This window comes from Paenibacillus sp. V4I9, from assembly GCF_030817295.1.
In the GTDB taxonomy this organism is placed as follows: domain Bacteria; phylum Bacillota; class Bacilli; order Paenibacillales; family NBRC-103111; genus Paenibacillus_E.
The window spans coordinates 3,804,120-4,265,492 of the sequence record NZ_JAUSZE010000001.1 but is presented as its reverse complement, the minus strand read 5'-3'; the positions used below and the strand labels follow the sequence as shown (position 1 = coordinate 4,265,492).

Sequence of the window (461,373 nt, the reverse complement as noted above, 5' to 3'; positions counted from 1 at the left end):
GTGGCTGGCGAACAGGGAGAAGGTTTTTTTCAAACAAATTGGCATCACCGGGGACATAGCAACAAGTGGAATCCATCTTGGGTGACTGCGCTTGTTCTTCAAAATGCTTTAAGATTCCAAGATGCAGCACAATGATGATGAAGAATGGAGGACAATCACGTGAACGATAGAGCCATTCCGGATTGGGAAAATCTAGAGATTCTTGGGCGTAATACGGAACCACCACATACCGGATTCATTCCGTACGGCGATGTGGAGTCAGCGCTCGATAACGAACGGGCTGCGTCGCCTTATTTCCAATCATTGAACGGCAACTGGAAATTTTATTATGCAGAGAGCCCATCCCAGGCATCTGAATTTTTTTACGATTCGTCCTTCTCGGCAGATGACTGGAATACCATACCTGTGCCGGGCAATTGGCAGATGCATGGATATGGCCGTCCCCATTACTCCAGCAGCTATTATCCTTTTCCGATCGACCCGCCGTATGTGCCGAATGATAATCCGGTTGGGTGTTACCGCAGAAGTTTTATTATTCCCGATTCGTGGGATGGCCGGCAACTATTTCTTGTCTTCGAAGGGGTCGACTCGGCCTTTCATGTATGGGTGAACGGACAATTTGCTGGGTATGGACAGGGCAGTCACATGCATTCGGAATTTCGGGTCACCTCGCTGCTTCATCCGGGAGAAAATATAGTTGCTGTGCAGGTATACCAATGGAGTGACGGCAGTTATTTGGAGGATCAGGACAAGTGGCGGTTGAGCGGCATCTTCAGGGACGTTTATGTCAAAGCAACCCCTCATGTCCATATTCGTAATATCGTGGTGCAAACCCGTTTCTGTGAAAATTTAGAAGATGCTGTATTGGGTCTTCGGTTTACCGTGAAAAATTATGCGGACTTAGAATCCGGTAAACATACATTACGGATATCGCTTTTGGACGTAGCTCGACAATCCGTTAATGAAGAAACCGTCATTTCTTCCCTTCTGATGAGAGCGAACGAAGAGAACGTGCTTGATTTGGAAATTGCGGTCTCAGCTCCGCGTAAATGGTCGGCTGAGGATCCGGAATTATACACTCTCTTGTTAAAGTTGGAGGATGATCAGGGGAATTTGCTGGAGGCAGGGAGTGTGGCTGTCGGATTTCGAGACATCGTCATCCGGGATGGTCAGCTTTTCATCAACGGCAAGACGGTGATCTTGAAGGGGGTCAACCGCAACGAATTCCATCCTGAATTCGGGTTTGCCATTCCCTACGAATCCATGATCGAAGATATACGCTTGATGAAACAACACAATATGAACGCAGTTCGCTCCTCCCATTATCCGAATGATACGAGATGGCTCGATCTGTGCGACCGTTATGGGCTGTATGTGATCGACGAAGCGGACTTGGAAACCCACGGCTGTCATTTTATCGACAACGAAAGCCATTTAGCCGAGGACCCTCAGTGGGAAAAGCCGTTCCTTGACCGCGTCATACGGATGGTGGAAAGGGATAAAAATCATCCTTCTATCATCATTTGGTCGCTCGGGAACGAGTCAGGCTACGGGCCGAATCATGATACCATGGCCGAATGGGTGCGTCAGGCCGATCCTACAAGGCCTATACATTACGAACGAGCCAAGGATGCTCCGATCGTCGATATTGTCAGCTGCATGTATCCTTCATTGGCTGCTTTAATTGAAGAGGGGGAAAAATCCGATCCCAGACCTTTCCTGATGTGCGAATTCGCTCATGCTATGGGGAATTCCGTCGGCAATTTGAAGGAATACTGGGATGCTATTTACAAATATCCACGATTGCTGGGCGGCCTGATCTGGGAATGGGCGGATCTCGGAATCCGGCAAAAGCTCGATTCGGGGGAAGAATGGTACGCTTACGGCGGTGATTTCAATGATCATCCGAACAGCGGACATTTTTGTATAGACGGATTGTTATTCCCTGACAGGAAAATCAAGGCTTCGATCCTTGAGTTTAAAAAAGTGATCGAACCAGTGAAAGTAGAGCCGGTCGATGTACGGGCCGGAATCGTAAAAATTCAAAATCGATACGATTTTATTTCCCTTGATCATCTTGTCGGCTCTTGGTCGCTTCTGTGCGATGGAGAAATTGTGGAACAGGGTGAACTGCCTGAACTTGATGTGCCGGCCAGAGGAGAGGCTACCTTCTTTATCCCTTGGAAAATGACTTTCGGGCAGTCAAGTGGTGAGTACTGGCTCCATATCCGGTTTACTTTGCGGGAAGCTACGCGTTGGGCGACGCAAGGGCATGAAATTGCTTGGGCCGATCTGCCGATTCCCGTCACACGGCAAGTTGTCCCGTCCATCAAGTTGGAGTCGATGCCTAGCTTGCAATCTTCCGAAACGGATGGGCTCCTTTGGATTAAAGGAAATGATTTTACCATGGAATGGAGCAAAGCTCGCGGTGAACTAACCGTGTTTGAATATAACGGCATACCGCTTTTAACAGCCGGTCCGAAAGTTCAAATTTGGCGGGCGACGATCGATAACGACTCACGCCAATCGAAAGAGTGGAAGAAGGCTGGATTGGATGCACTGACTCGTCGTATGCACGATATGTCGTTTCAGCTCCAAAACCATGCTGCGCAAATTACGGTGAAATCGACGCTTGGCGCGGCTGGTCTGGGAAACTGTTTTACAACATGGATGACCTATACGATCTACGGATCCGGTGATGTCATCATCCAGACCCGCATCGTTCCACGGGAAGGACTTCCTCCACTGCCGCGATTGGGATTACAAATGGCTATGCCTGTCGGTTTCGATCAATTTTCGTGGTTCGGCCTTGGCCCACACGAGTGTTATATCGATCGGAAAGAGAGTGGGCGGCTCGGCGTGTACAGCGGATCGATACAAGATCAATTCGTCCCATATATTAAGCCGCAGGAAAATGGCAATAAAGCGGATGTGCGTTGGGCTGCAGTAACGAACGTTCTGGGAACTGGGCTATTTATTGGTGGAATGCCGAAGCTGGATGTCAGCGTGAGTCATTATTCCACCGACAATTTGACCAAAGCGAAGCATAACTTCGATTTAGTCCGTCTGAACGAAACCATTGTGAACATGGATTATCAGCAAGCACCGCTCGGCAATCACAGCTGCGGAGAAGCTCCTCCGCTCGATAAGTATTTAATTCATCCAGTAGACACTATGTTCTCATTGCGGCTGAAGCCTTTTTCCACAAGAGACCGGTCGCCGATGAATTTGAGTTTACGACAACCGGAGCCTTTTAAAAGGGAAGTGCGTGAGCATTCCGTACCGAAATCGAAACAGGAGGTGAACCTATGATCAGCCGCAAGTTTCCGAAATTCTTATTTGGCGGTGATTATAACCCTGAACAGTTTCCGAAGGAAATATGGGATGAAGATATGCGGCTGTTTCAATTGGCCGGAATCGACATCGCAACGCTCAATGTCTTTTCTTGGTCCTTGAATCAGCCGGATGAGGAGACTTTCAGATTCGATTGGTTGGATGAAATGATGAGTAAGCTGCATGAAAACGGAGTCCACGTATGCATGGGTACGAGTACGGCTGCGCATCCGGCTTGGATGGCGAAGAAATATCCGGACATTCTGACCGTGACCTCCGATGGAAAAAGAAGAAAATACGGTAGAAGACATAACTCTTGTCCAAACAGTCCAACCTTCCGTCATTACGCCGGGCTCATGGCGAGGAAGTTAGCGCAGCGGTACAAGAACCACCCGGCTCTTCTTCTATGGCACGTGAATAATGAAATCGGGATTCGCTGCTACTGTGACAATTGCGAAGAGGCGTTTCGGGATTGGTTAAAGAAGCGGTACGGTACGCTGGAGAAGTTGAACGAGGCATGGTATACCCGTTTCTGGGGACATACGTTTTACGATTGGGATGAAATTGTACTCCCCAGCGCGTTAAGCGAAGGTTTGTCGGGTGGGAATTCCGATCAAACGGCTTTTCAAGGTATTACACTCGATTTTTATCGATTTAATTCCGATAGTTGGCTGGCCTGTTATCTCATCGAATACAACGCCATTAAAGAGGAAATACCCGATGCGATCGTCACGACCAACTTCCAAGGGAACGGGACTTACAAGCCGCTGGATTATTTCAAATGGGCGCCCCACTTGGACATTGCGGCGCTGGACATTTATACCGAGAACCATACACCAGAAAGCTATATGGCGCTCCGATACGATCTCATGCGCGGCATGAAAGACGGTGCTCCCTTTATGCTGATGGAGCAAAGTCCGAGCGTGATTAACTGGAAAACGGTGAATCCCGTCAAAAGACCTAGCGTCATGCGGCTCAGGAGTTATCAGGCCGTTGCCCGCGGGGCGGAGTCGGTGATGTTCTTTCAACTGCGCCGTTCCCTTGGCGCTTATGAGAAATTCCATGGAGCCGTCATTGATCACGCGGGTCACGAGAACACCCGAGTCTTTAGAGAATGTGCGGAGCTCGGCAAGGAATTGCAGCAGTTGGGTGATCGTCTACTGGACTCGCGTGTGAAGAGCCGAATCGGCATCCTGTTTGACTGGGACAATTGGTGGGCTGTTGAGCTTGGGGGCGGACCCTCAACCTATATCAAGTATTTGGATCAAATCCAGAAATATTATGACGCGTTTTACGAGAATCATATCCAAGTCGATTTTATACATGTCAATACGGACTTAAGTCAATACGATCTGGTTCTGGCCCCTCTTTTGTATATGGTTAAACCTGGTTACGCTCAAAAGCTAGAGCGATTTGTGGCGGATGGCGGGACGTTTGTAACTTCATTTTATAGCGGGATAGCGAATGAAAATGATCTGGTTACACCGGGTGGTTATCCGGGTGAGCTTCGTAAGCTTCTGGGCATCTGGGTGGAGGAGATCGACGCTCTTTTTCCGGAGCAAAGAAACCTTATGGTCATGAAGCAGGAGCTTGGACAACTTCAAGGATCGTATGAATGTGGTTTAGTTTGTGAAATTGTTCATCTAGAGGGAGCGGAAGCGCTCGCAGAGTTCGGCCGCGATTTTTACCGTGGATCGCCGGCCTTGACCTATCACCGCTTCGGCAATGGAGAGGCGTGGTACGCAGCCACCGATCCAAGTCGGGAATTTATGCAGCAATGGATAAAGGCTTTATGCGAACGCAAAGGGATTTCCCAATTGTACGAGGCACCGCCGGGAGTTGAGGTCACGCAGCGCGAAAAAGAAGGAGTTCGGTTTACTTTTGTGATGAACCACAGCGATCAAATTCAAGAGATAAATGTAGGAAAGAGTGTGCAGCAGGAGTTACTGAGTGATCTAAGCGTTAGTGGTGATATCGAGCTCGAACCAAAGAGTATCATGATCCTGCAGGCATAAAAATTTTTAGTTGGCGACACATGGTATAGAAGATGGTTTCAGTGAAGGAGGCGGATGCCGATGGAAGTAAGCGAACAATTACGCGGAAAATTCGACCATCCATCGGTCGAATACAGGTCGGTGCCGTTCTGGGCATGGAACGATCGTCTAGAAGAAGAAGAGCTGGTCCGTCAAGTGAATCAAATGAAGGAACAGGGAATGGGCGGATTTTTCATCCATTCCCGAGATGGATTGGAAACCGTTTACATGGGTCGCGAGTGGATGGCATACACCCGGAAGACGGTAGAAACCGCTGAAGAGCTCGGCATGCATGTATGGTTGTACGACGAGGACCGCTGGCCATCCGGCTTCGCTGGAGGACTTGTGCAAGACAGAGGCGGGGACGCATTCCGCGCCAAAGGTTTGACGATGGAGGTATACCAGCGGATCGGTTCGGATGATTTGACAGATAGTGTGGCGCTCTTTAAGGCCGTCATTGATGAGAGAAACTTGGTCCGCTGCGAGAGACTGCATGATGGCCGATTTATCGCGTTGAATGAAGATGAAGTACTGTTGGTCTTTCGCGTAGAAATTTCCGAGCGAAGTGCTTGGTTCAACAACGAAGCGCCGCCTGATAATTTGAATCCGGAGACGGTGCAGGCCTTTATTGACATCACCTATGAAGCCTATAAGCAAGAGGTTGGGAAGCATTTCGGGAAAACCATCCGCGGCGTATTCACGGATGAACCTAGCGTGCACGACAGCCACTGCAAGTTTACAGCTGGCCGCGGGTGGCTTCCGTGGAGTTGGTCATTTCCTGACTTTTTTCAAGAAAGACGGGGATACGATCTCTTCGATGTCATCCCCTACATGTACTTCAATGGCGTGTATTCCTCACAAGCCCGTCATGATTACTGGTGGACGCTTACCGAGAGGTTCAGCGAGTCGTACTCCAAACAGCTTGGTGAATGGTGTGAGAATAACGGTATTGACTTCACCGGCCATTATCTCTGGGAAAATAATATGGGCACTGCCACCCGCGTCTGTGGAGCCGTTATGCCTAACTACCGGTATCAGCAGGTTCCGGGAATCGATATGTTAAACGAGCAGACGAACGAATATATCACGGTCAAGCAATGCACCAGCGTAGCGAACCAATACGGTAGAAAGTTCGTTCTCTCCGAAACGTATGGATGCACCGGCTGGGCGTTCACTTTCGAGGGACAAAAGTGGATGGGAGATTTTCAATATGTGCTCGGTGTCAATTTGAGGTCGCAGCATTTGGCGCTTTATTCGATCAAAGGGTGCCGGAAGAGGGACTATCCCCCTGTGTTTAACTACAACACGAGCTGGTGGAAATACAATCATGTGATGGAAGATTATTTTGCCAGATTGTCGTCGGTTTTGACGGAAGGAAGGCCAATCCGCGATGTGCTTGTCCTGCATCCTTCTTCCACTGCTTGGAGCATGGTCGGTACGGGACCGTATGGTTTCCCTGCTCGAGGTAAGGATAGGGATGTCTCCGCAACCAATACGTTTGGCCACGAATTCAATGCGTTTCTTGGCAAACTGCTCAGGGCGCATTACGATTTCGATCTCGGCGATGAGATCATCTTGGCGGAAACGGGGGAAATACGCGGGGGTAACCTGGCTGTGAATCTGGTGGAATATCGTATCGTAGTCATTCCGTCAATCCAGACGATGTTGAGCAGCACCTTTCGGCTGCTGTCAGACTTTCTGGAGGCAGGGGGGAAAGTGATTGCCGTAGGATCGCGTGCGACGATGATCGAGGGCAGACCGACGGAGTTGCTGTCCGAACTTTACGATCATGCAAACATGACCGTTGTCATGGACATCGAAGACGCGGTGCCAGCTCTGGAACGCATACAACCTCGGCGAGTCAGCTTAACGAATACACAATCGATTGAAGCGCACGAAATGTTGTATATGCTCAGAGACATAGGAGATTGCCGCGCATTATTTGTTGTGAATAACGATCGAGAGGGCACGCATCGGATAAGCATAACCATGGAAGGCACCGGCAGCGTGGAAGAATGGAATGCACTGACAGGAGAAGTGAAGAACGTTGAGATCGTCGTCCGTGACGGATACGTTCATTTCGAGGACGTGTTCGGCCCTGCGGATTCCAAGCTATATATCATGAATGCAGATAAATCGGCAGAAAGCCATCCGGTACCAGGCCGCAGTAGTGCGGATGAGACTACCGTGACGGTTGTAGAGCTTGGTCCAGTTTGCCGGTTCACGCGCACGATGCCTAACGTATTGACCCTTGATACCTGCTCATATCGGTTCGGGGATGGCGGCTGGTCGGAAGAAACGGGCGTATGGCAAGCCCAAAGAGCCATTCGGGACGCCTTAGGCATGAGACAGGTTTATTACAACGGGCTTGAGCAAAGGTATAAATGGATTGACGAGCCTCATCCGGAGAACGGCACGTCGGCAGTGTTCAGATTCACATTCCAAGTGTCGGTCATACCGACGAATGACGTTTATCTCATCGTGGAGTCCGCGGAATATTACGACATTCAGCTCAATGGCGTAACGATTTCGAATCTTCCAGTAGGTTGGTTTCTCGATCGAACGTTTGATAAGGTGCTTCTTCACGGACTAAAGGAAGGAGAGAATGAGCTGTTTTTATCTTGCCAGTACCATAACCACTTGGAAGTGGAGGATATTTACCTGATCGGCGATTTCGGGGTCGATGTCGACAGGGCGGTTGTGACAGAGCCTGAAACATTGAAGTTCGGAGACTGGTGCTTGCAAGGTTATTTCCATTACTGCGGCAGCATGATCTACCATTTCGATGTCATCGTGGAGAACAACGCAATAAGCCGGACGGTGTTGGAGCTCGGTGAATATTCCGCGGTAACGGTTGAAGTGCGGGTAAATGGCAAAACGGCAGGGCATGTGCCTTGGCGGGCCGCAAACCGCCTCGACTTGACAGAGCATCTTCACGATGGAGATAACCAGGTTGAAATCGAGGTGATGGGAAGTCCGCGCAACATGCTAGGCCCTTTTCATCATACGGCTGGTGATACGTCGACGACCAATTGGGCCACTTTCCGCAAGGAAGGCGACGATTACACGCCGGAATATAAGCTGCGCTCGTACGGTTTGTTTGACCAAATCAAGCTGTACCGTATCTGATTGAATGAAGAGACAGAAATGGAGGTTTGAGCATGAAAATAAGATGCCATGGGTGGAGGCTTTTCCTTTCCTTGATCATCTTGTGCACCGCGCTGTTGCCCGCAACTACGCACGCCGAAGTGAAATATTCTACCTATACAAAGGATAGTTACAACAATCAGATATGGCTTCAACCGGCTTACTTCCCACTCGGTGTAATCGGAGAGGATCTGTATACAACGGATCCTAAGCAGCCATCCATTAAAACGCCCTCACCGTTACGAAATCCAAAAGACATCTTTATCGACGTGAAGAACGAAGTCTACATCGTTGATACGGGCAACAACCGGATTGTCCATATGACCGAAACGGGACAACTGCTGCGCTATATGACGCTCCCAGAAAGCCCGCTCAACAAACCCGAAGGCATATTTGTCACCAAAGAAGGCGACATCTATATCGCGGACACGGGGAACAAAAGAGTGATTAAGCTGGACAAAAATGGAAAGCTGCAAACTGAATTCAAACGACCGGACTCCAAATACATCCCAGCGACGTTCGTCTTTGATCCGGCAAAAGTGATGGTGGACGAACGAGGGTTCCTGTACATTGCTGTGCATGGCGGTTACGAGGGGATCGTGCTGCTTGACCCGAAAGGTAAATTTCAGGGTTTTTTTGGCGCAAACAAAACGGCGCTTTCTCCATTAGATGCTTTAAAGCGCATGTTGTACACCAAGAAAATGTATGCCAATGAGGTCGCAAAGAGACCGGAGACGATAAACAGTGTCGCTACGGATAAGAACGGTTATATATATACGGTCACTGGTGGTATGGCCAAAAGCGACCAATTAAAGAAATTAAATATTAAAGGGAATAATTTACTCCGCAGCTCCAATAAAACATTCGGGGAAGTCGTTCCTGGGGATGTTCCGATAGGGCCTATAACCTCAGGTCCGCAGCTGATTGATGTGGCCGTTGACCAAAGCGGCAATATGATCGTGGTGGATCAGCAATTTAAATATATTAGTCATTATGATGCTTCAGGCCATTTGTTGTACTTTTGGGGTGGCGCTTCGGCGGTCGGATCGTCTCAAGTGGGTCTTTTGAAAAGCCCAGTGGCGCTCGATGTGAATGCCAGGAACGAATTGTTCGTTTTGGACGATCAGGAAAATATCGTTCAAGTATTCCGTTTATCGGAGTTTGGCCAAAAAGTGGATCAAGCGAACCAACAGACTCTTGCGGGTTATTACGAGGACAGTGAAAAATCGTGGCAGGAAGTGCTTCGTATGAATGCCCAATTTACTCCGGCCATTATAGGATTGGCTCAAGCGGCTTTTACAAAAGAACAGTATGCAGAAGCGAAAAAACTGTTTAAAGAGGCAGGGAACCAGGAAGGGTACTCTGACGCCTTTTGGCAAATCAGGATGAAATGGTTACAACAGAACTTCTCCTGGATTGCAAGCCTATTGTTGTTCAGCGGAATTGTATACATGTTGATCAATAAATGGACCTCAAAAAGTAGGCTTCGTGATAAATGGCGCAATAGGAGGCGGACACAAAACAGCTTCCTAATGAATTTTAAACATATATTTTACATGATGAAACATCCGATCGATGGGTTTATCGCCATACGTTATGAGGGCAAAGGCAGTTATTTGAGTGCGATTATCATCTTACTTTGCGTGTATGCATCCCTGGTGATCAAAAGGCTTGTCACCAGCTTTTCCTTTGATTCTTCGACCAATATCGACATTTACTCGATATTTACACAGTTTTTCATTGTATGGATTGCGTGGGTCGTTGCGAATTATCTCGTGGGCTCCATTTATCGAGGAGAGGGCAGGTTTAGAGATATATTTATCGGAAGCGCCTATGCGCTCGTACCGTATCTGGTTATTGGCATTCCACTTGCCTTCATTTCGAACATCATGACGATGTCCGAGTCAACCATTTACCATTATGTGGCACAAGGGATGATTATATGGATCGGTTTATTGATATTCTGGAAAATTCAGTGTATTCATAATTACAGCGTAGGAGAAACCGCATTGAACATCATCTTTACACTTTGTACCATGTTGGTCATTGGCGTTCTCCTCTTTATTACAGCCGGACTATCCAATGATTTGGTTTCATTAATCTATGAAATGTACCAGGAGGTGATCTTGAGATGATAAGGATAAACAAACGGGGTAAAACCGTAGCAGTCGTTACCATCCTGCTCTTGGTCGCCATCTACTTAGTAGTGGCTAATGTCAAAATTGAGTTCAAAGCTCCGGAAAATCGTGTGGCTTTACCTGCAACGGTGCAAGGCTCTACAGCTTCTGCGAAGAGCATCGACTCCGAATTGCCTAAAGAAAACGACTTTAAAAATGTCGCCGAAACCGATGTACTTCGTTTAAAAATGGATGAAAACACAGGTCATTTTATCGTGGAAGATAAACGGAACGGAAACGTCTACCGTTCTTTTCCTAATCCGGAAAATTGGGCTAAAGAAAAGATCTCCGAGACTTGGAAAAAGCATTTGGTCTCGCCGTTAATGGTTCAATACGTCGATTTCTCGAAAAACATCCTGCAAGCGAAAGAAACAAACTTAGCTGCGGATGGAGGACGGATCAAAGAGGTACAATCGATTCCCGGCGGCTTTTCATTGATTTATGAACTGCCTGCCACAGGTTTTACCATTCCGATCCAGGTGAAAATCGAACACGATTATGTAGAAACGAAGATCATACGCGAAGGCGTCAAGGAAGCGAACATGGGTCTCGTCTGGGTCAGGCTGTTTCCATTCTTTGGAGCCGAATATACCGCCACAGGGCAGGACGGATATATGTTCATACCGGACGGCGCTGGCGCTTTGGTACGGTTTAAAGATAATCAACTGAACGTCAACAAGATATACGATGAAGCTGTATACGGTCAAGATAACACATTCGCGGGTCTTAGCAACAATCGCAACAAAATTGTGATGCCGGTTTTCGGTATGAAGACGGGTTCCAAAGGTTTTGTGGCAATCGTTCACGACGGAGACGAATACGCCAACATCGTTGCTGCGCCAGCAGGAGTACTCAGCAACTATAACTGGGTGACGGCTCAAATGAATTTCCGATCGAGCTTCTTGCAGTTTACAACGAGAAATACGAATGTCCCCGATTCATGGGGGTTTATCGATTATAACAGAGATGAAGTGTTCGGCAGTGACCGTATCGTGCGTTACTACCTGTTAGACAGCCAAAAATCAGACTATGTGGGTATGGCTCAAACTTATCGCCAATATCTGATGAAGGAAAAGGGGGCGAAGCCCGTCTCTGTCAACAATCCCAATATACCCATGCACGTAAACTTCATCGGGGCGGATCAGGAAGACGGCTTGGTTACCTCGCGATATCTCAATTTGACCACGACGGACGACGCCACTCAAATGGTCAATTCTTTACATGACAAAGGTATAACCAATATGTCTCTTACGTTTAAAGGTTGGCAGAAGGGTGGCTACAGCGCCTTTGGGAACACGTTCCCGGTTGATTCCCGTATCGGCGGCGATAAAGGAATGAAAGCGTTCATTGACAATGCCCACAATTACGGTTTACCCGTTTATTTAGAGGCAGAATATGCGTTGAACAACACGGGGGGGGCAGGTTTCGATGAGAAATATCATGCCATCGTCAATTTGGCCGGGCGTAATCAAACGGTTAGTGCTTTATTTAACAGAGAGCGAACACCAGCTGTCAGCTATAAATTTGCAGAAGAAATGGTTAAGAAAGACCTGAATCAATATAAAGCAATGGGTGTTGACGGAATTGCTGTCAATATACTTGGACAAAGGCTGTTCAGTGACTATAATTCGGGGTTCGGTTCGAGCAGGGATGAAGCTCGGGATGTTCAGGAACGAATCCTAAAAACGATAAAAGAATCATTAGGTGGCGTAGAAGGTAAATATGCAAATCTGTATACACTACCTCATATGAATTATATCCAAACGCTGGTTTACGATCATTCCTACGATTTATTTACGGACGAAGCCGTTCCTTTCGTTCAGATTGCTACCCACGGTTTAGTCACTTATTCATCGGAATTTGTGAATAACCGGCAAGAAGACGTACACGACTTTTTGCGTGATATTGAATATGGCGCAGAGCCTTCCTTTATTTTCACAAAGGCGGAATCGAAAAAATATGTGAATTCTTTCGGCATACGATACTACAATACCTATTTTCCCTACTGGGAGACTTTCGCCGTGGAGCAGTATAAGCGATACAACGAAGCGCTCGGGGGTGTGCAGGATCAGTTTATTGCCAATCACAAGACGCTAGCCCCGGGTGTAAAGGAAACAACCTACGAGAATGGTACACGGGTCATTGTGAACTATAATTTGGAGCCGTACCGCAGTGGCGATCTTGCTGTTTCAGCACAAAACTTCGTTGTGATTCGAGGAGGGGCAAAACGATGAAACGAAAGATGAGATTAAATTCGTCCCTAGTCGAATATTTGGAAGGTACGCTCTTTATTGCCCCTTGGTTTATTGGTTTTCTAATTTTCATGGCATTCCCAATTGGATTTTCCTTGTATATGAGCTTTCAAAAAGTGACGATAACGGCAACGAAAACGACAACCGAGTACGTCGCATGGACCAACTACCGGTATATCCTTTTTGAGAATGGTAAACTCTTGTACGACGATTTATTGCCGTTTCTTAGGCAAGCGTTGTTTATGATCCCTATTATCGTCCTATTTGCTTTGATGATTGCCATCATTCTGAACCAAAAATTTGCTGGCCGAACATTTTTTCGCGCGATATTCTTTCTTCCCGTCATTTTAGCGACGGGTCAAGTCGTAGCGGAATTTCTGACACAAGGTGAGGGTGACCTGGGCTTTATGTCGAAGTACAATGTTTCCGGCCTCATAAGTGCCAATCTTTCGTCGACGTGGTCAGATCCACTCATCAAGATTCTCGACTCGTTCGTGCTGATCCTGTGGTATTCAGGGGTACAAATTTTGATTTTCCTCGGTGGCAGGCAGACCATTTCGAATTCGGCCTATGAAGCGGCGCGAATTGACGGCGCCGGTCCTTGGGAAACGTTCTGGAAAATTACACTGCCAGCGATGACACCATTTATATTCCTTAATATGATCTATACCGTAGTTGACTTGTTTACCTTCCCGACTAACCCCATATTGGGAAAGGTTAGAGAAAGTGAGTATGGCCAGCAAAGCGCGCTGGTATGGATTTATTTCCTCATTATCAGCTTCTTCCTAGCGATTATTTTCATCATTTTCAGCAGGGTAACTAAGTCTCAAAGAGAGACTGTTTAAAATTGGAACTACAAAAAACTTATTGTAGGGGTGAAGCTATGATCGGATTAAAAATCAAGAAAGAGCATTCGCAATCGTTTCTACTGTGGTTAACTAAAGCTCGCTATACGATTATAGGCAGAGAAGTAGATAAAGGGATGCTGTTTAAATTTTTTATTTATTTGATATTGCTGGATACGGCTTACATTTATTTGAAGCCTATCCTTCATATGATAACCACTATGGTCAAAAACGCAGATGATTTGCTCGATCCTTCTGTTAACTGGTTTCCGCGTACGTTATACCTCGGAAACCTCCAGGAAGCTTGGGATTGGTTGAAATATCCGAAAGCTTTCAGCATCAGCTTAACGCTCTCTCTTTCAGTGGCTATATTGCAAACGTTTTCCTGTGCTGTGACCGGTTATGCCTTCGCAAGATTGAAAATCCCTTTTAAGAGGTTGATGTTTTTTTTATTGCTGTTGACCTTTATTGTACCGATCCAGGTTACGATCTTGCCGAACATCATTTATGCGAGGGAACTGGGCCTTCTGAATACCATTTATCCCATTATTGTGCCAGCTTTTTTCGGCCTCGGTTTAAAGGGGGCGCTGTTCGTTATTATTTATCGTCAATTTTTCTCCACCCAACCGAAGGAACTTGAGGAAGCGGCCAGAATTGATGGGGCCAATGTGTTTAAAATATTTTCCAAGGTTATGATGCCGCTTGCCAAACCTGCCATTCTCGTCGTATTTTTGTTTTCCTTCGTTTGGACCTGGAACGACTTCTATTTGCCAAGCATGTATTTGTCCGATATCGAAACGGCGCCTCTCTCGATGGGGATATCGCGCATTGCCTCTGCGCTGCGGCAGCAAGCAGAACAATATGGACCGTCTGTTAATGATGAAGCAATTAGGATGGCTACAACATTCATGATGATCATACCGCCGATGCTTTTGTATACATTTACACAACGCTGGTTCGTTGAGGGCGTGGAAAGAACGGGCTTGGTAGAGTAGGACAATGCAGCTAAAGGAGGATTATGGAAAATGAAACGAGTTACTGCCTTATTCGTTATCGTCATACTTTTGGTTTCTATGATGGCATGTTCATCGACGGAAACTGCTACTGCACCCTCAAATGCCAAAAAATTGCTTTATGTCAAAAAGAACGAAGGCAGCAACGATCCCATTATCATTAGTCATTTGAAAAAGCTTGGCTATCAAGTCATGGATACAACGGACAGCGTCTTTAAAGCGGATGCAGCAAACGGCTATGGCGTCGTGTTTATAAGCGATTCCGTCAACTCCTCCAGAATAGATGCCCAGTTGAAGAGTTCCACTGTTCCCGTTGTCTATGCCAAGACTCAGTCGGTCAGCATTGCCGGTTTGACGGGAATTCTGGATTACGGGGAATTGAATGATGTGAATACCATACAAATTAATGACAACAAACATCCACTTGCAGCAGGGTTGAAGGATCGTGTAATTGTTTATAACAGCAATGGAAAAATGGGGTACGCAATTCCGGGCAAAGAAGCGGTCATTATTGCGACGGCTCAAGGCGACGATAAGAAAGCTGTCATTTTCGGCTATGAAAAGGGGGCGAAAAACGTAAAAAATGAACCGATCCCGGCTCGTCAAGTGTTTTTCTATGCCTGCCGGGCAAGAAATGAACCAGACCGATGAAGGTTGGAAGCTTTTAGACGCCTCGATTCAGTGGGCTGCACAAAATGGGAAAAAGTAATTTTTAAGCGTTTACTACTATTTTGGTAAAGGGGATTTGATTCATGAAACGTTTAGTGAACATGATCACTGTCTTAATGCTGTTTATGGCGCTAATGGCTTGTACATCTGTACCGGTCAAAATGGATTCCGTGACCAATCAACCGACAGCTCCGAACAAAACGCAGAGTAATGGGAAAAAAGTTCTATTTGTCGGAAGAGACAGCGGCGGAGATGCTATCGTTACCAAACGCTTAAAAGAAGTACATGGCTTTGAAGTCACGGTAATCGCGGACAAAGAAGTTACTCCCGAAAAGGCGAATGGGTATACGCTAATCTTTGTAAGCGAATCCGTTAATTCCGGAAAAATCCGAGACAATTTCGTAAAGGCTGCCGTACCCGTCATTTATGCCGAGCCTCAATCAACCTCGGATACAGGAATGACGGTTACCGATGGATACGGTAAATTGGATGCAGGGAACGTGGCAAAAACGATTCAAATCAAGGATAGTAAGCATCAACTTGCAGCAGGGCTAGAGAACCAGGTGGACGTCTATAAAGCTAACGGAAAAATGGGTTTCGCCACCCCTGGCGCCGAGGCTATTGTTGTGGCTACAGTACCGAACGAGGAGCAAAAAGCAACCATTTTCGCCTATGAGAAAGGCGTGAAAAACGCAAAGGACCAGCCCGTAGTCGCGCGCGAAGTGTTCTTCTATTTGTTCAATGGGGAAGAAATCAATCAAACCGAAAGTGGTTGGAAACTGTTCGATGCCGCCATAAAATGGGCAACCGGGAAAAAGTAGCTTTCATTATTAGGGAGGATATTACATGAAGCGATTATTGAGCCTTCTCATTATTGCCATGATTCTAATTGTCGCTACGGCTTGCACAGCAGCAACACAGGGAAATCCTGATGCGAGCCAAGAGGTTAATGCTCCGAAAGTGTCTGGAAAAAGCAAAAAAGCACTCTTTGTTGGCAGGGAGAGCGGTGGTGATGCAATTACAATTAAACATTTGAAAGCACTCGGATTTGAAGTCGCGGTGACTACGGACAAAGAGCTTACCGCCGACGAAGCGCTGAAATATGCTTTGGTATTTATTAGTTCAACCGTCAACTCCGGTCGAGTTAGCAACAAGTTGATTGCTTCTCCAGTACCCGTCATTTATGCCGAATCTCAAAATATAGGAGATGTGGCTTTGTCGGGTAAATCGACTGACTTTGATAATGGCGATTACTCCGGTAAGACCGTTACAATCAAAGCCGGCAACCATCCGATGGCAGCTGGGTTAAAAGGCAATGTGGACGTCTATAAGCTAGACGGGAAGATCGGTTTCGTCATACCAAGCAAGGAGGGAGTCATTGTTGCCTCAGCTCCCGATGATGACCAAAGAGCCGTTATTTGCGCGTTTGAGAAAGGCGTCAAAAACTTGAATAACGAACCTGTACCGGCACGTCAAGTGTACTTTTATTTGGTAAACGGAGAAGAAATAAACCAGACCGACGATGGCTGGAAGCTCTTCGATGCTGCCGTGAAATGGGCGATCGGTAGCAAGTGATACTCGATCTATAAGGAACAAATTCTTTAGGCTTCTCCGTTCAGGAGAGGCCTTTCTTTATTATCATCGTTTACGGAAGGATGCAATAAACAACCTATAAAAATGAACGATCCCCTAATGAAAGCACGATTCATTCCTATTAAAGTTATTTAGAAAGCGCTTCCGTGAAAGCGGGAATCTTAAAGGAGGTTCAATAAAGAATGAAAAAGTATCTATTATCATCCTTATTTTTTGCGCTGGCATTTTTAGTCTTGACTAGCTGTAAGTCAGAACTTGCAAGTTCTGATCAAACTCCGGTAGCCAACAAATCAACGGAATCGCCGGAGAACGAATTGTTCATCTATACGGCTTGGCCTGCATTTTACGTCAAAGAAGAAATTTTTGAAAAGCAAATCGGTCAATATATCAAAAAGAAGTTCCCAGATATTAATGTCAAGCATGTCCATTGGGATAGTCCGGGCAGACGGTATGAGGACTTGATTGCGGCGGGCACTATTCCCGACATTGTATTTGATGAAGTACGCCGCAACACGTACAGACAGGTTCGAAGATTCGAAATGCAATATGACATGACCGATTTGATCAAAAAATACAATTTTGATACTAACAAACTGAACCCGGCAGACATGCAGCATTCAATTAATACATCAGACGGAAAACTCTATTCGCTGCCCTTTAATTCGAATGAGTGGGTGCTGTTTTATAACAAAGATATTTTTGATAAGTTCGGTGTGGAATATCCGAAGGATGGCATGACATGGGATGAAACTTATGAGATGGCCAAAAAGTTGACGCGTCAAGAGGGAGAAATCACCTATAAAGGTTTTCAGATGAATCCTGCCCATTATTTGAAGTTTAACCAGCTATCGGAACCTGGACTCGACCCAAACGTAGACAAGGCTTCCATGGTATCAGATAAATGGGTGAAGAGTGTAGACAATATCAGGCGATTCTATGAAATTCCCGGAAATCAGTTAGTCAAAACGAATGCCTTCTCTAAGGGTAATATTGCGATGATTGTGGACTCCTTGGAAAATGCGGTGAGATTGGTTAGCGAGAACAAAAGCTTAAACTTCGATGTGTCTTCTGTTCCTGTTTTTCCGGAGGCACCCAAATCTAAATTTCAGCCCAACACGAACGGTATGTTTATAACGAATCAATCCAAAAAGAAGGATCTGGCATTTCAGGTCATTGCTTATCTTTTGTCGACAGAGTTTCAAATCGAACTGTCCAAACAAGGAATCATTTCTCCTCTAATAGATCCGGCTGTACAACAGGTATTCGGGCAAGGCATTCAGGAGTGGAAGGGAAAGCATCTCCAATCACTCTTTTATTTAAACGGCGCTAAGCCTGCTCTTCGTAAACCGGGTTTGACCTTTATAGATTCGAATACGGATATGGTGTGGAATTTAATTGCGAAAGAATCCAAAGATAGCCAAACGGCACTGCGCATGACCAATGATGCCATGAACAAAGCAATAGAAGAAACGAAAGCGATTGAGAAAGATGGCGGAACTAGTCAATACCAATAGGGTTATCACCGTACGGAAAGATGCAACAAACAACCTATAAAATAGAACTACCCCCCTAATGTAAGCGCAATTAATTAGTAATAAAGTAAGGATATATAAGAGTGCCAAACGAAGTTGCCGGTTCTCGCTTCATTTTTTTATTAAAAATAGAAGCGTTTACATGGCGAATAATGGAGGCGAGCTATGAAGAAGAATCTTATATCACGAAGCAATCGACTAAAGGTATTCAAACTGAGAAAGCTGCCAAGTAAAATCGTATCCGATGGGATTGAATCAAGAATTTAGGGGGAATTAGTTAATGAAACGTTTTCTCATCCTGCTCGTCATCGCTTTGATGACATTAACCGTGATCGCCTGCTCGTCATCCGAAGGAAATCCTGAGGCGAGTGTCTCGCCAAAAGTCACAGCATCAGCTACCACATCGATAACGCCAGCGCCTTCGGATTCTTCCATGGCTTCTACGGCACCAACACCAACACCAACACCAACAGCTACTTCAGTGGTTTCGGTAACTCCTTCACCAACGGAATCTTCCAAACCTTCAGTAACACCTGCATCAACAGATTCATCCAAGGCTTCGGCAACGACTGTACCTGCAGATTCTCCCAAAGCTTCCGTGACGTCTACGCCAGCAGCGACACAACCTGAGACCAAACCCGAACCAACGCAGCAGCCTGAAATATCACCAAAGGGGAAAAAAGTGCTCTTTGTTGGACGGGAGCAAGTTCCTGTGCCTGCAGAAGATGTTGTTATGGCCGATCGTTTGAAAGGCATGGGCTTCATTGTTACGAGGCTTGGCGATAAAGATTTCACTGCCGATGAAACCAAAGGTTATGACTTGCTCTATTTCAGTCAAACGGTGAACTCTAAGTTTTTGAAGGGTGGCGTCATGAAAGATGTCGCGATTCCAACCGTCTATGTGAAAAGCCACGGTATGTTCTATCTGGGCTTATCCTCGCTCGAGGAAGGAGCCACGGTTAAAAAAATTAAATCGATCGATATCGTTGATAGCAAGCATAAGGTAGCTGGCGGATTGTCAGGCACAGTGGACGTGTATAAAGAAGCTGACACCGGTTACGGTGTTAGTTACGGAATAGTGGGCAAGGAAGCGAAAGTGATTGCAACGATCCCTGGAGATAAGACGAAGGCTGCGCTCTACTATTACGATAAAGGATCGAAAGCCGATAATGGCTATACGGTAAAAGCGCGAGTATCGTTCTACTATTGGAGCAACGGGATGCAGGATAATTCCACTGATGCAGGTTGGAAGCTTTGGGATAATATCGTCCTATGGACGTTGCAAAACGGCTAATTATTGCTGGAGCAATCGTATAGGGAAATTATTCTTCAATGGAGGTACTTAACACCATGAAAAAATATATAAAGAACTCCTTACTTATCGTTTCATTGCTCACGATTTTGACAGGCTGTGAAAGTAGTCTTGATTCAAATCCTGTCACTACAACTAACAAACCGGCGAAATCAACGCCTGCAAACGAATTATTTATTTACACGGTTTGGCCATCCTTTTATGCAAAAGAAGAAAATTTCGACAAACAAATCGGCCAATTTCTTAAAAAGAAATTTCCAGATATGACGATTAAGCATGTGCACTGGGATAATCCGGGCAGACAATATCAGGACTTGATCGCGGCTGGCACCATCCCGGACATTATCCTCGATAACACCCGTATGAATGTGCAAAGATATATTATGGATAACGATCTTCAGTATGACATCAGTGATTTGATCAAAAAGTATAACTTCGATACAAACCAATTAAATCCGGCTCACATGGCCCAGATGAGAAATATGACGCCGGATGGGAAAATATACGGTTTGCCGTTCAATAATAACGATTTCGTTCTCTTTTATAACAAAGACATTTTTGACAAATTTGGCGTCGACTATCCGAAAGACGGCATGACCTACGATGAAGCTTACGAGATGGCCAAAAGGCTGACCCGTGTGGAAGGCGAAATCACATATAAAGGGTTTTCTCAAAACCCTGGCCATTATATGAACTACAATCAGCTTTCTGTTTCTCCGCTTAGCCAAACGGAAGACAAGGCAAGCTTGAACACGCCAGAGTGGAAAAAGATTGTAGACAACTTGAGACGTTTCTATGATATTCCCGCCAATCAGTTTGATACCGTCGAAACTTTCGCGACGAAAGGAAATATCGCCATGGCTGTGGCAACAGTGGACCATATTGTTTCGTTCCATGAACAAAACAAAAACTTGAACTTCGATGTCGTATCAGCACCTTCGTTTAGTGATGTTCCTGATACTAGGTATCAACCGAACCTATACGCCATGTACATAACGAAACAATCGACAAAAAAAGATCAAGCCTTTCAAGTTATGGCCGCTATTCTCTCCGAAGAGCATCAAGTCGATTTGGCAAAAGAAGGTGTAATCGTGCCTTTGGAAAGCAAAGCGGTTCAAGATGCATTCGGACAAAACTTGCCTCAAATGAAAGGTAAGAACACGAAAGCTATTTTCCACGGCAAAACAGCTATGCCTCCGGCAGCACGCGCAGCAGGTTTAGCCTGGTATGACGTTCCGATGCAGAACGTATTCGGACCTTTGATTTTCAAAGAGTCCAAAGATTCCGTAACAGCGCTGCGTATGATTGAAGAACAATCAACGAAAGGAATTGAAACAAAGAAGGCTGAAAAGGCTGCACTCGACAAATCTATAAAAAAATAATCAACCTCTTAAAGACCTATAAACATGAGTAAAAGCCCCTATATTCGATTCATCTTTTCGTAATAGAGTAGGGATAGTGCGAAGATGTCCTTAATGAGGAGGTGAAAAAGTAAGTCGTGTAAAGTAATACCTGTTATTTACTTAACTGACCGCATGCTCGTTTCTTTATTAATCTAATATTGGATGGTGATCTGTTTGAAAAAACTTATATCAACGCTATTAATGGTTCTTCTTTTATCATTCACTTTGCTTCCATTGGCTTTTGCAGAGGGTACCGATTCGGCCGACACTCCTGCCGTTAAATCCGTGGATGATTTCAAGGATTTGAAGGATTTGCCGCAAGACGTGAAGGACAAATTTGATTCGCTGATTAAAGGCGGCGTGTTTAACGGATTGACGGAAGATACTTTCGGTTTAGATGCTGAAATGAATCGCGCTCAGTTCGCCAAAGTTGCTGGCATTATTTTTAAATTGACAATTGATGAAACGCTTACAAGCTCTACATTTACCGATGTTCGCGCTGATGATCCGGCAAATTCCTATGCACTTCCCTATATCGAGGCGCTGAAGAAAGCAGGACTAACAAACGGGTATGACGCTGAGGGGAAAACTTATAAACCGTCCGGTGCAGTGTCTCGGCAAGAGCTTGCAGCGTTCCTCATCAGGGGTATCGGTTTGGAGGAAGATGAAAAAAAAGCCACGCCTGTTACGGACAACACTGTGGACGCTTGGGCAAAAGGATATGTCGCGCTTGCGCTCGAAAAGAATCTCATGACGAACCAAGATGATGGTAAATTTGGAGGCACGAAATCGGCTACAAGGAAAATGTTAGCGCTCGCAAGCTTTGAAGCGAAGAAGCTCTTCGAGGGGGATGGCACGACTACTGGGCCAGGAACTCCGGCTACGCAGCCTGGTACGCCAACGACACCTTCTGGTGAAGTGTCCGCAGAAGGAAAAAAAGTACTATTTGTAGGAAGGGACGCAGCTAGCATACCTGAAGAGGACGTTTTAGTTCAAGATCGTTTGAAGGCTCTTGGTTTTAGGGTGACCAATATTATCGATAGAAAATTCACTGCGGAAAAAACGGAAGGATATGATTTGATCTATATCAGCAATACCTTGAACGCCAAGTATCTTAAGGGTGGAGTTATGAAAGATGTTGCAATTCCAACCGTATATACAAAAAACCATGGCATGTACTATCTCGGTCTTTCATCAATCGAGGAAAACGCAGAATTTGCAAATGGTAAATCGATTAGTATTGTAGACAGTAAGCATAAGGTTGCAAGCGGATTATCCGGTAATGTGGACGTATTTAATGAGGCTGACCCCAAAAGATCATATGGTTACGGTCTTATGGGCAAGGAAGCAAAAGTGATTGCCACCGTTCCAGGCGATAAGACAAAGGGGACCATCTATTACTATGATAAAGGCACGAAAGCCGATAATGGGTATGCCGTAAAAGCACGAATTTCGTACTTCTTTTACAGTGGGGACCATGAATCGGTCACTGACAATGCATGGAAGCTTCTGGATGCTCTCGTTTTATGGACGCTGCAAAACGGTTAATATCCTTTCAGAGAATGAAAACTCCAGTTTATGGACTGGAGTTTTTTCCTAACATTTACATGAAATCTCAGGGAGTGATTAAAATGAAACAGATAAAGCTTATTAGCATGCTGTCCGTTATCTGCTTATTGTTTATCTTAACACAACCAGCAATTGCGCAAACGCCTCCTAATTTACAATGGACTACGACCATTACAAGCAGTGATTCTCATTATAATCATTGTTATTCCTCGGCTAATATCGGTGACGGCAGCTTAACTTTAGCTGGTTACAGTGATAAAGAAAATTGTTCGGGTGTATCCAAAAGCGAAATTAACGTTGAGAATATTTCCCAGCTTTCCTTTGGTTGGTCGTACTATGTGGAAAGAGACGCTAATATCACGGTAACGGTGTCCACGTATGAAGGAGAGCTGTTCAACATTTCGAAAAATGACAGCAGTGATTATGATTATGAATCGGTCATCGACCTGCCGGGCGGATACTCTGGCCCGCTTTATTTCTATGTCGATGTCAGTGCTTGGAATTATGGTTACGGTGAAGCGAAAATTGAGAATATTGCCTTTCAATAATAGTAATCATCTATGTTTGAAAAAGAAAAAGAGGAAGCAACCATGTTTCCTCTTTTTTTTGCAAAAACTTCGGATGATAAGACGCAACCTGCCTATTTAGGAGTGTGAATATTCATGACTATCGAGCAACAAAGGCAAAGCACCTCAGCTCTTGTTAGGACGGAAGCTATTACCCGGGTATTCGGACGCGGTTCTACCGCAGTTCACGCCCTGAAAGGAGCCAACTTATCGATCCCGGCAAAGCAGCTAGTCGCTCTCAAAGGGCGGTCCGGATCCGGCAAAACCACATTAATGAATATGCTTGGTGCCCTTGACAGGCCAACGGAAGGCAAAGTGTACTTTCATGATGCCGAAATTAGTGGATTCACAGAGAAGAAACGCAACGAGTTGAGACGTGCACACATGGGGTTGATTTTCCAATCCTTTGCTCTGGTTCCACTGATGACGGCTTACGAGAATGTGGAATTCGGTTTGCGAATTGCGGGCATTCCATCCGTACTTTATAAGGAGTATACAGAAAGGGCGCTCGAATTCGTAGGGTTGAAAGCTAGAATGAAACATCGGCCCTTCGAAATGTCCGGGGGAGAGCAGCAGCGGGTTGCCATTGCGAGAGCGATTGCTCATAAGCCTTCTTTGATTTTAGCTGACGAGCCAACTGCAGAACTGGATAGTAAGATGGGGCTTCAAGTCATGAAGGTATTCAAGGATTTGGTTCAACACGAGGGGATGACCATCATTATTACGACTCATGACCCCTCAATTATGAGCGTAGCCGATCATGTTTACACATTGGAGGATGGTCAAATTGTCGAACAAGCTTAGCAAAATGCTGTTCCCGATGCTTGGATTATGGTGCATGGCTGGGACTTTGGCAGGCTGCTCTTTGCTGCCGGTTGAAGAACCAGATTTGAAACCGCCGCTTGTTCAACCACTCACAGAATCCTTAACGCTTTTTGAGGTGAAGAAAGCCAATATAGCCAAGCAAATTACGGGAGTCGCGACGTTTGCATCGGATCAAATGGATTACTTATTTTATAAAGAATCGGGCGGCAGATTGACGTCAATGAATGTGAAATTGGGAGATAAAGTACATGCAGGTGATGTCGTAGCTTCAACGGAAACAGGCGATCTTGAAATGAAAATTCGTTTGCAAGAAATTACGCTCGAAAAGATCAAAATTTCAATGGCGCAAGAAATAGCTGATAAGGGTGGCGATGATCCTGCGGTTCGTTTGAAAATGCTCGATTATGAAAGCGCTCAAATTCAGTTGAAATCACTGCGGAGCCAATTGGATAGAACGACTCTCGTTGCAACGGTCGACGGCATCGTAACTTACATTGAACCTATGAAACTGGGTGATCAAGTATCGGCTTATAAACAGCTGGTGACGATCTCAGACCCGAATAAGATGAAACTCGTTTATACAGCCTCCAGTCAGAACGATTTGGTTGGCGTTGAAATCAACATGGATGTCAATGTGAAAATAAAAGACAAGACGTATGTAGGGAAAGTCGTTCAAACGCCTATGACCGCACCGATTAGTGATAATAAAACGGTACAGGATAAAAATTCGAAGTCTCTCTTTATTAACGTGAAGGAATTACCGACAGAAGTGACGATCGGTTCCCAAGCAGATATCACGATTGTAACAGAAAAGCGAGAGAATGTATGGGTCATCCCAAGATCGGGGCTGCGCAGTTATATGGGGCGCGATTATGTACAGGTCATGGAAGGAGAAAGCAGGAAAGAGGTCGATGTGGAGAAAGGGATTGTAGCGGCTAGGGAAGTGGAGATACGCAAAGGCATTACCGAAGGGCAGAAGATTATTTTGAATAATTAGGAGGTTAAGGGATTGGCATTATTTATCATGATCTTGCGCAAAATGATCAATAATAAATGGCTGGAGCTTAGCCTGCTGTTCGGATTGGTGTTATCTGTGGCTTTAACGAGTACGATGCCGATTTATACAAACGCGATCTTGCAAAGATTACTGATTCAGGAGCTGCAGCAATTGCAAACCTCTAGCAGTCAGTATCCCGGCATCTATTGGTTATCAGCAAATTTAGTTCCGGAAGATGAGCAAAAGAATACTAAAATTTCTGAAACCGATGAATTTCTGAACAAAGCCAGCCATCGCTTTGGCCTCCCTGTCCAGCAACTCGTCCGTGAGAGGTCAACGCAACGATACGGACTTGCTCCGGCCGAACCAGACAAAGTTGATATCAACAGACAGCGGTCGGCGGATTTCTCTGCCATTGATGGAATGGAGGGACACATTCGGCTAGTGGATGGACGTCTACCGGAGAAAGAGCCGATTAATGGGGTGTATGAAGCGCTTGTTGTAAAAGAAGCTTTGACAGAACTCGGCATGGTGCTGAATACCGTTTTTACAATTCAAGATGAGAAGATGAAACTACCGGTTTACGTCAAGCCTGTAGGTGTATTCGATCGTAAGGATTACACGGATCTATTTTGGTATAACATCCCAAGCAGCTATAAGAACAGCTTTCTGATCAATTTTGATTTATTTGAAAAAGAATTCACAGCAGGCAGCAAGCTAAATCTTCAGTCTAGCTACTGGTATTTGGCCCTTGATTACAGCAAAATGTCGCTGGTATCCACAAACGATTTCATTGATGCGCATCGCACGATCACGGCCCATATGGATAAACGGTACGAAACTCACAATATGAATGCTCCTGCCTTACAAACTCTGGGTGCATATTACGTAAAAGAAGCAAGTCTAAGGCTCATGCTCTGGTCGTTAAATGTGCCTGTTATGCTCATGCTTGCCTTTTACTTGTATATGGTTGCAAACCTGATCACGGAACGCCAGAAAACTGAAATCGCCGTATTACGCAGTCGGGGTGCTAGTCGCTTGCAAATTATTTTCAGTTATGTCGTGGAGGGCTTAGTACTCGGTGCAATTGCTTTCTTGGTTGGACCGTATTTCGGGGCCTTTTTGACAAAACTATTGGGCGCATCTAGCGGTTTTCTTGAATTCGTACAGCGGGCTAAGCTTGACGTTGAACTGAATCGGGATGCTTTTTTGTATGGGCTGATTGCTGTCGCCAGCTCACTTGTGATGACGCTGATTCCGGTATTCCTTGCCATGAGGGTTACTATTGTCGGACAAAAACAGCAGTCGGCAAGACAGGAAAAAAGCTCCTTCTGGCACAAATATTTCATCGATGTCATGTTGATTGGGGTAGCACTATATGGATTGAATAATTATAAAACGCGAATCAAAGAGCTGCTGTCGCTAGGCTTAAAATCCGGTGATTTAAAGGTAGATCCGCTGTTATTTCTCATTCCGGCACTTTTTATTTTGGGTATGGGTCTGCTCATTCTTCGAATTTACCCTTGGTTTATGCGTTTGGTGTTTCAGGTTGGCAGACGTTGGTGGCCACCTTCTCTGTACAGCACATTTATTCAAGTTAGCCGCTCGACCATTCAATATCAATTTATTATGGTTTTTCTGATCATCACCATTGCCACAGGCTTATTCAGTGCAAGTGCAACCCGTACGATCAATAAGAATACGACTGATAAAATCCTTTACTCTGCAGGCGCTGATATTACGATGCAGATTCGTTGGGAGAATGACGCCCCTCCGGCAATCTTGACCGGTTTAATGGAAGAGTCTGAAGAGGAAGATGCTGAGTCAGAAGCTTCTTCCGAAGCTCCTTTAAAGACACAATATACGGAACCGTCATTCCTGCCTTTTACGCAGCTGCCTGGCGTGGAACAAGCAGCAAAGGTATTTAATAAAAAAGATGCGATATATATCCATGGAAAGTCAACTGAAAATATACAGTTGATGGGGATCGAAAGCAAACAATTTGGTGAAACCGCTTGGATGCGTGATAGACTGCTTGATCATCATATCAATGAATATTTGAACTTGATCGCACGCAATCCATCTGCTGTTTTAATATCGAAATCGATGGCCGAAGAATATAGTCTGAAACCTGGCGATACGATGACGCTAGGCTGGACAGGTGTAGAAGGAGCCCAATTTACCGTGTATGGGGTAATTGATTATTGGCCATCTTGGAATCCAAACCCCGGTGTAAATGATACAGTAACAACCACAACGAAGCAGGGTTCCACCACGAAATTGAAGAAGCCAAATCTCGTGATCGGCCAACTGCCATATATTCAAAACAATCTGGCACTTGAGCCCTATGAGGTTTGGTTGAAGCTGAATCCAGAGGCAAGCAGTCAAGCGGTGTATCAAGCAATCGTCGATCATGGCTATGAGATAGAGTCTTTGAGGGATGCCAAACAGGAACAGATTAAGTCGATCAAGGATCCCTTCCAGATGGCCATTAATGGTGTGATGACGCTTGGTTTTCTGATTTCTATATTTATTTGCTTTTTTGGCTTCCTGTTATATTGGGTTCTATCCTTATTCGCTCGGACGCTTCAGTTCGGTATTTTGAGAGCTATGGGCATTTCCTTTTACCAGTTGATTCTTATGCTTGTTGGCGAGCAAATCTTGATCTCGGGTGCGGCGATCCTCATTGGAATTCTGACTGGTAACGTGGCGAGTCACTTGTTCGTACCCTTATTTGAATTGTCGTTTGATCCGAAAACACAGGTTCCGCCATTCGAAGTTACCTTTGACCCTCGGGATCAAGTTCGGCTGTACTGGATTGTCACGATGATGATCGCGATTGGATTGGGAGTACTCGGGTCTTTCGTATCCCGAATTCGAATTCATCAAGCTGTTAAGTTGGGGGAGGATTAGGATGATTCATTGTGATAATCTGGTCAAAATTTATAAAATTGCCGATTTGGAGGTAGTCGCCTTACAAGGATTGGATTTACACGTGGAGGCTGGTGAATTGATGGCCATTATCGGCAACAGCGGAAGTGGTAAATCGACTCTGCTAAATATGCTCGGGGGGCTTGACCGCCCCTCGGCTGGCAGTCTAACGGTGGCGGGCAGAGATTTGCTGAGTATGTCGGAGAAAGACATCGTAAGTTACAAACGGGAGACCGTAGGCTTCGTATGGCAGAACAATGCACGGAATTTAATTCCTTACCTGACAGCACAAGAAAATGTAGAGCTGCCTATTTTACTTCAGGGCAAGCGCAAACGAGAAAGGGCTATGGAACTGCTGGAAGCCGTAGGCCTTAGCCACCGGTTGAAAAACAGACTGAACCAACTCTCAGGCGGTGAACAGCAGCGTGTTGCCATCGCTATAGCGCTGGCAAACCATCCGAAACTCTTACTTGCGGATGAACCAACCGGCTCCGTCGATTCGAACATGGCCAATCAAATTCTTGATTTGTTCCGGCATTTGACCCGGAGTCTGGGGCTAACAGTCGTTATTGTTACGCACGATCCGCTGCTTGCCAAAAAAGTGGATCGCGTAGTAGCCATTCGGGACGGGAAAACGTCTTCGGAAATATTGCGTCGTAAATCGTTCGATCAAGAACTGCTTGAATCGGTGCATGGTATCGAAGAGCAGGAAGAAGAATCCCACGTCGAATATGCGGTGCTGGACCAAGCGGGCCGGTTGCAAATTCCTCCAAACTACTTGGAATCAATCGGAGTGAAAAACACGAATAAAGTTCAAGTTACGCTGGAGGAGGGGAGAATCGTACTTTTGCCTCCAGAATAATGATGAATTAAACAACCTATAAAGATGCATAAAAGCCCCCATGAAAAGTTCGCATTATTGCCATATAGTTAGGTCATGCAAGTAAACTAAGATTGGAGAGTGGGTTGATGTGATCAGAGAGACAACGGTATTTCACGTAAAATGTAAGCGTTTTAATCAAGGTCGTATTCGCTTGTCGGGAGGCATCATATGAATAAAAAAATTTCGCTTTTCTTATCGTTCTTATTATTGTGTTACTGCTTTGCTCCCTTGGCCTATGCGGATGATGCCGCTTCGCAAACATCGCAGACGACAGCCACGCCGTCAACAATTCCAACAGTAACTCCATCATCGTCGGTAACTTCAGACACGTATCTGGCCGACCAGTTCGGTGATTTGAAAAGTGTTTCGAAGGACGACAAGAAAAAGATTAACTCTTTACTGAAAATGGAAGCGATCGACACGGCGTCAGCAGATTCTTTCGGTTTGGACCAACAGATCACTCGTGCCCAATTGGCGAAGTCAGTTGCAATCGTTTTAGGCATACGCATTGATAGAATGGTTACTGTATCAAGCTTCTCCGACATCAAATGGGATGACCCTGCGCGTGTTTACATCGAGGCTTTGAAGAACTCGGCTCTTTCGTACGGTGTGATGGATAAGTACAATCCGTCCGGGCAAGTGACCCGCCAAGAACTCGCCATGCTGCTGATAAAGGGACTCGGTTTGGATGAGAAGGTGAAAAATGAGACTCCTAGCAAGGATGAAACCGTAGACAATACATATAAGACCTACGTTGCCTACGCACTTAAGCTAAAAATCATGACTAACCAAGTTGATGGAAAATTCGGAGGAAATGTCCCTGTTTCAAGAGAAACCCTTGCACTAGCAGCTTATGAAGCCATGCAGCAGCATTTCACAACTGCGAAGCCTGCAAAAGCTTCCATTGCCGAAGTCACATTAACGGGGACAGGCAAAATATCCGTAAGACTTAATCGGGATGTCGACATCGACAAGGCCATATTGAACATTACGAAATACGGTTCGGATACGGCGATGCCATCCAGCACCGAATGGGCGGATGACAATAGAAACGCCACACTCGAAACAGATACGTTAACGTATGGCAAATATACAGTTGAATTATCAGGGTTGGATGTTGGGAGTATGGATAAGAGTAAAATCGAATTCATCTCTGAAGTTGGAAAGATCAAAAATTTGGAGATTGTTACTTCTGCGGAAAAGCTTGCTAAATCCAAAGTAAGAATCGAATTCAAAGCGACAAATCAGTATGGTGAGAATGAGATCTTATCGGCAAGCGATTTGAATATTATGATTGGAGCTCAAAATCGAAAAGTAGACTTTTATCCCGGTGAAAATGCTTTTACCATTGATTTGAGCAAAGAATTAATGGATAGCAAAGTGATGGTTTCGTTATTAGAAAAGCGCAGCTTCAAGACAGCCAGCAAAACGTTTATCGTTGGTGACATTCCTATTGTGTCGAAGATCGAAATCGGAGAACTGAAGATCCCCGGAGGACAGTTGATCTTTAAGGCTGGTGTCAGAGCCTACCTCAAATTCAAAGCCTATGATCAGCACGGGTATCCCGTCGTTGATTCCGAGATTATGAACATGGGAATCCATAAATCTTTTACTGCAACGGGGAACGTCATTAATCAAACAGGTGGAAATGATTTCGTCGATTTTGACAATGACGGTTTTCCGGAAATGCAAATGGAAGCCAATACGGATTTAGACGGAGATAAGGAAGTCATTGTCAATTTGTTTAGTGCTGGTGAGCAGGTATCTACGACGATTAATGTAACAGCCTTAAAGACACCTGCAACCGTCGTAATAAAACCCTTAACAGAACCGGCGGCAGAAGGTGACGGAGAGAAGTTTTTCGGTTTAGTTATTAAAGATTCAACGGGTTACGAGTTTAGTACATCCGAGATTGTGGAGGCAGAGACGTCGGGGAGAATTTCAGTTTATGCTACAGGTGGTATCGTGCTGGAAGCAGATACATTAACACGTGGAGGTAGACAAGTGGCAATAAGGTCCACGGATGGGCAAATTCGTGTTAAAGAGGTGAAGGCTGCGGGTCCTGCCTCCATTAATGTTCGATTGAATGCGCTTAATGAATTGGTAACGCTGCCCATCAATATAGAGAAGCCCCGCAAGCCTAACTCACTTAAACTTGATACTGAAAGTACTGTGAGTGTTACATTATTTAGTGGGATCAAGCCCACTACGCTCTTCAGAATTTATGATCAATACGGCATTGAATATAATTCGAACCAAACCGGTTACAAGATTGAAATGAAACTCGAAAAAATCAGTGGTGATACAGGGGCGATCTCCGGAACGACTTCCTCAGGAGGCGTGGTACTCTCCGATGCGAATCCGAAATTACTGAGAGATATTAATCAAATAGCTAATAGAGCTATCACTGTCACTCCAGATTCAACGCGGAAGGGAAGTTACCGATTGACCGCTACATTGGTTCAAGTCGACGAAAGTCTGCAAACCTTAGAAACTTTGGACACCCTGTCAGTGTCGCTAAATGTGGTCGACATCAAAAAAGCGGATCTGGTCTATTCGTTAGACATAGGCGATGGCTTGAGTGCGGCTGGAAAATTATTCTATGATTGGGGAAACACAAAAAGCGTTACGGATGCGACCTACTTATTCAGCAACCCTGGCTATAATGTACCTGGCAAAGATGTTGTAGTAGTAGCCAAAGATAGCTCAGGTTATAAAGTCGCTTATAACCCCAAGGTCAAGTGGCTAGCCGTTAGCGATCCGACTATTATCGCCTTTAACAAAGACGCCTTTAACAAAGGCGAGACACCTAGGTTCATCGGTATCAACGGGGGAAAAACCACCCTGAAGGTTTTCTTCGACACTCCGTTAGGACAGAAAGATCTCAGTATGGAATATGCGATCGCTGCCGATCCTATGGATGTGTCTGATCTTAAGATTAATAATAAATCTCCGATAAAGGTTCCAAAAACTCAGTTGCCTGACAAGACATTTGTCCCAACGAATCTAAATGGTCTCTTTGTTTGGGACACTAGACTGATGGGCCAAATTCAGGCCGTTACCAATTACGGTAGCTTCGTGAATCAAAAATGTACAGTTAATACGACTACTTGTCTTACAGGGCAACAGGATCAGATCACTCCAGTTAATAATATTCTCCAAACGACGATGTGGATCAGCGACATTGTTTACACAGAGACTGATACGAAAAAGCAAGATATGATCTCTATTGGTTCTGATTTTAAAGTAACATATACCCGTGTTGGTAGTTCGGGAGCGAATAACATTAAGCAATTTACTATTAATTTTGTTTCACAGGACCAGTATAAGACGTTTATCGTAGAACTTGAAGCTTGAATTAACCATTGTCCCTGCCAGCTTTTTCGGCAGGGACTTCTTTTTTCTGAACGGTTTTTTACCCTTCTCTCTTACATAGCTGCGACAGGATCGACCTATAATCAAGATCGTTTTTACTAATTCTTTGCGCTTCGCTAATTTGTATACTTAACCTAAGATTGGAGGGCGAATACTTTTGGCAAGAAAAAGATATGTCATCTGCGGAGTTAGTACGAGAGCGAACGGCATGTTTATCAAGAACATGCTGGAAACTTTTCAGTCGCATTGTGAAATTGTTGGAATGCTGGACGCGGATCCCGGACGATTTACGAATTGTTTCAAGAAATTCCCGACGCTGAGCGGATTGCCCGTTTATCTCCCCGATCAATTCGAGCAGATGATCCAGGAGACGAGCCCCGACATCGTTATTGTCGCGGGTGCGGACCATACCCATGCGGATTACATTGTTAAAGGATTGGAACACCATCTTGATGTTATATCGGAAAAACCGATGGTCACGAGCGGGGCAGATTGCAAACGTGTTTTGGATGCACAGAACAATAGTAGCGGGAAGCTGTACGTGACCTTCAATTACCGCTACTCTCCGATCCACACGAGAATTAAGGAGCTAATCCTTGAAGGTAAAGTCGGGAGGGTTACTTCGGTTGATCTGAATTGGTATCTCGATACTTATCATGGCGCGAGCTATTTTAAAAGATGGAACCGTAAAAGAAGCCATTCCGGCGGATTGTCTGTACATAAAAGCACCCATCATATTGATCTTGTTAATTGGTGGATCGATCAAAAGCCGGTAGAGGCTTTTGCATACGGTGCGCTGAATTATTTCGGTCCAGAAGGCGAACTCAATCCTGTCAAGGAAGACGGAAGGCACTGCGGAACATGCCAAGTCAAGCAGAATTGCGCCTATTTCATGCGATGGTCTTCACGGAGCAAGGAGGTTGTACCTGAAGACGATCATTTGACGAATATGGATGTAAAGCCCAGCAATACGGGGTATCGCGCGGATGGCTGTATCTTCGATTCGGAAATCGATATTGAGGATACTTACGTTGCAGCCATTAAGTATAACAAGGGGGCCATGATGAGTTATTCCGTTAACTTTTCGCTGCCTTACGAAGGATATCGACTGGCTATTAACGGGACAAAGGGGAGAATCGAAACCCAGGAAGTAATGTCCAAGCGAGTAACGCATCAAGCACCTGAGCAAACGATTGATTATTTCCCATTGTTCGGCGGCAAAGAAACGATCCATGTTGTTCCGCGTCCTGGAGGGCATGGAGGAGGGGATCCTCTCATTTTGGAAGATTTGTTCTTAGGACCAGATCCGGTCCGTCCCTATGAGATTATGGCTGGAGCGGAAGCGGGAGCTGACTCGGTATTGACAGGGGAAGCGATATGGAAGTCAGTGCAAACAGGCTTGCCTATCCGCATAGCCGACTTGTTGGTTTTACCGAACTGATAGATAGGACAGAAGGGGACATGACTGCATGTATGAGAATTTAGAGAGTGTGGGAATTGCCCACTTTGATGTAAAAAGCCAGCTTCCGCGTTGGGTTTACGAATCCGCTATGCGCGCAGCCGAGAAGGGCGAACAAGCACGTTCAGCCATCAAGGATAAGTCAGAGCTTAAGCAACGGCAGCAGGAAATCCGTGAAGGGCTGGAACGATGCATCGGCGGCATGCCTTCTTCGGATGCACCTTTAAATCCAAGAGTTACAGGTACGGTTGAAGGGAACGGTTTCCGCGTTGAAAAAGTCATTTTCGAACCGAGGCCTCATGTATATGCGACTGCTAATTTGTATGTTCCCGACGGGTTAACTGAGCCCCGTGGAGCGGTACTGCTACTATGCGGGCATCGAGAACAGGCTAAACATTGTGATGAATATCAAACGGTTTGTCATTATATGGTTCATTCCGGTCTTGTCGTGATGTCGCTTGACCCAGTCGGCCAGGGGGAGCGGTTCGGCTTTTATGATCCAGATTCGAAACAGGCACCGATGACTAGCGTTACTGAACATGAAAATGTCGGGCGGCAGTGTATGCCGTTAGGGGATAGTTTAGCCCGCTATATGCTGCATGACGCCGTACGGGCGATAGATTATTTATGCACCCGGCCGGAGGTCGACCCGTGCCGTATAGGAGTGACAGGCCATTCAGGCGGTGGAACGCAGACTTCGCTGGTTATGATGTACGATCAACGCATTGCCGCAGCAGCCCCAGGCGGATTTATTATGAATCGGCCGTACTTTCTACTTACTGGCAAAGCCCAAGATGCCGAGCAGAAATGGCCAGGTTTTTCCGCGCTAGGTTTCGATCATGAAGACATTGTATTAGCCATGGCTCCAAGGCCTGTGCGTATTCTTGCTACAACGTATGATTCCGTCCCGATTGAAGGTCCCAGGCATACGGTAGCTGTAAATCGCAGATTTTGGGAAATGTTTGGCCGAGGTGAAGATCTGGACATTTTCGAAGATGAAAACGTACATCGATTTACGATTCCATTGGCACGTGCGGCGGCACAGTTTTTCTCCAAGCATTTGCTCGGACGTACAGATGAAATCGGCATCGAAGATATAAAACTGATCCCTGCCCAGCAGCTATGGTGCACACAAAGCGGTCAGGTCATCGGCGAGCTTGCGGATGCCCAAAGCACGCATGTTGAAAATAGAGAACGGCTAGCGATATTTGAGAGGTCACGCCAAGTATTATCAGAAGACGATCGAAAAAAGCGATCGATTGAATGGCTTCGAAAGCGTGTGTTTTCGGGCAGACAGCTTTGCGACCTTAACCCGCGTCCTTCCGGGGGAGGGGAAGTAGCGAATTTGTGGGTAATCCGCAAAATTTGGTGGAGCCAGACAGGATTATTAAATCATTGTTTACAATTTTTCGATTCGAAGCTTGCGGGTCATAAACTCCCGGTAACCATTGCCGTCTGGGACGGGGGATCGAACCAGCTTCAAACGCATGCCAAGTGGATTGAAGAAACTTGCGCCTCCGGTCGACTTGTGATGGTACTCAATCCAACAGGGATTGGGCCGCTTCTTCCGCATTTGAATTCACCAACGGATAAACCCTTCAAAAGATTCGGGATGATGGACAGATATACCGACGAGTTGATGTGGTTGGGCGACAGTATGGCCGCTGTACGGACATACGATGTGTTGCGAGCCGTGGAGCTTGCATCTGCATCAAGCAATATTGATCCTACGGACATTCGATTATATGGAAACGGACGATATGCCATATACGCCGGATTGGCGGCTTTGCTTGATGAACGCGTCCAGAATGTTTGCATGGAGAACCGCATGTACAGTATCTCTGATTGGATCAAGGAACCGTTTTACGATGAAACGGACTCCTTAAGCTTTATTTTTCCAGGGATGCTCCGATATTTCGATCTGCCTGATGTGGATAGATGGCTTGCCGAGAAAGGCAAGCTTTACGAACCTGTTAGGAGCGATTTTGTGAGTTGAAGGAGGGGTTGAGGATGCAAAAGCATACATAATCCCAGATCGTGAAACGCTACATCAAATTTAATGCAGCGCAGAAACTGAAAGTATGATGGGCCTATATAAATGAAATACCGCCCAATGAAAGCGTTACAATTTCGTACTAAAGTAAGATTAAAGAAATGATTAAGTAAATCTCACGAAGTTAGAAGTTTCACTAATGCTAAACTCTAAGGAGGTTCAAAGAAGTATGAAAAAGTATCTTCAATCATCCTTGTTGATTGCGACGGCAATCACCGTTATTGCGGGCTGTGAATCAACACCTGCAGCACAAAGTCCAGCAGTCGAAAAATCAACAAAAACACCGGATAACGAATTGTTCATTTATACGGTGTACCCTGCCTTTTACGCGAAAGAAGAAAATTACGAAAAGCAAATTGGACAATACCTGAAGAAAAAGTTTCCTGATATCTCCTTTAAACATGTTCACTGGGATAACCCGGGACGGCAATATAAGGACTTAATCGCGGCCGGCACGATTCCCGATATTATTATCGAGAATTCAAGTGGCAATTTTGAAAAGAATATCATTAAGAATGATCTCCAGTACGACATGACCGACTTGATCAAAAAATATAATTTCGACACCGGAAAATTGAATCCTGCAGCCATGGCGAAGATGAAAAATACGAATCCTGAAGGAAAAATATATGGTTTACCTTACCAATTGAGCGATTTCGTACTTTTCTACAACAAGGATATTTTTGATAAATTCGGAGTCGACTATCCCAAAGATGGTATGACTTATGATGAAGTTTATGAATTGGCCAAAAAGCTGACTCGTGTAGAAGGAGAAAATACGTACAAGGGCTATCAGCAGCATCCTGGTTTGTATATGACTTATAACCAACTAGGGTTATCGCCGTTCAGTTTGACGGAGGACAAGGCTGTATTGGCAACGGACGGATGGAAGAAAGAAGTAGACAACCTAAGACGTTTCTATGAGATACCAGCTAATCAGTTTACTTCGGTAGACGATTTCCCCAAAGGAAAAATGGCGATGAGCGTCCATGTTTCGGAGAAAATTGTTCAATGGTATGAGCAAAATAAAAACTTGAATTTCGATATCGCAGCCATGCCTTCTTTCGCCGATGTGCCAAAGACTAAAGCCATGCCGAACATGTATGCGGCGTTTATTACGAAGCAATCCACGAAGAAGGATCAGGCATTTCAAGTTATCCAATACATGCTTTCTGAAGAGATGCAAGTCAATTTAGCCAAAGAAGGCATCATCGGCTCGTTGCAGACCCCTGCGGTTCAAGAAGCGTTTGGGAAAAACCTGCCGCAAATGCAAGGAAAGCACGTTCAGTCGATATTCTACGGTCAAAATGCGATGCCTCCGGCTGCACGCGCTGCAGGCTTAACCTATATTGATGTGCCTTTGCACAATGTTTTCTCTCCTTTGATTTTTGGAGAATCCAAAGATTCGATGACCGCGCTGCGGATGATCGAAGAACAATCGACCAAAGGTATTCAAACAGAGAAAGCCGCCAAATAACTTTTTTCGTCGAAACTCCAGTTTGAGGACTGGAGTTTTTTCTCGAAGCTAGGGAGGAAGAGGAACAAATGAACTTATTCCAATTGCAAAAAAAATTTGCTAAAGCAGATCCGCGTTTCGGACCTGTCCCTTTCTGGTGGTGGAGTGCTGAAGAGGTGACGGCGGAACGTATTCGCTGGCAAATGAAAAAGTTTCGCGACGGAGGGCTGCGCAACATCGGCATTATTAATTTGGCCCCTACAGGACCGCAGTACGGTTCCGTGAGCGATCTTCCCGTGTTTGCAAGCGAAGATTGGTGGTGCATGTTTGAAGTTGCTCTGCGTGAAGCGGAGCGATTAGGCATGTATCTTTGGTTTTATGACCAAATTGGCTTTTCCGGATCCAACATGCCATCTCGTATTGTTACAGAGGATCCGGAAATGTCCGGGTATCAATTACGCCGATTCATGCACGGCGAGGAGATGCCAAAGTCCTCGGAAGTCCTTTATGAAACAAACGAATATGTGTATGCTGCGGTACGTCAGGGCTTCAATTGGCTCGACCCTAAGGCAACGGGACAATTGATTGACCGGATTCACGGTGAAATGGAGCGCCGCTTCCCTTATGATCTCGGCAAGACGATTGCGGGAAGCTTTCAGGACGAACTGCCTCCGCTGCCACTGTGGACACCTGAGTTGACGGATCGTTACAAGGAAAGGTTTAAGGAGGATTTAACGCCTCTTCTACCCGCATTGTATGATCCGCTTCCTGGTTCTGAACAAGTGCGTCGTCGTGTATACCGTCTTGCTGCTGAACTTGCGGAACAATCGTTCTTTATTCCACTCGGTGAATGGCACCGACAGCGCGGAATGCTCATTTGCTGCGATCAGGCCGGACCAGCGAGAAGAGCGGATCCTAACGGGGCGCAGAGGCTTTATTTGGATTATTTTCGGACACATAGATGGTATAACGCATCAGGAAGTGACATGGATGGCGAGATTAAGCCGCATTCATCTATGGCACATTTACACGGAGGTTCACGAGTATTCTTAGAAGCATTCCATTCCAGTGGTTGGGGCGGGACATTGGAGGAAACGATGCATTGGTTGATCCCATGGTTTCAAGCGGGAGTAACCGTATATAGTCCCCATGCCGTTTACTATAGCACCCGTGGCGGTTGGTGGGAGTGGGCTCCGCCCGATACGGGATGGCGCCAGCCTTATTTCGAGCATTATCCGGTTTTTGCTGACACGATTAGCCGTGTTTGTTATTTACTGAGTGAGGGGACGCATGTTTGCGACGTTGCTGTCCATTACCCGTCTTATGCGGTATGCGGATATTTGTCTTTGGCGGATGGGAAAACAAATGAACATCCGATGGGGATATCGAATCGTGAGCCGAACGAGCAAGTAGCCCATATCCAAAACGTATATAGGAAAATAACAGGCAGTTGGAGCCGCAGAGATCACAAGCAGCCTGGTGCGCTAAGGAAAGCGCAGTTAGATTTCGATATTGCAGACGATAGTGCTTTGCAAAAGGCGACGTCAGATAAGGGCAAACTTAAAATCGCGGATGAGCGCTTTTCCGTTTTACTTTTGTGTGGAACAACCGTTATGGATGAAGAAGCACGCACACGAACCGAGGCTTGGTTGAGTGAAGGCGGTTTTGTGATTGCTGTAGCTGTACCCGAAGATGAGCGAGATATGGCTGGCGCCATATATGTCGATACAGCAGAAGAGGCAGTAGCACTGGTGGAATCCCGTATTCCGAAAAGGGTGGAGGGTCCAGGTGAATCCTTGCACCGCAAAATTGAGGATGCCGATATTTTCTTGCTGCTTCCAGAGAACGGAGCTTTGTTAAGCATGCATCAACCTGCGTGTCCGGATACCGTTTTACCTGGGTCTGCCGTTTACCGATTAAGAACAGATCGTGTGCCCCAGATTTGGGATCCGGTCAATGGATCTATGGAGCCGATTCCGTATAAACGGGAAGGCGAATGGATTGAAGTGCAAGCTCCATTCACATCATGGCCTGCTTCGTTGATCGTGTGCACAGTGAAGAATGCAGCTTCTACGGCTGCAGAATATAATCATGAAAACTCCCCAATGTATCCCTTTCCAGCCCAAATCGGTCAATTGGAAGCGAGTGGGAAAAGGCTGGAGTTGACATCTGGCGATTGGCGAATCCAAGTGGAGCCAACTTTGGACAACCGGTATGGGGATTTTGATTTGCATGGCGAACTTAACGGCTTTCTACCGATAGAACGCCGCATGATGAGTGTGCGCTTAGAGAGGGAAGAGACGGAGGGGGAGAAGGCGGGCTGGCATAAACCCGATTTGGATGAATCCAATTGGCTAACGAGATTATGGAGCGAATCCTCTTATTGGCATGTATGCCATGGAGAAGAGTTCGACGAATTACGCTCTGTTCAGAAAGTGTACAGCAACGTGTTTGGAGATCTCGCCATGCGTTCTTGGGCCGGCCGGATGGGTCGTGTTCCTCGTCGATTTCTCAATCTGGGTGAATTGAAAAAAAGAGAATTCGTTTGGGCAAAAACATTTGTGATCGCACCTTCTGGTGGACGCTACTGGATCCGGTCGGAAAGTAACTCCAACATCACTGGACGTATCAATGGCAAGGAGATTGCATGGAGCGGGGGACCCGAAGAGCAAACGGCATGGATCGAGTTGCAAGAAGGGAGCAATGAACTGCTATTGAGGGCTCAAGCTATCGGCAACGGCGTTATAAGGGCAGGCATCGAAGTGAACACGATCGCGCGTCTGCCACTTCCGAAATGGCTGTTTGCCCAGCGTCCTAATTTGCAATCCAGCTTGATGAACCAAATCGAAAGCAGGCGCGATCACCCATTTCAGCGGGTTCGAATCGTGTTTGCCGCTCGCGGGAGAGCCGTGCTATATGTGAACGGAATCAATGTGACTGAACATGGGGATTTCAACCCTTATATCCGGCAAGGCCAGGAAGAAGTAGATGTTACGGCTCTTTGGCAATACGGCATGAATGAAGTCAGGGTTGCTTTACCCGAAGGGAAAGGCGAAGTATTTATAGACGGAGTCATTGAGCTGCAGAATGGTGAATTCGTTACTTTCTTCTCTGGGGAAAATTGGTCCGACGAACAAGGGAATGCTCCGGGTATCCATCATTTCTCCGTGCTCCAATTTGCAGAAACGGAGTCGTTATGGATTTCCGCCAGGCCGCATCCGCTACCGCTGGTGGGTTGGCTTATGCCTGAATCTGTTCCCGAGCCGAAGCCGCTCTCTTTCACTGCTGATCCTAGCTGCAATGGAAGACCCGTTTGGCTGCGCTTTCCGCTGCCCGTAGGAGCGAAGAGAATGCGTATCGAATGCGAAGGGGAGATGCGCGTTTGGATTAATGGCACAGAAATCGCAGCAAATGGCGGCAATATGGAGTTTGAGCCACAGCCAGCTGGAGCCTTAGCGGCCGTAAGAATAACTCCTTGTGGACCGATTACGGAAGCGGCCGTTCTTCTTGCACCGATTCGCTTCGAGACGATACCTGTACTAGGTTCGTTAGGCGATTGGCGGACCTCTCTTTGTTTGCCCCATCATAGCGGTGCGGTGGAGTACGAAACTGTTTTTGATACTTCTGCGCTCGAGGGTGCCGAGCTTGAATTGGGACACGTCAGAGGGACCGCGGAAGTTTGGTTAGATGGCATCCCATTAGGAGTGAGGCTTTGGAGACCATATAAATTCACACTGCCCAAATTGCCCGAAGGTAAGCATCGGCTTCGGATCCGGGTGACTAACACGCTCGGCACACACTACGAAATCGGCAAGCCAACAAGTCTTGTCGGAGGAAATCCTGACGTAACCTATTGGAACCGAGACCGGAATGAGGATGAGCTTGGTTGGCAGGAATGGTTCCCCACCGGCGGTTTATACGGACCTGTCGGGATCATTACGGATGACGTTTAAATGGATATAACAACCTATAATTATGGAATTATTGCCCTATGATGCTGCACTTATAATATTATACATTTTAGTCAAAGCATCGAGATCGGATTTGTGAACCAAAGATTCACAAGTAATTGCAAGCGTTATCAAAAACCATATCCATATTAGGAAAGGGGGGAATCATTGAATTTTCTTGTAGATCATTGAGAAGTTAGTAAAAACTCACTATATTGCATCTGGAGGTGTATAAATTTGCGTATTCAAATTCAACGAATACTTTGCTTCACGTTATTACTTCATGTTCTGGTAGGCGTCGGAATGTTGGGGCAACCTGCTCCCGCAGCTGCCGCAGATTCAGTTGTCGAACCAACCACTCTACTGGACAAAGATTTTTCAAGCGCAGTAGAAGGACAGTCGGCTTCACAGCTTGGTTTTGATTATTCCACGCTTCCTTCAGGCGCCACGAGCAGTGCAGTAGTTGAGGTTGATCCGATAGCTAAACAAAAAGCGCTGCATCTTACTGTTAACAGTGCGGGTAACAGCCAATTTTTGATCAATAAAACCTTCAGCGAGACAAAAACCGGTACTGTAACAGCAGAGATAACTTTTATGCAGCCCGGTACTTCCAAAGCCAAGGACCAGATTATTTATCTCACGAATGCTGCAGGCACAAAATCGCTGGTGATTGCGGGTTTGGATTCGTCGAAGGGTGTGGTTTATTGGCCTGATACAGCACCAGTCGATCTCAAAACACCCTATCAATTGAACAAATGGCACACGATAAAAGTTGAACTAAATACACTGACGAAGAGATTTAACATGTGGTTCGACGGTACGCTTATCTCTGCCAGAAAAAATACAAACGATGCCATTGATGTGAAAAAGATCTCGATCGGCACTCCAGCGGGCAATGGCGAGCTTTATGTCCGCAGCATAAAAGTTACGCATACTCCCCCGAATTATAAGCCAGCAAAGCCTGAAATCGCTTACTGGGTTGGGCGGGATAAATCAATTGCGTTGTGGATAGAACCGGATGCATGGGCTTCCAAGTATAGTATAAAAATAAAGGAGAAAGCGGAAGATCCTTGGTATACAACAGCTACCTACACATCTATTCCTACGTCAATTCCGCCATATGCGTCTCCTTCGGCTAGCAAAGTTTGGGACCCTGTGACCAATACGGCTGTTGCTTTAACGAATGGCAAGACGTACATAGTAGGCGTTGCCGTAATTACCAGGGATGAAACAGCAAAAATAGATTATGAGGGTGAAATTACGGAATTTACTGCCACCCCCTATGCGGTTACGCCGATCGAAACTCCTGACACTAACGTGATCGGAACCGTTACGGCATACAACAATTACAATGCAAACAGATGGTCGATCAATTCCGGGCTATATGTTGGTGACGAGCCATTTGCAGATAGAACGTCTGCACTTAAGATTACTGTTCTTCCAGAGAAGTATAGCAGCATGGACTGGATCAAAACGCATGCAGATACAATGAGATATACGGGAAGTACCACTGGCATGCAGATTGCTACCTTTCCGGTCCGAGACAAGGCTTCGATTTATGTGGCAATGGATCAAAGGGAAACACCGCCTGCATGGCTTTCATCAGTTTCAGGATGGACGGATACCGGTGATATCATACAATTGGCTGACACGGCACTTTCCTATACGTTCAAAATTTATCAAAAAGATATTGCCTCTGGAGCGACTTTTACAATGGGCCTCAATAATGTAACTGATTATAATGCAGGCAAAAACGCCGGTTACTTCGTCATGGCTGAGCGGGTTCCGACTGGTTTGAAGGCGGATTCATTTGTGCCTTGGACGAATAAATCCAATTACACATTGAAGGGTTCCTTGGATGAAACTAGTGTAACCTTGGCCGTTTATAACAATCAAACTCTTGTCTATGACAGCAGACTAGCGCAAAATCAATTTTCTGTCGATGTCGAGTTGGCTCCTGGCGTAAATAACATTGAATTAATAGCAAGAAGAGCTGGCAGTTCTTACTCGGATAAAATCACTGGCGTTGTTCATTACGATCCTGTTGCACCCGTACTTCATATGACTGTGCCACCAACTTCCGTGAAAGACTTTCTTTATAACGTACAAGGAACTGTAAATGAGGAATCAAAAGTGACGATCAAGAACAATGGCGAGGCGGTTGCAGATTCGGTGTATACATCGAGTAACGTTCCGTTCTCTTATCCGGTGCAGTTGTCGGAAGGAATGAATCAAATTGAGATTTCCGCAATTGACGCTGCAGGTAACGAAAGTACGAAAACCTTTTCGATCGATTACATGTTCTGGGCAGGAAAGCCGGATTTTTACGATTTAAACGAAACAGAGATGAATTCGCTAGTCTCATCAGGTGATCTGATTGCTCAGAAGCAAATAACCAACAACACATCGAATGCAAAGCAAATTACGTTGTTTGTTGTGTTGTTTGATGCGAACAAGAAAATGGTGGATTTTTCGACGCTTATTGAAGAATTTGCCCCTGGAGAAACAAAAACGTTGAGCACCGGATTTACGCTGCCGACACAAGTGAACGGCTACAGTTTAAAAGCGTTTATTTGGGACAGTTTGGACGGAATGAAGCCTTTATCCGAGGAATCGATTATTGAGGGAGGTTAACAAATGAAGAAAGCCCTGAGTATAGGGATGTGCCTTTTGCTTGGATTAAACATATTCCCGCTCATCATACATGCTGATGCTTCAACGGCGACTCCTTCGGCTCAGTCAACATCTGTACTCACGAATCCGACAGGATTGACAGCGGTTTCAAGTGATAATCTGGTTGCTTTAGCCTGGAATTCAGTATCGGGTGCCGTGATATACAAGGTGAAACGAAGCACGATAAACGGCGGACCATATGATACGATCGCAAGTAACATTTCAACTATATCTTACACGGATACTTCGGCTTTAAACGGCACGGTGTACTACTACGTTGTGACGGCTGTCGGCTCAACAATGGAGAGCATGATCTCGAATCAGGCTAAAGCAGCTCCATATACTCCGATTTCGGGGGTTCCTGCGGTTCCTGTTGATTTCTCGGCCTCAGCAAACGACGGCAGCGTAGAATTATCCTGGACGGCAGTTCCTGGAGCAGCTTCTTATTCTTTAAAAAGAGGCGATACGAGCGGAGGACCGTATACGGCCGTTGGCAGTGGTCTGACTTCAACAACTTATAAGGATACTACGGTTACAAACGGGAAGCAGTATTATTATGTCGTCTCCGCTGTAAATTCAAGCGGTGAAAGCCAACATACAGATGAGCTAATTGTCTCACCTGCTAGGGTTGTTACGGTAGCACAGGATGGAAGCGGCGATTTCACAAACGTGACTAATGCTCTTGCAACCATTCCAGCTAACAATAATGTCCGTACGGTCATTTATATCAAAAAGGGTACATATCGGGAAAGATCGATCGTAACCGCTCCTTATGTAAGCCTTGTGGGCGCTGGACGGGATGATACGAAAATCGTTTACGACCTTTCAAACGCAGATATGCCTAACCAAGCTGTAAATGGTGCAACCGTAGCTGTAAGCGGAGATTATTTTACTGCAGCTAATCTGACGATTGAAAATGACTCCAAGCCGAGCGACGGTCAGGCTCTGGCCTTATCGGTTAACGCAGACCAAGCCGTGTTTGAGAATGTGAAGCTTGTCGGCTACCAAGATACGCTGTACGCGGGTATCCGAGCAGCTAGTCCGCGACTTGGCAGACAGTATTATCGCAACAGTGTGATTATGGGGCGTACAGACTTTATTTATGGTCCGGCCAGCGCAGCCGTATTCGATCATGTCGATGCCGTCAGCATCAATGTATCGGACTCGGGCGGTTATGTTACGGCGGCTGCAACAAAAAATGAAACCGATCCTGGACTTGTGTTTATCAATTCAAGGCTTCTGAAAGACAATTCCACAAATGGCCTTCATTATTTGGGCCGGCCATGGCAGGATAAGCCGTCGACACGTTACATCAATACCTGGATGGATAGTCATATACACCCTGAAGGATGGACGACCATGCAAGTTCCGTCTTTCTTCTACGGAGAATATAACAGCACCGGTCCGGGTGCAAATCCGGATAAGCGGGTCATGGGAACACAAATGACAGCTGACGAGGCTAGTGCCTTAACGATTCCGCGCATGTTTGACGGATGGGATCCAAGTAAATCGGTCATTATTCCAATGATATTTCCAAAACTTACTCCTGCTGTTTCTCCAGCGTTGCCAGACGGGCAAAATGGCGCATATACCAAACCTGTGATGGTTTATATGGAAGTGGACGGAGCGCTTCCAGAGGACAATCGGGTTCAGTATCGGATAAATGGCGGAAACTGGGCTGCCTATACGGCTGAATTCGAGGTTGGCCAAACAGGTACGAACATGATCGAATATCGTTTTGTCGACAAAGCAGGCAATGCGAGCGTTGTAAAACCATTGACAATCAAGATCGATCCGGCTGCCTCAACAAGAGTTCCGGCTTTCCCGGGGGCTGAAGGAGCCGCCATGTATGCAAAAGGTGGACGCGGGGGCCAGGTTTATGAAGTAACGACCTTACAGGATTATGACCCTTCGAAGGGCGAAGCCGCTATTCCGGGTTCTTTGCGAGATGCCGTGAGCATAGGAAATCGGACGGTAGTGTTTAGAGTGTCCGGTACGATTAACCTGAAGAGAGGACTAGATATTACTTCCGGGAACCTGACTATTGCAGGGCAAACTGCTCCGGGTGACGGTATAGCTGTAAGCGGTTATATGGTTAAGTTCGGAAATAACGATGTAGGAACAGATCTTATTATCCGATATATTCGTTTTAGAAATGGCATTAACGTGTTAAGCGATACAGCTGACATTTCGGGCAACAATATTATTGTCGATCACTGCTCCTTCAGTTGGAGCACAGACGAGACGTTCACGGTGAAAAATCGTAAAAACTTTACAGTCCAGTGGAGTATCATTAGCGACAGCCTGAACCAGTCGATTCATGGCAAAGGAGCGCATGGTTACGGGGGAATATGGGGAGGAACGAATGCGACCTATCACCATAACCTGATCGCCAACCATAACAGTAGAAACCCGCGTTTCGACCGACAAACAGATCCGGACAATTACCCGACCAAAATCGACTATCGCAATAACCTTGTTTATAACTGGGGTGCAAACTCAGCGTACGGCGGCGAGCAGGCAACGGGCATCAACATGATCAACAACTACTACAAGCCAGGTCCGAGTACCTTTGATAACGTAAAAAGCCGGATTGTCGCGCCTTCCAGCGCAATTTTTAGCGGCACATGGTACATCGACGGCAACTATATGGAAGGATCACCTGATGTTTCGGCAAATAACTGGGTTACAAACAGCAATGGGTCATGGAAAGCAATCAGCCCTGAAGGACCCTTAGTTCGCAAGTATGAGCCGATGGTAATTCCAGACGCATCGGACCCTATCGGTGGTTCCGTTACTACGGACACGGCGCAAGTCGCCTATGAGAAAGTGCTGCAAAGTGCGGGCGCCTCTTTGCCAAAGAGGGATTCTTTGGATGCTAGGATTATGAATGATGTCAGAAATGGTTCTGGGAGAATTACCAATTCGATCCAGAGTGACGGGGGATTGCCCGAATTAAACTCGGTGCCTGCACCTCAGGATAACGATCACGACGGAATCGCGGATACTTGGGAAATGGGAAATGGCCTAAATCCGAGTGTTAGTACGGACAGTGTATTGATCGCTAGTAACGGATACACGAACTTGGAAAATTATATGAATTCTTTGGTAGTTTCGGTTTCAGATAATCCGACTATCACGACATCAAGTCTTAATCACCAAACATCGTTTCAAGTTGGAACTCCCATCACGATCACTGCTGATGCAGCGGATAATGAGGGAATTGCTAAGGTTAAGTTTTATTCCGGTGATCAAGAGCTTGGTGAGGACAATACGGCACCGTATTCCTTCACTTGGGAAAATGCGCCGGAGGGTGAGCATTATATGTATACAAAGGCGATAGACAATGCAGGATATATGACTTTGTCCGCTGTAAGCATTATTTATGTGAACGGGCCAAACAATACAGCCCCTATGTCCTCACAGGATATTGGCCAAGTAGCGATTGCTGGGAGCGCTAGCTTGGAAGGAACGACATATACAGTAAAAGGATCCGGAGAGTTGAGAAGCGGCAAGGATTCATTCCACTATGTGTACCAACCAGTTCAAGGGAACTTTGAGATGCTCGCCTATGTAAACTTCGATTCTGAGATTGATGATACGGCTAAAGCCGGATTAATGATTCGTAACAGCCTTGCAGCCGATTCTCCCGCTTCAGCTATCGTATTAACACCGGAACCGAACGAAACCATCGATACCAGCGGAAGAAAAGCTCTCTTTATGAACCGGAGCACAGCGGGTGGAAGCTACAGCACAAATGGTGTAACATCAAGCACGCTTAAAGCGCCATTCTGGTTGAAAATTGTAAGAAATGAGAATGTTGTTTCCGGATTTGTGTCTACGGACAAAAATAGTTGGGCACTGGTCGACTCTGCAAATGTGAATTTGCCAGACCAGGTCTATGTCGGTATGGCTGTTGATGCAGGTAAAGCGACAAGCAACTCTGATTATTTAACAGCCGCCACATTTTCTAATGTGAGTTTTAACCGATCTGCCGGATTTACCGTAAGCAATGCGGTCAGCGAAACAGTTAACATTCCTATTTACACGATTAAAGGGAATATGATCGATAGTGCTAAATTGACGGTTGCTAATAATGGAACAACTGTTGTCGACGCCGTTTATACAGAAGCTGGATCGGAATTTGTGCATCAAATTCAACTTGTTGATGCAATAAACACGATCACAGTCTCTGCGAAGAGTGATATTCTTGGCGATGTGATAAATACCAAAACAATCACGGTAACGTACAACAAATCCGCGGTTGTCATTACAAGTGAAATACCTGCGACCGTAAACGCTGCCGACTTTAACTTATTGGCTAGCGTAAGCCGAAACTCGAGTGTGACGGTTAAAATAAACGGAAATACGGTGCTGGATAAAGCTAACAAGTTGGCAAACGAACCGTTTAACGTTCCGTTAAACTTGCAGGAAGGTCCAAACGAAATCGTCATTTATGCTGTTGATGAGTACGGTATTGATTCAACAAATACGTATTCAATAACCTATGTTCAAGATTGGGGCAGCGGACTGTTTGCTTTTTCGGGGTTGTCCTTAAGCGATTTGAGTGGAAACAAACTTTCAGGCTTAAGCGGCTCACAGGATACAATGGTGACTGTGACTGTTCATAACAATTCCGAAGTCGCTCAAAGCGGTGTATTTGTAATCGCCCTTTATAACCAACAAGACCGGAAGGTAAAATATTCCTTCATCACTCAAACGATTTCTGGACACGGGGATAAACAAATCAAGGCGGTTGTGAATGTGCCGAAGGATATCGCCGGATACAAAGTGAAGGCATTTGCACTTAAAAAAATGTCTGATAACACGCCAATTTCCAACACCATCATTAGTCCTTAAAAGATGAGGAGGAATACGATTGAAAAGATGGTCAATTATCATACTATCACTCCTATTATGCTTAGGTATGATGGCTCCGTTCGCGATAGCTGCATCGTTGACGGTAAGCGCATCGTTTGATAACGTTACCCGAATCGCAACGATTTCAGGCCATTTAGGTTCAGAGGAAGGGCAGATCGTTAGCGTTCAAGTCAGAAGCCCTTTGAATCAATTGGATTATTTGAACCAAAGTAGGAGTGGTCCAGGTGGAGCTTTCCAGTTTACTTATAAGACCAGCCAAGAAGTTCCTGGAACGTATCACGTAACCGTCGGTGGACAAAATGCCGACACAATTGCCACTGCCACATTTCATATTGAACCCATTATTGTGGAACTTGAGGCAAAAGTGTCACCTGAGCAACCTGACGGACAAAATGGGTGGTATATGCATCCGGTTAACGTTACCATCGAAGCTGTGAACGGAATACCCGAAGACAACAAGATCGAATACCGTATAAATCAAGGGGCTTGGACAACATACAATTCAGTGATTAATGTTAATACGGATGGTACATATACTGTTGAATACCGCAGTGTTGATGAGGAAGGAATTCCTGGTAAAGTAAAGTCAACGACCATTAAATTAGACACACAGGCACCGGTTACCACCGCTTCAACAAGTCCAATTGACGGAAAGAACGACTGGTATATCTCGAATCCGACGGTGACGCTCGCGGCAACTGATAACATCTCGGTCACTCAAACGGTATATCGTATCGACGGATCTGGTTGGTCTACCTATTCTCAGCCCGTTACTTGGTCTGTTTACGGCGTCCATTCACTTGAATACAAGAGTATCGATCAAGCTGGAAATGAAGAAGCTGTAAAATCGATATCACTGAAAGTTGATAAGGCAACCCCAACGCTAAGTATCGCATTGGATAAGACCACTTTGTGGCCTGCGAATAAAAAGCTGGTTACAGTTACCGCCAGTGTTTATGCATTGGATGATATGTCCCAAATCGACTCCATCGTGCTGACTTCTATTACAAGCAACGAGAAGGTAGAACTGGATGATATTCAAGATGCAAATTATGGCACTTTTGACACGTCCTTTAGACTTCGCGCCGAAAGAACAGGTAAAAGTTCGGGACGGGTTTATACCATAACGTATATGGCTACAGACATAGCGGGGAATAAAGCTATTGCAACAGCGACGGTCAAGGTACCTCACGACCAAGGCATTAACAATTACGAAGAGTATGAAGATGAAAATGTGAAATAACCTCAGGGACATATGTATAGGAGGTTAAGAACATATATCTAGATCCGCGCCCAGCGCGGATTTTTTTTTGGTTATAGTGGTTTTCATCGACAGAGTTGCCTGCAAAGTTGGTTCGGATTATCGCTCGGTATTTGTGATGAAGGTAAATTGATTAATCGAATCCTGGTTTGACATAAAGGAAAATTATAGATATATTTTATTTATTCCGACTGTACGGTATAAAAAAACTTAGATAAACGAGGAGGAGAAAAATGCCTAAAGTAGGAATGGAGCCAAAGCGTCGAGCTGACGTCATTAACGCCACACTAATTTGTATCAGCAGACACGGGATTGATGGTATGACTCTGGATAAGGTCGCTGAGTATGCGGACTGCTCAAAGGGTGTTGTTACTTATTATTTTAAGAATAAAGATAACTTGATCATTGAAGCATTCAAGTCGTTCTTAGCCTATTATGGTGTAAAGATCCAATCAGAAATCCAGAAAACGATGACAGCTGAGGAAATGATCGATGTCACGCTGAAGCACATCCTCCCGCCATATAGCGATGATATACAAAAGACGGTCAATGTTTCGGAACTTGATGGGATTGAGAGGATGTTTATCCCGCATGAAGATCAAGCCAAGCTTTTTCTTCAGTTCTTTTCCAAAGCTGTATTGGATCGCAATTTACAAGAGGTAGTATCCAAGAGCTATATGGAAGATCTTCACGGCATTGCAAGGATCTTTGATTACGGTAACATGTCGGGGCAAATGAGGGTGGACGACTCCAAAAGCGCCGCTTACGGCCTTCTGGCGATGGTGGTTGGATTAAGCTTCTTTAGAGTAGCGAATATCCCTCCATTGAATAATGAGGATAATCGATTTATCTGTGAGGATTATGTCAGAAAATTAATTAAAGGTTGAACGCGGATGGAGGACGAATATGAAAATAATTACAATCAAAAAGAACGATGTAGAAATTGCCGTCGTTGAAAGCAACGAAATATGTTCCTGGTGGAGAAATAGACTTAAGGGACGATCGAACAAGATCTAAATGGAAGGTTAACATACAACCGTTTCTACTTGCCAAGTATCCTGTCACGAAGGAACTTTATTTTGCCATTTCACAAAAATCATCTATTTCTTATGTCGCAGATCAAAATCCGGTTGTGAATATATCATGGAATGATGCGATTTCCTTTTGTAATCTACTTTCTCAGAAAGCTGGTTTGAAGGAGTGTTATTCGATAAGTAATGATGGTGAAAATATCATCTGTGATTGGGAATCAGATGGCTATCGCCTCCCTTCCGAAGCGGAATGGCAGTACGCGTGTAAAGCAGGAACTACAGGATATAGATACGGAGAACTTGAAAAAATTGCTTGGTATAATGAAAATTCAGCTGGCACGACCCATGAAGTAGGAAGAAAGAAACCGAATGCATGGGGGCTGTATGATATGTTAGGGAATGTTTGGGAGTGGTGTTGGGATTTATACGATGAGAACGTATACGGCTCTTACCGAATTTTTCGCGGTGGCAGCTGGGCTGAAGAGGCCAGAGGTTGTGGGGCTTCTTGTCGTCGTCGCAGTCACCCGACATTTACTATCGATGACCTTGGATTCCGCCTTGCCAAGTCTATATAAGTGGTGTTGTCAAGCTCATAAAAACTTATGTCAACAGACATGGGTTTTTCTTTTTGTTGTAAGGCATGCTAATCGCTGAGAAATCAACATATTTTGAATTTTCTGTTTTAGGATTCTGGAATAATGGTAAAGGCAATAGTTCGAATTGGTGCATCCAGGTCATTACTTTCGTTAGCAGTGTTGTAGTATTTTATCACTAGGTCGTTTAATTCATTTTGAAACTTTTTGAAATTTTCATCATCAAGCTTTAATTCTACAAGTGAAAAAGTAGAACGATCATATGAGCAATCTTGTTCTTCTAATTTGGTAAGATAGTTTTGATATTGAGTCATAAGCGATAATTGGTAATGCGAAATATAATTCAGCTTTTCCTTATTAGAAGACTTTTTCCAATCATCTGCACTAAGTCGGGCTTCTTCTTCATTTAATGTGTAGTATTTTTCGGAAATGGATCTCACTTTTTTTTCTTTTATAATGCGGATAACTCCAGCATCTAACAAAACTTGTATATGTCTATATAGCGTTGCCTGAGGCACATCTTTAATGATTTTTACCATTTCAAGTGAAGTCAGTCCATTTTCTTTGTTTCTCATTAAAGCTTGAGAAATCTTCATCCTTACTGGGTGTAGGATAATTTCAGCTTTATTAACCATTTTGTTCTCCCCAATCATAAAAAGATCTCGTTATTATCTATAATGATAATATTCTCATTGTAAATAACAATGAGAATTTAAACAACATTCTTTAAAGAAAAAAAATAAGTGTAACATTTTACCTTCTTATGTTATCATTATCGATAATGATAACAAAAGTTGTTGATAATGACTTTAGGGGAGATGGTTAATTTGCAAATGCATTATGGGTGGAACGAATTAAAAGAATTTGATTTCATGTCTGTGTTGCCGGTTATTTTACCGGTCTTAGCTGTAGGAATGGTTTTGATCCTAATAGCATTAATGGATTTATACAAGCACAGAAAAACGAGGAAAAATGTTTTGCTGTGGACTCTCATTATTATTTTTCTAAACATGTTTGGTCCGATTCTGTACTTTGTTATTGGCAGGAAGGAACGTGAAAGTGTATGAAATTAGAAGTCAAAAATGTTACTAAAACATATAAAACAAAAACGGCTGTAAATAACTTTTCAATGGTTCTGCAATCTGGAGAATGTGTGGGATTGATAGGCCCGAATGGGGCTGGTAAATCGACACTCATCAAAGTTATTTCAGATATTATTAATCCTACAACGGGAGAAGTATTGCTTAACGGAAAGAAAATTTCGCAATTGAAAAAGGAAATTGGCTACTTACCACAGTACCCTAACTTTTATCACTGGATGACTGCACAAGAAACTCTTGCTTTCATGGGAGAACTATCAGGATTAAGTAAAGAAGAATTATCAAAAGCTATCCCAGAAATATTATCGAAAGTAGGGTTAAGTGGAGAAGAGAATTCAAAAGTTGGAACATTTTCAGGTGGAATGAAACAGAGACTTGGCATTGCACAGGCGTTGTTACACAAACCATCATTGATTGTAATGGATGAGCCGGTATCGGCATTAGACCCAATTGGTCGAAGAGAAGTACTGAATCTAATACAAGAAATCAAGAGAGAGACGACGATTTTATTGTCGACGCATATATTAAGTGATGCTGAAGAAATTTGTGAAAGATTTATTATCATCAAAAATGGGCAAAAAATTGAAGATACAACCATCTCCGACTTGTTAAACAGCAATAGCCAAAATAAAATGATTTTTGAAGTTACGTCTATCGATCAAGAATGGATGAAAGTTTTGAAAAATTTGAACTATGTAAAAAATGTAGAGGCAGTAGGAAATAAAATAAAAATACAAGTTGAAAATATAGGCTTGAATAAGAATAAGTTACTAAGAAGTGCTCTGGAACATCAGGTTGACCTCGTAAAGTTTGAAATCAATAACGATACATTAGAAGAGATATTCATGAAGTTGGTGGTGGAAAAATGAATCATTTTAATGTGCTAATGAAAAAAGAATTTGTTCAAATGGTTCGTGAATTTAAAGTTATTTGGCTGCCTCTAGTATTTATATTTTTAGGAATAACTCAGCCAGTTGTTAGTCATTATTTACCCTCTATATTAAAATCACTCGGTGGAGCACAAGGTATCACAATTGATCCTAGCATGGCTGCTCAACAAGGTGGTGAAGTACTCGCAAGTACTTTAGCTGCTCAATTTGATCAGTTAGGAGTTATCATTATTGCAATTTCGATGATGGGAATCTTACAGATAGATAAAGTCAACGGTATGCTAGCTTTTATTCTTACAAGACCGGTCACTGTAGTATCGTACATAGGTGGGAAAATAATTGCTAATTACATATTTGTTGCTTGTTCTGTAGTGATAGGTTACTTGATTTCGTATGTGTATGTTAATTTGTTGTTTACAAATGTTAACTTTGTGGACGCGATAATAGCTTCGTTGTTTTATTTGTTATGGGTTCTGTTTATGGTATCCTTCACTACGATGGTAAGTACTATTTTTAATAGCCAAGGCATTATTGCATTAATTTCAATTGTAATTCTACTAGGCTGTAGAATTGTACTAGGTTTGAGTTCTGTTACAGATTTTATGAATCCAGCAAGTATGAGTAAACATGCCATGGAAGTATTAATTACAGGAGCAGTGAATCCCAGTGTAATATGGAATGTTTTAGTGGTACTTATATGGATTGTACTAACAATCATTGTAACGATCTTTTGGATTTCTGGTAAAAGATTTAATAATGAATAATGACATTCTTGTGAAGGTGATAGCAGCATAATCAAAAACTCATGTCAACAGACATGGGTTTTTCTTTTTTTTCTAAGGTATACTAATCTCGTTATACCGACAAAAATATCCTAAAAACCAAGGAAGTGATGTTTCATGACAACGAATAACAAACCCAATAGGTTAATCACCGAGAAATCGCCATACTTACTTCAACATGCTCACAATCCAGTGGAATGGTTCCCTTGGGGTGAAGTAGCATTTGACAAAGCGCAACGAGTGGGCTGCAATTACATGGTTAGGACACAGATATGGCATTCTAAAGGAAGCTATTAGTGCTCATGTTATGGAAATGTATTTTGCTTCGGTTTCAACACTACTTCCTCAAATCGAGGGAGTTATTAGTGAAAAAAGTGAGTTGTCTGGATTTGCCAAGCAAACAAAGCTGATAGAGTCTATTAACAAGTTGCTGGATCAAGATGGAGAATTTTCACTTGATGATGCTGTTCGTGTTTTCTATACTGACTTCGTTCTGGATAGTTTTATCTTGGGTCAAGCAATTAAATCTCCATTAAGTAGACATGCAATAGCACATGTAGCTGATACTAAGTTTCATGGATGGCTGACAATAAGTGAAAATACTTATGAAGAAGATACGGAAAGCCTGCTTTTAGTTATAGCTGATATTAGGGCTTATATAGAGAATTAGGAAACCAAGCAAAAGGTTCGCATGGTCTATTGTATATTAGAGACGCTACAGACAAACAGAGTCATAACTGTTTCAAAGTGTATGTTCTAGCTAGAGGTAAAGTTACGGAAAAAGAAGATATGTATTTGTCGCCTTGTAACCCAACAATTGAAGATTAAGCTTATGATGTTATATATATGAGTAATTTTATAAGCATGTCTGACGCTAGGAGAATATGATGATTGAAAATGCTGAAAAGCGATTGTCTGAATATATAAGTTCATCAGAGAAGGTAATACCAATTGAAGAATTAGAAGAGGTAAAGCACTACTATAAACATGGCGAATATGAAATGTCTCTTGAGGGGCTAGTTATTGAGTTTATGCGTATCAATGCCGATCCACCTGAAAGCACGATTTTATTAAAGAGGTAGGTTAGCATAGCAATTTCATGTATTGGAGGATAAACAGTTGTTGAACCAAGCATTTGATGGTGGTGAAGTTGTCCAAAAAGATGGGGAGATATGGGTAAGGGGTGGAGCCTTGCAGGATATTTTTGTTGGTGAATATCTCTATTTAGATAATAACGATTCTCTAACATCAAAATATTTCATTAAACAAATAAAGACCTATGGCAAGTATATTGATGGACTTTATGCTCCAATGACAGGCGATTTGCTTGTAGAGGTTGAGGGTGAACTAAAGACAGGCGAACATATAGAATAACATGGATTTCATTAAGCTTAACGGGCATGATAATGTAATACGATATCCTATATCTGAGCAAACGAGCGAAAAAGCAACTAGCAGCGTCATGCAATTAACCCCTCCGAACAAATCGGAGGGGTTACGGCGTAATCAGCCACCTCGCCCACATCATACACATATCCTTAACTTTCGATTTTCCAAGTCCTTATTCTGAAAAGCAACCAACTCGGGGAACCGTTTGGTCAAGTTATACAAGAAATATTTGATGAGGATTGTCAAGGCTTTATAAGTGTGAAAGAGCTTCCTGTGTTGTCCAAGTAGCACTGGCAAAAGCTTTGTAATTCGTAACGGCTGCTTGAAAATCCCTTTCACTTAGCGTTGCTGTAGCATCGTATACAACAGCCGTTTCAAACCCATTTTCGATTAAATGCCTCATATGGGACTCTACACAAATGTTTGAAAGTACTCCTGCAAGAATCGTCTTCTCTATTCTATGTTGTCGTAACTGGTATACCAAATCATTTGTTTGTGGGCTAGCAATTTTGTGTGGAGTTGAAACGACGGTTCTCCTATCAAAAATATAAGGTTTTAAAGAATGAACAAAATCAGCTCCTGGAGAAGGTGGTGTATACGCATTTGCCTTTTGATACATTTGAAGTCCTAATAACATATTTTGTTCATTTCCAGTAAATTGCCAGCCATAATCATGAGGGTATAAATAATGCGGTGATATGAAAAGTTGGTATCCTTTATATAAAGCAGTTCTCATTAATATTTCGAGGTTTTGTATAGTGTTATTTTGCTCAATATTATCTTTTGTTAGATGATAGCCTTTCCCCCCAGGACTCATGAAATCATTTTGTGGGTCTGTGATTACAATGGCGGTATTATTGGGATGTGGTTTAAACACCAAAATACATTCCTCCCTCGCAGCTACTGCTAAAAAACATTATAGGCATTTTATATGTATTTGCAATTTGTTTTATGTCAGATTTTATAAATGAAAAATGTTAATAGCTTGCATAGAACGAAGGTACTTGTAAAGCTATCTATCGGGAAACGATAATCCAATAAAAGAGAAGTTTCATTGGGTTGAACCTATGGGGGAAGTTACATAGAAATTGCCTTTTTTTTTGTATTAAACGCCTTGCAAGGCGTTTTTTCATTTCTATTGTAAAAGGAATATAATAATAACATTCCAAAAGTTAGGAAGGAAATGTAAAATGTCTAAACGGAAACCAAACTTACTTATAAACGAAAAATCCCCCTATTTGCTTCAACACGCATACAATCCGATCAATTGGCACTCGTGGAATAGTGAAGCTTTTGAGATAGCAAAACTAGAGAATAAGCCCATATTTCTAAGTGTCGGATATAGTTGTTGTCATTGGTGTCATGTCATGGCACACGAATCATTCGAAGACCAAACCGTTGCAGACATGCTGAACAAAGATTTCATCTCGATCAAAGTGGACCGCGAAGAGCGTCCAGATGTCGACCATATCTATATGGCTGTTTGTCAGGCGATGACAGGGCAAGGGGGTTGGCCGCTTACGGTGTTTTTGACACCTGAGAAGAAGCCGTTCTTTGCAGGGACGTACTTCCCGCGCAGCCGGAAATATAATCGGGCAGGGATGGTAGAGATCGTAGCCCAGATGGCAACGAAGTGGAAGGAAGACGCGGAGCGCATTCGCGAGGTGGGTGAGCAGGTTATCCAAGAAACAACGAGTCGATTGCTTGAGCACCGCACAGGTGGTGAGGTGTCCGAGGAGACTTTGCATGAAGCTTTCCGAATCTATGAAAGCATGTTCGATCCTCAACATGGTGGATTCGGTAATTCACCAAAGTTTCCAACCTCTCATAATCTATCATTTTTACTTAGATATCATCATAAAACAGGCAACGAACGTGCGCTTAAAATTGTTGAAAATACACTGGATGCTATGCATCGTGGAGGCATGTACGACCACATCGGATTTGGTTTCATATCTTACTATAAAAAGTTAATAATTAGTAGAATAGAGTTCGATAACCATTTCACCTTATTATATAAGGTGAAATGGTTATCTTTTTTATTGTCTTTTTTTTATAAATGTACAATAATGAGAAATATAATAATTAGGAATATACATAGTTATTCATTACTTAACTGTAGGAGTGAATATATGAGTAAATTAAGGTACAGATTTGTAGTTTGTAATGGAAAATACTTTAGAGAACAAGGTGGTTATCATTTTGAAGCCAATTGTAGCTTAATCTGTTTAAGAGATGAAGAATTAAAAATTGATTATCCCCTTCCAATATCCTCATTTATTTTTAATGAGTTTCATAAAAACTCTGGTTCAATAAATACAGAATTAAGTCCTGCTAAAATAATAGTTTCTTTCTTGAACTTTACATTATTAAATTTAAATACTGAACATAAGATAAATGGGATTTTAGGACTTAGTTCTCTTGAATTAAAACATGCAAATAGATATATGGATTATTGTGTGAAAGTTAAGGCGAATAAATTAATTACCCTAAATAAAAAGGAAATGTATATTTCTGCTTTCTTTAAATATTTAGATGACAACAGAATTTTGAAAAAGAACCCTCAGTTTAAAGAAAGTAAATATGTATATGGTCATGTGGTGAAAACTTATTATAAATTAGACTTTAATTATACTAGAACAGATGAAACTTTATTGAGAGTAAAAATAAAAAGAAAAGATATGGTTCCGCAAAAACATCAGAGTAATCAAGATAGGAAGATTATCAGGTTAAACTATATTAGAGAATTTTTACTAATTGCGATGGAAGTTGCTCCAGACATTGCATTTGCACTTGCATTACAATTTTATGGTGGATTAAGAATAGGTGAAGTCTTAAATTTAGAGGAATCATCAATTAGAACATTAGAAGGAGCTAAGTATGGACAACGAGGTATGGTTGTACTGATAAGAGACAGGCAAAACATTCTTTTTAAAAATAAAAAATCTATTGCTGAAGAACAAGTGAAGAACCCAAGGGACCAATCTATTCTAATAGATCCAATTATTTGTTTAATTTACGAACAACATGTTAATAAGGTTATGAAAGCAACTAAAAAAAATAAAGGCAGTACTGCACTTTTTTATGATAGCGAAGGTAATCCAATGTCCTATAGGTCATTTTACAAAAGATATAGAGAACTGCAAAGTACCTATCACGGTGTGCTTTTAGCAACTAAGGGGAGATTTCAAGATTACCGCGACTTTGTTGAAACTAATTGGTCTAGTCATATTGGTAGAGGTGCATTCACCAATATGTGTCTTGATGTTGGATTTACTGCTAGACAAACTGCAATTCTCAGAGGCGATAAGTCAATAATGTCTATGGAATCATACAAAGATCAAATATCAGCTACGTACAATATTACAAGAGCTTTAGGTTTTCTGGAACCGGAGAATGCAGAAGGATTGTTTAAGTTAAACGTACCACAGTACCAAAAATACTGGAATGAGGTTGAAAAGTATGGAGCTGTTATCGGATCTTAACGAAGATTTTAAAACAGAAAGTTTAACCATATTTCAAGTTGCCGATTTACTTGGTAAAGACCCGAAGCTATTAAAAGATTATAATAGTAAATATAGGTTTGCAAAATATCTTCTCTCAATTCCTAACCTAAAAATAAATGAAATTGGTACTGGGAAGGTCTTTTATAATCATGCCATCTTAAAACTTTTTATTAAAGATTACATTTCGAGAAATGATGCAATACAGATGGTAAAAGTTTCTTTACAAACTTTTGATGGTTACATAAAATTATTCAAAATTAATATGATTGTCTTAGGAAATTCTAATGATTTAAAATATTATCCAAGAAAAGAAATTAGAAAATTGGCGGAAGAAATACTATTTGATATGAATTTATATGTATCAATTTATGAAATTGCAGAGGTTTATTTTCAAAAAAGCACACCGAATTTCATAATAGATTTGAGAAGTAATATTAAAAAATTATCAGAAGGTTATTTTAATTTTAAAGCAGTTAACTTAACTGGTAAGTTTCATGACAAGAAGACTGGTCGATATATAAATACTGTGTATTCAAGATCTGCTGTTGAAAATTTTTTTAATACACATATTTCTAAACAAGAAATAAAAGATTTATGGAGCATAGCTGTTAATGAAAAAAACATGAATAAGCAATTTGTAGAATTAAGAATAAACACAATAGTTTTAGGCAAAAGTCCTAATGCTCAATTTTACTCAAAAAAGGATTATCAAACATTAGTGGACGTGGTCGAAGGAGATATTGAAAAAATAAAAAATAGGCGAATAGGTATAATAATTAAGGAAGAAACAATTTATTATACAAGAATGCAGGCAATGATAGTTTTAAATTTGAACAGAAAAGTCTTTTTACAATTAGAAAATACTATTTTTCCGATTATTGGATTTAGTACTAATGCGCCATTTTTTGAAAAGACAGTCATTGATGATTTTCATAATAAAATGCAAATTGAGCTAGAAGAGATCTATGAAAGTTACTATACAACAGAAGAAATAAAGGATAAATACCATAATAGATTTTTTAATGTTCTGAGACATAGACCTACTGAAAAAGTGGTAATTGGTATAAAAGAAATTCCTAATTATTTAAGCAAATCTTTAAAAACAAATGGTGCTTTTGCTTATAATAAAATAGATGTCGATAATTTCTGGGATACATATAATGAAATGATGATAATAAATTCGGTTACTATGGACGATCCATATGAAGAATTTATTTATAAGGTAGAGCAATTATTGGGAATGAATTTTTCTAAAGATCAATTACTAACTAAAAGACTTTGGTATGAGAATGTAGAAAAAGTCTTGATTAATTCAAGGAATAATAATAAAAGAGAATTAATCCATGTCTTTGTAAAAATTACGAAGCGATTTGTCGAAGTTTTTAAAAAAGAGATATTTGATTATACTTCAATAGAATTAAATGAATGTTTTTTAAATCCGAATGGAACAATTCCAAGGAATCATCAGAAACAGTTTTACAACTTCATTCTGAGACTAAATGAAGCGTTTCTTTCGCAAAATAAGCCTATGCCTTTCCAAATTGGTGAACTAAACGATCCTTTAGAATATGATAAAATAATTGAACAAGATTTGTCGCTGTATTCATTGGATGAATACCATTCAATATATGAATATTGTAATCGAGTTGACTTTCACAAACAAAGGGCGCTATCTGATGTTAAAGCTTATTTAAAGACTCTTGAAGAAGGAATGAAAATCTATAAATATAAGAAATACGATAGTTATTGGCTATATGTTTTAGTTCAATTAACTAATAACTGGCGGCATAGTACCGTGATTACACAGATTCCTCGTTTAGATTTATCTAATACTAGGATATCGAGCCTAGAGTGGTTAGAAAATAATTCTCCTTCACTAGAAGAAGCAAATGATCTTGTTTTTCAAATTGGAAGATATGTTCAACATATTCATAAGAATGAAACAAATAGTGAAGGTGCATTTAATATTGGAGAGCCATTAAAAATTGCTTTTGCTACGGCTGTAGCAATTTGTGAGTTAAGACAAAGAATACTTGATAACGATAGTATAGTCTTGATTCGTTTAACATTAAGTAATAATTTATTGAGTACAAGGCTTTATGCACGGACCAATACATACCAATTGTTTTTTTCTGAATTTACGAAGGCTATAGTTTTTGAAAATAGAAAAATGAATCGAACACTATCAACTTTGATTTGGTCAGTTCTTAGACACATTGGGAGAGGATTAAAAGAATCTCAAGTGTCCAGGACTCATATTGATCAACAAACTACAATCGACCATTATATTTTGTTAACAGATTTGCAAGTTAATGCTTTAGTAACTCAACTTTTTGAACGGAACAATTTTGGGTTTGTAACACAAACATTGAGCAACATTCTATTTGGTGTAGAAAGTGATAAGGTAATTGAAACTGAAAGAATTGTTTCAATCAATAGAAACTTTGGGAATCCAGTGAAAATTGAAGCAACTAGCGGGCTTATTAGTAAGATGACTCAAGAAAAAGAAGAGGTCATTAAATACATAGAAAAATTGGAAATTAACGAGTTATGGAACTTGTATAATAACTCTATGGTAGGGAATCTACCAGCTAAAGAAAGGTACTATCAATGTTTGTACACTAGTTGTAAGTATATTGATGAGTTTGGTCAAAAGCCAGATTGTATATCATGTGGTGCAGCAATAATTAATGTGTACGCATTATCTCAACTTATGGATGTCTATATTGACTTATTAAATAAAATAGCTTTTGAGTATGATGAACTGCCTTTAGGAGAAAAAAGAAAACTTGCAAACCATTTTCATTTATTGTACCAAGTAGTTAATGAAGCAAGAAACAAATTTGGAAGAAATGTTCTTGATAGATTGGTAATAGGTGGAACTGCAAAAATAAAAGATCTTGGGAACTTGGTTTCTGGAAAAAATATTATCGGTTTTTCTACAATCTCTTAAGTTAATAAATAAATACGAGGTGGTAAAATGAGAGAGAGTTTTGCATTAAGTTTAAATGTAGATGAGTTGACTATAAATGAAAATAAAAACACTCAAATTAACTTAAATGTACAAATCCCATTAGCCAAAAGTAAACTTCAAGAATACTTTGACTATCAAGTAAAGGTAATTAGTGCATCATTTGATGACGATTTATGGGTTTTCAAACAAATATATAACAAAAGGTATTTAAAGATTGAATTCGATAAAATATTTAATATTACTCAATTTAGCAAAATAAAAAACAAAAAACAATTTGTAGATGTTGTTAAATGCTGGATAGTATTGAAACTAGATGAGAATGGACTTGACAATGTTAAAGCAATTTATTTTGACATCGTATCTGCAATTTATGCTACACAATGTTTCTCGAAGGACACTTTCAAAGTATTTTTCAATAACTTAAAAAATAATATGATTTATCGGTTTGATAGGAGTGAAAAAGAATATTCCTTGACGAAAGTAAATGATACTACTTTATCTATTTATTGCAGACATATAATAGATTTTCTTTCGTTTTATGATAATAATCAATTTTTTGATTTCATTAATAAAACTAATAAAATAAAATCACAATTGAAGATTGAGGATAAAAGTCGTGAACTTCCATCTTATAGTGATATTATTAAATTCAAAAAGTATATTGATACTTGGGCTGAACAATTATTTCAGAGAGAAAACTTAATTGAATGTATACGTTTCTTCCCTGTCTATTTATGGTGGGAATTAACTACCATTATACCAATGAGACCAACTGAGTTTTGTACGATTAGAAAAAATTGCTTAGATAAAGATGATAACTTGTTTTATATAACATTTCCTCGACTAAAGAAACGTAGAAAAGGTGAAAATCGAGTCAATGAATCATTTGATACATTGCCTATTCCAGAACTAGTTTATAATAGAATCGAACAATATATAAAACTCGCAGAAAAAAATGAATTATCTGATTTCTTATTTAATTTCGACAGTTTTGTGGAATCAACTAGGGAAGTATCCATTAATTATGAAGATGAAGAAGTTTTTTCGATTCATTACTTATTTGAGCTTATATCTAAATTTTATAAACAGATCATTCATGAACAATATAAAGTAAATATTAATGATATTACAGGCCATTATAAAAACATCATGTTTACTTATAGAAAAGATAGTATTAGTGAAAGTCTAATCCATGTTGAATCATTTGATTTTATTGAACGAGTGTTAAAACCAGGTGACTTAAGACATATTGCTATTTTAAATATGTTCCTTCAAGGTTATGATCCTGTTGAGATACAAAGGCTAGCCGGACATATTCATGAGTCAACTCAACTTGGTTACCAAAGGCATATGGAGGTATGGGTTGATAGTCAGATACAACAACTTGCTTTGGAATTTTCATCAAACAATTATCAATTAACTAATTATGATGACTATAGAGTGACGATTCATCCCAAAGCAGTAAACTTATACAATAAGATGTTTAAGCGTTCGGCTTTTTTAAATTCAGAAGTTTCTTTGATTCCTGAAGAGCAAAATCTAGAAATCGGTTTTTGTTCTGAAGAAACCATGCCTTGCCCAACTTTTAATTGGAAAGTAAGTGGATGTTACTTTTGTAAATACTGGCGTATTTCAACAGAGGATTTAGAAAAAAAGAGAGATTTAATTCTTAAGGATATTTCTTTATTTTATGACGAACTTAGAGGAAAAGTGAATTTCATGAAGTCACTTTTAATGATTAATCTAAATGAGTTTGGTGATGTCGATTTGGAAAATAGACGTAGATTAACAGTTGCTTCAAATGAAGTCCAAGATGGAATATTAAGTATTGCAAAAATTATATCTATGATAGGAGTAAATAGATCATCATGAAAAGAGGTGCTAAACCGATAGTAAGTGATTCAAACATTGAAAGCATAAAGAACTTAATTATTGAATTTGATGAAAACCACAATATGAAATCTAAGCTTGCAATTAAGGATGTAAGTGATTATTTTCAAATGCTGTCCAATACAAAAGATTTGGGTTTCAAATCACCTAGTTATAGTTGGTGGAAAACAAAAGGCAAAACCATAATTGATGAATTTAACAGAGTAAAGATAAATACGATAAGAGTAAGTGAAAGTGAAAACGTAGATACAATAGATTTAATTGATGCAGTTGAAAAACATGGCGGGGTAAATAAGGAAATTCTAAAGAAACTAGTATCTCCAACAAATCTTATTATTAAAAGACTTGAGAGTAAAATTGTAGCGTTAGAGAGTAAAATGGAAAATAAAAATAAGGAACTAAACGAGAGTAAATCAATTAATATTGAGTTAAATAGAAGGAATGAAGAACTCCAGAATTTAGTTTTTTCTCTATTTGCATATGGTCATCAAGACGACAGCGGAAATATTACCATTGGGGAAACAAAGTCAAAGGCTGTTTCTCTATCCCTTGAAAAAACATTTGTTGATCCAATGGCCTTCTTTAATGAGTTATATAATAGAAAATATAAGTTTAATAATATTGATGATAACGAGCGAAAGGTACTTGAGCTCAAAGTTGCTAATAAGAAGAATTTGAAAACTAAACAAAATGAGTATGATTATTAAAAATTGGCTGAATGTTATTAGAAAATTCAGTTAGAGCTGCTGAGCATAAATACCATATGTTATACAAATGAATAATCATATAAAAGGTGGTTTTTCATTCAAAAGTGAATGGAGGTTTGCCTCCTCGCAGGATTAAAGTAGGTAATTCTAACTGCTTTTCGCTACTACTACTACTACAAAGATATCTGTTTATCAATCAAGTGGACGAAGTCGATGAATGGATAGTCATTCGGCATGGTGCAAATTTTCAAGGTCGTGATCAAGGAAAATAAAGATCGTTAGTGGAAAATAGAGGTCGGAAAGGCCCTGCGATCAAAGACTTGGGATTATTGGACTAACTGGATATTAACCTAACGGAGACGTTAGTTCAATACGAACACCACGGCAGCCAGCCAGAATGATCGGATGCTTTTCGTTGAACTAAAGGGCAGTTTACAGCAGAAAGAATCAATTTTATTCAATCGGCAGAAACTACCTAAAAAAGAGCAGGGAAAAGTTATGGGACAAATAATTGGTGTGCTTGTACTATTGGTTGTATTGGTGATTATTTTTATGTTTGTTATTTTCATTAATTTTGGTATTACTCCCAATGATGTCAAAGAACTGTATACCTTGCTTAGAGAAAGTTTATCCAAATTTAAAGCAGTAATAGTTGTAATCGTGATATTAATACTCCTATTTTCATTGTGGATAGCGTTTAACACATTTACTGGTAAAATGCAATTTCAATTCTAAAATATTATTAATAATTTAAAATGGGGGGATTAAAATTGATAATAAGAAACTGAACCAATTTACATTGGTTGATGTTATTGAAAGGAAAATACAGTTCACAAAAACAAATACTATTTTTGATAAAACAGATTTTTATAACAATGATGAAGGTGAACTACAGGCTTATAATGAAATGTTGATGGATATTAATGAAATGAAGGAAATCGAATTTGTAAACAAGTATCTAGATATAATCATGAAAATCTCAATAAAATTTGAAGAAAATGAAATTACAGATGGAAACGAAATAGAGAAATTGTCTGGATACAATAATGCTGTTGTCTCTATCTTGAAATGTATAAATCCAATATATGAGTATGAAATAAAGGATTAATTTTTACCTTTCTTTTTCAACTAACGGATAACTATAGTTGAATAAAACATCAATGAACGAAGCTGCCGGCACGATCGGTAGCTTCATTACGTTAACGGGCAGATTTGTTCAATGAAGTTACGGGAATTATGAAAAAGGCGAGCCATAAATGTTGCTCGCTAATTTCCTGTATTTTTGATTGCAACCTAACTACTTATTCTTTCGTTTGAACAATAAACGTCGTTATAAAGAATGGAAGGGCTGGATTTGATGAGATTTCTATTGTTTTTCGTGATGGCTCTAGTGCTCATGGGCTCAGTTGGTTGTTCTGGTGCTCAGTCAAATGGTGCAAAACAGCCAATAGACAAGGAACTTGAGGGTGAGCAACCGCCTAAGGCTGAGATTCGGATTGGTAACCGAATGTATGAGACGAAACTCGGCACATATTGCTGGAAATCAAAAAATCAAGGAAAATGTGTGGATACAATTGGTCCAGTTGAACTCTTAAAAGGCGAGAATCCAGTTTCAGTACAGCCTGGTGAAGTTATTAAGTTCGTTATGAATTATGAGTCGCAACCGAACAAATACCATGTCGAGCAAATCAATGATGGTAAACTTACAGAAGTTTTGGTAAAAGAAAATAGTTTTCATGCACCTACACAGAAAGGCACTTATTTTTATTCTTACGGAGTATGGTGGATGGATGAACATGTAGAGAACCAATCTCGTGGTGATGCTTTTTATTATTTCGTCCTAAAAGTTATCTAGATGGATTAAGCTAACGGGTAACGATAGCTCATCAACATACGAGGCAGCCGTACAGTGATCGGCATGGCGGGATGTGGAGCCTGACTTTATTGCAGCAGACTTTTTAGAAGCGGTAAAATGGCTTGTAACTTAAAGTAAAACGTGAGATAGCGAAAAAATAATATTGGCGGTGGATATAATGGTTACTGTAAGAATGGCAACTGAAAACGACCTTTCAAAAGTGGCTCAACTATCTGAATTATGGGTAGCAGAGGCTATAACCTACGGGTTAGGAGCAAATACCGAAGAATTGTTAAGGAACTGTATCGGAGAATACTTCTGGGTCGCAGAAATCAATTCTGAAGTTGTAGGTTATATAACTGGCAGCATTCATGATAGTGATGGGTTGGCTGTTATAGAGAAAGGCGAGAGTTACCTTGAGGTTGATGAGGTGTACGTTCATCCAGAATATCGAAATGAAAATATTGGACATATGATGGTCGATGAGCTTCTCCAAACAGCGGAACTAAACGGCATAACTCGTTCTGTCATTTATTCTGCTAGTAAACAGTGGCAAAAAATAATTGGTTTTTATGAGAAGCATGGTTTTAAAATGTGGTTTGTTCAAATGTACCGTTAACAATCGGTGCCAAACTCTGATACTAGCCTGAAAGTAGTTGATCATGATCCTGAATTTCATTATTCTGTGGTGCCCTCCGCAAGGGGCATGGATGGCTAACGGGAAACGAGTTCAATGAAACAACAGAAGCAGCCGACCAACAATGATCAGCTGCTTCATTACGCTAACGGGCAGGATACTTTCAATGTTAATTGGGGAATACCAATTAAAAGGGAACTATGGAGGGGTGTATGTATGGGAGTTATTATGGGCTTTATTTTTGGAATAATAGCTTTTTTTTTCATTCTGTTTCTCATATTCATGTTGAATTTCGGGATTTTACCTAGAGACATTAAAGAACTATGGGGAGAACTTGGGAGTTTTGGTTTATCCAGAAATATTAAAATATTGTTAGTTATTGGGATATTTATTGCTTTATTTCTGGGGTGGATGCTATACAAGGTTTTGACTGGTAAATAAAATCACAGGTTAACCGTTCTATTTTTGAATCAGTTTAAGAAAAAATATTTACTTTTAGAGCAACCACATGAATCTGCTTATGCACAGCGATTAGGAAAAGTTGAATAAGGAATTAACTAACTAAAACTTACTATGTACTATTGAGTTCAAAAATTGGGATTACGCTAACGGAAAACGATAGTTCAAAGCAGTATATTAAAATAAATTCACGAATGTTGCGGAGGTTTCCGAATGGACATTGAATGGATAAATGAGTGTTACAAGGAAGCAAGTAAAATATTTGACTCTACTCGGGAAGCTTATGAATGGGCAGATTCACTACATTCTGACTTTGCAGGAGGTTATAGAGTAAACGTTGGATATGCAACTCCAGATGATAAGGTTTACACATATTTAGTCGAGCACCTTCCAAAATGGGCACGCTATAACAATTTAAGGATTAATGTTAATACTTCTCAGGATTTAGTGGATGGGAAGTTAACTCATAAGATTTGGATAACACCGTGTGACGAGTAATCAAAAAAATACTTTTGAAGTTTCATATCGTTGAACTAACGAGGAACGTTAGTTCAATAAAAGAGAAGTTTCATCCAAACACAGATCACCGCGAAAAGCATCATCATTCGATGGTGCTTTTTTTGATGCTTGTGAATGTTAAACAACCCCTTAACAGGTAATACTATACTATCTGTTGAATATGGTGTTCTTCGATTTTCAAAGTGGAGATAATTAGATGACCAACTTTTATAATAATTTGCCTTCTCCTATTTACCTTCTGATTTCCCTAGTGCTTGGCTTTTTTATGTTGCAATACTTTTTAAGAAACATGAAACGATATACTGTGACATTAAGCATTGGAATGGTATTTGTTTCATGTACAGCTATTCTTGCTGGTGTAGTAAGGATTTTTCATTTACTTGACATTAAGTGGCATATAAAGCTGATTGAACAACTACCCTTATATGGGTTCGTTGGCTTACCATTAATTTGTATAGGTGCGTTTTTAAAAACTAAAGATGAGCCTGAAAATAGAGAGATGGCTTTATTTGGTGTTTCAATTTTTTGTTTAAGCTTCTTATTACTTGCAGTTGTTTTCCTTTTCTTTAAGAAATGAATGATACATCAAAAGCACTTCGCCCCGATTAAAGCATCATTACTTCGATGGTGCTTTTCTTATGCCCATGAGAGCATCTGTTTTTACTTGCAGCGTTGAAAACGGAGGAGGATGAAGAGTTTATTATGAAGGAATATCCTATGAAACAAGAACTTCATTCAACTAAAGGGCAGGTTTGCGTAATTGACGGATGTGTATGTTTCTAAGACTAATCCCAAAAAATGGACAATTCATGGTAAGATATTAATTATGAATTTATACATGGGGGAAAGATGCAATGGTCAAAAAAGAGTTTCTGGAGAACGTAAAACTATTGATACAAATGCATTCCGAGGGACATCTTGGTGGTGAAGTAATGCCTGAGGATGTTCTTTTGGGTGTTGTTCCTGAGGAAGAATTAATGAACGTGTTGACACTTGGAATGGCTCTAAATTATCAAAGAAACTCATACACATTATGGCAGTCAATTGCACAAGCATATACCGATAATAGTACACGGTGGGTATTCAATCCAAGTGCTGTCTGTGAGAGCAACATAGACGATTTACGAAGTGTGTTGCTTTATCACCGTGTTGCTCTGCAACCCAATCGTCACCCTGAAATTTGGAAAAGTGTCTCTAAGGGGATCAATAGATCTTCTCCAAGGGGAGATGTATTGGGATTATTAGATTCAGTTCAATTTGATATTTCGGCTTTAATAGCGATCATGCAAATCAAGAGGAAGTCTGAATTCCCCTATCTTTCTGGACCCAAAATCTTCAATTACTGGTTATATGTATTGGAGTCTTATACAGCGGTTAAGTGGAAATCTCGTGAACTTATTACGGTAGCTCCTGATACACACATTTTACAGGCAACCGTAAAGTTAGGACTGTGTTCTTCGGAAGTATTAAATGGCTCGGCTGACGATAGACAGGTGGTTGCTGAGGCATGGGAGAAGTCACTTTTCGGTAGTGGGTTAGCACCAATTGATGTTCACACACCTCTTTGGTTATGGAGTCGTGCAGGGTTTCCTGCTCTGTTTGTAAATGTTTTGCCACAAAACTAACGAGATACGATAGCTCAATAAGTTTATGCTGAAGAAATGATCCTTTTTTGCTATAATACCATTAAATGGATGCTGTAAAGGGATGGAGTGAACAAGATGAACGGATATATTTCAGTAGAAAATAAAAAGATTTATTATGAGGAATATGGCGATAATAGTCTGCCGACATTCTTATACCTACATGGAGGACCTGGTGTTGGTTCGTATGACTTCAATCTTACTCAAGCTCAACGGCTATCCCCTTTTATCCATTTAATCTCCATTGACCAAAGAGGTTGTTTGCGATCCGATGCGATTGAGGAGATCGAAGACTTTTCTATACAAAATTTAATCAATGATTTCGAATTTATAAGAGATCATTTTAAAATTGATCGTTGGGGGCTTATCGGGCATTCCTTTGGAGGTTATTTGGCTGTTGAATATGCTTATCAATTCCCTGATGTGATTGAACAGGTGGTTTTGGAATGCCCAACATTTGATATGCTTGAATCATTACAGTCAGTGGTCAAGAAGGCTGAGAAGTTATATAGAGAAGATGGTCAAGACAAACTTGCTGATCGGTGTAAAGACGCATACAACTACTCTGAACAAGAGTTATTTAGTATTTTCAGTGAAATTTCCGAGAAACGTGATCAGGTTTACATTCGATCTCTAAATCCCCTTTTCTTCAACGACATTGTGAAACAGTCGGAAATTCAGCACTATGATTGGCAAAAGCAGATGATGTTTCAGAATAAAATTAACGATCAAGTTCTCAAACAACCAGTCCTTGATAAACTTACAAACATCACTTGTCCTGTATTGTTGATTAAAGGTAAGTATGATCCGATTTGTAGTGAACTTCAAACAGAAGAGTTTTTAAATAAGGTACAAAATAGAACGGTCGTTATTTGTGTCAACTCTGCTCATATGCCTCGTCATGAGGAACCAGAATACTATGCAGAAGCAATTCAGGCATTTGTTAAGAACACTCCGCTTCGTTAAACTAACAGGATACGATAGTTTAGGGTCTGCTTCGCGGCAGATCCTATTTTTTTATTGAAGTAACGGGAGTATAGTTGAAATATGATTAATTTATATTGGTCTGTTTTATAATGGGGGGATTATTGTGAAAAGAATTGCGATAGATATGGACGATGTGATAGCGAACCCGTTATCTAAACACTTGGCACTTTTTAATAAAACATACAATGAGAATATTACAATCCAAGACCTGGAAGGAAAATATTTAACAGAAATACGACCCAATTTAAAAGAAGAAATAATGAACATATATACTGAACCAACTTTTTTTCGTGATTTAGACGTAATTGAAGGAAGTCAAGAAGTAATAAAGGAATTAAGCCAACATTATGAAATCTTTATCGTTACCGCTGCAATGGAAATTCCACCATCGTTTACATCAAAGTATGAGTGGTTAAAAGATCATTTTAATTTTTTAAATGAGAGGAATTTTGTCTTTTGTGGGGATAAAAGCATTATTAAAGCAGATTATTTAATTGATGATAATTCTAGGCACTTTAAAAGGTTTGATGGTCAGGGAATATTATTTACTAATCCTTATAATATTTATGAAACTGGATATTTTAGAGTTGATAACTGGCAGGAAGTGAAGGACTATTTTTTAAAATGAACAAAAAGCTCGTTCAACTCTAACGGAAACTATATCGTGGCGATGGAACCAATCCATCGCCTGTTTTCGTTTCTGTGCGATCCGCTCAACTATCGGGCAGGACAGTTACAAAAAAGGTAATAACGTATTGATAGCGAATGTATTGAGTCAGATTTCTAGTCAAATTACTAATAATCGATTGCAAGAAAGAGGAGAAAAGTAAAATGAAGAGTCTTTTCTTAAATCAAGCAATTGAAAATATAAATACCATTAATTGGATGAATAATCATGAAAGAACCGAAGAAGAGTGTAATATGGACGTTTTTTTTGTCAAGGAGTTTTTCAAGCGATTGTCTCTTTTTCTTGATTTTCTTTCAGTGGAATCAAAATACCCATATATCGATCCTGTTAAATTGATCAATAAGGAAAGTAAGATCGATTATGATAAGGTTTTTGAGTTATGTCCCAATCTCATTACAGCACCAAATGGAGTAAATCAAGCGTTATGCGTGAATCATGTTATTTGGAGTTCATTAGCAAATGAAGGAGATCCAATTGCAATTCAATTTAATGATCTATTCAAAACGTTAATTGATCTTTTTAATGGTGGAGGATCTTGGAGAACTCATCATGGCATGTTAGATATAAGCGATAAATTCCTTTGTTTCCTCTCAGATTGGAAGGAATATAAGACGATTGAGTTACACTAACGGGTAACTATAGCTCAATAAACTTCAGGAGAAGGCTGCCGTCAGCATAGAACGGCAGCCTTCTCAGCAAATGGGCAGATTTGCGCAACGATTGATAATCGGAAGCGTCTAAAATAGAATAACAATAAGTGAAAATAAGGGGAGGGAATATTGCGTAAATTCAGTGTTTTGAATAGTATTTGTGTGTTAATATTTTGTTGTTGTTTTACCCTAACAGGTTGTAATGGAGATAGCCCCTCTATTCCGTTCAATGATACTGTGGAGCATATTACGATAAAAGATCAAAAGTCAGGTGAAACAGTAAACGAAATCAATGATGCTTTGGAAATTTCAGAATTCCTCAAATTAATGAATTCATCTAAAATAAGTGGTTTTGGGGACTCTGAACCACCAGGTGAAATATATACCATTTTATTTGAAAAGGATTCAAATAAAATTATGTTTTATTTCAAGAATGGTATGACAAGAACTATGGATGACAAAATTTATTATGATAAGTCAAAACATCGCTGGGTCCCTGATAAGTTATTTCTGAAATACTTTCCATGAGTTATCTCAACCAAACTGTGAAAGTGATAGGATTGAAGTAGATTAAGTTCCCTCAATAATTTGATCGCGGAATCGATCGTAGTTTGTAAGCAGCTTCCCAAACGCTTTATCAATACCACGCACTTGGTGGGCTGTCGGGAGTTGATAAATTAAAATGATACGACAGCAGCCGACTAAAATGATCGGCTGCTTTTTTTTGTTAACTTACGGAAGGTTAACATAATGCACTTATAAAGTTATTTAATAAAGATCGGAAATATTTTTAAAATAGGAAACTTTTCCCAAATTAGAACGTCTAAAAATATTAGGATGTCTAGAGAAATTACTTAAATGTACAAGAAGACAACTGATTTAAAGATAGGAGTGGGGACTATGAAAAAAAAAATTATTATTATTATGATTTTTCAATTATTTTTGTTTTCTAATTTTTCCTCGGCACAAGAGAATTTGTTCAGCCCGACAATGAAGGAAAACAACATTCTTCTTGTCTCTAAAGGTCTATCAAATGATGAAATATTGAAACTTGACTATCGTAGTGAAATTTTAGCTAATGCATTAAGATCACAAAGCATTGCTGAAAATAAATTAAGGACCATTACGAATGCCTTTTTAACCCCCATTCAAAAAGGGATATATGCCACGAATAGTGGGCATCCAAAAGGTACACCTCCATCTCCAAAAGAACCTGAACGTATACCAATGAAAGTTAAGTTTAACGGCAACCAGATGAATTTCGAGAATGAACAACTTCCTATATTTAAAAATGGTGTTACTTTAATCCCACTAAGAGTAATCTTTGAGGCGCTAGGAGCTAAAGTTGAATGGAATCAAGATACGGATACAGTAACAGCAACAAAAGGCAACACGACAATCATACTCTCCGTGGGTGATACGAATGCGATTGTAAACGGATCTGTAGTAAAGTTAGAACTGCCTTCGGAAATTATTAATAATAAAACAATGATACCTTTACGTTTTGTTAGTGAGGCGTTAGGTGCAAAAGTTGATTGGATTAACTATACAAGGACAGTTCTTATTTATAATGAATTACTACCTCAAACGTTTGCTTACGTTAACATCGGACAATTCGAGAACAATATTGTAAATGATCTTGGTCATAATTATAGAACTATCACAAGTTTGAATTCAGAAATGACTGTTTGGCAGTATGATGATAAAGTTCTCTCAACATATTCAGTTCCTGAAATAAGTAATGTTAATGTAGATTTCCAAGGTTTAATGAATGGTTCACTACGAACGCAATTATTCATTTATTGGAAAGCAGATAGTGATTCAGCTTTACCTGTGGTTGATCATTTTGTCTTATATCATCTGGACCAGGTTGACCAAAAGATCCATGAATACCATATTAAACACGATCTAACAATTGAAGAGGTCATCTTGAATTTATAGGGTGAACAGTGTGCTAAGAAAATTGTGATCAGAGAATTTAATGAGAAAATTAATTGCAGGAATAGTGATTGGGGCACTGATATCGATGGGGGCAACGATATCGGCATCCGACACTATCCAGGCATACTTGTTTCCGTCACACTTGGTTTTTACGGACAAGAAAAACAACTTGGCAATGAGTATGTAACCTTGAATCATTACAGTATCAAATATAAATAGGAGGTTCGAATTGAAAAAAATATTGCTTGGGATCGCTATTGGAATATTTTTAACAGTTTCCACTACAGTTTATGCATCGGATAGTATTCAGGCTCTTCTTTTTCCCGCAAAGATTAAAATTAATGGGCAAGAAAAAAAGCTTGATAGTGAGTATCAGATACTTAACGTAAATGGTCATGCATATGTACCTATCCGTTATGTTGCTGAAAATCTAGGAATTAATATTGGTTATGATGACAATAGCCAAACGATATTTATTGCCTATGGAAACACCGCCGCTATTCAGGATAAAAGTAACAACAATGTCTATGTGGCAGACCTGATTGCAACATCCTACGACAAGTATTTAGACTCCACGAAAGTGACAGGACATCTCTCTCTGAACACGAAAGAACCCAGTTACATTAATGCCGTACTCGAATTTTATGACGCAGCGAATACTCTCATGGGTACTGCAACTATTCAAGACGATTTTCAACCAGGTACAAATAATATAGACATTCGCAGCGGCGAAAAGGATATAACAAATTTCTCAAGCGTAATGCTGAAAGTCAAGGATGTTCATCCTGCCATGAAGTCTTATGTTACTTCACTTTTTGAAGCTGCGAAACTTCAAGATCAACCTCAAATCCAAAAGGTTATCGATTCCATTCCAACAACAAATAATGATTTCCTATTGCTAGACTTTATGAAGTGGTCAGTTCCATATACTAATGAAGAACGAGAATATATTCTCCCTTCTATTTTAAAGCGAATTGTAAATGTGAATCTACAAGATAATACAAATGGCTATACAGCTTTGTTATATGCAAGTATCTTTTCCACAAATCTAATTACTCCATTAATCAATGCTGGGGCGGATGTGAAAATCAAGGGGAATGACGGATCAACAGCATTGCTAATGATTGCATCAAAGCCTTTGCCTGATTTAGTTAAACTTCTTTTAGATAAAGGTTCTGATCCAAATGTTATTGGTTTTAGGGGTTACACTCCCCTTCTTGCTGCACTTCGTCCAATGTTTGCGAATTACACATCTGATACGGTCTCTATAGTGAAATATTTACTAGATGCAGGGGCTAATATAAATGTGAAAGAAATAAATGGAAGTACACCACTACAAATCGTTGATAGTGTGCCTGTTCAAGATATCAAGTCACAATTACAATCATTACTCTTGGAATATGAAGCAAAATAACGAAGAATCAACAATAAAAAGACGAGCTAGGATTTCTCCAAATTCGTCTTTTTCATAAAATTTTAAAGCAGTGCAGGGCAATTTGTCCTCTGCAAATGAGTGAGCATAAGTGATTTGAATTTTATACTGGAAGTAGGTTGTCTAATTTACAAGCGTACTAAGAGGAGGGTTTTTTTGAGAAAATTTGTATTTGGTCTAATCATAGGTGTAATGGTGTCATTTTGTACGGTTGCATTTGCCTCAGAGAGCATACAAGCACTAATATTTAATGCAAAGATTAAAATTAATAATGAGATAAAAGAATTAGGTTCAGATTATCAAATCTTAAATTATAATGGTCATGCGTATGTACCAATTAGGTATATGGCTGAAAATACAGGGGCAAATGTTGAGTATGATGATGCAACAAAGACTATTTTGGTTGTTAACGGAAAAATGGATATAAAAGATCCGAATATTAAGACAGTCACTATAGGAAATCTGATTCTTACCTATGATGCAATTTCAGATCTTACCAACATAAGCGGAAAGTTAGATTTGCTTTCAACGGAATCACAGCATATTCAAGGAGAGTTACTGTTTTTTGATCAGCAAAACAAACTAATTAGCAGTATAGCTATTAATAATTACTATCATTCAGGAATTAATAATTTAACTGATCAAAAGAATGGTAATATCACGACTTATGCTTCTGTCAAATTAATGATAAGTGGTATGAGGTTTTCACTACAAGATGTACTTGCCAGCCTGAAAACGGCAGCAATAAATAAGGATGACTTAAAAATAGATCAAATTCTATCGACAGTGCAAGCAGAGAAATTAAATGATTTATTTATTGAATTCATGGAAAATTCCATCAGTAACTCCAGAGAAATCAATTTCACGATCCTCCAACATCTATTAAAACAACCCGTTAATCTCAATGTACAAGATCAAGTAACAGGTTATACACCACTTATCTATGCAGCTGAATGGGCAACTAATTTAATAGAGCCATTAGTCCTTGCTGGAGCAGATGTAAAAATTAGCTCGAAAAATGGCACAACTGCATTAATTCAACTTGCAAACAAAAATTCACCCCAATTGGTTCAGTTGCTGTTAGATCGCGGTGCAGACGTCAATGTAAGAAATGACTCTGGCTATACAGCGTTACTTGCAGCACTAAGACCAATGTATGGGAATTATAAGGAAGAGACAGTTTCAACGGTTAAAAACATACTTGCAGCTAAAGCTATTGTTGATGTGAAAGATAATGAAGGGAACACACCATTACAGATTATTCAGTATGTACCTGCTTTCTTTGCTTCCTTGGGGCAAGAAATAAGAGATCTACTGATGAAATATGGCGCAATGTAACAACAATTTTGTTTTATATTTTAAGGATCAAGTTGTTCAGAAAATCCATGAATATCACATGAAAACGATCCTTTCAATTTGAGAAACCATATTGCTTGTCCTGTATATTAAAAGCAACTGTGTAAACTCCACTCGTTTTATCTATTTCATTCAGCGTGCAAGGAAATATAAAACTATTTTAGATGCTATTTCATTTCAAAGGAGAGTGTAAATATAATGAAAAAGTTTATTACGGGTTTAGTTATAGGGATTGGTGTGACAAGTGCTACAGCTGCATATGCTTCTGATACAATTCAGGCTTTTTTATTTCCAGCAGACATTGTAATAAATGGACATGTAAAAAATGTAGATGGAAAGGAGTACGCTCTTTTAAATTACAATGGGCATGCCTATGTACCTGTCCGATATGTAGCGGAAAATATGGGGGCGTACGTCGAGTATAGTGAAGGATCTGCTTTCAAACGGATTGGTATTCTCCACTTAGAACCAACGAAACCCGTTTTAACAGATAAAAATCGCCCTAATATACATGTTGGAAACATAGATATTCTTCAAAACCGTAATCAATCGGTTATATCGGGAGTTATCGCTAGTGATATTACGGGTGATAATCAAGCAAAGATATTAGAGTTCAACCTTAATTTTTATAACAAAGATAAAGCACTCCTAGGTACAGCGAGGTATGAAGAAAGAACCCCAGAGACAATACAAAACGGTCAGATCAAACAATTTACCACTGCACTTTATGGAGATGTTAGAAGCTATGATTATATGAGTTTAGAGGTGACGAAATTTACTCCTGAAAATTGATTATTTGATTTAAACATAAAGTAAGAGCTGTTGGACTTTCACTACGTAATGAACTAGAAAAAAAGTTATTCGTTTATGTGGGGCGAAATCGAGTAAGTGTAATCCGAAATGAGGAGCCGTGACTATGAAGAAGTTTATTTCTGGAATTATTGTTGGTATTGGAATTTCAGCTTATACAGTTACATTCGCATCTGAAAGTCTACAAGCATTCTTTTTTCCAAGTAAAGTTGCATTTCATAATAAAGGTGAAACTACAGAAGTTTCATTTAGCAATGATGATCCTATAATTAATTATAATAATAAAGCTTATATACCCTTACGATTGTTCTCAGAGACGTTAAATGCGAAGGTAATTTACTCAGCACCCTCTGATTCAAGTGGAGGGAAAAATGTTATCGATATTTATTTGAACGATGATGATAAAAATGTGATACGAGACCATGACAATTTTGTCTCCATCAGCAATCTTGAAAGCAGCCCATCTGGGACTAATAGTTATTCATTATCAGGTTTAATAACAATAAACAAAGATCTAGAGGGAAAAGTAATTGAGATACACGCTTTAGATTCAAATAAGAAGGTAACTGGTTCCAGTGCGGAGATAACAATAGAGGGGGGCTCATTGGCAAAAGTTGGAGGTACGCGGAAGTTCTCAGCACCCATTTTTCCACAAGGGACACCAACCTCATTTGAAGTTGTGGTCAAAGATTCGTGGGGACTAACCAATTTAGAATATTTTTCAGATGGAATGATAAATAATGTTGCTGGCATTTCATTTGGTCCACCTTCAATAGATGAAAACAAAAAAGCTCTCATTTCTGGTCTCCAATTTAAAAATCAAAGCAAAAATGACTTAAATATCGAACCACTCTCCATCGAGTTTCAAATTAACAAAGTAATTGGAGATCGAAAGGAAATCGTCAAGAGCTATAAACTATCTGATCTCAAGGGTGAAATTCCCGCTATGTCATGGTATAAAGCTTACCTTCCTGCTTGGGATTTAAGAGATCAAAACAGTCTACCAGTTACACCTGGCAAATATGAGGTAAGTATTATCGTTCCTAATGCGTTGAAATATAATATTGAGGGAACAGCTGTTACTGAGACACTTAACAATTTTGCAAAGTTCAAAAAATGGGATGTCGAGTTAAGCCAAGATCAGATTAATAAGATTACAAATAATTGAAGTTTGCTTTGACAAAGATAAATTACTGATTATTATAAAATAAAAGAAATTTGTATGGAGGAATGCATTGTGAAACAAAAGCAATTTAAAAAAGGTGCAATTATGAGTATGACATTACTTTGTATTGTAGGAATACTCCCACCTACAGCCCAAGGAGAAGGTAATGTATTTACTGATGTTTCGAAAGATTATTGGGGCTACGGCTCTATCGCATGGGCAACAGAACAAAAAGTCGTTGATGGTTATCCAGATGGCACATTTAAGCCAGAACAGACTGTTACCCAAACAGAGTTCGTCGCGATGCTTGTTCGTGCCTATCTTAATAAGGATCAATTACCAGAAGGGAATAGTAGCAACTGGGGGGCTCCATATATTAAACATGCGTATAACATGGGATGGGCTGGCAGCATCGTCGTTCCTCCTTCAAGTAAATTAAATACTGACTTCAACAACGTATCTGAGTCTCGTAAGTATGTAGCTAAGTTAATTACCAATGCTAATGGCAGAAACTACGATTTTGACGACTCCATTCGTTTTGTATTGGACAGTGGGCTAGCTGAAGGGAAAACGGACAAAAGTATTGAAGGTTTTAAAGGCAATGATATAGTAACACGGGCTGAAGCTGTTACGTTCATCAAAAATCTTAAAGCAAAACAAGATATGTTGTACCCAAGTCCACAAGGGGTTGGAGGCTCATATGATCCAGCTACTTTAAAACAAAGACCGTTTGAAATGTATGAAATGTATCCTTTAATTGTAGATCAACCACAAGAGCCTAAACTGTTACGTTATAGTAATATATCTTTAAATGCACCTACATTCGTTTATAATTTGGTCCACGAACCCTCATATAAACTAGAAGGGATTGTTACTGATGCAGTAGGGAGTGACCTTACCATTTCAATGGAGTATTGGGATTTAGGTATATTCAAACCAGTAACAACAATAAAAGCACTGATGATAAATGGTGGTTTTTCAGCACGTCTTGATTTTCAAAAATCTGGTGTATATCGAATGTTTGTAACTTCGGAACTTGAACATGATGGTAAAACATATGAGAATAAAATAACGCTTACATCTTTTTATATAGAATTCAAGGAAAAGTAACCAAGCCAAGAATATCTGTCCTCTTGTGCACTACCTTACAAATACAAGCAAATTTGGGGTGGCTCTGACACTATAGCATTCTTTACTGACATTTCAATTCCAGAAGAAATGGTTCTTACTTTCACTCATATTATTCAAGACGATTATTTTGATTCTGGAACGGCAGTGAAATGATCAATCTTACGGCGGAAGAAATACTAAAAACCTCGGCGACATAGTTGCTGAGATTTTTTATTTTAGCTATGGTTGCTGATTTTGATTGAGGTTTGGTAAAAGGTTATCTTCAGACGTAATGTTTTTAATTCAGACTGTAAAATTCACTCAAAGCACTGTTTGAAATATAATATTGAACTGATGTTTTAAAGTCATTTATATTTAGTCGGTTTATGTTATCGTCCCTTTGAATCAAAAATACCTCGCCGTATTTCCGAACCCCGATTCGTTAGCCCGAATTTAGATCAATATGAATACCCAAATCTAATGTGGTTCCTTCTCCACTATCTTTGTCACGCTCAAATTTAGATTCATTAAAAAGACGGCAATAATTTTCAAAGTTTTGTGCTTCAATTTCTTTAATTATAGAACAATTGTTTAATATGGTATTCAAAATGTCGCATACGCACAAATAAATTCCAACATATGGTATAATTAAGTGAAAGCTATATGGTGATGAAAGAATGATTTTATTGAGGGGATAGTGGTGGGGATTACGCTAACGGCGAACGATACTGAAGGAGCTCACCTCGTGGCTGCTCTTTTTTTGTTCATTCAAGTAACAGGCAGCAGTTTGACACAGGTGTTTGCATACAAGTTCATCTTTTGGAAAACTTTATATATTATGCTTTCCAAAGGAGAAAGAAAAACATGAAAAAAACGATACTAACAATACTTTTATCTGTTGCAAGTAGCATCACTTTTCACTCAGTATGTAATTCTGCCGAATTAGTGCCTTTAACAACAGATGATTACCAACAGATCCAGTTTATTAATTTTTCATCGCCTGACAAGAAAGTAATTCATAAAGCTGAACTATTTGGTCCTTTCATCGGAGGTATTAAAAGAGGTAAGTTTTTAAAAATAGACGATAAATTAGTGGATCAAAATAGGTATTTCACGAGTAGGATCATGCTGGGTGATGTGACGAATGATCAACTAGATGAGGTTTTTTTTTATCAATATTCACCAGGTAGCGCAGGTGCAATGGGATTAAATGTTTATAGTCTGATCAATAGTAAATGGAGTTCAATTTTCAACGAACCAAGCAATACACACGATAATAATGAAACCGAGCGATTTAGTAATGAATATCTAACAAACAACCGAATTCGCTTTTATGATAAACGGACAGATTTGTCTGGAGTTATTGATATTTCAAGGTTCAAATTTTCAGAAGAACGCTTGAGAACGATGAGTCTAAAAACTGATCCGATTTCTGAGTATGTAATTCATTATGAAAATATAGGTTGTGGAATTGAAACCATACAATGGATTTTTGCTTTTTCTCACCCTAATGCTGTTTTTTCTTTGCATAACCATTACATTTATAAATTTGATGAACATAAATTCTCGCTGTATGAAACCAGAATCCAAGATAACGATGGGGCTATTATTACCCGAAAAAAGTATTATTAAGTTTGTTTTAAACAATGAATGGCTGCCGCGTGGTGGCTATTTTTTTCATTCATATAAGGTGAAATTTTATGTTCAAAGAGAGTGGTATTTGGTTATATCGAATTATTATCTATAAGGTTAATTCGGATATATTGTAATATTGAGGAAGAAAGCTCAAACTGGAGGGATTTCTGATGTTCGAAGTATTCGAATTGCAGGATAAAATGGCGTATTTTGATGAAGCCGTCAAACTATTTTGGAATCAATGGGGAAGTCAGAGTAACTATAAGTTTTATCTTGATTGCATGATGAACTCGTGTAATTCGGAGAGCGACTTACCCCGTTTTTATCTTGCGATCCAAAATAAAACCATTATTGGCACTTATGCATTATTACGAAATGATTTAATAAGTCGTCAGGATTTATTTCCGTGGGTCGCTTGTATATATGTTGTTCCCCAGTTAAGGGGGAATGACATAGGTTCAAAATTGCTAGAACACGCAATGCGTGAGACTAGAAAAAAGGGATACGGCAAGCTTTATTTATGTACGGATTTAAATGGTTACTACGAGAAAAATGGTTGGACTCATTTAACTACTGGCTATATGTTTAATGGCGATGCTACAAAGATTTATGAAGTTTCATTTCGCTAAACGAATGAGGTGTGAGATGGATTTAGATGACTATTTACAGGAGTATTTTCCCAACTTAAAGCTTAGTCCGCCTCTTTTTTATAATTGGGATTATGGCATTCGATTTGAACTTGGAAACCCACCGATGTTTAAGGTTGATAAAGAATTATATATGCAAAAAGTTTATGATAGGGCGATTAATCTCTACAGGTACTTACATAAAGATAATGATGAAATATTTATTGTAACAAATGCACATTTTGCTGATAAACCGAATCCAATAAGACGAAAACCCAAGGTTTACAGAAGATATATAAACAAAAAAGATGTATTACGAGGTTTGCAGCACACAGTAATCCCATATGTTTTTGGTGATGTTTATGAGATAGATGATTTTGAAACACATCGCTTTATATTAAAAAGTCATGAAAGGGACATTAAGTATGGAAGTTTGATTAAGGCAATATGTAATAACGATGTTGCAATCAAACCTTCGATTTATCATGATGTTTTTTTTGTTAATATTTCTGCTGGAACCATATTTCATGTTTATGATGACAGGGGATGTGATGTAATCGCTACATCAAAAGAAGCGTTAAAAAACATATATAGAGATTATAATGAATGGATTTTAAACTACGATAGATTAAGGATTGATCAACAATTTGCAGCCTTTGACGGTCATTGATGTCAGGCTATCCGCTCACTGGTACGCAATCGATAAAGGGTTGAACCGCGGCAGTAGAGTGGAATAATCATTACATGAAATTCTGTAAAATGATGGAACTTTTTAGAGCGCCAAACGTCTAATTTAATACTTGTATAATTTCATGAAATGAAAAAGATACGAAATTAAGTTGGTCTAGTAAGCAGATTCAATGAAGTCAATAATGAAAAAAAATTGGGAGGGGCTTTAAAGTGAAGAGAATCCAATTGTTACTTATTCTGCTTTTATTTACTTCACTTTCATTTGGTTGTACGTCTGTAAAAAAGGTTGATGTTCAAGTAAGTCCTCTATTTAAAAGTGGGAATTACCAGTTACAAGGGATAGAGGGGACAATCGGCATATTGGCTCCTGGTGGATTTATAGCTAATAAGCCAAATAAGTATATGTGGCATTTCTGGGGAACCAAAGAAGAGTTAGCACAGACTCCTTTCAAAGTCGAAGCCGTTGACTTGAAGACTGGCAAAAAACAACAAGTATTACTTGAAAACATGGGAACTGGAAATAAAAAATATGTTTGGGGATTTGATAATTTAGGTGGTACAAACAAACAAGGTGATGCATTACAAATACCTTCTGGAATGGAATTTTCGCATGCAGGGAAGTGGAGCCTTAATGCATATTTAGGTGAAAAATTGTTTGGGAGTGTGGTCGTGGATGTCAGTGAGTAGTTAATTATTCAAGATAATAAATATATCGATTACAGACAATTAATAAAACTTTAACCTGTAAAAGCCGCTGGAATTGCGTTTTTTACAGGTTAAAGTTTTATTATGGATCGCCATGAAAAAAGCGAATGTTTTCTTGGTTTAAAAGTCAAGGAATTGAGGTTTTAGTGATGGTCTTAATGTTTTCTGAGGCGAAGCGCTCTTCTTGCGTTGCATTGTTTGTTTAAAGATTTCTATATATGTAAATGCCCTGATTCATTAAATTGAAACAGGGCATTTTTTTACGCAATATTAAATTCGTGCTGTATTAAACTCTGACTTGGTCATTTCCTGTTAAGTATAAACGAAAGAAGAAAACAGCTGAATTAGTAAAGAAAAAATTGCAAATCGATGCCATGCTTCAGATCTTGGATAATGGATTGAAGTGTAATTGTTAAAGTAAAATTAGACGGTACTTGTTGCTAAAAAAGGGGGAGTGGATTTTAATATGACTAGAGCAATTACATTATTTATTCTTGCTGGATTGGCTGAAATAGGTGGAGGCTATCTGGTTTGGCTTTGATTACGGGAATCCAAACCAATATGGTACGGGATTGTAGGAGGTATCATCTTAGTTTTATATGGTATCTTACCCACGCTTCAAACTTTTCCGTCGTTTGGTCGTGTGTATGCCGCATACGGGGGTGTATTTATTGTGTTAGCTGTATTTTGGGGTTGGTTTGTTGATAAGAAAACGCATGATACATATGATTGGATAGGGGCTTGTATTTGTGTAGTTGGTGTTTCAGTTATGTTATGGGGACCTGGAAATTAAATTATCACTTTGAAGTTATAATTATATTTATTTTTATCTTCTTAAGTTAGGAGCCTTTTTCAAGGTTCCTAAACGGTTACTATTAATTAAAGAGTAACGAAATTAGAAATATTGGAGCGAAGGTCACTTCCATTGTTATTTCAAATGATCGATATTTTATTTTGATCATGTTAAATCCCCCTTTCTGAGCAATAACTTCAAAGGTAGTTTGAGCAAGTTAGGAGAAATCGATACAAAATTGTAGAATAAAATCTGCTGAATTTGGACATTGGAATATAAACATTTTTTATTATTTTTAGTTTATATATAAAAGGGGCTTTCCCATTGGAAAGCCCCTTTTATATATTTATTTATTGAACAATATTTCTAATGCCTCACGTTGAGGAGGTTTCACATTTACTTTGGGACGAATGCTTTTTGCTAAATCCTCAGCTTCATCGATTGATTGGAGTGAGGACTATCCTTCGGTAGAAGATTTTATTCGGTTTCTTGAAAAGCCAATCGCAATGAAGAATTTTTATTGTAATCTTAAAGAAGCTGCAAGAGCTGTAAATAAAATTAATGATGACGATGATTCCTTACACTTCCTCGATTATCCTTTGGTTCGAGACCCGTTTGAAGAAGAAAGCGCAAAATTGTTTAACACTATAAATTCGTTTAAAAAAAATCAATAATGAAATCAAAAGATGTAATCCCGAAAAGGGATGAGCATGAACTGGATGACCATTCCACGTAGTAATAAATAACTTATGGCTGTGATTTGAGTCCTCGTCATTGGAATGCATGATAAAACCTGTTATTGGAATATCCACATAATCTCTTCCCTCCATATAAACTTAGACTTTGTATTCTATGAAGGGGCACTTGTAATGGTTTTCAAAAAACCCATGTCCTGCAAAAGCAGTTCATGGGTTTTTTGGTTTTGAAAAGTGAAATATACTTAATCTTTTAAAAGTGATTTAATTTTGAATTCGATTAACTGATTATCTAGTTTATAGCCTCCATTTCTCCTAATACAACTTGTTCTCCCGAATAAGCGTCAAAATCAACAACCATTTTATTTCCTAATGGATACACCGCTTCAACCACCCAAACGGTATGTTGTTCCTTTTGATTGTTGATTTCATATTCTTTGATTTCAAATAACTTTGCACTTCATGTGGCTTTATCAGCACTATTTAGATCTAACTTTTTTCCCAATTCCAATGCATGTTCTTTAGTCATTATTTTCGTATTTGACGTACCATAAAATTGATTCGTATTGACAATTTCAATAATTGTTTTAGCCAAATCAGTCATTATATTATTGTCCTCATTATTTGCGCAACTTGACCAGTTATATTCACGAACCGCTCCATTGATTTTAACTTTTAAATAGAATTCTGGCTTTTCAGTACATTTTACAAATTTCTTTTCACCCAAAAAATTGGATAGCACCATTTTTTTATATATTTTTTGTCGTTCTTCATTATTTAGCTGAAAATCACTAACACCTAGCATTTGACCATTTTTTAGGTCTTTCACCAATTTCATATCAATCGTATTAATCTCATTTGCTTGATTATCACCATATTTAAGTTGAAATTGGAACAAATCTTGTTTCGATACGTCATATGAAAGGTATAAAACATCGATACTTTTCGCTTCGCCAGAACAACCGTTTAAGGTATATTTCATTTCTGTATTCGTTTCTGTTTTGTCAAAGTTTTCACAGGAGTATGTTGTAACTTTGCCTGCCCCAAATTTATCTTGCGTAGTATCATATTGAAGCTCGAATTTTCCATCCTGGTACTTGATATTGTGATAAATAGGGTCACCTTCGATCGTATAATGAGAGAGACGAATAGAAGTGTTTTCTTTGTTTTTCACCATTTTTACAAAGTCATCCATTTTGTAGAGGTTAGTAACACTTCCGTGGATATCAACAACGTCAGCATTGTTTTTAATTTCTGAACCTTTAGGTTGGTCGATAGCTTTTATATTTTGACAGCCTGACATAAGGCTCATTACACAGGCAAATAACATTAACTTTTTGAGCATTTTAAAACCTCCTATAATCTTATACATTATTGACGAGTCGGATATACATTTTGTTCCATGTACAATGACATTATACCTAAAATAAAAAAGAATGAAGGCATGGAAACCTTCACTCTTGGTTATCCTTTCATGGCACTGAAAGAATCATTTACATCAACGAACACACTGGACTACCCAAGCTACACTCTACTTTCACTAAAGAGCAGCAACGGACAGAAATGTGGAAAAGAGTCAGTTAAACTTTAATACAATCCAGTCTTATTTGTGGTAAAATTAACCATATAGTGCAGATGGGGAATGGTAAAATGTGGAAATACATGTTCAATAGATTCCTTGGAAATGAAATTTCAAAATACGTGGATTCTAAAAATAAAGCAAAACGCCAACAAAGAGAGTCGCAAAAAAGGTTCGAAGTACATCGGGAACAACTTAGACAAGAAGAAAGTCAAAAAGAAATCATACTTCGTATACAGAAAGAAAAATTTAACAGGCACATAAATTTGGCTGATGCTTTTCTACGTGACGTAGTTAAACTCGAACAAATGGTAGATGATAAGGCTGCGTCCATTAAAGAATTCTTTAACTATAACGGCGATATGAAGATATATAGGTCCATCTTTTTAACTACGCCTCAGAAAGAAGAGCTAAAGAAACAATTAGATTTAAAACCAGCTGATTATATTGCATATCCCCACACTAACTACCAAAAAGACGAAGCATCGACGATTGAATATATATTTGAGAACACCAATATATTTAAATCATTAAAACAAAAAATGAGCCTTAAAAGATATGTGCTTTATGCTAATGCCAAGTTCCCAACGATTTACCTTTTTTTGAGATTAGACAGCAAGTAAATGTAAAGAGGCTGTTGTATGAAGGGATACGATAGATACCCAAGGACTGCCTCGTGGCAGCCCTTCTCTTCGCTAATGAGGGCTTAAAAGTGATTTTCTAATATTACATAACATCACTGGGGATAAAATAGAAAATTAACAAAGGAGGGCTCATCCGATGAATGAAAAAAATGAAGAAATTAAAAAGATCTTACACGAAGAGAAAATAGCAAGGGGTAAAAAAGACTATTATAAAAAGCTTTATAAAAATAAGTAAAAAAACGATCTATCGGAATTATTTTAGGCATTGCTGTAACTTTAGCTGTATTATCATATATTTTTATCAAAAAAACAGACCCAGGCACTATAGCTGGTATGCTTATTTTTCTACTCATTTGCGTTTTCGTGTTGAAAAACATTTATTTTAAAAATCTTAATGAAGAAGTAGAAGCAGATATGTATGAAAAATACCAACAAGCCCTTCTTAAATTATCGCAAAACCCAAAAGATACTCTTTTACGTCAACAAGCGCTAGCGATTGGAAGAATGTATAATTCGTCATCTCGCCCAAATCATATGCCAACTGTTTATGATGAAACAGCAATAGCGAATGACATTCATGCTGCATGTAGTCAGTGATCAATAATATGCGCATATCAATTTGGGGGGGGAAACTTGTGATTAGGCGAACTCTTAAGGAAATTGAGCAAATGGCTTTAGGAAACGGTTTAGACATTAAGTTTTACGATATCGACGTTCAAGGGATATCGATTGATTCTAGAACTATTGCTCCTGGCAATATGTTTGTGCCCATCGTCAGAGATAAGGACGGGCACGATTATATTAAAGAAGCAATACAAAATGGAGCCATCGCAGCCTTTTGGCAAAATGATCATCCGTATCCACCATGCGATATCCCATTAATATTTTTTGATGATTGCTTAATCGCTTTACAACTGTTAGCGAAATCTTATCGTAACCAACTTTCTATCAAGGTTGTGGCGATAACTGGTAGTAATGGGAAGACTACAACAAAAGACATGGTCACCTCAATTTTGGAAACTACGTATAGAGTCCATAAAACAAAGGGAAATTTAAATAGTCAGATCGGATTACCTTTGACTCTCCTTGAAATACAAGAGCATACGGAAGTGGCTGTTCTTGAGATGGGAATGAGCGAGCGAGGGCAAATAGAACGACTTTCACAAATAGCTGAGCCTGATATAGCTGTAATAACAATGATAGGTCTCTCACATTTAGGGTCACTAGGGTCTAGAGAAGAAATTGCGGCGGCAAAGTTGGAGATTTCAAAAGGTTTAAAAAGTAACGGCGTACTTATACTTAACGGCGATGAGCCATTATTAAAAGTCGACTTCAATCGGATCATTCATTTCGGTGCAAATGATTCGAACGATTACTTCGTTAATTCAATCAAACAAGAACCAGAAAAAACTTTATTTCTTACAAATCAATCTACAAAGCAGTATTGTATTCCGATGATCGGAAAACATAACGTTTTAAATGCACTTGCTTCTATTGTCGTCTCGGAGCAGCTGTTGGTATCAGAAGAGTTAATAAAAAGAGGATTAGAAGAATTGAAAATGACTGGAATGAGAATGGAGCAAGTGAAGTCTAAGGACGGATTCACATTGATCAACGATGCATGGAACGCAAGTCCTGTTTCGATGATTGCTGCTATTGAGACTTTTGAAGCATTAGTAGGATATTCTCGAAAATTTTTAATATTAGGTGATATGCTTGAACTTGGAGATCGCGAAAAGGATTTTCATAAGGAAATTGGACAAATGATCGACCCAAGTAAAATCGATTACGTCTTTACCATTGGTGATCTGGGAAAGGAAATAGCTGTTGAAGCCAAAAAGAAATTTAAAGATGATAGTCGTGTTAAAGCATTTCAGGATAAAAACGCTGTTACTCAAGAAATACGCTCACTTGCTAGCCCACAGGATGTTATTTTGGTAAAGGGTTCTAGGGGTATGAAATTAGAAGAAATCGTCTTAGAATTATCTTAAAACAATTATAGACTTAGAACCTTATCATTGAGTTGTTTGAAGTCAAGGGCTGCCGCGAGGTAGCCCTTTGCTAAGCTAACAGGTAGAATAGTTGAAATATTAGCTGATTTTTTATGATATAATTAACTGGAAATAGTTTCCGATTATTACATCGTTATCTCAAAGGCGGGCACTACTATGAACTTATCTGACATTAAAAAACATATACCATCCATGACAAATATATCCGAAATTTCTTTGGTCTCAAAGGGATTCTCTTACGATGGTAAGTATTTCTTATACGAGGAAAGTGATTTACCCAAATATGTATTACGAACTTCACCTAGGCAACAGATTCAGCATAAAAGACAAGAGTTTGAAGTTGTTACTAACATTTATGAAATGGGGGTCAGAACTTCAAAACCGATTGAATTCGGTTCGATTGAATCATTAGACATCTGTTATATGATACTGAGTTTTGTTGAAGGAGATGATGCATCTGAGATATTACCTTCCTTATCATATGACGAACAATACCAGATCGGAATTGAGGCTGGACAAGAACTAAGAAAAATGCATGAATTAACAAAACCTAGCTCGGAAAGTTGGTATGAACGAAGATTATTAAAACATAATCATCAATATGAAAGTTACAGAAATTGCGGAGTTAAGCTTCCTGAGGAGGATATAATAATATCTTTTATTAATCAAAATTTAATTTACATTAACAATCGTCCAAATCGATTCCAACATGATGATTTCCATCCGAGCAACCTTATTATTCATGATCGCAGTTATGTGGGGGTAATCGATTTTAACCGATGCGATTGGGGAGACCCTTATCATGATTTTTTGAAAATCGCATACTTTAGCCGAGAAGTTAGTATTCCGTTTTGCATTGGGCAAATACATGGTTACTTTAATGGAATTGTTCCTCTAGAATTTTGGAAATTGTACGCTTTATATACAGCCATGATTATCTTCCCAACAATTACTTGGACTCTTAAGGTTGTGCCAGAGCAACTCGAATCAATGTTAGCTAGAATAAATGTTGTGTTGAAAGATCATCAAAACTTTGAGAAAATTATTCCCGTCTGGTTTAACACGTAAGGTAACAGGCAACAATTAACAAGCAAACAAGAATAGGTGCTGCGGCAGCCTGAATTGAACGCGCAGTGAAATTAAATTGAATCATCATGGAAGCATTTTTCATATACGTGGTTGAAATTAATAAATTAATTAACATACAACCTAAAAGGGGGAATTAAGAAATGTCCGACGGTATGGAAAAAATACTTTTTGACCCTATGAATCATCCTGAGTGGGTAGAACCACATAGTCTAGAATGGTATGAGCAATTATTTCAGGAAGTTGGAGAATATAAATATCCTTGGAAGTCTCAGTTTGATGAAGAGAGAGCGGAAAAGATATTCGTAGACAAGATAACTACGTACTTAGGTAATGGACGGTTATTGGATGTCGGATGTGGTCATGGTGAATTTGCGTTACAATTTTCAATAAATGCAAGAGAAGTTGTTGGGATTGATACGGTAGAGGGTTTTATTAAAACGGGGAATAAAAACAAATTGAAAGAAAACACCTATTTTTTTGTTATTGATGGAAATGGTAATTTGCCTTTTTTAGATAATTATTTCGATGTAGCATATACAAAAAAGGGACCAAGAGATTGGTACCATGAAGGAAATCGAATTGTTAAACCTGGTGGGCTTATCTTAGGGTTTTACCATGCAGGTAGTTACGGTGCATTAAGGGAACTTTTTCCTGGTTTATATTCCCCAAGACCGAAACCAGAACCAAATGATTTATTACGTGAACTCAAACTTGATGATAGTGGATTAAATGATATTAAAGTAGAACTGCTAGAAGAAATTGAATATCTTTCAACACCAGAAGATGTTCTTTTAAAAAAGTGCTTTGGGCAGAATAAAAAACTAAGAGAAATTGTTTGGAAAGAATGTTTACAGGATGTAGAGGGAATTTTTAATAAACATGCAACTTCAAAAGGACTGAAAATCATTAATTATTATCACTTGTTATCTGCAAAAGCTTCGTAATCTATTAAAATTAAAGGAAAAAGACAGCGGGTGCTTAAGCATCCGCTTTTCTTTCGCCCAATTAACGGGCAGAATAACATGATGAATTATCCTTAAAAAGGAAAAAAATTATGATATGTTGAAAATATTACCTTATGGGTTCCAATTAAGGAGGGGAGTACAAATATGAATTCGAACGTCCAAAAACTGGTGTCTGATTATTTTAATGGTCCGTTAAAACAACATAGCATTTACCCCTTTCTTTCAGAAGCTTTAGACAGAGCTTTAATAATAGTAACTGGCAGTTACTCGTTTGGAATGTCTAACGAATCATCGGACCTCGATATTGAATTTATAATTCCCGATGTATTGCACACTGCATTAGTCGAAATGGCGGGTGGGGTCCAACATTTATGGGTTCACGATGAGAATTATCACCCCTTAGTAGATATTAAGATCCGACCTTTGATTTGGCTCCAAAACCGATTGAATGGAAGTGATCCTGAAGTTCTTTGGATATACCAACATGCTATTTCTATTCAGGATAGTGAACAAATCCTTTCGCAACTTCTCACTGATGCGACCAGGCGATTTCGGTCAATAACTTTGGGTCTTATCATGCAATGTTACAAAGATATTCGCACAGGAGTAACAATTTCTGCATCGCGAGAAACATTGGGAAAAACAATTATGATGACCAGAACAATCGAAGCGGCGTTGGCTTTACCTTTTCTCTCACGGGGAGAGCCATACCCTTATCCGAAGTGGAAAAGTATTTGGTTGATAAAGAGTCACAAACAAGGGGCGACTATCGTGTCTCTCTGTGAGCAATGGTTAGCAGGAAAACAAGTTTATGAAGCATTAAGAGAAGTAATTAACTCAATAATGATTGAGGCAGGATATCAGGATTTAATCAAACACTTCTGGAGGAAGATTTAACAATCTATTGAGCTAACGGCAAACGTTAATTGAATGTTAAGATGTAATTTAAGAACTAAAAGGGATACAATGATTCCAGCTAATGGATCTCAATAGTTCGAATCGGGAGTGTTTTCTTCTTCCATTTGTATCCTCTTTTAACTGGAGTTCCTATGGTGGCATCACTCCACCAGCACCTTAATGAATAAAGAGCGGATCTCATAGCTCTTTATTTTCTGTATATCACCCAACCGTTGGAATATAATGGTGGAAAAGCTTTATAGGGGGAAATTACACAAATGCCAACCAAAGAAGATCTTATCAACGCCATAGCAGAGGTGCTGGCGGTTAAATTAAAAGATTATAGGATAGAGCAAGCGTGTAATGATTTAGGGTTAAACCCGACGGATGTTAACCCTTCCCAGAGCAAAAGGGTCTATTCGAGAAATCGGCTCTATGGTAAAACCGCAGACGAACTCCTGGATATCGCTGATAAGGTTTTAGTGGATTACGGGGATACAGATGAGGCGGTGTTAGAGCTAGAAGTTGAAGCCCATCTCGGCGGATATGGACCTGTTGAACAGCTTATTTTTGGTGGCAATCAAAAGCCAGATGTTTACTTTGATTTGGTCAATAATCAACTTCATATTGTTGATCCCAAAGGCAACCTTGTTTATGATCGGAGAATTATCCGCAATAAGGGGGTTTATTTAGAAGATTTGGAGGATTGGTGGCAGCATAAAAACAGAAATCAGATCAAACTTCTAAATCAAATGTATCAGTCCTTGCAAAGCGATCCCGAGCGTCTGTTTTACTTTACATATTACAAGAAATTTCAGCCACTACTTGGAGGGAAATTACCAGCACTCATCCCGCAAGTACACTTCAACTATGACCCGAAAACTATACAGCAGCTCAGCATGCAAAGACGAATTACCCAACGAATGGATTTTCTCATGTTCCTGCCGCGTAAGCGTTCGATTTTTGAAATTGATGGAATCCAGCACTATTCGGTTTCAGATCCTGCAACAAATCGCAATATTGCAAATAGCAGGCTTTATGCTCAAATGGTTACTGAAGATCGAATGTATCGATTGGCTGGATATGAAGTTTTTCGCTTCGGAGGACAGGAATTTATTAACCAAACGTCAGCAGAACAAATGGTCTTTGATTTTTTTGAAAAGTATTTTAAAGAGAATAAGATCATGTGAGCGGATCGCCTTCTTAAAGAGGGCAGTTTTTGTTAAGGAAGGGGGAAATTGCCTCCTTTTTTTATTTGAAAAGCCTTAAACAAAATTGTTTTTTTAATTATTAGGCTATTTTAAAGAAAATATTGATTTTTAATAATCAGAAAACCGCCTAACGGAAAGGCGGCTAATTTAGCTATCACTTCTCATTTTCTGAAACGTTAATTATAAACGAACTTATTTTTTTAATTTTTGCATTTTTGCCCAAGCATCGATCTACATTACAGAAAGCGTAGCTTATCTTGCTTTCGAGGTTTAGGACACCATTTACGGAGCCAGAATTTCCGTGTGTTATTATGTTGCTGATAACCATTTCAGTTGCTTTTTTGTCAATCAGTTGTTCAAGCATTCTGAAAACTTCAGCCTTACCTAGTAATACAGTGTCACCGATAAAATACCAGCGGATATCTTCCGAGATGGTCTCCATGATAAAGCCGACATTTTTGCAAGCAAAGGCAACGTTGAATGCTCTAAGTAGTTCTTTTTGGTGCGTTTCCACAATCTTCTGCACAAATAATCTTCACTTGATTATATCGAAAGATGTCCTCTGACATACTTCACGATCCCCCTTAATCAACAAGAAAAAGCTTTTCTTCGAAAGTTGCTGTTCGTCTCCTTTACATAAACAAGCAAGAGATGACTAACATATTTTTCTTTTTCGATACGGTATTCTCATATTCCTTGCTATCTATATAATGGAAGAAACAAGCTAGATGCAACTGCATGTGGAAAATGGTGGTTATTCTTGAAAAGGGGGGATCATCGGAAAAAAAAGACATATCTAGTCATATATTATGATTTTTCGTCAAGATAGTCGAGAAAATATAGATAATATGACTAATAAGATTTATAATTAATTCCATAATAGCCCAATTCGTTAGGTTAATAAAAAGGGAGTAGTAAATGGAAAAACATAAGATAGAGGAAATATTACTTAATAAAGAACATGAAACTTTGCCAGAAGAACAAGAATTGCTAAAAACATTTTTAAATGCTAATAAAGTTGAAGCAATTGAAAAATTATATACGATCGATCCTAAGGATGTAGGAGGTAGAACGGCTTTAGCAGGCTTCTATTTTCAATTTTTAGTGACTATTGAATATATACTAGAGATGTTGGATGGGAAATGGGATTATGTAGCATGTGAACTTCATGAAGATATTATTGTGGGAAAAGAAAAACATATTAAATTTATTCAAGTTAAAACAAGCGAGAAAACTGAGCTTTCTGTTTCTGGTACTATTACAAGGACAAAAAAGGAAATAGAAGGAGTAAAACGACTGGTAAGTGATTCTTGGATTGATAAATTATTAGTTAATTCAAAACATTTTAAAAGTAAGGATGGTTACTTGACAGAATTTGAGTTAGTTACAACTTTTGTGCTAACAAAAACTAACGAAATAGACGTAAGCAATTATGATCGATTCATAAAAAAAAGTGAAATTATTAAGGATGATGATTCGCTTTTAGTTTATCTTTCAAAAGATGTCTATTTAAAAAAAGAAAAAGTCCCTTTTTTTTATGAGGAAGAGTGTGGAGAAAATCTTAAAGAATTGTTGTCAAGATTTCTTATCCGCAAAGAAATTGACTTACTAAATTTTCGTAAATATGAATTAGCGTTAATGCAAAGCTTGGGTGATAAAATTCATCGTAGAGCGAGAGTTAATGAAGATGATTTTTATATGTTAATCGGTGAATTGATGCAAAGGTGTGCGAAAAAGGGAGATAACACTGTGTTATTTATTACGAAGGATGAAGCTAAAGACTTACTCGGGAAAATTGAAGATCGGGTCGTTCCTGAAACATTAAGGTATACGGCTAAATATAATGCGGAATCAATTTTTGATGAAATTTTCGGGAAAATAAGAAATGAAATTTCATTAAACCAAATTTACTTGGAAATAGAGCACTTTCTAGAGAACTATAAAGTATATTTATTAGAATGGACTGATGGAACAAGTACAGTAAGAGAACTTGTGAATAGACTTGTTGATGGATGGAAAGATTCTGATGCGATATATTCCTTATCCCAAAGTGATATTGTTACTAAACTAACTAATTTGATTAAAATTAATTTGATTCTAATGATAATATATGATGCTACTACAAACTTTTCTAGCAATTATTCTAAACTACTTGTAAAAGAAATAAATAATGAAGTTTTTTTCTCGTTTTTAAGCCTTTCTATGCCTGCAACGTTAGATCAAGCTTTAGAAAAATTAAAAAAGATTTTGGCAAGAAAATATCGAGATGGGGCATCACTTGAATTCTTGATACATACTCCTAAAACTATCCTACTTGGAGACTTTTTAGATAATGATGAACCCTTACGTAAATTATTTATTAAAGATATAAAACCCTATATTGGTGAATTGGACGAGACTGCACGATTAGATGAAGTTGTAGTAGCAATTGATGTGATTCCTGGAGAACCAGTAATGAAATTATATCGTAATTTATTTGGATATAATGATTTAAAAGAGTTACGTGAAAAATTAACTGAAAAATTTATTGCAAAATTAGGGAGTCAATAATGCTATCATACACTAGCACATATGAACGGCTAATAAGTAAAAAATTTCAAAAAAAGGAATTGGAAGTATTAAAAAATTTTGGTGTTACTTTTTTTTACAACGGATCGATCGGGGTCATTCTACAATATTGGGATTATATTTTAAGTGTGGAAGAGCTAATAAACGAATGCGTTCAAATAAGGGAGACACTACTGGAATCCAGTTTTAATATTTGGAACTGTTATTATATCCTGTGTACTGATGAAGAGAAAACAATTGAAACAGTTTATGCTATGGAGCGGGAAACTTCATCATTTCGGAAATATGTAATTCGTGGAGAAATTGATTTGAAACGTATACCTTTCCTCGATGACACTATTATTTCTAATCCTCAAAATCCATTGCTGCCAGATCCACTGGATCTTAGTGATAAACTTGTTTTGGATTTGTACTCATTTATCTTAAGAAATAATGGGGAGAATCAAAAATTGAAAAAAGAAGCGATTGACGAAGCGTTAAAACTTGTATTAACGGAACGAGGATAATATATGAATATTGATCGAATAAAAATTAAGAATTTTAGAAATTATGAAGGAATACACGAGTTTAATTTGAGAAAACAAATAACAATCCTATATGCACCTAATGGCTATGGAAAGAGTTCTTTTTTTGATGCCCTTGAATGGTGTATATATGGAAACATTGGTCGATATGATAATCACGAGTCATTAGATGATAGAGATATAATAAATCATAAAGTATTAGATAATAGTAATGAATGTTCAGTTGAAATTGAATTTGCTGGAAACATTCTGAGAAGAAGCTTTAGCATTAAGTCTGGTAAAGTAAGTAATAATAAAATTGAATTAACTCCAAATGGCGGTAGTATTATCCGTGGAGTTAAAAATGTGAATGCATTCCTTAACGAGGAACCATCAGGTGATATTTTTAATCCATTATTCAAACAATCATTTATTTTATCACAGGATCAGGTGAATGATTTTATTTCTAAAGATAATCCAAAGGATAGATTCTTTGCGTTAGCTGATATTATGGGATTGAAGAATTATTTATTAGTATATTTTAATGCAAAAGAAGTTTTATCAAAAGTGAAAAGCCATAATCAGAATTTATTTGAGAAAATTGAAAAAATAAAAGAATTAAAAGAAGTTCGTAAAAATGATCAAATAAATATAAATATTTTAGATATTGAAAGCAATTTGAAAAAATTTGGATTTACAATTAACTTTATGGATGCAATTAATTCAATACAGGAACTTCAAAGAAGTACAATAAATGAACAAAATGTCCAAAATAATATTCTGAACATTTTTTTAAATCTCAAAGAGCTTGGTTATAAATTCGTTAATGAAGGGTTTAAACATATTAAGGACATTGATGTAGAAAATCAAGTTCTGCAACAAAAAATCAATGATCTAAGCACCCTCAATAACAGAGTGCTAAAATTAAAATCTAATCTTACGGAAGTGGCTACAACCTATTCAATAACAGAAAAATTAAACAAAAGTATAGCTGAGAAATCCGAACAAATAAAAACTATAGGACTAATGAATGATATTAGTATAGAAGAAATACAAACTGATTTAATTTCAAAAAGGACCAGAGAATCGAAATTGGAATTTGCAATTTTATATAAAGATTCATACATCAATAATAATCAAGTTAGTATCGATTTTATAAAGAAACGTGATGAATTATTCAATAAAGAATTATTGTTATCTAAAAGAAGAATAAGGCTTGAAAAATTAAAAGCGAATGTTAATGAATTGCTTAACATAACAAACCAAGGGAAGCTCTCTAAATTAAATGAAAATGTAACTAATATTTATGACTATATAAAAAAAAATGATGTTAATGGAGTTTGTCCTGTTTGTTCTGCTACACACGAAAATAATCTTGAAAGAAAAATCGAAGTTACGTTAAAGCAATATCAAAATGAATTAATTTATCTAACCAATCGAACAAATAAGTTACTGAATAAAGAAAAATTTATAAATAAGAAATTTGAAATCAATTCGCAGAGCCTAAAAACATTAAATGTGGAAAAAGAAGGACTTAATTTAAAGAATCAGGCTGCAAAGCAGCAACTAAAAAGCATCGAAGAGAACGATTTGTTTGATAAAACATTATTCGCTTCATATGAGAAAGAAGAATTGATAAATAAAAAGAAAATCATTTCAATTGATATCGAAAAGATAGAGAAAAGTGTAAATATATTATTTTCGTTGAGTTCTGAAAAGAAGGAATTAACATCATTATTAGATCAAATTGGTTTGAAAAAGTTCACAACCGAATTATTAAGTAATTCTAGAAAAAGAATATTAAACTTAGATAAGGCAGCAAAACGAATTAATTCTTACATAGAAAGACTTACTAAAACAAGACATCAAAAAAATGATACTTATAATATGTTCTTAAATAACACTAAAATAAATAACATCCCAATAGAGTTACGTTCATTGGAGGTTCAAAAAGTAATACTTGATACTGAAAATAAATTATTATTTATTGAAGAGAAACTATCTATGGTTTCTAATCTAAGTGAAGTAAAATCGAATATGGAATTAAATAATAAAATCAAAAAAGAATTAACCGAATATGATAAATCTATTGATGATATTCAAAGGGACTTAAATAATGGTAATTCTGTTTTCAGTTCAATTAATTCATTTTTAGAGCAGATGAATTCGGCTTTAGGTGGTAATGCTGAGAATTTCTTAAATACACCATCATCTTCTATTCAAAAATATTATAGGTTTTTAAATCCTTTACCTACAAATGATTCGCTACAATTTGAAGTAGATAATGGTGAACTTCGGATACTATACCCAGTTCAAGGAAAGGACGAGACTTATCTCTCAAACGCCAGACATACATTAAGCTCAGCTCAATTAAACATTCTAGCTATTTCCGTTTTTTTAGCAACAAATGATTCTCAAGGTTTAAGTAAGCTCAAATTTGTTGCAATAGATGACCCAATTCAGAATATGGATGACATTAATAAATTCTCAATTTGTGATGTGTTGGGCTCTCTTGAAAAACAACTAATATTTTCAACGCATGATTTAGATTTTTTAAAGTTATTTGTCAAAAAAAATGAATATCAAAAAGAAAAAATCCAGGTTTTTCAACTTCAAAGCCCTCATCTTAAGGAAGGAAGAGTAAAAAACATTGTTTTTTAGATTGGAAAAGTAAAAGGAGTGCGCAAATTGCACTCCTATTTGGTGTATTATTCGGCTTTAATTATACCCGAAACTACTAGAATAGCTTTATATATTGATTCATTCATGTTGTCTGAATAAGCGCGATTTTCATTAGATTCTATAATGGTTCGATACTTTAATGGAAACATCTTAGTTAGTTGATAACTATTATATTTTTTTAATTTTTCTAGTGCCGCTTTATCATCATTTAAATAATTTGGAAGATTTTCAGTAGCAGAACCAAGGATATTACTGTCTTCATACCAGAGACTCCCTTTTTTTACCCATTTAAATATTTTTTCAGCAATAAGTTCATTTCGTTCACTCTCCGTTAATAAACTCCAGATAACCATTATTGAGATAACCTCCCAAAGTTTAGGTATTGTATCTCATGTTGATTATCTTTTCCAAGATAGGAAAAGATATATTTCATTTTTAATTTTATGATTTCAAGTGAGAAAATATGATAATATCATTGATTCTACTTATACATTCAGCACTAGAAATATATGCTGAAGGCAAAAAATCAATGGCGATATATATATAAATGGATTGAATGAAGCGAAAAACAATAAAGTAGGAAAGCACTTTTTCATCATCATTTAGTTTCTTGAGAATGATTTTTTCATAAGACAAATAAGTATAATTCATAATTCCTTCTTTATTTTCCAAACGTAAATCGTTTGTCCTAAAATAAAATGGTTCAAAATACACTGTAATAAAAAGAAAAAAGGTTGTGAAGGGATGGAGTTTTTAATCGGCATAGTAATTCTCATGCTTATTATTGGAATTCATGAGTTTGGTCATTTTGCTGCATTTCGTTTTTTTGGCGGAAAAGTAGAGGAGTTCGCAATCGGGTTTGGACCGAAGATAATGGGGGTGAAAATAAAGGAAACTCAGTATAATCTAAGACTTCTATTCCCATTAGGTGGATTTGTAAAGGCTAATGAAGAGGACTATAAGAATTTTTCACTGTTACAAAAAAGCATTTATATATTAGCGGGAATTTTCTTGAATCTTCTTTCGTTCGTTATAGCTTCTGGACTCTTGAGCAAACATGGTTTTTTTTATGGTGTATACAGATCAACAACGGCTATTCCAATGTTTATTTATAATTTATTAAGTTCAATCCAAATTGATCAATTATTTAGCAAACAAGCTAGTATTGAGAACCAAATTACAGCTATGAATGATATGGTTAATTCAAGTACACCTTTAGAATATTTTGCAATTTTGAGCTTGTTAATTGCAATTTTTAATATGATTCCAATTCCTGTTTTAGATGGTGGAAGATTTATTTTGATTTTCTTAGAAGCACTGTTAGTAAAATTAAAAGTTGAAAATGTAAAAGTTGAGAAAATAAATGGGATAATTCTGTTTATTGGTGGATTGATAATAACCGCTATGATATATGTTCCAAATTTCTTAAGTGCAGCAGAAGATTTCCACATGAGTCCTTTTTTATTTCTTCTTTGGAATTTATTATTAATAACATTAATAGGAAATATAATTATTTTCGTTAGAAATAGAAAGATGCAAAAGAACCTATAAATTATTTGAAAATGAAATCTCGGAGGATTAAGGAGGGCTATTATTGGTAAATGAATTTGAAAATATGGTGTTGGCTGCTGGTAAAACAAAAACGTATCTAGATGAATTTGCTAAGGATTTTACAGATTTAAAACTGGCAAATTACCTGCAAAATACTTTTTCCAATTATCACATTTTAAATTACTATATTATTTCTGGGGATTTCGGCAGGTCGGAGTCTTTAACAGTAAATATGTATGCTTTTACAGAAAAGATTTTGATCAGTATTACACATAGAGAGCATAAAATGCAGGATACATTAGTAGTTAATAACAGCTTTCAACGTTTTCACATATCTGAAATTGAGAGCGTTTCAAATGAACACTGGTACAATTCATTATTTGAAAACGGGAAATTTACTCATAAAGTTATTTTGAAAATGAGAAATGATGAGCAACTAACAATAGAGACTAAAAACAAACACAGTGCGTTTGTACTTAAATTTATTAATGCGCTCAATAAAGTAATTGCTAATTCTGAGTTTGCAAGAGAGCGTGACACTAAATATGCTGATGTGGAAATAGATACAGAGAATTATGAAGAATAATTTTTAACAATACCAGTAAATTGGTTTAACTATTTACGGGCGGGCGGTGTCTAAAGTCGATCATTATTATTAATTCTTATATCTTGTATAATAAATTGGTTCTTGGAAGAGCTTGAATATAAGTATTCAAAATCCGATTTAATGGAATTAATCACGAAGGAGCATCTACCGAAAAGTAATGCTTCTTTTTCTTTGTGAACTAATTTCGCATGTTGATTTTGATTTCCAAACGGAATAATATGCTGGAATTTTTCAGTCGATCGAAAAATTGGTGGGCGATTACCTTCTCCAAAAGGCTCCATACACTTTAAATTATCAAATAACTGTGAAGAAAACTTGTTTAGCGGCATTTCAAAATCATAATTAGAAACATGACTGAAATTTGCCGATTGCTCATTAGAAGGTTGTACGTTTTCTAAAAATTTATCTAGATAGAACATATCAACCGTAAGTCCCGCTGCTGCTCTGTGACCTCCAAAAGATTTTAAATAACCAGAAGCTTTTTCAATTGCCTCAACGATTGAAAAACTGGTATTAGGAACGCTCCGCGCAGATCCCTTACCCGAGGCTGTAATTACTATTGATGGCTTTTTGTACTTCTCCGTGAGTTTTGCAGCTAGAATACCAATAATACCATCGTGAAAATCCCCATAAACCACTAAAATGGCTTTCTTGTTTAATCCCTCAGAAAGTATTCGATCCTCAGCATGTTGAAGCTGCGCGGCGGTCATTTCTTTTCTCATTTCATTCTTATTGATAAAATATCTAAGCTCTAAGTCGGAAACATTTTCGTCGAGTAGAAGTTTTGCTGCAACATTTGCATCATCTACGCGACCGCTGGCAAGGAAGCACCCCAACTTCCAGGTTCGAAAATTATATTAAAGGATTATCCTGTATGGGTAATAACATTCGAAGGTGTACATGTTCAGGGGAATGGTCCAAAACCCATTGTTACTGATGATAAAACAAGTTCAACTGCCTTTGTTTACGTAGATTCTCATGTTGTTATTGATGCTAATACTGGGGGAAGGTTAGAACTCATCTCCCATTCAAGTCTGAATAACTAGGGCATAGTGTTTTTCACTAACGGCGAACGAGAGTTCAATAGATTAGACCTTGAGGCTGCGCGTGAACGAACGGTAGCCTTTGTTCAGCTAACAGGCAGATTTGTTTAACAAGGGATATGGAGATCATGGTAAAATAATGGTAATGAGGGAGGGGGAATAATATGCCGATTTTTTCTGTAATCGCATTTTCTGCCTTGATTGTAGCAATTGTGTCATCATTTTTGGCTATCAAAGGTAAGTATCAACTTTACTGGATTTCTGCCATCGGAATTTATATTTTCAGTTTATTAGCAGGTTTTTCTATAGGGCAACTGACAGTTGGTTTAACTTTTATACCATTAACTTTGGCTATTGGCTATTCTTTAGGTTGGATAAAAAACAAAGTACACAGCATTATTTTTCTTTGCTTAGGCACTTTAATTGGATTCCTAATGGTGATATATGTAGGCAACTTGTTATTTTATCCGTTATTTCCATTATTGAACTAACTGGGAACGATAGTGAAGGAGCTTGGCCCAAGGCAGCTCCTTTATTGTTAATTCAAGTAACGTGCAGTTTATGCAACTATGATAATTTTATTGCGTCTAAGATGTTAATAAAATCTGGAAAGGAGGACTTAATTTGCCATCAATACAAGCGATAATAAACTTTCTTGTATTGCTCATATTCCTCACTTCTATCTATTCGTGGATTCAGATATCTAAAATTTACAATGAGGTAAAGAAAATTAGGGAGGATTTGAAAAAAAAATAAGTGAGCAAGCGATAGTCAGATTTCCGCAAGGGTAACGTGATATCCAGTTTCTTTTTTTTACACGAGCGAATAATGGTTACATTATCTCGAATCCAAACAATTGAGCTAACGAGGAACAATAGGTGAATAAGAATACCACAACAGGCTACCGCTGACTTATTTCGGTAGCCTGTTCCACTAACGGGCAGTAGAGCGTGGTATTTGATGAGTGTATTTATTGACCTAGGGCAAGTTGATTTCAGACAACACAAAGGTGTACAATGCCCATTGCTTGTAAAAAAATGAACTTTTATTTATCTGACTGTGTATAAACAGTGAAAGCAGAAGGAGGAAAGGAGGGGTATTTTGAGGATCGACAAAAAGCAAGCAGAGTATCTATTTAATGAACATGTGTCCTATGTAAGGCATGCTGCTCTTATGCTGACTAAGTCTAATTCACTAGCAGACGATATCGTTCAGGAGACGTTTATTCGAATCTTTGATAAATATCATCTATTCAATCCTGCAAAACCGATAAAACCTTGGATCTACAAACTGACGCTTAACACCACACGAAATATGTTGCGAAAGCAAAAGTGGCTGAGTTTTTTTGGAATGATACCAGATGTCCCGAGCCCTGAAATCATTGAAAGTGTTGTAATAAAGGATGCCTCTAAGCGCGAATTACTAGAAGTGATCAGTCGTTTACCTCAAAAACAAAGAGAGGTGATAGTCATGCACTTTATTGAAGAACTAAAGATCAGTGAAATGGCTGAAATACTAAATGTACCTGTTGGGACTTGCAAATCCAGACTCCACAAAGCGCTAATGCTCCTACGAAATGAAAAAGGAGGGGTTCTCCATGAAGCCTTTGACCTTTGAGAAAATTTGGGAGAACTATAGTCTTAGAAATAAAGCAAAAAAAATGAGAATAACAACTATCACATCCCTCCTGATTCTTTGCATGGCGTTAGGGTTTATACCCCCAGCACGTGCGGCAATTCAGTCTTGGATTGATGTCACGATTATTAAGAATGCCAAGAATGCCACCTTTGGTTATACACTAACTAATTCAGTAGAAGATACGAGAGTTTCTACATCAACCCTAAACCAGGCGGAAAAACTCGCTGGGAGAAAACTTGCGTTTCCAATCGAGTTTTTAGCCATGGAAGACGATGCAATTAGCAAAGAGTACGTTGTTGCAAAAATGAAAGGAGAATTCATTGGCTATTCCTATTCACTTCGTACAAATGACCGAATGATTCAAGTTAATGCTAGTTTTAAACAATATATAAAACCAGAGATGTGGGCAGAATCGACGGAAGATGCCAAGGTAAGCGAAAAGGAACTAAATGGATCTAAAATAAATGTTATAAGTATTCGTGAATACGATGGAGCTACAGCATATTATGAAAAAGATGATTGGGTGATTGTGATCAACTCAATTGCATCAGGGGTAAATGAGCATAAGGCAGTACCATTTTCAGAAGAGGAAATGGTGAACTATTTTAAGTCGATTGAGTTTCGCTAGCGGAAAACGCTAGTTAAGCTGGAAAATTTTTAAGAAATGCCATTCTTTGAAGGATGGCATTTCTTAACTTACCATTAGAGATAAAAGAAATCGTATCATAAATTGCATTATGAGGCATTGATCATTGAACTAACGGAAACGTTAGTGAAATAACCAGGGAGCAGCTCGCCGCGACTGGCAGCTGCTTCCTTTTTCTATGGCTATGTTAAATCCAATTGTTGATAATTGAATATTCCGAACAAATATGGGCATAATAAAAGATATAATGAAGGTTCGGAGATGATTTAACATGGAGTTAAAGGAAATAAAGAAGCTCGCTGACGCACTAAATGAAAGCGGTAAGCAGGAACTTGTATATTTCTTACAGTCTCGAATGAAACCCCTGATGGCTCCTATTCGTGCAATTGATGAAATTCAGGAACAAAAGCATAAAGCTGGTCTTGTCTGTCCACATTGCGACAGCCATTTTGTCGTTAGATTCGGAAAATACGTGATTAAAACACGCGCTGGAGAGGTCAAACGTCAGCGTTACCGCTGCAAAGCCTGCCGTCAAACCTTCAACGACTTGACAAACACCCCAATTCAACGGTCCAGAAGACCTCATCTTTGGGTTCGATTCATTGAATGTATGATTGAGGGTTTTTCACTTAGAAAGTGTGCTGAGATGTTGCATGATGAGGTGACGCATGTAACTCTGTTTTATTGGAGGCATAAGATTCTTGCTGCTTTGAAACAAATTCCAACCGAATCCTTTCAAGGCATCGTCGAAATGGACGAGACCTATTTCTTGTACTCTGAGAAAGGTAAAAGAAACATCACCGAACGCAAGTCTCGTAAACGCGGCGGTAAAGCTAAATATCGCGGTATCAGCAACGACCAAATATGCGTATTAGTCGTCCGCGACCGCCAGAAGATGACTTTCTCTGGTGTTCTTGGTCGTGGGCGCATTCGGACTAAAAAGTTGGATGAGGCGATTGGCGGTCATTTATCAGACTCAAACGTGCTTTGTACTGATTCGTGGCGGGCATTTAGTTCCTACGCCAATTCGAAAGGCATAGACCATTACCGCTTCAAGTCCGACGGGAAACAGCGTGTGAAAGGTGTTTATCACATTCAGAACGTGAATAGCTACCATAGCCGTCTTAAAAAATGGATGAACCGCTTTAATGGCGTTGCAACGAAGTATCTGCAACATTATTTAGCCTGGTTCCGTTATTTAGACAGCAAGCAATATGAGAATACGGCGGCAAATAAGAAGGATATGCTTGTCAGCTCTTGCCTGTTTACTGTAAATGAAACAAACACTAAATTCCGGCAAGCATCATTTTCTTCCTAAACCAGCACATGGAGGTGAAATATGAGAAATTTTACATTAATCATACTTCTTATCATCATTTCTACAGTCTTATCGGTCGGCTGTCAGAAAAGCGAAGATGTAAATAATGATAAATTGATTGTTTTGAAGCTTGTTAGCTCAGAAAACAAGTTTGACGTTTTTAAAGAAGTTACAGACAACACAACGGTTTCAAAAGTTAAGAGTATGATAACAAATGGGGATTGGAAAAAAGACTTCAAACATACTGACATATATAAATCTCCTAACTACAAATTTTATTTCCAACGTACAGATGGTGGAGATGCAAAACCTGTTGTGTATGAAGTTTTTTACACCGATGGAAATGCAAGGATATTCTTTGGAGACATTCCAAGCTACAAGCAACTTTCAAAAGATGACTCGGAGAAGCTAATTGGGATATTACAGTAAGATCACGAACCGCCTTTTTTGTGGGCGGTATTCTTTTGTTCAAAAATCAACATTAAGATTTAACAAAGCCTTTTCTATTGAAGTAACGGCCAGGTTAACATGGAATTACTAGTAGAAATCTAATGGGCGCTTAGATTATTTTTAGTGTTGTAGATGAGTACATCTTGTATAATAATTCTGAACTGAACAAATAAAGGGGATAAAAATGAACCAAGAAGATGTCAAGCAACGCATTAAAGATTACCAGCAGGTAGATGGAGTGCAACCTCTCACTTGCGGACTAAACAGTAAGCACGAGAAATTATACCCTAAGGTTCTTGAACAAGGGTTGGTTCTTTTTTGCCCTAATTGCAATTACACTCAGACGTACATCCCCGATCTCTTCTTCGATGATGGTTTTTATGAGTGGTTGCGGGGTATGAAGAGATTGATTTAAGGAGAAGCCGATATAAGCTGTCCGACGAACACAAACATTAGTGCTTACAAATCCCCGTTAATCGGGGATTTTCTATTTCGAGGCCACGAAACAAGCATAGTTACATAATCGTTTTGCGACACAAACTTATACGCATAATCACGGTGAAATTAAACGCTGATTTGTATTGAATTTTTTCACACTGCCATTAAAGTAACGGGCAGGTTTCTTCAATGGTTTCATCGAATACTCAAATGAGTTCTTTTTCCGACGAAAGGAGAGTTATCATGAAAAACAATCTTTCAGTTATAAAAAGAGTTCCAACGATAGCAGAATTTATAAAACTTTGTTGTGCGGTTGGCTGGAAAGATTATATGAATTTCGAAGTTGCAGAAGAATCTTTAAACCAATCATTTATTTGGTGTAATTGTCCAATACCAAGAAGAAGTAGTTGGAATGGGCAGGGTAATTGGCGACGGGAGAATCTATTTTTACATACAAGATATAGTAGTCTTACCTGAGCATCAAAACAAAGGAATAGGCAAATTAATAATGGAAACTATCAAAGAATACTTAAAGGAAAATGCTCCTGAAAAATCATTTATCGGTTTGTTTGCATCACAAGGTAAAGAATCTTTTTATAATAAATACGGCTTTAAAAAGCATGAAGGAATGACAGGAATGTTCGGTGTAATTCAAGATAATGATGTTAAGTAAGAGTATTTGTTAACCTAACAAAGGAACAATAATTTAAACAGTGAAGGGCTGCCCCGTTGCAGCCCCGTTGCAGCCCTTCACCCCGCTAACGGGCAGTTTAACGCAATGATTCTCTTCTTGGATATGTGTTACAATGTCACATGAAATGATAACGAATTTTTGTGAGAAGAGGGGGATTGCAAAAGATGGATTTTTCAATAAATCTATACGAGAGACCTACTAGAATTGGTGACCCTATTACGCAAAAGATTAATCAATTAATAAATTCATTGACTGGTATTTGGTTTACAGAGGATGTTGCAGAAGACACATGTAAAGATTTAATGTTTCAAGATTTACTGTGTGCTGAGAGTGATGGACAAGTTACATCTTTTATAGTCTTTACGAGTGCAGAAGGCTCAATTTCTATTTCATTAATGGGTACTGACCCGAGATACCATCGCAAAGGGATCGGTTCCAAATTGTTATTGCATTTGTTGGAACACGTAAAGAAGATGGGCTTTAATAAAATTGTTGCTTTAACGGTGCCGCCAAGCTCGAAGCCAGTGTATCAGCAAACTGTTCAATTCTATGAAAAGCATGGATTTAAAATCGAAAAGGAATACACTGAGCTATGGCAGAGTGGAACAATTCAGTTGGTGAAAATCCTGAACTAACGGGAGAGAGAACAATAGTGGAATAACCAAGGAGCAGATTGCAGCAACATCTGCTTCCTATTTTCATTGAAGTAACAGAAGGATACTTAAAGCAATTCACGAATACCAAAGGTATTAACGTAGGATATGCAACTCCAGATGATAAAGTTTTCGCGCATTTAGCCGAGCACCTTCCAAAATGGGCAAGCAACAACAATGTAAGGATTAATGTTAATACTTCAAAGGATTTAGTGGATGGGAAGATGATATATAGGATTTGGATAACACCGTTTAACGAGTAATCAAGAAATTAATTCTTATGTTTCGAATCTTTAAGCGAGCGCAGAACGATAGCGGGGTGAACGAATGCTAAACATACGAAAATCTAATAAAACTGACCAGGAGTTTTTAGTTCTAATTGATTTAAAAAATGATGGGTACACACTTTCGGATGTAGTTGATATGACAGAACAAAATAAAGAGGAACATAGTAAGAAAATAGAAGGATTTCTCACTGACTCAGATAAAGGTGTGTTTGTTTGTTATTGAGGATTCTGCTTCCAACAAACCAATTGCAATGATAATGTATTCCATAGCAAATAGGGATTCCGTGTATCCGTGGAAAACAATTTACAACGAATTAGACAGAAACCTATTTCAAATTGATGGGCGGTTTATCGAGATATTTCAATTATGGGTTCATCCAAGTTATCGAAGATTAGGATTAGCGACTAAGCTAAAGCTCAAGTTGGAGGAAGAAGCTCAAAATCATAAAATTAATTTAATTTATACACATACAGAAGAAACAAATAATCATGTCATCGAGATAAATAAAAAAATTGGTTATCAAGAGGTTCGCCGTGGGTCAATTTGGGATGAAGTAATCCGAGTAAGCCTGATTAAGCAATTAAGCTAACGAGGAACGATAGTTCAATACCGAGAGGGTTGCCCCATAGAAGCCGCCTATACATAGGAATTTGGGTGTAGGTCGGAAGCTTATGCAGCATGCCATTGACTTAGCTATTGAGAACAAAACGACCCGATTACAGCTTTTTCATTGTTTTTGGGATATGAGGTCTTGCTTCCAACCCATATGAATCCAATCATTAAGTTCAGGAGCAAGCACTTGAAACACTTCAGGAGTTGTTGTAACTTCAACTATTTCTTTTCCATGTATTGCTGGGGATATTTTGATAAATTTACCGTTGGTTAATTTTACTGATAAATAGTTTGGTGATATTGATTTTGAAGGGAAACTTTCCTTATATCCTAATACCTTGGATTTGCTTAACCAAACTAGAATTTTTTCAATAATTTCTTTATCTCTTTTCTCAGCTGGATTGAGTGGCGGAATTTGAATAGATTCAAGGGGCATAACATACTGAACAGAATCAATGTCATTTATCATTGGCATAGTAATATCTTTAGAAGCAGAGCAACCAGATAAAATCATCATTGTCAAAAGAAACATTATGAAAAATCTTCTCATATCATTCACCCTTTACATTTATTTAATGAAAGAACACTCAAACATTTTCCTTAGGTTAATCTATAATATACAACTTCAACATCTCGGATTATGGATCTGCTGAAGTAACTGGTTGGAGCGCCTATTATCCTTTTCGTTCTTTTGCTTTTAGTTTTTGCTTTAACCAAAAATCTGGTGGTTCGTAAGCAATAAGTGAATAATCAATTTCATGGCCACAAGAAGTTGCTAATTGAATAAGTAACGATTTCCTTAAATCAGTAGGATGTATATCACCTGTTTTAACGGTCAAGACTTGCACACCATTTCTATTCGGAGTGCCAGCGACAACCACTTGGTTTCCTTTTGTATAAACATCGGTGACTTTCGTTTGAAAAACAACAATATATAAATCAAGAGCAGTGTCATTCTGAAACATAGGAAAATTAATACCTAAGTTTTGTTTGAAGTTTAACTCACCTGAAATTCCAATGTCGTAAGTGGTAAATAACCGATGGAGTGCGTATTGTATTCGCATTGGGATGTAACTCCATCTGCCCCCCCAATATGTACTGTGCCAATGTTCTTCATATACAGGTCTTTTATAGTTAGGATCATTCATTATTATGTTGAATGGAATTTTTGTTCCTTTATCTATTACTTCAGAAATAGGAATCGTGTCGGTGGGATAGTATTTTTTGGCTTCTGCTTCTTCTTGTGGTTCAACAATTGTAATTGGTTTAGGTGGCTCAAGCTGTTCTAAACGTCTTTCTAACTCTTCAACCTGCTGATCGGAGTTACCTATTTGGGGACTTGATAATTCTTGCGCATAACAGGTTGTATAGGAAACGGAGAAAGCAAATAACATGAAGAGAGTTATACTTATTTTTGACATATCCAACCACCTCATGGATATGTTGCTTCTTTACAAGCAAATTTATGTAAAAAATTCCCTTGAACTTACGGGAAACGATAGTGGAGGAACTTGCCGCGATGCTGCTCCTATTTTCATCGAAGTAACGGGCAGGAGAGTGAATAAACAAAATTGGAATTCTGTAAAATGATGGAACTTTTGTGAGTGTTGAACGTCTAAATGATAATAGTAACTTACAGAAGGTGGTTTAATGAAAATAATCACGAAACCTAGCATGAAAGTAAATAAACAAAACGGCGATCAACGATATTCGTAAACGATTTCACAATTATCTGAAAAATGTTAGGGGGGTGATGATTAATTTGGGGAATATCGAGCAACTCATTATGAATATCATCATGTTTCTTTTTTCCAAGCATAAGCGTTTAGTGTTTACTGCATTCAATCAATCGAAATATTATGATGCGGTAAATAAATTAAAAAGTCATGGCATTTCTTATCGCAGCCGAATAACAAGTCATGACACGGGTACAGTGGGTTCAGGCAGAAATGATAACAGCCAATACGACATCTATGTCAAAAAGGATGAGGTATATCTCGCGGAGAAGGCTATAAATAGCTAGTGGTTTAATAATAAAAAATGCTGTTGTACGGCAGCATCTCGTTGAGCTAACGGAAACGTTAGTTTAATACGAACACAGCGGCAGCCGGCCAGAATGATCGGCTGCTTTTTCGTTGAACTAAAGGGCAGGTTTGTGGAGAAGGGATAGCGAATATCTACCGAAATAATCCAGTAAAAACTTCTGATGCAAAGGAGATTCTTGTGATTGAAATACGTTGGGCTTTTTTCTGTTGGTGAAGGAACGAGAAGGATCATCTGTTTGACTTTTTTTATAAAAATCTTCGATATTTTATCCAATGTAATTTCAAGTCATAATAAGAGTATCAAGAATAAAGGGGATGATGAATTTGGTTCAGATAAGGGCTGTGACGGAATGTGATGATTTTGAAGCAATCTATAAATTAATTAACGATACTTTTCAACGAATTTCCGGTGATCAAAAGAGCGTATATGGTGTAAACGGAGAAGTATTAAAAAACCAATATTGTAATCCGAGTTCTTCAAACAAAGGTTTTATTGCTGTTAAAGACAATACAATATTAGCTTTCATGGGAGTTTTTCCTTCAAATGTAACAAAGAATGGATATATTGAATGTGGATTTTTGGATGGTTATGAGAGTATACTTGATGAATTATTGAGTAAGTGCATGTCTTTTATTCAGGAAAGAGACGGGGCTAAAATTTATACATTTGCATCTACCAAGTTCGGGCAAGTTAGAAATAAGGGAATTACTTTATGGGAGAAGCTGGGTTTTACTTCAGATGAATATGCATATATCACAACATTACTGGATTTAAGAAAATGGAAAGAACCTGAAGACTTGGACGTAACTGGAATAGAGCCCGCCATAGAAATGAATTATGATAATATTAAGCAAATTCTTATTGAAGATGGGGAAGATGCAATGGCTGAATTATTTCAAAACCAATACTCCCCAAGCAAAAATCCAGATCAAGTAATACTTACACTTAGAGATAAAGTATCCAATGAATTTGCTGGTATCGCTTATTATAGGGTTGTCGTATCCAATAGAGGTTCTGAAGATGAATTCTTAGATGCCACTGCTTTCGGACTTCATATTAGACCCAAGTATCTTTTGAATCTAGACGAAATAAGAAGATTTCTGAAAGGTTCCCTAATTTCGATGAAACAATTAAATCTATATCATGTTATTACTCGAATCACTTTGAAAAATTTTGATGTATTTGCAGCGATGGTTACCGAGGGATTCCATAATGAAAACTTAGAAGATGCTAATGTAATCCGTCTTTATATAAGTGTATAAAAGGATTATAAATTATGAAAAAGTATGTAAATGCCAAAGAAGTTTTGCCAGAGAGTTTAATTAAAGAAATACAAAAGTATGTAAAAGGACAGCATATCTATATTCCTCAAACTGAACGGAAAGATTGGGGGACATCAACTGGAATTCGGGATGAAATGGAACAGCGAAATGAGGATATAACAAGGAAATACCATGGAGGGTTAACTATAGCGGAACTGGCTGCAATATTCAATTTAAGTGAAGAACGAATTAGAGGCATAATTTACGAAAGACAAAGTGATTAGGGTTGGCTGGGGTGCTGTTGACAAAGACAGCACTTTTATTGCGCTCTAGCGGTTAGAGGCAGTCTTTGTCACGCTAACAGAAACGATAGCACCATAATATTGTACTATCTAGAGCTGTCGGTGATTCGCTTGGCAGCCTATTCCGCTAACGGGCAGTTTAATAACATACTAGGAAAATGGTTAGAATAACCAAGAAATAAAACTATCTTTGTTAACAGAGTGGAGCGTTGTTGTTGAAACAGAGAGTTATTTATGGTCTTGTCGGTGTTTTGTGCATTTCGGTTATAGCAAGTGTTGTAATGATGAAAGAGACAGATAAACCAATCCTACCTATCCATCATGTAGAAAGCTTTGCTAGTCTAGGATATGAAATTAAACTAGATAAAAACCAATTTGGTTTAGATGAAGTAATCGAGGTAGACGCTAAGTTGACAAATGAAGGGAAGGAGACGTTCACATATCAATCTGGAAGTTCTAGCTGTCCTACACATATCGACATTCGAATTGTTAATAAAAATAAGAAGACTGAGCTGGTGATGAGGTCAGAGAAGAGGAGCTGTACCTTTGACGACAGTATTACGCAATTAGCTCCTGCTCAAACCGTTGAGAACAAGTATCTTTCAATTCCAGGGAACACCAGTGATTTTAGTTTTAAACCTGTGTCCGCTGGTACTTATTATGTGGAGGTTTATTTGCCCCCAGAGGGGGGATTTGGAACAGAGAGAAAATGGAAGCTTGTAAGTAAAATACCGATTACTTTGCAACGAAATTGACGCTATCGGATTATTGTATCGCTCCGCTAACGAAGAACGATAGTTTAATCACGACATGACGGCAGCTGGTTTATGATCGGCTGCCGTTTTCTATTGAAGTAACGGGCAGTAATGCTCATTAATGTCTGGGTAATTTAGGGGGATAATTTGTAAATTTATGGTATAATGGTTTTGGGGTGAACCTTAATGTTTACAATCATATTTTATGGATTGGTTATTCTTGCAGTGATTATGATGATTTTGACGACTATTGTTGGGATTACTGTGAAACCCAAACTATGTTGGTTAGCAGGCATATTATGGTACTTCGCAAGCTTTTTGGGGAGTATGTCCATTGGACTATATCTACTTATTTTTCCCTTTGTTTTATGGACGTTGGGATTTGCTCAAACTTTCCATTTGATTAAGAAGCGTTCAAGTTATGCACTATTTATAGTTATTGGAATATTACTTTGGATTGTTAGCATTACAACAATTGATGATTACTGGCTGTTTTTTCCTATAAGTTGGTTGTTTTAGGATGAAAATTATCGAAATCAAAAGAGAAGTCAATGTTTTTTGTTATTGAACTATCGAAAAACTATAGCTCAATAGACATCTGGAGAAGGCTGCCGACAGCATAGAACGTCAGTCTTCTCAGCTCCCTCAGAGAATAAGGTTTTTCTCACGAATGCTCGCTCATTCGCAGGATTTCAATAAGCATATTAAATAGGAGTTCAGGTGTTTGGGTAGTGAATGGCAGGCAGTTCCGTTAGAGCGCATGCGGGAACAGAAGGTGCTGATCATTTTATTAATTCTTGATACGGGATCTTAACCGGCTATATCCGAGTGATGGAGGATAAATCTGATGGTAATAAAAGAAATTGATAAAAAGCTCAGGGAGGATATTAAAGATTTTCGAGGATCAATTGTTATCTCCAGAGGTCAGGTACATTCACTAGATACATTACCAGGATATGCTGTATTAATTGGTGACAAAATAACGGGAATCATAACTTACAATATAAGCGACGGCGCTTGCGAAATTGTATCCCTTGACAGTAAGTTAGAGGGTCAAGGTATTGGAACTAAACTCATTGATTTAGTTATTGTAAAAGCAAGGGAAAGTAACTGTGAACGTGTATGGTTGATTACTTCAAATGATAATATAAGGGCTATTCGATTCTATCAAAAAAGAGGCTTTGATATAAAGGCAGTTCATCAAGATGTCATTACTGAAGCGAGAAAAATTAAGCCCTCAATACCACTAGTTGGATTCGATGGCATACCTGTACGCCACGAAATTGAATTTGAATTTATCTTAAATCCCCTGTACTACACTTCACTAACATAATAATTGAAACCCCCTATACTCTCAGTCAAGATGTACGTGGAGAAAAGATTCATCATACTTCATGGCGGGTACAATTAATAAACAAATTAACAATCAAACAATAAAGTGATGCGTACAGACCTGCATCATTTTTATTGTTTGATTTGTCTATTACTACCCTTAGTTAGAATACGTCCAGTCTGTGCATCAAAGATGGCGTATTTAGTGCTTACACTGTCTTTTTCATCGCTAACTGCTAGAAATAAATATATCTGTCTTTCTGGATGAACATTTGAATGTGGATATTTGTTTAATGAAGTAAACTTTGTTGCGTATTTTCCCATTTCATTTTTAATTTCACTTTCAACATTTTTATAGAGTATTTTTTTCTGAATCAAAATAGTTGCATCCGAAAAGGTATATACACTTGGATCAACTGAATTAATAAATGAACTGATTTCAGCTGTATTTTCATTTTTATTAGCAGGATACATGAGGTCTATGACCTGACTATTTACACTAAATGGGATTAATATCATTGTTGTAATCATTATTATTACGAGATAGCAAATAGACCGTTTCTTTCCGTTTTTCATGTAAGAGTAACCCCTTCCTCATATTGTTAAATCTTCATTTGTAAATTAAACTTTCCAGATAATATATTTATTATCCCGTTTAATTAAGGAGAACATGTTGGAGATCTGCGCGGCTCAGGCGAGGGAGTACATTAAAAAAGGAGATAGGTGAATGAGCGAGATAAAATTGAACGATTTAATTAGGTTGCAATTGTCGGTCGAGCGCAGACAATTTGAATACGTCATTACGCTAACGGTGAACGAGAGCTCAATAGTCATCAGGAGAAGGCTGCCGACAGCATAGGGGCCTGTTGACAAACAAATAGTATAAGCAAGATTTTACAGATCCATGTAGAAATACTCTATATGGTTCTTTTTTGTTGAGGGGGTTTATAGTGATGATGGGTATAAATGCTGCCACACAATACCGATTTGTCTACGTCAATTTGGATGACTTTGTTCCACATGACCATCTGTTACGACAAATTAACCAGCTAGTAGACTTTTCATTTATTTATCAGAAGGTTTCACATTTGTATTCGCCTTTTGGTCGAAGATCCATAGATCCTGTCCTCCTGATGAAAATGTTGTTAATTGGTTATTTGTATGGTATCGATTCGGAGAGAAAGCTTGAAGAAGAAGTACGTTTAAACATAGCCTATCGTTGGTTTCTGGGCCTGGACTTAGAGTCCCCTATACCGGATCACTCTACTTTCAGCCAAAACCGAAGAAGAAGATTTAAGGATAATACGACATTCCAAGAAATCTTTGACCATGTCGTTCGTTTATGCATCGAGAAAGGCATAGTTACGGGAAAAGTTATTGTAACAGATTCTACTCATATCAAAGCGAGTGCATCTTCATATTATTTCACCATGGCACAGGTCGAAAAGGAACCTGCTGAGTATCTCAAAGGTTTAGAAGAAGAAGCAAAAAAGTTGGAAATGAAAATGAGTGAACAACGAGAGCAACGTGGCCATAAGAAACCAGGGAAAGAACGGCAGCAACAACAGAAGGAAAGTAAAGAGGTTAAACGAAGCTGCAGTGATCCAGATGCAGGTTTCATGAACCGCCCCGGAAAGCCGACAGGATTTCATTATTTGGCGCATACTAGCGTAGATCCTACGCATGGTATCATAACAGACATCTTTGCAACAGCAGGGAACCTAAAAGATGATGCTCCCTTTGTCTCACGCCTTGCTCGTCAAAAAACCGATTTGAAGCTACCACTTGAGAAGGTCGGAGCGGACAAGGGCTATGACTACACACATGTTCATTATGGGCTTCATCAGTTAGATATCAAAGGGTACATAGCAACTTCGGCTAGTAGAAGCTCATCTGAACATGGGCTTACCTTCCAATATGATAAAAATTTAGATTCTTACACATGCCCAAAAGACCATACGCTCCCCTTCACACATCTAACCTGGGATACAAATAAAAAGACGTACTATAAATCCTATACCGCAAAAGCAAAACATTGCAACGAGTGTTCGCTGAGATCTACATGTTTTTCGAGTAAGACCAATCGTCGAAAAATAAACAAACCTATCGCACATGAATTGGGGATTGAGAACGAGGAACGTTCGCGGACGAAAGAATACAAAAAGATTCAGAAACAACGAAAAGTATGGTGTGAAGGAACCTTTGGTTGGCTTAAAGAGAAACATAACTTAAGAAAAACATATAAGCGGGGCATTGTAAAAATACAAGAACAATGTCTCTTTTCGGCATTGGCCATTAACCTAAAACGAATGGTGAAAGCATTAAACTAGCAAAGAAATTAGGACGAAACCACCCCAATCCAGTACAAAAAATTGAGAAAAAGGGAAGGAATTGTTACCTACCCTTTTTGTCAACAGGCCCAGCATAGAACGGCAGCCTTCTCAGGCTAAGGGGCAGAAAAGTTCAACGAGATTCTTTAGAATAACAGGTGTAGGCAGATTTTTTAAGTGGATTTTTGCAATTTTCGACTTCCAAATTCGTCCAATATTAGTAATGCTTGATATGAGGGGGAGTGGGATTGAAGAATAAATTGGCTGTATTCGCATTGATCGGATCACTGAGTCTACAAGGAAAATGATAACTTGGGGTAATTTCATTGAGAGGATAGATATGGCGTTAAATAATCAAACTCATCCTTTTCTCGTCGAATTTCGAGAATCATAAAAAGAAAAGCATTCATCTGAGATAAGTACATCGTTGCACTAACGGGAAACGATAGCTGAATAACACCCAGAATGAGGCTGTCGGCATGATCGGCAGCCTTTCGCTCACCTAACGGGATTATAGTTAATTAATGCATTTTTGAAGAAAGCGAATATTCCATGCAAATATGTTAAATGTAGTGTCCTGTCCATACATATAGAAAAGCGAGAATGTATGGAGAGGGATGAACTAAATGAAAATTCCGTTGTATGTTATTACTGTTATTAGCTTATTTGTATCAATAGCTTGTAATAACTCGTTTAGTGAATCGGATGCCGTAAAATATACTTTAGTCAAGATACATGAGTTAAATGACCCTCATTTATATGTTGATTTTCCAAAACGAAATGGAAGCAGAAATATGAAGGTCATGATAGGTGGTATGTATGGAAATACAACCAATTTAAAGTTAACAACGAGTGTTAAATTGATTGATATAGAAACGTACGAAGTTACCCTTATCAAAGATTGGAACTATAAGGTGAATGATATAAGAGTAAGTAGCTTTTGGAAATTTAGGGTTACACAGAGCAATGTGACTCTTTTGAAAAAAGACGACAAGGATGATTTACTGGCTGCAATAGGTTGATTAGAGTTTAGTATCCGACTCCCAGCCAAGTACATTACGCTAACGGATGACGTTAACTGAATAAAGAAGGAGCTGCCAATGCAGCTCCTTCTTTATTCATATTCACAACTATTGTAATTGTTTGGCTCCTGCAATCATTCGTCCCGTCTCTGCATCAAAGACAGCGTGTTGAGAAAAAGACTTTTTATTTACATATCTGGCGGAAATAAAGACGTATACTTGTCTTTCGGGATTGTAACCATCGGTGCTTACATCAGTTGTTGTTCCGAACTGTTTAGGTACAAGGGAGAAGACATTATTAATATCCTTGTACAATATCTTTTCCCTAATTTTGAATACGGAATCGGGATATTCAGTATATTCGTTTCGATTCACTTGCTGATAATAAATGTCTGCTGTAAGGAATGTTTTATCAGCGTTTCCAGGATACTTTTCAAACTCGTCTGCCTGGGCTAATGGCATAATAAAAACGAATATTAGGATGCTCATTATTGTTATTTTTTTCAAGTACCCACCTCCTGCCAATTATTATACCCTGTGTCTATTTCAGTATTCATGGATAAAAATCGACACCTGTCTAAGCTTAACGGGCAGTTTAACGCACCATTAATATAAATTTAGTGTCTTAAATCATGGAATTATGAATGATGTTATTTGACAGTTTATTAGTGAAATCTAAACCAAGCGAACCATCCTTTTTCCTTATCCCTTGCTACAAAAATTTGACCATGAGAGGCATCATATGCTGGCAAAAATTTAGGGAAAAGTATCTCAACAAACCAAGAATTTTTTGCCACTTGTTCACCGCAATAGTGTTTACCCATACCGTAATAGGATTCAGGATATGTTGTTGGCAGTGGAGTTATCTGAATGACTTTCCACTCGTTATATTTCTTGTCCCAATTGTACGCATTAGGAATAATTCTTTCTAAAGCTTCCTTTATTCCTTCGCTTGTTGGGTTATTGATTAATTCATTCGCATTCGGACATTTTCCGTTGTTGATTAAGAACGGGTTATCTTGGATTATTGATTGACGTGCCGTGGCTGTTTTTAGCCCACAGAAAAGGACAATTAGACAGATGATACAGGTGAGTTTATTTATTCGCACACATAACCAACCCTTTCTTTAGTTATGTGGATATCATTCCCAATCTCCATGCGTATTAACATTTTATGAACGAAGAAACTCTGTGAAATATCAGAGAAAGCTTATGGTTTCCTGGATTAAGCTAACGGGAAGAATACTTTCAATAAATTCCCACACGGATAAACAAAGGATTTTCTATTTTCCAACCGAATAGTGATAACAATTACAACTAAGAATAGGGGCATCATTGCATGAAAGTAAAATTTGGAATACTTTTTTTTGTAATTCTAATTACTCTATCAGTATACATTGCTAATCCAATGAAAATACAACCACCTCAAACCAATGCGCTACAAGATTCATCGCCTGCAACTAATCAAGAAATAACTAATAATATAAAGAACGATTTTGATCTAAAGCTTTATTCGGACAAAGAGACATATAAATCAAACGAACCGATTAAAGTTTTGGCAAATTTTAAATATATCGGAAACCAAGAAGAGGTAGTGATTTCACACGGTAGTGACTATATAACTTTTAGCATTAAACAATTGGATGGATGGTTTGAATGGTTTGGGGGTGATACTTTAATGCCTCACATTTCTCAATTAAAGAAGGGGATTAATTATCGGAAAGAATATGTAAAATCAGGAGGTTACTCTACTGATGATCCTAATCGTGCTTTTTATGAAAAGTTTAATAAAGAAAAAGATTTACTACTTCCAAAAGGCACTTACAAAATAACAGCTAATGTTAGCTTTAACTTAGCTGATCAATTAAAAGTGGATAACAAGGATAGTAACGACGTACTAGGTTATGGTATTAAATCAGGCACGGATACTTTTATCCAATCTGAATTAACAATTAATGTGCTGGATTAAATTACGACTGCCTTTAGTATCAATCACGGTTCATAACAAAAAAAAATTGATCATTGCGCTAACGGGAGAACGATAGCGTTCAATGAACTTCGAAAAACAGCAGCCGGCATAAAGGCTGTTTTTTTAACAACTTTTTCTTTTGGATTTTGGAACGCTATATGTCATTATATAGTCATTAGTTCAATACAAGAGGTGGAAAATAACTTGGAGAACAGACTAACTCCTAAGCAACAAAAACGACTTCAAGAACGTAAAATTCTTGACGAGTATCACAAATTGGTAACTGAACAAGCTCTGGAACCTTTGTATCAATCTATTTTGGAATGGAAATCAGGGACATTGCCATATTTCGAACTAACTGAACTAATTCATCTATTCCATAAGAAAAACCAGGAGATCTATAAGGACTTTACTTATACAGATGATAAAAATCTCCTTCTAGTTGCAAAAATGAAATTGGGCCGTTTATCCGAGGATGATATTAAAGAAAATAAACGACTTTTAGAGTTTTGGGGATATGAGGAAAGTACCTCTAATTAATAAGCAGTTCTGTATGGCACTGGCGGAAAAACGAAGCATTACATGGAGCAGATGGTGAGGATAAGTTCTCTTGTGTTCATTGAACTATTGGGCAGTTTAATTCCAACATGTGGTATGATTAGAACAAAAAAGGTGATTATATGGAACTAATCAGAGTTTCTTTCGAAAAGAAAATGGTATTACGCAATCTTATGGAATTATATCAGTACGATATGAGCGATTTTGAAGACGACGGCGAAGATGATGTAAATGAGTACGGTCTCTTTGACTACATGTTTCTGGATTACTATTGGACAGAAGAAGGACGTTACCCCTTCTTTATTATGCAGTTTGGTAAGTTGGCGGGCTTTGTTTTAGTTCGGGAAACTACAGAAGGTGCGAAAACGAAATTTTCAATTGCAGAATTTTTCATATTAAGAAAGTACAGGCAGCATGGAATCGGTAAAGAAGCAGTGTATACGGTATTTAAGATGTTTAAGGGCAATTGGAGTGTATCATGGCTTGAAAAGAACTTGCCAGCGAAGACCTTTTGGACGAAGGTGATTCAAGAATATTCAAATGGAAATTTTTCCGAATCCTCACATGCAGGCAAGCCGTCGTTAGAGTTTTCCTCATGATTCATTATCGGGACACTATAGTTGAATAAAGCAAGGAGCAGTTCTGCCAAGGCACCTGCTCCTTATTTCTATTAAATTAAAGGGCAGTTATGCGGAATAGTGCGCCTAGCAAAGCTAGGCACAACTAGTTGGTGAAAGTCCAACCGAGGTAGGGACCAAGCCGCCTCGTAGCTAGCAGGCATCTGGTGGCGAGATCCTAAGGATGAAGCCCTGTGAAAAGCCCTAGCTTGGGTGAAGCAAAACTGCAGGCTGTAACATGAAGTGAATCCTGCCGCATCGTCATAAACAACCCGAAAGGGAGAAGAGGAAGCCGAACCCCGTGTTCTACGGTGAAGGCCATGGAACGCGCGAAGAACTTGGATTAGCAACGCGGAAGAATCCTCCGGTGTATGGGGAACAGCATGTAGTAACAGTTGTGTCTGGAACTAGGGAGACCCTACCTCGCACGACAATGACGTAAAGCGCAAACCTATAAGCCCGGAGGGTGAAGTGGTAAGCGGCGAGAAGGGAGTCGGAGAGGGTGGTAGTACCTGAGAACGCAGGACAACATAACCTGCGGGAGGAAAGCACCCTTACTTTGTTTACGGGTAACAATGGAGGTAAGAGCGAGTGAATGCAGTGAAATCTGCTAACTACACAAAAGTAAAAGTTCAAGAACTTCAAAGGACCCTCTACCTTGCGGCTAAGGCAAGTAACAAGCGCAGGTTTCATGCTCTGTACGACAAAGTGTACAGAATAGATGTCATGTGGGAAGCATGGAAACGGGTCAAAGCAAATCGAGGTAGCGCCGGCATCGATGGTGTGACTATTCAGCACATTGTACAGGAGTATGGAGAAAAGCAATTCGTGAAGGACACGCATCGGCAATTGGTGGAAAACGTCTACCGCCCTAAACCAGTTCGGAGGAAGGATATACCGAAGGGCGATGGTAAAACACGTCCGCTCGGAATACCCGTAATCCAGGACAGACTGGTACAAATGGCAACGAAAATCGTCCTTGAGGCAATATTCGAGGCGGATTTCAAAGATTGTTCGTTTGGGTTTCGACCGAAGCGAAGCGCGAAACAGGCGATAGAGCGGATACACAAGACGGTGAACTACGGGAGAGTGTACTGGGTGGTAGATATAGACATCGCCGGGTACTTTAACAATATCCCGCATGACAAATTGCTCAAACTCGTAGAACAACGTGTGAGTGACCGAAGAGTGTTGAAACTTATTCGATTGTGGCTGAAAGCCGGTGTCATGAAAGATGGACAGGTTTATAACACGGAAATCGGAAGCCCTCAGGGTGGAGTCATCTCACCGCTACTCGCGAACATCTACCTGAACTATCTCGATACACTATGGGAAAAGCAATTTTCTCATATTGGCACATTGGTGCGATATGCTGATGATTTAGTTATTTTATGTGAAAATAAACCCCACGCTATGGAAGCCATTCAGGTGCTTAAGGCAGTTTTCAGGAAACTGGAATTGACGATGAACACGGACAAGTCCAAGCTTGTGAACCTGTGGTTGGATAAAGAGGGATTCGACTTTCTCGGATTCCATCACCGCCGCATGCCGAAATTGTTTAAGTCGGGAAAATTTTATGACCTACGGAGTATTCCATCCAAGAAGGCGATGAAGAAGATGCGTGCCAAGATAAAGGAAATAACTGCACCACGTGCGCGACTCTATTGGTCACCAAAGCAGATGATGGACAAGCTCAATCCCATCATTCAGGGATGGAAGAACTATTATGGCAGCGTAGATCCTGGCATGTCGAACAAATTTCTGTCAAAAGTTGACTGGCATATTATCCGGAGACTGACACTGTACTGGAACAAGAAACACAAGCGAAACCAACTGCACCCGAGGAGGGTCGCGGAGGTATTCGGTCGTATGGGACTGAAACGAATCAGTGCTTGGGGCAGCTATACTGCGCTAGGTGAAGAACATCGGAAAGCCGTATGCGGGAAAACTGCTCGTACGGTTTGATGAGGGAGGACTGGGAAACCAGTCCCCTACTCTACATATATGTTATAAGTTATCTTAGAAGGGGGGATTCGGCATATGGATATAACAAAGAAAAACAAAATAGTATATGTTGTAATCGCAGTCATTTTAATTGCAATGTTTGTTATTTATTTTTCAAAAAGTACAAATAAGTTATATGGAAATGATAAAGAATCCATACAAAAAGTGATTAAGTCTATTGATGGCTATAAGGATGAATCAGTTGAGATTTTGGAGATTAAAGATATTAATGATGCAAGAGTAGTTGGCTTCTTATCAAATAATAATCCAGCATGTATTCAATTTACTAAAAACCAAAAAGGCAATTATGAATGGAGAAATATTGAAAAACACGCAGGTCAATCATTTTCTACATTTTTAATTCACATATCGGATGATGAATCCCGCAATTCAAAATTTATGATTGTGACTAATCAGGAAAATAATATTGCAAAAATGGAATTAGAGGTAAATAAACAAGTAATTGTACAAGAGTTTAGTGTAAATCAAAAGCTTGTTACTTGGATTGATTTACCTAAAGATGATACCCTTGAATTTAACTATAAATATTATGATAAGGTCGGTAATCTTCTAAGTGATAATTAACTACAATGGCTACCTTCTATTGAACTAACGGAAAACGTTAGCGCAATAACCAGGTAGCAATTCGCCACACGGCAGTTGCTACCTGGTTTCGTTAAAGCGAGCAATAAAAGATATTACTCTCTCGATTGAACTTATTTAATTTATTACGAATCGACTGCTCTTTCATACTTTAATAATTTGATACCTTTTCCATATTGGATTAGTTGGGGTTTTACATAAAAAGTTAATCGATCAAGGTGATCAACATCGTTAGGTCTTACATAAACAACAATAACAAATCCATCATATCCCTCTTGCAGCCCGTAACTTATTTTATTTTTCTCATATCTATTTTCATAGCCGTAGCCCCCCTGAGAGATGTTATACTCCATTTTAATCGATTCCATAATGTTCGGTCCTAGACACGAGCTTACAAAATCTTTATACCACAGGAAAGACTTCTCTTCAGGAGTGAGTGGATTACTCTGATTGCCTTCTGCAGTATTAGGGGCTAAATTAAGGAATAGAAAGGCTAAAACCAGCATCAATAATGATTTTCTCAAAAATTAATCATCCTCTCTAAATTAGGTTTTTTGGTATTATTTGTAAAATTTACGGAAACTATTCGGAGAATGTGGCCGATTATTAAGTTAACTGGGATCGATAGCTGATAGAGAGACCGCGGCAGCCTGCCAATGATCGATCGGCTGCCGTTTCCACGCTAACGGTCAGGATTTCGCAACAAATGCCACTCACTTTCGTCTATAATTTTACATGGAAATAATTAGGGGTGTTTGAAATGAAACGATTATGCTCATTGTTATTTTTATTAATATTTAATACTACTGGTTGTGGTACAGAAACAGATTTGGAGGCAAGCTCTGGTATAGAGAATCAGAAAAAGGAAGTCGTTGAGCAAAATAATCAAATGCCAAAAGTAGTGCCAAACGATTTCGATTTCATGGTTCGTTTCGGCTATGGTGAGGTTACTAAGAATGAAATTAATACCTATCAAGATACGGTTACAAAAGATTTGATAATGAAAGGAACTGCAAAAGCAAACATAACTTTCACCACAGAAGAGATCCGCAGCATTTATGAAAAAATGAGAGAGATTAATGTCTTTGGAATGAAAGAGTTAGTACCAACTAACATGAATTGTTCTAGTATCCCCTATAATGAAGAAAGTTGGAAAATTAGTGTGGCTGGAGAAATAAAAACAATTACTTGGTCAGATAAAAATTGTGACGTAACGAGTGATGCAAAGAAACTATTGGAATTACGGACATTCATCCAACAAATAGTTGCGGGTAAGGATGCATATAAACAATTACCAAAAGCAGAGGGGGGGTATGAATAAAGATTAGAAATTCAAATGGATAATACAATTCCACTAACGGATACTTTAGTGGAGGAGCGACTTATCAAATCTTCATTCAGTTTAGCGTTATTAAGCAAAATGAACAGTCTTTCAAGGTGAAGGGAGATGTGAGCTGATCATGAAAAAGAAGTTGGTACTTGTAATAACTCTGGCTTTATGCGTAGGGACTTTGGGTTGGGAGAAGTACTCAGCCTTTGCCATGTCAACCGAGATGAACACGCCGAAAGAAAACACTATTACCTTGTTTGAAAACACAACCCTGCTCAGTGATAACGGGACTACGCTCGGGATACTGGCTCCCCAAACGGTTACAATACTTAATACAAGCCAAAGAAGAGTAGGGCATGGGGAAGGGTATTTAGTGCCTATCTACCAGATCTCTACTTGGGTCGGTAAGGCGTGGATTATGCCATTCAATGCGGCGCTTGGAGAGCAAGTTCCGTCCCAAGCGAATCTTGAATTATTCGGTGTTGAGCCGATATACTTCGATCCGGGCCTTACTAAGCCGACTTGGATTCAATTAGCCCCACAAACCGTCAAAGTCAAGTCGAAATGGGGAGACCGTTATCTGATCGAAACGCAGAACGGCGATAGGTGGATCGCTCCACGCTACGAATCGTTGTACGGTGTGGAGGAGGTAAGGCGTGAGGTTCAACTCCAAAGTGAGACAAAGTTGCTTCGTTCCCCCTCTGGCTTGGAAACAGGTGCAGCGTTGAGCCCCCAAAAAGTAAAAGTGAATGAGGTGTGGCGCGATTGGTATCGCACCGAATCGTGGCTCGGGCCAGTCTGGTTAAATCTTCCTGAGATGGATACGGCTGTCGGGCAGTCAAAATAACGAACGAGTTTTTGAATGGATAATTTTTGACCTCTAAGCTAACGGGTAACGATAGTTCCATACCGAAAGGGCTGCCGCGTGGCAGTCCTTCGTTCCGTTAACGGGCAGGATTGTTTAATCACTTCACGAATTCTTCAAATGTGGTGTATTTGCAAAGTACGTAATAACACGTTATCAGAAACCAGCCAAGAACATAGAAAATCATTTAAGGAGATAAAAACTAATGAATAAATCAAAAGATGAGATTATACAAGACTTCAGAAGCCTAGGATGTGAAGAACCTGAACGATGGACAGAAAGTGAATTTAGTGATGATGAATGTGCTCAGTTAGCTGCTTATAGATTTTTAAGACCACTTCAAAGCTCATTAGATATTTATTCACAACAATATCAAACATGGATTCAAAATATTGAAAGTTCCAATCACCAAAATAAACTTAGTCGGATATTAAAGAAGATGATAGAAGCTGGAATTAAACCTAAGGAAATAGGCTACTTTGCATATCAGATAGCTAGTCAAGCGTATAATGAAGTCTTAAATCGGATTGAAGATCCAACAGGCGGAGATTTTGATTTGAACCATCAAGGGAAGGTACTTCCGAGCTGGGTCCTAATGGAATTAAAAGATGAAGAGGAAAGAGAATTTACAGGAAGAATTATAGCTGGATTGAATGAGCAATTTCCTTTAAGGCATATGGAATGAATAATCGTAAGGGATTTGAATGTAAATTCATGAGGCGGCTGGCATCTGATAACAGTATTCACGCTTCGGGCTAGCGCCCTCGGTCTGCCCGAGGCATTTCAGTGAATAAGAGTCAGGCAGACGACCTTGTACCACCTAACCGCATCGCATCATTACGCTAACGCAGAACGATAGTTCAAGGCGGTATATTAGAATCAACTCACGAATGTCGCGGAGGGTTCCGAATGGACATTGAATGGATTAATGAGAGTTACAAGGAAGCAAGTAAAATAATTGACTCTACTCGGGAAGCTTATGAATGGGCAGATTCACTGCATTCTGATTAATGTTAATACTTCTCAGGATTTAGTGGATGGAAAGTTGATTCATAAGAATTGGATAACACCGTGTAACGAGTAATCTAACGGATAGCGCTACTTAAGGATTGGTTCGTGGCAGATGAAGAAGTTACGTTATTGCAAAGTGAGGTAATTAACAGTGGGAAGTTATGTATTTCCAGAGTTTATATTTTTAAGACCAGTGTTTGTTACATTTATTTTAGCATTACTTGTAGTGATGGTTATTGTTGTTTTCCAAAAGAAGAAATTATTAAATCTATTTTCAGTTTTGTTCATATCAAGCATCTGTTGTTCTGTATCTGCATTAACCATTTATGCAAGTGGCTACATTGTAGATGAATACAATTTGGGCGGAGATGAAATCTCATTTTTTATGTTTTTAGCTATTGTAGCTTTATCAATCCTAAATATATTAATCTATTTGTCTAAAAATAATCGTAGGTATGAAAATGGAACTTAAACCTTCTAAAAATATGCCGTATGAAATGTCTTTGTATGAGCAATAAAGATTATTGAACAAACGGATAACTATAGTCGGATTAGCCGCTGTGGGGAGGAGAATAAGTAATGTCGTTAAGATGCTCTTGGTGTATGAAAAACATTAAAGAAGACAAACCTTGTTTTGGTCTAAATGTTAAATTTAAAGAAGGTATAGATATTAATGAAGATGAAGGAAAGATTATTTCATTAAACTTAACGAGTAGAAATACAAGTGTACCATTTATTGTTGTAGCAATTGGGTCAGAAGCTAAACAACAAGGTATCGATGGGATTTTTGCAATATGTAGTGAGAAATGTGGAACCAAAATGAAAAGTACATTAGATAAAGAAATCGATTTATTTTCAAGTTACTCAACAATATTGAGTGAACTTATGTGATAAATAAAGAAGATTTTTAGTAACTCAAAGAGGATATAAATCGAGTCTTATGGTGCACCACACATTGGAGCATTTCAGCGACGAGAATCTCGGCATCCCTGCTGCGCTAACGAGGAACGATAGTTCAATTACAAAATAATGAGGCAGCAGACAACTTAGGTCTGGCAGACTTCTCAGTTAACAGAGGAGGGTAACATGTTTTCCTGGATAAAAGAAATCCACAAAGAAGATGTATTCGGAAATGACGATGAAAACGCAATACCAATCCATGTACCTTTTAAAATTGAAAAGTTGGAAGCAAAAGATTCTGTTTATAATATGACTGTCTTTGCTCAATTTCTTAATGCATCCAGTGTCCTATTGCCAGGGAATACATCCGTCCAACTAGAGTCTGAGAATGAAGAGATCCATAATTTGATTCTAAAGGAATTAGTTCCTCACTATGAGAAAGTTAAAATTGTTATAATTGATAATCGGATAAGTACCATAATGATGGAACAGTTGAAGAATGACTCCGTAGAGTTATTTAGATCTATGGAGCAAAGCGGCGAACTGTCTCCTTTAATAATGGACTTTTATCGAAGTAGTGAAAGGAACTTGCTTGGTCCTCATAAGATGAGAAGAACTTGCAGGTATTTTAATGTATTATTTGATAAGTTGGAACCTATGAACTTAACTGGAACAGATTCTCTGATGAAATGGATCGAAGATGGGTATAAACAACCGAATGAAAGACTAGCTTTATCACCTACTGGATGGGTATTAGAGGACGAATTACAAAAGTCAGTCTTGCTTCGCTTCTTTGCATCATTCTGTCCTAGTCTTCTCTTAGTAGTAGATGCAGATGATTTGAAAATAGTCGGAGTTGATATCTTAAAAAAGCAAATGAAAGCATTCAACTAATGACGGAGAACGATATTTCGAATGTGAACTTTTCTTCTAAACTTGAATAAGACCAATGGAGGCTAAGTGTGAAAATTAAATTTGTAGCACTCTTACTCTTATTTACAATCTTTATTGCTTTGACTGGATGTTATAACAATTCCAAGGAGAAAACCCCACGGGAACTGACTGCTCAATCGGTGTCAGAACTGATAACTATTGAAAATGTTGAATCGTTACAAGTTGTTGGCGGCTTACCAGGTGCAAAGGGTTCTCCATTATTTCAAAAAAACGATGCAAAGGGTAAGGATATTATTACAAAAATTATAGGCTGGTTATCTTCTGCAAAGCCCGTAAATGATCAAACAGAAACACAATATGGGAAGCATGGTTATCCGATGGTTATAGAAATAAATAAAAATGACGGTAGGACTACATATATTGAGCTTGCATACAATTGTGTTTCTAAAACAAATCCAGATGGGAGTGGTACAAAGACATGCACTGCTGCTGAAGGAGAAGTCTTTATTTACAATGAGTTAATAAAAACACGTGTTAACTCTCCAAGACTGTACGAATGGCTTAATGAAGGCTGGATAAAAGAAGAATAGTTTGACTATTATAATCTATTCGGGAGATTGTACAAATCGCTAAACTATCGTAAGAACGATAGTTTAGCGATCAGGGAGCAGTTTGCCACCGCGGCAGCTGCTCCTTCTGTCGTTAAGATATCGGGCAGTTTTCTTCAATAAAATACCTGATGAAAAGTATTTATTTACCTGTGGTTATGCAAGAAAAATAGTGTTTCACTATATAAGCATATGCTAAATAATCACGGTAGAGAAACGAGGCAAATATAATTGATTGAATGGTTCTATAAAATTAAAAAGGAAATCCACGGTCCTTTTACTGTGGAGGAATTGATGGAACTAATAAGGGCAGGGCGCATTACGAAAAGTACTCTTGTAAGGAAACATAAGTTTGGGGAATGGTTAGCGGCCGAAATATATACGGAATTTGAATGGAATGAAGAAAAAACGAAGGTTAGACCATGGCTCCGTTTATGGGCTAGATATTTGGATTCTTTATTGTTTGTGTATTTAATTCAATTACTGGATCGATCGTCCGTGCCTTTTGTTTCTCCAATTATAGATTGGATCATGTATGGGCCATTTATAATACCAGGGACAGAGGAGTACGTAATGACAACTATTCTTTTGCTGGTCTGGATACCTCTCGAATCTCTGCTTCTGTCGCTAGTGGGAACAACACCTGGCAAATTTTTATTTGGTGTAAAGGTGAGGAATCCAGATGGCGCTAGGCTTTCTTTACGTCAAGCTTGCAAGAGGAGCTTTCTTGTCTGGTGGCGTGGTGAGGCCGCTGGCATTCCAGTAATCTACCTATTTACGCACGCGTCTGCCTATCAAACATTGAAGAATAAACTACGACAGACTACATGGGACCGTGAAATGAATATTATCATATCGCATCGGCCTACTTCCATTTGGCTCGAAGCTATATATTATGTTATAGTTGCTGGTCTTGTGTACTATTCGTTTTTTGGTTAACATCCAGAGAAAGTGTAGCTGCCGAAATGTACCGGCAGTCTCGTTGCGCTAACGGGCAGGATAACACAATAACTTCGGGGGTTGTGCGTTTTAGGGTAACTTTCAATAGCAAAGTTTTATTATCATAATATGTATAATTAATAATCTTCGAGTAAATGTCAGGGTACTATCTCATTTTATTTACCGTATTATTAGAGAGAGAACATTAATGGGAGGAATATTGCTATGGCAATTTCTATTGATGATATATTAAGGATAAGAAGACCAGCTTTGCTTTTTCCTTTTTCAGTATCTTCAGATGGTCGATGGTTAGCCCTAACAATGGAAGGCAAAACACCCAGCAAATCATTAAAGGGGGTCTCATCTGAAGTCGCTGGAAAAGCACAATTTGTATATGATTTACAAAATAAACGAGAATATACTATTCTTCCACAAACAACAAGCAGTTGGTCCGGAGTTTGGTCTCCCAACAAAAATACATTAGCCTTTTATTGCGATGCTGACGGCGAGGCTGGACTGTGGGTATGGTATCCGGATAGGGAACCTTTTCGTATATCTAAAGAGGTAATTCGACCATTTTTCGGGAATGAATCCCCGATTTGGACTCCTGATGGTCTATATTTAATCGTTAAGGTAATGCCTGATGAAGAAGTGGATGACTCGATTTTCGAAGTATTTCCAGAGAATACATCTGAAATAAAAGAGCCTGTTACAGCATATAGTTCTGTGGATAAAACAGAAAGTGCCATTACCACTGTATCTTGGGTAAATCGTTACCGGGCAGACATCGTTCGGATTGATTCTGTAACAGGGGAATCATTTCAACTTGCAAAAGGATTTAATATTCTTGGCATGTACCTTTCTCCCGATGGCTCTCATTTAGCGTTTACAAACGTAAGTCCGAATTATATTTTTGAACTTTGGGTTACTCCTGTATTACCAACGGGATATTTCGAGCCAAAATGTATTGCTAAAGAAATTAGAATGGATGGACCATCCTATTCTTGGCTTGATAATGACACTCTTTTATATTCGGACGACGGAATATTATGGGTGGCAGATATCACAGGGCAACGTTCTACATATCCTTTATCCACCAATGAATCTGTTTCATACCATTCGCCATTCGAGCCACCATTGGCATTAGAAGGAGGGGATGTTCTTTTAGTGTCAACAGGACGGTTATGGCGGTATATTCATAAATTTAGGGATATCGTTGAAGTTGTTCCAAATTGGAATCGCGAAGTTATTGCAATACTACCTTTATCTCAGCGGATAGATGATGGGCAATCGGTGGTGGTTCAAACACGCGAACCAAATGAGATGTTAAGCGGTTTTTATAGAGTTTTTGTAACCAGTGGTAAAATAGAACTATTATGTGAAGAACCACGTAAACACTCCGAGTGGTTTTGGGGAGCTGCTACATTTTCAAAATCAAGAAACGTTAATAAAATTTTCTATCTTTCAGAATCGACGAATGAACCTCCAGCGTTATATTCAGTAGATGTAGGAACAAAACACACCATCAAGATTTACGACTTCACTCCTGATTTTCCAAAGGACAATCTAGGTACAACAAGATTAATAAAGTGGAAAATTGCTGAACAAACTTTGAGCGGAGTTCTTATGTTACCTCCTAATCATATAAACCCTGCACCAGTTATTATTAGAGTCTATGAGGGATTGCAATCTCAAAACATGAGAAGTTTTGGATGTAACTTTTTTGGAAGTGCAGTAGATAATCATCATTTATTTACAACAAAAGGATATGCTGTATTTTTACCCGATTTACCTATAACTGGTGATGAACCAGCAGAATCCATTACCCAGGGATTAGATGCTGCAAGTAAAGCATTATTGACTCAGCCCGAAATTGATTCAAAAAGAATTGGAATCATTGGACATTCAGAAGGAGGGTATATGAGTCTTGTGGGGATTACCCGTTTAAAGCAGTTTCGTGCAGCGGTAATTTCTGCCGGGTATAGCAACCTAATTAGTTTTGCCACGCATTTCAATCCGCAAGCCCTCGGTAGATTTCATGATAGGATGGAAAGTAAGCTGCAATGTACCATTTGGGAAAATCAGGACCGGTATATTCGTAATTCTCCTATCTTTGAATTTGACCGTATTGAGACTCCGGTAGTCATTTTTCAAGGAACAAGCGACCCACTGTGTTTCGCTCAAGCAGGTCCAATGTTTTCAGCATTAAAACAGTTAGGTAAAACAGCGGAATTGGTTTTGTATCAGGGGGAAGACCATTGGCAAGGGACTTGGAAAGAAGAAAATATGAGGGATTACTTGTCTCGTGTACTACAGTGGTTCAATAAATATATCCTAGGATAATAGTTCGCAGTGACAAATGAATCTGTTTGGAGTTGAAATACATTATATTAAGGATAAAGGATACCGAAATAAGAATCCAATATGTTTTATCTCACAAAGGTAAGGCAACAAATACCGGAGTGGGTTAAAAGCTTGTTGAGCTAACGAAGAACGTTTGTTGAATACTCATATAGCGGCAGCTGGTCACCCGATCGGCTGCCGTTGTCTATTGAAGTAACGGGCAGATTAATGCAATAAGACTTAAGAATTAAATTGTAACTTTTGTTTGTAAAGTAACGTCTATTTCTTTAGAGGTGAGAACATGATTAGGAAGTTTTTCTTCATTGTTGTAACTTTAATAATAATCCTTTCAGGTTGTTCTTCAGCCCCAAAAGCCGAGAACCGTATAAATGAATTGGAGTATGGTAAATCAGTACGCTTAAGTTTGGCGTGGAATGACAATATTTACGAGTTGGCTGATGAGTCAATACCAATAGATCAGATTGATAAGAAAATAGGGGTAGTGAATAAACAAGTTAGTCCGTACCCAACCAATAATGGTGAAGTCGGTAGAAATACATCTGAAGGACCTACGATAATTGGGAATGGTGGAGGCAATTTATTTGCAATTAGAGGTGTAAATCAGCAAGAGCAATTAGCCATTGAACTCTCAAAAAATATTTACAAAAAATGCATTTTTTTCACTAAATTACCGTAGATTATTATTTTTTTTGTTCTACTAACAAAGAACTATAGTTCAACTTCGAAATGGCAGCTGCGTGGTAGCCTTTCGCTCCGCTAACGGGCAGAAGAGCGTGGTGGTGGAACGGCTATTAATTATTGCTCCCTATTTGTGATACGGGTCCCCGTAATGTATCTAAGCACAAAGTGCGGTTCGACCACAAAATATACATCAGTATATAAAGACAAAGCCACTCCTGACAATGGAGTGGCTTCTTTGGAGTGAACTTCTATATCATCAACTCCACAATCTTTTAACGTTTGTTAATCTTTCCTTCTCAAATTCTAATTCATATATATCTGGCTTTGACGTACTTTCCCAAAAGCTAAATCCATATTGTTCATCAAAGTAATTCATTATTATGGTCATAATATTTCCATGTGTTCCAACAATAATATTTTTCCCTTCTAAGTCCCTTAATAATTTCTTTATTAATGGAATTGCTCTTTTTTGAGCCTGTTCTGTTGATTCCCCTCCGTCTAAACAAAATTCCTTATCTTGAAAAGACATTTCAATAGCTTGTAGTATTTCGTGTTCTGGCAGTTTGTAATCTAGCCCTTTTATCGGTCTTTCCCTTAATTCATCATACTGTTCAATGACTATTCCTTTTCGGATAGCAAGTTCTTGAACAGTTTGAACGGCTCTTGTATATGTGCTGGAATAAATAGCATCAATATCTTTGTCAGTTAATATGTTAGCAACTTTCATTGAATCATGCATTCCTTTTTCTGATAACCCTCTAGTTCTTTCTTCTCCGAATTTGAAAGGGGATTCAGCGTGTCTTACCATATATATTAAAGTTTTCATAGTACACCGCCTTCTTCTACTATTTGTGCATTATTAAACTTGATGAAGTCAATTCCCAATCTTCTAATAAAGCCCAAGTTATTTCAGGTTGACTATCGTTAGATTTCATTGTACCAATAAAAACATCCGAACTGCCTTTTGAGGTGTTTGAATAATGCTCCAAAATATACTTAGTTGTTGCTGTAACATTCAACGTACCAGTTTCTTCACAATTTACCCAAAAGAGCCTTCCTTCTTCACTATCGACTACATTAGTGTGTTTCACATCTCCGAAATAAACGTATTGGATTCGAATTTCGTTATCTTTTATCCGCAGGACTATGTATTTCAAGTTTAGGTCAGACAAATCATCATTTGTTAGACCAGTTTCTTCTACGATCTCTCTTAAACATGCTTCTTTTGGCATACTGATTTCATGTTGCTCTAGGTGACCCCCAATAGGAATAACCATACCTGAAACGAAACTATTATTATTTGCTTTTTGCATAAACAACATTTGATTTTCATGAAATAGAAACGCTACTGCCATTTGTCGCAACGTAATCATATAATCCCCCTCCATAGCTTTCTACAAATTGTACCATATTTTAGGAGTGCAGTTATTACTTCGTTTCAAATTCTACTTGGGTCGGTCGCTAGAAGTGCTATGCCCATTCTAAGAACAACAAATATGCAAAAAGATGTAAACCACCCCCCCACCTCCACTAGCACCATCAGACCCCCTATTTGGACTTCTAAGGTACGTTTGGATGCTCCGATGATGCTTCGGCTGAAATCCTTCAAGTGTTGCTAGAAGTCCACACAACTCAACGTGTCAAAAAGTATACTTTTTGACATAGGAAATGATAGTAGGAGAACGGCTGTGTGGACTTCTGAACGGATTTGATAGTGATGTGGGAAAGCCTTTGCTTGGGGTTCAAACATGCCTTTGAAGGCTGTCTAGGAGTTCTGATGTTGTAGTTAGAGGTAGGGGGGCTAGTTTTCATCAAAATGAAGTTGTTTGAATGGTGAAAGGGTCATAGCACATCCACCGCTCGACTATGAGTGAAATTTGAAGCGATACGTTAAAGACGTTTGTTCCAGCATATGGTATTATTGGCTAACAGGCAGTATAGCTTAACAAACAAAGGAGATACCCCTCCAATTTCCATAAATGTGAACGAAACATTCTCTACAAACAGAACGTCTATATAAAGCATCTAGAAAAAAGGGGAATATGAAAATGAAAATTCGAATGATAGGAGTTTTATCGGTAGTATTAGTAGCATCTGCAATAGCAGTGGCTAGCGCACAGAGTGCAAATGAGAATAAGATGGATACAGAAGCCGAGTACGATCAGGTACTTGCTTTTCAAAGAGAAGCAGGACCAGTTGTTGAAGGTACTGTTATGAAGTATTTTCATAACGAAGATCAAATTACTGAGACTATTACAGATGCAGAACGATTAAAATATAAGGAACAACTAGATTGGTACTGGGACAATGACAATCTTCAAGTAGTAGTTGTGGTAGTCAAAGAAGATGCGAAAGAAATGAAGGCTATTCGTAAAGAGTTGGAAGAGAAGCTTGGTTCAAAGGTTAAGTTTGTTAAGTCCAAAATCACTCAAACAACTTTAGAAATGTACGCAATGAGTAATGAGTTAACAGAATTTATCTTCTCAACAATGCCAAAAATAATGTACTACCAAGGTGGTTATTATCTTGATAAGCAACGTATTGAAATAAAAGGTGCTTTTACTGATGAGCAAGTTCAAGCTATCTATGCTAAGTTCGATAAGAAACTTGTCAATATAACGAAAGTAGATGCTCCAACAGGAAATAGTGGACCAACAGCATTTTAACAAGGGATTTGTTTTCCTACTGAAACTGATACAGATATTCAATCACGGCGCTAAGCTAACGAGAAGCGTTGTTCAATAAAAGAGAAGTTCTATCCAAAGAAACCACTCCATTGTTTAGGAGTGGCTTTGTCTTTATATATTTGTCTTTATATACTAATGTATATTTTATGGTCAAACTGTACTTTGTGTTTAGATACATTACGGTGAACCGTAGCATAAATGGAAGTCAGGTCATTAAGCTAACGGAAACGATAGTTCAATGAACTGCCTCTAAGATAAGTTCTAAAATCATGTGTTTCTTAAAAAAAGGGGGAGCATTTTGAAAAAAATGAAAAAAGTAATCCTTCTAAGTGCCTTAATATTAATTATTTATTTTGTATTCATTAAAGATAAATTTCCTATTATTGATGAACTACCAAGTGTAATGCAAAATGAATTTGATGTTGTATTAGACGAAAGAACGAATAGAGTGTCTTTAGAAAAAGATGGAGTTTATCAGAGTATTGGTATTTCAATAGATAAAGACAAAACTCTTTTCATCGCTAACAGTGTAGGGAAAAACATAACCAAATTTGCTGTAAATAGAGATAAAAAACAAATCTACATAAGGAAAAATCTTTTCAATTACCAGGAAGGTGATAATGATAAATTTCAACTTATCAATGTACCATTTTCTGAATATCAAGAAATAATCAACGATAATAATGTATGTGTTTATATAGATTATGGTCATGGTCATGAATTAAGAGAATACAACCTAACTAATAGTGAATACAAAACCCTGGAACATACTAACACAACAAAATAGAGCTTTTTCTTACTGAACTAACGGGCAGGATAGTTAGAAAAAGAAACGGATGTTTTCGATGTAAAATAAAAGGTGGTATCATATACATAAATATACAATAAAAGGAGGAAGGTGTTTTAGTGGTGCCTTTTAATGAATCTTCAATGTTCGCTATGTTACCTACGGTCTTGTTAATTTTTTATGGGTTATTCAGTTTACTTGGAATATATAGTCTTTATTTATTCATCAAACTGGCTATTCGAGGAATTGCGGCACTAGATATTTATCTAGATGAAAAGAGAAATAAGCGTTTGTAACTATGCTAACGAGGAACGATAGTTCAATAAAAGAGAAGTTCAATTGACAAACAACCATCGTCAGATTATTGAGGATGGTTTTCATCATGCCTGCGAGTTACATTAATACTATCTCTGATGTTTTCACCTTCTCCTGACACTTAAACAACAAAATGGTGGTGAATGGTATCATTCTTTTTATATCTCCATATACTAGACCAGTCAGTTCTATTTCCTTTTTCTTCACAAATGGAATAATACATACAAAGCGTTATAGGTGGGATTATATGAAATTACATTGCTTAGTGATTGTTGTTTTAATGTTTAATTTGCCTAATTCGGTTATATCTGCAAACATCGAAAGTCCTCAAAGATTGAATACTGCTGATGTTGTTTCAATTCAAATTAGCAAGGGTTTACATGGAAAATACACAAAAACATATAAGGCTAAGAGGTTTTGGGAAAAGAACAAAATAACCAATGTAGTTAATTGGATAAATATTGCCACAGAAAATAACATAGAGAACGATACAGTTGTGTATGGCTATCCAGACTTTTTGCGAATTGATTTTAAAAATGGCGAGAATATCTATATTTCATATGCCCAAAAGTGTGAAGTAAGGAGAAATGTTGATTCAACAGAATACACTTGTAAGCGAATTGACGATTACATCACATACAAGCAGGGCGAAGAAACAAAGACATTATATTCTAAACAATTATTTGATTGGATGAAATCAATTTGAGAAAGCGGACAGACACGTGTTAATCATTAGAAATAAATTAGATAATGCGTTACAAGAATAATCCACACGATGGTGCTTTTCTTATGCTCATCAGAGCGTCTAGGATGCTTCGTATCGTAGCAAATAAAGCATAATCTATAATCCAAACTAAGTTGAATCTTATGAAGACTATATTGATAAGCTTTTCATGATTCTCTTCTTGCTGTTTTTGTTGGTGGAATAACTGTTTATCTTCTTAATAACCCTATAGTTGACCCTACTCCACATCCGACATTTTAGATAAAACATGGATTCGATTCAACTGCCATGAAAGAACGGGTTAACTTTCATGTTCTGTGGTGCATTGCAAAAGATGCATGGATGGCTAAAGGGCAGGATAGCAGAAAATGTGCGAAAAAGACGCTACTGGAGCGCCTATCATCTTTTTCGTTCTTTTGCTTTTTGTTTTTGCTTTGAATCATTAAGCTAACGGATAACGATAGTTCAGCGCAAACATAATGAGGCCGCCGCGGGATTGAACTGGCGGCCTTTTCCCACGCTAAACGGGCAGATTTGCTTAATAAATAATTTCCGATTTATGGTAAAATAAATAGTGTAGTTTTCGCAAAAAACACTCAAGGTGCTTTCTTCGTGAGAGGCATAATGTAGAATGGCTCGTACTAAGTATCAATTATGGTTAGACCCCATGTACTCGGAGGAAGTTAGGACAACGAGCTGAATAGGGTCCTTCCTTTTTTGTGTAAATAAAATGAACCTTCTAGTTTTGGCAAATAACGAGTGCTTCAAAATATTAGGAGGTGTAATAAATGAAGAAAGTTCTTATGTGGTTGATACTTTGCATGAGTATTATTACTAGTTGCTCTGAAAAAAATGAACCAAAAAGTATAGAGTTAAATGAGGTCTCTAAGACCAATTTAGCTAATTTCAAAATATCATTTACCCCAGTTTTTAATGCATCAGTAAAAAAATGGACATATGATTTAAGTATAATAAATATGAGTGAAATTACATTAGAGAATGTTGAAGTATATTTAGGATCATTCTATTCTAAGGCAAAAGTAATGGAGCCTAATGGAATGATAAGAGATAGTGGTCAATGGATACCTGATAACGATAAACAAGCAACACTTAAAATAAAGTGGTTCGAAAATGGTCAAATGAAAACTGGAGAAATTCTTTTTGAAATATGGCATATTAAGTAACATAAAAGAAAGTGCTTCTGCACGACGTTACCGGCGCATGAAATATTGTTAAAGTGCAGGAATAGAAATGTCATCCTTTTGTTGAGGATGATTGAACTAACGGATAACGATAGCACCATGACAACAGGCTGCCAGCATTATTGGCAGCCTGTACAGGTAACGTCCAGTTTAACGCAACAAATTATTACCAGAGATCCGTCTAATAAAGTGGGTAGGATAAAGACTTTTTTTTACTAGAAGGAGTGAAATATTGAAAAAGTTAGTTTTAGGCGTAGCCTTAACACTTGCCGTATGTGTATTTAGTGGTTGTAGTGCTTCGTCTGAAGCTGAAAAGGGGAATTACATTATTGCAAAGGAAGAGCAAAGAATCTTAGTGGCGAAGCAAATTTCTAAGAAGGATGCAGAAAGTAAGACCTTTGCTACCTTCAAAAAGAGTAATATCGAATTAGTCTATTATATTGTAGAAGATTCCCAACTCTACAACGAGCTTAGGGTAGGTGAAAAAGTTAATGTAACTCCTAAAACAAATGACAAAGGCGAATATATTGTAATGCAATCCGATCCCCCTCAAATTGTAGCTAGTGAAATAGAAAGACAAAAGGATTGATTAGGTTATTATGAACGAGAACCATAATAATAATAATCGTATCGTCGTTAAGCTAACGGGCACTACAGGAGGTATTTTAATGCGACAAATCAACGTTAGTGGATATTTTCGAAACAAAGACAACCATTAAAACGTCTAAGAAGTATAATTGGAATAATAAGGAATCAAATTTGTTCTTTCTTAAGTACACAGTAGAAAAGGATGTGTTCTGGGTGTCACGGATCTGGTTAATTTTAGTCCTCATATCGAGTATATCCGGAGTACTGTTTGTCACAGGATGCAAAAATACTCCGAGCACAGCACCATCAGCAACTTATACACCAAATGGAATGACCACTCCTACTCCCGGTTCCTCATCTGAGGTAATGAGCCCATCTACGCCTACTAGCATATCTAATACTTCTGAACCTCCCGTTAAAAATGAACAAAAGGTATCTTCGTTAGCTTCAAAAAACCTTGAAATAACTTTGGCTAGCACAAAGGAAGGATTTCGTATTGATCACGACGAAACATTTGGATTTTATGTGATGCAAACATTACCTACGCCACGAGGTGATGCTGTTTTACATGTTGTCAGAAGGATGGATCAGAGTACAGCGAATGACGCATGGTTTCGTAAAGACCTAGTACTTATTAAACCAGAAACGAAAGAAGTTCAAATCTACACCTTAATGAATGGATATACAACGGATTCATATTCTACAGATTCTATAACCCAAGTTCTCGGCTTTATAGATCAAGAACATATTATTTATGCCGCGATTCATGGAGATCAGGATACACCAACAACCTACAATATTGAAAAAATGAATGTATATAGCGGGGAAATGGAAGTGCTTTTTAATAATCAGCCGGACAATGTGTCTCCCGACTTTTATATGCCGGGCTGGTTAAACGATAAAAAAGAAAAGCTTGTCATAAACAGCTTCAAGGAAGGAACTACATGGGTGTTCGAACTATTAAATCATAATGTAATTAAACTGGAAGAGAAGTTCAAAAATACATGGCCTCAATTTGCATTGTTCCCATCACCGGACGGCAATTTATTCTGGTATCACGGAAAACTATACAACCTTCAAGGCCAATTGATCTATGCCCCGAATTCGTTGGGTAGAATTGAGCTTGGTTTATACTGGAGTCCCGATAGTCGCTATACAGTTCGTCATTTTGCAAACGATGATAAACCAGAAAATCTTTTATCTGGCGGAGAAAACGGCATTTTAACACCGCAAAGCCTAACCATAAATGATCGGACCGGGAAAATAGTTCAGCAGGTTGAAACAAATGACCCTAAGGTTCATCTCGAGCTAGTAGGCTGGATTTCTGAACAACAAGCAGCAGTTATTCAATATTATGAAATCGATCGAAGCCGGCCAGAAGATGACCAAAAAACGAAGGTTAACTATAAATTAATGAACCTTTTAACGGGAGTTCAGAAGACACTGAGCCCTACTAAGCTGGAGGATCTAACATCATCAACCAAATCCAGAGTAAGAACTTATTCTTGCTGCACCGCTCCAGAAATTCCTTTTTTTGTGGATACTAACAATAGTACTTTTTGGCGTTCAGAAGATCGGGCGATCTATCTCGGTCAGTTCACTAGCGGAGAACATGTATGGAATGTGGTAGATCATCGCCATGCTATGACGAAAATTTATGTTTTCTCGCCATTAACTAAAAAGATAAGAACGCTAGAAGATAAAAAGACTATATCGGACATCAGATTATTTTTAAAAAGTTGGGTTTTTGATACTGGCAATTTAACTTATCAAAAATTGGAAATGAAGTAAAGCAAAAATAGTTTGAATGCGTCCAGCAGCTAAAGGAGACTATCAGAATGAAAAACGTTATCCCGCTGGGGATATTATTGCTCGTCCTTATGCTCATAGGATGTGGGGACAGGGGAAATGGTGTATATACGTCTGTATCGTCCATTCCCCCAATACCTGAAGCATCTGAGTCTCCTCCCAGCTCAACGCCAGTATCGTCTCCGCCAGCTACAGAGGCAAACTTAGCGAAAGAAGATGACTCAATTAGAGCAATAGGTACGCATTCGGAGGGGCGACTACTCGTCAAACCTACAAACAAAGCGAGCGTAGCCCCTTTGGGGGCACCTAGCTGTTATGGGGTGCAGACTGATCTACGTTGGTTAGGAGACTATGAGGTGGTATGGGAATCCAAATCTGAGGGAATTGCAACCCAAATTAGTACATTCCCAATTGACTTCGAAATTGTACAACAAAATGATTCACCAGTCATCATGCAGCCATTTACCCTTGAAGATATGGATATATTTGCTTATGTTCCTCGTTACACCGATTGTCATGGTCTCGAAACTTACCTTTTCGGAGTTAGTAATGGGAAGGCTTTTCCGATATCGCTTGAGATAAAACCTGGAGTGAATTGGGCTTCTATAAGCCAATTGCCGCACCATCCATTCAAAGTTGCCAACGGAGAATTTATCGTGACTGGCGGTTATGGGGCGGGACAGGATTTCATTAACGTCTATCACTTCAGATATGATCCAAAGGAAAAGTCAATGATTCTGAAAAGTACAAACCAAGTGAAGCCTAACGATATATAACTACTGCGGAGAAATCCTATTCCTGAGCTAACGGCGAACGATAGTGGAGGAGCTTGATAATGGCAGCTCCTTTTTTTTGTTCATTAAAGTAACTGGCAGGTTTGTTTAAGAAGAAGGAAAAAAATAATAAGAGTTTAATGTATTATATTAAAAGAATGATTCGTGTAAAGATGAAAGTATAATTCCTAATGTAAGAAATGGAGGGTACCACTCATGTCTCAAGTAACTCTGAAAAAAATAACTTCTGAAAACTAGCGAGAAGCAATTGGACTTTCTGTAAATGTTGAGCAGCAAAAGTTTGTAGCCGCTGTCACACCTCCTGTTGCAATTGCTCTTGCCAAGGCGTACATCAGACCAGACGGCAAGATGGTCGATCCTTATGGGGTATACCAGCAGAATATCATGGTGGGTTTCTTCAATCTGCACTATACACCTGATAGCAAAGAAGACTATTGGCTTTTTCATTTTTTTATTGATAAAAGGTTTCAAAGAAGGGGATTAGGGTCTGCTGCGATAGACGTGTTGATTAAGCACATCAAAGACACCCATCTTTTTTGCCATCGCATTCGCTTGACTGTACATCCTGAAAACGATGCAGGCAAAAAATTCTACACGAGGCTTGGATTTACCGATGAGAATATTCTTACATACGGTGAACCGACATACTCCATTTATATTTAGGCGTATCTTGTTCAACTTACGGATACGATAGTTAAACATCTGAAGGGCTGCCGCGTTTAGGTAGCCCTTCACTCCGCTAACGGGCAGTAGAACGTGGTGGAACGACTATTTATCATCGCTCCTTTTGTGATACGGGTCACCGTAATGTATCTAAGCACAAAGTACAGTTTGACCACAAAATATACATCAGTATATAAAGACAAAGCCACTCCTGACAATGGAGTGGTTTCTTTGTATAGAACTTCTTTTTATTTAGTTGCATGTAAATACTCCTGTGGTTCATTATCGAATCCATCCCAGAATATCCATAGTCTTTGGCAGTCAGGACATTTGAAAAAACTTTGCATCTTCGTGTACAGTTCTTCGCTATCTATCTGTGCGTCATACTTATCATAATCAACGTCAGAGATGAATTTGTACTCGATCTTGCAAGGAATATCACCGTACCTCAGTACATTACCGCAAGTACACAGCATCTTTGGCATTTGTAAATGTCACCTACTTATGCGGAATCCATGTTTTGTTTAATCAGTTCAACGTTGTCCTTTCTTCCATAAAACCTTTCAATTTCAAGGGCAAGCCTTTTTGTTTCTTTACCCATGTATTTCAACGCTTGTTTCAGAATGGTAAAATCATCACCAATTCGTGCCATTATTGTTGTTGATACTACATTCCTCACTTCTATATCATCACAACTAGCCATTTCTTCAATGAATCCAAATACGTTCAATATGAATTGTGTATCTTTTTCGCTTTTTCCATCAACTAAAAGATTAATTAAAAATGGGTTTAATATATTACCAAAAGCTACGTGAGGAGGAATTTCCCCTTCTTCCTTCCACAATTCATCAAGTTCATTACTATAAGTTTGTTGTAGTTGAGGTATTACTTTGAGCATCTCTTGGACAATATTTTCATAATGCAGTTTCAAAAAAACTCACCTTCTTTCATCATTTTGTTATCAGCGGTTGGATTTAACGCTAATATCACCTCCATTATTGTACCATATATTGGGATTAATATAATGTCGTTTCGCTCCAAATTTCACTCATAGTCGAGCGGTGGAAGTGCTATACCTCTTTCGCTATTCAAACAACTTCATTTCGATGTAAACCACCCCCCACCTATAACTAAATATCAACATCAGAACTCCTAGACAGCCTTCTAAGGCATGTTTGCATCCCACCCAAAGGCATTCCCGCACTCCTATCGCCGTTCTCCTACTATCTTTATCTTTGTCAAAAAGTATACTTTTAGGGAGAGAAACGAATTAAATATATATGCATGTGTCATAAATTTCGCCTAGCATTTCTGAAATATTTCAAAATTGATTTACCACCATTTGAAATATGAAATCAGACAGCTGAACTACGAAACAATCGGATATATTACGGTGAACCGTAGCATAAATGGAAGTCAGGTCATTAAGCTAACGCAGAACGATAGCTCAACACAAAGCGTCTACCGCAGGGTAGCCGTCATCGTGCTAACGCGCAGAAGATCTTAATATTCCATGACTTTTGAATTAGGATATCTCTATTTAAAAAGGAGTACTAGGCTAATGTTTGTATGAAAACACGGCAAAATGTGTTCCGTTTTTTGCACATAATATACACATTACTAACTAACAGAAAACAGAGCTTGCATTTCTTAATAAAGTTTTGCTTTACACATCTGTCTGATGTGTAAAATAATCATAATGTCGAGTTATCGAAGGTAATTTTATGTTATCACCGAAATATTTCATCGTATCCAATAACTAACAATCTTATTGTTTATTATAGATAAGACAAGGGAGTAAACCGTTTTGAACAAATCTGCTATCGTAATATTCATTTGTGCTGCTGCTTTTGTCACTCTATTGACCACCAACTGGAGATTGCACGCAGCAACCGTTATCGAGCCTGGCCTCATAGAGAATCAAGAGATCCAAAGTGCAGTTAAACAAGAGTTAAGAATTCCGGTAAACTCAGTTTTGACCGAGCAAAACCTCGCGGCTGTAAAGAAACTTCGACTTGAGGGGAAACAGATTAGAACTATAGCAGGCGTGGAGAAATTGCCTAATCTTGAATCATTGTCATTGCAATACACATCTGTCCAAGACTTAACCCCAATCGCAAACTTAAATGGGCTTAAAAATTTGTTTATCACCAATAGCGATATTCGAGATATATCGCCTTTATCGCAACTGGACAATTTACAGTGGCTAGATTTATCAGGAAATGAAATCGAGAGCATCGAGTCTCTTTCCAAGCTCCGGGACTTACGTTCTGTCACTCTCGACAACAATCGAATTTTCGATTTTAAGCCACTTCTTAATTCTCCGAAATTATATATCGTCTCTTTGAAAATGAATCCGGTTGTTGACCTTACTTTTCTCAAACAAATTCCTATTCTACAAGCAGTCTATTTGAACGGCGTGCAAGTAATCAACTATGAAGTCTTAAAAGATATCAGGTCACTACATTACGTTATGATCAGTCCCGAGCAATATGATACAGAACTTCTCCTATGGCAGGAGTTGGCAGGAAATCAGGTCGATGTTGCGGTGATGCATAGTTCCAATACGCGTCTCGAAATAGATCATAAGTGGGTTCCAGCTGAGGGAAGCTATGCTCCTTTTGTTCGAAATGGGATTGTGTTAGTACCTGTAAGAATCGTTTCCGAGCAGCTTAAGTCTAAAGTAGATTGGGACGGGATTAACAGGGAAGTCAGTATTACACAAGGTAGCCGTATAATTCGGATGTCTATCAATCAGACTCAAGCCGAGATTGACGGTTCCCCCTTCGAACTGGAGGCCTCTCCTGTTATCGTAGACAATGTTACATTTGTACCGGTACGATTTATCGCAGAGGCATTGGGCTTACAAGTAAATTGGAACGAAGCCAAGCATACGGTTATCCTCTTGAGTCAGTCATGAAATAAAGGAACAGTTTTCTACATGGCTTAATAAGGAAATAAATACTTGTACGAAACACTCACGTTTGTGCAGTTGTTACGCTAACGGAAAACGTTACTTCAATAAACTACAAAATGAGGCTGCCGCTGCGAAAACGAGTGGCAGCCTCATTAAGCTATCGGGCAGGATAATGCAATTGGTTGGTCGGTCTTTTGGAGATTCTAACTGAAACGTAAGTAATATTGAAATCATTAGACATCAAAAGAAAAAGCCCTATTGGGCTAGTTGTTAAAATTACAGAATATATACTTTCCAATTTGTTTTACTGGTGTGTATGTTGCAGGTATAGTTGATACTTCAGGATTGTAATAATACAAACAGCCTTCTGTTGGGTCAAATCCGTTAATTGCATTTTGTACTGCATGCTTAGCTGAATCATCAGACGATATTTTCCAAATATTCCCATTACCTACAGATGTGAAATGCCCAGGCTGAAAAATGATTCCGCTAACACTTTTTGGGAAGTTATTGTTCTTTAAACGATTCATAACTACAGCCGCTATTGCCGATTTTGTAATCTGTGATTCATTTTCCCCCTCAGCATTAACAAATGACTCCAATAAATTAAGATCCATATGGGAGAGCAATTGGTTAGGGTTGTTACTCTCCTGGGGAGAAGTTGATTGTGCTGTTTCCAGATTAGATTGGATTTGCGATTGTTCATTTTGATTGTAACTAAAACCAACAAGAGTTAGTGTTCCTGCTATTAGAAGGGGTACCAGAAGCTTTAGCATCATGCATTCACATCCTAAATAGTGTTTTTCACGAATCATAACCATTATTACCAAAAAGTTGGAGAAAAACACAGTTTCACGATGATGAAACCTATAACTAAAGACGTGAATCACAAAGAATAAAAGAAAAAGAAGAAATCAAAGAATAACAGCCAGATCGTTTCACTAACGGAGAACTATAGTTAAACACCGAAAGGGCCGCCATTGGTAGCCCTTCATTACGTTAACGGGTAGTTTAGTGGAAAATGATTCATGTATTCAATCAGAGTGAATACATGCTAAAGTGGAATCGCCTAGAGCACTGTAACGGTCAGTTTAGAGGGGAACAATATGAAAAAACTAATAGAATGGATATTTCCATTAATTCTGGTATCAATAACTACTAGTTGTGATGAGAATGCGGATATTTCAAAAAATACGACTCCACCCAATATGATTGGAAAAATCACCGCTATCGACAACAACGAAGAAAGGTTTCTAATTGTTTCATCTGACAAATTCCTAGATCAAGATAAGAAAACGCCAGAAGCCGCTTGGTATAGCATGTTGGAGAATGCAGATATAGAGTATAAAGGGAAAGCGTTTAAAGCCGAAAACGTAAAAATTGGATCAACTGTTAAGGTGTGGAGCGATGGTAATATGTTATTTACTTACCCTGGAAAAGCTTTTGGTATTCGATTTGAGATTACTGCCATTGATCCTGGTAAAGGTGATATTAGAGGGAGAGTCACAGGTGTAGAGAGAACCGGCGAGGGTGTTAACGAGATTTGGTACGTAAACGTGGATGGGGTAAAATATCGACTGCTTAAATTCACACAAGTATGGAAAAAGGGAGCTCGTTCGAATTTCACTAGCATCAAGGTGGGGAACCAAGTTAAGATTTGGTTCGCCGGGTATGACTTAATAGGTTTTGAGAAGTTCGTGACGCAGGTCGTTATCTCCTAATTAAGATTATTTTTTATAAGGTGTTGTGCGTATTAAATTCATCCAAGATTCAACTAACGCAGAACGATAGTGGAGGAGCATGCCGTGAGACGGCTCCTCTTTTTTCATTGAAGTAACGGGAAGGATGCTTCCAATTTGTGTTAAAATTAAATTGTCAGTGCTGTAACGGGAAGAAGACGGATAAAGAGGTAGGTGATCGCAGTGTTACTTCTAAACGGTATCTCTGGATTTCTTGTCGATGATTTGCCAGAGATCGATTCTTTACAATTCAAAAGACTCTGTTACTCATTGGCAAACTATTCTAACGGGAAGATCCTGTCCTTTGAAGAACCACATGCAACACAAACTATAAAACAGAACTTGGTATACATAACGAAAGCATTATCATTTTGTTAAACTGTTCATATCCCTTCGTAGCGTTCGCTTCTTCAGTAAAATACTTCGAAATTGAATTTATCGATCATTCACTTTCTAATGTTGTATGTGTTTTAAATGACGGATTCAGGGTACTGTCTGTTATCGCATTAAATCAACAATTAGCACTAGATGAAAGAACTCTGACCTTGTTAAACGAAAATAGCCTAAATGAAGCGGAATTAAGCCGAATTTTTCTTTGGAAACCTAAAACCGTCGGAGATGTCATCTTTAATTTTTGGGACTAAAAAAAATAAAGTATTACGCTTACGAAAAACGATAGTTCAATCAAGACATGACGGCAGCCAGCTACAAGATCGGCTGCCGTTGTCCGTTGAACGGGCAGGATAGTGAATTAAGGAGGATTTGACGGACTCCTGACAAAATGCTAACTTTGCTACTATATTTAGCTTGAAACAATAACAGACTTTCGTTTTGCTTTGGATTGACCATATAGGTATAATATGGATAATAGACTAGATGCTAGAAGATTAAATGAAGGGGTCATCCAAAATGACAATGAAGTTCGTGTTGAAAATAGGTATTCCTTTCATGCTCTTGCTGTTCATGTTTTTCTTGGTCTATCAAGCTACCTTGGCGTGGAACCCGTTAGCAATACAAAAGAAAACCGTTGCATTCTTAAATGCAATTAAGACTCAAGAGTATAGGGAAGCTGAAAGACTGTTTGACGGGTCGATAGATAAGAATACCTGGGTGGACGAAATTCAGAAACTGCATGAGAAAGAAGGATTTAAACTCCTGGCATATGAAAATGTAAAAGCCGATTATGACGATGGAACTTTCGGAACAGGGCATGCAGATCTGACTATCGAGGTTGATGGAAAACCGTTGAAAGTTATGGCTATTCTCACATTCAGTTCAAGAGGTAAACCTAAGCAAATTTGTGCTGTTCATCCTTCAGGAACAAAACCCGGTTCAATCTCGGAAATAGTAGTATGGAACCAACTGGTCTGTGGTGCTTCTTTCTAAACATTTTTATTAAATTAACGGAAAACAATAGTTGAGGATTAACGGCGGAAACAGCAGTGAAACGTGTGGTCTAAATCCATACGTTTTTCGTTCGATAAAAGTAAATTATATCCATATAAGAAAAGTTTATGAACCTATAAAAAAAGCCCCTTATCAGGGCCGGTGTGACTTGAACTATTTCTTTCTTAATTTGAAGCATTTGCTTGCTGTTAGTAAAACTGTAAAGTGGAAAATTCGACTTCACTCAAGTTGGGGATAGAAAGCGTTTTGAGATGACGATAGATATACAAAGAATATAGCTGTAGACTGGCTAGATTCTCTTTTGGAGGCGAACAAGTGTTGTAATGATCGGGAACATCAACGTGTAAGCGAAGGCAGCCAGATATGTGCCGCAATACACACACGCTTCAGATGCGCAGGTTATTACGGCCACGATCGGCAGCCAACAACGAACTCAGCTATTGCGCTCAGTCTATAATTGTATTTACAATTAACGCAAACATAACTAATAAGCTGACGTCCCATCAAGTCGGAACACCAGCTTATTAGTTATTCTTGAGTTATGTTATACCCACTAGTTTCTATAATCCTTCCACTTCTTTTTCCAATAGGGAGCAGGATTCCTCATTACGAAGTTAAATACTACCATCGCTACAGCATAAATACCTTCGGCAACAAGTAGCCCATTATCTGACACTTTACCTATTAGCATGCCTAATACTAACGCACCCAATAGGCATTGGCCTACCAAAACTCCCAAAGCTTGTCTCCGACTTTCAAGCCGCTTGACCAGAAAAATGTAACTAAGAATTAATGGAGAAAAGATCCCGATCACAAGGCCAAATACGCCGGTCAGTGCAATAATCGCTGGGAAACCAAATAGGAATACTAACATAGCAAATAACTTTAGACCGCCCTTCATCTCACCACACCTCTCGTATCTTAATAAGAATTACGTACACTACTACCACTATAACAACATCATATACAATAATTTATCGGTTAGATTAGTCGTCATATTAATACAGTATTTGGATAATTACTAAACCTTTTGTGAAATATCAAACCCATGATAAAATAAAGGTTATAGGAGGGGATGCTTGTATGTCTCACTGTGACCGGTGTAAAGGAGAAAATATACATATAACTACTTCAACAGAACGTCCATTTAAGAGGGGCACATTAGTTGTTACTGATGTTCCCGTTCAAAAATGTGATTGTGATGAACAGATTTTAATTGGTGATGGCGCATTGGTAGCGGGTTACGCAAGGCATTTGGTCAAGATGAAAATCATTGGTCAAGTCCACGTCTCTTTGAAAGATCTAAAGCAGAATTTTACACTTCAAGATTTCCTGCCAAAAGTAACCACCACTTAGTCTCGAAGGTGTTAGCAGGTTAATACGAAGATGTTATATTCTGAGTTCTACTTCTTGAAGGTGAGAGTAGCAGTAATCAAACAGAACTGCTAACCATAACGTCTCAAGATTCAACTAACGGGACACGTTTGTTCAATAAACTCACCAATGGGAGGCTGCTGGCATGATCGGCAGCCTCCATTACGTTAACGGGCAGGTTAGCGGGGAAACATTTCATTTTTTAAAATCCATATTGTGGTATTATTCTATGTAGACTTCGAAAAAATAGGGGGGATAAGCTAAATGGCTGTAGAACCGTTTATCTTTCTTTCGTGTATAATATGTTTTTTCGTGCCAATTCTTTTTCGAAGATTTATGATTCTTATTCAAATGATTGTTGGACTTATACTTGTCTACTGTATTATGGTTTTTCATGAAGACACTCAAGTTAAAATCATTTATCTAATAGCTTTCATTTGGGTATTTGGTTCAATTAGTGCAATGAGTATAAAGGTAAAGAAGCCGACGGTGTAGCAAGCTACTCTAATCATAAGAAAAATCCCTTACAATCTAACGGAGAACGATAGCATAATGACAGCAGGATGCCGAATATGGGGAGTGATACAAATTGCACTATCTCAATGATTTATTGGATTTGTTAACTGAACTAAGGAATTTGATCGACTCTCCAAATACTGATGTCACATGGTCACGTTTCGAAACTGTTGAGGATGTTCTAATGACCATAGACACATTCAAACAACAGCTTAAACTTGGAGAAGATATAGCAATATCTGAACTAATAATTTTATTTGGTCCAACTGGATCATTCCAAGAAATATCAATTGATAGTGGTTGGGGTGAAAAATTCCTCAAGCTAGCTGCTCGGTTTGACGAAATTGTTGCTTCTAATGACTAATTTGACGGAAAATGATAGTTCAAAATTATTCGAAATAACGGAGTTGGTTATTTGATAAGTTCGGCAGAGGAGTTTGTTCGACTAAGACTGAGTGATAATCAAGATGAATATCTACGTGCAGCTTGGGATGAAGCTCCTATAGAGGTTTGGTTAGAAATAATTGATAATTATCCAGATATGAGGTTTTGGGTTGCGCAGAACAAAATGGTACCTGCTGAAGTCTTAGAGATTCTTGCTGAGGATCCGTCAGATCGCGTAAGGTTCATGGTCGCTTCAAAGAATAAGCTTGCTGAACGGCTTCAACTCAAAATGGCACTAGACAGCGATTCATCTGTGAGGATGAGGATAGTGATGAACAAAAAAGCAACCCATTCAGTATTAATAATTCTTTCGGAAGATAAAGATGAAGAAATTCGTCAAAAGGCTATAGAGAGATTAGCCAGCTTAAGCAAAAAATCATTGAGCAAACGGTGAACTTGATAGTTTAAAATAGGGAGTAGGTCGCCGAGATCGGCAGCTGCTCCCTATTTTGTTGAAGTAGTGGACATTATTGCGACGAGTTTTTAAATAAATGGGATGTTAAAGGAATTTGTTGCACTGAGCTCGAATCCAATACAGCAAACTAGTGTTGGAGGTACATATGAAAAAAATAGCGGTAATAACCGATATTCATGGAAACAGCCCCGCATTAGCGGCAGTGCTTAATGATATTTCTTCTAGGGGGCTTGATCACATTTATTGTTTGGGGGATGTGGTCGGCATTGGACCCGATTCTAATGAAGTCCTTGAAATATTATTGTCACGAACTGATATTTCTTTCGTTGTAGGAAATCATGATGTAGCGGTGATGGCTGCTTTTAATGGCGTGGAAGCTCCCAAAGGGCACCAAAATGAACGTCACCACCACGAATGGTTGGCAGAAAGAATCAACCCTGTATATATTGACGAGATGAGTAAATGGTCAAAACAATTATTCATTAATCATTTCGATAAACAGTTGCTATTCACTCATTATCATCTTAATCAAGATGGTTGGTTTTTGTCTATTGAAAAGAACCCGACGATAGAGAATTTAAATCATATCTACAAAGAATCGGAGAATAAGCTGGTGTGCTTTGGTCATCATCATCTAGTTCACCACTTTATATCAAGCGACAGAGCTTATTTTAATCCTGGTGCATTAGGCTGTTACGATAAACCGCGCGCAAGATACGGCATTGTTACATTAACGGAGAATGCGATCAGCGAAGAGTTAATTGAGGTCCCCTACGAAAATAAAGAGTTTCTCCAATCATATCACCGACTGCAGGTACCTGAACGGGATTTTATCCTAAAAATTTTCCATGGTGGGCAATTAACTTAGAATTGAAAAATTGCACTAACGAGGAAACGATAGTTAAACATCTGAAGGGCTGCCGCGTTTAGGTAGCCCTTCACCCCGCTAACGGGCAGGATAACGGAATGTAGTATGGAATAATTTGTATTAAAGGAGTATTCTATAAAGGGGGATTAACTTGAACCGTCCAATACTAAGAGCAGAAGCAATAGTAATCCGTAAAGATGGATTAGCTGTATTAGTTCAATGTGATAAACAAGAATCATTTTATCGCTTTCCTGGTGGAGATGTTGAATTCGGAGAAACTGCCGCAGAAGCTATTAAAAGAGAATTAATTGAGGAGTTTGATTTACAATCGGAAATTGGGTCACTTGCGTGTCTTAATGAAAGCATTGTTGAGTATGACGGCAAAAAGAGACATGATTGCACTATCTTACATTGGGGTTCAATTAATGATGCTCAAATTCATGAAAATTTAAATCATAACGAGCGAGAAGAAATAAAATTAACTTGGCGTACCTTCGAGCAATTGAAACAAAAACCGTTGTATCCAGAAGGTATATTGGATTTTCTTTTAGATAGAGTGGTAACAGTATCCCATTTAGTTATAAGAAAAAGCTATGATGAATAAAAGTGAGTCCTATCCTGGTTCAACTAACGGAGAATTTTAGTTCAACAATAGGAGCAGTATGCCGCGGGCAGCTGCTCCTTTATTTTTAAAGAGCGGAATAGCATAACAACACAAATGACAAACTAGGTAAGGAAATTATAGGGAAAGACTTTAAGAAGAAGGGTTGTTTGCTTCGATGAAAAAATGGTGGTTGGCACTCACTTTTACATTTATAATGCTTTTATCAATTGTTCCTGTTACTTTTGCCATAACCCCTAGTTCGAATAAAGCTGAGTCAAAACAAATAGCTATTGCGACTTTATCGGAAGCGAAAGCCACTCTTTATGCAACAAACAGAGAAGGTTATTATGAGAAATTTAAATTACAAATGAATGGATTTACTCGTTATTTTCCTGATTGGAAAAACGTAGATAACCCTACATACGCCCCCAGGTTATTTTTCAACGACATAAATCATGATGGTAAAAAAGAACTCGTTATCGTATTAACAAAGGACTATGGCACAGGAGTATTGAATAATGAGGTTCATGTGTTTCAAACAATCCAGACTAACATAGATGAAAGTTATGAAGAAGTGCTAGTGGACAACCCAATTTCAATAATATTAAAGAACGTCAAAACAAGATTAACAGCGCATGTAGCAGAAATAATCATCGGGGACAAGAAAATGACAGAAAATATTGATAGATTTCAAATAAACCCAAAGAACCTATTTCCTGATATTGCTTTTGGTAATATTGTTAAATTTAGTGTTATTGACAATCAATTAATGGCTTCTATTCCAGGACAAATATCACCAGGGACCTTCATAGGTTCGATTGTGATTATTTATGAATACAAGGATAACATGTATCAAGCAAAGAAAGTGAAGTACGGCAATGTAGCCTGGTCTTTTTAAACTACCCTGAAAGTAACGATCAATATGTGAATTTTCATTATTCCGTGGTGCACCGTGAGGGGCATGGTTGGCTAACGAGGAACGATAGTTGAGGAGCTTGCTTTTGAAGCTGCTCCTTTTTGAATTTCGTTGAATTAACGAGCGATTAACTCGGTAATGTTTATGATACAATCTGTCTATTAAGCATTTTCTAGGGGGTTCATTATGACCAATCGTTTTCAAGGAAGCCTTATTGGATTAGCAATTGGCGATGCCATCGGTACGACCGTCGAGTTTAAGGAACCCGGGACATTTTCGAAAGTCACAGAAATGATTGGCGGAGGTGTATTCGAACTACCGAAAGGTGGCTGGACCGACGACACCTCCATGGCCTTATGCTTGGCTGAAAGTCTGATATTAAAAATGGGGTTTGATCCGATGGATCAAATGGAGCGGTATTTGAAATGGTATCGTACCGGACATCTAAGTTCAACTGGAGAATGCTTTGACATTGGAAATGCTACCGCTGAGGCTCTTCGAAGGTTCGAACGTACGGGTGAACCATTTAGTGGGTCTGAAAACCGTTACTCAGCAGGCAATGGTTCGATCATGCGACTTGCTCCCGTTCCGTTATTTTTTTCTAATAGTCTTTATGAGGTTTCGAAATGGTCTGGTATCAGCTCTAAAACTACGCATTCAGCTAAGGAGTGTATTGATGCTTGTAGGCTGCTCGGTGTTATGATTGCTGCTGCGGCTAAAGGTATGAATAAAGATGAGTTGTTACATCCAGAGACATTCGATTTCTTGTGGGCACAGGATCCACTAGGTGCTAATATTAATGAAGTCTATAAGGGGTCATACAAGCGACTGCAACCTCCAGAGATTCAAGGCAGCGGATACGTTGTAAAATCGTTGGAGGCGGCGTTATGGGCATTTTATCATGGGAAAAGCTTCGAAGAAGGGGTACTTTTAGCAGTTAACCTTGGTAACGACGCTGATACAACCGGTGCCGTATACGGCCAATTAGCTGGGGCATTATACGGTTTAGAATGTATTCCACAGCGTTGGGTGGATTCACTTGTAATGAAGGAACTAATTCTTGATTATTCAACCCAGATCTACAAATTATTAAGCTAAAGGATAGTTGAGGGGTATGCTTCGCGGCAGCTCCTCTTTTGTTTATTAAAGTAACGGGCAGCATAGTGTAACAACAACGTCTGCTATTTATAGTATAACGAGAATATAAGGAATCCTATTTTTAATTAATAAGGACATAGTCTGGATTTGTGACATATAAATTTTTTATCGGAAATAACTATTTATTTCCATATTGTAGTACAATGTCAAGGTGAAGATAATAAAAAAATTGTGTATAAATACTGCAAAAGTAGATGATAAGGAGTTTTGAAATGCCGAATAGAGAAAATAAAAGAGCTGTAATTGTAATTGCTTTGATTACCGCAATTTGTCTCTTAGGTAATGCCATGCTTTATGTAGTAATGCCGCTCTATTGGCAAAATTTTGGACTGACTGGACTTTGGCAAGCAGGAGTCCTACTCTCTATCAATCGCTTCTTACGTCTGCCACTAACTCCCATTGTCAATTGGTGCTACTGCCGTATTGATAAGCGGACTGGATTACTTATTGCAGTTTCATTAGCCGTAATCAGCACAATTTCATACGGTTATACAAGTGGATTTTTTTTACTATTCATTGTGCGATGTTTATGGGGAGTTGCTTGGTCGTTTCTGAGGCTAGGCGGTCTTCTAACTGTTTTGGATGTTTCAAATGATAATAATCGTGGCGAGATGATGGGATTATATAATGGGTTATGGGGGCTAGGACATCTCGGTGGTGCTCTTTTGGGTGGTCTGCTTTTTGAAGCAGTCGGACTTGGTCCAGTATCACTTATATTTGGTGGACTTTCTCTACTTTGTGTTCCGTTCGTATTTCGATATATCCCAAGTGGCATTACGCAACCTCTGGATAAACAATCGGGTACACGAATCATAGATTTAATGAAGAACAAGCAAGTTGCCATAGTCTTGTTAACTGGTTTTTTTGTTAATATGGTTTTTTTTGGTATATTAGCTTTTACGCTTAGTCGAATAATTGAGGCGCATCTACCAAATCAATTTACAGTATGGGGGTTTGCTTTAGGTGCGGCAACCATAGCGGGTGTAATACAAGCATTTAGGTCTGGTTGGGAACCATTCTTGTCACCGCGTATTGGTAAATTCACTGATGAGAAACGAGGTAGAAAACCCATGTTTCTAGTAGGGATTTCATTCGCCGTGGTACTCTTAATTACTGTGACATTGCAACTTCCATTTTATTTATGGGTAACACTGCTCATTCTTCTACAGCTTACATCCACAATATCATCAACGATGTCTGATGCCTTAGCGGCAGATACTGCTTCAGCTCTACCTCAAGATAGAGCTTCAACAATGACAGCATATATTATAATGGTAGACCTTGGTGCGGCTCTTGGTCCCTTAATAGCTTCACCCATTGATGAATATTTTGGTCTAACTACTTTATATTATTGTTCGGCTGTATTATTGGTTGGAGTGGCTTTCTTCTCTCTAAAGGGCATTTCGTCAACCAAATACGATAATAAGGGGTCAACAATAAGTTAATTTATCTAGTAACTATAGTGGAGGTGTTTGCCGCGCAGCATTGTTATAGCCCTAAATATGATGAATATTGAATAATTGTGAATGGTACAGATATATACTTTGTGGTCAAATTGCACTTTGTGTTTAGATATATTACTGTGAGCCGTATCACAGGTAGAAGGTCGGCATGGCATTAATCATTAAACTAACGGAAACTTTAGTGGAATTGTCGTGGTTTCTACATTTTTCAAAGGGGAAGAGTTATGAGCTTATTTCGACGTGTTCCCAAAAATAGTGAACCAATAAGTCTGAACCACAAACAAGTACGATTTTTGTTAGGAAAGCAATTTGTATATGGTCTTTTATTAGGGTTTATTATTCGAGAACTACTCTTAAGGTTTTAACGCTAACGGGTACAAGAGCTCAGTAACTACACCACAGGCTGCCGCGGGAATCGATCGGCAGCCTCGTTACGCTATTGGACAGATTAACGAAACGCATAAAAAACAATAGACAAGTTTGGAAATAGATGGTAAGATAAGTCTCGTACCGGAAGCACCGGACAAGTAGAGCCCGAGGGAAAGCATCCCCGGGCTTTTCTACGTCTTTATACAAAATGAAAGCATTTTCCGCATGTACCTCCGTTCCCCCTATTTGGATGCCCCATATTATACAACATCTTATTATTAAGAGGTGTGGAGAGAGCTCTTTGAAAAAATTAATCGCTAAACGTAAAGGAACTGGAATAAGTAAGCCATTATTAAAGAAACAGGTCGATGTAGTAAGAAAGTTTCGGATAAACCAGAACTCTCCTGAAAGGATCCAACAGATCTTTGAAGAGATATCAAGATGTAATTTATCTTGGGTTAGAGTTAATACTCCGGTAAATGTCCCACCGGGTGAATCTTTTGAATCATTTTATATGCGCAAAGATATCGTTACCCCTTTATCTGTAACAGGAAAAAGGATATTTATACCTCCTGACAAGCCTTCAGGCTACGCAACCGTTTCATTTAGAAATATCCATAGTAATGTATGTGTTCAACCTTTTACTCCGGATAAGTCAGGTGATGTCGTCATAGTTTGTATTAGCGGTCGTGGAGGTGGTGTTGCTGGTCCTAACGGTATGACCAGACTACAAGATACTTTACGTACCAGGCTTACATCAGCTTATGGTGTTAATCCTGCTAACATTTTTCATAGAAGTTGGAATAAGAACAGAGACTCTGATCCTTCCGGTGCACCCTTATTAAATGATTTGTTAGGAGAAATTAATAAAAGGTCCATGAAGCCTAGTTACTTAGCCATCATTGGTCATTCCTATGGAGGCTGGGCTGCGTGTAAAGTATCAAGAAATACATCAAAAATCCCCAATTTTATAGGGCTTATAGATCCGGTATTTGGTTCCTCTAATACTTTTACTTCTGGTAACGCACCCCGAGGGGCTACAATAAATAATTGGTATCAAAAAAATGGTGTAATAGGTGGGGAACCCTGCACTGGTCTGGGGAAAATACCTTGTGTGCCAGCTATTAATGGTATTTCCTGTGGCAATCAAAGTGTTACTGGAGCAAGACCAATTCTAGTAAACTTTTTAAAAACCTGGGACGGTAAAATTAAGACCGTGAATTGCCTTGGTAAGGGAAGTGTTCGCCTTATAGCATCACATACAGATATTGACGATGACAAGTGGATCCACCATCTAATTTTCAATCAGATTAACAATGATCTCAGTAAGATTATAAAAAAATAATTCCACATAAGCACTTCTCTTCGGGAGTGCTTTTATACTTCTTCATCGATCAATAAGTAGGCTTCCATCTTCGTGTCAAAAACGACTATCTGTCCATCATAGCCATAATCCATGTCATTCACTTCTGTATGACTTAGCGTCTTCTCTTCGCCTGTCTCTTTATGCTTTACGCGATATTCCATGATGTCATCCCCTAAACAATAAATTCCTCGAACACTGGTAGCCTCATCGCTCCCGACTTATACCAGTCTCGATACTTCACATTGCAGCGAACTAACGGCTGCACATAGACATGATCTTTGCTCTCACCGCTCTTATATGCCTGAAATACAGGCCACATCGATTGGCGGGCTGACTGGGTAATTCCTAGCTCCAAAGCACCGATAGGTCGAATGCGGCCATCATCTGAATACCCAAGAAGCCATGAATGCTCCTTCTTGCTGTATCCCGTTATGTAGACCTCTGTCCTCTGGTAATTGATAACCTTTTGCCATGACCAGGATCGCGTGTCTTTCTCATACTTGGAGTTTTTCTTCTTGATAACGATCCCTTCAAGACCGTGCTGGCAAACGATGTTAAAGAAATCTGTCGCGCTGCCGTTGATTGGCCGGACTATTCGATAGTGGTCATTTTCTATGACAGCCTCTTCTAGTAATCCCTTGCGAACTTCCAATGGCAAGCCAGTCACATCCACGCCGCGGTGGTACAAGATATCGAATGCGAAGTAGACAACCTTATGCTTGACCTTGCTGGACTTGAAACGAGCATTGCAGGCTTCAAAATCAGCTTTACCGTGTTCATCTAACACCACAACCTCGCCATCGAGGATAGTCCCTTTTTGGATCGGCGGATTGTGCAGCTCCGGATATTTGGATGTAGCATTTGTGTTCTTTGTGTATAGGTTTAGTTCATCCATATTAGAAACGATCAATCTTATGCCATCCCACTTAAGCTCGGTAAATGTGGAAGAATCGTCAATCGGTTCATTATTTTTGGCATATTGGAGAAGCATTGGAGGAATAAACATTATCTTCATCACCCATAATAATGTTACACCTTAGAGCTTTTCGTGACTAATGGTACTTGAAGGAAATAGCCCAAGAATTCCTCCTCTTGAGCTTTCAAGAGATCAAAGGAATTCAGGAGGTTGGTCTACATATGAAAAAGAAGTCATTAATATCGTTGCCACGTTTCATTGCTTGTTCGATGGGTATTGCAACGGCCGTATCATTTCCAGTTTACTTTGCTATGAAGGGAAGAAGATAAATCCTTTGAAGAAAGCCCGAGAGCAAGGTGCCCCGGGCTTTTATTTTTACTATTCGATTGATGACATAAAGTTTTGGTTTACAAATTTCTGGATACAGGCTTTGGCAGCTTCGTGATGAACCTTGCATATCCATCTTTACTCTTCAAAAGATTCATGCTGTTATACCTCGGCAAGTGTACAAATCTTCCTCAGTGAAGGGATGAAGCTCAATCTGCAGATCATTAAAGTTCTTCTATCACAGCCACTGATGAGCATGTAAGAGGCGTTGGCGCTTCGTAGCTCGTACCTCTTGGTACATAAACAAAGTATTCATTTACGATAGTCGCGACAATAGGGCGATTTGGGATTAATCACTTATTGAACTAACGAAGAACGATAGTACAACAATCAACAGGCTGCCTGCAAATCGGCAGCCTTTTCTCAGCTAATTGGCAGAATTCGTGAGATGGTTAGTTGTAAGCCTTAATGGAAATATTACGTTTATACGCCCATTGATTGGAGTGCAACTATGAGAAGAACTGGAATAAGTGTAGTGATAGTAATTTGTCTAACATTCTTAAATCCATTGCTACCTCAGTTAAACGCTAAAATGTCTGTCATCTCTCCAGAAGATATGATTGGGAAATCAGACCACATAGTGGTTGGAATTATTAAGAACCGGGATTACACAGAAAATCACAGGGAGGTTACAATCTCAATTGATACTGTTTTAAAAGGAGATATAAATCAGAACCAAATTGTCTTGAAGCGAGACATTGATGCAATGCATAGATGGGTAACATTCGATTTTCCTAAAGAGGGAGACAAGGTAATGGTCTTGTTAAGAAATACCACGAATGGTTATTCCCCTACTTATGCTAATAGTGTTTGTATCATCAAAAATAACAGAGTTTATTTATTTGAAGGTATGGGATTTGGGAGTAATAATATGCATTGGCTGCCTAATGATTATGAGAAAACCTATCAAGCCTTTTATGAAAATGCGCTATCTTTGCGATTAAACTAACGGGACACGATAGTTCAATCACGACATGACGGCAGCTGGTTTATGATCGGCTGCCGTTTTCTATTGAAGTAACGGGCAGTATAGTGGAAAATGATTCATGTATTCAATCACAGTGACTACATGCTAAAGTGGAATCGCCTAAAACAAATACATTGTTTCTGCGCCATCCGTAAGGATGATCTATTGACAGCTTAGAGGGGAAACAATATGAAAAAACTAAAAAAATGGATATTGCCGATAGTTCTGGTATTTTTAACTACTAGTTGTGATGAGAAAGCGGAAGTAAATGAAAAAAAAGTTGATTTATTAACATTGGACGACTTTAAACAAGTAATGCAAGAAGAAGGTGCTATTCTTTCGCCAAAAGGTCAAGGGAATCACGAGATGTTTGTGCTTTCAGATACCAGGCCTTCAATGTTTTCAATGTCATTAATTTCCCAAGAAGTTGTAAACAAAAGAACAAACAAAAATATTTATGTTTATGAATTTAATACAGTTGAGGAAAGGGAAAGAGGGCTGGAGGCTTTCGATCAAATTAATGAGACCATAAAGTTCTCTGCCCAACCTCAAGTTAGCTTTCAAAAAAATTTAGCCGTCATATATTGGAGTGATACACCAGATTTAAATCCCAATGATGGTGTTGTAACCGATCCTGCTGGAGAAAGTGTTCTTTATGCAATGGAACGGTTAGCTGGACCTGAAATTGAAGGTTATATTGTTGATAAGAAACCAGGGCAAGTGCTTGTCGTAAGTGGTGAAGCAACTGATTATGGACATGGAGGGAATCGAGAGTATTACGATGCGCTCTGGTTTTCAAATGTTTCGGATACATTAGTCATTGGTGATAAAGTAAAAGCGTGGTCTAAGCATGGAATTTATCCAACGCCCTACCCAGGCCAGCGAATTGCCCACAAATTGATAGAGCAAATTACGGTTCATCCTGAAGGAGCGGATCGTACAGAGGAATATATGCTGCAATTAGCATTTCAAGATGATAAATTAAAGGACATGCACAAGATAATTGCAGTGAAATCTGTTAATTATAATGCGAAAGAAGACATGTGGTATTTACACCTTAAAGATGCGAGATTGCATGAAGATAAAGAAGAATTTTACTTTAAATTAGATGATAAATAAGAATTTATATAATTTAATTAAGCTATCGAAGAACTATAGTTCAATCATAACCAGAACGGCAGCAGGTCTATTTGATCTGCTGCCGTTTTCTAACCTAACGTGCAGATTACGCTAATACGGGCGGTAGTAATATTTAACTAAACACAAACATTCCGTTGCCCAATATTTCCCTGTCGTATCTTAAAATATCCTTTTTAGAGAGCGAGTGATTAAGATGAGAAGCACTAAATTTGCTGGAGACGCTATTATTTTCGAGGCACGGAAGGGATAATTTCTTTGACTTCCCCTTTCGTGTTAAGCCCAATAACGGAGGGAAAGCATATATGTCTTTCAATAATTACGGTGAACTTTGTACGCAGGTCTATGATCTGACAAAGAAAATTGGACAATCACTCGACGGAGATATTGAGTATTACAGCGAAAAGCTTAGGCATTGCAATGGGCGTATTCTAGAGGCAATGGTGGGTTCTGGGCGAGTTATCATTCCTCTTCTTGAATCAGGACTTATTGTGGATGGCGTGGACTACTCCCCTCAAATGCTAGCTTCTTGCCGAAAACGATGTGAAGAGCGTGGATTAAGACCCGAATTATATGAGTCGAACTTACAGGAGCTTTCTTTGCCGCATAAGTATGAGGCTATCATTGTTCCTGCGGGCTCATTTTTGTTGATTGAAAAACGGGAAGAATCGATGCTGGCTTTACATCGATTGTATGATCATTTGGAATCTGGAGGTCGATTGATCCTCGATCTGTTTTTGCCAGACAATAATTTCAACAGTTCCGATCTTGGACGATGGCGCGGATCTTCAACACACCACATGCCTAATGGGGATATAATAACGATGGAAAGCAAGTGTGTTGAAGCTGACTTATTCTTTAATCAATATCGTGTCAACTACTTAAAATATGAAAAGTGGCGTAATGGAGCATTGGTTCAAACGGAACTGCAGCGGTTTGCACTACGCTGGTACGGGGTTGAGGAGTTTATTTACATTCTTGAAGACATTGGGTTTTTAAATGTAACCGTCTGTGCAGATTTTAAGGATGGAAAAATGCCGACCAGTGGTAATAAGAAATTTATTTATCAAGCAGTTAAGCCTTGAAGAAGCAGCCCCCCGTAGAAAACTGATTCGAGGGGCTCATTGAACTAACGAGGAACGAAAGTAGAGGAGCTTGCAGCGATGCAGCTCCTCTGTTTTCTTTGAAGTACGCAGAACGATAGCTTAATAAACATCATGAGAGGCTGCTGACTAACATGTGGCAGCAGTCTCTCAGCTAAACGGGCAGTTTAGCGTGGAAACATATTTCTTTTCGAAATTCCATATTGTGGTATTATTGAGTTGGACTTTGAAAAAATACAGGGGGTATAAGCTAAGTGGCTGTAGAACCGTTTATCTTTCTTGCGTGTATAATATGTTTCTTCGTGCCAATCCTTTTGCGAAGATTTATGATTCCTATTCAAATGATTGCAGGACTTATACTTGTCTACTGTATTATGCTTTTTCATGAAGACACACAAGTTAAAATCATTTATCTAATAGCTTTCATTTGGGTATTTGGTTCAATTAGTGCATTGAGTATAAAGGTAAAGAAGCCGACAGTGTAGCAAGCTACTCTAATCATAAGAAAAAACCCTTACAATCTAGATTAGCCTTACGCTAACGAGAAACGTTTGTTCAATAAAGCATCTTAAAGGTTGCCACATGATTGGCAGCCTTTTTTCACCTATGGACAGGGTACTTGATATCTTAGTAGAAATATATTGGGAAGTAGAGGGGGCGTTGCAAATGTATCCAAGAGCTAATACATTAGGTCTAATAATTAAAGATAACCAAATTCTTCTAGAACAGCAGGAAGGTAAACATTCAAAAGGAGTAGGTGTTTACTATCGTCCACTCGGTGGAACAATTGAACTTGGAGAGCGGTCAGATGAGACGTTAATAAGAGAATTTTGTGAAGAGATGGGCGTTGAAGTAATTATAAAACGATACATCACCTGTTTAGAAAATATATTCAGAATAGATGATAATATAGGACACGAGATAACTCAAATATATTTAGTAGACTTTAAAGATAAAAGCTTATATGAGAAAGAACAGTTTACTGTACTTGATGGGAATAAGGTTACATATGCAAAATGGGTTTCAAAAGAAGAATTATTATTAGGGAATAAGATACTTTATCCAAATGGATTAACAGATTTACTAAGAAATGAGCTCTCCTAATTCATTGGTTCTAAACTAACGGGAGAACGATAGTGAAGTTAAGCAGCCAGCCGCGGCGGTTTGTTTTTGTCATTGAAATAACGGGCAGCAGTTTAAAAGAGTTTGATAATAATATTCCTTGAGGGAGCAGGAAATTATGAATGAGAATGGTGATGACATGGACTCAAATATAGAGAGAAATGAGTCAATACGCAATGGTTGTCTCATGGTACCAATGCTGTTTGTAATTTATTATATTTTATTTGGAAAAATTTACGGATTCATATACACCGAGCCAAAAGAAGGCTATGGAATGTTCTTTTTTCTGTTTACTAATCCAATTCTTTCGCTATTTTCATCAATAATTACTGTGGTGATTTTCTATTCAAGAAAAAAGTTTTTGAAGAAATAACCTCGACCAAAAAGCTGGTACTGGACTAATCCAATCTATTTGGATTTTAGCTTTGAACTAACGAAAGAACAATAGTTCAATTACAACATGAAAAGGCAGCCAACCGACGCGGATTGGTTGCCTTTTCTCAAGTAACGGGAAGATAATGGAATTAGGAAATATCAACTACTTAGTGAAATTAATAATAAGAGGTGCAGTTTATGAATAAACCATATGAAATTCAACCATTAAGATTACAGGGAGGATGGACAGTAGAATTAAATAACTTTTATGAATGCGAACCTGAGAATTGCAATGATATTGATGCATATTTTGTTGAAGATCTATTGCAACTTACCAATAGTAAATATAATCTTATTCTCGATTTGGGTTGGTATCCAGATAGCGATAAAAACGGTACTTATAAACTATTCTTAATTAACGATTATAATTGGGAAAAACCATTAGAATATTTTGAAAGTAGGAATACAAAAACAATTGTAGATAAAATTGAGTATTGGACAAACTATGGTTTTTATCAAAAGTATCTATAAGGTTAATCCAATATTACTCAGGCTTTTATAATTATATTGTGAGGAATTGCACTGGCAGGATAATTCAATCGTTTCTCGAATACACTTCGGGATGGAGTAGTTACGAACTTTCTGAATATCACATTATCTGAAAGTACGACCTAATACATAAAGGAGCGATTAACTATATGAACCGCCTAGTAATTATGACGGTTGGAATAACACATAGTGGAAAAACTACCTTCGCTAAAGAATTGGAATCTGTCTTACAACAAGCTGTAGTCATTGATCAGGATAATCATGCTGAATTTATTAATAGTCATTATAAGAAACTTCTCCCTATAGAAGGACCGAACACACTAAAATTCTCTATTACCAATGCGATTGTTGAATATGCTGCGGTGCAAAGTAATTTACACATCATATTAAGCAATTGTAATCTAAATAAGTCAGGACGAACAAATGTACTCAGATATTTTCATGAAAAGGGATTTAAAAGTAGTATTGTTTACTTTAATTTATCTATTGAAATACTGAGAGCACGAGTTGAACAAACACAAAGGAGTAAGGCAATTTTCAGAAGTGCATCGAGCTTTTTAGAAGTGTTGGAGCGACAAAGAAATTCGGGAGAAATACCACCTAGTAAAGAAGAAGCTAATTATCTATTTGAAATAAAAGATCCCAATACTATCACGGAAATAATACAACAAATAAAGCAATCCTCGGTCAACTGAAGCGTTTAGAATTTCGGGATTCAACTAACGGCGAACGTTAGTTGAGGGGGGGTGCTTCGCGGCAGCTCCTTTTTTTTGTTCATTAAAATAACGGGCAGTTTAATGCAATGAACCTCCTAAATATCAATCTGAAATAGTACAATATACCAAGTGGGTACAATATGAGAACGGAAGTGAACTACATTGGAAAAAATACGACTTCGTGCGAGTGCATTGATTATTAAAAATGGAGCCATTTTACTTATCGAGTACGAGAATGATGATGGTGACGGTGTCCATTACAATCTTCCCGCTGGTGGTGTTGAGCCTGGCGAAACCTTTGTTGAAGCTGTGAAAAGGGAAGCAAAAGAAGAGGCGTGTGTCGATGTGGAAGTTGGTCCTGTTGCCTTTATTTACGAATATCAACCAACTAAAAACAATTATATTTATGGTGACACTCATTCTGTTGGGATTACATTTGAATGTGAATTAAAACCAGGTTCATATCCCAAACTTCCGCAAAACCCAGATCCTAAACAATCAGATGTTAAATGGATTCCGATTTCGGAGTTGCATTCGATTCAACTGTACCCAGAAATTAATCAAGATATTGTTGATTTTTACAGTGGTAATAAGTATCGCAATTATGTCGAAGAACAAGAGATACAACAAAAGATGTTACGCTAACTAGGAACAAAGAGCTTAATAGCTTCAGGAAAAGGCTACATCAGTTCTAATGGCGGACTTGAGTAACTGACTTATTAATTATTAAATGTCGAATTGGGTTTTGCTTGAGAAAGCCGCTAGGGGGACACCATGAAAATTTGGGAAGTTAAAAGCAATCACGATTATAAGAGTCTTCAGCTTACAAATTTTAAAGAAGATCATGAGAAGTATTTTAAAAAGAACTTTCTTAAAGATCCAGAGCTCCCTCAAAAGTGGGTGGCTCCTATTGTATACGAATATGAGTCTGATGGAATTAGTGGAGACTTCCCTCATTTTTGGGCTGGATCTGGAATTCCTGTATTCAGTGAAAGAGCAGTCAATATTTTATCATACTAGCAAATTCGGGCGATATACTTCCACTTCCGTTAAATTATACAGATAAACAATATTATGTTTTAAGAGTAACCAATATTTTAGATTCTATTGACTACGAACACTCAGAGCTGGAAATATTGAGCACGGGCTTAACTGTTGGTTTTAAAAAGTATGGATTTATTCCAGAAAAATTAAACAATCAATATATCTTCAAAGTGTTTATAAATGAGAGGATATATTCAACAGTTACGTTTGTAACAGATGATTTTAAAGATAAAGTGAGATAAAGGCTGATTTGAAAGGTTTTGACTTTAAACAGGTATGGGAACTTTAAACTAGTGTTAGTATGCTACAGATTATCAGGATCAGAACCTTAAAAGTCAGAAGACGTTAGATTGGGCTATGTAAAGCGTTGTGTTTGATAATTGAAAGTTTATTTCAACCCTCGGTAGTGTTTAATGGTTAAAATTAGGAGTAGAGAGGGAATGGGGGTTTATCGAGATGAACAGTATTGTCAGGGCGATGGTTGCTGATATCGAATATTTTGACGATCTTATTGTCCGGATGATTTATCATTCCGCCGCGATAGAAGGAAATACGGTAACAATTGACGAAACGAAAAGCATGTTTATTGATGGTATCATGCCTAATTTTAAGAGAAAAGTAACACTTCGTGAAATTCACGAACTCACGAACTTGAATGCCTGTTGGCATTTCATGATGGGAGATGTGACATCAGAAAGTCCCATTACAATTTCATTGATGCACGAATATCATCGGAAGATCATGCAGAATATCGATGAAGAATCAGGTAAATTTAAAAGAACGAAAAACATGGTTGGTGGCGAACTCACGGTTGATCCCACTTCAGTTCCAACGGAGATGAATATCTTAATTGACCAGCTTTACAATGGTTGGTTGGCGTATGCGAAAAATATGGAAGACATCGTAAGAGCTGCAGTGTCATTCCATATGAGATATGAGAAGATACATCCATATTTGGATGGCAATGGGCGATCAGGTAGACTTCTGATGAACCACGTGCTTATCGCACAAAATGTTGCTCCGTTTGTTATCAAAGTGGAGGACAAAGCATTCTATTATCAGTGTTTACGTGAAAATAATGTTCCTGCTCTTACCGAATATGCTCTGATACAAATCGCTCACGAGGTTACACTAATTAACCGCAATGGCGAGGCTTACAGTTTCTTGTAAGCCTACTTTAGAATTAAAGGCGGAGCTAAGTAAAGAATGGACTGAAGATGAGGAGATTGATCTGTAGAATATTCATTCAACAATTCAAAATCCGACTAAGCTAATGAGGAACTATAGCTCAATACAGAACGAAACGAGGCTGCCGGCACAAACGGCAGCCTCCAATTACTTTAAAACCGAGGGACGGGCAGAATAATGGAACTTACCTGAGCTTTACTTCGTCTATTTTAAGATGTCATTAGCTCTACTGAACTTGGTCGTGAAGTGAAAGAGAATGTGTATTATATGGGGAACTAATGAGAAAAATCGTTGTTTTTCCATTAATTGTTTTGATCATAATTGTTATGTCTACTTGTAAATCAAATTTAAGTGCTTCAAATAGGCAGTTGCTTAAGACAGAAGAAATAGCTTCATTACAGATTGTCGGGGGTTTGCCAGGAACGAAACATTCCCCTTTGTTTCAAAACACTGATGGAAATGGGAAAACTACCGTTACAAAAATTGCTAGTTGGATAAACGCTTCAAAACCTATCCGTGGTCAAACGGAATATGGAAAGCATGGCTACCCAATGGTAGTAAGCTTGAAGATGAATGACGGTAAGATGATAACTGTTGAACCTGCGTATGACTGTGTTTCAAAAACAAATACCGATGGCAGTGGTTCAAAGACCTGCACCCCAGCTAAAAATGAAATCGTTATAAGTAAAGATTCGAACAAGATTCGAGCAGAATCACCAGAACTGTGCAAATGGTTAAGTGATGGTTGGGAAGAAGAGAATAATAGTAGCTAGCTAGATGCTCTTCAGCAACATTGCTACGCTCTAACGGTAAACGATAGCTTCATAACAAGATCTAGCAGGCTGCCGGTGATAAATTCGGTGGCCTATTCCGTTAACGGGAGGATAGTTCAAGTGATAAGAGGTTAATTGATTTCTTTGTAATGGGAATACTACCTTCTCATGGAGGTTGTTATTATGACAACATTAGATCGTATATTAATCCTTGTGGTTGCATTTAGTCTCCTTTTTGCTCAAACAGTCGGAGCATCAGATGGAGCAGAAGTGTTTGATATTAAAAAAGGTGAGATACTTCTAGCAATCGAAAATTCAAATTCGTTGCAGAACCAGGTTAAAGAATGGTTATCCACTGCTAATGGCAACGTTGGTTCCTTCAGAATTGAACCAAACGATGGCATAGCCATTAAAATAACGCTTAGGCCTCCTTACAAAGTAAATAACGATAGATTACTGGAACAGTTACAGATGTAGTTTTGTTTATTAGTACGTCAAAAACTTATTTTCCAACTTTACTCGTAGTTACGAAAGAAAATGGTCTTGTTGCTGTTCATGTTAAAACCCACAGTTTAAAGAACTTTCTAAAGAAGAATAAATTATACAATCCAGAGTTGAATTTATCCGAACCTTTATTGAACTAACCGAAAACTTTAGTTCAAGAATAGGAGCAGTATGCCGAGTGCAGCTGCTCTTTTATTTTAAAGAGCGGAATAGCATAACAACACAAATGACAACCTAGGTAAGGAAATTAAAGGGAAAGACTTTAAAAAGAAGGGTTGTTTGCTTCGATGAAAAAATGGTGGTTGGCACTCACTTTTACATTTATAATGCTTTTATCAATTGTTCCTGTTACTTTTGCCATAACCCCTAGTTCGATTAAAGCTGAGTCAAAACAAATAGCTATTGCGACTTTATCGGAAGCGAAAGCCAATCTTTATGCAACAAACAGAGAAGGTTATTATGAGAAATTTAAATTACAAATGAATGGATTTACTCGTTATTTTCCTGATTGGAAAAACGTAGATAACCCTACATACGCCCCCAGGTTATTTTTCAACGACATAAATCATGATGGTAAAAAAGAATTCGTTATCGTATTAACAAAGGACTATGGCACAGGAGTATTGAATACTGAGGTTCATGTGTTTCAAACAATCCAGACTAACATAGATGAAAGTTATGAAGAAGTGCTAGTGGACAACCAATTTCAATAATATTAAAGAACGTCAAAACAAGATTAACAGCGCATGTAGCAGAAATAATCATCGGAGACAAGAAAACGACAGAAAATATTGATAGAGTTCAAATAAACCAAAAGAACCTATTTCCTGATATTGCTTTTGGTAATATTGTTAAATTTAGTGTTATTGACAATCAATTAATGGCTTCTATTCCAGGACAAATATCACCAGGGACCTTCATAGGTTCGATTGTGATTATTTATGAATACAAGGATAAGATGTATCAAGCAAAGAAAGTGGAGTACGGCAATGTAGCCTGGTCTTTTTAAACTAACGAAAAACGATAACACCATGACAAAAGGCTGCAAGCATTATTGGCAGCCTGTACAGGTAACGTCCAGTTTAACGCAACAAATTATTACCAGAGATTCGCCTAATAAAGTGGGTAGGATAAATACTTTTTTTACCAGGAGGAGTGAAAATATTGAAAAAGTTAGTTTTAGGCGTAGCCTTAACACTTGCCGTATGTGCATTTAGTGGTTGTAGTGCTTCGTCTGAAGCTGAAAAGGGGAATTACATTATTGCAAAGGAAGAGCAAAGAATCTTAGTGGCGAAGCAAATTTCTAAAAAGGATGCAGAAAGTAAGACCTTTGCTACCTTCAAAAAGAGTAATATCGAATTAGTCTATTATATTGTAGAAGATTCCCAACTCTACAACGAGCTTAGGGTATGCGAAAAAGTTAATGTATCTCCTAAAACTAATGACAAAGGCGAATATATTGTAATGCAATCCGATCCCCCTCAAATTGTAGCTGGTGAGATAGAAAGACAAAAGGATTGATTAGGTTATTATGAACGAGAACCATAATAATAATCGTATCGTCGTTAACGGGAACTATAGTTCAATCACAACATGAAGGCAGCCGGCACACGATCGGCTGCCTTTGTCTGTTGAAGTAACGGGCAGTTTAGTGTGGGGCACTCTGGAAATAACGTCTTTTCAACGATTAGTATTGACAGACCAACATTTTACGCTAAAGGATATCATTTATTTAATACAGGTGTTCGTTTATTTTTCACAAAATATGGAAGATGAACTATCCTTTTGATGTATAATAATTATAGGATACTTTTGGAGGTGAGCTAATGAGATTAAGCGTATTTCATTTGTTAATTACTGTTTTACTAACAGCTTGCACCGTAGAGCCGCTGAAAGATAATGTAACAAAACAGGATATTAATATAATTAACTCCGTTGAAGGTATGAATGTTTACAGTCACCGTTATGATAACATGGATCGTGGTCATCATGAGTTCGATGGCATCGATATTGTAGTCGATCAAACATATTACAAATCAAATGACGTTCAAAGAGGGGAAATCGTATTTTATAAAAATCCAAAGTTGGAGAACTCCAAAATTAATTTGAGCGAGAATGAAATTGTAAGAATTGTCGCCTTGCCTGGAGAGAAAATTCGCATTGATAAAGGTCAGATTTATATAAACGGAAGAAAACTTGATACCTTTTACGGGCAAGCACACAGACTTGGAATGAACATTGAAGAATTGCAAGTGACAGCAAATCGATCTGATTTAGCTGATAATATCCGCGAAAATTTTAAAGGGAATGTAAAATTTATTCAGGAAAGTGACGAAACCAATAAGATAGAATTAAAAGTACCTGAGGGTCAGTATTACATTATTGGAGACGATTGGTTTCGTAGTGCGGACAGCAGACATTTTGGAACAATCCCAAAAGATAATATACTGGGTAAGGTTCTTGGTGTGGTGAAGAAATGAAGACGGACATTCTTCGCGTACAACGAGTAGTTCCTTACCTTTTTTCGAAGTTATCTGGAGCAGATTATTGTTGAAAACGCTAGTCCGAATGTTATTACTTGTGACTGCATTTAGTCTCCTTCTTGCTCAAACAGTTAGGGCATCAGATGGAGCAGAAGTGTTCGATATTAAGAAAGGTGAGATAATCCTTACAATTAGAAACTCAAATTCATTGCAGAACCAGGTTAAAGAATTGTTGTCCTCTGCAAATGGTGCCGTAGAATCCTTTAAAATCGAACCAAACGATGGTATAGCCATTAAGATTTCGCTTATGCCCCCTTACAAAATTAATAACGGTTGGATTACTGGTACGGTTACAGAAGTAGTGATGTTTATTAGTCCGTCCAAAACTTATTTTCCAACTCTACTTGTATTTACAAAAGAAAATGGTCTTGTTGCCGTCCATGTTAAAACCCACAGTTTAAAGACATTTCTAAAGAAAAACAAATTATTCAATTCAGAATTGAATCTATCCCAACCTTCTTTGTACTAATGGGATACAATAGTTGAACACAACAAGGAGTAGTTATGCCGTGGCAGCTACTCCTTGTTTCTATTGAGCTAACGGGCAGGATAATTGAATAATCTTTCGGGAAAAATACCTTGAAAAGAAGGGGGGGTTCCTATGTTTTGGAAGGGATTAAAAAATACAATCAGACTAGAGCTTTGCGTATTTCTGATTGTATTTATTGCTATTATGTCAGTATTTGAAAATTCGGTGATAGCAGCTCCTAGCGAAGGTGAATTGAAGAAAATAAGCCCATATGATCCGTATGTTGCCCCCCATGAAAACATAGCTTTGATGAAAGAGGCGATGTTGTTCGAATTTTATTCAAGAATAGAAAAGGCTGTCATTTTGAAGTTCGGGAACATTAGAGCTTCATCCTATGAAATAGCTGGTGTAAGAAAGGATGGTCATGGTGGTTTTAATGTAAAGGTTACGGGGTATGTGGAGCATGGAGCAGTCGTTGATTATGTTGAAATAATTTTAGGCTCGCCGCATTTCGGCAGTGAATTAGTAGTGGAGAATTTAATAATTACTGGAACTAAGAAAAAAGTGGATTAAACAGGGAGCTAACTGTCGCGGGCAGTTGCTCCCTGTTTTTCATTGAAGTAACGGGCAGGATGCTTCCAATATCTGTTATAATAAAAGAGAATATGCTCTAGGGGGATGGGACAATGCTTGGTCTACCAAAGGGGTTTAATAACAGAAAATTTCAATTATGGTTTTACAGAGTGAGTCATGGAGAACTTCTTATTCGTAGTCCCAAAAGTAAGGAAACCCAAAAAAATATAGATATCTTGTTTTTTGATATTAGATACATTGAATTACCACGTTTTTTAGATGAAATTATGCTCGATGATGCAACTAATGAAGAAATCATTTATGTAAATAACAAATTAGGTGAACCATCAAATGATCGAAAGATAACCATAATTGTTTCAAGAGGCATTCGATATCTCATTGTAGCTTCATTTTTTAAAGTAAAAGAAACCGAGCTAGATCTATTTGAACATCCATTTGAAAAACTAGGACTATCGCTCAGCTAACGGGCAGGATAACTTGGGAAGTTTATGAATGGGCTGATTCACTTTATCCTGACTTTGCAGGAGGGTCTAAGAGTTAACGTAGGATATGCAACTTCCAAAATGGGCAAGCAACAACAATATAAGGATTAATGTTAATACTTCAAAAGATTTAGTGGTTGGGAAGATGATATATAGGATTTGGATAACACCGTTTAACAGTAATCAATAAATTATTTATGTTTCGAATCGGTAAGCTAAAACAGAACGATAGCGGGGGTGAAAGAATGCTAAACATACGAAAATCTAATATTACAAGAAAATAGAAGGGTATCTCACTGACTCAGATAAAGGTGCGTTTGTTATTGAGGATTCTGGTTCCAACAAACCAATTGCATTGAAAATGTATTCCATAGTAAATAGGGATTCCGTGTATCCGTGGAAAACAATTTACAACGAGTTAGACAGAAACCTATTTCAAATTGATGGGAATTTTATCGAGATATTTCAATTATGGGTAAATCCAAGTTATCGAAGATTAGGATTAGCGACTAAGCTAAAACTCAAGTTGGAGGAAGAAGCTCAAAATCATAAAGTTAATTTAATTTATACACATACAGAAGAAACAAATAATCATGTCATCGAGCTAAATAAAAAAATTGGGTATCAAGAGGTTCGACGTGGGCCGATTTGGGATGAAGTAATCCGAGTAAGCCTGATTAAGCAATTAAGCTAACGGAAACGATAGCGGATCATAATGATGGCAGCCGCCATAATGATAGGCTGCTTTTTTCATTAATGTAACGAGTAGATTTTAATGTTAAAATTTCCTTACGGAGGGTCCAAATGAGGAGATCCAAATGGTTACTTTTAAGTCTCGTTGTCATAGTTATTGGTGGTCTGATATTCAGGATTTACAGTAACCAAATTGTATCGATAGCAATTTATAAACCTGATGGAATTAATGGATTAAAGCATATAGTTACGATTCCAAGAGATAAAGAAAGGAAAGCTTTTATAAGGTCTTTAGAAAGGTCTTTTGCTCACCAACACCACGCCGACCCAAAAGCAGATGCACTTATTGATAAAGGCGAGAGATATTTCAGATTTGAAGTTAAAAAACGAATTGGATCAGAAACCCTAGATTTGTGGGTGACACAACAAAAGATTGTAGTCCAAACAAGGAACAAATTCACAAAAGTCGAGGGAAAATATATAGAAGCAATAAATGAATTTTTGAATGGACTATAACATGAATTACGAAGTCTAATAATTTTTAAGAAGATAATTTAAAGCAATAGCAGTTAAACTAACGGATACGATAGTTGAACCAGGCGGTAGATTGCCACGGTCGGCAGCTGTTCCCTTTCTCATTGAAGTAACAGGCAATTGAGTGCGATTATTTTAAACCATGGAAGGAGAAATACATGTCTCAATTGCCTACATTAGAAACAGAAAGATTTGTACTTAGACAGATTAATCAAGAAGATTCAAAAGAAATATTTGAATATTTCTCTATGGATGAAGTCACGAAATTTTATGATTTGGAGAGTTTCACGAAAATCGAACAAGCAGAAGAATTAATTCGTAGATGGAATCAAAGATTTGAAAATAATCAAGGATTTCGCTGGGGAATCACTTTGCGTTCGGAAAGCAGATTAATTGGAACATGCGGATTTCATGGTTGGGCAAAAAATCATTGTAAAATTGAAGTTGGATATGAACTATCACCAGAATATTGGCGGCAAGGATTTATGACTGAAGTGATTCCAAAGATCAATGAATTCGGATTTAACACTCTTGGATTAAACCGAATTGAAGCATTTGTAGAACCAGTGAATATTGGATCAAGAAAGGTACTTGAGAAAGTTGGGTTTAAAGAAGAAGGGATATTGAAGGAACACTTTTATTGGAGGAATCGGTTTGTTGATACTGTCATTTATGCATTACTCAAGAAAGATTTTGAAATGGGTTAAGTAGTAGGATTAATATTAATATGCTCCAAGATCATTCCGCTAACGCAGAACGATAGCTTCATAACAAAGATCAAGCTGGTTGCCGCTGAGTCGCTCGGTGGTCTATTCCGTTAACGGGGCAAAGTATATCAATAATACAGGCTGGAAAAAAGAGGAAGATTAGTGCTTTTCTCGAATAATAAAAGCCATTGACTCAAACTTTAAAGTGGGTGATAGCATGAATTTACAGTCACTTTTCCTAGAACAAGTCCTTTCACAGTCTTCCTTAGGTGGTCATGCAAGCGATGTATGGCTTGTAGATACAATTTCAGGTGAATACGTTGTAAGATCATCGGGAGTGGATGAAAGTGTGGACGCTCCGTTTCTGTGGGTTTGTAGGAACTTATTCGGAATTGAATTAAGTCACACATATGATATTATAAGAATCAACCTTTTCTTACAGCAAACAACAACTAAAATCTGTGTACCTAAAATAATTTCAAAGGGATTAATTGACGGAAGACAATTTGTAATTGTAGAAAAAGTGAAGGGCTCACCGCTCGACTTCTTAAATAAGCCGGCAGAAATGATGAAAGAATTTGGTAGATCTATTGGTGAAATTCATGCACGTGAATTTAATGAATGCGGCGCTCCAAACGGGACCTTTCGATATTCCTTAAGGGACTTCCCTCAAAAACTGACAAACGCTATACGTAACCTATCCTCAAGGTATTACTTGTCCAATGAAGCTGTTACCAAAATGACAGAGTATTACTGTTCATTAGCCACTAAATTGCCCGTCCCCAAAAGTGCCTCATATATAATGTTGGATATGGATCCACGACAGTTTCTTGCCGACGAGGAGCGAGTGAGTGCAATAGTTGATACTGAAGCCTATGTACTAGGACCGCGAGAATTCGAACTCTCCGCTTTGGAATGTTCCCTAGATCAATTCGGCGCGGATAACTTTATAACGGGGTACAGTTCGGTACTACCTTTCCCTGACTTAACTCCCGTCCGTGATGTCTATCGGTTCATGTTCTACTTAATGGAAATAAAGGGCCCTTCTGTTGATTATGATCATTGGTCTTCATTCCCACATTACTTCAGCAAACTTAGAACGAAAGCTGAATAAGAAAACGACAAGTCTGCCGAGGAAATCCTCGGCAGACTTCATTACGCTAAAGGGCAGGCTACTGCAACAGTTAGCTTTAATGAGACGTTAAATAAGGTGATGTACTTCTTACCGCAGAAGGAGGAATTGTTTTGGCAAAAGCTAAAAGGTTTCTTATATTGGTATCTTTATTGCTAGTGTTTTCAGGTTGTACGAACAATGGATACAAATCCATCGAGGAGGCAATTCAACAGGGGGGGATAAAGTATAAACAAATTTATCATCAGCACGAAGTAAACAAGGGCATCATTACTTTTTATGAGAATCCGAACGGAGGAATCGATGCTGGTATTGTATATAAAAATAGTGATAGATATAGATGGGGATTTGGCGGAGGTACTGTGTCATTCCCAAATGAAGGGGATGTAACGTGGGGCGCGGTTAATTTGGACCTCAATACAAAAAATGAGGAAGAAAAGCATTACTGGCTTTACTACGGCATAATAAATGAAGCGCAGATTATCAGGCTCCACATCGAGCACAAAAGTCCTGATAAACACATTGATAAAAACGCAGAAATAATTGAATTACCCGACGGATATAGATTATGGTTCGCTTTGCAGGATAAAAAAAGTTATTCTCAACCTGGCTTCATCCTGACGGGTTATGATAAAGATGGGATAAATGTCTTTCACTTTGAGTGAGTCACAGCACAGGTTGTTGCACTAACGAAGAACTATAGCTCAATAAACATCAGGAGAAGGCTGCCGACATCAATGGATCGGTAGCCTTCTCAGTTAAAGGGCAGATTAATGCAATAAGACTTAAGAATTAAATTGTAACTTTTGTTTGTAAAGTAACGACTATTTCTTTAGAGGTGAGAACATGATTAGGAAGTTTTTCTTCATTGTTGTAACTTTAATAATAATCCTTTCAGGTTGTTCTTCAGCCCCAAAAGCCGAGAACCGTATAAATGAATTGGAGTATGGTAAATCAGTACGCTTAAGTTTGGCGTGGAATGACAATATTTACGAGTTGGCTGATGAGTCAATACCAATAGATCAGATTGATAAGAAAATAGGTGTAGTGAATAAACAAGTTAGTCCGTACCCAACCAATAATGGTGAAGTCGGTAGAAATACATCTGAAGGACCTACGATAATTGGGAATGGTGGAGGCAATTTATTTGCAATTAGAGGTGTAAATCAGCAAGAGCAATTAGCCATTGAACTCTCAAAAAATATTTACAAAAAATGCATCTTTTTCACTAAATTACCGTAGATTATAATTTTTTTTTGTTCTACTAACAAAGAACTATAGTTCAACTTCGAAATGGCAGCTGCGTGGTAGCCTTTCGCTCCGCTAACGGGCAGTTTAGTTCCAATTGTGGTAGTATGAGGAAAAGAACTGACGGAGAATTTATCTATTTAACCAATCTTTGGGAAGAAGGTGCTCAATGGCAGAAAGGATTCATCCCTATTACTATTTAGGTGGACTTGTTGGCTTAGTTGTAGGTTACATCGTGGCAAAAATTTATGAAATTTGGGTTATTGTTGATTTGGAAAGGGAAATACATCATGGTCCAATACCGATGTTTTTTGAAATATCGACAACAAAAACCTGCTTTATTTACTTTTATTGTTATTCTTATATTCATTGTTATTGGTTTGTTATTTGTAGGGATTTTACGCAATGCAACAAACAAAGAAGAGAATTGAAGTAATAAACAAACCGTCATTCCGCTAACGGAAACGATAGTTGAATAAGAATACCACAACAGGCTACCGTTGATATAATCTCGGTAGCCTGTTGTGCTAACGGGCAGGATAGTGCAACTTCAGTCTATATCATGCGTCATGTTGGTTAGAGTAGCCTAAAAGACCTGTTATCTGGAATATTAGTATCCTAATCGGTTATCATCAGTCGGAGGCGAATCATATGAATAAGAAGCGATTAAGTACTAAAATTACTTTGATAATTGGAGCGGTTCTGATTGTTTTTGGAGCCTTTCCATCTATCTTTGCATATCCATACAGCGATGGTCCCAATTCAGGCCCAACAAACACATGGGAACTTACTTTAATGATTGCTTATGAGGGTTGGATGTGGTTTTTGATTATTGGGCTTGTCTTATCAGTGTTTTCACTTCTCAAACTACGAAGATTTTAAGAATAGAGTGCTCGTTGGATTTATTGCATCATTTAACTATAGTTCAATAGCAATGGATCGGTAGCCTTCTCCGCTAAAGGGCAGTAAAGCGTGGTTGATACTGCGGTCGGTTAGCCCCTTATAAGGTTTACTTCACCTCATAATACGAAGGGCAGATTAGTTTAAAAGCAATTAATAAAGTCGACCCTAATGATGAAGGAGTTTAATTCAAGAAGGGACGGGCAACATGAAAAAGAATCAGTTGTTGAAAGTCGGTGGTATAGCTTTAATCGCTTTACTTACTCTGGCTCCTATATCAGTAAATGCGTTTCAAAGTATTAGCATTAATTTGCCGAAGGAAAAAAAAGAGTTGTTAGATCAAGAAGAAGCAGTGAGAAAAAATGCACCAAAAACTCCGAAAATCCAGAACCCACAGCCGAAACCAATAGATCTGAATGCTCAAATAGTTGAAATAGAACGTAGTTGGAAGGTTGGAATAATTGAAGATAGTGAAGTTCCAGCAGGTAGTCATGATGTTAGTATTAAAAACCGCTGGCAGGGTAAACTTGGTGACAAATATATTCAAGTATATGCTGGTGCTTTAATTGATTCTCAAAAGGGAGTGCTTGTTTTAGAAATGAGAAATAAGTACATGGGTACATTATCTGTTGAGAATATTAAACCAAAATCATCTGGTGGATCACTAAAAATAACTGGGGAAGACGGAAACAAGTTAATTATTAATGATGAAATAGGGAATTCAATGATATTTAATGTAAACTTGAAGAGTTTTGATTAAGCTAACGGCGAAACGATAGCACAATAAACAGGGAGCATATCAACGCGGCAGCTGCTCCCTGTTTTCATTCAAGTAACGGGCAGTTTTGCGCAACTTTTAATGTATTTCCAGCGTCTTACTATATGGGATTATTTGTTATCTCTGGAGACGGAGTGTTGATTTTTATATGCTTATGGAAGAAGGGGTCACAATATTACTGAGAGTAGGTGGGGAGTAACTCAATGAATATGAGAAAAAAGATGATTGCTACCGTATTAACTGCCACGGCTTTGGTAATTTGTAGCGTTGTTTACATAAATAATACTACCAACGCTTCAATATCACCTGAAAAAGAATTCATTAAACAAAATGCAATTAATTCCCATATAACTAATCATAAAGAATACGCTCAAACAGCAAATAAAGATGTATATGATAAGTTGTACAAAACATGGGAAAAAGCTACCGAAAGAATTATTAGTAAATATGAAAAAGATTTCGATAAAAAAGATTGGGAACTAATTGCTGGTCCAGATATCGATATTCGTTTCAAAAACATGTTATCAGGCCAAGAAGCTTCAGCCTATTCAAAAGTATCTATTCAAGCAAAGGAAGCATACGAAAAGGGAGATTTTCTTGATTGCGTTTTGCTTCACAAAGATAAAAACAAAGCGAAAATCGCTTGGGAAAAGCATGATGGTAAGATACATATAGCCCATCTAGAGAAAAAAGGAAGTGATTGGTCAATTGTTCTCGAAGAAAATATCGAATAAAGTTTTGTTTTGTATAGTCTATTCGAAACAGTAAGGATGTTAAACTAACGAAGAACGATAGTTGAATAAGCATCAATGAATGAAGCTGCCAGCACGATCGGCAGCTTCATTACGTTAACGGGCAGTTTAACGGATTCCTGACGTGTAGAAGTTTTGTAAAAGGATTGCAATAGTAAGAGCAACTTTTACTTAATCGTACCGTTTAAATTATATATTGGTAAATAAAGGGAGTGTGTGAATTTTGAAAAAGTTTGTTATAGGTCTAATTTGCGGAATTGGTTTAACAGCAACAACTGCCGTTTATGCCTCTGATACAATTCAAGCGTACTTGTTTCCAGTTAAATTCATGCTTAATGGCGAAAGTAGAGAAGTCGATAGTAAAGAATATGTTGTTTTGAATCATAATGGTCACACATATGTACCTCTTCGTTGGGTTGCTGAAAATATGGGAGCGACTGTAAGTTACCAAGAATCGGAGGGGAACACGCCTCCATGGATTCATTTAATGTATTATCAAACCGATAGCGGATTATTAATTAAAGACCCAAAGGAAAATCGAGTAAGTATCGGAAATTTGCAATTGAAAAAAATCGTGCATGATTACCCGAATTATGTAACTGCACAACTTAAACTTCAGGATTCTCCTTATCCTTTGTCTTCTGTACATTTCACGTTGTTTTTTTATGATGAAAATGGAAAATTAATTGAAAAAGGAGATGGTACTGGTCAGTTGATGAAATCAGGTGATATCCAAACCGTCATTGTTAATGTAGGTTCACTGAAAAACTATTCTTCCGTTACTCTTACAGTCACTGAAATTATAGATATTAGTAATGCAGGACACGACTAAGTTTGTTGAAAGATATCAACCCGTTGTGAAACTAACGCAGAACGTTTGTTCAAGTAGAAACGAAGACGAGGCTGCCGAAATCAGGGCCTGTTGACAAAAAGGGTAGGTAACAATTCCTTCCCTTTTTGTCAACAGGCCCATGAAACGGCAGCCTCGTTGAAGTAACTGGCAGTAAAGTGTAATTTGTAAAATGATGGAATTTTTGTGAGCATTGAACGTCTAATTGAGTAGTTAAAACTTACTGGAAGGAGACAAAACAAAGACAAAGACAAAGACAAAGACAAAGAGGTATTGAGAAAAAAATAAATACAAAGGATAAAAGGGCATGGTGTTTGTGGAAAATTAAATTAACAAAAAGGAGTTTTTATATGAGACAAAGGTCTAAATTTGCTTCTATCCTGACAGTTCTTTTTTTAGTTACTTGTGCTGGGATAGTCAGTGCAGCTGGGTTACAAGATAATAGGTCGCTTGAAGAGAAAACGAGCAGACCAATACAGGAGGTGCAACAACAAAATCTTGAAGAATCTGCTAAGGGCATCGTTACAGATTATTTTAATGCCATTATTAAGGAAGGTGACGCTGGTGGAGTAACCCCGTTAGTAGCTTTTTCATTGGGAAAAGTGGACATTTCAGATTCAGCAAATATCAAAGTATCGGTGGATTTGAAGTATAAAGATGATAATATGGAATTGCCTTCAGTAGATTATTCAGTTGTTCGAGTTGATGATAAGTATCAAGTACAGAAACAAGTTTGTATATTTGATGCAATTCCAGGTTCTCCTACAAAAGGCACAGCGTCTTGCAGCAAGATTTTTAAGCATGAAAATGGATTGATGACCGTTCCTGGTAGAAAATAACTAATGACATTCACTTTTAAAAACCACGCACGATAGTTGAAAAATGGCTGCTTCGGCAGCTATTTTATTTGCCCTACTAACAGGGCAGATTATTGAAATAGCTTGCGTATAAGAAAGTTATAAATGGAAACTTTTTACTTGTTCCCTTCGTCTTATTCTTTAGAACTGAATGTTGGGAGTGATGAGTATGAAAAAGTTTGTTTTAGGTCTAATTTGCGGCATTGGTTTAACCGCAACAACCGCTGTTTATGCGTCTGACATGATACAAGCGTACTTATTTCCAGTCAAGTACGAACTTAATGGTCAAACTAAACAATTAGATAGCAGTTATACCACATTAAATTATAATGGTCATGTTTATGTACCTGTTCGTTTTGTTGCCGAGAGTCTTGGAGTAGGTATAAGGTATATAGATAAAGATAAGGTTATTTCCATCATGAATGAACCTACAAACATCGACGAATTTGCAAAAAAGGTTTGGCTAATCCATTTTCGTTTGAATATAGGTAATGATCAAAAATATGTTAAAGAACTTATTGGTGAGCCAGTAGTAGAAAGAACAAATGAAGATAATCAGCAAGCAGTATGGAGATATGATTATATGTCAACTCAAGGCTATCAATATGGCAATTTAAGTAATATTGATCTTGAGGGTCTCGGACAAGGAAAGATACGGGGACAATTATTGATTAATTGGTCTAACGAAGGCAAATTAGAAAAGATTGAATTCTGGTACACTAGTTCGGTTACTGATGTAGATAGGAAAACTTATTCATACCATCTTAATCAAGATGGTTCGACATCTGAATTCATGTATGAATAATCAGCAGTATTGGAGCTGGAGGACCTTTAAATTTAAATGAAATCATTGATATTTTTAAAAACTGGGCTTGTTCAACTAATGGTGAACTATAAAAGGCAGTAGAGCGTGGTGGAAACTTGAGTTTAAGCTACCACTTTTTTCAACTGTATGTGAGTTTAACGCAACTATCAATGTATTTGCATCGTCTAAACATTTGGAAATATTTGTTATTTAATCAGGAAGGAGTGATGATTTATGCTCATTGAAGAAGAGAACATTTTTTTTCCCGATGGTTACTTTTTGCTTTTTACTAAGTGAGGATGCTGAGAAGATCAGACATAGACATAGTGATATGGGGAGGGAAGTTCAATTGAAGCATAGGTGGTTTTTGCTCACAATAATAATTTTTTTAATGGTGGTAGGTTGCGACGTAAAGAATAATGATACGGCTACACAAGACGCATCTATAATAAAAGAGTCAAATCCAAATTTATTGGCTTCTACTGAACCCAATAATTCGGTTCAAATTGGTGAGACAAAAGAACAAGTTAGTGATATCTCAGCAATTATCAATAAACTCCTGGATGTGAATCATAAATACTCAGCTTTAGAAGGAAAGATCATAATAACATTAGAGGCTACTGAAGAAAAGGAACTAGTTGAACTTGTTATCGAACAGCCAAGCCGATTCTACGTGAAGCACATATTAGATTCGAAAACACCGGATCGATTTGAAGAGTCAATAAATGACGGAACAAATGTTCAAATTAAAGGAACTGATGGTGAAGTAAGTCAATTATCTCCAGCAAATAATAGAGTACTTCTACCAATCGGTGGTGTAAATGAATTACTGAATCCAGGAATGTTTATTTATGATGCCATTAGTAATGGTCAAACCACGTTAAAGGGCGGAGAAAAGCTCCTTGATCGTGATTCTACAGTTATAGTTATAAACCGTAAAGTGGGGATAGAGAAACTAGGGAATAAGCTAACTATTTGGTTTGATAACCAAGCTGGAATTATCCTGAAGATTGTTTCTTCAGATGGTGATAATCCTTTACAAACTATTGCTTTTGATCAGATAAAATTTACTGACAAAGCTAATGAAGAAAAATTTAAGAACATAAAGTAAAGAAACGTTGAGCTAACGGCGAACTATAGTTGAATAAACATCAATGGACGAAGCTGCCGGCACGATCGGCAGCTTCGTTACGTTAACGGGCAGATTTGCTCGGTGCCATAACTGCGTCATACCCAGCTCAGGGAAAAGCATCGAAGGTCGCTAATTCCTACATACAAAAACTTGAAAAAACAACCCTGTCTCAAGATCAAGTAATACGTAAAGCACTACTCATAAATAAGGATATTTCAAGTGTAAACATACTTGTTATCAAAAATGTGATTTATGATGAAAAATCAGCGGTTTGGACTATCCAATACAAAAGTGCAATTATTACCCGCGCTAAGTACCACATGAAGTTAATTAGCTCACTAAGACCAACGGATCTTTCGGATACAAAAATCAGTAGTAATACTGGATTGCGGTTGTTGAAGGACTATATGCAAACGGCAATGGATGGCAAGTTGCCAGTAAGTATGACTTCACATTCAGAGAAGGATTTTGATTCGCCATTCGAAGAAGATGTTTACACGGCTATTACCAATTTGGGATTCAAAGTTGAGACACAGGTGGGCTGTTCAGGTTACCGTATAGATTTAGCTGTTGTTGATCCTTTAGATAACAATAAATTCCTGCTCGGGATTGAATGTGATGGTAAAGCTTATCACAGTTCTAAGGTTGCTCGTGACAGGGATAGACTTCGCCAACAAGTTCTAGAAGGCCTTGGTTGGAAAATTTATAGGATTTGGTCACAAGAATGGTTTAAGAAGCGAAAATTCGAAATAACAAGACTAAAAAACCATCTTGAAAGTTTAAGATATTAAAAAATTTCCTAACGGTATCCACGCGATGCCGTTTTTTAATCACTCGAAACAAATTGTATTCACCGATTGCACCAACAAATACATGACGTTTGTCGTCGTTTTAGTGGTTCTGACTAAAAATCAAGCAATAGTGACTATAACAAGGTAACATGGTGCAAAGCGAAGGAAACAAGATAATTCGACGATAAACCACGATGAATCAAGGTCTAAAGAAAAAAAGCCCTATTGGGCTAGTTGTTAGTTGACAATTTACAGAATATATACTTTCCGATTTGTTTTACTGGTGAGTATGTGGAAGGCATTGTGAATACTTCAGGATTATAATAATAAACAGAACCTTCTGTTGGGTCATGTCCATTAATTGCATCTATTACTGCTTTTCTTGCAGAATCTTCTGACTGAATTGACCAAATCTCCCCATTGTTCACAGACAAAAATTGTCCTGGTTGAAAAATGATTGCTTCCACACTTTTTGGGAAATTATTGTTCTTTAAACGATTTAGCACTACTGCCGCTATTGCCACCTTACCAATATGCGGTTCTGACTTTCCTTCTGCATTAACGAGTGACTCCAACAAATATACTTCCTGACTGGATAACAAGCTAGGTTTTATTTGTGATGGAATATGTTCTTTTTTATCATTTTGACTGTAACTAAAACCCAACAGGATTAGTGTTCCTGCTAATAGGGCTATAAATAACTTTACCATTATTTTTCACGCCTTAAACTAGTATTTTATACAAACCATTATTGCCCAATGATTTGGCATTAAAACAAAATGTAGAATAATCATCGACAAACTATGATGAGATAGGCATAGAATTAAAAGCCCTAAATGGGGCTTCTACAATGAGTGATGTACGATAAGTATTAGCCCAAGTTAAAACAGTAATTACTTCATCTTACTTTGCGTTTATAAACGTATTTGGTATTAGTGAGCGTGACATATTCATTGACAAGGAAAGCGGTAAGGACTTCGACAGATCACAGTATCAAGCATTAAAACAATGCTTGCGACAAGGTGATTTACTCTACATAAAATTTTCCATTGACCGCTTTGGACGTAACAGCAAAGAGATTAAGAAAGAATGGGAACGCATTACACAGGAGGTCAAGGCAGATATAAAAGTGCTTGATATGCCCTTACTGGACAGTACACAGCATAAGGATACGTTAGGGACGTTTGTAAGTGATTTAGTGTTACAAGTGCTTTCATTCGTTGCTGAACGTGAACGTGAGAACATCAAGCAAAGACAAATGGAAGGTATCTTGGTTGCAAAGGCTAAAGGCAAGCATCTAGGAAGACCACAGATGAACATTGACACTTTGAGCAAAGAACAGAAGCTGATACTGGATACTAATTATTCAAAGTGGGAAAACAAAGAGATAACCGCAGTGCAGTTCATTGATATGTTAAAGCTGAAAAAGAATACGTTTTATAAAATTGTGAAGGAATATCAAGAACAAGCATAGAATAGCTGAACGCATCAGAAGCATCCAAGCGGTGCTTTTTTGTTTTTGTTGGGGAATGGAGTGAATACAGAGGGAAGTAGCTTACAAGCAAATTTAGATAGTTAGAAAGGGTCAAAAGGGGTGGGGGGTATTTTAAATCAAAATGAAGTTATCTGAATGGTGGAAGGGGTATAGCACTTCCACCGCTCGACTATGAGTGTAATTTGAAGCGATGACAGTTGTACAGAAATCAAGTAACACAAAATACCATAAGCGAAATGAAGAAAAGATACGTTATAATGGAGTGAAATGAAGTATGAATATTGGATTGGAATGGTACAAATGAAACCACTTATAAAATTGGTGTTGCTAGTTATTACAACAATTTCGATAATTAGTTGTAGCGAAAAGGTTGATGTTCCTGAATTGAATGAAATTAAATCTGCTCAACTGATTCCTGAGCATGGAGGTTTTGGGGCTGATTCATTTTCTTTAGATGTGAATAATTCCACACAAAACGCTATTATCGAAAAAGTCTTAGATTTAGTAAAAGCATCTGATGTTGTAAACAATGGGGAAAAGCAAAATCAGTTTGGTGCGTTTAGTTGGAATCCTACTAAGTTCATCATAAAAATGAAAAATGGTGATACAATTGAAATCGAGCCAGCTATTGATGCAATCACTACAAAGTCTGAGGATGGAAGTGTACTTACACAAGGACAAAAACTTAAAGACCAAGTACAGGTGAGCATTCATAGGAATGAATCATTCAATTCATTTCGACTTACATCTGATGAACTGGTAATTTGGATTGATGGTAGTTGGAAACAGGATATACATTAATCGTTTTGAAAATGAGGTATCCAATGTGGATGCCTTTTTTACATTAGGGGTGGGGGGGATTGTTTACACCATTTTGATGTTTTTGGATTTCAGATATGGGCTATGCCCATACAGCCAGCGACTATGGAGTAAAATTTGAAGCGATACGATTATCTTTCCAATGAATATAAAGTAACATTATGGAGGAATACTTATACAATCTAATGGGCATCATACGATTCATTTTTATGAAGGAGAGTGCGATTGGTTGAATTACTCCTTTAATATGAAAATATTCACTGTAATGTTTGGAATATTTGTAATTGCTTATGCAACTAAATTTGTGGGTACAAGAAAGAATACATTCCCTCTTATTACTAATGTTCAATGTACAGTTATTTCAAAGCGGATTGAGAGTTTTAAACCACTTCCTGATTCCGTTGACCATAAAATGCACTTCGTCTTATTCCAAACTTATGTGGCAGGTGCAATAGAGTTAGAAGTAAGTGTTTTTCAATATCATATACTGGTGGAAGGGCAAGAACTAAGAATCTCCTATCAGGGGCGAAAACTAAAAAAATTCATGATGTGGTAAGTGATACTCTTTTTGGTTTTGTTTCAACGATAACGATAAATACTAAATTCCAACATATGGTAAAATAGTGAGTAGAGTGGAAAACAGTACATAGTTTTCTATAAAGTATTAAGTAACGAAGTATGTACTGTTCAGGGTCGATAAATTGTGTTTCAAACTACGATTTTATCTTGGAGGTAAGACATGTCAAAATTCGAACTTGTTTTTAAACCTGAATCAGAGCATGACATTGTGATGTGGTTTAAAGAAGGCGATGTTGATTATTCCTTTTGGGGAGGATTAGACATTCTGATTGATGGACAATCGTTTTTTAAGAAATACACTCATAAAGGTTTGTCTATTCCTCTAATTCCCATGATTGAAGCAATTGCAGAAGTCCTTTCGATTTTGAAGGAAGAACAAACAGCAATCATTGAAGAATATACAGGTCAAATTAGTAATACGATTGTATGTGTTTTAGATGAAAAAGGTGAGAATGTTACATTCGCAATTCGTAACGATTTCGAAGCAGGGAAAGAACCTCGTTGGTATGATGGCCAAGAAGTGTCCTATTCTAAAGAAATACCAGTATCCCTTAATAATATCGTCAATTATGAAGACTTCGTAATTGGATGTGTTGAAAGCATCAGAAATTTCCTTCTTTCTCTTGTTGAAAAGAATCCCCAACTAAAGGATGTATCACAGTTTAGCACATGGTCTAAAATCCTTTTGACTAAATTGATGGTACATTAGCAAGCACCATCATTCTTTGGTTGGTGCTTTCTTATTTAAATATGACGTAAAAAGTGGCGGAAGTATGTTAATTCCAATATACGGAATAATGTTTGTTAGGAGCAAACAACAGTACATAGTTTTCTATAAAGTATTATGTTACGAAGTGTGTACTGTACTTTGATTGTTTTGGCGGTCAATACAGAATGATAATATGTATAGGTGGTAAATACATTGAACTTATATGAACAAGGCGATGAACTGTTTGCCAATGGATATTATCAAGAAGCATATGAAAAATTTGAGTTAGCTTATAGAAATGGGGAAGAAAACGAAGCTGATTGTCTTAATTATATGGCTTGTTGTCAAATCCAATTAGATAAAGCACTTAAAATAAGTCCTTTATGGGAAAGATTACTGTTAATAAAGGTCGTGCCTACTTAAAGCTTGGTAATTATACAGAAGCCTTTGCTTACTTAAACAGAGCAATTATGGCTAATCCCAATAATGAAGATTCTTATTACTATCTTGGAGTTTATTACGATAAGATTGATGAATATGAAAAGGCAAAACAATATTATCAAAAGTCATTGGAAATCAATCATGAACAAGCTGAACCACATTTGAATTTGGGGAAAATGTATTGGAATCTAGGCGATAATGAGAAATCCTTAAAAGAGTTTGACTTAGCTTATCAGTACGATAATGATTGTTTGGATGCGTTGTGGAACAAGGGGTACGTATTATGCTCGCTTAAGCAATTTGGTGAAGCAATCCCATTGTTTGAAAAAGTTTTCGAAAATAATCCTAATGATACAGAAATTCTGAATGAAATGGCATATGCCTATTTCAAATTGAACGAGTACCAACAGGCTCTAAAGTGGCTCGATAAGATTTTGGAGGTTGAACCCAATAATCATCGTGCTTTAGAGGGAGTAAAGGTGATAGATAAACCATTAAGTGAGTAGAATTAAATTTTTTAACATGAATGAGCAATTCCATATACATAGCATGTCGCGGTGCAACACCATTAAGGCATCATCACACGATGGTGCTTTTCTTATGCTCATGAAAGCGTTGAAGTAGGGGGAACAATACAGTTGTTCCTTTATCTGGTTCTAAAGGTCATAGATTGTATTTAACTAACTGATATTGGAAATACTAAGCCATCCTGTGAAAAAAGGTGGTACTTCACTTGAAAAGAACTTCAATTGTATTAGTAATTTGTTTCTTCTTTCAAATAGGAATGTTGCCTGTCCTAGTAGAAGCGAAACAACCAAGTGTTAAAGTATCTAATTTAGCCCCAAACCCATTGTATATCATCATTGTAAAGAAACAAATTCAAGGTGGTGTGCTAGAAAGTGTCGTAGTTAAAGATGAAGCGATGAATCCTATTATAAATGAAATCAATATGTTCCATGTATTGAAAGTCACACGTAGTTGTCCTCCTCCAGATTATATCTACGATGTGATTATCAAATATAAAAAAAGTCCATTTACACGTAGTTTTACAGCTTCCTTCTGTCCTGGAACGCATGATAATGCCAATGGGATTATGCTTGATCCTGGAATATCACAACAAGTTCTAGAAAGTTTGTTTCTAAACAGTCATTAGAACAAGTAAAAAGCATCATCATTTGATGGTGCTTTTCTTTTGGTGCGCCACGCATGGCGATTAACTTGGTGGTGAAAGTCCACTGTGGAGGCTTGTAGTTGCCAACCACTAGCCAAGAGCAAGGGTGTCCATCGCGAGGTGGAATCTGAAGGAAGCAGGAGGCAAACTTCCGACCCGAGGAACACGAACACCATAAGGCATAGGATATGGGACAAATTTGCCAAACAAAATGAAGTCCAATAAACTACACGGACATACCTATGTAGATGATGCGGGTACATGGAAGGAAAGTGAATCGTCTTACCGTGGGAGATCTCATGGACGTGAGGAGATCATTTGGAATCACGGTTGAAACAAGATTTGCCATGAGAAGTCAGCAGAAGCCATAGTACCTGATGTAGCTAGGCGACAAAAGGGAAGGGCCGAACTTTAGGAGGTGTTAAGTCAATGAATGTTACCAAAACAGGAAAAAAGGGCAGCCAACTTCCACTGGAAGGCTCCACGCAGAAAGATAGTGCGGAACACGAAGGATATGCGGGAGTGCACAGTCCTGTAAGGATAACTGAAAACAACAACACCGACGCAAACGAGTCGAAGGATGGATTACTTGAGCAGATTGTGAGCAGGGAAAACTTGAACCAAGCGTTCAAAAAAGTCAAAGCAAACAAGGGCTCTCATGGAATTGATGGGATGAAAGTAGAAGAACTTCTACAACATCTCAAAGAAAACGGAGAGGCACTCAAGCAATCCATTCTGGATGGAAAATACCGTCCTGGCCCCGTTCGAAGGGTAGAAATACCGAAAGAGAACGGAAAGAAAAGAAACCTTGGAATTCCAAACGTGGTAGATCGAGTTGTTCAACAAGCAATCGCTCAGGTGCTCACGCCAATCTACGAGAAGCAGTTCTCTGAAAACAGCTATGGCTTTCGCCCTAAAAGAAGTGCACACGATGCGATTAGGAAAAGCCAAAGCCAAATAGGGGAAGGGTACAAATATGTGGTGGATATGGACTTAGAGAAATACTTCGATACGGTGAACCAAAGTAAGCTCGCCGAGGTACTATCGAGAACCATTAAGGATGGACGAGTCATCTCACTCATACACAAGTACCTGAAATCAGGAGTTATTGTGAAGCAACGCTTTGAGGAAACGGAAGTCGGCGTACCGCAAGGTGGTAACTTAAGTCCAATTCTTAGCAATATCATGCTGAATGAATTGGATAAAGAGTTAGAGAAAAGAGGACATAAATTCGTACGCTACGCGGACGACCTCCTCATCTTTTGTAAAAGTAGAAGGAGTGCAGAACGGGCATTAGAGAACATACTGCCTTTCATCACGAAGAAGTTATTTCTTAAAGTGAATCGAGAGAAAACAACAGTGGATGAAGCGAAAGGGATCAAATTTCTTGGGTTTTCATTCTACCGTAACAGAGGGAAAGCAAGAGTCAGAATACACCCGAAATCTATAGCAAAGATGAAAGCGAAAATAAAGGCGCTAACGTCAAGAAGCAATGGAATGGGAAATGCGGCACGAGCAGAAAACCTGAAACGTTATATTATGGGGTGGGTAAACTACTTTAAAATAGCGGATATGAAGAAACTTCTCCAAATAACGGATGAATGGATGAGAAGGCGGATTCGTATGATTTACTGGAAGCAATGGAAACGGGTAAGAACAAGATTTAACATGCTGCAAACACTCGGAGTACAGCTACAGAAAGCATGGGAGTTTGCAAACACAAGAAAGAGCTATTGGAGAACATCCAAAAGCCCAATCCTCGATAAATCCCTCGGAAACAACACCATTAAAGGTTTAGGATTCCTTTTCTTTTCAGACTATTATCGACAAGTTACTGCGTAAACTAAGGAACCGCCGTATACCGAACGGTACGTACGGTGGTGTGGGAGGTCGGCTACTCAACTAATGGGTAGCCTCCTACCCGATCGATTAAACTAAAGGGCAGTAGAGCGTGGCGGAAAGCTACGTACCTTTGAAGTATTGGGCAGAAATGACTGAATTAATTATTCTTGAAACAACAGAAGGATTTCCCACAAAGTTCCAGAAAGTAATTAAGGAAAGAGATATTTAAGAATAACCTCAAATAGGAGGGATTAAGATGTCAGACGGCATGCAAAAAATACTTTTTGACCCAATGAAACACCCCGAATGGGTAGCACCCCATAGCCCAGAGTGGTATAAACAATTGTTCGAAGAAGTGGGGGAATATAAATACCCTTGGAAGTCAACGTTTGATGAACCGAGAGCTGAAATGATATTGGCAGATAAAATAACTTCATACTTATATGAAGGTCGATTATTGGATGTTGGATGTGGTCACGGTGAATTTGCGTTACAATTTGCATTAAATGCAAGAGAGGTTGTCGGGATTGATGTAGTAGAGGGCTTTATTGAAACGGGGAACAAAGCTAAATTAGTAGAAAACATCAACTTTTTGATTATTGATGGAAATGGTAATTTGCCCTTTCCAAATGATTATTTCGATGTAGCATATACAAAAAAAGGACCAAGAGATTGGTATCACGAGGGCAATCGAATTGTTAAAGCAGGTGGGGTAATTTTAGGGTTCTACCATGCTGGCAGTCACGGTGCTTTACGAGAGCTATTCCCAGGTCTATATTCCCAAATACCAAAGCCAGAAGCAAATGACATATTGTGTGAACTTAATCTTCATGAAAGTGGTTTAACGGATATTAAAGTAGAGCTACTTGAAGAAATTGAATACCTTTCTACACCAGAAGATGTTCTTATTAAAAAATGCTTTGGACAGAGCCAAAAACTAAGAGAAGTTGTTTGGCAGGAATGCTTAAAAGATGTAGAGGGAATTTTTAATAAATATGCTACTTCAAAAGGACTGAAAATAATTAATTATTATCACTTATTAACAGCAAGAGCTTCGTAAATTAATTCAGCTAACGCAGAACTATAGTTGAACAAACGTAATAAGGCTGCCGCGTGCAGCCTTTTGTGCTAACGGGACATTTAGTGCAGTTGAACAATAAATTGTAGATGGCAAATAACACACAGTACCAGCCAATTTAGCTTTTGCTGTGTGTTATTCGACTACCGCAAGATATCCTTCAAATCTGGAGGCAATTCATATGTCGTTAAATGGGTGAACTTTATCAATTTAACAGATGGTCCAAAAGATAATTGGTATTCAATTCGATCTTTCCCAACGAGCACATGTTGTCCCACAGTAGGTTCTACTTCAATTATTAATGAAAAATCAAAACCTCGAAAACCAGTGACTCTTTTAGCTTGTATGACATCAATCCGCCACGGCTCAATAATCGGATTGAATTTTAATGACGATTTATAATATTCACTCACATCTTTATAAATATATGGTGTTAAAAATACCATTAGCATATCCTGCAACTTAAGCTGTGTTGAGTCTTGGGTTGGTTTGGTTGCTAATACGGTTTTATTTTGAATAGGAATAATAAGTGTGATGGCTAGAATAAGAGCGATAATTGATTTTCTCATTACTTACACCTCATCTACATGGGATTACCATTACTTTTCCCTGTTGGGTTGTTTTTGATTAATAAGGCTTCTTGCTAAACTAACGGGCAGATTAGCGGAACAGTGCGCCTAGCAAAGCTAGGCACAACTAGTTGGTGAAAGTCCAACCGAGGTAGGGACCAAGCCGCCTCGTAGCTAGCAGGCATCTGGTGGCGAGATCCTAAGGATGAAGCCCTGTGAAAAGCCCTAGCTTGGGTGAAGCAAAACTGCAGGCTGTAACATGAAGTGAATCCTGCCGCATCGTCATAAACAACCCGAAAGGGAGAAGAGGAAGCCGAACCCCGTGTTCTACGGTGAAGGCCATGGAACGCGCGAAGAACTTGGATTAGCAACGCGGAAGAATCCTCCGGTGTATGGGGAACAGCATGTAGTAACAGTTGTGTCTGGAACTAGGGAGACCCTACCTCGCACGACAATGACGTAAAGCGCAAACCTATAAGCCCGGAGGGTGAAGTGGTAAGCGGCGAGAAGGGAGTCGGAGAGGGTGGTAGTACCTGAGAACGCAGGACAACATAACCTGCGGGAGGAAAGCACCCTTACTTTGTTTACGGGTAACAATGGAGGTAAGAGCGAGTGAATGCAGTGAAATCTGCTAACTACACAAAAGTAAAAGTTCAAGAACTTCAAAGGACCCTCTACCTTGCGGCTAAGGCAAGTAACAAGCGCAGGTTTCATGCTCTGTACGACAAAGTGTACAGAATAGATGTCATGTGGGAAGCATGGAAACGGGTCAAAGCAAATCGAGGTAGCGCCGGCATCGATGGTGTGACTATTCAGCACATTGTACAGGAGTATGGAGAAAAGCAATTCGTGAAGGACACGCATCGGCAATTGGTGGAAAACGTCTACCGCCCTAAACCAGTTCGGAGGAAGGATATACCGAAGGGCGATGGTAAAACACGTCCGCTCGGAATACCCGTAATCCAGGACAGACTGGTACAAATGGCAACGAAAATCGTCCTTGAGGCAATATTCGAGGCGGATTTCAAAGATTGTTCGTTTGGGTTTCGACCGAAGCGAAGCGCGAAACAGGCGATAGAGCGGATACACAAGACGGTGAACTACGGGAGAGTGTACTGGGTGGTAGATATAGACATCGCCGGGTACTTTAACAATATCCCGCATGACAAATTGCTCAAACTCGTAGAACAACGTGTGAGTGACCGAAGAGTGTTGAAACTTATTCGATTGTGGCTGAAAGCCGGTGTCATGAAAGATGGACAGGTTTATAACACGGAAATCGGAAGCCCTCAGGGTGGAGTCATCTCACCGCTACTCGCGAACATCTACCTGAACTATCTCGATACACTATGGGAAAAGCAATTTTCTCATATTGGCACATTGGTGCGATATGCTGATGATTTAGTTATTTTATGTGAAAATAAACCCCACGCTATGGAAGCCATTCAGGTGCTTAAGGCAGTTTTCAGGAAACTGGAATTGACGATGAACACGGACAAGTCCAAGCTTGTGAACCTGTGGTTGGATAAAGAGGGATTCGACTTTCTCGGATTCCATCACCGCCGCATGCCGAAATTGTTTAAGTCGGGAAAATTTTATGACCTACGGAGTATTCCATCCAAGAAGGCGATGAAGAAGATGCGTGCCAAGATAAAGGAAATAACTGCACCACGTGCGCGACTCTATTGGTCACCAAAGCAGATGATGGACAAGCTCAATCCCATCATTCAGGGATGGAAGAACTATTATGGCAGCGTAGATCCTGGCATGTCGAACAAATTTCTGTCAAAAGTTGACTGGCATATTATCCGGAGACTGACACTGTACTGGAACAAGAAACACAAGCGAAACCAACTGCACCCGAGGAGGGTCGCGGAGGTATTCGGTCGTATGGGACTGAAACGAATCAGTGCTTGGGGCAGCTATACTGCGCTAGGTGAAGAACATCGGAAAGCCGTATGCGGGAAAACTGCTCGTACGGTTTGATGAGGGAGGACTGGGAAACCAGTCCCCTACTCTACAATCAAGTGAAGTTTAGAGTGGTAGTCAGAACCACTTCTTTGCAAACCAGCATCCGCGGCAGCCTATTGAAGTAACGTGTAATTCCTAATTATGGTAATATAAGAGCAAGGAAATATTCTGTCGTTCTGGGGGGAGTAGAGATGAGATATTCAAAAAGTAGGTGGTCTTTTGTTCTAGGCAGTATAATAGTTGCCTCTATTGCTTTAGCGATTTTTGTACCTAACTACTTTACAAACAATCCTCCAGAAAATCCTGTTATAAGAACAGTCGCATCCAGCAACGCTTTTGATGTAACCGATACACGTAGGCTTGTCGGGTGGGCAGATAATGTATTTGTCGGGAAAGTGATAAAACAGGATGGAACTAAATCATTAGATAGCACGCCTGAAACTCAGTTTAAGGTGGAAGTGTCTGATAATGTAAAGGGTAAATTTAACAGAACAGTAATCGTAAATCAACAAGGTGGATTCAAAAGAAATGAATTAATTCTAATTGAAAATGACCAATTACTTCACGAAGGACAATCATATTTATTTGTAACCAAACATTTGAAGGAAGAGAATTGGAATACCTTAGTACCTGTTTACGGCGACATTCTAATTGCAAATGAAGAAGCAAAAATAGAAATAATTGAGAAATACACAACTGCTTATAAAAATGAAATCCCATTTAATATGAGCAAGACATTAAACTAACGCAGAACGTTAGTTCAATAAAAGAGAAGTTTCATATACATGCACAATCAAATCGGTTGTGCTTTTCTTATGCTCATATTTGAATAAATGAAGCCCATTCAAGCTATTGATCTATTGTAGCTATTGGTTATATGCAGAGTTAAGATCGATCTAACGATATTAATTTAAACTATTTGTAACTTTTTAGACCACCTATCCGAATATATATTGAAAATCAAATGGAGGTGATTACTTGAATGGAGACAGAGACTGTTAGTTATTGTTTATTGAAAGATGGAAAAATTGATACAGAACTAACCATTGATAGCATCTACGAAGAGCATTATAAATCGGTGTATGGATTTTTAATTTGCTTTACAGGTAATAAAAGTGATGCTGAGGATTTAACTCAAGAGGTATTTATAAAAGTTATTAAATCTATTGCTAATTTTAACCGTTATTTTCAATTACGGTCATGGATTTTGTCAATTGCTAAGCACGTTGCTATTGATCATTATAGACGAAAAAAATTTTACTCCTTATTTAATGATAACTTTTTTACCAAATTGGTTGCCAAAACAGGATCACCTCAAGAAAACTTAGATACTAAAGAAACAAATAAAATTATTCAAGAATCTTTAACAAAATTAAAACCTAATTATAGATCAGTATTCATTCTTCGGGCTATCAACGATCTATCAATAAGGGAAACAGCTTTAATCTTAAATTGTTCTGAATCAAAGGTTAAAGTTGATTACCATCGTGCTGTGGCTATGCTCCAAAAATTATTGACAATGAGTATGAAAGGGGAAATTGGTATATGACTCAACCAGATGAAGAGTATATTATTAATATTTTAAAGAAATCTCCAGATATGAATCCAAGTATTGAATTTGTTCATAAAACCAGACAAGAATTGAAATACATAGTAAATAACAATAGAAACAAGGCAATCCATTTCAGAAAATATCTTATAAGTTCTGGGTTAACAGTCTCCTTGATCCTAATTACTTGGATAACTTTTTTTTCGGGAATCCATCAAATGAATACAGCCATTCATGCAGGACTCAATATAATTAATCCCAAGCAAACTGTTATTACTGAGGCGAAAAATGAACCATTAGTATTTATTTACCACACTCATAATCGTGAGTCTTTTGTGCCTGAACTACAATCAATATCACCTGAAGAAGCCCAGTCCATTGATATTAATAAAAATATTACATCCGTAGGAAAGCATCTCAGTGAAAAACTGGAGGACTTTAATATAAAAGCGCTTGTAGATCGCACTGATTATGCTTCAGAACCTAACTTTAGTTATAAAGATTCTTATAGGTTATCAAGGGAAACTATGGTTAGCGCTATAAAATCAAATCCCGCACTCAAAATGGTGTTTGATATTCATAGAAGTTCTTTACCTCGTGAAAAAACTACGACCAAGATTAATGGTATTGATATAGCGAAAATCCAATTCGTGGTATCCATTTCAAATAAACATTATCAAGAGAATATAAAATTCGCTTCTAAACTTCATGACCAATTAGAATCATTATACCAAGGTCTTTCCTCTCAGGTAACATTAAAAGATGCTCCTACGGAATCAAGCCTATCATATAATCAGGATCTTTTTCCAAATTCTCTTTTAGTTGAAATAGGTGGTCCAGAAAATAGCCTTGAAGAAGAATATAGAGCAGTAGATTTGTTATCAAAAGCAATAGCTGATTTAACTAAGGAATGAAACAAGACAACAAGGACCTATAAAACTTGTTAAAATAATGGAATCAAGGGTTGTGGCTTTTTGCAATGTTTTTTTTACAACTTAATCCAATCTGTGTTTTTAACGGAACTCTGCTAGGTGTAATAACAAATAACCATTAGAAAAAAGATGGTTATGAAAAATAGTTAAATAAGAATTGAATAGAAATACGGCACAATCTAATCGGTTGTGCTTTTTATGTTTATCCTGTTTAATTTTTAAAAAACAGTTACCCTTACTCTATAAATAGATATTAACGCGAGGGTGACTATCGTCTGAACATATAACGGTTTCCCTTTTTATGTTGTATTGGGAATGCTATCATGGATTAAGTAAATAGGGGGAAAAGCGTGACAACAAAACACATGCAATATTATTTATGTTAGTTTCATATATTGATAAAAGGAGAATGAAAACACCTAGCATAAAAATACTTGTTTTGGGGTGATAAAACTATAATGAAGTACCTTATTCAAACGTTACTAGCTTATTTGTCTATTTCCGTAATTGCTGCTTGCACATCGCAATCTCCAGCAGCAGTTATAAAGACCAATGAAAATACAACGACAGTTCAATTAGTAGTAAGCACTAATGAGAAGCCAAAACCAATTCAACAATTTTTAAATGAGGATAAAGTTAATTCGCTACAAGTAGAAGGTGGTTTACCGAGTAATGAGAAGCTGAACCCATTTAGGAAAGAGGAAGTGAAGGGAACAAAGGTTATTTCCAAAGTTATGGGTTGGTTAAATTCATCTGAAATAGTTGATGGAGAAACTAATTGGGGAAAACACGGTTATCCTAATATTTTGAGTTTCTATTTGAATAGTGGGCAAATAGCTGTTGTTGAGCCTGCATACAAATGTGACATTAAAAAGGATGATAAAGGTTATGGCACGAAAAGATGTACACCAGCTAATGGCGAAATCGTCTTCAATTATGAGTCAAAGCATTTTCGTTTAGAATCTCCAGAACTTTATGATTGGCTTCAAGGTGGTTGGATGAAAGAAAATTAACATATTATTGGGAATACTCAAAAAATTCAGCGGATATGATTCTACGTTATAGTATGCCTAGTGTGGAAGATAAGTAGAAAGCAGTTGAACGCATATTTAAAGATTAGCCACCAGAAATGGTGGTTTTTTGGTTGTCTAAGTGGGTAATGGAGGTAGTTTACACCAAAAAGGTCAATTAGTTTCTTGGAAAAGGGGTATGCACCTCCTCTCCCCCAACTAAGTTTGAAAATTTGAAGAGGTATAATAAAATAATTTCCAATATATGATATAAATTGTTATGGTGGAAAAAATATTCTGTATATCTAAAAAAATTCACAACTTCACTAACGGAGAAACGATACTCCGAACGGCACCACAAAACCTTGCATAACTAAAATGCAGGAGAGTGTTTGTATTATGTAGAAGAGAATATGAGACATATTTACTAAACTACACTAGGAGATGTTTGAATGAAAGGTAATTTCAAGAGTATGAAAGGATTTGTTTTAGGTTTTAGTTGCTGTGCGCTCTTAACAAGTGGTATAGCTTATGCCGCTGATGCAGTAAAGCTAGATGCTTTTTTCGGTGTTAAGCTTATGCAAAATGGCATTGATAAGACTCCACAAGAGGATGATCTAAAACCATTTATTGCAAACGGACGTACATATGTGCCACTAAAAGCTGTCGGTGATCTACTTGGTGTAGATGTAAATTGGGATGGTGCTAATACTGCTGTTATTATTGGAGGGAAAATTGAGGGTACCCCTCTTTCAGTTCCAAATAGCGTGAAAAATGGAAATGAGGGTTATGCTGTCTATGCAGTTTCACAAAACCAACCGATGACCATCAATGGAAAATCATACGGTTCGAAAGGCTTTAAGTTTTATACAGAGCATAATGATTTTCATGATACTAAAGATCTTAATTTGAAATTTACATATAATCTAAATGCACAATATTCAAAGCTGACATTTAGCATTGGTATGGATGATGTAAAAGCTGAATCAGATGAATCAAGGACTGTAGCTTTCACAAATCAGGACGGTAAGGTTATTAATTCTTTTTTATTAAGTAAAGGCTCAATTCAAGAGGCTATTACTATAAATGTAAAAGGAGTTACTGAGTTAAACATTGAGGTTAGTAGTGGGGGGACTAATAGCTTTGAATACCCAACCGTAGATTTGATTAATCCTGTTTTGAACTAATATCTAAAATCGTAAAAGCCACATTGGAGTATTTCATCCATGTGGCTTTTATTGTTACAAATTAATAATATGTAGGAAAAAAATACTTTAAACGAATATACTTAAGAAGATTTTTAGGGAAATGGTGTGGTTGAAAGCATTTGTTTGAATTTAGAGGAGGTCAAGATGGTTAGTTTTGGCTTAGTGTGTTTAATCGTTCTAATTCTAATATTTATTGCAATCTTTCATGCAGGGGTACTATTGGACTATATCAATCCAAGTGCTCTTCAAGTTCAACTTTTAGGTGTTCAAATAATACTGTTTGGAGTAATTGTTTTGTTAGCTTTTGAAGGTTCTTCTGGATATGGATTTACTATTGGATTAACTCTCGTATTAAGATTGATCAAGCTTATTTGATAAAGGAGCCATTAGAAACTTTGGAAAAGTATATCGGAATCTTAAAATTATCCGATATATCCTTTTTCAAAACTCGTTCAAAACTCATGCATGAGCATTTAAGTCAACTTCCTTCAGGCAATGAGGCATTTGGATTAATTCATGGAGACTTAAATCTGTCTAACGTTCACTATAGTCCAGAACATGGTTTTAAAATTTTCGATTTCGACCACTGTGCATACGGATGGAGGATACATGATTTAGCCGTAACAAAGCTTTGTTTTAATCAACGAATTTATAATCAAATCTTGGAGGGCTATCAATTAATAAGGCCACTTAGCCTGTTAGAAGAGAAAAGCATCGATATTTACTCTGATGTGCTTTTACTGAGAAAGAGCAAAGATATTTTGGACATGATGAAATCTGAAGGTAGTCCAGAAGAGCAAATTAGGGGAGTTGTTACAAATGCAATAGATACACTGAATATGTTATTTGAAAGACCGTTCAACTAACGCAGAACGTTAGTTAAATAACTACAAAATGAGGCTGCCGCAAAAGAAGGAAAGGACAAAAAGTTATAGACTCATGAACGAAGAACTTTAGCAAAGAACGAGTTCAATGGAGAGCTCACTGGAAAATAGTCTATGGGCTATTATAATAGAACTACACATAAGAATATGGTGAGGAAATCTCTTTGCTATGCGCTAATAATTGGTGAACCATTTTAAGGAGGATTTCATGTCCAACTTTATATCGGTTGAAGAGTGTTTAAATATTAAAGAACTAGCAGACAGAGTACCTTTGGAATTATCATGCGATGGTCGTTGGTTGGCTTTTACTTTAAACGGGTTAAGTAATGAAAAAATCTCTCAAGGCGTATCAATGGCAGTTCAGGGGAATTCTCAGTGGGTCTGCGATTTAAACACTGGAGAAGCATTTCCAATTGCTCCTACAGCCAATAGTAGTTGGTCTGGGGAATGGTCCCCAGATGGGGAAACTTTAGCATTCTTTTCCGACATAGATGGTGCTGCGCAACTATGGCTGTGGTCTACTATCACAAGGACATTAAAACGCGCGTCTACGGATATTGTATGTCCATTTTTCGGGTTTGAAAAACCAATATGGACATTGGATGGTAGGTATATACTCGTAAAATCTAAGCCGACGGCAGATATAAATGGATTCGATTTTTCCTCATCAATGTCAAAATCAAATGAAAGTAAAGAAAAAAAATCTAGAGTCGTTGTTTATTCTACACTTAAAGAGAATCCTGAGAATAATGACCAACATAATTGGACCGAACGATATCGTGGTGACATTGTAAAAGTTGACATTAATAGCGGAAGGTCTGTTCCATTATGTATCGGCTTAAGACCATTTGGTATGGCTGTTTCAAATGACGGAAAGTATCTTGCCTTTACAAATTGTATAGGGCAAGAAAGTAAAGATACACAGCAAATGATTTATGATTTGTGGGTCTGCCCAATTGATGATTACTTGGAAAAACCTTTTCGTGCAGTCAGCGAAATTCGCATGGAGTATGGATTGACGTTCACTTGGGCGATAAACAATAACTCTGTCTATTACACATCCAGCGGTCCCAAAACAGAGGGTGAATTATGGTCAGTAAATATTGCGTATCCGTTAAAACCCATTAGGCTTCTTGCCGAAACTGGCTTTGGACGGTCATATGATAGTCCTATATCTTTAAGTAATGGAGATTTGGTTATGGTAGCAAAAGGTGCGTTATGGCGCTATAGAGGGACAGAAAAAAGTGTTAAAAAAATAGGAGAAAATATCGAGCGTGAGATTATTTCTGCAATGCCACTAACGTCGAACGGAACGAATAGCATAGTTGTTCAAACCATTGAAAATTCAAATGACATTTGCGGCTTTTGGATGATAAATCTTGAGACTGAAGTAATAAATAGAGTGTTTGAGGAACCTTATAAGCACTTACCTTGGTTCGAAGGTGGAGCGACTATTGGTGAAAATCTTCTTGTGTATGTAGCACAATCAGCAAATGAACCACCGTCAATAAGAGGATTCAATTATAAAACTCTTCGCCATAATTCTCTAGTTGAATTGTCCAAAGTACCTAAAACTAAACTGGGTAATTCACAGTTGCTTACCTGGGTTAAAGCAGAAAAGAAACTCAGAGGGGCGCTTTTATTACCTCCTGTAATAAAAGGACCAGTTCCTGTTATTGTCCGAGTCTATGGCGGAGCTGAGCAATCGAAAAATTTGCGGTTATTTGGTTTAAGTAGTAGTACAGTTGATAATCATCAATTATTTGCATCGCGAGGATATGCTGTATATCTCCCCGATCTTCCTCTAGAACGAAAACATGAGCCACTAAATGAGTTAGTAGAGGTGTTGGAGGATGCATTAAATGAACTTTTTAAACACCCTGACATAGACTTTAATCGTATTGGAATTATTGGACACTCATTTGGTGGTTATTCAGCCTTAGCGGCGATTACAAAACTCCAACATTTTAAGGCAGCTGTAATTTCAGCAGGTATTGGAAGTCTAATAAGTTTTTACACTCAATTTAATTCCGAAGCACCCGAATTTAGGTTTGGATGGACAGAAGATGGTCAAGGAAATATGGGAGCAACGCTTTGGCAAGATAGGGAACGTTATATTCGAAACTCTCCTCTTTTCAGTTTTGACAAAATTCAAACTCCAGTATTAATTTTTCAAGGAACTCGGGACTCTTTATGTAACACTGAAGCAGGACCTATTTTTTCCGCGTTACGTAGACTAAATAAAAATGCTGAGATGGTGCTTTATGATGAGGAACACTGGCAAGGAACATGGAGTAAAGATAATTTAATTGATTATTATGACCGTATGTTTACTTGGTATAAAAGATTTCTTTGACATAACCTTTTCAAAAGTAGCCTTTTGTTGTTAAACAAACGAGGAACGATATATAAATACCAGAAGGGTTGCAGAGTGGCGGCCCTTCGCTCAGCTAACGGGCAGTTTAGCGTGGTGATTGGCTCAAAAAGTGAAGTATAATAATGGTACTAAGAGCCAACAAATGGGGTGCCATTATACCCGAATATTCTCATATCCAAACGAATTTTTATTAGTAGGAGGAGAGTAATTGGAAAATTATCCAAAGTACGTAACGAGGGAAGCCATTGAAAATCTTGTTGAAAAATTGAGTTTACCTAAACCAGGATCATTTACCCAAGATTGGGAATACGAAGTGGCAGATGATACAAGAATAGATGAATTTCTTTCTTTTTATGAAAGTTCAAGTCTTAACGAAGAAGAAAAATTTGCTTTGATGATCATAATTATTGGTTCACTCAATGATGCTATTGAAAAGGGTGATGTTGATGAATCAATATTGAGAAAAGCAAAAGAGCTACTTTTAAAAGATATATCTATCCATACAAATACAATATTATATTGGTCACTAGAAAATGAGGATTTAGAGGATTGTTTTGCAATTACTCCATTTATTAGGTGTGTTAGGAGATGATATAAACCGTACCGTTAGTAATGAGGGAAATAGTGCAAGCATGGAGAAGGAAAAATTGGTGCGAGGCAGTCTGCGTTGAGCTAACGAGGAACGATAGTTCAATCACGAGATGACGGCAGCCGGCACACGATCGGCTGCCTTTGTCTGTTGAAGTAACGGGGGTTTAGTGTAGTAAGAGGCAGATAAAGTTATTATTAAATAAGTTGTCTGTTTTGTGTATTAAAGAATGAAAATATTTTAGAGGAGTTTACTCATGAAGCCGCTAAATGAACTTGTATTTGAAGATGAATCAGCACTTTTCATGATAAAACAATGGATTTTTGAATCTAACAATTGTAATGGAGCAGTTATTCTCCCCTCTCTAAAAGAACAAAGCGAAAAAGAATTATTTCGCCTGCAAGTAACAACAAAATCAACCCTTGGTGCGGTCGCATATTCAACAGGTGGTATTTTACTTCAACAAGGATGGCTTCGTTTTTTAGGTTCAGGTCATGATAATTTACCAAGAACAATTACATCATGGACTGAAAAATGCAAGTTGGACAATGCCTTATTGGTTGCCGATGATGTGATTGGCGGTTTCTTTGCTTTAAATGGCGGTTTCTTTGATGAAGGTAAAGGAGAAATTTTTTATCTTGCTCCTGATACGTTAGCGTGGGAAAGTTTAGAGATGGGGTATACTGATTTTCTGAATTGGTCTTGTACGGGGGATTTGTCGGGATTCTACGAACCATTTAGATGGAATAAATGGGAAACCATTGTTCCTACACTGGATGGGAATCAGGGCATTTCTATTTACCCCTATCTTTGGTCTAATGAAGCAAAGGAAAGTGGAATTGAAAAATGTTCAAAAAAAGCAGTACCATTAGAAGAGCTTTGGGGACTTAATTTACATTTTAGAGAGCAATTAGGTACAGAATAAAGAACCACTTCTATTAAAGATCCATTGCGGAAACTATAGTTCAATATTATATGGGCTGCCGCTGGCAGCCTTTTGTTACGCTCCCTCAGCATAGTGTAACAACAACGTCTGCTATTTATAGTATAACGAGAATATAAGGAATCCTATTTTTAATTAATAAGGACATAGTCTGGATTTGTGACATATAAATTTTTATCGAAAATAACTATTTATTTCCATATTGTAGTACAATGTCGAGGTGAAGATAATAAAAAAATTGTGTATAAATACTGCAAATGTAGATGATAAGGAGCTTTGAAATGCCGAATAGAGAAAATAAAAGAGCTGTAATTGTAATTGCTTTGATAACCGCAATTTGTCTCTTAGGTAATGCCATGCTTTATGTAGTAATGCCGCTCTATTGGCAAAATTTTGGACTGACTGGACTTTGGCAAGCAGGAGTCCTGCTCTCTATCAATCGCTTCTTACGTCTGCCACTAAGTCCCATTGTCAATTGGTGCTACAGCCGTATTGATAAGCGGACTGGATTACTTATTGCAGTTTCATTAGCCGTAATCAGCACAATTTCATACGGTTATACAAGTGGATTTTTTTTACTATTCATTGTGCGATGTTTATGGGGCGTTGCTTGGTCGTTTCTGAGGCTAGGCGGTCTTCTAACTGTTTTGGATGTTTCAAATGATAATAATCGTGGCGAGATGATGGGATTATATAATGGGTTATGGGGGCTAGGACATCTCGGTGGTGCTCTTTTGGGTGGTCTGCTTGTTGAAGCAGTCGGACTTGGTCCAGTATCACTTATATTTGGTGGACTTTCTCTACTTTGTGTTCCGTTCATATTTCGTTATATCCCAAGTGGCATTACGCAACCTCTGGATAAACAATCGGGTACACGAATCATAGATTTAATGAAGAACAAGCAAGTTGCCATAGTCTTGTTAACTGGTTTTTTTGTTAATATGGTTTTTTTTGGTATATTAGCTTTTACGCTTAGTCGAATGATTGAGGCGCATCTACCAAATCAATTTACAGTATGGGGGTTTGCTTTAGGTGCGGCAACCATAGCGGGTGTAATACAAGCATTTAGGTCTGGTTGGGAACCATTCTTGTCACCGCGTATTGGTAAATACACTGATGAAAAACGAGGTAGAAAACCCATGTTTCTAGTAGGGATTTTATTCGCAGTGGTACTCTTAATTATTGTGACATTGCAACTTCCATTTTATTTATGGGTAACACTGCTCATTCTTCTACAGCTTACATCCACAATATCATCAACGATGTCTGATGCCTTAGCGGCAGATACTGCTTCAGCTCTACCTCAAGATAGAGCTTCAACAATGACAGCATATATTATAATGGTAGACCTTGGTGCGGCTCTTGGTCCCTTAATAGCTTCACCCATTGATGAGTATTTTGGTCTAACTACTTTATATTATTGTTCGGCTGTATTATTGGTTGGAGTGGCTTTCTTCTCTCTAAAGGGCATTTCGTCAACCAAATACGATAATAAGGGGTCAACAATAAGTTAATTTGTCTAGTAACTATAGTGGAGGAGCTTGCCGCGCAGCAGTGTTATAGTCCTAAATATGATGAATATTGAATAATTGTGAATGATACAGATATATACTTTGTGGTCAAATTGCACTTTGTGTTTGGTTACATTACTGTGAGCCGTATCACAGGTAGAAGGTCGGCATGGCATTAATCATTAAACTACCCTGAAAGTAGCCGATTAATATGTGAATTTTCATTATTCCGTGGTGCCCAATGAGGGGCATGGTTGGCTAACGAGAAACTTTTGTTGAATGACGAAGCTGCCGGTACGGTCGGGCAAATTTGCACAACAATCACCGCAATTTAATGCACCTTCAAAACAAAAGGGAGAGAAAAGACCCATGAATATTACACCTGGCAGATTAACAGGTCGAATCGCAATAGTTACAGGTGCAAGTCGAAGCGCGGGAATCGGTGCTGCAGTTTGCAAAGAGTTGGCCTATCTAGGTGCTGATGTATTTTTTACACACTGGGTTAGTTACGATCAACAGATGCCCTGGGGTAGCAATAACGAGGAGCATGAGCAACTTTGTGAGGAAATACGCTCCATGGGCGTTCGTTGCGAACACCTAAGGATGGATCTTTCTGTACCTGAAAGCTTTGTGGACTTATTAAATAACGTTGAGCAGAAGCTAGGAGAACCTTCCATTCTTGTCAACAATGCTTGTTATTCAGTTAACGATGACTTAACCACGATTACCCCAGATTCTTTGGATGCACACTACGCAATTAATGTTAGGGCGGTAACTATGCTTAGTGTGGAATTCGCTAGACGGTTTACGCAATCGGCAGGTGGCCGAGTTATTAATATGACATCGGGCCAATCACTAGGTCCCATGGCTGGTGAAATCTCTTATGCCACGACGAAAGGGGCAATTGATGCTTTCACATGCACTTTTGCAGCAGAGGTGGGACCGAAAGGCATCACCGTCAATGCGGTTAATCCTGGACCCACTGACACTGGCTGGATGACTCCTGACCTACGACAGCAGCTATCTAAGCAATTTGTAACAGGTAGAGTAGGATTGCCAAAGGATGCAGCTCGTCTGGTTGCATTCTTAGCCACCGATGATGGGGAGTGGATTACCGGCCAAGTATTACATTCCACGGGTGGATTCAACTAACGGATAACAAATTCATTGTAATGACGTATAGGGTATAATTGGAAACGACGGTCTTTTAGATAGGAGGAGGAGGCATGAATACAAGAAGAAAATTATTTGCAGTTACTTTAGTATTAGTAGCCATGCTTATAATGTTCTACAGGTATTACAGTTTAAAGTATACCGAGCAAGCCATCTTAGATAACGTTACAAGCCGTGATGGATACACATTGGTTAATCAACAAGAACAAGTACCAATAGAGGTATTTATTAAACCTGAGTGGATTCCATTTAAACCAAATGAGCAAAAAGAATTAAATGAGAAGCTTCTTGAAACACACAACACAACTATTCTTCTAAACAATGTATGGAACAGAGGCAATGACATTTACTTTAGTTTTCATGCAGAATTTAACATGAAATATAAGGCGGGAGAATTTTTGTATAATGGAATTTTTAATGAAGATGGTACTATCTCATCTCCATCACCAGGAGAAATAACTATTTATGATAAGGATAGAAACAAGATACCATTAGGACAGCAAGGTATCGGGCCAGGTGCTGATTTTTCTTTTGGCATACAACCTCTAGACCAAAAACGTATTCAAAATGGATTTTATATAAAGTACACAGGATACAACTTGTATAACTATTCGAAGAAGTGAATTGGTGTAAAGACAGGAAGATTCATTCAACTCCCTCAGAGAATAGGGATTTTCTCACGAATGCTCGCTCATTCGCAGGATTTCAATATGCATGTTAAATAGGAGTTCAGGTGTTTGGGTAGTGTGTGGCAGGCAGTTCCGTTAGTGCGCATGCGGGAACAGAAGGTGCTGATCATTTTTACAACATCTTCCATAAAAAAGTTATACTGCACACTTCTCTCCACAAGGTCCTTGGGGATTCACTCTCCCAAATCTCGACGGGTCTTTACCCTCACATTCCTTCGTCCTATCTTTCCAAGGTGTGGAGTCCGATCATCGTTAACGGAACGGGTCTATGCCCTAAAGCGGAAAAATCTCGGTACTCGGTGCTTTCTTTGTGAGATCCTGCGAATGAGCCAATCTACGTGTCAGGGTTACGATTTACTTATTATGCTGCTAACGGTAGCTGGGCCTTATCCATGGAGAATGTTTGTCCTTCTCTTGCCATGGCTACAAGCATCCGGGCCAGTTTCCCAATCAGCTTCATCATGGACTGCATTTTCGTCATTCGTTTTACTACGGTATTGTGCGCATGCATGGCTTGGAACGCTCCATTGAAAGATAACAGGTGAAACACAGTGAAGTAGAGATGCTTGCGCAGTAGTGAGTTGCCTCGTTTGGTAAGCTTGATTTGCCCCTTATACTTGCCTGAACTTCGTTCTGCTAAGTTCAATCCTGCCTTGCGCAATAATTGATTTCCGTGAGACAGCTTACGTAAATCCCCGCCAAATGCCAATATGGCAGCCGTTGCAGGAACGGAAGCACCGACAGATCGAACGAGATCTGAACAAGGAATTTCAGGCAGTACCTTTTCAATCATCTCGTCCGCTTCATCAATGATTCGGCAGATTCTTTCATACTCTTCGATGAGGTGCCTCAGCTCCCATTTGTCTTCTTCTAGGGCAGTAGAGTCCCCCACGCTATGTCTAGCGAGTGCTTGAAGTTCCATCGCCTTGTTCTTACCTCGCACCCCGCCAGGTCTGGCCATATACTCACCCCAGATCTGTACCATTTGCTCCGGAGTTAGCTGCAATAGGTCAGAAGGGGCTGGGAACCGGCGCAAAGTGGCCAAGGAACGATCGCTAAAAATATCATCAAATGCTTGTCTGTATTCTGGAAACCGGATATCGAGCCAGCGGTGGATTCTATTCTTAATCCGTCCTGATGTAACAACCCAGTGCTCTCTGTTTGTAACCATAACCCGTAAGCGGCGGAATGCTTCATCCTTTGGAGAGAAGGGCGTGTAGAACCCACGACTCACCGCATCAGCGATGACAAGAGCATCTTTTGGGTCGTTCTTGGAAGGAGAGTTATCTCTGTTTTCTTTATTACGTTTGGTTGTCATCGGATTGACAAGAGCCACATCAATTCCTTGATCCACCAACCAGTTGGCAATATTGAACCAGTAGTGACCTGTGCTCTCCAAACCTACAACGATGTCATTCATGCCGTGCATCTTCTGTAATTTCCGAATGCTTTGCTCTAAATGCTCATATCCAGCAAGGTCATTCGAAAATAGAATAGGGCGCTTGGTGAAGACAACACCTCGAAAATTAATGGCTTGTGCTGCGTGTTTCTCCTTGGCAATGTCGATGCCTATGACCAGAGTAGTAGTGCTGATTCGTTCTACACGTTGATTTTGAGACTTAATTGGATTAGACTTCATGATAACGCCTCCTAAGGTGAGTTCTGAGGGCTGCAACCCAGTACATACTCATCGTAGCGAGGCGTTCTTTTTTCTGCAAATTCAATCTACTAACACCTACAGGAATGTTAACGGGTACTATAGTTGAACAAACTTAAACAGGCTGCCGCGTGCAGGATAGTTTAATGAATCCTTTATTTTTACCATACCTATGGTAAAGTAACACGAGGAGGGATGGTAATGAGAATAGCACAACGTATTGGAGTAGTATCTTCAATTGGCACCATGATACTATGGATTATATTAGTTTTATTAAATCCATACATTCATGAACGTGCTGAGAATGACGTTATAATAAACACATTGTTTACACTGTTTGTTCCAGCTTGTGTAGCGTTGTTAGCATCCACTATCAAAAAGCCATCTCTTATGTTTATTGCATTTGTCTGGTCACTTCCTATTAGCCTATATATGACGATGAGCCCGAGTATTTTTAAATTGTTTGGAGTTACTTCTTTTATGTACCTTATATCGGGTATTGTGACGATTAGGGAGATTAGGTCTCGACAAAAGCAACGCATTGGTTTCTAAAACACTCAGTTGAATATGCTTGAAATTTATAGTGATAGCTGTAGCCTTTTAAATCAACCGTTACTTCGTTCTCGCCTTCAATAGCCACAAACTCAAACCACGTTTTTATAATACCCATTGGTGTTGTTGTTGGCTGTACTTCTTTCGAATTCAACTTATAAACGGCTCCGCTATCCTTTGGTAGTCCAAATTCAATTTCTACGGTTTGACCTGCCAATATACCTACGGACTCACCATCATTGATTTTTAACATCTCCTCATTACCATCCAAAGAATACATTGTTCCCTCTAGTTTATATATTGCAGCCGGTGTAAGTGTCGGAGTAACTGTTTTTGCAGATGTACTCTTACTAGCAACATTTTGTTTGTTTGTTTGAGTAGTGGAGTCAGATGAATCGTGACCGCTTTTTCCTCCATGCCCAAATCCCACTTGCTTTGAGCCATCCTGTACTTGTGGAATATCAGAAACTGATTTATTAGATGAATTTCCACCTGAAACGCCACCTTGCCCGAACGTATTATTGCCCGTTGTTACTACGGAACGGTGATTATTTGAACTTTCGTCGGTAAAAAAATCCCAGACTTGTCCTGGAACCCAACTAAATAGGACAGCTATTATAACCCAGCCAAAAATTACCTCTCCCCATTTTTCCCAAAACTTAGGTTCGGGTTTTTGAGGTGATTCCTCATTAATAAAATGCCTTACACCTTTATAATCTGCATGTGTATAGTCGAAGTATAATTGTTGTTCAGCTTCTCGTTTTATTTTTAATGGATAGCTAGTCGCACCAATTTTATGCATTAAATTTGAATATTCTTCACTCATTGGAGCGTTAGCACGCAACTTTTCTGGTGTTTGTTCTAAGCTTTCAAGATTGAGAAAATGACGAATGGCATTAGTTCGTGCCATAAGTAAGAAGACATTATCTTTATCTATTCGAGATGTGGAACGTTTAACTATCCCATACTCAGTAATTAACTTTTCGTTTTTTTCAATTGCCTTTCTCATGGCTGCATGCATATCTGTCTTAGCAAGTTCCTTTATTTCTATATCCAATTTAATTCGCCCCGTTCGTTTCTGGTCCATTTTACAAAGTAAACATCTGGTAGATAATTCGCTGGGGCTTTCCAACTATCCTGCCTTATCTATAACTTATCGGGGTAAACACTTGCTGCAACCGCTAATCCCCCAAAGAGCTATAACAATCTGTATTTATATGTTGTTTTATGTGTTTTTATTGCTTTTTAGAAAATTAGAAAATTACTGACATTGATTAGGTTAGAATAGCGGGAAAAGATTAAGTTAACGGGACACGTTTGTTCAATATACAGTAACGGGAGGCTGCCGGCACGATCGGCAGCCTTTCGCTCACCTAACGGGCAGAATAGTTATATGTATATATTTTTTCCCTACCAATAAAGAGGATGAAAACATACCATAATATGGTATGTTATTATTGATGTGATTTTTATGGGAGCTAATTATTTAAGAAAAACCTCTGTTCTTGGTGAGTGGGCTTCTAGAGTTGGTAAGACTACAGTGATTTCGGAACTGTATAAAGTATGTTCGGAGTACATTACTTTTGACCATGATACTCTACATAAGTCTCTAGGCGATTGGAAAATCATTATAAATGGAGGTATTTATATGGTTAATGTTTGGGATGAAATAAACAAGATAGTTGAAAATTATAAAATAGAAAACCATTTGAGTGGCACTTTACTTGTGTCACAAGATGGTAAAGTATTATTTGAGAAAGCATATGGTAAGGCTAATATGCAGTTCGGTGTTGAAAATACTCTGGAGATGAAATTTTTTATTGCATCAGTCACAAAAATGTTCATAGCTGCCGCTGCTATTAAACTTCATGAAGAATCTTCAATTAATCTACATGCACATCCAGGAATTTATATTGATACGCTCAAACATTTGCATCATAAAATCACATTACACCATCTAATATCTCACACCTCTGGATTATATGATATTTATGCGATACCGAACATTCGATATGAAATGAGCAAGTTGAACAACGAAAAAGGTGATTTTCTTAATTATTTGAGTAATCAGGAACAACTGTTTGTCCCAGGTGTAGGATGGAAATATAACAGTACAGGTTTTATTATAATGGGGTATATACTTGAGGCAGTTACAGGAAAAACATTTGAAACCTTACTGAATGAAATATTTTTTAATCCACTAAATATGAATAGTACCGGGCTTCATAATCCCCGACAAATTGTTGTTAATCGGGCGTATGGATACACGATTGAAAGCGGAGAATTTAGGAACGCAGATTACGATAAATTGGTTGAAATTGAAGCACCAGGTGAATTATATTCAACTGTTAGGGATCTCAATATATGGTGTGAAGCTATTTTAAACGAAACAATTCTATCAGGAGATTCTAGAGATATTATGTTTACACCATATGCATCTGTAGATTTTGACCCTAAATTTAAGTATGGTTATGGTTGGTTTTTGGGTGAAAATTTCAGGTGGATTCCTGGAGGATCTCCGGGATATAAAGCAGACGTTTGGCAATTTCCTGAGAAAAAAGTGAATATAATCATGTTGTGGAATTACGAGAAGGTAAATTCATATGTGTTGTTTGAGAGAATAAGAGATCTGTTGAATTTATAAAAAGTATCATGCAACTCATCGTTAATGAAAACCCTAATTACACATATTAGAATATTGAACCAGATTGAACTAACGAAGAACGATAGTTCATTCATGACATGACGGCAGATGGTATTAGATCGGCTGCCTTTTCCATTGAAGTTTTAGAATTTATAAATAGAAAGGAGTCAAAATGATTACCATTACAGTTCAGGGTATGCTCCCTTCAGAGTTTATAAGTACCTATAAAACAGATTTAGTTTTCAAACAAATCAATAGATTCAAGGATAGAATAAATGAAGAATGGGATAAGGTTATCCATGATTTTTTAAAATTGGATTATGAAGCTGAAAACTTGATTTATGCTTTTGTCTCATTTGTGGAACAAGATATTGATATTGGTCAAGAATTTAACCGTTATTGGTATAGAAATAATCCCAATGCAATCAAAGAAATTGAATGCAGAATTTGTACAATTATAAACCCTCTTGTATATTTACCCGTGGATAAGATTGAACAAGGGCATAAAGCGATATGTGTATTACAATTTAACGCAACAACTATAGAAAGATTTCAACTTCCTGTGATTGACGGGTTTCATATGAATAAAGATGAGAACGCAGTAATTCTATCCATTGAATAGCTGGGTTCGTGAAGACAACTCGTTTGTGATGGGGGATTAAACTCCCATGAAAATTAAAAAGCTCGAAAACTTAAAAAAGAGCAAATTAAAGTAAACCCAGGAAAACACTTTTTTAAAAAAGGCTGAGCCTCTGATGTTGATGCTTATGGAGTTTGGTGGTAGTTTAGCATCTTTCTTCGAAAAACAAAGGTAAGGCTGGTGCAACCAGTCAAAAAGGATTAATCTCCCATAAGTGCTACCCATATTGGGTGCGACAGTCTGTGATGCACCGTGATGGTTGGAGTCAGACTAACGGTTGGGCTCTAATGGCACCATAGTTCATAGACCTTCTTCTCCCAGCCCTAGTAGAAGTATTGACAGATTTCACCCATTTTCATCCTCTATGGTGCAGCGCTGATCTTGCGCTGCATGTATGGCTAACGGGTAACGATAGTTGAACAAACCTAAATAGTGTTGTGCTAACGGGCAGTAGAGCGTGGTAACATTTATGATAAGGTTCACCGTAATTTAGCCTACAACCGTACTGAGTTGTTGGCTAATTTTATATTTCAAAATATGTTGATCTAAATTTGAAACATTTCAAACCACAAATCTAAGATTTTGAACAGCTGATGTTCTTTCTCCAAACAGCATTTTCAATAAATATACTTTTTGACAATGAAAATACTGGTAGGAGAAGGGCTATGTAGGCTTCTGAACGGCTTTGATATGCGTCAGGGAAGCGTTTTGCGTGGCGTTCAAACAAGCCTTAGAAGGCTGGTCTAGGAGTTCTGATGTTGTTATGTTGGAGGGGTTACATCAAAATGATGTTGTTTGAATGGTGAAACCCCTATAGCACTTCCACCGCTCGACTATGAGTGAAATTTGGAGCGATAACGTTACAATTGAAATGGTTTTTATAGTTCTTACATTAAAAAATCTCAAAAATAAATGTAACCTTTTTAAGATTGAATCGTCTACTCTCCAAGAGGTGAATGTGTTGGACTTTACATACCTAAAATATTTGTCTAAAGGACATGACAAAAAGCAAATACTTCATGATTTAATGCTGGCATATGGTCAAGATGTGTGGAACTTTGCTTTTTCTTTGACTGGACAACGCAATCTTGCTGATGATATAAGACAAGATGTTTTTGTGAAAGCCTTCCATAAACTTGAAACGTTTCGTGGAGATTCCTCACCAAAAACATGGTTACTGTCAATCACTCGTCATGTTGCATTCGATTATAGAAAATCAATGTTTCTTCGTAAAGTTTGCCTTGTTGAATACATAACAGAAAAAACCACTAGTCAATCTGCTGAAAAAGAATATTTCAAAAATTGTTTAATAAAGGATACTTGGCAAGTCGTTTTATCTTTACCTGTGAAACTTCGAGAAGTCATGGTGTTATACATCCATCATCAACTGTCTATTGAAGAAATTGGTGAATTGTTAGATATTTCGGAATCGGCAGTAAAAGTAAGGATTCACAGAGCCAGAAAAAAAGTTAATACTATTTGTAATGAAAGGAACGGTGGGATTTGTGAGGAAGTTTAAGTATCATTGGGAAAAAGATTTAATACCTCCTCCTCTTTCAAGTGAAAATTCGTCTAATGAATGGATGGACGATGTTAAAAACCGAATTATGAACAAAAAAAGGAGAGTTTTTAATCGTGTTGTACCTCTGGTCGGAAGCATATCCGTTATAGTTTTAGCTGTAGGAATATTTGTAGTAAAAAATGATAAGATAATGGATTTGATACCTTATTGGAGTGAAGTTTTAGGGTTTTATGCTACGCCGACAACTTATGAACCAGTCAAGTATCCACCAAGAAACAAAGTATTTGAGAATCAAGAGCAACTTCCAAAAGAGGAACAAAAAAAAGCTGATTTTATACAAAAGATGGCATATGCATATCAAAATATTAAAACATTGAAAGGAATAGCTGAAATAAATATGGATGCTCTTGTTTCAAAGGTTGAATTTCAAATTCGTGAAGGCAAGAATCCAGCTTCATACGAAGTAGTCACTCAACCTGATGGGACTAGAAGTGAATATACAAATGATAATAATTATGGTTGGACACGTTTCAACGATGGTAAGGAAGATGATGTACTACGTGTTGTGCCACGTAATCCAGAAAAGGAACCAAATCTAACATTTGTATCTTCTACAGACGGAAATCCATCTTATTACTTACCTAATGACCCAGCTTGGACTAGAAGTGCATCAGATATAGTTGCTCCTTTACGTAATCTTGGATGGATGGTGGTTGACTTAAAATTGTGGTCAATCATAGGCGATGAATCTTTTTTAGGTCGTAACGTCAAAGTTGTTGAAGGGAAGTTACCTTCTTATAATGCTCAAAAAATGCACGCCGTTACATATAAGGTGTGGGTAGATGATGAGACGAATATGGTTCTAAAAAAACAAACTTATGACAGTAATGGTAATGTTGTTGAAGGTATTGAGGTTACTTCAATCGAGGTAAATCCACAACTGGATAATAGTATCTTTGACACTTCGCAAAGAAAAAAATGATATTTATTAAAGGATTATAAGCCAGCTATAAACTGAATCAATTCACAAAGGTATTAGAGTAACAAATTTGTGTTTAGATACATTACTGTGAACCTAGCATTAATGGAAGTCAGGTCGTTAAGTAACGCAGAACTATGGTTAAACAAGCAAGGAGCAGTTCTGTCGCGGCAGCTGCTCCTTGTTTTTGTTAAGCTAACGGGCAGTTTTCTCTAATATATCATTGTTGATATGGATTATTATGGTATTATTGAAGAACGCTAGTTCTTATTATTAGAAAGGTGGGCTAACCTTGAAGCAGCATAAATTCATATCGCCCTATTTAGGGTCAGGCACTAGCTTCACATGGCTTCGCGGCAATCATCATGGACATTCGACAAGGTCGGATGGCACAGACGAACCATTAACAATTATTCGTTCCTATGAGGAAGCTGGATACGATTACTTCGCTCTTTCCGAACATGATTTTTTACTCAGACGTGAAGAACTACAGCCCTATACCAAGATGTGTGTAATCCCAGCCATTGAGGTCACAGCTAAAGATAAACAAACTCTTCTATATCTTGGAGCTGACGAAATACTTCCTGTACGGGCATGGACACCCAAGCAAATTATGGATAGAGTTCATCAGAGTGGAGGGCTTTTCATTTTCGATCATCCGAACTGGAAGCCCTTTCAAGATTATGCAACAGATCAATTGCTCGATTCAATGGAAGGAATTAAAGGAATTGAAATTTATACTGGGGTTATCGAAAGACTCTACGGACAGGCTTTAGCAACTGATCGATGGGACTATCTTTTGAGTAAGGGTTGGAAGGTTTTTGGTCATGGAACGGATGACCAGCACCATCAGAGAGATCAGTTTATTGCTTGGAACTGTGTGCAGTGGGTTGATTCACTAGCCATTGATCCGAAGGGAATTATCGCCGCGCTTTCAGAAGGACGCTTCTATGCTTCAACTGGAGTATCGATTTCAAATATTAAAACAAGTGATGACAATCAGTGCATTTCAGTAGATTCGGATGGCGATGAAATTCATTGGATCTCTCGAAATGGGGTTATATTGAAAAAAGTAAATGGAGGGTCTTCCTCTTTAACTATAAAGGAATTAGGTGAGAATCCCAATTTACCTAAGAAAGATCTTAGTGAAGCATTATATGTGCGTATCGAGTGCTTGGGGAGAGGTAACCGCATTGCATGGTCCCAGCCATTTTGGGTTGTCCCAGAAGAATGATTCCGCTAACGGGTAACTATAGTTGAACAACAAAAGGTCAGGTTAGTGGAAGAAGGATTTGTTGATATTTCCTAAATTAATGGGAGAAATTATTTGTTAAGATTAGAAAAGGTTTTAAAAAGGGTGGTTCAATGTGAAAAAGATGATTATCAAATATGGTACTTCATTTATAGTCTATATAAGCTTAATTTATATCTACGAAAGTTATTTCTACAATGCATCTCCTTATATACCTTCTCTTATTTTTATTGCATCAATACTTGTTCTTATTTCATTGGAAAGATTATTGAATAAAAAATAATCATTATTCTAACGGAAAACAAAACAACAACAGGCTACCGACATCATCGGTAGCCTGTTGAAGTAACGGGCAGGATACTTACAATAAATTCCCACACGGATAAACAAAGGATTTTCTATTTTCCAATCGAATAAGTGATGAATTGCATCTAAGAAGAGGGCATGATTGCATGAAAGTAAAATTTGGAATACTTTTTTTTGTAATTCTAATTACTCTATAATCTATTGACAACTTAGAGGGGAAACAATATGAATAAACTAATAAAATGGATTTTACCGATAGTTTTTGTATTTTTAACTGCTGGTTGTGGTGAGAAAGCGGTAGTTAATGAACAACTAGCTGAAAAGGTAAGTGAAAAACCAGTTAATCTTTTGAGATTGGACGACTTTAAACAAGTAATGCAAGAAGAAGGTACGCTTCTTTCATCAAAAGGAGAGGGGAATCACGAGATGTTTATTCTCTCGGGGGTAAAGCCTTCAATATTTACAGCATCATTAATGTTCCATGAAGAAGTGAACCCAAAGAAAAACCTCTACGTTTATGAATTTAAATCAGATGAGGAACGGAAAATAGGACTCGAGGCTTTTGATCAAATTAAGGATATAGTCAAGTTCTCTGCTCAACCTCAGGTCACTTTTCAAAAGAATTTGGCGGTTATATATTGGAGCGATGCACCAGACTTAGAGCCTTATGATAATGTTGTAACCGATCCTGTTGGTGAAAGTGTCCTCTATGCAATGGATCGGTTGGGTGAACCTGAAATTGAAGGTTATATTGTTGATAAGAAAGTGGGAGAAATACTTGTCGTAAGTAGTGAAGCTAAAGATTACAGTCACGGCAAGGGTCAAGAGTTTTACAATGCAATCTGGTTCTCAAATGTTTCAGATACACTAGTCATTGGCGATAAAGTTAAAGTATGGGCTGAGCGTGGAAATTACACTGCGCCTTACCCAGGTAGGGAAATTGCCCACAAAGTGATAGAACAATCTACGGTTCGTCCTAAAGGAGCCGATCGTACAGAGGAATATATGCTACAAAGGGCACTTCAAGATGAAAAATTAAAGACGGACATGCACAAGATTATTGCAGTGAAATCTGTTAATTATAATGCGAAGGAAGACACGTGGTATTTACATTTTAAAGATACGATAATGCTAGAAGACTTTTACTTTAAGTTAGATGATAAATAAGAATTTGCGTTATCTCATTAAGCTAACGGAGAACGATAGTTCCATAACAAAGATCAAGCAGGCTGCCGATTATAATCTCGGTGGCCTGCTGTGCTAACGGGCAGTTTAGCGTGGTGGTGGCATGTGCTATTAGACAGTAATTTATTTGAACAACTGTCCATTAATAATGTGTGGGGGATGGTTTTGGGTTACGAGAAGAAATAGTAATTAATTTGAGGTATTCGTTTCTTGCGTAATAAGGGTAGCTTTGGTATCTGGTTTTATTTGTTCAGTTTAATGACAGGGCATTGGAATATATTGTAAGATGATTTGTGTAAACAGAAATTAGTAAATTATTCTTAAAGGAGAGTGAACAAGATGAACGGGTATGTTTCGTTACAAAATAAGAAGATTTATTATGAGGAGTACGGTGATAATAATCTTCCAACATTCTTGTACCTACATGGAGGACCTGGTGTTGGTTCGTATGACTTCAATCTTACTCAGGCTCAACGGCTATCCCCTTTTATCCATTTAATCTCCATTGATCAAAGAGGTTGTCTGCGATCTGATGCTATTGAAGATAACGAGGACTTTTCTATACAAAATCTAATAGATGATTTCGAGTCAATAAGAGATCATTTTAAAATTAATCGGTGGGGGCTTATCGGGCATTCCTTTGGAGGTTTTTTGGCTATTGAATATGCTTACCAATTCCCTGAAGTGATTGAACAGGTGGTTTTGGAATGCCCAACATTCGATATGCTCGAATCATTACGGTCAGTGGTCAAGAAGGCTGAGAAGTTATATAGAGAAGACGGTCATGACAAACTTGCTGATCGATGTAGGGACGCATACACCTACTCTGAACAGGAACTATTTAGTATTTTTAGTGAAATTTCCGAGAAGCGTGATCGAGTTTACATTCGTTCTCTAAACCCCAATTTTTTCAATGATATTGTGGAACAGTCGGGAATACAGCACTACGATTGGCAAAAACAGATGATGTTTCAGAATAAAATTAACGATCAGATTCTCAAACATCCAATCCTTGATAAACTTACAAACATCACTTGTCCAGTTTTGTTGATTAAAGGCAAGTATGATCCGATTTGTAGTGAATTTCAAACAGAAGAATTTTTGAATAAGGTACAAAATAGGACTGTAATTATATTTGACAACTCAGCTCATATGCCTCGTCATGAGGAACCAGAATCCTTTGCAGAAGCAATTAAGGCTTTCGTTAAGAACACTCAGCTTCGTTAAGCTAACGGGTAACGATAGCTCATCAACATACGAGGCAGCCGTACAGTGATCGGCATGGCGGGATGTGGAGCCTGACTTTATTGCAGCAGACTTTTTAGAAGCGGTAAAATGGCTTGTAACTTAAAGTAAAACGTGAGATAGCGAAAAAATAATATTGGCGGTGGATATAATGGTTACTGTAAGAATGGCAACTGAAAACGACCTTTCAAAAGTGGCTCAACTATCTGAATTATGGGTAGCAGAGGCTATAACCTACGGGTTAGGAGCAAATACCGAAGAATTGTTAAGGAACTGTATCGGAGAATACTTCTGGGTCGCAGAAATCAATTCTGAAGTTGTAGGTTATATAACTGGCAGCATTCATGATAGTGATGGGTTGGCTGTTATAGAGAAAGGCGAGAGTTACCTTGAGGTTGATGAGGTGTACGTTCATCCAGAATATCGAAATGAAAATATTGGACATATGATGGTCGATGAGCTTCTCCAAACAGCGGAACTAAACGGCATAACTCGTTCTGTCATTTATTCTGCTAGTAAACAGTGGCAAAAAATAATTGGTTTTTATGAGAAGCATGGTTTTAAAATGTGGTTTGTTCAAATGTACCGTTAACAATCGGTGCCAAACTCTGATGATTAAACTAACGGAAAACGTTAGTTTAATAAAAGAGAAGTTCCATATACATAGCATGTCGCGGTGAAACATCATTAAGGCATCATCACACAAGATGATGCTTTTATTATGTTCATAAGAGCTTCTAGGATGGCTTGTGGAGCGATGATTGAGGGGAGCGTGGGCTTCTAATCCATAGAATAAATCGTCATTTTTCAGCTTTCATTTTCTTTACCTCATCCACTTCCCATACTTTTTCTCCACGCCTTATTATTTTAAGTACATTAGTCCCATCAACTTCTTTGTACAAAAAATATCCAATGAAGCTGTTTTTATATTTGAAGGTAGTAGGTTGCCCACTTATAATATACAATCTTCTTTCCCCATAACTTGTGCCTATAAATAAGGATATTAATGATTCCAAATGAGTATCCCTCTTGCCGATAGCTATAGTTGCTTTGTGTAAATCATTTAACGTATATTCAGCAACATTATGTTTGTTTACTAGAGGTGCTAAGTCCTTGGAAAAACTAGCTATAACATCCTCAATAACCTTTTGTTTAAAATTAGGGTCTTTCACATCGAAACCTAAGTCTACATCAGGTAGATAATTCGTTTCCTTTTTTTCTTGTGGTTCAGCATAGACAATTACATTACTTGCCGTTGTAGCCATAATCAATGACAGTATGAATATGATAAAGGTTTTTCTCATGTAATCACCTCAAAGTTATACTTTCCAACAGAGGGGAAAAACATGAACAAAAGCATCATCATCATCGATGGTAAAAGGGTGTAGGGTGGTTTACATCATTTAGATGTTATTTTTTGCGAATATGCCCATAGCGCTTCCGCAGACAGACCATGAGCATTTTTTGAAGCGATAGCGATAAAGAATGGAATCCCATTATATGGTATAATTGAGAAAAGAAAACTATAAATTATTAAGTAATGAAGTGTGTATTTAGAAAGTGAGGTTGAGAATGAATTTTTCTAAATGCTTGACTTTCTTGATATTATTTAGTCTGGTTATGCTTTGTGGAGCATGTAAGAGTAGTAGTGACACTATAGTATTCTCGGAGATTAATAAGGCTTTGGCAAATAATTTGCAACAACTCAACAAAGAGGCAGGTATCATTCAGTCTGGTATTTCAAGCGACCCCCAAAAAAAGGTATTCAAAATAGGGATAGCAATTGACAGAAATATATTAACAAACGAGCGACTAAAACAGGTTATTGATACTTATCTTGAAAGTTCCATAGCATCAACTTCTGAACAAGATTGGAAGAAATTGATGTTACCATATACTTTGAAGATTGAAGAGATGGAAAACGGGAAAACGGATTTCCTTTTAGCTGAAAAGCAGTCTGGCAAGACTGTACTCATTTGGAGAGAATAATGAAAGAACGATTTTATTGGGGTAATGGCTGGGGTAATATACCATCCTATATCAATTAAATGGAATATTGTATCAATTGTAGCTACTAGGGGGTTAAGGTATGAGTAAAGTGAAAAAAATCATTATCATAAGCGTTTGGGTTTTTTCACTAGGACTTATTGCTACTCCCTTTTTATATGTAGCAATAAATAAAATGCTTTATGATTACAGAGTAACAAACTACCTTATAGAAGAAAAAGGGTATAGAACGGAGGAAATAAAGTCTGTTAAGGGAGTGTGGGGAATAAAACTACCACCTTTTTATGCTGTAGTTGTATTTAAAGATGAACCATTTGTTGAATATGTGTATTTTGCACATAGACCTAATCACATATTGCAATTTAGTTATAGAATTACGGATGTAGAACAACAAAAAGCCAAGTCTGATTTGAAGCATTTAGTTCCTATTGAGTAATAATCCATTCTGTTTTCGTACACTGTTAATTATATAACCACCTCCAATATAATTTGGTTAATTCTTTCACATCTTTATCAACATTTTTAAGGAAACAAGAGCCTACAATCAATGCACGATTTTATTGAAGTAGCGGGCAGGATAAAGCAATGAATGTTAGCACATAAGGGGGATAATCTTGAAACGATTGTTGGTCATTTTGTGTTGTTTTGTTTTCCTCTTAGCTTGTAATTCTGAAAGTGTAGCCACAAAACAAAAAGAATTTACAAGTGAAGAATTGCGAGTAATTCAGGAAAAGTTAAGAAATTACTGGGATGAATTAGGGCGAACATATTCCATTAGGATAATGTCTGTTGGTACAACGCAAGAACATCTTGAAGTAGAGTTTAGAAAGTTTGGTGAATTTGAAAAGAATCTGTCTGGGGAAGAAATAAATTCAATTAAAAAATCACTGTTTAAATTTGTTGGTCAGGAGTTTCCCTTGAAACTTGAAGTTATTCAATGTTGTAGACATGAAGCCAATATTATAGGCGAAATCATCAAAACTGATAAGGTCAATAAAAAAGTTCTTATTGAAAATCACGAAAAGAAGGTAGGGAATAGTGATAATCCAGATGCGACTTGGGTCACTTTAACTGAAGATGGAAAAATAGTGGTAAAGGATAGTAAACAGTTACAGGTATTTAGCGACTTATCCATTGGTCAACAGGTTAAGGCATGGTCAGTGGGTATTACCTTTCTAAGTTACCCTGGTCAAGCTTCAGTGGTAAAAATTGAAATACAATCAAATAAGTAAATAAAACATGGATTTCATGAGAGGTTCAGGTTTTGAAGGAGGTTTAATTTGAGTACCATTTGGCATGAATCAAACTGTAAACAAGACACCATGATTTTTGATACTCTTTGGGAGGCAGAAGAATGGGGGGCATTCTATAAGCAATGACATAAATATGGGTGCGTTTGATGGATATACAACTCCTGACGAGAAAGTCGCATATGTGTTGGCTTTTTACTTAGCTAACATAGACCGATTCCATGCTCATGCTGACAAAGTTTGGTCTGAAGGCAAATTTATATATAAGGTGTGGGTCACTCGTGGAACTTGAAATCAGGGTTCATATAAAAGAGAAGTTCCATTTACATAGTCGCGGTGCAACACCATCAAGCATCATTATTTGATGGTGCTTTTTTATGCCCATCATACTCGCCACAGCTTCATTACAGGAGCTTGGTCGTAGACTAGGAAATAAGTATTAGACTGGTCGGGTCATTAAGCTAACGGGCAGTATAGTTTAATAAAGTATGTTCAATTATGATTGAATACACCCATTTTCACAAGAACAAATGTACGATAAAATTTTCTTGCACCTATTTTAAGTTTCAACAATCTGAATAGATGGAGGAATTTAATGAGTCATTCAACTGAATTAAGAAGGGAGATTTTCTATGGAAACTTCAAGTCGATTAACAATCTCATTTAATACTTCTTATCCAGAACATTATTTTGAAGAAAGAATCGCACAACCTGTTCACAAAAAATTTCCATGGGTAAAATTAATCTATAAGAATGAAGAACCATTTTTCAACAACAACATTGAGAGGTGGCGTTCAACCGATACTTCACCAGATATCTTGCTGATGTCTAGTCCAACATTTGTGATACCGAATTTTATTCAGAATAACTTCCAATACGATTTAAATGATTTGAATAGTCAGAATCAATGTGATTTAAGTCAATTTGATCCAGGAAGTTTGGAGCAAATTCTTTGTTTCGGAAAGAGAGGACATGTTTATGCATTACCATATGACCGAACTGAACATCCTCTATTTTATAATAAGCAAATTTTTGATAAATTCGGAGTTTCTTACCCGCAAGACGGAATGAATTGGGAAGAAACCATTGAAATAGCCAAAAAAGTAACTGGAGAAATTGACGGTATTTTTTACAGGGGGTTGGATATAGCTGACTTTGCTCTGCTACTTTATCAATTATCATTGACTTATCTTGATCCTGTAACGGATTACGCGATAGTAAATAATGAACATTGGAAATTGGTTGCGGAAACCATGAAGGACATTTATACGATTCAAGGGAACCTTCCCGATCCTAAACAATTATTTAGGTTCAATGGCGGTTTTATTAGAGATAAGAATGTTGCAATGGCAGTGATATGTGCGAATTGCTTGACTGAACCCGAGATAGATTGGGATATCGTGACATATCCGACATTCAAGCAATTTCCAATGATCAAACCAACAGCACCCAATAGTAACTTTTTAATAATAAGCCCTTTTAGCAAAAATAAACAAAAAGCGTTTGAAATCATATCTTATTTGGTTTCGCAGGAGCACCAGTTGTATAACTCCAAACATGGCAATGTTTCCTCATTAAAAAATAGTGTTATTAATGAAGCGTATGCTTCTGAACTACCTCATTTTAAAGACAAAAATATTAAAGCATTGTTTATAAATAAAAGTGCTAAACCTGTTATCGATAAAAGTATCTTCGAATATGAGGTGATTGGCTTTGTAAAGGATGCGTTTAGAAAAATGATATTGGAGAATAGAGATGTAAGTACCACACTTCAAGAACTTGAATTAATCATAAATAATGCTGTTGTAAAATTAAAAGATAAATTACATGCCTAAAGAATCACGGTCATTAAACTAACGCAGAACTATAGGTTAATAACAACATGAAAAGGCAGCCTGTCCAGGTGGATTGGTTGCCTTTTCTCAAGTAACGGGCAGTAGAGCGTGGTTGATACTGCCAGTAGTTTTGTGATACATATAAGCAGGTACTAGAAGAAAATAGTACTAATTAATTAACCCCAAATACTCCATGAGGTACTCCACGATCTAAAAATGCTTGTGCATGGCTTTCTCCCTTGGATACATCCAAACCAATGACTGGATTCATGACATCACTCCCTGAGTATTTTCACCGGCAACCCCTAACCTTCTTGTCTTCCACACTATCGCATGTAATACGGGATCCATGTCCCAACCAGCCTAACCATGGTTGAACAAGTAGGGGGGATGAACTGAATAGCTCTCGGGATCCAAGTCCCACGGCAGATACGTTCGATCCCCGGCTACCGCTATCTTACAGCCTCAAAAAAATGAGGTCGACCAAAAATATCTGGTGACCTCATAATACGATTGTCAGATTAGCATAATCGATGTCGTCTAATGACCTTTATTGAAACGTGAAATCAATTGCATGATCTATATAGGTTGGACCGTTCTCCACAACCTCATTCAAGCTCGGAACGGCCCTTATCGAAACATCCAAGCGGGCGATCACGCAATAGATCGGCTTATTGTATGCAACTGACTCCAGCCTTAGTTATAGCTACAGGCTATAGCAGGATATAGGAATTAGAAGTTACCTGTTAGCCGATCGGCAATGCTATAATTACTATACGCTAAACAAGTAAAGGAGTTATTAGCTCATGCCGACTGGATGTCGCAGGTGGTTGCTGTCATAACTGCCTAATAGGTTAGGTGTAGTACTGACTGTTCTGGAGGTTGAAGAGTATATGTTATTAGAAAAAATATTAAGTAAAGAGGCTGGGATTTTAACATATGGTATAACGCCGCCTAAGGTAGCTAATACCCCAGAAAAGATAGCAGAGATTTCACAGAAGCAAGTTGAAAGAATAAATGGTCTCGAAATAGATGCATTAATTCTATATGATGTTCAGGAAGAAGCTGAACGAGTTGAACAACAAAGACCATTTCCGTATTTGCCAACTATTGACCCTGCAACATATAGTGATGAATATTTAAACCAATTGAAAGTTCCTAAAATTATATATCGTTGCGTGGGTAAATATAGTGAAGAAAAGTTCGTGAATTGGGTAAAGGCTGATGTAGAACGAGAAAGATATTCAGTATACGTAGGTGCTTCTTCAAGTAAGCAGGCGGTTAACTTAGATCTTTCAGAGGCTTCTAAATTAAGCAAGAGATTAAACAGCAAATTAACTTTTGGGGGAGTTATCATACCTGAAAGACATATGAAAAAGAGTGATGAGCACATACGAGTTAGAAACAAGATCGAAAACGGATGTGCCTTTTTCGTTTCACAGGCAACATATAATGTAGAGGCATCGAAAAATTTCTTATCGGATTACTTTTATTACTGTACAAATAACGGATTAGAGATGGTACCCATTTTATTCAATCTAGCACCCTGTGGCTCTGAAAAAACTTTGGAATTCATGAAATGGTTAGGGATTAGTATACCAACATGGTTAGAAAATGACTTAAAATACTCAAATGATGTACTGGAAAAATCAATAAGATTGTCTCAAACAATTTTTGAAGATATATTAGATTTCGCACTGGAAAAAGGAATCCCTGTTGGATGTAGTGTTGAAAGTGTCTCAACAAGGAAATTAGAAATAGAGGCATCAGTACAACTGGTTAGAGATATAAAATCCATGTTAGATAAGAAGCTGAAAAGAACCGTAATAAATTCACGATAAACGGATCAAACGTTGTGCTAACGGGGAACGATAGCTGAATAAACACGAAGAAACGGCAGCCTGATTCATGGCTGCCGTTTTCTGAACAGCGCTCGCGCGGCATGTATGGGTCGGGCAAATTACGCTAATGTTGGCTCCTAATTATAGTGGGCTTGAAAAAAATTGTGATATGATATCCCTAGAGCTTTAGATAGTTTGAGGGAGGTACCATGAAACTTTGGACAATTCAGACTTATAAAGCTTGGGAAGAAGCCGTGGCCACCGGTTATTTGGTCGGAAACACTAATTTTATCTGGGAAGAGTTTATTCATCCGTACCATTGGATGATGGATCAAATGAGAAAGAGGTTACCCAATTATAAAGGTGAATACCCGGTTTGGTTGTGGACAAATAGACCGGACTTAAGATACATGAGGCACATCAACAGGGGGAAGAAAGCAGTTTTACTTGAAGCAGATTTGAATACGGAAGATATCCTGTTCTCCGATTTCCAAGCCTGGCACCTTGTATTATCTAATGAATTCTTAACCATAACTGAAGAAGAAGACCTATTAATCGAATCAGGGCACATAATCATGAGTAAAGAAAAAAGTTGGGAAAGAATCTTTAATTATAAGGAACTTCGTCAGTACGAGTATTGGAAGGGTTCAGAGGACTTGCAGGCAGTAACGGGAGTTGTACCATTATTCAGACTCAAACATATCAAGACATTTATAGGGCGTTGAAAAGAAATTGAACGATAGCTGACTAAAGACATAAAGGCAGCCAGCCAGTTCATACGGTCGGCTGCCGTTTGTCGTTGAAGTACGGGCAGTAATGCTAAGCAATATATGTTAAAATATGTGCGTACGTTTGTGAACAAAAGGAGCTATAAATAATGTTAAAATTTACGTCAATTGGCTTGTTACTAATGATTATGTATTTATTAGCCGTTTGGTTTTTGAACCGAAAAAGAGCTATTTTAAAAGGAAAACTAGCATTAAACTTGTTATTTTTTGTTTACATATTGGCAGTCGTTGCGGTAACGTTATTTCCGATTCCAATCGATAATAGGTTTATCGAGCATGTAATAATAAAAGGACTTCATCAAACTAATAACTTTATACCATTTAAAACTATAACAGATGTACTCCATAACCGTTATTACATGGTCGCACTTAAAAATATCGGAGGAAATATTCTTTTGTTGATGCCATTAGGCTTGTTTATACCTTTGATATGGGGGGGGATTTATTGGAAGAGAGCTGTATTTGTAGGATTTACGAGTTCATTTATTATTGAACTAACTCAAGCAATTATTTCATTGTTTGTTGGTTTTACGTACCGAAGTTCTGATGTGGATGACATAATACTTAATACAATTGGGCTTTCAATTGGATATGCGTGTTCGAGTTTCCTAATTAAGTTGTTTCAAACAGCAAAAAATAGTAATAAAGCAACGAATACAACAAGATATTAATTAAATCCGATTGTTACACTAACGCAGAACTTTAAAGATTTTACACAACAAGGTGGTGTTACATATTAGACATAACTAATATGTAACACCACCTTGTTTTTAATGAATTTATTAAACTTAGGTAGGTCTTGATAGCCCATGGCGGCTCTTCTTTTTCATCGATGTTATGGTGTTATCGGACAGTATTTATGTTGTGTTAAATTGGAACCTGGAAGCTCTTTGTTTTGTCTATTTAATAGAGGTGATAATTTTTGGTTAATGAGTATCTGCAATATTTGTCTCAAATGGATATTTTTACATTGGATGATCTTATGAAACAGTACGGACAGGATGTGTGGAATTATGCATATTTTTTAGTCAAAAACTATGAAATGGCGGATGACATCACACAGGATGTATTCCTGAACGTTTACCGTAATATCACTTCATACCGGGGCGAAGCGACCGTCAAGACATGGTTGCTGAAAATTACGCGCAACATTAGTTACAACTATCTAAATACAGCGTTTTTCCGTAAAGTCACGCTGTTTGGTTTCATTGGGAGGAAAGATGTTCAGCCGTCAGCGGAACATACCTTTCTAGATCATGAAATCGCAAATGGAATTTGGGAAATGGTATTGAATCTGCCGGCTAAATTCCGGGAAGTATTGATTTTGGATGCTAAGTACGAACTCAGCGTGATGGAGATCGCCAAACTGCTGGGCGTGTCGGAAGGAACTATCAAATCACGATTATTCCGGGCACGTGCGAAATTGTCAGTCATGCTTAAAGAGGAGGAGATCGCAAGTGCGAGAGTCTAAACCGGATTGGTATAAAATGTTGCAGGGCGAACCTTTTAAAAAGCGTACCTTCACAGACGACTTAGCGACGAGCATCAAACATAAGGCAGTTTCAACGGAATCGAAGCGATCGGTTGCGCGTTGGCTCTACTGGCTTGGCAGTTGTGCATTGTTCGCAGGATTGATTATTTTCTCTATTCAGAAAGGCATTATATTACCGGATACCTATCATCAAACTTCAACTAATCATAATGAGAACATCCCGAATTATGAAACCATTCAAGTCCGAATGTTGAACGCAATCGATAACTACAAAGACATCAAGGGTACATACAAAATAGGCAATCAAAGGGTTGAATTTGAAGTCGCCGAAGGCGATTCTCCGGGTAGTTACACCAAGATAACTGAAAACACCGGACAAGTTGTTGAGATCATTTCCGATGGAGTCAATGTCCTTAATTTAAATCATCAGTCCAAGACATTTCGAAAACTTGTGAACCCAACTCCAGAGCCAGTGAAAGGACCCCGTATTTATAGAAACGAAAATGGGACCACGAGTTACATTCACCGACCTGACCCTGCTAGTGCAGCATCAGCTTGGGTTACCTTCCCTGAAAACTATGCATTTATGCTGACGGATGGAAAAATTGTCAGGCAGGAAAAATATTTGGAACGGGATGCTACAATCATCGAGGGCAATCCAAACGAAGATCTCCCCAAAAATTTTGGTGCTAACCAATTTAAAATATGGGTGGACTCAGAGACGGGGATATTGTTAAAAGTAATTGGGACCAATGAGAAAAATGAAGTGGTTCATAGCTTGGAGGTGACTTCCATACAGATTAATAAAGGCATCGATCGGAGTAAATTCTCAACGGATGTGCCGTCTGGATGGAAACCCGAAAGCGGGTGAAACCGTTAAAGCGGAGATGATTGGGAAGCAAATCGGCAAGGTGATGCGGATCGGTGATTGGTCCATCAAGCAAGAAGGAGACACAATAAAAAAAATCTTTTGATTCCGGGTTAATTATCGGCTTGTCCCTAATCACTTGGATAACCTTCTTTTCAGGAAGCCAAGCATAATATTATTTTCGATTTGAAAAATAAACCTTTAGTTTATATTTACCATACTCACAACCGCGAATCTTTCGTGCCTGAACTACAAATAACATGACCAGAAATTGTACCAACATAAAGTTGAAAGAATTACTGATAACGAAGCTATCTTCGTCAATGGTGGGGTAATAGAATTAGTGCCAAGAACACGAACTATCCTAAAAATAAAACGGACAGACATACGGTTCTGCCTTAGATGCTACTTCTCCAGAAATGGAACCTGAATTAATCAGTGCTATAGGTGTGAATGGCACAAAAGGCTATTTGCTGAAAAAAGACATAGACGGCGAGCTACCAAAATCACCAGAGGAAGCCATTTCGATACAGAACAGTAAATCGCCAGGTGTGCGTGATATTCCGCTGTATGACGTTGATGGTGAAACCGTAATTGGTGTGTTTCATGGTGGAGGAAAGTAACAAGAAAGCATGTTTATGTGTTACGCTAACGGAAACTATAGCTCAATAGACTTCTCAGCTCCCTCAGAGAACGTTAGTTGAATAAAAATAGCTGATTCGCCACCATTGAGGTGGTTTTTATTTTGGTTAAAAATCAACAACACATGATCCATTAACTTCCATTTACATTTATTTTGAATTTAACACATAATTAAAAATATCTAATTTTAGTTTTCAGAAGAAAAAGGTGGCAACATACGTGCAAAAACAGAAAAACCTAGCAGGAATCAGAGGCTGGCTTCTATTCTATGCGAGTTACTCAATTGTTGGAGTTTCGATCAATCCATATTACATATTCAAGATGATAAAAGAGGTACTAGAATGGGACCTTGAAAGTGTGTATGCTATTGGTTCTTATATTTTACTTGAAGTTCTTTTTATCATTTCTCTTTTTAATTTATTAAAGAAGAACAAGAATGGACCATTGATTACAATCATAACTGAATTAGTAGCGATATTATTTGAAATAATTGATTTCTTTCTCTCAGATAGAACACTATATGATGTTCTTGATTCAGCTCTTATAATTATTGTGGGAATGATATGGATTTTATATTTTAGATATTCGAAACGTGTAAATGCAACTTTTTGAATGTATCTCAAGAAGGCATTGGCATCAGATACCGTCGTTCAACTAACGGAGAACTATACTTAAAAAGGGATCTCGGCAACCGCTCAAGCGGTGATCCCTTAGATGTTACGAAATTGCGTGAGCTGGATCGTGTGGTGGACGGTTTAAAGGATCGTTTTGGAAACACAGCAATCATTCGTGCTTCGAGTCTCATGAAGGCAGGACTAGCAACGGACAGGGCTGGTAAAATTGGGGGGCATTTTAGATGAGCAAAAAACTAGAAATGAACGGTCTATGGGAATCAAGTCGGATGATGCTGCCTCAACATAAAGATTCCGCAATTAGAGGTCAGAAAGAAAAGCAATACATTCAGAGACAAGCACTCGATGAGCAAGAGATTCATTTCATTTCTGCTACGCTTAGCCAATCCCAAATTTACAAAAGAACTGTTCAAATCATGATATATGACAAATACCAGCTACGAACTGTTTCGGGTGTAGTGACACGCAGCAAGCAAGGAGAATTTCGTTTGGACACCATTGATCCGTTCAGCGCGGGTAGAGGATTGGGATTGGATCAGATTTCAAGATGTACTGAAGGCGGAGTTAAGTAAAGAATTTACAGAAGATGGGATGACTGATATGTAGAGGCGCACGGAGAGAATTCAATACCACCTAAGTGTACTTTTACAATGAGTGATTTATGTAATGTTTTAGGGGGACTATTAAAAATCGAGGAGAACGTACGATAAACTCTGAGTAATAATCTGTAACCTAATTTTATATTTATCGGTTTATTATGCGGAGTAAGAATGTTTCAAAAGGCTAAGTCATGTTATCTAACAATGACTTAGCCTGTTTTTGTGACAAGAAGTGAGGGAAATGAATACGAAGGTGTTAGAATGCGATACTAAAAATTTACTCACTTATTCTCAATAGAGTTGAAAATCTCTTGTGTTACTTTATGTATCATCTTTACATCTTTAACACTTTTAGTTTTTAAATAATTATGATGAATCTCAAGAACAGCTTCTAATTCAATTTCATCGGAGTTGAGACTAAGTTCTCGATAATCAAATAAATCCCCGGGTCTAATTTCTAAAGCATTCATGATCTTCTCTAGGGACTCGAGAGAAATATTTCTAACCCCTCTTTCAACGTCTCCTAAATATGTGTATTTTATTTGGGCCTTTTCACTTAGTTCTTCTTGGGTAAGTCCTTTGTTTTTACGGAGCTCTTTTATTTGTTTACCAACTAATTGTTTTAAATACGACATCGAACCACCTCATTACAAGAGTAGGCAAGAACTAAATGTTAATAAACCCCATTATAAGTGGTATACATTGAAAATATACCTTATAAGTGGTATATTGTTTTTGAGATGCTAATAAGTTAATTGGGGTGATGTCCAAGTATGAATAATGGGGAAATAACAGTAAGACTACTTTCCCAAATAAAAATGATACCAGAAGGCCAATGTATTATGCCCCAAAGTCTTTATGATTATGGTTGGTTATCATGCCTTCCACTAGTTAACATAATAACACTTCCACAAATTAGCAACTGCATAGCTTTAGAATTCTCTAAAGAACGGATTATCGACTATTTAATTAGAAATAATGATAAAGAGGTATTTTGGAAATTACGTGATGCTGAGCCCGTATTTAACTCAGTTTATGAAAAGAGCGAGTATAATCTTTATTATGCTCGAGAAGTGAACGTAAGGTATAGGTTAGAAAAAAACGGTTTTTATTATCCAAGAAGTATGCAAGATGTCATTCAGTTATTTATCGATTTAGGTTTTGTAATTGAAGTGTTAGAGAATGAAAATGAACTGAAATTAGACCTAATAATTCGACCTTTTCCTAATATTGAAAATGTATTGAAATTTATTTAAAAATCCTTGTACCAAATCACAGAGGAGAATACATCTTATGAATAATATACTTCCAAGTCCAATTGTGATTGAAAATGTAATTCAATGCAAAATGCGAGGTAAAGTAGCATATCAAAGTAATGTCTCAGCAACAATTGCATTAAATGCAACCTTTGTTAAACCATATAATGATCCTTCTGGAAAGGGTTATCAAAGACCAGTCAATCCAAAACGATGCAATGATTTCGCAGTGTACCTTTCTAAAGGACAAGATGCACTGTTTACCCCTATTTTATTGAATGCAGGATCATTGTGGGAATTTACTTCTTACGATAAGCAAAGACCTCAATACGGAAGATTGATTTGTAAAGGTAAAGCTTCCCTTATGGACGGACAACATCGTCTTGGAGGGATTAAAAGATACATCCAAGAAACTAACTCTGAAATTATTGTTCCATTTCTGGCCTTTCATTGCCTGGACGAAGATGAAGAAATTCAATTATTTGATACAATCAATACCAAAGCAAGAGGAATTGGTTCTTCATTAAGCAAATTTCTTAGGAGGGATTCCGATGATATTAGTTGGATTGCAACTGAATTATTGGTGAATTCTGAAAGTCCCTTTTATAATATCGGCAGTATTGTAGGGTTAAGAAATAAGGGTCGTCATATTACATTGCAAAACTTATATAGAACACTGCACTTACTTATAAAAGATCCATTGCTTTTGTCCTATTCGAAGGAAGAAAAATTGAATATGGCTCTAACATACTACAATGCATTAAAGGAAATGTTCCCACATCAATGGCTTGATTATAGCGATTACCGTATTACACACATCGTATGTCTTGATGCTTTATCCATCACTGGTTCTACAATATTAGCAAAATGCACCACGGAGGGTAAAAAACAATTCGATTATGCGGGGATTAATAGAGGGGTAAAAAAGCTAAGTGGTATTGATTGGTCAGTCCAAGGCCCATTAAAATATATAAAAGGGTTAAATGGTTCTAAATCTCTTGCTAATGATCTAAAAGAACTCATTAGTTGATGGAAAAGGTAAATTAAAAAATATAAGAGGTAGAGGCAATCTCGACTGAGATTGCCTATTTTACTTGAAGTAATAAATGTATTTGCAACATTGAGAAAGGAAGTACTTTATGGGGAGGTTAAAAGAATAGTTAGGAAGTGAGACCAATTATTCTTTAGCAATTAACCATTTGATATCAAAATTCTAAATGAATGATAAATGAGTATTTATTCTATAAAAAACTCGTAAAACTAAAATTTTTAATATTCTCAAGGTGGAAAATAAAATAATGTTTGGTGGAAGTTTCTTTGAAAATTGAGTAAATTTATTTAAACAATTCATTAATTTCAAAGAACATTTTTTCAAAGTTACTCAATGTTTTTTCAGAAAAGAAAGATTTATCCACTCCTAATTGGTTTAGTTTATTCGCTGGTCTGTAATGATTAAATCTATTTTGAGCAATTATTTTATTAATTTGTTTTATAATTGTATCTAAAGAATTGTCAAGATCAGTAACTTTAATTTCTGTAAAGTCATTCTCAAAGCCTGCATTGAAAAGCTTCAAATATTCATTCTTATCAAACATATCTTCAATATCTGCTGTCGTTTTTCCATTGTTAGTAAATTCGTCAAAGAACCGAATGTTTTTCTCTTTAATGATTTTATGATGGATGAGATCATCCACTTTCTTTTTACCTTTTTGGTCTGTAAATGTGTCAAGTAAGCAAACAACATTTAACTTTGAACCACGAAGTAAAGAAATGAATGTTGTAACCTTATCTAGACCTCCAACAGGAACTATAGTAATGTTTTCGTTTAAAAAAGTTCTTTTTTCAATTTCAAGAATATTAGAAAGGACTGTTAGATAAATTAAGTCCGCCGGTCCTTCAACAAGTAAGTTATTTTTTGATACAAAAAGATTTTGAGCAATATCATAGCCTAATGCTGCTTGTAGGGGAAATAGGGTGTTTGGGTCTTTTTCTTGTATTGTGTCCGAAATTTTCGTTCCTTCAACTGTCTCTAAGCAGGTTCGCACTCTATTTAAATTTACTGAATTAACCATGAATGGAGAATGAGTTGTATAAATAATTTGATACTTATCTGAAAGGTCTTCAATGAAATTCAGTAAGTCTGCTTGTGCAGAGGCATGGAGGTTTAACCCTGGCTCGTCAAGTAATAAAATATAATCTGAATTTTTATCTGCCTGTATTTTACTAAACCAAATAATGAATGAGAAGAACCAATTAAATCCTTTGCTACGACGGTCTAACGGTAGCGAAATTTTATGTCGCTGGCTCTTTACTCTAATATCAAGAAATTTTTCTCGTTCGCCTTGGGGATTTGTTATGTCTTGAATTTTAAAATCTATGTCAAGATTTTTATTTGTTGACCAATATTTAAATATTTCATTTGTAATTTTATTTGAGGATGCTTCTAAAAGAGCAATGTACTTCTCATACTCTCGTTCATCAGAGTTAATTATTTCTTCTGGTTTTATCCTTGCAAGTTCAAATAGAGCTTTAGAAGTTTTATCTTTTTCAGTATTTGGCGATTCGTTATGAAGCTTGTTAATGTTAATTTTTCCGGGAAGAGGATAGTAGTCGTCGAAATACCAAAATTTTGGCATTTTTGGATGTATCCATGTTTTTGCAATGTATGATTCCAAAAGATTGTCCCAACTCGGTGATGTATAAGCCCCATCAATTATTTTTTTAATCTCATGTTGGAAAGGCACCAAGTCCTCATCACTTTCAGAAGGGACTAATGCAGCAATATCCTTTAAAGATGCAACTTTTTTAATTTCTGCTTTAGTTTCATCTGAAATAATTAAATTACTGATTTTTTGATTTACAAATTCATTTTGATTGGCGTTAATTCCACCGAAGGTGTTTGACTCACTTTTATATTTACGAGTAATTGAAAACTCCTTGGTATTGAAAATTCCTTTTCCAATATCATCTTCGATTAACATTATTAGATCGGGTGATATTTCATATTCACATTCGATAATGTCACAATCTTCTTCACTATGTTGGAAGTCAATCAGTTCGTTTCTGGGATAATCATCTATAATGTTAAATTTAAAGTCATTGTCCGAAATGAAATAATTAGTTTTGGCCATAGCTGTAAGGAATGAGGTCTTTCCTGATTCATTCATCCCAACAATTGTTGTAATCGCTGGATCAATGTCTATGGTCTGAGGTTTTTGAACGCTTTTGTATTTATTTAAAGTTACCCTTTTTAATTTTATCATTTTTCGCTCCCCTTTTTTAATTAATCTATTAAAATAATAACATATAATGGAAGCGTAAAATATAATATTCGATATCAATTTTGTAAATTTTATTTTATAGGATAAATGTCTCCCATTTCAAAAATCGAGGAATTACAAGAGTTATTAAACACTTGATGAAATACATGTCAAAAATACGAATGAAAATGATTTTGGTTTAATGAAACGGCAGGGAGTTCAAGTCGAATATTTGTAAAAATATCGAATTGTGCATGAATATGCAGAACTTTGTATATCTGCCTGTTCATCAATTTTTTCAATTAATAATTAAAAGACAAAAATTAAGATGATCCTTTTATTATAATGTTTTATTAATTAATAACTTAAGTTCTTACTAAGATAATGTTGGTCCCGTTATTCGGTGGATGAAAAATGGTTAGTGCCGCATTTTGAGAAGATGCTGTACGACAATGCGTTGTTAATTATGACATACATAGAAGCTTTTCAGGTGACCGGTAAAGCAAAGTATGCAGAAGTCGCTGAGCAGATCATTACTTACGTTCTTCGGGATATGACGGATGAGGGCGGAGCCTTCTATTCAGCGGAGGATGCCGACTCGGAAGGGGAGGAAGGCAAGTTCTACGTCTGGACGCCGGATGAAGTGGAGGACATATTAGGGATTGAGGAAAGCGATCTATATTCCGAGCTGTACGACATTACGGAGTCGGGCAATTTTGAGGGGCAAAATATCCCGAATTTAATTGGAACGACGATGGAATCTTTTGCGAAGCGTAAGCAAATCCCACTGGATGAGCTGAAGCAGCGCATCGAGGCTGCCCGCGTCAAGCTGTTCGAGCATCGCAAGCAGCGCATCCATCCGGGCAAGGATGATAAGATTCTGACCGCGTGGAACGGTCTGATGATTGTTGCGCTATCCAAGGCAGCACGCGCCTTGGATAAGCCAGCTTACGCGGAGGCAGCTGCGAAAGCTGCGGAATTCCTCCTGCGCGAGCTGCGCCGCGAGGATGGGCGGTTGCTCGCCCGCTATCGCGATGGCGAAGCGGCTTTCCTCGGCTACGTGGACGACTACGCGTTCCTCGTTTGGGGCCTCATCGAGCTGTACGAGACCACGTTCGAGCTTCGCTATCTCCGTGAAGCGATCCAGCTGAACGCAGAGATGCTTCGTCTCTTCGGAGACGAAGAGAAGGGCGGGCTCTTCTTCTACGGCAGCGACGCCGAGCAGCTGCTCACCCGCCCCAAAGAGATCTACGACGGCGCAATGCCGTCGGGCAACGCTGCAGCCGCGCTGAACCTGCTGCGGCTGTCCAGACTGACCTACGACGCGAAGCTGTCGCAGGCAGCAGATGAGCAGCTCCAGGCATTCGCCGGAGCTGTCGCGTCCTACCCGCCGGGCCACGCGCTCACGTTGGCCGCGCTCGACTTCGTGTATGGCGAAGCCAGCGAAATCGTCATCGCCGGCGATCCGGCGAAGCCAGAGACGCAGCTCATGCTGCGCACGGTGCAGCGGCAGTACCTGCCAAATGCGCTGCTAATTCTTCATCCGCCTGGAGCGGCGGGTGAAGAAGTGCGCAAGCTCATTCCGCTGGTACAAGACAAGCTGCCGCTTGGAGGGCAGGCTACGGCCTACGTGTGCCAGAACTTCGCCTGCCAAGCGCCGACGCAGGATCTCGAGGAGCTCGAAAATCTCTCCTCGAAACACTGATAATAATTATCATTATTGGTTACAATGAGAATAAGGGCAAGGAAAAAAGAGAAGAGGCCCCCGACAGGGCCTCTTTTTACGCTCTGGATTTTCACTCTAACTCTTACGCTCTAGCTCTAACGCTCTAGCTCTAACGCTCTAGCTCTAACGCTCTAGCTCTAACGCTCTAGCTCTAACGCTCTAGCTCTAACGCTCTAACTCTAACGCACTAGCTCTAACGCTCTAGCTCTAACGCTCTAGCTCTAACGCTCTAGCTCTAACGCTCTAGCTCTAACGCTCTAACTCTAACGCACTAAATCTTTCGCTCTAAATCTTAGACTCAAACGTCTTACAATCCGTTTCCTCAGAATTACGAGCTTGGTCATTGCCGCGGTGACTCACGACATAAATCGAGCTCGCATTGCATTTGTTTTCGTTAGCCCAATATTTGCAGGAATTCACTTCACAAAGAACATCTTTAGCCATGCCTCTTTCACCTCCAATACATAATATAGGGATCTTTGTTCGAAGAACAAAGTCTCTCCTTTTTGGGATCTTTGTTCGAAGAACAAAGTCTCTCCTTTTTGGGATCTTTGTTCGAAGAACAAAGTCTCTCCTTTTTGGGATCTTTGTTCGAAGAACAAAGTCTCTCCTTTTTGGAATCTTTGTTCGGAGAACAAAGTCTCTCCTTAATTAGGGTGGTCGAAAGAGGCCTATTTTTATACATAGCTGGTAGGGTTTATTATTCACCTTAGCAATGATTACCCACATATACATGGAGTAGCTACAAACTTCAAGGGGTTGAACCTATGGCTAAGGATGAGCTGCAACAATGTGTTAGGTGTAAATATGTCGCGGATAAAGAAGATAACTACTGCATTCGTTGTGGAGCACCGCTTAAGAATAAGTGTACCAAAGAGAAAACCTTGCTGCATAAAGGGTGCTACAAAGTTAACAAGCCGGACGCCAAGTATTGTTCGGGCTGCGGTACTGAAACCATTTTTAGCGAATGGGGTCTTATCTGATCTGCATAAAAAAAGACCACAGCAGGTTTAATCTGTTTGTGGTCTAATTTTTTGTCTAATTTTTTTTGGACTATTTTTTTATGTATTCATTCATTTATTCTGCAAAATCAATTTCCATAAGTCCGCTTGATCATATCCAAGCCGCCATGCAGCGACACCAGCGATGTCGTACTTTTTCGCCATGTCCAGACGAGCTTTGACCGTAGCCTCATCTTCCAACCAGAAGATATAGGTGAACCCATCCTCTTGGTACTCGATCCGATATTGTTCGAAGGTCTTGTCCCAAGTTTGTTTGGTTGATTTGGAAGCCAATAAAGCTGGGATGTCTTTCATCAACAAGGTTCGATTACTTTGCAAGGCACCGGCTGAATCCAGCTTCCATTCACGCACATAGTAAGGGATACCTAGAATGATTTTGTCCCGTGGAATGCCATAGGAAAGGAATTCTTGAATACCGCCATCCGTCCAAGGAAGCCCGGCAACGGACCCCGCAGATGTACTGCCACGCCAGAATTGATCGTAGGCCATGATGACGACGTAATCTACCAGACTCCCCAGCTTCTCATGATCGAATGCAGAAAGATGGTTCCATTTAACACTACCACGCGGCAGATCAATGGATACAACTAAGCTGTTCAAGTGAGCGTAGGAGGTCAATTTGGTCATGAAGGCTGTAAAAGCATTACGATCCGAACCAGCCAGGCTTTCGAAATCCACATTAATGCCCGGAACGCCAAGCTGGACAGAGCGGTCTACCAAGGCTTTAACGAATTTGTCTTGGGCAGCGCTATCCGCAAGGAATTGAGTCGTCAAGGTTGAGCTAAATTGGTTGCTGACTAGCGGATAAACGGTGTATCCATTCTTTTGCAACCATTTGACGGTATCGGCATTGGATTGATCCTTCAAATTACCTGCTGCATCCGCAAGCTCGAAATAGCTCGGAGAATCAACATCAAGTCCGACCGTATTATTCAGATGCGCTTTAATCGCATCACCACCGGCCATGCCGTTCCAGCCCCATACCTGCAGCTTTTTGAAATTATCCCATAGGAAGCGATGATCGAGCGTTTGAACAGAAGAATTACTATATTGCACACTGTAACTTAAAGCTTCGGGAATCGTCTTGAATTCCCCAATGAGTGCTGTATTCTGAAACACTTGATATGAGGCGTAATTGTTCCAAATTTTGCGGCCATCCATGAAGATGGAGCTGTGTCCCCATAGACGTGCGTAGTCTGCTGCTTCATTCAAGGAAGCAAAGTCCTGCAAAAACGTATCATTCTGAAATACTTTATAAACTTTAAGATTGCTATAAACGGTTTTTTGCGTATTTTTATTAACGACGGAAGAATTTCCCCATTTGAGAGCTTCGTCAATAGCGTCCTCTAAGGATGCAAATTCCCAATTATTTGCTGAAAATGTACCTTGAAACACCTTATAAATAAGCTCGCCAGTGCGAAGTGCTTGCTTTTCCTCGCTTGAAATATTGTCCCAAATCCACTTATTACTGTTTAAATCAATAATATGAGCGCCGCCCCATTTCTTCGCTTCGGCAACGGCTTCGTTCAGTGTTAGAAACTTCCATGAATCCTGCGTGATCTCATTTTGGTAGACCTGGAAATTAGGGTAGTTGTTCCACACCCAACCAGTGGATTGCAGGTCCCTAACACTTGCATTGGACCATTTCTTTGCTTCAGCGATGGCTGTGTCCAATGAGGCAAATTGCCATTCAGGCAATGTTACATCCAACTGAAAAACTTGATAGCGAGGGAAATTGTTCCATAGCCATTTACGAGTGCTAATTTCTTCGACATGACTATTCGTAAAGCCTTTTGCAAATGCTTCTGCTTGCCCATAAGCCGCAAATTCCATGAGTACATGATTGTATTGATAGACGCGATATTTCGTTGTTTTGTCCAAACTTGATTGAACTATACCTGCTGCCTGAACAGCATTTGGTACGCTCATTGATAATAATAGGGTGCCTGTGAGCATCCATTTCCCAATTTTCATCCATCACGCCTCTTTCTAGTAAACTACTTAATTGGACGTAGGATATGATAGTTTGGTTGCGATGGAAAATGTATGAAAATTAGTAGTCCCTTATTGATGTTGGACGATGGCACAACTTTCGAGTAACATGAGAAGTAATTAGACATTACCGTGATCACAACAAGGTGAGGGGAAGCAATCATGAAGCCGTATCCGGGGGCATATATCGATTATTTACTTTATTTCCATGCACAGCGAGATTATTTTGAATGCCATGAAGTGATGGAGGAGTTCTGGAAGGAGCATCTTGGGGATACACGCAGCAGAACCTATGTGGCTCTTATTCAAATTGCTGTAGGTATGTATCATATTCGCAGAGGTAATCGCAATGGTGCTGTGAAAATGCTGCAAAGCGCGGGAAGGAATGCGGAAGCTCCTCATGTCCTTTCTTTGGGGCTAAACCCCGAGAAGCTTCAAGAGCTTCTTAACCAGGTTTGGTCTTCTATTGAGAAAGATGAATTTCTTTATGAGGATATTAATTTGCCTATTACTGACCCGGAACTTATAGAATTCTGCTTAAAAGAGTGCGACAGAAGAGGGCTGATATGGCAGAAGCCAAGCCTGATGGAAGATGAGCTGCTCATCCAAAAACATACGCGGAGAGATCGTTCAGAGGTAATCAATGAAAGAGCAAGGCAGCAACAGATCCGTAAGGAAAAGGGTGGCGTTAGATGAGTTCGGATGGCAAAGTTCTAGTTGTAGATGACGAGCCGAATATTGCTGAAGTCGTCAGACTGTATTTGGAGCACTCAAACTATGAGGCGATTATATTGCCGCGAGGGCAGGAAGTGCTTCGTACGATTATAAATGAGAAACCAAACTTGGTCCTACTAGATATCATGCTGCCTGATATATCCGGCTACGAGCTATGTGAGCAAATACGCAAAATGGAGGCCCCCTTTCATCAAACGCCAATCATTTTCCTCACGGCAAAAGGGGAGTCCATCGATAAGCTGAGAGGGTTTAATCTGGGGGTTGACGATTATTTGGTCAAGCCTTTCGATCCGAATGAGCTCATTGCCCGTATTAAGGCCGTGCTGCGCCGCACGATTCAAGTGCCTATGGAACTGTCTCAAACCCAGAATTCATCCCGCAAATGGCTGGAGATCGGCAATATAGTTATCGATCTTGAGCAGTATCGGGTCACAGTCGGTGGAAAACGGGTTGAGCTTACGCCGAAGGAGATTGAGCTGTTGTATTTCCTGACCAGCCATCCAAGCCGTGTATTTACACGAGAGGATCTTCTCGGTTATGTGTGGAATTTTGATTTTACAGGCGGTACGCGCACAGTGGATGCCCATGTGAAAAACTTGCGTAAAAAACTAGGACAGCATGAGATGTGGTGCATCCAGACCCTGTGGGGAATTGGCTACTCCTTTGAGGTGGTTCAGCATGTTTAAACGTTGGTTGACGGGAAAGAGCAACAGCTTATATCTGAAAATTTTCCTGTCTTTTCTTGCGACTTGCGTGCTTTTTTTTGCTGGTCTTTTCCTGTTCTGGAATTACTATTTTACGGATTTATTTTATAAAGATAAGATCGAACTGATGGAGAAGCGTAATGTTGAAGTTACTCGCTTAATGAATTCTTTACAGGATGGAACGATCTCAACCCGAGAGCTGAAATATACGGTACGTATTTTAGCTAGAAGCATTAATGGACAAGTTTGGCTTGTTGACGACAAGGGGAATATTCTGAATGGCTCCTCGGATAGTGAAGGGAGAGCTATTCCTAAACAGATGGATACGCTCTTTATCGATGGTCTTCACGGTCATACCGGCTATGGAATGGTTGGCTTACCAACACCTGATGGACGAAATGTAAATCTGTTTACGTATCACGCCCCGTATCAACTAAACGGACAACCTATGGTCATCATTCTTCATTTTCCGGCTGGTGATATAAGTGAAGCCATTTCCGCAGTTCGCGTTAACATTCTGGTCCCCCTATTATTTTCACTGGTAGCTGTTGGGTTCATTCTGTTTTTCATTTCTCGCAAACTCGCAGGTCCGCTTCAACAGATGAATCGAGCCGCACTTGAGCTCGCGCATGGTGATTTCACGACACGGGTTCCGGTCACCTCACAGGATGAGGTAGGGCAGCTTGCTGCTAGCTTCAACTTCATGGTCGAACAGCTGGAGGAATGGGAAGGAACAAGACAGGAGTTTTTGACGAATGTATCCCATGAGCTGCGTTCTCCGTTAACTACACTTCGCGGTTTTATTGTGGCAATGAATGATAAGGTCATTCCTGAAGAGAAATATTCGCATTACCTGCATATCTGTGATCAGGAAGTTCAGCGGCTGCAGCGTCTTGTGACCGATCTATTAGATTTGGCGCAGATTCAAAACGGGGTCGATGTGTTCCGACTTAGGCCTGTATCTATCGCAGAAACACTTGAAGAATCCTTGGAACTGCTGAAGGCACCGATAGCAGCGAAGGAAATAAACTTTCACCTCATTCTTCCTGAGCCGGATAAGATGCCCTCCCAGGTTCAATTAGACCCTGATCGATTTGCCCAAATTGTACAGAATTTAATCTATAATTCGTTGAAATTCACACCAAAGGGCGGAACGCTAACGGTAGCTCTCGAAGAGCAGGAGCGCGAGGTTCATATGTATGTTCGTGACACAGGGGAAGGGATGACTGATGCCGAGTTAGAACGCATCTGGGATCGTTTCTATAAAGCAGATGAAGCTAGAACTTCGCGGTCCGACGTTAAGACAGGAACAGGTCTTGGACTTACGATTGTGAAGCATTTGGTTACTGGCATGAATGGAACGATACATGTTCGCAGTCGAGTGAGCGAAGGGACCGAATTTCGTGTTACTTTTCCTCGTATTACGTAGATCTTTCACAATTTTTTTACATCTAAAGCAAACTTAATTCATGATTATTTCGTATCCTGTTGCTGTTGGACAGGATTTTTTGTTTTGGAGGTGTATGTAAGGTGAAATACACACGGAAAATGGTGCTGTGTTTAACGCTCATTTCCTTCCTGCTAAGTGGTTGCAGTGGGCATATGCCATTGCTTGACAGCACTTCGGCATTGGCATCGCCTACGCCATCATCTGGGACAACTCCGCAGGAAGAACCCCCCGCTGAAGATGTCCAAAATCTTAGAGAGATGCAGCTCGTTATGTTGTTTCAGGGATTAATTCGAATGGATCGGCTTGACTCCCTAACCATAACGGCCAAGCAGGCTGAGGCTATTCTGCCCTTTGTTCGCAAAAGTATGGATGAAGGAAGCATTACCGAGTCCGAGCAAAAACAAGTAATCAATGGCTTAACGCTTCCGCAGCGAACATTTCTGGATGAACAATCCAAACAAATGAAGAAGCGTATTGCGGCGCGGATGGACAATCTGGGTGAAGAGCTGTCCTCAGAAGAACGGGAAAAGCGAGTCAATGCGTTTATTCAAAAAAGAAAGGCGGAGCGCCAGGTTGAAGCAGGCATGACGGACCGTGGAAACGGTGAATTTCAGCTTTTTGACCAAAGAAGTATGGGAATCAGTGTAGAACAGCAGTTAATGGAGCTGCTTACGTCCAAACATGACTAAATTTAAGTAGCAAGTGATGAAGGAACAATCAAGGCTTACGCTGCAAGTTTTGGTTGAGCAAAAAAGTTAAGCATATGATTTCGAAGCCAGTTATCTGGCGAAAACTCTAAGGGGGAAGTCACTTCATGAAATGGTATCGCAGTAAGTGGTTCATTGTGATTGTTGCAGTAAGCGTTTGTGCAGGTGGTTCGTATGCTTACTTCGGTGGGAAAGGGAAGAAAGCAAAGGCTGCTGCTGTTAAAGAGGTGACGGTCGATGCCAAAAAAGGGAATATCCGCTTCTCCGTCTCTGGCACGGCACAGTTCGAGCCCAAGGATACACAAACGATTTCATCCACAGAAAATGCGAATATTAAATCCATTAATTTAACACGAAACCAAGCGGTTAAAGCTGGAGATGTGCTAATTGAACTAACGAGTACAAGCTTGGAAAGCGACTTGCAAGATGCCCAGCTGACTTATGAACAACTTGAGAAAGATTTGAATTCCTTACAGCAGCAGCAAGGATTAATGGGTGTTAAAGCACCTATTTCTGGTAAACTTACATACGCGAATAACATCGATTTAGGGTCGACAATCAATAAATCGACCAAAATTGCCACGATTGGTGATTTAAGTACATTAACCGTAACACTTCCATTCTTTGTGGAAGATGCTTCTCAGCTTCATAAGGGAGATCCGGTGGATATTACGTTAGATGGATTTATGATTACAAAAACAGGATCGATTCAAAGTATCTCCAAAGATCCAAAATCGGATGGAAAAGGCGGTAAACTGATCGACATCGAAGTTTCTGTCCCGAATGACAACTCCATGGATGCAGGAACGAATGTATCGGGTTCGGTTACTATCGGTGGGCGAACCATCGATTCACAAGGCAAGGGGGCCTTGGAGTATCTGAAGGTGACGACGATTTTGGCTGGAACGACGGGGAATATATCCAAATTGCCATTCAAAACTGGGAACATGGTACATCAAGGAGATACGATCGCAACCTTCGCGAATGATACAATAGACGATGATATTCTGACGAAACAGTCTGCTCTTGAACGGCAGAAGCTTAAGGTAGACTCGGCTAAAGAGCAGGTGGATTCGCTCAAAATCGTTGCTCCCTTTGACGGCGTATTTTCAACCGACTTTGTGAATAAGAAAAATGATATTTTGAGTAATTTCAGGGTCGGCAGTAAGGTAACCAGTGGCACGCAGTTCGGAGCTGTTGCTAGCCTAGCGAAAATGCAGCTGCCCGTGCAAGTGGATGAGCTGGATTTACCCAATATTAAGACAGGGATGAAAGCTGAAATCAAGGTTGATTCTTACCCTGGACGCATATTCCCGGCTGAAGTGACGCAAATCTCTTCGGTGGGAACGACAACGAATGGCGTAACCTTCTATGATGTTGTCCTAGCCGCTGAAAATAAAGACAACATGTTGAAATATGGGATGACGGCAACTGGCGAAATTTTAATTCAAGATAAAAAAGACGTGATTTATTTACCGCCAGAAGCGCTGCAATCGCAAAAAGGGAAGCGTGTCGTTTCTTTGAAGAAAGCCGATGGTACGGTTGATAATGAACACGAGGTTAAAATTGGAATTCGCTCCAAAACGCAAATCGAAATCACCGAAGGTCTTAAAGAAGGCGATAAAGTTGTTCTGCCTGTCGTGAAGAGACAGCAGAATTTAAGCCAGGATGAAATTAATCGTTTGAGACAGCAGTTCCAGCAAAACGGTGGCGCTGGAGGCGCTGGTGGATTTGGTGGCGGTGCAGGTGGTGCTGGATTCCAAGGCGGAGCTGGTGGAGCAGGTGCAGGCGGTAACGGTGGTGCTGGGGGCAATACGGGAGCTACTCGGACTAACGGCGGTGGCGGTACCAGATAATACGGCCGGGAAAGGAGTTATTGCGGTATGAATATCATTGAACTGAAAGAGATTACCAAAACATATAAACGCGGGGAAGAAGATCTTCATGTTCTGCGCAGCATATCGCTTTCCGTTGCCGAGGGTGATTTTGTCGCCATTATCGGACCGAGTGGATCAGGGAAATCGACACTCATGAACACGATTGGATTATTGGATGTGCCTACGACTGGCAGTTATACGCTGGATGGCGTTGTGACCGAGAATATGGGTGATAATGCCCTTGCTGAACTGCGAAACCAGAAGATCGGCTTCATTTTCCAACAATTTAATTTATTGCCTCGTTTGTCAGCTATGGAAAATGTAGAGCTACCGATGATCTATGCTGGCATACCAAGGAAGGAACGGCGGGAGCGGGCTAACAACATGTTGAAGATGCTCGGGATGGGAGAGCGTGGTCATCATAAGCCGAGTGAACTATCAGGCGGCCAGCAGCAGCGTGTGGCCATCGCGCGGGCGCTTGCGATATCACCTTCGCTCATCTTAGCGGATGAACCAACCGGTGCGCTGGACTCCAGAACAGGCGAAGAAGTGTTGGAGTTAATCCTGCAGTTGAATGCGCAAGGTAATACCATCGTATTGATAACGCATGATCATCACATTGCCGACAATGCCAAACGTGTCGTTTCCCTTAAGGATGGCGTTATTATTGATGACTACCGGAATAACATTCAGATGAGCGCACAGCATGAGGTGAGCGTATGAAGCTAAGTGAACTCATTCGAATGTCGCTTCGTACGATCATATCGAGTCCGCTGCGAACATTTTTGACTATGCTAGGCGTCATTATTGGAGTGAGCTCAGTCGTAACCTTGGTATCGATAGGTCAAGGCACTTCAGAGCAAATCGCCAAGCAATACGAGAACATGGGGACGAATCTGCTTGTTGTCACCGCGACCGGGAACGGACGTGCAACGCAATTGAATTATGATGAGCTGATGAATTTCGAGAATTTTCCGGAGTTCCAGTCGATTGCGCCAACGATGACGAAGAATGGATCCAACGTTAAGTATGATCGTACGCAGGAGAAATACAACGTTATTGGAACGAACGATCGCTATTTTAACATTATCAAAGCAAATATTGACAAGGGGCGGAATCTCGCACCAGCTGATCTAGAGTTTCGCTCAAATGTCGCCATATTAGGTAGTGAAGTCGCTAAAACGTTCTTTGGTCAGTTAAACCCAGTAGGTGAAGATATCAATATCGACGGTGTCGTGTTCAATGTGATTGGAACTCTGAAAGAGAAGGGCTCCAATATTGGCGGAGCTTCCGTCGATAGTGCAGTGATTGTGCCTCTGGAAACAGCGAGACGGCAATTCAAGCTGGGACAAATTCGTACTACTTACGTTGAAGCGCCAACGAAGGATGATATTTATACCGCTCAAGATACAATGAAGCAGTATTTGACGTACAAATTCAAAAGCGATACAGGCTTCGTCTTAACGAATCAGGATGAGCTGCTTAAAGCACGGACTGAAGCAACGAATACACTTACGAATCAGTTAGTGGCTGTTGCGCTAATCTCTTTACTCGTCGGTGGCATCGGAATCATGAATATTATGTTGGTTACGGTGAGTGAACGAACGCGTGAAATCGGGATCCGCAAATCGATTGGCGCCAAACGCAGAAATATTTTGCTGCAATTTCTCGTCGAAGCTGTCGTCATCAGTGGTATGGGCGGATTAATCGGACTTGCGCTTGGCATCGGATTATCCTATGCGCTGCCTTATTTTAGCCCGAAGCAAACAACCAGTTTGTCGTTTGATATTAGTTTGTATGCCTTTTTATTTTCGGTGCTTGTCGGTGTTATTTTCGGCTTGTATCCAGCGAATAAAGCGTCTAAATTAAGACCAATTGATGCGTTGCGATCTGATTGATTTGAGAGATTCAAGACTATGCTTACGATGCCAGTTTTGCTAAAGCAAAACTCAGTAGATGCTTACGAAGTAAGTTTTCTACGAAAACTCTAAGGAGGACTACCTGTGAACCAACAACGAAAGATGAAACGCTTGCTCAGTCGTTCGGCTTTAATGCTAACCGCAGCAAGCTTCCTAACATTCCCCTTTGCAACATCGGCTTTTGCTGGGAAGGAAGGCGTATTTCTCAGTGATTCCGTCTACTTTACATTGGACAAAGTTACCCTGTCTGCGGGGGCTGAGGATGGCTCACTTCGCTTCTCATTAGGCCTGAACAATAACAGCAGCTCTCCGGTTGATTTCAATAACTATGGAGTCAAAGTTATAGACACGAACGGCGTGTCTTACACGGCGAAGCTGAGTGAGAAAGTAACAGCGCGTGTGAAAGCGGGAGAAACCGGCACGTTCAAATTTACTTCTGAAATTCCTGCGGATTTGACTCCGTCCCAGTTAAAGGTCGATATTTTCGAATGGAACTATAACGCGATGGAAGATATTGGTGCTTTGTCCGTAGAGGCTGCTTTGGCGGAGTCGGGTCAATCCGTGCTTCAACAAGCGGTTCTTAATTTGCAGGAATTGGACTCTACACTTGCTGATGATGCGTTAGTAACGGCCCAATTAGGCAATAGCTATAAAGTTTATAAAGACGGTGCATGGATGGTGTATACCGACTTGCTTCTTGAAAATCTAAGTAGTACAACTCTTAAGCTGCCAGATGGGCTTGAATACAATTTCCAGGATAGTAAAGGGCTGACATACAGTGCCCAGTTTGCCAAAGTGGAAGGGCAATCCTTGCTTCCTCAACAGCCTGTTAAAGCCACATTACAAGCAGCGGTTCCAGCAGCACTTGAGACCAAAGATTTGGCATTGCTATTCTCTCCAAAAGGTAAGGTGAAGACAACCGTTTTGGGTTCACTGAATGTTGCGAAGTCTTTTTCAATTGGCAAAATCGGTGACAAGACGGAGTACCCAAACTTGGATGTTAACGGCCTAGCGATCTCAACTTCATGGGCAGCGGCAAGTAAGCAATCGGACGGACTGCATTTGCAAGCCAACGTGACCTTAACGAATCAAAGCGATGGAATTGTGACCATACCCACTTTATCGGCAGAGTTCCAAGCCCTTCGTGGCAGTGTGGCCGTGAGCTCTAGTGATAATGCAGTTCGCACGTCTTATTTATCACCGAATGAGTCAACGACATTCCGTTTCTCCGGCATTTTGCCTGCGGGACTGAACACAGATGCCCTGCAGTTGGTCGTACTTGAGAAACAGGAGGCCGCTGCTACGACGACACAACCAAGCAATGCGACTGGCACTACAGATACAAGCAGCAAACAAGCGTCAACCCTGCCAGTATCGGTTACGACACTTGCCGGAGCTGGAGATGGCGGAGAAGTTTCATCTTATGCCGCTGCGCAAGCGTATACGATCGGCACTCCGTTTAAGCTATCAGCAAGTAATCTCATTGACTCCAATATCGATCTCTCCCTTGTTGAGTTCGGGATGAGCGAGAACTCTGACTTCGGCTTCAAAACGGTTGTTGCCAAGTATAAGCTGACGAATAAAGGAACCTCATCATTAACGATTCCGGACTTCCAAACGGATCTGACCAGCGCTGAAGGCTACACCTATTCAGGTGTCCGGCAGTCGGCGGTCGCGAAGACCATTGCACCGAACACAAGCTATGTATTGAGTTATTCTTACCTATTGCCTGCTAGTGAGAAAGCTGATCAGCTTGCACTTAACGTTTACGATGCTAACCGCTTGGCAGTGGGTTCCTACAAAACGGCTATTCAACCCATACCAAGTACAGGCGCTGTATCCTTGTATCCATTCAGCATCGACTTGAAGGATTATTCTGTGAGTGCCACGTATAATAAAGATTCTTCCTATGGGTATCGCTTGCGTGTGGATCTGGATGTCAATAGGCAAGATCAGGTCATTACGGATGCAAACTTCTCAACACTTGATTTCGAGGTTGTTGACTCAGAAGGGCGCTTGCTTAGCTCGAAGTCGATGAGTTTTACAGGGCAGCAGAAGATTATGTCCGGCGTTCAATTTATTGATTTCGGCACGATCAAATCGGAACAATTGAGTTCTGATATAAGCATAAATCTGTACGAAGTAGTTGCAACACCGAATGGTGACGCCAAACGTTTAGTCAAAACGCTGAAAATGTAGCGTAAAGCTTAGATGAAAAATAAAAAGGTGCTTACCCGTAATAAGGGGTAGGCACCTTTTTATTGTTTTAGGAAATTAGGATCAATCCATTTTATATCCATCCGAGATCAAGTCGAGACGGCCTGTTTCCGGATCAATAATGAGACCGTGAACAGGTAGATTCTTAGGAAGTAAGGGATGGTTTCGTATGATGTTAACGCTTTTCTCAATCCCTTCCTGTACATGTTTGAACCCCGTCAACCAACGGGACAAGTCGATGCCGGAGTGGCCGAGTGTCTCTATAACGTCATCCGAAATACCGCGTTTTTTCGCATTGGCGATGACATCGGCGGAATTCAGTCCGGTCATCCCACAATCATAATGCCCGATGACGAATATTTCATCCGCTTCTAACTGGTAGACAGCGACGATAATACTCCGCATAACACTTCCGAAAGGATGAGAGACAATCGCTCCCGCATTTTTAATGATTTTGGCGTCACCATTTTGGAGATTCATGGCTTTGGGCAGCAGTTCGACCAGCCGCGTATCCATACAGGTAAGAACGACCATCCGTTTGTCTGGAAATTTCGTAGTCAAAAACTCTTGATACTGCATCGTTTCTACGAATTCCTTATTATAGTGCAAAATTTCGCTAATCAAAGACATGGTTTCCCTCCAGGTAAGTTGATGTGCTGCTTGTCTCTATTTTTAGCAGCTTTATCTTTTGTCGACTAAGCTCATACCCGCATTATAAATTTGATTATTACTCTTAAGTATATAGGATTTATGTCCTTCATGGTAGTCGATTTTCATGTTTTCTTCAAAAAAGATCTCATCCTTGGCTTTATAAATGAGCTTGAAAGTATCAGTTTCAGCGGTAAGATCATCATTATTTGCTTGGGAAACTAACCAAAGGGTAGGTACTCCGTTAACGGAGCAGCCGCAGTCTTCTGTATCAAAAACTAGCTTTAAGATAGCTTCATTCTGGTCAGAAGTAAATGGTGTCAATCTATGAATTGCTGTATCGGTAAACGTGATTTTCACAAAAGTCATCTCCTTCAAATGTTTGCACAAATAGGTTTCTTGCCTAAGCTTATTATTATTCTATCATACCCCAGCATAAATTTGATTCTGAGTAGGGGACGAAGTATGATAAAATAAGAAACTTTTGGGAGGAGATTAGAGCATGAGTGTGCAAGCAGCCCCAGCAAAGCTGGAATCTTTCAAGGCCTATGTCCGCAAAATGAAGCAGTACGAGGAGGCCATCGCCTTAATTTATTGGGATATGCGTACCGGGGCTCCAAAAAAAGGAATAGAAACTCGTTCTGAAGTCGTTGGAGAGCTATCTACCGAAGTTTTCCGTATGTCTACATCCGATGAGATGGGAAGTTATTTGGACTTTTTCATGCAGCCTTCCGAACTGGAGAAGCTAGATGCCATTTCCAAAAAAATGGTCGTAGAATGCAAAAAAGAATATGATCGCAGTAAAAAAATACCGGCCGAGAAATATCAGGCCTATGTCGTCCTTACCTCTCAAGCGGAATCCGCATGGGAAGATGCAAAGCATAACTCCGATTGGGATTCGTTCCAACCATATTTGGAGAAAATCGTAGCTACAACTCAAGATTTTATCGAGCTGTGGGGCTACGAAGGCAATAAATACAACACCTTGCTAGATATGTATGAACCTGGGATGACAGTTGAGAAACTAGATGAAGTATTCGGTGCGCTGCGTGAAAAAGCGGTTCCCTTACTTCAACGTATTCAAGCTTCAGCCAATCAGCCTAATCGATCCTTTTTGGATCAACAATTTGAAATTAGCAAGCAGAAGAAGTTCTCACTTTCCATTTTGAAGCAAATGCAGTATGACTTTGAAGCGGGCCGACTAGATGAAACGGTGCATCCTTTCGCGACAGCGCTGAATCCAGGTGATGTTCGGATCACAACACGCTATTTGCCAAATGACATCACATCTGCTTTGTTCGGAACGATTCATGAGGGTGGACATGCACTGTATGAGCAAAACATTTCAAAAGACTTAGTTGGTACAAATCTGTGCACAGGCACATCGATGGGGATCCACGAGTCACAATCCCGCTTCTGGGAAAATGTAATCGGCCGCAGTAAAGCGTTCTGGGATCGCTACTATAGCGAGCTGCAAACGACATTTAGCGGACAAATTGATGATGTGGATGTGGATTCCTTCTATCGCGCCATAAACCATATAGAGCCTTCATTAATCCGTATTGAAGCCGATGAATTAACTTACAACTTACATATTATGATTCGCTATGAGCTGGAAAAAGGGTTATTCAACGGTACAATTGCCGTAGCTGATCTGCCTAAAGCTTGGAATGCCAAATACGAAGAGTATTTGGGTGTGGTTCCTGCGAATGACGGCGAGGGTGTACTGCAGGATGTGCACTGGTCTGGCGGTGCATTTGGTTATTTCCCGTCCTATGCACTCGGTAATATGTACGCGGCGCAATTCACGCATACCCTTCGCAAAGAGCTTCCGAATTTCGATAGCTTGATTGCAGAAGGCAATCTGGTGCCGATCAAGGAATGGCTAACGGACAAAGTGTACCAACATGGTAAGCTTTTGACACCGAATGAAATCATTCGCGAAGTGACGGGTGAAGAGTTGAATCCCGAGTACCTGGTTCAATACTTGGAAGAGAAGTACCAAACGGTTTACGGTATTTAATTGATCTAAAGCAGCATCTTGAGGCAGGAATATTGCCTTAGGGTGCTGTTTTTTTATATGGTCTATTTGCCCCCTTTGAGTCTAAAATAGCTGCACAATTTGCAGGTAATTCTCTCCAAAGCACATTCGCACATAATTTTGAAGCACAAAATGCATATAGTGTGTAATCAAAAAAACAATATTAACCGACTTCTGGGCTCCTGCATAGGATACATTACTACTTTTATCGGAGGGACGTCCATGAACAATCGGAAAAGATGGGGATTCACATTATCCGCCGTCCTACTGCTCAGTGTAATCGTTTCGGCGTGCGGAACGAAAAGCGAAGAAACAACAAAGGTTCGAATTGGTGAAGTCACGCGATCTATCTTTTATGCACCGCAGTATGTGGCTTTATCGCAAGGGTTTTTCAAGGATGAAGGGCTAGATGTTGAATTGACCACCACACCAGGTGGCGACAAGACAATGACGGCCTTACTGTCAAACGCCATTGATGTAGCTTTAGTTGGATCGGAAACTTCGATCTACGTATCTCAACAAGGCTCGGATGATCCGGTTATTAATTTTGCTCAGCTGACACAAACGGACGGTACCTTCCTAGTTGCTCGGAAGAAAGTCGATAAGTTCGACTGGAACTCGCTCAAAGGCTCTGTTTTCCTCGGTCAGCGAAAAGGCGGCATGCCTCAGATGGCAGGCGAATTCACGTTGAAGAAGCACAACATCAACCCACAAAAGGATCTCCAGCTCATTCAGAATATCGAATTTGCAAATATCGCATCCGCTTATGCATCGGGAACAGGGGAATATGTACAGCTCTTCGAACCGCAAGCTTCCATTATTGAAAAAGAAGGCAAGGGCTTCGTTATGGCTTCCTTCGGTGTGGAGAGCGGACACCTGCCTTACACGGTATTTATGACCAAACAAAGCTTCATGAAGGCAAACTCAAGTACCGTTCAGAAGTTCACGAATGCGGTACAACGTGCTCAGCTTTGGGTTGCAGCGAAAAGTGTCGATGAAATCACGAATGCGGTTTTGCCATATTTTAAAGATATCGATGTAGAAATTGTAAAAAGTGTTGTCAAGCGCTACAAGGATCAAGGATCATTCGCGACGGATGGCATTGTGGATGAACAAGAATGGAACAATTTGCTAGACGTGATGACTTCCGCCGGTGAGTTGAAAGAAAAGGTAGCTTGGAAAAAGCTAGTGAACAATACCTATGCAGAGAAAGCGAAATCGAACGTAAAACCATAGTAATCAGTATTAGGCATGTCGGTGAATCGAACAAGAGGGGAGTACCAACATGGATACAGCTGTGACTGTAAAAGACGTGACGCAAGTTTATGTTACCGAGGAGCGAGCTACACTTGCTGTCGAGCAAATCAATTTTGCCATTCAGCGGGGTGAATTCGTTAGTCTGATCGGTCCAAGCGGCTGTGGGAAGACGACTCTCTTGTCGATCATTGCCGGGCTCATTCGTCCGACAGTTGGTACTGTAACTGTTGCGGGAGGGATCGTAAATGGTCCATCGACAAGGGTGGGTTATATGCTTCAGCAGGATTATTTATTCCCATGGCGGACAATAGAAGATAATGCTTGTATGGGCTTGGAAATTACAGGAACGTTAACCAAAGAGAAGAAACAGGGTGTGCTTCATTTATTGGATGAGATGGGGCTGCTCGGCTTCAAAGATTATTATCCCGCTCAGCTATCCGGGGGCATGCGTCAGCGAGTCGCATTAGTACGAACATTAGCCACAGAGCCTGAACTGCTCCTGTTGGATGAACCGTTTTCTGCGCTCGATTATCAAACCAAGCTTCAGTTGGAGGATTTGGTTGTAGAGACTCTTCGTGCGAAGAAGAAAACAGCTCTTCTCGTGACTCATGATATCTCAGAGGCAATTGCGATGAGTGATCGTATTATTGTGCTGGATCCTAATCCGGGTCGAATTCGCAAAGAATTTATAATTTCGCAGGAAATTCGGTCTTCCGTCCCTCTCGCAGCGCGGGAACTTCCCGATTTCCATGTACTCTTTCGATTGATTTGGCAGGAGTTTGGGGGCGTGCATCATGAGTGATGGTCAGCAGCAGGCGCGTCTCAACGAAAATGCGGACGATACGCTTATAAATCAAGTTCATCAGCACTTTTTAGCTGCAAGGAAAAAGAAAACGAACTATGTAAGGCTTGTTCAACTAGCCATCCTACTGATGTTTTTTTCCTTCTGGGAAATGGCTGCCCGATTAAAATGGATCGATGTGCTGCTTTTTAGTTATCCAACGAAAGTTTTTAAGCTGCTCTGGGATAAACTCCTTGATGGCAGCCTCCTTCCGCATGTGGGCGTAACGGTCGTTGAAACCATTATCGGCTTTGTGTTAGGCACATTGTTCGGTACGGCGTTAGCTGTTGTGATTTGGTGGTCGCCGTTTCTCTCCCGCGTGCTTGATCCATATATTGTCGTGCTGAATAGTATGCCTAAAGTAGCGCTTGGACCGTTATTTATCGTAGGTTTGGGTCCAGGCTTGCTATCGATTATTGCAACTACGCTATCGATAACAGTTATAATCACAACCCTAGTCGTGTACGGGAGCTTCAAAGAGGTGGACCAGAACTATGTGAAGGTCGTCACTTTATTTGGGGGTAATCAGCGAAAAGTGTTCTTAAAGGCCATTCTACCCGCATCATTCCCCGCCATCGTCTCGACTTTGAAAGTGAATGTAGGCTTGGCATGGATCGGTGTAATCGTAGGCGAATTCCTTGTATCGCAAATGGGTCTTGGTTATTTGATTATATACGGCTTTCAAGTATTTAATTTTACGCTGGTTATCTCTACCTTGTTCGTCATTGCGATTGTGGCTACAGTCATGTATCAAATTGTGTCCAATTTGGAAAAAAGAATGACAAAACATCGATAAGGCTTGCCACTTTTTGCCCAAAATGAAATAATGAGCCCATAGTTAAAACCAACAAAGAGGTGAAAAAGCTATGGGCTTTCGTGTGCTCAAAACAGCGCTAGCAGTCGTTATAGCGATGTATCTAGCTCACGTATTCGAGATAAAATCGCCTGCCGCAGCTGGACTTCTTGCTATTCTAGGTATAGAAGTGACGAAGAAAAAAGGGATTCGAAGTGCACTTCATCGGATCGGAGCTTCCATGCTCGCGCTTCTTACAGGCTCTCTACTTTTTATGGTATTGGGGTTCCATGTGTGGGTTGTCGGTATATTCATCCTCGTCGTGTTTCCCATCCTGCATCGGCTGCGGATTACAGAGGGTGCTGTGACCGGGGCCGTTGTTATGCTGCATCTCTTCGCCTATGAAACTGCCGGGTGGACGGCGGTTCTGAATGAAATGCATCTTCTGCTCATTGGATTGGGTACAGCGACACTCATCAATATTGCCTACATGCCTAAGACAGATAAAGCGATCGAGGCGCATAAGCAAAAAATCGAGGCGCTATTCTCGGATATTTTCGTGAACATGGCTAAGCATTTGAGAGACAATACAGTTGTGTGGGATGGCAAGGAGCTTTTGGAAGTAAGTGAAGAGATTGATCAAGGCGCAGGGCTTGCTAAACGAACTATGGAGAATACACTCATTTTCGGAGGAGACCCCTACTTGCAGGTATATTTCTTTATGAGGGGTGAGCAGTTGGAGTCGATCCACCGGATGATCGATCTCGTTGCCCAAGTGTATCAAACTTTGCCGCAGGGGGAGTGGGTGGCAGCGATTCTTGAAGATATTAGTCAAACTGTTAAGGAAGACTACTATACTGGTGATGCGGAGAAAGAATTGCAAGTTCTGGATGCTCGTTATAAACAACTGCCGTTGCCGGAAAGTCGAGAAGAATTCGAGGTGAGATCTGCCATTTTACAGCTTAACAGGGAGCTTATGCAATATTTATCTATAGCCAGAAAGCAAAAAAAACAGCGCCCAGAGGCGGGTTGACTCTTAAAGATATGAGTATTTTTATATCGTAAAAATAATATAAAATAATTGTCACTCTAGACTGCTGTCCTGCATACACTTGTAATGAATGATTGTATGGAGGAGGTTGAAAGGATGTCATTAGATAAAGATTTGCAAAGCAGAGAGATCATTACAAAAGCTGTCTGCGGTAAAGGTCGCAAATTTTCGCATGTAAGTCATACCGTGACTCCGCCCTTTTCTCCGACCAGTATATTGGGCGCTTGGATTATTAATAACCAATTCGAGGCGATCCAATCCGGAGATGGCGTAGAGGTAGTTGGTACTTATGATATCAACATCTGGTATTCTTACGATCGTAACACCAAAACAGATGTAGCAAAAGAAACCGTTTCTTATGTAGAAATTGTTGGACTAAGTTATCTGGACAAAAAACATAGGCCAACAACTGCTGAAGTATCTGCTGTCGCAACGCAAGAGCCGAACTGTGTGGAAGCAAGTATCTCTTCTAGCGGCGACAGCGTAGTCATTCGGGTGGAACGGGAGTTCCAAGTTGAGTTGGTCGCTGAAACGAAAGTCTTCGTCATTGTTAGCCCCTACGGCCCCAATGACTTCGACGACAAACATGTAGATTTCGATGACAACGGCGATGGAGATTTCGAGGATCTGGACGCCGATCTGCTTGAGGACGAATTGGATTAAGGAATCCTATACGCCAGTGTATGCAGGTGAAAGAGGTTCGGCAGAGGGCATTTGCCCTCTTTTTTGTTTTATTTTAATAAATGGGCAGATTGATCAGATGCAAGGACTGTGAGGATGGAATGAGAACGGAGAAGGGGCAAAATGGATGGAAACATTCTTACTGCACGCACAGGAAAAAGAGGCGCTGGAGCTAGCGAATCTCATCCGCATACCCAGTGGTTCAAGGCTGCCGGTCGATTGGCGAGGCCAGGTTATCATTCATTGGGGAGCTGCTCATGATGAGTGGCCGCTGAAGCCGGCGCTGCAGCCGATCAGGGCGATTCTTAGGGCTCAGATGCGTTTGAAGCGGGAAGAACTGCTCCATTTGCACGGCATCAAGACTGTAGCTTGGCATAATGGCCGAAGTGCAAAGGATGAGCGATTGGCATTCACACATAAATATAAGGTAGCTGTATTTCATTTGCAGACATTGGTTGTTTATGAGAAGAAGGAGACGCTTCTGTTGTCGGAGAAAGCTCTCTATGATCAAAGACAATTAAATGCCAGTTCGGCTTACATAGAAATTACGCCAGATCGTGCCAATTTTCATGTCCGAAGGGCTAGCCGTGAGTCTGTAAAAGCTGTCTATGCGCTCGGCCTAGACTATGGCCTTGTCACCATAGGTGTATTGCCTAGCGGGCACACCTTGGTATTGGATGTGGATCCCGTTCCGAAGCTGAACGGGAAGCTGGCACAGGTGTTCGCGGAGGCGATCGATCGCTATGAGATCGCCATCGCGAAGGAGCTGCGGCGCAAGGAGCGGGCGATGCTCGGCAGCGATCCCGAGTTCCTGCTGCTCAGCCCGCAGGGCAAGGTCGTCTTCGCCGACCGCTTCCTGACGCGGGACGGCGAGGTCGGCTGCGATGCCGTCGTACTCAGCGGGCATCGCGTGATCCTGCCGCTGGCGGAGCTGCGCCCGCAGCCAAGCACAGACCCGCGCGAGCTGGCGAGGAACCTGCGATCTACGATGCAGCTCGCCGCGCGGAAGATCGACGACGAGAGCCTCGCTTGGCTCTCGGGCGGCATGCCGGTGGGGGGCTACCCCCTGGGCGGACATATCCACTTCAGCCGATGCTGGCTGAATGGGCATTTATTGCGCGCGCTCGATAACTACCTCGCGCTGCCCTTGATCTTGATCGAGGGCGATACGACACGGGAGCGCCGCCCTCGGTACGGCTTCCTTGGCGACTTCCGCAAGAAGTCGCACGGGGGCTTCGAGTACCGCACCCTGCCGAGCTGGATGCAGTCGCCTGAGATCACGCGCGGTGTGTTCGCGCTAGCCTCGCTCATTGCTGACAACTACTGGCTGCTGCCTAGGCAGCCCTTGCAGGATCCGGATATTCAAGCGGCCTACTATCGTGGGGATAAGCAGCGGCTTCAAGCCACGGTTGAGAAGCTTTGGCAGGATCTTGAGCAGTTGAAGGGCTATGACCTATTCGCCGCCGTTTTGGAACGTCTCCGAGTAAGAATCATATCAATGGAGCCCTGGAACGAAAGAGCTGATTTTCGCAAAGCTTGGAAAATTGCACCCTACCATCGTAAAGAAGCTTTTGAAGAACAAATCATGTTATAATAGTGTATCTATAAGAGATTTGAAATGGTTTTAATCTGTGCATGGGAATTCACGTTTCGATGCTTCAGTTACAGTTGGATAAGAGCCTCCAGAAGCTGCTATTTTACATATAAGTGAAGCAAGTAGATGGATAGCAGTCTTTAGGGGCTCTTATATCGAGAAATCATTGGAAAATGGAGCGTATCTGTTGAGATAAGAGTCTTTAGAAGCTTCAAATTCTTTTTTGCACACTTATGAAAATGAAGTTTGGTAGTTTCATAGATGTTGACAATGAATATAGTGATTGGTTGGAGGAACGCAAGGTGGCCCAATATACGCCGATGATTCAGCAATACTTGGCCGTGAAGGCGCAAGTCCCGGATGCTTTTTTGTTTTTTCGTCTGGGTGATTTCTATGAAATGTTTTTTGATGATGCGATCAATGCTTCACGAGAGTTGGAGATTACGTTAACAGGTAGAGAAGGCGGCGGCGACGAGAAAATCCCTATGTGCGGTGTCCCTCATCACGCGGCGGACAATTACATGTCTCGGTTAATCGAGAAAGGGTATAAAGTCGCCATATGCGAACAAGTTGAAGACCCCGCTGAAGCCAAAGGTGTCGTGCGGCGTGAGATTGTTCGTATCGTTACGCCCGGGACCGTTATGGATAGCAAGCTGTTAGGCGAATCGAGCAACAATTACATCGTTTCCCTAGTGAGTCAGGAACACGGTTATGCCTTTACGGCATGCGATATTTCAACGGGGGAGTTATATACAACACAGCTTTCTAACTCATGGGAACTCGTCGTAGATGAACTCAATGTCTACAACCCTTCGGAGATCATTACGGATAAGGACTTATTAACGACAATTCGGGAAACTGGCCTCACTTGGGGGCGCAGTACGGTGCTTACGGAATGGACGCAAGCGGATGAAAAGCTGCTGGATGAGCATTTTGCTGAGGATGCCGCACTGCTTGCTTTATCCGCTTTGAACCGTCAAGGCGTTGCCTTGCTGCTTGCTTATTTAAAAGAAACGCAAAAACGAGCATTGACCCACGTGAAGCATATCAGAGTATATGAGTCCGATCAATTCATGACGATGGATCCTTTTACGCGTAGAAATCTTGAACTCGTAGAAACGGTACGTGAACGCGCGAAAAAAGGTTCTTTGCTTTGGCTGCTAGACAAAACAGTAACAGCGATGGGCGCTAGGATGCTGCGCCGATGGATCGAAAAGCCGCTCATGAGCGTATCACGCATCGAAGAGCGTCTGGAAGCTGTCAATCTACTCTACAATCAGCTCATTATCAGAGAAGATGTGAAACAAGCGTTGAAGGAAGTCTACGATTTGGAGCGTTTAGTTGCACGTATTTCCTACGGGAATGCGAATGCTCGCGATATGATCGCTCTCAAGCACTCCTTGCAGCAGGTTCCGCTGCTTCAAGAAGTATGTGCAGCTTCCGGCTCCGAGACGCTTCGCAAACTCGTCGAAAATATGGATGCCTGTGAAGATGTTATGTCGTGGATTGCTAGCGCCATTGAGGACGAGCCTCCTGTATCCATTCGGGATGGCGGAATGATCCGCGAAGGCTACCAGCCATACCTGGATCAACTTCGGGAAGCAAGTAAGAACGGGAAGCAGTGGATCGCGGAGCTCGAGCGTCAGGAGCGGGAGGCGACGGGGATCAAGTCGCTCAAAATCGGCTACAACAAAGTGTTCGGTTACTTTATTGAGGTCACCAAAGCGAACATGTCCGCGCTGCAGGAAGGCCGCTACGAACGCAAGCAGACGCTTGCGAATGCCGAGCGCTACGTAACGCCGGAGCTCAAAGAGAAAGAAGCGCTCATTCTGGAAGCGCAGGATAAAATGGTTGATCTGGAGTATGAGCTGTTCACGGAGCTTCGCGACCGGATCTCTGAACATATCTCCAGATTACAGAAACTGGCGGAAGTGATCGCTACCGCCGACGTTTATCAGTCGCTGGCCACGGTCAGCGCGGCGCATCACTACCGCAAGCCGGAGATCGGCGAAGGCTTCGATCTCGAGATTGAAGAAGGCCGCCACCCTGTGGTGGAGGCGGTCATTCAAGACGGCTCGTTCATCGCGAACGAAACGAGCCTGCTGCTAGATGAGGGCCGCATTCTGCTTATTACCGGACCGAACATGGCCGGTAAGAGTACATATATGCGGCAGGTCGCCGTGATCTGCCTGATGGCGCAGATCGGCTGTTTCGTACCTGCTAGATCTGCGCGCATCCCGGTCACCGACCGAATCTTCACGCGGATCGGCGCTGCCGATGATCTGATCGGCGGTCAGAGTACGTTCATGGTCGAGATGATGGACATCCAAGTGATGACCGAGAAGGCGACGAGCAAGAGCCTCGTCATCATCGATGAGCTTGGCCGCGGCACCTCGACCGGGGAAGGGATGGCGATTGCGCAGGCGGTCATCGAGTTCCTGCATGACCGGATCGGCTGCAAGACGCTCGTTTCGACGCATTTCCACGAGCTTGCGCATCTGGAAGAAAGCCTCGTGCATCTGCGCAATCATTGCATGGCTGTGAAAGAGAGCGGCAGGCAGGTGACCTTCCTGCGCAAGCTTATTCCCGGGGCAGCGAGTACGAGTTACGGCATCTACTGTGCCGAAATCGCTGGGCTGCCCGATGCTATCATTCAGCGCTCCTATGAGCTGCTGAATGGGTTTGAAGAGCGGGCGGCGGGCGCTGCGCAGATCGCCGCAACGACGGCTGCCGTCCAACCGGCGGCAGCTCCCGTACAGCAGCTGTCCCTCTTCGCGGAGGACAGCGCGGCAAACACGGCCGTCAAGAAGAAGCAGCCTGACGGCAAGTCTCAGCTGGTGCTTGATCAGCTGAAAGGGATAGATTTAATTAATATGACGCCTCTGCAGGCGCTCAATTTAGTATATGAATGGAAGCAAAAGCTGCAATAGCTTGTTTCGTACGTTCTTTGGTTTCGCAGCATTTTTGCAACATTACAGCCTAATCATATATATTCGAGGAGAGACGCACATGAAAGATCAACCAAGAATGAAAACAATGAAGGTTACCCTAGCACTGGCGTCGGCTCTTATGACGGTTCTCCCCTTGAATGCGTTGGCACAAGAAGATTTACAAACACAGCAAGTCAGAGAAATCATTGGCAAGCTGCATGTGAGTGGTGTAACGGAAGAAGCGCTAGCTAATCAAAGCATTAAGCAAATGGTAGAAGGTCTGAAAGATCCATATACCGTCTTTTTCAGCCAAGAAGAGTACGGTCAGTTCTCCAGCTCCTTAGAAAATAATTATGTTGGCATGGGCGCTCGAATCGGAATTGATGACAAAGGCGTGTATTTATCCGAGGTTTTTGCAGGTTCATCTGCTGAATCAGCCGGCTTGCAGCGTGATGACTATGTCCGTGCCGTGGATGGGGCTCCTGCTTCTACAACCTCTATTGATGATGTCAGAAACAAAATCGTTGGTGTAGCGGGGACGAAAGTTAAAGTTACCGTTCAACGCGGCGACAAAGAATTAACCGTCGAGATTACTCGTAAAGGGATCAATGTACCTGAAGTGTATAGCAAGAGCTTTACGAATGGTGTTGGTTACATTCAAATAACGGATTTTTCAAGCGATGCGGACGAGGATTTTGGTAAACAACTTACGGATCTGCAGGCAAAAGGTTTGAAATCTTTGATACTAGATGTTCGTAATAATCCAGGAGGTCTTGTGGATACGGCTCAGAACATTGCCAAGCATTTTGTCAAAGAAGGCGTTCTGATTCATACAAGAGACCGCAATGGTGTGGATGATCCGGTGTTGATCACGGGCGGAACGGAATTGTCTATTCCTGTTTACATTTTAGCCAATGAGTATAGCGCAAGCGCTTCGGAAGTGCTGTCAGGCGCTCTGCAGGACTACAATGTTGCCAAAGTGATCGGTATGCAAACGTATGGCAAAGGAAGTGTACAACAGCTTTATCAATTGGATAAAGACAGTGCGCTGAAAGTGACGGTTGAAGAGTACTTAACGCCGAATAAGCGTAAAGTGAACAAAGTTGGGATCACACCGGACATTAAGGTGGACGGGGCTTCTGCCCAACTGATTACCGCTCTACAGACAGTTGGGATCACAGACATTAACGTTGAGATTTCCAAGCACAGTGTGACTTATAATGGCGTGGAAATAGGAAGTGGATTCGGTAATTTCCGTGAAAACGGAAAATTATATGCATCAACGCGCGGCCTAGTGGCACTTGTTGGCGCTACGATTACATGGAACGAGGCGACACGCACAGTCGATATTTCCGATAATAAAGGAACGCATGCCATTCCTGTAGAGGCTGACAAGCTAATCATTGAAAATGGGACTAGCTACGTCAATGTTGATCTTTTCGATGATTATTTTCCACAGCTGCAAGTGAAGGATCAAGGGGAGAATGTTTCCATCCGTGCTGTAAAGGGGAACTAAGAATTATGGGCAAAATCCAGCTCTTAAGCGAACATATTGCGAACCAAATCGCTGCAGGGGAAGTGGTTGAACGACCTTCTTCTGTGGTGAAAGAACTCGTCGAGAACTCGGTGGATGCCGGTAGTACTCGGATTGATGTGACGATTGAAGAGGGCGGTCTTCAGCTGATTAGGGTGTCCGATAACGGCTCTGGAATGGCTTTGGAAGATTGCGAATTAGCTTTCCAGCGTCATGCGACGAGTAAAATCTCAACAAGTAAAGACTTATTCTCGATACGAACTTTAGGCTTCCGTGGCGAGGCTTTACCGAGCATAGCGTCCGTATCTAGGCTAGAGTGCGTCACTAGCTCTACGAACGATGGACTAGGGCGGAAAATTTCCATTGAAGGCGGCACGATTCGCAGTGTCGAAGAAACGGCTGCTTCACGCGGAACAGAGGTGTCGGTGAGGGAATTATTTTATAACACACCGGCGCGGTTAAAATATATGAAAACGATCCAGACCGAGCTTGGCCATATTTCTGATTATTTGTATAGATTAGCGCTGGCTCACCCTGGTATCGCCTTTTCGTTGAAACATAATAGCAATCTCCTGCTTCAAACGTTGGGCAACGGAGACTTGCTACAGGTCATCGCCGGCATTTACGGTACGGCAATTGGCAAGCAAATGCTTCCTATCCAAGTGGAAAGCTTGGATTATACGATCACGGGCTTCGTGGCGAAGCCCGAAATGACCCGCGCGAACCGTGGCGGCATCTCGACCATTGTGAATGGCCGTTACGTGCGCAACTTCGCGCTGAATCAAGCGCTGCTGCAGGGATATCACACCCTGCTGCCAATCAATCGCTACCCGGTGGCTGTTCTTCACATCGGGATGGATCCTGCCTTAGTGGATGTGAATGTGCATCCATCTAAGCTTGAGGTCCGCTTCAGTAAAGAAGCGGAGCTAACCGCGTTAATCGAAGCCGAAGTGAAGCGACTATTTGGAAGGCAGGTGCTGATCCCGCAAGGGATGAAGCCTGCAGCGCCTAAGGGCGCATACGTACAGGAACAGCTGGACCTGACAAGAACGGTTGAGCCAGCAGCTGGCTCAAGCGCATCTACTCCGGCAGCTTCATCTGCGATACCTATACCGCTTCCTGATTCTACGATACAACGTGTATCCGTGGATTCAGAGAGCACGATTTTGCCGCAAGTGAAGGAGGCCGGAACATCGTATCGACCAGAATCGGTGTCAATTTCCCGGCCACCAGCCGTAGAGCCGCAAAGAAGCTCGACAGCCCCTGCAACTTCTGGAACTTCGTATTCGAGCCGTCCATCATCGCCATCAAACAACAGCTACACATCTACTGCTGGAAGCAATCCCAGAAGTACGTCCATTCAACAGCAGCGCCGGACGAACGAAGCGTTCATGGACCTACTGCCCTCCAAACAGGAAGGTGAGGCTCCCACGCTTCCCGCTTTTCCAAGATTGGACCCGATCGGTCAAATGCATGGCACTTATTTGGTCGCCCAAAACGAAGAAGGCCTGTTCCTGATTGATCAGCATGCTGCGCATGAGCGAATTAATTATGAATATTATTACGAGCGTTTTGGCAATCCTGCTGAGGCAAGCCAAGAATTACTCGTTCCTATTACTTTAGAGTTTACACCTTCAGAAGCAGGAATTATTGCTGAGAAGCTGTCTCTTTTTGAGCAGGCAGGCGTGTATATGGAGGCTTTTGGAGGGAATACGTTTCTCGTCCGTGCGCATCCACACTGGTTTCCTTCGGGAGAAGAGAAGGGGATCGTTGAAGACATGTGTGAGTGGGTCCTCAGTGAGAAAAAAGCTGTAGACATCGCCAAACTTAGAGAAAAGGCGGCTATTATGTGCTCTTGCAAAGCATCGATCAAAGCGAATCAAGGACTAAGTGTTCTTGAGATGGAAACGCTGATCGACCGTCTATCAGGCTGCCGTAATCCCTACACATGCCCCCACGGACGGCCAATAGTCGTCAGTTTTACGACTTATGAACTGGAAAAAATGTTTAAGAGAGTGATGTAAACCCGTGTTAGTGACAACTTCGTATAATCCGTCCAGTGGTTTATTGGACAAAGCAGCGCGATTGGCTGTTGTGTATGACGGCCGAGTCGTGCCCCGAAGAAAGTATTCTTTGGAACATCTTAGGAATAATTATAAGGATGATTCCCTCCTGCTTGTGACCAGGGATGAGATCAGGTACTATGGAGATGACCAACCTGCGTATTTTTTTCATCCAAGTATGGCCCTCGTTCGTGTCAAACGTATGCAGCGAGGCGAGACCGATTTATTAATTGAGGCTTCCGGTACAGGAATTGGCGATCATATCGTGGATTGTACAGCAGGTTTAGCGTCGGACTCTATCGTGTTCTCCTTTGCTGTGGGCCCACAGGGAAGCGTCACGGCACTTGAAAGCGAAAAGATTCCAGCTATGCTGATTCAAGAAGGTTTAGCCGTTTATGAATCGGAAATTCCCGAGCTTAACGAGGCTATGAGGCGTATCACGGTAAGAAAGACACATCACCTCGCGTATTTGCAGCAATTGGCACCGCAGAGCGTAGATGTTGTCTATTTTGATCCGATGTTTCGCAGTCCGATTGAGGAATCTCAAGCGATCTCTCATCTTAGACGCAATGCGAACGATGAAGCTGTCAGTTTGGCATCTATCGATGAGGCTAAAAGAGTTGCACGCAAGAGCATTGTGCTCAAAGAAAACAGAGACAGTAAAGAGTTTGCCCGGCTCGGGTTCGAGCATGTATTGCGATCGACGACCAAAACAACGTATGGAGTGATTCGACTGTGTTAGCCCCATCAGCCAAGCCGAAATTACTCGTGCTACTAGGTCCCACGGCAGTTGGTAAGACCAAGTTAAGTTTAGAAGTCGCTCAGAAGTTTGGCTGTGAAATTATTTCCGGAGATTCCATGCAGGTGTATCAAGGTATGGATATTGGAACAGCCAAAGCGAGTGAAGCTGAGCAGAAGCTTGTTCCGCATCATTTGATTGATATTCATGATCCTTCCTATCCCTTTTCGGCAGCGGAGTTTCAAGAGCGTGTAAAGGCTCTGATTCTGGACATTCATTCGCGTGGGAAGCTTCCATTTATTGTTGGAGGTACAGGCCTTTATATTGAGTCTGTGTGTTACGACTATCAATTTACGGAAGTTAGTATGGATGAAGTGTTCCGCCAAGAGCAGGAAGCGTACGCCACTGAGCATGGGGACGAGGCGCTGCATCAGAAGCTGCGTGATATTGATCCTGAGAGCGCTAACCGACTTCATGCCAATGATCGTAGACGCGTAATACGAGCTCTTGAGATTTACTATATCTCAGGTGAAACGATGACATCCCATTTGGCGTCCCAGAAAAAAGAGTCTCCCTACGAACTATGTATCATTGGACTGACCATGGATCGGGCACAGCTGTACAAGCGTATTGAGGAACGTATCGACGCGATGATGCAGGAGGGGCTTATCGAGGAAGTTCAATCGATCCTAGCCGCAGGCTGTCCAAAGCAAGCGATTTCCATGCAAGCTCTCGGTTATAAAGAAATCGTCAGTTATCTGGAAGGCGAATTGAGTTTAGAGGAAGCGGTAACACTGCTCAAGCGTGATACGCGCCGATTTGCCAAGCGCCAATTGTCATGGTTTCGGCATATGAAAGACATTCATTGGGTGGATGTGACGGAATCAGCAAATTTTTCTGCCCATTTCCAAATTATTAATGATATACTAGCAGGAAAGTTTGTACATAAAATTGAATATAATTAACAAATACACCAATAGAAAATAGCGCCTTCTGGCGATAGTTTCATTCCATTAAGGGGGACCACTGATGAACAGATCCATTAATATTCAGGACAATTTTCTTAATCAACTACGTAAAGAAAGCATTCCCGTTACCGTATATTTAACGAATGGGTTTCAAATCAGAGGACTAATTCGCGCTTTTGACAACTTCACGATCATCATTGACAGTGAAGGCCGTCAACAAATGGTTTACAAGCATGCCATCTCTACCTTTACGCCGCAACGACCTGTTTCTTTAATGGCGGCTGCTGAAGCTTCGGAATAATCCGTACTCGTATGTTTTGTTTTGCAACTTTTTTATGGACTGAATCGTCTAACCGAATAGATACTTATGGGAGCAACCTTGTTTAAGGTTGTTCTTTTGTTGGTTACTACAATAGAGAAATGAACAACGAGGGAGTCGATGGATTTGGAGAAACCTACGAACAAGAAAACAACTGCGAATACAAAGACGAAATCACAAGGAAGCAACAAAGGCTCGAAAAAAAAGGGATTTAATGTTCGTCAATTTATAATGGGTTCGATTATTGCTGCCATTCTGGCTATAATTTGTGCAATGGGTATTTATATCGTCGTTATTATGAACGGCTTTAAGATTCTCGATAACAACATAGATAAGATTGATACGGCAAGTGAATCGACGCTCATTTACGCGCAAGAAGAAGGAAAAGATAAGACTGCAACGGAAATTGGTAAAATCTATAAAGGTGAAAATCGAGAAAGTGTAAATATCAAAGATGTTCCGGAGCGATTAAAGCAAGCCTTCATTGCAACGGAAGATCGTCGGTTTAACGAGCATGCGGGCGTTGATTTAAGATCCATTGGGCGTGCGCTTGTCAAAGATATTATTCATATGAGCGCTGTAGAGGGTGGAAGTACAATTACCCAGCAGCTCGCTAAGAATGTGTTCCTGAGTTCCGAAAAAACAGCTTTTCGTAAAGGGACGGAAATGTCGATCGCATTTGCTTTGGACGAACGGTTTAGTAAGGATGAAATTCTTGAAAAATATTTAAATCGTATTTTCTTCGGCAGTAACGCTTATGGCATTAAAGCGGCAGCCAAGGTGTATTTCGGAAAATCCAACCTGAACGAATTAGAGGTATGGGAAATGGCAACGCTAGCTGCTTTGCCAAAAGCGCCATCGAGATATTCGCCATTGCAGCATCCGGACTTATCAAAGGAACGCCGTGCTGTTGTTCTTAAGCTGATGACCGATCAAGGCTATATTACAGAGGCTGAGCGTGCGAAAGCAGCAGCTGTGGATTACGCTCCGCCTGCAACGGCTAGTCAAGGCACGAAAGATTACGCGACTTTCTTGGATTATGTTGTAGATGAAGCTGAAAGTATGTATGGCATCGAAGAAGATGAATTGCTGACTAAAGGCTACCGCATCTATACGACAATGAATCCGAAAGCGCAAAAAGTGATGGAGCAGACTTATGCGAATCCAAGCTTTTTCCAGAAGGATGCTTCTGATGGCCAAAAGATTCAGAGCTCCATGGTTATTGTGGATAACAAAACAGGCGGGTTGATGGCATTGATAGGCGGCCGGGATTACAAACAAAGAGGCTTCAGTCGAGTGTATTCCAAAAGACAACCAGGCTCTTCGTTCAAGCCAATAGCGGCTTACGGTCCAGCGCTGGAAAGCGGGAAGTATACTCCGTACTCCATGATGGATGACACGCAGACGTCTTTTGGTAACGGGACTTACTCCCCCCGTAACTATGACCGTGTGACGCATGGGCAAGTACCGATGTTTGAGGCGGTTAAAAAGTCCTATAATTTGGCCCCTGTTTGGTTATTAGATCAAATTGGCATACCAGAGGCCAGAGCCTTTGCTAAAAAAATTGGCGCGCCCATCAATGAGCAAAAAGATAATAACCTATCCATAGCATTGGGCGGACTTACGGATGGCGTTTCTCCATTGCAAATGGCGACAGCGTACACAGCTTTTGCTAACCAAGGATTGCAAAATAAAACGCATGCGATTCTACGCATTACGGATGCGCATGATAAAGAAATCGTCGCTTATAAACCAGAGAAGAAACAAGTTATCCAACCTAAAACAGCCTACTATATGACGTTGCTGCTTCAGGGCGTTGTAGAACCAGGGGGTACTGGTACCAAAGCGAAGTTCAATCGTCCTGTAGCCGGCAAAACGGGTACAACTGGATTGGACATCAAGGGCATTGAACAATATGATCGTGATGTTTGGTTTGTCGGCTATACGCCGGAGTGGACAGCAGCCGTTTGGGAAGGCTTTGATAAAGTAGATGCGAAGCACTATGTTACAATCGGCAGCGGAAGCCCGTCGGCTATCTTTAAGGAAGTAATGTCGAAGTCGCTGGAAGGTCGACCTGTGACGAACTTCGTGAAGCCTGATAGCGTGCCTAATTTAACGGAACCGCCAAAAGGGATTACGGATTTAACAGCTTTATACGTATCTGAAACAAAGATGGTTAAACTAACATGGACATCGCTGGGTGAAAAGATCGCATATCAAATATTCCGGAAAGGAGCTAGTGAAGCAGAGCCGAAGATGTTGATCCAAACGCCAACAGCTGGTATTGATGATTCCTCCATGAACAGCGGAGAGACATATCAATATTACGTTGTACCGATTAATTTGGATTCAAATACTGAGGGAGCCAAGTCCAATGTAGCTTCTGTCGAAATACCGAAGGATGGCGCACTTCCTGACGGTACCAAGCCGTCACCTTCACCATCGGTCTCGCCGTCCACATCACCTGGTAAGGATCCATTAGAGCCAACGCTCTCACCGGGTACGAGGCCTACGCCATCGCCAGGAAGCACCAATAAGCCTGGCGCAAGTCCGACTCCAAGTTCCAGCATCAGTCCAAGTGCTACCCCTACCCCATCTCCGGCTAATAAGCCGGTTGATGGTTCAGAGGAAAAGCCGAAGGATGGCAAGCAAGACGGGGGACCGATTATTGTGCCGAAGTTATAGTATTTTTTAGCTCAATCTTGCTGAGTAAAACGATACTAGACCCGCATTCCGCGGGTCCCACACTAAACCTACATACTATTGACGGAGGAATTTTCAATGAACTTGCATTTCAACATGCTTAAACCAACTAAGCTTCTCCCGCTCACGTTGATCGCGTTAACTTTATTCGTATCGGCCTGCGGCAACAAGCCTACTGAATCTGCCGGCGGAACAGCAACACCTAAGAGCGGCGCTACGGCACCTGCTGCTTCTTCTGCAGCATCCCCAGCGGCATCGCCAACTGCAGCTCCTAAGCAATGGAGCAAAGCGCCAGATATGACGATCGATCCGAACAAAACTTATCAAGCTGAAGTAACAACGTCCAAGGGAACATTTACCATAGATCTTTTTGCAAAGGAAGCTCCGAAGACCGTTAACAATTTTGTGTTCCTGTCCAAAGAAGGCTTTTATAACAATGTGACGTTTCACCGCATTATCAAAACGTTCATGGTTCAAACAGGAGATCCACTTGGAACAGGCAGAGGCGGTCCCGGCTATAAGTTTGCAGATGAGCTGAAAACTTCGCATAAATATGAACCCGGCATTGTCGCGATGGCGAATTCTGGCCCCAATACGAATGGCAGTCAGTTTTTCATTTGTTCGGGAGAAGATTGTGCGAAAAGTTTAAATCCACAACCTAACTATTCGATTTTTGGCAAAGTGACACCAGAGGGCATGGCAACAATAGCTAAAATTGCAGAAACACCTGTTGAGATGGGTGGCGAATCCTCACCAAGCAAGCCAAAAGAAAAAGTAACGATTAACGCAATCGCCATTAAAGAAAAATAGAATATCATATTCTAAACAGTGAAGGATGGATAGGAGAGAAAACCGCGTGAAACAACCATGTTTATTGTTCCATGGATTCACCGGTGGACCTTATGAGGTTGAGCCGTTAGCACGGCATTTACGTGAACGCGGGCAGCTTTGTGAGGTTCCGCGACTTCCGTGGAACGGAGAATCCAGTCATCAATTAAAAGTAGGACATTGGGAAGATTGGGTACGCGAAGCTGAAAAGCATGCAGAGAGAATGATGATCCAGTATGGATCATTTGATATGGTAGGCTTCTCGATGGGAGGTCTGCTGGCCGCTTATTTATCCGTACGATATCCGGTTCGTAGACTGATACTTTTGAACACGGCAGTCATTTATGTTAGCCCTAGAAGAATGCTGGATGTCATTCGAGATGAATGGAAATATCAAAGGAAAATCAGCTTTATTAAAGCGAAAGCCACGCCTCTGCGAGCTACCTGGCAGTTTACGCGACTTGTACGCCATTTGAAACCAGAACTAAGTCAGGTAAGCATACCAACACTCATCGCTCAGTCTGAAAAAGATCAAGTTATTCATCCGCAAAGTGCGCGATACATCTATAGTAAGCTAAAAGGACAGCGCGAGCTCCATTGGCATTCCAGATCAAATCATTTGATATGTCTGAGTGAGGATGCAGGCACGTTGTTTCGTCAAGTTAGTGCATTTTTGGATAAGGAGTAGCAAGGATGACTGTACAGCCAAACATGAATAAGAAACAAAGAGCCATCACTCCAACACCGAAAAAACGCCGACGAACTGAGCAAAAATCTACGTTCAACCGTGTGCTTGTGAAAGTGTTCCGAATCGTGGTTACCGTTTTCCTCTTGCTTGTCGCTTGGATCGTCTATATCCAGTGGAAGGTTCAAATCGCTCCTGATCAAACGCTGCCTAAGCAAGTTGACGTTGGTATCGTTCTAGGCGCTTCCTTGCGCAAAGATATCCCGAGTCCTGGTCTCCAGGAGCGTCTAGATTTGGCTGTTGATCTTTATAAAGAGGGACGGTTCAAACAACTGATCGTCTCCGGAGGTCTGGATCATAACGGATCCAAACTAACCGAGGCGGAGGGAATGCGTAATTATTTGGTTAAAAAAGGGCTTCCGGCCAAAAGCATTTTGATAGAGCCGCGGGCGACAAGTACCTATGAGAATTTGCTTTACAGCAAGCAAATTATGGACGAGCAAGGTCTTGTGAGTTCGATTATTATGACCCATCAATTTCATGGTTCTCGTTCACTCGATATCGCGGAAACGATCGGCTTGAAGCAGCCTCTCATTTCATCAATGAAGTCAGAGGTGCTCTTCATGCCATACCATGAAGCGAGAGAAACGCTAGCTTATACGAAATGGTATTTGACCAAGCTGTTGTTGATGGCAGGCATATGAGATAACAAAGAAGCATGACCTGTAAGCGGGAGTTACCCACTTGCTGGTCATGCTTTTTTTTATTGTGCCTTGGTTATCCGTTTACAATGGCTCCACCGTTCACATGTAAGATTTGACCAGCCATATAGGATGAATCCTCACTTGCAAGGAAAACATAGCTGGCAGCGAGTTCACCTGGCTGACCTGCACGTTTCATTGGTGTAGTTGAGCCGAACGTGGCAACTTCCTCTGCGGTGAATGTAGAAGGAATGAGAGGCGTCCAGATCGGACCTGGAGCTACGCCATTTACTCGTATGCCTTTTGGGTTCAGCTGAAGAGATAGAGAGCGTGTGAAGGTGACAATGGCCCCTTTCGTAGCGGAATAATCGAGCAGCTGCTCATGACCATGATAAGCGGTAATAGATGCCGTGTTGATAATTGCGCTTCCGGATTTCAGGTGGGGTAGTGCAGCCTTGGTCAAATAAAAGAAAGAGAAGATATTGGTTCGAAACGTCCGCTCCAACTGCTCCGAAGTGATATTCTCGATGCTAGGCTGAGGATGCTGTTCTGCTGCATTGTTCACTAAGATATCAAGTTTGCCAAACTTCCCAATAGCTTGCTCAATGATTTGCTTGCAGAAATTCTCATCGCCAATGTCTCCCGCGACATGCAGACACTTTCGTCCTGCCTTTTCCACATGACGCTGTGTTTCCTCCGCATCCGTATGTTCGTTCAAATATACCAATATGACGTCTGCACCCTCTTTGGCATAGGCAATCGCGACCGCGCGGCCAATTCCGCTATCGCCTCCTGTAATCAGGGCGACTTTATCCTTAAGCTTGCCGGCTGCTTTATACCCAGAATGCTCAAAGACTGGAGGAGGATTCATCTGCGACTCAATGCCAGGCTGCTGGTTCTGATGCTGTGGCGGAAATGATGGTTTCTTTTCTGTTGCTGTTGCCATGTGTTGTTGCTCCTTTCATCCTAGGCAAATTCTTTGTTAGGATGATACAAGGGGCTGCAAATCATACTTAATTCGGTAATGATAGTCATATCTGGCTTGGTAACCAAGCTTTTCATACAATGCTACCGCTGGTTTATTGGAAGTAACAACCTGTAAATACTGCATGGTAGCTCCGTGCTCCAAACTCCATTCCGTTAGTGCGTGCATGAGGACGTACCCGAGTCTTTTGCCACGGTGGTCTTCATGGATAACGACGTTTACAAAACCTGCCCACTCGCCCTCTACAATCGCTGTACCTAACGCGATGATTTGGTTATTTTGTTTCAGCTTCAGGAACCCTTTCGGAGCAGGCATTCGCTCAAATAGACCGCTATAGAAACCTCTGCGCTCTTCGGGAAACTGTTCAAGCATGAGGAATAAGTCAAGCCACTCTGCATCTGCTGTTTCTGCCCAGTCTATCTGAATAGATGATTTATTTTGCATCATCTTATTTTGTGCGTTTTCCGATACTTGCTGACCAGATGCGGTCATCATTAAACATGGTGTATCAATCGCATATCCTTTTGTTTGAAGAAATTCATCCAGACCTTCAGGGGAAGCGTTGCTAATATGAAAAATTGCGGGTAAACCAAGTTCTTGATAGAATTGCTCTATTTTCGCAAGCCAATTAGGATCATTTGGATATTCGCCTATGGCAAGCACGCTGTTTGCACGTTTAGTGACACCTCGGGAGGCCCGTAGAAGCCAATTGTCAATGGAAGTGGAAGACTCGGCAGGCCACGTGTTTGAAGCCACCGTATCGATGGCGATATAAAAGTTTGTTTTTTCGTTCATTTCTAGCGCTCTCCTCCACAGGTTAGTTTCCAATATTATAAATATTTTTATAGAGTTATGTATATAAAAATCGTGCTCCGCCAAAGTGGAAAAATATCATCCTTTGATGTAAGCTATGAAACAACAGGAGGAGGATTTTTTTGGAATTTATCATTCGTACTGCACAATTAGAAGATTACGAAGCCGTGAATGCCATCATTCGAGTAGGGCAGGAAGAACATGCGGATGCATTGCCTGAGCGTTTTGCCAGGTTAGATCACGTTGTTGCAATGGGTTGGTACCGAAGTTTTTCAGATCAACAGAATAAAGTGATTTTAATCGCGGAGAAAGAGGGCTTGGTCATTGGGGCAGCTATGCTGGAAATGAAGAAATCTCCTACCTATGAAGCACTAGTTCCTCGAACCTATGCGTATTTAAATGAACTGGCCGTCTCACCGGACTATCTGCGTCAGGGCATTGGTACAAAGCTATATGAAGCAGCTAATGCCTGGGCTAGGGAGCGTTCGGCTGCTTCACTTGAATTAAACGTATGGGAATTTAATGAGCGTGCCATTGCTTTTTATAAATCCTTAGGGATGTTTACCTTAAATCGCACCATGACGACAGAGATATGATCATAAATGAAGGAGGATGATTATGCTATTTATCGATAATGAAGGAATCACAGATCCCCGCATTAATTTAGCCATTGAGGAATATGCCTTAAGACAACTCCCTAATGATGAGAGTTACTTACTTTTTTACATCAACGAGCCGTCCATTATTATTGGCAAAAATCAAAATACACTCGAAGAAATCAATCCCGAATATGTCAAAGAGAATAACCTTCATGTGGTTCGGAGACTATCGGGTGGCGGAGCCGTGTATCATGATTTGGGCAATCTGAATTTCAGCTTCATTACACGGGATGACGGGAACTCTTTTCACAATTTTCAAAAGTTTACTGAACCCGTTGTTGAAGCACTGCGGAAGCTTGGTGTTGAAGCGGCTTTAACGGGCCGCAATGATATCCAAGTAGGTGAGCGCAAAATTTCGGGCAATGCACAATTTGCTACAAAGGGCAGAATGTTCAGTCATGGAACACTACTCTTCGATTCTGAGATCGAAAACGTTGTATCTGCCCTTAAGGCTAATCTTGATAAAATTCAGTCCAAGGGCATTAAATCGATTCGCAGCCGGGTCGCTAACATAATAGAGTTCCTGAGCGAACCTATTACAATGGAGGAATTCCGAAATAAGCTGCTTGTAACTATTTTCAGTGCTGAGGAGTCGGAAGTTCCCATGTACAAGCTTTCTGAGGAGGACTGGGTCCTTATTCACGAACTATCTGAGGAACGCTATCGGAACTGGGACTGGAACTACGGGAAATCACCCAAAAGTACAGTGCAAAACTCCAAACGCTTCGAAGGTGTTGGTACAATAGATGTGCGTTTAGCTATTGAAGAAGGTCATATACATGATTTAAAAATATATGGAGACTTCTTCGGAGCTAGTGATGTAGCAGAACTAGAGGAAACGCTGCGTGGTTCGCGGTATGAAGAGTCTGCCGTACGAGAACGGCTGTCAGGTGTGGAATTGCAGCGTTACTTTGGTTCGCTGGACTTGGAGTCTTTTGTGGCTTTAATGATGTTAAATTAGTGCAAGAAGGGGGGGCTTCCGATGACAAAGCTTTATTTAATTCGACATGGGGAAACGATGTGGAATGTGGAGCGCCGAATGCAAGGTCACTTGGATTCACCACTTTCTTCTTTAGGTGAGCAGCAAGCCTCCTGGTTGTCAAATGCTTTGAGGGATGTTCACTTTGATGTTCTATATGCGAGCAGCAGCGGTCGTACATTGCAAACGGCGAATATCGTGAAAGGCTCGCGTGAATTGGTGATACATGCCTCGGATGAGTGGAAAGAAATGAATCTGGGTGCTTGGGAGGGGAGGATTTCGGCAGAAATTGCAGATTTGGATCCTGACAACTTCCATGCATTCTGGCATGCGCCTGAACTGTATAGACCAACGCAAGGTGAGTCATATGCTGATTTACAGGCTCGCGTTATACCAGCCATTGTGCAGCTGCTAAAGGAACATGCGGGCAAAACAATAGGCTTAATTTCACACACAGTCACGTTGAAAATTATCATGGCTTACTTCGAGCGAAGAGCTCTAGCAGACTTGTGGAACCCGCCCTATTTTCATCCTACTTGCTTAAGTCTTGTCGAAATGATTGATAACGAGCCTCATATCCGGCTTCACGGGGATACGTCCCATTTTCAAGATGAAGCATTTGGTTTCTAACATACATCAACTGGAGGAATTATTTATGATCTTAGAAGTTGCCATCCTTCCTGTAATTGCAGGGAAAAATGCGGAGTTCGAAGCGGCGTTTCGCCAAGCGTCATCCATTATTTCATCGATGAAAGGATACATTTCTCATGAGCTGCAAACGTGTATCGAGGATAGCAACAAATACTTGCTGCTCGTTCACTGGGAAACTCTGGAGGATCACACCGTAGGCTTCCGTGGCTCTGATGAGTATCAAGAATGGCGAAAGCTGCTGCATCATTTCTATGACCCATTCCCGGTTGTCGAGCATTATACGCTGTCACAAAAGTATCATTAACGGCTGTTGCGGTCTAAAATGCATCAAACGAGCGTAGGATGGATTGATACGAACCATCAAACCATCCTGTAAACGAGGTGATCCTCATGAGTGGTCGAAGCTTGCCATCCAGACAGATCAACATCGTCTTACGGCAGCCAGAGCCTGGCATGCATAGGCGAGCCGTTGATGGAGTAGGCAGCCAGACTCACGCTTCGCCGCTAGCCGATGCCGAGCCGCAGCTCACAGGAAAGAAGACGCCTCTCGAGGGTCCGCTTTCGGATGTTTTCAAAGAGCTGAATCAACTGATTGGCCTTGATAATGTCAAAGAGCTGGTACATGAAATTTATGCGCTTTTACAAATTTCGCAATTTCGCGCAGAAGCCGGCCTGCTCAGCAATGCGCACGTGTACCATATGATTTTCAAAGGAAGCCCCGGAACGGGTAAAACGACTGTGGCTAGACTGATGGGCCGCATGTTTCATGCCATGGGTGTTCTTAGTAAGGGTCATTTTATTGAGGTGGAGCGTGCAGATCTGGTAGGAGAATACATTGGACATACAGCTCTTAAGACTCGCGAGTTGATGAAAAAGGCGATGGGCGGCATCCTTTTTATCGATGAAGCCTACAGTCTTGCACGTGGAGGAGATAAGGATTTTGGCAAGGAATCCATTGATGCACTGGTCAAAGGTATGGAGGACAAGAAGAATGAGTTCATCCTTATTCTAGCAGGGTATAGCGACGAAATGGAGCAATTTCTGGCTACGAATCCGGGACTTCCTTCAAGATTTCCCATTCAAATTGATTTCGAGGACTATCCGATTGAACAATTGATTCAGATTACTGAGCTTATGGCTAAGGACAGAGAGTATATTCTTCTTCCTCAAACCATAGTGAAGCTAAAACAGCATTTAACTGATGAGAAAGCCGCCACATGGCGTGCATTTAGTAATGCTAGGTATGTTCGAAACATTCTGGAGAAAGCGATGCGGCATCAAGCGGTAAGGCTGCTCAGTCAATATGTAAACGCACCTTCCAAATTAGAATTGATGTCAATAAGACCGGAAGATATGAAATTTAAATGAAATTTATAAAGCTATTTAACTTATTTAAGTTAAATGGCTTTTTTTTCTTGGATAAAACGATTGACAGATTGGTTGAACGGAGTAGAATAGACAGAGTGATTAATTTCAATGATAATGATTATCAATATTAACGAGATGGAAGTTAAGTTTTATTTTCCGATAGGGAGTTGTGATTCATGCGTAAAGTCATCTTAGTGAGTTGGATAGCGCTGCTAATGCTGCTATCTATTCCTTTAACAGTAAGTGCTAAGGCAGAGGATGATCTGGCCAAGGCTGATGAAGGAATTGTCCGCGCCATTCAAGCTGCAGAAAGCGGCAAGATGGAGGAAGCTACCCAATTATTCGAATCGTTTCAAATTAACTGGTTGTCCTATGAAGATGGGATTAAGGAGCGCTCGCTGGCAGCCTATCAGAAGATTGAGCAAGCAATGGGTGAAGTTTCCTTCCAAACACTCAAACAGCCAATCGATTCTCAGAAGTTGGTTGCGGGTTTAAATGATCTTCATCATTTAAACAAGAGTTTCATTGATGGCAATCTGGATGCTTTCGGTAAAGTGGCTCAGAGTAGTGGGGATATAACTGTGGGTTCATTGGTGGCTTTGCTGGAGAAAGCGGCGGACCAAATGAAGCAGAATGATATCGAAGGTGCATCCGCAAGTATCCAAAAGCTTCGAAATTCCTGGTTGCAAATCGAAGGTATTGTGCTTACACAATCCTCATCTGTCTACACTTCGATGGAAAGAGACATGGTTACTGCTTACGCGCAGCTGTCTGCTGTACCTGTTCAAGCTGGTGAGGCTTCCGCAACAATTGCGCGAATGCACGCTGATTTGCAGCCATTAGCGGCCAAAACAAGCTACACCATGCTGGATGCGACGACTATTTTGCTCCGCGAAGGTCTGGAAGCTTTGTTAGTTGTGATTGCCTTACTTGGTTTCCTGAATAAATCGGGTCATGGTGATAAGAAACAATGGATTTGGTATGGCGTACTCGGAGGCTTGCTCGTTAGTATGGCGCTTGGTATTGTCGTTCAACAGTTGTTTTCCGCAAGTGCATTTGGGAACAACAATTTCTTAATTGCTGGATGTACGGGGATTTTCGCCGCTGTCATGCTGCTGTATATGAGCTACTGGCTGCACAGCAAATCTAGTGTCTCTAATTGGCAAAAGTACATACGGGATCAAAGTGTAAAAGCTTTGGCTACCGGAAGTCTAGTTTCTCTCAGTTTGCTTGCTTTTCTTGCTGTTTTCCGTGAAGGCACAGAAACGGTCCTCTTCATGATCGGTATGGCGTCTTCGATTTCCTTAAGCTCTCTTGTTGGAGGCATTGGGATTGGTGTTGTCATCCTGCTAATAGTAGCTTTCTTAATATTAAAAATTGGCCTGCGCATTCCAATGCGTCCATTCTTTCTAGTTTCAAGCTTCTTCGTATTTTATCTTTGCTTTAAATTTGCGGGGATGGGTGTACACGGGCTTCAATTGGCAGGCTATTTACCTGCAACGACAGCTTCTTGGTTGCCAAGCTGGGACTTTATCGCGCTGTATCCAACGTTAGAGAGTGCTATACCGCAATTTATTCTCCTGATATCCGCGTTGTTCGCAGTCATCTGGGACCGTCGTAAAACGATTCAAATGAGAAATATGGCATTATCTAAATCATAAATTAGAGAAAAGTGGAGGAACTACCCCATGAACAAACGTCAACAACTTATCATTTTAGCAGCTGCAACAACACTTGTACTCTCAGGCTGCGGTAAAACAGAAACAACGGAAGTGACCAAAGTACCAGTCAAAGAAGGCTCAGCAGCGCTTCTTACAAGTCTTGATCAGTTGAAGGGTCAACTGGACACAAGTAAGGTTAAAGATCCGAAGAAGCAATCCACCCTACTTGAGAATCAGTGGGCTAGCTTCGAAGATGAAGTAAAACCGAAATTTCCAGAGCTGTATTTTAAAGTAGAGAAATTTCTCACTCCATTAGAAGCAGGATTGAAACAAGACAAGCTGGATTATGCGACATTAACTGCACTAAATAATAATTTGAAAGCAGCAATAACGGAGCTCAGCGCCTCACTCGATGATAATAAAGGTGCAGTTAATAAAGATGTCATCGCCGCATCCAAAGAGCTGCAAGAGGCTGCTAAAGCATATAATAAATATGTTCAGGAACAAGGGAAACAATTAGTCGCTGGACTCGAACAGCTGGATGCTGCTGTGAAGAGCGGCGATCTGAAAAAGGCACAAGAATCCTATGGACAATCACGGATGCCTTATGAGAGAATTGAGCCTATTATTGAGACTTTTAGCGAACTAGATGGTGTAATGGATGCTCGTGTGGATGATTTTAAGAATGAAAAGGATCCTGATTTCACTGGGTATCATCGTATAGAGTATTTGTTGTTTGTTAAAAAGAATGTGAAGGAAGCTGAAGCTTTTTCCTCACGTTTACTAGAAGACGGCAAGAAGATGCAGCAAGCAATCGCGGCAACTACCATTGAACCTTCTGATTTTATCGCGGGTGTCGGCGAATTGATGGAAGAAGCACAAGCCACCAAAATTACAGGCGAAGAAGAACGCTGGAGTGGAGCTACTATACCTGTTATCCGAGCTAATGTGGAAGGCGCGCAAGCCATCTATGATCTAATAAAAGTTGAGCTGAAGAAGAAAGACGCCGTGCTAGATGAGAAAATCAGCAAAAGCTTAGCCACGGTTATCGAAACCATGAACACACTTTCACCTGTTGGTGCTACCTGGAACGATTTCGGCAAAATGGAACAAGCCAAACAAATTGATTTGAAAAATAAACTGGAAGCACTTGCTGAGCCGTTAGTGAAAATGCCAGGAACGTTAAGTAAATAAGGGAATGGAAAGGAGAACAACGGTATGGGGGATAAAATGAATCGCCGCGCTTTCTTAGGAATGACTGCGGCAGGTGCTGCAGGCGTTGTCATTGGGGATCTGCTTGGGAAGGCACAGAAAGTGATACCTACAGCTTCGAATAAACAACTAGGTACTGCAACCGCAAGCGCAGCGGATGAAACCATCTCATTTTATGGTGCTCATCAAACCGGTGTTGTGACTCCGGCCCAGAACTTTGCGAATGTAGCTGCATTTGATGTGACCACGCAGGATGTGAAGGAGCTAAAGGAGCTTTTGCAGCTATGGACCGAAATGGCAGCGACTCTCATGGAAGGCAAGCCTCTTGCGACTGAGCCTCAGGAGGGTAAATTCCCACCGTTGGATACAGGGGAGCAAATGGGCCTCGATACGGGTAAATTAACGATTACCTTCGCTGTTGGTGCGTCTTTGTTTGAAAAAGATGGTGTCGATCGATTCGGACTTCGTTCTCGTAAACCTGCTGGTCTCACGGAAATGCCTATCTTCCATAAAGATTCGCTCCAGGATCAATTAACACATGGAGATATTGTCATTCAGGCTTGTGCAGATGATCCGATCGTTTGTTTCCATGCGATTCGCAACTTTTCCAAAGCTGCTCGTGGCGTCGCTCATTTGCGCTGGCAGCAGACCGGACAGTTGGGCATAAAGTCCCAAGGGACGAAGCGGAACTTGTTCGGCTTCAAGGACGGTACGGCTAATCCAGACTTGCAAGATGAACAATTTATGAAGAATAATGTTTGGGTCGAGGCGGGAGACGGTGCATCTTGGTTTGCTGGAGGCACCTACATGGTTGTACGCCGTATTCATATGCGGATTGAAACATGGGATCAACAACCATTTTCGGACCAAGAAGAGATTATTGGACGTCAGAAGGTTTCCGGAGCACCGATGGATGGACATGCAGAATTCGACAAGCCTAATTTCGCTGACGATAGCAAAGGGGAGGTTACAGCACTCGATTCTCATATCCGCCTTTCAAATCCACGCACGGGAGAGAATTCAGAGCGTGAACGCATTTTGCGCCGCGGGTATAATTTCATGGATAACCTCGATAACGTTGGCCGAATCAATGCTGGTCTGTTATTCGTTTGTTTCAATCGGAATATCCAAACGCAGTTTGAATCCATTCAGAAAAGATTGACGAATCCGAAACTTCCTGACAAAATGCTTTCCTATACGGACACAACGGGTGGCGGCTATTTCGCTGTGCTGCCGGGTGTTCCATCTAAGGGTTCATATTTAGGACAAAGTTTATTTACTTAAAATAGGTGGAAAGCTACCGAGAGGCCTATGGTCTTTCGGTATTTTTGTGTCTTCAGATGGGAACACCGTTATAATCGAATTTTCCGTTCCTGCAAATTGACTTTCCCAAGCATTTCCTACACAATGATGAAGGAATACGCCCACATGGGGGCTATTTCGATCGTTTGAATGCAGCGTAAAGGAGACAAACTTATGAAAACTACTTCACATATGGTTGAGAAAGAAATCGATGACCGCGCGGTGCTTGTTAGTCTAGTCACTCAGAAACAGAAGAAAAATGAATTATTAGCAGAATACTCGCTGCAAGAGCTGGTTAAGTTAGCAGAAACAGCAGGTGTGCTTGTTTTGGAGACGATGACACAGAACAAAGAAACGAAGGATTCCAAATGGTTTATTGGTAAAGGGAAAGTTGAAGAGCTAAAGTTGCGTTTAGAAGAGCTTGGCGGGAATACGGCTATCTTCGATCAAGAGCTATCGGGTGCTCAAGTCCGTAACTTAGAGGCTGCCTTAGATGTGAAAATCATCGACCGGACGCAGTTGATTCTGGATATTTTTGCCCAGCGTGCCAAAACACGTGAAGGTATTATTCAGGTTGAGCTGGCGCAGCTTAGCTACCTGCTACCAAGGTTATCCGGACAAGGTAAGAACTTGTCACGTCTTGGTGGCGGTATCGGGACGAGAGGTCCCGGGGAATCGAAGCTGGAGACAGATCGTCGGCACATTCGCGGCCGTATTGACGAGCTGAAGGCACAGCTGGAAGAGGTCGTCCGTCATCGGACTTTGCATCGTGAACGCCGTAAGAAGACCGGTGTGTTTCAAGTTGCCCTTGTTGGTTACACGAATGCAGGGAAATCAACTTTACTGAAACAATTGACTCAAGCTGACGTCTATATTGAGAATCAGTTGTTTGCAACGCTGGATTCGACTTCGCGGACGATGGAATTGCCAAGCGGTAAAGAGATTGTTCTCACCGACACCGTAGGCTTCATTCAGAACCTGCCGCATGATCTTGTTGCCTCGTTCCGTGCTACGCTGGAAGAGGCCAACGAGGCCGATTTGATCCTTCATGTCGTCGATAGTTCAACGGACATGAGAAATGAGCAAATGCGCGTTGTCGCTGAAGTTTTAGAAGAGTTGGGTGCACATCAAAAAGAACAGCTAACCATTTACAATAAAATTGATCTTTGCACGCAAAAAGATGTGGAAATGCTTTCGACCGAAGGTGAATTTTTGAAAATCAGTGCGTATAACCCTGATGATCTAGAACGCCTGCGAGTCGCCATCCAAGAGAAGCTGATGGGTGAGAGTAAAGAGTTCCGCATTCCGGCTGACAAGGGAGACATCATTTCCCTTATGTACCGAATTGGCGATGTCTTGGAGACGGATGTGGACGGGGAAGATATGCTGTTCAAGGTCCGTGTGAACAAGGATGATTATGTCAAATTGGCCTATCAATTAGTGGCTTATGATCAACATGCTCAGCAAGAGGCTCAAGATGGTGAGGGAGAGATTTACTAATTATGCAATTCGGGGATAAAGTTATGGCATTAATGGAGAGCGCAGAACGCCAGATAGAGAGCGCTTTTCGCCAGATAGAGAAAACGATTGACCTTAATCAATGGAAAGTGATTAGCGCTTTCCAAAAACATAAGGTAAGTGATTACCACTTTGCTTCTTCGACAGGCTATGGCTACAATGATCGCGGCAGAGAGGTGCTCGATCTTGTCTATGCGGATGCGATGGGGGCAGAAGCAGCACTCGTACGCCCTCACTTTGTCTCAGGTACGCATACGATCGGCACAGCTTTGTTCGGTGTTCTGCGACCAGGCGAACATCTACTTTACATAACGGGTAAGCCTTATGATACGTTGCATAAGGTCATTGGAAAGCCTAGCGACGGTATGGGATCGCTGCAGGACTTTGGCATCGCGTACAGCGAGGTTGCGCTGACTGAGGAAGGCGCGCCAGACTGGTCGGCCATCGCGGCTGCCATTCAGCCGAACACGAAGGTGATCGGCATACAGCGTTCGCGCGGATACTCGTGGCGGCCTTCGTTTACGGTGGAGCAAATAGGTGAAATGGTCCGATTCGTCAAGGAAGTAAACCCGGCCCTGATCGTCTTCGTCGATAATTGCTACGGCGAGTTCACCGAGCTGCAGGAGCCGACGCAGGTTGGCGTTGATCTCATGGCCGGCTCGCTTATCAAGAACCCCGGCGGCGGTATCGCCCCATCCGGAGGCTATATTGCCGGGCGGCGCGACCTTGTGGAGCTCGCCGCTTACAGACTGACCGCCCCCGGTATTGGGGGCGAGGTCGGTGCTATGCTCGGCGCCACGCGAGCGATGTTTCAAGGGCTTTTCCTTGCCCCTCACTTGGTGGGGCAAGCCGTCAAGGGCTCGGTCTTCGCCGCCGCGGTGTTCGAAGAGCTGGGCTTCGAGAGCCATCCGCGTTGGCAGACGCCGCGAACTGATCTGATCCAAGCGATCCGCTTCACGTCAGCGGATCACTTGATCACGTTCGTGCAGGGCATCCAGAAGGCGGCTGCCGTGGATTCGCACGTTGTGCCGGAGCCGTGGGATATGCCCGGCTATGAGCATCCCGTCATTATGGCGGCCGGGACGTTCATCCAAGGCGGCAGTCTGGAGCTGTCCGCGGATGCGCCGATACGTGAGCCTTATATCGCTTATTTGCAGGGCGGGCTTACCTACTCACACTGTAAGTTAGGGGTACTAACAGCAATCCAGCATATGGAAGACAAGGGATTGTTATGAAAAATAAGACTGTGAACAAACCTGACACTCCTTGACACATTCTTGTTACAAAGGTACAATAAGATTGAGGTATTTACTGACCAGGAGTGATTAGCATGAGTGATGAGATACGTAGAAATATGGCGTTATTCCCGATCGGGATCGTCATGAAGCTGACTGATTTAACCGCAAGACAAATTCGTTATTATGAGCAGCATGAACTTATTATTCCAGCTAGAACAGCTGGTAATCAACGTCTGTATTCGTTTAATGATGTAGAACGACTTCTTGAAATTAAAGATTTAATTGAAAAAGGTGTGAACATCGCTGGGATCAAGCAGGTTCTTATCCCTGTCGATAAAGATTCCGAAGATGCAACGATTTTGAATGAACACACAGAAGTTAAGCGTAAAGAATTAACCGACTCCCAACTGCACAAAATGCTTAAGCAGCAGTTGATTGGCGGAGGTAAACGCCCTGATCAGGTTTCCCTGATTCAAGGTCAGCTTTCCCGATTTTATAAATAGCATTACTTAATCGCTTGTAAATTGAGAGGAGACTGCACACGTGAGCTACAACAACAATTTTTCCAAAGAAGACATCTTACGCATTGCCAAAGAAGAAAATGTTCGGTTCATTCGTTTGCAATTTACAGACTTGATGGGAAGCATCAAGAACGTAGAAATTCCTTACAGCCAACTCGAAAAAGCGCTCGACAACAAAATGATGTTCGATGGTTCTTCCATTGAAGGTTATGTGCGTATTGAAGAGTCTGATATGTATTTGTATCCTGATTTGGATACATGGGTTATTTTCCCATGGGTAACCGAGAGCAAAGTGGCACGTTTAATCTGCGATATTTATATGCCAGATGGCAGACCGTTCGCAGGTGATCCGCGTGCCATCTTGAAAAAAGCGTTGAAACAAGCCGAAGAGATGGGCTTTACGGCAATGAACGTAGGTCCGGAACCAGAATTCTTCTTGTTCAAAACGGATGAAAAAGGCAATCCAACAACGGAACTGAATGACCAAGGTGGTTATTTCGATTTGGCTCCGATGGATTTGGGCGAAAACTGTCGCCGCGATATCGTGTTGACGCTTGAAGAGATGGGCTTTGAAATTGAAGCATCCCACCACGAAGTAGCGCCAGGTCAACATGAAATCGACTTTAAATACGCAGATGCGATTAAAGCGGCTGACCAAATTCAAACCTTTAAGCTCGTCGTCAAAACGGTTGCTAGACAGCATGGTCTGCATGCGACCTTTATGCCTAAACCTTTGTTCGGCATGAACGGTTCCGGTATGCACTGTCACCAATCGTTATTCAAAGGTGATGTAAATGCTTTTTATGAAGAGAACGATAAATTAGGTTTAAGTAATGTGGCTAGACATTATATGGCGGGTGTACTTCGTCATGCACGTTCTTTTGCTGCGATTACGAACCCTACAGTTAACTCTTACAAACGTCTCGTACCTGGATATGAAGCGCCTGTATATGTAGCTTGGTCGGCAAGTAACCGTAGTCCGATGATCCGTATTCCAGCGTCCCGTGGATTAAGCACTCGCGTTGAAGTTCGTAACCCGGATCCGGCTGCTAATCCATACTTGGCTCTTGCTGTTATGCTTGCTGCTGGACTGGATGGCATTAAGAACAAAATGCAGCTTCCTCCTCCTACAGATCGTAACATCTATGTTATGACCGAAGAGGAAAGAGAGAGCGATGGCATCCCAACTTTGCCATTGAACTTGAAACAAGCTTTGGACGAGCTGCTTCGCAATGATGTGATCTGCGATACACTTGGCGAACATGCTCTGGCTCATTTCTATGAACTTAAAGAAATCGAGTGGGATATGTACCGTACACAAGTTCACCAATGGGAAAGAGATCAATATCTGTCCCTTTATTAATCGCTTAGTAAGTTGATATGGATGCAACAATTAGATACGAAAAGCCCGTCAGCCTTCAGGAATGTTTCTGAACTGATGGGCTTTTTCACGCGAAGGAGATCATAAGAATGTTGGACAACTTTCAAATTAATTTGGAAAAGTATGCTGAACTTGTAGTCAAAGTAGGGGTTAATCTCCACAAAGGCCAGGATCTGATGATAGAGTCACCGATTGAATCCCTAGAATTGACTAGAATTATCGTAAAGAAAGCCTATGAGGCGGGGGCGAATTTTGTCCAAGTGCACTGGCAGGATGATGTGATAACTCGCAGTAGATTCGATTATGCCAATGAGGAAGCGCTTGATTATTACCCAGAGTGGTATACGAGTATGTTAGAACGCTTTGTAGAAAACGGTGGAGCTTTACTGAATATCAAAGTGCCGGATCCTGATTTGTACGCGGGTATTGATGCAAGTCTGATTTCTAGAGCATCCAAAGCCATGGCTACGGCTAGATCAAAGTATCAACAATATGTGAGAACAAGCAAGTTCAGTTGGTGCTTAATCAAAGCGCCTACGGTGGCGTGGGCATCCAAAGTGTATGCTGATTTGCCTGAAGAACAGCGGATCGATGCGATGTGGGAGGCCATTTTCCGGATAAACCGCGTTTATGAAGATGATCCGGTAGCGGCTTGGCGAGTTCATATGGATCAATTGAAGCGCGTTCGCAGCGTGTTGAATGAGAAGCAATACGAGGCACTTCAATATCGAGCGGCAGGAACAGATTTGCGCGTTGAACTGCCGGAGGGCCACATTTGGCTTGGCGGTGATACGGAGAACGCAAGTGGAATACGATTCGTAGCAAATATGCCGACCGAGGAAGTTTTCACAATGCCTAAGCGAACAGGAGTTCATGGGACTGTGTCAAGCACCAAGCCATTGAATGTGAATGGGGCGCTTGTGGATCAGTTTTCGTTCAAGTTTGAGGACGGGAAAGTTGTGGATTATCAGGCAGAAGTCGGCTATGAGCATCTAACTAGGTTGCTAGATATGGATGAGGGCGCACGGTATTTGGGAGAAGTTGCTCTCGTACCTTTTGATTCGCCGATCTCTAATCTTGACCGCATTTTCTACAATACGGGCATCGATGAGAATGCATCCTGCCATCTGGCCTTAGGCAGCTGCTACCCGATCAATTTGCAGGATGGCGTATCTTTATCAAGCGAAGAGCTAAAAACTCGAGGTGGGAACACCAGTTTGATTCATGTTGATTTCATGATCGGGACGACTGATCTTGAGATCGATGGTATCCGTGGTGATGGTACCGTTGAACCTATTTTCCGTCGTGGAAATTGGGCGCTTGCATTTTAGTTGATAAATTAGCTGGTTTTTTAGCTTGATTTCTAAGGTGGAAGTTCTTATGGGTTTATTAAAGGGCATAGAGAACAGATAGAAGATGGATGACGGAAGATAGAAGATAGAAGACAAAATTCGTGTTTCTATTGGAATAATCCAATGGAATTGACTTTTAGGCCGCCAAATCCCTACTATCACTGGATTAATCCAATGGAAGTAGCAGGCAGAATGCGAAATTCATAAAGTGGGAGCTGAATTTTCCAAATATGACTTTTGGGACAGCCCCATTCCTTTAAACTGAAGTAAGTAGGGGCCGATTATTGCCTAATAGAAGCCAATAGAAACTTCTAAAAGCGCAAAATGCGATCCAAATGACGTAATAGCAGTCTATTAAGACTCTTATCTGAATCCAGCTCGGCTTCTTGGTTAAGACGGGATTAGAGGTTATACTATAAACTTTGAAAATCTATACTTGGATCAGATGCTCATCTATGCTTTAAGTTTACCCATTTGATCCGTAGCTTCATACGACCAAGGCTGTTTACATCGAAAAGAACCGAGGGACTATTGTCCTCTCGGTTCTTTCTCATTGGTATTGTATGTAGAATAAGGGCTGTAGGGCTATTACATATCCCGGAACAAACCAATGACGCGGCCAAGAATCGTAACATGTTTCAAAAGGATAGGCTGCAAAGCTGAGTTCTCCGGTTGAAGTCGAATGTGATCCTTTTCCTTGTAAAAGCGTTTCACCGTTGCTTCATCATCTTCCGTCATTGCTACAACAATGTCTCCGTTATTCGCGGTTTGCTGTTGCTTAACGATGACATAGTCGCCATTATGAATACCGGCTTCGATCATACTGTCACCCATAACGCTAAGCATGAACACATTGTTATCTCCTACCATGCTGACAGGAAGAGGGAAGTAGTCTTCTATGTTCTCTGTTGCTGTAATAGGCACACCGGCAGTTACTTTACCAACGAGAGGCACGCGAGCTACAGAAACCGCAAAATGCGTTTCAGCACCGTCAAGTCCTAGAATTTCAATAGCACGAGGCTTTGTAGGATCTCGACGAATCATACCTTTCTTCTCAAGACGCTCCAAATGACCATGTACGGTAGAACTAGAAGCTAGTCCAACAGCTTCGCCGATTTCTCTAACGGAAGGCGGGTACCCCTTATCTTTCACTTCATTCTTAATGAATTCCAATATAGCTTGTTGACGCTGCGAAATCTTACTCAATAGTTATCACTCCAATACTGGGAATCATTACCCAAAGTATAACATAGAACCCGAGTTCGTACAAACATAAGTTCGAGAAAAGGGTTGACTCAAACATGTGTTCGTGTTATTCTAATACCAGAACAAATGTTTGGGAGATGATTACTCATGTATATGACTTATTCAAACACTAACACAACACACACACCTCATAGATCTGCTAGCACATCCAAAGGGATGACATTTAATTCTAGTTATACAAAAGCGATTGTTCGCTTCATTTTATTAGCAATTATTCTTGGTACAGTGTTTTCATTCGGTGCTATTGTTCAAGCCTATGCAGGGGATGAGGCTGCAAACGCAACAACCCCAGTTTCCGTGATGCCTACTAACATTACTTCGAAAGCAGTCGTACAAGCTCAAATCGTTATTCAACGAGGAGACACACTCTGGGATGTTGCTTCCACACATAAAAAAAGAGATGAGAACGTTCGTTCCTATATGCATAAATTAAAGACAATCAATCATTTAACCACCAGCTCCTTAAAAGAAGGACAGGTTTTATTGCTTCCTTAATTTCACCATGCTTTTTTAATAGACTCTAAATACGATGAGGCTTGGACATGTTCCTATGCCTCTTTTTGTTGTCTCTTGACATTCCTTAATAGGGATGGCAAAGTAGTACTCATATTGAATTTTTGACTGGGAGGATCATTATGAGTGACAACATGGAACAGAATATCGAACGTATTAATGAGCTTGCTCGTAAAGCGAAAACAGTTGGCTTAACAGATGCGGAAATCGATGAACGCAATGAACTCAGAAAGAAGTATATTGAAGCATTCCGTGGCAATCTTAAAGTTCAACTTGATTCCATCAAGTTTACGGACGAAGAGTAATTGCTGCTCACATAGATACAACTTTCAAAAGGGGAAATGAATGATGACGTTGAAAGCCGTACTTTTTGATTTAGATGATACGCTGCTGTGGGATGATCGCAGTGTGCAGGAAGCTTTCGAAGCGACATGTGCTGAAGCTGCAAAACACGTTGCCGTGAATCCCGAGGAATTGGAAGCTTCTGTTCGCAAAGTAGCGCGTTCTTTATATGAATCTTTTGAAACCTTTGCATTTACCAAAATGATTGGTATTAATCCCTTCGAAGGCTTATGGGCAAATTTCACACAAGGTGAGAATGAGAACTTTCGTAAGCTTGAGAAACTAGCGCCAGGATATCGTACTGAGTCTTGGACAAGAGGGCTTGCGGCGTTGGGGATAGAGGATCGTGAGCTCGGGTATAAGCTTGGAGAACTATTTCCAGCAGAACGCCGACGCCGTCCTTACGTATATGAGGAAACGTTCCGAGTATTGGACGCTTTGAAAGGTAGCTATCAATTGTTGTTGTTAACGAATGGCTCGCCAGATCTGCAAAAGGAAAAATTAGCAGGTGTTCCAAATATCGCACCATACTTTGATCATATTGTGATCTCCGGCGAATTTGGTGTAGGTAAGCCAGCGACATCTATATTTAATCATGCGCTGGGACTACTTGGGATAGAAGCAGAGGAAGGAATTATGATCGGAGATAAGTTGACAACCGATATCCTTGGTTCTGGCAGCGTAGGCATGCGCAACATTTGGATTAATCATCATGGGCTTCAAAGTGGAGATGAAATTGTTCCTGTATATGAGGTTTCCCGTCTTCAGGATATTTTGCCGATTATTACAAATGGATAACATACAATAAATAAAAACCCAACGGCTTCTTAGGACGTTAAGTCCAGCGCTGTTGGGTTTTTGTTCTCATATAAAATATTAGGCTTTAATAAATTCGGGATCATCAATGTTATAAGCAACCCAGCCATCTTTTTCAATGAAGAGACGAACTGCAACGATTTCACGATTATCCATTAGTGTGAAGAAATGGTTCGTGTTCTCAGGAACTGAGATAACATCGCCTGGTTCAAGTTCAACGTCAAAATAGCCAACTTCGCTTTCGGATTTGATAATGAAAATACCACGTCCAGAAACGATGGCACGAATTTCATCTTCCGTATGTGTGTGCACCTGTTCGAATTTCTTCAGGAGCTCTTCGATGTTAGGCGTTGAATCGGAAAGCGCGATAACATCCCAAATTTCATAACCGCGTCTAGCAGCCAAATCACGAATTTCTTCTTCATAAGTACTAATAATTTCAGCTTTTTCTTCATCACTTAGAATGAATTTCTCACGCAGTGTTTCCGGAAGCTTGTTAGCGTCCCAGTGTTCATAAACAACATTTTGACTATCCAAGAAGGCTTTGACTTGCTCTTGGCCTTCAATACGTTCATTGGTATTGCGAATTCTTATTTGTGCCATACTGCATCCCTCTTTCAAAGAAAATATACTTGTATTATAGTGGAAATGTAGCCAGCTGTCGATGGTTGAACATAAGGATTTCCGATAAAGCCTATAGGTAAAAGTGATAATTCAAATTCTTTTCATAGAAGCCGGATTCTGTTACACTAAACCATAACATAATTTGTCGTTTTTTTTTATTCTCTATTGCTTTAGGATAAGTTGAAAGGGAGTCATGCAATGACCAAAACACCGATACAAGAGCAGCTTAAAAAGAAGATCATGATCCTAGATGGTGCCATGGGTACAATGATTCAGCAAGAGAACTTAACCGCTGATGATTTCGGAAGCGATGATCTAGACGGGTGTAATGAAATTCTATGTGTAACACGTCCGGACGTTATCCGCAAAATTCATGAAGCTTACTTCGCCGCGGGCGCTGATATGATAGAAACGAATACATTCGGGACTACGAGTGTGGTATTAGCTGAATATGATTTGCAAGACCGTCATCGCGAGTTAAATCTTGCTGCAGCTAAAATTGCCATCGAGGCAGCGAATAAATATTCGACACCTGAGTGGCCTCGTTATGTTATCGGAGCCATGGGTCCTACGACCAAAACGTTGTCGGTAACCGGTGGAGTAACATTCGCTCAACTAGAGGAGAGCTATTACGAGCAAGCGTTAGCTCTCGTTGAAGCGGGGGTGGATGCACTTCTTTTGGAAACTTCGCAAGACACTCTGAACGTAAAAGCAGGCAGTATCGGAATTCGCAGAGCGTATGAAACATTAGGTGTTGAACTTCCGATAATGATCTCGGGTACCATTGAACCGATGGGCACAACGCTAGCCGGTCAAAATATTGAATCCTTCTATATTTCTTTGGAACATTTGAAGCCTATTTCAATGGGTTTGAACTGTGCTACAGGCCCTGAATTTATGAGGGATCATATCCGAACGTTGTCTGATATTGCTGGAACAGCGATTAGTTGTTATCCGAATGCCGGTTTGCCGGACGAGAACGGACATTACCACGAGTCTCCCGAATCTTTAGCTAAAAAGATGGCCGGATTTGCTGAGCAAGGCTGGCTCAATATTGCCGGGGGCTGTTGTGGGACAACGCCAGAACATATTCGTGCAATGGCCGAGACATTATCTCAGTATAAGCCAAGAACGCAATATGGTACGCATTTACCTGCTGTCTCAGGGATTGAAACGTTATTTATCGAGCCAGAAAATCGTCCTATCATGGTTGGCGAGCGGACCAATATTTCAGGTTCACGAAAATTCAAACGCCTGATTAAAGAAGGGAAGTTTGAAGAGGGCTCTGAAATTGCACGTAATCAAGTTAAGAACGGCGCTCATGTTATTGATATTAACCTGCAGGATACTGACATTGACGAGGCTTATGCTGTTGAAGAGTTCATGCAGCAGGTTGTGAAGAAAGTCAAAGTTCCGTTAATGATTGACTCGACCTATGACCACATCATTGAGCTTGGACTTAAGTACTCCCAAGGTAAGGCGATCATTAACTCCATTAACTTGGAGGATGGCGAAACGAAGTTCGAAGGGATTTTACCTTTAATCAAACGTTACGGGGCTGCCGTTGTTTGTATTCTCATTGATGAACGAGGCCAAGCCGTTTCGCGTGAAGCGAAGATCGAAGTGGCGACGCGGTCCTACGAGCTTTTGACAGAGAAGTATGGCATGAATCCTGAGGATATTATATTTGATCCGAATATGTTCCCAGTAGGCTCTGGGGATCCGCAGTATATCGGTTCCGCCGTAGAGACGATTGAGGGCATCAAGCTGATTAAAGCTAAATATCCTGCAGCAAAAACGATTCTTGGCTTAAGTAATATCTCTTTCGGTTTACCTGACGCTGGGCGTGAAGTACTGAATTCCGTCTATTTGTATCACTGTACGAAGGCAGGCCTAGATTATGCTATTGTGAATACAGAGAAACTGGAGCGTTACGCTTCCATCCCGGATACAGAACGCCAATTAGCTGAAGAGCTTATTTACAATACGAATGATGAGACATTGGCAAAGTTCGTTGCCCATTTCCGTGAGAAAAAAGTGGAGAAGAAAGAGAAGATTTCGAATCTGTCTCTGGAAGAAAGACTTGGCTCTTATGTCGTGGAGGGGACCAAGGAAGGGCTCATCCCTGATTTGGAAATTGCCTTACAGACTTATTCGCCGCTTGAAGTCATCAACGGACCGCTCATGAAGGGGATGGAGGAAGTTGGACGCCTCTTTAATGGCAATGAACTGATTGTGGCTGAGGTTTTACAAAGTGCGGAAGTGATGAAGGCTTCAGTTAATTACCTGGAACCATTCATGGAGAAATCCGAAACAGCGGTTAAGGGGAAAATTATTCTAGCAACCGTTAAAGGTGATGTCCACGATATCGGTAAAAATCTGGTCGAAATTATCCTATCGAACAATGGTTATAAAATCATTAATCTTGGGATTAAAGTACCTCCGGAACAAATTATTGAAGCTTACCGAAGAGAAAAGCCGGATGCAATTGGTTTATCAGGCTTGCTCGTGAAATCTGCGCAGCAAATGGTCATAACCGCGCAGGATTTACGCACGGCTGGTGTGGATGTGCCGATTCTGGTTGGTGGGGCTGCACTAACACGTAAATTCACCAAAACGCGTATTCAGCCTGAATACGAGGGTGTTGTCCTGTACGCGAAGGATGCGATGGACGGTTTAGATATTGCGAACCGATTAAGTGATCCTGAGCAGCGCAAGCGACTCATTCAGGAGCTGAGAGAGAGCCTGGAATCCGATGTTATGGATACCGGTAAGAAGGAAGAGAAAATGCCGGAGCTCACACGCGTGAGTTCGTCTGCTGTTTCCAAGGATCTTCCTGTGCAAGTGCCGCAGGATACAGAACGCCATATCATGAGGGATTACCCGATTAGCCATCTGATGCCTTATGTCAACATGCAGATGCTGCTTGGACATCATCTTGGTTTGAAAGGTAAAGTAGAGCAGCTGCTTAGCGATAAAGATACGAAAGCCCTTCAGTTGAGAGATACAGTGGATTCAATTCTATATGCTGCTCAGCATAATGGGATTATCAAAGCCCACGGGATGTACCGTTTCTTCCCAGCACAATCCAGCGGCAACGATGTCATCGTGTATGACCCGCAGGATCACAGTAAAGTGCTAGAGACCTTCACTTTCCCGCGTCAGGATAAAGAACCATATCTTTGTTTATCCGATTACCTAAAGTCAGTAGAAAGCGGACAAATGGATTACGTCGGTTTCTTACTTGTTACGGCAGGGCATGATATAAATGAATTGGCTAAAGAATGGCGGGATAAAGGGGATTATTTGAAATCCCATGCCCTTCAGGCCACGGCACTTGAAATGGCTGAAGGATTTGCCGAGCGGATTCATCACATCATGCGAGATGTATGGGGGATAGCTGATCGAGTAGATATGACAATGCAGGAGAGATTTGGGGCTAAATATGTCGGACAACGGTTCTCCTTCGGTTACCCGGCATGTCCGAATCTCGAGGACCAAGCGAAATTGTTCAACTTGCTGAAGCCAGAGGATATAGGCGTAGAGTTAACGGAGTCATTTATGATGGAGCCGGAAGCATCAGTTTCAGCGATCGTGTTTGCCCATAAGGAAGCTCGTTACTTCAACGTAGGATAGAAAGCTTATGTATAAAGCGAGGCAGCTTATACGAACTACATGGTTCGTCGGCGTCCTCGCTTTACATTTTGGCATCGTGATTTTAGATAGAATGGAGTTTAGATCGTGGACTTGTATTTTTTGGGTACGGGGGCGGGTATGCCCTCCAAACAACGAAATGTCACCTCAATAGCATTAAACTTGCTGGATGAACGTGGAACCTATTGGCTGTTCGACTGTGGAGAAGGGACGCAACAGCAGATTCTGAATTCTCCAGTGAAATTGGGACGAACGGAGATGCTTTTCATCACGCATCTGCATGGGGACCATTTGTACGGTCTACCTGGTTTGTTAACGAGTCGTTCCTATTTAGGAGGAGATACACCTCTTACGCTATATGGACCGCGGGGTCTGAAGAGCTTTGTTGAGACGGCCCTCTCAGTAAGCGGGGCTCATTTAACGTATACGCTGCAAATCGTGGAAATTGAGGAAGAAGGTCTGATTTTCGAAGATGAAACCTTCCAAGTCGAGACGGCACGACTAGAGCATCGCATTGAATGCTTCGGTTTCAGAGTGATAGAGAAAGATCAACCCGGCAAGCTTATGCAGGAAAAACTAACGGAACTCGGCATCCCGGCGGGTCCGCTTTATGGTAAATTGAAGCAAGGCCAATCCGTCCAGTTGGAGGATGGTCGTACGCTTCATGGGACTGATTTTCTAGGCGCTCCAATACCGGGGCGCATCGTCGTTATTCTTGGTGACACGCGCTACTGCAGCGGGGCTCAGCACTTGGCAAGAGGCGCTGATGTGCTTGTGCACGAGGCAACATTCGCCATGGACAAGCAGGAGCTTGCGTATTCGTTTGATCATGCCACTTCGATCGACGCGGCAAGAACTGCGCAGGAAGCGGGAGCGAATGCGCTGATCATGACTCATATTAGCTCGCGATATCAGGGGGATGCCGTAATGGAGCTTTTGCAAGAGGCTCAAAAGATTCACATCAATAGCTACATAGCTAAGGATTTCTGGGGCTTTGACGTGCCGCGCAAAGGGTAAAAAAAGAAAAGCCACACCCGAATTTTGGAAGTGGCTTCTCGCTTTAATTATCTGTTCGATTCGTCTTTTTTCTCCTCGATGAAGCCGCTAATGCTTTCTTTACGGCGTTCATTCTTGGATTCGATGCTCTGTTTTTCCTCGGCAGTTATTTCATCTGCATGTTCGTCCAAGTAGTCCTCAGCTTCGCGCAAATTAGCCATCGTATGGTCGATGGCGTTCTGCAAACGGGCTGGATTATCTTCACGATTGTCTGGCTTTGCCATAGTATTTCTTCCCTCCCTTTGAGGCGATAGATTGACATCCTGTTATACGATTCCACAAGGTGAATAAGATTATTCACTGTTTAAGAAGTCAATTTCCCTGATTTCCCACATACAATAAACAAAATCCCACGTTGACCGAGGTGATCATATGGAAATTACACTTGCCGAAGTGCTGCTTTCTATTTTTATGTCCTCGATTTTTTGTGTTATGTTTAGGGAAATACGAAATTATTACAGAGACTCAGGATAGTGCTGCTCGCAGCTGGATTGGAGAATTTTATGCTCGGTTTTGCTATATTACTAGGCTTTAATTTCTTAGGTTATGTGATTCAGATGAGCCTGCACCTGCCGCTGCCAGGCAACGTGATCGGGCTCATTCTTTTTACCGCGGCTTTGTTCACTAAGCTCGTAAAGCTGGCTTGGGTGGAAGAAGCGGCTTCGCTGTTGACGAGGCATATGATGCTCTTTTTTATTCCTTTTACGGTTGGCATTCTAGCCTTTATTCCGATCATTGGAGCTAATTGGCTTGCTATTTGCGGCGGGACTGTTGGTGCAACGGTGGCTGTTCTTGTAGTAACGGGTTGGGTATCGTCAAAGTTAGGACAGGAGAGTAACAAATATGGCGAATAGCATACTGCAGCATCCATTGTTTGGTCTTTCTCTAAGTGTAATCAGCTATGCGTTAGCCAATTTGTTGTACCAACGATGGCGGTTTATGCACCCTCTTTTTAGTTGTACGGGGTTCATTATCCTTGTATTAGTATGCTTTCGTATTCCTTATGAGGACTTTAAACGAGGGGCTGACGTGCTGACGCTTTTACTAGGGCCTGCTACAGTTGCGTTAGGCGTACCTCTCTACAAATATAAAGAATTAATACGTAGAAATTTGGCGCGTGTCTTGATAAGTGTTTTAGCGGGTTCAATTACAGGCATTTCAGCTAGTGCAGCCATTGTGGGGTTATTAGGAGGAAGTCAGGCCATTATCCTAAGTATGCTTCCCAAATCGGTAAGCTCGGCCATCTCAATTGAAATAGCCGAGCGGTTAGGCGCGATTCCGGAATTAACAGCGGTATTAACCACTTTAACTGGGCTGATGGGCAGTATGTTTGGTACTCGGATCTTGAGTTGGTTTCGAATTAGAGATGATATCTCGATTGGCATTGCAATTGGGACAGCGGCTCATGGCATTGGAACAGCCAGAGTATTCAAGGATTCTGAACAGCAGGGTGGATTTGCTGGATTATCCATGGGGATTTGTGGGATTATGACTTCGATTTTATTTATACCCATTTACATGTGGTTAAAATAGTGCCGTGCATGTTGAGGAACAGAGCTCGTAATAAGAGCTCTGTTCTTTTTTTTAGCCACAAATACGTAAAGAGTATTCACGAAATATTACAAATTCTTAATAACACGAAAACGAACACTTAATAATCCTCTGCTAATCTTGAGTTATTAGACTCCAGTTGAAAGGCGTGAGGAAGATGAGTGGACCACTTCTGAATACGGCGCCCCAGCATGCCAAGCTGTCGGTTAGGCTTGCAAGCAGCGCACAAGAGATTGAGCAGGCTATGCGACTTAGGTATCAAGTTTTCGTCGAGGAAGAGAAGAACATGAGGATGCTGAATGAGCAGGGGCTTGAGAAAGACGTCTACGATGCTTACTGTGATCATCTCATTGTGAAAGATATCGAAACCGAGCAAGTGATCGGTACTTATCGGTTACTGCCTGGGGATCGAGCTTTGAGCGGGATCGGATTTTATTCCGAAACTGAATTTGATCTTACGGCCTATTCAGAATTGAAAAGTCAAACGCTGGAGCTTGGACGGAGCTGTATTGCTCCCGAATATCGTGGTGGAAAAGCGATTCAACTCCTTTGGGAAGGCATTGCTGGTTATATTAGCGAGCGGAATTATACGCATTTAATTGGTTGTGCGAGTGTGCATGTGGGCAATTTGGAGGAACTCAATTTGATCTACTCGATGCTGCGCCAGAAGCAAGTGATAACAGACCGATTCGGTATTGAACCACTTGCTACGCATCGAATCCCTGGCCTTACTCGAATGGAAATCGATAGCAATGAAAAAGAGCTGTTCCGTAAACTGCCGCCTCTGATGAAAGGCTATCAATGGCTCGGAGCGGAGATTGGCGGAGACCCGGCATATGATGAGCTATTTGAGACCGTAGATTTCTTTATTATTTTACAAAAAGATCGGGTTACACGTCGTTATAAACGCCACTTTCTGACTACTTAAGCAGGTAAGGAGGACTTACCTTGTATGAATGGATTGCCAAGCTGACGTTGAATGAACGTAGGCTGCATCGCATCGAGAGAGTGCTCTGTGTTTATCCCATGTGGATGATGTCGGCTGCTTGTTCTATGTTAGCGTTTGTGCTTTATCGGGTATTCCGAAAAGGGTTTCTAAAGCGAGTGGAACACAATTTAATAGACTTACTAGGTGAAATGCCTAAGAGTTCATTAAAGGCTATTTCCAAGCATTATGTTCAAAATGTCGTGTATACACTTTATGAAATTCTTTTCCTTTCTGTTCGGTTGAAAAAGCTTTATGCTAGTCACTTTAATGTGCAAGGTGAGGAACATCTACAAGAAGCACAGCATCAAGCGGAGGGTAAGGGATTCATTGTTTATGCACCTCATGTTGGCAACTTTTTCAACTATTATTGGTATTTGACTCAGAAGTTCGATTGCTTAACAGTGGCTTCAGCTGGAAGTCCTGAACTTAAACCTCTGTATATGAAGTTTGCCGCTATGGGTTGTAATGGCTTAGATTACGACAGTGTCCCCCCGTTGGAGCTGTATCGTACATTGAAAAAGCACGTGCAGAGCGGCGGAGTTATTTTCATCCTCGGTGACTTCTGGAGACCGACATTTCCTTTATCGAGGTTATTTGGCCGACTGACTCGTACACCTGAAGGTGCAGCCATGTTAGCGCTAGAGCATCAAGTGCCAGTTGTACCTTTCTATGGATATCGCGTCAAAGGGTTTAAACATCGGTTAGTTTTTGGATCTCCTATGCATTTACACGAACAATTTGAGCGTACAGGACGTTCAGGACGTTCAGAACGTGCAGAGGCAAACTTGCTTTTGAATGCGTTCATGGAGCGTGTGATCCGTGAGCAGCCTTCGGCATGGTTTTATTGGTTTAATGTTCATGAACGGTGGGAGAAGGTCCCATCATCAGCTGCTAATAACACAAGTAACGATGTGATCGGAAGTATAGATTTGACTACGGAAGCAGCAGGATGACTCACACAACGACCAAAAGGATTGGTGATCGACACATGGACACTGGAAGCCACTTATTGTTCGGCGTCACGTTAGCGGGATTGGCATGTTTGGAACCGGCCGTTGCACAGGAACCAGCGCTGGCCCATGCCATACTTGCAGGAACACTCATTGGTTCGCATGCCCCTGATTTTGACACCTTTGCACGTCTGAGAGGATATGCGAACTATGTTCGCGTTCATCGAGGGATCACACATTCGTTGCCGGCTTTGTTCATTTGGCCCATCCTTCTAAGTTTGCCCCTTGCTGCCTTGTTTGGTGTATGGGAGCATCTGATTAGCTTATATCTATTGACTTTTGCAGCTGTAATGTTCCACGTATTTCTAGATTTGTTCAATGTGTATGGCGTCCAGTGCTTCCGTCCATTTTCGCAGAAATGGTTCCATCTCGACACCCTCTGTCTCTATGAACCATTCTTATTTGTTCTTCATGGCCTTGGTGTCCTACTATGGTTGTTCATCTGGCAAGGAAATGGTGGCAGCCATATCGGAGAGGTATTCGCTTTGATATATGCGGCAACCTTCTTCTATATTGCAATAAGAACCTCGCAGCGCAATCGTTTCGTTAAGCTCGTAAAAAGTAAATTGAACCTCGCAGATGGCATCTGTCATCTCATTCCTAGCCTCAGTTGGTTTCAATGGCAATTCGTACTTGAGGATGACACATGTTTCTATCTAGGTGAGATCCGACATGGTCACGTATTGATTCAGGAGGAGTATAGTAAAGCGGATTACAATCAGAACGATTCACATCCTATTGTTCAGGCAACCATGGCCACGGATGGTGTTCGTGCCTTCTTGCACTTCGCACAACGGATTCACGTGTGTTGGAAAGAGAAGAACGATGGTTATGAGGTGCAGTGGCGCGATGTGCGATTCTGGCATAAACGTAAGCTCCCTTTCGGCGTCAATGTGCTGCTGGACCGGGACATGAACGTGGTCAGCGACACGCTCGGTTGGGATAAGAAGGCTTGGGACCCGCCGTATGTTTGATAGATTTGAAATGAATGGATAAGGTTGAATATTCATATAAAAAGAAAGAACACCTCATGACACGGTATTTTACACTCGTGATGAAGTGTTCTTTTTTCATAAACTTAAAGCGTCTGACCAAATTCTCCACCGTATAAAAGCTCGCTTAACTCTCGTCTGCCTGATGGGATTTCGCGCTCTTGGAACTTCTCGTCGAGAGCTTCAACAGGGCCGCGGTAACCAATGACGATCACAGCATGAATATCGTACTCTTCAGGGATTTGAAGGGCTTCGCGGGCTTGATTCCGATCGAATCCGCCCATGGCGTGAGTGATTAGACCTTGATTGTTGGCTTCTAGAGCGAGGTAACCCCAAGCTGTACCAGCATCGAACGCGTGACTTGGGTTATCGCCGCCTTTAGGCGTTTTGGTATGTGAAATGACAAGGGTGAGGACGGGGGCTTTTTCGCACCATTCCCGGTTGACCGGCATAACGAAGTTGTGAAATTTAGCTCGCTGTTCAGGTGTGCGGGCAATAATGAAGCGCCATGGCTGCAAGTTGCTTCCGGAAGGTGCCCACCTTGCGGCTTCAAAAAGACTAAGGAGAACATCTTCTGTCACTTCTTGATCGGTAAAGGAGCGTGGCGACCAACGTGTTAGGAATTGAGGGTTGATTTCGTGGTCAGGTTGACGATTGGATTCGACTTCAGCAGGTAAAGAAGTTGTCACGATAAATTCCTCCTTATTTTGTAATCTTCCTTATATTACCTGATTTCAAAGTCGATTACGAGTTTCTGAAAATCCTCTTGAACGGTATGGTTTTTCATGATTATGGAAAAACTAGTGGTTATGAAATGATGGACCAAGAAGAGGTGCGAGAAACCGTGAATTTTACTAGTCATGATGTTATTATAATTGAAAGAGCGCTAAGAACAGCGATGAAACATGATAGGGAAGAGCATCGTTCAAGAGATTATCATGAAGTTTTGCTCAAAATGCAAGAGAATGTGGAGCAGGCGCTCACCGTCAATGCTCAACAGGCAACCATAGAACATGAAGGAATTCGGTATGATTATGATGATTCATCCGATCTCATGTAGACATACGAACGTATATTCTGTAAGGCTGCGGCGGGAAACCGAAGCGAAAAAATGAATAGTAGGTTACAAAATGAGGCCCTAGTAAATAAATGGGGCTTTTTTATTTTATGTGAGACGTTTATAATAGGGGAACAATCGTTCTATGCGGAGTGGTGAAAATATGATAAGAAAAAAATCCCTATCGGATTTAATACAAGGATTAAAAAGTAATGAAAATATAGTTAATTGGCATGAAGTTGAACCGCAAGAAGCAAAGACCCGTTCAATGCCTGAAAGCGTAGACCTAAGAATAAAGGCCGCATTAACTCAAAGAGGAATAGAACAGTTATACACTCACCAGCACACAGCTTATGAAACTGTACGTAAAGGTGAAAATATTGTTGCTGTTACCCCAACTGCTTCGGGTAAAACACTTTGTTATAACCTTCCTGTATTACAGGCAGTAGCCGAAGACGACGGAAGCCGCGCGCTTTACTTATTCCCAACGAAAGCCCTGGCGCAAGACCAAAAAAGCGAATTAAACGAAATCATTACGGAAATGGGCATTGATATAAAAAGCTTCACATATGACGGCGATACTTCCCCAGCAATTAGGCAGCTTGTTAGAACTGTAGGGCATATTGTAATTACTAACCCAGATATGTTACATGCTGCAATCCTTCCCCATCATACGAAATGGGTAAGTTTATTTAGTAATCTTAAATACATTGTCATTGATGAACTACATACTTACAGGGGCGTTTTCGGCAGCCATGTAGCAAATGTTATTCGTAGATTACAACGAATCTGCAAATTTTACGGCAGCAACCCTCTTTTCATTTGTACTTCTGCGACAATAGCAAATCCAAAGGAACTAGCAGAACAGCTTACAGGAAAGCCTATGCGGCTAATTGACGATAACGGCGCTCCTAGGGGAAGGAAGCATTTTGTTTTCTATAACCCGCCAATTGTTAATAAGGCGTTAAACATTCGGAAAAGCGCAACAGTAGAAGTAAACCATTTAGCCAGGGAATTCTTAGCAAATAAAGTACAGACTATTGTTTTTGCCCGAAGTCGAGTACGAGTAGAGATAATCTTAAGCCACATACAAGAACTGGTTAAGAATGAATTAGGGGCAAAATCTATAAGGGGTTACAGGGGCGGTTACTTACCAAGTCAGCGGAGGGAAATTGAAAGAGGGTTAAGGAACGGGGAAATTTTAGGCGTAGTAAGCACGAACGCTTTAGAATTGGGTGTAGACATAGGTCAACTGCAAGTCTGCATTATGAGTGGCTACCCTGGAAGTGTAGCAAGTACTTGGCAGCAAGCAGGCAGGGCAGGTAGACGGCATGGGGAAGCCCTGGTCCTAATGGTAGCAAGCAATACACCCATAGACCAGTACATAGTCCAAAATCCTGAATATTTTTTCGACCGTTCCCCGGAATCAGCAAGAATTAACCCGGAAAATTTAATTATTCTTGTTGATCATTTACGCTGCGCTGCTTATGAACTTCCAATGAAAAAGGGGGAAGAATTCGGGCCTTTAGAGATAGCCGACATTTTGGAATACCTGGTAGAAGAAAGGGTACTGCATCAGGCGGGGGATTCTTTTTTCTGGGCGAATCAGTCTTTCCCAGCAAGCGAAGTAAGTCTGCGTTCGGCAGCACAAGAAAATGTAGTCATAATCGACCAGTCGGACGTAGCGAATGTAAAAATTATTGGGGAAATGGACAGATTTAGCGCTATGACCCTGTTACATGACGAAGCTATTTATCTTCATGAAGGGGTACAGTTTCAAGTTGAGAAGCTGGACTGGGAGCATAAGAAGGCCTACGTACGGGAAGTCGATGTAGAATATTACACGGACGCAAACCTAGCGGTAAAGCTTATAGTATTAGAAGTTGACCGGACGGAAAACAGGCGAACCACATCACTTCATTATGGCGATGTTCGAGTAAACGCGATGCCAACACTGTTTAAGAAAATACGCTTAACCAGTTTCGAAAATATCGGATACGGTCCAATTAACCTACCCGAAGAAGAACTGCATACCAGCGCGACCTGGATAGAGTTAAAAGAGGTAGACCCGACATTAGGGGCGAAAACGCTGGAACAACTGCTTTTAGGAATTTCCAATGTACTGAGGCATATAGTACCAATTCATGTAATGTGCGACCGAAGCGATATACACGTAGTTTCACAAATAAGGGCCGAGCATACGCAGCTGCCTACGATTTTCATATATGACCATTACCCCGGCGGCATTGGACTTGCCGAAGACGTTTATAGGCGTTTTGACGATATAAAAGCTGCGGCAAGAAATTTAATACGAAAATGTCTCTGTGAAGACGGCTGCCCTTCATGTATTGGTACGGAAATAGAGGGACTTAACGCAAAACAAAAAAGTATAGAATTGTTGGGGGTAATATGAAAATACGTGGTTCTGTACCCTGCTACATTAAATTTCGTTTGAGAACGCACAAGAACATAGATGCTGGCACTATTCGGTTGCCCGAAGAAGAGCTGCTTACGAGATCTTATTGGTTTACCGTCGACGAGGAGATGTCGGCGGGGCGTTCGGCCAATGATAAGCAGCATGTGCTGCTCGGCATTGCGCAGCTCGAAGGCGGTGCCCGATGAGCGGGCTCCGCGAGAGGCTGGGCCGCCTGCGGGGACCTTCGGCGGCTCAGGTTGCACCGCCGACCCTGCCTGCGGCAGACGGCGAGTGGGCGCAGCTCGGCGCCCATGTAGAAACGAGCCCGGCCGGCTCGTTCGTCATGCGGCGCCGTGTGTACGGCGCGGACAGCGTGCACGGCAAGTATCGGCTGAGTGAGCTGGCCGATGTTGCGCAGCAGCTGTCCTGCTTTCACGACCGTGACGCCGTCGTCCGGCTCGAAGAGCTGCTCTTCTTCGACACCGAAACGACCGGACTCGGCGTCGGTGCAGGTAACGTGCCGTTCATGGTCGGCATCGGCTTTTATACCGGTGAGCTGTTCACGGTAGAACAGCTCTTGATTCGTAACCCAGCGGAAGAGCATGCTATGCTTGTTTATTTGCAAGAACTGCTCGACCGCTTCACGCATATCATTTCCTACAATGGCCGAACATTCGATTGGCCTATTCTAAAGAATCGCTATGTACTTAATCGACTCAAATTGAATGATGCGAAGCTGCTTCAGCTTGATCTCCTTTACCCCTCGCGAAGTCTGTGGCGAAACACGCTGCCATCTTGTCGTCTAAGCAAAGTCGAAGAGAGCCGCCTTGGATTTGAGCGAGTAGATGATGTGCCGGGATCCATGGCACCCGCTTTATATTTTCAATATCTGGCCGAGAAAAATCCATCCGTACTCGAGGGTGTTTTCGTTCATAATGAGCACGATATCGTTACTTTAGGTGCACTTGCCATACATTTTGGCAAACTGCTGAGTGGAGAAATCGAAATCGAGCCCGAACCCGTAATCGAACTAGAAGAAATGTTTCGAACAGGACTGTGGCTAGACAAAATGGGTCGTTCTGCAATTGCAGACAATTACTTCGATATATTGTTTGCTAGGTTAATGAATGATCTGGAAGCATCTAATCCAACTGATCAAGAATCAGCCATTCTTCTGTTAGCAGCTTTTTATAAGAAAAATGGTGAATATCTTCGCGCAGTTGAATTGTGGAAACGATGGATTGTCATCAAAAACGCGAGCATTGCACTTCATTTGGAGCCTTATTTGGAGCTAGCGATGTATTACGAGCATCGAGAGAAGAACTTTGCTCAGGCGATATTTTACGCTGAGGAGGTTTGGGCAAAGCTCTGGCGCCGCCGTTCACTTCACCGTGGAGATAAACGTCAAAACGAAGTCGAGGAAGCACTAGAGAAACGTATCCATCGATTGAAAGGTAAGTTGAGGAAAGCAGAAAGTCATCCGTTTGAGATGAATTCACTTGCTGTGAAGGGTAAGAACACATCGAAAGAGAAAACCAAGACACGCAAAATAAAGCCGATTTACGTTAGTGAAGGCCTAATTTAATGGGGATGGACGCCAAATTTAGTTATTTCAACACATTAGATAAGAGCCTCTAGAGACTGCTAAATTTCATTTTTCATCAATGAACAAGAAATAGAAGCTCCTAGAGGCTCCTAATTTAAGTATTTTCATCAGTTTCGATAGCATTCCATAGTAATAGAAGTCCCTAAAGACTGCTATTACTCATTTTCATACGATTATGATTGAAATAATAGGGGCTCTTATTTTTGAATTTCATGTCGAAGGGAGCATCTATGTTTTGTCAAAAGGGAATTCAGGGGAGCGCCTAGTTTAAAGCAAAGAAGCATTAAGAAGAGCTAAGCAGCACTACAAAGCCCCAAGAACTCTCCAGCACCATCCTGAAGTTTGTGTAAGGTAGTTCCGTTTACTTTCCCAGTCATTTGGATATACAAGGAAGAAAAAGGCAAGGAGAGTGTGCCATGCCCGAACTTCCAGAAATGGAAACGTATCGTCAGCAGTTGACGCGATTAATTCAAGGTGCGCCAATCACAGGCACGGAAGTTACGCGTCCGAAATCATTGAATGTGGAACCGGATAGTTTCATTCGTAAGCTAACTGGAAACCGTATTATACGGATAGATCGCAGAGCTAAACATTTGCTGTTTCACTTAGTATCAGGTGAAGTTTTGTTATTGCATTTAATGCTTGGTGGTTGGATGTTCTATGGCACGGAGGATGAGAAGCCGGACCGGACAACGCAAGTTGTGATCCATTTTGGTACGAAGCACTTATATTTCATCGGGTTGCGGTTAGGATATTTACACATGCACTCACTGCCTGAGGTTGATCTGCTCTTAGGCAAGCTTGGGCCTGAGCCATTGGATTCCAGCTTTACTTTTCCACAGTTCCAGCAGGTGTTGAAAAGTAAGAAAAGCAACTTGAAATTATCCTTTGTTGACCAATCGTTTCTCTCAGGGATTGGGAACTGCTATTCCGATGAGATATGCTTTTATGCGGGTATTCTCCCACTTCGCAAATTGTCCTCACTGACTGAAGAAGAGCAAAATCGCTTATTTCAAGCCATGCGCTCGGTTCTTCTCGAAGCAATTCAATTCGGTGGATATATAGACGAGCCTCTATTTATTGGGGACCGTTTGACGGGGCAATTTGATGCTAAGTGTCGTGTATATGATCGAGAAGGGGAGCCTTGTTTGCGCTGCGGACATCCGCTAATCAAGACAGAAGTTTCGAGTCGCAAATGCTTCTACTGTGCTAATTGTCAAGCGTGAAAGGGCTGATTCCTGATGTTTATTGGCGCTCATGTTAGTACGCGTGGCGGCTATTTAGGTGCGGCCAAAACCGCTCTGTCTATTGGTGCTAATGCATTTCAATACTTTCCTATGAACCCGCGCAGTCTTTCTACCAAATTAGTTAATCAAAGAGATACAAGTGCATGCGCGCAATTTTGCCTGGAACACGGCATTTTGTCGATTGGGCACGCTCCGTATCCTCTGAACCCTGCGGCTGATGAGGTTGAACGCGAGCATATGATTAAGCTTTTGAGGAATGGTTTGGAAATTACGGATGCCTGCGGTTCGGTAGGGTTAGTGGTGCACTTTGGAAAATATATTGGAAAAGACCCGTTACAAGGCTATAAAAATATAATACAATGTTTGAATAACGCTGCTCAGGGATATGAGGGTTCTTCTTTGATTCTGCTTGAGAATCAAGCTGGGGAAGGTGCTCAGCTGGGGCTAACCATGGAAGAAATGGTTCAAGTGCGCAAACTTAGTGAAGCTCCAGACAAGATTGGATTTTGCTTGGATACGTGTCATGCATTTGCAAGTGGCTTATGGCAAGGGCATAACTGGTTAGAGCTTGAGACAAAGGGGAAACAGCTTGACTATTTTCCGCATCTGAAGGCTGTTCATTTGAATGACTCTGTTCATCCTTATGGTTCCCGCCGAGACCGCCATGCGAATATTGGGGCCGGTTATATTGGCCTTGAGAATTTACAGAAGATGATTGCCTCTTCCTTTTTGAAGCAAATTCCAATCGTTCTTGAAACAGGTTCAGGCAGTGACGGTACACATGCTCAGGAAATTGCACTGGTGAAATCTTTGTTTACTAGTACTTGATTCATTCCATCATGAACAGGAAAGGAAATCCGATCATGATTCATGTATACTTAGATGACTTGCGCCCTTGCCCCCAAGGATTTACTTTAGCCAAAGATGTCAAAGAATGCATTTTACTGCTCCAAGAGTTTGATGTTGATATTTTATCGTTAGATCATGATTTGGGTTGGTCTACGATGGAGACAGGCATGGATGTCGTCATTTGGTTGACTCAACAGCGCAAATTTCCCAAAACGATTTATATTCATACTTCCAGTCCCTCGGCTTGTACGGCTATGTACCAAACGCTTTACACGGCCAAACCCGAAGGGATGAGTCTATACCCTCACCGAATTCCTGACGATTTGCTTATGCAGATTGCACATGGGACTTATAAGAGTGAGCCGTAGTCAGAAAGGAATCGACAGCAAATGATCCATTTATCCGGTATTCATTTTATTAGAGGAGAACGTCATATTTTACAGGATGTGAATGTACACATTCAGCCAGGTGAACACTGGGTATTGTTAGGCCGCAATGGTTCAGGAAAGACAACATTGCTTGAAATGATGAATGGATACGAGTTCCCAAGTCGGGGAACGGTAGACGTGCTGGGCAATCGATATGGTCAATGTGATGTGAGGGAAGTTCGCAAGAAAATTGGCTATATTTCACAGTCTTTATTCGAAAAATTGAACTTAAATGACCCCGTCCTCGAGGTTGTTTCTACAGGTGAGTATGCCTATCTCCGGTTTTATCAGGAAATACCGCAAGAGGTGAAAGATCGTGCGCTAGTCATGTTGGAACGTGTCCGCATTCCTCATTTGGCTCATCAGCCTTTAGGAAGTCTTTCGCAAGGAGAGCGTAAAAAAGTCATGCTTGCCAGATCGCTCATGATGAAGCCTTCCATTCTCATTATGGATGAACCGGCGGCCGGTCTAGATTTATACGAGAGAGAACGTTTTCTTACAGATGTCAACGACCTTAGCAAGCAAAACATTACGGTTGTATACGTGACGCATCATATCGAAGAAATAATCCCTTTATTTACGCATGTTGCTATCATTGAACAAGGTGAAATCATTGCTGCAGGGCGCAAAGAAGAGGTACTGACTCCAGAAAATATTCATCGAGCTTTTGGGATCGATATCACGTTGGAATGGTTCCAAGAACGACCATGGATTAAGGTTATTGAATCAAGATAGTAGATTACATAAAGGATGCGGCTATGACACACTTAACGACATACATTGGTACCTCGAATCACGGGTTCGCTCAATATGCACAAGATGAAATTCGTAAATTATTTCCCTTAACTAAGTTTACTTTGTTGGTGCCGACAGAGGTGTTTATATTTGAAGTGCCCGAGGGTATAGAAGATATGATCACAACGCTTAAAGAGACGGAGCCTATGTTTCTTAGGCATGTTCAGCCTGTGAGTCAAGAATGGGATTTGAGCCGTACGGATGCGGATATCGAACATCTCAAGGCTTGGCTAAGAGAAGCCATTTCTTCAGGGCTTATTGGTTCAGGCAAGAAAATAGCCACCCAAGTGCGCAAAGAAGAGCGGGCGGATGTACCTTATGCACCTTTCACCGTCAAGGCAGCTTTAGATGAAATTTTGGTTTCTGAGATTCAGGCTGAACCCGTAGTTCGGTATGCGGATCAAATCATTTCCGTGTATATTAGCGCCAAGAAGCTATTCGTGGGGCTATCGAAGCCTGCCGACAATTTGTCTGATTGGTCAGGCGGTGCGATCCGATTCATGAAGGAAGAGGATCAAATCTCGCGTGCTAAATTTAAGCTTTTGGAAGCGGAACAGCGATTCGATATTGATTTCAGTGTTGCTCGTACGGCACTAGATATTGGCGCGGCCCCTGGTGGATGGACATCGTTACTTTTGGAGCGTGGCTTGCGTGTTACGGCTATTGACCCTGCATCCATGAGCCCCAGACTTCAAGGCAACCGACTTCTCACGATTCTTAAGAAAAATGCTGGCGATGTGAAGCTGCGGGAAAATGAGTTTGATTTGCTTGTCTGTGATATGAGTTGGGATCCACGTCAAATGGGTCGTTTAGTCGCTGATTTGCTCTATTCCTTACAAAGTGGGGGAACGGCAATCATTACGGTCAAACTCATGCACAAAAAACCGTTCCAAACGGTTCGTGATGTTTTGAAGATTTTGGAGCCGTCGTTATTTCTGCTTAAAGCCAAGCAATTGTTTCACAATCGGGAAGAATTGACGCTTTATTTGCAAAAGACGTAGAATGTGGAAAAAAATGTAGATTTTTAAAGATGGCCCTCTTATAATCAAGGTAAATCTTACCTGATAAGGGGGTCATTTATTTATTGATGAATAAACAAAGCTGGATTGGAACATGTATAGGGGGAAGATACCGACTTGAAACCTTGCTCGGTCAAGGTGGAATGAGTCATGTTTATTTAGCAGAAGATTTGAAGCTGAAAGGGAAGAAGTGGGCAGTGAAAGAATGTTTGCCTGTAGAAGCCGATGATATGACATTCTTCCTAGAAGAAGCGGAAATGCTCGCTAGACTCCAACACCCACAGCTGCCTCAGTTAGTTGATTATTTTACAACCGAGGATGGAAAAGGCTTCTTGGTTATGGATTATATTCAAGGGCCAACGTTGCAAGATTTATTTGAAGAAAAGGGCCGTGAGCTTCCCGTTGCGAAAATTGTTCATATGGCCTTTCAGCTGTGCGATTTACTTCACTATTTGCACACTTTTCAACCTCGCCCGATTATTTACCGCGATCTCAAGCCTTCCAATGTGATGTTAAATGAGCACAACCAAGTCCGATTAATCGATTTTGGCGTTGCCCGACACTTCAAACATGGTAAACAATCCGACACCATGCAAATGGGTACGATTGGCTTTGCGGCTCCCGAACAGTTCTTGGGCTTACAAACAGATGCGCGCACTGATTTATTTACACTCGGCTCCATGCTGTATTACTTATTATCGGGCGGCCAATATGCGTATATCACTCAAAAACCGTTGGAACAGATACGAACAGATTTACCAGAAGCCTTAACCTCAACGGTACGATTACTCCTGCAAGAGCACCCGCAAAACCGCTGTCAATCTGCCATGGAAGTAAAAATGAGACTTCGTTCCATTTATTCCGAATCAACAGCAGCCCCAGAAGCTCTAAATCTGCAAACACCATTCATTACTTCAACACCTGATAAATTAATTGTTATTGGCGGTTTATTTGCTGGTGTAGGTGCTACATTCATGGCGATTACATTGGCAAGAATTCTTCATTCTCTGCACATCCCAAACGCGGTAGTTGAGCAGCCAACAATTGAACCTGATTTGTATATGCTCCTTTACGGCGATAGCAAGGCCCCTAAGGATTACCCATTCGTGTCGAATCTCATTAGTGACCAAACGTCAGCAACGATTTCATCATGGACCAACGGTTTTACGACATGGGTACCTCTTCATCCTGAGGGATTTCAAAGCTCATGGCATCCTGCGGATTCCTTCAAACTTCTACATACGATAAAAAAACCGATCGTCATCTGGGACGTATCCACGCATTGGGAAGATCCTTCCGTTCAAGAACTTTGTCATAGTGCGGATGAGATCATTGTAGTTATAGACGCTTCTCCTGGAAAGTGTAATCGCCCAAGTTCACGAGCACATTTCAAAGGATTTGATAGGTATCAACAGCGTGGTAAAAAGGTGCATTATGTGGCTAATGGCTCAATACCGGGACATTTCCGGAGCGAATGGGTAGATTCGCTTCCAGCGGCACCGTTATGTACCCTGCCTGAAATTCCGCGTGCTGAAGTTATGCGTGCTGTTTGGAAAGGGGAATGTATCCAAGATCAGACCGAGGTTTTGGAAAAGTTGAAAGATGCTTTGATCCCTTTACTTAGAGAGATTCTGCCGGCAGAAACGGTTAAAAAAAGCAGTTTGAAGGGGAGTAAATCTTTATTCTCACGATTCAAAAAGCATAGTTAGCTCCCTTAATTAATTTGTAAATCGTTTCTCAAGTTATAACCAAACGACCCTAATTGTGTTATGATGAGTCATATTTCATTTAGTAGCAGATAGAGGGGGCAATACATATGGAACAACGATTTGCTAGAGAATCCAGATGTTTCAAGACGTCACGAATTTTTCCGACCGATGTAAATAATCATAACACGCTCTTTGGTGGAAAGCTGATGTCCTATATTGATGACATTGCATCGATTGCGGCACATAAACATTGCAGGAGGTCTGTCGTGACAGCCTCAACAGATTCTGTTGACTTTTTGTCACCCATACATACGTCAGACTCGGTTTGCTTGGAGTCATTCGTGACATGGACAGGCAAAAGCTCGATGGAGGTTTTCGTCAAAGTCGTAACAGAAGATTTGAAGACAGGGGCAAGAAAAATTGCTGCGACCTCTTTCCTGACATTCGTTGCACTCGATGACAACAAAGTTCCGGTTGAAGTTCCAGATGTGGTTCCAGAAACGGAAGAAGAGAAGAAGCTGCATGAATCGGCGCCACACCGAGCAGAAATGAGACGTCTACGAAGAGTTGAAAGTAAGAAGCTGGCCAGCTTCTTCACGATGAAATACCCTTGGGAATAAAAGGGATTGATTTTCTGTTAAAATGTGGTACAATTTGGATAAATTAAATCGGACAAGCGGAAGCACCGCTGATCGTGGAGATCATATCTCCTCAATCGGCGCGTGCTTTTTTTGTTTTCTCCGAATCGTGAAGGAGGCTGATGCATGAAGGTTGAGACGACCATTCGCATTGCCATTGTGCTCACCGTTATTAGCTTTGTCTTAATCGCTAGTGGCGTGTATGCCATGGTTTCATGACTTAAATAAGGAAAGGGAGGTAGGAATGAATAAAATTCAGCTTTACGTCTTAGATGATGACATCGTTTACGCAGAGCGACTTGCTGCCTTCATACGGTCTTCTGAGTTCGCAGAGAGAATACAGGTGAAGCTTTTTTCGAAATTAGAATTGGTCTTAGAGGTGCTTGAGAATCAGCAATTAGAAGGTGTTTTATTACTATCCGAGGCATATTACCCCTTTTTGATGAATCGGAGTACATCCTTATGCAAAATGATTTTGAGTGAAACGATTGCTAATTCCAAAGAAGCAGAGACGAAGATTCCGTTCTTATATCGTTTTCAATCGCTGCACCAATTAATATCGCACCTTCAGGCATTTTATACGGAAAAGCATAGATTTGATGTGGGTCCTGGGACGAAAAGAACTAGAGTTCTATCTGTGTACAGCAGCAGCGGGAATAGTGGAAAAACGATGACCGCCGTTCATTTGGCGAAGCAGTTGTCTTTTCGTGGGGACCAAGTTTTTTATCTTAGTATGGAGTTAGTTAGTTCAGCCTCTCAGTGGCTTCAGGGTGATTTAGGACGATTTTCACAGCTTCTATACTACATGAAAAGCACGCCTGACTTGTTGGGACCTAAGCTGCAGCTGCTCAAATCCCACGATTCTAGGCTGCGTATCGATTATCTGACTCCTAAAGATCAAATCAGGGAAATGCAAGAAATGAGCGGCGAGCATGTCCGTCTGCTTATTGAATCATTGATCTCGTTGAACGAGTATGACTTCATCATTGTTGATTTAGAAGCCACAGTGCATCCGAGAATTATAAAAAGTTTGGATGTCAGTAATTATATCATCTGGATTGTGAGGGACGATTTGATTGATTTATATAAAACAGAGGCACTCCAGAAGCAAATGGGTTCCATGCAGAATGTACATTTCGTAATCAATAAATATACGGGCAAGCAAACAAATGATTTCTCATGTTTGGGCAAGGAAATAACGTATAAGCTTCCATATATCCCCGAGTGGAAAGTGTTAAATACTCCAGAGCAGATCTGGCAATCTGGTTTATTTTCAGAACAGACGTATGACATGTTCACTGCTATAAATAAGGGAAAAGTACATTCTTCTTCGGATAGGGAAGGGGCTGCTGCTTCATGAATCATGATTTGTTTCTCACATTGAAGCAGCAGATTAAGGAGAAGATTGATCTTTCCAGCACGGTCAGCGATGTCACATTAATTGAGCTTATTGAGGAGTCCGTATTCAACGCAGCAGGAGAGCACGGTTGGACTTCAAGCGAGATGCAGGCTCTAGTAAAGCGAATTTTTGATTCATTTCGGGGCTTGGATATCCTTCAACCGCTGATCGATGATCCATCCGTGACAGAGATAATGGTCAATGGGCACGCGTGCATCTTTTTTGAAAGGAAGGGCGCCGTTGAACGATATCCGTATCCGTTGGAAAGTGCAGAGAAGCTAGAGGATCTCATTCAGATGATCGTTTCTAAAGTAAACCGGATAGTGAATCAAGCAACGCCAATTGTCGATGCGCGTCTGCCTGATGGGTCGAGGGTCAATATTGTACTTCCGCCGGCTTCCTTGAGTGGTCCTACCTTGACGATTCGTAAGTTCCCGGAAAAGCCCCTACTAATGGCGGATTTGATTGGTATGGGAAGTATTTCGGAGGAGGCAGCAGAAGTCCTGCGAGTGATGGTTGAATCAGGCTTTAATGTCTTTATTGGTGGCGGAACAGGTTCAGGGAAAACCACATTTCTAAATGCATTAAGTGCTTGGATTCCCCCGCACGAACGCATCATTACGATCGAAGATTCTGCTGAGCTTCAGATACAAACTGTACCTAATTTGGTGAGAATGGAAACCAGAAATGCCAATACCGAAGGGAAAGGAGAAATTACGATTAGAGAGCTTATTCGTTCTTCGCTGCGCATGCGTCCCAATCGAATTATTGTTGGGGAGGTCCGTGGTGCAGAGGCGTTAGATATGCTATCTGCGATGAATACTGGTCATGACGGAAGTTTAAGCACAGGGCATGCGAATACATCCGTGGATATGCTCAGCCGATTAGAGACGATGGTGCTCAGTGGAGCCCCACTTCCAGTAGACGTCATTCGTAAGCAAATTGCCTTAGCGCTGGATGTTATGGTTCATGTAAGTAGAATTCGTGATCGTACCCGTAGAGTCACAGAAATTCATGAGGTGTTAGGTGTGAAGGATGGTGAGGTCCAGCTGCACCCACTATTCATATTTAATGAAAAAGGGGAAACGGTGGATCGAAAGGTAATTGGTGAGCTCGCATATACCGGAAACAGGCTGCATAACATGCACAAAATTCGAATGGCCGGCAAGAAGCTGCCAGATTGGTTTACACATGTTCAGGAAGAGCGTGATGCAGGATGAAGATTGTTTTGCTTCTCCTCATTTGTGGAGCTTTCAGCTGGTTTTTTCTTTTGTATTTGGAACGAAGAAAAGGATCATCTAAGAGAGCTGAATCTCAGCCCATCCAGCAACCATCTACGATTAACCATTTGATTGATTATAATCACTATCAGTTAACCTCCAAGGAAAAAGTAAATGCTATCCTGATGCTTGCCTTACCAGCGTTCATTGTAGGTTACATTTTCTACAAAAGTTTCGTACTTGCAGCGGCATTGGCTGCGATAGGCTTCGCATTTCCCCGTATACGTAAGCAGCAATTAATTCAATTACGTAAAAACAAACTGTATGTACAGTTTAAACAAGCACTAAGCTGCCTATCCTCCTCCATGACGGTTGGAAAGTCGATTGAAACAGCGTTTAGAGAGGCATTAGAAGATCTGAAAATGCTGTATCCAGATCCCGCTTGCCTGATTGTCGTTGAATTTAGTATTATCTGCCGAAAAGTAGAGAATGGGGAGCCCATTGAAGCTGCTCTGAAAAATTTAGCGGATCGCAGTCATTTAGAAGATGTAAGAAGTTTCACAGACGTTTTCTTAACTTGTAAGCGGACGGGTGGCAATTTGGTGGAGGTCATGAAACGAACTGCTACGGTGATTGGCGAAAAGCTTGAAATTTCACAGGATATATCCGTAATGATCGCACAGAAACGTTTTGAATCTAGGGTGCTGCTCTTTGCCCCGATCGTCATTGTTGCCGTGCTTGCATTCTCTTCACCGGAGTACATGATTCCTCTTTACACAGGCGGCGGTGTAATTATCATGTCTGCAAGCCTGTTGCTGCTTGGTGCTTGCTATGTACTCACTCAAAAAATCATGAATATCAAGGTGTAGCATGTGGAACACAATAGTGTTTATTACTCTGATTGCCGGTTGTATCCTGTTATTCCTATGGGGGCGAGTGCAATATGCTGAGATTATCAAAGCTCACCCGTATCCGTTCCAAATGAAGCTGCTGTTGCCTTACAGCTATTTACTCATAGACAAGCTTAATTTGATGGAAAAATTACCCGATTTTACGGCAAAAGTACATCATAAATTAATCACACTTCATGGGAGAAGCTTCGCTGCGCATGGAAGTAAATGGTTTCTCGCTGAGCTTATCTCAGGATCGACCTTATGCTTATTAATCCTAATTCTGTTATCCGTTCTGGCCGGAGGAGATAGTTCTCTGTTCGGGTTTGGTTTGCTAGCTACTGCCATTATTCCCTTGATCATGGTACGTGATTTAGATGCGAAAATCCGCAAGAAACAGCAGCTGATGATCCTTGAATTGCCTGAAATATTGAGTACAATCGTGCTGCTCGTAAACGCAGGAGAGACCGTAAATCGGGCATGGATACGCTGTGTAGAGGCCCGACCGCACAAAGCACAAACACCATTGTATAAAGAACTGGCACAAGCCGTTCATGAGTTGGAGATGAATGTGTCCTTTGCAAAAGTAATGGAGGATTTTAGCAAACGCTGCGCACTTCATGAAGTGTCATTGTTTACTTCTACACTTCTGCTGAACTATAAGCGAGGTGGTGATCAAGGAAAATAAAGATCGTTAGTGGAAAATAAAGTGTGTTACTGGAAAATAGAGTTCGTTAGTGAATTTTACAAATGTAAACAGAATAAATTTGTAGAGAATACTAAAGAGGTCGTAGAAGACAAGATAAGATGCAATGAATGGAAATTGTGCTTGATAAGGGATTTTTCTCGTTGGATTGATATTGATTTTTCAATTTCTTAATGAATGTTAGACAGCCATAAAAAATTGATGAAGGAAAAATAGTTAAGGGCTCCATCGTAGCTAAATACAAATAAAAATCTTTATAAATATAACAACAAAGGAAGCACTTCAAAAGGAGGTGCTTCCTTTGTTGTTATATAATAGTTGCTATTTACATTGCATATATCTCACATTGCTGCCACATTTAAAAATCAAGAATCTTAAAACTTTCACTAAATTAAAATTTACAATTAGAAAAGAAATAAGAATGCAAATAATTCTCTGATCGAATGGGGAGCGAGAAGCAAACTCATTTAAGTAATCAATTGCCACTTAATCTTGAGGGAATTTATGAATTCTTAAAAATTTTTCAACTGTAAATACTCTAGCGCCATTGCAATTTAGCGGGTCTTCATCCAACATCTGAACTTTGATCTAACTAAATACTTTCTTTCAACATCGAGTACTTTTCTAACCATATTTATCTCACTAATCTTCAAAAAAACAGGGAGTAGCAGCCGCGGCAAACTACTCCCTGATCATTATAAACTTGTTTTCGTTAGCTGAACGACCAACTGCCAGGCATTACATCTTCCGTCATTCATAGCTTTCTTAGTTACTTCGTTTTTCGTATGATTGATCGATCTTTGGAGGTTTATACAATATTTTTTACAGACTCTGACTTATTAAATGGTGCAACATTTTTCTGATGTCTTATCAATATTTTTTTTACATGTATCTCTGTAGTTCTTAGGATTCGAGCAGTTTCTTTATAACTTTTTACATTCGAATAGACTTGAAATAAAAGGCTAATCCAAGCGAAAGAATTTCTTTCGGGTATCTGTATTTTTTTATCTAGTAAACGATTCCTTTTGTTAACTTTTTGAGCTTGTTGAATTTTCAACTCATATAACTTAAATATTTCCTCTTCTTTCCTTTCCCAAAGCCATCCTTTATCCTTTACATGAAATCCGTCCATATTTTGTAAGGTTTCTCTGTTGCATTTTCTTGTATAGGTATATCCACAATTTTCACATTTGAATGTTCCGTAAATTACATCTCTGAAACTATATCTTTGACAAACTACTATTGACTTCTGTTTATTTTTTGAACATAACTCATTAAGACATTCCCAAGGACCTCGGCTAAAAGGGATAAAAGGTTCCGTATCTATAATTTTTTTGTTTAGGAAATTACTCACTGAACCTGAAAAATAAATCATCAGTAAAATATGAATCAATATATTGTAATGATTACCTTGAAGATTCAAATAGATTTGTGCAAACTTTCTATGTATTTGATTAATTTTTATCCCTAAAACTTCTAGATTTTCAATTGAGAAAGAGTCTAAAAAATCTTTTATAAGACTTTTATTTTTTTGCATTAATCCATTTGGTGAAAAATACCCTTTTTTTAAGGCATGCTCTAAATATCTTTGTCTAATCAATTCAATATATATATTTTTTTCATTATGGATAATAAATTTTGTATCATCTGCCACTTGATGTATCAACTTCTCTAAGGTACTAGTGTATAAACTATGTTTTGCGAATGACGGCAGATAATGTTTATTACTACAATAAGGTGTTCCTAACAGTCTTCTATTATGATATAAAAATGGTTGTTGGCACATTGGACACGATGATATTAGATATGTATGGTGATTAGGGCAAACTAGAACAAATTTATATTGGTGAATTCTATGTACGTAAGACTCGCCGAACTTCTCATAATCTTCTAAGAGACAAATGGGGCAATATCGAACTTGATTTGAAATCATATGCTTGAGTTGATCGCTACCAATTACAATCCTTCCTTTTGTCATACCAATATCTTCAATAATGTTGTGAAATTCATTATCTGTATAAAATGGTTTCATTAAAGGTAAATAAGAATGTTCTTTGACTATTCTATCTAAAGAATAAGAGTGTTTACCTGGTATATTATTTAATAAAGTCAATAGGTTTTTAGGAAGAATAAATCTATTCCTCACCGTTTTAACTTGGAATAACTTATACATGATTTCCATCATATAAGGGTTACCGGATAACTTAAAATACCGGTAGACAATACTTCCAAAATCCTCATCAGGATAGGCGTTCGGGAAAAAATTAAGCAACAGACATCTACCTCCATTCTAAATTAGATCTCTTTTCACAACGTTACCTGTCAAATTAGAAAATCCATTTTTATTTATAATTTTCATTAATGAAATGTGTGGAAATCAATTTAACCCCCTAACTAATTGCTCTATTTTTTTGTCTGTGAATCTATAAAACTAGTAATTTCCAAAATCAAGAAAATTATACTTTGGATTTTTGGTCAATTAATGAAAGTAATAACATATTTCTGTTTAATAATATTTACCAAGATTTTAGCCGTGTATATACATTATTTTGCATTTTCAATGACTAGACAAATCGATGAATGTGAATTTCATTAGAGGGGACTCTTCTAAATAATGGGCGGTAGAGTTGAATAAAACACAACAGAAATATGGTTATCATGGTGTAAGATTCCAATCATCTCTGATAAAGGAGGTAACTCATGAAACTATTTGAGATATATCGATTGTTCAAAAGAACTACTGGATAGTGAAAGTATTAACGAAATACTACATTATTTTAGTCATGGTGAATATGAAATGGTATATGAAGGTTTGAAAATTGAACTTACAAATATCGGAGTATACCCTTCTGATTTTCGTTTTCAAGAATGGAAAGAACTTGGAGTGCATTATAGCCTTGACAAGGAGTCAGTAATTAATAATCTTATCTGGGAAAAGTTTATAAATTGGGGTAAATCATATTAACTTTTAAAATATTCTGTTAACAGAAAACTATAGTTTAGGAGCAACATTGAGTAGCTCCTTTTTAGATATAATTGAAGTAACGGGCAGGTTAGTTTCAACCTCCTAAGTAAGAATGGGCTATAGAAAAAAAGTCTTTATATTCCAAATAAAGGGAAAGACAAATTTGATAAAGAATATAATATTCTTATGGCAAAATCCCTTAAAGTCTGAGCTAATCAAATGAAGTGAAATGGAGATGAAGTGAATATGAACATATATCATGCGGTCCCAAATAATATGATTGGTAAAAAGTTAAAGTCTTTGAATGTTTTAAAAAAAACAAATCCAGAACTCTACGAACAGTACATAACCAAATACAAACCTAACAGACTAATCCTCTTGGAAAGAATGGTTCCTAAATTAAACTGTTTATGGAATGATGTAATTCATTTTCTCCCAATACACCCCACTTTAGTTTACAAAGGGTTAGTTGAGTCAGGTGGAAAACCTGAATTTACATCAAATCGTTTATTTTATAAGATACCGGTTGCAAAAGTTGATGAGGAGGCAACCATTGCTATTTATAAATATAGTAAAGAAAAATTCAAAGGAATATTTAATGAAATCGACAATTCCGAAATACAATTGTTAGACATCCATAGATATAGAGAACTTGATAGCTTACCGGAAGTAACTGTTGACTATTATAGAGAGCAACTAAGTTTAGGAAATAAATTTGGTTTATATCATTTTGTTCCTCATATTTTTATTAGAGGAGAAGTTGATATTGAAAATGTAGAGATAATTGATTGGAGTGAGAACTCTGATATAGCAATAGGTCTAGATTGAAGTAACGAGAGAACTATAGCTCAATCATGACATAATGCAGCTGGCACACGATCGACTGCCGTTGTCCGTTGAAGTAACTGGCAGTTTAGCACGGAGGAAAATGATAATTGTTATCTGGTATTCCTAAAAAAAGGGATTTACAGTTCGTTCCAAGAATATTTTAAGTACATCAGTGTTCTAGCTTATGTTCCAGCTATATTGTACTTTGGAGGAGGCTACGACCCATGTTTAAAGATTTTTTTCAAAAAAAACCTAAGAAGTATGCAACTTTAAGCCCCAGTAATGTCAGAGAAAAACCGAAACGCGAGATACCAGAAGGATTAATGGGTAAATGTAAAAAATGTAATGCCATACAATTTAATATAGAATTAGAAAAAAATCTGAGCGTTTGTGTAACTTGTGGGTATCATTTTGCAATGAATGCGAGAGAAAGAGCTCAGATTACTTTGGACGAAGGGCGACTATTCGAATATGATAGTGACATGATTTCTGAAAACCCACTAGAATTTGAAGGATATATTGAGAAGTTACAAAGAGAAACAAAAAAGTCGAGTTTATCTGAGGCTGTCATTACAGGTGAAGGTACGATTGGAGGACTACCAGTTGTAATCGCTATCATGAGTTTTGATTTTTTTACAGGCAGCATGGGTTCAGTAGTGGGTGAAAAAATAACTAGAGCAATAGAAAAAGCAACTCAGAAAAAGTACCCGCTAATAATATTTTCAACTGCATCCGGTGCCAGAATGCAAGAAAGTATCTTGAGTTTGATGCAAATGGCAAAAACAAGCGCTGCAATAGCAAAATTCAGTGAGCAAGGTGGATTCTATATTTCCATATTGACAAATCCAACTTTAGGTGGAGTTACAGCGAGTTTCGCTAGTCTTGGGGATATTATATTAGCAGAACCTGAAACAATTATTGGTTTCGCGGGTCGAATCGTTATTGAACAAACTATTCGTCAAAAATTACCACAAGAGTTCCAAACAGCAGAATTCAACTTACAGCATGGTCAAGTAGATAAAGTAGTTCATAGAAAAGACATGAAACAAACCCTGATAAAATTACTAGATATGCATAAAGATACTTCATACATCAACATCGTTAGAGAAGAAGTTACGATGAGGTAAAAGTATAGGTCATTCCGCTAACGCAGAACGATAGTTGAATAACACAAAGGAGAAATTGATTGATAACATCATAAAAGCGAGGACCCCGTGAATTATATCGCAGAGTCCTCTTATAGTGGGAAGCGGTTTATTTCAAAAATGCACTGTCCCAGATTGCTAAGGAAGCAGAACCGTCGATTAAGGATAATACTCTAAATGTACTCAATATCTTCTCTATCTTCTGTTCGATCATACCTTATCCAGCACATTTTCTCGATATCAAGTAATGTTTTAAATCTATCGATTGCGTCATACTCTCCATTTAAATAAGTATCAGCTATCAATAGTTTTCGTAACTCATCTATGATTTCACCTTCTAGCTCAAAAAATTTAAAATCATCAACATTCACAGATTCAAAGTGTTTCCTTACTTCGATTTCTAAGAATGACGGGTCCTGAAGTTGCGATTGAATTTCGTCTAAAACTTTCTTTCCTTCCTCTGTGTTATACAAAAACGTTGTTATTCTTTTAATATCTGGATATCGATCTGAAGCAATATCAAATAGAAGTTCACTTTCTAGTTCATAAGAAAAGTGAAATGTGGATAATACGTCACCTCCATTTAATATCTCATAACCCCAGCAATGATCTTCAAGGTTATAAAAATAAAGTATAGGACAGTGTTTTGAAATTTCTTCGGCTAGATCAGACGATCTTTGTTCACCGTCATTTTCAGTGAAAAAAGCGAGCCATTCTTCATTGAGCTGCATAATAGGAGTTCCAGAGGGAAGGTTCTCACATATAATTGATCTATTTACAGTGCGAACTATATTACCAAAAGTAAACTCACTCATAATATGTCCCTGCCTTAAATTGTAATTTATTTATATTTATATTTTACCTTATACTAATTTTTTTTTGATCACAACAATTTTTTATTGCACTACCCTGGAAGTTGCCAGTCACGAATTAAATTCACATTATTTTGTGGTGTTCTGTGAAGGGAAATGGATAGCTAACGAGTAGTTACGATGAAGGATCTTACTTGGTGGAGCATCTCCACTTTTGGTTCATTAAAGTAACGGGCAGATTAGTTCCAAAATGTGGTAATATGGACGGAGAGGATTAGGGGGAGCATTTAAACTTGAGATTAATTAAATTATCACTTTAAGTGGATTAACCGGAAACTATAGCAAGATTACCATAACGAGAGGCAGCCGGCCATTCAAGCTGGCCTTCTTGTTATAGGACAATAGTAAATTTGTAAATCAAGAGGTAGATATTATGCAGGTAAGTATTATCCGATTGTTGTTGGTATTCCTCTCGTTAACCTTACCAACCATGTTAATTTTATATCTGTTGTTAAAATTCTATCCATACACCGGTCTTGGAAGAATCATAACCCTACCATTCACAATAATATTTAATGGGGTAATTATTATTATGGGCACGACTTGGATTGCTACATTAAAATATCCACATTTCATGCTGAAATGGATAATAGTATCGTTATTAACAGTATTCGTTGCCTTGATATCTTACCCCCAAGATTACGGTCCGCACGTCATAATAAAAATATGGAGTGATTTAAAGTGAATCAAGCTTTTAGTGTTGGATTTCATATTGATGGGCGAAATCGATGTTAATTATGGCTTAGGAGATCTGTATCAGAAAGATATATCACGGTAAACAGCCGTTTCTTCAAGAGGGAAAAAACATCAAATACATCTGCCTATGACGGTTCAAGCAACGGGGCAAACGTAAGGAGAAGTATGGATTCAAGATTTCAGCAATTAGCCGATTATGTTTATGATGTGCAACATCGAATAGGAGCGACAGCGGCAGCGCTATATATCCTGCAGAACAACCGAATTGTGCACGAATCCTATTCAGGCAAGCATGATGAAGACGAGCGTTCGCGCAGTGTTGACGCATATACGCAATTTAATGTGGGCTCTGTACGAAAAACCTATCTTGCACTAGCCATCAGCCTGCTTATAGAACAGGGGAGGATCGGGAGCGTAGACGATCCGGTATCTCGGTATCTTGACAAGTTACCTGAGTGCACACATGACGTGGCGCTCCGCCACCTCTTGACGCATACACATGGACTTATGGAACGACAAGGAAAACTTATTCAAGAGTTTACTGCTGGCAGTGGTTGGGCATATCGTAATGTCGGCATTGCAATGTTATTTGAAATCGTATTCCGACTTACCGGGATGACATTGAGTGAATTCTTGACTAAAGCCGTTTTCGAGCCTTATGGCTTGCGTGAAACAGGTTGGCGTAACACCCAAAACGAACAACTGATATACAATTATTACTCGCATCCAAATAACTGGGTCGGTCCAAACGACAGCACAGCTGGAGACCAAAGTAACCTTTTTGTCAGCGCACGCGACCTAGCAAAGTGGGGACATCTTCATCTTCGCTGGGGAGCTGGATGGGACGGCAGGCAAGTACTTCCACATAGCGTATTTGAGCGTGTAACGGCTCTCCAAACGCCTGAGGGAGTTCCGTCTCAGCAGCCACGTAACGGTTATATTTGGTGGCTGCAGCACGGCACGCCGCTAAACCAAATTGGTAAGCTCGTGCCTGTTGGCTCGTATCAAGCACTCGGTATTACGGGATGCGCCGTGTTGGTCATTCCGGACTATAATGTGGTAGCAGTACGTATGTATAACCAGCTTATTAATCCTGTGGATTACGATTATCTCGAAGACATCCGGACATTCGGCAACTTGGTATCAGATGCTACCCATCTATCTTAAGCATTAAACTAAACGGTGAACTATAACTCAATAAGCAACAAGTGAAGGCTGCCGAAATCAATTGATCGGCAGCCTTCTCAGCTAAAGGGCAGGATTGCTCAGCAACAAGAGGAAATATAAGGTTAGTCACGAATGTATTGGTGAGAATAAATTACCGAATCTTGGAGGTTAATTTAGGGAAATGTGGAGCGACATTCAATATTTGAACTACGGAACAATGAAGCAAATCGAAGCCTTTCATGTACTAACGAAACTCAATGTGTTTGACGATCTACAAACTTATAAACCATTGTTGATTGGCACAATACCGATAGATATAGATATTAGCGGAAGCGATTTGGATATCATCTGTGAAGTTCTAGAACCTGATGAATTCATTGGGCGTTTGACAACTCTTTACTCCATGAAAGACTGCTTTACTTTGCGGAAAACAAGAATAAGAGAGATCCCTTCAGTCGTCTGTAATTTCAATTTCAATGGGTTACCGATTGAGATTTTTGGTCAACCAATATCAGTCTTCCAACAAAACGGTTATTTACATATGGAAATAGAGAAAAGGCTCTTGAAGATAGCGGGGGAGCAAGCGAAAGATGGAATCCGTAAATTAAAAAAACAAGGTATGAAAACCGAGCCTGCATTTTGCGAATATTTTCAGTTAGAGGGGGAGCCATATACCAAGTTAATTAGTCTTGGTGAGCTATCTGATTTTGAACTGAAACGCATGATAAAAATTTAAACTTTATAGCAAAATCGTTCCGTTATTAGGATTGTTTGAACTCTTACGAGAAACGCTAACATCATAAGAACTACTTCAAAAGCACCTTACAAAATCATTAACACTTTTTTTCTGTGAAAAGGCAAATCTACATAATCGAGGATGAAAACCATGTACAAAGCAATTATTTTTGATTTAGACAATACGTTATTAAATTTTAGTCTTTGTGAAACTGAATCAATGAGAAGAACCTGTAATGACCATAATCTTTTTATTGATGACGTTATCGGATGGGACTTGTTTTGGAAATCTTTTTCGGAACATAATTTTCGTCATTGGATGGATTTTGTAAATGGTGGTCAAGTAAAAACAATAGGTGATGTTTTGAGATTTTCATTCAGAGACACTCTGAATCAAGAGGAGTTATTTCACAGTAAATTATCAGACACTTATTGGGGTTATTTTTGTAATACCTGCATTTTTGAAGATGGAGCAGAACAAATACTGTCTATTTTTAAAGATAAATATCAACTAGGTATTATTACAAATGGAATAAGTGAATCTCAAAGAAAGAGGCTAAAAGCTGGAAAGATAGATGAAATGTTTAAATCCATTGTAATATCTGATGAAGTAGGGTTAAGGAAACCTAGAAGAGAAATTTTTGAAATTGCATTAAATGACCTTGAATTAAGTAACAATGAAGTCCTATTTGTTGGGGATTCTTTACAAGATGACTATCATGGTGCTATGAACTCAGGAATCGATTTTTGTTTTTACAACCGCCAAAGTATAGAGGTATCTAAAGACATTAATACCAAATATAATATCAGAAATCTTTTAGATCTTGTGAATGTTTTGGGTTTGAAGGACATTATAGAACCATAATCACCTATCAGATATTCGGATGCTCATCCCGCTTTTTATAATTTTTATTGCTTATTGAGCTAACGAGAAACGATAGTTCAACACCAAAACGGCAGCCGCGGGGCAGCCGTCATTGCGCTAACGGGCAGCAGGATAATGGAACAAATTGTTTGTATTCCTGGTATTCATAACATGTTAATTTAAGGATAGGACAGTAAAGAACGTATGGGGTGAATAGTGTTGGGTAAGTTTTTGGTCATTATTTCCACCTTTGTCTTCTTGTTGTCAGGATGCTCAGGAGATGCAAAGCTTGACGAGCAAAACGTAAAGGAGCCCCCGATTGGGTCGAAGGCGGAAGTGGCTGAAGGGGATTTCGTCTACCGCCTCGTGTCCGAGAAGTCGGTATACGCCGAAGGCGAGAAAGTGGAGGTCTACGCGGAGCTGGAATACGTGGGAGACGAGCCAGAAATCAAAATCGCCCATGCCACCTCGCCGTTCTATTTCCCGACGAAAGAGAAAACGAGAAACTTCGATATCCGCTACGGTATGCGACAGCCTGCACGCATGACGATCCTAAAAAAGGGACTGCCGCTGAGAGAGAGATTTGCGCCCCGTGGCGGATATAGCCCGGAAGATCCGAAAGAATACGTCGATTTCATCAAAGCTGTGTGGGAGTCATCAAAAAAAGACACGCTGCTTTGGGGGGACTACCAGGTATCTGGATCGGCTAATTTCGATCCGTTAAACGACTCGATGGTGAGCCAAGAAAGTCTTCGCTTGAACGCAGAGATCGAGTTCCTCGTGGAAAAGCCTAAAAATAACGAATGACAAAAAAGTGATAAGCATTATACGGGGAACGATAGCTCAATAAAACAGTGGTAGTCGAAATCCTGCGAATGAGTGAGTATATGCGAGATAAACCCTTAAAACCGAGGGACGGGCAGATTTGGTAATGCGTAACAGGTTATTTTTTGGTAGCATTAATTTATGGTTGTTTTGTATGATAGAAATAAACCAAAGGGTGATGTTATGAAACCAATTATGATTGATTTTTCAGATGAGTTTCATACTGAACGATTAGTAATTAGAATGCCAAAACATGGGGATGGTAAGGTTGTTTTTGCAGCCGTTAATGCTTCGATAGATGAGTTGAAACCTTGGTTAAAGTTTGCTCAAAATGAACAAACCGAATATGATATTGAACTTGCAGTTAGAGAGGCACATGTAAGATTTTTAAGTCGTGAAAATCTAAGATTCCTTGTCTTTTTGAAAGAAACGGGGCAATTTGTTGCTACATCAAGCTTACATAACATAGATTGGGATGTACGGAAATTTGAAATTGGATATTGGATAAATACACTTTTTAGTTGCAATGGGTATATGACTGAAGCAGTTGAAGGTATTTGTAATTTTGCTTTTAGTCAGTTGAATGCCCGAAGATTGGAAATACGTTGCGATACTAAAAATACTAGAAGTAAGTTAATACCTGAACGATTACAATTTGAACTTGAGGGTATTATCAAGAACGAAGATTTATCGGTTGATGGAAGCGAATTGAGGGACACATACATTTTTGCAAAGATACAACGATGACATGTTTTATTAAACTATCGGTGAACGATAGTTCAACACCAATACGGCTGCAGCGGGGCAGCCGTCATTGCGCTAACGAGCAGTATAACGCAACTATAATAAGAGTTATAGCGTCTATTTTAAACCTTTACGCAATATATTCATCTGATAGTAGCTAGCAGTTGGGGGAATCATGAAAAAATTAATCAGACCTTTTTTTATGCCTAAAAAACACAAAATAAATTTTTTGAATCTAAATAGTTTAGTTATACTAACCACCTTAATATTGTGGATTAAGAATAGTGTTATTTTTCAATTCGATGTTGGATTTCCAATATTCCCCTATATTTTTTTGAGCCTATTCTGTTTAGTTGTATCCTTTTTCGGTTTTCATGGATATTTGGTAACTTACTATTTTGGTATAGTTTGTTTCCTTTGGTATTTATATTATTTATGGGAAACAGACAGCATAGAAGCTTTTATCATGACGCTTTATCTGTACCCTGTTTTATTACCACCTTTCCCACTTTTTACAGTAATCCTTGCTATTTTTATTGATAACTTATTGAAATTTAAAAAATCAAAATAGAAAAATAGGATTTTTACAAGCGTCAATCTAATAAGACTTCGTTAAACTCCCTCGGGAGACGTTAGTTAAACGAAACTAAGAGAACGTGATGGAGGAGATCGGCGAATGAACAGTTTTACAGTACACGGTACGTTAGAAGATCGTAGCGTTTCCGTATCGTGGACAGAAGACGGCGAGCTCACTGGTGACGCCGAAGCGATCGAAGCGGTAGTACGGATTGCGGCATTTTACGCCGGCCAAACGATCGAGGTAACGCCGACTGGTCCATTTATTACCGGAGACCACTTAGCACAGAGTCACGGCGCGCTTTATCTGATAAATGAGACCCTCGACGAGATCGAGGAGATAACCGGTGATAACCCAGCGGATGATTGGGAACCGGGGCGTGTGTATTGATGAAATTCCATGTAGAGGGCACGTTCAAAAGGCGTGCATTGAGACTTAGCGATACTTATTTACAGTGTGTTCAACGAAAAATGGGGGTTAAATTAGATCAACTTGATTGCTTAAAGCAGGCATTTAAAATGACTGAATACGGAAAATAAATGCAACAATCGATTAAGCTAACGGATAACGAGAGTAAAGAAGTTCTATCCACGAGAGAGGGGAATGCTTATTGCTGCAGAGATACATTAGATCAGACCAGGATCAATTGGAGGATTTTATGAAAACTATGTATGTTTCCAGAGGATATGTCTTTGATCCTGAAGGGTCGCATTCAGATATTAGAAGTATTGAACTGCTATATTTTGAGACGGGAGGCGGGTTCTGGTTATTGAAGGAAGAACAGAGCGTTATTGGGACTATTGGTTTAAAGGGTATTGATTCTGAAAACAGAATTGGTGAAATAAAGAGGTTCTTCGTCTTACCTGAATATCAAGATAAGAGTTACGGCAAAAGCATGATGAGCCAAATAATAGAATTTGCAAGACAAGCTGGATTAAAAAAGCTGAGGTTGGACACTGAGAAACAATCTTATAAAGCGATGTCAGTGTTTCGAAGTTTTGGCTTTTATGAGATACCAAAATACAATGATAATGATATTGCTGAAATATTTATGGAATTATCCATTGTGTCATAACGAATTCAATCAATATACGTTCAGCTAACGGAAACGATAGTGGAATGATTATGACAGGAGCAGACGCAATGGCACCTGTTCCTTGCCGTTGAAATAACTGTCATTGTAGTTGGTAGGGTTTCCTCAAATCGTGTAGAATTTTTCATAAGTCTCTGCATTCTGGATGTCTGTTTTTAATATAGAAAAACAAGATACTCGAGAGGAGCTTCACGATGCAAATAACCGAAGTTCGAGAATATATCCCTCAGTTGCGAAAAGCGACGGCTGTTTTAAAGATTCATAAAGGCTTCTCTTATGACGGGAAATACCTAGTTTACGAAGGTGATGACAAACCGGCTTATGTGCTTCGCACTGCAACGTTTAAGCAGACCGAACGCAAACGCCGGGAGTTTGAGGCGGTAGGTCGTATACACGGCCTTGGTGTCCGAACCTCTGAGCCCATTGCATTCGGCACGGTCGAAGCGCTTGATTTATGTTACATAGTTTTACGCTATGTTGAAGGGGAGGACGCTTCCGAAAGGCTACCGCTTATGTCGGCTGACGAACAGTACAGCGTGGGCGTTGAAGCTGGGCGGGAGCTGCTTATGATGCATGAAGTGGAAGCCCCTGGGGACTTGGAAGCATGGTCAATGCGAAGAATTGCGAAGCACAACCGTCAATTTGCGGAATATTGCCTCTGTGAGGTTAAGCTGCCTGAGGAGGATGTTATTGTTGCTTTTATTGAAGGGCAATTGCCGCTGGTAGAAGGTCGCCCGAACCGGTTTCAGCACGATGACTTTCATCCTGGAAATCTGCTCGTGCATGGTAGCACTTATGCGGCGGCGATTGATTTCAATCGTTACGACTGGGGAGACCCGTATCATGATTTTCTTAAAATTGCATACTTCAGCCGCGAAATTAGCATTCCGTTCTCGATCGGGCAAATCGACGGGTATTTTGATGGAAAGATTCCGGAAAATTTTTGGAACCTGTATGCGCTATATTCGGCGCTGATTATGTTCGGGACGATCACTTGGACGCTCCAAGTCGTGCCGGCACAACTCGATTCAATGATGGCCCGCATTCGTACGGTACTGAACGATCACCAGAATTTCGAAAGCGTCATACCGATTTGGTACAAAAACTAGTAAAGACACTTATTTAAGTATGAGGGAGAGTTGGCTGTTAAACTATCGGAAACGATAGTTAAACATAAAGGGTTCCACATATTAGTCATACATAATATGTAGAACCCTTTTTTTTATTTGATTTTCTTAAGTTTAGGTCTTTTCAGTCTACTTTATTTTCCTTGAACATAATGATGATATAGCCGTTCGCATTCTACGAGTTCAAATTACCAAATTGAAGTGTCTACGGCAAACGCTGGCGCATCGAAGTTTTCTTCCGGGTCGCTAAGCAGGAACTCGGCTTTGAGTCTTGCCATTCCAAATCCGAGGCACACCAGCATGCACATATGGAATTACTTTTTGCAACCGAAACCCTTCTTACCTATGCGTTATGGCAATTAAACAACAAAAAAACATAGTGATGATGAAGGCTACACCCACGGCGAAATGGTTCGTGGCCTCTTCCACACTCGTTGTCAGGTCCGTCGCAGAAACCGCAAAGGGTCTGAACGAATCTTCATCGATTTTGACATAGAAGCACGCCGCTTTGCAAGTCTTATTTCGGATTACTGGCCTCCCCAACTTTTCATGACGTGATGGCCGGTTTACTCAAACATAGATTCTCACAAATACCAATTAATCTCGCGAACTGCATAAGTCCTGTGAGTTTTTCAAGTCTCTCAATTATATGTGATATTTACACCTATGTTACAAGAAGTTAATATTTAGACAACAAAGTTAGTTTATTCTATAAAAGTAGTTTAATAGATAACTAATACCTAATAAGAAACTAACGATCCTTAAATATGTATCTAAAAAACCCCTTCAGTGAAGAAGTGAAGAAACTGAAGGGGTTTTTTAGATACAATTAATTAAATATAAAATGTAACAAGTACATTATCTTTTTTTCGAACATATCCACCTAAGTAGTCGTGGGCTTTAAATATGTAGCATCATACGGGGCAAATCATCTATGCAGCAAAAATGAGAAAGGGACAGCTTGTATGGCAATACGATTAGGGATAAAAACTTGATATAATTGACCAGTGGTTAAATAGTCATTGATCCCCAAGGACTATTTAATTTGAAAGGATAAGCATGCCAGTAAGCAAACTAACGGCGTTTATGTTGATACGGATCGATTCCAGTAGAATTTAATTTTATGAATGTCGAAATCAATGTGAAAAGTCACAAAACAGATGAGTGGAAATCAATGCTATATTTCTGAAAAATCAAAACTATCGCTCTATATGATATACATTTTTTATAGTCTAATATTAGGTTGAAAGGCTGATTGCTATAAAAAATACGGAGGTTGGCAAATGAGAACAAAGGTAACAAAGCGAATTACAGTATTAACTCTCATCTTTATAGTAATCCTGTCTCTATTTAGTAGTTTGGCTTCTGCCTCGCCTGAAAAGTCAGTAAAGGCAGAAGGGAAAACAATTGTATCGCTCGTTTTAGCTGCACCTAGAATTACATTCATAGATGAAGGGGAAGAGCGTCCTATCGCTTTGAAAGCACTTTATAGCGATGGTTCGATGGAAGACGTAACTAATTTAGCTAAATGGGAATCAAGAGATCCGTCGATTGCAAAGGTTGAAAATGGCGTATTAAAAGGGATATCACCAGGTGATGTTTCATTGAGAGTAACCTACTCAACTTTCCCACAGATAAACTTCTTTGCTTCTATAAGAGATGTTCCAGAAAATGTAACGGCGCTTCTACTTTCGGCTGGCAAGTTGAGGTTAGAAACCTCTGATAAGCCGGTTCAAGTATTTGCCTTTACAAGGGACCCCGAGAGTAGACAGGTTACTTCTTTAGGAAGTTGGACAACGACAGATCGTAATGTTGCTACAGTTAGTAAAGATGGTCTGATTACCCCAGTTGGAATAGGCCAAGCATATATATATTTTAAATACGATAAATTGGTTGATGCTGTACTTGTTAATGTTGTTAAGCCGGAGAAGCTTGTAATTGATGAACCTGCTGTTGAAATTTTGCCAGGTGCAAATTGGCCGATTCAATTAACCGAAGTATTCAATAACGGAGAGTCAGAGAATGTAAATCCAAGTGAAGTGAAGTGGACTGTCGAAGATAGCAGCATTGCAACGGTAACGGATTCAGGATTAATCATAGGAGGTAAGACAGGTAAAACAATTGTGACAGCTTCCTATCGATCAGATGTTCTTCCTCCAGTTAAAATTGAGGTTACTGTCACCAATAAGCTTACTACTCCAAGAGTTATTGGTTTGGCTGCTTCTCCATCAAACCTCTCCATAGGTGTAGGTGATGAAGCGCCAATTGCAATAACAGCGATTTACAGTGATGGGAGCACGGAGGATGTCACAGCTTCCGTTCAATTGTACTCCGACAATTTCTACGTAGCTTCAGTTCAGCAAAATTTTGGTGGTACATCAAAGGTTATTGGTCAATTGAGTGGCGCAACCGTTTTGCATGCTATCTATGCTAATGGTCGTCACACTGTAGATATCCCGGTGGCTGTCGCGGATAAAGACGGTCAGAAGAAGGCTCCAACCCCTGAATCGATTTCTGTTACACCAAATATAAAAAATATGGTGGTACATCAACAGCAGCAATTGGAGGTAAAAGCGAGCTATACGGACAAATCTGTTGTAAATTCGACTCCATCTGCGGTTTATAAATCATCTAATCCTGATGTTGTTAAAGTGAATAAGGATGGCCTACTTACTGCTGTAGGTACTGGTACAGCCATAATTACCGTAGATAGCTCCGGTTACTCAAAGCAGGTTCCTATTGTCGTTTCAAAAGAACCTTCTAAAGATTTAGTGAATAAAATTGTTGATCTGATTCCTAGTGAAACTAACATCTCCTTTCGGTTAGCCGAGGGCATGCATTCGTTTTCTGTAAAAGCAAAATATCAAGATGGTTCAACAACTGACGTCACTTCAGATTCAAGATTCACATCACTAGACCCAAGCATTGTTACAGTTAAGAATGGTGTTCTTACAGCCGTTGCACCAGGTACAACTCAGGTCCTTATCAATCACGGGACAAGCACCGAAATCTTGAAGGTTTCAATCCTTTCTGAAAATAATGCATCTACGGGGGATTTAAAAATAGAATCATTGCTTGTATCCTCATTGGATGTTATTGTTCAAAAAGATAAGCTTTATCCCGTACATGTTTTAGCCCAATACAATGATGGAACTCAAAAAGAGATTACGAAGTCAATCCAGTGGATTTCAGAGGATCCTAATGTTGCTGGTGTTACAGACGGGAAATTTACTGGAAAGAAAATTGGTAAAACGAAAGTTAGTGCAACAATTGAAGGTTTCCCTTCTATTCAAATTCCAGTAAAAGTAACAGAAAAAGAGGGACCAGTTAATTTAGTCGGAATCACTAAAAACATACTGGGAATGCTAATACAGCCTGAGGCAGGAGCTCCTGTAGATGTGGACGCCTTTGCGGAATATACAGATCATAATATAGTTCAGGTTGATACTGATGGGAAGTGGGAATCTTCCGATGAGAAAGTAGCAACTGTTGATCAGAACGGGGTCATTAGATGGGTCGGCCCTGGTGAAGCATACATCTATTTCAATTATGGAGGTTTGAGAGATTCTGTTTGGGTAAGAAACACAAAGCCTGTAGCTTTAACGTCATTTCCCCGCAATGTGATGTTAGAACCTAATAAGTCGACGGACGTGTCTATAATTGCTTTCTTTGGTCATCCGGGCAGAGATGGTAATTGTGATTGTTTTGATGTTACTAGCCTAGTAAAATGGACGGTGGCGGACGAATCGGTTGCAACGATTTCTGCTGATGGACATATCATCGCTCACGCTGTTGGAAAAACGACGATAACTGCTACTGTTTTTGGTATGTCAACGACAATTAATGTTGAAGTCGTAGCAAAGTATCCTACATTTACATTGGGGATAAGCTCTTCGCCGGGTTATATCGTAAATTCAGCAGGCTCAACAAGTGAGGTAGTCATTAATGCAATGTCTAGCGATGGAACGGTAAAAGTCGTTACGGCTGATGTCACATGGAGTACGTCTAATCCGGAAGTAGCTGAAGTGACCGCTGATCATAAGATCATAGCGAAATCAGAAGGAGCAGCTGTGATATTTGCGGAATATGATGGATTTAAAATAATTATTCCTGTTGTAGTAAAACCTAAATAAATAATGTCAATTATGAATTATTGATGATGAGATGAATTCTCCAGCCATATTCAATTTGAAAAGCCAGCGATTTGTTACGCTGGCTTTTTACTATAGTAAGTTTGGAGGCGATACAAATAGAACATTACATGAACCGTATCACAAATAGAAGCATCAGTTTCATCTCAAGCAAGAAATAAAGGATTTGCAGCAGCATCAAATATTTTTGACACATCTTCCATAGGAACATGCTTGTACGATAAAGGTAAGAGTCAGAATTTTATCCTCTAAACGTAATGGTTGGAATTGATTTTGTTTCGTTTAGGAGTTATATTTTAATTCAAACAATGTGCTAAGTAATGGTGAGCAGTAGTCCGCGTAAACCGCGGGCTTTTTTATTTATCGGCTCAAGTTCTTGTAAATTGACAATGTCAAGAACTTGAGTCGATTGCCGATTTGTGACAAGAACATTGTCCGAATGCCGACACATAAAATTTAACCGCTAAACTCCCTCAGAGAATAAGGATTTTCTCACGAATGCTCGCTCATTCGCAGGATTTCAAAATGCATGTTAAATAGGAGTTCCGGTGTTTAGGTAGTGTGTGGCAGGCAGTTCCGTTAGAGCGCATGCGGGAACAGAAGGTGTTGATGTATTTACAACATCTTCCATAATAAAGTTATGATGCACGCTTCTCTCCACAATATCCTTGGGGATTCACTCTCCCAAATCTCGACGGGTCTTTGCCCTCACATTCCTTCGTCCTATCTTTCCAAGGTGTGGAGTCCGATCAACGTTAACGGAACGGGTCTATGCCCTAAAGCTTAAAAATATCGGTACTCCGTGCTTTCTTTGTGAGTTCCTGCGAATGAGCCAATTTACGTGTCAGGGTTAAAATTTACTTTTTATGCAGCTAATGGTAGCTGGGCCTTATCCATGGAGAATGATTGTCCTTCTCTTGCCATGGCTACAAGCATACGGGCTAGTTTCCCAATCAGCTTCATCATGGACTGCATTTTCGTCATTCGTTTCACTTCGGTATTATGCGCATGCATGGCTTGGAACGCTTCATTGAAAGATAACAGGTGAAACACAGTGAAGTAGAGATGCTTGCGCAGTAGCGAGTTGCCTCGTTTGGTGAGCTTGATTTGCCCCTTATACTTGCCTGAACTTCGTTCTGCTAAGTTCAATCCTGCCTTACGTAGTAATTGATTTCCGTGAGACAGCTTACGTAAGTCCCCGCCAAATGCCAATATGGCAGCCGTTGCAGGAACGGAAGTACCGACAGATCGAACGAGATCAGAACAAGGAATTTCAGGCAGTATCTTTTCAATCATCTCGTCCGCTTCGTCAATAATTCGGCGGATCCTTTCATACTCTTCGATGAGGTGCCTCAGCTCCCATTTGTCTTCTTCAAGGGCAGTAGTGTCTCCCACGCTATGTCTAGCGAGTGATTGAAGTTCCAAAGCCTTGTTCGTACCTCGCACCCCGCCAGGTCTGGCCATATACTCACCCCAGATCTGTACCATTTGCTCCGGAGTTAGCTGTAATAGGTCAGAAGGGGCTGGAAACCGACGCAAAGAGGCCAACGAACGATCGCTAAAAATATCATCAAATGCTTGTCTGTATTCTGGAAAACGGATATCGAGCCAACGATGGATTCTATTCTTAATCCGTCCTGATTTAACAACCCAGTGCTCTCTGTTTGTAACCATAACCCGTATCCGGCGGAATGCTTCATCCTTTGGAGAGAAGGGCGTGTAGAACCCACGACTCACCGCATCGGCGATGACCAGAGCATCTTTTGGGTCGTTCTTGGAAGGTGAGTTATCTCTGTTTTCCTTATTGCGTTTGGTTGTCATTGGATTGACAAGAGCCACATCAATTCCTTGACCCACCAACCAGTTGGCAAGATTGAACCAGTAGTGACCGGTGCTCTCCATTCCCACAACGAGGTCATTCATGCCGTGCATCTTCTGTAATTTCCGAATACTGTGTTCTAAAAGCTCAAAGCCGGCTAGGTCATTCGAAAATAGAATAGGGCGCTTGGTGAGGACAATACCTCGAAAATTAATGGCTTGCGCAGCATGCTTCTCCTTGGCAATGTCGATGCCTATGACCAGAGTGGTAGTGGAGATTCGTTCTACACGTTGATTTTGAGAATTAATTGGATTAGACTTCATAATAACGCCTCCTAAGGTGAGTTCTGAGGGCTGCAACCCAGGTACATACTCATCCTAGCGAGGCGTCCTTTTTTCTGCAAGTTCCATCTATTAACACCTACAGGAATGTTAACGGGCAGTAGAGCGTGGTGGAACGGCTAAATATTGTCGCTCCCTGTTTGTGATACAGACCACAGAAATGTATCTAAACACAAAGTTCATTTTGACAGCAAAATATATGTCAGCATATAAAGACAAAGCCACTTCTGCCGATGGAGTGGTTTCTTTGGAATTTGAGGGGGATGGTTAACAGCATATTATGTGTTCTACAATTAAGTATTAGGCTATGTACTTCCATCGACCGACTTATGTGTAAAATATGAAGCGATACGTCAAAATGTAAATTCCAACATATGGTATAATGAGGTGCAAATACACTTGATGAAAGAATGATTTTATCGAAAATGAGGGCTTAATTATGTACGAATATCATGGATGGCTGACAATAAGTGAAAATACTTATGAAGAAGAAACGGAAAGCTTGCTTTTAGTTGTAGCTGATATAAGGGCTTATATAGAAAAATTAAATGATTCGGTTAGAGGAAAACTTGATTTATATGCTGTTAATGGTGAATTTCATATGAGTCTTTCAGGAAATGATAACCATACGCCAATTGCAAAAAATAATCCAATCACCATCTTTGAATACATAGGAAATCAAGCAAAAGGTTCGTATGGTCTATTGTATATTAGAGATTCTGCAGACAAACAGAGTCATAACTGTTTCAAGGTGTATGTTCTAGCTAGAGGTAAAGTTACGGAGAGAGAAGATATGTATTTGTCGCCATGTAACCCAAGAATAGAAGATTAGGCAATAGAGATATCGCTTGGATGAAAATGAAAACACGATATGATACTAGGAAGGAAGCAGCAAAATCAAGTACAAGACGTTTGTGAATAAAACCTATGAGCAATTACAAAAACTTGTGTCTCCTCGATATAAACACATTATTCCTAAAGGAACAGGTGTAGTAAATGGATTTATCTTTGAAGATGATGAAGTTGTACTTTCATCAGTTGTAAATAAAGCCTTGAAAAAGGTAAATTTAAATCTAAATGATGAATTTAAGAAACTTGCTATAGGCTATAATTTCACTTTTGAATCTATCCAGCTATTACACGAATATAAATTTGACGTTGTATCCTTAAGAGACTTTCCTTGGACGGACGAGAGATATAAAGCAATTAAAGGAAGCAACAGATGAAATAAAAGTGAAGTTTATCCAAAGAAAAACACTCCTTTGTTAGGAGTGGCTTTGTCTTTATATGCTGATGTATATTTTATGGTCAAACTGTATTTTGTGTTTAGGATACATTACGGTGAACCGTGTCATAAGTAGGGACAAACATTTTGTTTTTTGAAAGAGCCTCAAGTTCTTGAGGCTCGAAGATTAATGTCATTTTGTTTATGGTGCGTTCATCAGTTGTACTTCCGTCATTAACAGTGATTTTATCTATAAGCGAATGTAGAAGTTGTTTTCTATGTTTAATATCAGCTACTTCAAATAATTGCTTGAATATTGGTGAAGAACCTTTTGTATAAAATCTGCATCTAATAGACCTTGTGATTCAATATTATGGATTTCGCTTTCCATTCTAAATACTTTTTCCTTTGTTTCTCTTTCTTGAGCTTCCAAGAACTCCATTCTTTGTGTTAAAATATTTATACTAATTTTGTTTTCAAGTTCTAATAATAAGTTCTGTTCTTTTTTTGCTTGGATATTTTCAAGCTCTTTTTTTATTTTCTTTAGTTCCTGTTTCATTGGTTTAGTATCTATGTCATTTTCTGTTTTTAATTTTTTAACGATAGAATTTACGATTTCTGGGTTATTTACTAATCCTTCTATTTCTTTTAAAATATAATTTTCTGCATAATTGGCCTTAACAAGATTTGTTTTGCATGTTTTTAATCCTTTGTTTGTATAATTTCCACACGCATAATGTTATTCTTCTTACACCAGGCTACGTATTCTCCTACCTGCATAGTAGAGACCTCTTCCAAAATCGGTAAAGGCTCTGATTCGTTTATAACCTTTTTAGACGTTTTCTTTCCTTCCTCATAGCATTTGGATGTTTTTACAATAAAAATTTAAGAAGAGCAGGTGAAGGAGTAATGAAGACGCTACTATTTGTAACAGATTTATATTATGAAGCAAAAGGAAGAAACTATTATGAAGAGGATTTATTTCTAACTTCTAAACTTAGAGAAGCCTTTAATTTGGTTATCTGTCATCCTGAAGATATTGAAGCATTTGAAGATAATGCTGATTTAATTGTTTTCCGAAATGCAGGTCCAGTCGCAAATTTTAAAGACAAATATGAAGCATTCCGCAACCGAATTGTTTCTAAACATTTAAACACATATAATTCGTTTGATGGGAAGGCTGATATGAACGGAAAAGAATATTTAATTGAACTAACAAATGCTCATTTTCCTGTTATTCCAACGATTGATACCCTTGATTCCCTAAATAAACTCCCTAATGTAGACACTTATATCGTAAAGCCGAAAGATGGAGCAGACTCTATCGGGATGGAATTTGTTCCAAAAGATGAATTGAGTGAAAAAGTTAATTCAGAATCGAAAAATACATTGTTACAACCATTTATCAATTTTGAATATGAAGTCTCATTTTATTTTATTGACAAAGAATTTCAGTATGCTCTTTATGCACCAGATAAAGATAAAAGATGGGAATTGAAAGAGTATGTACCTACGGAAGAAGATTTAGTTTTTGCTAAACGTTTCATCGACTGGAATAATCTTGACTGGGGAATTCAACGAGTGGATGCCTGTCGAAGCGAACAAGGGGAGCTTCTATTAGTCGAATTAGAAGATTTAAATCCCTATCTTTCCTTATTAGAATTATCTGAAGAGACACGTCAGAACTTTGTAGAAGCAATGAAAAAATCATTACAAAAAGCTCTTTAAACTATAGGGTACGATAGTTTAACAAGGGAACCATCAAAGGATGGTTCTATTTTATTTGACTCTATACTGGAAAGAGTGCATATTTTGCACCCTTCCCAATTTTCTATATCTATTATGGTCTCTTTTAAATTTCAATCTTGATTACATTTGATTGTTTGCCCCTGATAATGTTACGGTGAACCGTATCATAAATGATATGCCAGGTCATTAAGCTAACGGAAAACGATAGCTGAATAAAGACAGACAAATAAAGCAGGCGCCATGGCGACCTGCTTTGAACAAAGGACAATTTCGACTATAAGGAGATGAGAACATTGAGTGAGCTAAGAACAATTGAATTAACAAAAAATATGAATACTTTAGATTCTATATATAATGATTTAATAAAACTTGGCGTTAGAAAGAGGGATATATTATTAGTACATTCTTCTCTTTCAAGCTTAGGGTGGGTTTGTGGAGGTGCTCAGGCTGTACTAATGGCTCTTAAACAAGCTGTAGGCACAAGTGGGACTTTAGTAATGCCCTCACATAGTGGAGAAATTTCTGACCCAACTGAGTGGAGTAATCCTCCAGTCCCGAAGGAATGGATAGAAAAGATATATGAAAGCATGCCAGCGTTTGATATAGATCTTTCGCCAACAAGGGGAATGGGACGTATTGCAGAGTTATTTAGGACTTTACCAGAATCAATCAGGTCCAACCATCCGCAAGTATCTTTTTCTGCAAGTGGAAAATATGCAAATGCGGTAATAGATAATCATCAGTTAACACCTCAATTTGGGATGAATACTCCATTAGGTAAATTGTATGAATTAAATGCAAAAGTTCTTTTATTAGGTGTCAACTATGATTCATGCACAAGCTTTCATCTTGCTGAAGCATTAAATGGAAAAATGCCAAGAAAGAAAATGGGAGCTTCAATAATAGAAAATAATAAAAGATTTTGGAAATGGTTTGACGATTATGCTTATGATGCAGAGGATTTTGAGCAGATTGGAAAAGCATTTGACGAAAATAGTAACGTTACATTAGGTGAAATTGGAAATGCTAAATGTAGAATATTTAATATAAAAGCAGGTGTTGATTTTGCGGGGAAATGGTTGCAAAAGAATAGATTCAATACCTGAGTCATTAAACGGAAACGATAGTTGAGGGGGTTGCTTCGCGGCAGCTCCTCTTTTGTTTATTAACGGGCAGGATAGCTCTCATTCGTTCTTTGTAAAAAAATAACAAGTTTGTTCCAGATTGTAGTAAATTAAATGAAACTATACATGCAATGAAAGTTGGGAATTAATGAAGGAAAGCTATGTATCTTCACTTATTAAAACGATGTATATGAAAAGAAGAAAAAAATATTTGCTCGAATTAATTAACAGAATGTCTTTCCGTGATAATGCAAAAAGTTCTGATGAATCAATAAGTTTCAAAGCATATAGGGAAGCTGATGCATTAAATAATAGATATTTCATTCAGATGCTTATCGAGATTGTCAACTTTCACAAGTCATTGGATGGATTGAACGTTAGAAAGGGAGCGTATTTTATTCTCTCGAAGTTGTTAAAAAAGCATTCAGATTCAAATGCATTGCAATTCTTAATCGATCAATTGCATAAAGAATCGGATAAGTATGCTATCAGTAGCTTGCTTGACTGCGTTTCCGATTTAGAAAAATCTGATATTATGGATATTGAACCAATAATACAGTTAACCAGGAATGATAACTGGCAAATCCGCCACTCGGCTATCCGAGCTCTTAAGGCGTCAAAAAATCCAAGAGCCAAGCAAGTCGTGTTAGAAATTATAACTAATGGATCTAATGAAGTTAAGATGAACCAATATGATATTATTTATGCTACTTCCGTTTTATCAGACATTGGTGTAATCGAAGATATAACTATATTAAAAGAATTATCAAAAGTTAATATTCGTGATGTTCGAGAATCGGCTATATTTGCTATTGAAAGTATAAAACAACGGGACGGAAACTAATAAAAACAATAAGTGAAATCATTACGCTAACGAGAAACTTTTGTTCAATAAAAAATCAGGACGAGGCTGCTGGCATCAATCGGCCAGAAACATAAACTGAGGGGGAATTCAGAGATGAATGTGTTTTTAACATCTAAAGCATTCTTATATGATCAGGATGTCTTTGAACAGTTTCTTGCGTGGGTAGAAATAAATAGATTCAGCAAGAGAATGATTTCGATTACGACAGCTCAAAGAAATAAGGAAGAAAGAAAAAGATATGAAAATCAATTTAAAGAGTTATTAATGCGATCAGGATTTGAAGAATTAGAATTCATTGATATTGAATTTGAAAATCCAGAACTGCTTAGAAAATTCCCATTAATTTGTATTCAGGGAGGGGATCCTTTTTATTTATTAGACCAAATTAAGAAATCAAAAACAGATTCAATATTAATAGACCTCTATAATGAAGGTCGAATATTTATTGGTCATAGTTCGGGAGCAGCTGTAATGGGGAACACAATATCACATGCAAACTTACTACATCCAGAATGGAACACAATTGACATGATTGATTTTAAAGCTGTTGGAATCATTGACGAAATAATATTGCCTCATTGTAATCGTTATATTGATAAGCATGAAGAGATAAGAACATATGAAGAAGAAATAGGAAAAGATTTATTGAAGATTGAAGATGGGCAATACATAATTTTGTAAGGAATTTGGAAGGCAGTAACTGCGTATAACACCATATTCACGCTTCGGGGAATTCGCCCCCCTCGGTTCGAACCGAACATCATTACGCTAACGGATACGATTGTTAAACAGAACAGACTGCCGAGGCAGTCTGTTTGGTCGTTAAAGTAAGGGCAGATAGCTCAACAAAGAATTAATATCACATTAATATTCCATTTTATGGTACTCTGTGATTAGTATAATGAATTTGAGGTGGTAGTTTGATGGATTCACGATTTGCACTAAATGATGGAATCAAAATTAATTACCTGATTAGTAGTAAAGTAAGTGAGAATACTCCTTTAGTTTATGTCCCAGGTATGCTTGGTAGCGCCGAAGAATTTCCATTTGAGTCATTTGAAACCAGGCAAAATATTTCTATTAGCTTAAGAGGCCGCGGTAAAAGCGATGCACCGGATAGAGGTTATTCATTTCAGGATCATGTAAAAGATATTGAACAGGTACTGATTGACTCAAGAGTTGGAAATTTCTGCTTGATGGCATTCTCAAGGGGAGCAGCTTACGCCTTAGGATTTGCAACTCAACAACCTGATCTACTCAAAGGGATAATAATCTGTGATTTTCCAGCTCATTACAAAAATTTTACTTCCAGTTGGTTAGAAAGAAGTTTAGCTAATCCAAATATCAAGCCTCACGTAGCTAAGGGACTGTTTCGTGAAACTAAGGAAGTTACGCTTTGGGATGAGCTGGAGAAAATACGCTGCCCTGTACTAGTCCTCCGTGGAGGTAATGAGGGGTCATTCCTAAGTGCAGAAGAAGCTGAAATCTACAAAAGAAAACTTCAATATGTTGAAGTTGTTGTATTTGAGGAATCCGGTCATTGCTTATGGGAACCTGACCAAGAAAAATTTATAAAGGCTATTCATAAATTTTTGAATCAGATAGACCACAAGTATGTGGGTTAGATTTGCCAATATAAAAAAGCGTCAAAGGGCTTTACGGAATATATAGTGGTGGGAGCTACTTTGTTGGCTCCTTTTTTTGTTGAAGTAATTGCCACAACGAATCCAATGATGGCCTTCGCTCCGAACGGGCAGGATAGTTGGAACTCTTACCTAAAACACATTGACATCCTCATTAATTAAATATAACATATGTTATATAACTGGTGTAATGGTTAGGAGATGACAAATTGCCCCCGAAAGTAGTAATAACGAAAGAGAAAATGTTAAACGCCGCATTTGAAATCGTAAGGGAGCAAGGAATTGAGGTATTGACAGCCAGAAGCATTGCCCAAAGACTAAAATGCTCGACTCAGCCAATTTACAGTATGTACGCAAGCATGGAAGAGGTAAAAGATGATGTGTTTAACCGAGCTATTGATTTTGCTCTAGCCCGCATGAAACAGTACCACAACGAAAATAACGCTGCCGCCATGAATTTGGCTATCGGTTGCCTTTTGTTTGCACAAGAAGAAAAGGGTTTGTTCAAAGCGCTATATCTTTCTGACTACAGGAGACAATTTTTAGAGCGGAACAGAGACAAGCTTAGCGAGGAACTATTTGCTGCTTTTTTGCAGATTGATAACCGGCTAAGTGAGCTTGAAGAGAGCAAGGCCAAAACCGTTTTTTTCAAGGTGATTACGTATTGGTTAGGTATTGGGACTAGGATTAACACAAATACAATCGAGTTGGATATTGATGAGGCCACGGAGATGCTAGAAGAAATGTACAAAATGCTTACGAGAAAAGAAGGGTTATTATGACTTAAGGGGGTGCTTGCATGACGAATTCGGTAGGACGAAAGCTGGGAGAAGGCGCATGTGCGGAAGTATTCGAATGGGAAGACGGCAGCAAAATTGTCAAATTGGCAAAGCCTAACACAAGCTCCGCTGCCTTATTAAGAGAATGGAAGCATTGTCGGGCTGCCTGGGAGTGCGGGTTGCCTGTTCCCGAGCCATTCGGCCTGGTTACTGTAGAAGGGAGACCGGGCATTGTTTTTGAACGCATTTACGGTGATTCGATCCTAAACCGTATTGTAAACAAATTGATAGGGCTGAATAACCGAGAGAAAGCCGTAGACTTGATGGAAGATCATTTAAACGCCCGGATTACTGCTCGGCTTCTGTATCAAACTCATACGATTTCCGTACGCTTATCGTGCCAGCGGGAAAAAATCAGAAATGATATTCGCCGAGCACCATCCTTGACTAACCTAGAAATAGAAACTCTGATCGCCCTATTGGATCAACAGCCCATTAAGCAGCAACTTTGTCATGGAGATCCGAATCCAGGGAACATCCTGCTGCGAGATCATGATGCCTTCATCATCGACTGGAATGATGCTTCAATCGGGAACCCGGAAGCAGACCTGGCGGAATACGTAATATTGCTCCGATATACGGTCGTGCCCCCGTACCTGCCGACTGAACTGAGTATCTTTCTAGACACAATTAGGGAAACCACCATCAGCATATTCTTAGAGGAGTACGAACGGCTATCTGGCATCAGATACGCAGATATCGAGCCCTGGATCGCACCTATTGCAGCACGGAAGCTTTCAGCGGATGCCACTTCCGAAGCGGAGAAAGCCTTACTATTGGATGAAGTTAGAAGAAGAATCCGTAACAATTAAGGTCGTAAGGTGCAGAACCTTTACTGTTCTTTCAACCAAGGGCTAAACGAGGCAGCTGGCGGAAATATCGGTGGCTTCTTTCATCTATAGGGCAAAAGATTTTTGAAGAGTAACATTCATTGTGGAGGTGCATTAACACCTTGGATTATATAACTCACTATTATATAAAAGGAACTTTGCCTTTTCGTAGTTTATCTGCGCTGACCGAATCAGAAGCTCTAAAAATAATGGAGAATCTCTGCGATGACTCGCCTTTGCTTTCCAGATTTAAACAGCCTACTAATTACATGGAAGATAGAAGGGAAACAGAAAAATGGTTAAGAAATAGTTTTATTGAAAAGGGTGGTCGACCAGAAGCTGTATATCCCTTATATACATTGCTAGGAACTTCAAATTTGATAGAGAAAAATGCGTTAAATTATGGTACTGATATTGACAGGATTAGCATACCTATTTCAATTTTCGATGAGCATGATATTACATTTACATATCCAGACAGTATGGTATCCTACTCGACTTGGAAGTATAAACCTGCAGCTCATTATCAAGCTGAATATCATGGTCTTGTTTTTACTCTTTCTGAAGCCAAGGCAAAGTTAATAAATAATATTACGGATCTTCTTGGCGAAAAGTGGACTTTCTCAGAAGAGACATTACCTTATATTGAAGCACAGATATGGAACCATAAGAAAGTTTTAACCTATGCAGGAATCACTTGAGCTTAAGGGTACTACAATTCAATAAAAGAGTAAGATCTACAACAAAATATGATTTAGACAAATATTGTATTATTTAACCATTGATCGTTAAACTAACGCAGAACGATAGTTCAAACATGACATCCGGCAATCGACACACTGTAGGATGCCGTTGTCCGTAAAACGATCAGTATAGCGTGGTGGTAGCTTGTGTTAAGCTACCAACCTTTTTTTTGCTTTTGGGTAGATTTATTGAATTAATGTTGTGTTTTTTAATTAGATTCTGATACGATTTGTATGGCATTTATTACCATCTTTAATGATGCAAGGGGCTGTTATTCTTGGACAGTGAAATAATAAAATTTCATAATCTCCATTTACCGGATGAGGTAAGAATCTTTCAAATTCCTAGAGCTAATATTCGAGTTTGGGATGACAAAGTTATAGTTTACGAGGTTAGATTCCATGATGCAGCTGGTGACAATCTTACCTTTAGGCATTATTCTTTTTTATGATAAATGGTTCGAAATAAACCTTACTCTTGATAAGAATGGTAATTTGATTGATGAACAAGGACCGTTTAATTGGAGTTTTAATTGTGATATATGTTCTCCTTGTTTTAATAAGGGGATGAATCTCTATAATTTAGACTTGGAATTAGACATTCTAGTAAGTAATGACGCGAAGAAGTATTTAATTATAGATGAAGATGATTTCGAAAATGTTATTTGTTGTGGTTTTATATCCGAATACGAACGTATAGGGGCAAGAAAAGGTCTCGAAGGCTTAGTCGAGCTGATTACTTCAGGCAATCTAACAACCCATTTGGAAAGCATTTGTTCATTTAACGATTTAATTAGTTTATCCGACCCAATACCACCCAAAAAGCTAAAAATATCTGAAGTACCATTATTAAGTTTGCTTGAAAGACAAATTCATTATGGTACACGAGCATAAAGCCGCGATACTGCATTACGCTAAAAGGAAACGATAGTTGGACAAACCTAAAAAGGCTGCTGCGAGCAGCCTTTTGTGCTAACGGGCATCTATATTTAAAAGATAATGGAAAAGTACGTATCCTGGATTATGTAACTGATAATCGAAAGGTAGGTTCGGAATTTGGCGACATATGTAATACTGATCAAAGAGTACGATGATGCAGAGAAGGTAATTTATAAATTTGGTCCAACGGAAGAACGAATGGGAAGAATTGAATTTGACAAGGTTGTTGAAGAATTTAGGGAACTAGAGCAAGTACCTAATACAAAAAATGACCATACATTCATGAGGGCCGTTTCTGCTATTGCAAGATGCTATAAAGAAGGGAAAGGATTCCCAGACAGAACTTTTTTTGCATCATAAATTATTTCACTAAAGTCAAACCACCTTGCGACCAATCTGGGTCTCTTTTTGCTGTTGAACTAAACGGCAGTTATCTTAAGTGAATTGATGTGGATGTGGTAACATATGGATAAAGTATCGATTCAGAATGGGGGGCTGAACTAATGAGGTTGAGGGATTCCATGATGGAATTTAATTTCAAGAAGACTCTTATAATTTACCCATTGGTGTTTCTAATCTTTTTAATAATTGTTCATTTCATGATTGGAATCAACAAACCTATATTAATCTTCTTCGTGGTGTTCTTTATTATTAGCATGCTTTACATGAAGGGGTACTACTGGAAACTACATGGTGGACTGTTAGCGAAATATATTTTTTTCTGCAAGGTCAGTGAATTCAATGTTGATGAAATTCAACAAATCACATCGGTCACGATACAAAAAATTGGAACAGTTACTTTCCGTTTAGGGAAAGGACCGGCTGAGGATGAATATATCTTTTTGTTACGGGATGGAAATGAAATTTAATCATTTGCACATTGCTTAAACAGAGATGGGAAATCAATAGGAAGATATCTAAATAAAAAATACAAGATAAGGCTAGTAGAGAAAACGAAGTATAAATTGAATAATATATAGGATCAAAAAATAATTGTTAACGTATCTTGATTTCAGAGTAATCCATTAAACTAACGCAGAACGCTAGTTCAATACAAACAGATTAAAACCTCTGCCCCTAACCACTTTGACAAATGCACGAACACAAAGGATCCTAATCGAATTGCCTACGATAATCATTAAGAGTAGTTTTTTAGATTGGGCTATGTAAAGCGTTGTGTTTGATAATTGAAAATTTATTTCAACCCTCGGTAGTGTTTGATGGTTAAAATTAGGAGTAGAGAGGGAATGGGGGTTTATCGAGATGAACAGTATTGTCAAGGCGATGGTTGCTGATATCGAATATTTTGACGATCTTATTGTCCGGATGATTTATCATTCCGCCGCGATAGAAGGAAATACGGTAACAATTGACGAAACGAAAAGCATGTTTATTGATGGTATCATGCCTAATTTTAAGAGAAAAGTAACACTTCGTGAAATTCACGAACTCACGAACTTGAATGCCTGTTGGCATTTCATGATGGGAGATGTGACATCAGAAAGTCCCATTACAATTTCATTGATGCACGAATATCATCGGAAGATCATGCAGAATATCGATGAAGAATCAGGTAAATTTAAAAGAACGAAAAATATGGTTGGTGGCGAACTCACGGTTGATCCCACTTCAGTTCCAACGGAGATGAATATCTTAATTGACCAGCTTTACAATGGTTGGTTGGCGTATGCGAAAAATATGGAAGACATCGTAAGAGCTGCAGTGTCATTCCATATGAGATATGAGAAGATACATCCATATTTGGATGGCAATGGGCGATCAGGTAGACTTCTGATGAACCACGTGCTTATCGCACAAAATGTTGCTCCATTTGTTATCAAAGTGGAGGACAAAGCATTCTATTATCAGTGTTTACGTGAAAATAATGTTACTGCTCTTACCGAATATGCTCTGAAACAAATCGCTCACGAGGTTACACTAATTAACCGCAATGGCGAGGCTTACAGTTTCTTGTAAGCCTACTTTAGAATTAAAGGCGGAGCTAAGTAAAGAATGGACTGAAGATGAGGAGATTGATCTGTAGAATATTCATTCAACAATTCAAAATCCGACTAAGCTAACGAGGAACGATAGTTGAATCATACCTGGGAGCAGATCGCCACGGCAGCTGCTCATTGTTGTCATTAAGCTAAAGGGCAGTAGAGCGTGGTGGCAAACGGCTATTTTCACTAGGGCATGAAGGGGAAGTAACAACAGATGTTCAATGAAAATAAAGTATTTGACTGAAAATTATCAAGACCTTAGTTGAGAAAAATATATTAAAATAAAAGGGTTTACATATTAAACATAACTAATATGTAACCCCTTTTTTTTCGTACTGAGAATAAATAGCATTAATTAATGATCGATCGTTAACGGGCAGGATAGTTGAATAGAGGAGGCTTAACTCAGTTGGGAGTAGGAGCTTGCTGGCGATCGTCCTTACTATAATTAAGAATTAAGAACTCTTACAGAAAATACTCAACTTAGCGCCGATCGAGTGTTGTCTACTTTCCGTACTTGGAGAATCAATCGGCACACAGGTTAATTACATCGCTCGGCTTCTTGATTGAATCCCACTCGCACGCATTTTATGAATAATCATATGCTTTTTTGAAGAGTGCGACCAAGGGCTACCCCCTTACGAGCATTGATCAAAAAAGGGCTCTCGTTCCAATATCTCCGGTTGAAAATCACTGACTGTAATTGTCAGCAATAATTGTATACACTTAGATCAGGAGGCGATTCATGTGGTGAAAAAATCGAGTGACTTACCGATTATGTCCTTTGCCGATCCACTGTCTTTTGAGCGTTGGCTTGACGATAATTGTGATACCTCACCCGGCATCCGATTACAGATTGCGAAAAAGAATTCAGGCGTCGTTACGGTTTCCTATAACGAAGCGCTCGAGGTTGCCTTATGTTACGGATGGGTCGACAGTCAGAAAGAAGCGTTAGATGAGAAAACATGGTTGCAGCGGTTCACTCCGCGCGGAGCCAAGAGTATCTGGTCCAAAGTCAATAAAGAAAAAGCGGGACAGCTGATCACAAACGGGCGAATGAAGACTTCCGGATATAAGGCAATTGAAGAGGCCCAAAAGAACGGGAACTGGGATAAAGCCTACGAATCGCAAAGTATCGCCTCGCTGCCTGAGGACTTCACGATCGAGTTGGAGCGCAATGCCCAAGCTAAGGCGTTCTACGATACGCTTGATAGACAAAATAAATACGCAATCATATTTCGAATTCACAACGCCAAAAAACAAGAAACCCGAGATAAGCGGATCCGGCAGTTCATCCAGATGCTTGAGAAAGGCGAAAAAATTTATCCTTCATCTCCTTAACATACCCAGCTCATCTAAGGAAGGAATGGCGAACGATGTCCAAAGCAGACCATATGCTGTCCATTCTGTGGCTACTCCGGTCGGGTAGACGAATAACCGCTAAGCAGCTCGCGAACGAGCTGGAGATCCATATTCGCACGGTATACCGATATATCGATTCGTTGTGCGCCAGCGGGGTCCCGATTATAGCCGACTCAGGGCCGAACGGAGGCTATCGGATACTCAATCAGTTCACGGAATCCCCCCTGATGTTCGATATGGAAGAGCAGAAGGCGCTAGTTCACGCTTCAACTTTCGCCCACGAGGCGGGTTACCCGTTCAAAGAAGAACTCAATCGGGCGATTAATAAGCTGAAGCGCTACACGAATGAAGAACAACTCGATCAAATCGAGCGCCATATGGAAGGCATCTCCATCATTAATCCGCCGATCGAAGAGAAGCAAAGGGATTGGCTTCGGATTTTGGAAGAGGCAGCTGCTTGGGGCAGATCAGTAGAGATGGTGTACGACAACGGCAAGCGGGAGACCCCCAGCATTCGTGAAGTCGACCCCTACGGCATTGTACATTGGAAAGGGAGTTGGTATGCCGTCGGGTATTGCAACCTTCGGAAGGCGATACGCAGCTTCAGGGTGGATCGCATTTCCCGAATCGCACCAGGCGATCGTTATTTTGAGCGGCCTTCCGAGTTCTCTGCAAAAGATTTTCTGCTGCTCAACTTACTTCCCGGCGCTTCGGATTCGGAATCTCTTATAACAGTAAAGATCCTGGGCTATGGGCAGGCGCTGGATCTCTTATGCCAGCATTGGCTATTCAGCCATACGCTTGTCGAACGTAATGAGGGACAGGCCTTATTCAGGCTTAGCCTGCCTTCATTGAAGTCCTATGTTCCTTACTTTCTTCTCCCTTACGGGAAATCGCTGGTCATTCTCGAACCGGACATGCTAATTGAAAGGCTTGTGGAAGTAAGCCGCGATATTGCGGCACATTACGAATCGACGCTATCGGTACGAATCCCAGAAAGCAAAGGATGAACGATATGAACAAATTCGCCATGTATGGAAAATTGATCACCCACCCGGGCCAGCGAGATGCGCTCGTGCAGACGATGCTGGAAGCGGCCGATCAGTTTGATTCTATGGAAGGCTACGAATTGTATATCATCAATGTGACGGAAAACGATCCGGACGTCGGTTGGATCACGGAACTTTGGAGAGACGCCAAAGCACATGCCGCTTCTCTTCAAAATGAGAATGTATTGGCATTGATCCAGAAATGCATGCCGTTGATTGTCGGCGCAGAACCGATAAAGCTGCGGCCGGTCGGCGGCAAAGGGATCTAAAGTCAGGTTCATGCAAAGAAGGGGTAGTTCCTGTCGAGGAGCGGCCCCTTCTTTTTTTCTTATTGCGGCCGAAAGAAAACCTGTACAGAAATACTGACCGTAACTGTCAGCGATTGCGAGATATGATTAGCGAGAAAGGAAAATCATGAACTTGGAGGGAAACAGGAATGTTTACCAAAATCGATGATTTCATAAAGGAGTTCGAAATGGAGTCCGCAATAACGGAACGGGTGCTAAATACGCTGACAGATGAATCGCTCACCCAAATTGTCTCGGACAATCAGAGGACCCTTGGAGAGATTGCTTGGCATCTCGTAAGCTCTATTCATTTTCTCACCTATCTGGGCTTATCCTTCGACGAGCCGTTGGCAGAGGAGGCCGCGCCTCTATCCGCGGCAAAGATTGCAAGTGAATATCGACGTATTGGAAAAGCTATGCTGCGTGCTATAGGAAGCCAATGGACGGATGAATCGCTTGGCCAGGTCGTTAACGTGGCCGGTGAAGATTGGCGGAATGGAGCTTCACTGCGGTTTACATTGCGACACGAAATTCACCACCGCGGCCAATTGACGGTATTGATGCGGCAAGCTGGTTTACGAGTCCCCCCTGTGTTGGGGCCCACTCGCGAAGACTGGATTGACAAAGGGATGAAACCGTATGCCTGAGCAAAATACTAAAATTCAATCAAGAAAGAAGGATCGTTCCATGTCTGCACGGTTTGATATTTATCAGGTGATGAAATTAGTGCCGCAAGGATTTAAGCTTCTAGGCGAGCTGGATGCGTATACTAAGTCGACTGATCTTGATCCAAAGCTTCGCGAACTGGTCAAATTCAGGGCATCGCAAATCAACGGCTGCGTATATTGCCTTTCTTATCACGCAGCCGATGCGCGAAAATTAGGGGAATCCGAAATGAGGCTTTATTGTCTCAGTGCATGGGAAGAAAGCCATCTTTACTCGGAAATGGAGAAGGCGGCATTAGAACTTACAGAGCATGTAACATTATTGCCCTCGCTTAAAGTGCCGGATCATGTGTATCAAAAGGTTAGGAAGTACTTTTCGGAAACTCAGTACATCAATCTAACGATGTTAATCATGATGATCAATAGTTGGAACCGGCTTTCGATTGCGATGGGATTCACTCCAGAAGCAGAATGAGTTAACCGGTATCCGGTTAGAGAAACGGAGAGGATTTCATTGACGAGAGAAGAAATGGAACAGGTCATTTATCGAATGTACGAAGCGTTCAATAGCAGAGATATAAACTCAGTAGATGATATTTTTACACAAGACTTTTACAGTCATCCCTTACAAGCTGGGCTTGAAGCCGTTAAAAAGACATGGGTTTCGATGTTCGAACGATTCCCGGATATTCGAGTGGTTGTCGAAGACCTGCTTGTTGAAGGCGAAAAAGCCGCAAGCCGCACTAGTATACGGGGAATAACCGCAGCAGATGCTGAAAAACAACCAATGATTCTTGAACTTATTCGAGTGGAAAGCCAACGGATTGCCGAAGTGTGGGGGCTTACGAATTTAGGAGAGGTTGTCGGGTCAAAGCGTAAGGATTAAACTAACGAATACGATAGTTCAATTAACCGCCTTATCATGAGGCGGTTTTTCTTTTGGTTGAGAATCAACAATATAGAATAACCGTGGGACGGGCAGGTTAGTTAAGAAAGGATTTGGAAAACATAAACATAATTACGGGAGAATTTAATATGGGGATGGGTTAATAAATGGGCATTTTTTCGTTGATAAGACCTTTGAAAAAATATGTACATTATGTTGATAGGGCATCTTTTTATGAACAGCTCTTTCTTAAGAAAAAAGCAATTGAAACAATGAAGGATGCAATAAATCAACCATTTTCTAAAAAAGAAAAGGCAAGTGGTTTGATTTATTTGGGGATTTTGTATTCAAAAATGAACGAATTTAATCAAGCGTCAAATTTTTACCAACAATCACTGGAATTAGTATCAGATGAGCAATTCAAATATAGCAGTAATTTTAAAAAAATCATTGAAACATTTCTTAAAAACGGGGAAAAACAAAGAGCATTATTTTGGTTAAATAACCTTCTAGAACGACAAAATTACGATAGGAGATTTTCGAAATTAGCTGATTTAAAAAAGCGTTTCGGTTAAGCTAACGCAGAACTCAAGCTATTGAAACTGAGTGAATGCTTGCTTCGTATGGTATGAAAAAAACAACTGGGGGGCCAATCTTTGAAACGTTATAAGGTGATTAATGCGAAGATGGCGACGCTGTTATCCCTTTCTGCCATGGTCCTTACCTTATTCCTGGTATTTTCCATAGGCCATCGCTCAATTTTAATAGAGCTCGAGATCACAACCGGCGTTTTAGCTGTAGTACTCTTTACATTCCTGTCCTTTGGTTTGTACAGGGGAGTAAGGTTACAGAATGATCCCTTATATAAGGAAGGGTGGAAACCATTTGGAAAGTGGGATGTACTGGATTTTGCTTCGGCGGGCGACCTGTTTCCGGTAGAGTTTCCCGGAGAAGGCCTATTTGGGATCGCACTTACAGTTATTGCCTGGATCGTAATTACGATTGTGATGCTCATTCTTATTTTTTTGGTCGGTAACATGCTCTGGGGGATTATCGTGTTCATGGGTGTAATGCTGTATTGGTTGTTTTATAGGGCATACCGATATGTCTTTCTAAAAGGGAGGGCGTGCCGTAATCGAGTTGGCTTAAGTCTTGCATATGGCGGGTTGTATACCGTTTTGTATACTGGATGGGCATTTATATTGCTTCAGATCGGGTCTTGGGTGATGCAAGGACATTAACCGTGCTTTTTAAGCTCTAACTAAGTACAATTGCTCAATAAACGGGAGCAGGCGCCGCGGCGATTTGCTCCTGTTCGTTGTAGTAACGGGGAGTATAGCATGGTAATATAATCCATGTTAAAATGTGGTTAACATACTTAATGAGGGTGACAAACCAATATGGAGAAATACGCTACAGTAATGGGAGTTAAATTTCCAAAAATGACGTTAGACCGAACTATAGAGGTTCTTACTGATGTTATTGAAGAGAAAAAATCCGAACTCTTTCATGTAATAACGGTTAACCCAGAGATCGTTATCGCTTGTCAAAAAGATACATCGTTACGCTCAATAGTTGATGAAGCAGGTCTGATTACAGCTGACGGTATTGGAATTGTAATGGTGTCTCGTTTAAGAGGCGGAAATCTTCCCGAAAGGGTTACTGGGTACGACACGTTGTTAAGGTTACTTGATTCTGGTAATCAAAAGAAATGGTCATTTTATTTTCTGGGTGCAGATCCTATCACTAATGAAAAAGTCTGTGAGGTTATTCGCAATAAGTATCCTGACCTTTCAATATTAGGTAGGCACAATGGTTTCTTTAAGCAAACTGAAGAAGATAAGATTATCGAAGAAATTGGAGACCTAAAGCCTGATATATTAGTGGTTGCACTTGGAGCACCATTCGCAGAGAGATGGATTCATAATAATAAATCAAAATTAAATGCGAAGATTGCTATTGGTGTTGGAGGTAGTCTTGATGTAATTGCAGGAAAAGTAAAAGAGACTCCAGAAAGTTGGAAACGGCTAAACTTAGAATGGCTTTTCAGGTTGATTCAACAACCTTCAAGATGGAAGCGACAGTTGATCTTACCTAAATTTGCAATTCGTGCACTGACGTTTAGAGAAAAGTAAATCGTCGTTCCATTGAACTAACGGGAGACGATAGTTGAATATGTGAATGGCTGCTACGTGGCAGTCCTTCACTCCGTTAACGGGCAGTAGAGCGTGGTGTATACTTCCAACGGTGAGGCAGTTAAGAGTTATCCTTGAATACGAAGTGTAGGATAGTTTGGAGTAATCCTTTATGTTAAAATGTGGTTAAAAGCCTAAGGTGGATTCTATGGAGAACTGTTCGCAAATAATGGGAATTCCAGTACCAAAAATAACTATGGAAGATACAGTCCATATTATTGACCAAATAATAACGAAAAAAAAAGCGGAACTGTTCCATGTGGTAACACTAAATCCAGAAATCGCCATGTCTTGTCAACATGATTTACTGCTCCGTACCATAATGATGAGGCGGGTCACCTTACCGCGGACGGTGCAGGCATTGTCATGGTCTCTCGTTTAAAGGGAAATCCACTTCCCGAACGTGTTACAGGATGTGATCTTCTATTTAATTTATTGGAGATAGGGAACAGAAAAAATTGGTCATTTTATCTTCTGGGCGCGAATGAGATGACTAGTAAAAAGGCAACAGAAGTAATAAGTAAGAGATACCCAAATGTATCCGTTTTGGGTAGACAGCATGGCTTTTTTGATCATAAGGATGAGGCACAAATTGTAGATGAGATTGCGACCTTGAATCCCGATGTTCTAGTGGTTGCACTTGGAGCCCCAAAAGCTGAATTTTGGATACATAAATTTAAAAAAAAATTAAATGTTAGGGTTGCTATTGGCGTTGGAGGAAGTCTTGATATCATTGCAGGGACAGTAAAAAGAGCACCAGTTATATGGCAGAAGTTAAATGTGGAATGGCTTTATCGATTAATAAATCAACCATCTAGATGGAGAAGACAATTAATTTTGCCTCGTTTTGCAATGAAAGCATTGTTATTTAAAGAAAATAATCGGTGATAACGGAACATAAGCTTAATAAACATTTGGAGAAGGCTGCCGACAGCAATAATAACGGCAGCCTTCTCAGCTAACGGGCAGTTATGCGTAACTTCCAGGGAATGTAAACGTCTAAATAAAGTAAGGAACGAGGAGGCAGATATTTCATGGGAGGAACGAATGTATGGGATGCGGAGTGGGAGGTTAACGAAGAGCAGGCGCGGACGCTGATCGGCAGACAATTCCCTCAGCTGTCATCGAAGCAAGTGAAGCGATTGGGCTGGGGCTGGGACAATACGGTTTTTCTCATCGGTGACGAGTACGTGTTCCGGTTTCCAAGAAGAACGATTGCAGTTGGCTCGATTCGTATGGAAGGGAAGCTGCTGCCGAAGCTGGAGGCATATATGACCATCCCCTATCCGAAACCGTTGTTTTATGGCGAAGCAAGTGACGAATACCCGGCACCATTTCTTGGCTATGCCTACGTGCCAGGAGATTTCCCCATCGGTTTGACGGAAGAACGCCGGGCTTTATCGGCAGAGACGCTGGCGAAATTTTTGCGGAGATTGCATGAGTTTCCGGTGCAGGCGGCGCTGAAGTGCGGAGTTCAGCAAGATCATCGAAGCTTGACGGACATAGCATCGCGCAAAGTGAAATTGGAGGGCTTTCTATCGAAGGTGGTTGAACACTTGTCGCCGGAGGAGTCCGGTGTGATCGAAGCGTATATTAGCAGGCTGCAAACGGACCGTGTCGAGGCGGTGAATGCACTGCTACATGGCGATCTTCATTTCAAAAATATGCTTGTGAATGAGAACGGGATCGTTTCCGGCATCATTGATTGGGGCGATCTGAGCGTAGGCCATCCGGCTTGCGATTTGAGCGTTGCTTACAGCTTTTTACCACCTTACGCTCGCGGCGTGTTTTTCGAAACTTACGGAGGAGCGGACGAGGAAACGAAGCTGCTGGCGCGGCTGATCGCGGTATACATCCCCGTACTGATCTTGATGCAAGCGGTCGATGACGGGAATGAAGCGATTGCGGCAGAGGCGAAATCCAACATCATGCGAGCACTGTCGGATTAGGCTCATTATTCCGTTGCAGCTATGGGGCTATGGCTATCGGCACCATTTTGTCGTTTAAAGGCCGCGATAAGGTACGATTCGCCTTCTCTGATGCCGCTTTATGTTGAGGAACACGAAATTCAACAGAGTAAGTCGTTGCGCTAACGGAAACGATAGTTGAATAACACCAGGAGGCTGCCTCACGATCGGTAGCCTCCATTACGTTACGGGCAGGAAGGTTCAATATAACATCTGCTATTCTTTCAAATTGGTATAGGGGGCAAACAAGTGATAATTAGTAATAAAGAATTTCACGTGAATGGACTGAACTACACCATTAGGTCTACCATCGAAACCTATGCGAAAGATCTATCCGAATTAAGACTACAAATTGATGGAGAGACGGAGAATCTGGACAGAGAAAGAGGCGAATCTTTCATTGATGTATCTGGATTTGAACAATTAATACATACGGACACGCTCAGTCCAAGAAACTTATTTTTGGTTGCTGTCGCGGATAAGCGTATTGTTGGGTTCTCGAGATGCGAAGGAACTTATCTCAAGAGATTTTCCCATAAAGTCGAATTTGGAGTATGCGTACTTAAAGACTTTTGGGGATATGGGATCGGAAAAAATCTTCTGAAAGAGTCTATTGCTTGGGCTGACTCCAATGACATCAAAAAGATAACTCTGAATGTCTTGGAAACCAACACTAAAGCCATTGAACTGTATAAAAGGCTTGGCTTTGAAATCGAAGGCATATTAAAAAAAGACAAAATTCTTTCCGACGGTGAATACTATAACACCATTGTGATGGGGAGATTCAATGACGCCCATACAAAGTGTTGTTGAGCTAACGCAGAACGATAGCTGAATAGACATGAAGAAACGGCAGCCGACATTGAACTGCACCCCGTCAAGTAGACAGTACAAATAATAAAAGTCAATTAAGCGGCCTTGGTCCTAAATTCCATCGGACTGAGGCCGTTTAGTTTTGCTTGTAACCGTTCGTCATTGTAAAAGTGGATATAGGCCTCAATGTCCTTCTTTAGTTCCTCAAAAGTATGGTACGTGTGTAAATAATATTTCTCACATTTCAAGGTCCCCCAGAAAGATTCCATTGGACCGTTATCGATGCACCGCCCAACACGGGACATGCTCTGGATCATTTTGTTTTCATCCAAGAGCTTCTTAAAGCCCAAGGAGGTGTATTGGTAGCCTCGATCGCTATGAAGCATAGCGGTGCTTTCTGGGGCTGCTTGCAAGGCCAGTTTCAATGTCTGGAATACAAGTGGATTGTTATTGGAACGCCCTAATACATAGGAGACGATGGATTTATCATGAAGATCGAGAATAGCGCTTAAATACGCTTTCTGGCCATTGCCGTACTTGAATTCCGTTACATCGGTGAGCCACTTTTCATTCGGAGCATCAGCATGGAATTTACGGTTTAGTAGGTTCCTCCGCCACCTGCTGCGGCGTGGCGTTCGTGTACTTCTTTTTCTTTCTCCGGATAACAGACTGGATTCCCATTACCTTCATTAACCGCTCTACACGCTTAAGGTTAATGGTTTTTCCGGTTTGTTTTCGCATATGCAGGGTTAGTTGACGGTATCCAAAGGTACGCTCCACTTTCTCATAGATGGTCATCATCACCTGGGTCAACTGCTCATTCTCCTGCTCACGAGAACTGGGTTTGCGATTGAGCCACTTGTAATAGCTTGAGCGTGCAATTCCTGCAATTTCGCATAGGAGTTGAACGCTAATTGACGCATCCTTTTGAAGCGCCTGGATGGCAAGGTAAATCGTTTCCTGCCGTGTTTGATTTAGCGTCGCCTTCTTTCGAGTTCCTCTAACTTTTTTAAGAATGCATTTTCCGCCCGAAGTCGCTCAATTTCGTACTCCATCTTCTTCATCTTGAGGTTCTGTTGATCGGCCTCCGTTAACTCTTCCGGGGCTTTCTTTCTCCCTCGGCCATCCTTTAACGCATCCTGACCGCCATCTTCGAACTTCTTCACCCATTGGTATACTTGCTGGTAGGAGACCTGAAACTGTCCCGCTGTCTTATGGTAATCATGTTGATTGGTCTGGCAATACTGGACAATCTCGATCCGTTCTTGCCATGTCGTAGAGCGACCCTGTGTCATAGCTTTTGCTTCCCCTTTATAGGCTTTTAAGCTGCTATAACCATTATACTTCTTAATCCAATTAAAAAGTTGTCTCGTACTAGCAATCTTGTATTTATCGATGATCTGGTATTGAGACAATCCCCCCTCAAGGAAATCCTTTACTGCTCGGAACTTAAGCTCAGTACTATAACTTTGAAGATGCGTACGGCGCTCCAGCCCTTCATATCCATACGTCTTGTACCGACGCTGCCATTTCATTAGAGTCGTCTTATTAATCCCATATTTCTTCGCAGCTGCCAGAAAACCAATTTCCCCGTTCGATACTTCCTCGAGAATGGCGAGTTTCTCCAAAGCATTATATTTTCCTCTAGACATGAAAAAGCTCCCCTCACAGTATCAGGCTTTTTGTTATTTCACCTGTCTACCGCATGGGGAGCATATCACATAAGGGCTGCCGTTCTCTCAATTAACTGGCAGATCATTCAATTGGGTGTTTCATAGTGGAAAACAAAACTGTTTATTCACGATCTCAAGCTGGTGAAATTTGCGAAGGTTCCGCAAGCGCCAAAGTGGACTAAGGGTTTCCGAAGGTCAAATTCAATGGTCGTTATCTGAAGGATGCTCTCTTAGTTTTTTGGATATATTTGGTACTTTCGATCCTCCAAGAGACCGGGTTCCGTGAATGCTACAAAAGCCACTTTAATGATTTCAACAACCTGCCAGTTCTACATATAAAGAAAATAAAGATGTTGCGGCCAACTTTACTCTGAATTTTTAACAAAAAAGACGGTAAATTCAATCGTTTTTCCTTGCGTTAACCAACTATACTTAATATTGTAAGCGCATACATTAATGCTTTCCGCGAATCGTCCCACACACAGAGGATGTGATGATAGTGAAAAAACTATTGTAATGAATTATGATTTGTTACGCTATTCGATCGAAACCTATTTTATCTGGGAAGAGGAGGATTTTTGATGAAAAAAGTATTACTGACTGTATTAACTGTTGTCTTATGTTTGAGCTTTATGATTGGCGGTTCCGTATCTGCGTCAACACCAACCGTTTACAAATTTAATTTTGGCGCAGGATCCGAAGTACCGGGTGATTATATTCAAGTCAACGCTTCTGAAGCATATACTCCCGATAAAGGGTACGGCTTTAATACACCTCAAGACGTAATAAATGTCGCAGCATCCGGAACAGGCGTGGGAAGCACAGCCGTTCAGTTTGTAAAATACGGGGTAACTAGTGCTAACACATTCAATGTTGATTTAGATAAGGGTCTTTATCAGGTTCAGGTCATGTTAGGGGACACATCGAGATCGAGCGTAGCGGCTGAAGGTGTCTACCAATTATTAAATTTAACAGGAATCACTCCTGAAGATTCATTTCTTATTCCCATTACAGACGGACAATTGAATCTCATTGTAACTGCAGGCATAGAGGGCAACGCCCATACAATAGCCGCCCTCATCATCACCAAAGTGTCGAAATATCCTGTTATGCCCAGAACGGTATGGATCGGCGGAGATTCGACGGTAGCCAACTATTATCCCAAGGATGCCGATGAACTCGTCGGTTGGGGACAAATCATTACGGAGCTTGTGAATCCGGAGACCTTTCAGGTTAGAAATATGGCTTCCGCCGGACAAATTGCGAAAGGGTTCTTGGAAGGCGGATCGCTGGATACAATCCTGAAATACATTAAAAGGGGCGATTATTTCCTGTTTGAAATGGGTATCAATGATGAGAAAAAGTATTCTGAAGGTCAATTCACAATATATATGCGGCAAATTGTTGAGGCGATGAAAGCAAAAGGGGCGACAGTCGTCTTAGTGCCCCCTCAAGGGCGGGCCATAAGCTGGACTACGGATGGAGTCAACCTGGTGCACTATGCCGAAGATGATTCCTATAGGCACGCGACCATTGCTTTATCGCAAGAACAAAATGTCGGACTTGTGGATCTTAATGTTCTAAGCTCAGCTTACTTTACTTCGATAGGGCCGGCAGAAACGGATCTTCTTTATAAGACTGGTGATTGGTTGCACTTTAATCGCAAGGGCGCCACTGTCCTTGCGAAGCTTGTGGTGCAGGATTTGCAAAAACAAGGTATGGATGGTTTTGACTATTTGATAAGCTTTTAAGTTTCTGTAACGGAAGTGCGACATGAAACGTCTTAAAGCTGTTCATGTCGTGTCCTTCCCAATGTTGATCTTCGTTTAGATACATGCTTGATCTGCTTCCGCATGCTGATAAAATAATACTGAAGACGACAATGATTAGTATTATTCGTAAAATTACCCCCCTACTAGACAGTAATTGTTACGTTTTACAATTAAAAATCATGAAGATATTAAACGATCTCGGGGTAGCCTCGTAAGTAGTATCTTATAAGGATATTGAACTAACGGAAACAAGAGTTCAATAAATAATTACATGAAGCTGCCGCAACAACGACCGGCGGCTTTATTTTGTTAACGCTTAGTAAAGTATGAATAACATTTTCGAAAACCCATATTATGATATAATTTAAAACAAAACTGTGAAACACAGAAAACTTATGGAATATTCAAAGGAGAAAATAATGAATAAGTCAGTTGGATTTAATCTCTTAATGCTAGGAAATGTATTTTTATTGGTGGGGATTGGAATAAATTATGGAATATCTGATAATCGTTTTGGGACAACCCTAATAATCTTATCAATGATTTTTAATATACCAGGATTGATATTAACTGGAATGCAGTTTAATAGACTAAATAGTAATGGGAAACGTTAGTATTATGTCGGCAGGCTGACGGAATCATAGTCAGCCTGTTGAAGTAACGGGCAGGATAACGCAACTTATGATGAGATTTATGCGTCTTATTAATGGGATAAACTGTAAATTATGAGGGTTCTTATGAAAAAATGAGTATACGTTATTTTAGTAATAATGACCTTTATGTTTTCATCGGGTGAATCAGTTTCTCCAAAAATATTGAGGAGGAGTGTAAGATAAAAATGGTTGTAAATAAAAAGGCAGCTGCGGTTATTATCGCCATCATCATGGTAAGCGGATTAGGTTGGATTGGCTTTCGATTGGCAAACGAAAGCAAGGGCTCAGTTTCACAAGGCACAACTCAGCAAAGCACTGCTGAACCCAATGATAGTTTTTCAATGAAACCTATACCATCGGTTGTTGATGGGATAATCGAAGAGGACATTCAATCTATTCGTATCTTTGAAGGATCTATGTCCGATTATACGGCCAAAGAGACCCCTTTCTTTTCAAAGCCTGATGTAGGCATCATGTTTTTTCCGAAAACGATGATGCCTTTGACGCCAGAGGTCATATCCGAACTTCCTAATAGAATCAAGATCATTTCTAAGAATATAAAAAAGGAAGTTCGTTTTTCAGTCGATCCGATAAAATCCGGAGATTCCAACGTAGTTCCGTTGTTGCTGCAATTGATTGATGCTCCTAAAGAGGATCTCCTTATCCATTTCGTTTCTATGGACGGACAAAAAGAGAAAATCGTTACCCTATTTTATACCGAACCGTTCAATTATACAGTTACATCTGAAGATGATCCGGAAATTGCGAAATACGACGCATATTTAGAACAAGGGATGAACACAGTTCGCCATTTACAGCCAGGCAAGTTATATAAGTATCGATTCCAATTTACGCACGATGTGAATCGGGAGAGCGTTCAACACAAGTTGACAGAATACCTCAAAAACAATGCTTTTCAGGGAGTAAGTTTGGACTGGGAGAATGATAGGAGTTTTATTCTTTCTATAGATTTCAGGCATGAGGCAAATGCAGCTCCTGTTGGATTGAGTTTTAACGGCGTTCGCAACACAGCAGGATATACGCTCTCAACCGGTAAACAACATCGTTTTCAACCTGCACCTGCCCAGGCGCTTTATAGAATCAACCTTGCAACTTCAAAGAAGGATAGCTTGTTTGCCTCCTCTATTCATTATAATGAAATTGATGTATCCCCCAATGGGAAGTATGGATTGGCAGCAGAAGTGGGAGACAATGAAATGCATTCGATTTACGCCTATTCTGTAATCGATTTGAATGGAAAAATATTAAAATCATTCGGTATGGACGAGATTCGTCTTGCCAAATGGTCCCCAAATGGCAATGCACTGATCTATTTGCAAAAAAACAATGTGATGCTTTATGACCTCCCTAGCGGTAATACCAAGGTCACTTGGGCAGCTCCAAATCAAGAAAAAAATGCTAGAATCGTCTCCTTAGACAATGATCCTACATCAGAAACGACAGTGATCGGTTGGGGTAAGCACGACGATAATGGCAGATTCACCTATGATCTTTACGTTTTATCAGATTATAGTGACAGCCAACCAAGGAAAATCCAATCCGCGGGCAGCTTTTCTTGTTACGAAGGACCCTGCATTGCCCCTGGTTATCGGATCGTCAAAAAAGACGAAATGTATTACGAAGTTTATGGCGATCAGGAAAACACTCCTAAATGGTCTGCTTACAAAATAGATTTGGCCAGTGGGGAGAAGAAGGAAGAGGACCTAAAACATCTGATTTCGGATGACGATAATAAGCGTATCTTTGAATTATCGAATGGGAAATCGTTATGGATTCAAAAACTACCTGTGAATGGTAAGGAGCAATGGATTCGTTCCGATCCGTTCACAGGCAAACAAACTCCACTCATGGAAACCTCTCTCGGATTATTTAAAGAGTGGATGTCTCTGTATGAAATCGGGGAAGACAAATACTTGATCCATCTTCCTGATCAGAATTGGAAAATCATTGATACAAGAAACAACAAAGTGTCAGAATATGTATTGATTCCAAAGGAAGTCAATCAAGTTCACAAATTAGGGACACAACTATATTTTTTTAGCAACGAAGAGTCATAACTAACCAATTGTAAACAATGGTCAAGTAAATGAAATGATGCAGGAAGTTCAAAAAATCGAGGGTGGAGGACCGAAATGTCAAACAATCTTAACCATTTAAGAGTATTTATAAAAAAGATACTCTCCGTGATTTTTCTTTGCTTAGTTTTAACCGCTTGTACCGCTCCAAAACAATCACAACCACCCACCATAAAAATAACGTCATCCGCACAACCTGAACCTACAAAAGAAACTACTGTCATTAAGCCTGAGAAAGAAAATATCGTTCCAGTAGAGTATATGCCTGTAACATTACCTACTATTAGCCTATCACCCATTGGTACGAACGTAGTCAATAAGAAGCTTAAAGAAGTAAAACTACAAGATGCTTCGGTTGTTCTATATAGCAAAAAGAGTGGCGAATCTCAAACCATCTACGCTGGTATTAAAACTGGAGACAAGATTTACGAAATCGAGGGCATCATTGGATATGGAAATCCCGACGAGACCGAAATTTCCCGAAATTATTTCAACGGCATTTCACTCATTAAAATCCGTGGATCAGAAGGAGCATCCGCCCCGATTACCCACTACATTAAAATTGAAAATAGCTTCCCTATATCATTTATTCAAATGGAAAAATACTGCCAAGAATATGATATCGATAGTGATGGTAAAAAAGAATTGATCACATCCGCTGGAGGAACGATTCCAGAAACTGAAATAATAAAAGTAAACGGCAATAAATTTGAAAGCGTAAATCTTAATCAGGTCATGAATGGTGTTGTGACTTTTGATAATAAGCATCTAGAATTTATTGTATACCAACCCAACAAAAATCCTGAATTATATAAAATGACCTCTAGAGGAATGGAATATGTGAGCGAGCAGTCGTAACGGGTACGATAGTTTAGCGAACTTCACGAATACGTGAAGTTCGTAAATAAAACGTAGGTGAAACCACCAGATGTATGAAACGATGGGATGAGAGAACCCTATGTGCTCCCCCTGCTTTTGCACCCACCTCCCTGTAGATAAATAAAAATGACACTTTCTTTCCAGACAAGGGGAAGTGTCATTTTTATTTTTGGGCTAATAGTTTTTGTACAGCGGAAATATTATCTAACACTAGACGATATCGCTTTTTCTAATCGAGATTTCTGTTGTCATTTATTGCTTTCAGTTCTTCTGTTAGCTTTGAAATTTCTTTGTACCTTTTCTTTTTTCGATAGGATGCAAACATTTCCAACCCGACCTCCCCTAGAATTCGTCGTCTTCTTTAGAATATTGTTCTCGCTTTAAACCCAAGTGAACTACTACAGTAGAAATCATGGGTTGGTCCTCAAATGTGTGTGGTCAAACACTATCAAGCAATGATGGGGTTCATAATTCGGTTTACAATTAAAAAAAGCACAAGAGACGGGATATTCTACTAACTAGCTAGCGTTTCAAAAATTGAGGAGAGTGTTTTACATCCATGTTATTAAAAGACTCACAACAGGGTCAAGTGTAGAAAGAAAATAAAGTATTAGCTTAACGGGCAGGATAACGCAACTTATCGTGAGATTTATGCGTCATATTAATGGAATAAACTGTAAATTAGGAGGGTTCTTATGAAGAAAGGAGTATACGTTGTTTTAGTAATAATGACCATGTTACTAATCGCTAAATTACATAAAAAAATTGGCTTAATCTGTACAGTCGCAACGCTGACGATTGCGCTTGCAGCATGCACGTCGGAAAACGCGGACAACGAGAAGAACGAGGGCAACGCCCCACAGGCGAGTGTCGCAACACTTGCAGACGAACTGCGGAGCGACGAACCGGTCAAACTTATTAACCCTTCTGATAACGCATCTGCACTAGAGGATCTAGAAGTAAAATGGAAAGTGATGGCACCCAACGATGCACACAACCCATGTCCGTGCGAGTATGGAAGCACGCCGATTACCGGGGATCTAACGGTTGCGCCCGCGCCCTTAATTGGCAACCATACCACCGTCGTGTACGAAGAAATCGAGTTCGGCAGCTTCGGTGAAGCCAAGCTGTACCTCGTGGCGCGCGACCGTTACGTCGGCGATACGAATAAAGACGAAAATTACGAAGGCTTTACCTACGAAGCTTGGTTAGTCGCGTTGGGAGACAAGCTCGATAACGAAGGCACCCGAATCGCGACGAACGTCACAGTCACCGGCCAATCGAGCATGAGCGACGCATACGACAAAGGTAAACAGCTCAGTAAATATGCCGTACTTTCCGATGGAAACGGAGATTACATCTTGCATTCTCGGCCGAACAACGAAGACGGAGTCGCACTCGTCAGCGTCGATTTCTGGAAACAGACAGCTGTTCTCGAGAATCAGAGCAATCGCGACGTCGATCTAACGGGCTGGGGACTGGAGGGAACGAATAAACGTGAAGGCTACGTATTCTCGGAGGGAACGGTACTGAAGGCGGGAGATAAGCTGACCGTTTTCGCCGGGCTAACCGAGCGAATAACTCCTGGTCCGGGCGTAATCGTATGGGAAAACAATCGGTTTCCATGGCGATACGACGGCGATCAAGCCGTCTTGCGCAATGCGGACGAAGAAGTCGTCAGCCATATCGAGGGGCCGAACCTGACTCCCCCCGTTATCATCGGAGTGTATAAGAACATGCCAATTACGGCAACGATTACCTCTAACCCGGGCGTGACTGCCGCGATCGCAGCCTTCAAGGCGGCGGATGGCACGCCGACGGGCACGCTTCAGATCAGCGAGGCCAAACAAGCGAAAGCCTCGAACGGCCGCACGATCTGGATGCTTATGTTGCGGCCGAAAGGACAGAACGAAGGCGCATTCGCGGACGTGCGGATCGATCCGGACAACGGCGAGATGCTGATGGCTTCCGGTTTCGGCGGGGCGAAAGACCAAGCGCTCGCATACGAGGATGCAGGCGCGTTAGAGAAGTTAGCGAACGATCGGTTGCGCTTGCTCCTGGGAGAGGCTCATGCCGAATATAAGTTGATCGACTTTGTCAACGAGCACGGATACGCCAAGATGACGTTGGAGCAAGGCGGCAAGGACATTTACCAGCTTGTCTATTCAGACGTGGAAGGATTTACAAGCGTTGCTCAGCCTTGGTTGCTCGCCCTGTAAACGTGCAAGTAAATGAGGCGTTAAGCGTAGGTTATGTTAAACTTTGTTGATTTTTGATTAAGCTAAAGGGCAGATGAGTGGAATAACACTCATAAAAAATGTAAAAAATTACAATTTAAATGGAAACTTTTTACTTGTCACAACGTCTAATTCATTAGAAATTAATATCGGGAGTGATGAATTTGAAAAAGTTTGTTATAGGTCTAATTTGCGGAATTGGTTTAACAGCAACAACTGCCGTTTATGCCTCTGATACAATTCAAGCGTACTTGTTTCCAGTTAAAATCATGCTAAATGGGGAAAGCATAGAAGTCGATAATAATGAATATGTTGTTTTGAATCATATTGGTCACACATATGTACCTCTTCGTTGGGTTGCTGAAAATATGGGAGCGACTGTAACTTACCAAGAATCGGAGGGGAGCACGCCTCCATGGATTCATCTATCGTATTATCAAACCGATAGCGGATTATTAATTAAAGACCCAAAGGAAAATCGAGTAAGTATCGGAAATTTGCAATTGAAAAAAATCGTGCATGATTACCCAAATTATGTAACCGCACAACTTAAACTTCAGGATTCTCCTTATCCTTTGTCTTCCGTACATTTCAAATTGTCTTTTTATGATGAAAACGGAAAATTAATTGAAAAAGGAGATGGTACTGGTCAGTTGATGAAGTCTGGTGATATCCAAACCGTCATAGTTAATGTAGGTTCACTGAAAAACTATTCTTCCGTTACTCTTACAGTCACTGAAATTATAGATATTAGTAATGCAGGACACGACTAAGTTTGTTGAAAGATATCAACCCGTTGTGAAACTAACGGATAACTATAGGTTAATAACAACATGAAAAGGCAGCCGGTCCAGGTGGATTGGTTGCCTTTTCTCAAGTAACGGGCAGTATAGCACAGCAAGAGAATTGAAATTATGAGAAGGTAGTTAATGAAACTTTTGTTTAGCTAAGTCCGTCTAATATTTGGAAATAAAAATACAATACCAATTCAGTACCTCAAAGAGGAGAGTTAAAATTGAAAAAAATAAAGCTTTTATTTTTGGTTTGTATTGTTATCGTTTCACTATCCGCATGTTCTAAAGATAACGTCCTACCGCAATCTCCAAATAATACCCAAGAACAGACGCCAAAAACAAATATTCCCGTAACTGAACCTGTCGTTGTCGGTACTTCTAATACAACATCACCAGCAACAACTCAACAACCAACGAAAGATACCGAGAGCATAGTTTATGAAAACAATAAATACAATTTCATTCTCGAAATCCCCAAAAGTTGGGACGGGAAATACGATGTTGTTGAAAATGGAGATGGTCTTAGATTTGTCTACAAAGCAAATAAAAATGGGACACTATTTTCTATAACAATATGGTCTAAAGAGAAATGGAGTACAGACGGGGCAGAACTTGCGAAAAATATTCATATATCAAAGATAGGAGAAAAGGGAGACAAGATTTATACGTTAAGTACCCCAACTGACGTGCAGGTCGACCCAAGTGATAAGAAGATGACGGCTGATTACGCATCTATGTGGGAGGACATTGAAGGCATAAAAGCCACTTTCGAGTTTAAAAAATAAAATGTACGAGATGTTACAAAGTTTTCGTCAAAACTTGCCGTTTCAGACAGGGCGGTGACGTATCATATATAAGAGTGTTGGTCATTACGCTAACGGGAACGAGAGTTATAACAGAGAGAAGGCAACCGATCACCTGTGGACCGCTTGTTTGTCTTAAAGCTACCGAGCTGTAATCTTTACTTATAGGTGCTATACTTCATGGAAGATAGGATATTTATGGATTAAAATTCCGAAAGTGGTGAACATCATTGGAGACTTTGGAATATCACATCACCGATGAATGGAATGAAGCAAGTTGGAACGCAGTAGAGCGAATCTACGAGCAAGCGTTTCCCCTTGACGGCAAGAAAAGCCGCGATATCGTTCGTCACATGTTTGAAAAACGTATGTGCCAGCTACATACAATTGCCCAGGGCTCAGAAATTATTGGGATGGCATTGACCGGAATCGATCAGCAAGCTGGAGCTTTGCTAATTGATTATATAGCAGTTCGTAAGGATGTTCGTGGCAGAGGATACGGCCGACTATTGCTGGACCGTATCAAGCAATGGACACGCACTGTTGCGGGCTGCAAAGGGATCATCGTCGAAGTGGAATCCAAACCGACGGAGGAAAACAGCCAGCGAATCCATTTCTGGGAAACAAACGGTTTCCATCTCACTGCTTATGTTCATCAGTACATTTGGGTGCCGGAGCCCTATAAGGCGATGTATTTGAACTTCGAAGAGACTAATCGGTTGCCCGAGGATGGGAAGAAGCTGTTTCGAAGCATTACTCGACTCCATGAAAAAGCGTATCGTCGTTCTTAACCCTGTCTAAGAGAAGCTCGCCAAGCAGCTCCTTTTTTCGTTCAATGAAAGGTATGAATACATCGCTAAAAAAACTTCTAGTGGCGGTATTTTCGAATTTTGCGGTATCGAAGTAGTAGTGGAGCAGTTCTTGTTTGGGGGAGTAACCACAGTAGCTACAGATGAAACCCGTAAGGAGATGTTGGAGCAAGTCAAAAAGAAGTTTAGTTACTTTTAACTAAATTACCTCATACCTTGTTTCATAGAGGCGCGTTAACGCGTCTCTTTTATTTTCTACTAAAAGACACTGTTAAACTAACGTTGCCGCGGCAACTGCTCCTTATTTTCATTGAGCTAATGGGCAGTAGAGCGCGGTGGATACTTATACTGAATAAGCAATTAATTTAAGGAAAGACGACATTTAATAAGGGTTCTTTGCTAAGTACTATTGAAAGTTCTAGTTCAGATGACGAGTTCTGGACACCAGTCTATTCCACACTACCAGTGGAGGCGGCATCAATGTCACATTGAATATTCAATGCGTAATATACAATATGATGTATTTTATGATATTTGACATACTATATATAGTGATATACACTAGAGTAGTACCAAAAAATTCCAATGAGAGAAGTGATTCCGCTATGGCAGCAAAAGGGCAAAGTAAAGTATCTTCAGACAGTATGGCTTCAAAGGCTTCAAAAGTTCTACAAAGTAGTAAATACTCTGCAACAACAAAGTCTTTAGCTGCTTCAGTGCTCTCTCAGTCAAAAAAAGGCAAGAATTAATTTTAAATTTGATTACTCTAAAACCAGACAACCACTCTGGTTTATTTTTTTGTTATTGTTCAAAATTTTCTCCCAATAGCAACTTGCACTCATTATGAATGTTTTTACTACATGGAAATATATGACGTTAAGTCGGTTAGGGAAGGAGCCGCACTGCACAGCTGAAAGTTCTGTTCGATCAGGCTTCAGGCAGCAACTATTCGCTCCGGAGGTCGTCTATTTAACGACGCCTCTATTTTCCAATGGATAGAGAGTATAGACAAAGGTCCATGAACGGAGCTGCTGCTGTTGAAGAAAAAATGGATAACGGTTACTGCACTTTCTGCGCTGCTGCTTAGTTCCTGCTCCGCCGCAGGGGAGGAGCGGTCGAAAGCCGCTGATGCTGTTTCGGGAACTAAATCCCACAAACAACAATTGATTCATGCGGAAGGAACAAACGTGATGGAACGGATAGCCGTCCCTAACGGTTATGAGAGGGTTCCTGTAGAGGATGCGTCATATGGGGATTATTTGCGGAATCTGCCTCTGAAGTCCCATGGCTCCAAGGTACATTTGTTTAATGGGGAGCTTAAGGCTAAAGAGGTTTACGAAGCTGTGCTCGATGTGGATGTAGGGGAGCGGGATCTGCAGCAGTGCGCCGATGCGGTTATGAGGCTACGGGCGGAATACCTGTATGGCAGTGGCAAGTATGATAAGATTCACTTCAATTTTACAAATGGCTTTAAAGCTGACTATGCAACATGGAGGAAAGGTAATCGGATTGATGTATCCGGCAACAAGGTCTCATGGACCAAACGGGGAGCGGCCTCCGACAGCTACGAGGTTTTTCGAAGTTATCTGAACATGGTATTTGCGTACGCGGGAACGTTGTCCTTGTCGAAGGAAATGAAGCAGGTGCCGCTGTCAGAGATGCAGGCTGGAGATGTGTTTCTGGAAGGGGGCACGCCGGGACATGCAATCGTCGTATTGGATATGGCTCAGAACCCCAAGACCGGTGAAAAGCTCTTTATCTTAGCTCAGGGCTACACGCCTGCGCAAGACATACACATTCTGGAGAATGAGGATAACGGGGAGGGGAATCCTTGGTATTCCACTGAGTTCGAGGGGAAGTTGAAATCCCCGGAATGGACATTTACAAGGGAACAACTGTACAGGTTCACAGATTAATGCCAAGGGAGAAGGCCCAATAGGATCTTCTTGTCCGGCGACACAAACTTATGCGCATAATCGCGAATGAACTTGACCCGTGTATCTGCTCACTCCACTAACGGGCAGATTAACACAATAGTATGAGACACCATAGTCCATGAGTAATTATTAAAGCGATGAAATTATATGGTATAATTTAGAAAATTAGAAACTACACATAGGATGGTAAAAATGTTTGATTGGATTGAGGAGACTATCCCCACCAACAGAAGTATGAAGCAAGTTCTTGGTAGGCGGTTTAATTTAAAAAAGGTTTCACTTGAATCTCCTGCATCTATGTCTGAATTAGCAAGATTGCTTTCTGCTGGCAGTGCGCTTCTTGCGGACAATATGATGAATGTCTATTCTGCTAAAGATGAAACTGTTCGTTATTTAATAATGAATGACATTGCGCCTCATTTTGAAGATGTAAAAATTGTTTATGTTGAAGATGAAATTGATGTTATTAATATGCAATATCTTAAGGAAGAATCAAAAAAAATGTTTGACAGCACGAATAACGGAATAATTCAGGTTATACATGACTTATTTAGAACTAATGACATGAGTATATGGACAGATGGTAAAAAAAGAGAACTTGCTCGTTACTCCGTTAAACTCAATGAGTTAGATAAGTATGTTATTGACAATACAAATGACATTCAGGATTTTTTCACAAAGGGATATTTTGACTTAGGTGAGGAGTTTGGCTTTATCCCAACTGGTTGGACACTTGTAGATGAATTGAAAGAATCGAAAGCATTGAGGTTCTTTGCAACCTTTATCCACTGTATAACATTAGTCGTTGATTTAAGTAATAAGCAAGTTGTTATGATACAGCTTTCAGGGGACCCTGAGATGAATACAGATGAATGAATGATATCTTTATCAGTGATTTCAAGACCATTAGAGGGGCCTGCTTTGCAGCAGCTCCTATTTGTGTATTAAACGGGCAGTAAAGCGTGGTGGATGCTTGCAATGAATAAGCCGTTAAGTGGTTGACTTAACTTCCTACGGAAGTAGCACTGAAAATATAAAACCACACACGTATTGAATGTACCTTCCAAGTCATAAGTATAAATCAATAGGATTATGTGGAAACAGTTTTATACCGAGCTTTAATAAAGTCCGTATAGAAAGGAAATGAGACGGTGTAGATGAGCAATAAATTTAAACAAGGACTGAATACAATTGAAATTCCATATGAAAAAAGTAAAATAGGGGTAACCGAAGCAAAATTAGAGATGAGAAATTTTAAACGTAGGTGGTTATTTGTTATTGTCACTATAATAGCTGCTTCTTTTGCTTTAGCGATTTTTGCACCTAACTACTTTACAAACAATCACCCGGAAAATCCTGTTGTCAGAACAATCGCATCATCCAACTCTTTTGATGTAACCGATACACGCAGACTTGTCGGGTGGGCAGATAATGTATTTGTCGGTAAAGTTATAAAACAGGATGGTACTAAATCATTAGATAGAGCTCCTGAAACTCAATTTAAAGTGGAAGTTTCTGATAATGTAAAAGGTATATTTAACGGTACAGTAATCGTAAATCAACAAGGTGGATTCAAAAGAAATGAATTAATACTAATTGAAAATGACCAATTACTTCACGAGGGACAATCATATTTATTTGTAACGAAACATTTGAAGGAAGAGAATTGGAATACCTTAGTACCTGTATACGGCGACATTCTAATTGCCAATGAAGAAGCAAAAAAAGAACTAATTAAGAAATACACAAAAGCTTATAAAAATGAAATCCCATTTAATATGAGCAAGTCATTAAACTAACGGAACTTTAGCTGAATAAAACACCCACGAGGCTGCCACGTGAATGATAGGGCAGTCTCGTTACGCTATCGGGCAGTTTAGCTTAGCAATCCATAAGAAACAATCCAAGCTGAAATGTGCTAAAATGTAACTAAATGTAGACATCCCTCATGAACAAAGGAGCACTGAAAATGAGAAAACTCGTTCTATTTTTGCACGCATCGCTTGACGGTTTTGTAGAAGGGCCAAACGGTGCAATGGACATTGGCTGGATTTCCTACGATGGTGATTTAGAGAAATACGCGAAAGAAATTCTAAGTACTGCCGACACCGTCATTTGGGGACGAGGGACTTATCAATTAATGCACGGTTATTGGCCATCTGTGCCTTCGAACCCATCAGCTTCGCAGCATGAACGGAATCATGCCGAGTGGATCGATAAGACAGCCAAAATCGTTTTTTCCACGACGCTGGACAAAGTCGAATGGAACAATTCCAGACTGGTGAAAGAAGATGTCGAGGAAGAGATCAAGAACCTCAAACAGCAGCCAGGCAAGGATATGGTCATCCTCGGCAGTCCTAGGATCGCACACCACCTTATGCAGCTTGATTTAATCGATGAGTATAAAATTACGGTTTCTCCCGTCCTGATCGGCAGCGGGTTGCCGTTATTCCAAGGTCTCAAGGAGAAGGTCAATCTTAAACTTATCGAAAACAAGACCTTTGATTCTGGAGCCATAGGTCTCGTTTACCAGTCGGTTAGATGACCTTTGTCTCCTAAAATAGATTACGCTAACGGAAAACGATAGCGCAATATCAAGCGAAAGCCGCCAAGATGGCGGCTTTATTGTGCTAACGGACAGTTTACAATATCTATTGGAACAATCATGCCCCCTATGACGTCTAATAATCAATGATCAATAATAAGCACCTAGGAGGTGATTGTTAATGAAACAATACATAAAGGTGAAGATTGTGTTTCTGATAGTAACCCTTCTATTTACCGCCTGTGGTGCAAAAAATGGTAAGACGCAGGAGCCATCAACATTGGACCCCGCCACTAAGAAATTGATGGCAGGGCCAAAGCTTATTCACAAAGATGACCAATTCGAGATGAAACTGAACATTGTGAAGACGAAATTCAAAGTAGGCGAACCGATCGTTTACTCTGCATCGCTCACTTACATTGGAAACAACAATTCAATCTTAATCTGGGGCGGTCATACTTACATTCTGTTTTCCGTGACAGATGGCAAAAAAATTAAGATGGAGGGCGTGAATACGGCAGAACTGACCGCTACGAAATTGAATCAAGGAGAAACACGCGAATATCCTTTTTTCAAAAGCGGTGGCTACTCCGCTAATGACCCTGATGCGGGATTCTGGAAGAAATTTTATGCAGAAAAAGATCTGATACTACCAGCAGGAACTTACCTAATCACAGCCAGAAGTGAATTTTCGTTAACAGAGAAAGTTATAGATAGCCATTATAACGGTGAAGTACACACGACAATTACCGTGGAATAAGGAGTAGGCGAAGCGGGCAATCCATGGCAGACTTTTGTTAAACTAACGAAAACTATAGCTCTATAATATTGTAAGGCTTCATAGCACGCTATAAGTAAGGAGTTCATTTTTATGAGATATCTGATGGGAAAAGGGAGTAACAGAAGGAAGTTACCAATTATACGCGAACTTAATTTCAAACATTCAATTCCCCATTAAAATGCTTTTAGGAATGGATGATGTGATTAATTATAACTTTAGACTTTTACCGTTTATTATGGGTGCTATCGTTTGGATATTTATCGCAATTTTGTTTTGTAGGCGGAAAAATCGTACACATCATTAACCTAATGGAAACGATAGCGCGGCGATGGAACCGATCCATCGCTTATTTAGGTTATTTCGTAATTCGCTCAACAAACTGGCAGATAGCGTGATGGTGTCTAGGAGTCAAGTGCATTGCTTATGCTTAACATTGGTGCAGTTTAAGCAGTAACTTTCCATACATTGGTAACGTATAAATGTTTGAGTTTAAAGCTGCAGCAATGTCTCTTTTTAAGTGTTTTAATGAGGGGGTGGTTTTCTTGTCAAATAAATTGAAAATCATTTTATTTTTCTCCATTGCTACGATATTCATTGTAATTATGAGCATCGGACTAAAAGACGATATACGAGGAATTGAAAAAGCTGTTCTTTCTTTAAACCAGCCTATGACAAACCTTGCTCATATTGAAGTATTAGAAAATAAGAAAGCTATCGCTTTTTATGAATGGGGTACTGCACCAGGAGAGTATTTTGGTATGGCAATATTAAAGAAAAATCTTTTTGGTTGGCATTTTAATGGCGGCTCAACTTCGCAAACTCCAAAGGATTATAAGTTAGGTTGGTCTTTTAGTAACTTGAAGGGAGAGTTTTCAGATTATACGGATATTATATATGGAAAAATTTTCGATTCAGATATTGAAAGCGTACTTGTTACAACTAACAAAGGAAAGCAATATTCAGCAAAAATAATTGAATATAATAATGGCGCAAGGTTATGGTTCTTAATAACAGATGGTGTAGAACTATTGGGTGCCACAGTTATGGGGCTTTCTAAAAATGGCGAAATTATTGAAAAGATTCCAAGTAGATAAATATTATACTCCGCCTTTCGCTCAACTAACGAAAGAACATTAGTTTAATACATTTTTGCGAAATTATGTAACTATTACGGTATTATCACGTCTAATATAGGTAATTTTATTTAGTTTTGAAGGGGCTTGGAATGGACCGCGAAAAAACATTCATTATAGCTGTTACGGGATTTTTAGCTTTACTGGTAGTGTTCATTTATTTAATTCCTTTTGCAGGGAATTTCGTAGCAAATACAAGATTTGAAGGATACGCTAGGAGCGTTGGTATTAGAATTATAAAAGAATCCCCACCTCTCCCCAGTGTTACTTCGGGGCGAACGCAAATTCCAGTTATCCAGAGTAGTTATTGTTGGGCAATTTAGGATGTGCAGATTATGCTGGAGGAACTGCAATGTTAAAAGGGGTCACTCCTACTGCTGTAACTCCTGAAGGGGACATTAAAGTTTCGTTTGCTTATAAACCAGCACCTAATGGGTTGGATATTCAGCAATTCGTTGATGAAAAAACAATAAAAATTCCTTTGAAGAATGGCTCTTTTAATGCCCCAAAAGAAAAAGGTATTTATTACTACAGTATTTTTGCATTCTGGACAACCGATGATGGTAAATTTTCGAAAGGTGATACATCATCAGTTTTTGCTATTGAAGTTAGATGATTAAGCTAACGAAAGAACGTTAGTTCAAAAGATCTGCTGCCTAATAAATTTTGAAAAGTAAAAGAGAAGTATTGAAATGAGGCAATAAATACTGGCGAAGGTGTTATATAAAGGGGTGTTTTAAATCTTAAAAAAATACCCTGCTGGACACGAAAAACCCAGCAGGGTTAATATTATTTCGCGATGCTTATACTAAATTTTTCAAAGCCCTTCGTATCATTCCACATGCGGTCAAATTGTTCTGAAAAGTTTTTCGCTACTGATTCATTACTTATTGCAACCAGCACTTCGTCATTCGTTGTACTGGCTGCTTTTGAATAGTTATACGATCCGGTGGTTACTACCTTTTTATCTGCAATAGTCACCTTTAAATGCATGAGTCCACTATGTTTATTTATCTTAATCGATATACCAGCACTTCCCAAAAGTTTTAAAGCCTCTAACTCAGTTTTACCTTTTGATTCTATTTTATCAGTGATAATACGAACGGACACACCACGCTTCTTAGCAGCTTTAATTGCGTTGACAATGTCGGGATGAGTTATGCTGTAAATTGCAACATCGAGCGATTCCTTAGATGAATCAATAACATCGATCAATGCTTTTTCAGGATGCTGTCCTGCTTGAGTAAAATAGTATTTGGTATCATTTGATGGTGTTGTTTGATCTGCTTTAGAAGAGTAATCGAGTGGCTTCGGAGTAGTTGTGTCGGTAGCTGCAAGAGGAGCAGGCTGAATAGTTGCTACAGATGTTGAGGTTTGATTTGATGAGACCGGAGCAGCTTTGGTGCATCCGGACAAAACCATGACAAATACTAGAGTTGATAGTACGATAATCTTGCGCATAACCACATCTCCTTTACGTTTATAGCATTAGTATTGCATGGTTTAAGGCATGTCTGCAAATGCGACAAATACTAGTAAAATCAAACAAATTATCCTTCTCCGTTTGTGGTAACCAACTAAACGGGTTCCGGCACAATCCATGCGGTTGCTTTTTTTGATTGGATCAAGCAATTCAAATAACGAGAAACAATGGTTCATTAGCACAGAGGGCTACCGATCTTTTAATCGGAAGCCCTCTGTGCTAATGGTGAGAATAATGGATTGACCTCTAACTCTTTACCATTCATACTACTAAAAGTATAATGATTTCAGAACAATTGTTCTGGAAGTGGAGTGGAGTAATAATGAGTAATAGTAATCGAGAGATTAAAATGATAGCCAATGTAATGACTAATGCCTTACTAAGCCAGCAATTTATTACTGTAAAGATTTATAATGAGACTGGTGATGAGCAAATTACAGGCCTAATAACCAAAATTAATCAAGAGATAAGAAGCGTGAAGATATCCCACGAAAATGGTACTGATTGGGTACCATTTGACGATATCTTGACTGTAGAATTGGTGGTATAATTCTTTTGCTTTGAAAGTACCAAAGGGAGGCATGCTAGGAACACAGCATGCTTATTTTCGCTGAAGTCACTCCGCTAACGGGCAGGATACTCATACAAATCCCCACTATTTGGGGTTATATAAATTTGCAACATATTGACTCATTTTGCGTCTAATATCAATTGATAGTTATTTGGATAAAATGAGGTGAGATAGAATTGATCTTTATAAGAACGATTTGGATATGCCTGTTCATGTTGTTGATGCTAACCGCTTGTAGGGGAGGATTAGAAACAGATTCTTCAGTGTATCAGATGAGTCCAATGGAAACATTCCAAAGCGAGATTACGCCAATTTTAAAAACTGCTATAAACAAACAATTTCCGAATAATGATAATGCGTTTGATGCGTTTGACGAGCAGGCAGTGTGTTATTACGAAGACGAAGATGAAAATAACCCCAAAATGGTCTTTCTTGTCTACAAAGAAGATACAAAAGAAATGATAGAAATTCGCAAAGAGCTAGAAGAGAAATTCGGAAAAAAAGTAGTATTTAAGAAAGCAAAATATAAACCAAAATTTATTCGTGATATGGCAACAGAAATAAGTGTTTACTTATTCTCTATACGGAACAAGAACAATACGAATATTAACTCTGCCCATTGGAATGCAAAAGAGGAAGTAATCGAGATTGAAGGTAAACTATCAAATGATCAAATTAATGACTTGAACAATAAGTTTGATCCTAAAATGTTGAAGTTCATAAATAATGAGTTACATCCAGCGGCATTTTAGAAAGGTAGATCACATCACTCGCTTCTCAGATTCAGCTAACGAAGAACGATAGTTGAGGGGCTTGCTTCGCGGCAGCTCCTCTTTTGTTTATTAAAGTAACGGGCAACATAATCATTAATGATGTAGAGTAGAAACCAAAGGATTACCACGAATATAAGAGGGGTTGAATATTATTAATAAAATGAAAAGCCTTATTGTCATATTGCTTTCTTTCATGGTTGTTATCGCATGTTCTAATAACAAGGCGAACCGAACTGAGGAAACGAACATACCCGAGACTTCAGATGTTAAACGCCAAGGAATTATTGTTGATAAACAAATTGTGAATACTCAATCGTACCGTGTTCTAATGGTAACAGGCATAACTACTGATGAATTGAATAATCAATCAATCGAAGAAATACTTAATAAAGCTATGCAGGAAATGAATGTTGCATGGTATGTCGTTGACCAAGAAACCTATGGCAAACTAAAGCCAAGACAGAAAGTTGAGATTACTTCAGGAAACAAACAAAAGGATTCTAACCCTCCAATTCGTGATGCCAAGAGAGTAGAAATTAAAGCGACATATTGAGAAGATTAAACTAACGAGGAACGATAGTTGAAGGGAACATATAGATTAACATAGCCATAAAGAAAAGGAACACCTGTGAGATAAGCACACCGATACGCAGATTCAATAAATCCCTGAGAGTTATAACCAAAAGCCTGGTCATTTGACCAGGTTCTATTTCCTGTATAAAAGGAATTTGACAGCACGATTGACAGGCTATCCGTCAACAAATGAAAAAGGAGCTGCCGCATAGCATGCTCCTCATATGTTCTGTGTTAGCCTAAAAATTGATTTGCAAAAAGTAAAACTATGCATGCTAAACAACGTCGTTATGATATTGATACGCTAAAAGGATATTATTTACCTAATGTGAAATTCACGATATATTTGGAATTTTTTAGGCTTTATTTCTCTTTTTCGAGTAATATAAGAAAGGAGGGGATTTTATGAATAAAGTTGCACATATAATGATTTTTTTAGCTTTCGTTCTGTTAACGGGGTGTAGTGAAAAACAACCTATTACAGATGAACTGACGAAGTACGATTTGCCAATTACCGAAAAGCTCGATTCCAATCAGATCATACATGTCATAAAGAGTGATGGCATGTACCGTTCTGAACAGTATAGCGGCAATTCGCAATTGGTGATTGACCGAGGTTTTTACGATAACAAAGGAATCAATAGAGGTGACGTCGTTTATTTTGATACAGAGGCAAGTGATGAACAAATAAAAAATGGTAACCAAACGCAATACGATATTGCAAGAGTCATTGGACTTCCTGGTGAAATGGTTACCATACAGAAAGGTCAAGTATTTATCAATAATCGTAAACTAGATACATTCTACGGGAAAGAATATTACACAAGTGGTTTTATCAACGGGACTGAAAAGGCGCATTCCATAGATGAAGTGAAACTCACAGAAGGTCATTATTTTCTTGTTGGTGATGTTTGGTGGAGAAGTGGCTTTAATGAACATGTATCCAAAGATAGAATCAAAGGGAAAATCGTGGGGTGGATGAAGAAGAAATGAAAAGAAAAAAATTCTTTAGCTGGGAAGGAGCTTACAGTCTATGGACTATCCATTCAAACAACTATTTATGAGAAAAATCATAAGTGCGGCAATAGCGACCTTCTTTTTCTCCATCATCTACGCTTGGTTGAAGCCTGATCTATTCGGTGTCGGAAGCATATATTCCATTGGTGACCACTCACGTGAAGCATTTCGAATGATCAACGTCTATATGCTGTATGCCGCACCCGCAATTTACATTTATGGAATTTCTACCTCACTGATCAGTGAACTGATCGCACGTGCTGTTACCCACCGCCAATGGTTGCGGCTGACTGTCTCGACGATATTTCATTGCGCCTTCGGGCTTATTTTACTGTACATCAGCCTCTTAGCGTCCTTCCTTTTCTTACTTTGTGATACTATGCTTGCTATAAACATGAAGAAACCGCTCAATTTGAAACTAACCATCGCAAGCCCTCTTTTCCCACTATGCTTGTGGTTCATGAGCGTTGCTTATATTAATATTACAGGATAGAGAGCTGCTATTCAGTCTAAGTTCCGTTCGGATCGGGCAACTTTTTTGAAGGGCTGCCGCGATTAGCAGCCCTTTGTTACGCTAACGGGCAGGATAGTTTGGTAAGATTATCGAATAAATGTATACTCGGAAGAATTATACAAATAAGGGGATCGGCTCATGCAAGGGTATAACGTTCTTATGATATACAGTAAAGATATGGATCGGCTGTTAATGTGTAAACGATTAAAGAACCCCTATAAAGGTTTAAGTAATTTGGTTGGCGGCAAAATCGAGAGTGGAGAAACGGGGATTGAAGCTGCTTACAGAGAACTATTTGAAGAAACTAGCATTTCAAAAGAAGATGTTACTTTGCATCATATAATGGATTTTAAATACTATTTGCATCATTGTTATGTTGAAGTTTATGTCGGTAAATTGAAGCGTGATGTCTTGGTCTCTGGAGATGAAAATGAATTATATTGGTCAGGTTTGGATCAAGATTTTTTCGACATGACCCTATTTGCAGGCGAAGGAAATATAGGACATATGATTGAACAAGTGAAGATGAGCAACAGTGTATTTCTAACTGATTGAACACTTTCCGCTCAACTATCGTAAGAACTTTAGCGGAGGAGACTGCATCGCGGCAGCTCCTCTTTTCTAGTTCATTCAAGTAACGGGCAGGATAGTTGAACACTCATAAATAACTAGAAGGTATATCGGGTAGCCTATGACATTCATCAAAAAAAAGCCTTTGGAATAAAATCCAAAGGCTTTTTGTATGACTATTTTTTTCGAGACCTTATTCAACATCTTAACAATTCATAAAGAAAAAGTCTATACTTTCGGTAAAATTTTATTTACTATTGGGTTGCCGGCAAAAACTTAAAAAATGGAGTGTTGTTCAATGGATATTACTTGCCACCTCGATCAAGCTGATTTACAGGATTATATGGGGAAGGTTTTTGGTACCGGTTATTTAGTTGCTAGTGTATCGAAAATGCATGGCGGTGCACAAAAGGTGGTCTACAAGATCGACTGCAGCAATGGATTTTCCTGCGTTTTGTATGTGTGGGATCTTACCATGAATTATTTTCAAGAAGAAATAGCAAACAAAGATATAAATGAACAATCCTATGGAAGTGATCTATTTGAATTAAACAACAAATATTTAACACATCATGGAATTCAGACCCCCTTTCTTTATGATCTGAATAAGGAAAGAAACCGTTACCCTTTTGATTATGCCCTCGTTGAATATCTAGATGGACATAAGGCAGAAGTCTATTTCAATCATTCCGATTCACGAGTTCAAGATAAAGTGTTTCAGCGGTTGGGGGATATGCTTACTGGTATGCATACCAACAAAAGACATACCTATGGGAAACCAAATCATAGCGGGATCAACACAGAAAATTGTCATCACTTGCAAATGGAAAATGCAAAAGTGCAGTTATCTTATGCCTCCCAACATATTGAGAGCATCAGGTCCAATCAAAGCAAACTACTCGATACTTTGTATCAGCTTGAATCAAGAATTAAACCTAGAACGCAGTATGGGTTTATTCACGGAGAGCTGGGTCCTGACCATGTTTTGGTTAATGACAAACTAGAACCATTTTTGATCGATATCGAAGGGGCTATGTTCTTTGATATTGAGCATGAACACAGTTTTTTAGAGTTACGGTTTGGGGATTTCTATCGGTATCTAAAGAACGATACTCTCGATCCTAACAGAATGTTGTTCTATCGATTCCACCACCATTTATCGTTAACCTCGGGTGGTTTGAAGCTGCTTCATAGAGGATTTCCAGATCAACAATTTGCAAAAGGTCTAGCCGATCATCATTCCCAATGTGCATTGCGATTTATTGAAGGTTTTAATATACAATAGACGTAGACAATCCGAAATATGCTCCTGGTCGTGAAGCTAACGAGAACGATAGTTGAATGAATGGAGTGTAAACCAGTCCGTTTTACGGGTTGGTTTTTTCAGTTCATAAGATAAGTTATGTACTGAAATTGTCGTTGAGCGATTGGGCAGGATTGATGAAGAATATCGAGAATAATACGATTATAAATTGACTAGTAAAGGGATGATTACGAATGGGTAATGAAATTTCTATAATGGAGCAAAAGGTACCCCTATTTATCGTAACAGGTTCTAGTGGATCGGGAAAAACCTACGTTATCAAAGAACTGCGAAGAATATTGCCAGATTTTGATATCTTTGATATCGATAATCTCCGCGAGGTAGGTATTTCAGACGAGCAACAAATACGGAACGTTTGGCTTCGTGTTGCGCGAAATACTGCAGAAAGTGGACGGATGACTATAATATGTGGAACAGCAATGACTTGGGATATTGAAAAATGTATTGACTTTCCTTATTTTAAGCATATTTATTACCTGAATTTACATTGTGATGATGAGACTCGTGAGAAACGATTACGTGAAAGAAATTGGCCAGAAGAAATGATTCAAGACTATAAGAAATTTGCAAATTGGTTGTTTGAAAATGCGGATAAGGAATATACCCCACCAATGCCGATTGTTGATACTACTGTAGCCGACGTAGCTGATGTAGCAGCTCAGATAAAAAAATGGGTTCTTCAATACGCTTGAACTAACGGAAACGATAGTTGAACATCGAAAGGGCTGCCATGTGGTAGCCCTCTTCATTACGCTAACAGGCAGTATCAGACATGCACATCAAATATTGAACGGCACATTTGGTTGATTCTCGACTAATAGCCATTAATTTGCAATCCCAAATATTACCTCTAAACTTTTAGGCTTTGTTAAATCTTAATGTTGATTTTGGACCCAAAAGAAAACCGCCAACAGAAATAGGCGGTTAACTGCACAGATTTCTACCTTGCAATGCTACGACGTAGGTTTGTTAAAAGATGAATAATCAATAAAATGACAGATTGGACACCCCAAAAAACAACCCATTCTGGCTGCCATGAGTCAGAATAATGCAACATGCTTAATTTAAGTAATGCATAATAGGATACGCTGGTGATGAACCAACTTAGTAAAAATGTTTTCCAGAAACTCATTCTTGAAAAGATTACGAGCGTTCCAAAAATTAGAGGGGCGAAAGGTCCAATTATCAGATGTACGGCTGTACCATTAAATATGTCTCGCTTGGTTTCCAAAACGACTCCATATATTACAATGGAAATCAAAATCGTAAGCACGGCAATTAAACTTAAGTTCCTTTTCAAATCGTCACACCTTTCTAATGTTTAGCATGAAAAAGCGGTTCGCCGAAGTTTTGTGTTCGTCTCGTTTACAGTAAACAGGCAAGAGCTAACCAACATATGCTTCTTATTTGACGTCGTATTCTCATATTCCTTGCTGTCTAAATAGCGGAACCAAGCCAAATAATGTTGCAGATACTTCGTTGCAACGCCGCTGTTCACGTTCTGAATGTGGTAAACGCCCTTCACACGCTGTTTCCCATCGGACTTGAAGCGGTAATGGTCTAACCCTTTCGAATTGGCGTAGGAACTGAATGCCCGCCATGAATCAGTACAAAGTACATTCGAATCTGATAAATGACCGCCAATCGCTTCATCCAATTTTGTAGTCCGAATACGCCCGCGCCCAAGAACACCAGAGAAAGTCATCTTCTGACGGTCACGAGCAACCAGTACGCATATTTGGTCGTTGCTTATTCCACGGTATTTAGCTACGCCACCACGTTTACGAGGCTTGCGTTCTGATATGTTCCGTCTGCCCTTTTCAGAGTAGAGGAAATAGGTCTCGTCCATTTCGACGATACCCTGGAATGTTTCGGTTGGAATTTGCTTCAATGCAGCAAGTATCTTATGCCGCCAGTAAAACAGGGTCACATACGAAACCTCATCGTTCAGTATTTCGGCGCATTTTCTCAGCGAAAAGCCTTCAATCATGCATTCGATGAATCGAACCCAAAGGTGTGGTCTCCTTGTCCGTTGCAGAGGGGTATTAGTAAGGTCGTTGAACGTTTGACAACAGGCTTTACAGCGATAACGTTGTCGTTTAACTCCTCCTGCACGGGTTTTAATAACGTATTTCCCGAACCTCACAACCGAATGGCTGTCACAATGTGGGCAAACAAGACCATCTTTATGCTTTTGCTCTTGGATTTCGTCAATCGCACGAATTGGAGCAGACAAAGGTTTCATTCTAGTCTGTAAGAAATAAACAAGTTCTTGTTTACCGCTATAATCTAAGGTTTCAGCAAGTTTCTTGATTTCGTTTAAATCCATTGTTAATCAACTCCGAACAACCGTTATACCTATAATTGTAGAACAATAGTTCGTATTATTCAATTATCAACATTAGGAAATAACATAGCCAACTTTTAAGAAACAATATTGTTCTCCCAAACGTCTATAACAGCAGTAATCCAATTTGGGGAAATTCAAATGAAAACGATGTATATGATATCCGCAGCTGTTATTGTTATTGGTTCAGTATCTTTGCTGTAAACGCTACACAGGGAAGGGTGATTAGGTTCTATACAAAATATTCATAAGGCTTACCCTGACGAAAACTCTATTTCCCATCAGATTCATCCTGACAGACAGGTATATGTTGTGAGCAAGCCTTAAAGAACAATCTGGAAAACTCGTACAAACGGACAAGAGAGTCTTTGTATAAGTTTTTTGGAATAAATCATGTTGTCATACAAATTAACCGTGCCTTTCGGAACGGTTTTTTTTTGGAATAAAATTCTTATCATTTGTCGAAATTAATAACTTGATCTCATTCCCATTTTGACCCATTAAATTGATCCAAGTTCAGTTCTTGTTATCGTGCAAATTCTGATTTTAACCTAGTTTCTAAGGTGTGCTGTTGATCGATCTCACGGATCGTCGCTTATAAATTAACTTATTTATTATGACTAACAAAACTTTCCTTCCTTGTGGAATGAACCATTTGAGCTGCCCGATACTCTTAGACAAAAGAGAGGTGAACACATGCTAGTGGTAAACGAGGTTAAAAACGCAAAAAAAGGGGACAAGGAGGCTTTGCTGAAGTTAATCTTAGCCGAGAAAGACGCGTATTATCGGCTTGCTTTTTCTTATATGAGGAATGAAGCGGACGCCATGGATGTTCTGGAGGATATGATCGTGAAGCTCTACGAGCAAATTGGTCAATTAAAGAAAGAAGAATCCTTTTACTCGTGGAGCAAGACCATTCTGGTTAATCGATGCAAGCAGGCGCTGAAAAAAAACAAAAAGGTCATACCGTTTGAAAATCCGCTTGAAGATTGTAACGGATTTAGCAGACACGCAGGGATGTCTGATTACCGGCATGTAGAAGAGCAAATGGATCTTCAATCGCTGATGGTTCAATTGAACGATGACCAAAGTGAAGCCATACGTCTCAAATATTATCTTGATCTAGATTATGGGACGATTGCCACGTTGACTCGCGTTTCACCGGGAACTGTCAAATCAAGAATTTTCGAAGGATTGAAGAAGCTGAGAATATTATATGGGAGGGATTTAGATGAGTAACATTGAAGATCGGTTGTTGGATGAGAAAGTGCGCCTAAGCGAACTTCCCGTCCCCGAAGAGCTGGAAGCAAGATTGAGAAAGGCACTGAATGCCGCAGTCCCCAGGAGAAAAACGATACGGAATGTAAAAAGCGGTTGGAGAATCGCGGTGGCCGTCCTTGCGATTATGCTGTTCGCGGGCAACCAATATCATGCGTTAGCCTATTATAGCATGACGCTGCTGGGCTTCGACGGAGTCCCAAACGGCACACTTCGTGAGCTGAACAAGCAGGGAAAAGGTCAAACTTTGAACGAGCAAATCCAACTCGCGAACGGAACACTACTTACCATCAATGGCCTTATGTCGGATGAAAATCAGATTATAGTGTTCTATACCTTGAACAATCCGAATGGATTTCAAAATTACGACAGTTTAATTCCTATTCGGATCAAAGGATTTCGAACGGATTCCCGATTTACATCTGATAGTTCCGGGCCAATCGAAGGGCAAACCGAGACCAAAGGATTCTTGACTTTCGAGCCGGTCAGCCCGCTTGCCAAGAAATTAACGCTTTCGTATTGGGATGAGCTTCCGGAGAAAGATCAAAGACGGGAGAAGCATATTACATTCCCGTACCACCCGGACGAAGCAATGACTACCAAGATCAAACAGGACGTAAATGTTACCGTTGATGGCCAGACGATAACTATTGGCACAATCACCGCAACTCCGACGATGACTTCGATTGAAGGTACTCTTCAAGCGGGACTGGTCGATCTGAACGAAATTGATCTGATCGCCAATGGAGAATCGGTACATCTGATCACCAGCGAAGTATCGCACCGAACCCAAGAATTTTCACTGCAGTATCCTGCCCTCCCGGAAAATCTTCACTCCTTGCAGCTAATCTTTAAGAAAACGGGTGACACGGTGCAGATTCCTATTAAGTAAGATAAAGGGGATAGTTAGTCCAAATGTATTCAGTGGACGTTATCCCGGTATGTAACCATACAGGTTGTTAATTGAAAACGGCTAGGATGCTGAAATCGTCGTATTGGTTCTTAACGGGTTTTACCTATTGAATAATAGTAGATACGATATCTAAACTTTGATTCGACTATTTCATCATTGAACTAACGGAAAACTATAGTTGAACAAACGTAAAAAGGCTGCCACGTTCAGCCTATTGTGCTAACGGGCAGGAATGTTGAATATTGGAATGGAATTACTTTATTCTCTAATATTAGGAGAGGTGATCAATTATCAGAATACTTGAGACGGGACGATTATACTTGAGGGAACTCGAGGTAAGTGATAAGAATGAGTTATCGAAGGTTCTTTCTGATCCGGAATCCATGCAATACTATCCTCATTCATTTAGCGAAGAGGAAGTGGAGAATTGGATACGATGGAACATCGAAAACTATAGGAAGTATAAGCATGGACTATGGGCTGTAATTTTAGAAGAAGACGGAAAATTTATTGGGGATTGCGGTATAACGATGCAAAATATCGAAAATGAAATAGTACCAGAGATCGGTTTTCATATTAATAGAGAATATTGGAATAAAGGCTATGCAACTGAAGCAGCTTTTGCCTGCAAAGAATATGCATTTAATGTTTTACGTTATCCAAGTATATTTTCGTATACCACTACAAAAAATGTTCCTTCACTAAAAGTCGCAGAGAAAATCGGGATGCAGTTTTTTAAATTTATTGAGAAGAATAGTGAAAAGCAGATTGTTCAAGTTGCATATAACAATGCAACAATGACCTCAATATTTGATTAAGCTAATGCAAAACGATAGCGAAAAGAATAGTTGCTTAAGCTGCAATAATGAATAACTTGAAGAATCTTAAGAAAAACAATGTCTAATTGGATTTTCTGTTGGTTTTATTCTTACAGGAATTGTGTTTTACTTTATCAAACGTTAGTAAACACTTGTAGATGTTATGACGAATTAAAAAAAGGAGAAATTTATGAGAAAAAGATTAATTAACGTGATGGTTATATGTCTCGCAGTTTTATTCGTATTTAGTTTGATTGGTTGCAGTAATACTGTAAAGAAAGCTTCAACGGATATAACCTTTGAGCAAACAATCGATGGAAAACTTAACAATATTACTAATCCAAAGGATTATAACGTATCCTCTAATCCATATGACTATATTAAAGGTGTAGATAGTAATAAGGATTACAAATACATTGTTTTGCAAGGAGAAGAGTCTTTAAATTATATGCTCAACAAATTTGCTAATCATGATAAAAATGGATTAGAAGAATATATTATGGCAATCGCCTGTTCTGAAATACTAAAAGAGGATACTGCATCTAAAAAGTGGGCCTCTGGTAGGGAATGGTATGATAACTATATTAAAGCGAATAAGTAATATTAACTCGTAATCTTCTTAACCACTTCTGGATAATGGCTGATGAGCAGATCAAGCAACCATTACGCTAACGGAAACGATAGCACAATAAGTAGCAAGAGAAGGCATTGGTTTAGTTTTTTGTATCTCGTAACGGGTAAATCTTTTGAAAAGGTAGATGATTGAATTGTACCTTCCTACATCATTGTAAAATGACAAGAACATATTGTAATGAACTAGAAAAATAGCTTAAAAGGGGACAGACAGAATGCTTGGAATAGGGTTCGCTGGATTTTATCTTGCATCTACATATAATTGGTAAAGTATTTCATTATTAATGAAAATTATATATAATTCGACAAACCTATACACTTGTCATTAAATTGATCTGTGTAGGTTGAGAGCAGGTCGGTAGCCTGTTGAGCTACAGGTGATTAAGATCTGGCGAGCAGCTTCCGGAAATCTCGCGCAGACAAGCGAGATACGTATTACTGTTTTCCGGAATTGGAGAAAGCCATTTTCTCGAGCTGTTCTGAAGTTAAAACGAAATAAGCAACTTGGATACTTCTTCCGAACTGATTTTCACTATTAGCATTGAAACCTCCCGATATTCTACATAAACAAGAACACCTAGTAACAAGCGGGTGTTCTTGTTTATTGTAAATTGACGGGGGAACTAAACTGATTTCCTGAAGAACTCCGTAGAATACAGAGTCAAGCCCCTTCAATTATGCAGAGTCATCAGTCAGGCGTTGTCAACTGCGAAGTTAATCAAGTGATTTTCACTAAATTTGTAAAAAACCTCTTTCCTTTTACTTCTTTATAAGAGTAATTCGAAGTGTCCATTTCTATGAACACTTCGGGAATTCTCGAACCATCAGAAACGCTGGATGAAAAAATAATTTTATCATCATGAAACAACATTTTGTCCGCAACATAGGGAATATTTATTTCTTCAAGCTTTTCAGTATCTAAATGATACACAGAAACTTTACCGCCCCACATAGGACTATCCCCATACGACATATGAAGTATAAATAATTTATTTTTGTGTTTTTGAATATTGATTGGAGATCTTAATACTTCAAACTTACTCACTATCGATAAGCTATCCTTCCGTATTTTGAATAGATACGTCTTGCCATCGGATGCAGTTTTTTCCAGCATAGCAGCGGCGGCCGAGTAAATAAAGTCTCCCTCTTCCACCAAAGATGTTAATCTCACACTATTTTCAATTTTTACGCTCGTAATATTGAAATTACTCAGATTGATTTTATAAATAGTACTATTTTGATTTTCATTAGGATTATCACTTGTTACATATAAATATTTGCTATCAAAGATTGCATCTGTTAAATATCCTTTTAAATCAATAGTTTTTTCTTCTTTATAAGTCTTCTTATCAATAAACACGATTTTCCCATCAAGTCCGGAATGCAAGTATATGATTGCATTCAAGTTAAATTGAGGTGGTCCTTCAACAATTTTGATGGGTCTGTTAATCGAATTTTTAATTGTGTGTATAATTTTATCACCTTTTATTAGTACGACTTTATCCGATTCCCCGCTTAACTTTTCGGCTTGAATTGGCACCCAAATAATATTCTGATCATCTTTTGTTATTGAATCGGCTATACCCTTAATGGTTAACAATCGTTTGTCCGGATCTGCTATAGAAGCTAACTGCATACCTTCTGGAGTTCTTAATAGCCCATATATTGCAGGATCCAACTCCCTATTACTACAACCATATAAAAAGAAAGAAAAGGATAATAGAATTATTATGATTATGTGAGTATATCTCATGGTTTGCTCCTTTCGAATAAGCCTAGTAAAATCAATCACCTGAAACTTTAACGTAAAATCAATCTAATTTCAAGTTACTGTAATCGTAATAACTAGGGAGCAGATTGCATCTGCAACTGCTCCCTGATTTTCATTGAAGTAACGGGCAGGATAACGTGGTAGATAAACAGAAAAATTATAGTAGAATTACCGTTGCCGAGGTGCCTTTGGTGAGGAGTCGGAAATGTGAAAGTATTAGATGTAAGGCAAATTAACAGCTTATTTATCGGTAAGATTACATCATTATAAAAAGACATTTACTGAAATTATTAACAAGTAAAACTGCACTTATATTTGATCTGCTATTTGCGGTGGTTTATACTTGGAGCAAGCTGTAGGTAAGCTAAACTAAAGGAGAGTAGATCGGGATGCAAACAAGTACCAATGGTACTTTGGAAGGCAAATCCATTCATCTTGTTCCAATGGAGGATAGTCACAAAACAGAGATATCTAATGTGTTGATGTCTCCTGAAATATGGGAATTTACATGGAGAACAATTACTACAATCGAAGAAATAGATCAAGTATTAACTAATGCATTAGATAATAAAAGCAAAGGTTCACAAATTCCTTTTACCATAGTTGAACGAGCTTCTGGAAGGATTATAGGAACAACACGTATTGGTGATATAGATTTGATCAATAGGAATGTCGAAATAGGATGGACGTGGCTGTCTCCCGATTTTTGGAGAACAAGTGTAAATACAGAATGTAAGTATCTGCTGCTTAAATATTGCTTTGAAGAACTGAAGGTTATCCGAGTGCAGTTTTCTGTTAGTGGCCAAAATTTAAGATCACAAAGAGCTGTTGAACGGATAGGGGCCAAAAAGGAAGGAGTTTTTCGCAATCACAGAATAAAATCGGACGGTTCAATTCATGACAATGTTTTTTATAGCATTATTGATTCAGAATGGCCAAATGTAAAAGAAAATCTCCACTACTTATTAGCTAATAAATATTCATAAATATAGTAGTAATTAGTAGAGGTAACTGCTTGATTCAACTAACGAGGAACGTTAGTAATAAAAAGTTCAACATGAAAAAATGAACCTTATGGAAAAATCCCCATAAGGTTCATTTTTTTAATATCCTCCACCGTACCCATTACCAGGATAGTAAGGATATGGATAAGGATAGGGCGGGTAATAGTATGGATACGGTGTTAAAAACGGAAGTAGGAATTGATACGGGAACCGCTGCCGGCGAAATCTTCGATATCTTCTTCGACCATATCCGTTTTGACCGTACCCATTCGTAAATTGGCGTTCATCGCCGTCTACATCTTCAGGAACCAACATAGTAATGCCTTCGTCATCCATACCATCGATAATCCCATCAAATTGCTGTCCACTAGTTGTTTGTGCGATTACATGATAATTCATGTACCTCTGACATAAGGACTTCATATCTCCACCAATAGGTGAGACATTTGTCATACCTGACTTGGAATTCATCATGGATGGGCTAACATCCATCATACCTGGGTTAGAAATTGGTAACACTTTATCCCTCCTTTAATATTATCGGGATATGATATTCGCCTACGGAGGAAAGTGTTAACGTTTAATTGGATCTAATTTGGAGGGTAAAACTTATAGGGAATTTTTAGGCTTGAAGCATGTTCGTGCCAACTTGAAATAAAGTACTTGTTAACCGAGGGACGGAGAACTATAGTTTAATGGATTGGGGAAAACAATGAAATTTTACATAGCATCCAGTCTCAGAAATGTAGGTAATGTTCGGGACGTTGCAGAGGTTTTAAAATCTCGTGGGTTTGCACAAACTTACGATTGGACAACGCACTCAAAGGTAGATTCAATATCGAAACTCCGAGAGATTGGCAATGAGGAAGTCGCAGGAGTTTTGGATGCAGATGTTGTAATTATAATGATGCCTGCAGGGAAAGGCAGCCATGTGGAGTTAGGAATTGCTCTAGGAACAAAAAAGAAAATATACTTATACTCCTCAACACATGAAATCAACGATATTGGTACGACAAGTACGTTTTATCATTTAGATGAAGTCGAACAGTGCATTGGTTCATTGGAGTACCTGATATCCACTATTTCTATGTCCCACACCCCTACATCATTGAACTAACACAAAACGATAGCTTCATAACAAGATCCAGCAGGCTGCCGGTGATAAATTCGGTGGCCTATTCCGCTCCCTCAGGATTGTTAAGATTGGATATAGAGGGCAAGACTTCTTATAAAGGAGTTTGAAAGGATGAACTAATGTGATAAAACATAACCGATTAATCTTATTGATTCTAGTCATCGTTATTGGTTTTGCAGTTTGGCAGAGTTATCAACTGAGTATGAAGCATAAGGCAGAAAAACTTCATATAGCCCATACGGCACTTCGTACTGCCAATTTTTTTCACACAATTCAGCAGTCTATTGAATCAATTAATAATAAAAATGAATGGGACAACATAAGAACAAGAGATTTCCTCCGTGTTTGGTTATCTTACACAAATGAGAGTATAATCAATACAAACTCAACATTGGGGGACTTCCAATCCCTTGTTTCTTTTAAGTCTAGACAGAATATGAATGATATCAGTTTTCAATATTCTGAATGGTGGACTAAGGTAGCAAACATACTTGATAAATCTAGTCCATTAACATCTGAAGATAAAACACATATTACCAAATTGAGCAAAATTGTTTCAAAAGTAGATGGTATCTATCCACATGATATAAATGATTGGGAAGGGATTTGGGTTGCTTTTTCAAGATTGAACGAAGAGTGGAAAAAACATGAATGACTAATCACAACCGTATTAAACTAACGAAGAACGATAGCTTCATAACAAAGATCAAACAGGCTGCCGAAGATAAACTCGGTGGCCTGTTGTGCTCCCTCAGAGAATAAGGATTTTCTCACGAATGCTCGCTCATTCGCAGGATTTCAATATGCTTGTTAAATAGGAGTTCAGGTGTTTGGGTAGTGTGGGGCAGGCCGTTCCGTTAGTGCGCATGCGGGAACAGAAGGTGCTGATGTATTTACAACATCTTCCATAAAAAAGTTATACTGCACGCTTCTCTCCACAAGGTCCTTGGGGATTCACTCTCCCAAATCTCGACGGGTCTATGCCCTCACATTCCTTCGTCCTATCTTTCCAAGGTGTGGAGTCCGATTAACGTTAACGGAACGGGTCTATGCCCTAAAGCTGAACAATCTCGGTACTCCGTGCTTTCTTTGTGAGATCCTACGAATGAGCCAATCTACGTGTCAGGGTTACGATTTACTTTTTATGCTGCTAATGGTAGCTGGGCCTTATCCATTGAAAATGTTTGCCCTTCTCTCGCCATGGCTACAAGCATCCGGGCCAGTTTCCCAATCAGCTTCATCATGGACTGCATTTTCGTCATTCGTTTCACTTCGGTATTATGAGCATGCAAGGCTTGAAACGCTTCATTGAAAGATAACAGGTGAAACACTGTAAAGTAGAGATGCTTACGCAGAAGTGAGTTGCCTCGTTTGGTGAGTTTGATTTGCCCCTTATACTTGCCTGAACTTCGTTCTGCTAAGTTCAATCCTGCCTTGCGTAATAACTGATTTCCGTGAGACAGCTTACGTAAGTCCCCGCCAAATGCCAAAATAGCAGCCGTTGCAGGAACAGAAGCACCCACAGATCGAACGAGATCTGAGCAAGGAATTTCAGGAAGTACCTTTTCAATCATCTCGTCCGCTTCATCAATGATTCCGCGAATTCTTTCATACTCTTCGATGAGGTGCGTTAACTCCCATTTGTCTTCTTCAAGGGCAGTAGTATCTCCCACGCTATGTCTAGCGAGTGATTGAAGTTCCATACCGTATGGGGAGCATATCGCGCGGCTGGCAGCTGTTCCTTTTTTGTTGAGCAAACGGAAGGGATAATTAGAGCATATAACCAATATCAGAAGGTGATAAAAAGGTGAACATAGATATAGAGTTTCTAACCCAAGTAATTAATGACTGGGATCCTGTTGGTCTTTTAGCAGGAGGTGCTATCAACGGTTCGGGAGCGGCAGGCATCGCCATCGCTAAGCTATTGCTTTTAATGGAAGGGGTCGACAAATGTCGGGGGACAAGAACATACAATCATTCGAATCCACGCACAGCGCTGCTTTTTTCATTTTATCGATGTAAGTTCTTGTCCTTGGGTCGGGACAAGAACTTACATCGTTTCCCGATTGAGGACAAGAACATGCATCTTTTGCCGCGTTCAGGGAAAACCATTAAATGCGTACCGGTCGAATGCCTGCGATTGCAGGCATTGAGGTTTATCATGTTGATCCAACCGGTAATGGATTTACAAACGAAACACTCTTTGTCGTCAATACCGGAAACCAAAAAGCTTTGAAGGAACTGTTAGTTGTTGGAGAGCCCCTATACATAAATGGCTTCAAACAATGGGGGGTCATCCGAAAATGGCAATTCAGTAATCCCTATGTGATGCAAAAATCTTTTCTTTACCGATCGTTCTCAATATGTTATATTGTTGTCGGGGGGAAATGGGATGGCCAGAAGCAAAGAGTTTGAAGAGAGCGCGGTATTGGAAAAAGCGATGAGGCTCTTTTGGGAACAGGGATACGAGAAGACATCCATGACCGATTTGGTCGAGAATATGGGAATCCATCGCAGAAGCTTGTATGACACTTTTGGCGACAAACATACGCTGTTTCTGAGAGCTTATAATCGTTATGTTGACAAAGTCAACGCCTCGATTACAGGAGGAGTTAAACGCTCCAAGTCTGCAGCGGAAGCTCTTAAGTTTATTTCTGACTTCATGATTAGCGAAGAAGAGGCCGGCTGTTTAATTGTGAATTCGGCGGTGGAATTGGCAGCGCGCGATGCCGATGTTGATACAAAGTCCACTGTATGTTTCACAGAAACAGAGCAGCTACTCAAGGAAATAATTGTTTGGGGGCAGCAGAACGGTGAATTCACCACTGATTATGATGCCGGGGAAATGGCGGAATATCTGCATAATGTACTGGTTGGCTTAAGGGCAATGGCAAGAACCTCGATTACCAAAGAAAAACTTCACCGTATTACCGATATATCGATAAAGCTTTTAGAAAAATGATTGCTTTATTGTATATTAATTATTTGCGCGTTTTGTAGAATGATCGTTCTTGAAATTTGACCGATTTAAAACCAGGAGGAACATGTCAATATCTAACATGATGCGAACTTTCAGCGGCCAAACATAAAGAAGCCGATTGGAGCAGGCCAAGTTGCCTACGCGATTTATCTGATCGCCGTGAGCAAGCAAGCTAGGCCCTACGCGATCTGGGAGTCTGATCAAATCGCAAATATTCAGTGACTATTCAGGTACCCTGCTCTTGGGCGCATCAATTCGATTATGGGAAATATTTTGGCGGCGTTATCGCAAACAATGAGGTAAACTAAATTAATTTTTGGAGGGTTTACAAATGAAGCTTACAGGAAACACGATTTTTATTACAGGCGGCGGTACGGGAATTGGACGTGGTCTAGCAGAAGCTTTACACAAACTTGGAAACAAAGTGATCATCTCCGGGCGGCGTAAAGAGCGTCTGGAGGAAACGATTAAAGCGAATCCCGGAATGTCCGCAGTGGAGCTGGATGTACAGGATCCTGACAGCATAAAGGCGGTCGCCAAGCAGTTAATCGAAGAATACCCGGATTTAAATGTCTTGTTTAACAACGCCGGCATTATGCAGCTCGATGACGCGGCGGGCGTGATCGACGAAGATGTTTTGGTTACGACTGTCACGACAAACTTGCTTGGGCCAATCCGAATGACGTCTGCGTTAATAGAGCATTTGAAGTCCAAGGAAGAAGCGGTTATCATCAACACGACTTCGATACTTGGATTCGTGCCGCTAGCGATGACCGCTGTATATTCGGCGACGAAAGCAGCGCTCCATTCCTACACGCTTTCTCAACGGTACATGCTTAAAGACACTTCGGTAAAAGTACTGGAAATGGCGCCGCCGGGGGTTCAAACGGATCTGATGGATCTCAACAATCCGCACGCGATGCCGCTTACGCAATTCATTGAAGCAACGATGAAGGTACTTGGTACGGATGCAGACGAGGTTCTGGTGGAAGAAGCGAAAATGCTTCGAAATAACCCGGGCCCGAACGAAGGAGCTTTTGTGACCCAGTTCAACGATATGATGTCTGGGTCAGGAGGACAAAATGAATGAATACGATTGAATTACAGCCTGTTGATGCGAGCGCATTCTAGGTGAACACCGTCAATTTTTCGAGTCGAAGGAAACGCGTTCCTGATCTTGCTCGGGCAAAGGCGTCCATGAAGCCACACCGCGTATGGACCAGGGCCAGCACATCATTGAGCGCGACTTAGAGCAGGTGCTCAAACAGCGCGTGGTTGATGGGATCGCGCGCTTTGGAGGTCTGGAGCGTCCAGCGCCGCGTGGTGCCATGTTGGGTGATCTGCACTATCGTTTGGGCATTCACCTGGCTGAGTGACCTATCACGGGCGAAGAGGTCTTGGAGAAAGGTGACGGCCTGCATGAGCGCGCTCTGCCCCTGACTGGCAGTCAGGCTCACTCCGCGGAGTAACGGGCGCAGGCGCCTTTTGAAGCGCCGGGCCAACGTATCAATGTGCTACCAGAAGAAAGCTGTCTCGTCACAGCCAACGCCGGTCGCCATGTAGGTGGCGGTGTCGATCAGCCGCTCACGCTCCAACACAAAGGTGCGCTCCTGGAGGGTCGCAAAGGGCAACCTCGAGGCCAGAGCGCATTGGCTGACAAACACGGCACTTACCAAGCACAATCGAGGAGGAAACTGCAATGAGTGAATCAAGTCAAAACCGGGAGACACCCTCGGCCGATCCCAGGTATCTCAGGATTTCCGACAGGATCAGCCTCCGGTATCAAGAGTCGGGCGATGGCCCCCCTCTGGTTCTCCTTCACACAATCCGCACCCAGCTTGAGTATTTCCGAGCGCTAGTGCCGCTTCTTGCGAAGAAGTACACCGTCTACGCCGTGGATCTTCCAGGCCATGGCTTTTCTTCGGTCGACACAGCAGCCCAGTATGATGAGCCATACCTTCGCAAGGGCGTCATCGACTTCCTGATGGCCCTGGACCTGCGTGAGGTAACCTTGGTTGGCGAATCCATTGGTGCTGTGTTAGCCCTAACGGTGGCATCTGTTATCCCTGACCGTATCAAGGCCGTATACGCGTTCAATACCTACGATTACGAGACGCGATACGGCGATGGCATGCGGCGCGGCAACTGGTTTGCGAACCTGATTATTGGCAGCCTGCAATTCCCTGTAGTCGGAGCGATCGGTGCCTCTCTCGCGAACTCATGGATCATCGGCAAAATCATGGCTGGCGGCTATGCGGACCCACGTAAGATGCCCGCCGATCTAATCGCCACCTTCTATAGAGCGGGCCGAAATCCCAACTTTCACTACGCTGAACGAAAGGTGCTGGCCTCATGGCGCTCTTGGAGCAAGGCGCGTGAGTGCTATCCGGGGGTGAAAGCGGCTGTAACGCTCGTCTACGGCGACAGGGACTGGTCACGAGTCCCCGAACGAAATCGCACTAAGGACCTGCTGAAGAGTTCACGCATGGTTACGCTTCAGAACACCGGTCATTTCTCGTCGGTCGAGAACCCGACGGAAGTCGCGCGCATTGTGTTGTCGTAGTTGAGGTGTGGCTCAGAAGCCGTGCTTTTAAGTTTAAATGGACTCCATTCGGAGTATCTTGCGGTCAAGAGTGTCCGGTGATCAAGTCCCAGTCATAAACGCCGCCTAACAAGGGCATGCAGTTGACCGCTGAGGCGCGCGAGATCGCGCTAATGAATTACGTTGATCATTATGTATCAAGACTAAGGTTTTAGAAATAAACGTTGCCAGGATGATTGATGGCAACGTTTTTAATTTTCTTAGAAAAAGCGTAAAAGAGGCGACCGATTGGTTAACGATATATGTTCTTGTCCTTTAACGCAGGTCGGGTGACAAGAACATATAAGCTTAAAAGTCGCGTAGTTGCGGCTTTTTTTGTTTTAACGATATATGTTCTTGTCAAAAGCCAATGACAAGAACATATATCGTTTGCCGAATGATGACAAGAACTTGTATTGTTATGCGCAACTGAAAACCTTTATCAACAACAGGTTAAATTAGATGAATTTAAAACGTAAGCTGGAAAGGGGCAACGATTGAGCTAACGGGCAGACTAGTTTAACAATTTCCCGAAAAAGCTTTTGTAACTTTTAGCTAATAGATTTCGTTCATATATTAATACAGGAGGTGGGATTTAATGGGTAGATCGATTTTAATTTTGATCTTTTCAATGATGCTTATATGTGTAGGCTGCCAAAGCAAACAGCAGATAAACAATGACAAGTTGGTAGTTCTCAAACGCTCTGGAACAGAAAACAAACACGAAAAACACAAAGAGGTTACAGATAAGAATACAGTTCTAGCCATCAAATCAGTGTTAAAAAAAGGGGATTGGAAAAAATCGAAGATTAGCATGACTATACCGCCCGATTATAAAATTTATTTCGAACCTACTGATGGTAGTGAAGCATTATCTGTTTGGTATGATGTTTGGTTTACGAATGAATTCGCGGAAGTTTATATTGAGGCTCAAAATTTGTACATAAAGCTTTCAGTAGAAGATTCTTTTGCACTCCGTGACGTAATTCAATAACTGGAGGAATTAAGCTAACGGCGAACGATAGTACAACAATCAACAGGCTGCCTGCAAATCGGCAGCCTTTTCTCAGCTAATTGGCAGAATTCGTGAGATGGTTAGTTGTAAGCCTTAATGGAAATATTACGTTTATACGCCCATTGATTGGAGTGCAACTATGAGAAGAACTGGAATAAGTGTAGTGATAGTAATTTGTCTAACATTCTTAAATCCATTGCTACCTCAGTTAAACGCTAAAATGTCTGTCATCTCTCCAGAAGATATGATTGGGAAATCAGACCACATAGTGGTTGGAATTATTAAGAACTGGGATTACACAGAAAATCACAGGGAGGTTACAATCTCAATTGATACTGTTTTAAAAGGAGATATAAATCAGAACCAAATTGTCTTGAAGCGAGACATTGATGCAATGCATAGATGGGTAACATTCGATTTTCCTAAAGAGGGAGACAAGGTAATGGTCTTGTTAAGAAATACCACGAATGGTTATTCCCCTACTTATGCTAATAGTGTTTGTATCATCAAAAATAACAGAGTTTATTTATTTGAAGGTATGGGATTTGGGAGTAATAATATGCATTGGCTGCCTAATGATTATGAGAAAACCTATCAAGCCTTTTATGAAAATGCGCTATCTTTGCGATTAAACAAACGCAGAACGATAGCCTAGGACAACGGGCTAACAACTTAAAGTTTTTTAGAAGGGACGAGGAAAAAATTAGAAAAAAATTTTCCACTGAAAAAGCAGAGTGGTCAGATACAAGAGAAAAACAGTATCGACAGGATTGTTTAGATATTGTATTTCAGTTCGGTGATACCCTAAAAAATATAGATGATAAAGTGTTTATAATAAGGAACGATAAACAAATCGAGATATTGAAACCAAATAAACAAAAAACATTCTGGTATGAAACTTGGTTAAATATAAAGGATTTCTACGGAGTATAAGCAATTATTGCTGCATGTACTGCTACGCTAACGGAGAACGATAGTTCAATCAATAAAACAAGAAGGCAGCCGGGCAGTTGATCGGCTGTCTTTTCTCAACCGAGGGACGGGCAGTAGAGCGTGGTGGTAGCCAGCTGTTTATGTTTAACTATTAGGTATGTTCCAGCAACAAATATACGCATAAACGCGTAATATATATGGGTATTATTGTAAAGAAAGGGGTTTTGAGTGATGAGTAAAATACATATTGATAAATTTGCTTCATATTTTGGATTTATTGCTTCGGCTATTACAATTGTCTTGTTTATTGTTATTAGAATTCAAAATGGGTCAGAGGACATAGGAGGACTTGCGGCACTATTGATTCCTGCGGGCTTACTGTCAATAATCTCATCAGTTACTCAAAAGGCAATTTTTATGTACATTAGTCTGCTTCTGAGTTTACCTCTTGTTTCTTTATGGCAGCCAAACATGGGAAGTATAGGTCTTCTTGCGATAATTCCAATGTTTATTTTACTTGCAGCAATATTAATGACTTATGTATTTATTCGAAACAGAATTCTAAAACCACGATAAATACCTTTTTTCGTTAAACTAATGGTGAACGATAGCACAATAAACAGGGAGCAGTTTGCCGCGGCAGCTGCTCCCTGTTTTCATTCAAGTAACGGGAAGAATACTTTCAATAAATTCCCACACGGATAAACAAAGGATTTTCTATTTTCCAACCGAATAGTGATAACAAAATTACAACTAAGAATAGGGGCATCATTGCATGAAAGTAAAATTTGGAATACTTTTTTTTGTAATTCTAATTACTCTATCAGTATACATTGCTAATCCAATGAAAATACAACCACCTCAAACCAATGCGCTACAAGATTCATCGCCTGCAACTAATCAAGAAATAACTAATAATATAAAGAACGATTTTGATCTAAAGCTTTATTCGGACAAAGAGACATATAAATCAAACGAACCGATTAAAGTTTTTGCAAATTTTAAATATATCGGAAACCAAGAAGAGGTAGTGATTTCACACGGTAGTGACTATATAACTTTTAGCATTAAACAATTGGATGGATGGTTTGAATGGTTTGGGGGTGATACTTTAATGCCTCACATTTCTCAATTAAAGAAGGGGATTAATTATCGGAAAGAATATGTAAAATCAGGAGGTTACTCTACTGATGATCCTAATCGTGCTTTTTATGAAAAGTTTAATAAAGAAAAAGATTTACTACTTCCAAAAGGCACTTACAAAATAACAGCTAATGTTAGCTTTAACTTAGCTGATCAATTAAAAGTGGATAACAAGGATAGTAACGACGTACTAGGTTATGGTATTAAATCAGGCACGGATACTTTTATCCAATCTGAATTAACAATTAATGTGCTGGATTAAATTACGACTGCCTTTAGTATCAATCACGGTTCATAACAAAAAAAATTGATCATTGCGCTAACGGGAGAACGATAGCGTTCAATAAACTTCGAAAAACAGCAGCCGGCATAAAGGCTGTTTTTTTAACAACTTTTTCTTTTGGATTTTGGAACGCTATATGTCATTATATAGTCATTAGTTCAATACAAGAGGTGGAAAATAACTTGGAGAACAGACTAACTCCTAAGCAACAAAAACGACTTCAAGAACGTAAAATTCTTGACGAGTATCACAAATTGGTAACTGAACAAGCTCTGGAACCTTTGTATCAATCTATTTTGGAATGGAAATCAGGGACATTGCCATATTTCGAACTAACTGAACTAATTCATCTATTCCATAAGAAAAACCAGGAGATCTATAAGGACTTTACTTATACAGATGATAAAAATCTCCTTCTAGTTGCAAAAATGAAATTGGGCCGTTTATCCGAGGATGATATTAAAGAAAATAAACGACTTTTAGAGTTTTGGGGATATGAGGAAAGTACCTCTAATTAATATGCAGTTCTGTATGGCACTGGCGGAAAAACGAAGCATTACATGGAGCAGATGGTGAGGATAAGTTCTCTTGTGTTCATTGAACTATTGGGTAGGTTAACAAAACCCAAGAACGATAGTTCGTGGTAATATTTCTCGATGGAACGTACAACTCTCACAGTGTAGTTGACCACGATGAAACGTATATAAAAAAAATGTCTTGTTTTCAAGGAGGTAAAACATGAATTACATTTCACCGAAAGAAGCGATGTTAAAGGTGAAAAGGTGGCCTAAAGATACCATAGCGGCGGGTCGTCGTCATACCGTTGGCCTTAAATCTGACGGCACGGTGACGGCTGTGGGAGATAATAAATATGGCCAATGTGATGTGAGCGGCTGGCACGATATTGTGGCGGTCGCGGCTGGTAATGTTCATATGGCGATGAACACGGGTAATGCTCATACAATCGGTCTTAAATCTGACAGTACTGTGGCGGCTGTGGGTTGGAATGAGTATGGCCAATGTAATGTAAGTGATTGGCGCGATATTGTGGCGATTGCGGCGGGTTGTGCCCATACCGTAGGGCTTAAGTCGGACGGCACGGTGGTTGCTGCGGGAGATAATGAATATGACCAATGCGATGTAAGCGGCTGGTGCGGCATCCAACTGCCCGGAAATTAGTTTTCAATATTAATAATAAAATACAAAGCAACTTAGGAGATGAGAGCTCAATAAACAACACCACGAAGCTGCCGCAGATCGGTGGCATCTTTGCGCTAACGGAAAACGATAGTTCCATAACCAACACGACGGTAGCCGGCACACGATTGGCTGCCGTTGTCCGAGGGAAGTAACGGGCAGATTACGCCACTGAATACTCTTCCCTTACCTGGACAGATTAAGTTGTGATTGGTGGATTGGATTTAGGTATAGGAAGGGGGAATTATCTTGAAGGTTTTAATTTGCTTTGTGATCCTACTTTCAATGGTCGGAACACAAACCACTTTTTGTACTGCAGTTGGTGAGAAGCCAATTGAGGACTCGAGGGAGCTGCAATTTCAAGATATGCTGGTGTTGCTTTTACTACCGCAAATGCGAGAGAAGCTTGCTGAAGTATATTCAGATGTACTTTCAGCACCGGGATCACCAGATATTTATCCTTATTTTGTTGATGTGACGCACACCGAAAGGTTAAATGGTTTCCGTGGTTTTGATTTTTTAATTACACTTGATGCGCGCCCAACAGTTGGCCCTCATATCCCAATCGGTGAAGATGTCTTTACATATAGGATCTCGGCTGCTGGGGTCGAACTGAAAAATTTTGAACATCTTAGAGGACCGAATAAGGACGACTTTCCCCCCAATTACCAAGATCTATTGAAGTAACGGAAACGATAGTGAAATGATAACAACAGGAGCAGGCGCGGAAGCGACCTGCTCTTGTTCGTTGAAGTAAACGGGCAGTAGAACGGAACAGATGCAGGTTGCGATTCCTTCATACGCTATTTTTCTTTGGTATGATACTTTTTCCCCTTGTTGCAACAAATCAGAACTCATTACGTCTAATATATGTAAATATATGGGTTTCGAAGATCCCGTATTTAAGAAACTTAGCATCCGATGATCGTTAGCCATTATCAGCTCGAACTAAATGTAATGAAAGGAAGTTTGCTTATGAAAAGTTTGAATTATTTACTTGTCTGTGTTTTATTATGCATCACTCTAACCGGATGCGATTCTAAACAGGGCAACGAAAATACGGCTCTCCCTTCACCCATTATTACACCGGTTCCCAGTACTGAACTAACTTCGATACCAACAAATTCCGTTGAACCTCTTCACCCTTGGACATGGAAAAAGATAGGGAAGGGTGATCTTAATGTTTTTCACACCAAAGATGGAATCATTCTATATCCAGAACCGATCACCTATATTGGATTAAAAGGACATTATGGAAAGGATTTTACCTTGGGGACGACTACCGCCTATTTTATGCGGGATTCTGACCAACAATTTTCAAGCCCCGAGATACTCGAAATAGCGATGAAACCCTTAGCTATGGGCACGGGTTTTACGGTAAAGAATCAACTGTTTCCAGCAGATGGAATGTCGATGAAAATGGCAAGTGGAGGTCTGGTTAGAAGTGATGGAGATCAAAAAAACTTATGGCTCTTATCGGAGGACGGCAATTCAGCAAATCCCATTTTAAGCACTAAAGGCTATGATGAACTGAACATTAAGGTCAAAACGGACAAAGCCAACTCCGGGGAAAGCAAATATAGTTTGAACTGGGGTTCGGATCCGCATCCGATGGCGAACGGGATGAAAATCGCATTTGTATCCAATAGAAATGGAATTCTCTCGGTAAAAAGAGGGCAAAGCGTCTATATTGTAAATAAAGATGGTAGTAATGAAAAATTACTCATTGATTCTCAAAAGTACGGCAACCTGACGATTGTAGGTACTGCAAAAGATTTAGTCGCTGCCGAAACCGATAAACATTCTCTAATTATTGTAAACACTACAAGTGGAGAAGTTAAAGAGTTGCCGGTAAACGGTTCGTCAATCGCTATATCTCCTGATGGGGCAAAGGTCCTTTTTAGAAAGGTAGTGGAAGCTTCCGTTCAAAAAGATTTATGGTTGTTAAACGTGGAAAATGGCAAGGAAACGATGGTCGCTGGCTTTCCGCAAGGTTACTTTTTCAATACAGCGGGTGAATGGTCTCCGGATGGGGCAAAGTATGCGTTTTACGGCAATGGCATAGAGGTTATAGATAAAACAAAAGGCTATAGGGACAATAACATACTGCTTATCATAGATTCCGCCTCATCAACTATGAGTTCATACGGAAAACCAGAAGGCACAGCCAACATATATCCGCTTGGGACAAATCACTGGATCGACGCCATGCATGTGCTCGTTTATCTAGACGATGACACGACTTGGATCGCAAAAATAAGAGAATGAATTAGAGGCTGTTTTTGAGATGATATGTTAGGCAGGAATGTGAAAACAGATATAATAGAGAAAAAATTAAAAATTACCCAAATTTAACGGATACTATAGTTGAACAAAACAAGGAGCAGATCTGCTGGTGCAGCTGATTCTTGTTTTTATTGAGGGACGGGCAGTTTAATGCAACTTTGTATATGGTGGAACCGATGGTCCACCATCGGTTTGTTTCAGGAAAAAGTCCATTCCGCAAGGGATGACTTGAAAGCGATAGTCGTTCAACTAACGGGAGACTATAGTTGAACAGATCCAGGGAGCAGATTGCCGCGGCAGCTGCTCCTTTTTTTCATTAAGCTAAAGGGCAGGATAGTTTAATCGGATCACGAATATGTAAAGGTGTTTACGAAGTTCGCAAATATGAAGTTATCTGAAAGAACCGTAAAGCGAAAGAAGTGATTAGATGACATGGAATATCATTAATTTCCTCAAAATTTTCTCAAATAATAGAAGAAAAGAAAAATACATCATTAATCTAATTAATAGAATGTCTACAGTTGATAATGCTAAGAGTTCAGATGATTCAGTTAGTTTTAGAGCACATCGAGAAGCCGAATTAATAAATGATAAAGAAATGATACCGATAGTAATTGATCTTATTAATAACCCGAATAGGTCTCAGGATACTTTAACCAGGAGAGATGCATACTTCATTCTTTCAAAGTTGCTATTAAAACATGAGAATCTAGAAGCACTTCGATTCCTTATAAATCAAGTCAAAATTGAATCAGATAGATATGTAATCAGTAGCTTGTTAGATCGGATTTCGGAACTAGAGAAACCTGAAACTGTAGACATAGAACCAATTGTTCAATACATACAAAATCAAAACAGGACAATTCGGCATTCTGCAATCGGTGCACTTAAAAAATCTAGAAATCCAGAAGCTAGAAAAGTGATTGTAGACATTTTATTAAGATACAAAGAAGATATAAAAAAGAATAAATATGATATTATTTACGCCGTTTCTACGTTATCTTACATAGGCAATAAAGATGACTTAGATTTATTAGGAGAGTTATCAGTAAGTAAGATTCGGGATATAAGAGATTCATCCATCTTTGCAATAGAGAGTATAACTAAACGACAATAATTGGATGTGTTGAATGATATTCCGAAGAAGTCGGTTCCTTCAGATAACACCATATTCACGCTTCGGGTCATTCGCCTCTTGTTCCGTCCGAAGTTCATTACGCTAACGAGAAACGATAGTTCAATCACGACATGACGGCAGCCGGCGCACGATCGGCTGCCGTTGTCTGTTGAAATAACGAGCAGGATTGTGAAACTTTAATTAATTTGTTTACGTCTAAACAGAATGGCATTTAAACAGGATATTCGATCAAAGTTAAGGGGATGGTTACTATTAGTAACAGTATTGTAATAGCTTTTCCGATTCATTTTATGGCATGGGTTATCATTATTTGTTCGTTAGCGTTCGAGCCATTTAGTTGGTTTTTAATTCCCAATGTAAATAACACTCCAGCGTTCATCACCGTTTCAAAATGGTTAGTACAGTCTCTCATTGTTACTAACTTATTTGGTTATTCCGTATATAAATTACGCACTAGTTCTAAACTATCCAAAACTGATTGGAGCGTTATTTCTGTACATATTGTTTTCTCAATTATTCATATTGTAGTTGTCAGTGCACTTATTATTATGGTGGCGGGTTTTGAAGATTTATAGTGGCTGGTATTCAACTAACGAGGAACGAGAGTTCAATTAACCGCCTTTATCAAGAGGCAGTTTTTCGTTTTGTTGAAAATCTAATCTATAGAATAACAAAACCTTGATTTTAAAGGTAGGTTTCGATCCGCTAAACAATAAATTCCTCAATGATAAATTACAATAAAGTATTGTCCTCTAACACCTTATCTTTAAAGGGATTTTCATCGATATGAATCATTCAAAATTACAATAAAGTTTTGTTCTTAATTGCATTTTCGTTTTGACCTTCATCTCGTTGTTTGTCCATTACATTAAAGTTTTGTTCCCAAGGTAGTTGACTATGCGTTAGCAGTACTATTCATAGGCACCTGCGGGGCTAGCTACATGAGAGAAAGCCGAGCACATGTCGGGTAATAACTCGGCATCTACTCAGCTTCGGTTCTCTATAGAGTCAAACATGAATTGTTACAATGTCCTATTAAACTTTTCAACAATGTGGTCTATGATAGGAATGATGTTGGAGTCATCGATGACCGACATCTTTTCAGGTTTGAATAATTGAAACTTTTTAAATTGATAATAGTCGTGTAAAACTTGCTGAATAGACATTTGATTATAAACCAAGTACTTAATATTAATAATCTCACGAAGCAACAAATCGTCTTGGAGGATAATGAATTTCTCATTAATTGGGTTGAAGATCCCTTTATCTTTTCCAAATTGATAGAAATTCTGAGCTTGCTGTTCGCGTTTATTTAAAGTGCTCTTTAACAAATCAAACAAATCGGGGAATGCGGATTGAAGGTCTTTTAGAAATACATCCGTTATTTTTCCCACAAGAGACACGGATTGTTCAAACATTTGCTGGAACCAAATGCCAAAAAATTTGTCATCGTTGTCTAACGCAGGGTCTTCAAGTTTATTTATATAATCAACAAATACGCGAACAACGCCTTTGATAACATCTTCCTTAGAAGAAAAATGTTTGTACATCGTAGCTCTGCTAATATCCATATGTTTTGCAATATCATCCATCCTTAAACTTTGAAAACCATCCTTCATGACAGATGATATCAGCTTTTTAAGCAGCTGTACTTTCGTTTCGTCCAGCTGAATCCCGGTAGTCAATGATGTTCCTCCTTTCGAGCAAGCTATCCTTTTATTATACATGAAATTACCAACTCTATAAACATTGAAAGCAAAATAGATGTTTTTCACTGATTTTGTATATATTGCCCGAGCTTGGGTTTGACGGTTTCCAGCAAATGGGGGTGTCCCATAAGTCCATTACAATGACTTTAGGACGCCCCCTTTTCATTTCAGATACAATAGCAACCTTCGCTTTTTTAGAAAGCCCCCTTAATAAAACCTCCATCAACACGTATCGTGGCACCACTTATATATTGGGCATAATTACTGCATAAATAGACAACAGCAGCCGCAATCTCATCTGGATAGCCAAACCGTCCTTGGTCATTCGGTATTAAAGAATTCACTGCATTGGGTTGAATCTCTTCCCATGTTTCGCCCCAGCCCCTGGATGGACCAATGCTTTCGACTAATTCCTTAACCGCGTCTACCAGTATCGCTCCGGGTGAGACAACATTCGATGTGATACCAGTATTTTTAAGCTCACGAGCTAACGACACCGCAAGATTATGGCGCGCTGCGAGTGTTGCATTGTACTGCGGATGGGTGTTCATCGGTTGAAGCGCTAGACCTCCACCAATTGTAATAATTCGTCCCCAGTTCAGATCACGCATCTGAGGGACAAGCCTTTGAATCATACGAACTCCTGATACCACATTGACATTATAGGTTTCAGACCATTCATCTGCGGTTGCATCCGTCCAGGAAAGATGGCGATAGAAGCCGGCATTATTGACCAGTATGTGCACAGGGCCGTCGGCTAAAGCTGCTTTTGCTACTGCATCTGCACCGGCGTCTGTAGTGAGTTCGCCAAGTGCCGGTAATGCTGAACCTCCATCTGCGCGAATGGCTTCAACAACTGCATGGGTACGAGCTTCATCTCTTCCGTGTACAATGACACTTGCACCTTCTGCTGCCAGCATCTTCGCCATAGCAATACCCAACCCACTGCTGGAACCAGTAACTAATGCGCGTTTCCCTTTTAATTCTAATTGCATATATATCATTCTCCTCTAGATAATATTGTTGGTGTTTTTCTTGTTTAACACTAGTAATGATTTATGCCGGCATCTTGTGTAGCTCCGGGTTGCGACTTCGGAGAAGCAACAGGATAGTTACCGCTGCTAATGAAGCAACAAAGAGGAATGCTGATCCTGTAATCGTTGCTGAAATGGCGTTTGCGAACTCAATTTTTGAAGCATTGCCTGAAGAATTGTATGCTCCAAAGACTGTAGCCAAAATAGCTAACCCCACAGATCCACCGATTTGATGGGCTACATTAACAATTCCAGATGCTGCTCCAGCATCACCTGGTTCAACTTTAGACAGACCTAGTGTAGTAAATGGAATGAAAACAATTCCTGCTCCAATTCCTAATATAACCATTGGAATTAAGATACCTATATAAAAGTTTGTCTCGAGAGAGATTCTGCTTAACCAGCTCATACCTACGATAGCGACGAATATTCCTGAAATTAATAGTTTTGACGTACCAAATTTGGCTAACAATTTCGGCACGACATACATCATCGCAAACTGAACTGCTGTCATAGGAACGAATGCCAAGCCGGCTTGAAATGAATTAAACCCACACACAATCTGTAAAAACTGCGAAAGGAAATATATCATTGAAAACATGCCACCAACGAAAAGGAACCTCCCTAAATAGCCAGCGGTTCGTTCACGATTAATAAATAAACGTAACGGCGTGATTGGTTGTTTTGCACGTGACTCAATAAATACAAAACTTATCACTAAGACGATACCAATCATCAGGGAAATGATGGTCACTAGGTTTCCCCATCCCTTATCTGCTGCTTGAATGAACCCGTAAACCAATGCCGTCATCCCAACAACAGAAGTAAATGCACCAACGAAATCAAATCGACCTGATACCTTCTCTGTATGAGGTAAATATTTTGGCGCTAACAAGAGTAATATCATTCCAATCGGAACATTGATAAACATACCTACACGCCAAGAAATCAAATCCGTTAGAAGACCGCCAAGCACAAGTCCCACACTTCCCCCAATTCCAGAAATTGCGCTATATAGTGCGATGGCCTTTGCTCTTTCTTTTTGTTCAACAAAGATTACTGATAGTAATGCCAATGTAGATGGTGTTGCTAATGCTGCAGCTACTCCTTGAAGGGAACGAGAAATTAATAGGAATTCGGTGGAATTGGCTAGTCCAACAAGCAAAGACGCAACCGAAAACAACGCTATCCCAATCATAAAAACGTTCTTTCTGCCAAATATATCCCCTGCTCTTGCCCCCAAAAGTAACAGACCACCAAATGCCAAGATATAAGCATTTTGGACCCAAGTTAAAGTCGTAGTCGAAAGCTGTAAGGTGCGTCCGATTTCAGGTAAGGCTGTAATCATGATGGATGCATCCAAAACAATCATGAGCTGACATGCAATTATGGTTAACAATGCTACGCTTTTTGAGCTTTTCAAGAAACACACTCCTCTCACAATGAACTGAGAAATTTTTTTACTTTATTGGTCTGCTCTCTTTTATTTATTATTCGCTTCCTTCCTGAGCACAGCTTTATCATAACACCGTTTAAATACTTTGTAAACAATATATGTTCATTTTGTCTATAATGTTTACCTGTCGTAGAATGTTCCTGCTGAACGGATCGCTAATGAGACGCGCGGACGGTCTGCGATACGTATGGATTATACCCGGCTGCATCGGGTCAGCTGGCTGATTGCTACCTATAGAGAGGATTTTTCCATGGAGTTGAGCGGGACCAAACTAGGGTATGTGCAAATGAAAAAGAGGGAATAACTGGGCTAAATGCTTCCGAAGGAGAATAGGAATGGAGTCTTCTGCAAAAATATCGGGAACTCAATTAAGTTTATTATTGTTTTCCTTTGTAGCTATCCCTCCTTTAAAAATGTCCCGATGGCAACAATCATCGGGACATTTTAGGGGCAATTAGCTCTTCAGTATGTTTGGCCGCTTCAGAACAACACTTTATTGTTTAGAACAATACTTTATTGTAATTTGTCACTCAAGCAAAAGATAAAAACCGCCTCAAGGCGGTGAAGAGTACTTACATCAGTTCGCTCGACGATGGTTATGTTTAGCTTTAATGATGCGGTAACAGAGCTTTATAGAATTCGGCACGGAAAGTACTTTTTCTAAAAGATATGAGAACGCTGAACGGTTTCCTCGTTTCGTGTTGCATTCAATGCAAGAAGCGATTAAGTTTTTGGGAAGATCGGAGCCTCCTTTGCTTGAAGGGACAATATGATCTACCGTCGTTGCGGGACGTCCACACCACAAACAAGTGTAATGATCCCGTTTTAATGCAGCTTTTCTATAGTCTCGAAATGAAAATGGGTTGTAAAGTAATTGGATTGTCTGCTCGTCGATCCAGACGGCACGGGCTCGATTAACTTCCCTCCAAGCCCGGTGAAGTAAACATGGGGTTAGTTTTTGGCCATCAACATTGAGCACTCTTATCATAGTCAATCGCCTCCTAAGGCTAAAGTTAGTATAACCACAGACAATTTGATTATTTGATACGTGGATATGTATATTGGAGACGAGAGGAGTATCGGATATCTTTAATACCTAAACAGTTCGATAATGTCGAAGAAGCCTTGTATGGGAAAGCATCCCTGGAAGGCTTTTTTTGATTTTGGCTCTGTTAAAACTCGATGTTGATTTTATCATTAAGCTAAAGGGCAGATTACTGGAGTAACTTGTATTGATAATAAGGAGGAATTTCGGAATTCGAGATGGAATAATTATGAAATATTGAAATATTGATGTTCCAAAGAACGGGAATCGGAGATTATATGCAGGGTTCGGATGTCAATACCACAAAACATACAGTTATACAAATCAGTTGGATTTATTGTTGCAAAAGAAGAAATGGTAATAATCCAATGGTTTCCCGGTAAAGACTGTAGTTATGGAGAAAGCGATATAATTACCACGTTTCTCAACTCCCTCGGTGTGATAGTTTAATTAACTGCCTTTCATTGGGCGGTTAACTTATGGTTAAATTTAAATCCGAAGTACGAACAGCACATAAGGTTACGGTGTCAACGTGAATCTGCGCGAGGGCAGCACGCATGTTCAAAAAGAGGCTGCGGCATTTCTTTTGCATAGCATTGAATATAGCCGCCAGTTGACAGACAAGCCAATACACGCACAAGATTGGAATAGGATTAAGCAGGCTGTAACACTCTGCAAGAGTCCTTTTTTCGTTAGTTTCACATCCTATGTGTGGGTTAAATCTATGGATTCTAGTAAACTAGAATTAATAGAATCCTTGGGAGGGTGTTTGATATGACATTAAGATTTTATACCCGTATTAGGATATCTGGATAGCGATCTACCCGGGTCCAAATTTATGCTCCGCCATCCTTGACAACTAGTATGCGGATGAAGACGTAATTTCTTCCACCGAGACTTCCGTAATGTATTACAATTATTATTTATTAAAAACATTCCAAATATCCGTCGACTCTTGACCGATTGCCCACGCGGAAACTCCGGCCAGCGAATATTTTTTCACAAGGTTCCATCGTGCAGTCATGGATGTTTGATCCTCCAACCACATTTGGTGACGACCTGCCGAATCGGTGTATTCTACGTAATTTTGCTTTGCGGCGGGATCCCATTTCTTGGTGAGCCCATGTTGAGAAATCCAGTTTACAGAATCCTTCATAGTGAAATCTCTAGCAGTTGCCCCGCCTCCACCGCTAGGAGTTATCCACTCTCTAGTATAAAATGGAACACCAAGGAGCACCTTATGAGAAGGTACATCTTTAAGTAATTTCCGCAAACCATCTTCAACCCATGACAGTGATGCGACAGATTCTGAAACACCGCGTCCTTCATAGTATTCATCGTAGCCCATCATAATCACAAAATCCGCAGCCTCGCCCAGACCGGCGCGATTATAACTGCCTGACCAATTCGGATCTGGATTTTCTCTTGTTACATCAACGGAAACAATCTTTCCGCTTTCGCTTAAGGCCTTTTTTAAATCACGAACAAAGATGACGAAGTCTTCACGATTTTCCATATTCATATTTTCGAAATCAACATTAAGTCCGTCAATTTCATTAATGATTAACGAGTCTTTAATCTTACCTATGACTTCCACACGGTTAGCCGGAGAAGAAAGAATACGATCCGTTAGTTCCATATCGAACCCGTTGCCGAGCATTGACCAGACTTTTTTTCCTTTGGCATGTGCCCAATCTACATAAGATTTGTCAGGAGAAGTCGATATGAGCCCCTCTTCTTGTAGTCTATACCAACGAGGCATGACTATATCAAGATTACTACTAGTACTAGACTCCTTAAATTTGTCGGAACCCCCAAGGTAATTCCACCCTGCGACATAACGATTCGCTTTACGTACGGACGTGTACGATTTACGAATCCATCCCTTCTTTCCATCGAGCATTTGAACCAGATAATAATACTTTGCCGTCAAAATAATAGGAAATTCTTGATTTTTTTTAAGAACAGCAATTGTTTGGGAACTGGAATGGGCTTTTATATGAACGGGAGCGGTTAAGCGGGTCACCTTCGCAACAGTTACGTAATCTGGATTTTGTAATGATTGTCCATTAAGCGTTGAGGATCCAAATGCTGCCATTGTCTCTGTTGGGACTTGCAATGTAAAAATAATAAGTAAAATGAAAACAAAACTAACTCTAGAGATTGTTTTCAGAGTCGTTTCCTCCCGTGATTTCATAGTCTACGAGATTAAATATTATAGAGAATCTACTCTGAAAGAAAGTGAATTTCAATGGAAAAAGCCCAATCTGAAATTAAGCGAATCCCTAAACAAAAAAAAGGTGTTCCGGCAAGGTCATTCATGACCTTACCAGAACACCCTGTCATATCGTCAAGACCATATTCTTCGCCTCCTGGACGTATTTAAACTAAATAGAATGGACTTGGTCAATAGGGGGAACCGCGAAGAAAGTTGGCACCTAGTGTAGTCGAATCTCCATCTCCATGGTTACTGTGCTAAGGTCACCGTCGCAAAAAAATGAAAAAAACGAAAATATCCCCAAAAAAACTAAACAAGCCCATGATTTTTCAAGTTTCAGTCATAAGTGGGACTTTCTTGTCAGTTCTTGTCATTCGACATTTGAACGTTTGCTGATTTGTGTTGTTGTTGTTGTGCTGCTGCACACTGTCCAACGACACAAATGTACCTACATAACTTATTCGGCAAAAGCTTATTAGATGGTACATCTACTTCGCGAGGGACGGATACGATAGTTGAAAAAAAGCAGGCCAAGACTGTATTGTTCCAGTTTTGGACTGCTTTTTGTGATGCTCCAACAAGAATACATAGAATACATGTAAAAAATGTGCAGAGTCTTATATTTCAAGGTTTTTTCACGCGCTCGTTTAGTTAATTAACGAATGTTGGCGAGACCCTATGTAAAGAAGGTGCTATAGAACCTGCTGAACAATACCGCAGATCGTGCTTTCTATTTGTTAATTTCTCATCTAAAATGTGAATATATTGCTATTCGAAGGAGGCTACAAGATGAATGCAGGAAGGATATTGTTTCAAGGTGATTCGATTACAGATGGGGCAAGAGGACGCAATGATGATCTCAATCATATATTGGGGCATGGTTACCCATATCTTATCGCAAGCAAGCTTGGGAATGAACTGGCGGAGAAACAGCCACTTTTTATTAACCGGGGTATCAGCGGGAACCGGGTATCGGATTTGTATGCACGTTGGAATGAGGACGCATTCAGTCTTAGGCCCGATGAGATCAGTATACTGATCGGGGTCAATGATGCAGGAAGGATCGTAAATGGCGACCCCGGCGGTGCGACTGACCGATTTGAGCGTTCTTACCGTCACCTGCTGGGGGAAACGAAAGAGGTTCTTCCAGCCGCCCGCCTCATATTGTGTGAGCCGTTCATACCGGCGGAACCGTGGAAAAATGGGAAGCTTGGCAGGAACGGATCGCCCATTATCAGGACACCGTCCGGACACTCGCCAACGAATTTCAAGCAGTCTTTGTTCCGCTACAAGCTGTACTATACGATGCCTGCAAGAGAGCTGATGCATCGTACTGGCTCTGGGATGGAGTGCACCCGACGGCGGCGGGACACGATCTGATCGCACGGCAGTGGCTATCCGTCGTGCAGAGCAGGATTTAGTTGCTGGCATTAGGGTTCCGCAGTCGCGGATCGAAGGCGATACGATAAGGATGGGGGCCCGATGTTTTTTTTAATCGTTAGTTAAATTTACGTGGTAATCACTTCGAGAACGGCTAACAATGTAGCCGTTCTTTTTGTTATCATTAAGCTAAAGGGCAGAATAGTTGAAATAAGCAGAGAAAAAGATGATTTGAATAAGTGAAAATAAAAGGTTATGTTAAAATAACAATATGTATTTGGTTCATGAAAGTAGTTTTGTTTGGAGTTGAAATTAATGTACTTGCGAAGCCTAGAGATTCTGAGGAATGATAAAACTGATCCGAAAACCTATCCATTTTCCATACCTGCTGTGAAATCATTAAATTCGCTTTCTTTTCGAACGAATGTCACTTTTCTTGTTAGGAGAAAATGGTTCGGGAAAATCAACGCTCCTTGAAGCAATTGCTTATCAAAGCGGTTTTAATACGGCTGGCGGAGGGAAGAACAACAATTATGATGTGGATGCTTCGCATTCAATTCTGGGGGATCACATTCGTCTTTCATGGATGCCTAAAATCACGAATGGCTTTTTCCTAAGAGCAGAGACTTTTTATCACTTTGCATCCCATTTGGATACTTTGCCCGAAAGCCTGAGGTATTATGGTGGTCGTTCTTTACATGAGCAATCGCATGGTGAAGCGTTTCTTTCTCTTTTTAAACATCGTTTTGGAAAAAAGGCGATTTACCTTCTCGACGAACCAGAGGCGGCTTTATCCCCTGCAAGGCAATTGGCATTAATGAGGGTTATCAAGGATTTAGAGAAAGAAGCTCAGTTCATCATTGCAACGCATTCTCCGATACTTCTCGGATTTCCAGATGCACAGATTATTAACTTTGATGTACATCCCATAGAGGAAATTAGATATGAGGACACGTTGCATTACATCATCACAAGACGGTTTCTTGAAAACAGAAAGACGGTCCTGCAGGAGCTGTTTTCCGATTCGGATGATAAAAATGACGATAATAAGTAAGTGGAGGTCCTTATGGGGCTCGGTTATTCTGTGAGGTGTACAACTTGTTCGTACCGGAATGATTTTTTTACTGGCAGCGGCATGATGCACTACGATTTAGAGCTTTGTTTGCAAGATTTCCACCCGAAAACAAGAATGAAAATTGAAAAGGTAATTAGTGATCAAAAAGTCGAAAATTATGACTTCTCGAACGTGCTAGCCAACTGTTCCCATTGTAAGTCTCTAATTTGCCGTCCTTGGATAGCGATCCATTACGGGAAAGACCAACATTACGAGACTTCCTTTCGATGTTCAAAATGCAGACGGCTCATGAGTTTCATCGATCCTCGGGTGGTGGATTCGATTCCTTGCCCTTCGTGCCACGAAAAGAAGCTGCAGAGTGAAGGGACAATTCTATGGGATTAACAAAGTAATTATAGCCGAAAGGGAAGACTACTCTAACTATTCAATAACCGGGAAAATATAGCAGCTATAAACAACGCGGATAAGTGTCCAACGAAACTAGAATGGAATGTTATAAGTGTATACGATATTGTTTCTTACATTTTAATAGAAGTTCTTTTAATCATATCTCTTTTTAATTTAGGCTTTGTTAAAGTTCATTGTTGATTTTTCACCCAAAGAAAAAGCCACTCAATTGAATGGCTTAAAATCCTATATTCATTCAACTATCGTTACCCATTAGTGAAGTATTAAATAACTCAACTCCGAAAAGTTGAGAAAGTGAAAAAGGAGCTTGTGAAGTCTGTTCAAGCTCTCGGGATGGAATCGGACCAGTTGGATTAAGAGATACTCTGGTCTTTTGCCAGAACAGCTGAAGAAGATATTCAGAGTATCGTTCATACCTCCAAACCGTTTTCCGTCACAGAGGATTCAAACCATCCCACACAATACTATTTTTGTCTATAATAAGATTGAGAAAATGGAATGTGAGGTGCATAACAAGGTGGAACTTCTTCAGCTCGAGTACTTTCGTACTGTAGCCCGTTTGGAACACATGACAGAAGCTGCAGGGGTATTACATGTTACACAATCCTCGCTCAGTAAGACGATTCGATTGTTGGAAGAGGACTTAGGTGTCTCATTATTTGACAGAAATAGTCGCAAGTTACGACTGAATGAGTTTGGTCGTTCTTTTCTTCAGCGTGTAGAAAGGGCTTTGTTTGAATTGGAGGAAGGAAAACGTGAAATCGTCGATTTGACTAGAGCTGATTATGGTACATTATCACTGGCTGTTAACACTGCTTATATGTTGCCGGATATCCTTCATCGATTTCGGGAAATTCTTCCCCACGTCCAGTTTCATGTCCAGCAATTGAGGACCCATGAAATGGAAATTTGGGTTAAGAAGGGTGAAGTGGATTTTTGTTTGTCTGCCCCACCCATTCAAGGAAGTGAACTTGTCTGTGATATCGTTTTCCAAGAGCAGATTTATGTGATTGTCCCATCGACCCATCGATTTGCGAATAGGGACAGAGTTCGTTTATCCGAACTTAAGGAAGAACGGTTTGTCAGTTTGAAAAAAGGTTATGGAATTCGTGACTTGATGGATTCTTATTGTGAGAAAGTTGGATTTATACCCAACAACGCGTATGAAGGTGATGAACCGGCATCATTAGGTTCTCTTGTACAAGCAGGACTAGGAATTTCCTTTATACCAAAGACTGCATTATATGTTGTAGGGCATCCGGGAAATATTGTACCCTTGAAAATAGAGGAGCCCGTGTGTAACCGGGAGATTGGACTATCGAGACACCGGAGTCGCTATTTATCAAGTGCAGCAAAGGAATTTCGTCAAGTTGTCATCGAGTACTTTCAGAGAATTGCACAAAACAATAACATGTAGATAACGGCATGATTCGCGATGGGAAGATCATCGATCATCTTGTGGAAAAAGGACTATCCCATTCATCTTATGGAATAGTCCTTAAATTTGAACATGTATGGATGCGATCGTTTATTCCGGCTGGTTGGCTGTTTTCTTCCCTGTTTGAAAAGGGGTGCTGATTCCTTCATAGGTTAAGTGCATGGTCATTCCCATTCCTGCATGTAATAAATTATGACAATGGTCCATCCATATCCCGGGATTATCTGCTTTAAAAGCAACTTCATAACCTTCACCGGGAGCTACATCTAGTGAATCCGTCCACCAAGGGCTTCCTGTAGTCGGTTTCCCGTTCCGGCTGAGAACGAGCATCGTATGCCCATGAAGATGCATCGGATGATGATCCAAACCGCGATTGAAAAAAGTTACTTTTACAAGATCACCTTCTTTGACCGTTAACATAGGAGTATCGGGAAAAACGCGTCCGTTTATGGTATATAAAGGATATAGTTTACCATCATAGAACCCTGCTCGACTATCAAGGACTATTTTGAAGGTGCGGTCAAATTTACTATTGATAGTGAAAGGGGTCTGCTCTTTTACTCCATATTGACTCGGATCGAATACGGGATATTGCTCATCTATAGCTAAGGTTGAATTGGTCTCCGTCTCACTAAAGACAATCCCGGGAGTTACACCTGCATCACTTTGGCTGCTCAACCTTACTGGTGTCTGTGGCATTGTGAATAAAACATCATATCGTCCACCGCCAGCGATAAATAGTCTCTGATTCGTTAATAAGGCGGGCGACTGAATATCATTTCCGTCGATTGCAACCACTTTAAATGGAACTCCTGACAATTGGAAAGATTGCGGGTAGTTCTGGGCATTAATGATTCGAAGTCTGACTATTGTGCCCGACGTAATTGTTTGATGATCAAGCGTATCATTTAACCCGTACGTGGGCGTTAATGAACGGTCATTTGCCAATTGCCAAGCTTGACTTAATACCGTGATCTCTTTCGTATTGGGCTCTGGTGGATCTTTTGGTTCAACGATGAGCGAACCGAATAACCCTTTAATGACTTGTTTTGCCGATTGTTGATGGGAATGGTACCAGTACGTTCCCGCTTGTTTGGCTTGAAAACGGTATACATGTATTCCTCCGGGTGGCACGGAATCTTGTGTAACTCCCGCAACCCCATCTTCTGCATTTGGCACGTTATACCCATGCCAGTGAATGGTAACCCCATCTTCAATATCTTTATTTTTCAACACAACTTCAACAATTTCACCTTGCTTCACTCGTAATTCCGGACCGGGAACGGTTCCATTAAAGGTCCAGGCTTCCATGGTCTTACCGGAACTTAATTTTACTTGTTGTTTCTGGGCAACTAGTTCAAAATGTCGGTCTACTTTCTCGGTTTGAGGACCCGTTAATGATGCTACACTTATTTCTTTTTCGTTCATAGAATGGTTCATCATTTGCATAGTAATCTCACGATGATTCATGCTTCCCATGCTTCCCATATTCATTTGATCTGGAAGAACAGATGCTTTTACGGACAAGGTATACCAGACGCCAATGAGGAAGGCAAGGCATACAAAGGAAATCACAGCACGTAAAAGTCTTGTAGATGTAGTATTCGCATAATTGGTTTGTAGCAGTTTTACACTGCGACGTTTTTGTCGAAGCCATAATGCAACTAGAATCAAGGCGAATACAATCCATAGGAGAATAGCATTTACAACATTTAATTCAAAAGGGTAAACAAAATAGAACGAATACCAATCTACAAAGGAACTGATCAGAGTAGCCTGAATGGGAAGAATGAATTTTGGCGAGGTAAGTAACTTTCGATCCATCTCATCTTCAGTGGATTGTAAATCGTCAGTAATTCGACTGTTCATCTTTCGCAGGATCTTAAGGGTTACAAGTGTCGAGAATGCTGAAGGGATGAGCAATGGCATGGAAAGTAATACTTTTTCCTTCATAAATTCCCAACCATAAGTACCTAGTAAGAATAGGATGACTAACTCTGCAACGACCAACGCTTGAGCAATAACGTATAAAATGGTAAAACGTTTTACACTTTGCTTAAATTCTTTTTTTGTATTTCGGAAGGGAAGACGACCCAAACGATTGGCTGCAATCGCCCATGACACAACCAACAGGAATACAACAGCAAAATCAATCAGGTATAGTTGTTCGTACATGATAAAAACCCCTTTCCCAAAAATTTACCAACTACACCTCCATCATATTCAACAAGTTACATTTATACAAACGCATTTATATTCATAAATCCATTGATTTGAACGAATAGAAGGAAGCGATACGTTTGGCTGCATCCTGCAGCATCTCGAGTGGCGGTTACTTTTGAGCATTTGCCGCATTGTGGGTTCCGTCTACAAGAAGCCTTGTGAATGAGATAAGTCACGATGATACGATACTGAGATACCTGCGACTTTGACAAAAAGCAAAGGAACTGCTAGGGGCAGTCCCTTTGCTTTTACATATCCTGGGAGACGTTTTGCATTGCTCTCCAAAAAAGAGCATTCTCACAGCCCTCAATACATTTAATTTTACCTATATCCACAAGCCAATGTTTAAAAGAAAACTAATTGCCGGGTAGTTGGATGCCACACCAACCACTTACATCGCATTGGCCATATTCATTATCACCCACAGCAACCACCGTGCCGTCCGATTTAAGACCGAGAGTATGAGCGCAACCCGCTGCAACCGCCACAATATCGCGCCAGCCACTTACATTGCATTGGCCATGCTCATTCCAACCCACAGCGGCCACAGTACCGTCCGATTTAAGGCCGATGGTATGACTACTACCCACCACAATCGTCACAATACCGCACCAGCCGCTTACGTCGCATTGGTCATGTTTATTCAAACCCACAGCCGTCACCGTACCGTCCGATTTAAGTCCGATTGTATGTAGATAACCTGCCGCGACCGCCACAATATCGCACCAGCCGCTTACATTGCATTGGCCATACCGATTATTACCCACAGCCGTCACCGTGCCGTCCAATTTAAGACCGATGGTATGCCAGTCACCCGCCGCGACCGCCACAATATCATGCCAGCCGCTTACATTGCATTCACTTTCATTATTTCGGCCCACAGCAACCACCGTGCCATCCGATTTAAGTCCAATGGTACGACGCCAACCTGCCGCAACCGCTACAATATCGCGCCAGTCGTTTACATTGCATTGGTCATGCTTATTCCAACCCACAGCCGCTACAGTACCGTCAGATTTCAGACCGATTGTATGAGCATTACCCGTGTTCGTCGCCATATGAACATTACCAGTCGAAACCGCCACAATATCGCGCCAGCCGCTTACATCACATTGGCCATATTTATTATCACCCACAGCCGTCACCGTGCCGTTAGATTTAAGACCAACGGTATGACGACGACCTGCCGCTATGGTATCTTTAGGCCACCGTTTCACCTTTAACGCCGCTTCTTTCGGTGGAATGTTATCCATGTTTACCTCCTTGCAAACAAGACCTATTTTATTACGGCAGCGCTTTCCAGGCTTCAGGTCATGCTCCTTGCTACTGTCCGGATAGGACAGAAAGCACTCCCACGCCTAGTCTTCGTCTAGCCCCAGTGCCGTTAGCGCTTCCGCGGTCCAAATCATGTGGCATTGCATCTCCTATTTTCCCTGATCATAGCGATTCGGACATGGGATTTCAACACGTTACTACGAACACCCAAAAGAAAAAGCTTTCTCCCGCGCTTCGCTTGGCCTATGTCCTCCATCTGTGGACACCATCTCGATGGAGATACATACCATTATTTCCACTTCAGTTTTATCAACAACCGAACCCTTAGGGGTAACAAAAAAGAGCGATGTGCAAAATTTCACACCTTAAAAATTTTAAAAACTGTCTTGACATCTTGTAGCACTATATTCAGGTAACGCTCGATTTCTTTTATTCGTTCAAATCAATGAATTTATGAATTTAAATGCGTTTGTATAAATGCATTTTGTTAATTATGATTGACTTAACATCAGTTGTATAAAAAAGAAAGGAGTGTTATTGGCGATTATAACCAACCGTTTTTCAGCCGTCGGCATGCAAATTGAGTTGAAATGAACAGGAGCTGATCTTTGTGGGAACAACTTCAATATTACAGAATCGCTATTCCGCTAGTGCTTTCGATCCCGAAGGCCGGATTGCCCGAGAGGAGTTGACCTCTTTTGTCGAACTTGCCATCAAGGCGCCTTCAGGCTTTAACCTTCAGCCTTGGCACTTTCTTATCGTCGACGACAAAGATAAGAAGGAAGCCTTGGGCACCGCCGCTTTCGGCCAGCAAAAAATTAGAGATGCTGCGGCATCTGTAATTGTGTTGGCGAATTTGCAGGCTTATGAGCGTGCTGAGCAAATGGTGAATGATCTCGTAACAAAACAGTATCTTCCGGAAGCGTACAAGGAAAAAGCGATCAATAATATTCGCTCTTATGATGTAAATTCACCTGACAAGTACAAAGAGGAAGTAATCATTGCCGCTTCTTTTGCGGCATACGGCTTTCAACTTGCCGCATTTGAACACGGCTACGGGGTAAATCCCATTGGTGGATTTGATCCGGCTGCAGTTTCCGAGACGTTCGGCATCCCGGCTCACTTGAAGCCCATTTTAATTATCGCCGTCGGCCCTTCCCCGGTGGAGACGAAGCAGCGCAAGTTCCGATTCCCAGTAGAAGAGGTATCATCTTTTAACGCAATCTGACAGACTGGCTGCCCATCTGCAGACCGTTTACTGAATCATATAACAAAGCGGAGAAATCAGTGAACCACACATACAGAGGAGGAAAAACCAATGAGTGACTATCAAAGAATTGTTGATCGCTTCGAGATCGAGGCGCTGCGCGGCGAATTCACCGACGCAGTGATGATGCGCGACCCCGACCGCCTTGCGTCATTGTTCACGGAGGACGGCGTGTGGCGGATTTCCCAAGTCGTCGAATTCGTTAGCCGGGAGCAGATTCGCGCCGGGAGCAAGCAGCTACAGAGTCAGTGGGACTATTTCGTGCAAACCACGCACCCGGGCACGATCCAGCTCGAGGGCGATACCGCAGTCGGCCGTGCCTACATCTCAGAGCTCGCGCGCCTGCGCGACGGCAGGAGCGGACTGAACTACGCCGTGTACCATGACCGCTACCAGCGCACAGAGGACGGCTGGAAGTTCGCCGAGCGCGTCTACGAGGTCAGATACCTCGACACCACACCGCTTTCGGGCTCGTCGCAGATCGACTCACATGAGTAGGAGTCGATGTTCTCGGCGCCCCGCAGCGGGGCGCCTGCAAATGAAGTGCAAAAAACAATTCAGGTCGGATTATTTTGAAAAAATATCTATTCCTTCAGCTACTCAAAGAGCACTTGAACGAAGAATAGCTGATGCAATCTCCAAAAAATGGCCAGCGTAAGGGGAGAATCAAAACTCTTTTACCTTGATTTTAAGGATTTTGACAACAATTTCTGTCCCAATGCCCCCTATACCCCTTAAATCACGGAGGATCAATACCGAGTTCCTTTTTAAGATTAGCAGTAGAAGGAAAAATAACCCTTGGCAATACAATGGAAGGATGATTATCATGTCAAACATGAACAAAGCTGTAGTTATTGGGGCAGGAATCGCTGGACTGATAACGGCAAGAATGCTATCCGAGTATTATAAAGAGGTATATATTGTTGAACGCGATGAATTACCGACAGCACCAGCCAATAGGCAAGGTACTCCACAGTCTTTCCATCCTCATCGTGTACTGCCACGCGGTCACATGATTCTAGAGCGCTACTTCCCTGGTTATACGAATGATCTGTTAGACCACGGTGCTCATCCCTCAGACGCCGAAGAGATGGTTCTTGTTAATCAGTTCGGTACACTTGTAAACCGTCCTCTAATCAACAGTGCTTCGAGCAGCAGGGCTTTGTTAGAATGGGTGCTTCGTCGCCGTGTACAAAACATCCATAATGTTCACTTCCTAACAAATACAGAGGTTATAGGTTTAATGTCTTCTGAAGACCGTCAAACGATTACTGGCATATATACAAAAAAGCGCAACGAGAATAAACAGGAAGGTATGCTTACAGCGGACATGGTTATCGATACTGCTGGGCGCTCTTCAAAGGTCATCAAATGGTTGAATTCGCTCGGTCATACTGTACCGGATCCAGAGGTGCTGAAGGTATCTCTTGGCTATAGTACCCAGTACTACAAAATTCCTCCGCAAGCGGATAAAGAGTGGAGATCGGTTATATCTGAGGCACAACCTGCTAAAGGAATAAGTACTGGTATGCTATTGCGCATTGAAGATAATATAGCCGGAACATTACTGTTTAGCGCAGGTGGTGAGCATTATCCTCCCACTAAACCGGATGAATTCCAAGAGGAACTCAAAAACCTAAATGCATCAGAAATTGCTAAGATTGTAAGTAATTTAGAACCTTTGCAAGGCCCTCGCGGATATCGTACACCTGAATCTATTCGGCAGCATTTCGAGAAAATGGAGAATTGGCCGTCGGGACTGCTTGTTCTTGGAGATGCGTTCTGTAACTTTGACCCCATTTATGGACAAGGAATGACGGTAGCTGCAATTGAAGCAGAAACAATTGCAAATTGTCTGGAAGAGCAGAGGCGCAATTCACAGCCATATTTTGAGCGACATGTGCTACATCGGATGCAAGAAGCCATCGACCCGGCTTGGTGGCTGAGCTCTATTGCTGATTTGCGATGGAAGGGTGTCGAGCATATTGATGCAACGCCTATAAAGGGGGTTTCATTCGCCCAGAAATACATCGACTTGTTCACAAAAAAAGCGATGGAATTAGGAACTAATGGTAATAGCAAATTTTATCTAACACAGTTCTTGATGAATTCCTTGGTTCTGCCTCCTAGCAAATTCTTTAATGCGGAAATACTGACCATGATATTGAATGATAATGGTTCGCCAGAAGAAAAACAATTAAGAGCGGAGCTTGGTGTTCAGGATCCTAAACTATTTCAGCAACGAATTGATGAATTAATTCCGTCGTTTGATGCTGCATTCGATGAGCGTTTGAAGGACGTTCTTATGTCTTTCGAACAGCAATAATTTATGGAGGGTAGGCTGCAATTTTAATATTTATTACTCATAAAATGAACTCTCCAGACATGGAGGGCTCTTACATTTTTATCCATGTGTTTGCGGGTGGTGTCAGTTATCTAAACGAGCGCGTGAAAAACCCTTGAAATATAAGGCTCTGCACATTGTTTACATGTATTCAATGTATTCTTGTGGGAGCATCATAAAAAGCAGTCCAAAACTGGAACAATGAACTGTGACCCACAAGAAGGACACTTTGAAAAAAGTGCCCCTCTTGTGGGTCTTTTGTGTTTTAATCAGAGTAATGGTGAGGGAGCGGGGATAAGAAAATGGGGAATTTAAATCGTACGTTATTCACAGAAGAGAACATGCGGAGGTTAGAAACAAATTCAAATGTGCAGCATGTATCGGAGACGAATATTACATATACGCCTGAATTTAAATTAGCTGCAGTTAAAGCCTATGAAGAAGGGGAAACACCTGCGGAGATATTCATTAAGGCTGGTTTTGACTTGGATCTCATTGGTCATAAAAAACCCAAGCAGAGTTTAAAACGCTGGCGCGATACCTACGCTACATTTGGAGAGTCGGGACTCAAGGAAGAGCGGCGAGGCAGAGGCAGTACCGGACGAAGGAAGACTGGTGCTTTGTCTGCAGAAGAAGAATTGAAATTGGCGAGAGCCAAGATTAAGTTTCTGGAAGCAGAGGTAGACCTTCTAAAAAAGCTCGAGGCGCTCGAAAGGCAGAGAAAGAAACATTAAGGCCCTCCGAGCGCCACGAGATCATCAATCATACTATCCGAGCGCATGGGCTAAAGCGTATGACGCGCTATCTCTGTGCGATCGCGGCGGTAAGTACAAGCGGCTACTACAAGTGGATGGAAACCCAACAGCATCGGCAGCTTCGTACAGTGACTGACGAATGCGACATCGTTCTCATTAAGCAGCACTTCGACGCTCTGCGGGGTAAAGCTGGTGCTCTGGTGATTAAGATGCGTCTCGAGCAAATTAGTGGCGTTATCATGAATCACAAGAAGATCCGCCGCCTTATGCGCAAGTTCAATCTTGTTGCACGGATCCGCCAAGCCAATCCGTACCGGAAGATGGCCAAGGCAACTCAGGAGCATCAGACATTCCCGAACCTTCTGGAGCGCCAGTTTGATCAGGGTGAACCAGAAAAAGTATTCCTCACCGACATCACTTACTTACGGTATGGAAGCGGACAATGGGCCTATCTTTCGTGTGTGAAAGACGGGGCTACCCGACAAATTCTTGCCGACTGCCTCGCTGCTACACTGGAGCTACCGCTCGTCGAACAAACGATTCAACGCCTGTTAGAACGGCTTGATGGAAACATACATCCCGAAGCCATCTTTCACTCCGATCAAGGCATGCACTACACACACAACAAAACTCGTCTTCAAATCAAGAAGGCCGGTTTTAAGCAATCCATGTCCCGTAAAGGTAACTGCTGGGATAATGCTTCGATGGAATCATTCTTTGGGCATATGAAAGATGATGTTGATTTCAAAGCATGTCAGACCTTTGAGGAGGTAAAGGCATGTGTTGCTGACTACATAGCCTACTACAACTCCGAGCGGTATCAGTGGACGTTAAATAAGATGACCCCCGACGAATTCAGAGGTCATCTCCTTGCTGGCTAAGCCTAAGTCGTTTTTTATAAACTGTCCACAACTAGGGTCACAGTTCACAATACAGTCTTGGCCTGCTTTTTTCTGTCATTCAACTCGTGCCCGTTAGCGCAGCGGGATAACCGATTCATATGATGGCTCGTTATTTGTTTATTAACCAGAAGAAATTCTTTGACGAGAGTCGGGAACCTTCGTGCCTGAAATGGTATTTCACATGGACGCTATTCTACCTCCGGGATAGCCAACAGAATTTCCTCCGCGACTTCACAAAGATTGGGAAGAAAATCGCTGACATCTTTGGCGCGCTGCCGGATGTCGTCCCATGATCGAATGCCGAGATCGGCAACCATTTCGTCGAAGGAAGGCGCGTACACGGGCTGCAGTTCCGGGGCGTCCGCAGCGAGAATTTTGTGGCACCTTGCGAAGGTCGCCACCATCCAGAAGACTGCTTCGCGGTGACAGCCTAATCTTATCAGCTCCCGGCTCCCGTCAATGACGATCGGCCTTGCCGCGGCCGTAATGTCGGAGCTGAAGAAGAACGGCGTTCTTGCAACAGCTGACGCTGCATCGAAGGTACTGGCAAGCTCATTCAGATGCACTTCGACACGCTGAGGACTTAAGTCGGCGCATCCGAGCAGCCTCAGCAGGTGCGGATAATCGTCCGTGCGCCCGTACGCCTGAAGAACTTGGTGTGCAGCTAGATAACGCAATCGAATCGTCGGATTACGAAGCGCAGCAACAAGGAGGAGGTGAGTTGTTACGCCTGTCGGAAAAAGCCATGCCGTAACCTGGTCGTACCACGGCGCGGAGGGGTCGATGGACCCCAGCCCCCTCTCGATCGACCGAAGCACGTTTCCGCAGCGACGGCGTACCCATGCCCGTTCCGCGAAATGGCGGGATACCTCCCGTTGCACACTTCGCAGATATCCCGTGGGATCATCAATGATGGTGTCCGTCCGGAAGCTGCCGGCAAGGTGATACGATGTCAGAACGTCCTCAGCGGACGAAAGCTGATGCCGGGACAGAAAGGAGATCTCAACAAGCACTCCCAAATGGATCAATTTCCCTGGTTTGAGCGGAAGGTCCTTCCGGTCCAGCACGACCATGACGTCGATATCGGAGCCGGCGGACATCTCCGTGTCGTCCGGTAGCCCTACTGTCGAGCCGCTGAAGTACGCTCCCATGTATCCTGCTTCTCGGCTGATGTGGCTTGCCACCCAATCGACTGCCGCCGTGCGTGCATCCCTAACCTTCATGGCATCCTCCCCTAAAAACTCCCTCTTTGTTAAACTCTTCTGCCCGTTAGTTGAATGTAATCAACAACAAAGTTTAACAGAACTTATCTTTAAAAGGGGGTGTCATGTATATGCGGAGAGAATCCAAGATTAACTTGATAATACTATTCTCAGCCTTGCTTCTAGCCATTGTTTTATTTTTTCTCGTCAATCTATTTACCTTGGAATATAGAGGAGAAGGTTACGGTATTTCAGGGAATGGAAACTTAGGACTACTCTTCATCTTTCCTGCCGTCCCCGTGTATTTATTCATGTTAATATTCGTTTATAAAGTCGGTGGGTCATATTATCGTCATCGAAAAAACATTACTACTTTGTCTGTAATTTTACTGTCTTTACTTTGTTTTTCTGTATATGGTGAATGTTATCTAATACATTCTCTACTCCATCACCTGGGAGGGGGACCAAATTCCCCAGATTCTGTGATTTATAGATTTGGCTGGTTAAATCAATATACAAATACACTGTATTTTAACTTCTATTCGTTTACTATTGGAGTTTTGCTAACATTGTTGATTTGTTCGTGTGTAGAGATATTCAGGAGAAGGAAGATACGTCAGGCACAGCAATTATGATTACTCCTCTTTACCAACATGGGAACGAGAGTTAAATAACCGCCCTTTCAGAGGGGCGATTTTCTTTTGAACAAAAATCAACATTAAGATTTAACATAGCCTTAATTTATTAAAGAAGAACAAGAATGGACCATTGATTACAATCAAAACTGAATTAATAGTGATACTAATTAAAATCATTGATTTCTTTTTGTCAAATAAAGAAATCAATGATGTTCTTGACTTAATGCTTATAATTATTGTAGGAATATTATGGGTTTTATATTTTAGATATTCGAAACGAGTAAATACAACTTTTTGAATGTATCTTTAGGAAGGCATTGACATCAGATACCGTCTTTCAACTAACGGGTAGTTGCATTGAAGTAGACTCCTTTTTGATTTCGTAGAAGTAATACTTAGAACGGAGGGATGAAATAAGTGGATATTGCCTTAGCTTTACTTTCCTTTTTCTTTATGTTGTTTTTCTTAATTGCAATTCGAGCAATTCTAAACAAAGATAAAAGTGACGTTCTCATATTCGCGACTTCGGTTTTTTTTGGAGCTATTCTATTTATTAGTGTAGTTGTATTTGGTCAGTAAGTGCGTACAGTTGCCTTATTAACTAACGAGGAAGTACGACAAGTTCTGCTATAAGCGCCAGACAGCGCGAAAAGCAGGAGATTACATGGAGTAATCTTAACTTTACAACCAAGGATGGGAATGACGGAACCATGTATCTCGAAACCATCCCGCCAATACTCCTGCATGCGTCGTGTTTAACAGAATATGAGGTGTGAAGTACAGGTAGATTCGGCAGAACGAAGGCTGAGGTATGCCAACGGATATGTCGCGCGGCTGAAAAACTGGATATGGTGAGAATGCTCGCATAGAAGCGAACTGACGAACTTCCGAATGTACAGGTCTAAAGTTAGAGCATGCGGAAACGTATGTACCATCAGACGATGGGGTGAGCGGCGTAAAGTAAAATTTTTTCTATGAAATACGCTATGCCGAACCATGGCGGCATTGGAAGCCAAAATGCCAAATCGCTAAGTTTTGTCAGCTACCGAATGTGCCTTGCTATCATAAAGCTTTATTGCCTGTATTACCTTTTTAGTATCTGTCTTTGGTCTACCACCGTTACGTCCTCGCGCCCTAGAAGCAGCTAATCCGGCTTTAGTACGTTCTACTATAATATTCCTCTCAAACTCAGCAAAGACGGCTAACATGCTAAAGAGAGCTTTACCAGCGGCTGTTGAATAATAACATAGGTTGATAAGCAATTCTAAAATTATCTTGCTAACCTGATTAGGAAGATGCATAATCATGGTAATAAATAACAGATGAAAGTAGGTAGTGAGTTATGAATAAGGAAATACCCATGCCTTTGGTTAAAAGCAATCAGGTTGGTGTTGTTTTGTTTATCGTACTGGCTACCATTATTCAACAACCGCTATTGCTTCTACTATTATGGATCATTCAAGCTGTAGGATTGTTATTCGGAACCAAAGCAAGCCTGTTTATACAGATCGCTAAACCCTTTCTCCATAAAAAAATAGCGGGAGCTGAAACTCAGGCTGTTGAGTTGCAGCGATTCAATAATTCTTTGGGTATGACTTTTCTTACGATTTCATTACTGAGTTTTTCATTACATTGGAAAGTTGCGGGTTATTTGTTTGCGAATATGTTTGCAGTTGCAGCTTTATTATCTGTTTGCGGCTTTTGTATAGGCTGCCTTATATATTTTCAATATAGGCAATTTAAATACAGAATAAATCGAAATCGTTAAGATGGCAAATTCAGGGAACAAGAGTGGTATCTTGAGAAAGAAAGCAACATCGCATTATTGGAATTTCTCAAGAACTTTCGGGACAATGGTGAGCAAGAATCTTAAACGGCACAGCGATTAAGGACACAAGCGTAATCATATATACGGTCGGTCACGAATGGATTTAATTCGAAATAATCGCGGATTTTGGACCGATGATGTTCAAATACGCGTTGATAAAATAAGTTGGGAAAAGCTTCGACTCCATTTTATATATGATTGCATTGAAGCAACAATTGCCATATAAAAAAATGAAACCAAATTTGGTTTCATTTTTTCGTTTTAAATGTTTTACAAGTTATCCACCTTCGCCGCCTGTTCCTAAAATAATTTCGATCTTTATTTATAAACGAAACAGAGTTCGAATAAATGGTTTGAAATTTAAAAGCAGATGCCAATTTACAGAGAGGCAACTCCTCTTTTGGTTTATAAAAGTAACGGAGCAGAATAGTTAGAGAAGGCTTGGCACTTTTAGCTTATATTGGAGTTGATAGACCAAATATTTATTAAGTCTTATTTAAAACCGAAAGATAAAAAATAATGTCCTATTAAGCTCCCTCAGAGAATAAGGATTTTCTCACGAATGCTCGCTCATTCGCAGGATTTCAAAATGCATGTTAAATAGGAGTTCCGGTGTTTAGGTAGTGTGTGGCAGGCAGTTCCGTTAGAGCGCATGCGGGAACAGAAGGTGTTGATGTATTTACAACATCTTCCATAATAAAGTTATGATGCACGCTTCTCTCCACAATATCCTTGGGGATTCACTCTCCCAAATCTCGACGGGTCTTTGCCCTCACATTCCTTCGTCCTATCTATCCAAGGTGTGGAGTCCGATCAACGTTAACGGAACGGGTCTATGCCCTAAAGCGTAAAAATCTCGGTACTCCGTGCTTTCTTTGTGAAATCCTGCGAATGAGCCAATCTACGTGTCAGGGTTACGATTTAATTTTTATGCTGCTAACGGTAGCTGGGCCTTATCCATGGAGAATGTTTGTCCTTCTCTTGCCATGGCTACAAGCATCCGGGCCAGTTTCCCAATCAGCTTCATCATGGACTGCATTTTCGTCATTCGTTTCACTTCGGTATTATGCGTATGCATGGCTTGGAACGCTTCATTGAAAGATAACAGGTGAAACACAGTGAAGTAGAGATGCTTGCGCAGTAGCGAGTTGCCTCGTTTGGTGAGCTTGATTTGCCCCTTATACTTGCCTGAACTTCGTTCTGCTAAGTTCAATCCTGCCTTGCGCAATAATTGATTTCCGTGAGACAGCTTACGTAAGTCCCCGCCAAATGCCAATATGGCAGCCGTTGCAGGAACGGAAGCACCGACAGATCGAACGAGATCAGAACAAGGAATTTCAGGCAGTATCTTTTCAATCATCTCGTCCGCTTCGTCAATAATTCGGCGGATCCTTTCATACTCTTCGATGAGGTGCCTCAGCTCCCATTTGTCTTCTTCAAGGGCAGTAGTGTCTCCCACGCTATGTCTAGCGAGTGATTGAAGTTCCAAAGCCTTGTTCGTACCTCGCACCCCGCCAGGTCTGGCCATATACTCACCCCAGATCTGTACCATTTGCTCCGGAGTTAGCTGTAATAGGTCAGAAGGGGCTGGAAACCGGCGCAAAGAGGCCAACGAACGATCGCTAAAAATATCATCAAATGCTTGTCTGTATTCTGGAAAACGGATATCGAGCCAACGATGGATTCTATTCTTAATCCGTCCTGATTTAACAACCCAGTGCTCTCTGTTCGTAACCATAACCCGTATCCGGCGGAATGCTTCATCCTTTGGAGAAAAGGGCGTGTAGAACCCACGACTCACCGCATCGGCGATGACCAGAGCATCTTTTGGGTCGTTCTTGGAAGGTGAGTTATCTCTATTTTCTTTATTACGTTTGGTTGTCATTGGATTGACAAGAGCCACATCAATTCCTTGACCAACCAACCAGTTGGCAAGATTGAACCAGTAGTGACCGGTGCTCTCCATTCCCACAACCAAGTCATTCATGCCGTACATCTTCTGTAATTTCCGAATACTGTGTTCTAGATGCTCATAGCCGGCTAGGTCATTGGAGAATAGAATAGGGCGCTTGGTGAGGACAATACCTCGAAAATTAATGGCTTGTGCAGCATGATTCTCCTTGGCAATGTCGATGCCTATGACCAGAGTGGTAGTAGAGATTCGTTCTACACGTTGATTTTGAGAATTAATTGGATTAGACTTCATAATAACGCCTCCTAAGGTGAGTTCTGAGGGCTGCAACCCAGTACATACTCATCCTAGCGAGGCGTCCTTTTTTCTGCAAGTTCCATCTATTAACACCTACAGGAATGTTAACGGAAACTATAGGTTAATAAAGACACCGCTGCAATTCCCAAGATGTCTTTACATTCCCCTGGCCGCTTTATCAATACACAAATACACTATATTTTAACTACTTCACGTTTACTATTGGAGTTTTGCTAACATTATTGATTAGTTCCTATGTCGAGATATTTAGAAGAAGGAAATTAAATCGCACGCAGCAATTATGATTAGATGTTTATTGAACTACCGGGTAACGTTAGTTCAATAAAACAGCGACAGTCTAGGACTTTATTTTCTCGTCCTTGGCTGTCGCTGTTTCGATTTGTAGGCTCATTAACGATCTGAAAAGGGAAAATAGTTTAAAGGGCCTTTTTTGTCCGTTTGGTGATGTGTTTTTGGTGGACATGGACACAAAATTGGGTGTTTTATTCAGATATCCTTTATTGAGCTATTACATATCAAAACGAATTCGTTTTGATATGGCCAAGTAAACGAGACAGGCGAGCAAAAGGCATGCACCCCAAATAGTATAGATAAATGAAGAAAAAATGCAGGAAGTCATTATCAACCACGAACTCTTCTGAATTACCCTTTTAAATTGTTCAGATCGTCCACTTTGCTCTGTAAACTCTGTTTGTTGGAATAAAAATTAATAATGTCATCAATGCTCGAAAAAACAACACTAACGTTCGAATCATGTGTATCTATTTTGATAAAAAACCGCTTTTCTGATGTGGTCACATCTTTATTTTTATTAGTATTTGGTGGCGCTAAGCTTAATTTAAAGCTTCTTTCAGACCCAAGGCTGCCCGTACCCTTCGACTTAGAGTATGAAAAAACGCCAAGGCGGTCATGTTTAAAGGCTTAGCGTATATTTTCGTCAAAATGTTGACGGTCACCTATTATTAAACTGATCATTCCCAGAAAACAAAAATTCACATATTAAAAAAGTTTCATCATAGAAATGAGACCTTTTTCAATATGTGAATTGGTTTCAATTGGAATAATTAAGTTAATTATAACACAAAGGGGTAATGAATTAAAGTAAGTAAAGTGAGGAAAGCAAGGACATCCAGGTCCTTTTTTGTTTATATTAAAAGTATTACCGTTAAATTTCGAACTTATGATGATGATCTGTCGGGTGACAAGAACATTATCTCATTAATTGCCGCGTAAATCGCGGCTTTTTTATTTTATGGGATCAAGTTCTTGTCAAAACCCAATGACAAGAACTTGATCTCATTCCCGATAGAGCCATTGCAAGAGCATTATTGTTACGCTAACTGGTAGCATACTGTGACGAATGACAGATTTTATGATGGCATGGTAGCTTGTAGGGAGAGACAAAGACCAACAAACTGTTAAAATCGAACATTACCTTGTTCCTGGTTATGACGTAGAATAGAGTAAATATATCCAAAGCGGAGTGTGATCTATGATTGACAATAATGGAATGATGGCTAAGAGAGCAGACACCTGATCGGTATTCAGGAGAATGATTGGAAATCCCTCATTACGATAGAACATTTACTTGCAATGTCGGCAGGTTCGATTTGCCAGATTTCGGAGAGTGGAATTATTTCGCCCCTATGGTCTTTCACGAGGGATTGTGGTTTTGGCAAGCTATTGTTCACTTTTTTGAACCCTAGTCTTGCAAAACCACAACATTAAAGTACTGGACAGGGGTTCAAAACCCTACATTACCAATTATTACGACAGTATCGTCAGTTGCGTATTGGTAGCGCTTCTGATGGTTCTTTTTCTTTTCATGGATGTTGCAGGACTAGATTCATTTATCGAAACCATCTAATAAGAATAAGGTTTGGGATGTTGAGGGTGCTTCGTAGGTTATGATAAGATTATAAGATATCAAGAGAGAAATTGAGGTGAGAAGCTTGGACCGACTTTATGATATGTTACATTTTAACTCGGAGTTTGTAGAGAAGAAGGAATTTGAAAAATATAAAGCTTCTAGATTCAAAGATAGAAAGATGGTTGTTGTAACTTGTATGGACTCAAGGCTTACCGACCTTCTTCCCCGAGCGTTAAATATTAAGGATGGAAATTCCAAAATCATTAAAGATGCTGGAGCGATTGTTTTGCATCCATTTGGCAGCGTTATGCGTAGCGTTATTGTTGCTGTATATGAATTAAATGCCGATGAAGTGTTTGTGGTAGGACATCATGATTGCGGGATGAGCTGTATTGACCCTGGCGAAACCATTAATAAAATGAAGGAGAACGGCATATCTTCCGAAACTATCGACACCCTCGAAAGTTCCGGAATTAATTTGCAACAGTGGCTACACGGTTTCGATAGTGTTGAAGATTCCGTCAAAGGAAGCGTGCAAACGGTCAAGAACCATCCCCTCCTGCCAAAACACATTCCAGTTCATGGCCTTGTAATCGACCCGGAAACAGGAAAGTTGGATTTAATAGTGGACGGTTATAAACATAAGGAATCGTAGGGAATCCGAATTGAATGAAGCCTTCTTAGATCACGAAACGCTATTCTGGGAATACTGAGCTATCGAGAAACGTTAGTTACATACACTATCAAGCAAAGGCTGCCGGCAAAATCGGCAGCCTTTGCTCAACTAACGGACAGTTATGTTGAATATATGCTTGAATATAGGGTGAACAACATTTACAATTGAATTATCTTCCAAATGAGGTGAAATGGATGTCATTCCGTATCGTTCGAAGTAATTAGTTTGCGGGCTGGGTAAAACGCGTACCAGCTACCAAAGGGGATTTTCTGTCCTTTTGGTCTCATGAAACTAATGCTTGAACGGTGTCGGGCTGATATCCAAAATATTTTAGCCAAGGGCACTTGAAATGATTGAATGACGGAACAAATGAATTTTCGTTTGCTCCTATTCAATCACAACCAGCTCTTGGCTTTTTATTATCTCATTTTAAGATGGAGGACATAGTATGAATAGGTCTGAGTACAAGGATTTTTACGACAAGGTTGGAAAATTAAACGGTTGGGACTTTAGTAAATTAAGAACTACTTCTGAAGGGGAACAATGGGATTTTCTTTATGAAGTTACTCAGAGATGCAATAAGTCCGATTTATTGCTTGATATTGGTACAGGTGGTGGAGAAGCTTTAATATCTATTGCCGATGCTGCATTACTTCTTGTTGGCATTGATCATTCAGAAGGAATGATACAGTCAGCTAGTGAAAACTTAAAAAAATCAAATAAAGGTAATATTCGCTTCTTACAAATGGAAGCTGAAGATATTGCTTTTCCTATGTCCTTTTTTAATGTGGTTTCCTGTCGGCACAGTGAGTTTTATGCAAATGAAATTTCAAAAGTGTTAGCGAATGATGGTATATTCTTAACTCAACAGGTAAGCGAAAATGATAAATTAAACATTAAACAAGCTTTCGGAAGAGGACAGGGTTTTGGAACTAATAAAGGTATCTTAAAAGATAAATACCTTAAAGAGATAGCTGAAGCTGGTTTTATCGATATTCAGTCTTTTGAATATGATGCAACGCAGTATTTCCAAACTTACGAGGATTTGGTCTTCTTTTTGAAATACACCCCTGTTATTCCTAACTTTGGGCAAACTGATCATGATTTCGAAATACTTAAAAAGTTTATTGAATCAAATCAAACAGAGAAGGGAATCAGGACAAATACGGAACGCTTCATGATAATAGCAAGGAAATAACGGGCTTGAAAAGGATAAAACCGCACGTTTGCTTAACTAACACAGTAGGTTCAAGTAATCGATAAGACGAAGAGGGGGAAACCGCAATGAAGACGATCAAGTGCATGATGGACCACCTGTACTGGGCGGATGGACGCATTTTGGACGCGCTCGAGGAGAGTGAGACGAAGAACAAGGACCTTCTGAAACTGGTTCGGCACGTCGCGGTCGCGGAACGAGTCTGGCTGTCCCGATTGCAGGGCAAGGGCAGCGCATTCGTTGTGGGAGGAAGCGGAAGACTTGACGGAGATCCGGACGATGTTCGAAGAAAACGCCGAGCAATATCGCGTCTATATCGAAGGGCTCGAGGAATCCGAGTTGGACGAGATGATCGACTATGCGAACCAGAGCGGGGTTCCGTTCCGAACGTCCGTCCGGGACATCCTGTTGCAGGTCCTCTTACATGGGCAATATCACCGGGGACAGTTCAACCGGGCACTTCGGATCGAATCGGCAGAGCCAGTCCAAGTCGATTACATCACGTTCGCGAGGCTCTAACAGGGCCTAATAATCACCATTACTCGGAATGGGATTGGCATTGAACTAACGGATACGAGATATTTCAACACAAAACGGCTGCCGCAGGGCAGCCGTCATTGCGCTAAAGGGCAGGTTTCAGCAACAAATATATGTATAAACGCGTCATTTATTTGGGGATTATTGTTAAAAAGGAGTGTAGATTGATGAGTAAAATAAATATTAATAAAATCACTTCATATTTTGGATTTCTTGCTTCAGCTATTACAATATTTTTGTTTATTATCATTAGGATTCAAAATGGGTCAGACTTAGGAGGTCTTCCAGCAATTTTGATTCCTATGGGCTTACTGTCAATAATCTCATCAGTCACTCAGAAGGCATTTTTTATGTATATTAGTTTGCTTCTGAGTTTGCCTCTAGTTTCCTTATGGAAGCCGAACATGGGAAGTTTGGGACTTCTTGCGATAATTCCTATGTTTATTTTAATTGCGGCATTATTAATGACTTTTGAATCTGTTCGATTTAGAATGCAAAGATCACAATAAATATTTCTGATAAAATCGTTCAACTAACGGCAGAACGTTACTTCAATAAAATTCGCTGACTTGTTGCACAGTCGGATGACGGTAATCGATAGTTTAAAATTGAATATAAGATTAAACCCTCCTATTTCTAGCAAAACTAGAGTTAACAAAACTTGGGAGGGTTTTTATTATGAATTTGAAGGATCTGTGGATGCTGTACGAAGCTGATAAACGTATTTTGGGATTTAGTTCGCACACAATGAAAGCATACGCTTTACAATTAAAAATGTTAGTTCTTGATCTTGGTGATCTTGAACTAGAGGAAATATCTCTAGTCTTACTTAAAGACTATTTGGCTAGGGTATCAGAGAGATTAAAACCTAGTAGTTTAGGCCATCGAATTCGATTTGTGCGTTCCCTTTTCCGTTTTGCATTTGAAGAAGGACATCTCACTCGGAATCCGTCTATTAAGTTGAGAGAACCAAAGATGGACAAACGAATTCCGAAATTTCTGATTGAAGAGGACGTAATTCATCTTAAGATTACCTGTCGATCTCATAGAGAGCACGCATTATTAGAGTTTCTATATTGCACAGGATGCCGCGTTGGAGAAGTTCAGAAAATAAACCTTGAAGATATCAACTGGGAAAACTGTTCTGCTATTGTAAATGGTAAGGGATCCAAACAAAGAGAGGTTTATTTTACTACGGAGTGTAAGGTTTGGCTTAAGAGGTACATGGAAAGCAGAAATGATACTTGTAAAGCATTGTTTGTCACCGAAACGAATCCTGTCCGTCGATTGTCGATTCCAACGATACGTTGGTCTTTGAAAAAGCTTGCTAAACGTGGTGATATTACTGCGAATGTATATCCACACCGATTCCGTCATACTTATGCCTGCCAATTGTTAGATAACGGTGCACCTTTAGAATTTATTCAGGGGATGCTCGGACATGAGAAAGCATCTACAACTCAAATTTACGCCCAACTGCGCGGTGAGCGTAGGAGAGAATTATATCGTCGTTATTTTTAAGCCTAATAAATGTATTGTCTTTACTCAAGACAAAGAGGGCGACGATTAGCTCAATGCTATAATGATAGACTACTGTTATATGTTATTTAATTATTACATTGAATTGATACGTATTTCGAGCGAACCATGAGTCTCCGACTCTCACGAAATCCTTGCAATATTCGCGAATAATTCCAGCATTGTCGAGCATTTCATCTTTGCTTACAACAACATATACTTGTGATAATGCTGCGGCGAATAGTTCTATATCGGTAGACAACGTTTTATTCATTACTAAAGACCCTCCAGAATGTATCCATCATTGAACAATCTATAAATGGTGTCTCTTTATTATCTATTTAGATTAGAACATATATAGAAAAAAATGTAAATAACAAATGAATTATCTAATTAACTACATAGAAGTCTTTGAATATCATATCTGATTTATTATTTGGAAGCATAAGTTTGCCGTGGTAAATTGGAAGCATAAGCATTCCAAAACGGCAAACTTATGGGTTAAGTTACAAATTTGCATGTAAAATGATGCATTTTTCAAGGTTGCTCATCATGGCAATAAAACTTTTAGATCAATTTTCAGTCCACCTCAATACGATGTACACAACAGCTAAAACTATCCGGTTCTAAAATTTCTGGCACCTTGCTCATACACTCATGAGCTTAACCACATTTATACACTAAACAAGGCAGCAACCCTTAGGGTTGCTGCCTTGTTTAGTGTATATACAGATACATTATTTGTTTCTGTAAAGCTCAGTCAAAATAAATTTCGCTCGTTTAATTTCCTCACTTGACTGACGAATCAGGAGATCGAGCACTTCTTGAAGATCTCTTTGTTTACTCGTTTCTTTACCTAAATCAATTTCAGCATATCTAAAAAGCTCTTGAACCTCAGTATCCAATGAAACTGCTAATTTCTCTAAATTAAGCAAAGTAATATTCTTTTCCCCACGTTCTATTGCCCCGATGTAAGTATAATGGAACCCTGACACTTCAGCTAATTGTTCTTGTGTAAGTCCCTTATCTTTTCTGAAATCTCTAACTCGAGCTCCAACGACTTTTAGAATGTCACCCATTGTTAACACCTCTGCTTAAAGTGTAGACAATGAGGGGGGAATGAGACACAACCGTATAAATAGCAAAATTATAAATACTATTCAAAAGTATTATTTCTGTAATTTTGGTAATAACTATTACTAGTTTAATAGAATCTAAATTTCATGGTGAGGTGGATCGTAGATGACGAAAATTTTTTCATTCGCATTAGTCACAACAATGGGTATTTATATCAATGATTCGTTTTACACATGTGCTAAAGCTGTTGAAAAACAATGGTTTAATCAAGCTGCAGTGCGCGGAGTATGGATGGTACCGGTAATTTAAACAAAAGAAGTGAGGGATACAATCAGGGTCATTTACAACGGTGAAATCTTTACTGCTGCCATAGTTCCAGACACAACTAAAATTGCTGAATTTGTTTTCCGCTCAATCGCGAAGGAAATCTCATAACGAAGGAGATTATTCCCCATGATTTTTTTCCAGCCTCCTATCCGGATGAATTGTTATATAGCGTAGTCGCTCAATACCATACTAATGCTCAAAAAACAATGATGGATATTTTTGGGGCAAATGCTGTTCTTGCACACGACCTCCCAATAAAAATTAATTCACTTCTGATTGTATTTATTTTGATCTAAAGAATCACTGAGAGCCATATTGGCGTCGCATGCATCAAATTCCTGGCAGCCATTATTGTTTAGAGCATTTAGGATTCTATCGTTTGGCTGCGAAAAGTACGATTTTCAATTTACTCCTAATCAGCATAAGATTCGCGCTCTGAAACAATATTGTCCAAACTGTCGATCGGATTTGTTCTTTCAAAATCAAGGGTGGAGTAGTCGCATTAGTGAGCATCAATCAGAATTTATAGAACTTAGCAAGGGCATACAAGATCTATTTATTAATCAAGAATTTTGGGAAAAGTGGTTATTTGGCAATTGGAGAAACGCATATAGAAAACAATTAGTCTCTACTGGCTTCTCTTCTGAACAAAAGCACTTGAGATAAAATAAAAAACTTTTTTGAAAGGTATTATAGAAAATCTTTTCTAGAGCTAATTGGATGCAACTTAACAAGTAAATGGTTGAGCGAGTATATTCAGTGTGTTTACATAGTACACCTTAAAGCATATCCTCTTAAAAAATTTCCTATTTGGTTCACTAATAGAGCTAAAAGAGCAGACAATTCATCTTGTAGGAAGTAAATTTGGAGCATTTTTAAATTTAAGACAAACAATCAAATAGCAGTAAAAGCCCGAAAAGAATGGAGAAATAAACCGAAGTTAAACTGGGAACAAAGAGATCAAGAATTACATGACCTCGTTTGGGAAGCGAACATCCGAATAAGAAAGTTAATGGATTAACCAGCAAGCTTATCCCTTCATAAAATTTCAGAAGCTATTGGATATAGGATCCCCCAAAGAGAATTTATCCCGGCTCCCCAAAACTGCAGCTTTTCTTATACAAATTATTGAACCGGTTTCTGAATTTCGCAAGAGGCTTAATAATCGGAATAATGAAGTGATTATTAAAAAGCAGAAAAAATCTAACGTAAAAGGAAGTCGCAAGATATTGCAGCCTAGCTGCTTTGAATGTTTACTTTTTAATATTGGGGGAGTTAGGGTAGTGGAAGAACTCATGAATGTAGTACAAGAAAAAATAAAGATAATGGATGCCAATATAAGTAGAAATAAAAAGTATTTTGATTACCCATTTACAAGCAACTGTAATCATTACTACAAATTAATTCTCTTACACAGTCAAGCCGAATGCTGGGAACAATTTCTTAAGCTACTTGTAAAGTTTAATAGTGAGCGAAAACTCGACTTTCATAAGAAGTGTGATGATTTCGAAAAAAAATTATCCTTTGAAAAGTCAGTTGCTCCTGGATTTGTAACACAAAAGACATTGGCACAAATGATTGAATACATGCGAACGCTTGAGTGGAAGGTTGAAGAGTTAGTTAGAGTCAAGAGCCAGAATTACGATGAAAGTTGTTAAAAAAGAATAATTTTTTTTTGCTTGGGAAAAATATGCCAATTGCAAAATCGAAGCGAACGGAGTGTCGTAAATATGGCTAAATTCAAGTATGCAATTGATGAGAATACCATAGCGAAGCGACTGAAAGAAGGAAGAGGAAGCGGAATAGGTACAAACTATAAACCGTGGATTCTTGTACACGAGGTTCCTTCTATTGGCAAATCAAGTATTCGATATAGCTGGACAGTAGGACGCGACCATCACTTCTTATCATTGTTAGAAGCAATGTATTTCTATTTGTTGGAATGGGATGACGAAGTCCTCGATTTCAGAGAACAGTTTCCGCTGTTACCAAGAGAAGAAACACAGTCAATAGCTGCGGAGCTTGGAGTTAAGCATCCAACTGACCCAAAAACAAAGGTTGAAATAGTTATGACGACCGATAATGTTATTACTCAGAAAACTCAATTTGGTCAAGTTATTAAAGCGCGATCAATTAAATATGAAGATGCGCTTCAAAAGCGAAGGAATGCTGAGAAGCAAATGATTGAGAAGATTTATTGGTCAAGAAGAGGAGTGGAGTGGAATGTTGTGACAGAAAACTCTATTCACATTCCCAAAATTCAAAATGTACAAATGTTTCATAAGTTAAGAAGCAAGTTCGGATTATTTCCGAATGTTGACGAGTCATTTTTGAAGACTATGGAAGAAAAGTTGATAAAGTTGTTGCCAGGAAACAATAAAATCTTAGCTGATATCACGGATGCAATGGATAAACATTTCAATGTTTCAGCAAGTACAAGTATTACACTATTGATGCATCTGATTGCAAATAAGCGATTGATGATAGATATGGATCAACTATTTAATCCATGTAAACAAGTCAACATTTCATTACCAGCTAAGAGAGGGATTTCTAATGCAAATTGTGACTATTAATCAAGTTGTTCAATGGGCACCATTTGAAGCAAATAATTCAGTTTTCGAGCGTATTCTATATTTAGAGCATAAAACTGATCGAATGCATGTGATTGATTTAAATAAGGATGACTTTCCATTTGAACGTTCGATAGAGATTGTAACAAGAGCACTAAAAAATGGTGAAGCACGAATTGTCAAGTATATCACAGAAGTAGAAAAGAAATCATACGATCTCTTACCTGATGAAAGAAAAAGAGAGATAGATGAATCCTGGAACTTCCTGAAGGAGTATCTTGAAAACGAACCTTATATCTTCATGAGTGAGTATCGCGGACCTATGGTAACAGAATGCAAAGCCAAGTCTTCATATTCTATTCCTAAGGTGCATCGGCTCCTAAAAAGATATTGGAAATTAGGGAAGCTAAAAATTGGATTACTTAATCGATACGACAAAAGTGGGGGACCTGGTAGTGATAAATTGGCTACTGAAACCACAAAAAAACGAGGCCGAAAACGTAAGATTACAAAGCTTGAACCTGAAAAAGTCGGAGTAAATACAGATGCAACCATTCATAAATATATGTTGATTGCATATAGACAATTCCACCTTAGAGAAAAGCTTTCATTAAGGAAAGCCTTTAAAAAAATGCTTAGAACCTATTTTATTAGTCATTATGAGGAGAACAATGGTCAAACCAAACCGAATCTCTTACCTGAAGAAGAACGACCTTTGTTTAAAACGTTTTATTACCATGTTAATAAATTTAAAAATGCAAACTTTATTGGTAATTCACTAGCCCTGATTGGAGAGCGGAGGCACAATCTTGATAAGAGAGCTAAAATTGGGAATCAAACGAAACAAGCTTTGATTCCAGGTTCAATATTTCATATTGACTCAACTATAGCGGATACTTATCTGGCAAGTAGCTATCGCGCTTACTTACCCATTGGAAGGCCAGTAATTTATTCTGTTATTGATTTATTTAGCCACTATATTGCAGGGCTTTATATAGGGTTTGAGAGATCCTATATCGGGGCTGCTATGGCCATATATAACACAGGCTCATCAAAGGTAGATTTATGTCAACGTAGTGGTATGACAATTAAGCCAGATGAATGGTCATTGGCTTGCTTGCCTCGTCAATTTACTGCAGATAGAGGTGAATTGTTAAATACTAAAATTACTGGTCTTCGAAATATTCTGGGTGTTGATATTGAGTACATGGCTCCGTATCGCGCAGATTGGAAAGCGCTTGTAGAAAGTTTTTTTAATGTCTATAATGTCGAAGTTATTTCCAGATTGCCAGGAGAGGTTTCAATTGAAATGCGGCGTAGAGGAGATCCAGATCCTAGAACAAAGGCCGTATTAACACTTAAAGAATTTTCGCAAATCATGTATGATTTAGCCATTTGGCATAACAACTATCATTATATGGAGGGTTATTCTCTAGATGACGATATGATAGCTGATGGAGTGAAGCCTATTCCACGTGAGTTGCTGGAGTGGGGGATGAAACGTAAAGGGCACTGTTTCAGAAGCTTCGATGAAGAAACATTAAAAATTAACCTTTTACCAACTGAGTCAGGTAGAATAACGAATTTGGGCATTAAGTTTAAGGGACTACATTTTAAATGCGAACAGGCTATACGTGAAGGGTGGTTCGTAGACGGTAATCCACGTATGGGAAAAAAGTTAAACATCGCATATGATCCCAGAATTAGAGATAAAGTCGTTTTAAAAGGAGATAATGGAGACGGTTACCTTGAGCTCAGAATGATCAATTCGGATCCTAGTGCTCTTGATAAGTCATGGGATGAATACGAGCATATTCAAGAAGTTCTTGGACTTGAACGAGAACAATATAGGCCAATTGAAGAGCAAGCGGAAGCTGAGAAGGATTACCGCAGAGATAATATTGTTGAAATGGCAAAAGCACTAAAACCAGAAAGTGGGTTAAGCAATGCTATGCTAATTGACGGTATCGCGGAACGTACAGCTTTAGAAAAGGAAAAAATGCGTTTAACCGAAAATTTCCTATCTAACGATAACAGTGAATTGCAAGAAGTTCAAGGTAATTGCTCCGAAGAACCGGCAGAGGAAATTTCGAAAGCTCCGGTAAATCAAAACTTAGGAAATTCTAGGATTCAAGCTTTACTTGCGGCGCAGAGCCAGTAAAATGACGAGGTGAATAATATGGATGTTATTGAAGAACGACTTTCATTTCTTAGAGGTGGAGATGTTGTGGCTTCTTATAGAAGAGCAAAGATTGCTAAATATCGTGACAACCCTTTAATCGAAGCTCTTCAGCCAATACACGATGTTCCTGTAGTAATTAAGAAACTGACCAAGAAAGTTTCTTTCCATGAGAGGGATAGATCAAAGAACCCAACACTCAGGCTTCATTGTATTTACGATCTCCCGCGGCTCGTTCAACCCCTAGAAAACCATCTACGTATAGAGCAGAGCTTGTCTATCTTGATACGTGATGGTTATGTTGACCGAAATCCTCTCACAGTGAATGGTGTTAGATTACGAAATGAGGCTGCCGATAATGTCGCCAAGGCGATGGAGGCATTTGAGCAATCAAAGAAAACTTCTCAAACCGTTTCATTTGATAATAAATCCTATAAGACTTCAGGAGGAGGGTTATCAATAATCGGGGTCTCTGGTATGGGGAAGACGACTGCGATAAATAACATCCTAATGACAATGTATCCTGCTCAGGTTATTCGACATGGTCAATATAAAGGGCGAAATATCAACTCAACACAAATAGTTTGGTTAAAGCTGGAATGCCCACCAAAGGGTTCGATTAAGGCGTTATGCCTAAATTTCTTTCAAGTTCTAAAAGACCTTGTTGGAGATGAACACTACGATAAATTTATTATAAAGGGTACTGTAGAACAAATGATCCCTGTCATGGCTCAAATGTGTGCAACGTACATGATTGGTGTTTTAATCATTGATGAGATTCAACATCTAAGTGGAAATACGGATGTTGAAGAACATATGCTTAATTTTTTTGTAACGTTAAAAAATATGCTGGGTATTCCAGTCGTGCTGATTGGAACCAATAAAGCATGGGAAATGTTATCCAAAGAGTTTCGACAGCTTCGTAGGGCTTGTGAGCATTTTGGAGTTGTATTTTGGGAGCGAATGGAATTTCGACCTCTTGATGCACCATCTGATTCCGCAGCTGGTATAGAATGGAAAATTTTCCTAACTGCATTATGGAAGTATCAGTGGACTCGTAACCCAATTGAAATAGATGATTTGTTAAATCATGCTATGTATGAATACTCCCAGGGAGTTACGGATATCGCCATTAAGCTATTTATGGTTGCTCAGTGGAGGGCTATCAATCATGAAACAGAGTATCTTACTCCTCAAATAATTCGAGATGTAATTGATAATGAATTGTGTGCTTTAAAGCCAGTACTATTAGCGCTCAAACTCAATGATTATGCAAAGCTTGAGTCTTTAAAAGATATTTATATAAAGGATTTGAAGATTGATAAGTTTTTTGATAAGGCTTTATCAGAATTAGCTAAGAAACAGTTTACGACTGCAAATGCCGAAACTGATAGCAAATCGAAGGATAAAGTAGATATAGCATATGAAGCAACTAAATGGTTAATGGAAGCTCAGGTTCCAGCGAATCAGGCTGATTTGATTGTAAAATCATTAATTGAGGGGAACAAAAACATCCTTCTTCCTGAATTAAAAAGCGCAGCATTTCAAGCTTATGCTAAAATAAAATCGACGATTGAGCGTAAGCAAAGAGGAAGAAATAAAAGTAAACCAGTAATAGCAACTGACCTAAGTGATATTGATATTAAAAAAGATGTTTTAGCAATACACAGTGTTTAAGGTAAGGAATTAAGGAAGTACCATGGTGCCAATAGTTCGTATTCTTAGGTCAACCACCTATCTGTGGTTGACCTTTTTTATGTTCGGTATAAACTTGCTGTTGTCGGTAAAATAATCGGCTTACAGGAAAAAGTGGTAATGAATGGGATTTAAATGTGCTTAAATGGGTAAATTAATCTTAAGTTTCAATTTCTCGGTAATCGAAGGATAAAATTATGACTTTATAAATGCATGAAGATGAAGACATACCCTATGCTATGTCTCAAAAGTGGTATTAAGTGGTATTGGTTCACTTTTACTCCAAAAGCAAATTATTAGGAATTAGGGTATATTTAATACGTAAATTGGGTAGGTGAAATAAAAAATGGCTATCAAAAATTTGTTGCTTCATCCAGACGAAGACATACGTAGCATTGTACTTCGATATCATTTTTTGGCTGGTAGGAAAGGTAATCCAATATTGTCAACCAATATTGGATTATTTTCAAGGAGAAGTGTAGTTAACTCAGCTTTACCACAAAACATTAATTACTTTTCTACTATTTGTTCAACTTCATCTGATGAAATAATTCAGGAGCATACATATTTACCGCTTCTAAATTGGTTTTTAAACCCATTTGATTACAATAATCTATTGCTAAATACATTAACGAATAACTTTAGTAGGCAGTTGATTATCCATTCTTTGTTAGAAAGTTCAATTATGTATTGTCCTGAATGTATTAGTGAAGATTATGAAACATTTGGTGAGGCATATATACATCGTATACATCAATTAAGAAATATAAGTGTTTGTTCTAAACACAATAGAAAACTCATTTCAGTTTGTCCGTATTGCGAATCGGTATTGTCTATATCTAATAAGTACCAAATAGTAACTAAAAATTGCTCCATTTGTTTTAACGATGTAAGCGAGTTCTATCTAAGTCAGTGCCATATGGTCACGGAGCAAATAAAATTACTTAGTTCTATAGCGGAAGAAATTATATTTTTATTTTCTTCTTACCCTAATAAATCTAAGGTTTTTTTAAGTGATCGATTTCTATTATTTGGACTGTCAAAAGGATTGGTTAACTCAAAAAATCATAGGTTTAATAACATGGATATAATTAGTGAATTAAAAACACTGATTAAGAGATGCGATTTTGAGGAGAAGGAATTTATTCTTCTCAATGATCCAAAGCATTTTAGTTCAATATTATTCAGTTCTAATATGATTCATGTTTTCACGCAAGTATTAGTAATGAGGATATTCGCTGGATCTTGTTTGAATTTTATTAAATCAAATAATGTTCCTCAAATCAGTACACTTATTCCTTTTGGTAACGGTCCTTGGATTTGTATTAATGAGGTATGCTCAAGTTATGGTGAAAACGCAATAAAGTACTGTATTAGGCGATATTGTCATACCACTAAGAGGTATGTTGGAACATTTAAATGTGCCATTTGTGATTTGACCTATGTAAAAGGATTCAAAGATGGTGAAGAAATAGCCAACTCAACAACTATAATCAAGGTGGGAGATTCGTGGAAGCGTCACTATTTTAAAAAAAATCAAACGGATATAACTAGAACAATAGGCAAAACAAAAAACTATCGAAAATCAATTGACTTTAAAAATATCAATCTCAGGAAAAATAGCAAGGATTTGCAGTGGTTTAAAAGTCTTATCGAAATTTTTGAAGAATGTAGAAATTATAATGAAGTTTCGAGGAGGTTAGGAATAGAAAATCATCTGGTTAAAAGGTATGTTAATTTATATTATAAAAATAACACTTTTGAAATCTTTAGGACTTTACGAGTCTGCAAAGAATATTCTGAATGGTGGCTGGGAGTTCAAAAAGAGAAAGTCAGAAAATTACGTGAAAACCATCCGGAGATAAATCGAACAAAAATAATAGAGATTCTAGGCTCTCATGTTTATAAAAAAATCTTGACTTTGGATCCTGAGTGGGCACTTGAAAATTTGCCTACTAAGAAGATTAATGCAAGTATTTAGACATTCGGGAAAGGATTTACCGTCGATTAATACACGTGAACGTTTGTTCTGATAGTGACTAAGAAGAGATATGCTTTTTCACGAGCGAAACAAAAACATGATTTTTTGTAATTAAAAATAAATTATAAAAAATAACCAAGACAATAAGGAAAGGTCTTGGTTATTTTGAATCTGAAATTAGTTTGAAAAGGTGAATGTTTTACAAAAGTGAATATCACTAACGATCTTTATTTTCCACATTTGTCACATTTCAATTTGAAAAAATCCTTTGAGTAACAAACTAATTTTGAGTGTTAACAATCTTGAAAACCGCTTAAATACCGGACATTGAATAACGAACTTTATTTTCCTGGATCAGGTGGTAGTGATTTTGTTGTCGCGCTTCACGCACTTTCGTTGGATCTTTGGCAAAGAAGGAAGTCGGTGTCACGAACATTAGGTGAGGAAGCATCATCGAAGCTTGTATTTCCCATGGTGCTCATTTTCGTTGTCGTGATGGTTATTGTTGCGGCCCCAGCTTTACTTATGATGAAACAATAATGGAGGTATGTAGAGATGAAAACGGCGTTAGATTGGCTGAAACAGTTTTGGGAAGATGAAGAAGGATTAGGCACTTTGGAGATTTTATTGATCGTTGCTGTGCTTGTAGCTATTGCAATCATTTTCAGAAAATGGATCGTCTCGTGGTTTCAGAAGTTAATTGGGGATGCCAACTCTGATTTGAAAGACAACAGTGCAGTAGTTCCTTGTGCGCCTAGTCCAACAACTAGCTGTGCGCCATAGGCGTTTACTGAGTCTTCGCGTTAGTGAGCAGGGAAGCTTTACGTTAGAAGCTTCTCTTGTATTTCCGCTGATTCTACTTTGCACGGTTACGCTTCTTTTTGTGGGCATGTATGCGTACCAGAACGTATTTGTTCAGCAGCTTGCGAGGACTGCGGCTGAGCGTCTTGCCTTTACGTGGAATAATAGCCACAAAGATTTGGTGACAGGAAACTTTAACCCCAGTAAAACAGATGGCCTTTATTGGCGACTTACACATGATAGTGTGACAGATTTATTCGGAATGCTGAGTGGTAGTGGCACAACAGAAGTCATTATTCCCTCGGTCAGTGCTAGTGGTCACGTAGCGAATAAACTTGCCAAATCCTCAGCTTTACTACCTCAGGGAGTGACGGGAACTGCAAAATACGCGAACTATCTTTTTGATCATCAGGTTGAGGTGAAATTGAAAAAGTCATTTCTTATGCCGAAGCAGCTAAAGAGATGGTTGGATTCTGAGCAAACAACTGGCAGGGCCGTTTCACATGTTGTGGAACCGGTAGAACTCATTCGATTAACGGATATTACACGAACGTATTTCAAAGCGATTAAAGGTCGAATTTCCCCTCAAAAGGCGAGAGAGGCACTCGTAGAACCTATTCAAGATAACTTGTCTGGACCTAGTGTGTCGATCCAATCAGAGCGTCAAGCCGCGGCATACTTGAAATCACTGGTTGGGGGCACTGAGGTCATTTTGACGACAACATCAGGAAAAAGCAGAACGATCGATGCGCTGGATGCTCGAGGTATTGGTCATCAGGCTTTTTACAATATGACGGAATTTCAGCTTCGTACCGAGCAGCTGCCTAAGGATATAGAGCTCCTCGATGAAAGGTCACAAGTGAAAGGCATTGTGTGGCACTTTTTCAAAAAAGATGCTAGCGGCAAAGGAATGCCCTCTAATTCATTTCGTAAGGAGCTTGAGCGCAAAGGGATAGTTGTTGTTATCCATAATTAGAAAGGGGGGAGTTTTTGAGGAAATTTGTTCGTTCAGAAAGAGGTGCAGTTTCTGTCTATCTGATTCTCATTATTGTGCCGATTTTCTTATTTCAAGCTGTACTCATTGATTTCGCAAGAATTAAGCTGGCTGAAAAAGAGACGGAATCAGCGGTCAAAGCTGCAGCGCGATCGGTTATGTCAGCTTACGATACAGAGCTGCAAGCGATGGGACTCTATGGTCTTGGCATTTCGCAGGATGAAACGGAGGCGTTATTCCGGAAGGTTTTTGCAAGTAATTTGTCAGGTCAAGTATCGCCAGGAGCATTTCATTATGTGGATACAAGACCTGTAGAGAATGGCATGCGTGTTACCCCGGTGTACACATTGGCAAGTCATACGATTTTTGAGCGGCAGGTGCTGGAGGATATGAAGATCAAGGCTCCGATCGAGTACACACTTGAGATTACCGATAAGTTTCGGAAAAGCGGGACGAAAGCCCCTTTTCACCTTGGGTCTCAGTTTTCGAAAGAAGCGGCGGAGCTTGAGAAACTCATTGATCAAAGAGAAAGCGCGCTAGATGAAGCTTGGCAGAGCAGCGAAGAGCTGATTGAAAAAATATCGAAGTATCATGCTTATTATCAAAAACGCATCACCGAATTAGACGAATTAGCTGCACAAATCGGCATTCATACAGCAGATGAAGTGAGAAGTGAAATCGTAGAAGTGAAGAATCAGTTGAGATCCATTCAAGATTCCATACGGGATCTGGATATGTCAATAGCAGCACTAAGCCAAGCTGGACCTGGCGCTGTGGCTGGCATACAATCCCTCGCAGCTTCTAAACAAATATTAGGATCTCAGGCACAGGTCTTAACCCAGAAGTTAAATGAGCTAGAAGCGTTGTTGCAACTGATCATTAAGTACGCAGCACTCCTAGCTGCTACGAAGCTGGAGATTCCGGCTAACGGTAGAGAAATCCAGCTATTACAGCAAACAATTGAACCAGCTCTACGACTAGCAAAGCATCGAAATGACGAGATACGTACGAAGTTAAATGGGATAAATCAAGGTTCGGGAAGTGGAACACAAGGTGGAGCCTCTGGTGCCTATGAAGTGTTTCAAAATGTTCCTGTTATGGGTGATGATTATTTCTACAGATATCAAACAGCCATAGCCAGCATAACTGCGTTATTTACTGCGTTCCAAGAAGTTATTAATTCCGTATATCTATACACATCTGATAATACAAGCAGAGCAAACCTAGCGAATAATGCTTATTTTTCTGAATCTAGTGAATTCAATAAACAGCAAAGTATTTTGGAGAAGACAAGAATGGACAAAAATGAGGCAACGGCAACGAATAAGCGTCAGCAAAAAAACAAGATACAAGCCGTTTTGGATCAAGCGAAACAATCAATCGGTTCTTGCAGTTTGCCGAATACTCAGAGTAGCTACACTGAACTATACAACCGCCTTCAGGGGGATACCGGACATGAAGCGGGTGAGAAAGGATTGTACCAAAAGTATCGAGAAGCTAATGCTCAAGATACGATAGTAGGCAGCGAGATTGCTTATGATTTAGAGAAACCAGAACCTGTAAGCTTAAAAGCGATGGGGATGCTTGAGTCGTTTAATAACGCGGCGGAATCGATGAGAAATGAGCTATATGTGAATGAATTTGCCCTTACGAAATTTAATTACCGTACATATGGATTGGAAAAAGACCCTGCGGGTCAACCCAAATTGTCCAATGAGCTGGTGGATCCAGGTTCGCATATGTTGGCAAATCAAGAGGTTGAGTATCTGTTATATGGATTCTCTTCCTGCGGGGCTAATATTTCGTCCGCTTATGCTGAAATGTTTGGATTCCGGATGGCGATCCGTACAGTAGAGGCACTCCTAGATCCGAAAAAAGAGCTGCTCGGTATAGGCTCACCTTTACTCGTGCTATTGGCCGCTGCCGCGGAAGGCGCGCTGGAAGCTTTTCAAGACATGAATAAATTAACAAAAGGTGAAGCTGTAGAGTTATCTGCGAAAATCACAACATCAGCTTTAAGTTTGACGTACAAAGACTATTTACGCATTTTTCTGCTTTTACACAGTAATAATACGAAACTTATGGCTAGAATGCAGGCACTTATCGAACTGCAAACGGGTAAGAATTTGGTTCAAGAAACGACGTATATTCAGGGAAACGGATCAAGCGAAGTGAGGTTGTGGTTTATCCCGCAAATCATGAAGCTGCTAGATGGAACTGGGTTACTGGGGTGTAAAGTACAAGGGAACCGGTGCCGGTTCAGCAGTACTTCAGCTGTAGCTTATTGAAGAAAAGGGGGCTGTTTATGCTTAGAAAGTTTCACCATGAGCAGAAAGGTGGCATGGTGTTGGAGGCTTCTTTGGTGCTGCCCTTCTTTTTAGCTTTTGTGATTGGTCTAATCATATGTATTCAGATTGCCGTATTAGAAATGGAGCTGCAAGCAGAGGTATCGGAGGCAACAAAGTCGGTTGCCGGTCAATTATACCCTGTACGGCTCCTTGTCCAAGAAGCCAAATCGAAATTCGATCAGAGCCACGTAGCTGAAATGATGAGTTCAGTTGTAGATCGTGTACAAACGGCTCGAGATCAAGTGAAGAACACTGAGAATCTGGCTGATGAGTACGCCGCTTACATTCCGAATTCACTTCTGGAGCTTGTTAAATGGGAAAAAGAAAAGCGTGAATTAGGAGAGGGGAAGGCTCAAGAAGAACTGGACGAGCTTTACGAAAGTCAAGTTAAACCGCGCATTCATGCGGCTTTCACGCCGATTGTTTATGCATTTTGCAATCAAACAATCATGAAGAAAGAGAAATTTAAGGTCATTTCAGTGACCCTCCCGAGTATGGAAAGCGGTGGCGATGCCTTTTTTGGTATAGAAGCTCAAATGACCTACAAGCTTCCGCTTCCGTTTATAAGTCATACGATAATATTAAAGAAGAAGGCTGTTGAGCGGGCATGGGTAGGCGCCTAAGAACATTAACAGAACTTTAGGAGGGACCTTTATCCTTTGATTCATTTGATTTTATTTATACTGATAGCCATTGCATTTGTAATTGACGCACGTAAATCACTGATCCCAAACAAGGTTACTTTCTGTGGAACAATGATTGGCTTCGTATTCCACGCATTTACGGAGGGTTGGAGTGGTGTGTTTTTTGCTGTGATTGGTGCAATTACTGGTTTTACGGCTCTTCTTTTGCTTTATTTTTTCGGTGCACTAGGTGCAGGTGATGTAAAGCTTTTTGCTGCAATCGGGGCGATAATGGGATTTACATTCGTCCTTCAATCGATGCTTTATGCCATTTTATGTGCTGGCGTTATCGGACTTATCTTACTCTTTATCCGTAAACAGATGATAAAAACAGGTCATAAACTTGCTACGTGGCTAGTTTCTATTGTTGTTTGTCATGACATGGGCAGTATGCTAGGAATGAAAAATCAAAAAAACATGAAATTTCCGTTTATGTATGCAGTTGTACCGGGAGTTGCATTGACTTGGTATTATTCGTTTTTATGAGAGAGGTGAATCCATGACGCAAGAAGTATTTGGACTTCGTTATGAATTTGTATATCGACATGGTCATTATATGGTGCTGTATAAGGAAGATGGTTTGGATTCAAAGACTCTTTCAACTTTGCAGGTCAGGATGCTTGAAGCCAATGATGTACCGAACCTTCTGCCGTTAGAAATACAAGAGGTGGATTTCCGCATAAGTTTACTGTATAACTTGTCGGCTAAACGAATGCTGGCCCATGTTCTGAAGGTGGAAGGGTTGTCTAAACAACATTTTGCAAAGCTCATGTATGCCATTGTTTGTGCCCTAGGTGAAAGTAAGAATTACATGCTTTTTGAATCAGGATACGTTTTGAAGGATAATTTCATATTCATTGGCAGTGATTGGTCGGATGTATTTCTGACTTATGTGCCGCTTGAACCTATTAATGATGAAGATTCCGTCTTCAAATCGCTTGAGTCTTTGATGAAACAACTCTCACAGAAATTGAGCGATGATGAGAGGACCGCGGTGGTTTCCTGGATGGAAACATTATCGCGGAATCAGAGCTTGCAAGTATATAAGGAGAATCTTCTAGCGCTAATGGACGAACAACCGCTCCTGAAAGCAGCTTCTCTGATATCTAATCATAATAATGATGAACAAGACACAGTAAAACCTCTCAACATGCAAATGCCTCCAGTAAAAGAAAATGGGTTGCCCAAGCCACTTTGGAATCGGAATGAGGGTCAGCAGCAAGTTCAGATCAATACCTCAGTAGAGGAGTTAGTGCAGCCCAATAGTGTTCCGAAAATGAAAGAAGGACAGGGAAATCCAATATCCTTTATCTCTATATCGGGGCGGTCACGAACGATAGTCCTTGCTGTAGTAATTCTGCTAACCGCGTTTCTATGGCAGAATTATTTCACCTACCCATCTACAGGTATTATGCAAATAACCGTAGGAATATCGATTTTACTCATGAATGTTTGGTTTGTTATTCGATTTTTAGGATTACCGCGCTTTCAACGATACATAAAAGGAAGCAATGGCGTTAACCTGCCCATCTTTCCGGTTGTAGAAAAGCAGCTGGATCAAAAGTTAGAAGCACTATCAATTGAGCCGACCAATATCCAAAATTATTATCAAAATTTACATATGCATACGACCTTGCTCAATCATAAGAAGCCAAACGCTACGGTTTTCCTTGGTAGACAAATGAATCAACCGTTAGGAGCCAGGATTGAGTGGCAAATTGAAGGCACTACTAAAACTGTTCCTTTGAATAACGATCATTTTACTATGGGCAGAGGCGATGCCAGTTTGAAGGTCGATTATGTTTTGGAAGAAGCGGGAGCTTCCAGGATACATGCTGAAATAATTAAGAATCAAGAGGGTTTTATGATTAAAGATACAGGTTCAACGAATGGGACCTATTTAAATGGCGAACCATTAGTTACTTATCAGTCCTACCCGTTGAAGGATGGAGACGAGATACGAATTGTGCGGCAGGAGATTAAATTTCGTTTGTAAAAGTTAAAACAAAGTTACTAACATTTGGCTTGATCTGCGACGTCCCATATGGGACGTTTTTCTGCATAGTTTTGTATAAAAGCTAATGAATACGCTTCCCAGATGAATTTACCTATTCCTGTCTTGCATGAGCAGTGTTATAATAAGAAGTCGCGAGTATGAGCGATTATCTTCGAAATAGACAGGAGTTTGGAATTACGAGATGAGTCTTTTGACAATTGAAGATTTAAGCCATAGCTTTGGAGATCGTACGTTATTTAAAAATGTATCCTTTCGACTGCTCGCTGGAGAGCGTGTTGGTATTGTTGGAGCTAATGGTGTGGGGAAATCCACGTTAATGAATATATTGACCGGGAAAGTTCTGAAAGATACAGGTAAGGTTGAATGGACGCCGCGCGTTCATTACGGATATTTGGACCAGCATTCCGTGTTAGAACCGGGCAAAACCATTCGCGACATTCTGCGCGATGCTTTCCTTCCTCTCTTTGAAGCGGAGAAGGAGATGATGGCGATTACCGAGAAAATGGGTGATGCCACACCGGAAGAGCTTGAGGTTCTTCTGGAGCAAATGGGCGAAATTCAAGAGCGTTTGGATATCGGCGGTTTCTATATGCTGGATGTGAAAATCGAAGAAATGGGTAACGGTCTTGGCCTTAATGCCATTGGTTTAGACCGTGATGTTACTTCCCTTAGTGGTGGACAACGGACGAAAGTTCTTTTGGCTAAATTGCTCCTGGAGAAACCGACTGTTCTTCTTTTGGATGAGCCAACCAACTATTTGGACGTTGAGCATATTGAATGGTTGAAAATGTACCTTAAAGATTATCCGTTTGCCTTTATGTTGATTTCACATGACACTGAATTCATGAATGAAGTCGTTAACGTGGTATACCACTTGGAATTCACGAAGCTGACACGTTATACGGCGAATTACGAGAAATTTCTGGATATGGCTGAAATGAACAAAACACAGCATATTGACGCTTATGAAAAGCAGCAAGAGTACATTAAAAAACAGGAAGATTTCATCGCGCGTAATAAAGCGCGGGCGTCAACTTCAACCCGTGCCAAGAGCCGGGAGAAACAACTTGATAAGATTGACCGAATTGAGCGTCCAGAGACGGCTATGAAGCCGACTTTTGTGTTCAAAGAATCACGCTCAAGCAGCAGAGTTGTTTTTGAGGCGGAAAACTTGGAAATCGGTTATGATCGTCCTCTTTTACCGAAGATGAATGTAACGATTGAGCGCGGCGAGAAAATTGCTATTGTCGGATGCAACGGTGTAGGTAAATCTACACTTCTCAAAACGATTCTTGGTAAGCTGGAGCCTTTCAACGGTAAAACGTACCGTGGAGACTACTTGAGTCCTGCCTATTTCGAACAAGAGATTAAAGCTCCGAATATGACACCGATCGATGACGTATGGAACGAGTTCTCTTCGATGACTCAAAATGAGGTCAGAGGGGCACTTGCAAGGGTAGGGCTCAAAAATGAGCACATCACACGTGCTATGAGTAAGCTTAGCGGTGGTGAACAATCGAAAGTAAGGCTTTGTAAACTTCTTATGAGAGAAAGCAACTGGTTGTTGTTCGATGAGCCTACGAACCATTTGGACGTTGTTGCCAAAGAAGAGCTTCAAAGGGCTTTGAAAGAATATAAAGGTACCGTCCTGCTCGTGTGTCACGAACCTGAATTTTATGAAGGTTGGGTAACAAGAGTGTGGGATGTTGAAGAATGGTCTGCAAAAGTAACCAATTAGGGGGAAATCATTCATGTTAACTCACGTTGTGTTTTTTAAGCTCAAAGATCGCAGTCCAGAAGCAGTTGAAGTAACAAAGGCTGTACTTACGAACATGGAAGGTAAAATTCCGGTCCTGCGGTATATTGAGGTTGGGACCGACATTTTGCATCTGGAACGTTCGTATGATATTGCTTTGATTACCAAATTTGATTCTTTAGAGGATCTCAAGGTGTATGACACTCATCCCGTTCATGAAGAAGTGAAAGCCCATATGAAGACAGTCCTTGATGGAACGTCCATTTGCGTTGATTTTGTAAGCTAATCTAGTTTGAAAAACATAGGGGAACAGTGTAGTATCACTAGAAGAGACTTGTTTGTGACTTGTGTCATCAACTTGTGTATGAATCCTAGGCTGCACTGTTTTTTATGTCTTTAGAGGAAATCTAATAATATAGAAAAGGGAGGAATCCCGAGTGAAAACAAACTTAAATAAAGCTTATATGACAGAAATTCTAGAGCTGTTGCTGCGGACTCCAAGTCCAACTGGTTACACGCATCACGTTATGCAAAAAGTTGAACAAGAAGTGAATAAGCTCGGATTCGAGCTTACATATACGAATAAGGGCTGCGGCATTGTAACGATCCCTGGTACCAGCCAAGACCGTGTCATTGGTATTTCTGCTCACGTGGATACACTCGGTGCTATGGTGCGTTCGATCAAAGAAAATGGCACTTTGAAAATTACTTCATTGGGCGGCTTTATGATGGGCGCTATTGAAAATGAATACGTTCAAATTCATACGCGTGATGAACGCGTTTATGATGGGACTATTCTGACGTCGAGACCATCTGTGCACGTATATGAAGACGCCAGAGAGTACAAACGGGATGAAGCCAATATGGAAGTACGTATTGATGAGCTTGTGAAGTCCAAAAAAGAGGTTCAGGATCTTGGCATTCGAGTGGGGGATTATATTTCGTTCGATCCGCGTGTACAAGTGAAGGAAAATGGCTTCGTGAAGTCGCGTCATTTGGATGATAAAGCGAGTGTTGCTTCCTTATTTGGGCTTTTAAAACTGATCAAAGATGAGGGCTTGAAGCCTGAATTTACGATCAAGCTGTTCTTCTCCAATTATGAAGAGGTAGGTCATGGTTCTTCCTTTATTCCTGAAGATATTACGGATTTTATTGCCGTGGATATGGGTGCTCTTGGTGATGATTTGAGCGGAAGCGAGCGCGATGTATCGATTTGCGCGAAGGATTCCTCGGGTCCTTATGATTATCAGATGACTTCGAAAATGATTGAGCTAGCCGAGAAACTGGAAATCGGTTATGCCGTTGATATTTATCCGCGATACGGTTCTGATGCATCTGCCGCGCTTAGAGGTGGACGCGATATTCGTGCTGCGTTGGTGGGACCTGGCGTTCATGCGTCACATAGCATGGAGAGAACGCATATGGATGCTGTAGTGAATACAGCAGCCCTTCTTGCGGCTTATATCATGGAGCCGGTCCGCGCATGAATATACTTAGTGCAGTTAATATAACGAAGACATTCGGCGAAAAGGTGCTGTTCGATGATATTTCGTTCACGGTGAACGAGAAGCAGCGCATCGGTCTCATTGGCGTGAACGGAACAGGCAAATCCACGCTGCTGAAGCTGCTGGCGGGGCTGGAAACAGCGGATCGCGGCAAGCTCGTGCACGCGAACCATTTTCGGGTGGAATACTTGCCACAGAACCCTGAGTTCGATCCGAACTCTACGGTTCTTGAGCAAGTATTCCACGGCGATACGCCGCTCATGAAGACGCTTCGCGACTATGAGCTTGCGCTTGCTGAACTTACGCTAGATGCCTCCAACGAGAAGAAACAAACGCGACTATTCAGCGCCCAGTCGCGCATGGATGAGCAAGGTGCCTGGGAAGCCAGCACCTTGGCCAAAACCGTGCTGATGAAGCTAGGCATCAGCGAGTTCGACAAGCCCGTCGGCCAGCTGTCCGGCGGTCAGCGCAAGCGCGTTGCCATGGCGCGCGTTCTGATTGGGCCCGCCGACCTGCTCATCCTCGATGAGCCGACGAACCATATTGATAACGAGACGGCCATCTGGCTCGAGGAATTCCTCAGCAAATGGCGCGGAGCCTTGCTGCTCGTTACCCATGACCGGTACTTCCTAGAGCGGGTAACCACCCGCATTCTGGAGCTGGACCGGGGTAAGATCTACAGCTACGAGGGGAACTACGAGTGGTTCCTCGAGAAAAAGTCGGAGCGGATGGAGTCAGAAGCGTCCAGCGAAGATAAGCGGCAGAATCTATTGCGCCGCGAGCTGGCTTGGCTTCGCCGCGGCGCGAAGGCGCGCACGACGAAACAGAAGGCGCGTATTGGGCGCGCCGAGGAATTGCGGGACCGCAAGGTGGATGGTCCCGGGGAGAAGCTTGACATGGCGCTGGCTGGCAGCCGTCTTGGCAAGAAGGTGATGGAGCTGGAAGACGTCACCAAAGCTTTCGAGAGCGGGAAGCCGCTGCTGAGCGGCTTCAGCTACATCGTGATGCCGAGAGACCGCCTCGGCATCATCGGTCCGAACGGCAGCGGCAAATCGACGCTGCTGAACATGCTGGCCGGGCGTATTCAGCCCGACAGCGGGACGATCGAGACCGGCACGACCGTGAAGCTTGCTTACTACACGCAAGAGAACGTCGAGATGGATGAGAAGATGCGCGTCATCGAGTACATCAAGGAGGCTGCGGAGCAGATCCGCACAGCTGATGGAGAGACCATTTCGGCGTCGCAAATGCTCGAACGCTTCCTCTTTTCGCCAACCCTGCAGTGGTCGCCGATCGGAAAGCTCTCCGGCGGTGAACGGCGCAGACTTTATTTGCTCCGCACACTTATGGGAGAACCGAACGTACTGCTTCTGGATGAGCCGACCAACGACTTGGATATCCAAACTTTGACCATACTGGAA

Annotated in this window: 445 protein-coding genes and 9 pseudogenes (2 of these 454 running past the window's edge); 393 read left to right on the top strand and 61 right to left on the bottom strand. The window is 40.1% G+C overall.

What is annotated here, in order from left to right; all coding sequences use genetic code 11:
* From QFZ81_RS20145 to QFZ81_RS19995, 31 genes are all read left to right on the top strand, one after another.
* A protein-coding gene (locus QFZ81_RS20145) for a glycoside hydrolase family protein (RefSeq protein WP_307604431.1) crosses the window boundary here: on the top strand, window positions 1-135 show its 3' portion. It extends 1,944 nt beyond the left edge of the window; only the last 135 of its 2,079 coding nucleotides appear in the window; its start codon lies beyond the left edge, outside the window; it ends in the stop codon at window positions 133-135.
* A 24-nt stretch (window positions 136-159) separates the two neighbouring features.
* Window positions 160-3,312 (top strand): beta-galactosidase, LacZ type, encoded by a 3,153-nt coding sequence (lacZ, locus tag QFZ81_RS20140; protein ID WP_307604429.1) that lies wholly within the window; start codon window positions 160-162, stop codon window positions 3,310-3,312.
* Window positions 3,309-5,348 (top strand): beta-galactosidase, encoded by a 2,040-nt coding sequence (locus QFZ81_RS20135; RefSeq protein WP_307604427.1) that lies wholly within the window; start codon window positions 3,309-3,311, stop codon window positions 5,346-5,348. Before lacZ ends, QFZ81_RS20135 begins: the two co-directional genes overlap by 4 nt.
* 60 nt (window positions 5,349-5,408) lie before the next feature.
* Complete coding sequence (locus tag QFZ81_RS20130; protein WP_307604425.1) at window positions 5,409-8,495, top strand: glycosyl hydrolase; 3,087 nt, start codon at window positions 5,409-5,411, stop codon at window positions 8,493-8,495.
* 32 nt (window positions 8,496-8,527) lie between these two features.
* Entirely contained in the window at window positions 8,528-10,648 is a 2,121-nt protein-coding gene (locus QFZ81_RS20125) for a YIP1 family protein (protein ID WP_307604423.1), read from the top strand.
* Entirely contained in the window at window positions 10,645-12,924 is a 2,280-nt protein-coding gene (locus QFZ81_RS20120) for a DUF5696 domain-containing protein (protein WP_307441994.1), read from the top strand. The genes QFZ81_RS20125 and QFZ81_RS20120 overlap by 4 nt, the downstream gene beginning before the upstream one ends.
* Window positions 12,921-13,787 carry a carbohydrate ABC transporter permease gene (locus QFZ81_RS20115; RefSeq protein ID WP_307441995.1) on the top strand — a complete coding sequence of 289 codons (867 nt, stop codon included), beginning with the start codon at window positions 12,921-12,923 and terminating at the stop codon, window positions 13,785-13,787. Before QFZ81_RS20120 ends, QFZ81_RS20115 begins: the two co-directional genes overlap by 4 nt.
* 38 nt (window positions 13,788-13,825) lie before the next feature.
* Entirely contained in the window at window positions 13,826-14,782 is a 957-nt protein-coding gene (locus QFZ81_RS20110) for a carbohydrate ABC transporter permease (RefSeq protein ID WP_307441996.1), read from the top strand.
* Between the two features lie 30 nt (window positions 14,783-14,812).
* Window positions 14,813-15,451, top strand: a complete 639-nt coding sequence (locus tag QFZ81_RS20105) for a hypothetical protein (RefSeq protein WP_307604421.1) — start codon at window positions 14,813-14,815, stop codon at window positions 15,449-15,451.
* Between the two features lie 101 nt (window positions 15,452-15,552).
* Entirely contained in the window at window positions 15,553-16,290 is a 738-nt protein-coding gene (locus tag QFZ81_RS20100) for a hypothetical protein (RefSeq protein ID WP_307441998.1), read from the top strand.
* Between the two features lie 25 nt (window positions 16,291-16,315).
* Entirely contained in the window at window positions 16,316-17,044 is a 729-nt protein-coding gene (locus QFZ81_RS20095; protein ID WP_307442000.1) for a hypothetical protein, read from the top strand.
* 200 nt (window positions 17,045-17,244) lie between these two features.
* Window positions 17,245-18,576 (top strand): ABC transporter substrate-binding protein, encoded by a 1,332-nt coding sequence (locus QFZ81_RS20090; RefSeq protein ID WP_307604419.1) that lies wholly within the window; start codon window positions 17,245-17,247, stop codon window positions 18,574-18,576.
* 101 nt (window positions 18,577-18,677) lie between these two features.
* Window positions 18,678-18,827, top strand: a complete 150-nt coding sequence (locus QFZ81_RS20085) for a hypothetical protein (protein WP_307442004.1) — start codon at window positions 18,678-18,680, stop codon at window positions 18,825-18,827.
* 47 nt (window positions 18,828-18,874) lie between these two features.
* Window positions 18,875-19,888, top strand: coding sequence for a hypothetical protein (locus QFZ81_RS20080; RefSeq protein ID WP_307604417.1), 1,014 nt, complete (start codon window positions 18,875-18,877; stop codon window positions 19,886-19,888).
* A 56-nt stretch (window positions 19,889-19,944) separates the two neighbouring features.
* Window positions 19,945-21,288, top strand: coding sequence for an ABC transporter substrate-binding protein (locus QFZ81_RS20075; RefSeq protein WP_307604415.1), 1,344 nt, complete (start codon window positions 19,945-19,947; stop codon window positions 21,286-21,288).
* A gap of 195 nt (window positions 21,289-21,483) precedes the next feature.
* Entirely contained in the window at window positions 21,484-22,857 is a 1,374-nt protein-coding gene (locus QFZ81_RS20070) for an S-layer homology domain-containing protein (RefSeq protein WP_307604413.1), read from the top strand.
* A gap of 83 nt (window positions 22,858-22,940) precedes the next feature.
* Window positions 22,941-23,426, top strand: a complete 486-nt coding sequence (locus QFZ81_RS20065) for a hypothetical protein (protein WP_307604411.1) — start codon at window positions 22,941-22,943, stop codon at window positions 23,424-23,426.
* Window positions 23,427-23,540: 114 nt separating this feature from the next.
* On the top strand, window positions 23,541-24,248 hold the full coding sequence (locus QFZ81_RS20060) for an ABC transporter ATP-binding protein (protein ID WP_307604409.1): 708 nt from the start codon (window positions 23,541-23,543) through the stop codon (window positions 24,246-24,248).
* On the top strand, window positions 24,232-25,266 hold the full coding sequence (locus QFZ81_RS20055; protein WP_307442021.1) for an efflux RND transporter periplasmic adaptor subunit: 1,035 nt from the start codon (window positions 24,232-24,234) through the stop codon (window positions 25,264-25,266). Before QFZ81_RS20060 ends, QFZ81_RS20055 begins: the two co-directional genes overlap by 17 nt.
* A gap of 12 nt (window positions 25,267-25,278) precedes the next feature.
* On the top strand, window positions 25,279-28,179 hold the full coding sequence (locus QFZ81_RS20050) for an ABC transporter permease (RefSeq protein WP_307604407.1): 2,901 nt from the start codon (window positions 25,279-25,281) through the stop codon (window positions 28,177-28,179).
* A 1-nt stretch (window position 28,180) separates the two neighbouring features.
* Window positions 28,181-29,059 carry an ABC transporter ATP-binding protein gene (locus QFZ81_RS20045; RefSeq protein WP_307442025.1) on the top strand — a complete coding sequence of 293 codons (879 nt, stop codon included), beginning with the start codon at window positions 28,181-28,183 and terminating at the stop codon, window positions 29,057-29,059.
* Between the two features lie 189 nt (window positions 29,060-29,248).
* Window positions 29,249-32,437 carry an S-layer homology domain-containing protein gene (locus QFZ81_RS20040; RefSeq protein ID WP_307604405.1) on the top strand — a complete coding sequence of 1,063 codons (3,189 nt, stop codon included), beginning with the start codon at window positions 29,249-29,251 and terminating at the stop codon, window positions 32,435-32,437.
* A 175-nt stretch (window positions 32,438-32,612) separates the two neighbouring features.
* Window positions 32,613-33,896, top strand: a complete 1,284-nt coding sequence (locus tag QFZ81_RS20035; RefSeq protein WP_307604403.1) for a Gfo/Idh/MocA family oxidoreductase — start codon at window positions 32,613-32,615, stop codon at window positions 33,894-33,896.
* A gap of 28 nt (window positions 33,897-33,924) precedes the next feature.
* Window positions 33,925-35,910 carry an alpha/beta hydrolase family protein gene (locus QFZ81_RS20030; protein WP_307604401.1) on the top strand — a complete coding sequence of 662 codons (1,986 nt, stop codon included), beginning with the start codon at window positions 33,925-33,927 and terminating at the stop codon, window positions 35,908-35,910.
* 226 nt (window positions 35,911-36,136) lie between these two features.
* Window positions 36,137-37,444 (top strand): ABC transporter substrate-binding protein, encoded by a 1,308-nt coding sequence (locus QFZ81_RS20025; RefSeq protein WP_307442032.1) that lies wholly within the window; start codon window positions 36,137-36,139, stop codon window positions 37,442-37,444.
* 68 nt (window positions 37,445-37,512) lie between these two features.
* Window positions 37,513-41,376, top strand: a complete 3,864-nt coding sequence (locus tag QFZ81_RS20020; protein ID WP_307604399.1) for a glycosyl hydrolase family 2 protein — start codon at window positions 37,513-37,515, stop codon at window positions 41,374-41,376.
* Between the two features lie 234 nt (window positions 41,377-41,610).
* The gene (locus QFZ81_RS20015; RefSeq protein WP_307604398.1) at window positions 41,611-44,007 is read left to right on the top strand and encodes a hypothetical protein; all 2,397 of its coding nucleotides are present in this window, start codon (window positions 41,611-41,613) and stop codon (window positions 44,005-44,007) included.
* Window positions 44,008-44,010: 3 nt separating this feature from the next.
* Entirely contained in the window at window positions 44,011-48,906 is a 4,896-nt protein-coding gene (locus tag QFZ81_RS20010; RefSeq protein ID WP_307604397.1) for a pectinesterase family protein, read from the top strand.
* A gap of 19 nt (window positions 48,907-48,925) precedes the next feature.
* Window positions 48,926-50,170, top strand: coding sequence for an OmpL47-type beta-barrel domain-containing protein (locus QFZ81_RS20005; protein ID WP_307604395.1), 1,245 nt, complete (start codon window positions 48,926-48,928; stop codon window positions 50,168-50,170).
* 251 nt (window positions 50,171-50,421) lie between these two features.
* The gene (locus QFZ81_RS20000) at window positions 50,422-51,075 is read left to right on the top strand and encodes a TetR/AcrR family transcriptional regulator (protein WP_307442042.1); all 654 of its coding nucleotides are present in this window, start codon (window positions 50,422-50,424) and stop codon (window positions 51,073-51,075) included.
* A gap of 65 nt (window positions 51,076-51,140) precedes the next feature.
* Window positions 51,141-51,794: a formylglycine-generating enzyme family protein gene (locus QFZ81_RS19995; RefSeq protein WP_307442043.1), complete on the top strand. Its 654-nt coding sequence runs from the start codon at window positions 51,141-51,143 to the stop codon at window positions 51,792-51,794.
* A 107-nt stretch (window positions 51,795-51,901) separates the two neighbouring features.
* Here the strand turns inward: QFZ81_RS19995 and QFZ81_RS19990 are convergent, their stop codons facing one another.
* Window positions 51,902-52,447: a helix-turn-helix domain-containing protein gene (locus tag QFZ81_RS19990; RefSeq protein ID WP_307442045.1), complete on the bottom strand. Its 546-nt coding sequence runs from the start codon at window positions 52,445-52,447 to the stop codon at window positions 51,902-51,904.
* A 192-nt stretch (window positions 52,448-52,639) separates the two neighbouring features.
* Between QFZ81_RS19990 and QFZ81_RS19985 the strand changes: the two genes are divergently transcribed.
* From QFZ81_RS19985 to QFZ81_RS19955, 8 genes are all read left to right on the top strand, one after another.
* Complete coding sequence (locus tag QFZ81_RS19985; protein ID WP_307442047.1) at window positions 52,640-52,879, top strand: PLD nuclease N-terminal domain-containing protein; 240 nt, start codon at window positions 52,640-52,642, stop codon at window positions 52,877-52,879.
* On the top strand, window positions 52,876-53,781 hold the full coding sequence (locus QFZ81_RS19980) for an ABC transporter ATP-binding protein (protein WP_307442048.1): 906 nt from the start codon (window positions 52,876-52,878) through the stop codon (window positions 53,779-53,781). The genes QFZ81_RS19985 and QFZ81_RS19980 overlap by 4 nt, the downstream gene beginning before the upstream one ends.
* The gene (locus QFZ81_RS19975; RefSeq protein WP_307604393.1) at window positions 53,778-54,566 is read left to right on the top strand and encodes an ABC transporter permease; all 789 of its coding nucleotides are present in this window, start codon (window positions 53,778-53,780) and stop codon (window positions 54,564-54,566) included. The genes QFZ81_RS19980 and QFZ81_RS19975 overlap by 4 nt, the downstream gene beginning before the upstream one ends.
* A gap of 135 nt (window positions 54,567-54,701) precedes the next feature.
* Complete coding sequence (locus tag QFZ81_RS19970; RefSeq protein ID WP_307442051.1) at window positions 54,702-54,881, top strand: DUF255 domain-containing protein; 180 nt, start codon at window positions 54,702-54,704, stop codon at window positions 54,879-54,881.
* Window positions 54,808-55,254, top strand: coding sequence for a hypothetical protein (locus tag QFZ81_RS19965; protein ID WP_307450112.1), 447 nt, complete (start codon window positions 54,808-54,810; stop codon window positions 55,252-55,254). Before QFZ81_RS19970 ends, QFZ81_RS19965 begins: the two co-directional genes overlap by 74 nt.
* 29 nt (window positions 55,255-55,283) lie before the next feature.
* Window positions 55,284-55,412 (top strand): Imm7 family immunity protein, encoded by a 129-nt coding sequence (locus tag QFZ81_RS37435; protein ID WP_373462624.1) that lies wholly within the window; start codon window positions 55,284-55,286, stop codon window positions 55,410-55,412.
* 56 nt (window positions 55,413-55,468) lie between these two features.
* Window positions 55,469-55,666 (top strand): hypothetical protein, encoded by a 198-nt coding sequence (locus QFZ81_RS19960; RefSeq protein WP_307442054.1) that lies wholly within the window; start codon window positions 55,469-55,471, stop codon window positions 55,664-55,666.
* 37 nt (window positions 55,667-55,703) lie between these two features.
* Entirely contained in the window at window positions 55,704-55,958 is a 255-nt protein-coding gene (locus QFZ81_RS19955; RefSeq protein ID WP_307442055.1) for a hypothetical protein, read from the top strand.
* A 265-nt stretch (window positions 55,959-56,223) separates the two neighbouring features.
* Here the strand turns inward: QFZ81_RS19955 and QFZ81_RS19950 are convergent, their stop codons facing one another.
* Window positions 56,224-56,850, bottom strand: coding sequence for a cysteine hydrolase family protein (locus QFZ81_RS19950; protein WP_307449661.1), 627 nt, complete (start codon window positions 56,848-56,850; stop codon window positions 56,224-56,226).
* Between the two features lie 313 nt (window positions 56,851-57,163).
* On the opposite strand from QFZ81_RS19950, the gene QFZ81_RS19945 reads away from it, so the two are divergent.
* From QFZ81_RS19945 to QFZ81_RS19810, 28 genes and pseudogenes are all read left to right on the top strand, one after another.
* Window positions 57,164-59,458 carry a DUF255 domain-containing protein gene (locus QFZ81_RS19945; RefSeq protein WP_307604392.1) on the top strand — a complete coding sequence of 765 codons (2,295 nt, stop codon included), beginning with the start codon at window positions 57,164-57,166 and terminating at the stop codon, window positions 59,456-59,458.
* Window positions 59,436-62,432, top strand: coding sequence for a DNA-binding protein (locus tag QFZ81_RS19940; protein WP_307604390.1), 2,997 nt, complete (start codon window positions 59,436-59,438; stop codon window positions 62,430-62,432). The genes QFZ81_RS19945 and QFZ81_RS19940 overlap by 23 nt, the downstream gene beginning before the upstream one ends.
* A 27-nt stretch (window positions 62,433-62,459) precedes the next feature.
* On the top strand, window positions 62,460-64,325 hold the full coding sequence (locus QFZ81_RS19935) for a site-specific integrase (protein ID WP_307604388.1): 1,866 nt from the start codon (window positions 62,460-62,462) through the stop codon (window positions 64,323-64,325).
* Complete coding sequence (locus QFZ81_RS19930) at window positions 64,322-65,050, top strand: hypothetical protein (protein ID WP_307604386.1); 729 nt, start codon at window positions 64,322-64,324, stop codon at window positions 65,048-65,050. Before QFZ81_RS19935 ends, QFZ81_RS19930 begins: the two co-directional genes overlap by 4 nt.
* Window positions 65,051-65,455: 405 nt before the next feature.
* Window positions 65,456-65,785, top strand: coding sequence for a hypothetical protein (locus tag QFZ81_RS19925; RefSeq protein ID WP_307604385.1), 330 nt, complete (start codon window positions 65,456-65,458; stop codon window positions 65,783-65,785).
* A 64-nt stretch (window positions 65,786-65,849) separates the two neighbouring features.
* Window positions 65,850-66,158, top strand: a complete 309-nt coding sequence (locus tag QFZ81_RS19920; protein ID WP_307604383.1) for a hypothetical protein — start codon at window positions 65,850-65,852, stop codon at window positions 66,156-66,158.
* Between the two features lie 249 nt (window positions 66,159-66,407).
* Entirely contained in the window at window positions 66,408-66,905 is a 498-nt protein-coding gene (locus tag QFZ81_RS19915) for a hypothetical protein (RefSeq protein WP_307604381.1), read from the top strand.
* 178 nt (window positions 66,906-67,083) lie between these two features.
* On the top strand, window positions 67,084-67,524 hold the full coding sequence (locus QFZ81_RS19910) for a GNAT family N-acetyltransferase (protein WP_307604085.1): 441 nt from the start codon (window positions 67,084-67,086) through the stop codon (window positions 67,522-67,524).
* A 114-nt stretch (window positions 67,525-67,638) separates the two neighbouring features.
* Complete coding sequence (locus tag QFZ81_RS19905) at window positions 67,639-67,983, top strand: hypothetical protein (RefSeq protein ID WP_307604380.1); 345 nt, start codon at window positions 67,639-67,641, stop codon at window positions 67,981-67,983.
* A gap of 231 nt (window positions 67,984-68,214) precedes the next feature.
* A complete protein-coding gene (locus tag QFZ81_RS19900; RefSeq protein ID WP_307604379.1) occupies window positions 68,215-68,499 on the top strand; it encodes a hypothetical protein in 285 nt (94 codons plus the stop codon).
* Between the two features lie 217 nt (window positions 68,500-68,716).
* Window positions 68,717-69,097, top strand: coding sequence for a hypothetical protein (locus tag QFZ81_RS19895; RefSeq protein ID WP_307604378.1), 381 nt, complete (start codon window positions 68,717-68,719; stop codon window positions 69,095-69,097).
* Window positions 69,098-69,374: 277 nt separating this feature from the next.
* Complete coding sequence (locus tag QFZ81_RS19890) at window positions 69,375-70,145, top strand: hypothetical protein (protein WP_307604377.1); 771 nt, start codon at window positions 69,375-69,377, stop codon at window positions 70,143-70,145.
* A gap of 96 nt (window positions 70,146-70,241) precedes the next feature.
* Complete coding sequence (locus tag QFZ81_RS19885) at window positions 70,242-71,129, top strand: alpha/beta fold hydrolase (RefSeq protein WP_307604376.1); 888 nt, start codon at window positions 70,242-70,244, stop codon at window positions 71,127-71,129.
* Window positions 71,130-71,253: 124 nt separating this feature from the next.
* Window positions 71,254-71,778: a 5' nucleotidase, NT5C type gene (locus tag QFZ81_RS19880; protein ID WP_307604370.1), complete on the top strand. Its 525-nt coding sequence runs from the start codon at window positions 71,254-71,256 to the stop codon at window positions 71,776-71,778.
* Window positions 71,779-71,981: 203 nt separating this feature from the next.
* Window positions 71,982-72,467 carry a hypothetical protein gene (locus tag QFZ81_RS19875; RefSeq protein ID WP_307604368.1) on the top strand — a complete coding sequence of 162 codons (486 nt, stop codon included), beginning with the start codon at window positions 71,982-71,984 and terminating at the stop codon, window positions 72,465-72,467.
* A gap of 150 nt (window positions 72,468-72,617) precedes the next feature.
* Window positions 72,618-73,016 carry a hypothetical protein gene (locus tag QFZ81_RS19870; protein ID WP_307604367.1) on the top strand — a complete coding sequence of 133 codons (399 nt, stop codon included), beginning with the start codon at window positions 72,618-72,620 and terminating at the stop codon, window positions 73,014-73,016.
* A 372-nt stretch (window positions 73,017-73,388) separates the two neighbouring features.
* Complete coding sequence (locus QFZ81_RS19865; RefSeq protein ID WP_307604366.1) at window positions 73,389-74,429, top strand: copper amine oxidase N-terminal domain-containing protein; 1,041 nt, start codon at window positions 73,389-73,391, stop codon at window positions 74,427-74,429.
* A 229-nt stretch (window positions 74,430-74,658) separates the two neighbouring features.
* Window positions 74,659-75,843 carry an ankyrin repeat domain-containing protein gene (locus QFZ81_RS19860; protein ID WP_307604365.1) on the top strand — a complete coding sequence of 395 codons (1,185 nt, stop codon included), beginning with the start codon at window positions 74,659-74,661 and terminating at the stop codon, window positions 75,841-75,843.
* A 174-nt stretch (window positions 75,844-76,017) separates the two neighbouring features.
* On the top strand, window positions 76,018-77,199 hold the full coding sequence (locus tag QFZ81_RS19855; RefSeq protein WP_307604364.1) for an ankyrin repeat domain-containing protein: 1,182 nt from the start codon (window positions 76,018-76,020) through the stop codon (window positions 77,197-77,199).
* Between the two features lie 216 nt (window positions 77,200-77,415).
* Entirely contained in the window at window positions 77,416-78,009 is a 594-nt protein-coding gene (locus tag QFZ81_RS19850) for a stalk domain-containing protein (protein WP_307604362.1), read from the top strand.
* A 124-nt stretch (window positions 78,010-78,133) separates the two neighbouring features.
* Window positions 78,134-79,195, top strand: a complete 1,062-nt coding sequence (locus QFZ81_RS19845; RefSeq protein WP_307604360.1) for a hypothetical protein — start codon at window positions 78,134-78,136, stop codon at window positions 79,193-79,195.
* Between the two features lie 69 nt (window positions 79,196-79,264).
* Window positions 79,265-80,302: an S-layer homology domain-containing protein gene (locus QFZ81_RS19840; RefSeq protein ID WP_307604358.1), complete on the top strand. Its 1,038-nt coding sequence runs from the start codon at window positions 79,265-79,267 to the stop codon at window positions 80,300-80,302.
* A gap of 864 nt (window positions 80,303-81,166) precedes the next feature.
* Window positions 81,167-81,934 (top strand): hypothetical protein, encoded by a 768-nt coding sequence (locus tag QFZ81_RS19835; RefSeq protein ID WP_307604357.1) that lies wholly within the window; start codon window positions 81,167-81,169, stop codon window positions 81,932-81,934.
* A 173-nt stretch (window positions 81,935-82,107) separates the two neighbouring features.
* Window positions 82,108-82,566 carry a GNAT family N-acetyltransferase gene (locus QFZ81_RS19830; RefSeq protein WP_307604351.1) on the top strand — a complete coding sequence of 153 codons (459 nt, stop codon included), beginning with the start codon at window positions 82,108-82,110 and terminating at the stop codon, window positions 82,564-82,566.
* A 16-nt stretch (window positions 82,567-82,582) separates the two neighbouring features.
* Complete coding sequence (locus QFZ81_RS19825; RefSeq protein WP_307604350.1) at window positions 82,583-83,233, top strand: DUF3885 domain-containing protein; 651 nt, start codon at window positions 82,583-82,585, stop codon at window positions 83,231-83,233.
* A 230-nt stretch (window positions 83,234-83,463) separates the two neighbouring features.
* Entirely contained in the window at window positions 83,464-83,940 is a 477-nt protein-coding gene (locus tag QFZ81_RS19820) for a DUF4871 domain-containing protein (RefSeq protein WP_307604349.1), read from the top strand.
* Window positions 83,941-84,424: 484 nt separating this feature from the next.
* Window positions 84,425-84,751, top strand: a pseudogene (locus QFZ81_RS19815) (YnfA family protein).
* A gap of 401 nt (window positions 84,752-85,152) precedes the next feature.
* On the top strand, window positions 85,153-85,425 hold the full coding sequence (locus tag QFZ81_RS19810; RefSeq protein WP_307607138.1) for a hypothetical protein: 273 nt from the start codon (window positions 85,153-85,155) through the stop codon (window positions 85,423-85,425).
* 481 nt (window positions 85,426-85,906) lie between these two features.
* Here QFZ81_RS19810 and QFZ81_RS19805 read toward each other — a convergent pair whose 3' ends face one another.
* Window positions 85,907-86,791 (bottom strand): DUF4362 domain-containing protein, encoded by an 885-nt coding sequence (locus QFZ81_RS19805; RefSeq protein ID WP_307604348.1) that lies wholly within the window; start codon window positions 86,789-86,791, stop codon window positions 85,907-85,909.
* Window positions 86,792-87,096: 305 nt separating this feature from the next.
* Here QFZ81_RS19805 and QFZ81_RS19800 point away from each other — a divergent pair, with 305 nt between their 5' ends.
* From QFZ81_RS19800 to QFZ81_RS19770, 7 genes are all read left to right on the top strand, one after another.
* A complete protein-coding gene (locus QFZ81_RS19800; protein ID WP_307604347.1) occupies window positions 87,097-87,648 on the top strand; it encodes a hypothetical protein in 552 nt (183 codons plus the stop codon).
* Window positions 87,649-88,035: 387 nt separating this feature from the next.
* Window positions 88,036-88,266: a hypothetical protein gene (locus QFZ81_RS19795; RefSeq protein WP_307604346.1), complete on the top strand. Its 231-nt coding sequence runs from the start codon at window positions 88,036-88,038 to the stop codon at window positions 88,264-88,266.
* 38 nt (window positions 88,267-88,304) lie between these two features.
* Window positions 88,305-89,660, top strand: a complete 1,356-nt coding sequence (locus QFZ81_RS19790; RefSeq protein ID WP_307604345.1) for a UDP-N-acetylmuramoyl-tripeptide--D-alanyl-D-alanine ligase — start codon at window positions 88,305-88,307, stop codon at window positions 89,658-89,660.
* Between the two features lie 177 nt (window positions 89,661-89,837).
* A complete protein-coding gene (locus QFZ81_RS19785) occupies window positions 89,838-90,749 on the top strand; it encodes an aminoglycoside phosphotransferase family protein (protein ID WP_307604344.1) in 912 nt (303 codons plus the stop codon).
* Window positions 90,750-90,910: 161 nt separating this feature from the next.
* The gene (locus tag QFZ81_RS19780) at window positions 90,911-91,714 is read left to right on the top strand and encodes a methyltransferase domain-containing protein (RefSeq protein ID WP_307604343.1); all 804 of its coding nucleotides are present in this window, start codon (window positions 90,911-90,913) and stop codon (window positions 91,712-91,714) included.
* Between the two features lie 165 nt (window positions 91,715-91,879).
* Window positions 91,880-92,632, top strand: coding sequence for a hypothetical protein (locus tag QFZ81_RS19775; RefSeq protein ID WP_307604342.1), 753 nt, complete (start codon window positions 91,880-91,882; stop codon window positions 92,630-92,632).
* 278 nt (window positions 92,633-92,910) lie between these two features.
* The gene (locus QFZ81_RS19770; RefSeq protein WP_307604341.1) at window positions 92,911-93,822 is read left to right on the top strand and encodes a hypothetical protein; all 912 of its coding nucleotides are present in this window, start codon (window positions 92,911-92,913) and stop codon (window positions 93,820-93,822) included.
* Window positions 93,823-93,997: 175 nt separating this feature from the next.
* Here the strand turns inward: QFZ81_RS19770 and QFZ81_RS19765 are convergent, their stop codons facing one another.
* Window positions 93,998-94,369, bottom strand: coding sequence for a nuclear transport factor 2 family protein (locus QFZ81_RS19765; RefSeq protein ID WP_307604340.1), 372 nt, complete (start codon window positions 94,367-94,369; stop codon window positions 93,998-94,000).
* 392 nt (window positions 94,370-94,761) lie between these two features.
* Here QFZ81_RS19765 and QFZ81_RS19760 point away from each other — a divergent pair, with 392 nt between their 5' ends.
* From QFZ81_RS19760 to QFZ81_RS19750, 3 genes are read left to right on the top strand one after another with little or no spacing between them, the layout of a single operon-like run.
* Window positions 94,762-96,393 (top strand): dsDNA nuclease domain-containing protein, encoded by a 1,632-nt coding sequence (locus QFZ81_RS19760; RefSeq protein WP_307604339.1) that lies wholly within the window; start codon window positions 94,762-94,764, stop codon window positions 96,391-96,393.
* A complete protein-coding gene (locus QFZ81_RS19755; protein WP_307604335.1) occupies window positions 96,393-96,917 on the top strand; it encodes an ABC-three component system middle component 1 in 525 nt (174 codons plus the stop codon). The genes QFZ81_RS19760 and QFZ81_RS19755 overlap by 1 nt, the downstream gene beginning before the upstream one ends.
* A 3-nt stretch (window positions 96,918-96,920) precedes the next feature.
* Window positions 96,921-99,575 (top strand): AAA family ATPase, encoded by a 2,655-nt coding sequence (locus QFZ81_RS19750; RefSeq protein ID WP_307604333.1) that lies wholly within the window; start codon window positions 96,921-96,923, stop codon window positions 99,573-99,575.
* Between the two features lie 47 nt (window positions 99,576-99,622).
* Here QFZ81_RS19750 and QFZ81_RS19745 read toward each other — a convergent pair whose 3' ends face one another.
* Window positions 99,623-99,949, bottom strand: coding sequence for a hypothetical protein (locus tag QFZ81_RS19745; protein WP_307604331.1), 327 nt, complete (start codon window positions 99,947-99,949; stop codon window positions 99,623-99,625).
* Window positions 99,950-100,340: 391 nt separating this feature from the next.
* Between QFZ81_RS19745 and QFZ81_RS19740 the strand changes: the two genes are divergently transcribed.
* Together QFZ81_RS19740 and QFZ81_RS19735 are read left to right on the top strand one after the other, a co-directional pair.
* Entirely contained in the window at window positions 100,341-101,147 is an 807-nt protein-coding gene (locus QFZ81_RS19740; protein WP_307604329.1) for a site-2 protease family protein, read from the top strand.
* Window positions 101,148-101,190: 43 nt separating this feature from the next.
* On the top strand, window positions 101,191-101,733 hold the full coding sequence (locus tag QFZ81_RS19735; RefSeq protein WP_307604327.1) for a hypothetical protein: 543 nt from the start codon (window positions 101,191-101,193) through the stop codon (window positions 101,731-101,733).
* A 50-nt stretch (window positions 101,734-101,783) separates the two neighbouring features.
* Here the strand turns inward: QFZ81_RS19735 and QFZ81_RS19730 are convergent, their stop codons facing one another.
* A complete protein-coding gene (locus QFZ81_RS19730) occupies window positions 101,784-102,590 on the bottom strand; it encodes a DHHA1 domain-containing protein (RefSeq protein WP_307604325.1) in 807 nt (268 codons plus the stop codon).
* 371 nt (window positions 102,591-102,961) lie between these two features.
* Here QFZ81_RS19730 and QFZ81_RS19725 point away from each other — a divergent pair, with 371 nt between their 5' ends.
* The 11 genes and pseudogenes from QFZ81_RS19725 (at window position 102,962) to QFZ81_RS19675 (ending at window position 109,692) form a co-directional block, all read left to right on the top strand.
* Entirely contained in the window at window positions 102,962-103,288 is a 327-nt protein-coding gene (locus QFZ81_RS19725) for a hypothetical protein (RefSeq protein WP_307604323.1), read from the top strand.
* 610 nt (window positions 103,289-103,898) lie between these two features.
* The gene (locus QFZ81_RS19720; protein WP_307604321.1) at window positions 103,899-104,414 is read left to right on the top strand and encodes an RNA polymerase sigma factor; all 516 of its coding nucleotides are present in this window, start codon (window positions 103,899-103,901) and stop codon (window positions 104,412-104,414) included.
* Window positions 104,395-105,063: a hypothetical protein gene (locus QFZ81_RS19715; protein ID WP_307604319.1), complete on the top strand. Its 669-nt coding sequence runs from the start codon at window positions 104,395-104,397 to the stop codon at window positions 105,061-105,063. Before QFZ81_RS19720 ends, QFZ81_RS19715 begins: the two co-directional genes overlap by 20 nt.
* Window positions 105,064-105,352: 289 nt before the next feature.
* The gene (locus QFZ81_RS19710; RefSeq protein ID WP_373463695.1) at window positions 105,353-106,399 is read left to right on the top strand and encodes an IS1595 family transposase; all 1,047 of its coding nucleotides are present in this window, start codon (window positions 105,353-105,355) and stop codon (window positions 106,397-106,399) included.
* A 21-nt stretch (window positions 106,400-106,420) separates the two neighbouring features.
* Window positions 106,421-106,828, top strand: coding sequence for a hypothetical protein (locus tag QFZ81_RS19705; protein ID WP_307604317.1), 408 nt, complete (start codon window positions 106,421-106,423; stop codon window positions 106,826-106,828).
* Between the two features lie 205 nt (window positions 106,829-107,033).
* On the top strand, window positions 107,034-107,264 hold the full coding sequence (locus QFZ81_RS19700; RefSeq protein WP_307604315.1) for a hypothetical protein: 231 nt from the start codon (window positions 107,034-107,036) through the stop codon (window positions 107,262-107,264).
* Window positions 107,265-107,530: 266 nt separating this feature from the next.
* Window positions 107,531-107,960: pseudogene (locus QFZ81_RS19695) on the top strand (GNAT family N-acetyltransferase).
* Between the two features lie 185 nt (window positions 107,961-108,145).
* On the top strand, window positions 108,146-108,616 hold the full coding sequence (locus QFZ81_RS19690) for a GNAT family N-acetyltransferase (protein WP_307604313.1): 471 nt from the start codon (window positions 108,146-108,148) through the stop codon (window positions 108,614-108,616).
* A gap of 345 nt (window positions 108,617-108,961) precedes the next feature.
* On the top strand, window positions 108,962-109,144 hold the full coding sequence (locus tag QFZ81_RS19685; RefSeq protein ID WP_307604311.1) for a hypothetical protein: 183 nt from the start codon (window positions 108,962-108,964) through the stop codon (window positions 109,142-109,144).
* Window positions 109,131-109,511 carry a GNAT family N-acetyltransferase gene (locus tag QFZ81_RS19680; RefSeq protein ID WP_307604309.1) on the top strand — a complete coding sequence of 127 codons (381 nt, stop codon included), beginning with the start codon at window positions 109,131-109,133 and terminating at the stop codon, window positions 109,509-109,511. The genes QFZ81_RS19685 and QFZ81_RS19680 overlap by 14 nt, the downstream gene beginning before the upstream one ends.
* Window positions 109,512-109,572: 61 nt before the next feature.
* Window positions 109,573-109,692: an N-acetyltransferase gene (locus QFZ81_RS19675; RefSeq protein ID WP_307603383.1), complete on the top strand. Its 120-nt coding sequence runs from the start codon at window positions 109,573-109,575 to the stop codon at window positions 109,690-109,692.
* On the opposite strand, the gene QFZ81_RS19670 is transcribed toward QFZ81_RS19675, so the two are convergent.
* The gene (locus QFZ81_RS19670; RefSeq protein ID WP_307604305.1) at window positions 109,650-110,084 is read right to left on the bottom strand and encodes a hypothetical protein; all 435 of its coding nucleotides are present in this window, start codon (window positions 110,082-110,084) and stop codon (window positions 109,650-109,652) included. The genes QFZ81_RS19675 and QFZ81_RS19670 overlap by 43 nt on opposite strands.
* Before the next feature lie 124 nt (window positions 110,085-110,208).
* A complete protein-coding gene (locus QFZ81_RS19665) occupies window positions 110,209-110,955 on the bottom strand; it encodes a hypothetical protein (protein WP_307604304.1) in 747 nt (248 codons plus the stop codon).
* 341 nt (window positions 110,956-111,296) lie between these two features.
* On the opposite strand from QFZ81_RS19665, the gene QFZ81_RS19660 reads away from it, so the two are divergent.
* The 5 genes from QFZ81_RS19660 to QFZ81_RS19640 all read left to right on the top strand — a co-directional run bounded on the left by QFZ81_RS19660 (window position 111,297) and on the right by QFZ81_RS19640 (window position 115,232).
* Window positions 111,297-111,557 (top strand): hypothetical protein, encoded by a 261-nt coding sequence (locus QFZ81_RS19660; RefSeq protein WP_307604302.1) that lies wholly within the window; start codon window positions 111,297-111,299, stop codon window positions 111,555-111,557.
* 346 nt (window positions 111,558-111,903) lie between these two features.
* The gene (locus QFZ81_RS19655; protein ID WP_307604300.1) at window positions 111,904-112,842 is read left to right on the top strand and encodes a hypothetical protein; all 939 of its coding nucleotides are present in this window, start codon (window positions 111,904-111,906) and stop codon (window positions 112,840-112,842) included.
* A gap of 14 nt (window positions 112,843-112,856) precedes the next feature.
* On the top strand, window positions 112,857-113,126 hold the full coding sequence (locus QFZ81_RS19650) for a CD3324 family protein (RefSeq protein ID WP_307604298.1): 270 nt from the start codon (window positions 112,857-112,859) through the stop codon (window positions 113,124-113,126).
* 233 nt (window positions 113,127-113,359) lie between these two features.
* The gene (locus QFZ81_RS19645; RefSeq protein ID WP_307604296.1) at window positions 113,360-113,899 is read left to right on the top strand and encodes a hypothetical protein; all 540 of its coding nucleotides are present in this window, start codon (window positions 113,360-113,362) and stop codon (window positions 113,897-113,899) included.
* 847 nt (window positions 113,900-114,746) lie between these two features.
* A complete protein-coding gene (locus QFZ81_RS19640; protein ID WP_307604294.1) occupies window positions 114,747-115,232 on the top strand; it encodes a GNAT family N-acetyltransferase in 486 nt (161 codons plus the stop codon).
* A gap of 131 nt (window positions 115,233-115,363) precedes the next feature.
* Here the strand turns inward: QFZ81_RS19640 and QFZ81_RS19635 are convergent, their stop codons facing one another.
* Window positions 115,364-115,807 (bottom strand): hypothetical protein, encoded by a 444-nt coding sequence (locus QFZ81_RS19635; RefSeq protein ID WP_307604292.1) that lies wholly within the window; start codon window positions 115,805-115,807, stop codon window positions 115,364-115,366.
* A gap of 151 nt (window positions 115,808-115,958) precedes the next feature.
* Between QFZ81_RS19635 and QFZ81_RS19630 the strand changes: the two genes are divergently transcribed.
* The 3 genes from QFZ81_RS19630 (at window position 115,959) to QFZ81_RS19620 (ending at window position 118,583) form a co-directional block, all read left to right on the top strand.
* Window positions 115,959-116,090, top strand: coding sequence for a hypothetical protein (locus QFZ81_RS19630; RefSeq protein ID WP_307604290.1), 132 nt, complete (start codon window positions 115,959-115,961; stop codon window positions 116,088-116,090).
* Window positions 116,091-116,184: 94 nt separating this feature from the next.
* A complete protein-coding gene (locus QFZ81_RS19625; RefSeq protein ID WP_307604288.1) occupies window positions 116,185-117,561 on the top strand; it encodes an IS1182 family transposase in 1,377 nt (458 codons plus the stop codon).
* A 626-nt stretch (window positions 117,562-118,187) separates the two neighbouring features.
* Window positions 118,188-118,583: a hypothetical protein gene (locus QFZ81_RS19620; protein WP_307604286.1), complete on the top strand. Its 396-nt coding sequence runs from the start codon at window positions 118,188-118,190 to the stop codon at window positions 118,581-118,583.
* 108 nt (window positions 118,584-118,691) lie between these two features.
* On the opposite strand, the gene QFZ81_RS19615 is transcribed toward QFZ81_RS19620, so the two are convergent.
* Together QFZ81_RS19615 and QFZ81_RS19610 are read right to left on the bottom strand one after the other, a co-directional pair.
* Window positions 118,692-119,090, bottom strand: a complete 399-nt coding sequence (locus tag QFZ81_RS19615) for a hypothetical protein (RefSeq protein WP_307604284.1) — start codon at window positions 119,088-119,090, stop codon at window positions 118,692-118,694.
* A gap of 158 nt (window positions 119,091-119,248) precedes the next feature.
* Complete coding sequence (locus QFZ81_RS19610) at window positions 119,249-119,692, bottom strand: hypothetical protein (RefSeq protein ID WP_307604282.1); 444 nt, start codon at window positions 119,690-119,692, stop codon at window positions 119,249-119,251.
* A gap of 230 nt (window positions 119,693-119,922) precedes the next feature.
* On the opposite strand from QFZ81_RS19610, the gene QFZ81_RS19605 reads away from it, so the two are divergent.
* The 5 genes from QFZ81_RS19605 (at window position 119,923) to QFZ81_RS19585 (ending at window position 124,316) form a co-directional block, all read left to right on the top strand.
* On the top strand, window positions 119,923-120,552 hold the full coding sequence (locus QFZ81_RS19605; RefSeq protein WP_307604280.1) for a hypothetical protein: 630 nt from the start codon (window positions 119,923-119,925) through the stop codon (window positions 120,550-120,552).
* Between the two features lie 204 nt (window positions 120,553-120,756).
* A complete protein-coding gene (locus QFZ81_RS19600; protein WP_307603838.1) occupies window positions 120,757-121,092 on the top strand; it encodes a hypothetical protein in 336 nt (111 codons plus the stop codon).
* A gap of 140 nt (window positions 121,093-121,232) precedes the next feature.
* Window positions 121,233-121,709, top strand: coding sequence for a GNAT family N-acetyltransferase (locus tag QFZ81_RS19595; protein WP_307604278.1), 477 nt, complete (start codon window positions 121,233-121,235; stop codon window positions 121,707-121,709).
* Between the two features lie 609 nt (window positions 121,710-122,318).
* Window positions 122,319-123,692 carry a group II intron reverse transcriptase/maturase gene (ltrA, locus tag QFZ81_RS19590; protein ID WP_307604131.1) on the top strand — a complete coding sequence of 458 codons (1,374 nt, stop codon included), beginning with the start codon at window positions 122,319-122,321 and terminating at the stop codon, window positions 123,690-123,692.
* Window positions 123,693-123,767: 75 nt separating this feature from the next.
* Window positions 123,768-124,316: a hypothetical protein gene (locus QFZ81_RS19585; RefSeq protein WP_307604276.1), complete on the top strand. Its 549-nt coding sequence runs from the start codon at window positions 123,768-123,770 to the stop codon at window positions 124,314-124,316.
* A gap of 143 nt (window positions 124,317-124,459) precedes the next feature.
* On the opposite strand, the gene QFZ81_RS19580 is transcribed toward QFZ81_RS19585, so the two are convergent.
* On the bottom strand, window positions 124,460-124,858 hold the full coding sequence (locus tag QFZ81_RS19580; protein ID WP_307448734.1) for a hypothetical protein: 399 nt from the start codon (window positions 124,856-124,858) through the stop codon (window positions 124,460-124,462).
* A 236-nt stretch (window positions 124,859-125,094) separates the two neighbouring features.
* Here QFZ81_RS19580 and QFZ81_RS19575 point away from each other — a divergent pair, with 236 nt between their 5' ends.
* The 10 genes from QFZ81_RS19575 (at window position 125,095) to QFZ81_RS19530 (ending at window position 133,921) form a co-directional block, all read left to right on the top strand.
* Window positions 125,095-125,655: a hypothetical protein gene (locus QFZ81_RS19575; RefSeq protein ID WP_307604274.1), complete on the top strand. Its 561-nt coding sequence runs from the start codon at window positions 125,095-125,097 to the stop codon at window positions 125,653-125,655.
* A 139-nt stretch (window positions 125,656-125,794) separates the two neighbouring features.
* Complete coding sequence (locus QFZ81_RS19570; protein ID WP_307604272.1) at window positions 125,795-126,511, top strand: hypothetical protein; 717 nt, start codon at window positions 125,795-125,797, stop codon at window positions 126,509-126,511.
* A 223-nt stretch (window positions 126,512-126,734) separates the two neighbouring features.
* Window positions 126,735-127,214 (top strand): hypothetical protein, encoded by a 480-nt coding sequence (locus QFZ81_RS19565; protein WP_307604270.1) that lies wholly within the window; start codon window positions 126,735-126,737, stop codon window positions 127,212-127,214.
* Between the two features lie 477 nt (window positions 127,215-127,691).
* On the top strand, window positions 127,692-128,012 hold the full coding sequence (locus tag QFZ81_RS19560) for a hypothetical protein (RefSeq protein WP_307604269.1): 321 nt from the start codon (window positions 127,692-127,694) through the stop codon (window positions 128,010-128,012).
* Window positions 128,013-128,143: 131 nt separating this feature from the next.
* Window positions 128,144-128,431 carry a hypothetical protein gene (locus QFZ81_RS19555; protein WP_307604267.1) on the top strand — a complete coding sequence of 96 codons (288 nt, stop codon included), beginning with the start codon at window positions 128,144-128,146 and terminating at the stop codon, window positions 128,429-128,431.
* A gap of 195 nt (window positions 128,432-128,626) precedes the next feature.
* Complete coding sequence (locus QFZ81_RS19550; RefSeq protein WP_307604265.1) at window positions 128,627-129,334, top strand: hypothetical protein; 708 nt, start codon at window positions 128,627-128,629, stop codon at window positions 129,332-129,334.
* 68 nt (window positions 129,335-129,402) lie between these two features.
* Window positions 129,403-129,924 carry a hypothetical protein gene (locus QFZ81_RS19545; RefSeq protein ID WP_307604263.1) on the top strand — a complete coding sequence of 174 codons (522 nt, stop codon included), beginning with the start codon at window positions 129,403-129,405 and terminating at the stop codon, window positions 129,922-129,924.
* 249 nt (window positions 129,925-130,173) lie between these two features.
* On the top strand, window positions 130,174-130,881 hold the full coding sequence (locus QFZ81_RS19540; RefSeq protein WP_307604262.1) for an RDD family protein: 708 nt from the start codon (window positions 130,174-130,176) through the stop codon (window positions 130,879-130,881).
* Window positions 130,882-131,106: 225 nt separating this feature from the next.
* The gene (locus QFZ81_RS19535) at window positions 131,107-133,224 is read left to right on the top strand and encodes a S9 family peptidase (protein WP_307604260.1); all 2,118 of its coding nucleotides are present in this window, start codon (window positions 131,107-131,109) and stop codon (window positions 133,222-133,224) included.
* Window positions 133,225-133,525: 301 nt separating this feature from the next.
* Entirely contained in the window at window positions 133,526-133,921 is a 396-nt protein-coding gene (locus QFZ81_RS19530) for a hypothetical protein (RefSeq protein ID WP_307604169.1), read from the top strand.
* Window positions 133,922-134,182: 261 nt separating this feature from the next.
* Here the strand turns inward: QFZ81_RS19530 and QFZ81_RS19525 are convergent, their stop codons facing one another.
* Window positions 134,183-134,752, bottom strand: coding sequence for a histidine phosphatase family protein (locus QFZ81_RS19525; RefSeq protein WP_307604258.1), 570 nt, complete (start codon window positions 134,750-134,752; stop codon window positions 134,183-134,185).
* A gap of 19 nt (window positions 134,753-134,771) precedes the next feature.
* On the bottom strand, window positions 134,772-135,299 hold the full coding sequence (locus tag QFZ81_RS19520; protein WP_307604256.1) for an NUDIX domain-containing protein: 528 nt from the start codon (window positions 135,297-135,299) through the stop codon (window positions 134,772-134,774).
* 675 nt (window positions 135,300-135,974) lie between these two features.
* Here QFZ81_RS19520 and QFZ81_RS19515 point away from each other — a divergent pair.
* The 8 genes from QFZ81_RS19515 (at window position 135,975) to QFZ81_RS19480 (ending at window position 143,495) form a co-directional block, all read left to right on the top strand.
* Window positions 135,975-136,592: a hypothetical protein gene (locus QFZ81_RS19515; RefSeq protein ID WP_307604254.1), complete on the top strand. Its 618-nt coding sequence runs from the start codon at window positions 135,975-135,977 to the stop codon at window positions 136,590-136,592.
* 319 nt (window positions 136,593-136,911) lie between these two features.
* Window positions 136,912-137,400 (top strand): hypothetical protein, encoded by a 489-nt coding sequence (locus QFZ81_RS19510; RefSeq protein ID WP_307604252.1) that lies wholly within the window; start codon window positions 136,912-136,914, stop codon window positions 137,398-137,400.
* 562 nt (window positions 137,401-137,962) lie between these two features.
* Window positions 137,963-138,421 carry a hypothetical protein gene (locus QFZ81_RS19505; protein ID WP_307604250.1) on the top strand — a complete coding sequence of 153 codons (459 nt, stop codon included), beginning with the start codon at window positions 137,963-137,965 and terminating at the stop codon, window positions 138,419-138,421.
* Between the two features lie 806 nt (window positions 138,422-139,227).
* Window positions 139,228-139,623 (top strand): hypothetical protein, encoded by a 396-nt coding sequence (locus QFZ81_RS19500; protein ID WP_307604248.1) that lies wholly within the window; start codon window positions 139,228-139,230, stop codon window positions 139,621-139,623.
* A 250-nt stretch (window positions 139,624-139,873) separates the two neighbouring features.
* Complete coding sequence (locus QFZ81_RS19495) at window positions 139,874-140,230, top strand: DUF3221 domain-containing protein (protein WP_307447342.1); 357 nt, start codon at window positions 139,874-139,876, stop codon at window positions 140,228-140,230.
* Between the two features lie 212 nt (window positions 140,231-140,442).
* Complete coding sequence (locus QFZ81_RS19490; RefSeq protein WP_307604246.1) at window positions 140,443-142,020, top strand: hypothetical protein; 1,578 nt, start codon at window positions 140,443-140,445, stop codon at window positions 142,018-142,020.
* 47 nt (window positions 142,021-142,067) lie between these two features.
* Window positions 142,068-142,814, top strand: coding sequence for a hypothetical protein (locus tag QFZ81_RS19485; RefSeq protein WP_307604244.1), 747 nt, complete (start codon window positions 142,068-142,070; stop codon window positions 142,812-142,814).
* A 366-nt stretch (window positions 142,815-143,180) separates the two neighbouring features.
* On the top strand, window positions 143,181-143,495 hold the full coding sequence (locus QFZ81_RS19480; protein WP_307604242.1) for a GNAT family N-acetyltransferase: 315 nt from the start codon (window positions 143,181-143,183) through the stop codon (window positions 143,493-143,495).
* Between the two features lie 502 nt (window positions 143,496-143,997).
* Here the strand turns inward: QFZ81_RS19480 and QFZ81_RS19475 are convergent.
* Window positions 143,998-144,426: a DUF7674 family protein gene (locus tag QFZ81_RS19475; RefSeq protein WP_307604240.1), complete on the bottom strand. Its 429-nt coding sequence runs from the start codon at window positions 144,424-144,426 to the stop codon at window positions 143,998-144,000.
* Window positions 144,427-145,302: 876 nt separating this feature from the next.
* On the opposite strand from QFZ81_RS19475, the gene QFZ81_RS19470 reads away from it, so the two are divergent.
* Window positions 145,303-146,415: a stalk domain-containing protein gene (locus QFZ81_RS19470; protein ID WP_307604239.1), complete on the top strand. Its 1,113-nt coding sequence runs from the start codon at window positions 145,303-145,305 to the stop codon at window positions 146,413-146,415.
* A 260-nt stretch (window positions 146,416-146,675) separates the two neighbouring features.
* Here QFZ81_RS19470 and QFZ81_RS19465 read toward each other — a convergent pair whose 3' ends face one another.
* Window positions 146,676-147,191 carry a cell wall hydrolase gene (locus QFZ81_RS19465; RefSeq protein WP_307604237.1) on the bottom strand — a complete coding sequence of 172 codons (516 nt, stop codon included), beginning with the start codon at window positions 147,189-147,191 and terminating at the stop codon, window positions 146,676-146,678.
* 327 nt (window positions 147,192-147,518) lie between these two features.
* On the opposite strand from QFZ81_RS19465, the gene QFZ81_RS19460 reads away from it, so the two are divergent.
* Together QFZ81_RS19460 and QFZ81_RS19455 are read left to right on the top strand one after the other, a co-directional pair.
* Window positions 147,519-148,133: a DUF3221 domain-containing protein gene (locus QFZ81_RS19460; RefSeq protein ID WP_307604235.1), complete on the top strand. Its 615-nt coding sequence runs from the start codon at window positions 147,519-147,521 to the stop codon at window positions 148,131-148,133.
* A 927-nt stretch (window positions 148,134-149,060) separates the two neighbouring features.
* A complete protein-coding gene (locus tag QFZ81_RS19455; RefSeq protein WP_307604233.1) occupies window positions 149,061-149,537 on the top strand; it encodes a hypothetical protein in 477 nt (158 codons plus the stop codon).
* 574 nt (window positions 149,538-150,111) lie between these two features.
* Here the strand turns inward: QFZ81_RS19455 and QFZ81_RS19450 are convergent.
* The gene (locus QFZ81_RS19450; RefSeq protein WP_307448751.1) at window positions 150,112-150,459 is read right to left on the bottom strand and encodes a hypothetical protein; all 348 of its coding nucleotides are present in this window, start codon (window positions 150,457-150,459) and stop codon (window positions 150,112-150,114) included.
* Between the two features lie 182 nt (window positions 150,460-150,641).
* On the opposite strand from QFZ81_RS19450, the gene QFZ81_RS19445 reads away from it, so the two are divergent.
* The 9 genes from QFZ81_RS19445 (at window position 150,642) to QFZ81_RS19405 (ending at window position 159,030) form a co-directional block, all read left to right on the top strand.
* Window positions 150,642-150,914, top strand: coding sequence for a YgiT-type zinc finger protein (locus QFZ81_RS19445; protein WP_307448748.1), 273 nt, complete (start codon window positions 150,642-150,644; stop codon window positions 150,912-150,914).
* A gap of 607 nt (window positions 150,915-151,521) precedes the next feature.
* Window positions 151,522-151,812, top strand: a complete 291-nt coding sequence (locus tag QFZ81_RS19440; RefSeq protein ID WP_307604231.1) for a hypothetical protein — start codon at window positions 151,522-151,524, stop codon at window positions 151,810-151,812.
* 51 nt (window positions 151,813-151,863) lie between these two features.
* Complete coding sequence (locus QFZ81_RS19435; RefSeq protein ID WP_307604229.1) at window positions 151,864-152,286, top strand: hypothetical protein; 423 nt, start codon at window positions 151,864-151,866, stop codon at window positions 152,284-152,286.
* 166 nt (window positions 152,287-152,452) lie between these two features.
* Window positions 152,453-153,175 carry a metallophosphoesterase family protein gene (locus QFZ81_RS19430; protein ID WP_307604227.1) on the top strand — a complete coding sequence of 241 codons (723 nt, stop codon included), beginning with the start codon at window positions 152,453-152,455 and terminating at the stop codon, window positions 153,173-153,175.
* A 151-nt stretch (window positions 153,176-153,326) separates the two neighbouring features.
* A complete protein-coding gene (locus QFZ81_RS19425) occupies window positions 153,327-153,779 on the top strand; it encodes an NUDIX domain-containing protein (protein ID WP_307604225.1) in 453 nt (150 codons plus the stop codon).
* 175 nt (window positions 153,780-153,954) lie between these two features.
* The gene (locus QFZ81_RS19420; RefSeq protein ID WP_307604223.1) at window positions 153,955-154,677 is read left to right on the top strand and encodes a hypothetical protein; all 723 of its coding nucleotides are present in this window, start codon (window positions 153,955-153,957) and stop codon (window positions 154,675-154,677) included.
* 204 nt (window positions 154,678-154,881) lie between these two features.
* Window positions 154,882-155,793 carry an ADP-ribosylglycohydrolase family protein gene (locus QFZ81_RS19415; RefSeq protein ID WP_307604221.1) on the top strand — a complete coding sequence of 304 codons (912 nt, stop codon included), beginning with the start codon at window positions 154,882-154,884 and terminating at the stop codon, window positions 155,791-155,793.
* Window positions 155,794-156,065: 272 nt separating this feature from the next.
* Complete coding sequence (locus QFZ81_RS19410; RefSeq protein WP_307604219.1) at window positions 156,066-157,298, top strand: MFS transporter; 1,233 nt, start codon at window positions 156,066-156,068, stop codon at window positions 157,296-157,298.
* A 688-nt stretch (window positions 157,299-157,986) separates the two neighbouring features.
* On the top strand, window positions 157,987-159,030 hold the full coding sequence (locus tag QFZ81_RS19405) for a hypothetical protein (RefSeq protein WP_307604218.1): 1,044 nt from the start codon (window positions 157,987-157,989) through the stop codon (window positions 159,028-159,030).
* Window positions 159,031-159,062: 32 nt separating this feature from the next.
* Here QFZ81_RS19405 and QFZ81_RS19400 read toward each other — a convergent pair whose 3' ends face one another.
* Window positions 159,063-159,212 carry a hypothetical protein gene (locus QFZ81_RS19400; protein WP_307604216.1) on the bottom strand — a complete coding sequence of 50 codons (150 nt, stop codon included), beginning with the start codon at window positions 159,210-159,212 and terminating at the stop codon, window positions 159,063-159,065.
* 11 nt (window positions 159,213-159,223) lie between these two features.
* A complete protein-coding gene (locus QFZ81_RS19395; protein ID WP_307604214.1) occupies window positions 159,224-160,057 on the bottom strand; it encodes an ATP-dependent DNA ligase in 834 nt (277 codons plus the stop codon).
* A 748-nt stretch (window positions 160,058-160,805) separates the two neighbouring features.
* Between QFZ81_RS19395 and QFZ81_RS19390 the strand changes: the two genes are divergently transcribed.
* The 33 genes from QFZ81_RS19390 to QFZ81_RS19235 all read left to right on the top strand — a co-directional run bounded on the left by QFZ81_RS19390 (window position 160,806) and on the right by QFZ81_RS19235 (window position 185,099).
* Window positions 160,806-161,303: a hypothetical protein gene (locus QFZ81_RS19390; RefSeq protein WP_307604212.1), complete on the top strand. Its 498-nt coding sequence runs from the start codon at window positions 160,806-160,808 to the stop codon at window positions 161,301-161,303.
* Between the two features lie 207 nt (window positions 161,304-161,510).
* Window positions 161,511-162,440, top strand: coding sequence for a DUF3221 domain-containing protein (locus tag QFZ81_RS19385; protein ID WP_307604210.1), 930 nt, complete (start codon window positions 161,511-161,513; stop codon window positions 162,438-162,440).
* A gap of 323 nt (window positions 162,441-162,763) precedes the next feature.
* Window positions 162,764-163,543 carry a class I SAM-dependent methyltransferase gene (locus QFZ81_RS19380; protein ID WP_307604208.1) on the top strand — a complete coding sequence of 260 codons (780 nt, stop codon included), beginning with the start codon at window positions 162,764-162,766 and terminating at the stop codon, window positions 163,541-163,543.
* 684 nt (window positions 163,544-164,227) lie between these two features.
* A complete protein-coding gene (locus QFZ81_RS19375) occupies window positions 164,228-164,665 on the top strand; it encodes an NUDIX hydrolase (RefSeq protein WP_307604206.1) in 438 nt (145 codons plus the stop codon).
* Window positions 164,666-164,801: 136 nt separating this feature from the next.
* Entirely contained in the window at window positions 164,802-165,056 is a 255-nt protein-coding gene (locus QFZ81_RS19370; protein WP_307604204.1) for a hypothetical protein, read from the top strand.
* Window positions 165,057-165,256: 200 nt separating this feature from the next.
* Entirely contained in the window at window positions 165,257-165,589 is a 333-nt protein-coding gene (locus tag QFZ81_RS19365; RefSeq protein ID WP_307604202.1) for a hypothetical protein, read from the top strand.
* Between the two features lie 167 nt (window positions 165,590-165,756).
* Window positions 165,757-166,302, top strand: coding sequence for an ATP-binding protein (locus QFZ81_RS19360; protein ID WP_307604200.1), 546 nt, complete (start codon window positions 165,757-165,759; stop codon window positions 166,300-166,302).
* Between the two features lie 183 nt (window positions 166,303-166,485).
* Window positions 166,486-166,968, top strand: coding sequence for an NUDIX domain-containing protein (locus QFZ81_RS19355; protein ID WP_307604198.1), 483 nt, complete (start codon window positions 166,486-166,488; stop codon window positions 166,966-166,968).
* Between the two features lie 129 nt (window positions 166,969-167,097).
* The gene (locus tag QFZ81_RS19350; RefSeq protein ID WP_307604196.1) at window positions 167,098-167,343 is read left to right on the top strand and encodes a hypothetical protein; all 246 of its coding nucleotides are present in this window, start codon (window positions 167,098-167,100) and stop codon (window positions 167,341-167,343) included.
* Entirely contained in the window at window positions 167,334-167,609 is a 276-nt protein-coding gene (locus tag QFZ81_RS37430; RefSeq protein WP_373463781.1) for an imm11 family protein, read from the top strand. The genes QFZ81_RS19350 and QFZ81_RS37430 overlap by 10 nt, the downstream gene beginning before the upstream one ends.
* A 214-nt stretch (window positions 167,610-167,823) precedes the next feature.
* Complete coding sequence (locus tag QFZ81_RS19345) at window positions 167,824-168,537, top strand: Fic family protein (protein ID WP_307604194.1); 714 nt, start codon at window positions 167,824-167,826, stop codon at window positions 168,535-168,537.
* 296 nt (window positions 168,538-168,833) lie between these two features.
* Window positions 168,834-169,328, top strand: coding sequence for a hypothetical protein (locus QFZ81_RS19340; protein ID WP_307604192.1), 495 nt, complete (start codon window positions 168,834-168,836; stop codon window positions 169,326-169,328).
* A 183-nt stretch (window positions 169,329-169,511) separates the two neighbouring features.
* Window positions 169,512-169,805 (top strand): hypothetical protein, encoded by a 294-nt coding sequence (locus tag QFZ81_RS19335; protein ID WP_307604190.1) that lies wholly within the window; start codon window positions 169,512-169,514, stop codon window positions 169,803-169,805.
* A 314-nt stretch (window positions 169,806-170,119) separates the two neighbouring features.
* Window positions 170,120-170,545: a hypothetical protein gene (locus tag QFZ81_RS19330; RefSeq protein WP_307604188.1), complete on the top strand. Its 426-nt coding sequence runs from the start codon at window positions 170,120-170,122 to the stop codon at window positions 170,543-170,545.
* A gap of 451 nt (window positions 170,546-170,996) precedes the next feature.
* Entirely contained in the window at window positions 170,997-171,353 is a 357-nt protein-coding gene (locus tag QFZ81_RS19325) for a DUF3221 domain-containing protein (protein ID WP_307604187.1), read from the top strand.
* A gap of 305 nt (window positions 171,354-171,658) precedes the next feature.
* Window positions 171,659-172,312: a signal peptidase I gene (lepB, locus tag QFZ81_RS19320; RefSeq protein ID WP_307604185.1), complete on the top strand. Its 654-nt coding sequence runs from the start codon at window positions 171,659-171,661 to the stop codon at window positions 172,310-172,312.
* Window positions 172,313-172,382: 70 nt separating this feature from the next.
* Window positions 172,383-172,844, top strand: coding sequence for a hypothetical protein (locus tag QFZ81_RS19315; protein ID WP_307604183.1), 462 nt, complete (start codon window positions 172,383-172,385; stop codon window positions 172,842-172,844).
* A 132-nt stretch (window positions 172,845-172,976) separates the two neighbouring features.
* Window positions 172,977-173,417, top strand: a complete 441-nt coding sequence (locus tag QFZ81_RS19310) for a hypothetical protein (protein WP_307604181.1) — start codon at window positions 172,977-172,979, stop codon at window positions 173,415-173,417.
* Window positions 173,418-173,530: 113 nt separating this feature from the next.
* Window positions 173,531-173,902, top strand: a complete 372-nt coding sequence (locus tag QFZ81_RS19305) for a hypothetical protein (protein WP_307604179.1) — start codon at window positions 173,531-173,533, stop codon at window positions 173,900-173,902.
* Between the two features lie 298 nt (window positions 173,903-174,200).
* The gene (locus QFZ81_RS19300; RefSeq protein WP_307606965.1) at window positions 174,201-174,614 is read left to right on the top strand and encodes a GNAT family N-acetyltransferase; all 414 of its coding nucleotides are present in this window, start codon (window positions 174,201-174,203) and stop codon (window positions 174,612-174,614) included.
* 110 nt (window positions 174,615-174,724) lie between these two features.
* A complete protein-coding gene (locus QFZ81_RS19295; protein ID WP_307604176.1) occupies window positions 174,725-175,129 on the top strand; it encodes a hypothetical protein in 405 nt (134 codons plus the stop codon).
* 176 nt (window positions 175,130-175,305) lie between these two features.
* A complete protein-coding gene (locus QFZ81_RS19290; RefSeq protein WP_307604175.1) occupies window positions 175,306-175,854 on the top strand; it encodes a GNAT family N-acetyltransferase in 549 nt (182 codons plus the stop codon).
* Between the two features lie 217 nt (window positions 175,855-176,071).
* Window positions 176,072-176,968, top strand: a complete 897-nt coding sequence (locus QFZ81_RS19285; protein WP_307604173.1) for a protein kinase family protein — start codon at window positions 176,072-176,074, stop codon at window positions 176,966-176,968.
* A 131-nt stretch (window positions 176,969-177,099) separates the two neighbouring features.
* Complete coding sequence (locus tag QFZ81_RS19280; RefSeq protein WP_307604171.1) at window positions 177,100-177,651, top strand: hypothetical protein; 552 nt, start codon at window positions 177,100-177,102, stop codon at window positions 177,649-177,651.
* 181 nt (window positions 177,652-177,832) lie between these two features.
* The gene (locus tag QFZ81_RS19275; RefSeq protein WP_307604169.1) at window positions 177,833-178,228 is read left to right on the top strand and encodes a hypothetical protein; all 396 of its coding nucleotides are present in this window, start codon (window positions 177,833-177,835) and stop codon (window positions 178,226-178,228) included.
* A gap of 657 nt (window positions 178,229-178,885) precedes the next feature.
* The gene (locus QFZ81_RS19270; RefSeq protein WP_307604167.1) at window positions 178,886-179,116 is read left to right on the top strand and encodes a hypothetical protein; all 231 of its coding nucleotides are present in this window, start codon (window positions 178,886-178,888) and stop codon (window positions 179,114-179,116) included.
* A 226-nt stretch (window positions 179,117-179,342) separates the two neighbouring features.
* Window positions 179,343-179,894 carry a hypothetical protein gene (locus tag QFZ81_RS19265; protein WP_307604165.1) on the top strand — a complete coding sequence of 184 codons (552 nt, stop codon included), beginning with the start codon at window positions 179,343-179,345 and terminating at the stop codon, window positions 179,892-179,894.
* 221 nt (window positions 179,895-180,115) lie between these two features.
* Window positions 180,116-180,646: a hypothetical protein gene (locus QFZ81_RS19260; RefSeq protein WP_307604163.1), complete on the top strand. Its 531-nt coding sequence runs from the start codon at window positions 180,116-180,118 to the stop codon at window positions 180,644-180,646.
* Between the two features lie 241 nt (window positions 180,647-180,887).
* Window positions 180,888-181,496: a stalk domain-containing protein gene (locus QFZ81_RS19255; RefSeq protein ID WP_307604161.1), complete on the top strand. Its 609-nt coding sequence runs from the start codon at window positions 180,888-180,890 to the stop codon at window positions 181,494-181,496.
* Window positions 181,497-181,864: 368 nt separating this feature from the next.
* Complete coding sequence (locus QFZ81_RS19250) at window positions 181,865-182,353, top strand: hypothetical protein (RefSeq protein ID WP_307604159.1); 489 nt, start codon at window positions 181,865-181,867, stop codon at window positions 182,351-182,353.
* 187 nt (window positions 182,354-182,540) lie between these two features.
* On the top strand, window positions 182,541-183,176 hold the full coding sequence (locus QFZ81_RS19245; RefSeq protein ID WP_307604157.1) for a stalk domain-containing protein: 636 nt from the start codon (window positions 182,541-182,543) through the stop codon (window positions 183,174-183,176).
* A gap of 349 nt (window positions 183,177-183,525) precedes the next feature.
* Window positions 183,526-184,287 (top strand): hypothetical protein, encoded by a 762-nt coding sequence (locus tag QFZ81_RS19240; protein ID WP_307604155.1) that lies wholly within the window; start codon window positions 183,526-183,528, stop codon window positions 184,285-184,287.
* A 95-nt stretch (window positions 184,288-184,382) separates the two neighbouring features.
* Window positions 184,383-185,099 (top strand): DUF559 domain-containing protein, encoded by a 717-nt coding sequence (locus tag QFZ81_RS19235; RefSeq protein WP_307604152.1) that lies wholly within the window; start codon window positions 184,383-184,385, stop codon window positions 185,097-185,099.
* A gap of 230 nt (window positions 185,100-185,329) precedes the next feature.
* On the opposite strand, the gene QFZ81_RS19230 is transcribed toward QFZ81_RS19235, so the two are convergent.
* The gene (locus QFZ81_RS19230) at window positions 185,330-185,809 is read right to left on the bottom strand and encodes a cell wall hydrolase (protein WP_307604149.1); all 480 of its coding nucleotides are present in this window, start codon (window positions 185,807-185,809) and stop codon (window positions 185,330-185,332) included.
* 182 nt (window positions 185,810-185,991) lie between these two features.
* Here QFZ81_RS19230 and QFZ81_RS19225 point away from each other — a divergent pair, with 182 nt between their 5' ends.
* From QFZ81_RS19225 to QFZ81_RS19185, 9 genes are all read left to right on the top strand, one after another.
* Window positions 185,992-186,573 carry a recombinase family protein gene (locus tag QFZ81_RS19225; RefSeq protein WP_307606963.1) on the top strand — a complete coding sequence of 194 codons (582 nt, stop codon included), beginning with the start codon at window positions 185,992-185,994 and terminating at the stop codon, window positions 186,571-186,573.
* Window positions 186,574-186,861: 288 nt separating this feature from the next.
* The gene (locus QFZ81_RS19220) at window positions 186,862-187,395 is read left to right on the top strand and encodes a hypothetical protein (protein WP_307604147.1); all 534 of its coding nucleotides are present in this window, start codon (window positions 186,862-186,864) and stop codon (window positions 187,393-187,395) included.
* Between the two features lie 247 nt (window positions 187,396-187,642).
* Entirely contained in the window at window positions 187,643-187,969 is a 327-nt protein-coding gene (locus tag QFZ81_RS19215) for a DUF2500 family protein (RefSeq protein WP_307604145.1), read from the top strand.
* Window positions 187,970-188,152: 183 nt separating this feature from the next.
* Window positions 188,153-188,701, top strand: coding sequence for a hypothetical protein (locus tag QFZ81_RS19210; RefSeq protein ID WP_307604143.1), 549 nt, complete (start codon window positions 188,153-188,155; stop codon window positions 188,699-188,701).
* Window positions 188,702-188,914: 213 nt separating this feature from the next.
* Window positions 188,915-189,124, top strand: coding sequence for a hypothetical protein (locus tag QFZ81_RS19205; protein WP_307604141.1), 210 nt, complete (start codon window positions 188,915-188,917; stop codon window positions 189,122-189,124).
* Entirely contained in the window at window positions 189,085-189,648 is a 564-nt protein-coding gene (locus tag QFZ81_RS19200; protein WP_307604139.1) for a tetratricopeptide repeat protein, read from the top strand. The genes QFZ81_RS19205 and QFZ81_RS19200 overlap by 40 nt, the downstream gene beginning before the upstream one ends.
* 227 nt (window positions 189,649-189,875) lie before the next feature.
* Window positions 189,876-190,295: a hypothetical protein gene (locus tag QFZ81_RS19195; RefSeq protein ID WP_307604137.1), complete on the top strand. Its 420-nt coding sequence runs from the start codon at window positions 189,876-189,878 to the stop codon at window positions 190,293-190,295.
* 447 nt (window positions 190,296-190,742) lie between these two features.
* Window positions 190,743-192,155, top strand: a complete 1,413-nt coding sequence (ltrA, locus tag QFZ81_RS19190; protein ID WP_307604135.1) for a group II intron reverse transcriptase/maturase — start codon at window positions 190,743-190,745, stop codon at window positions 192,153-192,155.
* Between the two features lie 256 nt (window positions 192,156-192,411).
* Window positions 192,412-193,215, top strand: a complete 804-nt coding sequence (locus tag QFZ81_RS19185) for a class I SAM-dependent methyltransferase (RefSeq protein ID WP_307604133.1) — start codon at window positions 192,412-192,414, stop codon at window positions 193,213-193,215.
* A gap of 161 nt (window positions 193,216-193,376) precedes the next feature.
* On the opposite strand, the gene QFZ81_RS19180 is transcribed toward QFZ81_RS19185, so the two are convergent.
* Window positions 193,377-193,802 (bottom strand): DUF3888 domain-containing protein, encoded by a 426-nt coding sequence (locus QFZ81_RS19180; RefSeq protein WP_307448893.1) that lies wholly within the window; start codon window positions 193,800-193,802, stop codon window positions 193,377-193,379.
* Between the two features lie 612 nt (window positions 193,803-194,414).
* Here QFZ81_RS19180 and ltrA (QFZ81_RS19175) point away from each other — a divergent pair.
* The 14 genes from ltrA (QFZ81_RS19175) to QFZ81_RS19110 all read left to right on the top strand — a co-directional run bounded on the left by ltrA (QFZ81_RS19175) (window position 194,415) and on the right by QFZ81_RS19110 (window position 208,572).
* Window positions 194,415-195,788, top strand: coding sequence for a group II intron reverse transcriptase/maturase (gene ltrA, locus QFZ81_RS19175; RefSeq protein ID WP_307604131.1), 1,374 nt, complete (start codon window positions 194,415-194,417; stop codon window positions 195,786-195,788).
* 176 nt (window positions 195,789-195,964) lie between these two features.
* Window positions 195,965-196,519, top strand: a complete 555-nt coding sequence (locus QFZ81_RS19170; protein ID WP_307604129.1) for a hypothetical protein — start codon at window positions 195,965-195,967, stop codon at window positions 196,517-196,519.
* Window positions 196,520-196,755: 236 nt separating this feature from the next.
* Window positions 196,756-197,322: an RNA polymerase sigma factor gene (locus tag QFZ81_RS19165; RefSeq protein WP_307604126.1), complete on the top strand. Its 567-nt coding sequence runs from the start codon at window positions 196,756-196,758 to the stop codon at window positions 197,320-197,322.
* Window positions 197,319-198,236 (top strand): stage II sporulation protein P, encoded by a 918-nt coding sequence (gene spoIIP / locus QFZ81_RS19160; RefSeq protein WP_307604124.1) that lies wholly within the window; start codon window positions 197,319-197,321, stop codon window positions 198,234-198,236. Before QFZ81_RS19165 ends, spoIIP begins: the two co-directional genes overlap by 4 nt.
* 476 nt (window positions 198,237-198,712) lie before the next feature.
* The gene (locus QFZ81_RS19155; RefSeq protein ID WP_307604121.1) at window positions 198,713-199,267 is read left to right on the top strand and encodes a hypothetical protein; all 555 of its coding nucleotides are present in this window, start codon (window positions 198,713-198,715) and stop codon (window positions 199,265-199,267) included.
* 449 nt (window positions 199,268-199,716) lie between these two features.
* Window positions 199,717-200,451, top strand: a complete 735-nt coding sequence (locus QFZ81_RS19150; RefSeq protein WP_307604119.1) for a stalk domain-containing protein — start codon at window positions 199,717-199,719, stop codon at window positions 200,449-200,451.
* A 165-nt stretch (window positions 200,452-200,616) separates the two neighbouring features.
* Complete coding sequence (locus QFZ81_RS19145) at window positions 200,617-200,847, top strand: hypothetical protein (protein WP_307604117.1); 231 nt, start codon at window positions 200,617-200,619, stop codon at window positions 200,845-200,847.
* 20 nt (window positions 200,848-200,867) lie between these two features.
* A complete protein-coding gene (locus QFZ81_RS19140) occupies window positions 200,868-201,338 on the top strand; it encodes a phosphotransferase enzyme family protein (protein ID WP_307604115.1) in 471 nt (156 codons plus the stop codon).
* 226 nt (window positions 201,339-201,564) lie between these two features.
* Window positions 201,565-203,712, top strand: coding sequence for a S9 family peptidase (locus QFZ81_RS19135; protein ID WP_307604113.1), 2,148 nt, complete (start codon window positions 201,565-201,567; stop codon window positions 203,710-203,712).
* Between the two features lie 229 nt (window positions 203,713-203,941).
* Entirely contained in the window at window positions 203,942-204,325 is a 384-nt protein-coding gene (locus tag QFZ81_RS19130) for a hypothetical protein (RefSeq protein ID WP_307604112.1), read from the top strand.
* A 253-nt stretch (window positions 204,326-204,578) separates the two neighbouring features.
* Window positions 204,579-205,247, top strand: coding sequence for a DUF2625 family protein (locus tag QFZ81_RS19125; protein WP_307604110.1), 669 nt, complete (start codon window positions 204,579-204,581; stop codon window positions 205,245-205,247).
* A gap of 299 nt (window positions 205,248-205,546) precedes the next feature.
* The gene (locus QFZ81_RS19120; protein ID WP_307604108.1) at window positions 205,547-206,779 is read left to right on the top strand and encodes an MFS transporter; all 1,233 of its coding nucleotides are present in this window, start codon (window positions 205,547-205,549) and stop codon (window positions 206,777-206,779) included.
* 366 nt (window positions 206,780-207,145) lie between these two features.
* Window positions 207,146-207,928: an SDR family oxidoreductase gene (locus QFZ81_RS19115; protein WP_307604106.1), complete on the top strand. Its 783-nt coding sequence runs from the start codon at window positions 207,146-207,148 to the stop codon at window positions 207,926-207,928.
* Window positions 207,929-208,002: 74 nt separating this feature from the next.
* The gene (locus QFZ81_RS19110) at window positions 208,003-208,572 is read left to right on the top strand and encodes a hypothetical protein (RefSeq protein ID WP_307601736.1); all 570 of its coding nucleotides are present in this window, start codon (window positions 208,003-208,005) and stop codon (window positions 208,570-208,572) included.
* A gap of 427 nt (window positions 208,573-208,999) precedes the next feature.
* Here QFZ81_RS19110 and QFZ81_RS19105 read toward each other — a convergent pair whose 3' ends face one another.
* Window positions 209,000-210,277, bottom strand: coding sequence for an IS110 family RNA-guided transposase (locus QFZ81_RS19105; RefSeq protein WP_307604104.1), 1,278 nt, complete (start codon window positions 210,275-210,277; stop codon window positions 209,000-209,002).
* 219 nt (window positions 210,278-210,496) lie between these two features.
* Here QFZ81_RS19105 and QFZ81_RS19100 point away from each other — a divergent pair, with 219 nt between their 5' ends.
* Window positions 210,497-210,847 carry a hypothetical protein gene (locus QFZ81_RS19100; protein WP_307604103.1) on the top strand — a complete coding sequence of 117 codons (351 nt, stop codon included), beginning with the start codon at window positions 210,497-210,499 and terminating at the stop codon, window positions 210,845-210,847.
* On the opposite strand, the gene QFZ81_RS19095 is transcribed toward QFZ81_RS19100, so the two are convergent.
* Window positions 210,813-211,904, bottom strand: a complete 1,092-nt coding sequence (locus QFZ81_RS19095; protein WP_307604101.1) for a hypothetical protein — start codon at window positions 211,902-211,904, stop codon at window positions 210,813-210,815. The two genes, QFZ81_RS19100 and QFZ81_RS19095, sit on opposite strands and share 35 nt — an antisense overlap.
* A 591-nt stretch (window positions 211,905-212,495) precedes the next feature.
* Here QFZ81_RS19095 and QFZ81_RS19090 point away from each other — a divergent pair.
* The 8 genes from QFZ81_RS19090 to QFZ81_RS19055 all read left to right on the top strand — a co-directional run bounded on the left by QFZ81_RS19090 (window position 212,496) and on the right by QFZ81_RS19055 (window position 221,212).
* A complete protein-coding gene (locus QFZ81_RS19090) occupies window positions 212,496-213,491 on the top strand; it encodes a serine hydrolase domain-containing protein (protein WP_307604099.1) in 996 nt (331 codons plus the stop codon).
* Between the two features lie 172 nt (window positions 213,492-213,663).
* A complete protein-coding gene (locus QFZ81_RS19085) occupies window positions 213,664-214,113 on the top strand; it encodes a hypothetical protein (protein ID WP_307604097.1) in 450 nt (149 codons plus the stop codon).
* Between the two features lie 976 nt (window positions 214,114-215,089).
* A complete protein-coding gene (locus QFZ81_RS19080) occupies window positions 215,090-215,650 on the top strand; it encodes an RNA polymerase sigma factor (RefSeq protein ID WP_307604095.1) in 561 nt (186 codons plus the stop codon).
* Window positions 215,637-216,635 carry a sigma-E factor regulatory protein RseB domain-containing protein gene (locus tag QFZ81_RS19075; RefSeq protein WP_307604093.1) on the top strand — a complete coding sequence of 333 codons (999 nt, stop codon included), beginning with the start codon at window positions 215,637-215,639 and terminating at the stop codon, window positions 216,633-216,635. Before QFZ81_RS19080 ends, QFZ81_RS19075 begins: the two co-directional genes overlap by 14 nt.
* A gap of 289 nt (window positions 216,636-216,924) precedes the next feature.
* The gene (locus tag QFZ81_RS19070) at window positions 216,925-217,866 is read left to right on the top strand and encodes a CehA/McbA family metallohydrolase domain-containing protein (RefSeq protein ID WP_307604091.1); all 942 of its coding nucleotides are present in this window, start codon (window positions 216,925-216,927) and stop codon (window positions 217,864-217,866) included.
* A gap of 549 nt (window positions 217,867-218,415) precedes the next feature.
* A complete protein-coding gene (locus tag QFZ81_RS19065) occupies window positions 218,416-219,357 on the top strand; it encodes a DUF3221 domain-containing protein (protein ID WP_307604089.1) in 942 nt (313 codons plus the stop codon).
* Between the two features lie 357 nt (window positions 219,358-219,714).
* Window positions 219,715-220,602, top strand: coding sequence for an alpha/beta fold hydrolase (locus tag QFZ81_RS19060; RefSeq protein ID WP_307604087.1), 888 nt, complete (start codon window positions 219,715-219,717; stop codon window positions 220,600-220,602).
* 169 nt (window positions 220,603-220,771) lie between these two features.
* A complete protein-coding gene (locus QFZ81_RS19055; protein ID WP_307604085.1) occupies window positions 220,772-221,212 on the top strand; it encodes a GNAT family N-acetyltransferase in 441 nt (146 codons plus the stop codon).
* A 208-nt stretch (window positions 221,213-221,420) separates the two neighbouring features.
* Here QFZ81_RS19055 and QFZ81_RS19050 read toward each other — a convergent pair whose 3' ends face one another.
* Complete coding sequence (locus QFZ81_RS19050; protein ID WP_307604083.1) at window positions 221,421-221,924, bottom strand: hypothetical protein; 504 nt, start codon at window positions 221,922-221,924, stop codon at window positions 221,421-221,423.
* A gap of 268 nt (window positions 221,925-222,192) precedes the next feature.
* Between QFZ81_RS19050 and QFZ81_RS19045 the strand changes: the two genes are divergently transcribed.
* The 14 genes and pseudogenes from QFZ81_RS19045 (at window position 222,193) to QFZ81_RS18985 (ending at window position 232,547) form a co-directional block, all read left to right on the top strand.
* Window positions 222,193-222,609, top strand: a complete 417-nt coding sequence (locus tag QFZ81_RS19045) for a hypothetical protein (RefSeq protein WP_307604081.1) — start codon at window positions 222,193-222,195, stop codon at window positions 222,607-222,609.
* A gap of 100 nt (window positions 222,610-222,709) precedes the next feature.
* On the top strand, window positions 222,710-223,063 hold the full coding sequence (locus QFZ81_RS19040; protein WP_307604079.1) for a DUF3139 domain-containing protein: 354 nt from the start codon (window positions 222,710-222,712) through the stop codon (window positions 223,061-223,063).
* Between the two features lie 178 nt (window positions 223,064-223,241).
* The gene (locus tag QFZ81_RS19035) at window positions 223,242-223,859 is read left to right on the top strand and encodes a DUF3221 domain-containing protein (RefSeq protein ID WP_307604077.1); all 618 of its coding nucleotides are present in this window, start codon (window positions 223,242-223,244) and stop codon (window positions 223,857-223,859) included.
* Between the two features lie 650 nt (window positions 223,860-224,509).
* Window positions 224,510-225,712, top strand: coding sequence for an ABC transporter substrate-binding protein (locus tag QFZ81_RS19030; RefSeq protein WP_307604075.1), 1,203 nt, complete (start codon window positions 224,510-224,512; stop codon window positions 225,710-225,712).
* Window positions 225,713-226,605: 893 nt separating this feature from the next.
* Complete coding sequence (locus QFZ81_RS19025; RefSeq protein WP_307604073.1) at window positions 226,606-227,553, top strand: methylenetetrahydrofolate reductase; 948 nt, start codon at window positions 226,606-226,608, stop codon at window positions 227,551-227,553.
* 209 nt (window positions 227,554-227,762) lie between these two features.
* On the top strand, window positions 227,763-228,278 hold the full coding sequence (locus QFZ81_RS19020; RefSeq protein WP_307604071.1) for a DUF3841 domain-containing protein: 516 nt from the start codon (window positions 227,763-227,765) through the stop codon (window positions 228,276-228,278).
* 152 nt (window positions 228,279-228,430) lie between these two features.
* Window positions 228,431-229,012: a VanZ family protein gene (locus QFZ81_RS19015; RefSeq protein ID WP_307560336.1), complete on the top strand. Its 582-nt coding sequence runs from the start codon at window positions 228,431-228,433 to the stop codon at window positions 229,010-229,012.
* A 284-nt stretch (window positions 229,013-229,296) separates the two neighbouring features.
* Entirely contained in the window at window positions 229,297-229,812 is a 516-nt protein-coding gene (locus QFZ81_RS19010) for an RNA polymerase sigma factor (protein WP_307606961.1), read from the top strand.
* Entirely contained in the window at window positions 229,799-230,704 is a 906-nt protein-coding gene (locus tag QFZ81_RS19005; protein ID WP_307604069.1) for a sigma-E factor regulatory protein RseB domain-containing protein, read from the top strand. Before QFZ81_RS19010 ends, QFZ81_RS19005 begins: the two co-directional genes overlap by 14 nt.
* 183 nt (window positions 230,705-230,887) lie before the next feature.
* A complete protein-coding gene (locus QFZ81_RS37425) occupies window positions 230,888-230,965 on the top strand; it encodes a stage II sporulation protein P (protein WP_373460414.1) in 78 nt (25 codons plus the stop codon).
* 155 nt (window positions 230,966-231,120) lie between these two features.
* A complete protein-coding gene (locus QFZ81_RS19000) occupies window positions 231,121-231,324 on the top strand; it encodes a hypothetical protein (protein ID WP_307604067.1) in 204 nt (67 codons plus the stop codon).
* Between the two features lie 238 nt (window positions 231,325-231,562).
* Complete coding sequence (locus QFZ81_RS18995) at window positions 231,563-231,955, top strand: DUF2569 family protein (RefSeq protein ID WP_307604065.1); 393 nt, start codon at window positions 231,563-231,565, stop codon at window positions 231,953-231,955.
* A 128-nt stretch (window positions 231,956-232,083) separates the two neighbouring features.
* Window positions 232,084-232,203 (top strand): annotated as a pseudogene (locus QFZ81_RS18990) (hypothetical protein); the annotation flags it as partial.
* Window positions 232,200-232,547 (top strand): YolD-like family protein, encoded by a 348-nt coding sequence (locus tag QFZ81_RS18985; RefSeq protein ID WP_307604063.1) that lies wholly within the window; start codon window positions 232,200-232,202, stop codon window positions 232,545-232,547. The pseudogene QFZ81_RS18990 and the gene QFZ81_RS18985, both read left to right, overlap by 4 nt.
* 308 nt (window positions 232,548-232,855) lie before the next feature.
* Here the strand turns inward: QFZ81_RS18985 and QFZ81_RS18980 are convergent, their stop codons facing one another.
* Complete coding sequence (locus tag QFZ81_RS18980; RefSeq protein WP_307604061.1) at window positions 232,856-233,209, bottom strand: helix-turn-helix domain-containing protein; 354 nt, start codon at window positions 233,207-233,209, stop codon at window positions 232,856-232,858.
* Window positions 233,210-233,347: 138 nt separating this feature from the next.
* Here QFZ81_RS18980 and QFZ81_RS18975 point away from each other — a divergent pair, with 138 nt between their 5' ends.
* Both QFZ81_RS18975 and QFZ81_RS18970 read left to right on the top strand, forming a co-directional pair.
* Window positions 233,348-233,830, top strand: coding sequence for a DUF6042 family protein (locus tag QFZ81_RS18975; RefSeq protein WP_307604059.1), 483 nt, complete (start codon window positions 233,348-233,350; stop codon window positions 233,828-233,830).
* A gap of 37 nt (window positions 233,831-233,867) precedes the next feature.
* A complete protein-coding gene (locus QFZ81_RS18970) occupies window positions 233,868-234,860 on the top strand; it encodes a DGQHR domain-containing protein (protein ID WP_307604058.1) in 993 nt (330 codons plus the stop codon).
* Between the two features lie 304 nt (window positions 234,861-235,164).
* Here QFZ81_RS18970 and QFZ81_RS18965 read toward each other — a convergent pair whose 3' ends face one another.
* Complete coding sequence (locus tag QFZ81_RS18965; protein ID WP_307604056.1) at window positions 235,165-237,093, bottom strand: AAA family ATPase; 1,929 nt, start codon at window positions 237,091-237,093, stop codon at window positions 235,165-235,167.
* A 400-nt stretch (window positions 237,094-237,493) separates the two neighbouring features.
* Here QFZ81_RS18965 and QFZ81_RS18960 point away from each other — a divergent pair, with 400 nt between their 5' ends.
* The gene (locus QFZ81_RS18960) at window positions 237,494-238,795 is read left to right on the top strand and encodes a thioredoxin domain-containing protein (protein WP_307604054.1); all 1,302 of its coding nucleotides are present in this window, start codon (window positions 237,494-237,496) and stop codon (window positions 238,793-238,795) included.
* Window positions 238,796-239,101: 306 nt separating this feature from the next.
* Here the strand turns inward: QFZ81_RS18960 and QFZ81_RS18955 are convergent, their stop codons facing one another.
* Window positions 239,102-239,260: a DUF1540 domain-containing protein gene (locus QFZ81_RS18955; RefSeq protein WP_307442060.1), complete on the bottom strand. Its 159-nt coding sequence runs from the start codon at window positions 239,258-239,260 to the stop codon at window positions 239,102-239,104.
* Between the two features lie 323 nt (window positions 239,261-239,583).
* Here QFZ81_RS18955 and QFZ81_RS18950 point away from each other — a divergent pair, with 323 nt between their 5' ends.
* Window positions 239,584-239,799, top strand: a complete 216-nt coding sequence (locus QFZ81_RS18950) for a hypothetical protein (protein WP_029193210.1) — start codon at window positions 239,584-239,586, stop codon at window positions 239,797-239,799.
* 90 nt (window positions 239,800-239,889) lie between these two features.
* Here QFZ81_RS18950 and QFZ81_RS18945 read toward each other — a convergent pair whose 3' ends face one another.
* Window positions 239,890-241,812, bottom strand: coding sequence for a glycosyl hydrolase family 18 protein (locus QFZ81_RS18945; protein ID WP_307604052.1), 1,923 nt, complete (start codon window positions 241,810-241,812; stop codon window positions 239,890-239,892).
* Window positions 241,813-241,992: 180 nt separating this feature from the next.
* Between QFZ81_RS18945 and QFZ81_RS18940 the strand changes: the two genes are divergently transcribed.
* The 8 genes from QFZ81_RS18940 (at window position 241,993) to QFZ81_RS18905 (ending at window position 251,421) form a co-directional block, all read left to right on the top strand.
* Complete coding sequence (locus tag QFZ81_RS18940; RefSeq protein WP_307604050.1) at window positions 241,993-242,526, top strand: DUF309 domain-containing protein; 534 nt, start codon at window positions 241,993-241,995, stop codon at window positions 242,524-242,526.
* Window positions 242,523-243,251: a response regulator transcription factor gene (locus QFZ81_RS18935; RefSeq protein WP_307604048.1), complete on the top strand. Its 729-nt coding sequence runs from the start codon at window positions 242,523-242,525 to the stop codon at window positions 243,249-243,251. The genes QFZ81_RS18940 and QFZ81_RS18935 overlap by 4 nt, the downstream gene beginning before the upstream one ends.
* Window positions 243,244-244,698: a sensor histidine kinase gene (locus QFZ81_RS18930; protein WP_307442067.1), complete on the top strand. Its 1,455-nt coding sequence runs from the start codon at window positions 243,244-243,246 to the stop codon at window positions 244,696-244,698. Before QFZ81_RS18935 ends, QFZ81_RS18930 begins: the two co-directional genes overlap by 8 nt.
* 101 nt (window positions 244,699-244,799) lie before the next feature.
* A complete protein-coding gene (locus QFZ81_RS18925) occupies window positions 244,800-245,408 on the top strand; it encodes a hypothetical protein (RefSeq protein ID WP_307604046.1) in 609 nt (202 codons plus the stop codon).
* Window positions 245,409-245,533: 125 nt separating this feature from the next.
* Entirely contained in the window at window positions 245,534-247,282 is a 1,749-nt protein-coding gene (locus tag QFZ81_RS18920; protein ID WP_307442069.1) for an efflux RND transporter periplasmic adaptor subunit, read from the top strand.
* A 27-nt stretch (window positions 247,283-247,309) separates the two neighbouring features.
* Entirely contained in the window at window positions 247,310-248,026 is a 717-nt protein-coding gene (locus QFZ81_RS18915) for an ABC transporter ATP-binding protein (protein WP_216625563.1), read from the top strand.
* Window positions 248,023-249,201 carry an ABC transporter permease gene (locus tag QFZ81_RS18910; protein WP_307604043.1) on the top strand — a complete coding sequence of 393 codons (1,179 nt, stop codon included), beginning with the start codon at window positions 248,023-248,025 and terminating at the stop codon, window positions 249,199-249,201. The genes QFZ81_RS18915 and QFZ81_RS18910 overlap by 4 nt, the downstream gene beginning before the upstream one ends.
* A 105-nt stretch (window positions 249,202-249,306) precedes the next feature.
* Window positions 249,307-251,421, top strand: coding sequence for a hypothetical protein (locus QFZ81_RS18905; protein WP_307604041.1), 2,115 nt, complete (start codon window positions 249,307-249,309; stop codon window positions 251,419-251,421).
* An 81-nt stretch (window positions 251,422-251,502) separates the two neighbouring features.
* Here QFZ81_RS18905 and QFZ81_RS18900 read toward each other — a convergent pair whose 3' ends face one another.
* Together QFZ81_RS18900 and QFZ81_RS18895 are read right to left on the bottom strand one after the other, a co-directional pair.
* Complete coding sequence (locus QFZ81_RS18900; RefSeq protein WP_307442072.1) at window positions 251,503-252,069, bottom strand: beta-class carbonic anhydrase; 567 nt, start codon at window positions 252,067-252,069, stop codon at window positions 251,503-251,505.
* 51 nt (window positions 252,070-252,120) lie between these two features.
* Window positions 252,121-252,447 (bottom strand): iron-sulfur cluster biosynthesis family protein, encoded by a 327-nt coding sequence (locus QFZ81_RS18895; RefSeq protein WP_307442074.1) that lies wholly within the window; start codon window positions 252,445-252,447, stop codon window positions 252,121-252,123.
* 142 nt (window positions 252,448-252,589) lie between these two features.
* On the opposite strand from QFZ81_RS18895, the gene QFZ81_RS18890 reads away from it, so the two are divergent.
* The 17 genes from QFZ81_RS18890 to QFZ81_RS18810 all read left to right on the top strand — a co-directional run bounded on the left by QFZ81_RS18890 (window position 252,590) and on the right by QFZ81_RS18810 (window position 273,818).
* Window positions 252,590-254,110, top strand: a complete 1,521-nt coding sequence (locus QFZ81_RS18890) for a carboxypeptidase M32 (protein ID WP_307604039.1) — start codon at window positions 252,590-252,592, stop codon at window positions 254,108-254,110.
* A gap of 240 nt (window positions 254,111-254,350) precedes the next feature.
* Complete coding sequence (locus QFZ81_RS18885) at window positions 254,351-255,364, top strand: ABC transporter substrate-binding protein (protein WP_307442078.1); 1,014 nt, start codon at window positions 254,351-254,353, stop codon at window positions 255,362-255,364.
* Window positions 255,365-255,413: 49 nt separating this feature from the next.
* Complete coding sequence (locus QFZ81_RS18880; RefSeq protein WP_307442079.1) at window positions 255,414-256,187, top strand: ABC transporter ATP-binding protein; 774 nt, start codon at window positions 255,414-255,416, stop codon at window positions 256,185-256,187.
* On the top strand, window positions 256,180-257,022 hold the full coding sequence (locus tag QFZ81_RS18875) for an ABC transporter permease (protein ID WP_307604036.1): 843 nt from the start codon (window positions 256,180-256,182) through the stop codon (window positions 257,020-257,022). Before QFZ81_RS18880 ends, QFZ81_RS18875 begins: the two co-directional genes overlap by 8 nt.
* Window positions 257,023-257,092: 70 nt before the next feature.
* On the top strand, window positions 257,093-258,052 hold the full coding sequence (locus QFZ81_RS18870; RefSeq protein ID WP_307442081.1) for an aromatic acid exporter family protein: 960 nt from the start codon (window positions 257,093-257,095) through the stop codon (window positions 258,050-258,052).
* A 114-nt stretch (window positions 258,053-258,166) separates the two neighbouring features.
* On the top strand, window positions 258,167-258,733 hold the full coding sequence (cotE, locus tag QFZ81_RS18865; protein ID WP_307442083.1) for an outer spore coat protein CotE: 567 nt from the start codon (window positions 258,167-258,169) through the stop codon (window positions 258,731-258,733).
* A 145-nt stretch (window positions 258,734-258,878) separates the two neighbouring features.
* Window positions 258,879-260,345 carry a putative amidoligase domain-containing protein gene (locus QFZ81_RS18860; protein ID WP_307604033.1) on the top strand — a complete coding sequence of 489 codons (1,467 nt, stop codon included), beginning with the start codon at window positions 258,879-258,881 and terminating at the stop codon, window positions 260,343-260,345.
* A 302-nt stretch (window positions 260,346-260,647) separates the two neighbouring features.
* Window positions 260,648-263,275, top strand: a complete 2,628-nt coding sequence (gene mutS / locus QFZ81_RS18855; protein ID WP_307442086.1) for a DNA mismatch repair protein MutS — start codon at window positions 260,648-260,650, stop codon at window positions 263,273-263,275.
* Between the two features lie 79 nt (window positions 263,276-263,354).
* Window positions 263,355-264,791 (top strand): S41 family peptidase, encoded by a 1,437-nt coding sequence (locus tag QFZ81_RS18850; protein WP_307604031.1) that lies wholly within the window; start codon window positions 263,355-263,357, stop codon window positions 264,789-264,791.
* Between the two features lie 5 nt (window positions 264,792-264,796).
* Entirely contained in the window at window positions 264,797-266,833 is a 2,037-nt protein-coding gene (gene mutL, locus QFZ81_RS18845; RefSeq protein ID WP_307604029.1) for a DNA mismatch repair endonuclease MutL, read from the top strand.
* 4 nt (window positions 266,834-266,837) lie between these two features.
* The gene (locus tag QFZ81_RS18840; protein ID WP_307604027.1) at window positions 266,838-267,614 is read left to right on the top strand and encodes a class I SAM-dependent methyltransferase; all 777 of its coding nucleotides are present in this window, start codon (window positions 266,838-266,840) and stop codon (window positions 267,612-267,614) included.
* The gene (miaA, locus tag QFZ81_RS18835) at window positions 267,608-268,576 is read left to right on the top strand and encodes a tRNA (adenosine(37)-N6)-dimethylallyltransferase MiaA (protein ID WP_307442093.1); all 969 of its coding nucleotides are present in this window, start codon (window positions 267,608-267,610) and stop codon (window positions 268,574-268,576) included. The genes QFZ81_RS18840 and miaA overlap by 7 nt, the downstream gene beginning before the upstream one ends.
* Window positions 268,577-268,640: 64 nt before the next feature.
* Window positions 268,641-268,880 (top strand): RNA chaperone Hfq, encoded by a 240-nt coding sequence (hfq, locus tag QFZ81_RS18830; RefSeq protein WP_307442094.1) that lies wholly within the window; start codon window positions 268,641-268,643, stop codon window positions 268,878-268,880.
* Between the two features lie 144 nt (window positions 268,881-269,024).
* Window positions 269,025-271,583: a transglycosylase domain-containing protein gene (locus QFZ81_RS18825; RefSeq protein ID WP_307442096.1), complete on the top strand. Its 2,559-nt coding sequence runs from the start codon at window positions 269,025-269,027 to the stop codon at window positions 271,581-271,583.
* A 96-nt stretch (window positions 271,584-271,679) separates the two neighbouring features.
* Entirely contained in the window at window positions 271,680-272,411 is a 732-nt protein-coding gene (locus tag QFZ81_RS18820) for a peptidylprolyl isomerase (RefSeq protein WP_307442097.1), read from the top strand.
* 46 nt (window positions 272,412-272,457) lie between these two features.
* Window positions 272,458-273,117, top strand: coding sequence for an alpha/beta hydrolase (locus tag QFZ81_RS18815; RefSeq protein WP_307442099.1), 660 nt, complete (start codon window positions 272,458-272,460; stop codon window positions 273,115-273,117).
* Window positions 273,118-273,122: 5 nt separating this feature from the next.
* Window positions 273,123-273,818, top strand: a complete 696-nt coding sequence (locus QFZ81_RS18810; protein WP_307604024.1) for a YdcF family protein — start codon at window positions 273,123-273,125, stop codon at window positions 273,816-273,818.
* Between the two features lie 73 nt (window positions 273,819-273,891).
* Here QFZ81_RS18810 and QFZ81_RS18805 read toward each other — a convergent pair whose 3' ends face one another.
* The gene (locus tag QFZ81_RS18805) at window positions 273,892-274,761 is read right to left on the bottom strand and encodes an SDR family oxidoreductase (protein WP_307442101.1); all 870 of its coding nucleotides are present in this window, start codon (window positions 274,759-274,761) and stop codon (window positions 273,892-273,894) included.
* A 36-nt stretch (window positions 274,762-274,797) separates the two neighbouring features.
* Window positions 274,798-275,595, bottom strand: coding sequence for a GNAT family N-acetyltransferase (locus QFZ81_RS18800; RefSeq protein ID WP_307604022.1), 798 nt, complete (start codon window positions 275,593-275,595; stop codon window positions 274,798-274,800).
* Between the two features lie 140 nt (window positions 275,596-275,735).
* On the opposite strand from QFZ81_RS18800, the gene QFZ81_RS18795 reads away from it, so the two are divergent.
* From QFZ81_RS18795 to QFZ81_RS18735, 13 genes are all read left to right on the top strand, one after another.
* Entirely contained in the window at window positions 275,736-276,209 is a 474-nt protein-coding gene (locus tag QFZ81_RS18795; RefSeq protein ID WP_307604020.1) for a GNAT family N-acetyltransferase, read from the top strand.
* Between the two features lie 22 nt (window positions 276,210-276,231).
* Entirely contained in the window at window positions 276,232-277,233 is a 1,002-nt protein-coding gene (lplA, locus tag QFZ81_RS18790; protein ID WP_307604018.1) for a lipoate--protein ligase, read from the top strand.
* Window positions 277,234-277,254: 21 nt separating this feature from the next.
* Window positions 277,255-277,881 (top strand): histidine phosphatase family protein, encoded by a 627-nt coding sequence (locus tag QFZ81_RS18785; protein WP_307442106.1) that lies wholly within the window; start codon window positions 277,255-277,257, stop codon window positions 277,879-277,881.
* 25 nt (window positions 277,882-277,906) lie between these two features.
* On the top strand, window positions 277,907-278,206 hold the full coding sequence (locus QFZ81_RS18780) for an antibiotic biosynthesis monooxygenase family protein (protein WP_307442107.1): 300 nt from the start codon (window positions 277,907-277,909) through the stop codon (window positions 278,204-278,206).
* Window positions 278,207-278,292: 86 nt separating this feature from the next.
* Window positions 278,293-279,270 (top strand): AAA family ATPase, encoded by a 978-nt coding sequence (locus QFZ81_RS18775; RefSeq protein ID WP_307442109.1) that lies wholly within the window; start codon window positions 278,293-278,295, stop codon window positions 279,268-279,270.
* A gap of 176 nt (window positions 279,271-279,446) precedes the next feature.
* Window positions 279,447-280,931 carry an FTR1 family iron permease gene (locus tag QFZ81_RS18770; RefSeq protein ID WP_307442110.1) on the top strand — a complete coding sequence of 495 codons (1,485 nt, stop codon included), beginning with the start codon at window positions 279,447-279,449 and terminating at the stop codon, window positions 280,929-280,931.
* Between the two features lie 27 nt (window positions 280,932-280,958).
* Window positions 280,959-282,125 carry an EfeM/EfeO family lipoprotein gene (locus tag QFZ81_RS18765; protein ID WP_307604016.1) on the top strand — a complete coding sequence of 389 codons (1,167 nt, stop codon included), beginning with the start codon at window positions 280,959-280,961 and terminating at the stop codon, window positions 282,123-282,125.
* Between the two features lie 24 nt (window positions 282,126-282,149).
* On the top strand, window positions 282,150-283,427 hold the full coding sequence (gene efeB, locus QFZ81_RS18760; protein ID WP_307604014.1) for an iron uptake transporter deferrochelatase/peroxidase subunit: 1,278 nt from the start codon (window positions 282,150-282,152) through the stop codon (window positions 283,425-283,427).
* 192 nt (window positions 283,428-283,619) lie between these two features.
* Window positions 283,620-284,945: a GTPase HflX gene (hflX, locus tag QFZ81_RS18755; RefSeq protein ID WP_307604011.1), complete on the top strand. Its 1,326-nt coding sequence runs from the start codon at window positions 283,620-283,622 to the stop codon at window positions 284,943-284,945.
* 32 nt (window positions 284,946-284,977) lie between these two features.
* Window positions 284,978-286,198 (top strand): methionine gamma-lyase family protein, encoded by a 1,221-nt coding sequence (locus QFZ81_RS18750; protein WP_373463780.1) that lies wholly within the window; start codon window positions 284,978-284,980, stop codon window positions 286,196-286,198.
* 95 nt (window positions 286,199-286,293) lie between these two features.
* The gene (locus tag QFZ81_RS18745) at window positions 286,294-286,704 is read left to right on the top strand and encodes a MerR family transcriptional regulator (protein ID WP_047676992.1); all 411 of its coding nucleotides are present in this window, start codon (window positions 286,294-286,296) and stop codon (window positions 286,702-286,704) included.
* A gap of 40 nt (window positions 286,705-286,744) precedes the next feature.
* On the top strand, window positions 286,745-288,085 hold the full coding sequence (gene glnA, locus QFZ81_RS18740) for a type I glutamate--ammonia ligase (protein WP_047676993.1): 1,341 nt from the start codon (window positions 286,745-286,747) through the stop codon (window positions 288,083-288,085).
* Window positions 288,086-288,195: 110 nt separating this feature from the next.
* Window positions 288,196-289,434 carry an aminopeptidase gene (locus tag QFZ81_RS18735; protein ID WP_307606959.1) on the top strand — a complete coding sequence of 413 codons (1,239 nt, stop codon included), beginning with the start codon at window positions 288,196-288,198 and terminating at the stop codon, window positions 289,432-289,434.
* A 609-nt stretch (window positions 289,435-290,043) separates the two neighbouring features.
* On the opposite strand, the gene lexA is transcribed toward QFZ81_RS18735, so the two are convergent.
* Window positions 290,044-290,661 carry a transcriptional repressor LexA gene (gene lexA, locus QFZ81_RS18730; protein ID WP_047676998.1) on the bottom strand — a complete coding sequence of 206 codons (618 nt, stop codon included), beginning with the start codon at window positions 290,659-290,661 and terminating at the stop codon, window positions 290,044-290,046.
* Between the two features lie 147 nt (window positions 290,662-290,808).
* On the opposite strand from lexA, the gene QFZ81_RS18725 reads away from it, so the two are divergent.
* The 3 genes from QFZ81_RS18725 (at window position 290,809) to QFZ81_RS18715 (ending at window position 292,374) form a co-directional block, all read left to right on the top strand.
* Entirely contained in the window at window positions 290,809-291,216 is a 408-nt protein-coding gene (locus QFZ81_RS18725) for a LysM peptidoglycan-binding domain-containing protein (protein ID WP_307604007.1), read from the top strand.
* Window positions 291,217-291,356: 140 nt separating this feature from the next.
* Window positions 291,357-291,539: a DUF896 domain-containing protein gene (locus tag QFZ81_RS18720; RefSeq protein WP_047677001.1), complete on the top strand. Its 183-nt coding sequence runs from the start codon at window positions 291,357-291,359 to the stop codon at window positions 291,537-291,539.
* A gap of 43 nt (window positions 291,540-291,582) precedes the next feature.
* Entirely contained in the window at window positions 291,583-292,374 is a 792-nt protein-coding gene (locus QFZ81_RS18715) for an HAD family hydrolase (protein ID WP_307606957.1), read from the top strand.
* 78 nt (window positions 292,375-292,452) lie between these two features.
* On the opposite strand, the gene QFZ81_RS18710 is transcribed toward QFZ81_RS18715, so the two are convergent.
* Window positions 292,453-292,995, bottom strand: coding sequence for a 1,2-dihydroxy-3-keto-5-methylthiopentene dioxygenase (locus tag QFZ81_RS18710; RefSeq protein WP_307442121.1), 543 nt, complete (start codon window positions 292,993-292,995; stop codon window positions 292,453-292,455).
* Between the two features lie 219 nt (window positions 292,996-293,214).
* Here QFZ81_RS18710 and metH point away from each other — a divergent pair, with 219 nt between their 5' ends.
* Window positions 293,215-296,652 (top strand): methionine synthase, encoded by a 3,438-nt coding sequence (gene metH / locus QFZ81_RS18705; protein WP_307442122.1) that lies wholly within the window; start codon window positions 293,215-293,217, stop codon window positions 296,650-296,652.
* A 105-nt stretch (window positions 296,653-296,757) separates the two neighbouring features.
* Entirely contained in the window at window positions 296,758-297,687 is a 930-nt protein-coding gene (rnz, locus tag QFZ81_RS18700; protein WP_307442124.1) for a ribonuclease Z, read from the top strand.
* A gap of 47 nt (window positions 297,688-297,734) precedes the next feature.
* On the opposite strand, the gene tlp is transcribed toward rnz, so the two are convergent.
* On the bottom strand, window positions 297,735-297,950 hold the full coding sequence (gene tlp / locus QFZ81_RS18695) for a small acid-soluble spore protein Tlp (protein ID WP_307442126.1): 216 nt from the start codon (window positions 297,948-297,950) through the stop codon (window positions 297,735-297,737).
* A 279-nt stretch (window positions 297,951-298,229) separates the two neighbouring features.
* On the opposite strand from tlp, the gene QFZ81_RS18690 reads away from it, so the two are divergent.
* The 5 genes from QFZ81_RS18690 to QFZ81_RS18670 all read left to right on the top strand — a co-directional run bounded on the left by QFZ81_RS18690 (window position 298,230) and on the right by QFZ81_RS18670 (window position 302,249).
* Complete coding sequence (locus tag QFZ81_RS18690; RefSeq protein ID WP_307604005.1) at window positions 298,230-298,580, top strand: CidA/LrgA family protein; 351 nt, start codon at window positions 298,230-298,232, stop codon at window positions 298,578-298,580.
* A complete protein-coding gene (locus QFZ81_RS18685; RefSeq protein WP_307604003.1) occupies window positions 298,570-299,259 on the top strand; it encodes an LrgB family protein in 690 nt (229 codons plus the stop codon). The genes QFZ81_RS18690 and QFZ81_RS18685 overlap by 11 nt, the downstream gene beginning before the upstream one ends.
* 175 nt (window positions 299,260-299,434) lie before the next feature.
* A complete protein-coding gene (locus QFZ81_RS18680) occupies window positions 299,435-300,205 on the top strand; it encodes a GNAT family N-acetyltransferase (RefSeq protein WP_307442130.1) in 771 nt (256 codons plus the stop codon).
* A gap of 20 nt (window positions 300,206-300,225) precedes the next feature.
* Window positions 300,226-301,218 (top strand): lysophospholipid acyltransferase family protein, encoded by a 993-nt coding sequence (locus QFZ81_RS18675; protein WP_307442132.1) that lies wholly within the window; start codon window positions 300,226-300,228, stop codon window positions 301,216-301,218.
* Window positions 301,219-301,253: 35 nt separating this feature from the next.
* Window positions 301,254-302,249 carry a metal-dependent hydrolase gene (locus QFZ81_RS18670; protein WP_307604001.1) on the top strand — a complete coding sequence of 332 codons (996 nt, stop codon included), beginning with the start codon at window positions 301,254-301,256 and terminating at the stop codon, window positions 302,247-302,249.
* 104 nt (window positions 302,250-302,353) lie between these two features.
* On the opposite strand, the gene QFZ81_RS18665 is transcribed toward QFZ81_RS18670, so the two are convergent.
* On the bottom strand, window positions 302,354-302,956 hold the full coding sequence (locus QFZ81_RS18665) for a nitroreductase family protein (RefSeq protein WP_307603999.1): 603 nt from the start codon (window positions 302,954-302,956) through the stop codon (window positions 302,354-302,356).
* A 77-nt stretch (window positions 302,957-303,033) separates the two neighbouring features.
* Here QFZ81_RS18665 and QFZ81_RS18660 point away from each other — a divergent pair, with 77 nt between their 5' ends.
* The 15 genes from QFZ81_RS18660 (at window position 303,034) to QFZ81_RS18590 (ending at window position 318,228) form a co-directional block, all read left to right on the top strand.
* On the top strand, window positions 303,034-303,327 hold the full coding sequence (locus QFZ81_RS18660) for a hypothetical protein (RefSeq protein ID WP_307442137.1): 294 nt from the start codon (window positions 303,034-303,036) through the stop codon (window positions 303,325-303,327).
* Window positions 303,328-303,490: 163 nt separating this feature from the next.
* Window positions 303,491-305,737 (top strand): DEAD/DEAH box helicase, encoded by a 2,247-nt coding sequence (locus QFZ81_RS18655; protein ID WP_307606956.1) that lies wholly within the window; start codon window positions 303,491-303,493, stop codon window positions 305,735-305,737.
* A complete protein-coding gene (locus QFZ81_RS18650) occupies window positions 305,734-305,946 on the top strand; it encodes a hypothetical protein (RefSeq protein ID WP_307603997.1) in 213 nt (70 codons plus the stop codon). The genes QFZ81_RS18655 and QFZ81_RS18650 overlap by 4 nt, the downstream gene beginning before the upstream one ends.
* Window positions 305,943-307,325, top strand: coding sequence for a ribonuclease H-like domain-containing protein (locus QFZ81_RS18645; RefSeq protein WP_307603995.1), 1,383 nt, complete (start codon window positions 305,943-305,945; stop codon window positions 307,323-307,325). Before QFZ81_RS18650 ends, QFZ81_RS18645 begins: the two co-directional genes overlap by 4 nt.
* A 437-nt stretch (window positions 307,326-307,762) precedes the next feature.
* On the top strand, window positions 307,763-308,572 hold the full coding sequence (locus QFZ81_RS18640) for an Fpg/Nei family DNA glycosylase (protein WP_307442140.1): 810 nt from the start codon (window positions 307,763-307,765) through the stop codon (window positions 308,570-308,572).
* Window positions 308,573-308,587: 15 nt separating this feature from the next.
* Window positions 308,588-309,421 carry a deoxyribonuclease IV gene (locus QFZ81_RS18635; protein WP_307442141.1) on the top strand — a complete coding sequence of 278 codons (834 nt, stop codon included), beginning with the start codon at window positions 308,588-308,590 and terminating at the stop codon, window positions 309,419-309,421.
* Window positions 309,422-309,456: 35 nt separating this feature from the next.
* Window positions 309,457-309,810: a cyclic-phosphate processing receiver domain-containing protein gene (locus tag QFZ81_RS18630; protein WP_307442142.1), complete on the top strand. Its 354-nt coding sequence runs from the start codon at window positions 309,457-309,459 to the stop codon at window positions 309,808-309,810.
* 21 nt (window positions 309,811-309,831) lie between these two features.
* Window positions 309,832-310,605 carry an ABC transporter ATP-binding protein gene (locus QFZ81_RS18625; RefSeq protein WP_307442144.1) on the top strand — a complete coding sequence of 258 codons (774 nt, stop codon included), beginning with the start codon at window positions 309,832-309,834 and terminating at the stop codon, window positions 310,603-310,605.
* Window positions 310,606-310,628: 23 nt separating this feature from the next.
* Window positions 310,629-311,666: an SAM-dependent methyltransferase gene (locus QFZ81_RS18620; protein ID WP_307442145.1), complete on the top strand. Its 1,038-nt coding sequence runs from the start codon at window positions 310,629-310,631 to the stop codon at window positions 311,664-311,666.
* A gap of 86 nt (window positions 311,667-311,752) precedes the next feature.
* A complete protein-coding gene (locus QFZ81_RS18615; RefSeq protein ID WP_307603994.1) occupies window positions 311,753-313,393 on the top strand; it encodes a serine/threonine protein kinase in 1,641 nt (546 codons plus the stop codon).
* Window positions 313,394-313,500: 107 nt separating this feature from the next.
* The gene (locus QFZ81_RS18610) at window positions 313,501-314,013 is read left to right on the top strand and encodes an acyl-CoA thioesterase (RefSeq protein ID WP_057302375.1); all 513 of its coding nucleotides are present in this window, start codon (window positions 313,501-313,503) and stop codon (window positions 314,011-314,013) included.
* A gap of 262 nt (window positions 314,014-314,275) precedes the next feature.
* On the top strand, window positions 314,276-315,391 hold the full coding sequence (locus QFZ81_RS18605) for a nucleotide-binding protein (RefSeq protein ID WP_307442149.1): 1,116 nt from the start codon (window positions 314,276-314,278) through the stop codon (window positions 315,389-315,391).
* Window positions 315,388-316,650, top strand: a complete 1,263-nt coding sequence (locus QFZ81_RS18600; protein WP_307603992.1) for a TadA family conjugal transfer-associated ATPase — start codon at window positions 315,388-315,390, stop codon at window positions 316,648-316,650. Before QFZ81_RS18605 ends, QFZ81_RS18600 begins: the two co-directional genes overlap by 4 nt.
* Window positions 316,647-317,519, top strand: coding sequence for a type II secretion system F family protein (locus QFZ81_RS18595; RefSeq protein ID WP_307603990.1), 873 nt, complete (start codon window positions 316,647-316,649; stop codon window positions 317,517-317,519). The genes QFZ81_RS18600 and QFZ81_RS18595 overlap by 4 nt, the downstream gene beginning before the upstream one ends.
* A gap of 1 nt (window position 317,520) precedes the next feature.
* Window positions 317,521-318,228 (top strand): type II secretion protein F, encoded by a 708-nt coding sequence (locus tag QFZ81_RS18590; protein ID WP_307603988.1) that lies wholly within the window; start codon window positions 317,521-317,523, stop codon window positions 318,226-318,228.
* Between the two features lie 826 nt (window positions 318,229-319,054).
* Here QFZ81_RS18590 and QFZ81_RS18585 read toward each other — a convergent pair.
* Entirely contained in the window at window positions 319,055-320,518 is a 1,464-nt protein-coding gene (locus tag QFZ81_RS18585) for a TnsD family Tn7-like transposition protein (RefSeq protein WP_307603986.1), read from the bottom strand.
* Window positions 320,519-321,457: 939 nt separating this feature from the next.
* Between QFZ81_RS18585 and QFZ81_RS18580 the strand changes: the two genes are divergently transcribed.
* Entirely contained in the window at window positions 321,458-322,039 is a 582-nt protein-coding gene (locus QFZ81_RS18580) for a group-specific protein (RefSeq protein WP_307603984.1), read from the top strand.
* A 224-nt stretch (window positions 322,040-322,263) separates the two neighbouring features.
* On the top strand, window positions 322,264-323,166 hold the full coding sequence (gene accD / locus QFZ81_RS18575; protein ID WP_307603982.1) for an acetyl-CoA carboxylase, carboxyltransferase subunit beta: 903 nt from the start codon (window positions 322,264-322,266) through the stop codon (window positions 323,164-323,166).
* A 191-nt stretch (window positions 323,167-323,357) separates the two neighbouring features.
* On the opposite strand, the gene QFZ81_RS18570 is transcribed toward accD, so the two are convergent.
* Window positions 323,358-323,999 carry a hypothetical protein gene (locus QFZ81_RS18570; RefSeq protein ID WP_307603980.1) on the bottom strand — a complete coding sequence of 214 codons (642 nt, stop codon included), beginning with the start codon at window positions 323,997-323,999 and terminating at the stop codon, window positions 323,358-323,360.
* A 918-nt stretch (window positions 324,000-324,917) separates the two neighbouring features.
* Here QFZ81_RS18570 and QFZ81_RS18565 point away from each other — a divergent pair.
* The 11 genes and pseudogenes from QFZ81_RS18565 to QFZ81_RS18520 all read left to right on the top strand — a co-directional run bounded on the left by QFZ81_RS18565 (window position 324,918) and on the right by QFZ81_RS18520 (window position 336,018).
* Window positions 324,918-325,919 (top strand): serine hydrolase domain-containing protein, encoded by a 1,002-nt coding sequence (locus QFZ81_RS18565; protein ID WP_307603978.1) that lies wholly within the window; start codon window positions 324,918-324,920, stop codon window positions 325,917-325,919.
* Window positions 325,920-326,100: 181 nt separating this feature from the next.
* Window positions 326,101-326,655 (top strand): DUF4269 domain-containing protein, encoded by a 555-nt coding sequence (locus tag QFZ81_RS18560; protein ID WP_307603976.1) that lies wholly within the window; start codon window positions 326,101-326,103, stop codon window positions 326,653-326,655.
* 150 nt (window positions 326,656-326,805) lie between these two features.
* Window positions 326,806-327,519: an HAD family hydrolase gene (locus QFZ81_RS18555; RefSeq protein ID WP_307603974.1), complete on the top strand. Its 714-nt coding sequence runs from the start codon at window positions 326,806-326,808 to the stop codon at window positions 327,517-327,519.
* 219 nt (window positions 327,520-327,738) lie between these two features.
* The gene (locus QFZ81_RS18550; protein WP_307603972.1) at window positions 327,739-328,326 is read left to right on the top strand and encodes a hypothetical protein; all 588 of its coding nucleotides are present in this window, start codon (window positions 327,739-327,741) and stop codon (window positions 328,324-328,326) included.
* Between the two features lie 201 nt (window positions 328,327-328,527).
* Window positions 328,528-329,091 (top strand): GNAT family N-acetyltransferase, encoded by a 564-nt coding sequence (locus tag QFZ81_RS18545; RefSeq protein ID WP_307603970.1) that lies wholly within the window; start codon window positions 328,528-328,530, stop codon window positions 329,089-329,091.
* A 172-nt stretch (window positions 329,092-329,263) separates the two neighbouring features.
* Entirely contained in the window at window positions 329,264-329,659 is a 396-nt protein-coding gene (locus QFZ81_RS18540) for a hypothetical protein (protein WP_307559816.1), read from the top strand.
* 105 nt (window positions 329,660-329,764) lie between these two features.
* Entirely contained in the window at window positions 329,765-330,055 is a 291-nt protein-coding gene (locus tag QFZ81_RS18535) for a hypothetical protein (protein ID WP_307559818.1), read from the top strand.
* Between the two features lie 220 nt (window positions 330,056-330,275).
* Window positions 330,276-330,740 carry a GNAT family N-acetyltransferase gene (locus tag QFZ81_RS18530; protein WP_307603968.1) on the top strand — a complete coding sequence of 155 codons (465 nt, stop codon included), beginning with the start codon at window positions 330,276-330,278 and terminating at the stop codon, window positions 330,738-330,740.
* A gap of 212 nt (window positions 330,741-330,952) precedes the next feature.
* Window positions 330,953-331,867 (top strand): phosphotransferase family protein, encoded by a 915-nt coding sequence (locus tag QFZ81_RS18525; RefSeq protein WP_307603966.1) that lies wholly within the window; start codon window positions 330,953-330,955, stop codon window positions 331,865-331,867.
* Between the two features lie 233 nt (window positions 331,868-332,100).
* Window positions 332,101-332,265, top strand: a pseudogene (locus tag QFZ81_RS37420) (transposase); the annotation flags it as partial.
* 903 nt (window positions 332,266-333,168) lie between these two features.
* Window positions 333,169-336,018 (top strand): Ig-like domain-containing protein, encoded by a 2,850-nt coding sequence (locus QFZ81_RS18520; protein WP_307603964.1) that lies wholly within the window; start codon window positions 333,169-333,171, stop codon window positions 336,016-336,018.
* An 882-nt stretch (window positions 336,019-336,900) separates the two neighbouring features.
* Here the strand turns inward: QFZ81_RS18520 and QFZ81_RS18515 are convergent.
* A complete protein-coding gene (locus tag QFZ81_RS18515; RefSeq protein WP_307603962.1) occupies window positions 336,901-338,178 on the bottom strand; it encodes an IS110 family RNA-guided transposase in 1,278 nt (425 codons plus the stop codon).
* Between the two features lie 457 nt (window positions 338,179-338,635).
* On the opposite strand from QFZ81_RS18515, the gene QFZ81_RS18510 reads away from it, so the two are divergent.
* Both QFZ81_RS18510 and QFZ81_RS18505 read left to right on the top strand, forming a co-directional pair.
* The gene (locus QFZ81_RS18510) at window positions 338,636-339,028 is read left to right on the top strand and encodes an Imm7 family immunity protein (protein WP_307603960.1); all 393 of its coding nucleotides are present in this window, start codon (window positions 338,636-338,638) and stop codon (window positions 339,026-339,028) included.
* Window positions 339,029-339,110: 82 nt separating this feature from the next.
* Window positions 339,111-339,422 carry a hypothetical protein gene (locus tag QFZ81_RS18505; RefSeq protein ID WP_307603958.1) on the top strand — a complete coding sequence of 104 codons (312 nt, stop codon included), beginning with the start codon at window positions 339,111-339,113 and terminating at the stop codon, window positions 339,420-339,422.
* A gap of 291 nt (window positions 339,423-339,713) precedes the next feature.
* Here the strand turns inward: QFZ81_RS18505 and QFZ81_RS18500 are convergent, their stop codons facing one another.
* A complete protein-coding gene (locus QFZ81_RS18500) occupies window positions 339,714-339,980 on the bottom strand; it encodes a hypothetical protein (RefSeq protein ID WP_307603956.1) in 267 nt (88 codons plus the stop codon).
* Window positions 339,981-340,330: 350 nt separating this feature from the next.
* Between QFZ81_RS18500 and QFZ81_RS18495 the strand changes: the two genes are divergently transcribed.
* From QFZ81_RS18495 to QFZ81_RS18380, 24 genes are all read left to right on the top strand, one after another.
* Window positions 340,331-341,149: an ATP-grasp domain-containing protein gene (locus QFZ81_RS18495; protein ID WP_307603954.1), complete on the top strand. Its 819-nt coding sequence runs from the start codon at window positions 340,331-340,333 to the stop codon at window positions 341,147-341,149.
* Window positions 341,150-341,463: 314 nt separating this feature from the next.
* Window positions 341,464-342,276: an AAC(3) family N-acetyltransferase gene (locus QFZ81_RS18490; protein WP_307603952.1), complete on the top strand. Its 813-nt coding sequence runs from the start codon at window positions 341,464-341,466 to the stop codon at window positions 342,274-342,276.
* Between the two features lie 166 nt (window positions 342,277-342,442).
* Window positions 342,443-343,138 (top strand): HEAT repeat domain-containing protein, encoded by a 696-nt coding sequence (locus QFZ81_RS18485; RefSeq protein WP_307603950.1) that lies wholly within the window; start codon window positions 342,443-342,445, stop codon window positions 343,136-343,138.
* A 114-nt stretch (window positions 343,139-343,252) separates the two neighbouring features.
* Complete coding sequence (locus QFZ81_RS18480; RefSeq protein WP_307603948.1) at window positions 343,253-343,840, top strand: Type 1 glutamine amidotransferase-like domain-containing protein; 588 nt, start codon at window positions 343,253-343,255, stop codon at window positions 343,838-343,840.
* 242 nt (window positions 343,841-344,082) lie between these two features.
* A complete protein-coding gene (locus tag QFZ81_RS18475; RefSeq protein ID WP_307603946.1) occupies window positions 344,083-344,784 on the top strand; it encodes an alpha/beta fold hydrolase in 702 nt (233 codons plus the stop codon).
* A gap of 227 nt (window positions 344,785-345,011) precedes the next feature.
* On the top strand, window positions 345,012-345,584 hold the full coding sequence (locus tag QFZ81_RS18470) for a TetR/AcrR family transcriptional regulator (RefSeq protein WP_307603944.1): 573 nt from the start codon (window positions 345,012-345,014) through the stop codon (window positions 345,582-345,584).
* Between the two features lie 17 nt (window positions 345,585-345,601).
* Entirely contained in the window at window positions 345,602-346,453 is an 852-nt protein-coding gene (locus QFZ81_RS18465) for a phosphotransferase family protein (protein ID WP_307603943.1), read from the top strand.
* A 140-nt stretch (window positions 346,454-346,593) separates the two neighbouring features.
* Window positions 346,594-347,172 carry a hypothetical protein gene (locus QFZ81_RS18460; RefSeq protein ID WP_307603941.1) on the top strand — a complete coding sequence of 193 codons (579 nt, stop codon included), beginning with the start codon at window positions 346,594-346,596 and terminating at the stop codon, window positions 347,170-347,172.
* A gap of 444 nt (window positions 347,173-347,616) precedes the next feature.
* Window positions 347,617-348,108 carry a ribonuclease FAU-1 family protein gene (locus tag QFZ81_RS18455; RefSeq protein WP_307603939.1) on the top strand — a complete coding sequence of 164 codons (492 nt, stop codon included), beginning with the start codon at window positions 347,617-347,619 and terminating at the stop codon, window positions 348,106-348,108.
* A gap of 162 nt (window positions 348,109-348,270) precedes the next feature.
* On the top strand, window positions 348,271-348,513 hold the full coding sequence (locus QFZ81_RS18450) for a hypothetical protein (protein WP_307603937.1): 243 nt from the start codon (window positions 348,271-348,273) through the stop codon (window positions 348,511-348,513).
* 143 nt (window positions 348,514-348,656) lie between these two features.
* Window positions 348,657-349,022 carry a hypothetical protein gene (locus tag QFZ81_RS18445; protein WP_307603935.1) on the top strand — a complete coding sequence of 122 codons (366 nt, stop codon included), beginning with the start codon at window positions 348,657-348,659 and terminating at the stop codon, window positions 349,020-349,022.
* A 394-nt stretch (window positions 349,023-349,416) separates the two neighbouring features.
* A complete protein-coding gene (locus tag QFZ81_RS18440; protein ID WP_307603933.1) occupies window positions 349,417-350,130 on the top strand; it encodes a Fic family protein in 714 nt (237 codons plus the stop codon).
* Between the two features lie 773 nt (window positions 350,131-350,903).
* Window positions 350,904-351,497, top strand: a complete 594-nt coding sequence (locus tag QFZ81_RS18435; RefSeq protein WP_307603931.1) for a YdeI/OmpD-associated family protein — start codon at window positions 350,904-350,906, stop codon at window positions 351,495-351,497.
* Window positions 351,498-351,532: 35 nt separating this feature from the next.
* Window positions 351,533-352,528 carry a helix-turn-helix transcriptional regulator gene (locus QFZ81_RS18430; protein ID WP_307442993.1) on the top strand — a complete coding sequence of 332 codons (996 nt, stop codon included), beginning with the start codon at window positions 351,533-351,535 and terminating at the stop codon, window positions 352,526-352,528.
* 5 nt (window positions 352,529-352,533) lie between these two features.
* The gene (locus QFZ81_RS18425) at window positions 352,534-352,836 is read left to right on the top strand and encodes a putative quinol monooxygenase (protein WP_307603929.1); all 303 of its coding nucleotides are present in this window, start codon (window positions 352,534-352,536) and stop codon (window positions 352,834-352,836) included.
* Window positions 352,837-353,003: 167 nt separating this feature from the next.
* The gene (locus QFZ81_RS18420) at window positions 353,004-353,501 is read left to right on the top strand and encodes a DinB family protein (protein WP_307442996.1); all 498 of its coding nucleotides are present in this window, start codon (window positions 353,004-353,006) and stop codon (window positions 353,499-353,501) included.
* A 40-nt stretch (window positions 353,502-353,541) separates the two neighbouring features.
* Window positions 353,542-353,994: a carboxymuconolactone decarboxylase family protein gene (locus QFZ81_RS18415; RefSeq protein WP_307449777.1), complete on the top strand. Its 453-nt coding sequence runs from the start codon at window positions 353,542-353,544 to the stop codon at window positions 353,992-353,994.
* A 39-nt stretch (window positions 353,995-354,033) separates the two neighbouring features.
* Window positions 354,034-354,405 carry an ester cyclase gene (locus QFZ81_RS18410; RefSeq protein WP_307442998.1) on the top strand — a complete coding sequence of 124 codons (372 nt, stop codon included), beginning with the start codon at window positions 354,034-354,036 and terminating at the stop codon, window positions 354,403-354,405.
* Window positions 354,406-354,572: 167 nt separating this feature from the next.
* On the top strand, window positions 354,573-354,980 hold the full coding sequence (locus QFZ81_RS18405) for a tetratricopeptide repeat protein (RefSeq protein WP_307603927.1): 408 nt from the start codon (window positions 354,573-354,575) through the stop codon (window positions 354,978-354,980).
* 81 nt (window positions 354,981-355,061) lie between these two features.
* Window positions 355,062-355,646 (top strand): hypothetical protein, encoded by a 585-nt coding sequence (locus QFZ81_RS18400; RefSeq protein WP_307603925.1) that lies wholly within the window; start codon window positions 355,062-355,064, stop codon window positions 355,644-355,646.
* 159 nt (window positions 355,647-355,805) lie between these two features.
* Window positions 355,806-356,540 carry a WecB/TagA/CpsF family glycosyltransferase gene (locus tag QFZ81_RS18395; RefSeq protein ID WP_307603923.1) on the top strand — a complete coding sequence of 245 codons (735 nt, stop codon included), beginning with the start codon at window positions 355,806-355,808 and terminating at the stop codon, window positions 356,538-356,540.
* Between the two features lie 426 nt (window positions 356,541-356,966).
* Window positions 356,967-357,488 (top strand): WecB/TagA/CpsF family glycosyltransferase, encoded by a 522-nt coding sequence (locus tag QFZ81_RS18390; RefSeq protein WP_307603921.1) that lies wholly within the window; start codon window positions 356,967-356,969, stop codon window positions 357,486-357,488.
* Between the two features lie 146 nt (window positions 357,489-357,634).
* Entirely contained in the window at window positions 357,635-358,549 is a 915-nt protein-coding gene (locus QFZ81_RS18385; RefSeq protein ID WP_068531634.1) for a phosphotransferase, read from the top strand.
* A 267-nt stretch (window positions 358,550-358,816) separates the two neighbouring features.
* Window positions 358,817-359,380: a GNAT family N-acetyltransferase gene (locus QFZ81_RS18380; RefSeq protein WP_307603914.1), complete on the top strand. Its 564-nt coding sequence runs from the start codon at window positions 358,817-358,819 to the stop codon at window positions 359,378-359,380.
* 95 nt (window positions 359,381-359,475) lie between these two features.
* Here the strand turns inward: QFZ81_RS18380 and QFZ81_RS18375 are convergent, their stop codons facing one another.
* From QFZ81_RS18375 to QFZ81_RS18365, 3 genes are all read right to left on the bottom strand, one after another.
* Entirely contained in the window at window positions 359,476-360,048 is a 573-nt protein-coding gene (locus QFZ81_RS18375; RefSeq protein WP_307606952.1) for an IS3 family transposase, read from the bottom strand.
* Window positions 359,972-360,193: an IS3 family transposase gene (locus QFZ81_RS18370; protein WP_307603912.1), complete on the bottom strand. Its 222-nt coding sequence runs from the start codon at window positions 360,191-360,193 to the stop codon at window positions 359,972-359,974. The genes QFZ81_RS18375 and QFZ81_RS18370 overlap by 77 nt, the downstream gene beginning before the upstream one ends.
* Before the next feature lie 161 nt (window positions 360,194-360,354).
* On the bottom strand, window positions 360,355-361,032 hold the full coding sequence (locus tag QFZ81_RS18365) for a helix-turn-helix domain-containing protein (protein WP_307603566.1): 678 nt from the start codon (window positions 361,030-361,032) through the stop codon (window positions 360,355-360,357).
* A 602-nt stretch (window positions 361,033-361,634) separates the two neighbouring features.
* On the opposite strand from QFZ81_RS18365, the gene QFZ81_RS18360 reads away from it, so the two are divergent.
* The 16 genes from QFZ81_RS18360 (at window position 361,635) to QFZ81_RS18285 (ending at window position 378,108) form a co-directional block, all read left to right on the top strand.
* Window positions 361,635-362,804 (top strand): rhamnogalacturonan acetylesterase, encoded by a 1,170-nt coding sequence (locus QFZ81_RS18360; protein WP_307603910.1) that lies wholly within the window; start codon window positions 361,635-361,637, stop codon window positions 362,802-362,804.
* A gap of 440 nt (window positions 362,805-363,244) precedes the next feature.
* Window positions 363,245-363,439, top strand: a complete 195-nt coding sequence (locus QFZ81_RS18355; RefSeq protein WP_307603908.1) for a hypothetical protein — start codon at window positions 363,245-363,247, stop codon at window positions 363,437-363,439.
* A 224-nt stretch (window positions 363,440-363,663) separates the two neighbouring features.
* A complete protein-coding gene (locus QFZ81_RS18350; RefSeq protein ID WP_307603906.1) occupies window positions 363,664-365,556 on the top strand; it encodes a beta-propeller domain-containing protein in 1,893 nt (630 codons plus the stop codon).
* A 75-nt stretch (window positions 365,557-365,631) separates the two neighbouring features.
* A complete protein-coding gene (locus QFZ81_RS18345) occupies window positions 365,632-366,432 on the top strand; it encodes a hypothetical protein (protein ID WP_307603905.1) in 801 nt (266 codons plus the stop codon).
* 716 nt (window positions 366,433-367,148) lie between these two features.
* The gene (locus QFZ81_RS18340) at window positions 367,149-368,672 is read left to right on the top strand and encodes a lamin tail domain-containing protein (RefSeq protein WP_307603903.1); all 1,524 of its coding nucleotides are present in this window, start codon (window positions 367,149-367,151) and stop codon (window positions 368,670-368,672) included.
* Window positions 368,673-368,854: 182 nt separating this feature from the next.
* On the top strand, window positions 368,855-369,463 hold the full coding sequence (locus QFZ81_RS18335) for a stalk domain-containing protein (RefSeq protein WP_307603901.1): 609 nt from the start codon (window positions 368,855-368,857) through the stop codon (window positions 369,461-369,463).
* Window positions 369,464-369,705: 242 nt separating this feature from the next.
* Window positions 369,706-370,269: a hypothetical protein gene (locus QFZ81_RS18330; protein ID WP_307603899.1), complete on the top strand. Its 564-nt coding sequence runs from the start codon at window positions 369,706-369,708 to the stop codon at window positions 370,267-370,269.
* A gap of 248 nt (window positions 370,270-370,517) precedes the next feature.
* Entirely contained in the window at window positions 370,518-371,078 is a 561-nt protein-coding gene (locus QFZ81_RS18325; RefSeq protein ID WP_307603897.1) for a GNAT family N-acetyltransferase, read from the top strand.
* A 623-nt stretch (window positions 371,079-371,701) separates the two neighbouring features.
* Window positions 371,702-371,845, top strand: a complete 144-nt coding sequence (locus QFZ81_RS18320; RefSeq protein ID WP_307603895.1) for a hypothetical protein — start codon at window positions 371,702-371,704, stop codon at window positions 371,843-371,845.
* A 288-nt stretch (window positions 371,846-372,133) separates the two neighbouring features.
* On the top strand, window positions 372,134-373,012 hold the full coding sequence (locus QFZ81_RS18315; protein ID WP_307603894.1) for a DUF4846 domain-containing protein: 879 nt from the start codon (window positions 372,134-372,136) through the stop codon (window positions 373,010-373,012).
* 213 nt (window positions 373,013-373,225) lie between these two features.
* Window positions 373,226-373,909, top strand: a complete 684-nt coding sequence (locus tag QFZ81_RS18310; RefSeq protein ID WP_307603892.1) for a hypothetical protein — start codon at window positions 373,226-373,228, stop codon at window positions 373,907-373,909.
* A gap of 281 nt (window positions 373,910-374,190) precedes the next feature.
* Window positions 374,191-374,832, top strand: a complete 642-nt coding sequence (locus QFZ81_RS18305) for a hypothetical protein (RefSeq protein ID WP_307603890.1) — start codon at window positions 374,191-374,193, stop codon at window positions 374,830-374,832.
* 170 nt (window positions 374,833-375,002) lie between these two features.
* On the top strand, window positions 375,003-375,578 hold the full coding sequence (locus QFZ81_RS18300) for a dihydrofolate reductase family protein (protein ID WP_047685646.1): 576 nt from the start codon (window positions 375,003-375,005) through the stop codon (window positions 375,576-375,578).
* 181 nt (window positions 375,579-375,759) lie between these two features.
* Window positions 375,760-376,338, top strand: a complete 579-nt coding sequence (locus tag QFZ81_RS18295) for a hypothetical protein (RefSeq protein WP_307603888.1) — start codon at window positions 375,760-375,762, stop codon at window positions 376,336-376,338.
* A gap of 563 nt (window positions 376,339-376,901) precedes the next feature.
* The gene (locus tag QFZ81_RS18290) at window positions 376,902-377,453 is read left to right on the top strand and encodes a hypothetical protein (RefSeq protein WP_307603886.1); all 552 of its coding nucleotides are present in this window, start codon (window positions 376,902-376,904) and stop codon (window positions 377,451-377,453) included.
* 391 nt (window positions 377,454-377,844) lie between these two features.
* Complete coding sequence (locus QFZ81_RS18285) at window positions 377,845-378,108, top strand: hypothetical protein (RefSeq protein WP_307603884.1); 264 nt, start codon at window positions 377,845-377,847, stop codon at window positions 378,106-378,108.
* Between the two features lie 173 nt (window positions 378,109-378,281).
* Here QFZ81_RS18285 and QFZ81_RS18280 read toward each other — a convergent pair whose 3' ends face one another.
* Window positions 378,282-378,953, bottom strand: coding sequence for a phospholipase D family nuclease (locus tag QFZ81_RS18280; protein WP_307603883.1), 672 nt, complete (start codon window positions 378,951-378,953; stop codon window positions 378,282-378,284).
* 344 nt (window positions 378,954-379,297) lie between these two features.
* Here QFZ81_RS18280 and QFZ81_RS18275 point away from each other — a divergent pair, with 344 nt between their 5' ends.
* From QFZ81_RS18275 to QFZ81_RS18240, 8 genes are all read left to right on the top strand, one after another.
* Complete coding sequence (locus tag QFZ81_RS18275; protein ID WP_307603881.1) at window positions 379,298-379,525, top strand: YolD-like family protein; 228 nt, start codon at window positions 379,298-379,300, stop codon at window positions 379,523-379,525.
* 233 nt (window positions 379,526-379,758) lie between these two features.
* Window positions 379,759-380,298: a hypothetical protein gene (locus QFZ81_RS18270; protein WP_307603878.1), complete on the top strand. Its 540-nt coding sequence runs from the start codon at window positions 379,759-379,761 to the stop codon at window positions 380,296-380,298.
* Window positions 380,299-380,461: 163 nt separating this feature from the next.
* Complete coding sequence (locus QFZ81_RS18265) at window positions 380,462-380,872, top strand: DUF3221 domain-containing protein (protein WP_307603876.1); 411 nt, start codon at window positions 380,462-380,464, stop codon at window positions 380,870-380,872.
* 425 nt (window positions 380,873-381,297) lie between these two features.
* The gene (lepB, locus tag QFZ81_RS18260; protein WP_307603874.1) at window positions 381,298-381,885 is read left to right on the top strand and encodes a signal peptidase I; all 588 of its coding nucleotides are present in this window, start codon (window positions 381,298-381,300) and stop codon (window positions 381,883-381,885) included.
* Window positions 381,886-381,925: 40 nt separating this feature from the next.
* Window positions 381,926-382,402 (top strand): hypothetical protein, encoded by a 477-nt coding sequence (locus QFZ81_RS18255; RefSeq protein WP_307603872.1) that lies wholly within the window; start codon window positions 381,926-381,928, stop codon window positions 382,400-382,402.
* Window positions 382,403-382,561: 159 nt separating this feature from the next.
* Complete coding sequence (locus QFZ81_RS18250) at window positions 382,562-382,978, top strand: NUDIX hydrolase (protein ID WP_307603870.1); 417 nt, start codon at window positions 382,562-382,564, stop codon at window positions 382,976-382,978.
* A 358-nt stretch (window positions 382,979-383,336) separates the two neighbouring features.
* Window positions 383,337-384,278, top strand: a complete 942-nt coding sequence (locus tag QFZ81_RS18245; RefSeq protein ID WP_307606950.1) for a phosphotransferase — start codon at window positions 383,337-383,339, stop codon at window positions 384,276-384,278.
* A gap of 212 nt (window positions 384,279-384,490) precedes the next feature.
* A complete protein-coding gene (locus tag QFZ81_RS18240; protein WP_307603868.1) occupies window positions 384,491-385,009 on the top strand; it encodes an AAA family ATPase in 519 nt (172 codons plus the stop codon).
* Window positions 385,010-385,638: 629 nt separating this feature from the next.
* Here QFZ81_RS18240 and QFZ81_RS18235 read toward each other — a convergent pair.
* Window positions 385,639-386,646 (bottom strand): IS1595 family transposase, encoded by a 1,008-nt coding sequence (locus tag QFZ81_RS18235; RefSeq protein WP_373463689.1) that lies wholly within the window; start codon window positions 386,644-386,646, stop codon window positions 385,639-385,641.
* Between the two features lie 714 nt (window positions 386,647-387,360).
* On the opposite strand from QFZ81_RS18235, the gene QFZ81_RS18230 reads away from it, so the two are divergent.
* The 4 genes from QFZ81_RS18230 (at window position 387,361) to QFZ81_RS18215 (ending at window position 390,274) form a co-directional block, all read left to right on the top strand.
* Entirely contained in the window at window positions 387,361-387,903 is a 543-nt protein-coding gene (locus tag QFZ81_RS18230; RefSeq protein ID WP_307603866.1) for an RNA polymerase sigma factor, read from the top strand.
* On the top strand, window positions 387,896-388,834 hold the full coding sequence (locus QFZ81_RS18225) for a DUF4179 domain-containing protein (RefSeq protein WP_307603864.1): 939 nt from the start codon (window positions 387,896-387,898) through the stop codon (window positions 388,832-388,834). The genes QFZ81_RS18230 and QFZ81_RS18225 overlap by 8 nt, the downstream gene beginning before the upstream one ends.
* A gap of 341 nt (window positions 388,835-389,175) precedes the next feature.
* The gene (locus QFZ81_RS18220) at window positions 389,176-389,673 is read left to right on the top strand and encodes a GNAT family N-acetyltransferase (protein ID WP_307603862.1); all 498 of its coding nucleotides are present in this window, start codon (window positions 389,176-389,178) and stop codon (window positions 389,671-389,673) included.
* A gap of 190 nt (window positions 389,674-389,863) precedes the next feature.
* A complete protein-coding gene (locus tag QFZ81_RS18215) occupies window positions 389,864-390,274 on the top strand; it encodes a hypothetical protein (protein ID WP_307603860.1) in 411 nt (136 codons plus the stop codon).
* Between the two features lie 750 nt (window positions 390,275-391,024).
* Here the strand turns inward: QFZ81_RS18215 and QFZ81_RS18210 are convergent.
* Window positions 391,025-392,059, bottom strand: coding sequence for a YncE family protein (locus tag QFZ81_RS18210; RefSeq protein ID WP_307603858.1), 1,035 nt, complete (start codon window positions 392,057-392,059; stop codon window positions 391,025-391,027).
* A gap of 407 nt (window positions 392,060-392,466) precedes the next feature.
* Between QFZ81_RS18210 and QFZ81_RS18205 the strand changes: the two genes are divergently transcribed.
* Window positions 392,467-393,063, top strand: a complete 597-nt coding sequence (locus tag QFZ81_RS18205) for a GNAT family N-acetyltransferase (RefSeq protein ID WP_307603856.1) — start codon at window positions 392,467-392,469, stop codon at window positions 393,061-393,063.
* A 117-nt stretch (window positions 393,064-393,180) separates the two neighbouring features.
* Here QFZ81_RS18205 and QFZ81_RS18200 read toward each other — a convergent pair whose 3' ends face one another.
* On the bottom strand, window positions 393,181-393,600 hold the full coding sequence (locus QFZ81_RS18200; protein ID WP_307548019.1) for a hypothetical protein: 420 nt from the start codon (window positions 393,598-393,600) through the stop codon (window positions 393,181-393,183).
* Window positions 393,601-393,793: 193 nt separating this feature from the next.
* Here QFZ81_RS18200 and QFZ81_RS18195 point away from each other — a divergent pair, with 193 nt between their 5' ends.
* Both QFZ81_RS18195 and QFZ81_RS18190 read left to right on the top strand, forming a co-directional pair.
* The gene (locus QFZ81_RS18195; protein WP_307603854.1) at window positions 393,794-394,198 is read left to right on the top strand and encodes a nucleoside 2-deoxyribosyltransferase; all 405 of its coding nucleotides are present in this window, start codon (window positions 393,794-393,796) and stop codon (window positions 394,196-394,198) included.
* Between the two features lie 139 nt (window positions 394,199-394,337).
* On the top strand, window positions 394,338-394,871 hold the full coding sequence (locus QFZ81_RS18190) for a hypothetical protein (RefSeq protein WP_307603852.1): 534 nt from the start codon (window positions 394,338-394,340) through the stop codon (window positions 394,869-394,871).
* 487 nt (window positions 394,872-395,358) lie between these two features.
* Here QFZ81_RS18190 and QFZ81_RS18185 read toward each other — a convergent pair whose 3' ends face one another.
* Window positions 395,359-395,919, bottom strand: coding sequence for a transposase (locus QFZ81_RS18185; RefSeq protein WP_307603850.1), 561 nt, complete (start codon window positions 395,917-395,919; stop codon window positions 395,359-395,361).
* Between the two features lie 412 nt (window positions 395,920-396,331).
* On the opposite strand from QFZ81_RS18185, the gene QFZ81_RS18180 reads away from it, so the two are divergent.
* From QFZ81_RS18180 to QFZ81_RS18170, 3 genes are all read left to right on the top strand, one after another.
* Window positions 396,332-396,631, top strand: coding sequence for a hypothetical protein (locus QFZ81_RS18180; protein ID WP_307443661.1), 300 nt, complete (start codon window positions 396,332-396,334; stop codon window positions 396,629-396,631).
* On the top strand, window positions 396,609-397,178 hold the full coding sequence (locus tag QFZ81_RS18175) for a TetR/AcrR family transcriptional regulator (RefSeq protein WP_307603848.1): 570 nt from the start codon (window positions 396,609-396,611) through the stop codon (window positions 397,176-397,178). Before QFZ81_RS18180 ends, QFZ81_RS18175 begins: the two co-directional genes overlap by 23 nt.
* A 349-nt stretch (window positions 397,179-397,527) precedes the next feature.
* Complete coding sequence (locus QFZ81_RS18170) at window positions 397,528-398,286, top strand: SDR family oxidoreductase (RefSeq protein WP_307443657.1); 759 nt, start codon at window positions 397,528-397,530, stop codon at window positions 398,284-398,286.
* A gap of 157 nt (window positions 398,287-398,443) precedes the next feature.
* On the opposite strand, the gene QFZ81_RS18165 is transcribed toward QFZ81_RS18170, so the two are convergent.
* A complete protein-coding gene (locus QFZ81_RS18165; RefSeq protein ID WP_307443654.1) occupies window positions 398,444-398,617 on the bottom strand; it encodes a hypothetical protein in 174 nt (57 codons plus the stop codon).
* Between the two features lie 278 nt (window positions 398,618-398,895).
* Between QFZ81_RS18165 and QFZ81_RS18160 the strand changes: the two genes are divergently transcribed.
* The 10 genes and pseudogenes from QFZ81_RS18160 to QFZ81_RS18115 all read left to right on the top strand — a co-directional run bounded on the left by QFZ81_RS18160 (window position 398,896) and on the right by QFZ81_RS18115 (window position 407,751).
* Complete coding sequence (locus QFZ81_RS18160) at window positions 398,896-399,759, top strand: alpha/beta fold hydrolase (protein WP_307443652.1); 864 nt, start codon at window positions 398,896-398,898, stop codon at window positions 399,757-399,759.
* 616 nt (window positions 399,760-400,375) lie between these two features.
* Entirely contained in the window at window positions 400,376-400,771 is a 396-nt protein-coding gene (locus tag QFZ81_RS18155) for a YhfM domain-containing protein (protein ID WP_307603846.1), read from the top strand.
* A 160-nt stretch (window positions 400,772-400,931) separates the two neighbouring features.
* Window positions 400,932-401,447 carry a hypothetical protein gene (locus QFZ81_RS18150; protein WP_307603844.1) on the top strand — a complete coding sequence of 172 codons (516 nt, stop codon included), beginning with the start codon at window positions 400,932-400,934 and terminating at the stop codon, window positions 401,445-401,447.
* 509 nt (window positions 401,448-401,956) lie between these two features.
* Window positions 401,957-402,301, top strand: coding sequence for a hypothetical protein (locus QFZ81_RS18145; protein ID WP_307603842.1), 345 nt, complete (start codon window positions 401,957-401,959; stop codon window positions 402,299-402,301).
* 199 nt (window positions 402,302-402,500) lie between these two features.
* On the top strand, window positions 402,501-403,130 hold the full coding sequence (locus QFZ81_RS18140) for a hypothetical protein (RefSeq protein ID WP_307603840.1): 630 nt from the start codon (window positions 402,501-402,503) through the stop codon (window positions 403,128-403,130).
* A 203-nt stretch (window positions 403,131-403,333) separates the two neighbouring features.
* Window positions 403,334-403,669 carry a hypothetical protein gene (locus tag QFZ81_RS18135; RefSeq protein WP_307603838.1) on the top strand — a complete coding sequence of 112 codons (336 nt, stop codon included), beginning with the start codon at window positions 403,334-403,336 and terminating at the stop codon, window positions 403,667-403,669.
* A 220-nt stretch (window positions 403,670-403,889) separates the two neighbouring features.
* Window positions 403,890-404,303, top strand: a pseudogene (locus tag QFZ81_RS18130) (hypothetical protein); the annotation flags it as partial.
* Window positions 404,304-404,597: 294 nt separating this feature from the next.
* Window positions 404,598-405,035, top strand: coding sequence for a DUF3888 domain-containing protein (locus QFZ81_RS18125; RefSeq protein WP_307603836.1), 438 nt, complete (start codon window positions 404,598-404,600; stop codon window positions 405,033-405,035).
* Window positions 405,036-405,323: 288 nt separating this feature from the next.
* A complete protein-coding gene (locus QFZ81_RS18120; RefSeq protein ID WP_307603834.1) occupies window positions 405,324-406,616 on the top strand; it encodes a TolB family protein in 1,293 nt (430 codons plus the stop codon).
* 445 nt (window positions 406,617-407,061) lie between these two features.
* Window positions 407,062-407,751: a HEAT repeat domain-containing protein gene (locus QFZ81_RS18115; RefSeq protein WP_307603832.1), complete on the top strand. Its 690-nt coding sequence runs from the start codon at window positions 407,062-407,064 to the stop codon at window positions 407,749-407,751.
* 1,043 nt (window positions 407,752-408,794) lie between these two features.
* On the opposite strand, the gene QFZ81_RS18110 is transcribed toward QFZ81_RS18115, so the two are convergent.
* The 5 genes from QFZ81_RS18110 to QFZ81_RS18090 all read right to left on the bottom strand — a co-directional run bounded on the left by QFZ81_RS18110 (window position 408,795) and on the right by QFZ81_RS18090 (window position 415,114).
* The gene (locus QFZ81_RS18110) at window positions 408,795-409,457 is read right to left on the bottom strand and encodes a TetR/AcrR family transcriptional regulator (RefSeq protein WP_307603830.1); all 663 of its coding nucleotides are present in this window, start codon (window positions 409,455-409,457) and stop codon (window positions 408,795-408,797) included.
* Between the two features lie 218 nt (window positions 409,458-409,675).
* Window positions 409,676-410,476 carry an SDR family NAD(P)-dependent oxidoreductase gene (locus QFZ81_RS18105; protein WP_307603828.1) on the bottom strand — a complete coding sequence of 267 codons (801 nt, stop codon included), beginning with the start codon at window positions 410,474-410,476 and terminating at the stop codon, window positions 409,676-409,678.
* 61 nt (window positions 410,477-410,537) lie between these two features.
* Window positions 410,538-411,938, bottom strand: coding sequence for an MFS transporter (locus QFZ81_RS18100; protein WP_307544797.1), 1,401 nt, complete (start codon window positions 411,936-411,938; stop codon window positions 410,538-410,540).
* 610 nt (window positions 411,939-412,548) lie between these two features.
* Window positions 412,549-412,959, bottom strand: a complete 411-nt coding sequence (locus QFZ81_RS18095) for an HNH endonuclease (RefSeq protein ID WP_307603826.1) — start codon at window positions 412,957-412,959, stop codon at window positions 412,549-412,551.
* A gap of 976 nt (window positions 412,960-413,935) precedes the next feature.
* The gene (locus QFZ81_RS18090; RefSeq protein ID WP_307603824.1) at window positions 413,936-415,114 is read right to left on the bottom strand and encodes a glycosyl hydrolase family 18 protein; all 1,179 of its coding nucleotides are present in this window, start codon (window positions 415,112-415,114) and stop codon (window positions 413,936-413,938) included.
* 909 nt (window positions 415,115-416,023) lie between these two features.
* Here QFZ81_RS18090 and QFZ81_RS18085 point away from each other — a divergent pair.
* The 3 genes and pseudogenes from QFZ81_RS18085 (at window position 416,024) to QFZ81_RS18075 (ending at window position 419,514) form a co-directional block, all read left to right on the top strand.
* Window positions 416,024-416,655, top strand: a pseudogene (locus QFZ81_RS18085) (SGNH/GDSL hydrolase family protein).
* 274 nt (window positions 416,656-416,929) lie between these two features.
* Window positions 416,930-417,668 (top strand): annotated as a pseudogene (locus QFZ81_RS18080) (AAA family ATPase).
* 946 nt (window positions 417,669-418,614) lie between these two features.
* The gene (locus QFZ81_RS18075; protein ID WP_307603822.1) at window positions 418,615-419,514 is read left to right on the top strand and encodes a LysR family transcriptional regulator; all 900 of its coding nucleotides are present in this window, start codon (window positions 418,615-418,617) and stop codon (window positions 419,512-419,514) included.
* Window positions 419,515-419,625: 111 nt separating this feature from the next.
* Here the strand turns inward: QFZ81_RS18075 and QFZ81_RS18070 are convergent, their stop codons facing one another.
* Together QFZ81_RS18070 and QFZ81_RS18065 are read right to left on the bottom strand one after the other, a co-directional pair.
* A complete protein-coding gene (locus QFZ81_RS18070) occupies window positions 419,626-421,710 on the bottom strand; it encodes a multicopper oxidase family protein (protein WP_307603818.1) in 2,085 nt (694 codons plus the stop codon).
* Window positions 421,711-422,114: 404 nt separating this feature from the next.
* Window positions 422,115-423,011: an RCC1 domain-containing protein gene (locus QFZ81_RS18065; RefSeq protein ID WP_307603816.1), complete on the bottom strand. Its 897-nt coding sequence runs from the start codon at window positions 423,009-423,011 to the stop codon at window positions 422,115-422,117.
* 632 nt (window positions 423,012-423,643) lie between these two features.
* Here QFZ81_RS18065 and QFZ81_RS18060 point away from each other — a divergent pair.
* The 4 genes from QFZ81_RS18060 to QFZ81_RS18045 all read left to right on the top strand — a co-directional run bounded on the left by QFZ81_RS18060 (window position 423,644) and on the right by QFZ81_RS18045 (window position 428,280).
* Entirely contained in the window at window positions 423,644-424,261 is a 618-nt protein-coding gene (locus QFZ81_RS18060) for a nitroreductase family protein (protein WP_307440812.1), read from the top strand.
* 90 nt (window positions 424,262-424,351) lie between these two features.
* A complete protein-coding gene (locus QFZ81_RS18055; protein WP_307440811.1) occupies window positions 424,352-424,798 on the top strand; it encodes a YybH family protein in 447 nt (148 codons plus the stop codon).
* Window positions 424,799-425,126: 328 nt separating this feature from the next.
* A complete protein-coding gene (locus QFZ81_RS18050) occupies window positions 425,127-426,626 on the top strand; it encodes an NAD(P)/FAD-dependent oxidoreductase (protein WP_307603814.1) in 1,500 nt (499 codons plus the stop codon).
* 320 nt (window positions 426,627-426,946) lie between these two features.
* A protein-coding gene (locus QFZ81_RS18045) for an IS3 family transposase (protein WP_307440809.1) occupies window positions 426,947-428,280 on the top strand; the annotation gives its coding sequence in 2 pieces (ribosomal slippage) (window positions 426,947-427,334 and window positions 427,334-428,280; 1,335 coding nt in all).
* A 209-nt stretch (window positions 428,281-428,489) separates the two neighbouring features.
* Here the strand turns inward: QFZ81_RS18045 and QFZ81_RS18040 are convergent.
* Window positions 428,490-429,524 carry a hypothetical protein gene (locus tag QFZ81_RS18040; RefSeq protein WP_307603812.1) on the bottom strand — a complete coding sequence of 345 codons (1,035 nt, stop codon included), beginning with the start codon at window positions 429,522-429,524 and terminating at the stop codon, window positions 428,490-428,492.
* Between the two features lie 732 nt (window positions 429,525-430,256).
* Between QFZ81_RS18040 and QFZ81_RS37415 the strand changes: the two are divergent.
* A pseudogene (locus QFZ81_RS37415) lies at window positions 430,257-430,439 on the top strand (DUF2569 family protein); the annotation flags it as partial.
* 730 nt (window positions 430,440-431,169) lie between these two features.
* Here QFZ81_RS37415 and QFZ81_RS18035 read toward each other — a convergent pair.
* Complete coding sequence (locus QFZ81_RS18035) at window positions 431,170-431,442, bottom strand: recombinase family protein (RefSeq protein ID WP_307606946.1); 273 nt, start codon at window positions 431,440-431,442, stop codon at window positions 431,170-431,172.
* A gap of 41 nt (window positions 431,443-431,483) precedes the next feature.
* Here QFZ81_RS18035 and QFZ81_RS18030 point away from each other — a divergent pair, with 41 nt between their 5' ends.
* Window positions 431,484-431,909 (top strand): DUF4395 domain-containing protein, encoded by a 426-nt coding sequence (locus QFZ81_RS18030; RefSeq protein WP_307603810.1) that lies wholly within the window; start codon window positions 431,484-431,486, stop codon window positions 431,907-431,909.
* A gap of 988 nt (window positions 431,910-432,897) precedes the next feature.
* Here the strand turns inward: QFZ81_RS18030 and QFZ81_RS18025 are convergent.
* Entirely contained in the window at window positions 432,898-434,175 is a 1,278-nt protein-coding gene (locus QFZ81_RS18025) for an IS110 family RNA-guided transposase (RefSeq protein ID WP_307603308.1), read from the bottom strand.
* A gap of 1,976 nt (window positions 434,176-436,151) precedes the next feature.
* On the opposite strand from QFZ81_RS18025, the gene QFZ81_RS18020 reads away from it, so the two are divergent.
* From QFZ81_RS18020 to QFZ81_RS18000, 5 genes are all read left to right on the top strand, one after another.
* Window positions 436,152-436,724 (top strand): beta-class carbonic anhydrase, encoded by a 573-nt coding sequence (locus tag QFZ81_RS18020; RefSeq protein WP_171690679.1) that lies wholly within the window; start codon window positions 436,152-436,154, stop codon window positions 436,722-436,724.
* A gap of 469 nt (window positions 436,725-437,193) precedes the next feature.
* The gene (locus tag QFZ81_RS18015) at window positions 437,194-437,943 is read left to right on the top strand and encodes a class I SAM-dependent methyltransferase (RefSeq protein WP_307603807.1); all 750 of its coding nucleotides are present in this window, start codon (window positions 437,194-437,196) and stop codon (window positions 437,941-437,943) included.
* Window positions 437,944-438,029: 86 nt separating this feature from the next.
* Entirely contained in the window at window positions 438,030-438,524 is a 495-nt protein-coding gene (locus tag QFZ81_RS37595) for a hypothetical protein (protein WP_483874667.1), read from the top strand.
* 141 nt (window positions 438,525-438,665) lie between these two features.
* A complete protein-coding gene (locus QFZ81_RS18005) occupies window positions 438,666-439,007 on the top strand; it encodes a hypothetical protein (protein WP_307557864.1) in 342 nt (113 codons plus the stop codon).
* A 169-nt stretch (window positions 439,008-439,176) separates the two neighbouring features.
* Window positions 439,177-440,019: a tyrosine-type recombinase/integrase gene (locus QFZ81_RS18000; protein ID WP_307440859.1), complete on the top strand. Its 843-nt coding sequence runs from the start codon at window positions 439,177-439,179 to the stop codon at window positions 440,017-440,019.
* Between the two features lie 82 nt (window positions 440,020-440,101).
* On the opposite strand, the gene QFZ81_RS17995 is transcribed toward QFZ81_RS18000, so the two are convergent.
* The gene (locus tag QFZ81_RS17995) at window positions 440,102-440,290 is read right to left on the bottom strand and encodes a hypothetical protein (RefSeq protein ID WP_307440860.1); all 189 of its coding nucleotides are present in this window, start codon (window positions 440,288-440,290) and stop codon (window positions 440,102-440,104) included.
* A 463-nt stretch (window positions 440,291-440,753) separates the two neighbouring features.
* Window positions 440,754-441,095, bottom strand: coding sequence for a helix-turn-helix domain-containing protein (locus tag QFZ81_RS17990; protein WP_307603806.1), 342 nt, complete (start codon window positions 441,093-441,095; stop codon window positions 440,754-440,756).
* A gap of 163 nt (window positions 441,096-441,258) precedes the next feature.
* On the opposite strand from QFZ81_RS17990, the gene QFZ81_RS17985 reads away from it, so the two are divergent.
* From QFZ81_RS17985 to QFZ81_RS17905, 17 genes and pseudogenes are all read left to right on the top strand, one after another.
* The gene (locus QFZ81_RS17985) at window positions 441,259-441,402 is read left to right on the top strand and encodes a hypothetical protein (RefSeq protein ID WP_307603804.1); all 144 of its coding nucleotides are present in this window, start codon (window positions 441,259-441,261) and stop codon (window positions 441,400-441,402) included.
* A gap of 1,301 nt (window positions 441,403-442,703) precedes the next feature.
* Window positions 442,704-443,078, top strand: coding sequence for a hypothetical protein (locus QFZ81_RS17980; RefSeq protein WP_307603802.1), 375 nt, complete (start codon window positions 442,704-442,706; stop codon window positions 443,076-443,078).
* Window positions 443,079-443,150: 72 nt separating this feature from the next.
* A complete protein-coding gene (locus QFZ81_RS17975) occupies window positions 443,151-443,996 on the top strand; it encodes a TnsA endonuclease N-terminal domain-containing protein (RefSeq protein WP_307603800.1) in 846 nt (281 codons plus the stop codon).
* Window positions 443,977-446,154: a hypothetical protein gene (locus tag QFZ81_RS17970; RefSeq protein ID WP_307603798.1), complete on the top strand. Its 2,178-nt coding sequence runs from the start codon at window positions 443,977-443,979 to the stop codon at window positions 446,152-446,154. The genes QFZ81_RS17975 and QFZ81_RS17970 overlap by 20 nt, the downstream gene beginning before the upstream one ends.
* Window positions 446,155-446,172: 18 nt before the next feature.
* Window positions 446,173-447,849, top strand: coding sequence for an ATP-binding protein (locus QFZ81_RS17965; RefSeq protein ID WP_307603796.1), 1,677 nt, complete (start codon window positions 446,173-446,175; stop codon window positions 447,847-447,849).
* A 364-nt stretch (window positions 447,850-448,213) separates the two neighbouring features.
* Window positions 448,214-449,848, top strand: a complete 1,635-nt coding sequence (locus QFZ81_RS17960) for a TnsD family Tn7-like transposition protein (protein WP_307603794.1) — start codon at window positions 448,214-448,216, stop codon at window positions 449,846-449,848.
* Window positions 449,849-450,205: 357 nt separating this feature from the next.
* A pseudogene (locus QFZ81_RS17955) lies at window positions 450,206-450,388 on the top strand (type II secretion system F family protein); the annotation flags it as partial.
* 15 nt (window positions 450,389-450,403) lie between these two features.
* Window positions 450,404-450,631 (top strand): Flp1 family type IVb pilin, encoded by a 228-nt coding sequence (locus tag QFZ81_RS17950; RefSeq protein ID WP_171647036.1) that lies wholly within the window; start codon window positions 450,404-450,406, stop codon window positions 450,629-450,631.
* Window positions 450,597-451,625 carry a TadE family protein gene (locus QFZ81_RS17945; RefSeq protein ID WP_307603792.1) on the top strand — a complete coding sequence of 343 codons (1,029 nt, stop codon included), beginning with the start codon at window positions 450,597-450,599 and terminating at the stop codon, window positions 451,623-451,625. Before QFZ81_RS17950 ends, QFZ81_RS17945 begins: the two co-directional genes overlap by 35 nt.
* Window positions 451,626-451,639: 14 nt before the next feature.
* Window positions 451,640-453,931: a hypothetical protein gene (locus QFZ81_RS17940; protein ID WP_307442158.1), complete on the top strand. Its 2,292-nt coding sequence runs from the start codon at window positions 451,640-451,642 to the stop codon at window positions 453,929-453,931.
* A gap of 17 nt (window positions 453,932-453,948) precedes the next feature.
* The gene (locus tag QFZ81_RS17935) at window positions 453,949-454,614 is read left to right on the top strand and encodes a TadE/TadG family type IV pilus assembly protein (RefSeq protein ID WP_307603790.1); all 666 of its coding nucleotides are present in this window, start codon (window positions 453,949-453,951) and stop codon (window positions 454,612-454,614) included.
* A 36-nt stretch (window positions 454,615-454,650) separates the two neighbouring features.
* Window positions 454,651-455,160, top strand: a complete 510-nt coding sequence (locus QFZ81_RS17930) for an A24 family peptidase (protein WP_307603788.1) — start codon at window positions 454,651-454,653, stop codon at window positions 455,158-455,160.
* A 13-nt stretch (window positions 455,161-455,173) separates the two neighbouring features.
* Window positions 455,174-456,670, top strand: a complete 1,497-nt coding sequence (locus QFZ81_RS17925) for a DUF6382 domain-containing protein (RefSeq protein WP_307442162.1) — start codon at window positions 455,174-455,176, stop codon at window positions 456,668-456,670.
* A 202-nt stretch (window positions 456,671-456,872) separates the two neighbouring features.
* On the top strand, window positions 456,873-458,429 hold the full coding sequence (locus tag QFZ81_RS17920) for an ABC-F family ATP-binding cassette domain-containing protein (protein ID WP_057302386.1): 1,557 nt from the start codon (window positions 456,873-456,875) through the stop codon (window positions 458,427-458,429).
* A 13-nt stretch (window positions 458,430-458,442) separates the two neighbouring features.
* The gene (locus QFZ81_RS17915) at window positions 458,443-458,733 is read left to right on the top strand and encodes a Dabb family protein (protein ID WP_307442164.1); all 291 of its coding nucleotides are present in this window, start codon (window positions 458,443-458,445) and stop codon (window positions 458,731-458,733) included.
* Between the two features lie 151 nt (window positions 458,734-458,884).
* On the top strand, window positions 458,885-459,934 hold the full coding sequence (locus QFZ81_RS17910) for a M42 family metallopeptidase (protein WP_307442165.1): 1,050 nt from the start codon (window positions 458,885-458,887) through the stop codon (window positions 459,932-459,934).
* Window positions 459,931-461,373, top strand: partial view of an ABC-F family ATP-binding cassette domain-containing protein gene (locus tag QFZ81_RS17905; RefSeq protein WP_307442168.1) — the 5' portion only. It continues 531 nt past the right edge of the window; the window shows 1,443 of its 1,974 coding nt (coding positions 1-1,443); its start codon is at window positions 459,931-459,933; its stop codon lies beyond the right edge, outside the window. The genes QFZ81_RS17910 and QFZ81_RS17905 overlap by 4 nt, the downstream gene beginning before the upstream one ends.

What these genes read in the sequence shown, in the direction of transcription:
- QFZ81_RS20135 (WP_307604427.1), top strand. Translation starts at nt 3,309, where the DNA reads ATGATCAGCCGCAAGTTTCCGAAATTCTTATTTGGCGGTGATTATAAC.
- QFZ81_RS20130 (WP_307604425.1), top strand. Translation starts at nt 5,409, where the DNA reads ATGGAAGTAAGCGAACAATTACGCGGAAAATTCGACCATCCATCGGTC.
- QFZ81_RS20125 (WP_307604423.1), top strand. Translation starts at nt 8,528, where the DNA reads ATGAAAATAAGATGCCATGGGTGGAGGCTTTTCCTTTCCTTGATCATC.
- QFZ81_RS20120 (WP_307441994.1), top strand. Translation starts at nt 10,645, where the DNA reads ATGATAAGGATAAACAAACGGGGTAAAACCGTAGCAGTCGTTACCATC.
- QFZ81_RS20115 (WP_307441995.1), top strand. Translation starts at nt 12,921, where the DNA reads ATGAAACGAAAGATGAGATTAAATTCGTCCCTAGTCGAATATTTGGAA.
- QFZ81_RS20110 (WP_307441996.1), top strand. Translation starts at nt 13,826, where the DNA reads ATGATCGGATTAAAAATCAAGAAAGAGCATTCGCAATCGTTTCTACTG.
- QFZ81_RS20105 (WP_307604421.1), top strand. Translation starts at nt 14,813, where the DNA reads ATGAAACGAGTTACTGCCTTATTCGTTATCGTCATACTTTTGGTTTCT.
- QFZ81_RS20100 (WP_307441998.1), top strand. Translation starts at nt 15,553, where the DNA reads ATGAAACGTTTAGTGAACATGATCACTGTCTTAATGCTGTTTATGGCG.
- QFZ81_RS20095 (WP_307442000.1), top strand. Translation starts at nt 16,316, where the DNA reads ATGAAGCGATTATTGAGCCTTCTCATTATTGCCATGATTCTAATTGTC.
- QFZ81_RS20090 (WP_307604419.1), top strand. Translation starts at nt 17,245, where the DNA reads ATGAAAAAGTATCTATTATCATCCTTATTTTTTGCGCTGGCATTTTTA.
- QFZ81_RS20080 (WP_307604417.1), top strand. Translation starts at nt 18,875, where the DNA reads ATGAAACGTTTTCTCATCCTGCTCGTCATCGCTTTGATGACATTAACC.
- QFZ81_RS20075 (WP_307604415.1), top strand. Translation starts at nt 19,945, where the DNA reads ATGAAAAAATATATAAAGAACTCCTTACTTATCGTTTCATTGCTCACG.
- QFZ81_RS20065 (WP_307604411.1), top strand. Translation starts at nt 22,941, where the DNA reads ATGAAACAGATAAAGCTTATTAGCATGCTGTCCGTTATCTGCTTATTG.
- QFZ81_RS20060 (WP_307604409.1), top strand. Translation starts at nt 23,541, where the DNA reads ATGACTATCGAGCAACAAAGGCAAAGCACCTCAGCTCTTGTTAGGACG.
- QFZ81_RS20045 (WP_307442025.1), top strand. Translation starts at nt 28,181, where the DNA reads ATGATTCATTGTGATAATCTGGTCAAAATTTATAAAATTGCCGATTTG.
- QFZ81_RS20040 (WP_307604405.1), top strand. Translation starts at nt 29,249, where the DNA reads ATGAATAAAAAAATTTCGCTTTTCTTATCGTTCTTATTATTGTGTTAC.
- QFZ81_RS20030 (WP_307604401.1), top strand. Translation starts at nt 33,925, where the DNA reads ATGTATGAGAATTTAGAGAGTGTGGGAATTGCCCACTTTGATGTAAAA.
- QFZ81_RS20025 (WP_307442032.1), top strand. Translation starts at nt 36,137, where the DNA reads ATGAAAAAGTATCTTCAATCATCCTTGTTGATTGCGACGGCAATCACC.
- QFZ81_RS20020 (WP_307604399.1), top strand. Translation starts at nt 37,513, where the DNA reads ATGAACTTATTCCAATTGCAAAAAAAATTTGCTAAAGCAGATCCGCGT.
- QFZ81_RS20010 (WP_307604397.1), top strand. Translation starts at nt 44,011, where the DNA reads ATGAAGAAAGCCCTGAGTATAGGGATGTGCCTTTTGCTTGGATTAAAC.
- QFZ81_RS20000 (WP_307442042.1), top strand. Translation starts at nt 50,422, where the DNA reads ATGCCTAAAGTAGGAATGGAGCCAAAGCGTCGAGCTGACGTCATTAAC.
- QFZ81_RS19990 (WP_307442045.1), bottom strand. Translation starts at nt 52,447, where the DNA reads ATGGTTAATAAAGCTGAAATTATCCTACACCCAGTAAGGATGAAGATT.
- QFZ81_RS19980 (WP_307442048.1), top strand. Translation starts at nt 52,876, where the DNA reads ATGAAATTAGAAGTCAAAAATGTTACTAAAACATATAAAACAAAAACG.
- QFZ81_RS19975 (WP_307604393.1), top strand. Translation starts at nt 53,778, where the DNA reads ATGAATCATTTTAATGTGCTAATGAAAAAAGAATTTGTTCAAATGGTT.
- QFZ81_RS19970 (WP_307442051.1), top strand. Translation starts at nt 54,702, where the DNA reads ATGACAACGAATAACAAACCCAATAGGTTAATCACCGAGAAATCGCCA.
- QFZ81_RS19960 (WP_307442054.1), top strand. Translation starts at nt 55,469, where the DNA reads ATGATGATTGAAAATGCTGAAAAGCGATTGTCTGAATATATAAGTTCA.
- QFZ81_RS19945 (WP_307604392.1), top strand. Translation starts at nt 57,164, where the DNA reads ATGTCTAAACGGAAACCAAACTTACTTATAAACGAAAAATCCCCCTAT.
- QFZ81_RS19940 (WP_307604390.1), top strand. Translation starts at nt 59,436, where the DNA reads ATGGAGCTGTTATCGGATCTTAACGAAGATTTTAAAACAGAAAGTTTA.
- QFZ81_RS19935 (WP_307604388.1), top strand. Translation starts at nt 62,460, where the DNA reads ATGAGAGAGAGTTTTGCATTAAGTTTAAATGTAGATGAGTTGACTATA.
- QFZ81_RS19930 (WP_307604386.1), top strand. Translation starts at nt 64,322, where the DNA reads ATGAAAAGAGGTGCTAAACCGATAGTAAGTGATTCAAACATTGAAAGC.
- QFZ81_RS19925 (WP_307604385.1), top strand. Translation starts at nt 65,456, where the DNA reads ATGCTTTTCGTTGAACTAAAGGGCAGTTTACAGCAGAAAGAATCAATT.
- QFZ81_RS19915 (WP_307604381.1), top strand. Translation starts at nt 66,408, where the DNA reads ATGAGATTTCTATTGTTTTTCGTGATGGCTCTAGTGCTCATGGGCTCA.
- QFZ81_RS19910 (WP_307604085.1), top strand. Translation starts at nt 67,084, where the DNA reads ATGGTTACTGTAAGAATGGCAACTGAAAACGACCTTTCAAAAGTGGCT.
- QFZ81_RS19905 (WP_307604380.1), top strand. Translation starts at nt 67,639, where the DNA reads ATGAAACAACAGAAGCAGCCGACCAACAATGATCAGCTGCTTCATTAC.
- QFZ81_RS19900 (WP_307604379.1), top strand. Translation starts at nt 68,215, where the DNA reads ATGGACATTGAATGGATAAATGAGTGTTACAAGGAAGCAAGTAAAATA.
- QFZ81_RS19895 (WP_307604378.1), top strand. Translation starts at nt 68,717, where the DNA reads ATGACCAACTTTTATAATAATTTGCCTTCTCCTATTTACCTTCTGATT.
- QFZ81_RS19890 (WP_307604377.1), top strand. Translation starts at nt 69,375, where the DNA reads ATGGTCAAAAAAGAGTTTCTGGAGAACGTAAAACTATTGATACAAATG.
- QFZ81_RS19885 (WP_307604376.1), top strand. Translation starts at nt 70,242, where the DNA reads ATGAACGGATATATTTCAGTAGAAAATAAAAAGATTTATTATGAGGAA.
- QFZ81_RS19875 (WP_307604368.1), top strand. Translation starts at nt 71,982, where the DNA reads ATGAAGAGTCTTTTCTTAAATCAAGCAATTGAAAATATAAATACCATT.
- QFZ81_RS19865 (WP_307604366.1), top strand. Translation starts at nt 73,389, where the DNA reads ATGAAAAAAAAAATTATTATTATTATGATTTTTCAATTATTTTTGTTT.
- QFZ81_RS19850 (WP_307604362.1), top strand. Translation starts at nt 77,416, where the DNA reads ATGAAAAAGTTTATTACGGGTTTAGTTATAGGGATTGGTGTGACAAGT.
- QFZ81_RS19845 (WP_307604360.1), top strand. Translation starts at nt 78,134, where the DNA reads ATGAAGAAGTTTATTTCTGGAATTATTGTTGGTATTGGAATTTCAGCT.
- QFZ81_RS19835 (WP_307604357.1), top strand. Translation starts at nt 81,167, where the DNA reads ATGAAAAAAACGATACTAACAATACTTTTATCTGTTGCAAGTAGCATC.
- QFZ81_RS19830 (WP_307604351.1), top strand. Translation starts at nt 82,108, where the DNA reads ATGTTCGAAGTATTCGAATTGCAGGATAAAATGGCGTATTTTGATGAA.
- QFZ81_RS19825 (WP_307604350.1), top strand. Translation starts at nt 82,583, where the DNA reads ATGGATTTAGATGACTATTTACAGGAGTATTTTCCCAACTTAAAGCTT.
- QFZ81_RS19805 (WP_307604348.1), bottom strand. Translation starts at nt 86,791, where the DNA reads ATGCTCAAAAAGTTAATGTTATTTGCCTGTGTAATGAGCCTTATGTCA.
- QFZ81_RS19800 (WP_307604347.1), top strand. Translation starts at nt 87,097, where the DNA reads ATGTGGAAATACATGTTCAATAGATTCCTTGGAAATGAAATTTCAAAA.
- QFZ81_RS19785 (WP_307604344.1), top strand. Translation starts at nt 89,838, where the DNA reads ATGAACTTATCTGACATTAAAAAACATATACCATCCATGACAAATATA.
- QFZ81_RS19780 (WP_307604343.1), top strand. Translation starts at nt 90,911, where the DNA reads ATGTCCGACGGTATGGAAAAAATACTTTTTGACCCTATGAATCATCCT.
- QFZ81_RS19775 (WP_307604342.1), top strand. Translation starts at nt 91,880, where the DNA reads ATGAATTCGAACGTCCAAAAACTGGTGTCTGATTATTTTAATGGTCCG.
- QFZ81_RS19770 (WP_307604341.1), top strand. Translation starts at nt 92,911, where the DNA reads ATGCCAACCAAAGAAGATCTTATCAACGCCATAGCAGAGGTGCTGGCG.
- QFZ81_RS19760 (WP_307604339.1), top strand. Translation starts at nt 94,762, where the DNA reads ATGGAAAAACATAAGATAGAGGAAATATTACTTAATAAAGAACATGAA.
- QFZ81_RS19755 (WP_307604335.1), top strand. Translation starts at nt 96,393, where the DNA reads ATGCTATCATACACTAGCACATATGAACGGCTAATAAGTAAAAAATTT.
- QFZ81_RS19750 (WP_307604333.1), top strand. Translation starts at nt 96,921, where the DNA reads ATGAATATTGATCGAATAAAAATTAAGAATTTTAGAAATTATGAAGGA.
- QFZ81_RS19745 (WP_307604331.1), bottom strand. Translation starts at nt 99,949, where the DNA reads ATGGTTATCTGGAGTTTATTAACGGAGAGTGAACGAAATGAACTTATT.
- QFZ81_RS19740 (WP_307604329.1), top strand. Translation starts at nt 100,341, where the DNA reads ATGGAGTTTTTAATCGGCATAGTAATTCTCATGCTTATTATTGGAATT.
- QFZ81_RS19725 (WP_307604323.1), top strand. Translation starts at nt 102,962, where the DNA reads ATGCCGATTTTTTCTGTAATCGCATTTTCTGCCTTGATTGTAGCAATT.
- QFZ81_RS19715 (WP_307604319.1), top strand. Translation starts at nt 104,395, where the DNA reads ATGAAGCCTTTGACCTTTGAGAAAATTTGGGAGAACTATAGTCTTAGA.
- QFZ81_RS19710 (WP_373463695.1), top strand. Translation starts at nt 105,353, where the DNA reads ATGGAGTTAAAGGAAATAAAGAAGCTCGCTGACGCACTAAATGAAAGC.
- QFZ81_RS19705 (WP_307604317.1), top strand. Translation starts at nt 106,421, where the DNA reads ATGAGAAATTTTACATTAATCATACTTCTTATCATCATTTCTACAGTC.
- QFZ81_RS19700 (WP_307604315.1), top strand. Translation starts at nt 107,034, where the DNA reads ATGAACCAAGAAGATGTCAAGCAACGCATTAAAGATTACCAGCAGGTA.
- QFZ81_RS19690 (WP_307604313.1), top strand. Translation starts at nt 108,146, where the DNA reads ATGGATTTTTCAATAAATCTATACGAGAGACCTACTAGAATTGGTGAC.
- QFZ81_RS19685 (WP_307604311.1), top strand. Translation starts at nt 108,962, where the DNA reads ATGCTAAACATACGAAAATCTAATAAAACTGACCAGGAGTTTTTAGTT.
- QFZ81_RS19670 (WP_307604305.1), bottom strand. Translation starts at nt 110,084, where the DNA reads ATGAGAAGATTTTTCATAATGTTTCTTTTGACAATGATGATTTTATCT.
- QFZ81_RS19665 (WP_307604304.1), bottom strand. Translation starts at nt 110,955, where the DNA reads ATGTCAAAAATAAGTATAACTCTCTTCATGTTATTTGCTTTCTCCGTT.
- QFZ81_RS19650 (WP_307604298.1), top strand. Translation starts at nt 112,857, where the DNA reads ATGAAAAAGTATGTAAATGCCAAAGAAGTTTTGCCAGAGAGTTTAATT.
- QFZ81_RS19640 (WP_307604294.1), top strand. Translation starts at nt 114,747, where the DNA reads ATGGTAATAAAAGAAATTGATAAAAAGCTCAGGGAGGATATTAAAGAT.
- QFZ81_RS19635 (WP_307604292.1), bottom strand. Translation starts at nt 115,807, where the DNA reads ATGAAAAACGGAAAGAAACGGTCTATTTGCTATCTCGTAATAATAATG.
- QFZ81_RS19630 (WP_307604290.1), top strand. Translation starts at nt 115,959, where the DNA reads ATGAGCGAGATAAAATTGAACGATTTAATTAGGTTGCAATTGTCGGTC.
- QFZ81_RS19625 (WP_307604288.1), top strand. Translation starts at nt 116,185, where the DNA reads ATGATGGGTATAAATGCTGCCACACAATACCGATTTGTCTACGTCAAT.
- QFZ81_RS19620 (WP_307604286.1), top strand. Translation starts at nt 118,188, where the DNA reads ATGAAAATTCCGTTGTATGTTATTACTGTTATTAGCTTATTTGTATCA.
- QFZ81_RS19605 (WP_307604280.1), top strand. Translation starts at nt 119,923, where the DNA reads ATGAAAGTAAAATTTGGAATACTTTTTTTTGTAATTCTAATTACTCTA.
- QFZ81_RS19595 (WP_307604278.1), top strand. Translation starts at nt 121,233, where the DNA reads ATGGAACTAATCAGAGTTTCTTTCGAAAAGAAAATGGTATTACGCAAT.
- QFZ81_RS19585 (WP_307604276.1), top strand. Translation starts at nt 123,768, where the DNA reads ATGGATATAACAAAGAAAAACAAAATAGTATATGTTGTAATCGCAGTC.
- QFZ81_RS19575 (WP_307604274.1), top strand. Translation starts at nt 125,095, where the DNA reads ATGAAACGATTATGCTCATTGTTATTTTTATTAATATTTAATACTACT.
- QFZ81_RS19570 (WP_307604272.1), top strand. Translation starts at nt 125,795, where the DNA reads ATGAAAAAGAAGTTGGTACTTGTAATAACTCTGGCTTTATGCGTAGGG.
- QFZ81_RS19565 (WP_307604270.1), top strand. Translation starts at nt 126,735, where the DNA reads ATGAATAAATCAAAAGATGAGATTATACAAGACTTCAGAAGCCTAGGA.
- QFZ81_RS19555 (WP_307604267.1), top strand. Translation starts at nt 128,144, where the DNA reads ATGAAAAACATTAAAGAAGACAAACCTTGTTTTGGTCTAAATGTTAAA.
- QFZ81_RS19550 (WP_307604265.1), top strand. Translation starts at nt 128,627, where the DNA reads ATGTTTTCCTGGATAAAAGAAATCCACAAAGAAGATGTATTCGGAAAT.
- QFZ81_RS19535 (WP_307604260.1), top strand. Translation starts at nt 131,107, where the DNA reads ATGGCAATTTCTATTGATGATATATTAAGGATAAGAAGACCAGCTTTG.
- QFZ81_RS19530 (WP_307604169.1), top strand. Translation starts at nt 133,526, where the DNA reads ATGATTAGGAAGTTTTTCTTCATTGTTGTAACTTTAATAATAATCCTT.
- QFZ81_RS19525 (WP_307604258.1), bottom strand. Translation starts at nt 134,752, where the DNA reads ATGAAAACTTTAATATATATGGTAAGACACGCTGAATCCCCTTTCAAA.
- QFZ81_RS19520 (WP_307604256.1), bottom strand. Translation starts at nt 135,299, where the DNA reads ATGATTACGTTGCGACAAATGGCAGTAGCGTTTCTATTTCATGAAAAT.
- QFZ81_RS19515 (WP_307604254.1), top strand. Translation starts at nt 135,975, where the DNA reads ATGAAAATTCGAATGATAGGAGTTTTATCGGTAGTATTAGTAGCATCT.
- QFZ81_RS19505 (WP_307604250.1), top strand. Translation starts at nt 137,963, where the DNA reads ATGAAATTACATTGCTTAGTGATTGTTGTTTTAATGTTTAATTTGCCT.
- QFZ81_RS19500 (WP_307604248.1), top strand. Translation starts at nt 139,228, where the DNA reads ATGAAGAAAGTTCTTATGTGGTTGATACTTTGCATGAGTATTATTACT.
- QFZ81_RS19485 (WP_307604244.1), top strand. Translation starts at nt 142,068, where the DNA reads ATGAAAAACGTTATCCCGCTGGGGATATTATTGCTCGTCCTTATGCTC.
- QFZ81_RS19480 (WP_307604242.1), top strand. Translation starts at nt 143,181, where the DNA reads ATGGTCGATCCTTATGGGGTATACCAGCAGAATATCATGGTGGGTTTC.
- QFZ81_RS19465 (WP_307604237.1), bottom strand. Translation starts at nt 147,191, where the DNA reads ATGATGCTAAAGCTTCTGGTACCCCTTCTAATAGCAGGAACACTAACT.
- QFZ81_RS19460 (WP_307604235.1), top strand. Translation starts at nt 147,519, where the DNA reads ATGAAAAAACTAATAGAATGGATATTTCCATTAATTCTGGTATCAATA.
- QFZ81_RS19455 (WP_307604233.1), top strand. Translation starts at nt 149,061, where the DNA reads ATGACAATGAAGTTCGTGTTGAAAATAGGTATTCCTTTCATGCTCTTG.
- QFZ81_RS19450 (WP_307448751.1), bottom strand. Translation starts at nt 150,459, where the DNA reads ATGAAGGGCGGTCTAAAGTTATTTGCTATGTTAGTATTCCTATTTGGT.
- QFZ81_RS19445 (WP_307448748.1), top strand. Translation starts at nt 150,642, where the DNA reads ATGTCTCACTGTGACCGGTGTAAAGGAGAAAATATACATATAACTACT.
- QFZ81_RS19430 (WP_307604227.1), top strand. Translation starts at nt 152,453, where the DNA reads ATGAAAAAAATAGCGGTAATAACCGATATTCATGGAAACAGCCCCGCA.
- QFZ81_RS19420 (WP_307604223.1), top strand. Translation starts at nt 153,955, where the DNA reads ATGAAAAAATGGTGGTTGGCACTCACTTTTACATTTATAATGCTTTTA.
- QFZ81_RS19415 (WP_307604221.1), top strand. Translation starts at nt 154,882, where the DNA reads ATGACCAATCGTTTTCAAGGAAGCCTTATTGGATTAGCAATTGGCGAT.
- QFZ81_RS19410 (WP_307604219.1), top strand. Translation starts at nt 156,066, where the DNA reads ATGCCGAATAGAGAAAATAAAAGAGCTGTAATTGTAATTGCTTTGATT.
- QFZ81_RS19400 (WP_307604216.1), bottom strand. Translation starts at nt 159,212, where the DNA reads ATGGAATATCGCGTAAAGCATAAAGAGACAGGCGAAGAGAAGACGCTA.
- QFZ81_RS19395 (WP_307604214.1), bottom strand. Translation starts at nt 160,057, where the DNA reads ATGTTTATTCCTCCAATGCTTCTCCAATATGCCAAAAATAATGAACCG.
- QFZ81_RS19390 (WP_307604212.1), top strand. Translation starts at nt 160,806, where the DNA reads ATGAGAAGAACTGGAATAAGTGTAGTGATAGTAATTTGTCTAACATTC.
- QFZ81_RS19385 (WP_307604210.1), top strand. Translation starts at nt 161,511, where the DNA reads ATGAAAAAACTAAAAAAATGGATATTGCCGATAGTTCTGGTATTTTTA.
- QFZ81_RS19380 (WP_307604208.1), top strand. Translation starts at nt 162,764, where the DNA reads ATGTCTTTCAATAATTACGGTGAACTTTGTACGCAGGTCTATGATCTG.
- QFZ81_RS19375 (WP_307604206.1), top strand. Translation starts at nt 164,228, where the DNA reads ATGTATCCAAGAGCTAATACATTAGGTCTAATAATTAAAGATAACCAA.
- QFZ81_RS19370 (WP_307604204.1), top strand. Translation starts at nt 164,802, where the DNA reads ATGAATGAGAATGGTGATGACATGGACTCAAATATAGAGAGAAATGAG.
- QFZ81_RS19365 (WP_307604202.1), top strand. Translation starts at nt 165,257, where the DNA reads ATGAATAAACCATATGAAATTCAACCATTAAGATTACAGGGAGGATGG.
- QFZ81_RS19360 (WP_307604200.1), top strand. Translation starts at nt 165,757, where the DNA reads ATGAACCGCCTAGTAATTATGACGGTTGGAATAACACATAGTGGAAAA.
- QFZ81_RS19350 (WP_307604196.1), top strand. Translation starts at nt 167,098, where the DNA reads ATGAAAATTTGGGAAGTTAAAAGCAATCACGATTATAAGAGTCTTCAG.
- QFZ81_RS19345 (WP_307604194.1), top strand. Translation starts at nt 167,824, where the DNA reads ATGAACAGTATTGTCAGGGCGATGGTTGCTGATATCGAATATTTTGAC.
- QFZ81_RS19340 (WP_307604192.1), top strand. Translation starts at nt 168,834, where the DNA reads ATGAGAAAAATCGTTGTTTTTCCATTAATTGTTTTGATCATAATTGTT.
- QFZ81_RS19335 (WP_307604190.1), top strand. Translation starts at nt 169,512, where the DNA reads ATGACAACATTAGATCGTATATTAATCCTTGTGGTTGCATTTAGTCTC.
- QFZ81_RS19330 (WP_307604188.1), top strand. Translation starts at nt 170,120, where the DNA reads ATGAAAAAATGGTGGTTGGCACTCACTTTTACATTTATAATGCTTTTA.
- lepB (WP_307604185.1), top strand. Translation starts at nt 171,659, where the DNA reads ATGAGATTAAGCGTATTTCATTTGTTAATTACTGTTTTACTAACAGCT.
- QFZ81_RS19310 (WP_307604181.1), top strand. Translation starts at nt 172,977, where the DNA reads ATGTTTTGGAAGGGATTAAAAAATACAATCAGACTAGAGCTTTGCGTA.
- QFZ81_RS19305 (WP_307604179.1), top strand. Translation starts at nt 173,531, where the DNA reads ATGCTTGGTCTACCAAAGGGGTTTAATAACAGAAAATTTCAATTATGG.
- QFZ81_RS19295 (WP_307604176.1), top strand. Translation starts at nt 174,725, where the DNA reads ATGAGGAGATCCAAATGGTTACTTTTAAGTCTCGTTGTCATAGTTATT.
- QFZ81_RS19290 (WP_307604175.1), top strand. Translation starts at nt 175,306, where the DNA reads ATGTCTCAATTGCCTACATTAGAAACAGAAAGATTTGTACTTAGACAG.
- QFZ81_RS19285 (WP_307604173.1), top strand. Translation starts at nt 176,072, where the DNA reads ATGAATTTACAGTCACTTTTCCTAGAACAAGTCCTTTCACAGTCTTCC.
- QFZ81_RS19275 (WP_307604169.1), top strand. Translation starts at nt 177,833, where the DNA reads ATGATTAGGAAGTTTTTCTTCATTGTTGTAACTTTAATAATAATCCTT.
- QFZ81_RS19270 (WP_307604167.1), top strand. Translation starts at nt 178,886, where the DNA reads ATGAATAAGAAGCGATTAAGTACTAAAATTACTTTGATAATTGGAGCG.
- QFZ81_RS19265 (WP_307604165.1), top strand. Translation starts at nt 179,343, where the DNA reads ATGAAAAAGAATCAGTTGTTGAAAGTCGGTGGTATAGCTTTAATCGCT.
- QFZ81_RS19260 (WP_307604163.1), top strand. Translation starts at nt 180,116, where the DNA reads ATGAATATGAGAAAAAAGATGATTGCTACCGTATTAACTGCCACGGCT.
- QFZ81_RS19250 (WP_307604159.1), top strand. Translation starts at nt 181,865, where the DNA reads ATGAGACAAAGGTCTAAATTTGCTTCTATCCTGACAGTTCTTTTTTTA.
- QFZ81_RS19245 (WP_307604157.1), top strand. Translation starts at nt 182,541, where the DNA reads ATGAAAAAGTTTGTTTTAGGTCTAATTTGCGGCATTGGTTTAACCGCA.
- QFZ81_RS19230 (WP_307604149.1), bottom strand. Translation starts at nt 185,809, where the DNA reads ATGGTAAAGTTATTTATAGCCCTATTAGCAGGAACACTAATCCTGTTG.
- QFZ81_RS19220 (WP_307604147.1), top strand. Translation starts at nt 186,862, where the DNA reads ATGAAGTATGAATATTGGATTGGAATGGTACAAATGAAACCACTTATA.
- QFZ81_RS19210 (WP_307604143.1), top strand. Translation starts at nt 188,153, where the DNA reads ATGTCAAAATTCGAACTTGTTTTTAAACCTGAATCAGAGCATGACATT.
- QFZ81_RS19200 (WP_307604139.1), top strand. Translation starts at nt 189,085, where the DNA reads ATGGGAAAGATTACTGTTAATAAAGGTCGTGCCTACTTAAAGCTTGGT.
- ltrA (WP_307604135.1), top strand. Translation starts at nt 190,743, where the DNA reads ATGAATGTTACCAAAACAGGAAAAAAGGGCAGCCAACTTCCACTGGAA.
- QFZ81_RS19185 (WP_307604133.1), top strand. Translation starts at nt 192,412, where the DNA reads ATGTCAGACGGCATGCAAAAAATACTTTTTGACCCAATGAAACACCCC.
- QFZ81_RS19180 (WP_307448893.1), bottom strand. Translation starts at nt 193,802, where the DNA reads ATGAGAAAATCAATTATCGCTCTTATTCTAGCCATCACACTTATTATT.
- QFZ81_RS19170 (WP_307604129.1), top strand. Translation starts at nt 195,965, where the DNA reads ATGAGATATTCAAAAAGTAGGTGGTCTTTTGTTCTAGGCAGTATAATA.
- QFZ81_RS19165 (WP_307604126.1), top strand. Translation starts at nt 196,756, where the DNA reads ATGGAGACAGAGACTGTTAGTTATTGTTTATTGAAAGATGGAAAAATT.
- spoIIP (WP_307604124.1), top strand. Translation starts at nt 197,319, where the DNA reads ATGACTCAACCAGATGAAGAGTATATTATTAATATTTTAAAGAAATCT.
- QFZ81_RS19155 (WP_307604121.1), top strand. Translation starts at nt 198,713, where the DNA reads ATGAAGTACCTTATTCAAACGTTACTAGCTTATTTGTCTATTTCCGTA.
- QFZ81_RS19150 (WP_307604119.1), top strand. Translation starts at nt 199,717, where the DNA reads ATGAAAGGTAATTTCAAGAGTATGAAAGGATTTGTTTTAGGTTTTAGT.
- QFZ81_RS19145 (WP_307604117.1), top strand. Translation starts at nt 200,617, where the DNA reads ATGGTTAGTTTTGGCTTAGTGTGTTTAATCGTTCTAATTCTAATATTT.
- QFZ81_RS19135 (WP_307604113.1), top strand. Translation starts at nt 201,565, where the DNA reads ATGTCCAACTTTATATCGGTTGAAGAGTGTTTAAATATTAAAGAACTA.
- QFZ81_RS19125 (WP_307604110.1), top strand. Translation starts at nt 204,579, where the DNA reads ATGAAGCCGCTAAATGAACTTGTATTTGAAGATGAATCAGCACTTTTC.
- QFZ81_RS19120 (WP_307604108.1), top strand. Translation starts at nt 205,547, where the DNA reads ATGCCGAATAGAGAAAATAAAAGAGCTGTAATTGTAATTGCTTTGATA.
- QFZ81_RS19115 (WP_307604106.1), top strand. Translation starts at nt 207,146, where the DNA reads ATGAATATTACACCTGGCAGATTAACAGGTCGAATCGCAATAGTTACA.
- QFZ81_RS19110 (WP_307601736.1), top strand. Translation starts at nt 208,003, where the DNA reads ATGAATACAAGAAGAAAATTATTTGCAGTTACTTTAGTATTAGTAGCC.
- QFZ81_RS19105 (WP_307604104.1), bottom strand. Translation starts at nt 210,277, where the DNA reads ATGAAGTCTAATCCAATTAAGTCTCAAAATCAACGTGTAGAACGAATC.
- QFZ81_RS19100 (WP_307604103.1), top strand. Translation starts at nt 210,497, where the DNA reads ATGAGAATAGCACAACGTATTGGAGTAGTATCTTCAATTGGCACCATG.
- QFZ81_RS19090 (WP_307604099.1), top strand. Translation starts at nt 212,496, where the DNA reads ATGGTTAATGTTTGGGATGAAATAAACAAGATAGTTGAAAATTATAAA.
- QFZ81_RS19085 (WP_307604097.1), top strand. Translation starts at nt 213,664, where the DNA reads ATGATTACCATTACAGTTCAGGGTATGCTCCCTTCAGAGTTTATAAGT.
- QFZ81_RS19065 (WP_307604089.1), top strand. Translation starts at nt 218,416, where the DNA reads ATGAATAAACTAATAAAATGGATTTTACCGATAGTTTTTGTATTTTTA.
- QFZ81_RS19060 (WP_307604087.1), top strand. Translation starts at nt 219,715, where the DNA reads ATGAACGGGTATGTTTCGTTACAAAATAAGAAGATTTATTATGAGGAG.
- QFZ81_RS19055 (WP_307604085.1), top strand. Translation starts at nt 220,772, where the DNA reads ATGGTTACTGTAAGAATGGCAACTGAAAACGACCTTTCAAAAGTGGCT.
- QFZ81_RS19050 (WP_307604083.1), bottom strand. Translation starts at nt 221,924, where the DNA reads ATGAGAAAAACCTTTATCATATTCATACTGTCATTGATTATGGCTACA.
- QFZ81_RS19045 (WP_307604081.1), top strand. Translation starts at nt 222,193, where the DNA reads ATGAATTTTTCTAAATGCTTGACTTTCTTGATATTATTTAGTCTGGTT.
- QFZ81_RS19040 (WP_307604079.1), top strand. Translation starts at nt 222,710, where the DNA reads ATGAGTAAAGTGAAAAAAATCATTATCATAAGCGTTTGGGTTTTTTCA.
- QFZ81_RS19030 (WP_307604075.1), top strand. Translation starts at nt 224,510, where the DNA reads ATGGAAACTTCAAGTCGATTAACAATCTCATTTAATACTTCTTATCCA.
- QFZ81_RS19025 (WP_307604073.1), top strand. Translation starts at nt 226,606, where the DNA reads ATGTTATTAGAAAAAATATTAAGTAAAGAGGCTGGGATTTTAACATAT.
- QFZ81_RS19020 (WP_307604071.1), top strand. Translation starts at nt 227,763, where the DNA reads ATGAAACTTTGGACAATTCAGACTTATAAAGCTTGGGAAGAAGCCGTG.
- QFZ81_RS19015 (WP_307560336.1), top strand. Translation starts at nt 228,431, where the DNA reads ATGTTAAAATTTACGTCAATTGGCTTGTTACTAATGATTATGTATTTA.
- QFZ81_RS19010 (WP_307606961.1), top strand. Translation starts at nt 229,297, where the DNA reads ATGGATATTTTTACATTGGATGATCTTATGAAACAGTACGGACAGGAT.
- QFZ81_RS19000 (WP_307604067.1), top strand. Translation starts at nt 231,121, where the DNA reads ATGGAACCTGAATTAATCAGTGCTATAGGTGTGAATGGCACAAAAGGC.
- QFZ81_RS18985 (WP_307604063.1), top strand. Translation starts at nt 232,200, where the DNA reads ATGAGCAAAAAACTAGAAATGAACGGTCTATGGGAATCAAGTCGGATG.
- QFZ81_RS18980 (WP_307604061.1), bottom strand. Translation starts at nt 233,209, where the DNA reads ATGTCGTATTTAAAACAATTAGTTGGTAAACAAATAAAAGAGCTCCGT.
- QFZ81_RS18975 (WP_307604059.1), top strand. Translation starts at nt 233,348, where the DNA reads ATGAATAATGGGGAAATAACAGTAAGACTACTTTCCCAAATAAAAATG.
- QFZ81_RS18970 (WP_307604058.1), top strand. Translation starts at nt 233,868, where the DNA reads ATGAATAATATACTTCCAAGTCCAATTGTGATTGAAAATGTAATTCAA.
- QFZ81_RS18965 (WP_307604056.1), bottom strand. Translation starts at nt 237,093, where the DNA reads ATGATAAAATTAAAAAGGGTAACTTTAAATAAATACAAAAGCGTTCAA.
- QFZ81_RS18955 (WP_307442060.1), bottom strand. Translation starts at nt 239,260, where the DNA reads ATGGCTAAAGATGTTCTTTGTGAAGTGAATTCCTGCAAATATTGGGCT.
- QFZ81_RS18950 (WP_029193210.1), top strand. Translation starts at nt 239,584, where the DNA reads ATGGCTAAGGATGAGCTGCAACAATGTGTTAGGTGTAAATATGTCGCG.
- QFZ81_RS18945 (WP_307604052.1), bottom strand. Translation starts at nt 241,812, where the DNA reads ATGAAAATTGGGAAATGGATGCTCACAGGCACCCTATTATTATCAATG.
- QFZ81_RS18940 (WP_307604050.1), top strand. Translation starts at nt 241,993, where the DNA reads ATGAAGCCGTATCCGGGGGCATATATCGATTATTTACTTTATTTCCAT.
- QFZ81_RS18935 (WP_307604048.1), top strand. Translation starts at nt 242,523, where the DNA reads ATGAGTTCGGATGGCAAAGTTCTAGTTGTAGATGACGAGCCGAATATT.
- QFZ81_RS18930 (WP_307442067.1), top strand. Translation starts at nt 243,244, where the DNA reads ATGTTTAAACGTTGGTTGACGGGAAAGAGCAACAGCTTATATCTGAAA.
- QFZ81_RS18920 (WP_307442069.1), top strand. Translation starts at nt 245,534, where the DNA reads ATGAAATGGTATCGCAGTAAGTGGTTCATTGTGATTGTTGCAGTAAGC.
- QFZ81_RS18915 (WP_216625563.1), top strand. Translation starts at nt 247,310, where the DNA reads ATGAATATCATTGAACTGAAAGAGATTACCAAAACATATAAACGCGGG.
- QFZ81_RS18910 (WP_307604043.1), top strand. Translation starts at nt 248,023, where the DNA reads ATGAAGCTAAGTGAACTCATTCGAATGTCGCTTCGTACGATCATATCG.
- QFZ81_RS18900 (WP_307442072.1), bottom strand. Translation starts at nt 252,069, where the DNA reads ATGTCTTTGATTAGCGAAATTTTGCACTATAATAAGGAATTCGTAGAA.
- QFZ81_RS18890 (WP_307604039.1), top strand. Translation starts at nt 252,590, where the DNA reads ATGAGTGTGCAAGCAGCCCCAGCAAAGCTGGAATCTTTCAAGGCCTAT.
- QFZ81_RS18885 (WP_307442078.1), top strand. Translation starts at nt 254,351, where the DNA reads ATGAACAATCGGAAAAGATGGGGATTCACATTATCCGCCGTCCTACTG.
- QFZ81_RS18880 (WP_307442079.1), top strand. Translation starts at nt 255,414, where the DNA reads ATGGATACAGCTGTGACTGTAAAAGACGTGACGCAAGTTTATGTTACC.
- QFZ81_RS18875 (WP_307604036.1), top strand. Translation starts at nt 256,180, where the DNA reads ATGAGTGATGGTCAGCAGCAGGCGCGTCTCAACGAAAATGCGGACGAT.
- QFZ81_RS18870 (WP_307442081.1), top strand. Translation starts at nt 257,093, where the DNA reads ATGGGCTTTCGTGTGCTCAAAACAGCGCTAGCAGTCGTTATAGCGATG.
- cotE (WP_307442083.1), top strand. Translation starts at nt 258,167, where the DNA reads ATGTCATTAGATAAAGATTTGCAAAGCAGAGAGATCATTACAAAAGCT.
- QFZ81_RS18860 (WP_307604033.1), top strand. Translation starts at nt 258,879, where the DNA reads ATGGAAACATTCTTACTGCACGCACAGGAAAAAGAGGCGCTGGAGCTA.
- QFZ81_RS18850 (WP_307604031.1), top strand. Translation starts at nt 263,355, where the DNA reads ATGAAAGATCAACCAAGAATGAAAACAATGAAGGTTACCCTAGCACTG.
- mutL (WP_307604029.1), top strand. Translation starts at nt 264,797, where the DNA reads ATGGGCAAAATCCAGCTCTTAAGCGAACATATTGCGAACCAAATCGCT.
- hfq (WP_307442094.1), top strand. Translation starts at nt 268,641, where the DNA reads ATGAACAGATCCATTAATATTCAGGACAATTTTCTTAATCAACTACGT.
- QFZ81_RS18820 (WP_307442097.1), top strand. Translation starts at nt 271,680, where the DNA reads ATGAACTTGCATTTCAACATGCTTAAACCAACTAAGCTTCTCCCGCTC.
- QFZ81_RS18810 (WP_307604024.1), top strand. Translation starts at nt 273,123, where the DNA reads ATGACTGTACAGCCAAACATGAATAAGAAACAAAGAGCCATCACTCCA.
- QFZ81_RS18805 (WP_307442101.1), bottom strand. Translation starts at nt 274,761, where the DNA reads ATGGCAACAGCAACAGAAAAGAAACCATCATTTCCGCCACAGCATCAG.
- QFZ81_RS18800 (WP_307604022.1), bottom strand. Translation starts at nt 275,595, where the DNA reads ATGAACGAAAAAACAAACTTTTATATCGCCATCGATACGGTGGCTTCA.
- lplA (WP_307604018.1), top strand. Translation starts at nt 276,232, where the DNA reads ATGCTATTTATCGATAATGAAGGAATCACAGATCCCCGCATTAATTTA.
- QFZ81_RS18785 (WP_307442106.1), top strand. Translation starts at nt 277,255, where the DNA reads ATGACAAAGCTTTATTTAATTCGACATGGGGAAACGATGTGGAATGTG.
- QFZ81_RS18780 (WP_307442107.1), top strand. Translation starts at nt 277,907, where the DNA reads ATGATCTTAGAAGTTGCCATCCTTCCTGTAATTGCAGGGAAAAATGCG.
- QFZ81_RS18775 (WP_307442109.1), top strand. Translation starts at nt 278,293, where the DNA reads ATGAGTGGTCGAAGCTTGCCATCCAGACAGATCAACATCGTCTTACGG.
- QFZ81_RS18770 (WP_307442110.1), top strand. Translation starts at nt 279,447, where the DNA reads ATGCGTAAAGTCATCTTAGTGAGTTGGATAGCGCTGCTAATGCTGCTA.
- QFZ81_RS18765 (WP_307604016.1), top strand. Translation starts at nt 280,959, where the DNA reads ATGAACAAACGTCAACAACTTATCATTTTAGCAGCTGCAACAACACTT.
- efeB (WP_307604014.1), top strand. Translation starts at nt 282,150, where the DNA reads ATGGGGGATAAAATGAATCGCCGCGCTTTCTTAGGAATGACTGCGGCA.
- hflX (WP_307604011.1), top strand. Translation starts at nt 283,620, where the DNA reads ATGAAAACTACTTCACATATGGTTGAGAAAGAAATCGATGACCGCGCG.
- QFZ81_RS18750 (WP_373463780.1), top strand. Translation starts at nt 284,978, where the DNA reads ATGGAGAGCGCAGAACGCCAGATAGAGAGCGCTTTTCGCCAGATAGAG.
- QFZ81_RS18745 (WP_047676992.1), top strand. Translation starts at nt 286,294, where the DNA reads ATGAGTGATGAGATACGTAGAAATATGGCGTTATTCCCGATCGGGATC.
- QFZ81_RS18725 (WP_307604007.1), top strand. Translation starts at nt 290,809, where the DNA reads ATGTATATGACTTATTCAAACACTAACACAACACACACACCTCATAGA.
- QFZ81_RS18720 (WP_047677001.1), top strand. Translation starts at nt 291,357, where the DNA reads ATGAGTGACAACATGGAACAGAATATCGAACGTATTAATGAGCTTGCT.
- QFZ81_RS18715 (WP_307606957.1), top strand. Translation starts at nt 291,583, where the DNA reads ATGACGTTGAAAGCCGTACTTTTTGATTTAGATGATACGCTGCTGTGG.
- QFZ81_RS18710 (WP_307442121.1), bottom strand. Translation starts at nt 292,995, where the DNA reads ATGGCACAAATAAGAATTCGCAATACCAATGAACGTATTGAAGGCCAA.
- metH (WP_307442122.1), top strand. Translation starts at nt 293,215, where the DNA reads ATGACCAAAACACCGATACAAGAGCAGCTTAAAAAGAAGATCATGATC.
- tlp (WP_307442126.1), bottom strand. Translation starts at nt 297,950, where the DNA reads ATGGCAAAGCCAGACAATCGTGAAGATAATCCAGCCCGTTTGCAGAAC.
- QFZ81_RS18690 (WP_307604005.1), top strand. Translation starts at nt 298,230, where the DNA reads ATGCTCGGTTTTGCTATATTACTAGGCTTTAATTTCTTAGGTTATGTG.
- QFZ81_RS18685 (WP_307604003.1), top strand. Translation starts at nt 298,570, where the DNA reads ATGGCGAATAGCATACTGCAGCATCCATTGTTTGGTCTTTCTCTAAGT.
- QFZ81_RS18680 (WP_307442130.1), top strand. Translation starts at nt 299,435, where the DNA reads ATGAGTGGACCACTTCTGAATACGGCGCCCCAGCATGCCAAGCTGTCG.
- QFZ81_RS18670 (WP_307604001.1), top strand. Translation starts at nt 301,254, where the DNA reads ATGGACACTGGAAGCCACTTATTGTTCGGCGTCACGTTAGCGGGATTG.
- QFZ81_RS18650 (WP_307603997.1), top strand. Translation starts at nt 305,734, where the DNA reads ATGAAAATACGTGGTTCTGTACCCTGCTACATTAAATTTCGTTTGAGA.
- QFZ81_RS18645 (WP_307603995.1), top strand. Translation starts at nt 305,943, where the DNA reads ATGAGCGGGCTCCGCGAGAGGCTGGGCCGCCTGCGGGGACCTTCGGCG.
- QFZ81_RS18640 (WP_307442140.1), top strand. Translation starts at nt 307,763, where the DNA reads ATGCCCGAACTTCCAGAAATGGAAACGTATCGTCAGCAGTTGACGCGA.
- QFZ81_RS18635 (WP_307442141.1), top strand. Translation starts at nt 308,588, where the DNA reads ATGTTTATTGGCGCTCATGTTAGTACGCGTGGCGGCTATTTAGGTGCG.
- QFZ81_RS18630 (WP_307442142.1), top strand. Translation starts at nt 309,457, where the DNA reads ATGATTCATGTATACTTAGATGACTTGCGCCCTTGCCCCCAAGGATTT.
- QFZ81_RS18625 (WP_307442144.1), top strand. Translation starts at nt 309,832, where the DNA reads ATGATCCATTTATCCGGTATTCATTTTATTAGAGGAGAACGTCATATT.
- QFZ81_RS18620 (WP_307442145.1), top strand. Translation starts at nt 310,629, where the DNA reads ATGACACACTTAACGACATACATTGGTACCTCGAATCACGGGTTCGCT.
- QFZ81_RS18615 (WP_307603994.1), top strand. Translation starts at nt 311,753, where the DNA reads ATGAATAAACAAAGCTGGATTGGAACATGTATAGGGGGAAGATACCGA.
- QFZ81_RS18610 (WP_057302375.1), top strand. Translation starts at nt 313,501, where the DNA reads ATGGAACAACGATTTGCTAGAGAATCCAGATGTTTCAAGACGTCACGA.
- QFZ81_RS18605 (WP_307442149.1), top strand. Translation starts at nt 314,276, where the DNA reads ATGAATAAAATTCAGCTTTACGTCTTAGATGATGACATCGTTTACGCA.
- QFZ81_RS18600 (WP_307603992.1), top strand. Translation starts at nt 315,388, where the DNA reads ATGAATCATGATTTGTTTCTCACATTGAAGCAGCAGATTAAGGAGAAG.
- QFZ81_RS18595 (WP_307603990.1), top strand. Translation starts at nt 316,647, where the DNA reads ATGAAGATTGTTTTGCTTCTCCTCATTTGTGGAGCTTTCAGCTGGTTT.
- QFZ81_RS18590 (WP_307603988.1), top strand. Translation starts at nt 317,521, where the DNA reads ATGTGGAACACAATAGTGTTTATTACTCTGATTGCCGGTTGTATCCTG.
- QFZ81_RS18580 (WP_307603984.1), top strand. Translation starts at nt 321,458, where the DNA reads ATGAACATATATCATGCGGTCCCAAATAATATGATTGGTAAAAAGTTA.
- accD (WP_307603982.1), top strand. Translation starts at nt 322,264, where the DNA reads ATGTTTAAAGATTTTTTTCAAAAAAAACCTAAGAAGTATGCAACTTTA.
- QFZ81_RS18570 (WP_307603980.1), bottom strand. Translation starts at nt 323,999, where the DNA reads ATGAGTGAGTTTACTTTTGGTAATATAGTTCGCACTGTAAATAGATCA.
- QFZ81_RS18565 (WP_307603978.1), top strand. Translation starts at nt 324,918, where the DNA reads ATGGATTCAAGATTTCAGCAATTAGCCGATTATGTTTATGATGTGCAA.
- QFZ81_RS18560 (WP_307603976.1), top strand. Translation starts at nt 326,101, where the DNA reads ATGTGGAGCGACATTCAATATTTGAACTACGGAACAATGAAGCAAATC.
- QFZ81_RS18555 (WP_307603974.1), top strand. Translation starts at nt 326,806, where the DNA reads ATGTACAAAGCAATTATTTTTGATTTAGACAATACGTTATTAAATTTT.
- QFZ81_RS18545 (WP_307603970.1), top strand. Translation starts at nt 328,528, where the DNA reads ATGAAACCAATTATGATTGATTTTTCAGATGAGTTTCATACTGAACGA.
- QFZ81_RS18540 (WP_307559816.1), top strand. Translation starts at nt 329,264, where the DNA reads ATGAAAAAATTAATCAGACCTTTTTTTATGCCTAAAAAACACAAAATA.
- QFZ81_RS18535 (WP_307559818.1), top strand. Translation starts at nt 329,765, where the DNA reads ATGAACAGTTTTACAGTACACGGTACGTTAGAAGATCGTAGCGTTTCC.
- QFZ81_RS18525 (WP_307603966.1), top strand. Translation starts at nt 330,953, where the DNA reads ATGCAAATAACCGAAGTTCGAGAATATATCCCTCAGTTGCGAAAAGCG.
- QFZ81_RS18520 (WP_307603964.1), top strand. Translation starts at nt 333,169, where the DNA reads ATGAGAACAAAGGTAACAAAGCGAATTACAGTATTAACTCTCATCTTT.
- QFZ81_RS18515 (WP_307603962.1), bottom strand. Translation starts at nt 338,178, where the DNA reads ATGAAGTCTAATCCAATTAATTCTCAAAATCAACGTGTAGAACGAATC.
- QFZ81_RS18510 (WP_307603960.1), top strand. Translation starts at nt 338,636, where the DNA reads ATGTACGAATATCATGGATGGCTGACAATAAGTGAAAATACTTATGAA.
- QFZ81_RS18500 (WP_307603956.1), bottom strand. Translation starts at nt 339,980, where the DNA reads ATGAAACAGGAACTAAAGAAAATAAAAAAAGAGCTTGAAAATATCCAA.
- QFZ81_RS18495 (WP_307603954.1), top strand. Translation starts at nt 340,331, where the DNA reads ATGAAGACGCTACTATTTGTAACAGATTTATATTATGAAGCAAAAGGA.
- QFZ81_RS18485 (WP_307603950.1), top strand. Translation starts at nt 342,443, where the DNA reads ATGAAGGAAAGCTATGTATCTTCACTTATTAAAACGATGTATATGAAA.
- QFZ81_RS18480 (WP_307603948.1), top strand. Translation starts at nt 343,253, where the DNA reads ATGAATGTGTTTTTAACATCTAAAGCATTCTTATATGATCAGGATGTC.
- QFZ81_RS18475 (WP_307603946.1), top strand. Translation starts at nt 344,083, where the DNA reads ATGGATTCACGATTTGCACTAAATGATGGAATCAAAATTAATTACCTG.
- QFZ81_RS18465 (WP_307603943.1), top strand. Translation starts at nt 345,602, where the DNA reads ATGACGAATTCGGTAGGACGAAAGCTGGGAGAAGGCGCATGTGCGGAA.
- QFZ81_RS18455 (WP_307603939.1), top strand. Translation starts at nt 347,617, where the DNA reads ATGATGCAGCTGGTGACAATCTTACCTTTAGGCATTATTCTTTTTTAT.
- QFZ81_RS18445 (WP_307603935.1), top strand. Translation starts at nt 348,657, where the DNA reads ATGAGGTTGAGGGATTCCATGATGGAATTTAATTTCAAGAAGACTCTT.
- QFZ81_RS18440 (WP_307603933.1), top strand. Translation starts at nt 349,417, where the DNA reads ATGAACAGTATTGTCAAGGCGATGGTTGCTGATATCGAATATTTTGAC.
- QFZ81_RS18430 (WP_307442993.1), top strand. Translation starts at nt 351,533, where the DNA reads ATGTCCAAAGCAGACCATATGCTGTCCATTCTGTGGCTACTCCGGTCG.
- QFZ81_RS18425 (WP_307603929.1), top strand. Translation starts at nt 352,534, where the DNA reads ATGAACAAATTCGCCATGTATGGAAAATTGATCACCCACCCGGGCCAG.
- QFZ81_RS18420 (WP_307442996.1), top strand. Translation starts at nt 353,004, where the DNA reads ATGTTTACCAAAATCGATGATTTCATAAAGGAGTTCGAAATGGAGTCC.
- QFZ81_RS18415 (WP_307449777.1), top strand. Translation starts at nt 353,542, where the DNA reads ATGTCTGCACGGTTTGATATTTATCAGGTGATGAAATTAGTGCCGCAA.
- QFZ81_RS18405 (WP_307603927.1), top strand. Translation starts at nt 354,573, where the DNA reads ATGGGCATTTTTTCGTTGATAAGACCTTTGAAAAAATATGTACATTAT.
- QFZ81_RS18395 (WP_307603923.1), top strand. Translation starts at nt 355,806, where the DNA reads ATGGAGAAATACGCTACAGTAATGGGAGTTAAATTTCCAAAAATGACG.
- QFZ81_RS18390 (WP_307603921.1), top strand. Translation starts at nt 356,967, where the DNA reads ATGGTCTCTCGTTTAAAGGGAAATCCACTTCCCGAACGTGTTACAGGA.
- QFZ81_RS18385 (WP_068531634.1), top strand. Translation starts at nt 357,635, where the DNA reads ATGGGAGGAACGAATGTATGGGATGCGGAGTGGGAGGTTAACGAAGAG.
- QFZ81_RS18365 (WP_307603566.1), bottom strand. Translation starts at nt 361,032, where the DNA reads ATGTCTAGAGGAAAATATAATGCTTTGGAGAAACTCGCCATTCTCGAG.
- QFZ81_RS18360 (WP_307603910.1), top strand. Translation starts at nt 361,635, where the DNA reads ATGAAAAAAGTATTACTGACTGTATTAACTGTTGTCTTATGTTTGAGC.
- QFZ81_RS18355 (WP_307603908.1), top strand. Translation starts at nt 363,245, where the DNA reads ATGAATAAGTCAGTTGGATTTAATCTCTTAATGCTAGGAAATGTATTT.
- QFZ81_RS18350 (WP_307603906.1), top strand. Translation starts at nt 363,664, where the DNA reads ATGGTTGTAAATAAAAAGGCAGCTGCGGTTATTATCGCCATCATCATG.
- QFZ81_RS18345 (WP_307603905.1), top strand. Translation starts at nt 365,632, where the DNA reads ATGTCAAACAATCTTAACCATTTAAGAGTATTTATAAAAAAGATACTC.
- QFZ81_RS18340 (WP_307603903.1), top strand. Translation starts at nt 367,149, where the DNA reads ATGAAGAAAGGAGTATACGTTGTTTTAGTAATAATGACCATGTTACTA.
- QFZ81_RS18320 (WP_307603895.1), top strand. Translation starts at nt 371,702, where the DNA reads ATGGCAGCAAAAGGGCAAAGTAAAGTATCTTCAGACAGTATGGCTTCA.
- QFZ81_RS18310 (WP_307603892.1), top strand. Translation starts at nt 373,226, where the DNA reads ATGTTTGATTGGATTGAGGAGACTATCCCCACCAACAGAAGTATGAAG.
- QFZ81_RS18305 (WP_307603890.1), top strand. Translation starts at nt 374,191, where the DNA reads ATGAGCAATAAATTTAAACAAGGACTGAATACAATTGAAATTCCATAT.
- QFZ81_RS18300 (WP_047685646.1), top strand. Translation starts at nt 375,003, where the DNA reads ATGAGAAAACTCGTTCTATTTTTGCACGCATCGCTTGACGGTTTTGTA.
- QFZ81_RS18295 (WP_307603888.1), top strand. Translation starts at nt 375,760, where the DNA reads ATGAAACAATACATAAAGGTGAAGATTGTGTTTCTGATAGTAACCCTT.
- QFZ81_RS18285 (WP_307603884.1), top strand. Translation starts at nt 377,845, where the DNA reads ATGTTAAAAGGGGTCACTCCTACTGCTGTAACTCCTGAAGGGGACATT.
- QFZ81_RS18280 (WP_307603883.1), bottom strand. Translation starts at nt 378,953, where the DNA reads ATGCGCAAGATTATCGTACTATCAACTCTAGTATTTGTCATGGTTTTG.
- QFZ81_RS18275 (WP_307603881.1), top strand. Translation starts at nt 379,298, where the DNA reads ATGAGTAATAGTAATCGAGAGATTAAAATGATAGCCAATGTAATGACT.
- QFZ81_RS18270 (WP_307603878.1), top strand. Translation starts at nt 379,759, where the DNA reads ATGTTGTTGATGCTAACCGCTTGTAGGGGAGGATTAGAAACAGATTCT.
- lepB (WP_307603874.1), top strand. Translation starts at nt 381,298, where the DNA reads ATGAATAAAGTTGCACATATAATGATTTTTTTAGCTTTCGTTCTGTTA.
- QFZ81_RS18255 (WP_307603872.1), top strand. Translation starts at nt 381,926, where the DNA reads ATGGACTATCCATTCAAACAACTATTTATGAGAAAAATCATAAGTGCG.
- QFZ81_RS18250 (WP_307603870.1), top strand. Translation starts at nt 382,562, where the DNA reads ATGCAAGGGTATAACGTTCTTATGATATACAGTAAAGATATGGATCGG.
- QFZ81_RS18245 (WP_307606950.1), top strand. Translation starts at nt 383,337, where the DNA reads ATGGGGAAGGTTTTTGGTACCGGTTATTTAGTTGCTAGTGTATCGAAA.
- QFZ81_RS18240 (WP_307603868.1), top strand. Translation starts at nt 384,491, where the DNA reads ATGGGTAATGAAATTTCTATAATGGAGCAAAAGGTACCCCTATTTATC.
- QFZ81_RS18235 (WP_373463689.1), bottom strand. Translation starts at nt 386,646, where the DNA reads ATGGATTTAAACGAAATCAAGAAACTTGCTGAAACCTTAGATTATAGC.
- QFZ81_RS18230 (WP_307603866.1), top strand. Translation starts at nt 387,361, where the DNA reads ATGCTAGTGGTAAACGAGGTTAAAAACGCAAAAAAAGGGGACAAGGAG.
- QFZ81_RS18225 (WP_307603864.1), top strand. Translation starts at nt 387,896, where the DNA reads ATGAGTAACATTGAAGATCGGTTGTTGGATGAGAAAGTGCGCCTAAGC.
- QFZ81_RS18215 (WP_307603860.1), top strand. Translation starts at nt 389,864, where the DNA reads ATGAGAAAAAGATTAATTAACGTGATGGTTATATGTCTCGCAGTTTTA.
- QFZ81_RS18210 (WP_307603858.1), bottom strand. Translation starts at nt 392,059, where the DNA reads ATGAGATATACTCACATAATCATAATAATTCTATTATCCTTTTCTTTC.
- QFZ81_RS18205 (WP_307603856.1), top strand. Translation starts at nt 392,467, where the DNA reads ATGCAAACAAGTACCAATGGTACTTTGGAAGGCAAATCCATTCATCTT.
- QFZ81_RS18195 (WP_307603854.1), top strand. Translation starts at nt 393,794, where the DNA reads ATGAAATTTTACATAGCATCCAGTCTCAGAAATGTAGGTAATGTTCGG.
- QFZ81_RS18185 (WP_307603850.1), bottom strand. Translation starts at nt 395,919, where the DNA reads ATGGAACTTCAATCACTCGCTAGACATAGCGTGGGAGATACTACTGCC.
- QFZ81_RS18180 (WP_307443661.1), top strand. Translation starts at nt 396,332, where the DNA reads ATGCGTACCGGTCGAATGCCTGCGATTGCAGGCATTGAGGTTTATCAT.
- QFZ81_RS18175 (WP_307603848.1), top strand. Translation starts at nt 396,609, where the DNA reads ATGGCCAGAAGCAAAGAGTTTGAAGAGAGCGCGGTATTGGAAAAAGCG.
- QFZ81_RS18170 (WP_307443657.1), top strand. Translation starts at nt 397,528, where the DNA reads ATGAAGCTTACAGGAAACACGATTTTTATTACAGGCGGCGGTACGGGA.
- QFZ81_RS18165 (WP_307443654.1), bottom strand. Translation starts at nt 398,617, where the DNA reads ATGCAGGCCGTCACCTTTCTCCAAGACCTCTTCGCCCGTGATAGGTCA.
- QFZ81_RS18160 (WP_307443652.1), top strand. Translation starts at nt 398,896, where the DNA reads ATGAGTGAATCAAGTCAAAACCGGGAGACACCCTCGGCCGATCCCAGG.
- QFZ81_RS18155 (WP_307603846.1), top strand. Translation starts at nt 400,376, where the DNA reads ATGGGTAGATCGATTTTAATTTTGATCTTTTCAATGATGCTTATATGT.
- QFZ81_RS18150 (WP_307603844.1), top strand. Translation starts at nt 400,932, where the DNA reads ATGAGAAGAACTGGAATAAGTGTAGTGATAGTAATTTGTCTAACATTC.
- QFZ81_RS18145 (WP_307603842.1), top strand. Translation starts at nt 401,957, where the DNA reads ATGAGTAAAATACATATTGATAAATTTGCTTCATATTTTGGATTTATT.
- QFZ81_RS18140 (WP_307603840.1), top strand. Translation starts at nt 402,501, where the DNA reads ATGAAAGTAAAATTTGGAATACTTTTTTTTGTAATTCTAATTACTCTA.
- QFZ81_RS18120 (WP_307603834.1), top strand. Translation starts at nt 405,324, where the DNA reads ATGAAAAGTTTGAATTATTTACTTGTCTGTGTTTTATTATGCATCACT.
- QFZ81_RS18115 (WP_307603832.1), top strand. Translation starts at nt 407,062, where the DNA reads ATGACATGGAATATCATTAATTTCCTCAAAATTTTCTCAAATAATAGA.
- QFZ81_RS18105 (WP_307603828.1), bottom strand. Translation starts at nt 410,476, where the DNA reads ATGCAATTAGAATTAAAAGGGAAACGCGCATTAGTTACTGGTTCCAGC.
- QFZ81_RS18095 (WP_307603826.1), bottom strand. Translation starts at nt 412,959, where the DNA reads ATGATAAGAGTGCTCAATGTTGATGGCCAAAAACTAACCCCATGTTTA.
- QFZ81_RS18090 (WP_307603824.1), bottom strand. Translation starts at nt 415,114, where the DNA reads ATGGCAGCATTTGGATCCTCAACGCTTAATGGACAATCATTACAAAAT.
- QFZ81_RS18070 (WP_307603818.1), bottom strand. Translation starts at nt 421,710, where the DNA reads ATGTACGAACAACTATACCTGATTGATTTTGCTGTTGTATTCCTGTTG.
- QFZ81_RS18065 (WP_307603816.1), bottom strand. Translation starts at nt 423,011, where the DNA reads ATGGATAACATTCCACCGAAAGAAGCGGCGTTAAAGGTGAAACGGTGG.
- QFZ81_RS18055 (WP_307440811.1), top strand. Translation starts at nt 424,352, where the DNA reads ATGAGTGACTATCAAAGAATTGTTGATCGCTTCGAGATCGAGGCGCTG.
- QFZ81_RS18050 (WP_307603814.1), top strand. Translation starts at nt 425,127, where the DNA reads ATGTCAAACATGAACAAAGCTGTAGTTATTGGGGCAGGAATCGCTGGA.
- QFZ81_RS18040 (WP_307603812.1), bottom strand. Translation starts at nt 429,524, where the DNA reads ATGAAGGTTAGGGATGCACGCACGGCGGCAGTCGATTGGGTGGCAAGC.
- QFZ81_RS18035 (WP_307606946.1), bottom strand. Translation starts at nt 431,442, where the DNA reads ATGCATCTTCCTAATCAGGTTAGCAAGATAATTTTAGAATTGCTTATC.
- QFZ81_RS18030 (WP_307603810.1), top strand. Translation starts at nt 431,484, where the DNA reads ATGAATAAGGAAATACCCATGCCTTTGGTTAAAAGCAATCAGGTTGGT.
- QFZ81_RS18025 (WP_307603308.1), bottom strand. Translation starts at nt 434,175, where the DNA reads ATGAAGTCTAATCCAATTAATTCTCAAAATCAACGTGTAGAACGAATC.
- QFZ81_RS18015 (WP_307603807.1), top strand. Translation starts at nt 437,194, where the DNA reads ATGAATAGGTCTGAGTACAAGGATTTTTACGACAAGGTTGGAAAATTA.
- QFZ81_RS37595 (WP_483874667.1), top strand. Translation starts at nt 438,030, where the DNA reads ATGAAGACGATCAAGTGCATGATGGACCACCTGTACTGGGCGGATGGA.
- QFZ81_RS18005 (WP_307557864.1), top strand. Translation starts at nt 438,666, where the DNA reads ATGAGTAAAATAAATATTAATAAAATCACTTCATATTTTGGATTTCTT.
- QFZ81_RS18000 (WP_307440859.1), top strand. Translation starts at nt 439,177, where the DNA reads ATGAATTTGAAGGATCTGTGGATGCTGTACGAAGCTGATAAACGTATT.
- QFZ81_RS17995 (WP_307440860.1), bottom strand. Translation starts at nt 440,290, where the DNA reads ATGAATAAAACGTTGTCTACCGATATAGAACTATTCGCCGCAGCATTA.
- QFZ81_RS17990 (WP_307603806.1), bottom strand. Translation starts at nt 441,095, where the DNA reads ATGGGTGACATTCTAAAAGTCGTTGGAGCTCGAGTTAGAGATTTCAGA.
- QFZ81_RS17985 (WP_307603804.1), top strand. Translation starts at nt 441,259, where the DNA reads ATGACGAAAATTTTTTCATTCGCATTAGTCACAACAATGGGTATTTAT.
- QFZ81_RS17975 (WP_307603800.1), top strand. Translation starts at nt 443,151, where the DNA reads ATGGCTAAATTCAAGTATGCAATTGATGAGAATACCATAGCGAAGCGA.
- QFZ81_RS17970 (WP_307603798.1), top strand. Translation starts at nt 443,977, where the DNA reads ATGCAAATTGTGACTATTAATCAAGTTGTTCAATGGGCACCATTTGAA.
- QFZ81_RS17965 (WP_307603796.1), top strand. Translation starts at nt 446,173, where the DNA reads ATGGATGTTATTGAAGAACGACTTTCATTTCTTAGAGGTGGAGATGTT.
- QFZ81_RS17960 (WP_307603794.1), top strand. Translation starts at nt 448,214, where the DNA reads ATGGCTATCAAAAATTTGTTGCTTCATCCAGACGAAGACATACGTAGC.
- QFZ81_RS17950 (WP_171647036.1), top strand. Translation starts at nt 450,404, where the DNA reads ATGAAAACGGCGTTAGATTGGCTGAAACAGTTTTGGGAAGATGAAGAA.
- QFZ81_RS17935 (WP_307603790.1), top strand. Translation starts at nt 453,949, where the DNA reads ATGCTTAGAAAGTTTCACCATGAGCAGAAAGGTGGCATGGTGTTGGAG.
- QFZ81_RS17925 (WP_307442162.1), top strand. Translation starts at nt 455,174, where the DNA reads ATGACGCAAGAAGTATTTGGACTTCGTTATGAATTTGTATATCGACAT.
- QFZ81_RS17920 (WP_057302386.1), top strand. Translation starts at nt 456,873, where the DNA reads ATGAGTCTTTTGACAATTGAAGATTTAAGCCATAGCTTTGGAGATCGT.
- QFZ81_RS17915 (WP_307442164.1), top strand. Translation starts at nt 458,443, where the DNA reads ATGTTAACTCACGTTGTGTTTTTTAAGCTCAAAGATCGCAGTCCAGAA.